The organism is Mesorhizobium opportunistum WSM2075 (assembly GCF_000176035.2).
In the GTDB taxonomy this organism is placed as follows: Bacteria; Pseudomonadota; Alphaproteobacteria; order Rhizobiales; family Rhizobiaceae; genus Mesorhizobium; species Mesorhizobium opportunistum.
The window spans coordinates 849,294-1,301,354 of the sequence record NC_015675.1 but is presented as its reverse complement, the minus strand read 5'-3'; the positions used below and the strand labels follow the sequence as shown (position 1 = coordinate 1,301,354).

The following is a 452,061-nucleotide window of genomic DNA, read 5'->3' as shown; positions in this document are numbered from 1 at the left end:
CGAATGGATGCGCGCCTGCCGCTGATGGCGGCATGATGAACAGTCGGCAGCCGCGAAGAGCTGAACGACTTGATGACGATGGTGGATGTATGGATGCCCCGGTACGGACGGACGCCGGAAGGCGGCCGCGCCGGGGCTACGATCCCGCGATCGGGCAGACCCTGAACAAGGTTCTGATATAAGCGAGGTTGCTCATGCCCCGAACCTTGCCGACAGACGTCCGCTTGTCAAGCGCGGCCAAACCGCTCAACCGCCAACGTATCGGCGGTGAAAGCGCGTGCCGAGGCTGGCCAGGATTTCATATCCGATGGTGCCGGCATGGCCGGCGGCATCGTCGACGCTCTGTGCAGGACCCAGCAGCTCGACCAGGTCGCCCTCGCGCAGTTTGCCGGGCGACAGTGCGGAAACATCGAGAATGATCGAATCCATGGACACACGCCCGAGGAAAGGCAGGCGCACCCCTTCGAACCAGGCCGCCGAAGCGGAACGGCGCAGCCAGCCATCGGCATAGCCGAACGAGATCGTCGCCAGGCTGCGCGGACCTTCGGCGTGATAGGTGTGACCATAGCCGACGCCGGTGCCTTTTTCGATGCCGCGCGTCTGCGCAACCTTGGCTTGCAGCCCCACCACGGGCAGCATCGGATTGGTCGCGTCAGGCGTCGGGTTGATGCCGTAGAGCGCCGCCCCCGGCCGGGCCAGATCGTAGTGGTAGCGCGGCCCGAGGAAAATGCCGGAGGAATTGGCGAGCGAGGCGGGCGCCGCCGGCAGCAGGGCACGCAGCCGCTCAAACGCCAGCCGCTGCTGCTCGTTGGCCGGATGGCGCGGCTCGTCTGCGCAGGCCAGATGGCTCGTCACATACCTGACGTCGATGCCCTCGAACGCGCCGGTATCCTCTACCACCGCTTCGACCTCGGCAGGCGCCATGCCAAGCCGCGACATGCCGCTGTCGACCTGGATGGCGGCCGGAAGCTGGCGGCCGGCGCCATGCGCCGCCGCGCGCCAGGCCTTCAACTGCGCGCCGCTGTTGATGACCGCGCACAGGCCGGCGGCGACGGCTTCCGGCTCCGAGCCCGGCGGCAGCCCGTTCAGCACGTAGATGTCCGGCCCGGCGCCGATCGCCTTGCGCAGGCTGATGCCTTCCGCCAGCAGCGCGACGAAGAAAGTGTCGCAGCCATCCTTCATCAGCGCCGATGCCACCTGCGTCGCACCGAGACCATAGCCGTCTGCCTTGACCACGCCGGCGCAACGTACGCCGCCCAGTTGCGCTTTCAGCCGCCGGTAGTTTTCACGGATCGCGCCGAGATCGATGGTGAGAATGGCTCCCGCCGCCGCTTCGCTTACGCCAGCGGTATCCCCGGACAGCGACCTCTTGGAGGCGTCGTTCATGGCGACCCTTCTCGTGGCGGACAAACATCAATAGGACCGCAGGACCCGCGCGGCAACCGCGCTGCCTCCCGTCATTCTATGCCACCAGGTGCCGGAATGTCGCCACCACATCCTCATAGACATGGCGCTTGAACGGCACGATCAGGTCGGGCAAGTCCTGCATCGGCCGCCATGCCCATTTGTCGAATTCGGCGGTGTGGCCGCCCGGCGGCGGATTGATCTGGATTTCGCTGGTATCGCCATGGAAGCGGAAGGCGAACCATTTCTGCGCCTGGCCGCGATACCGGCCCTTGAAGGCAATGCCGACGAGATGGTCCGGCAGATCATAGTTGATCCAGTCCGGCGCCTCGGCAATGAGCGAGACGCTGCGCATACCGGTCTCCTCATAGAGCTCCCGCTCGGCAGCCTGCAGCGGCTCCTCGCCCTTGTCGATGCCGCCTTGCGGCATCTGCCAGAGCTGCGTGGTGCCGGCAAATTCGCTGTCGGGTTCGGCAATGCGGTGCCCGACCCAGACCAGGCCCTCGGCGTTGAGGATCATCAGCCCGACACACGGGCGATAAGGCAGCGTTTCGCGGTCGATCTTTTTGGCCATCTGACGCTCTCTCCGGTCGTTCCAGTGGGTTTGTTGGGATCAGCGGATCGTCAGCCTTTTTGCGGATCGATGGCCACCGCTGAAATCGGCACGATCTCGATGCCGCGCTTCTTGGCTTCGGCCACCCAGGACGACACCGTGTCGACCGTCAGGTCGAAAGCCGAGCCGATGCCGACGGCAAAGCCCTTGGCCCGCGCTGTCGCTTCCAGGCTGTCGAGCTTCTTCAGGATTTCGCCGCGATCCTGCACCGCATCGATCGCCATGTCGCCGGCAACGAAGGGCACGCCGTCCTTCAGCGCCAGGTCGGGTGCGAGGCTGCGCGCCGACGAACCGTCGTCGATATAGGCGAGGCCGCGCTTGCCGAGCTCGGCCATGAACGGTCCCATCGCCGTCGCGTCGGCCGAGAAACGGGCGCCCATATAGTTCATGACGCCGGTATAGTTCGTGGTCCGCGACAGCGCCCAGTGCAGGCTTTTCAGGTTCTCGTCGGCACTTGCCGCCACTGTCAGCGTGTTGCGGCCCGGATTGACGCTGGGATAGTCGAACGGTTCGAGCGGCACCTGCATGACGATCTCGTGGCCGCCCTGCCTGGCGGCCTGCATCCAGCGGCCGATGCTGTTGCCCTGCGGGGCAAAGCCCAGCGTCACCTCCGGCGGCAGCTTGGCGATCGCCGCCTGGGTGCCGGTCTGCGAAACCGCGAGCCCGCCGATGACGATCGCCACGCGAGCCCCGCGCGCGCCGGACCAGGGCCGCGCATAGACGTCGAATGGCCGCCTTCCATCGGCGGCGCGCATCGGCAAGGGCCCGGTCTCGCTGGCTTCGATCAGCGCCTTGTCGGGAAGATGCGCGATCTTCAGATTCTGCCCGATGCTCGACGGATCGCGGATGACGATCCCCGCCTTGGGCGGGCCATCTCCCTCTTCCGTCTGGACATGGATGATCTGCGGGCCGCCTGTCTTGGCTGGCGTCTGCGCCTTCGGGACGGCGGCCGGCGCCAAGGCTGGAGGGGCGGCGGGTTCGGCAGCCGCCGTCACCTTCGGCGTCGAGACGGCAACCTCCTGCGGCTTGCGAAACGGCTTTTCCCTGAGCGCGATCGCGCCGGAGACGCCGACCACGGCCAGCACGACAATGGCTGAGGCGACCACGCCCGCGCTGATCTTGCCGGCGGCGCGCGGCACCCGGACGGTCTGTCCAAGCGGGCGTTCGATGTCCTTGCCGATATCAGCCAAGTCCTGTCCCCGGTGCGCATGGTTCCGAAGGGAGCACTTCGAGAAGACCTGCGCGAATTCATCAATCCTGGCGCACCCCTTGGCGCCGCATCTGCTCGAATCAAACTGCCGGAACCCTAGGGTCCCGGCAGCATGGCATTGCTTGGTTCAGGCGGCCAGACCTGGCCGGCCAAACCACTACTGGTTGAGCACGGCCTTTTCCGGATTGGGCGGGAAGGACGGATCGGTCTTCTGGCCGCGCAGCAGCTGCTCGGCATAGATGAGCTGCAGATCGTCCTTCGGATCCGGCGGCACATAGGCGGCCGAGCCCGAACCGGTCTTGCTCTCGTCGGCGCCCTTGATGTGGCCCTTGAGATCGGATTCGCCGCGCGTCAGATCCCTGCCCTGCAGTTCCGGCGGCAACGGCTGGTCGACCTTGATGTCGGGCGTGATGCCCTTGCCCTGGATCGACTTGCCCGACGGCGTGTAATAAAGCGCCGTCGTCAGCCTGAGCGCGCCATTCTCGCCGAGCGGAATGATGGTCTGCACCGAACCCTTGCCGAAGGACTGTGTGCCGACCACCGTGACGCGGCGCAGATCCTGCAGCGCGCCGGCGACGATTTCGGAAGCGCTGGCCGAGCCGCCATTGACGAGCACGATCATCGGCTTGCCGTTGATGTCGTCGGTCTGCTTCGGCTTGGCGTCGAAGCGCGTGACGTCCTTCGGATCGCGTCCGCGCGTCGAGACGATCTCGCCACGCTTGAGGAAGGCATCGGACACGCTCACCGCCTGGTCGAGCAGGCCGCCCGGATTGAGGCGCAGGTCGAGCACATAGCCCTTGAGCTTGTCGTCCGGCACCTGCTTCTTGATGGTGTCGATCGCATTCTCGAGGTCGTCATAGGTCTTTTCGGTGAAGGAGGTGATCTTCATGTAGCCGATGTCGTTCTCGACCCGGAACTTGACCGCCTTGACCTTGATGATGTCGCGCACCACCGTAAGCTCGATCGGCTTGTCGGCGCCCTGGCGCAGGATGGTGAGCTTGATCGGCGTGTTGACCAGGCCGCGCATCTTGTCGACCGCGTCGTTGAGGGTCAGGCCACGAACCTCTTCGCCATCGATCTTGGCGATATAATCGCCGGCCAGCACGCCAGCCTTGGCGGCCGGGGTGTCGTCGATTGGCGTGATCACCTTGACCAGGTCGTTCTCCATGGTGACCTCGATGCCGAGGCCGCCGAACTCGCCCTTGGTCTGCACGCGCATGTCCTGCGCCTGTTCGGCGTTCATATAGGAGGAGTGCGGGTCGAGCGAGGAAAGCATGCCGTTGATGGCGTTCTCGACCAGCGACTTGTCGTCGGGCGGCGTGACATATTGTGCCCGCACCCGCTCGAAGATGTCGCCGAAGATCGCGAGTTGCTTGTAGGTCTCCGACCCCGCAGCGTTCGCCGACGAGCCAGGAGCGCCATAAACAAGGCTCATGGCGGACGCGCCCATCAGCGCACCGGCAAACAGAAGCGACAGTTTCCGCATCATTTCACGTCCTTCCAGAAAAACGGTCCGCCCACCATGGGGCCGGATCGACGGGTTTTCCATCCTTACGGAACTCGACATAGAGTTCCGGCGTGGCATTTCCATTCTTCGAAACCGAGGTACTCGCCACCCGGGCTTCTCCCATCGCGCCGACCGGCTCTCCTGCGAGCACCGACTGGCCAGTCACGACGCTGATTCTGCTCATCCCCGCCAAAACGACATGATAACCGTCGCCGGCATTGAGGATCAAGAGTTGACCGTAGGAGCGAAACGGCCCCGCATAAAGCACATTCCCATCCGCCGGAGCGGTGACGATGGCTCCCGATTGTGTCGCAAGCATGTCGCCAAGCATCAAGGCGCCGCTACCGTCATCGGCGCCGAACCGGCGCTTGATTCGGCCTGTGACCGGCAGCGCGATCTGCCCTTGCAGCGCCGAAAAAGGAGCCGTCGCGGTGAGCCGGTTGCCTTCGGGAAGGGGCAGAGCCGCCAGGGACGCGGTCTTGTCGTCACCCGGCTTGTCGTCACCCGTCTTATCGTTACCAGTCTGGTCGGCACTGGCTGCCTTTGCGGCATCCGCGGCCTTGCGGGTCTTCTCGGCCTGCGCTTCGAGCGACGCGATCAGGTCCTTCAGGCTGCTGGCCTTGGCGGCGAGCGCCTCGGATTTCTGCTGCTCGGCCGCCATCTGCGCCTGCGTGTCGGCCTCGAGCTTCTGCTTGGCCTCCAGCAGCATGCCCAGCCGCTTCTTTTCCGCCGCCTGCTCGCCGACCGCCTCCGTCAGCCGCGCCCGTTCGGCCTCGATCGAGGCCGTCACCCGGGTTTGTTCCTTGAGGTCGGCCAGCAGGGCATCGGTCTGCTGACGCAATTCCGGCACCACGGCGCCGAGCAGGATGGCGCTGCGCACCGACGACAGCGCGTCCTCCGGCTTGACCAGGATCGCTGGCGGCGGATTCAGCCCCATGCGCTGCAAGGCACCCAGCACTTCGGCCAGCACGTCGCGTCGTGCCATGAGCGAGGCGCGGATCTTCTGCTGCTGGCTCTTCAGCCCCTCCAGCTTGGCGCCGATATCCTCGATGTCCTGGCCGAGCTTCTGTTCGGTCATCGCCGACTGGATCAACGCGGCCGTGATCGAGGCGTGGTCCTTCTTGACCGCGGCGATGTCGGCGGCAAGCTTGGCCAGCCGTTCCGACGACAGCGTTATTTCCTTGGAAACCTGTTCGTATTCGGCGCGGCTCTGGTCCGGATCGGGAGCCATGTCGAGCGTGTTCTCGGCCCGCGCCGCGTGGAGCGACAGAAGGATCGCCGCCGCCGCGATGCCGCAGCGCACGCGCCAAGAACCCCCTGTCGACGAGCCCCTTGTCGATAAACTCAGTGTCGATTTCCAGCCTTCAGACATTCGCGATCGACTCTATCTGCGGCTTCGTTAACGAACCATCAACCATGTTAACGCGTGTCGCCCAAAGTTGCGCGGTGCTTTTGGAACAACGACATGCACAAGGGAAGCGGTTCCGACTGCGATCTTGCGCGGCATTGGGGCGGAATTCGGTGCGGAGCGGCGGCTTTCAGGATCTGTGATAGGGGTGGCCCGACAGGATCGTCGCCACCCGGTAGAGCTGTTCCCCCAGCATCACCCGCACCAGCTGATGCGGCCAGGTGAGCGCGCCGAACGAGACCACCAGTTCGGCCTGCTCACGCAGCGACGCGTCGTGGCCGTCGGCGCCGCCTATGGCGAGCACCAGCGCCTTGCGCCCGCCATCGCGCAACTGGCCGATGCGATTGGCGAAATCCTGCGAGGAAAGGCTCTTGCCGCGCTCGTCGAGCAGGATCAGCGCCGTGCCGGGCTGCAGCTGCGCCTGCAGCCTGGAAGCTTCGTCGCGCTGGCGCTCGGTGGCGCCCTGCGCACGGCCCTCGGCGATCTCGGTGACGCCGGCGAATTCGAGCCCCACGGCAGGGCCGTTCTTGGCGAAGCGCTCGAAATAGCGCTCGGCCAACTCCCGCTCGGGGCCGGCTTTCATCCGGCCCACGGCATGAACTAAAATCTTCATCCCGCCTCTATAAGCCGCCAATGCATGTCACCCAAAGGAAATCCGGTTCTGGGCGACGACACAGGGCAGCTTAGTGAAGGGTCTCTTCCTCGAGATCCGGCGCCTGCCACATCTTTTCGAGATTGTAGAATTCGCGGACTTCGGGACGGAAGACATGGACGATGATATCGCCCGAATCGATCAGGACCCAGTCGGCGCCGGACAACCCCTCGACGCGCGCCGTGCCGAGCCCGGCATCCTTGAGCGCCTTGAGGAGATGATCGGCGACAGCCGAGACATGACGGTGCGATCGGCCCGACGCGACGACCATGTAGTCGCCGAGGCTCGATTTTCCCTGAATGTCGATTGAGACAATATTTTCGGCCTTGGAGTCTTCCAGACTGGCAAGGACTGTCTTGATGGCACGGGACACGGCGTCGTCTACGCTGATCCTGGCCGGCGAAGGCACGATATCGGCCTTCTTCCGCAGTGCTGTTCTCAGTGTATTTCCTTTCGCAGCAAGAACAACCAAATCACCCCAAAAGCGGGTGACACCACTTAGATAGGCAGAGTTCCGTTGCAGTTTCAAGACGGAACCCCAACTCACGCGAACTTGCTGGGCGCTCGGTTGTTCCGTGCGGCAGGCAAAAAGATCGGAACCCACGCGTCCAGCGGCGGTTATCGGCTGACCGACCAACCGGAATCCCGCCATGCCGATCGACCCGCAAGACACCCTTCTCACCGTCCAGGCCGGCCTGGCGCAGCTGAGTACGCTGATTGTCTCCTATTCGTTCTCCGCCATCGGCGCGGTCATCCTTCTGGTGGTCGGCTACATCATCGCCGGCCTCGCCGAGCGCTCGATTTTTGCCGGCCTCGGCCATATTCACGGCTTTGACCAGACGCTGCGGCATTTCCTTTCCAAGGTCGTCCGCTACGCCATTCTGGTCCTCGTCGTCATCATGGTGCTCGGCCAGTTCGGCGTGCAGACGGCGTCGATCATCGCCGCGCTCGGCGCCATTGGCCTGGCCATCGGCCTGGCGCTGCAAGGCACATTGCAGAACATCGCCGCCGGGATCATGCTTCTGGCGCTGCGGCCGTTCCGCATCGGCGAATCCGTCGAGGTTGGCTCCATTGCCGGTTCGATCGAGGAAATCGGCCTCTTTGCGACAAAACTCAGGACCGCCGACGGCGTTTATATCCTGGCGCCCAACTCCACGCTGTGGAACCAGCCGGTGCGCAATTTCACCCGCAACGGCGTCCGGCGTGCCGACATCACGCTCAGCATCGGCTCGTGGAACGATATCGATCGGGCCCAGAAGGCATTGCTGGCGATCGCTGCCGCTGAGCGTCGCGTGAAGCGCCAGCCGGCACCGATCGCCTTCGTTGCGGCACTGGGCGACAGCACCGTCTCGATCACCTTGCGCTACTGGACATCGTCAGCGGATTTCTTCGCCACCCAGGCCGATCTCACCAAGCGCGCCAAGCAGGAGTTCGATTCGGAAGGCATATCGATCCCGCTGCCGGCACCGGAAGCACCGGCGCCGGAAGCCCGCCGGCAATAATCAATTGCTTCGAGGCCAGCCCTGTTCGTCCGGCGCATAGGCAAGTTCGACCGGCAGCGGCGCCTGCGCGGTCATCGGCGCGAAGCTGCCGGTCTCGGTGGCCGGCACGGGCCGCGTCGTGAACACGCGCAGCAGCACGAACAGGCAGAAGGCGCAGGCGATGACGATTGCCACATAGATGAAGGCCTGCGTCCCGAAGACGGCCGACAACGCCGTGACGATGCCCGGCACGATGAAGCCCGACAGCGACCACGCAAACAAGAGCGAGCTGGACAACGCCACCATGTCGTCCTTGCCGGCACGGTCGGCCGCGTGTGCGCTGGCCAGCGAATAGATCGATTCCGAGGCGCCGTCCCACAAGACATAGATAACCAGCAGCGCCGCCAGCGCACCGCCGTCGAAACCGAGCGCAAGCATGCCCGCCGCCGCGGCCAGCGCCGACGCGCCGATCAGCACATAACGGCGATCGGTGCGGTCGGAGATCCAGCCGAGCGGAAGCTGCAGGATCAGCGTGCCAAGCGGCATCACCGAAAGCAAAAGCGCCACATCGGCCTGGCTGTAGCCCTTGGCTGTGGCATGGATCGGCGCGAAGCCGGAAATCGACATCGACAGGCCGCCGACCGCCAGCATGCCGGCAACGCCGACCGGTGAAATCCGCCAGGCCCGGCGCAGCGCCACCGAGGCTGCCTGGGGCGCCGGCGGCTGCGCCAGCCGCGTCATGCCGACGGGCAGGATCGACAGGGCGGTGAAGGCGATGCCGATCAAGGGCGCATCCGCGGCTTTGATGTCGATGAAAGCCAGCGCCGCATAGCCGACACCGAGCCCGGCGACATAGGCGACGTAGAAGAAGGCCATCACCCGGCCGCGTATGGCGTTGCCGATGGCGTCGTTGAGCCAGCTCTGCGCAACGATGAACAGGCCGCAAATGGCAAAGCCGTAGAGGGCGCGTGCCCCGATCCACGGCAGCGGATGCGGTCCGGCGCCGATGGCGGCATTGGACAGCGCAATCAGCGCCGACAGCACCATGAAGGCACGGGCATGACCGACCCTGCGCACCAGCGGCCCGGTCAGGATGCAGCCGGCGAGACCGCCGGCCGACAGGCCGGTGACGATCAACCCGGCCCAGGTCGGGTCGAAACCTTCGGCACCGAGCCGCACCGGTATGTAAGCGAACATCAGCCCGTTGCCGATGGCGATCAGCGCCATCGAAACGATGACGCTGGCGATCGCGATCAGCGGCGTCGGCGCGCTGCCCTGCTCCGGATCGATGGTGGTCTGGTGCTTCGCGAGAGTGGCCATGTTCAGACAAGATCGCCCACTCCGCGGCGAAAAGCCCCCGCAAAAGCGACATCGGCGGTGCGAGACCCTATCCCTTTGCCATCCGGCGGATCGCGCTCGACGACAGCGACGAGCGCGGGCCGTGGATGAAGGTCCAGGCCGGCGCTTTCATGCGCGCAAGCCGCGGCGCGTCGCCCTCGTCGACGCGGGCATAGTCGAAGGTCTTGGCCACGACCGACGACAGGAACGACAGCGTCGCCCCCGGTCGGTCGATGACCGCGATCGGGAAGGTCAGCACGATCTCGCGCCAGCGCTGCCAGTGATGGAAGTCGCGCAAACTGTCGGCGCCCATGATCCAGACGAAATCGACGCCGGGATTGCGCGCCTTGACCAGCGCCAACGTGTCGGCGGTGTAGCGCACGTGATGCGCCGCCTCGAAGGCGGTGACCTTGATCTTCGGGTTCTTGGCGATCCGCTCCGACAATTGCAGCCGCTCGGTCAGCGGCGCCAGTTCGCGCGTGTTCTTCAGCGGATTGCCCGGCGTCACCATCCACCACAACTGGTCGAGCGCCAGGCGCCTCAGCGCGATCTCGGCGACCAGCGCATGGCCGGCATGCGGCGGATTGAACGAGCCGCCGAACAGACCGACGGCCAGGCCTTTTTCGGCATGCGGCATTTTGAGGTAGGCGGAGGGTGCTGGGGGCGGGGAAGGAGATAGCATCGCGCTAAGCACCCCCCTCTGCCCTGCCGGGCATCTCCCCCGCAAGGGGGGAGATCAGCAATTTCGGCGAAGAGGTAAATCTTGCAGCGCTGAAGATTGGCGAAATCCGAAATGCCAGCCAAGCTCCCCCCTTGCGGGGGAGATGTCCGGCAGGACAGAGGGGGGTGCCTGGGCGCAACGCTTCACGCTCTAACGACAAAAATCGTCAAGGCCTCACCTGTCCCGACCCGCGCACGCGGTATTTGAACGATGTCAGCTGTTCGACGCCGACCGGTCCGCGCGCATGCATCTTGCCGGTGGCGATGCCGATCTCGGCGCCCATTCCGAACTCGCCGCCATCGGCGAACTGGGTCGAGGCATTGTGCAGCAGGATCGCCGAATCGATCTCATTGAAGAACCGCTCCACCGCTCGTGCATCCTCGGCGACAATCGCCTCCGTGTGATGCGAGGAGAAGGTCTCGATATGGTCGATCGCACCGCTGACGCCGTCGACCAGCTTCACCGCGATGATGGCGTCCAGATATTCGGTCACCCAGTCGGCATCATCAGCCGGCCTGGCGTCGAAAAACAGCTTCAGCACTTCGGCATCGGCATGGATCTCGCAGCCGGCGGCGCGCAGCGCGTCGAGGATCGGCACCAGATGCGTCGACGCCACGGCACGGTCGACCAGCAATGTCTCGGCGGCGCCGCAGACGCCGGTGCGCCGCATCTTGGCGTTGACGGCGATCCTGACCGCCATGTCGAGATCGGCCGAGCGGTCGATGTAGAGGTGGCAGATGCCTTCGAGATGGGCAAAGACCGGCACACGCGCCTCGCTCTGCACCCGCCCGACAAGGCTTTTGCCGCCGCGCGGGATGATGACGTCGAGCGTGCCGCCAAGCCCCTTCAGCATCTCGCCGACAGCGGCGCGGTCGGTGGTCGGCACCAACTGGATGGCATCTTCCGGCAGGCCGGCCGCCTTCAGGCCTTCGACAAGGCAGGCGTGGATGGCGGAAGACGAATTGAGCGAATCCGAGCCGCCGCGCAGGATCACCGGATTGCCGGCCTTGAGGCAGAGCGCGCCGGCATCCGCCGTCACGTTCGGGCGGCTCTCATAGATGACGCCGACGACGCCGAGCGGCGTACGCACGCGCTCGATCTGCAGGCCGTTCGGCCGCTCCCAGGCGGCGATGACGTCGCCGACGGGATCCTTGAGTTCCGCGATCTCGCGAATCCCTTCGGCCATGGCATGGATACGCACCGGATCGAGCTTCAGCCGGTCCATGAAGGAAGCGGATAGCCCGGACTCATGGCCATTCGAGACATCGATGGCGTTGGCGTCGAGAATCTCCTGCTCGCGGGCGACGATCGCCTTGGCCATTGCGAGGAGGGCGGCATTCTTGGCGGCGGTGGTGGCGATGGCCAGCGGCCGGGCGGCAGCGCGGGCACGGCGGCCGATATCGGCCATCAGCGCCACGGTGTCGTCCCCGGATTTTTCATGCAGTTTCAGCATGGCTCATCCTCCGCTTGTGTCGTCTCCGGCGTGATTGACCACCAAATCGTCGCGGTGGATCATCGCCGAACGCGCTTCGTAGCCGAGAATGGTTTCGATCTCGGCTGTCTTCAGGCCAGCGATCCTTACGGCATCGGCGGCATCGTAGGCAACCAGTCCGCGCGCGATCTCGCGGCCCTCTGGCGACAGGATCGCCACGGTGTCGCCCCGCGAGAAATTGCCGCTGACCAGCTTGACGCCGGCCGGCAGCAACGATTTGCCGGACAGCAGCGCGCCGATGGCGCCGGCATCGACCGTCAGCCGGCCGGCCGGCTCGAGCTGGCCGGCGATCCAGGTCTTGTAGCCCTTGACCGGATTGGCGCTCGGCCGGAAGAAGGTGGCGCGTTCGCCGCGCTCGATCGCCATCAGCGGCGACAGCCGCGTCCCCGATGTGATGATCATCGCCGTGCCGGCGGCCGTGGCGATCTTGCCGGCATCGAGCTTCGTGCGCATGCCGCCGCGCGACAGTTCGGAAGCGGCGGCTCCCGCCATGGCTTCGATATCGGATGTGATGCGGTCGACCACGGGGATGAACTTGGCTTGCGGGTCGCGCGCCGGCGGCGCGGTGTAGAGCCCGTCAATGTCGGAGAGCAGCACCAGGAGGTCGGCGCCCATCATCGTGGCGACGCGCGCGGCCAGCCGGTCATTGTCGCCATAGCGGATTTCGGAGGTGGCGACCGTGTCGTTCTCGTTGATGACCGGCACCGCCTTCATCTTGAGCAATGTCGAGATCGTCGCCCTGGCGTTGAGATAGCGGCGGCGTTCCTCTGTGTCGCCAAGGGTCAAGAGAATCTGGCCTGATTTCAGGGCGCCCTTGCCGAGCGCATCCGACCAGGCGCCGGCGAGCGCGATCTGTCCGACGGCGGCCGCGGCCTGGCTTTCCTCGAGCTTCAGGGCACGCTTGCCGAGGCCGAGGATGGTGCGGCCGAGTGCGATGGCGCCGGAGGACACGACGAGGATTTCCGCACCGCCATCGGCCAGCACCGCAATATCGTCGGCGAGCGAGGCCAGCCAGTCGCGCTTGAGACCCGCCGCGCGATCGACGAGCAGCGCCGAGCCGATCTTGACGGTGATGCGCCGGTATTTCCTGAGCGACTGCATGCCCTACTTTTCCCAGCGCGTCTCGACCACGGGAAGAGCTTGCGCGCGAGCCTCGGCAATCACCGTCATCAGGGCGCGCTGCACCGCCTCGACGCCTTCGCCGGTGACGGCGGACAGAAGCATCGGTGCACGGCCGGCGGCGCGCTTCAGCGAAGCGACCTTCTTCTTGCGCTCATCGGCATTGAGCGTATCGACCTGCGAAAGAGCCAGGATCTCGGCCTTCTCGATCAGGCCATGGCCATAGGCATCGAGCTCGGCGCGCACGGTCTTGTAGGCCTTGCCCGGATTTTCTTCCTGCGCCGAGACCAGGTGCAGCAGCACGCGCGTGCGCTCGACATGGCCGAGGAAGCGGTCGCCGATGCCGACGCCTTCATGCGCGCCTTCGATCAAGCCCGGAATATCGGCGATGACGAATTCGCGCGCGTCGATGCGGGCGACGCCGAGGCCGGGATGCAGCGTCGTGAACGGATAGTCGGCGATCTTCGGCTTGGCCGCGGTGACGGCGGCCAGAAATGTCGACTTGCCGGCATTGGGCAGCCCGACAAGGCCGGCATCGGCGATCAGCTTCAGCCGCAGCCAGATGTTAAGCTCTTCGCCCGGCAGGCCGGGATTGGCGCGGCGCGGTGCCTGGTTGGTCGAGGTCTTGAAATGCTGGTTGCCGAAGCCGCCATTGCCGCCCTTGGCGAGCAGGAAGCGCTGGCCGACGACGGTCAGGTCGCAGATCAGCGTCTCATTGTCCTCCTCGAACACCTGCGTTCCGGCCGGCACCTTGAGCGTGACGTCGGCGCCCTTGGCCCCCGTCATGTTGCGGCCCATGCCATGGACACCGGTCTTGGCCTTGAAATGCTGCTGGTAGCGATAGTCGATCAGCGTGTTCAGCCCGTCGACCGCTTCCAGCCAGACATCGCCGCCACGCCCGCCATCGCCGCCGTCCGGCCCGCCGAACTCGATGAATTTTTCGCGCCGGAACGACACCGAACCGGCGCCCCCGTCACCGGAGCGGACATAGACCTTGGCTTGATCGAGAAATTTCATGGATCGCAGTTTCTTTATTGGCCTTGCGGCATTGCTCTAAACCTTAGGCCTTGCTCTAAACCAAGGCGCGGCCAAGGGCGAGGCCGTTTTGTGACAATGGCCGCATGGGGTTGGCCGGAGATGGCGGAATGAAGCTTGTAACCTACAACATCCAGTACGGCGTCGGTCTCGACGGACAGTACGATGTCGGGCGCATCGCCGAAACCGTGCGCGGCGCCGACGTCATCGCGCTGCAGGAGGTTACCCGCAACAATCCGAGGAACGGCGGCCGCGACATGGTCGCCGAGATCGGCGAGGCGCTGCCCGACTACTTTGCCGTCTATGGCAGCAATTTCGAGGCCAATATCGGTTCGCGCATCGAGGATGGGCGCGCCATCACCACGACCTTCCAGCTCGGCAATATGGTGCTGTCGAAGACGCCCATTCATCTGTCGCGCAACCTGCTTCTTCCGCGCAGCCGCAGCTTCGAGATGATGAACTTCCAACGCGGCGCGCTGGAAGCGCTGATAGAGACGCCGCTCGGTTTCATCCGCTTCTATTCCATCCATCTCGATCACCGCAGCCCGGTCGAACGCGCCAGCCAGATCCAGTTCCTGCGCCAGCGCCTCTTGAACTACGCGCTCGAAGGCGGCGCATTGTCCGGCGTCGCCGAGATCGGCCTGCCGGAATTGCCGCATCCGGAAGCCTTTGTCGGCATGGGCGATTTCAACATGCTGGCCGGCTCGCCCGAATATGTCGAACTCGCCGGCCGCCCGGACCATGAATTCGGCATGCCGTTGACCGCCGACTTTGCCGTCGATGCCGCTGTGCGCCTCGATGTGGCCGATCTCGCCACCTGGGTCGATCCCAAACGGCCCGAGGATGCCAGCCGCCACAAGCGCATCGACTATATCTTCACCAGCGCCTCGCTTGCCCGATCCCTGAAGCGTCTGTGGGTCGACCGCCAAGCGGTCGGCTCGGACCATTTGCCCGTCTGGGCCGAACTGGGCTGACTTAGGCTTCGTTCAAAACCTTTGGTTTGCGGCACGCGCCGAGATGGGGCGAGATTCAGGTCAGGCCGAGTCGAAAACGATGGTTTCCGAGAACCGGAGCGGAGCGGACATGAAGTCCGTGAGCACCGGAAGCGCAGAAAACCATCGTTTGCAGGCCGGCCTCACCTGAATATCGCCCCATCTAGAAATGCACCCAGTTCCGCAGGCTGATCCAGGTCTTGCGATCCAGCCGATAGCGCTCGACCGGCACCTGGCCGGCGACGATCGAATTCAGCATGCCCTGGCCGGCATACTGGAAACCGCACTTATGGATCACCCGGCGCGAGGCCGGATTGATGACCCGGGTCGAGGCATGCAGCACCTGGATCGAGGTCTTCTGGAAGGCGAGATCGACCAGCGCGTGGGCCGCTTCGGTCGCATAGCCCTTCTTCCAATAGGGCTCGCCGATCCAGTAGCCGAGCTCCAGCCCGCGATCGGTGGTGTTTAAGCCCGCGCAGCCGACGAAGGTGTCGGTGCCGGCCAGCGTCAGCGCATAGACAATGCCGGCGCGGCGCGACTTCGTCATGGCGAGGAAGGCGCGCGCCTCGGCCTCGCCATAGGGGTGCGGCATGCGCGCCAGCATTTCGGCGACATGGCGGTTGTCGGCAAGCTCCACCAGTTGCGCGACATCGTTTTCGCAGGGCGCCCGCATCACCAGCCGCTCGGTGACCAGCACCGGGCAGTCTATCGCGTAACTTTCGTCTTCGGTGTCTTCCGCTTCGGCAACCATTGAAAGTCCTCCAGGCACAAGAAAAAGGGGAGATGGAAACCCATCTCCCCTGATCCTTTTCCTGGTTTTGCCAGACACCGGTTCCCGAGATGGGCGCCGGTGTTCTAGTGCGGAACCGGCTACTCCGCGGCTTTGGTAATCGGATTGACCGATACGTAGGTTCGGCCGTTGGCTTTCTTGTTGAACATCACGGCGCCGGATTCGAGCGCGAAAAGGGTATGGTCCGTGCCCATGCCGACATTGACGCCGGGATGCCAGGTCGTGCCGCGTTGACGAATGATGATGTTGCCCGGGATGACGGCTTCGCCGCCGAACTTCTTCACGCCCAGACGCTTGGAATGCGAGTCGCGACCGTTGCGCGACGAGCCGCCAGCTTTCTTGTGTGCCATCTAACTAACTCCGTTGCGCCGCAAGGCGCCTAAAAGGCCTTATGAACGCGTTCGCGTTCCGTTTCAAGTCCGATCCGGCGACCCAGTCGCCGGAAAAATTACTTCTTCGCCAGTTCCTTGGCCTGTTCGCGCCAGTCCTTGATCTGGTCGGCGCTGAACGGCATGTGCTCGTCGATCTTGGCGACGTCCTTTTCGGTCAGCTTGGCGAGCTGCGCGAAGGTGATGATGCCCTGCTCGGCGAGATCCTTGGCGGCGACCGGGCCGATGCCCTTGATCACGGTCAAATCGTCCGGCTCGCCCTTCGGCGCCTTGAACAGCGGCGCGGCGGCGGTCACGGCGTTTGCGTCGTCCTTCGGAGCAGCTTCCTTCTTGGTCTTGGCTTCCTTCGGCGCGGCCTCGGCCTTTGCCTCGGAGGCCAGTTCGGCCTTGGCTTCCTTCTTCGGCGCCTTCACCGCGGCCGTCTTCGTCGGCTTTGCGCCACCCAGCAGGATCTCGGAGATCCGCACGGTGGTCAAAAGCTGGCGATGGCCGATCTTGCGGCGCGAATTCTGACGGCGGCGCTTCTTGAAAGCGATGACCGTGCGGTTCTTGCCTTGCTCGACGACTTCCGCCGTGACCAGAGCGCCATCGACGAACGGCGCGCCGAACGTGACGTTTTCGCCCTCGCCATGCGCGAGCACGTGGCCGATCTCGACGATATCGCCGACATTGGCTTCGACTTTTTCGATCTTCAGGAGATCGTTGGCGGCGACGCGATACTGCTTGCCGCCCGTTTTGATGACTGCGAACATTTTTTGCCTTTCGCTGTTCGGTCGGCCTTGATGAACCGCCTCTGGCGGTTCGGCCGTCTTTTTGTCAGTCTGCGGGTTCAAAAAACAAGCGGCGCGGAAGAACCCTCCACGCCGATTGCGCGCTGTCCCTAACCGAAGGTTGAGCGCGAGTCAAGGCAAACGGCCTGTTTCCCTGGCCCTGGCGTACCGGCCGCGATCGCCTGCCGGGGACGGGATGATCTCGATCCCGGCCGGACCCGGACGGCAAGCTGAATTTCCCCGCGGATTTGGCCTTGTAACCTGCCCGTTCAGCCGTTATCTAGTGCGCCGCGCCGGCAACGGCCGACCATGACCGCGGAGAGGTGGCAGAGTGGTCGAATGCACCGCACTCGAAATGCGGCATGGGTGCAAGCCCATCGGGGGTTCGAATCCCTCCCTCTCCGCCATTGTTCTTGCCGCCAATCATAGATTGAACATAAAGCGAGGGCGCGTCATGGCAAAATGGTCAGACCCCGCTGGCCCCGACTACGCCACCGATGAACCGGAGTTCATGGTAGAATATGGCCGCGCAATGGCCGAGTGGGGCAATGTCGAGCATCTGCTAGCACGGATATACGTCAAGCTACTTAAACCGGCCAACATCGAGCACGCTACGCTAGCTTTTTTCTCAGTCCAAAATCTTCGCGACAGAATGAACATGATCAGTTCGCTTGTGGCGTCTCAGTTTGGGGAGCCGAAAGTTGCAGATGTGCCCCCGGTTGTCGAGTGGGAGCGCATTCGCAACGCTTTCAACCGCACTGTAAAAAATCGAAATACGCTCGCTCATATGCATGTTTGGCATGGACCATCCATCGGGACATTCGGGCACGGCCACATCTATCAGGTTGCAAAGCTGCCCGTGGACGTAGGAGAACGTCGTCAGCAGGTAGTTACGACCAAGAGGCTTCGGGATTTCCGGGAGGGGTTTTGCCTTCTGTGGAAACGTCTTCACCTATTTTATGAGGCTTTCTAGCAGCCCACGGGAGGTGGCAATTTCGCCACCTCTCGCAACGCTTCTTTGCTGCCGCTTCAAACGTGTATTCAACGTAGCGGGCTTGTGAGCAACGCAAGAAACCGAGGAAACTCCGGCAGTAATGGTTTTTGAGGAACGCTCGAAGCTTGTCAGCCTCGATCAGCCGACGTTCCCAATTTTCACGGACGGCAGTTCACCCATGTCAACTAGCTTCCAAACATGATCGACTGACAAGGACAGCGCTTTAGCGGCTCCCGGTACACTATGGGCGACTAAGACGCTCACCCGTCATAGCCGGTGGTGGGGGTATTCGGGGACTCTCAACGGCGTTCGTAGGCTGACAGGCGTCGTCACGTGCAAGTATGGACCGTGCCCGCCTTCAAGAGCTTTTGCCAATCCGGCCCGAGCGTATCGCGTGCAGAAAGGGCCTGTGCTGCTCCTGGTTGACTGTCCTTGAACATCTTCACCCCGAGCGCTTGGTGATGCCCGCCCGAAACTATGGTCGGGCCGGGCACATATTGGGTGTTGGCGTTGAATGTCGCAGTGTTGCCGTACACGGAAGCGCTGCCTTGGGTCTGATAGCTCCCGGGCATTTGAGTTACCCGAATGTCGTTGCTCGCTGCCGCGTTATAAATGATGTAGCGGTCATATCCGGCCTTCAACGTCTCAATTGCTGCCTGCTTTTCGGCAACGCGTGCTGCCCCGATGCCACCGCACACTGGCGCGGCCGAAGATTGAATAATCGCGGTATCGGCGGACGTTCTCATGGCACTGCTGGCCGCGCAGGCTGACAGAACCCCGCACGACAGCGCGAGCGCGATGGAATTGGCTTTCATGATGCCCCCTGCTCCTAACCCGCGCTGAATAGAGCGCGACGCGCATTGAGCTGTCAATCTGGAGTGCGACACGAATCTACTCCTCGTCGAGGGTCTAAATCCAAACGAGACACTTGGGGGAGACCGCCTCGGAGCCACCTCAAAGATGGCCCAGGGCCTGCAGGATGAGAACGCTCGAAAGAACGAGTAGGGCAAGACCATAGAGTCGATCTATCCACACGGCGTTGGGGCCGGCCAGGAGCTTGACCGCCCGTGAGCCAAGGGTCGCGTAGAGCATCAGCACCAAGACATCCGCCACTGCGATGATGATGGCCAGAACGGCATATTGCATCGCAATCGGCTCGTTGGTGTCGACAAAGGGTGGCAGGATGGCGGGGAAAAACAGCCAAGCCTCGGGGTTCGTGACCGCCACCACGAAGCAACGCAGAATGAGGGCCTTGGTCGACTGGGTCTTTTGGAGAATGGCGGGATCGATGGCAGGTCGGGACGCGGTGGAGATGCGGAGCGTGCGGACCGCGACGAAAAGCAGATAGCCGGCGCCAACCATCCTGAGCGCGGAGAGATAGAGTTCCGAGGCCAGCAGAAGCGCGCCGAAGCCGAGCCCAACCATGCAGATGAGGACGAAGTCGGAAAGCACCACGCCGGCCATGGCGATGAAGGCGTTCCTGACGCCGTAGCGTGAGCCGTTGGTGATGGCCAGCACGACATCCGGCCCTGGAACCGCCATGCCGAGCACTGATACGAAGGCGACCGTCACGAGCGGCATGTTCTGCATGCGGCTGTGTAAAGTGCCCGGCACCGGTCTTCCGTAACCGATTTCACATAGTCGCCGTTTGCCTCGCGTCGAAGACCGGCCGCCCTTTGGGCGTCAGCCGAACCAACCCGGTCCCCGACATCTCGTCACCTTGCTCATCCTGCTGGCCGCGGCCAGCTGATCCCGATCGCTTACCAGCTGATCCCGATCTTTGCTTTGCCGGCATAGCTCTGGACATTGCCCGAGAACTCGCCCTGGAAGCCGAGCGAAGCAAACAGGCCGGAGCCCGATGTGTACGTCGCGCTCGCATTGACGAGGGCGGCGTTGGTGTCCGGCTCGGCTCCGTCGATGGTGAAGGTCGCGCCGGGCAGGTTCTGGAACGTTGCCGTCACCGTGCGGCCTGTGCTGCCGTTGATTGCCCAGGCGGCGCGGCCTGACAGCGTCAGCTTTGCTCCGTCCTGCAGCGCGATGTCCTTGTCGAGGTTGAGGCCCAGTTCGAAACGCGTCGCCGTGGTCGTCTGGGATCCGTAGCCGAGCGCGAAATCGCCGGAACCGGCGCTGGTCTCGGCATAATCCGGCAGGCGATAGGCTGTCGCCTGGAATGCGGCGTAGGGCGTCAGCACTGCGACCGGCGTGGCGAAGCGATAGCCGCCCTCGACGCGTCCCGACCAAGTCTGCGCGTTGAAGGAAGCCTCCAGCGTGTCGCCCGGCACAGTCCGGCTGGTGTTGGTGTCGTTGAACCCGTACGCCAGCACGCCGGCGATATAGGCATCGCCAAAACCCTGCCGGCCGAAAACGCCGACATTGAAGGTGTCGGCACGGCCGGAGCCGAGATCATCCGACAGCGAGAAGCTGGACGAACCGCCGCCGATCGCGACGCCGAGACGGCTGTCGCCCCAGTTCCTGACGATGCCGCCGGCGACGCCAAAAATGTCCGCATTCGTGTCGTGCGAACCGACGATGGCATCGCCGCCGATCTTCTGCGCACCGCCATAGACGGCGCCCCATGCCTGCCAGCGGCTGGCGAAGACAGACCCCACCAGATCTGCATTGTGGCTGGCCTTCATGCCGAGCGCCGCGAACCGGTCCTTGCCGCCGCCCGCCTCATCTACCGCATAGGCTGTCGCCGTGCCGCCGCCGGACGACGCCGCCTCGCCCTGAACTGCCTGGGCATCGAGCGCGTTGATGAACTGGTCGGCGCTGTCGATGCCGGCATTGACGGCACCGGCCGCCACCTCGCCGGAGAGCTGGGATAACCCGTTCGCGTCAAGCCCGGCAAACGCGCCGGGCAATGCGCCGTTCTGATTGAAATAGTCGATGAGCGCCGTGTCGACGCTCTTCTGGTTCTCGTTAAGGCCGACGCCAATGATCGCCTCGGCGGTCGTCTGCAGATAAACGTTGTTCGCCGTATAGTCATAGACGAGGCTGCTTGTAAGGCCCGGCAGTGTAGGAGCGTCGAAGCCTGCGAATGCAGTGCTCCCCAGCCCCCCGTCGGCATGCAGGATGGTATAGCTCTTGGCCACGAAGGTGCCCGGCAGATAAGTTACTTCCACCGTGCCGCCCGAGAGGTTGGCGGTACCGGTAACGTTGGTGCGGTCGGCCGTGACTGGCGAAACCTCGACGCTGTATGTAGAGCCGGCGCCGAACACGAGGTCCCCCGCGACGGTGATGGTGCCGATCGAGTTGCCCGGCGCCAGAACGCCGCCCGCGATCGTTGTGTTGCCAACCGTGCCGGCACCCCCCAGCGCGCCGCCAGCGTTCACGGTCATGGTGGCACTGGTGATCGTGCCGTTCACCGACAAGATACCTGCATCAATGGTCCAGGACTGCGCGGCAGTGTTGGTCCCGGTCAGCGTCCAGGTGCTGCTGCCAGTCTTCTGAAATATGCCAAAACCCTGATACTGCGCACTGGCGCCGATCTGCGACACGTCAAAGCTGCTGTTGGCAGCCCCCCCGAGCCGTAGGGTGTCGGCAGCACTGAACGCAACCACGTTGCCGAGGATGTCGGTGCCTGCCTGCAGTTCCAGGGTGTTGATCCCGCCGGTGAAGCTGATGGCATTGGCGCGCGTCACTCCATCGCCCGAGAGCCCACCCGAGATCGTGCCGCTGTTGACGATGGTCAGACCGGCGCCGCGGATACCGACGCCGCCCAAGCCTGCCGCGCCGTTGTGAGACCAGTTATTCGCATTGCGGACGACGCCGCTTGTCCCGCCCGCGCCGCCTGTGATCGTGCCGGTGTTCACCAGGGAGTTGGATGTGCCGGTGAGATCGAGCCCGATCCCACCGCTGCCGCCGTCGCCAGGGCTGCCGCCGCCGGAGCCACCGTCACCGCCATTGCCACCCTTGCCGCCTGCCACGGTCCCGCTGTTGGTCAGCGACAGGCCGCTCCCGGTGACCACCGCTCCGTAGCCGCCGCCGCCACCGCCGCCGCCACCGCCAACGGGGCCGGATCCACCGGGGCCTGGCGGTCCATTTCCACCGTTTCCGCCGTTTCCGCCGACGCTGGAAAGCGCTCCCGAGGTCGAAACGACCGCGCCATGGGCACCGCCGCCGCCGCCGCCACCACCCGTTCCGCCGCTGCTGGCGTTGCTGCCATCGCCGCCATTGGCGCCTGCGGTGGTGCCGCCCGCGCCGCCGGCGGCCGGGCTACTAAATCCATCCCCGCCGCTTCCGCCCGTCACCCCGGCGCCGCCGCCGCCGCCGCCGGAGGCGATGCCTGCGTCGTTAATGCCGGTGCTACCGTCGCCGCCGGCACCGGTCGCGCTATCCGCACCACCGGACACGCCCGTTGTCCCGCCGCCGCCAGTGCCGCCTCCCCTGCCGCCGTCCGCAAATGCGGGCGCAACCAGCGCCAACGAAAGAGCCAGCCCGACTGGCGCGGCCAGCCTGGTGCCGCCGAGCGCCGTTGCAGATTGAAACGCGCGGCAACCCCTGCCCAGTATTCCCAACATTATTGCTTCCCCAAGCGAAATTCGACGATCGGTGCACCGACGAGCCGCGCCCGGAATTGTCACGCCAGACATGCCTTGCCCTCACGAAAAGACCGTCGCGCGCCCTATCGGCGCAACAACATCGGCAAGGTGCGCCGACTGCAACGACCCAAGGCGTGTCTCATCATGATTTATGAAGGCTTTGAACGAGAATCCGTGTGCCACCTGCAGTAGAAAGCCCGATTGCGAAGGAGAGCAAGAGCGGCGTTCGTGGCGCCGGCTTTTCATACTGGCTTGTTGCTTCCTGGCAACAGCATCAGGGAAGTAACCGGGCAGACTTTGCAAGTCGTGCATAAAAAAGCGGCACAATCAGAAAAAACAGCGTCGTCAGACATCGGATTCGTGCACGGCGATCGCGTCCCGAAAAACCTGGCCGAAGGTCCTAGGCTTCGCCGCCCGACGCCTTTCACTTCGGCGAAGGCGTCGAGCTGGGCGGGCGGCGCTCAGCCATGTCGATCAGGGTCCGATCGGAGAACAACGCCTTGAGCGTGGCGCAGCACGCACGCGACCGCGCATTAAGTTTATTTTCATCGGCTTCGATGGAACAGTAGGCTGAGCCGCCGATTGCCGCATGGGATCGGTACTGCCGTCCTGTGCGCGTAGAGGCCCGCTTGAGCATTTTCGACAGATTTTCCCTGAAGGGGCGCGTGGCGCTGATCACCGGCGGCGGGCGCGGGCTTGGTTTCGAGATCGCGCTCGCCTTTGCCGAAGCCGGAGCCCATGTCGTTGTCACGGGACGCACAGCCGCAACGCTCGATGCCGCCGTCGCCGCCATTGCCGAGAGTGGCGGCAGCGCCCAGGCCGTCACCTTCGACATCGCCGACATCGAGGCCGGGTGTTCCGCGATCGCCGATATCCGCAAGGCCCACGGCCGCCTCGATATCCTCGTCAACAATGTCGGCGCCCGCGACAGGCGGCCGCTGGCCGCTTTCAACGACGATGACATCCTCGACCTGATCAGGACGGATCTTTTATCGGCGATCTCGCTGTCGCGCGATGCGGCGCGGATCATGAAAGCCCAGGGCCACGGCCGGCTGATCGCGGTGACCTCGATCGTCGGCGAGATGGCGCGGCCCGGCGACGCCATCTATCCCGCGGCCAAGCAAGGACTGACCGGGCTGATGCGCAGCATGGCTGTCGAATATGGCGCCCACGGCGTGACCAGCAACGCCATCGCGCCAGGCATGTTCGCCACCGAGACCAATGCCGCGATGGCGGCAGACCCCGATTTGGTTGCCTTCGCCCGCCAGCGGGTTCCGCTGCAGCGCTGGGGGCAGCCGCGGGAAATTGCCGGTGCCGCACTTTTCCTCGCCAGCGACGCCGCGTCTTTCGTCAACGGGCATGTGCTGACCGTCGATGGCGGCATGTCGATACAGATGTGACGACTGCCGGCAAAGGATTTGGTGGGGCGTTCAGGCCGACCCATCGGACTGGTGCGCCGCGATTGCCGCGAGAAAAGCCTGGCCGAACTCCTTGAGCTTCGCCGCGCCCACGCCATTCACTTCGGCGAAGGCGTCGAGATCGCGCGGGCAGCGCTCGGCCATGTCGATCAGCGTGCGATCGGAAAACACCACATAGGCCGGCACCTGGCGCTCTTTCGCCAATCGCAGCCGCACGGATTTGAGCGTGGCAAGCAACGAGGCATCGACGCCTTCGGCTCTCGAACCCTCGGCCGCTCGCATCTTGCGCAAGGCTCGGCCGCGCACCTCGACGCGGTAGTGGAACGCCACCTCGCCCCGACCGAGCGCATGCCCCTTATCGGCGATGGCGAGGCCGCCATGGCCGCTCGGGTCCGGTTCCAGGAACCCGCCAGCGACAAGCTGGCGGATCAGCGACATCCAGAAATCCTTCTTGTGCGCCACGCCGCTGCCGAAGCTGGCGAGCCTCTCATGACCCCTGGCCAGCACCTTCTCGGTTTCATGGCCGGTCAGGATGTCGATGACGTGGGCGGCGCCGAAGCGTTCGCCGCTCTGCGAGACCGCGGCCAGGATGATGCGCGCCTCGGCGGCGCCATCGGCGCGCGGCACCTGGTCGAGGCAATTGTCGCAATTGCCGCAAGGCTGGGCTTCCTCGCCGAAATAGCCGAGCAGCACCTGGCGGCGGCATTGCGCCGTCTCGCAATAGCCGATCAGCGTGTCGAGCCGGCGATGCGAGCGCCTCTTGTGCTCGGGCGACGCATCCTCGTCGTCGATGAACAGCCGGCGCATGCGGATGTCGCCAAGGCCGAACAACATATGCGCCTCGGCCTCCCGCCCGTCGCGGCCGGCGCGGCCGATCTCCTGATAATAGGCTTCGAGGCTGCCCGGCATATCGGTGTGGAAGACATAGGCGACATCGGGCTTGTCGATGCCCATGCCGAAGGCGATGGTCGCCACCATGACGACGCCCGAGAGCGTCATGAAGGCGTTTTGGTTCGCTTCACGCGCGTCCTTGGTCATGCCGGCATGATAGGCGAGCGCGGTGACGCCATTCTTCTCCAGGAAAGCTGCCATCTCCTCCGTCTTCTTGCGCGACAGGCAATAGACGATGCCGCTGCGGCCGGGATGACGCTCGATGAAGTTGAGCAGCTGGCGCTTGCTGTCCTGCTTGGCCGCGATGGCGAGCTTGATGTTGGGCCGGTCGAAACCCAGCACCATCGTTTCGACACGCTCGGCGAACAGCCGGACGGCGATGTCGGTGCGCGTGCTCTCATCCGCGGTCGCCGTCACGGCGATGATCGGCACTTTCGCAAAAATGCCGCGCAGCCGCGACAAATCCTCATATTCGCGCCGGAACGCCGGGCCCCATTGCGAAATGCAATGCGCCTCGTCGATCGCGATCAGGCTGACGTCGAGCCTGGCGAGCGCCTCGAGCATGCGCTCGGTCATCAGCCGCTCCGGCGCCAGGTAAAGCAGCCGCGTCTGGCCAGAAGCCACGCGGCGCCAGGCCGCGACATTGGCCTCGCGGTCGAGCGAGGAATTGATCGTGTCGGCGGCGACGCCTGCCAGCCGCAAGGCGGCGACCTGATCCTGCATCAGCGCCACCAGCGGCGAAACGACGATGGTGAGCCCGCCCAGGACCAGCGCCGGCACTTGGTAGCAGAGCGACTTGCCCGCCCCTGTCGGCATCACGGCCAGCACATGGCGCCCGCCGAGCAGCGCGTCCATGACAGCGGCCTGGCCGGGTCGGAAATCGTCGAAGCCGAACACGTCCTTCAGGACGCGCCGCTTGGGATCCTCCGCCCGCATGCTCGCTGCCTGTGCCGGCATCAGGCGGACACCGGGCGGCGAGCGATTTTTCGGGGATTGGAGAGGATGTAAAAACCGGTCAAGAGACTCTCCGAGTTCCACTTTGGAGTAGCGCAGCTATCCTCGGAGCACAACCGGAACAGGTTGCTCTTCGCCTTTCGTTGGTTCGAATCCGGGCTGCGCAGCGGCCCCGGCCGACATGCCGCCGTCGGCTCAACCTATTCGCCACCCGCCATTGACCGGTATAACCGCACCGGTGACGAATGAGCCGGCCTCCGATGCCAACCAGAGCACCGCGCCGGCGATATCGGCCGGTGTCCCTGGCCGCGCCATTGGCGTCTCGGCGACGATCGCGGCGATGCGATCTCGCGGCCAGCCTCCGGTGAATCCGGTATCAGCGATGAACCCCGGCGCGACGGCGTTTGCCGTGATGGCGCGCGGAGCCAATTCGCGGGCCAGCGCATAGGTCAGGCCATGCAGGCCGGATTTCGCGGCCGCATAGGCCAAGCTGCCTGGCCGGCTGCCGCCGGTCTGCGCACCTATCGAACCGATGTTGATGACGCGGCCTCCCGGACTTGCAAGCAATGGTGCCGCGACGTGCGCCATCAGAAAACTACCTTTCAGATTGGCGTCAACGAGGGCATCCCAATCGGCCTCAGCCTCCTCGATCGGAGTCGAGAGGCTGACGCTTCGCGTGAAGCCGGCGGCGTTTACGAGGACGTCCACCTTGTTCAGCTGGGTCAACGCCTCCTGAACCTCACGACGATTCCCAACATCCGCTCGTCGCCACGCGGCTTGCGAACCGAGTTTTCTCGTGGCTTCGGCAAGGCGGTTCTCGTCACGGCCGACAAGAACGACCGCGTAACCCGCCTGCTGCATCGCTTGCGCTATGCCGAATCCAATGCCGCTGGCTCCGCCGGTAATGACCGCCACCCTGTTGTCCTTTGACATATCGAGCTCCCATGAATTGACCGATGTCTTCGAGATGGTCGTGGGAGTGCGATATGTCGAATACTGTTTATGTGCCTCGACGATATGATAAAGATATCGCATGCTGAGCTTGCGCCAATTCCAGCAATTCCTCGCCGTCGCCGAAACCATGAGTTTCCGGCGAGCGGCTGAGCATCTGAACATGGCTCAGCCGCCGCTCACCGCCACGATCCGGCAAATGGAGGCGGAACTGGGCGTTCGCCTGTTCGAGCGCACCAACCGGATCAACAGTCTGACGGCGGCAGGAGAAGTGCTGCGCGAAGAGGCGCAAAGAACGATCGACCAGGCCGAACGCGCCGTCGCGCTCACGCGACGTGCTGGCACTGGGGAGATTGGTTCGCTGCGCATCGGTTTTGTCGCTAGCGCTGTGAGGCAATTGCTGCCGACCCTGATTGCCGAATTCCGGGAAAGTCAGCCGGGAGTTGTGCTGGAACTCGAGGAAGCCCCTTCGGCTCGGCAGATCGCGGCACTTCTGGAAGACCGCATGGATCTCGGGATCGTTGCTCTTCCACTCCCATCCGGGGCCGAGCCACGTATCTTGACACAGACGATAGTCAGGAGCCGGCTGGTCGCGGCCATTCCAGCCCGCCACCCTCTGGCCAATGCACTGCACACTCCGCTCACCTTGGCCGCGCTCGCTGACGAAGGCTGGGTTCTCTTTCCAGCCGCGGAAGGCCCAGGCCTTCATTCGACAATCCTGCGGGCTTGCGCTCAAGCCGGCTTCACGCCACGGATTGTCCAGCGTGCGGTTCAAATGGAAACCATTGTCGGTCTGGTGGCGGCCGGGCTTGGGGTCGCGCTTGTGCCGAGCCTGTTTGCCGAGACAGGCCGCGAGGGCGTGGTGTTTCGGGACTTGGTCGGCCACGGCTCGCCTATTGCCTACGAAGTCGCCCTGACACGACGCAAGGGCAACAATCTTCCTGCGCTGGAGGCATTTATCCAAACGGTGCTTCGGGTACTATCTTTGCGATAAATCCGTCGGTCACATTCCTGGCCGGCCGAAAGCATCAGCGCATCCGTCGCAGCCTGCCCACTTCGAGACGCGCCGGCAGAGGACGCGCCTTCCCCAGCGACACCTGCATCCCGCTGGATTCCTGCGCGCTCGGATGTAAGCTTGGCCGGCAAAAGCCAGGGAGGGCACGATGCTGCAGGTGAGACAGGACATCCTCGGCGAGCGGTTCCATCTCCAGCGCGGGGCCTTCGAGAAGCAGCCTTTTCCCGACATCGACGTCCGCAAGGACCGCCTGAACCGCCTGCTGGTGCTGACCGAGCGGCATGAAGCCGACATCTGCGCGGCGATCGACACCGACTTTGGCGGCCGCTCGACGCATGAGACGCGCCTTGCCGAACTGTTTGTCGTGCGTGCCGGCATTCGCCACGCCCTGTCCCATTTGAGAGGCTGGATGCGGGAGCGCCGTGTCGCCACCACCTTGCCGTTCCTGCCGGGCAAGAACCGCCTCGTCGCGCAGCCGCTTGGTGTCGTCGGCATCGTCTCGCCCTGGAATTATCCTTTTCAACTTGCCGTCGCGCCAGTGACGGCAGCCCTTGCCGCCGGCAACCGCGTGCTCGTCAAGCCGTCGGAACTGACACCCGCTTTCTCGGAGCTGCTCGCCAAACTCGCCGGCGAGCATTTCGCCCCGGATGAGCTCAGCGTCATCACTGGCGATGCCGAGATGGGCAAGGCATTCGTGTCGATGCCTTTCGATCATCTGCTGTTCACCGGCTCGACCGCGGTCGGCCGCCAGGTCGCGATCGCGGCGGCCGCCAATCTGACCCCGGTCACGCTCGAACTCGGCGGCAAGTCGCCGGCGATCTTCGATCCGTCCTGCGATCTCGACGCGGCGGTGTCCAGCATCGCCTACGGCAAGCTTTTGAATGCCGGACAGACCTGCATCGCGCCGGACTACCTGCTGGTGCCCAGGGGACAGGCAAGCACGGTCGCCGCCAAGCTCGCAACGGCGATCGCGCGGCTCTACCCCTCCATGCGCGAAAATCCCGACTACACCGCCATCATCAGCGACCGGCACTACCAGCGCCTGCGCGACATGATCGCCGAGGCCCGCGATGCCGGCGCCGATGTCACGGAAATCAACCCGGCCGGCGAAGATCTCGGCACCACCAGCCGCAAGCTCCTGCCGACACTGGTCGGCAATGCCAGCCCGAACCTGCGGCTGATGCGCGAGGAGATCTTCGGGCCGGTGCTGCCGATCGTCGAATACGCCACCATCGACGAGGCGATCGACCATGTGAACCGGGCCGACCGCCCGTTGGCGCTCTATTGGTTCGGGCGCGACAGCGGCAACCGCCGGCGCATCCTGCGCGAAACCGTCGCCGGCGGTGTGACCATCAACGACTGCATGCTGCATCTGGTGCAGGAGAACCAGCCCTTCGGCGGTGTCGGCGCCAGCGGCATGGGCGCTTATCACGGGCAATGGGGTTTCCGCACCTTCAGCAAGGAGAAGCCGGTCTTCCTGCAGTCGCGCCTGAGCGCAGGCGCCCTGCTGCGCCCGCCCTATGGCAAGACGTTCGAACGGCTTTTCGGCCTGCTTCAGCGGATCACCTGATCAAACGCCGCGATCTCGGCGCATTAAGTTTATATTCACCATCATTCGGCAGGTTTCCAATCCTGCGGTGAACGTTTTGAGTACCGCGGCGCCACAAGCGCCCAGGCAACAAACCCGCGCTCCTTGGGGCGCGGGTTTTCATTTTTGAAAACCGTCGCCAAGCCGGCCCGCTTCCAGTGCTTTGACACCGTGCACCGGATCGGACGCAACGATGATGCCGCTGGCGGTCTCGAGGATTTCCGTCCTGCCATCGATGATCGCCTCGAAGCGGCCTAAGGCGAAGCGGATTCTAAGGCAAAACCCGCACGGCGGCCGGTCCGTTCTCGCCATTTTCCTGGTGTGATCCCGGTGACGCGTTTGAAGGCGCGACTGAATGCGGCCTCGGATTGATACCCTACGCCGGCAGCGATACTTGCGAGACTTTCATGGCCGAAACGCAGGCGCTCGCCAGCCAGTTGAATCCTCCAACCCGTCAGGTATTCGATCGGCGGGCGGCCGAGCAGCGCGTTGAACCGCTCCGCAACGATCGTGCGCGATGAGCCAACCTTGTCGGCAATCTGACCGACGGTCCAATGGCGCGCTGGATCGGCGTGGAGAAGCTGCAACGTCCTTCCGACAATCGGATCGTTCAGCGCGGCGAACCAACCCTTTGAGCCGGGTGGAAGCCGGGCAACATGGCGCCTCAGCAGTTCGACGAACAGAAGCTCCATGAGCCTTCCAAGCATCGCCTGTGAACCCGGCGCCGCCGCCGCGACATGCAAATCGATTTCCCGCACCGTCGAAGCGATCAGGGCGCCTATCTTGTTCTCCGACATCTTCTCTACGATGAGCGCCGGAAGTGTGCGGAACACCGGCGCGAACAGGAATTCCGAAGACTCGAGGAAGCCGCAGATCATGCGCAATTCGTCACCGCCGCCGCCGTAGTTGACGGTCCACATTCCTTCGATCCGACCGGGCTGCACAATTTCTCCGGCCGCAGCCATCACCAGCGGCTCACCCTTCCAAAACCTGTGATGGCCAGCGAATGGCAGGAACAGCAGATCGCCAGCAGTGACTTCTCGCCGCTCGCCATTTGCGGCCTCGAAAGTGCAGTTACCCGCTACGATGAAATGGAAAATGCTTATGTGGCGCAGGCAGGCCATGGGGCTGACCGGGTCATAGTATTTCGGGGCCACGACGCCGAACGGCGCGCTGAAGCAGGCGTTCAGAAAGACGGAGCCGGTCAGCCTTACGGCTTTCAGCATTTCCGACAGCAGATCCGGTCCATGGTCCGGCGTCCCTGTATGTAAATCCGATGTTGCAGTCATTGCTGAACCTGAAGTCTGGCGGCTACACCTCCAGAACGCTGCAGCTCGACAGATTAATCCCGCGTCACCCGATGCGCGCTTGGCAAAAAAAGACTTTTCTGCAAACCAATGGAGACACCAGGATGTTGAAATTAGCCTGCATACTTGCACTTCTGCTGGCTGGAACAGCGCCCCTGCTTGCTGATGATATGCCAATGAATGCCGACGGCATCAAATGGGGTCCTGCTCCTGCCGTCCTTCCAGCTGGCGCACAGTTCGCGGTTGTTGCCGGCGATCCGTCAAAGGACGGCATCTATGTGCTGCGGCTGAAGATGCCCGCGGGCTACAAAATTCCCGCGCACAACCACCCTACCTCGGAATATGTGACGGTGATTTCCGGCAATTTTCATATCGGAATGGGTGACAAGCTCGATGAGGCGAAGGGCATCGAACTGACGGCTGGCGGTTTCGGCGTTGCCCCGGCTGGAATGAACCACTTCGCTTGGACGACGAGCGATACGATTGTCCAGGTTCACGGCGAGGGGCCCTTCGAGATCACCTACGTCAACCCGGCGGAAGATCCGAGTAAGAAGTGACGATTCACCGGCCACCTCCATCGATGGCGGGCCCGCGCCTCTCCGGAGGGGTGCGGACTTTTCCTTTGCGAGATGTGCTGGAGCAAAGCGGCGCGGGCGCCTTTGGCACGTATTGATTTCCGCTCGATCAGGCGAGGAAATCGGCCCTGTGGGGCGTGAAGCTGTCGACCAGCCGCCCTGCTTCCAGTGCCTTGACGCCGTGCACCAGACCGGATGGCACGATGAAGCTGCCGCCAGTCTCGACGATCTCGGTACGGCCATCGATCGTCACCTCGAAGCGACCTTCGGCGACATAGCTTGCCTGGACATGCGGGTGCGAATGCAGGGCGCCGATGCCGCCTTTGTCGAAGCCGAACTCGACCAGCATCAGCTCGTCGGTATGGAGCAGAACGCGCCGCCTGTTGCCATCCGGCGTCGGCGTCCAGACGCCCTCGCCGGCATGGGCGAAAATCTTCTTGGTCATCGTTGTCTCCTTGGCTATCGCGCCAGCCAGCCGCCATCCACCGGCACCACCGCGCCATGCATGTAGTTCGATGCCGGTGCCAGCAGGAAGACGGCGGCGTCGCCAATGTCTCCCGGTTCGCCCCAGCGGCCAGCCGGGATGCGACCCAGTATGGCGGCACTGCGGTCGGGATCGGCACGCAGTGCTTGCGTGTTGTTGGTCTCGATATAGCCTGGCGCGATGGCGTTGACGTTGATGCCCTTCGATGCCCACTCGCAGGCAAGCAGCCGGGTGATGCCGAGCACGCCATGTTTCGAGGCGGTGTAGGACGCAACACGGATGCCGCCCTGGAAACTCAGCACCGAGGCGATGTTGACGATCCTGCCCCGGCGTCCGCCGGCAAGGACGCGCCGGGCGAAGGACTGGCAAAGCAGGAAGGTGGTCTTCAAATTGACGTCCATGACGTCGTCCCAATCGCTCTCGCTGAGATCGACGGCATCGGCGCGCCGGATGATGCCGGCATTGTTGACCAGCCCGTCGAGCGGCCCGTTTTCTTCCCAGACCCGATCCAGCATCGGGCCGGCATCCGCAGTGTCGGCAAGATCCGCCTTCACCGCCTCGAATTGTCCGCCCAGGGCGGCGATCCTGCCTGCCGTATCATCCATCGACGAGCGGCCGACGCCGACCACCGCACCGCCGGCACGGGCAATCGAAATGGCGATGCCCTGACCGATGCCTGTGTTGGCGCCGGTGACCAGGATGCGCTTGCCGGCCAGGCTGAAGGCGGAAAGATCGCTCACCGCAAATCGTCCATCGCCACCGGGTCGACATCGGTATAGTCGACATTGTCGCCGGCCATCGCCCAGATGAAGGCGTAGTTCGAGGTGCCGGCGCCCGAGTGGATCGACCAGCCCGGCGACAGCACCGCCTCCTCGTTGCGCATGACGATGTGGCGTGTCTCGTCCGGCTCGCCCATGAAGTGGAAGACCCGCGCCGTCTCCGGCAGGTCGAAATAGAGATAGGCCTCCATGCGCCGGTCGTGCACATGGCACGGCATGGTGTTCCAGATCGAGCCCGGCGCAAGCTGCGTCATGCCGACGACGAGCTGGCAAGTCTTTGTTCCGTCGGCATGAATGAACTGGAAAATCGAGCGTTCGTTGCAGGCCTCCTTGCTGCCGAGATCGAGCCGCTTGGCGTCGCCGAGGCGGATCAGCCGGCTGGGATGGGCCTGGTGGGCCGGCGCGCTGAGCAGATAGAATTTCGCCGGCGTGTCTTTTTCGGCGGAGGCGAACGACACGTCGCTACTGCCCATGCCGAGATAAAGCATGTCGCGCGTCTGCAATTCGAAGGATTGGCCGCCTGCTTTCACGCTGCCGGCGCCGCCGATGTTGACGACGATCAGCTCGCGGCGGTCGAGGAAATTCTTGGTCCCAGTCGGCTTGATCGTTTCCAACGGCAGCGGCGCTCCGACCGGCACGGCGCCGCCGACGATCATGCGGTCGTAATGGGTGTAGGTCAGGCTGACGCGGCCGGGTCGAAACAGGTCTTCAATATGGAAATTGTGCCGCAATTCATCGGTTCCCATCGTCGCGGCGGCGGCCGGATCGATGGCGAAACGCGAGGTGAAGTCGGTATGGCTCTGGCTCATGATTGTCCTGGCTTGCAATGGGGTTATTCGCCGGCGGCCCTGACCGTATCGGCATAAAAAGCCTGCCTGGCGTGCAGGCGCTCGCGGTAGCGCTGCTGGCTGGCGGTGAGGTGCTTGCGCATGGCCTCGCGCGCGGCTTCGGCGTCGCCTGAGGTGATCGCGTTCAGGATAACCAGATGCTCACGCTGCAGCCCGCGTTGGTAAGAGTCGGACTGCGCCAGTTCGGTCGACCAGGGCGAGGTCACGTCGCACGGAATGGCACGCCGGCCGAGCACGTCGAGCATCTCGACATAGAACGGATTGTTGGTGGCGCTGGCGATGGCGCGGTGGAAGGCAAGGTCGGCGGGCCCGGTCGGCTCGCTGGCGAGCAGCAGCCGCTCGAACTCGAAGAAGGCCTCCTGGATCGCCGCCTCCTGCGCGGCGTTGCGGCGGATGGCGGCGAGCCCGGCCGATTCGATCTCGATCGCCAGGCGCACTTCGAGCACGTTGAGAGCGATCGAATCCTTGGCTCCCATGTCGGCGGCCAGCGCCCCGAACATCGTCGAGATGTGCTCGGTGACGAAGACGCCGGCGCCCTGGCGCGGCTCGACAAGGCCGTCGGCGGCAAGCTTGGCCAGGGCCTCGCGGATGACCGTGCGGCTGACGCCGAAGGTCTCGGTCAGCTGCCCTTCGGTCGGCAATTTGTGGCCGGGCAGGATTTCCCCCGCCTGCAACTGCCTGCGGATCGCCGCGATGACGGTCTCCGACAGTTTTGGTTTTCTTTCGACCCTGAGGTCGGCGACGGTATCGGACACGTGACCTCCTAATGGAACGGACCCGGTGGTGGAAAAGGCCCCCTTAGTGAAAAGGCCCCCTAGTGGAAAAGGCCCCTAGTGGAAAAGGCTGGGCAGCCACAATGAGATTTCCGGAATGTAGGTGACCAGCATCAACACGGCGAAGGCTGCCCCGTAGAAGGGCCAGATCGAGCGCATCGCCGTCCAGATCGGGATACGCCCGATGGCGCAACTGACGAACAGCACCGCGCCGACCGGTGGCGTGCACAGGCCAATGCCGAGATTGAGGATCAGGATGACGCCGAAATGCACGGGGTCGACGCCATAGGCCATGACCACCGGCAGGAAGATCGGCGTCGTGATGATGATCAGCGGCGACATGTCCATGAACGTGCCGAGGATGAGCAGCACCACATTGATCAGCAGCAGGATGACCAGCTTGTTGTCGGACACCGACTGGAGGAAGGCGACCAGCGCCGCCGGCACCCTGAGATAGGCGAGCAGCCAGCCGAAGGCCGCGGCGCAGCCTATGATCATCAGCACCATCGCCGTGGTGCGCACCGCGGCGCTGGTGGCGGCGACGAAGTCGTTCCAGCTCATCGAACGGTAGATGATCAGCGTCACCAGGAAGGCGTAGACGATGGCGATGCAGGAACTTTCCGTGGCGGTGAAGATGCCGGAGCGCACGCCGCCGAAGATGATGCCGATCAGGACGAGGCCGGGGATGGCGGTCACGAGCAACTGCAGGGCTCGGCCGAAGCCGGCGAACGGCTCGGTCGGGTAGCCGCGGCGGCTCGCGACCCAATAGGCGGTGACCATCAGCGACAATGCCAGCAGCAGGCCAGGTATGACGCCTGCCGTGAACAGGTCGGCGATCGAGATCCGGCCCCCGGCCGAAATCGAATAGATGATCATGTTGTGCGAGGGCGGAATCAGCAGCGCGATGATGGCGCCGACCGAGGTGATGTTGACGGCATAGTCGATGCCGTAGCCGCGCGCCTTCATCTGCGGGATCATCAGCCCGCCGACCGCCGATGCATCGGCCACCGCCGAGCCGGAAATGCCGCCGAACATGGTCGACGCCGCGATGTTGACCTGGCCCAGGCCGCCGCGCAAATGACCGACCAGCGAACCGGCCAGCGCCACGAGCCTGGCGGCGATGCCGCCACGCACCATCAGGTCGCCGGCGAAGATGAAGAACGGGATCGCCATCAGCGAAAACACGCTGACACCGGAGTTGAGGCGCTGGAACACCACCAGCGGCGGCAGGCCCAGCACCAGCACGGTGGCGAAGCTGGCGACACCGAGGCAGAACGCGATCGGCGTGCCGATGACGAGCAGGAAGACGAAGGTGCCGAACAGGACCGTCAGGGCCATCTAGAGATCCTCCTCGCCCGTGGCGTATTGGTCGGCATCGACGGGCAGACCGGCAAAGCGCCCGGCCAGCCGCTCCAGGGAGAACAGGCAAACCAGCGCGCCGCCCAGGACGACCGGCAGGAAGCCGACGCCGCCCGGGAGATCGAGCGACGGCATCACCGTGTTCCAGGTCAGCCTGGCGAGCTGGACACCATAGACGATCATGCCGAAGCCGAAGGCGAGCACGACGACGTCCGAAATGCTGCGCAGCACCGCCTTGGCCGAAGGCGGCAGGAAATAGAGCAGCACGTCAAAACCCAGATGCGTGCGCTCGCGAACGCCGACGGCGGCGCCGAGGAAGATGAACCAGCCCATCAACAGCACGGCTGAGGATTCGGTCCAGCTTGGCGAACTGTTCAGGACATAACGCGAGAAGACCTGCCAGAAGATGATCACCGTCATCAAGGTCAGTCCGGCGCCGCTGACCCACAGTGCGAGCCTCGACAGCTGTGCCAACAGCCGTTCGGTGCCCAGCCAGAACGCCTTCAAGCCACCCTCGCTCGACGGCGGCGCGGAAGTCCGCGCCGCGCCCGGTTCGCCGGCTTCCATTATTTCGTCGCCTGGATGCGGGCGGCGAGGTCCTTCAGCGCCGGCGTTGACAGATACTTGTCATAGACCGGCTTCATCGCGTCGATCAGCGGCTGCTTGTCGATCTCGCTGACCTTGACGCCGGCGGCTTCGACGATGTCACGCGACTTCTTTTCCTGCGCGTCCCACAGTTCGCGCATCTTGACGACGCTGTCCTTGGCCGCCTGGCGCACGATCGCCTGGTCTTCCGGCGATAGCTTGTCCCAGCTTGCCTTGGCCATGACAAGCACTTCCGGGACGATCTGGTGCTGGTCCATCGTATAGTGCTTGGCGACCTCGTAGTGCTTGGCCGATTCGAAGCTCGGCCAGTTGTTCTCGGCGCCGTCGATGACGCCTGTCTGCAAGGCCGAATAGACCTCGCCATAAGCCATCGGCGTGGCGTTGGCGCCCAGCGCATTGACCATGTCGACGAACACGTCCGACTGGATGACGCGGAACTTCATGCCCTTCATGTCGGCCATCGAGGCGATGTCCTTCTTGGTGTTGTAGAAGGAACGCGCGCCGGAATCGTAGAAGGCCAGGCCGACGAGGTCATGCGCCTCGAATGCCTTGAGGATCTCGTCGCCGATCGGCCCGTCCATGACATGGCGCATGTGGTCGACCGAACGGAAGATGTAAGGCAGCGACGGCACCGCCGTCTCCGGCACGATGCCGTTGAACGGTCCCATCGAGACGCGGTTGAGGTCGATGACGCCGGTCTGCGTCTGCTCGATCGTGTCCTTCTCCTCGCCGAGCTGCGCCGAATGATAGACCTCGACCGAATAGCGGCCGTCGGTGCGCTGCTTGATCAGCTCGCCCATGTATTTCACCGCCTCGACGGTCGGATAGCCATCGGGGTGCGTGTCGGCCGAGCGCAGCACGGTTTCGGCGTTGGCGATGCCGATCAGCAGCGAGCCGAAGGCGAATGTGACCGCTGTTAATTTCGAAAAATGCAACATGACTTCCTCCCTTTAAAATCAAGGCGCCCGGCTCAGAGCCGGTACGCCTTCTTGGCAAGCGTGTAGGCAAGCTCCTTGGCCAGCTCATGCGCCTCGTCCTCGCGCAGCCGGTGCTCGGCGACGAGGCGCGCCAGGAACGCGCAGTCGACCCGACGCGCCAAATCGTGGCGGGCGGGTATAGATGGAAAGGCACGGGTGTCGTCGTTGAAGCCGACGGTGTTGTAGAAGCCGGCTGTCTCCGTCGTCATCTCGCGGAAGCGGCGCATGCCTTCCGGGCTGTCGTGGAACCACCAGGCCGGCCCGAGCTTCAGCGCCGGATAGACGCCGGCCAGCGGCGCCAGTTCACGCGCGTAGCTGGTCTCGTCGAGCGTGAAGAGGATGACAGTGAGATCGCGCGCAAGCCCGACGCAGTCGAGCAGCGGCTTCAGCGACGTCACATAGTCGGTCCGGGTCGGGATATCGAAGCCCTTGTCGCGCCCGAACTTCCGAAAGATATCGGGCGAATGGTTGCGCCAGGAGCCGGGATGGATCTGCATCACCAGCCCGTCGTCCCGGCTCATCTTGGCCATCTCGGTCAGCATTTGGGCACGGAACAGTTTTCGCTCGCGCTCGTCGTCGGAGCCGCGGCGGACGCGGCTGAACAGCTCCTGCGCCGCGGCGTCGGAAAGATTGGCGGTATCGGCCGTCGGATGGCCATGATCGGACGAGGTCGCGCCAAAGCTTTTGAAGAAGGCACGCCGCTGGCGATGCGCGTCGAGATAGCCGGCCCACGTGCCGGTATCGCAGCCGGTGATTTCGCCGAGCCGGTCGAGATTGGCGGAGAACCCCTCGAAATCGGGATCGACGACCGCATCCGGCCGGTAGGCGGTGACGACACGGCCTTCCCAGCCGCTGTCGCGGATCATCTGGTGCCATTTGAGATCGTCGAGCGCGCCTTCGGTCGTCGCGATGACCTCGATGTTGAAGCGCTCGAACAAAGCGCGCGGGCGAAGATTCTCCCACTGCAGCACAGTCGCGATCGTGTCGTAGTGGCGGTCGGCCGTCTCGGCACTCAATGGCTCTTCGATACCGAACAGATCCGCCAGCACATGGTCGAACCACAGCCGGGTCGGCGTGCCGCGAAACAGATGATAGTGCTCGGCAAAGCGGCGCCAGATCGTCCTGCCGTCGGTCTCCACCGGAGCGCCGTCGAGGGTCGGCACGCCCAGATCCTCCAGCCGCACGCCCTGGCTGAACAGCATGCGGAAAATGTAGTGGTCGGGCACGATGAGCAGTTGCGCCGGGTCGGGGAACGGCTCGTTCAGCGCATACCAGCGCGGATCGGTGTGGCCGTGCGGGCTGACCAGCGGCAGGTCCTTGATCCCGGCATAGAGATCGCGGGCGATCGAGCGCGGATGCGCCTCGGCTGGAAACAGCAAATCCGCATTGGTCAGTGCCACGATGATCCTCCCGAAGGCGCTATCGGTAGGATCGGCAGGAAGTAATGTCAACATACAAAAATTGGATTGTTGTATGATGACTTTTGCAGCCATTGTGTGGCAAGAGATCGGGTGTTACGTCGCTCGCCGACCCCATGCCGAGGCCATCCATGCCATCCGACCAGACCAGCCGCGCCACGACGACCAAACGCCTCTCCGCCACAACGCTACAAGCGCTGCCGGCTTCGGTCGCGACACCTTCCTACGACCGGGGCCGCATCACCCCGGGCATCGTGCATCTCGGTGTCGGCGCTTTCCATCGCGCCCATCAGGCAGCCTATGTCCACGACTGCCTGACGGCGGGCGAGACGGACTGGGGTATCATCGGCGTTTCCTTGCGCAGCCCCGACACGCGCGATGCGCTGGCGCCACAGGACGGGCTCTTCACGCTGGCGATCCGCAGCAGCGGCGAGGAGGAGCTCCGCGTCATCGGCTCGATCGGCTCGATGCTGGTGGCGCCGGAAGACCCCGGTGCGGTGCTGGCCGCGCTGTCCGATCCGCGCACCCGGATCGTCACGCTGACCATCACGGAAAAGGCGTATCTGAGGGCAGCGGGCGGCGGACTGGACGCCGCCCATCCTGACATCGTCCACGATCTGGCAAATCCGCAAGGACCCAGGACTGCGCATGGTTTTCTGACCGAGGCGCTCGCCCGGCGGCGTGCCGCTGGCACACCGCCTTTCACCGTGCTGTGCTGCGACAACCTGCCGGCCAATGGCGCAACACTGCATCGCCTGCTGATCGAATTCGCGGAATTGCGCGATGCCAGCCTGGGCGCGAGCAACGACACCAGACTCGCCGGCCATATCGCCGACGAGGTCGCGTTTCCCTCCAGCATGGTCGACCGCATCGTGCCGGCGACCACCGACGCCGACCGGGCGCGGATCGCCGTCGAGCTTGGCGTCGAGGACGCCTGGCCGGTCATGACCGAGCCCTTCCGCCAATGGGTGATCGAAGACAATTTTTCGGCGGGACGCCCGGCCTGGGAAAAGTTCGGCGTCACCATGGTCGGGGATGTCGCCCCGTACGAGGACATGAAGCTCAGGCTGCTCAACGGCGCGCATTCGGGCATCGCCTATCTCGGCCTGCTCAGCGGCCATGCCACCGTCGACCGCGCCTTTGCCGATCCGGCGATCCGGCAATTCGTCGACGCGCTATGGGCCGAAGCCATTCCGACCCTCCCCGAGGATGCCGGGCTCGACACCAAGACCTATACCGCGGAGCTCGCCGAGCGTTTTTCAAACACCGCGCTCGCCCACCGCACCGCGCAGATCGCCAATGACGGCAGCCAGAAACTACCGCAGCGTATTGTTGCTTCGGCCGTGGAGTGCATGGAAGCCGGCACTGAATTTGTGCATCTCACGCTTGTGGTGGCTGCCTGGATCGCCGCCTGCGCGGCGCGGGGTAAGACCTTACCGGAGGGCCATTTCACCGATCCGCTCGACGGACCGCTGACGGCCCTTTTGAGCGAGCAACTGCCGGCGAATGAAACCGTGACGGCGGTGTTCGACTTGGCTGGCTTCGCTAAGGATCACGCCGAGCGCCAGACGCTGATCGGACTCGTGGCCGTGCATCTCGTCCACCTGCGACGGGATGGTCCGACCCTGGCCTTCGCTGCCTTGGGAATATAGAAAAAGCGGGCAACGCCCGCTTTTCAGTCAGTCAGTCAGTCAATCAGTTTGGTGCGGATTTCAGGCCGGCAGGATGGCGCCTTCCAGCGTGGTGAGCTGGCTGAGAAACTGTTCGGCCTTGCTGCGCGCCTGGTCGTCCTTGGCGTCAGCGGCGTCTTCCTTGGCTTCCTGGATGCGGCGCGCGAGATCGGCACGATCGACATCCTTCACCGCGACGGCCGATTCCGCCAGCAGCGTGCAGCCGGCCGGAACGATGTCGGCAAAGCCGCCGAACACGACATAGCGCTCTTCGCTGCCAGACGCATTCTTCACCGTGACGACACCGGGCTGGATCGTGGTCATGACCGGCGCGTGATGCGCCATCACGGTCATCTCGCCTTCGGCGCCCGGAATGACGACCGATTCGACCTCGGCGGAAACCAGAAGGCGCTCCGGAGAAACCAGTTCGAACTTGAAAGCTTCAGCCATGATCCATTTAGCGAGTAGGGAATAGTGAATAGCGAGTAGGGAAAGAAGACCCGCTCAACCCATCAATCCCTATTCGCTACTCCCTATTCGCTATTCGCTTCTTCTTACGCCGCTTCAGCCGCGAGGCGCTGTGCCTTCTCGACCGCTTCCTCGATGCCGCCGACCATGTAGAAGGCGGCTTCCGGAAGGTGATCGTAGTCGCCGTTGCAAAGGCCCTTGAAGCCTTTGATGGTGTCGGCGAGGTCGACCAGCTTGCCCGGCGCGCCGGTGAACACTTCGGCGACGAAGAACGGCTGCGACAGGAAGCGCTCGATCTTGCGGGCGCGGGCCACCGTCTGCTTGTCCTCTTCCGACAACTCGTCCATGCCCAGGATGGCGATGATGTCCTGTAGCGACTTGTAGCGCTGGAGGATCGACTGCACCTGGCGGGCGACACCGTAGTGCTCTTCGCCGACAACCATCGGGTCGAGCATGCGCGAGGTCGAATCCAGCGGATCGACCGCCGGGTAGATGCCCTTCTCGGCGATGGCGCGGTTCAGCGTCGTCGTCGCGTCAAGGTGGGCGAACGAGGTCGCCGGCGCCGGATCGGTCAAGTCGTCGGCGGGCACGTAGATGGCCTGCACCGAGGTGATCGAGCCCTTGGTGGTGGTGGTGATGCGTTCCTGCAGCGCGCCCATGTCGGTGGCGAGCGTCGGCTGATAGCCCACCGCCGACGGAATGCGGCCGAGCAGAGCCGACACTTCCGAACCCGCCTGCGTGAAGCGGAAGATGTTGTCGACGAAGAACAGCACGTCCTGGCCCTGGTCGCGGAAATATTCGGCGACCGTCAGGCCGGTCAGGCCGACGCGGGCGCGCGCGCCCGGCGGCTCGTTCATCTGGCCATAGACGAGGGCCGCCTTGGAGCCTTCGCCGCCGCCCTTCTTGTTGACGCCGGATTCGATGAACTCGTGATAGAGATCGTTGCCCTCGCGGGTGCGCTCGCCGACGCCGGCGAACACCGAATAGCCGCCATGCGCCTTGGCGATGTTGTTGATCAGTTCCTGGATCAGCACGGTCTTGCCGACGCCGGCGCCGCCGAATAGGCCGATCTTGCCGCCCTTGGCGTAGGGCGCCAGGAGGTCGAGCACCTTGATGCCGGTGATCAGGATCTGGGCTTCCGTCGACTGCTCGACATAGGTCGGAGCCGGCTGGTGGATGGAGCGCATCTCGATCGCGTCGACCGGGCCCGCTTCGTCGACCGGCTCGCCGATGACGTTGATGATGCGGCCGAGCATGCCCGGGCCGACCGGAACGGTGATCGGCGCGCCGGTGTCGCGCACTTCCTGGCCACGCACCAGGCCTTCGGTGGAGTCCATGGCGATGCAGCGCACGGTGTTTTCACCGAGATGCTGGGCAACTTCGAGCACCAGGCGGTTGCCGACATTGGTGGTCTCGAGCGCGTTCAGGATCGCCGGCAAATGTTCGCCGAACTGAACGTCGACGACAGCGCCGATGACCTGGCGGACCTGGCCGACAACGCCGGTTGCCTTGCTCGCCACAGCCGGTGTCTTGGCCGAAGCGGCCTTGGCCGGAGCCGCCTTCGCGGCTGCCGCCGGAGCCTTTGCAGCCTTCGCGGGGGCTGCGGCCTTCGCGGCTGCCGTCTTGGGTGTTGCCTTCTGGGGGGTCGCTGCTTTCGCCATCGTCTTTACCCTTTTTCGTCCTTTGTTTCTCACGCGGTCCGCTCGCGGGCCAAATGGCCCCGGACCGCGCCTAGAGCGCCTCGGCGCCCGAAATGATTTCGATCAGTTCCTTGGTGATCTGCGCCTGCCGCTGACGGTTGTAGGTGATCGACAGCTTGTTGATCATGTCGCCGGCGTTGCGCGTCGCATTGTCCATGGCGCTCATCTTGGCGCCCATCTCGCCGGCCGCGTTTTCGAGCAGCGCCCGGAAAACCTGCACCGAAATGTTGCGCGGGATGAGGTCGGAAAGGATTTCGCCCGGCTCCGGCTCATATTCATAGACGGCATTGCCGCCATCATTTGCCTCGGCCGGAGCCGAAGCGACGCCTGCCGGGATGATCTGCTGCGCGGTCGGGATCTGGCTGATCACCGACTTGAACTGCGAATAGAACAGCGTGCAGATATCGAAGCCGCCCTCGTCGAAGAGGTGGATGACCTTCTTGGCGATCGCGTCGGCATTGACGAAGCCGAGCGTCTTGACCTCGCGCAGATCGATGCGCTCGAGGATCATCGAGGCATAGTCGCGGCGCAGGATATCGAAGCCCTTCTTGCCGACGCAGATGATCTTGACCTGCTTGCCGTCGGCCAAAAGCCTGCGGATGTGGTCGCGGGCATGACGGGCGATCTGCGAGTTGAAGCCGCCGCACAGGCCGCGCTCCGCGGTGCAGACGACGAGCAGGTGCACGTCGTCCTTGCCGGTACCGGTCATCAGCGCCGGAGCATCGCCGCCGCCGCCGATCGCCTGGGTGATGTTGGCCAGCACGGAACCCATGCGCTCCGAATAGGGGCGCGCCGCTTCCGCGGCCTCTTGCGCACGGCGCAGCTTCGCCGCGGCGACCATCTGCATCGCCTTGGTGATCTTCTGCGTCGCCTTGACCGAGGCGATACGGTTACGAAGGTCTTTTAATGAAGGCATGCTTCAAACCTGATCCCGTCTTGTCGCTTCGCTCAAGCGAAGGTCTTGGCGAAAGCGTCGATCTCGGCCTTCAGCTTGGCGCGCAGATCGTCCGACAGCGCCTTTTCCTTGCGGATGGCGTCGAGAACGTCCTTGCCCGCCGCACGCATGTGGCTGAGCAGGCCGTGCTCGAACTTGCCGACCTGGTTGACCGGCAGCTTGTCGAGATAGCCGTTGACGCCGGCGAAGATCACCGCGACCTGCTCTTCCGTCTTCAGCGGCGAGAACTGCGGCTGCTTCAGGAGTTCGGTCAGGCGCGATCCGCGGTTGAGCAGGCGCTGCGTGGCGGCGTCGAGATCGGAACCGAACTGCGCGAAGGCCGCCATTTCGCGGTACTGCGCGAGCTCGCCCTTGATCGAGCCGGCAACCTGCTTCATCGCCTTGATCTGCGCCGACGAACCGACGCGCGACACCGACAGGCCGACATTGACGGCCGGGCGGATGCCCTGGAAGAACAGGTTGGTTTCGAGGAAGATCTGGCCGTCGGTGATCGAGATCACATTGGTCGGGATGTAGGCCGACACGTCGTTGGCCTGCGTTTCGATGACCGGCAGGGCGGTCAGCGAGCCATTGCCCAGATCGTCGTTGAGCTTCGCGGCGCGCTCGAGCAGGCGCGAGTGCAGGTAGAAGACGTCGCCCGGATAGGCTTCGCGGCCCGGCGGGCGGCGCAAGAGCAGCGACATCTGGCGATAGGCGACGGCCTGCTTCGACAGATCGTCGTAGCTGATCAGCGCATGCATGCCGTTGTCGCGGAAATATTCGCCCATGGTGCAGCCGGCGAACGGCGCCAGGAACTGCATCGGTGCCGGATCGGACGCGGTGGCGGCGACGATGATCGAGTATTCGAGCGCGCCGCGCTCTTCCAGCACCTTGACGAACTGCGCGACGGTCGAGCGCTTCTGGCCGACGGCGACGTAGACGCAGTAGAGCTTTTCCTTCTCGGGACCGTTGTCGTGCACCGACTTCTGGTTGAGCATCGTGTCGAGGATGATGGCGGTCTTGCCGGTCTGACGATCGCCGATGACCAGCTCGCGCTGGCCGCGGCCGACCGGGATCAGCGCATCGATAGCCTTGAGGCCGGTCGACATCGGCTCATGCACCGACTTGCGCGGGATGATGCCGGGCGCCTTGACGTCGACGCGCTTGCGTTCGACCGCCTTGATCGGACCCTTGCCGTCGATCGGGTTGCCGAGCGCGTCGACGACGCGGCCGAGCAGGCCAGGACCGACCGGAACGTCGACGATGGCGCCGGTGCGCTTGACGGTGTCGCCTTCCTTGATGTCGCGGTCGGCGCCGAAGATGACGACGCCGACATTGTCGGCTTCGAGGTTGAGCGCCATGCCGCGGATGCCGCCGGGGAATTCGACCATTTCGCCGGCCTGGACATTGTCGAGGCCATAGACGCGGGCGATACCGTCACCGACGGACAGCACCTGTCCAACTTCGGAGACCTCGGCCTCCTTGCCGAAATTCTTGATCTGGTCTTTCAGAATTGCGGAAATTTCCGCGGCGCGGATGTCCATCAGCCGACCTCTTTCAGTGCAAGCTTGAGCGAATTGAGTTTGGTTTTGAGCGACGTGTCGATCTGGCGCGAGCCCATCTTGACCACCAGCCCGCCGAGCAGCGACGGATCGACGGTGACGGAAATGGCCACATCCTTGCCGGCAACGCTCTTCAGCGTCGCCTTGAGTTCGGTCTGCTGCGCCGCGGTCAGCTCATGAGCCGACGTCACTTCGGCAGCGGTCTCGCCACGATGTTCGGCGGCGATCTGGCGGAATGCCCTGATCATGCCGGGCACGGCGAACAGGCGCCGGTTGCGGGCCACGACGCGCAGGAAATTGCCGGTGAGGCCGGTAATCCCGGCCTTGTCGGCGATTGCCGCGATGGCCTTGGCCTGGTCCTCGCTGGAGAACACCGGGCTGTTGATCAGCCGGGTCAGGTCGGCGCTGCCCGCGAGCATCGCCTCGAAACTGTTGAGGTCGGCTTCGACCTTGGCCACGGAATTTGCCTGCAGCGCGAGTTCGAACAGCGAACCCGCGTAGCGTTCTGCGACACCTGAGATTGGCGATGACGATTGAGCCACGGACCGTCTTTTCTCTTGTCTGACAGGCCGCAGATTGTTGGCGCGAGCAAAAACTCTGGCTAAATCTTTGACCTTACTGCATTTTTTCAAGCACGGAGGCGCGGCTTCCGCTATCCCCGGCCGAAAGTCGATTGCCGTCTAGCACAGGCATTTTAAGACCGCAATGCGTCGTTCCGCATGGTTTTCAGGTACTATTGTCGCATCTGGCGAAAGAGTCCCGTCCCGCGCCCCGGAATAGCTAAGGATTCAGGGCACAAAGCCGAAGGCAAAGGCGAGCGGCAATGCCGCCAAGGCCAATTCCACCACAATGGAAACCCAATTGAAAGGCGTGTTGGCGCCATCCGACATCATCGACAGCAGGCGGCCGAAGGCGGTGAACAGCCAGGAGAAGCCGAGCGCCATGTAAACCAGCGGCTGCGCCAGCAGGATGCAGCACAGGCCGACGCCGAGATAGAAGCCCGACATCCTGCCGCGTCCCTCGGCGATCGCCGCTGCCTTCTCCGGTTTGACTTGCAGGCGCAGGACACGGAAGGCCACGCCCGGCGCCAGGAAAAACAGAAGGCCGAGCAGCACGGTGACGACGGCGCTCGACCAGGCCAGCCATTCGCCCTGGCTCGTCGGCCATGGAAGCGCAAAATCCATCTTGTCCCCTCGAAATGCCTGTTTTGAAATCGTGGGGCATTCTAGCGGAGGAAAAACGCCACGCCAGATGGCTCCCTGAACTTTAGAAAAAGCGCATCAATCGAGCGCGAACTCGACCGCCGCCTCGGCGTGGATGCGCGTCGTGTCGAACACCGGAATGTCGAAATCCTGCTGCCCGATCAGCATGGTGATCTCGGTGCAGCCCATGATGATGCTGTCAGCGGCCTCTTCACGGCGCAGGCGTTCGGCCTCGGCGACATAGGCAGTCTTAGAGGCATCGGTGACGATGCCCTGGCAAAGCTCGTCATAGATGACGCGATGCACCATATCGCGCCCCGCCGCATCGGGCACCACGGGCGACAAGCCGTATTTGTCGGCGAGCCGGCCCTTGTAGAAATCCTGCTCCATCGTGAAGCGCGTCGCCAGCAGCGCCGGACGCTGCATCCCCGCGCGCTTGATCGCCGCCGCCGTGGCGTCGGCGATGTGGATCAATGGGATAGACACCGAGGCCTGCACCTGGTCGGCCAGCTTATGCATGGTGTTGGTGCACAGGAGCAGCCCTTCAGCGCCGCCTGCCTCAAGCTTGCGCGCCGCCTCGACGAGAAGCACGCCGGCGCTCTCCCAGTCGCCGTGATGCTGGCGCTCGGCGATCTCGGCGAAGTCGAACGACCACAGCAGCAGTTTCGCCGAATGCAGCCCGCCAAGACGCTCGCGCACGATCTCGTTGAGCAAGCGATAGTAGATGGCGGTCGATTCCCAGCTCATGCCGCCGAGCAGGCCAAGGGTTTTCATGTGATCTTCCATTTTTCGCTGGGGACAGCCTACCGCTGAAAGCACGACCTTACAAAAAACTCTGCGGGTCGATATCGACCTGCACCCGAACCGAGCCGCGCTGCTTCGGCCCGTTGGCTAGCATAGCCCTGATAAAACCTTGCATGTCGGCACGCCGCTCGCCCTGGATCAGCAGGCGGAAACGGTGGCGGCCACCAAGCAGGGACAGCGGCGCCTCGGCTGGCCCGAGCACAAACAGATCGGAGGACTCGGGCGCGGCGCGGCGCAGGCCGCGTGCATGGCCCTCGGCCTCCGCCCGCGTCACTGCGCTGACGATGACGCCGGCGAGCCGGCCGAAGGGCGGCAGCGCCGCGCGCTCACGCTCGGCGATCTCGCGCTCGTAAAACGCCTCGGCGTCGCCGGAAACGATCGCCCGCATCACCGGATGGTCGGGCTGAAAGGTCTGCAACAGGCCAAGGCTCTTCTTGCCGGTGCGGCCGGCGCGGCCGGTCACCTGGCTGAGCAGCTGGAAGGTGCGCTCGGCGGCACGCGGATCGCCATTGGCAAGGCCGAGATCGGCGTCGACGACACCGACCAGCGTCATATTGGGAAAATTGTGGCCCTTGGCGACAAGCTGCGTGCCGATGACGATGTCGGCCTCGCCATCGGCGATCGCCTCCAGTTCCAGCCGCAGACGCCGCACGCCGCCCATCAGGTCCGATGACAAAACAATGGTGCGCGCGTCGGGGAAATGCGCGACCACCTCCTCGGCGATGCGCTCGACGCCCGGCCCGCAGGCGACCAGGTGATCGAGCGTGCCGCATTCCGGGCAGGCTTCCGGGCGGCGCTCATTGTGACCGCAATGGTGGCAGACCAGCTGGCCGCGAAAGCGGTGCTCGACCAGCCAGGCCGAGCAGACCGGACAGCCGAAGCGATGGCCGCAGACGCGGCACAGCGTCAGTGGCGCATAGCCGCGCCGGTTGAGGAACAAGAGCGATTGTTCCTTCCTCTCCAGCGTCTGGCGCATATGGTCGAGCAGCACCGGCGACAGGAAGCCGCCACGCGCCGGCGGCGCGCGCCGCATGTCGATCGACTTCAGCTGCGGCAGCGCCGCCTCGGCGAAACGAGCCGAGAGAATGGCTCTGTTGTATTTGCCTTGGCTCGCATTGACTCGGCTCTCGACCGATGGCGTCGCCGACGCCAGCACGACTGGGAAACCCCCGATGTGGCCGCGCACGACCGCCATGTCGCGGGCGTTATAGAAAACGCGGTCTTCCTGCTTGTAGGCGGGGTCGTGCTCTTCGTCGACAACGATCAGGCCGAGCTCCTTGAACGGCAGGAACAGCGCCGAGCGCGCGCCGGCGACGACGCGCACAGTGCCCTCAGCCACTTGCCGCCAGACCTTTTCGCGCATCCTTGGCGGCAGATCGGAATGCCATTCGCCGGGCTTGGCGCCGAAGCGCTGCTGGAAGCGTTCGAGGAAAGCGTGGGTCAGTGCGATTTCCGGCAGCAGGATCAGCACCTGCTTGCCCTGGTCGAGGGCGGCCGCCACCGCCTCGAAATAAACCTCCGTCTTGCCCGACCCGGTGACGCCGTCGAGCAGCGCGACGTTGAAGGTGCCGGCCGCGACATTGGCGCGCAGCATCGATGCAGCGTCATTCTGGTCCGGCATCAATTCGGGCACGGCATACAGGGAATCAGGCGCGGCCACCACCGGCCGCGGTGGGATCATCACCGTCTCGAACACGCCTTGCGCCTTCAGCCCCTCGATCACCGTCGACGACACGCCAGCGGCATGGGCGAGGCCGGAGCGCGTCCAGGCAAGGCCGCCTTCGGCCACCTCCAGCACCCGCTCCCTGGCGCTCGTCATCCGGTCGGGGACCAGAAGCGTGCGCTGCAGCCCCTCGATCCACGGTTCCGGATCGAAGGCTTCCGGCGCCCGGAGCAGCATGCGCGCCACCATGCCCGGCGCCGACAGCGTGTACTGCGCCACCCAGTCGACGAAGCGGCGCATCGAACGGTCGATCGGCGGGCAATCGAAGACCTGTTCGATGGGGCGCAGCTTTTTTGCGTCGATATTCTCGACCACGCCATCCCAGACGATCCCGGCGACCTGGCGCGGCCCGAGCGGCACGCGCACGATCGAGCCCGGCACGACGCGCATGCCGGCGGGCACGGCATAGGTGTAAGGGCGTTCTGCAGGCATCGGCACCAGCACCGGTGCGGCTGCGACAAAGGGCGAATCTTCGATCATGAGGCGTGACCTTGCCCCGACTTTGGTCTAGATCAAAGAGCAACGCTGAACGTGCCTTCCCAAGCACGCCGAAATCTTCAGGAGACCGCCATGAAATTTTTTGCCGACACCGCCGACATCAAGGAAATCCGTGAGCTGATCGATCTGGGGCTGCTCGACGGCGTCACCACCAATCCCTCGCTGATCCTGAAATCGGGCGGCAAGATCTCCGAGGTCACCAAGCAGATCTGCGACATCGTCGAAGGCCCGGTTTCGGCCGAAGTCGTGGCCACCGAGTACAAGAACATGATGGCCGAGGCCGAGGTGCTGGCCAAAATCGCGCCGAATGTCACCATAAAGGTGCCGTTGACGCTCGATGGGCTGAAGGCCTGCAAGACGATCCGCACCGAAATGAACCGCATGGTCAATGTCACGCTGTGCTTCTCGGCCAACCAGGCGCTGCTCGCCGCCAAGGCCGGCGCTTCCTTCATCTCGCCCTTCGTCGGCCGCATCGACGACACCGGCTCGGACGGCATGGAGGTGATCCAGGAGATCCGTCAGATCTACGACAATTACGATTTCCAGACCGAGATCCTGACCGCTTCGGTGCGCACGGTGAACCACGTCAAGCAGGCGGCCCTGATTGGGGCCGATGTCGTCACCGCGCCGCCGGCCACGCTGAAGGCGCTGGTCAACCACCCGCTGACCGACAAAGGCCTCGCCGCCTTCCTCGCCGACTGGGCCAAGACCGGCCAGAAGATCAGCTGAGCGATCCGATATCCGATACCAAAAAGGCCGGGCAACCGGCCTTTTTTATTGACCTTCGTGGACCTGCCGGTCAATCAGCGGCGTCGTCGTCGGGCGTGGCAACCGGCGGGCGCCGGCCCGTCATGATCTCGCGCTTTCCGACATGGTTGGGTGCGCCGACCAGCCCTTCCTTCTCCATGCGCTCGACCAGTGAAGCGGCGCGGTTGTAGCCGATGCCGAGGCGGCGCTGGATATAGGAGGTCGAGCACTTCTTGTCGCGCACCACCACCTTGACCGCCTCGTCGTAGGTCGCATCGCTGTCTTCGGCTGCAACCGATCCCTTGTCGAAGACGGCTCCCTGGTCGCCGTCGTCTTCCTCTTCATCCTCGTCGGCCGTCACGGTTTCCAGATATTCGGGGCGGCCCTGAGCCTTCAGATGCGCCACGACGTGCTCGACCTCCGCGTCGGAGACAAAGGGGCCGTGCACGCGCGAAATGCGCCCGCCGCCCATCATGTGCAGCATGTCGCCCTGGCCAAGCAGCTGCTCGGCGCCCTGCTCGCCCAGGATGGTGCGGCTGTCGATCTTGGACGTCACCTGGAAGGAAATCCGGGTCGGGAAGTTGGCCTTGATCGTGCCGGTGATGACATCGACCGAGGGGCGCTGCGTCGCCATGATCAAATGGATGCCGGCCGCGCGCGCCATCTGTGCCAGGCGCTGGATCGCGCCTTCGATCTCCTTGCCGGCGACCATCATCAGGTCGGCCATTTCGTCGACGATGACGACGATATAGGGCATCGGCGCGAGGTCGATTTCCTGCTGCTCGAAGAGCGGCTCGCCGGTGCCCTTCTCGAAGCCGGCCTGAACGGTCATGACGACCGTCTCACCCTTGTCACGGGCCTGGGCGGCGCGCTCGTTGTAGCCGTCGATGTTGCGCACGCCGAGCCGCGCCATCTTGCGGTAGCGGTCCTCCATCTCGCGCACCGCCCATTTGAGCGCGGTGACGGCCTTCTTGGGGTCCGTGACGACGGGGGTCAGAAGATGCGGGATGCCGTCATAGACGGAGAGTTCGAGCATCTTGGGATCGACCATGATCAGCCGGCATTCTTCCGGCTTCAGCCGGTAGAGCAGCGACAGGATCATGGTGTTGATGGCGACCGACTTGCCGGAGCCGGTGGTGCCGGCAACGAGCAGATGCGGCATCTTCGCCAATTCGGCGATGACGGGCTCGCCGCCTATCGTCTTGCCGAGGCAAAGCGCCAGCTTGCAACTGGTCTTGCGGAAACCCTGCGATTCGATCAGCTCGCGGAAATAGACGGTCTCGCGGGTCTCGTTCGGAAGCTCGATGCCGATGACGTTGCGGCCGGGCACCACGGCGACGCGCGCCGAAATCGCCGACATGGAACGGGCGATATCGTCGGCGAGACCGATGACGCGAGACGATTTGACGCCCGGCGCCGGCTCGAACTCATAGAGTGTCACGACCGGACCAGGGCGAACGTGGATGATCTCGCCGCGCACGCCGAAATCCTCCAGCACGCTTTCCAGGAGGTCGGCATTCTGCTCGAGCCGCTCCTGCGACATGTAGAAGCCCTGCCCTTCCGGCGGCTGCTGGAGCAGCTCCTCGGAGGGAAGCTCGTATGCCTCGCCGGTCGTGGACGGCACGATCTTGCCGACCTTGGGCAGCGGCGACGAGGCGCGCCCGGCCGGAGCCTGCACGGTCTCCTCCAGGCTTTGCGCGACCTGGACCGGAACGGCATTGCGCGCGACGGCGGAAGTTGCAGCCGCAGTCCGGGCCTGTCGCGGCGCGCTGCTCGCCACCGGCTGGACCTCGGCCTGGTTCGAATTGGCCGGACGGACGTCCGGCGAGGCGGGCGGAGCTTGCAGGCCCGGAAGGCATTCGATGACGCGGAACAGCGAGGTGGGATCCGCCGTGGGCGCGGCGTGGCTCTCGGCCGGTTTGGCGACGACCGGCCCGGCCGGGCGCGGCGCCGGGACGGCTTGCGGCACCGGCGACGGAGCCTCGACCATGTAGGGCGCCATGACCTCGAAAAAGGCGTGATCCGACAGATAGGGCCAACGCACTCTTTCACGGCCGGTGGTTTTGACCGGCGCCGCCGTCCCCTGGGTCGGCGCGGATGCGCGTGATGTTGCGATGATCCTTGACCCCGCAGGCGCAGCGGTCCGTGCCGGTTCGCCAGCATGCCTTGGCGTAACGGATGTCGGGGCCGAACCCGCCGGCCTCTGCAGCACCGCGCCCCTGTTGCCGGCAGTCGAGCGGACGGCGTCCAAGACGGGGTTCCGGCTCTTCAGCAATGGTGAAGACGTGGCTGCATGGGATGGCGGGACCGCGGCGGGCCGTGCGCTTGCTTGCTGCGCCGGTGGGACCGGCGGTTCGCTTTGCTCGGCGGCAATCTGGTCGCGCTGCGGATGGCGCGTCTTGGCTTCGTAGTCCGGCGTGCGGGTAAACCGCACATTGGGCGCCAGGAAGAAATAGTCTTGCCAGGCTGGGCTTTCGTTGCCGCCAAGATCGACGAAATCACCGGAGTTGCCGGCTCCGGCCGCGCCGGTTTGCCAGCCATCCGCCTTGTCGCCCATGGTGTTGAAACGCTTTACCCCGGGGTCATCGGGCGAAGCTGCCTTCAATGAATTGACCCGGAGAAAACGCCTGGATTCCATGCTCAAGACTCACTCTGAAACGTCTGCTGAGCAATAGGGAGCGAGTGGTTAACAGTTGCTTCCCGTCGGCAGCGCCGGAGCGATGGAAAAGCTGAAAATAAAACCGGACCCTGGCCGTCGCGAGGCGCTTCGAAGATCAGAATTCACATGCCGCTGGCGGCCCGAAGGCCGGCGCGTTTTGCCCGTCCGTGGCTCGGCTTTTGCGTGAAACGAAAAACGGCGTTAGCCAGCCGTCTTGCCGTGCCGCGCCAGATCCTGGGCGATGGACAATTGCAGGGCTTCGGCCAGCTCGCGCGCGGCGCGGTTTTCAGCGTCGATCTGCGCCCGATACGAGGCAAATTCCTGCCGCGGCCTGTCGAAGGACGAGGTGATCGCCCGCTTGCCGACCGTGATGACGGCGCCGGTTTTCGCATCGGTCAGCGTGTAGCTGGCGGTCAGCGTCACCGAACCGGCGGTCGGCTCGTCCTGATCGGTCTGGACCTGCACCAGCGCGGCCGAATCGACGGCTTCGGTTACGCTGAGACCAAGCGAATAAAGCGGCGAGGCCGGTTCGCCGGCGCCGCGCCCAAATCCGAAGATCAGATTGTTGCGCACCTGCTGGGCATAGCGTGTGTTGACCGGCTTGACGGCAATCGACGCCAGCTCGGCATTTGCGGTCGAGCCCGTGGACAGCGGCGCGTTCGAATAGAGCGGCCGCACCTGGCAGGCCGAGACCAATGCGAGCGAGCCGAAAAGGCCGGCAAGCGCGATGCGCCGCAGCAGGCGGCTCAGCTCTGTCTTTTCCGGGTTAGGTAACTCAAGGTCAGGCAACGACATTGACGATCCTCTGCGGCACGATGATCACCTTGCGCGGGGCCTTACCTTCGAGCGCTTTCTGCACGAAGTCGAGAGCGAGCACAGCTTTTTCGACCGCACCTTGGTCCGCGTCGCGGGCAATTGTCAAATCCCCACGTTTCTTGCCGTTGACCTGGACCGGATAGGTGACCTCATTGTCGACGACCAGCGCCGGATCGAAGACCGGCCACGGCCGTTCGGCAACCAGATCGGTGCCGCCCAGCGCCTCCCAGCACTCCTCGGACAAATGCGGCATCACAGGCGCGATCAGGTGCACCAGGATCTCAACCGCCTGGCGACAGGCGCCTTGCATCGCCGGATCGGCCTTGCCTTCCGCCACGTCGTTGAGCGGCGCGGTCAGCACGTTGGCCAGTTCATAGATGCGGGCAATGGCGCGGTTGAAGGCGAGCTTCTCGATGTCCTCGCCAACCGCCTTGAGTATCTTGTGCGCGGCCTTGGAAACCGCGCCGGCTTCACCATTGTCGGCGGCCGCCGGCTTGACGCCTGCCAGCGTTTCGGCTGCCGTCGATACCAGCCGCCAGATGCGCTGCATGAAGCGATGCGCGCCGGCGGCGCCATCGTCGGTCCATTCGACATCGCGCTCAGGCGGTGAATCCGACAGCATGAACCAGCGCGCCGTATCGGCGCCGTAGCCGTCGGTGATGTCCTCCGGACTGACCGTGTTCTTCTTCGACTTCGACATCTTCTCGAGCGGGCCGATCGTCGCGTCCTCGCCGGTGGCGACCTCGATGGCGCGGCGCTTGCCGTCGGCTTCCTCCAGCCGCACCTCGGTCGGCGCCAGCCAGCGGCCGTTCGATGCCGACCCGACGCGATAGGTTTCATGCACCACCATGCCTTGCGTGAACAGGCCCTTGAAGGGCTCGGCCAGATCGACATGGCCGGTCTCGCGCATGGCACGGGTGAAGAAACGCGAATAGAGCAGGTGCAGGATCGCGTGCTCGATGCCACCGATATACTGGTCGACCGGCAGCCATTCGTTCGCCGCCTTGGGATCGGTCGGCTCGTGCGCCCAGGGCGCGGTGAAGCGAGCGAAATACCACGACGAATCGACGAACGTGTCCATCGTGTCGGTTTCGCGGCGCGCGTCCTTGCCGCATCGCGGGCACTTCACATGCCGCCATGTCGGATGACGGTCGAGCGGGTTGCCCGGCCGGTCGAAATCGACGTCGTCGGGCAGCTTGACCGGCAGGTCCGCCTTCGGCACCGGCACCACGCCGCAATCCTCGCAATGGATCATCGGGATCGGGCAGCCCCAGTAGCGCTGGCGCGAAATGCCCCAGTCGCGCAGGCGGAAATTCACCTTGCGTTCGGCCATCGGCCGGTTGCCGATCGTCTTCTGCTCCAGGAGCTTCGCCACCTCGTCGAAAGCCTGGTCCGGCTTCATGCCGTCGAGGAAGCGCGAATTGATCATCGCGCCATCGTCGCCATAGGCCACGTCGACGATCTGGAAGGTCGCCTGATTCTCGCCTTCCGGCATCACCACCGGCACCACCGGCAGGCCATATTTGTTGGCGAAGTCGAGGTCGCGCTGGTCATGCGCCGGGCAGCCGAAGATGGCGCCGGTGCCGTATTCCATCAGCACGAAATTGGCCACGTAGACAGGCAGCGTCCAGCTGTCGTCGAACGGGTGGACGGCGCGGATGCCGGTGTCGAAACCCTTTTTCTCGGCCGTCTCCAGCGCCGCCACCGACGTGCCCATATGGCGGACCTCGTCGATGAACTTCGCCAGTGCCGGACTGGTCTCGGCCGCCTTTTTGGCCAGCGGATGATCGGCGGCGATCGCCATGAAGGAAGCGCCGAAGATGGTGTCGGGCCGCGTCGTGTAGACTTCCAGCTCGTGTTCGCCGGCAATGTCCGAGGCCAAAGGCCATCGGATCAGCAGGCCTTCCGAGCGGCCGATCCAGTTCTGCTGCATCAGCTTCACTTTTTCGGGCCACTCGTCGAGGCCGTCCAGTGAATCCAGCAGGTCCTGGGCGAAGTCGGTGATCTTGAAGAACCATTGCGTCAGCTCGCGCTGTTCGACCAGCGCGCCCGAGCGCCAGCCGCGCCCGTCGATGACCTGCTCGTTGGCGAGCACGGTCATGTCCTCCGGGTCCCAGTTGACCTTGGAGGATTTGCGCGTCACCAGGCCCTTCTCGACGAAGTCGAGGAACAGCATCTGCTGGCGGTGATAATAGTCGACGTCGCAGGTGGCGAATTCGCGCGCCCAGTCCAGCGACAGGCCCATGACCTTGAGCTGCTCGCGCATGGTGGCGATGTTCTGGTAGGTCCATTCCTTGGGATGGACCTTGTTCTGCATCGCCGCATTCTCGGCCGGCATGCCGAAGGCGTCCCAGCCCATCGGATGCAGCACGTTGAAGCCCTTGGCCCGCTTGTAGCGCGCCACCACGTCGCCCATCGTGTAGTTGCGGGTGTGGCCGATATGGATGCGCCCCGACGGATAGGGGAACATCTCCAGCACGTAGTATTTCGGGCGCGGATCGTCATTGTGCGCTTCGAAAAGCTTCTTGGCAGCCCAGGCCTTCTGCCATTTGGGTTCTGACGCGCGCGGATTGTATCGTTCGGTTGCCATGGGACGTTTTTCACTTAAAAGCATGCACGGACTGCGGGCGAGACGCTCGGCAGTTCAGGGAATGTGGTCCGGGTGTTCACCATGGTTTGGCAAACCCGTCAACCATATGGGCATCGCGTCGGTCAAAAACGCGGGTCAAAACAGCAGGATTTGCATATGGGCGACGCCGTTCAGCAGTTTTTTGCGGTCAAGGCGAAGATTGCCGCGGCCGAGCGCGAGGCAGGCCGCGAAGCCGGTGCGGTGACGCTCGTCGCCGTCTCCAAGACCTTCGAGGCCGCCGACATCGGCCCGGTCATCGAGGCCGGCCAGCGCGTCTTCGGTGAGAATCGCGTGCAGGAGGCGCAAGGCAAATGGCCGCCGCTGAAAGGCGCTTTCCCGGACATCGAGCTGCACCTGATCGGCCCGCTGCAGTCGAACAAGGCCAGGGAGGCCGTCGCGCTGTTCGATGTCATCGAGACGGTCGACCGTGAAAAGATCGCCGCCGAACTCGCCAGGGAGATCGCCCGGCAAGGCCGCGCGCCAAAGCTCTACGTCCAGGTCAACACCGGCTCGGAACCGCAGAAGGCCGGCATCGAGCCGCGCGAGGCGGTCGCCTTCGTCGCCCGCTGCCGCGACGTCCACGGGCTCGCCATCGAAGGCCTGATGTGCATCCCGCCGGCCGACGAGAACCCCGGCCCACACTTCGCTTTGCTGGAAAAGCTCGGCAAGGAAGCCGGCGTCGCCAAACTCTCGATGGGCATGTCCGGCGACTACGAGACGGCAATCGCCTTCGGCGCAACCAGCGTCCGTGTCGGTTCGGCGATCTTCGGCAGCCGTTAGTCCGCCCGGCGCCAGCACAGCATTCCTTGCTGCCGCGTCGAGCAAATGCTATATCTAGCCAAGCTAGCTAGGAGCATTTCATGAACTGGCACCTTCAGGACGCGAAGAACAATTTTTCCAAGGTGGTTCAGCGTGCGCGAAGCGAGGGACCGCAGACAGTGACGTTGCGTGGCGAGCGTGCCGCAGTGGTTCTCTCCGCCGAGGACTACGACCGTCTCGCTGGAAAGAAAAAGTCGCTGGCGGAGTACCTTTTGACAGGTCCTGTCTGGGACGATGATTTCGCCGAAGAGGTCAACCGTCGCCCGAAAACGATGATCCGGGACGTCGATCTCTGATGTATCTGCTCGACACGAACATCGTTTCGGATGTGCAGAGGCGGCTGCCCAAGCCGACTGACTGGCTGGCATCGGTGGACCCGACATCAGTCAATCTCAGCGTCACTACGCTTGGAGAGATCGAGCGTGGGATCACCAAGCTGCGCAAGGTCGACTCCGAAAAGGCAACACGCCTCGATCTGTGGCTGCGGGAGCTTCGGCGGGACAATGCGGACCGTATTCTTGCCGTTACGGAAGATGTCGCGTTGGCTTGGGGCCGTATCACGGCCGGCCGCACAAGAGGCAGCGCCGATACCCTCATCGCGGCAACCGCCCTTGTCCATGATCTTATTCTGGTGACGCGCAACACCGCCGACTTCGATGATACAGGCGTGACGGTGCTCGATCCCTGGGACGTCTAAGCTCGTTCGTCTGCTTTTCGAAGCGTTCCATCTACGCTCACGCGCATTGGGCCAATCTCAAGCGGTCGTTACGCCAACAGTGGAAACGAAACGTACCGTTCCTATTTGATTAGTGTCATCACAATTCTCCTGGAGCCTTTGCCATGCGTTACAATCAGCTTGGAAATACGGGGATGTTCGTCTCCGAACTGTGCCTCGGCACCATGACCTTCGGCGCCGCCGGCGAAAACGCCCAATGGGGCCTGATCGCCAGCCTCGACCAGAAGGGCGTCAACGAGATCGTCGCCCGCTCGATTGCCGCCGGCGTCAATTTCTTCGACACGGCCGATGTCTACTCCTTCGGTCAATCCGAGCGCCTGCTCGGCCAGTCGCTTAGGGACCTCGGCATCAAACGTTCGGACGTCGTCATCGCCACCAAGGTGCATGGCGCCATGGGCGACGGCCCGAACCAGCGTGGCTCCTCGCGCGGCCACATCATGGATTCGGTCGATGCCAGCCTCGAACGGCTGCAGCTCGACCACATCGATCTCTATCAGCTGCACGGCACCGACGCGGTGACGCCGATCGACGAGACGCTGCGGGCACTCGATGATCTGGTTGCCAGCGGCAAGGTCCGGTATGTCGGCGTCTCCAACTGGCAGGCCTGGCGCATCGCCAAGGCGCTCGGCATTGCCGACCGCAAGGGTTTTGCCCGTTTCGAGACCATCCAGTCCTATTACTCGATCGCCGGCCGCGACCTCGAACGCGAGATCGTGCCGCTGATCAACGAGGAAAAGCTCGGCCTGATGGTGTGGTCGCCGATGGCCGGTGGCCTGCTGTCCGGCAAATACGGCCCCGGCGCGCCCGGCAATGGCGAGGGCCGCCGGGCGTCCTTCAACTTCCCGCCGGTCAACGAGGACCGCGCCTGGGCGGCCGTCGCCGTCATGCGCGAGGTCGCCAGGAAGCATGATGTCAGCGTTGCCACAGTGGCGCTCGGCTATGTCCTGGCCAAGCCTTTCGTGATGAGCGTCATCATCGGCGCCAGCCGCATGGAGCAGCTCGAACAGAACCTTGCCGCGACTGAAGTGAAGCTCGACACCGACGATCTCGCCCGTCTCGACGAGGTCAGCGCGCTGCCGGCGGAATATCCCGGCTGGATGGTCGAACGCCAGGCGGCCGGCCGCCGGCCGGAGCCGTTCACGCCCAAAGCATAACGCGGCTGACGAAGGCTATCCCGGGAGTCGGACGGCTCCCGGGTATCACTTCAGGCCATCCGCACGGTCTCGACCAGAAAATCGAGAAAGGCCCGCACTCTGGCCGGCAGGTGCTTGCCGTGGCCGACATAGACGGCATGTGTCGGTTCGACATCGCCAGGGTTGAAGTCTTCCAGCAGCGGCATCAGCCGGCCGGTGGCAATATCGGGCTCGACATGCCAGCGCGCCAGCCGGGCAATGCCCGCGCCCGCAATCGTCATCAGCCGCATCGCTTCGCCGTCGCTGACCATCGCATTGCCGCTGACCGGAACCGTGAAGGACGTACCGTCCGCGAACGGCCAGCCGTCGCTGTACCGGGCGAAGCCGAAGGCAAGCCGATTGTGACGATCGAGTTCGGCAGGCAGGCGCGGCGTCCCATGCGCTCCAAGATAGGACGGGGCGGCTACAACCACCATCGGGCTTTGGCCTAGCTTGCGCGCCACCAGCCGTGACTCGCCGAGCTGCCCGGCTCGGATGGCGACATCGGCACGCTCCGCCATCAGATCGATGACGCTGTCGGTCAGCACCAGGTCGACCGATATTTCGGGGTAGCGTTCGAGGAAGCGCGGCAAAAGCGGGATCAGCCGGTGCACGCCGAAGGGCACGTAGGTGTTGACCCGCAGCCGCCCGCGCGGCGCAGCACCCGCCGCCGCCTCGCGCTCGGCCGCCGCCATGTCGGCCAGGATGCGCAGGCCGCTCTCGTAGAAAGCGCTGCCTTCCGGCGTCAGCTGCAGCTTGCGCGTCGAGCGGCTGACTAGCCGGGCGCCGAGCCTGGCTTCCAGCCGCGCAATCAGCTTGCTGACCGCCGATGGCGTCATGCGCAGGTTGCGCGCCGCGGCCGAAAAGCTGCCCGCCTCGACGACGCGCACGAAGACTTCGATCTCGCCGGAGCGGTTGATGTCAGGTCTGGCCATCTGTGAATCTATTTCACAGAAAATATGCCTGGAGCAAGTCTGGTTCACAATGCACCGCAACACGATCTTCCGGGTCGAGCGCGGTTTGGACAAGGCGCTCGTCATCGCCGAAGTGGGAACCACCATGCCTCTCGCTCTCTACGCCCTCGCCGCCGGTGCCTTCGGCATCGGCGTCACCGAATTCGTCATCATGGGTCTGCTGCTCGATGTCAGCAAAGACCTTGGCGTCTCGATCTCCGCCGCCGGCCAGCTCATTTCGGGCTATGCGCTGGGCGTCGTCATCGGCGCCCCGCTGCTGACCATCGCCACCGGCAACTGGCCGCGCAAGACAGTGCTTCTGGCGCTGATGGCGATCTTCACGCTTGGCAATCTCGCCTGTGCGCTGGCGCCCGACTACTGGACGCTGATGGGCGCCCGCGTCATCACCGCCTTTGCCCACGGCACTTTCTTCGGCGTCGGCTCGGTGGTCGCCACCGGCCTTGTCGCACCCAACAGGAAGGCTTCGGCGATCGCCTTGATGTTCACCGGCCTGACCATCGCCAACATCCTCGGCGTGCCCTTCGGCACCTGGCTCGGCCAGGCCTTCGGCTGGCGCGCGACCTTCTGGGCGGTGACCGCAGTCGGCCTCGCCGCCTTCGCCGTCATCCTGGCCCTGGTGCCGCGCAGCCAGGCGGCGCCCGAGAAGAGCGACCTGCGCGCCGATCTCGCCGTGCTGCGCCGCACGCCGGTCCTGCTCGGCCTCGCCACCACCGTGCTCGGCTATGCCGGCGTCTTCGCCGTCTTCACCTATATCGCGCCGCTGTTGACCGAACTCTCGGGCTTCAAGGAAGCCGCGGTATCGCCGATCCTGCTCGTCTTCGGCGGCGGCCTCATCGCCGGCAATCTCGCCGGCGGCAAGGTCGCCGACCGCTGGCTGGTGCCGTCCGTGCTCGGCAGCCTCGTCGTGCTCGCTTTGGTGCTCACAACCATGAGCTTCGCCATCCACAGCCAGGTGATGGCCGTGATCTATGTCGGCCTGCTCGGTGCCGCCGCCTTCGCCACCGTGGCGCCGCTGCAAATGTGGGTGCTGGAAAAGGCCCAAGGCGCCGGCCAGAGCCTCGCCTCGTCCTTCAACATCGCCGCCTTCAATCTCGGCAATGCCGGCGGTGCATGGCTTGGCGGCGCGGTCATCGCCCACGGCCTCGGCCTTGGCGCGCTCACCTGGGTCGCCGCCCTGCTGCCGGTCGCGGCCCTTGGCGTCGCCGGGCTGGCGCTGCGCCTCCACCGCAGCGCCTCGCTCGGCACGCCTGTCTGCGCCAACTCGTAAGTTCGTCCGCAATCCGTTTTCGATATCATCAGGAGCAGAAAAATGGACTATCGACCTCTCGGCGCATCGGGCCTGAAAGTGCCCGCACTTTCATTCGGCGCGGGAACCTTTGGCGGCTCCGGCCCGCTGTTCGGTGCCTGGGGCAACACCGACGCCAGGGAAGCGCGGCGGCTGGTCGACATCTGCCTCGAGGCCGGCGTCAATCTGTTCGACACCGCCGACGTCTATTCGAATGGCGCCTCGGAGGAGGTGCTCGGCGAAGCCATAAAAGGCCGCCGCGACGCCGTGCTGATCTCGACCAAGACCTCGCTGCCGATGGGCGAGGGACCGGCCGACTACGGCTCGTCGCGTTCTCGGCTGATCAAGGCAGTGGATGCCGCCCTGAAACGTCTCGGCACCGACTACATCGACCTGTTGCAGTTGCATGCCTTCGATGCCGGCACGCCGATCGACGAGGTTTTGTCGACGCTGGACGCGCTCGTGGGCGCCGGCAAGCTGCGTTATGTCGGGGTCTCCAACTTCTCCGGCTGGCAAGTGATGAAGTCGCTGGGGGAAGCGGACAAGCATGGCTACCCGCGTTATGTCGCGCACCAGGTCTACTATTCGCTTGTCGGGCGCGACTATGAATGGGAGCTGATGCCGCTCGGCCTCGACCAGGGCGTCGGCGCGCTGGTGTGGAGCCCGCTTGGCTGGGGCCGCCTGACCGGCAAGATCCGCCGTGGCCAGCCTCTGCCGGAAACGAGCCGGCTGCACGACACCGCGAGCTTCGGTCCGCCGGTCGAGGACGAGCATCTCTATCGGGTGATGGATGCGCTTGACGCGGTGGCGCAGGAAACCGGCAAGACCGTGCCGCAGATCGCCATCAACTGGCTGCTGCAGCGCCCGACCGTGTCATCGGTCATCATCGGCGCCCGCAACGAGGAGCAGCTGCGCCAGAACCTCGGCGCCGTCGGCTGGACGCTGACACCGGAGCAGATGAAAAAGCTCGACGCCGCCAGCGAAGTCACCGCGCCCTATCCGTATTTCCCCTATCGCCGCCAGGAAGGATTCGCCCGGCTCAACCCGCCGGCGGTGTGAGCTTCTGCAATTAACGAGAGATTCGCGGGACAGCGCCCCCTCAACGGCCGTGTGCCCGCCCCTAATGCAGTACGAACTCGCCATCCACCTTGCGCCACTCGTTCGGCGCGATCAGTTTCTGGTGCGTGTAGCTGATCGAGTGCAGCGGCCCGTCGAGCTTGGCTTTCCAGAACTCGATGAATTTGATCAGCACCGGAAACTTCGGCGCGATGTCGTAGTCCTGCCAGATAAAGCTCTGCAGCAAATGCGGGTGGTCGGGAAAGTGGTACAGAATCTTGGCCGTGGTCAGGCCATAGCCTTTGAGCATCAGGTCCATTTCGGCATGATCGCGCATTGCGGTCCCCCTGGGCGGTCCCTTGTTGATTCTCCTGTCCTCCCAAGGCTGATTGTGCGCGCCGTTGATTAACCGTCTATTGATTTTTTCTTCATCGAAAGCGCCTTTAGCATGAGAAAACATGCAGTTAGCAGCGCGCTCGACCGAGTGCTGACAGCTCTCTAAAAAGCTGCCTGCGGCATCCCGCCGCGCGAATCCAACGTCTAATATTGCCGTCACGGCGGAACTGGTAATAATGCCGCCGAATTCGCGGTCGTGTCGCCGCGATCCCGCCGGCATTTCAAGCCGGCGATTGGTTCGGGAGGAAAGTCAGGAATGTCCGAGGTTCATGTCCATCGTGTCCAGCCGGCGTGGAAGAAGAATGCGCTGATCGACAATGATACCTACCTGAAATGGTATGCCGACAGCATGAAGAACCCGGACAAGTTCTGGGGCAAGCACGGCAAGCGGATCGACTGGTTCAAGCCCTACAGCAAGGTCAAGAACACCTCCTTCGACGGCAAGGTCTCGATCAAGTGGTTCGAGGACGGGCTGACCAACGTTTCGTACAACTGCATCGATCGCCACCTGAAGAAGCGCGGCAACCAGACCGCCATCATCTGGGAAGGTGACAACCCCTACGACGACAAGAAGATCACCTACAACGAGCTTTACGAGCATGTCTGCCGGCTCGCCAACGTGATGAAGAAGCACGGCGTCAAGAAGGGCGACCGCGTCACCATTTACATGCCGATGATCCCGGAGGCCGCCTATGCAATGCTGGCCTGCACCCGTATCGGCGCCATCCATTCGATCGTCTTCGGCGGCTTTTCGCCGGACGCGCTGGCAGGCCGTATCGACGATTGCAAGTCGACTTTCGTCATCACCGCCGACGAGGGCCTGCGCGGCGGCAAGCCGATCCCGCTGAAGGAGAACACCGACAAGGCGATCGAGATCGCAGCCAAGGCCGGCACCAAAGTCGAAAAGGTGGTGGTCGTGCGCCGCACCGGCGGCAAGATCGGCTGGGCTCCGGGCCGCGACGTCTGGTACCACGACGAGGTCGCGACGGTGAAGGCCGAGTGCAAGCCGGAGAAGATGAAGGCCGAGGATCCGCTGTTCATCCTCTACACCTCCGGCTCGACCGGCAAGCCGAAGGGTGTGCTGCACACCACCGCCGGCTACCTCGTCTATGTCTCGATGACGCACCAATATGTCTTCGACTATCATGACGGCGACATCTACTGGTGCACCGCCGATGTCGGCTGGGTGACCGGCCACAGCTACATCGTCTATGGCCCGCTCGCCAACGGCGCCACCACGCTGATGTTCGAGGGCGTGCCGAATTATCCGTCGCAGTCGCGCTTCTGGGAAGTCATCGACAAGCACAAGGTCAACATCTTCTACACCGCGCCGACCGCATTGCGCGCGCTGATGGGCGCCGGCAACGATCCTGTGAAGAAGACCTCGCGCAAGTCGCTGCGCGTGCTGGGATCGGTCGGCGAGCCGATCAACCCGGAAGCCTGGGAGTGGTATTTCAACGTCGTCGGCAACGGCAAGGTACCGATCGTCGACACCTGGTGGCAGACCGAGACCGGCGGCATCCTGATCACGCCGCTGCCCGGCGCCACCGATCTCAAGGCGGGTTCGGCGACGCGGCCTTTCTTCGGCATCAAGCCGCAGTTGGTCGACGGCGAAGGCAAGGTGCTGGAAGGGGCGGCCGACGGCAATCTCTGCATCACCGATTCCTGGCCCGGCCAGATGCGCACCGTCTATGGCGATCACGATCGTTTCGTGCAGACCTATTTTTCCACCTACAAGGGCAAGTACTTCACCGGTGACGGCTGCCGCCGCGACGCCGACGGCTACTACTGGATCACCGGCCGCGTCGACGACGTCATCAACGTTTCCGGCCATCGCATGGGCACGGCCGAAGTCGAATCGGCGCTGGTCAGCCATGAGAAGGTCTCCGAGGCCGCTGTCGTCGGCTACCCGCACGACATCAAGGGTCAGGGCATCTACAGCTACGTCACCTTGATGAAGGGTGCCGAACCGACCGAAGAGCTGCGCAAGGAGCTTGTCGCCCATGTCCGCAAGGAGATCGGCGCCATCGCCTCGCCCGACAAGATCCAGTTCGCGCCCGGCCTGCCCAAGACGCGTTCCGGCAAGATCATGCGCCGCATCCTGCGCAAGATCGCCGAGGACGATTTTGCCGCCCTTGGCGATACCTCGACACTCGCCGATCCAGCCGTGGTCGACGATCTGGTTGCCAACCGGCAGAACAAGAAGGGCTGATGCGGGACGCGGCCTTGCTCGGCACTGTCAGCGAACTCTGGCGCTATCCGGCGAGCTCGCTCGCCGGCGAACGCCTGGAGGCGATCTCCGTTGCACTCGAAAGCATCGAGGGCGACCGCATGTTCGGCCTGGTCGATGCATGCGACAACGAGATCGCCCGGCCGGACCGCGCCGAGAAGTGGCACAAGGTGCCGTTGATCCGCACCCGGTTGAACCTCGCTCGCCAGCTTGAGGTCGCCGTCCCCGGCGGCGAATGGCTGTCTGCTCCCGGCGTCGAGAGCGACCGCGCGGTATCGGCCTATCTCGGCTTCGAAGCCTCGATCCGGCCGTTCCGCCAGGAGAATGCGCCGGGCTATTCCGGCCCATTGACGGCGGAGCGCTACCGCAAGGCGCCGATCCATCTTCTGACCACGGCTTCGCTGGCGCGCCTGAAGACGCTGCATCCGGACGGCGCAGCCGACCCGCGCCGCTTCCGCCCCAACATCGTCGTCGACATGGCGGCGGTCGAAGGCTCGTTTCCGGAGACGGAATGGATCGGCCGCAAGCTGGCGATCGGCGATCTCCTGCTGACCATCTCCGAACCATGCCGCCGCTGCGGCTTCACCATCATCGCCCAGGACGGCTTCGACAACGACCCCGGCATCCTGCGCAACCTGGTCCGCCACAACGCGCATAATCTCGGCGTCTATTGCACGGTCGACAAGCCAGCCAGCATCAAGCTCGGCGACGAGATGCGGTTCGTGTAGTCAACGATAAAGATCGGCCCGCGTCGGCGGCAGGCCGCTCGGGCCGCGTGCGCGCTTGGTGACGACGGTCTGGAAAATCTGCGCCGAGGCGCGCTCGAAGGTGATCGAACAGCCGGTCAGATAAAGCAGCCACAGCCGCGCCTTGGCCTCGCCGACTTCGGCGACCGCCTCGTCGAAGCGAGCCTGCAGCCGCTCGGCCCACAGCCTGCAGGTGCGGGCATAGTGTTCGCGCAAATTCTCGACATCGTAGACGAGAAAACCGTGCGCCTCGAGATTGCCTGTTGTCATGCCGATCGTGTCGAGTTCACCGCCGGGGAAGATGTATTTGAGCAATGCCTTGTATTCCGGTCCCTTGCGCAGGGTTTTCTTCAAGTCGCCTTTGCTGCGCCTGGTGATGGCGTGATGCAGATAGATGCCGCCCGGCTTCAGCAGCCGGTGGACGGTGGAAAAGTAGGCGGCGTGGTTGGCGATACCCAGATGCTCGAACATGCCGATCGACGATATCTTGTCGAAGCTACCGGTGAGCTCGGCGTAGGATTTGATCTCGATGGTGATCTTGTCCTCCAGCCCCTCGGCGCGGATGCGCTCGCGGGCAAGATCGGTCTGGGCCTGCGACAGCGAGACGCCGTGGCCGACGACGCCGTAATTCTTCGCGGCATGGATCAGCATGGCGCCCCAGCCACAGCCGATGTCGAGCAGCCTTTCGCCCGGTTTCAGCCGGAGCTTGCGGCAGATGTGGTCGAGTTTGTCGGCCTGCGCCTGGTCGATGCCGTTGGCGAAATCCTTGAAGTAGCCGCAACTGTAGACCATGCGCTCGTCGAGGAAGAGCCGGTAGAAGGCGTTCGAAATGTCGTAGTGATGCTGGATCGCTTCCTGGCTCGAACCGCTGACATAGGGATTGCGCCCGGACAGATCGGTCCGCGTGCTCATCTGCTTGCGTGACAAAAGCACGGAAGGCAGGTCGCGCAGGATCGCGAGCTTCGGCAGCGACTTGATCTTGGTCCGCAGCTTGCCTTGCGACGGCAGGGCGTAGAAATCGAACAGCGTTCCGTCTTCGATGTCTATGGTCTTGGAAATCCACATCTCGATCAGCGTCGACAAAGACGGCCGCCTCACAACCTGCCAGACGATGTCCTGGTCGTTGACGGTGAGCACCGGCCCGCCGGCGGGGCCGATCCGCTCGCCGGTCCACAGCCTGACGGCAAAACCGGGCTTCAGCGTTTCGATCACCGTTCGAACGACGCGCGCGGCTTTCTCGGTAGCGTCCATTGCTCCCTCCCCCTGCGGCTCGATGACGCGATCTTGTCTATTTGGCGCGGAGATCGCAAGCGCCCTGAAATGCTCCGTGGTTCCGACAAGGTGCCTTTTTCAGCATGGCACCTTGTCATTTGCTGCAACGCACCCCATCATGTCCATGTGTTCAACAAATCGAAAGGAGGTGATCCGATGTCGAGTGATTTCGTTTTCCAGAACGTGGCCTCGCAGGATTGCACTTTCGGGAAGCAGTCTTCCCGTTAAGGCGCGAGATGCGCGGAGGGTGACCCTTGGGTCGCCGCCACAGGCCGCGCCATGGACGGAAACACGGAAGGCCGCCGGCTTCGCAAGAAGCGGCGGCCTTTTCCTTTTTGGGCGGATTACTGGGTCAGTGCGACCTTTTCGGTGTTGCGGATGATTTCTTGAAAGGCGGCGTCCAATTCTGCTCCGGTGGACGCCTCGAAGTAATGTCTCTCGGCGGCGGAGGCGTCTTTCGACGAACAGCCCTTCAGCACCGCCTTTGCCTGGTCCCGCTCGGTTGCCGACATGTCCTTGTCGTTCAGATCGAAGCCGATGGTGAAAATCTCAATGCCGTCATTTTTCATGTTGCCGCACAGCGCTTCGGCGTTGCCGCGCGCAAGGTCGCCCTGGCCGTTGTAGCTCCCCCCAGCACCGGCGAAGGCGGTATTGAACTGGCCATCGGTCATCAGGATAGCAACTTTGGCAATCTTCTTCGCATTGGCATCCGATGCGCCGTTGCCGAGACCGACATTCTTGATCGCGGCGCGCCATTGCGGCGACAGCATATAATAGGTCCACTGAATGGCGATCGCGCCGGCCGTATAACCAGCGGCCCGGAAATCGTCGATCGAATCGAGCAATGCGTCGGAATCCGCGGTCAGCGGGATCACTTCCGCATCAGGGCACCTGTTCATTCCCCCGCCATCGAGATGATCGTCCCGGTTGACCAGGGCATAATATTTCTTGCCGTTCCTGTCCGTGCGAACCGTGTCCGGGCCGTCGGCGCTCAGATCCGCATCGCCATTCTTGTTCTTGCGCTCTGTGGTGCAATTATCCGGATGTGGCATCGCCGCGCCAACAATGGAGATGTAGTCGCTGAAGGACGGCAGCAAGGCTTTGCCCGTCTTGGCGACAAGAAGCGAACTGCCTGCGACAGGTGGCAGCTCCGAGCTCCCTTGCGTCTCGGCATAGACGTTTTCCGCTAGCTTGCCGGCGTTCACGCCAGACGCGTAAGGCACAATCGCGACGCGGATACGGGGCCTCTTGGGATCCTGATTCTGGAGCATGGTCTGAACGGCGTTTCTCGCGGCTGCTCTCAGATCGCCGATCTTGTCGACGTTGCCCCGCTTGGCCATCGATCCTGTGATGTCGAGCATCATAGCCACCTCGACCGTCTTGTCCGAATAGAGCGCGGTGGTGGAAGCGGCGACGCGCTGCATGTCGCCGATGCCGAACAGCGGAAAATAGAGGGCGACATCGACATGCACATTTGCTTGCACGGTTTTAGCCGTCTTGTCGACGATCAGCTTGTCGAGCACCACCTGGTCCGGCTGCAGGATGCCCGCCGCGCTGTTGGCCACGAGAAAGGCCTTCACCGAATTGTCGGCATCGGCTTCCTTGATGACTCCGGTGGTCAGGTCGCGTGCCGTCGATGTTACCGCGGCGTCGACCACGCCTTGCAGGCTCGATTTGGCATTGTAGAGCTGCGAGATGTTGACAGAAAAGCCGGCGGCCAGCGCCAAGACCGAGGCAGCAAAACCGAACAGGACCGCGAAATTTCCACCGCGATCCCTGGCGAACCCGCCGACCGCGTGAACAAGACCCCCGTAATTCCGCATCTCCAACAGCCTCCGCTTGCCTCGGCCTCGTCGCCGCGCAAAAGGCAATGCAGGATTCCAGCCGGATGACGCCGTGACGCTCCGAGAGCGAGCGGCTCGCAACTACCGCATTGTTTTTGTTGAACTTTGGTACGCGTCAGGGTGAATGACCGGTAAATGCAAAACCGCCACCGCGATTTCGTTTACGAGGCGCTTACCATGCTGGGCCCAGGGATCGCGGCACATCCGGCGACGTCCTGTTGCGGCACAGCGCTTGTGTGCCGAAGCGGACCAGTTGTCCCCAGCTGCAAAACCGAAATGGTGAGGGACTAGGCCAGCATCCGTGCGCTGACCGTCTTGTCGATGCCGTGGTAGGGCGGATTGAACAGCCTGCCTTCCTGTTCATAAGTCCATACCTTGAACAGGCTGAGCCGGTGCGGGCCGAAGCTGTGCAGCAGCGGCACGTCGGTGGCGTCGCGGCCGCGCGCGATGACGACGCGGCCGATCCTGGGCCGGTTGTGGCGCGGGTCGAACGTGTACCATTTGCCGTCCAGGAACACTTCCATCCAGGCCGAGAAATCCATCGGCGCCGGATCGGTCGGCACGCCGATGTCGCCGAGATAGCCGTTCACATAACGCGCCGGGATGTTCATGCAGCGGCAGAGCGTGATCGCCAGATGCGCGAAGTCGCGGCAGACGCCCACCCGTTCCTCATGCGCCTGCGCCGCCGTGCGGGTCGAACGAGCATAGCCGTAGCCGAACGACAGGCGGTTGTGGACATAGTCGACGATCGCCTGCACCCGCGCCCAGCCGGATGGAAGATGACCGAACAGCTGCCAGGCAAGATTGCTGAGATGATCGGTCTCGCAGTAGCGGCTGCCGAGGAGATAACCGAGCACCTCGTCGGGCAACTCGGCCACCGGTAGCTCCCTGGCCAGCATGTTGACTTCATCCGGCTCGCCGCTGTCCTCGACCACCGCGTCGTAGAGGATACGAAAGCCTCCGGCAGGCGCGGTGAAGCGGCGGCAGGCATTGCCATGCATGTCGTGGTAGAGCCTGGTCGGCACGGAAGGCGATGTCAGCACGCGCGTCTGCCGTTTGATGTCGGCCTGCCTGTCCTTGTGGATCTCGAGCAGCGAAATCACCGGAGTGGCCTCGGCGCATTCAATGGCGATTTCATAGCCGAGCCGGATCAGCATCACACGTCCCCCCTTCAATCGTCATGGAAAGCAGTGTCGTTGAAACGCCGGAGGGGAGCCGTGGTTCCCTGGAGCGTCCGAAAAGACACCCTCGCGCCTTCCCATGTCGGTGCCTTGACGTTACGGTTGCGCCCTCCCTCGACGCGCTCCCCGGACTTCAAGGAAAATCATGTTTGCAGGCAGAAAATTCGCCGCCTTCCTCTTCGATATGGACGGCACGCTGATCAATTCCATCGCCTCGGCGGAGCGGGTGTGGAGCGATTGGGCACGTCGTCACGGCCTCGACGTCGCCGCCTTCCTGCCGACGATCCACGGTGTGCGGGCGATCGAGACCATCACCGGCCTTGCCCTCCCAGGCGTCGATCCGGCGCATGAGGCCGACCTGTTGCTGAAAGCCGAGGCCGACGATCTCGATGGCATTATGCCGATCGCCGGCGCCGTGGCGTTTCTCGAGGCGCTGCCTCCCGAGAGCTGGGCGATCGTGACCTCCGCGCCACGCTCGTTGGCGCTTGCACGCATGAAGGTTGCCGGCATTCCGGTCCCCGCCGTTCTCGTGGCGGCGGAAGACGTTTCCCGAGGCAAGCCGGCGCCCGATTGCTTCCAGCTCGGTGCAAGACGGCTCGGCGTCGACGCGCGCGACTGCCTGGTGTTCGAGGATGCCCCGGCCGGCATCCGGGCGGCCGAGGCTGCGGAAGCGTCGGTCATGGTGATCAACGCCACGCACCAGCATCCGATGGCGACGCAACATACCGCCATCGCAGGCTACGACGCCGTCGGCATCACCGTCGACGAGCGCGGCTGGCTGGCGCTTGAGGCCCAACGCAGCGCCGCCTAGGGGTGGCGCTATCGGGTGTGTCGGGATTCAGGTCAGACCGAGTCGAAAATGGTGGCCGGTCTCACCTGAATCTCAACACACCCTAAAAATCGCTGGTCAGGCCTTTGACTTCCCAGTCGCCGTAGCGGCCGGGTTCCTTGCCGCCACGGCCACCGATTTCGCGCGGCAGCGCGGCTTCCTTGCGGCGATAGTCTTGCCGTCGTGCCTCGGCTTCCGCCAGGGCGCGGCGGGCGGCAGGCGTCAGTTCTTTTGACGGCGCGTCGTCATCGGTTTCGGCCGGCGTTTTACTGGGTTCGTCGTTCATGCGATATTTCCAGCGGATTGAAACAGGGACAGGCGTTTCCCATCATATAGCGATGAGCTCAGGACTATCGACCCCCTTTCGCGATCTGGACAGGAGCAGCCGATGAACACCATTCGCACCGCCATGCTTCTTGCCGCGATGACAGCGCTGTTCATGGGCGTCGGCTTCCTGATCGGCGGGTCGGGCGGCATGATGATCGCGCTGGTGATCGCCGCCGGCACCAATTTGTTCAGCTACTGGAACGCCGACAAGATGGTGCTGTCGATGAACCATGCCGTCGAGGTCGACGAGAAGAACGCGCCGGAATATTACGCCATCGTCCAGGCGCTGGCCCAGCAGGCCGGCCTGCCGATGCCCAAAACCTATCTGATCGACAGTCCCCAGCCGAACGCCTTCGCCACCGGCCGCAATCCGCAGAACGCGGCGGTCGCCGCCTCCACCGGCTTGCTGCAGCGGCTGACCCATGAGGAAGTCGCGGCCGTCATGGCGCACGAACTCGCCCACGTCCAGCATCGCGACACGCTAACCATGACCATCGTCGCCACCTTTGCCGGCGCCATCTCGATGCTCGGCAACTTCGCTTTCTTCCTCGGCGGCAACCGCGACAACAACCCGTTCGGCTTTGTCGGCGTGCTGGCGGCGATGATCGTGGCGCCCTTCGCCGCGATGATCGTGCAGATGGCGGTCAGCCGCACCCGCGAATACGAGGCCGACCGGCGCGGCGCCGAAATCTGTGGACACCCGCTGTGGCTGGCATCGGCGCTTGACAAGATCGCCCGTGGCGCCGAACGCATTCCCAACCCCGATGCCGAGCGCAATCCCGCGATGGCGCATCTCTTCATCATCAATCCCCTACACGGCGAGCGCATGGACAGTCTGTTCTCCACCCACCCGGCCACCGAGAACCGCATCGCTGCGCTGCAGGAAATGGCGCGGCGGATGGGCGACAGTGCCCCCCGGACGGCGGAACGCAGGGCGCCGGCGCCGCCGCAGGCCGACGAACCGCAATCGGCCGGACCGTGGGGCAAGCCGGCCGCACCGGAACAGTCCGCCGAACCCGCCAAGCCGAACTCCAATCCATGGGGTCGCAACCCGACCGGGCCCAAGGGCCGGTGGTCGTGAGCGTGGCGGACAGAGGACCTCGACGCACGGTTTCAGGCGAGCAGGAACACAAGGACGGCGGCGAATTCGTCGCCGGTCTCGCTGCCCGCAAGGCGGCTGCGCGGCTGCTTGCCGCCGTCATCGATGCCAGGACGCCGCTCGACGGCCTGACCGACCACGAGAACGGCCATCCGCAATACAAGGCGCTCGATCCGCGCGACCGTGGCCTGGTGCGCGCCATCCTGGTCACCGCGCTGCGCTATCGCATGACCATTACGGGATTGCTGGCGCGGCGCCTGGAAAAGCCGCTGCCGCCCAACGCCAGCGCTTTGTCCCACATCCTGCATGTGGCGGCCGCGCAGATCCTGTTCCTCGATATTCCCGACAGCGCCGCTGTCGACCTGGCGGTGACCCACGCCAAATCCGACCCGCGCACGCAGCGCTTCTCCGGCCTGGTCAACGGCGTGCTGCGCACCCTGGCGCGTGCCAAGGACACGGAACTGCCTGCCGCCCTTGCCGCCACCGACGAAGCGCCAAAATGGTTCTCCGACCGGCTGAAGGCCGCCTATGGCGCCGACAAGGCGAAACAAATTCTCGCCGCCCACCGGCACGAGGCGCCGGTCGACTTCACGGTCAAGGCCGATCCCGAGCTGTGGGCCGAAAAGCTCGGCGGCATCGTGCTGCCGACCGGAACGGTTCGAGTGGAAAATCTTGCCGGCCCCGTTATCGAACTGCCCGGCTTCGCGGAGGGCGCCTGGTGGGTGCAGGATGCGGCGGCCAGCTTTCCCGCCCGGCTGTTCGGCGATGTCAGGGGGCTGCGCGTCGCCGATCTCTGCGCGGCGCCCGGCGGCAAGACCGCGCAGTTGATCCTGGCCGGAGCCAGGGTCACCGCTGTCGACACCTCGAAGAACCGGCTGGCCCGGCTGGCGCAGAATCTCGACCGCCTCGGCCTTGCCGCGGACATCGTCCAGGCCGACCTCATTAAATACGAGCCGGCGGAGCTGTTCGACGCCGTGCTCCTCGATGCGCCCTGCTCGTCGACCGGCACGGTGCGCCGGCATCCCGACGTGCCCTGGACCAAGACGGCGGCCGATGTCGAAAAACTCGCCGACCTGCAAGGCAGACTGCTGGCCCGCGCCGTCACCCTGGTCAGGCCGGGCGGACGGATCGTCTTTTCCAATTGTTCGCTCGACCCGATCGAAGGCGAGAACCTCCATCGCGCGTTCCTCAAGGCGACGCCGACAGTCGCCGACGATCCCCTGCATCAGGGCGAGATTGCCGGCATTGATTCGTTCTTGACGGCGCAAGGCACTTTGCGCACCACGCCCGCGGATCTCGATCTCGGAGCGCCGGAGCGCTCGGGTCTGGACGGCTTCTTCGCCGCGCGCATGCGCCGGGCAGTTTAGGGCGCGTTCAGGTCAGGCCGGCATCACCCTGAATATCGCCTAGGGTGTGCTGAGATTCAGGTCAGACCGAGTCGAAAATGGTGGCTTCCGAGAACCGGAGCGGAGCGTACTTTTCGTACGTGAGCACCGGAAGCGCAGGAAGCGGCCATTTGCAGGCCGGTCTCACCTGAATATCAACACACCCTAAAGCATGTCGTCCAGACTCCAGTGGTTGCTCCAACGAGCATCGATTTCGTCGTCGACATTCTGGTAGCGGATATCCGTCGACAGCCGGATCAGTCCGTTTTTGCTCTGGTTGGTCGTGGAGGCATGGATCATGTAGGGTGAGTGAAGGACGATGTCGCCCGCCTCGAAATCCGCCATCAGCCACCTTGTATCGAACCGTTCCGCCATGTGGGGCAGGTCCTTCGACACCCAGCCACCCTCTGTCATATTGCGGTTGTAGGCGCTGATGCGTTCCTCGGGACCGAGATCGGCATTTTCCTTGGCGAATTGTGCCTCCAGGGTAGCGCCGATGGCATGCGATCCCTCCAGGTAGATGAGACCTCCCATGTCGATCGAGGCATCGCCGATCGGTATCCAGGCCGTCACCACGCGGCTTGTGCCGCCGCGCAGATAGACGAGGTCGTAGTGCGCGGGCGTCGCGGTGGCGGTGCCGGGCAAGGTGAAGCGCATGATCTTTCGCTTGTGCAGGTAGGATAACCCGCCCGTGAAAGCGTCCATCAGGCGCGATAGGCGCGGCTGCGCGCAAAAGCCCTCATAGGCTGTCGAACGGACCACCGACATCAAGCGGCGATTGGCGAGCTGGTGATCGATAGCACTGTCGGAAGCGATACCGAGCGAAGGGTTGGTCGCCGGCTTCAAAAGTCCGCTATCGGCAAGATGGGAAAGCACCCAGCCGCGAAACTCGATCACTTCACCGCGCGGCAAGAGCCCTTTCAGCCAGACATAGCCTTGCGTTCCAAAAAGGCGGCGAATGGCCTCGACGCCGACGGAAGGGTTCGTCGGGGAAAGGTAGCCCAGCCTGTTCGGCATCGTTGACAGCACCTTGCCGTTGGCTGTCAAGGCAACCGGCGGGGCGCCCCGCAATGCCTGTTCGCCGGCTGATATCGACATTTCAATCACCTGGATGGCTTCGACTTTGGCAGAACAATAGCTTGGTATCTCAACTCTTCCCATGGGTGGAAAACCGACCTGGACCCTTTCGCCCATGACCAGCCGGCACTATGCCTTGTGCCGATCGCCACCGCCACAAGAGGACATAAGTCGCGGCATGAACCGGGTGTATGACCCGGAAAAGACGTGACTTTTTTAGGGACGACCCGGCCACGGCCGCGTGAAGTGGCTCGATCAGGCGAAATCGGCTTCGCATAAGTTCTTGAATCATATAAACTTGCACCGGGGTAGAGGACGTTCAGGAGGGCTTTTGGCACTGGTTGCCAGCAACACGACGCGTCTTTGGACGCTTGTCGCGAAGGAGTTCTGGCGCAAGACGCGCCGGCGCTTGCGCGCCGGGCCAGTCTATCGCTGGCGCTATTCCGGGCGCACGCCCGAACGCGTGCTGATCGCGCCGCCGGACTTGCGCCTCGCCGACCCGCAGATCGCGCTCGAGATCTATTACGGCCGCTATCCCTTGTCGGGGCATCTGGTCGAGACTGGCGGCAAGTCACCCTTCCAGATCAATGTTCCAAATCACGGCTGGCAAAAGACGCTGCATGGCTTTCGCTGGCTTCGCCATATGCGTGCAGCCGGCACCGAGCTTGCCGCCGCCAATGCCCGCGCTCTGGTTTCCGACTGGATCACCATGCATGGCAGCCATATTTCCGGCATCGCCTGGGAACCTGGCATCACGGCCAAGCGCATCATCGCCTGGCTGCAGCATTCTTCCGTGGTGCTGCAAGGCGCGGAGTTTCCGTTCTATCGCGCCTTCCTGAAATCGCTGGCCGTCCAGATCCGCTACCTGAGGTCGATGGCCCGCGAAATGCCTGACGGCAAGGACCGGCTGCGGGCCCGCATCGCGCTGGCCTTCGCGGCACTTTCCCTGCCGGCACCGGCTTCGGCGCTGCGCGGCGCCACCCGCAAGCTGGCCGAGGAACTCAACCGCCAGATCCTCGCCGACGGCGGCCATATCTCACGCAATCCGATGACGGTGCTGGAAATCCTCGCCGACCTTTTGCCGCTGCGACAGACCTACGCCAACCAGGCGGAGGCGCCGCCGCAGGCGCTGATCGGCGCCATCGACCGCATGCTGCCGGCGCTGCGCTTCTTCCGCCACCAGGACGGCAGCCTGGCCCGCTTCAACGGCATGGGCGCCACGATCCACGACCGCATCGCTACCATCCTGCGCCACGACGACACCGCCGGAGCTCCGCTGCTGCACGCGCCGCATTCGGGCTATGAGCGGCTGTCGATGGGCGGTACCACCGTCATAGCCGATACCGGCCTGCCGCCGCCGGTCGACGTGTCCAACGCGGCCCACGCCGGCTGTCTTGCCTTCGAGCTGTCGTCGGGCCGCCAGCATTACATCGTCAACGCCGGCATCGACACCTATGGCGCGGCCGAGTTCCGGCCGCTGGCCCGCGCCACCGCCGCGCACTCGACCGCCACCATCAACGACACCTCGTCGGCGCGGTTCACCCATTCGCTGCGGGTCAACGACCAGCTGGGTTCCCCCTTGATCGGCGGCCCGCAGCATGTCCAGTGCAAGCGCACCGACCAGAAGGGCGTTCACGGCTTCATCGCCCGTCATGACGGCTATCTCCAGCGCTTCGGCTTCCTGCATGAGCGCGACCTGAAGCTGTCCTCGAACGGCAATGTGCTCGCCGGCAGGGATCGGTTCCAGCGGCCCGGCAATGCCGCGATCCGCAACAATGGCCGCGACTTCATCACGGTGCGCTTCCATGTCCATCCAGACATCAACCTTTTGCAGGACGAGCATGACCGCCTGGTGCTGACCGCCGATCAGGCCGATACCTGGGTGTTCACCTCGGCCGAAGTGGTGCCGGAGGTCGAGGAATCGATCTATTTCGCCGGTCTTGGCGGCCCGCGCCGCAACCGCCAGATCGTGCTTGCCTTCAAGGCGTCGGACGTGTCCGAAGTCCACTGGCAGCTGACGCGCACCAGCATCGCCGGCTATCCGGAAAACAACTGAACCGCCGCCAAACCAGTCGGCTCGCTCAAGCCTGCTGCGGGATACCGAAGGCCTGATAGGTGCTGAGCGATGGCGGGCCGGCGAAGGCGAAGCGGATCTTGTCGACCATCGCCGCCGCCTCGCCGCTTCGGTCATAGCGCTCGGCATCCTCGGCCGTGCTCCAAACGGTGATTGCCATGAACGTGTCGCGCGCCTGGTGCTGCTGCAGCAGCACTGCGCTGATATTGCCGTTGGCGGCGCGGATGGCGGGGATCGCCTCGGCCTCGTAGACGGCCCGCAACTGCTCCGTCGTGTCCGGCAACGCCCTGAACTGGCCAATACGCACGAATGCCATAGGTTTTCCTCCATCGCGAGCAGATGAGCTTATACTGGATGCCGCCAAATTGCGTATGAAGCCGTCGAATGACGCGCGGCGCTTGATTTCCGGGCCTCATATGCTACGGCGCGGGCATCCATCACACCAGCCGTGAAAGGCCGCCAGCCCATGGCCCTCGCCGCCAAGAACATTCCCGCACCGGACCTCGTTCCCGTCCGCCGTGCCCTGCTCTCCGTTTTCGACAAGACCGGCCTGATCGACTTCGCCAGGGCATTGGCCGCGGCCGGCGTCGAACTGGTCTCGACCGGCGGCACCGCCAGGGCGATCGCCGAGGCCGGCATGACGGTGCGCGACGTTTCCGAGCTCACCGGCTTTCCCGAGATCATGGATGGCCGCGTCAAGACGCTGCATCCATCGGTGCATGGCGCGCTGCTTGGCGTGCGCGACGATCCCGAACATTCGGCGGCGATGCGCAAATATGGCATCGAGCCGATCGATCTCGTCGTCTCCAATCTCTATCCGTTCGAGGAAGTGCGCCGCTCCGGCGCCGACTACGCCGCGATCGTCGAGAACATCGACATCGGCGGCCCGGCGATGATCCGCGCCTCGGCGAAGAACCATGCCTACGTCGCCATCGTCACCGATCCCGGCGACTACGCCTCGGTGCTGAACGCGCTGGAGATGAACATCGGCTCGCTGTCGCTGGATTTCCGCAAGAAGCTGGCCGCCAAGGCCTTTGCCCGCACCGCCAGCTATGACGCGGCGATCTCCGGCTGGTTCGCCGAGGCACTCGACATCGAGCATCCGACCTGGCGCGCCTTCGGCGGCAGACTGGCCGAGGTGATGCGCTATGGCGAAAACCCGCATCAGGGCGCCGGCTTCTACGTCAATGGCGACAAGCGGCCGGGCGTCGCCACGGCGCGCCAGCTGCAGGGCAAGCAGCTGTCCTACAACAACATCAACGACACCGACGCCGCCTTCGAACTGGCCGGCGAATTCGATCCCGGCCGCTCCGCCGCCGTGGCGATCATCAAGCATGCCAACCCGTGCGGCGTCGCCGAGGGCGCCTCGCTGAAAGCCGCCTACGCCAAGGCGCTGGCCTGCGACCCGGTCTCGGCCTTCGGCGGCATCGTCGCCGTGAACCGCACCCTCGACGCCGAGGCGGCCGAGGAGATCGTGAAAACCTTCACCGAGGTGATCATTGCGCCAGACGCAACCGACGAGGCGGCGGCGATCGTCGCCGCGAAGAAGAACCTGCGCCTGCTGGTTACCGGAGGCCTGCCCGATCCGCGTTCGCCCGGTACGACAGTCAAGTCTGTTGCCGGCGGCATGCTGGTCCAGGGCCGCGACAATGCCGTGGTCGACGAGCTCGAGCTGAAGGTGGTGACGAAGCGCGCGCCGACCCCGGCCGAAATGGCCGACCTCAAATTCGCCTTCCGCGTAGCCAAGCACGTCAAGTCGAATGCCATCGTCTACGCCAAGGACGGCGCCACCGTCGGCATCGGCGCCGGCCAGATGAGCCGCGTCGATTCCTCACGCATCGCCGCCCGCAAGGCGCTCGACGCGGCGGAAGCGGCCGGCATGGCGGAGCCACTGACCAAGGGCTCGGTCGTCGCCTCCGACGCCTTCTTCCCCTTCGCCGACGGTTTGCTGTCAGCCATCGAAGCCGGCGCCACAGCGGTGATCCAGCCCGGCGGCTCGATGCGCGACGACGACGTCATCGCCGCCGCCGATAAGCATGGCATCGCCATGGTATTCACGGGCGTCAGGCATTTCAGGCATTGAAGCACCTTTTTCCTTCTCCCCTTGTGGGAGAAGGTGGATCGGCGCGACAGCGCCGAGACGGTTGAGGGGTGTTCCAGCGGAGTGAGGCGTTGGCGTTCCCTGGCGCACCCCTCATCCGACCGAGCTTCGCTCGGCCACCTTCTCCCGCAAGGGGAGAAGGAAGAGGCGCTATTCCACCGGCCGATCCGCCGGATAAGGCGTCCTGAGCAGGATCGCCATACCTATAGCCAAGAACAGGATGATCACCGCCATGCCGAGCCGGGCCGAGTCGCTCACCGCGGTGATCGTCGCCACCAGGAACGGCGCCAGGAAACTGGTCGCGCGGCCGGCCAGCGCGTAGATGCCGAAATAGCGGCCGGATTCGGCGGCCGTGACGCTGCGCGCCATGTAGGAACGTGACGACGCCTGCACAGGACCGAAAGCCAGTCCGATGAGCAGGCCGTACAGGATGTAGGCCTTCTCCGCCGCCGTGCCGAACAGCCCGCCGGAATCGGTGGTCGGCAGCTGGATCAGGCCGAGCAGCGTGAAGCCCGGGCCGGTCGAGACGACGCCGATGGTGGCGACCGACAGCATGACCAGCGCAATCATCACCACGGCCTTTGAGCCGAGCGCGGTGTCCAGCCGTGCGGCGACCCAGCAGCCCAAGATGGCGACCACGTTGAGGATGATGCCGAACATGCCGATCTCGGTGATCGACCAGTGGAACATGCCTGCCGCGAAGGTGCCGCCGAGCGCCAGCAGGGCGTTGACGCCGTCCTGGTAGATCATGCGGGCGACGAGGAAGCGGAAGATGCCGCCGCGCTTGCGCACCTCGGCCAGGGTCGATTTCAGCTCCGACAGGCCTTCGCGCACCGCGGGCCCGATCGGGATGCCCTTGATGGCGTCCGGCGTGAAGAAGAACATCGGCAGGATGAACAGGAAATACCAGCCGGCCGATAGCGGTCCGGTGGCCCTGGCGTCTTCGCCGAGCTTCGGGTCGAGCCCGAACAGCGGGTCGATGCCGATGATCGTCTTGCCGGTCTCCGGCGAACCGGCCAGGCAGGTGACGACGAAGATCAGCGCGATCATGCCGCCGAGGTAGCCGAGGCCCCAGGCGACGTTGGAGATGCGGCCGATCTCGCTCTTCGGCACCAGCCGCGGCATCATGGAATCGTTGAACACGGTGGAGAACTCGGCAGCCACGGAAGCCAGCGAGAACAGCGCCACGACCAGGAACAGGTTCGAGCCGGGCGCCGCGAACCACAGCAGGATAAGGCTGGTGATCTTGATCGCGGCGAAGAAGGCGATCCACGGCTTGCGCGGCCCGGTCTGGTCGGCGATCGAGCCGAGGATCGGCGACAGCACCGCGATGACCAGCCCGGCGGCGGCGATGCCGTAGCCCCAGACGGCCTGGCCGGTGTTGGGATCACCAGCCATGCGCGAAACGAAATAGGGACCGAAGATGAAGGTGGTGACGACCGTGAAGAACGGCTGCGCCGCCCAGTCGAAGAACATCCATCCCCAGATGCCGCGTCCGGATGCACGCTGCACTGTTTCTACCGCCATGATGATTCCCCCGGCCGCGCCCGTGTCGGGCGCCATGTCTGCATGTTTTTCATGACCGCGCAAATGACAAGCGTCCAGCTGCCGTTCATTGCTCCTGGGTTCCGTACCCCACGAAAGCTACGCTGTGCGCACATCTTGTGTGATTAGCGTGACTGATCGGCCGAGGCTTGATTGCCACGTGGTTCCCCCAATCCGTCGCTGCTTCGCAGCGCCACCTTTCCCCCCTCCGGAGGGAAAGGAAAGGAGCGTTGCTGGACGCGCGTTGACGGCAAAGAGCCTGGCGCCTTTCCTCTGCCCCGTCGATCGGGGGAGAGGTGGCTCGGCGAAGCCGAGACGGAGTGGGGGTCGACCAGCGCGGCATGACAATGCATGCGCCAAGCTGCTATGCACGCTATCGGCCTCACATCGCCGTCAGATCGCTCATCAGGCCCGACGCCACCGACAGCCGCGACACGGTGATGTCGCCGCCTTCGGTCAGCGCCTGCAGCCGCTCGCGGATGCGCGCCACCCGCTCGCCGCCGGCTTCCAGCCAGGCCACCACCGGATCCGCCGTATCGGCATGGCCGGTGAGTGCCGCCACCGCGATGCCACGCCGCGCCGCGCCGATCGTGTCGGTGGCACGGGACAGAGCGAGTTGGTCATAATAGTCCGAAGGCGTGATCGAGCGCGCGGCGTCCTCGACGCGCGGGATGCGGAAGGCGTCGCTGACGGCGAAGAACGCCTTGGCCGCGGCGACGATGTCGGCACCGGCGGTGCGCGCCGTCAGGGCGATGTCGGGGATCAATTCCGCCACCTCACTCAGCGCCAACTGCCCGGCCAATCGATCCGGCGCGCCGGCTTTGAACAGCCCGTGCCGCTTCTCCTCGATCCGCTCGCGTGAAAAGGCCGGCAGCAGCGAAACAAGTTTCGGCTCCAGCGCCTTGCGCGCTTCCTGCAACTCGGCGATGCGCTGACCGAGCGGCGCCATGCCGGCATCGTTCTTCAGATACCAGCCGCTGGTCACATAGATCAGCCGGCTAACCATCTGGTAGAGATCGAGCTGCACCTGGCCGTCGACCTGGCTGTCGAGCGCGTCGATCTCGCGATAGAGCGCCGGCAGCGCAAAGCCGTCGCGCACCACTGCGAAGGTGCACACCACGTCGGCGGCGGTGCGGCCTGTGGCTTCCTGCAGCCGGTTGACGAAGGACGGGCCGCCGCGATTGACGAGGTCGTTGGCGACGACACGGGCAATGATCTCGCGGCGCAGCCTATGGCTATGGATCTCGGCGGCGTATTTCTTGCCCATCCGGTCCGGGAAATAGCCCATCAGGTCGCGGTCGAAATGCGCATCATCAGGCACGTCGCTGACGACGATGTCGGAAAACAGCACGATCTTGGCGTAGGCGAGCAGCACGCCGAGCTCTGCCCGGGTCAGCGGCTCGCCGCGTGCCTCGCGCTCGGCAAGTGCTGCCGGCGACGGCAGCGTCTCGACGGCACGGTCGAGCAGGCCGCGGGCCTCGAGCGCGGTCATGAACCGGGCCTGATGCGCGATGTCGGCGAGCCCGCGCTTGCGCGCGATCGAAAGCGCCAGCGTCTGCTGGTAGTTGTTCGACAGCACCAGCGAGCCGACCTCGCCGGTCATCTCGGCCAGCAGCTTGTTGCGCGCCGGGCGCGTCAGCGATCCCTTGCGCATGGCCGACGCCAACGCGATCTTGATGTTGACCTCGACGTCGGAGCAGTTGACGCCGCCCGAATTGTCGATGGCGTCGGAATTGCAGCGGCCGCCATTCATGCCGAACTCGATGCGCGCCCGCTGCGTGACGCCAAGATTGGCGCCTTCGCCGATCACCTTGGCGCGAACGTCAAGTGCCGTGATGCGGACGGCATCGTTGGCGCGGTCGCCGACCTCGGCATTGGTTTCGGTCGACGCCCTGAGATAGGTGCCGATGCCGCCGAACCACAGGAGATCGACTGGCGCCTTGAGGATGGCGGTCATGATCTCGACCGGCGTGGCGGTCGTCTTGGCCAAGCCGATCGCCGCCGCCGATGCCGCCGGCAAGGTGATCGACTTCTGGTTGCGCGAGACGATGATGCCGCCTTCCGAAAGCTTGCTCTTGTCGTAGTCCTGCCAGGATGAGCGAGCGAGAGCGAACATGCGCTCGCGCTCGGCCATCGAGGCCGCCATGTCCGGGTCCGGATCGATGAAGATGTCGCGATGGTCGAAGGCGGCGATCAGCCTTGTCTTCGGCGATAGCAGCATGCCGTTGCCGAACACGTCGCCGGACATGTCGCCGACACCGACAACCGTGAAGGGCGACGTCTGGATGTCGCGGTTGATCTCGCGGAAATGCCGCTTGACCGCTTCCCAGGCGCCTTTGGCGGTGATGCCCATCTTCTTGTGGTCGTAGCCGGCCGAGCCGCCGCTGGCGAAGGCGTCATCGAGCCAGAAGCCGTGCTTCTCGGAGATCGCGTTGGCGGTGTCGGAGAAGGTCGCCGTGCCCTTGTCGGCGGCGACGACGAAGTACGGATCGTCCTGATCGCGCCTGACGACGCCGGCCGGTGGAATGACGCCGTCCAGCCCGATATTGTCGGTGATCGACAAAAGGCTGGAGACGAAATTCTTGTAGGCCGATGTGCCGGCCTCGAAGATCGCGTCGCGCCCGGCGCTCATCGGCAGCTTTTTCGGATAGAAGCCGCCCTTGGCGCCGACCGGCACGATGACCGCGTTCTTGACCTGTTGCGCCTTGACCAAGCCGAGCACCTCGGTGCGGTAGTCCTGGGCGCGGTCAGACCAGCGCAGGCCGCCGCGCGCCACCGGGCCGAAGCGCAGATGCAGGCCCTCGACCTCGGAACCGTAGACGAAGATCTCCCGCCACGGCCGTGGCGCCGGCAGCCCTTCCACCGCTTGCGAATCGAGCTTGATTGCCAGCGACTGGCCTTTCTCCTTCGTATCGGCAACGAAATGATTGGTGCGCAGCGAGGCCTCGATCAGATTGAGGTAGCGGCGGATGATGGTGTCGTCATCGATGTTGGGCACATCTTCGAGCGCATCCTTGATCTTGGCCTTGAGATGCTTGGCTGCCACCACGCCTTCGCCCTCGGCGGTCGGGCCAAGCCGGGCGATGAACAGCGCATGCAGGCCGCGCGCGATGTCGGGATAGCGGTTCAGTGCCGCGGCGATGAAGTCCTGGCTTTGTGGAATGCCGACCTGCTGCAGATAGCGGCCATAGGCGCGCAGGATGGTGATTTCGCCGGACCACAGGCCGGCGGTCTGGGCAAGGCAGTTATAGCCGTCATTGTCGACATCGCCGCGCCAGACCGACAGGAACGCGTCCTCGAACAGCGCGCCGCCATCGCCGAGGTCGATCGGCTTGCCATAGCTGTTCTCCAACTCCATGTCGTGGATGAAGACCCGGCCGGACTGCACGTCACCAACCTCGAAGGTGCGCTCGCTGATGACGCGAAAGCCGATGTTTTCCAGCAGCGGAACCCGACGCGACAGCGCCACCGGGCTGGCATGGTGAAAGATCTTCAGCGCCGCCTGATGCGGCTTCTGCTCGGCATGGCGGTAGTAGTCGATGGCGATCGGATTGTCGGCGCCGATCTTGGCGATGCGCCCGGCATCGACCAATGCCTCCGCCGCGCTGAACGAATCGCGATAGCTCTCCGGCAGCCTCGCGGCGATCGCCTTCAGCGCCTGGTCGCCGCCATGGGCATCCGCCGCGTCGGAAAGGGCATCCTCCCAGGTGCGCACGATGTCTCGGATCGCCGCCTCGATCGTCGCCTGGTCGACTTTCGGCGTCTTGCCGCCGGAACGGCCGATGATGAAATGCACGCGCGCCAGCCCGCCTTCGGGAAAGGCCGGGTAATAGGCCGACAGCCGGCCCTCGAAAACGGTTTTCAGATAGGCGCCGATCTTCTCGCGCACGACACTGTCGTAGCGGTCGCGCGGCACGAAGACGAGGATCGAGACGAAGCGGTCGAACTGGTCGGCGCGCACCAGCGCCCGCACCCGCGGCCGCTCGACCAGGCCGAGAATGGCCGCGGCGTGCTTTCTCAGGATCGGCACCGGCACCTGGAACAGTTCATCGCGCGGATAGCTCTCCAGCACGTTGATCAGTGCCTTGCCGGAGTGGTCGTGACGGTCGAAGCCGGACTTTGCGATGATGGTTTCGGCCTTGGACCTGAGATAGGGAATCTTCATCACCGAGCGCGTGTAGGCGGTCGAGGTGAACAGGCCAACGATGCGCAATTCGCCCGCCAACGCGCCCTTGGCGGTGTAGGTCTTGATGCCGATGTAATCGAGATAGATGCGGCGGTGCACCAGCGACTTGGCATTGGCCTTGGTAACGATCAGCGGCTCCGGCCCGTGCAGGAAGGCGCGGATTTCCGGTGTCGTCGTCACCGCTTCGGTGCCGCGCCTGAGCACCAGCACGTCGGGATCCGTCAGGATGCCGAGGCCGGCCTTGTCGGCGCGCTCCAGCGTGCCGCTTTCCTCGCCGCCGGTGTATTTGAATTCGCGCATGCCGAGGAAGGTGAAATTGTCGTCGCGCAGCCACTCCAGGAAAGCTATCGCCTCGGCGACGCTCTTCTTGTCGAGCGGCACAGCCGAATAGCGGAATTCCGAGATCGCCTGGTCGAGCCGGGCCAGCATCGGCCTCCAGTCGTTGACGGCGGCGTGGACCTGGCCGAGCATCTTGCGCAGCCGCTCGGTCAAGCCGCTCGCAGCTTCGACCGTCACCCGTGGAATATGAACGTGGATCACACTCAGCCGATCGTGGCTGCCGTCGTCCTTGGCGAAATTGCCGTCGCCGAGGATCTCTTCCACTCCGCCCTTGCCGTGGCGAACCGTGATGACCGGGTGGGTGACCAGGCTCGGCTCGCCGGCGGTTTCGGTGACCTCGCCGAGGATGGAATCGAACAGGAACGGCATGTTGTCGTTGACGACGGTGATGACCGTGACCGGCCGGCCGTCACGGAACACACCCGAATCGGCTTCGACGGCGACGACGCACTCACCCTTCTTGTGCCCGGCGACCGCCTGACCGGCGAGGTCGGCGGCGCGTTCGAGGTCGGCCACTTCATAGGCCGCGATGTCTTCGGCCGGCGCTCGGGCGAGCAAATAATCGGCAAGCCTGGCTGGCCTTTCCTCCGTTTTCGCCGCCGCTGTTGGCTTCTTCTTCGACTTAGCTGCGGTTTTCACGCTGGCCATGATGCTTCTTGCCTCCCGTCGCATGCTTTTGAGACTATGGTAGCAGATGACCGCTGTTTGGCGACAAAGGTTTGACGGCTTGCCAAGAATTGTCGGAATTCGGCGGCAAGCCATCATCCAGGGTGGAGAGATGACCAATGAACGGCAAAATTTCGGCGCTTGATCTGGCTCCCGAAGAGTTGAGCGAGCCGACAAGAGCCTATTTCGCCAAATGCGAGGAGAAGCTCGGCCTCGTTCCCAACGTGCTCAAGGCCTACGCTTTCGACGACAAGAAACTGCGCGCCTTCACCGACATGTACAACGATCTGATGCTGGGCGAGTCTGGCCTGTCGAAGCTGGAGCGCGAGATGATCGCGGTCGCCGTCTCCTCCATCAACCACTGCTATTACTGCCTGACCGCGCATGGCGCGGCGGTGCGCCAGCTGTCCGGCGACCCTGCGCTCGGCGAGATGATGGTGATGAATTTCCGTGCCGCCGATCTTTCGCCCAAGCAGACCGCAATGCTCGAATTCGCCGTCAAGCTGACCGAAGAGCCGGCCAAGATCGTCGAGGCCGATCGGGCCGCGCTGCGTCAGGCCGGCTTCACCGACCGCGACATCTGGGACATCGCCTCGACCGCTGCCTTCTTCAACATGTCGAACCGCGTGGCGGCGGCGATCGACATGCGGCCGAACGACGAATACCACGCCATGGCAAGGTGAGGCGCGGCGGCCGGAATCCTGCCCGCCTTATATCAGCTATCCCTCATCTTCGTTGATTGTTTGCCCGTTTGGTCCGATGATCGGCGCGCGGCGTGACCGCATGCCGGTTCGATGCCGCGGATGAAGGGAGGAGAACATGGCGAAGTTTCTCTACGTCTATCACGGTTCCGGCAAGATGCCGGCGACCGAGGCCGATCTAAAGGCGTTGACGGACAGCTGGACGGGCTGGTTCGGAAAACTTGGCTCGGCTGTGGTCGACCGTGGCAATCCGGTTGGCATGTCGAAAACCGTCCTGCCCGGCGGCAAGGTCGAGAACAATGGCGGCAGCAACCCGACCGGCGGCTATTCGATCATCGAGGCGAAAGACATCGACGACGCCACCAGCAAGGCCAAGGATTGTCCGATCCTGATGGAGCCGAACTGCAACGTCGAGATCGCGCCGATCCTCAATATGATGGGTTGACGCGCCGGTTCAGGACCGCGCCGCGATGGCCGCGGCAGCGCCGGCCATCGTCGTGGCGCTGATGCGGTTGGCGATCTTCATGGCGCGCTTGCTCTTCAGCAGCTTGCGCGCCTGCGAGGCGGCGAGCACCCAGGCGAGATCGATGGCGATGAGCACCACGGCCATGGTCGCCGTCAACTCGACCCAGCCGACGATGCTGACCGAGGCCAGGTCGATGATGGTCGGCAGCAGCGCCAGGTAGAACATCATGATCTTGGGGTTGCCGAGCGTCACCGCCATGCCGGCGAAGAACAGTTTCACCGGAGAATCCTCGCGCGGCATCTCGCCTTCCCTGGCGTCGACAGGTGCGGTCCACATCTTCCAGGCGAGGTAGGCGAGATAGGCGACGCCGACCCATTTCACCACGACAAAGGCGAAGTGGAAGGTCTGCGCCACAACGGCCAGCCCGAACACCGCCAGCGACAGCCAGATGCCCTCGCCGATCCACATGGCGAGCAGGAACGGGAACACGTCACGAAAGCCCTTCGAGATGACACGCGCGACCAGAGCCGCGATCGAGGGGCCCGGTGAACCGGCAGCGACAAACAGGGCGGCGGCGAAAATGAGCAGCGAGGTGAGATGCATGGCAGGATCTCGGATTGAGGTTTGACTGCCACACTAGCCAGCAACAGCAGCATTGGCAAAGACAAGGTAGTCACTTTGGTCGGCAGCCCGGGCCTCCATGCTCGCGATCCCATGCTCGCGATCCCTTGCTCGCGATCCCTTGCCGTTTCCGCGTCCCGCAGCTAGAAGAACCGCCGCGAAACAATTTCTGAGCTTCACTTTGCCTACGTAACCGCCGGTCTCGTCAACTCCCCCGACACACCTGCATGGCGCCGCATTCGCGATGCCTGTTTTCATTTTCATGTGTTCCTCTGGCGGCGGTTCGAGACCGGTTTGGCACTGCTGAACCGCTGTCGCGCGCTTTCCGCCAGCGACACCTGACTTCACAATCTCCGCAGCCTACCGCCACGCCGCGCCCGCATGGGCATCTCGAGATTGCCGACCTGATGAACTTCCCGACGGGAAGGGCTTATCGGCATGTCCGGCACTGTGCGTATCCACTGGGCGATCGCGCCCGCAATTGCTCCTCGACCCCTCATCAACTGCAATCGCTGCGGCGGCGTGAAGGCGTATCGCTGCAGCGAAAAATTCCGCGTCAACGCCAACGGCAAGCGCATCGACGTGTGGCTGATCTATCGCTGCGTCGATTGCGACAATTCCTGGAACTTCGGCATTCTCGAACGCTGCAACCGCCGCGACATCGAACCGGCGCTGCTGCAGGCGCTCGAAAGCAATGATCCGGGGCTGGCCCGGCGCCATGCCTTCGACGTCTCCGCGCTACGCAATCAGGTAGGACATGTCGAGGAGTTCCCCGATGTCGCCGTGAAAAGGCATCTGGTTGGGGAGACAAGCGAAAGCGCGACAGCGCTGGAACTCAGGCTTGGGTTGGAAATGCGGATATCGCTCCGCCTCGACCGCCTGCTTGCCAACGAACTCGGCATCTCGCGGTCGCGGCTTCAGGCCTTGCAAGAGAGGCGATTGCTGACCGTAAGGCCGGACGGGGCCAAAGCCCTGCGCAGAGCGGCTCACGAGGGGACGATCGTGCTGATCCATCTGGAGGGTGAACCCGACCGCGAAGCCATCATCTCGGCAGCCGGCGGTTGAATGAAAAAGGGGCGGAGCACCCGGTGCTCCGCCCCTTTTTTTACAAGGAATCAGAAGATTACGCCGCGCCGACCACCTTGGCCGACTTCTCGAAGCGCTTGCGCTCGTTCGGGTCGAGATAGAGCTTGCGCAGGCGAATGGTCTTCGGCGTCACTTCGACCAGCTCGTCGTCCTGGATCCAGGCCAGCGCGCGTTCCAGCGTCATGCGGATCGGCGGGGTGAGCTTGACCGCCTCGTCCTTGCCGGCGGCGCGGATGTTGGTCAGCTTCTTGCCCTTCAGAACGTTGACTTCGAGGTCGTTGTCCCTGGAGTGGATACCGATGATCATGCCCTGATAGACCTTGACGCCCGGATCGATGACCATCGGGCCGCGGTCTTCAAGGTTCCACATGGCGTAGGCCACGGACTCGCCCTGCTCGTTGGAGATCAGCACGCCGTTGGTGCGGCCCGGCAGTTCGCCCTTGTAGGGCTCATAGGCATGGAACAGACGGTTCATCACGGCGGTGCCGCGCGTGTCGGTCAACAGTTCCGACTGGTAGCCGATCAGACCGCGCGTCGGCGCGTGGAAGACGATGCGCTGGCGGTTGCCGCCGGACGGGCGCAGCTCGACCATCTCGGCCTTGCGCTCCGACATCTTCTGCACGACGACGCCGGCATGTTCCTCGTCGACGTCGATGACGACTTCCTCGACCGGCTCCAGCAATTCGCCGTTCTCGCCCTTCTGCATGACGACGCGCGGGCGCGACACGGCGATTTCAAAGCCTTCGCGGCGCATCGTCTCGATCAGCACGGCGAGCTGCAATTCGCCGCGGCCGGAGACGAAGAACGAATCCTTGTCGGGCGATTCCTCGATCTTCAGCGCGACATTGCCTTCGGCTTCGCGCAGCAGGCGGTCGCGGATGACGCGGCTGGTCACCTTGTCGCCTTCGGTGCCGGCGAGCGGGCTGTCGTTGACCAGGAAGGACATGGTCACGGTCGGCGGATCGATCGGCTGCGCATGCAGCGCCTCGGTCACCGCCAGATCGCAGAACGTGTCGGCGACGGTGCCCTTGGACAGGCCGGCGATGGCGACGATGTCGCCCGCCTGCGCTTCTTCGATCGGCTGGCGCTCGAGGCCACGGAAGGCCAGGATCTTGGAGATGCGGCCGGTTTCGATCTGCGTGCCGTCATTGTGCAGCACTTTGACCGCCTGGTTCGACTTCAGCGTGCCGCTCTCGATGCGGCCGGTGATGATGCGGCCAAGGAAGGGATTGGCTTCCAGGATGGTGCCGATCATGCGGAACGGGCCGGGATGAACGGTCGGCGCCGGCACATGTTTGATCACGAGATCGAACAGCGGCGCAAGCTGCTGGTCCTTGGGGCCTTCCGGATTTTCCGAGACCCAGCCGTCGCGGCCCGAACCATAGAGGATCGGGAAGTCGAGCTGCTCGTCGGTGGCGTCGAGGGCCGCGAACAGATCGAACACCTCGTTGACGACCTCGACATGGCGGGCGTCCGGCCGGTCGATCTTGTTGATGACGACGATCGGCTTCAAGCCGACCTTCAGCGCCTTGCCGACCACGAACTTGGTCTGCGGCATCGGGCCCTCGGCGGCGTCGACCAGCACGATGGCCGAATCCACCATCGACAGGATGCGCTCGACCTCACCGCCGAAATCGGCGTGTCCGGGCGTGTCGACGATGTTGATGCGCGTATCCTTCCAGTCGACCGAAGTCGCCTTGGCCAGGATGGTGATGCCGCGTTCCTTTTCGAGGTCGTTGGAATCCATGGCGCGTTCGGCGACGCGCTGGTTGTCGCGGAACGAGCCGGACTGCTTCAAAAGCTGGTCGACCAGGGTGGTCTTTCCATGGTCGACGTGCGCGATGATCGCGATATTACGGAGTTTCATGTTCTGATCTCGGAAGCGTTGCAGGCAGCAGGCCAAAGGCGCTGCCTCTTTCGGTTGCGCGGCTCATACAGGGTTTTTCGCAGTTGCGAAAGGGGAAGCGCAACACCAAATACTCATCAAATCTTAAGCATCTGCGTGTGAAATGATTTTGTTAACCAAGGCGGGAACCATTCAGGGCCCGGGCAGTTCGAACGTCATGACCGATAAACTCAACCGATATTGGCCGCTTATCGCCTCCGCGGCCTTTGCCGTTCTGCTGGCGGCCAACGCCGCGCAGTCGGCCGCCACGCTGAAGGAAGCACGGCCGGCCCTGCCGATCGATGCGCCTTCGGCCCAGCAGGCTTTCGCCGACGCCCCCGACGGCGTCGATCCGATGGTGACCGGCCCGGTCAGCGCCGCCTTCAAGCAGCGCCAGGACGCAGCCAACTGCGACAGCGCCGTCTGGCCGAACATTCCAATGGTCTGCTACCCGGACTGACGACCGTCAGGTCTTTACGCCGACCGTACCGGGTCGAGCGTGATCTTGTAGAGTTCGTTGTCGTCGCGATCCATCAGCCGCACGGTCATCTGCTCGGTGGCGCCGGAAATGTCGACAAGGCCAAAGAATTGCAGGCCGGCTGACGGCGGCAGGTTCTGCCCCTGCTCGGCTGTCGGCGCCTTGATGAACTTCAGCTCCGGACCGAAGGTCATGTCGAAATCGTTCGGGCCGAAGGTTCCGGCATGGATGGGGCCGGAGACGAATTCCCAGAATGGACTGAAGTCCTGGAACTGCGCCTTCTCGGGATTGTAGTAATGCGCGGCTGTGTAGTGCACGTCGGCGGTGAGCCAGACGGTGTTGCTGATGCCGGCATTCTTGATGTAGCGCAGCAGGTCGGCGATCTCCAGCTCGCGTCCCTTTGGCAGACCGTTGTCACCATTGCTGACAGCCTCCGCGCCTGCCTTTTTGACGCCATCGTCCCAGACGACGAGGCCGAGCGGCATGTCTGCGGCGATGATCTTCCATGTCGCCTTGGAGTTGGCTAGCTCCCGCTTCAGCCATTTCGTCTGCTGTTCGCCCAGCATGCGCGATTGCGGTGTCATCTCATCCTGCATGTCCGGACCGTTGGGGCCGCGATAGGAGCGCATGTCGAGGAAGAACACGTCGAGCAGCGGCCCGTAGGCTATCTTGCGGTAGACGCGGCCGGGCTCCGACGGCTCGTAACGGATCGTCGTCATCTCATGGAAGGCTCGGGCCGCGCGGGCCGCCAGCACATGGATGGATTTTTCCGTGTAGCGATCGTCGGCGCTCAGATTTTTCGAATCCGACCAGTTGTTCAGCACCTCGTGGTCGTCCCACTGATAAAAGGTCGGGCAGATGGCGCTGAGACCCAGGACGTGTCTGTCCATCATGTTGTATTTCCACTGGTCGCGGTATTCGTCCAGCGTCTCGGCGACCTTGCGCTTACCATCGACTAGCACGACGTTCTTCCACTTGCCGCCGCCGGGCAGGTCGACCTCGTCCTTCATCGCGCCGTCGGCATAGATGGTGTCGCCCGAATGCAGGAAGAAATCGGGCGTATGCTTGCCGATCGTGGCGTAGGTCTTCATGCCGGTCTCGTCGATGCCCCAGCCCTGGCCGGCGGTGTCGCCCGACCAAGCGAACTTGATGTCGCGCTTCGAGGCCGGCGCGGTGCGGAAGCGGCCGACGATCGGCTCGGAGACGGCGTTGATGTCAGCGAGGTCGGCTGCCGTCATGCGGTAGAAGATGTCCTGATCGGAAGCGAGATCGGTGAGCAGGCGTCTGACCGTATAATCGCTGGCCGGCGACGTATCGAGCGGCGCCAGCCGGATCGCGTTGGCGAAATTCTCGGTCGACGACACTTCGAACATGACACGCGACGGGCGATCCGTGCGCGTCCACACCATGCCGCTGGTGGCGTCGACATCCCCCGACTGGACGCCATGGGTGAAGGCCGGGCGCTGGTTGGCGCGAGAATAATAGGGCAGCGCCAGGCTGGAAACGCCGACCAGACCAGCGGCGCTGGCGGAGGTGACAAAAGCGCGGCGAGTCATCGAGAGCTTGTTCATGGCTGTCTCCTGGATGGCGTTGAACGTTGCCACCAAGCTCCAGCCTCAATGTTTCAGGCTCATCTCGAAATCATGAACGTTTGATAACAATGAACAGGGCTGCCCTTTCCGTCTCCTCTCACGCCCAGAGATCAATAAGGCAACGGGCCCAAAAGGGGAGAAGGGAGGGCCGCGCCTATGCCGCTTGCGGTTCGGGATCGAAGGCCGGCCGGCTGGTATTGATCAGCAGCGAGATGCAGGCGGCGGCGATGGCCGTCATTCCGGCGATCAGGAAGGCCAGTTCGTAATTGCCCTGCAGTTCGCGCATGGTGCCGCCGAAGGCGGCCGCCGTGGCAGCTCCCACCTGGTGGCCGGCGACGATCCAGCCGAACACGATCGGTCCGCTGCGGTCGCCGAACGCCTCGTTGGCGAGCCTGAGCGTCGGTGGCACGGTGGCGATCCAGTCGAGGCCATAGAGCACCGCGAAGATGATCAGGCTGGTCGCCGAGAAGCCGGAATAAGGCAGGTAGATCAGCGACAGGCCACGGATGGCATAATAGACGCCAAGCAGCTTGCGCGGGTCGAAACGGTCGGTAAGCCAGCCGGACAGCGTCGTGCCGATCAAGTCGAAAATGCCCATCATCGACAGCAGGCCGGCCGCCTGCACCTCGCCGATGCCCATGTCGCCGCAGAACGCGATCAAATGCGTGCCGACCAGCCCGTTGGTGGTGAAACCACAGACGAAGAAGGTGGCGAACAGATACCAGAACACCCGCGTGCCGGCGGCGCGGCGCAGCGTGTTGAGCGTGTGCGCCAGGAAATTGCCTTGCGATGCCGGCGATGTCGGCGGCACGTCATCGGCCTCGGCGCCATAACGCACCATGCCGATCGAGGCCGGACGCTCCGGCACCAGCAACCAGACCAGCGGCAGCAGGCAGGCCGTGGCGACCGCGACCGCGATGGCGACCGGCTTCCAGCCGCCCGTTTGCGCAAGCGAGGCAAGCAGCGGCAGGAACACCAGGAGGCCGGTGGCGCTGGAGGCCGACATCAAGCCCATGACCAGTCCGCGATTGGTCTTGAACCAGCGGTTGACGATGGTGGCGCCGAGCACGCTGGCTACGGCGCCTGAGCCGATGCCGGAGAACACGCCCCAGGTGATGAAGAGGTGCCAGGGCTTGGTCATCAAAAGGCTGAGCGCGGTCGACCCCGACATGATCACCAGCGAGGCGATCAGCGTGCGGCGCAGTCCGATCCGCTCCATCAGCGCGGCGGCGAACGGACCAGTCAGGCCATAGAGCAGGATGCCGACACCGGCGGCCAGCGAGATGACGTCGCGCCGCCAGCCAAAGCTGTTTTCGAGCGGCAGCATCATGACGGCGGGTGCCGAGCGCAGACCGGCGGCGATCAGCAGGCAGAGGAAGATGACGCCGACCACGACGAAGGCGTAGCGCTGGCCAAATGGGCGGGATTGAGCTATCATGTTACTGACCGGTACGTTGCAGGGTGGGAACATGTATACGTACCGATCGGTAACACTGTCAATCGAGTCCCATGATGCCAACCGACAAAAATATTGAACTGACCATCAGCGATGGTCATGCATCGGCCCCGCCGAAGGCCGCCAAGAAGATCCTCGACGTCGCCTACGACCTGTTCTACCGGCGTGGCATAAGGGCGATCGGCGTCGACGAGATCGTCAAGCGTGCCGGCGTCACCAAGCCCAGCCTCTATCGCAGCTTCCCCTCCAAGGACGAATTGGCTGCCTCGTACCTGCGGCAATACGACCTCGAATTTTGGGAGCGCTTCGATGAGGCTGTCGACGCCCATCCTGGCGATCCGCGCGCGCAGATCAAGGCTTTCCTGACCCGCGTCGGAAAGCGCACGCAAAAACCCGATTATCGCGGCTGCGGTATGACCAACGCAGCGGTCGAATACCCCGAGCACGGCCATCCGGCCCGAATGGTGAGCGAAGACAACAAGCAGGAACTGCGCCGCCGGCTCCGCGCCATGGCCGCCGCGATGGGCGCTGGGGATGCCGACACGCTGGGCGACGGGCTGCTGCTGCTGCTCGAGGGCGCCTATATCAGCGGCCAGTTGTTCGGGCTCGGTGGACCGGCGCAGTCGGTCGCCCGCAATGCCGACCTGCTGATTGAAGCAAGCTTGAAGAAATAGCGATTGGCGATACGTTGTGGCGAGCTCCAACGGAGATATCCGTCATGCGCAACCTGCTGATCCCGCTTGCCGTCACCGGCCTCTGTCAGGCAGCCCATGCCGGTGACATATCGAGCGCCTATACCGATCTCGACTGGAAGAAGGACTGCGTGACCTACGCTCAGGCCGAACAAGGCGACGGCGACTGGGCCGACCTCGCCTGTTCGGGCTACCGCGGCTACCCCGTGCTGATCGCCTATGACGATGCCCGCGAATCGCTGTTTTATGGTTTTCCGCCCGGCGGCGACATGACATCCGCCTGGGAGAGTTTTTCCGCCTTCAATTCGTCCGGGGCCAAGATCGAATGGCGCGTCGAGACCAATGGCGACAAGGCCGTACCCTTCGCGGTCATTCACCGCCGCACGATCAGCAATGGCGAGGATGAGAACAAGTCGACCGAAGTGTTGCTCGTCGCCAAGGTCGGCCAGATGGACGCCCGCGTCGGCTGCACCGTCGGCCTCGTACTGGCCACCGGCAACTCGCAAGCCAACGACCAGGCGCGTAAACTCGCCGACGAGAAGGCGCGAACCTTCGCCTGCGGCAAGGACCGGCACACCGTCATCGGCAACGTGCCGGCCTTCGGCCGGGTCGACAACTGATCCGAAGCGCTACTTGCTCGCCTTGGCGCGTTCGATCGCGTCCATGATCATCTTCTTGGCGTATTTGGAATCGTGCCAGCCTTCGATCTTGACCCATTTGCCGGGCTCGAGATCCTTATAGTGCTCGAAGAAGTGCTGCACCTGCTGGCGTGTGATGTCGGGCAGTTGCGTATACTCGGTGACGTTCTCGTAGCGCAGCGTCAGCTTGGGCGACGGCACGGCGATGATCTTTTCGTCCTGACCGGCATTGTCTTCCATGATCAGCACGCCGATCGGCCGCACGTTGATGACGCAGCCCGGCACCAGTGCGCGCGTGTTGCAGACCAGCACGTCGATCGGATCGCCATCGCCCGACAGCGTGTGCGGCACGAAGCCGTAATTGCCGGGATAGCGCATCGAGGTGTGCAGGAAGCGGTCGACGAACAAGGTGCCGGCCTCCTTGTCCATCTCGTACTTGATCGGCTCGCCGCCGATCGGCACCTCGATAATGACGTTGACGTCCTCAGGCGGGTTCTTTCCGCTGGCTATGGCTTCGATGCGCATGGCTTTTGTCCCTCTCTCGATGGGGAGGAGATAGCGGGCGGCGCAGAATGGCGCAATGCGGCGAATGGTGCTGACTAACGTCGGGCGAGACGCGATGGCATCCGACACGTTCAATCATCGGAACAAGATGTTTCAGCGTCGTGATTTCGCGTTGGATACATCCCGTGAGCCTGCTTCGCTCTCCGCGATCAGCCCTCGGCGGTCATTCCCAGACGAAAGCGACCTTCTTCAGGGCCTTCTGCTCGAAGATCTCGACGCCCTCGGCGATGTCGCGGCCGCCGGCGCCGGCATAGAAGGCGAGCGCGCTCTGGTTGTCTTCCAGCGCCCACACCACCATACCTTTCAGGCCATGGTCGGCAAGGCGCGCCTTGGCGGCCGAAAACAGCCGCCTGCCGAGGCCGATGCCTTGATATTCCGGGCGCAGGTAGAGTTCGTAGATCTCGCCTTGCTGCTTGAGTTCCCGGGCCCGGTTCTTGCCGATCGTCGCGTAGCCGGCGATCGTGCCGCCGATCTCGACCACCAGGACGGTGGCGGCACGGCGAATCGCATTCGCCCACCAGTCGGCACCACGGCGGTTGATCATCGATGTCAGCGTGCGGTGCGGAATGATGCCGGAATAGGCGCCGCGCCAGGCTTCCAGATGCACTTCGGCGATAGCGCCAGCGTCGCGCGGCTCTGCCTTCCGGATGTCGATCGTCAGCGTATTCATGATTTGTTAACCATAAACCCGCACCGGCCGATTGCAAGAGTCCGGGCAGCCCGCCAACCGCTTTCTCACAGACGATCATGGCGTAGGTGACGTTGCGCAAAACCGTCCGGAAACAGGCCGGATCGGCAAGGCCCGGGTCGGCAAAGCAATCTCGACGGCAGGCGCTTAGATTTCGACCAGATGGTCGTCAAGCTCGTTGGTGTCGCCGGACGTGACCGGGAAATGCTCGGCCAGCACCGCGCCCACCTGCTCGATCGCCTTGACGAAACCGTCGGCAAGCCGGTCGTTGCCGGCATGCGCGGTCAAGTCGCGCACCACGCCGTCCCAGACATGCTGGCCGACCTTGGCGTCGATGCCCGAATCCGCGACCACCTCGGCATAGCGCTCGGCGATCGAGACGAAGACCAGCACGCCGGTGCGCGCCGTGGTGCGGTGGACGTTGCGGGCGAGGAACTGTTTGATCGCATTGGCGTGTGCCGCCTGATAGCGCAGCCGCCGTGGCACCATGTGGATGCGCAAGCCGGGCAGCGCCCACAGCAGGGCCAGCACGCAGGCCAGCGCCAAAAGCTGGGCGAGGACGAAATGCGGCAGCCGGATGGTGAGCCACCAGGCCTCCAGCCCATAGGCGACGGCGAGGCTGACGACCAGCATGCATAGCGTCGCCATCAAGGCGGCGGGGGCGAAATAGCCGTCGCTGGCATGCGCCACGACACAGTAGATCTCGCCGTCGGTCCTGGTTTCCGCGGCGCGGATCGCATCGGCGATGCGCTCATGATCCTGCGGGCTGATCGGTCGTGCTGCCATTGTCTCACCAGCTTCCTGAAGAACCGCCACCACCGGACGAGCCACCACCGCCCGAAAATCCGCCGCCGCCGCTGCTCGATCCCGAGGACCAGCCGCCGCCGGAGCTTCCCGACGACCAGCCGCCACCCGACGAGCCCGTTGTCCAGCCGCTGGTGCCTGAGGATCCGCTCGGGCCCCGGCCATAACGAAACGTCATGCCCAGCCATCTATACACGCCCGGCGACAGTTTTGTGCCGAACATCGGCGGCAGGAATGCCATCGCCAGGCCACCGAAGAACATCGTCGCCCATAGGATCAGGAACACCGCGGCAATCGGGTCGATGGATGTGCCGCTGTCGGCGGGATTGCGTTTTCCCCGCGCTTCCAGTTCCTCCGGATTGCCTTCGAGCACCATGACCATGTCGTCGACGGCCTTGGCTATGCCGCCGGAGAAGTCGCCGGCGCGGAAGGCCGGCACCATGTCGTTTTCGATGATCAGCTTGGTGTGCAGGTCGGTTAGCGTGCCTTCCAGCCCGTAGCCGACCTCGATGCGCATCTTGCGGTCGTTCGGCGCGACCAGCAGAAGCACGCCGTTGTTTTCTTTTGCCTGGCCGAGCTTCCAGAAGCGGAACAGCCGGTTGGCATAGGGTTCGATCTCCTCGCCGTCGAGGCTGGGGATCGTGGCGACGACGATCTGGTCGGAGCCCTTGGTCTCGAAGTCGGCGAGCTTCTGCGTCAGCGCCGCCTTGGTCGCGGCATCGATGATGCCGGCATTGTCGACCACCCGCCCGGTCAGGGCTGGCAGTTCGGCGGCGAAGGCGCTGAGCAAGGCAAACAGCAGCGCCACCATGGACATCAGGGCAAGGCGCAACCCCTTGGCGAAATGACCGGATATCGAAAGAGCGAGGGCGGGCCTTGGCATGGGCTCACCAGCTGCCAGATGAGCCGCCGCCGCCTGACGAACCGCCGCCGCCGGAAAAGCCACCGCCACCCGAAGACCAGCCACCGCCGGAACTACCCGAGGACCAGCCGCCGCTCGAGGATCGCCGGCCGGGCTCGAAGGTCATGCCGAGCCAGCGATAGCGTCCGGGTCCGAGCTTCTGGCCGAAGATCGGCGGCAGGATCGAGGCCGCGATGCTGCCGAAGAAGATGATTGCCCAGATGCTGATGAAAAGGGCGAAGAACAGGTCGTCGGAATTGAACGGCGCCTGCTGGTTGCGTTTTCCCCGCGCTTCCAGCTCCTCCGGATTGCCTTCGAGCACCATGACCATGTCGTCGACGGCTTTGGCTATGCCGCCGGAAAAATCTCCGGCGCGGAAGGCCGGCACCATGTCGTTTTCGATGATCAGCTTGGTGTGCAGGTCGGTCAGCGTGCCTTCCAGCCCGTAGCCGACCTCGATGCGCATCTTGCGGTCGTTCGGCGCGACCAGCAAAAGCACGCCATTGTTTTCCTTTGCCTGGCCGAGCTTCCAGAAACGGAACAGCCGGTTGGCATAGGGTTCGATCTCCTCGCCGTCGAGGCTCGGGATCGTGGCGACGACGATCTGGTCGGAGCCCTTGGTCTCGAAGTCGGCGAGCTTCTGCGTCAGCGCCGCCTTGGTCGCGGCATCGATGATGCCGGCATTGTCGACCACTCGGCCCGTGAGCGCCGGGAGGTCCGCGGCGACGGCGGTTAGCGGAAGGACCAAGAGAAGGAAGAAAATTAGGGCAAGAAAATTGAGGTTGGCGTTTCTTCGCACCCCCCTCTGGCCTGCCGGCCATCTCCCCCGCAAGGGGGGAGATTGGCAGCTTCGCTGTTGGCGCGAACCTTCAAACGCCGAAGATTGGCGAAAGTCGAAGTGCCAGCCGATCTCCCCCCTTGCGGGGGAGATGTCCGGCAGGACAGAGGGGGGTGTGACGGAACTCAAGGTCAACAAGGACCAGACCCGATTAATTGATCGTTCACCCACCCTGCTTCGTGCCGAAATCCACCTTCGGCACCTGCATCTTGTCTTCGTCCACCGTGAAATTGGCGAACGGCTCGTTGCCGCGGAACCAGAAGGTCGCCCACAGCACCGACGGGAAGGTCTTCAGCGTCAGATTGTAGTCTCTGACCGCCTGGATGTAGTCGCGCCGCGACACCGCGATGCGGTTTTCGGTGCCTTCGAGCTGCGCCTGCAGCGCCAGGAAGTTCTGGTTGGCCTTGAGGTCCGGATAAGCTTCCGATACCGCGATCAGCCGCGACAGGGCGCTGGTCAGCCCGGCCTGGGCATCCTGGAACTTCTTGAGCGCTTCGGGATCCTTGAGCGTTTCCGGCGTCACCGTGATCTGCGTCGCCTTGGCGCGCGCCTCGACCACCGCGTCGAGCGTGTCCTTCTCATGCGAGGCGTAGCCCTTGACCGTCTCGACCAGGTTGGGGATGAGGTCGGCGCGGCGCTGGTACTGGTTCAGCACCTCGCTCCAAGCCGCCCTGGCGTTTTCCTCGGCCGTCGGGATGGTGTTGTAGCCGCAGCCGGCAAGCAGCGGCAGCACGAAAGCCATCATCAGGAAGGCGGGAAGCGTGCGGAACATGGATGGTGAGGCAAGGCGCTGGGCAAGCATGATCGGTCCCTCGACAGAAGTTGCATGCGAAGCATTACCACAATCGGCGCGCAAGAAAACGGCCTCGGCGGGAACGGGTTATCGGCACGTTACCATCGGCCGCAAGACCCTGTAATAACTGGCAATATCCTGTAATTGACAAGACGCTGTAATTAGCAAGGCGATCACGATAAGGTCGGCGGAAGGCAGGACACCATCATGGCCGGACGACAGGACAGCGACAACGAATCGCGCCGTATCCTCGAGCGCGTCGCGCAGGAGACCGATCCGTCCGGCACCTCGCTGGTTGCGCGGACCGCGAAAGGCGTGCGCGACCACGTCGCCGCCGCCGACGCCGACCGCGCGGACCCGGTCGAGGTCTGGGGTACGCGCATTGGCAGGATACTCGGCCTGCTTCTGGCGCTGGGCCTGATGGTCTGGCTCGTGCTTTTCCTCATCCGGGGCAGCTAGGAATCAAAAAACAATGAGCGCCGAAAAACCCGACGCGCCGCGCGCGGTCATCGTCATTTCGAGCCATGTCGCCCGTGGTTCGGTCGGCAACCGCGCCGCCGTCTTTGCCTTGGAGACGCTGGGGTTCCCGGTCTGGGCGGTGCCGACTGTCATCCTGCCCTGGCATCCCGGCCACGGGCGGGCGACACGCATCGTGCCGCCGCTCGACCAGTTCAAGGCGCTGATGGCCGACCTCGAGCGCTCGCCGTGGCTGGGCGAGGTTGGCGCCGTGCTGTCGGGCTATCTCGGCGAGGCCGGCCAGGCCGAGGCTGTCGCCTCGTTGGTCGCCGCCGTCAAGGCCAGGACGCCTGATGCCGTCTATATCTGCGATCCGGTGATGGGTGATTCTGGCGGCCTCTATGTGCCCGAACCAACCGCCGCCGCCATGCGCGACCGGCTGATGCCGATCGCCGACATTGCCACCCCAAACCGCTACGAGCTGGAATGGATGGCCGGCGCGCCGCTTCCCGACCTCAAATCGGTGATCTCGGCTGCACTCCATGCCGGGCCGTCGACCATGCTGGTCACCTCGGCGCCGTCGATGATGACCGGTAGCACCGGCAATCTTCTGCTCGACGGCAGCCAGGCGCTGCTCGCCGAGCACCGCCTGATCGACAAGCCGCCGAACGGTCTGGGCGACCTGACGGCGGCCGTCTACCTCGCCCGCATCCTCTCCGGCCAACCGGCGATCAAAGCCCTGCAATCGACCACGGCGGCGGTCTACGAGATACTCGCGCGCACCGCAAAACGCGGCGGCGACGAGCTGCAGCTCGAAACCGACGCGCAGAGCCTGTCGCACCCGATGGCCATGGTGCAGCTGCGCCACCTCACGCATCCGGGGCGGGACCGCCGGGCGTGACATCGGCCGCGACCGCGCTCGTCGGCGCCGATGGCTGCAAGGCCGGCTGGATCGCCGTGCGCCGCGAACCAGGCTCGGCACCTTCGGTCGAGGTCTTCTCCAGCTTCGCGGCGCTGCTTGCGGCCAATCCCGACAACGCAGTCGTCGCCGTCGACATGCCGATCGGTCTGCCGGAGTTTTCGGGCAGAGGCGGGCGCGGACCGGAAGCGCTGGTGCGGCCGCTGCTCGGGCCACGCCAGTCCAGCGTCTTTTCGATCCCGTCCCGATCGGCGCTTTATGCGGACACCAACGAATTCACCACGATCGAAGCCTGGTACGCCGCGCATATCAGGGCAAGCGAGGTGGCCAGGACCACATCCGATCCGCCGCGCGGCGTTTCGATCCAGGCCTTTGGCATCTTCTCGAAGATCCGCGAGATCGACGCCTTGGTGATCGCGCGGCCCGATCTGCGCGGCCGCGTCTTCGAATCGCATCCGGAAGTCGCCTTCTGCCGCCTGAACGACGACCAGCCGATGCAGCTGCCGAAGAAGATCAAGGGCAGCATCAATCCCGCCGGCATGGCCGAACGCAAGGCGCTGCTGTGCCGGCACAGCTATGACATGGCCTTTCTCGACCAGGTGCCGCCGCGCGGCGCGGCCGCCGACGATTTTCTCGATGCCGCCGCGATGATGCTGATTGCCGGCCGCATCGCCAGCGGCAAGGCCAGGTCGTTTCCCAACCCGCCGCTCGTTGACGGTTTTGGCATACAGGTCGCCATCTGGGCATGACAGTATCGGCTGACGCCCCGCTTTGACGCATGGCATTTATGACTAGCCCTCACAATTCTGCATTGCTCGCAACAGGCTTTTACCGTTAGAGCCTTTCTCGACCGCAACGAGCTTCCGCCTCCAACTGGAAAGGCCTTAGCCGCCCATGCCGCATCTTCCCGACCACCTTCTCGCCGGCTACCGCAATTTCATGAACGGCCGTTATCTCACCGAGAGCGGCCGTTACCGCGAGCTCGCCCGCGAGGGGCAGGCACCTGAGACCATGATCGTTGCCTGCTGCGATTCGCGCGCCGCGCCCGAAGCGATCTTCGATGCCGGCCCGGGTGAACTCTTCGTGCTGCGCAATGTCGGCAATCTGGTGCCGCCCTACGAGCCGGACGGCGAGTTCCATTCGACTTCGGCCGCGCTCGAATTCGCGGTCCAGAGCCTCAAGGTCAAAAACATCGTGGTCATGGGCCATGGCCGCTGCGGCGGCATCCGCGCCGCGCTCGACCCCAACTCGGCGCCGCTGTCGCCCGGCGACTTCATCGGCAAGTGGATGAGCTTGATCGCGCCCGCCGCCGAGACCGTCTCCTCCAGCACCTTCATGACGGCGACCGAGCGTCAGACGGCACTCGAGCGCATCTCGGTCCGCTATTCCATCGCCAACCTCAGGACTTTTCCCTGCGTCTCGATCCTGGAGGGCAAGGGGCGGCTGTCGCTGCATGGCGCCTGGTTCGACATTTCGACCGGCGAACTCTGGGTAATGAACAAGGAGACCGGCGATTTCGAGCGGCCGGTGCTGGAATGAACGGCAAGGCGCGGCAAGTGGTGAACGTCCGGTCGGTCGTTTTCACTACCGCCGCGCTGCTGGTCGCCATCGTGGCCGCCCGCGCCGATGACCGCGCCATCATCAGCCGCTGGTATTCGGCGCTGCTGGTCGCCGACCGCACCGAACTCTCCGACCTGCTGGCCGATGACGTCCGCATCAAGCTCGACGACCTCGGCATCGTCCAGAACAAGCAGGAATTCATCGCCTCGATCGACGAATGGAGGGGCGCGGTCGCGGGTGCTGCGATCCGCCACCGGATAGAGAAGAGCGAGGCCGGCGTCACCACGGTCATCGCCTGCTACGACTTCCCCGGCAACGACATGCTGATGCATGAGACTTTCGCGGTCACCGACAACCGCATCACCGCCAGCTCACAAGCGGCGATCGCCGAAAACTGCGACGGGTTCTGAGGCGGCCGACTGCCATATTGCGGGCCCGAACGCCACGCCCTACATCGGTGACACCGAGCCGTCCTTGCCACCCCCCACTTGCCACCACCAGCGAAAGACCATTCATGCCCTCCACGAAAACCGTCGATCTCGCCGCCCATCCGCTGACCGCGTGGCAAGGGCCGCTCGGCCTGCCCGATTTTGCCCATATCGGCGACGGCGATTTTTCCCCGGTCTTCGACGCCGCGCTGAAGGCGCATGAGGCGGAGATCGAAGCGATCGCCGGCAATAAGGAGGCGCCGACCATCGAGAACACGCTTGCCGCGCTGGAACTCGGCGGCGAGGCGCTCGATCACGTCTCGTCGATCTTCTGGTGCCGGGCCGGCGCTCACACCAACGAGGCGATCCAGGCACTGGAGCGCGACATCTCGCCGAAGATGTCCAGGCACTTCTCGGCGATCTCGATGAACGAGAGGCTGTTTGCCCGCATCGACGACCTCTACCAGCGCCGCGAGAGCCTCAAGCTCGACGCCGAAACCCTGCGGGTCCTGGAAAAGACCTGGAAAGGCTTCGTCCGCTCCGGCGCCAAGCTCGACGCCGAGGGTAAGAAGCGGCTGGCGGCGATCAGCGAGGAACTGTCCTCGCTCGGCACGACTTTCGGCCAGAACGTGCTGGCCGACGAGCGTGACTGGGCGCTGTTCCTCGACGAGGCCGACCTTGCCGGCCTGCCGGATTTCCTGAAGAGCGCCATGGCGGAAGCCGCCGAGATGCGCGGCCAGAAGGGCCGCTACGCCGTCACCCTGTCGCGCTCGATCTATGAGCCGTTCACGACCTTCTCGGAACGCCGCGACCTGCGTGAGATCGCCTTCCGCGCCTTCACCATGCGTGGTCAGAATGGCGGCGCCACCGACAACACATCCGTGGTGCGCGACATGCTGAAGCTGCGTTCCGAAAAGGCCGGGCTGCTCGGCTACGCCTCCTTCGCCGCGCTGAAGCTCGACGACACCATGGCCAAGACGCCGAAGGCGGTGCACGCGCTGCTCGACCCTGTCTGGAAGAAGGCGCTGGAAAAGGCCGCCGCCGACCAGACCGAATTGCAGCGGCTGGCGGCGGAGGCCGGCAGCAACGAGAAATTCGCCGCCTGGGACTGGCGCTTCTACCAAGAGAAGCTGCGCGCCGAAAAGTTCGCTTTCGACGAGGCGGAACTGAAGCCTTATCTGCAGCTTGACCGCATCATCGACGCCTGCTTCGACGTGGCGACAAGACTGTTCGGCATCACTTTCGAGGAGAAGAAGGGCATTGCCGCCTGGCATCCCGACGCGCGTATCTTCGTGGTGAAGAATGCCGACGGCAGCGAGCGCGGCCTGTTCCTTGCCGACTATTTCGCGCGGCCTTCCAAGCGTTCCGGCGCCTGGATGAGCGCGCTGAAGTCCGGCTACCGGCTCGGCCACGGCTCGAAGCCGGTGATCTACAACATCATGAACTTCGCCAAGCCGCCGGCGGGCGAGGCGGCATTGCTGTCGGTCGACGAGGCGAAGACGCTGTTCCATGAATTCGGCCATGCGCTGCACGGCATGCTGACTGACGTCACGTGGCCTTCGGTCGCCGGTACCTCGGTCAGCCGCGATTTCGTCGAACTGCCCTCGCAGCTTTACGAGCACTGGCTGACGGTGCCGGCGGTGCTGGAAAAGCACGCGCTGCATGTCAAGACCGGCAAGCCGATGCCGAAGGCGCTGCTCGACAAGATGCTGGCCGCGCGCACCTTCGGCGCCGGCTTCGCCACCGTCGAATTCACCGCCTCGGCCTTGATGGACATGGCCTATCACGCCCGGCCCGATGCCCCGGCGGAGCCGCTTCGTTTCGAAGCCGAAACGTTGGAGAAGCTCGACATGCCGGACACCATAGCGATGCGCCACCGCACCCCGCATTTCGGCCATGTCTTTTCGGGCGACGGCTATTCGGCTGGCTACTATTCCTACATGTGGTCCGAGGTGCTCGACGCCGATGCATTTGCCGCCTTCGAGGAGACCGGGGATCCCTTCAATCCGGCGCTCGCCGAGCGGCTGCGGAAGAACATCTACGCCGCCGGCGGCTCGAAGGACCCGGAAGAGCTTTACACCGCGTTCCGCGGCAAGATGCCGTCGCCCGAAGCGATGATGGTGAAGCGCGGGCTGGTGTAGCGTCTTCCCTTCTCCCCCTGCGGGAGAAGGTGGATCGGCGCGCAGCGCCGAGAGACGGATGAGGGGTGTTCCAGCGGAGTGAGGCGTCGATGATCGGTCCACCCTCATGGCCGGACAAGCGATGACGCCAAGCTGGAACACCCCTCATCCGACCTCGCTTCGCGAGGCCACCTTCTCCCTCAAGGGGAGAAGGAAGAACCCTATGCCTTCCAAGGATCCGCCACCCTTGGCCACACCGGCCGCGTCAGCTTCTTGTAATCGGTCACCGCCGGATTGCTGGGATACGAGCTCGGCGCCGAGACATAGATGATCTCGGCGGCGATCGGCTCGAAGCCGGCATAGAAATGGTTGGTCGACTTGATCAGCAGCACGTCCTTGCTCATTGGATCGACACCGATGTTGGAAAAAATATCGGGCTCGAAGGTTTGCGTGCGGTTGGTGTTGAGGATGATGTCGACCTCGGTGCCTTCGATGCGGACCAGTGCCGCCGGTCCGAGCGTCACCCGGCTTGGGCCGAAACTCTGCCATCCCTCCGGAACCGCCTTCAGCACCTTGACGCGCGCGTCGATCGGCTCGCCCGCCAACGGCCCAGCCTTGCCGCCGAAGCGCAGGTCGATGACAGCGCCTTCGCCCGCAGCCTGGCAGAAGGTCACCGCGATCGGGTCCCAGATCGTCGCCACGCCAACGTTCTTCAAGCCGCGTTCCAGCATGGCGCGCAGCACGACGGTGCCATCGCCGGCAACGCCGCCACCGGGATTGTCCCAGATATCGGCGATGACCACCGGCCTGTCCTGTCTTTCAGCCCGCACGGCCAAGGCGCGATCGATGCCGTCGGCGGCACTAAGCATCGTCATCGCCGTCTTCTCGCGCATGGCATAGAGCTCCCGCCCCAGCCGTTCCGCCAGCGCATCGCCCTTTTCCTTGTCATTGTCGGTGACGACCAGGATGCGCGTGCCCATCTCGGGAACATCCGCCGCCATGAAGCCGTGGATGACCGAGACCGACAGCACGCCATCCTTGCCCTGCAGCGCCTTGATGCGGTCGACGAAGGAGCGCATCGGCTCGCGGCTGGTCGGCAAAACCTGGATCATGCGGCAGTCGAAGGTCGAGATGACCGGCTTGATTTCGCCGCGCGCCGCCGCCAGCCCGAGCTCGACGACATGCTCGCCGCGTTCGTAGAAATCGGTGTGCGGGAACTCCAGGAAATAGGCCATGATATCGGACGCCGCCACGCGCTTGGGCGTCAGATGGCTGTGCGGATCGAATTCGGAGGCGATCACCACATCCGGCCCGACCATTGCGCGGACGCGCTCGAGCAGATCGCCTTCACAATCGTCGTAGCCTTGCGCCACCATGGCGCCGTGCAGTCCGAGGATGACCGCATCGACCGGCAGCGCCGCCTTGAGCTGGCCGAGAATCTCGTCGCGCAATGCCTCATAGGTCTGCCGCTGGACCAGGCCGCCGGGCTCGGCCCAGGTGGCGGTGCCTTCGATCACGGTCAGTCCCTCGGCGGCCGCGCGCCGGCGCAAGGCGACGATCGGCGAGGAGCACAGCGTCGGCGTCTCCGGATGCTTGCCCGGTCCGGCATAGAAGGCCATCTCGAACGAGGCCCGGTCTGTCGGCACCGGCGAAAAGGTGTTGGTTTCCGTCGCCAGCGAGGCGGTGAAGATGCGCATGAAAGCTCCAGAGTGGACTTTTGTTTTCGCAATTCCGGACGGAAAACCGCTGCACACTTTTCCTGGAATTGCTGGGATTGCTATTTGACGGCCCCGAGCGCCAAACCCCGAACCAGGTAGCGCTGCAGCCAGATGAACAGGATCGCCACCGGCAGCGTCGCCAGCAGCGTCGCGGCCATGACGTGATGCCACTCGATCGTGTAGCGGCCGGCGACCAGCGAGAACACCTGGATCGGCAGCGTATAGCTTTCCTGGCTGCGCAGCATGGTGAGCGCGACGACGAACTCATTCCAGGCGTTGATGAAGGTGAAGATCGCTGTCACCGCGATTGCCGGCAGGCAGAGCGGCAGGAACACTTTTCGCAGCGTCAGCCAGCGGCCGGCACCCTCCATCCAGGCGGCTTCCTCGAGATCGCGCGGAATGGTGTCGAAATAGCTCTGCAGCATCCACACGGTGAAGGCGACGTTGAAGGCCATGTAGATGAAGCCCAGCGCCGTCGTCGATTCGACCAGCCCCCAGGCGGCCATCAGCCGGAACAGGCCGAGCACCAGTACGATCGGCGAGATCATCTGCGAGATCAGCAGGAACTGACGGAAGGCGCCGTAACCGGCAAAGCGGAAGCGCGACATGGCATAGGCCGCAGGCACCGAGATCAGGATCGCGCCGACCGTGGCGATGACCGAGACGTAGAGCGAATTGGCCAGCGCCTGACCGAAGCCGGTGGCTACCCACATGTCGGAGAAATTCGACCAGCGGAACTCGCTCGGCCACCATGTCGGCGACAGCACCTCCTGCCGCGGCTTGACCGCGGTCAGGAACATCACCGCGAAGGGAAAGATCGTCACCACGATCAAGGGCGCCAGCAGCAGCCATGCGATGACGGTGCGTTTGAGTTTACTTGTCATGCGCGCTGCTCCCGCATCGCCAGCCGCACATAGATCATGGTGAAGATGAGCAATATGGCGAACATCACCAGCGACACGGCGGAGGCCTCGCCCAGCTTGCCGATGCGGAAGGCGAGCTTGTAGAGGTGGGTGACCAGGATATCGGTCGAGTTCGCCGGCCCACCTTGCGTCATCACCCAGATGATCGGGAACGAGTTGAAGACATAGATCGTGTTGAGCACGATGGCGATGTTGATGAACGGCTTCAACAGCGGAAAGGTGATCTCGCGGAACTGCTGCAGCGGTGTCGCCCCTTCCAGCGCCGCCGCCTCGTAGAGATCGTCGGGGATCGACGACAGGCCGCCGAGGAAGATCGTCGTGGTGAACGGCACCGTCACCAGTATGCCGATCAGCACCTGCATCGGAAAGGCGGTCTCGGCCTGCGCCAGCCACTGGATGTTGTGGTCGATCAGGCCCAGCCCGATCAGCGCCGAATTCAGCATGCCGCTTTCACCGCTCAGCGCCCAGCGCCAGACGACCGCCGTCATGGTCAGCGATACCGCCCAGGGCAGCATGATGATGACGCGGGCAATGCCGCGGCCATAGAAATCGGTATTGAGGATCATCGCCACCGGAACCGACAGCAACAGCGCCCCGCCAACCACCAGCACGGTCCACAGCCCCGTGCGCCAGAGCGCGGCGATGAAATCGGGATCGGCGGTGAGCGCGGCAAAATTGGTCAGGCCCGAGAAATCGCGCAACTGGCCAAAGCGGCTGACGTCATGCGTCGAGATCTGGATCAAATCCCAGACCGGCCAGAAGATGACGACCGCCGCCAGGAACAGGCTGGGCAAGGTCAGGAGGTAGGGCAGGAAGCGATTTTGCATCGGCTGGCTTTGTACCGCGTTGCGGGGAGATTGGATTTCGCTGCTTAACAGATTGAGTTGGTCCGGCCTCGTTCTTTTCAGGACACCGCTTCAGGATTGCTTACAACCGTAAGCGCCGTCCTCACTTGCCTGCCCGTCCTCCGCAGCAGTTGCGGAAGGGAGCCCTTCCTCTCCCCCGTCGACCGGGGGAGAGCGACTGTCTGGGGTGTCAAGTTGCATTTGCGAACTCGGCTCGCGCATCGCGTGCTTTTGCATTGAGGATGACGAGGAGTTTTCGGGCGAGTGCGATGCGGATGAGCATTTTGGACTTTCCGGCCTGTTGCAACCGCTGAGCGAACGCTTTGAGATGGGGATCGAACTTGGCCACGATGGCCGCGACGATGAAGAGGATGCCTCGCGGCCCGGCGCGTCCGCCGCGCACATGCCTGTTGCCGGCCCGCCTGCCGCTGTCATCTGCGATGGGGGCGAGGCCTGCCAGCTTAGCGATGGCTTTGTTGGAGATGAGGCCGATCTCAGGCAGTTCGGCCATCAGGCGGGCGACGGTGCGCCCGGCCACCCCCTTGAGCGAACGGAAGGCCCGCTCCAGCCTGGCCCACAGCGGATCGTCGTCGATCATCGAGGCAATCTCGCCTTCCAGCCGTCGTTGCTCGCGCTTGAGGAAGGCCAGCATGGCCTCGATGCTGGCGCATGTCTCGGCGTCGCGTGCGGCACTTCTGCGCTGCTTGTTGATGGTCGCATCGCCGACAACCTGGCAAAGCCGCGCAACCAGTGCGGCGAGCCGCTGCTGGGCAGCGCTCGGCGGTGGCGTGGGGACCGTCTTCTTGACTTCGCTGTAATGGGCGATGACAGCAGCGTCGATCCGGTCGGTCTTTTCCAGATAACCCATCGCCTCGGCGAAGCGACGCACGCTCTTGGCATTGACCACGCCGCACGGCATGCCATGCGCCCACAAAAGCATGAACCCCAGCCTCTCATAGCCGCCCGACGCCTCCATCACCGCCATTGCTGCGCCGTGGCCACGGCAGAACAGCCAAAGAGCTGCGATGCCCGTCGCGTCATTGGCGAAACGCTCTGCCGCACCGCCTGGCCAGACATGCGCGTCCAGCCAATCCTTCGAAACATCAACTCCACAAATGATCTTGTTCACGGTAACCTGCCTTGTGCGTACGGTTGGAACCAAGCGACTGTTCGGTCGTGCGTGACGAAGGCGAAGATCCCAAGCTCTCCCGCGGCTGTAACCTCAGGTGGTACGGGCGACTTCGCCAAGCCAAGGTCCGGGCGGCCGCCCGGACCTTGGCTCAATCGCTTCAATCCCACGAAATCGCTCTCGTGTAGATACAAGGTGTCGAGCGAAGCTCGACGGAGTGGGGGTCGACCCCTGGGCGCAAGGCGATGCGAGGCTTGCGCCTGGTGCTCTTCCTATATCCGTTCGCGGCGGCTGCCAGGTGGTTCCCCCACTCCGTCTCGGCTTCGCCGAGCCACCTCTCCCCCTCCGGAGGGAGAGGAAAGGAGCCTGGCTGGGCGGCGCCGACGTAGACGATTTTGTTTCTGCTGAAGATTGAGTGGCGCGCCCCGCCTGAGTCTGGGGCGCGCCACGGGGCGCAGGGAGATACGCCCTATTCCTTCAGCAGCCCCTATTTCTCTAGCACCGCCCCTACTTCTTCAACACTGCATTGGCCTTCGCCGCCGCGTCCTTCAGGCCTGCCTCGGGGTCGCCGCCGAGATAGATCTTCTGCATGGCGTCCGACGTGATCTGGGCGACTTCTTCCCAACCCGGGATGACCGGCGCGAAGCGGGCGTCGGGCAGGAGCGCGGTGAAGGCGGCCAGATCGGCGTTGTTGACGTAGTAATCCATCTTGGCCTCTTCCTTGTTCACCGGCAGGAAGCCCTCGCCTTGCGTGAACTTGGCGCGCTGCTCCGTGGTGAACAGGAAGTCCATCAGCTTCCAGGCCTCGTCCTTGTTCTTGGAGTTCTTGAACATGATCATGGAATCGGTGACGCCATAGGTGCCGCGTGCGCCGGTCGGACCGGCCGGAATGGCGGCGACGCCGTATTTCAGCGTCGGTGCCTCGTCCTTGATCTGGTTGGATAGGAAGGGCGCGGTGATCATCATGCCGACCTTGCCCTGCTTGAACAGGTTCTGCACGTCCTCACGGTTGTTGGAGGTGACGCCCGGTTCGGTCAGCCCCTCGTCGATCATCGACTTGTAGAGCTTGGCGGCTTCGAGCGCGCCTGGCGTGCCAAGGCCCGACGTGCCGTCCTTGTTGAGGATCTCGGTGCCTTGCGACCACATCGCGTAGTAGTAATAGACGTCCGTCTCGATCTCCTTGCCCTGCAGGCCGAACCCGAAGGCGCCGGTCCCCAGCGCCTTGATCTTGCGGGCGTCTTCCTGCAGCTCGGTCCAGGTTGCCGGCGGCTTGGCGATGCCGGCCTTCTCGAACAGTTCCTTGTTGTAATACATGGCGCGCGCCGAGGCGGCGATCGGCAGGCCGTAGGTCTTGCCGTTCATGATCGAGGGCGACAGGAACGTGTCGATGAAGCGGTCCTTGAATTCGGGCGTGATGTAGCCATCGAGCGGCTCCGCGACATCCTGCTGGACAAAGTCGATCAGCCAGCGCGTGCCGATGATCGACAGATCGGCATTTGTGCCGGCGGTGATGTCGGTGGTCAGCTTCTGCAGCAGCACATCCCACGGCACGACTTCGAACTTGACGGTGATGCCGGGATTCTTCGCTTCGAATTCCTTCTTCACTTCCTCGAAATAGGGGCCGGTCTTGGCGCTGTATTCGGCAACGGTGACCCGTACTTCACCCGCATTCGCCTGCGCCGCGAAGGCCAGCATGCTCATTCCGGCCATCAGGCCGACAGTCCATTTCGCAAGGTTCATCTGATCTCTCCCATTTTGTCCGCGCCTTTGCGCTCCTTGAGCCTGATCGTTGGCACAAGATTTATGTGACTTTCCTACATTATCGATGAATCAGCCGCATGCAAGCGGATTAATATGTTGCTTAATTACATTCCCTTCATTAGCCTGCCGGCATCTGCCTGACCTGCGGGAGGAGCAAGCGCCGTGGTTTCGAAAGCCGAATTCGAAGGCCGCACTGTCGTTGTCACGGGCGCCGGCGGTGGCCTTGGCTCGGCGATCGTCGCACTGCTGGCCGACAGGGGCGCGCGGGTGGTCGGCTGCGACCAGTCCGACGAGGCGCTGGCCAGCCCACACCTTGCCTCGCGCCATGTTTTCAACCTTCTCGACCGGGCATCGGTGGAGAAGGCCATTGCTGCCGTGCTCGACAAGGATGGCGTGCCCGACATCCTGATCAACAATGCCGGCTGGACACGTGCCGAAACGCTGAAAGCGCTGACGGCGGACAAGATCGAGCACGAACTCGACCTCAACCTGACCGGGGTGATGATGTTCGCCGACCCCATTGCCAAGGCAATGGCCGCGCGCGGTTCGGGCAATGTCGTCTTCATCTCCTCCGTCAACGCCATCGCGCATTTCGGCAATCCCGCCTACGCCGCCGCCAAGGCCGGCATCAACGCCTATGCCAAATCGATCGCGGTCGAGCTTGGCCGCAGCGGCGTGCGCGCCAATGTCGTCTGCCCGGGATCGATCCGTACCGCCGCCTGGGACCATCGCCTTGCCAAGGATCCGGAGATCCTCGGCAAATTGCAGCGGCTCTACCCGCTCGGCCGCATCGTCAACGCTTCGGAAGTAGCCGAGGCGGTGGCCTTCCTTGCCTCGGACCGCGCATCGGGCATAACAGGCGTGGTGATGCCCGTGGATGCCGGGCTGACCGCCGGCTGCCTGCCCTTCATCGACGACATATTGGGAGCGTGACCATGACCGACGTCGAGTTTCGCGACCTGTCGAAATCCTTCGGCCAGCACAAGATCCTCGAGAACATAAGCCTCGATATCAAGAGCGGCGAGTTCGTGGTGCTGGTCGGCCCATCCGGCTGCGGCAAGTCGACCTTGCTGCGCATGCTGGCTGGCCTGGAGACGATCACCTCTGGTGACCTTTTGATCGGCGGGGTGCGTGCCAACGACTTGCCGCCGCAGCAGCGCAACATCGCCATGGTCTTCCAATCCTATGCGCTGTTCCCGCATCTCAAGGCCTCCGACAACATCGGCTTTGGCCCGAAGATCCGCGGCGAGACGCGCACGGCCATCGACGACAAGGTCAAGAAGGCCTCCGGCGTCCTCAACCTGTTCTCCTATCTCGACCGCTACCCCCGGCAATTGTCGGGCGGCCAGCGCCAGCGCGTCGCCATGGGCCGCGCCATCGTGCGCGAGCCGTCGGTGTTTCTGTTCGACGAACCGCTGTCCAATCTCGATGCGCAGTTGCGCGTGCAGATGCGCGTCGAGATCAAGGCGCTGCACCAGCGGCTGAAATCGACCATCGTCTACGTCACCCACGACCAGATCGAGGCCATGACCATGGCCGACCGCATCGTCGTGATGGACCGCGGCCGGATCCAGCAGGTCGGGGCGCCGCTCGAACTCTACGACAGGCCGGCCAACAAGTTCGTCGCCGGCTTCCTTGGCTCCCCGTCGATGAGCTTTGTCTCCGGGGCTCTCAAGACGACGCCCGAGAGGACCTGGTTCGAGTCGATCGGCGGCGGCCGGCTTGCGCTTGCCGGCAACCCGCTGCCGGCGGGCAGCGCGGTCGAAGCCGGCATCCGGCCCGAGCACTTCATCATCGGTGAAACGACCGACGCCATGGCGCTGAAGGTGGATGTGGTCGAGCCGACCGGCTCCGAGACCCATGTCTATGGTTCCATTGGTGTCGACGCGGTGCGTGCCGTGTTCCGCGACAGGGTGCCGGTCAGGCCTGGCGATCTGCTGCCGGTCTCGGTCGATCCCGCCAAAATCCATCTGTTCGACACCGCGACGGGCCTGCCGCTGAGATGACGACGGAAGCGCCAATGACGAATACACGCGCATGAAGACGCCGGCCGACATCATCACGCGGCTGCAGCTGATATCGCAGGACGGCACCAAGTCGGACCGCCGGCTGGCGGGCCTGGTACTGTCCGATCTCGACTTCGCCTCCAAGGCGGCGATTTCGGAGATCGCCGGGCGCGTCGGCGTCAGCGAACCGACGGTGACCCGCTTCTGCCGCAATCTCGGCTGCGAGGGCCTGCGCGATTTCAAGTTCTACCTGGCGCAGGCGATCGCCATCGGCGGCCAGTATCTTTCGCCCGAGCCGCTGAGCCGCGACGCGCGCGAGCAGCGCATCGCTTCCGCCATCACCGAAGCGGCGATCTCAGCCATCCAGCGCGCCAGCGAGAACCTCGACATGACGACGCTGGTCGCCGTCGCCGAGCGGCTCGCGACGTCGGGCAACGTTCTGTGCATCGGCTCCGGCGGCATCTCCTCGATGATGGCGACGGAGATGCAGAACCGGCTGTTCCGGCTCGGCCTGCCGGTGCTGGCGCAGATCGACGGCCAGCTGCAGCGCATGTACGCCGCCGTTGCCACGCCCGAAACCACACTGGTCGCCTTTTCCGTCTCAGGCTATGCGCGTTCGGTCATCGAAGCGGTACAGGTCGCCCAGCAATATGGCGCCACCACCATCGCCATCACCGCGCCGGACTCTGCCCTGGCCAAGGTCGCCGACACGGTCATCCATCTGCAGCCGCTCGAGGACGGCAACATCTACAAGCCGACATCGTCGCGCTATGCGCTGCTGGCGATCGTCGACATGCTCGTGACGTCGGTAGCCGAGACGCGCGGCCCGAAGGTGCTGGAGAATTTGCGCCGCATCAAGCAGAGCGTGAACACGCTGAAGGTCGACGACCCAAGGCTGCCGCTGGGGGATTGAGAGCCAGCGACGAGCCTGGCGATCTCCCCCCTCGTGGGGGAGATGTCCGGCAGGACAGAGGGGGGCGCTGTCCCGCAGACAGATCAAGGGTCTCCATGCCGCACAAGCGGTGGGATCAGCCGCCGAGCGCTTCAATGCTCCGTGACAGCGCCTCCGGATCACCCGCGACACGCAGCGTCTTCAGCCTGGCCGTACCGCCAGCGACAACCGAAACGGCCGAAACAGGCACTCCCAGCGTCTTGGCGGCCAGTCTTTCCAGTGCTTGATTGGCGGCGCCGTTTTCCGGCACGGCGCGGACCCGCACCTTCAGGTGGCTTCGCCCGTCCGCCGCCGTTTCGACGCCTTCGAGCCTGTCCACGGAAGATTTCGGCGTCAGCCGCACGAACAGATCGATGCCGTTGTCGCGGATGCGGAACGGCGCGCTCATGCGGTCGTCAGGCGCCCAGCAGCAGCGGCGCCACCGTGGTGAGGATGAACTGCCTGAGGAAGAACAGGATCAAAAGCAGGATGATCGGCGAGATGTCGATGCCGCCAAGGTCCGGCATGAAGCGGCGGATCGGCCGCAGCGCCGGCTCGGTCAGCCGGTAGAGCATGTTGCCGATGCTACCGACGAACTGGTTGCGCGAGTTGACGACGTTGAAGGCGTAGAGCCAGGAAAAGATCGCCGAGGCGATGATGACCCACCAGTAGAGGTCGAGCGCCATGACGATTGTTTGAATGAGGGCGAGCATGCCGGTCTCCAATTGTTGCCGACATGTAGCCATTGCATGCGATACGGGCAAGGGCTGGCTTTGCATGGGCGCCAATGCCGAACCATGACCGTTTTTCGCTCGGCTCGATGCCGGTGTGTCAAAAATGGTCCGGTCACGGCACCGAGGCTTCATGGACAAAGCCAATCCCCAAGCTCTACAAACCGGCCGCGGGCACGCGCGACGTGAGTCGGCGTAGACCCCGATTTGTTTCAAAGGAAAATGCATGCACATTCGGTCGGTGGTTGTACGGTTGGGAACAGTCGCCTTGGTGGCGGTTGGGGCATTCGCCTTGCCGGCCCAGGCCGAAGGATTCCAAAACATCGTGCTTTCGGCCACCGAGCATGCGGAGCAGACGCAGGCGACATTTTCACCGGACACGGCGAAGATTTTCCTCTCCGCCGACCTGACGGACGAGGTGGCTTCGGGATCGAAGCTCACCGTGAGCTGGATTTCGGTCGATTCCGGCGGTGTTGCGCCGGCGAACTACAAGATCGACGAAGTCAACTTCGAAATCGGCGCGATCGACAACCACGTCGACTCCTCGATGACCAAGCCGGATGCCGGCTGGCCGGTCGGTACCTATCAGGTGCAGATCGCTGTCGACGGCACTGTGAAGGAAACGGTCGATTTTTCCGTGAAGTGACCGGCGGCGCCAATTGGTGTCTCCTTCACAACCGTCGTTGAACGGTGCAATCCGTCATCACCGGCGCCGAGGTGAGGCAGGAAGCGGCGGATGGCCGCTTGTTGCCGATCGTGCCGACGAATGGGCGAATACGCGAAACCGGCAAGGCCGCGTTCCACCGGCGGTGACCTGACGTCGAGCGGTCGATAAATTCGGCAAAACGCCGCCTTGACAGAAAACCGCCACGCCCGATAAATGCGCCATCCGTTGGACGGGGCTGTAGCTCAGCTGGGAGAGCGCGTCGTTCGCAATGACGAGGTCAGGAGTTCGATCCTCCTCAGCTCCACCAGCGGAATAATCGATTTTCCCCTTTTGCTGCGCCGCCAAGACGCAAGCAGCGTCCCATGGATCGCTCATGCATCGCGATGCGGCGCCTCGGCGCCGATACCCCCAAAAAAGGCCACGGGCCATTTCACGCGGTTTCCAAGGCAAGACGATTGTCAATTGGACTTATGGCGATGGCCACTGCGGGATCGGCGCTATTTTTTTTGCAAGCCGCCCCATTAGACTGGCGTTTTCAAATCAGTTTTTTCTGTGTGTTGTGACAAGGCGTTTCGGTGGGGGCGACCCGAAGACGCTATATGGAATCCGAATCGAAATGAAGAATTCGCCTGCGAAAGCAAAGACGTGTCCATTCGCGAGAATCTCGCTGCAAATCTCAGACGGCTCTGCAAGGATCATGCCTCCGTTAGCGCGGTATGCCGTGAGTTGGGTATCAACCGCACACAGTTCGAACGTTACCTGCAGGGGCAGACCGTTCCGAACAAGGCCACTGCCAAGCTGATTTGCGACTACTTCCACATCAGCGAACCCGAACTGTACCGGGATCCGGGTACGCCCGAGCCCACGGTAGCCGGCCTGCCGCCGATTTCCGAAACCCTGTTCAAACAGATGATCCGCCCGCCCGCCCCATCGATCGCGGGAGGCACCTATTTCACCTATTTTTCGATTCCGGCCCGTCCTGATCTGTTGATGCGGTCGGTGACCTTCGTGCGCCGCGAGGCCGAACTGGTCACGTTCCGCAGGGTCACCGGATGGTCGGAGCGCCGTGGCTCGACTTGGGCGCGGGCGCGCGGCAACCACTATGGCGTGGCCATCTCGCGCCTGAACTGGATCTATTTCAGCGGCGTAAACCGCCGCCAGACCGGCGAACCGTCCCTGATCTCCGTTCAATGGGCTCCCATCTCCGAACCGGTGCTGATCGGCAAGGCCATGCTTCTGACCGAAGCCGGGCCGGCATTCGTATCGGTCATCATGCGGCAGGATCTGTCCGGCATCCCGGCACGGCATGCGATCCGCATGGCGCATGTCGTCGGGTTTGACGATCCGGCCATCGATCAGCTGGTCGTCAGCCTTGCCCGCGATTGGCAAGACCAGTCTCCCGGTTACGCTAAATAAGAATAAGGATACCCCGAAAAAGCGTATGTTCCCGACAGGCTACTCCATATCTGAGCAAAATCGATTTTTTAGACTTTATGGACAAGAAAGATATTTTAGACAACATTGGCTTTACTATAATTTTAACAAACTGTTAACTCTTTCGACCTTACCTTTCTTCTCGCGGATCCCGCTGTGGGGATCTCTCAACAGATCCCATTGGGGGTCGGGAAAGGGACGAAAATGGCCAAGAAAGTGAACAATGCCTCGAAGCTGACGGTCGCCGCGGGCACGCAGACGGTCTTCTTCTCGCAGGGCATGCACTACAACAAGCGCTGAAGTCGCCCGGTGCCCGACAGGCCGTCGGCCTGTCGGTGCCTTGCTTCCACAAGGTGCCTCGCTTCCACAAACGGCATTCAGCATCATGAAAATGCGCTCTTCGAAAACGCTTGTCTTCTACCCCGGGACCAACAAGGTCACGGCCTGCAATTTCCTGACCAGAAGTGTCTTCGAATGCAGCCCCGAGGTGATCGGCCTTCTCGCGTCCTGGGACGAATGGGCCTCCACGGCGGAGATCGCGCGGGCCCACGGATGGTCGAAGGCCGAGCTGAATGCCGTCGTCCCGCAACTGCTTGATTTTTCCGCTCTGATCACCGCCGGTTCGCCGCTGGCCGAGCAGGAGACACAGTTCTCCGGGCAATGGAACTGGGGGCTCCCGACCGCGCTGATGCATTTCTGCGTCCAGGACTCGGAGTTCATGACCATCGAACAGGCCGAGGCTCGGCAAATCGAACGCGCCGATCACGTCGCGCAGCCCGACCTCCTGCTCAAGAACGCCGCGGGCGCCATTGCGCTGCCAAGCGCACTGGATGACAATGAACTCCTCGCCTTGATGGCGCAGCGCCGCACCAATCGCACGGCGGCCGCGCCTACCATCACTGCAAAACAGCTTTCCGACTGCCTGTTCGCGGGCATGGGCATCACCGGCGAAACCAGCAATTGCGTTGGCGCCCTGCCACTGGGCATGACCCCTTCTGGCGGCGCGCGAAACCCCTATGAAGCCTACGTGGTCGCACTGGGCGTCGAGGGCCTGGAGCCTGGCATCTATCACTATTCCGCCGCCGACCACGATCTCGGCAGGATCTCGGCCAACCATCTGCCGAAGATCTCCGAACTGGTCGGCGGGCAGGAATGGGCGGATGCCATGCCTTGCCTCATTCTGCTTTGCGCCAGCCTCGACCGCACCATGTGGAAATATGAGGATGCCAACGCCTATCGCGTCGTGCTGATCGAAGCCGGCCATATCGGCCAGAACATGATGTTGGCGGCAACCAGGCACGGTTTGTCGGCCTGCCCCACGGCCGCGCTCAGCCATACGGCGATCAAGCGTCTTCTCGGCCTCGACCGCCTCACCGACGCACCGATCTATGCCTTGACCCTCTCGACCCCGGAACCAGGCCCGCATCCGACGGGTCGGTCAATTAATTAGCCGCCTCAATATGACAGGAGCACCAAGTGGCAAATCAGTCCCTACGTCAGTCGGAGATCGATAGCCTTCAATATATCGCGTCGATGACCAATGAGCTGGTGCAGATGGCCGAAGCAAGCCGTTTTCCCATGATCTCTTATCTGCTGGGCATGGCCTATGCCGAGGCCTTCGATGTCTTGCGCGGCGCGCGGCCGGCAAGGCATGCGCAACTCAGCGGCAATCCGATGCATCCTCCGCCGCGCGCAAAGGAAAACCACGCTCAGCCGAGGAGCGCGTAGTCGGATGCAGTCGCCAGCCTTGTGCGCGCCGGCGGGCTCGTCGCCGAACCGGTAGGAGACACTTTGTGCGCTGCAACGCCTGCTGCCGCTCCTGAGAAAGGCAGCCGCAGACCTCGACCATGCCGGAATGGTCTACTGATTCGAGCAGGCCAAAGCCGAGATTGCCAACATACGCAGAGAATTGAGGGGACCCGCAGATGAACATGATCGCCGCCATCAGGGCCGCCGACGCCAGCGAAAGCGTCTTCGGCCGGCTCCATGCCCTGATTTCCAGCCGGCCGGCATCACCGGATGCCGCGCGCGGCGAAGCCCGTCAATTGATTTCCACGGCAGTGGCCGACACCTGGCAAGCCGACAGCCTCTGGGGCGCGGCGGACGCTTTCCATGCCCATTTCGACTTCATGATGCAGACCGTCGAGATCAATGGTCCCGGCGATCCGAACCTCGCGACCCTGCGCACGAAATGCCGCTTCTACCTGGAGCAGGTCGAAGCGCTGTGCCAGTCGATGAGCCTTCGGTAGAGAGCTGGTTTCGGTTTTTCCCGGAATTGCTTCAGTTTCCCGGATGGCTTCAGTTTCCGGATTACATCAGTTCCGAAGGCTGAACACGAAGGGCGCAGTGCGGCTGACGTGCTCGCCGAGTTCCGGTGGGGGTGCCGGAACGGTGGCCCCCTGCAGTACGGCAAGCGCGGCCCGATCGAGTTCGGCGTCGCCGGACGAGCGCACGACACGTGCCGATATCACCCGCCCGGATCCGTCCACCGTGAAGGTTACGTTGGTATTGCCTTGCGCGCCCCTGGATTTCGCGGCGCTCGGATAACGCTTGTGCCGATTGATCCATGCCGTCAGCCGCGACTCCCACTTGGCCGGGCTGATACCTGAAAACCCTGCCGACGACTTCGGCGCTGCCGCCTTGGCCGCCGGCCTGCTGTTCGCGCTTGCGGCGGCCACTGTCCTTGCCGGCTCCGCCTTTTCCTTCCTTGGCCGTGGCTTGGGCTTTTCGACCGGCTTTTTCGCCTTGGCCTGGACCGGCTTCTTTTCCTCGGGCTGCTCGAGCGGCTTTGGCTGCGGCAGCGGAACGACGACCTCCGGCGCGACCGTCTCGACGACATCGGGAACGACCTCTTCCAGCGGCGGCTGGTCGACTGGTTCTGCCTGGGTCGGCTTGGTTTCGTCGGGCGGCACCGTTTCAGGCTGCTCGGCCGGCTGCGCCTGCTCGACCACCTTCTCGGGTTCGGCTTCGACGGCCTTTTCGGTCTCCTCGACCGGCTCGGTCCGGTCGGGTACCGCCGCATCCAGCATCGCGGCCTGTTCCGCCGGCGTGATCACCATCGGCGACATCTCGATCACCAGCGCCGGCGGCGGTCCGCCATCCGTCTCGATCGGACTGAAGCTCTGCACCGCATAGGCGACTGCGACATGAGCGCCGAGCACCAGCGCGGCCGCGCCTGCCCACAAGCCAAGATCGCGCCAACGAAGGCGCGACAGCTCAGCCGTGGGCATGGCGGCCGCTTGTGTCATGGCGCTGCCGCTCCGGTGGCGGCGGGTGCGGGGGCGTCAGCCGCGGGCACCGTCTCCAGGCCGACCAGCGCGATCTTCAGGTAGCCGGCGCCGCGCAACAGGTTCATCGCTTCCATCAGGTCGCCATAGGCGACCGCCTTGTCGGCGCGCAGGAAGATGCGCGTCTGCTTGTCGCCCTTGGTCTTGCCGTCCAGCGTTGCGGCGAAGACCGGGCGCGGCACGGTGTCGTTGCCGATCGCCAGCGTCAGGTCATCCTTCAACGTCAGGAACAGCGGCGTTTCCGGCCGCGGCGCGGGCGTTGCGGTCGATCCCGGCAGGTCGACATTGACATCCACCGTCGCCAGCGGTGCGGCGACCATGAAGATGATCAGGAGCACCAGGATGACATCGATGAACGGCGTGACGTTGATCTCGTGGCTTTCCTCGATATCGTCATCCATGGCCTGGCGGATCCTGCTTCCCATCCTATGCTCCCGCTACTCCGCCGCCATCGCCGGCGCGGGCGCGACCGTGCGGAAATCCAGGTCACGGCTGACCAGCCGTTCGATGCCCGCCGACGCATCGGCCAGGATCTGCCTGTAGCCGGCTATCGAGCGCGCGAAGACGTTGTAGATGACGACCGCCGGTATCGCCGCGACGAGCCCCATCGCGGTGGCCAGCAGCGCTTCGGCGATACCGGGTGCGACCACGGCGAGATTGGTGGTCTGCGCCTGCGATATGCCGATGAAGGCATTCATGATGCCCCAGACGGTGCCGAACAGACCGACGAAAGGCGCGGTCGAGCCGATCGTCGCCAGCACGCCGGTACCGCGCGACATGCGCCGCGACGCCGCCGCCTCGATGCGCGACAGGCGCGAGGCGACCCGCTCCTTCAGCCCGTCGCCGGAGACATGGTCGAGCGCGCCGGCGGAGAGCGTGGTCTCTTCCTCCGCCGCCCGCACCAGGAGCGCGCCGGGACCGCCGCTGCGATCGAGCGCGCGGCTCGCCTGCTTCAACGTGGCGGCATCGCCGATCGCGCGGACGGCGCGGCTGATGCGCAGCTTGCCGCCAAGAATTTCCAGCGATTTCGCCAGCCATATCGTCCAGGTGACGAGGGACGCGAAGGCCAGTCCAATCATCACCCCTTTCACGATGATATCGGCGGCCATGAACATGCCCCATGGCGACAGGTCGTGCGGCAAGGTCAACTCCATTGCCGCCGAAGATCCGGCTGTCGCATTCGGCGCGCCAGCTGGCTGCTGTTGCGCGGGTGCCATTGTTGCCGGTGTGGCAGCCGCCGGTGAGGTAGGGGCGGCCGGTGCAACGGGTGCCGCGGCAGCAGGTGCCTCGACAGTGGGGGCGGTGCCGGCCGGTTGCTCCTGGGCCGTTGCACTGGCAGCCGACAAGATCACTGATGCGACCAACGCTGCCAACAAACCATTTCTCGACAAGAGCCTCTTCCTTGTTTTCACAGCGGCGAGCCGCTTCCTGTTTGCCGCCGCCCCGGCCTACTGCACGTAGCCGACGGGTTGGCCGGTGACCGGGTGCGCGAACACGCCCATCTCCACGCCAAAAATGCCTTTCAGCACGTCGCCCCGCATGATTTCGCCGGGGGTGCCGCGCGTCAGCAGCTTGCCGTCCTTCAAGGCGATCAGTTCGTCGCAATAGCGCGCCGCCATATTGGGATCGTGCAGCACCACGACGACGCAGAGGTCGCGCTTGCGGCTGAGCTCCCGGACCAGCCCCAGCACCTCGACTTGATGGGCGATGTCGAGCGCCGAGATCGGCTCGTCGAGCAGCATGACGCCTGCGTTCTGCGCCACCAACATGGCAAGCCAGGCGCGCTGGCGCTCGCCGCCCGACAATTCATCCACCAGCCGGTCGGCGAAACCGTCCATGTCGGTCAGGCCGAGCGCTTCCTCGACATGCCGCCTGTCCTCGGAACCGAAGCGGCCGAGCGCGCCATGCCAGGGATAGCGCCCCAGCGTCGCCAGTTCGCGCACGGTGAGGCCGGTCGCCGCCGGCGTCGTCTGCGGCAGGTAGGCAAGCGCACGGGCGAACTCACGCGCGCCCCATTGCGGCAGCGGCCGTTTGGCGAAGGTGATGGCGCCGGAACTTGCCGGCTGCTGGCGTGCCAGAAGCTTGACCAGCGTCGATTTGCCAGAGCCATTGTGGCCGATCAGCCCATAGACGCGCGAGCGCTGCAATTCGAGCGAAACCGGGCCGAGCAACGTCCGCTCGCCGACGGCAAAGCGCACCGCGTCGATTTGAAAGGCAGTCTCGGCTCCAGCCACCGTCATGGCTCTTCTCCAGTGCGGCCGCCGGACGTCCAATTTCTGGCGGCGGCAGGCAGGTGCCCGGTTGACTATGAAACATGACCTTACTAGTCAAGATTGAAGATGACTGCAACGATCAACAATTCGTCGTGACCGCAGATATCGCGACGAGATTCTGAGAGACAGGGGTTGCACCGGATGATCAGTGGACGCGGATCAAGGCGGAGAGGCGCAAACACACGCAATGATGCCCAGCATCTGGTGTCGGCGCATTGAACCACTATGGTTGGTCGAAAACAGGGAGCCACCGATGATCAAGGCAACGCCCTTCGACTACCCCTATGACGGCAGGCTGGTCGCCGAAAACACCGCGCTCGTCGTCATCGACCTGCAGCAGGATTTCCTGTCGACGACGGGCTATTTCGCCAGGCAGGGATATGACCCTTCACCGCTGCGGGCGATCCTGCCGACCGTGAACCGGCTGATATCAGCCGCGCGCAGAGCCGGCATCACCATCATCCACACCAGGCAAGGATACCGCGCCGACATGGCCGACATGACGCCCTACGAGAAATGGCGCCGCAAGCGCTCCGGCCTCGACGGCACCGAGATCCTGCTGCGTTCGGGTCCGGGATTTCAGATCGTTCCGGAGATCGATGTCGCGCCTGATGACATCATCGTCGACAAGACCTGCAACAGCGCCTTCACCTACACGGATTTCGAGCTCGTGCTGCGCGCGCAAGGCATCACGCATCTGATGTTTTCCGGATGCACGACCGATGTCTGCGTCCACACCACGTTGCGCGAGGCCTGCGACCGCAATTTTCAGTGCCTGACGATCTCGGACGCCTGCGCCAGCGGCGACCAGGGCGCGCACGAGGCGGCGCTTCACATGGTGACGGTCGAGGACGGCGTCTTCGGTGCACTGGCGGATTCAGCCGCTGTCATCGACGGCCTGTCGCGGCTTGGCGACAGGCCTGCAACAACAAAGGGCTGATGAACCTCAACCTGCGGCGCGAGTCTCCGGCCCTGTGCGAGACGCATACGCCCCGGGCTGGAAGGCGTCATCTTCGCGACGCGCCAACGAATTGCGCAGCAAGGCGAGCGTTTCCCGGCCGACCGTCGCGATTTCGCGCGGCGTGTCCACGCCCACGATCATGAACTCATCGATCCCGAGAGCCGCATAGGCAAGCAGCGACAGCGCGACCTGAGCCGGCGGCCCGGACAGGTCGACCGCCTTGTGCCACGTGGCGGACGCACCCCGGTGAATCCGGACCGGAAGCGCGAAGCGCAGTTTGCCGGCGCGGCCATGCTCGGCGGCGGCACCGCGCGCCCGCTCCATCAATTGTCTGATTTCATCGATCGAGCCCGGCGCCAGTTCGAAGACATCGGCATGCCGGCCGGCCACCTTGAGCGCCGTTCCGGATTGTCCGCCCATGCGGATAACGAGGTCGGCGCCGTGAGGACCCTTGCGCGGCACATAGCCGCCCTTGATGCTGTAGAAGGCGCCTTCGTGGTCGAAGGGCCGGTCGTTCGACCACAGCCGCTTCAAGAGCACCAAATATTCGTCGATGCGCTGCCAGACGACGCCATGTCCGACCGGACGTGCCTCGGCATCGTCATCGTTCAACGGCTCGCTGATCATCCTGAGCGCCAGCCGTCCGCCGCTTTCCCTGTCGATCGATGCCAGTTGACGGGCCGCCACCGTCGGTTCGATCACGCCGGCCCAGTGGGTGAGCACCACTTCCAGCGAAGCGGTGCGGTTAAGCACTTGGGAAGCGAGATCCATATTGGTCAGCAGCCCTGCCGAATCGTCGACGACGATCTTGCGGAAGCCGCTATCCTCGATCAGCCCGAGCTTGGTCGCCGTCTCGGCGAAATCATAGAAGAAGGGCGCCGTGGCATCGGCGGTCTTGCCGGGTACATGCGTGAATTCGATCGGCATTTCATCTCCTCCATCTCTGGAATCATGGATGCGGTGAAGTTCGAATCCCAGCCGCGCGCAAACGCGCCGGGAATCCGGTTCATTCAACTCCGATTGCCTGAAAATATGGGGCAACTAGCCCCGTCAGTCTAATGTCTCGGGGCCAGCCTGAAGCTCAGGGAATAAGGCCGAGAACGACCGCCCCGGTGAACATGAACGCAAGGGCAAAGACGAGATAGGCGAAAGCGCCGGCATAGGCCGGGCGAAATGTCTGGGCATTGGCCACTCTCTGGCCGCCGCTGTCAGTCTGAGCGTTCTGGATATAGGACATATCGACCTCCGTCTCGCTGGTTAATCTATAAAACTTGTAGACTTTGTCGATTGCTATTTTTTGGCCAAAAGCAGAATTATTTTCCCGATTCGGGCGACAAATTGGTTGCGAATTGCTGAGAGCGCTTGTCAGCGCGATGGATCAGCGGGGCGTTCGCATTGCCGCGAAGCGACCGAACGGACCTATGTCTTTGTTCCCGCTGCACCCAATTCGTCCATTGGCCGCCCGCTGCGCGCGCGGTAGCATCGCCCGAGCACACGAAGACCATCAACCATGGGGAACTGAAAATGGGCACGAGACTGGCCGGCAAGGTCGCCATCATTTCGGGCGGCGCCACGGGAATGGGCGGAGCGGCCTCGGAACTGTTTGCCGCCGAAGGCGCCAAGGTCGCGATCATCGACCGCAATCGCGAGGCGGCAGCCGCCACGGCGGCGGCGATACGTGCGCGGGGACACATAGCCGAGCATTTCGTCGCCGACGTGTCCGACGAAGCGCAGGTCGAGGCCGCGGTGAAAGGGGCGACCGAAAAGCTCGGCCCGGTCACCGTGCTGTTCAACCACGCCGGCACCATCGTCATCAAACCCTTCCTGGAGACGACGGTTCAGGAATGGGATTGGTTGCACGCCGTCAATGTCCGCTCGATGTTCCTGATGACGCGCGCCGTGCTGCCCGGCATGATCGCGGCCGGCGGCGGCTCGATCGTCTGCACCTCGTCGATCTCGGCGGTGGCGGCGACGCCGATGGAGGTGCTCTACGACACCACCAAGGGCGCCTGCCACATGTTCGCCCGCGCCATCGCCGTCGAATTCCGCGACCGCAACATCCGCTGCAACGCCGTCTGCCCCGGCTTCATCCGCACGCCGCACGGCCTGCGCGAGGTCGCCGATCTCGGCAGGCTCGGCATCGATGTCTCCGACGCGGCGCTTGCCGCACAGCAGGGCCGGATCGGCGAGCCGGAAGAGGTGGCCAAGGCAGCGCTGTACCTCGCCAGCGACGAATCGAGCTTCGTCAACGGCACGCATCTGTTCGTCGACAATGGTTTTACGGCGATGTGAGGCGACAGCCTGGCGCCTTCCTCTCCCCCGTCGATCGGGGGAGAGGTGTCGAGCGCAGCTCGACGGAGTGGGGGTCGACCCTCGGCGCGGTACAGGAAGTTCTTGCGCCCGAATGCGCTTACTATGCCCGTTAGCGACGGTTGCCAGGTGGTTCCCCCACTCCGTCTCGGCTTCGCCGAGCCACCTCTCCCCCCTCCGGAGGGAGAGGAAAGGACGCCCTACTCGTCTACCGCTCTTCCCGCCGAAACGGCTTCAACAGCGCCGACGGCGCCACCGCGTTGCGCGACATCACGGCCATGGCAACGATGGTGAAGATGAAGGGCAGCATCAGGAACGCCTCGTAGGGGATGTGCCCGAGGCCGCTCGCCTGCATGCGCAGTTGCAAGGCATCGACGAAGGCGAACAGCAGCGCCGCGCCCGCCGAGCGCCACGGATCCCAGCGGCCGAAGACGACCAGTGCGATCGCAACCCAGCCCCGTCCTGACACCACGCCGAAGGTGAAGGCGTTGAACTGCGCCATCGACAGGAAGGCGCCGGCCAGTCCCATCAGCGCCCCGCCGAGGATGACCGCCTGGAAGCGGGTGGCGATGACGCTGACGCCGGCCGAATCGGCGGCACGCGGGTTCTCGCCGACCATGCGCACCGACAGGCCCCATGGCGTACGGTAGAGCACGAAGGCGGCGAGCGGGATGGCAAGGATCGCCATGTAGACCAGAGCGAACTGGTTGAACACCGCCGTCCCGATCACCGGAATATCAGACAGCAGCGGGATCGGCAGCGTCTGGAAACCCTTGATGCTGGGCGGTACCGATTGCTGGCCGAAGATCAGCCGGTAGAGGAAATAGGCAAGGCCGGACGAGAACAGCGTGACGCCGATGCCGCAGACATGCTGGCTCAAGCCCAGCGCCACGGTGAACAGCGCGTGCAGCGCGCCTATCAGCATGCCGGTCAGCACCGCCACCAGCACGCCGAGCCACAGGCTGCCGGTGAGACTGGTGGCGGTGAAGCCGGTCATCGCGCAAAGCAACATGATGCCCTCGATACCGAGATTGAGCACGCCGGCCCGCTCGGAGAACATTTCGCCGAGCGTGGCAAAGGCCAGAGGCGTGGCAATGCGGATGATCGCGGCCAGGAAGCCGACCTGAAAAATCTGTTCGAACACCGCGCTCATCGGACAGCTCCGACGCGGCGGATGCGGTAGGCGGTGAACAGCAGCGCCACCAGCATGGCCAGCAGCGCGGTGCCCTGGATGACGTCGCTGAGGAAGGCCGGCACGCCGGTCGCGCGCGACATCGCCTCGGCCCCGGTCATCACGGCCGCCAGGAAGATCGCGGCCGGCACGACACCGAGCGGGTTGAGCCGCGCCAGCATGGCAACGACGATGCCGGAATAGCCGTAGCCCGGCGAGATGTCGCTCATCACCTGGAAATGCACGCCACCAACCTCGCCGACGCCGGCGAGCCCCGCCAGTGCGCCGGACAGCAGCGCTGTCGAGATCAGCACCCGCTCGACATGGATGCCGCCATAGCGGGCCGCTTCCGGGTTTTCGCCGGTGACCCTGATGCGGAAGCCGAGCGTCGTGCGCACGATCAGGAACCAGATCAACGGCGCGGCGATCAGCGCCACGATGACGCCGAGATGCAGCCGCGTGCCCTCGATCAGCACCGGAAAATTCGCCGAATCCTCGATCGGCGGCGAGATCGGATAGCCGCTGAAACTATCCTTCCACGGCCCTTCGATCAGCGCCATCAGCGCGTAGTAGATAACCGAATTGAGCAGCAGCGAGGAAACGACATCATCGACCTTGAATTTGACCCTCAGCGTCGCCGGCACCAGCGCGACCGCAGCACCTGCCGCAGCGCCCGCCACCGCCATCAAGACCATGGCGAGTGGCCCCGGCATCGGGATCGCGCCGACGAAGCAACTGGCGACCGCGCCGGCGAGCAATTGCCCTTCGGCGCCGATGTTCCAGAATTTGGCCCGGAAGGCGACGGCCACCGCCAGCCCGGTGAAGATCATCGGCGCCGCGCGCACCATGGTTTCGGTGATCGCATAGCTGTCGCCAAGCGAGGCGGTGAACATCACGCCATAGGCCTCGATCACGCCGGCGCCGGCCAGCGCGATCAGGCCGCTGCACAGGACGAGCGTCGCGCCGATCGCCAGCAGCGGCAAAGCGAGGTTGAACCATGCGGGCGTCGAGGTGCGGACTTCCAGGCGAAACATCAGGCGTGTCCCTCCGCCCCGGTCATCATCAGCCCGAGCCGCGCGATCGTCGCATCGGCGCTGTCGAGCGTGCCGGCGATGCGGCCCTCATACATCACCGCGATGCGGTCGCAGAGCACCAGCAGTTCCTCGAGGTCCTCGCCGACAACGATGATGCCGCAGCCCTTGGCCCGCATGTCGAGGAACTTTTCGTGGATGAAACGAGCCGCACCGATGTCGAGGCCGCGCGTCGGTTGCGACACGATCAGCACCTTCGGATCGAAGGCGAGTTCGCGTGCCAGCAGCGCCTTCTGCAGATTGCCACCGGACAGCGCGCCGGCGCGCGTCATCGGCCCGGGGCACCTGATATCATAGGCCTTGATCTGCGCCTCCGCAAAGGCGCGGATCGCATCCGGTTTGAGCAGGCCCTTGCTGCTGAACGCCGCCGTGCCGATGCGCGGCAGCACCATGGAATCGGCAAGCGGCAAATTGGTGACCAGCCCGGTGGTCATGCGGTCTTCCGGGATGCGGCCGAGGCCAAGCGACTGCACCTCGCGCGGGGAGAACCGTGTTACTGGTTTGCCGGCTATCGTCATCCGCCCGGTCTCGGGCGCCCGTGTGCCGGAAATCACCTCGGCCAGCGCTCGTTGGCCATTGCCCGACACGCCGGCGATGCCGAGGATCTCGCCGCCGCGCACGGCAAGCGATACGCCGCGCAGCGCCGTGCCCGAATGCCGCGCGGTGGAAATGCCGTCGAGCGTCAGCACCGCCGCACCGGGCGTCGATGGCCCCCGCGCCGGCGGCACGATCTCATGGCCGCACATCAGTTGCGCCATGGCGGCCGACGTCGTGTTGGCGGGGTCGTCGACGCGCCCGGCGACACGGCCATGCCGCAGCACCGTGCAGCGATGCGTCAGAGCGCGCACCTCGTTGAGCTTGTGCGAGATGAAGATGATGCCGAGCCCTTGCGCCGCCATCGAGCGCAGCGCCGAAAACAGCCCGTCGACCTCGCTCGGCGCCAGCACCGCCGTCGGTTCGTCGAGGATCAAAAGCTTGGCGCCGCGAAACAGCGCCTTGACGATTTCGAGCCGCTGCTGCTCGCCGACCGACAGCGCCGAGACCGGCAGGTCGGGATTGAGCGTCAAGCCGTGCTGGCGACCGATTTCGGCGAGCCGCGCCAGCCCGCCGGCGCGGTCGATCCGCCCCGCCTTGCCGGGAATGCCGATCAGCAGGTTTTCCAGCACCGTCAGCCGTGGCGCGAGATGAAAATGCTGATGCACCATGCCGATGCCTGAAGCCAGCGCATCGGCCGAACTGGTGATCCGCACCGGCCGGCCCTGGATCAGGATCTCGCCGGCATCCGGCGCATAGGCGCCGAACAGCACATTCATCAGCGTCGTCTTGCCGGCGCCGTTCTCGCCCAGCAGCCCGAGGATTTCACCGGGCGCGACGCTCAGGTCGACAGCCTCGTTCGCCTTGACGGCGCCGAAGCGCTTGGTGATGCCGCGCATTTCGATGAGTGGGGCGGGCAAGGACAAGGATACTCCTGATCAGACTTGGCTTTGTGATCCAGCTTTGATTGATGGGGATGCGCGAGGCGCCCCCCTCTGGCCTGCCGGCCATCTCCCCCTCAAGGGGGGAGATCGGATGTCACTTTCGGCTTCGCCAATTTTCCACGCCGAATAAGGGTGCCGCCGACAAAGCTGCCAATCTCCCCCCTTGAGGGGGAGATGTCCGGCAGGACAGAGGGGGGCGCCTAGCACCAACCCCTAAAGACCAGAACTCAATCCGAAACCGGTGTGTTCTCGTCGACATCCACCCGGAAATTGCCTTCGAGGATCTCGGCCTTCTTCTTCTCGACCAGATCCTTCACGTCGGCCGGCAGCGTCTTGTCGAACTTGTGATACGGCGCCAGGAACGATCCACCCTTGGCCATCCGCGAGAAGTCGCCATAGTCCTGCGCGGTGAAGACGCCGGCCTTGACCAGCTTGATCGCCTGTTCGACCGTCGGATACATGTCCCAGACCGGGCCGGTGATGACCGTGTCTGGGCCGAGGCTCGACTGGTCGGACATGTTGGAGATGGCGAACACCTTCTTCTCCACCGCCGCTTCGATGACACCGAAGCGCTCGGCGTAGATGACGTCGGCGCCGGCATCGATCTGCGCGACAGCGGCTTCCTTGGCCTTGGGTGGATCGAAGAAGGAACCGATGAAGGCGACCTTCTTCTTGATGTTCGGATTGACCTCCTTGGCGCCGGCGAAGAAGGCGTTGACCAGCCGGTTCACCTCCGGGATGCCCATCGCCGCGACGGCGCCGATGGTACCCGACTTCGACATCTTGCCGGCGATCATGCCTGACAGATAGGCCGGCTCGTGGATCCAGTTGTCGAAGACGCCGAAATTGGGATCGGCGGGGCCGGCGCCCGAGCCGAACAGCCAGGCGGTCTTCGGGAATTGCTTGGCGGTGCGCCGCGATTCACGCTCGGCGGCGAAGGCATCGCCCAGCACCAGCTGATAGCCGCCTTGCGCATATTCGCGCATGACGCGGCTGAAATCGGCGGTCTGCACTTTCTCGGACCATTTGTATTCGATGCCGAGTTCCTTCTCGGCCTTCTGCAGGGCGACGTGGATCTGGTTGTCCCACGGCTCCTCGATCGGCGTGGCGAAGATCGCCGCCACCTTCAGTTTTTTGTCCTTGGCGAAGGCGGCACCCGGCAGCATGGCCGCGGCCAGGCCAAGCGCGCCGAGCTCAAGCACATTGCGTCGCGACAGACCTTCGCGGGCGGAATGAGATTTGTTCTTCCGGTTATCCATTGCAGTCCCCTCTGTTCGACAGCCGTGTCGAGCCGGCTGTTCTAAAAATCAGACGGGGAACTATGGAACGGGTCCGGACTTTTGTCCACATGGTCAAATTTGATGGCGTGCCCAATCCGGTCTTGATCCTGGCCAGCCGAGAAACCTGCGGTCAAGCCCGTTCGAGCGCGATGGCGATGCCCTGGCCGACGCCGATGCACATGGTGGCTAGGCCGTAGCGGCCGCCGCGTTCGCGCAGCTCCAGCGCAGCGGTACCGGAGATGCGGGCGCCGGACATGCCCAGGGGATGGCCGAGCGCGATGGCGCCGCCATTCGGGTTGACGTGCGAGGCATCCTCGGCGATGCCGAGCTGGCGCAACACGGCGATGCCTTGGGACGCGAAGGCTTCGTTGAGCTCGATGACATCGAACTGTTGCGGCGTCAGGCCGAGCCGCGCGCAAAGCTTTTGCGTCGCCGGCGCCGGACCGATGCCCATGATGCGTGGTGCCACACCAGCGGCGGCCCCTCCAAGGATGCGGGCGATCGGCGTCAGGCCGTATTTTTTTGCAGCGGCCTCGGAGGCGACGATCAGCGCTGCCGCCCCGTCATTGACGCCGGACGCATTGCCGGCCGTCACCGTGCCGCCTTGGCGAAACGGCGTCGGCAATTTGGCCAGCGTCTCCACCGTAGTGCCGGCGCGGGGATGCTCGTCCTTCGAAACCACGATCGCATCGCCCTTGCGCTGCGGGATCGTCACCTCCGTGATCTCCTTCGCCAACCGGCCATTGGCCTGTGCGGCGACCGCCTTGTCCTGGCTGCGCACGGCAAAGGCATCCTGGTCGGCGCGGGAGACGGCGAAGTCTTCCGCCACGTTCTCGCCGGTCTCCGGCATGGAATCGACGCCATACTGCTTCTTCATCACCGGGTTGACGAAGCGCCAGCCGATGGTGGTGTCGTAGATCTCCGCGTTGCGCGAAAACGCCGTGTCGGCCTTCGGCATGACGAAGGGTGCGCGGCTCATCGATTCGACACCGCCGGCGATCATCAGCTCCGCCTCGCCGGCCTTGATCGCGCGTGCGGCGATGGTCAGCGCATCCATGCCGGAGCCGCACAGCCGGTTGACGGTCGAGCCCGGGATTTCCTTCGGCAGGCCGGCCAAGAGCAGCGCCATGCGCGCCACGTTGCGGTTGTCCTCGCCGGCCTGGTTGGCACAGCCATAGACGACATCGTCGACAGCCTGCCAGTCGATGCCGGTGTTGCGCTCGACCAACGCCTTCAGCGGAATGGCGCCGAGATCGTCTGATCGCACCGAGGACAGCGAACCGCCGAAGCGGCCGATCGGCGTGCGGATGTAATCGCAGATATAGGCCTCGGCCATGTCATGCAGCCTTTGTTTTTCCGGTTCCTTCATGCGCCGCCTTGGTGCGGGCCTGCAGGTCGCGCAATGTCTTGAGTTCGAGTTCACTTGGCGGCGGGGTTTCGTCAAGCGCCTCGGCGAACTTAACCACCCAGCCACAGCTCTCCTGCACCTGCTGGCGCGAGACACCCGGATGCAGCGACACGACCGTGAATTCCTTGGTCAGCGGATCCGGCTTCCAGATCGCGAGATCGGTGATCAGCAAGGTTGGCCCAGCCGTGTCGATGCCGAGACGCTTGCGATGATCGCCGCCCTCGCCATGGCCGAAGGAAGTGAAGAAGTCGATCTTCTCGACCATGCCGCGCTTGCTCTGCGCCATGGTGATGTAGATCTCCTTCGACGAGGTCGCGATCTCCGGTGCGCCGCCGCCGCCGGGCAGCCGGGTCTTCGGGTGGAAATAATCGCCGATGACGGTGGTGTTGATGTTGCCGAACTTGTCGAGCTGCGCCGCACCGAGGAAGCCGATCGAGATGCGGCCGCCCTGCAGCCAGTAGCGGAACATCTCCGGCACCGCGACCGTGGTGACCGCGGTCTCGCACAACTCGCCATCGCCGATCGACAGCGGCAGCAAATCGGGCGCGGTGCCGATCGTGCCGCTTTCGTAGATCAGCGTGATGTCGGGCGCATGCGTCAGCCGCGCCACATTGCAGGCGGCGGACGGCGCACCGATGCCGACGAAGCAGACATCGTCATTTGTGAGCGCACGGCTGGCGGCAATGGTCATCATCTCGTTGGGGGTGAAGCCCAAGCCCAATGGAGCGTCGCTCATGCCGCTTTCCTCAGATGCTCGACACGACCAGCAAAATCGTCCGCGCTCTTTTCGATGACGTTCGCCTGCATCCAGGCCTGGAACTTTTCCCGATCGGCGGCGATCTCGTCCCATTCGAGATAGGCGGCATTGTCGCGCCCATAATAGCCATGCGCGTAGGACGGATGCGAGCCGCCGGGCACGACGGAAATCGCCGCGATGGTCCAGCGCGGCAGCACGGTCAGATTGGGGTGCAGGTCGTCGAAATTGTCCACCACCTCCTCGACCGTCACCACGGCGCGTCTGGCCGCCAGCACGGCTTCCTTCTGGATGCCGATAATGCCCTCGACCAGCACATTGCCTTTCCTGTCGGCCTTCTGCGCATGGATGAAGGTGACGTCGGGCCGGATCGAGGGAACGGCGGCCAGCACCTCGCCTGTGAACGGGCACGTGACCGATTTGATGTTCGGGTTGACCGCCGCAAGGCCCGCGCCGCGATAGCCGCGGAACACCGCGCAGGGCAGACCGGCAGCACCCGCCTCATAGGCATTGGCCATGCCGGCATGGCTGTGCTCCTCGACCTCGATCGGCCGGGGGAAGCCGTTCTCGATGGCGTCACGGGCGCGCCGGAGCAGACCGACGCCGGGATTGCCGACATAGGAGAAGATGATCTTCTTCGCCATGCCCATGCCGATCATCTGGTCGTAGATCAGGTCCGGCGTCATGCGGATCAGGGTCAGGTCGCGAAATCCCTGGCGGATCGCCTCGTGCGCCGCCGCCGTCGGGATCAGATGGGTGAAACCCTCGAAGGCGACGGAATCGCCATTGTTGAGGTTCTCAGCAACGGCCTGTTTGAGCGGCAGGAACTTGACCATCGCATCGGCTCCGCGTACAAAAAGTTCGTATTGCGAACATATGTTTAATATGTGATACTTTTTAAGCTGGTCGAAGACGCGGAGTCAATCCCGGCAGCGGGACCCTTCCATGGAGGCCTGATGGACGAAGAGACCGTTTCCCGTGACCATGTCGGCTCGCTCGAGCGCGGCCTTGCCGTCGTGGAAATCCTGGCGCGTCATCCCCAGGGCATGACGCTGACCGAAATGGCGGAGGAGGCCGGCCTGACCCGTGCCGGCGCACGCCGCTTCCTGCTGACGCTGGTTGCGACCGGCTACGCCACCCAGGACGGCCGCGTGTTCTCGCTGTCGCCGCGCCTGCTGACCGTCGCCCGCACCTGGCTCGGCGGTGGCTCGCTGTGGAGCTTTGCCGCGCCGATCATGCGGGCGGTGGCGGCGCAGCTGAACGAGGCCTGCTCGGCGGCGATCCTGTCGGGCCCGGATGTCGTCTATGTCGCTCGCATTCCCGGCCGCCGCATCCTCAGCGTGTCGCTCGATGTCGGCACCAGGCTGCCGGCCTATTGCACCTCGATGGGACGCATCCTGCTTGCCGGCCTGCCATCGGGGGAATTGGACGCGTTCCTCCGCCAGGCGACCGTCGAGAGACGCACGCCGAAGACGATCACCGACAAGAAATTGCTGGCCGAGGCCATCGGCAAGGCGAAGGCCGAGGGCTTTGCCATCGTCGACGAGGAACTGGAACTCGGCCTGCGCTCCATCGCCGTGCCCATCCGCGACCGCTCAGGGAGCACGGTCGCGGCGATCAACGTCTCGACGCAATCGGCGCGGTTTTCTGTCGCCGAGATGGAACGGGAAATCCTGCCGGCGCTGCTTGAGGCCAGGCAGCGCATCGAGGATTTTTTCGTCGTTTAAGAGGACTTGCCAACATTCAACGTCGACGGGACAGCACCCCCCTCTGGCCTGCCGGCCATCTCACAACCCTCAATGCTTGATCCGGTCCCGCATCGCGTACCACAGCATGCCCAGCACATAGAGCGGCCCGCGCAGCGCCGTGCCGCCGGGGAACGGCATCGGCGTCAGCGTCGAGAACAAATCGAGCCGAGAGGCATCACCTGTGATCGCTTCGGCGAGCAACTTGCCCGACAGCGTCGACAGGATGACGCCCTTGCCGGAATAGCCGTGCGCGAAATAAACCTCGCCATAGTGCCCGACATGCGGCAGTCGCGATGTGGTCACCGACACCAGCCCGCCCCAGGCATGGTCAATGCGGCAGCCCTTGAGCTGCGGGAAGGTGGATTCCATGTGCAGCCGCACGAAGCCGGCAATATCGGCCGGCGGCGATGGCGTATAGCGCTCGCCGCCGCCGAACAGCAGCCGGCCATCCGCCGACATGCGGTAATAGTTGACGACGAAGCGTGTGTCGGACACCGCGACATTAGCCGGAATGACGTTGCGCGCGCCTTCCAGCGGCTCGGTGGCGACGATGTAGTTTCCGACAGGCATGATGCGGCTGTTGACGCGCGGCTCCAGCCCGTTGAGCAGCGCATCGCCCGCCAGCACGACATGCTTGGCCCGCACCGATCCCTTCGATGTCGAGACCCGGATCGAAGGTTCGCGCTCCAGCTTCACGGCCACCGAATTCTCATGGATGACGACGCCGGCGGCCAGGGCTGCGCGGGCAAGGCCGAGCGTGTAGTTCAGCGGATGCATGTGGCCGCCGAGCGGCTCGTACATCGCGCCGTGATAGGGCGTGTCGACCTTGGCCCGGGCCTCCGCAGCCGACAGGATCTCGACATCGCGGAACTTCATCACACTGTCGAGGCACTTGGCTTCTTCTTCCAGATCCCTGAGGTCGGAACCGTTGACCGCGCCGACCAGATGGCCGGTCAGCCTGAGATCGCAGTCGATGGCATGGCGCTCGATGATGTCGAGCACCAGGCTCCTGGCCTCGAAGGCGAGATCGAACAGTACTTTCGCCCGTTCGGGGCCATAGAGCTTGACCAGCCCCTTGGCGCCCTTGCGCAGGCCGGGGATCATCTGGCCGCCATTGCGGCCAGACGCGCCCCAGCCGATCTTGCCGCCTTCGAGCAGCACCACCTTCAAGCCGCGCTCGGCGGCGTGAAGGGCCGCCGACAGGCCCGTGCAGCCGCCGCCGACGACCACCAGATCGGCTTCGACATCGCCGACCAGAGCCGGATGGTCCGGCGCCGAATTGGCGGTGGCGACATAATAGGATTGGCCGATATCGAGGCCGGAATTGAAACCCCTTGAAGATGCCATGATCACACCTTCAGCAGCAGGTGGTCGCGTTCCCAGCTCGTCACCACGCCCTGGAACAGGTCGAGTTCGACGCTCTTGACGCGCAGGTAGGTCTGGAAGAAGTCCTCCCCGAGCAATTTCCGCACCGGATCACAGGCCTCGAAACGATCGAGCGCCTCCTCCATGGTTTTCGGCAGCGTGCTTTTGATCTTGTAAGCATTGCCCGACGCTTCGGCCGAGCGCGCGAGTTTCTGTTCGATGCCGAGATAGCCGGCAAGCAGCGAACCGGCGATCGCCAGGTAAGGGTTTGAATCCGCACCCGGCAAGCGGTTCTCAACCCGCCGCGCGGCGCGCCCGCCGGCCGGCACGCGCAGGCCGCAGGAGCGGTTGTCGTGCGACCACTCGATGTTGGCCGGCGCGCTGTGGTTCGGCCTTATGCGGCGGAACGAATTCACGTTGGGCGCGAACAGCGGCATGATCTCCGGCACGTATCTCTGCAGGCCGCCGATGAAATGGCCGAACATCTCGGTGTCGGCATCGTCCTTGCCGGCAAACAGCGTGTTGCCGGCCTCGTCGATGACGGACATGTGCAGATGCATCGAGCTGCCGGCCTGCGCGGCGATCGGCTTGGCCATGAAAGTGGCGTGCATGCCGCATTGCTGCGCGGCTTGCCGCGTCAGCCGCTTGAACAAAAGCACCTTGTCGGCCAACGGCAGTGCGTCGCCATGCAGGAAGTTGATCTCCAGCTGTGCCGTGCCCGATTCGTGGATCAGCGTGTCGAGCGGCAACCCGGCGGCCGCGGCATAATCGTAGATGCGGCGGATCACCGGCTCGAATTCCTCGAGCGCTGCCATGTCATAGGGATGCTGCACGCCCTCGGCGCGGCCATTGCTGCCGACCGGGGCGGTCAGCGGCTTGTCCGGATCGGGGTTGGGCGCGGTGAGATAGAATTCAAGCTCCGGCGCCACCACCCCGCGCCAGCCGCGCTGGCGGTAGAGTTCGAGAACGGCGCGCAGCACATGGCGTGGCGAGGCCATCCATGGCCTTCCGTCCATGTGGAAGGCGTCGGCGAAGACATAGGCCTTTCCCGCGGCGGCACCCGGCGCCAGGCTGAGCGTCGAAACGTCGGGCACCATGCGCATGTCCGGGTCCGAATAGGCAAAACCCTCGTCGATCGAGCCGGAATAGCGGCCGTCGATGCTGACCAGGAAAGCGCTGCTCGGCAGATAGAGCGCGCGGTCTTCCAGGGCCTTGAGAAACTTCGCTGTCGGCAGGGCCTTGCCGCGCAGCACGCCGTTCATGTCGGGCACCAGGCATTCGACCTCATTGATGCGGTGCTGGACCAGCCAGGCCTTGGGATCGTTGGTCGCGGTATTCATGTTCTTGTCAGGCATTTCGTTCACGTCCGTATCAGGGAGAGTATGGCTTGCGCGGCCACGTCCGTTCCGGGTTTCAGCGCCATCTGGGCTGCATTTTCCTTCAGGCGGGCGCGCATGGCGTCATCGGCCAGCATGCCGAGAATGGCTCTCTCCAATACTCCTTCGGTCCAGCCGTCACGGCCGATATGGTCGCCGGTGCCGGTCTCCTCGGCACGGCGTGCATTGTCGTGTCCGTCCCAGCAATAGGGCATGATCAGCGACGGCACGCCGAAGCGCAGCGCCTCGCAAAAGCTGTTGTTGCCGCCATGGTGGATGAACAGGTCGGACTTCGCCACCACCGAGGGCTGCGGAAACCAGGCGTCGAGATAGACATTATCCGGCACCGCGCGATAGGCGTCGCGCAACCCGCCGACATTGACGATGAAGCGCGCCGGCAGCCTGTCGAAGACGGCGAGCATGCGCTCGATCAGCCCGACATCCATGGCGCCGAGGCTGCCGAAGCTGACATAGACCAGCGGCCCCTTGTTGCGCGGGAACACCGGCACTTCGAACGGCCCTTCCGAACGCACGCAACCTTCGAGATAGACGAAGCGCTCCGGATCGAGCGGCGCGGCGCGCTCACGGCGCACGATTGCCGGCGTCAGCAGCAGATTGAGATCGGGCGACGTCTCCAGGAACAGGCCTTTCGGCAGCGGTGCCAGGCCGGAATCCACGCGAAAACGGTTGAACCGATCATGCGCCGGCGCCGAGGCGGCGAGATAGCGCGCCTCGAACGCCGCGCGTTGCGGGTCATCGGCACCCATTCCCGAAAGGTAGGGCGGCACTTCAGCGTCCGGCAGTTCCGTCTCGGCGCAGGAGACGACACGCACCCATGGACAACCGGCGGCGGCAATGGCCGGGAACATGATGACATTGTCGAGCACGATCGCATCCGGCTTCAGCCGCCCCAGCAATTGGCGCAAAGGCGCCTCGGCATTGACAGCGGTGTCGACGATCGCCTGCCATGTCGGCGCGACATAGGTTTCGAGCTGGTCGATCGGGCTCAGCCGGAAATGCGGCAGGTGCCGGCGCACGAAGGCCTGCCAGTAGCTCTGGCGCTCGCTGTCGCTCAGCGGCTCGTCGGTCGGCAGCTGGTATTCCTGGAAACCATAGTCGGCAAAGACACCGGAGAAGCCGGCATGGCAGATGAAGACGGGCCGGGCGCCCTTGGCGCGCAACGCCTGCGCGATACCGACGCAATTCAATGCGGCGCCGAAGCTTGCTTCGGGAAACAGCGCGATGGTCGGGCTGGCTTTGCGCGTCAATTAGTCCTCGTCATTCCGGCCGGCTGATCATGCCGAACAGTGCGGGCGCCCCGCGGCTGGCCGCTTGCGGTCGCTGGTTGCGGGATAGCCGCAGGTGAATGCGAAGCAGATCGGCAGCCACCTCATACTGCCGGCTTTCGAGATGGTCGAGTATGTTCAAATGTTCCAGCAACGATTGCCGCAGCCTGAACACGTTGACGCCGGCATAGATGCCGGGCAGCCGGCGCAGCCTGAGATGATCGGCCAGTGCATCGGCGACGAAGCGGTTGGCGCTGCCCTCGGCGATCATGCCATGGAAATCGATGTCCAGCCGCTGGAACTCGCGCGTATCGAACGTGGCATCCGGCAGCGCCGACAGCGCGTCCATGCCCTGGCGCAGCGCCGCCGCCCGCGCGCCATCCAGCCGGAAGCCGGGTGTCAGGATCGCCGCGGGCTCCAGCAGCAAGCGGAACTCGTAGCTTTCGCCTTGCGCCTCCGGATCATCAGGCGTGCGGCGGAAAAGCCAGGACTGGCCCGGCGCACGGTCCAGCAGATTCTCCTCTGTCAGTTTATTAAGCGCTTTTAGTACCGTCTTTCTCTCGGCACTGTACCGTCGCATCAACCCGGCGGCGGTTACCGTCTGGTCCAGCCTGCGCGCCGACCGGTCGCGCAGGATCGCTTCGGCAAGCTCGTCTTCCTCGGTAATGGGCAGCTCGGCCGATATGGCCGGCTGCGCGGCGAGGTCGACGGCCAGATGATAGCCGGTATCGGCCTGCCAGCGCACGACACCCCGCTCCGCGAGCAGGCTGAGTGCCGCCCGCACCGGCGTGCGCGAGACATTGCATAGCGAGGCGATCTGCTGCTCGGGCAGGCGGGCGCCCGGCTCGAAGCCGCGCTGGCGGGCCACATCCAGGATGCGCTGCGCCAGGTCGAGATGATTGGTGCGAGGTCGTCGGGCTGCGGCTTGCATGACTAGTCTCGATGGGCGGACATGACCCGCATGGTTTGACCGATCGGCTTCTAAGACGCAATCGGCCAGATTCTTCGATTGCTTGGCAAATTATGGATTGACGTACTTTTTTCTGCAATAGTACTGTGCGGGCAATCGGCAGGAAAAAGGCCGAGGGAACAGGATCGGAGCCGCGAGACAGATCGCGCCGGATCCAACACAGAATTCGACGATCAACCCGAATGGGAGTCTGCCATGACCGCTACCAGCCCGCGGCGCCGTGCGCTCAAGGTCTCTTCAATCGCTCTCGGCCTCGCTTGGGCGCTGTCGGCGCCGGCTGTCGCCGCCGACCTCGTCATTTCCAATTGGGACGGCTACATGGCGCCCGACGCCATGGCCGCCTTCAAGACCGCGACCGGCGTTTCCGGCGAAGTGGTGGTGCACGCCACCAATGAAGAAATCATGGGCAAGCTCATCGCCGCCGGCGGCAAGGGCTATGACGTGGTCTTCGTCTCCTCGCCCTTCGCCGAAGTGCTGAACAAGCTTGGCCTGACCGAGCCGATGGACCACGCCAAGATCCCGAACCTCGCGAACCTCTACCCGGAAGCGACCAAGCTGCCGCACGATGTCGGCAACACTTTCTCCGTGCCTTACACCTGGGGCACGACGGGCCTTTGCTACCGCTCGGACCTGATGAAGGTGGCGCCGACGAGCTGGAGCGACCTGCTTGCCCCGTCCGACGAATTGAAGGGCAAGACCACCATGCTGGCGACGGATCGCTGGCTGCTCGCCGCCGGCCAGCTCGACAAGGGCTTTTCGGTCAACGAGACCGATCCCGCCAAGATGGCCGAGGTCAAGGACCTCTTGATCTCGGCCAAGAAGACCCTGCTCGCCTATGACGACACCACCTTCTATTCGAAGCTGGTGTCCGGCGAGGCGCTGATGGTGCAGGCCTGGGACGGCTGGTGCAACTACGGCATCGCCGACAAGCCCGAGATCAAATACGTCATTCCCAAGGAAGGTTCGGATCTCTGGGTCGACACGATGGTGGTGATGAAGGCTTCCGCCAACAAGGACGCCGCCTTCCAGTTCATCAACTTCATGCTCGATGCCAAGAACCACGCCTGGGCGGCGCAGAACATCGACTACAAGGTGCCGAACAAGCCGGCGATGGAGAGCCTGCCGGCAGACTTCCTGGCAAAGTTCCCCAACATGGCGATGCCGGTGGCCGACCTCGTCAAGTTCGAGCAGCTGCGCGACGTCGGCGAAGCCCAGCGCGACTATTCCAAGATTGTCAGCGAGATCAAGGCCGCGCAGTAGGCGTTAGTCTTGAATTAAGCGTGCGTTCCGTGGCGCCCCCCTCTGGCCTGCCGGCCATCTCCCCCTCAAGGGGGGAAATAAGCAGTTCTGATGTTCCGCTCGCCCTTAAGCATTGGAGATTGACGAAGGCGATGCCACAGCCAATCTCCCCCCTTGAGGGCAGGGGAATCGCACATGAGTACAAACGTACTCTTGTGCGATGTGTGGAAATCGATTCTGAGGGGACCTCTGGATGATCGGAGGTCGGCATGGTGTTCCTGGATGTATTCGGCGAGGTTCCGGACCCGCGGGACTTGACCGCGCAGCATCCGTTGCCGGAGATTTTGTTCGTCGCGCTTGCGGCGGTACTTTGCGGGGCGACGCACTGCACGGAGATGGAGCTGTTTGCCAGGAGCCGGCTCGATTTGTTGCGCCAGTTCATCCCGCTCGAGCGTGGCGCGCCCAGCCACGACACCTTCAGCCGGGTGCTGGCGGCTCTCGATCCTGTCGCCCTCAACGAGGCCTTCATGCGCTTCATGGCCGCGTTCGGCGAGCAGGCGCGCATCGATGCGCCGAAAGGCCAGGTCGCCGTCGACGGCAAGAGCCTCAGGCGCGCCTATGCCAAGGGCCGCTCGCATATGCCGCCGCTGGTGGTGACCGTCTTTGGCTGCGACACCTTCATGAGCTTGGCCCAGACCGTGGCGCAGGAGGGCGGCGAGGTGCAGGCCGCGATTGCGGCGCTCGAATTGTTGTCGCTCAAAGGCTTGACCGTCACCGCCGACGCCTTGCACTGCCATCGCCGCATGACCAAGACCGTGCGCGACGGCGGTGGCCATTACGTGATCGCCATCAAAGGCAACCAGTCGAAGCTGGCCGCCGAAGCCAACACCGCCCTCGACAAGGCGGCGGCGGGCAAAGCAACCAAGTTCCATCAGACCGAAGAGGACGCGCATGGCCGTCACGAGGTGCGGCGTGCCTTCGTCATTCCCTTCGCGCAGACGCCGGGCAAGAATGCACTCGTCGACCTTTGCGCCATCGGCCGTGTCGAAAGCTGGCGCACCGTCGAGGGCAAGACCACACACAAGGTCCGATGCTATGCGCTGTCGCGCAAAATGCCGGCACACGAACTGCTGGCCACAGTACGCCGCCACTGGAGCATCGAGAATGACCTGCACTGGCAACTCGACGTCCTGCTCGGCGAAGATCACATCAGAGGCCGCAAGAACAACACAGCCGCCAACCATGCCATACTTCGGCGCCTCACCCTCAATGTTCTCAGAGCTGACCCCGAAAAAATCCCGCTCAGCCACAAACGACTCAAAGCACGATGGGCCGATCAAGACCTGCTCAGCCTCTTTACTCATATGCGATAGCCCTACCCTTGAGGGGGAGATGCCCGGCAGGGCAGAGGGGGGCGCTTCGTGAAACACTTCCCCTCCCGCTCCGCCCTGCTGATGGCCCCGGCGCTGGTCTGGTTGACCGCGCTGATGGTGGTTCCCTGCACGCTGGTGCTGGCGCTCGCCTTCTTCCGGCGCGGTATTTATGGCGGCATCGATTACACCTTCACGCTGGAGAATTTCGGGCTGGTCTTCGACCCGCTCTATGCCGGCATCTTCCTGAAGTCGGCGCGCATCGCCGGCACAGCGACGCTCATCGCGGTGGTGATCGGCTATGCCGCCGCCTACGCGATCGCGGCGGCACCGCGCCGGTGGCAGCCGGTGTTCCTGTTCTTTGCCGTGCTGCCGTTCTGGTCCAACTACCTGATCCGCACCTATGCCTGGATCGTGCTGCTCAACCGCGAGGGGCTGATCACGCAGCTCTTGCGCTGGTTCGGCTACACCGGCGAACCGCCATCGATGCTCTACACGGAAGGCGCCGTCATAGCCGGCCTTGTCTACAACTATTTGCCCTTCGTCATTCTCGCCTGCTACGCACCTTTGTCGCGCCTCAACCCCGAACTCGCCGAAGCCTCGCGCGATCTTGGCGCTTCCGCCGTCACCACATTCCGCCGTGTCATCCTGCCGCTGACAGTGCCCGGCATTGCCGCCGGCGCGGTCTTCGTCTTCGTGCTGTCGATCGGCAATTTCGTCACCCCCGCCCTGCTCGGCGGCGGCCGCTTCCAGATGATCGGCAACCTCGTCTACGACCAGTTCCTGACCGCCAATGACTGGCCCTTCGGTGCCGCACTCGCCATGGCGCTGATCGCCATCATGCTTCTCGTGCTGATGGCGCAGGCGCTCGCCGCCGACCGCGCCTCGGGGCGTGCGGCTGAGGCGAAAGGCAATTCCGATGGCTGAGCGCGGCGCAATCCTTGCCTTCTCCCCGTTTAGGGGGAGAAGGTGCCCCGAAGGGGCGGATGAGGGGCGGCGCCTGTCTTTGCCATGCTCAGCGCTGCCCCTCATCTGCCTGCCGGCATCTTCTCCCCGTGAACGGGGAGAAGGACGCAGCTCGTTCACTCGGCTCCAAGCAACCGGAGGTTCGAGATGAATCGATCCTTTACCCGCACTCTCAGCATGCGGACGGTCCTCGTTCTCGTCTTCGCCTTCCTCTACATCCCGATCGCCGTGCTGGTGGCGCTGTCCTTCAACGAAGGCGGGCTGCCGACGGCATGGTCCGGCTTCTCGTTGAAATGGTATGCCTCGCTGGCCCACAACTCCGCCATCCTGTCCGCCGCGCTCAACACGCTGATCGTGGCACTGGTCTCGACAGCCATAGCCACCTTGCTCGGCACGCTGCTGGCGATCGGCGTCGAGATGCGCCGGCAGTACGGCAAGGGGCTCGAAGCGCTGATCTTCGCGCCGATGATCATCCCCGACATCGTGCTGGCGATCGCGCTGCTGTCGTTCTTCTCCATGCTCAATTTGACCATGGGCCTGCACACCATCATCCTCGCCCATGTCGTCTTCAACCTCGCCTTCGTCTGCTCGGTGGTGCGCGCAAGGCTGAAGAGCTTCGACTGGTCGATCGTCGAAGCCTCTGCCGATCTCGGCGCCTCCGCGCTCACCACGTTCCGGCGGGTGACCTTGCCGGTCATTCTGCCGGCGGTGATCGCCGGAGCCCTGCTTGCCTTCACGCTGTCGGTCGACGAGTTCATCATCGCCTTCTTCACCGCCGGAGCCGGCCGTGCCTCGACCACGCTGCCGATGCAGATCTACGCCATGATCCGCTTCGGCATCACGCCGGAGATCAACGCGCTGGCGACCATCGTCATGGCGGTCTCGATCACCGCGCTCACCCTGTCGCAGCGGCTCAACCGTGGGATTATCGGCCAATGAGCGAACCGCGCACGCTGCTGGCCATCGATCATGTGTCGAAGAATTTCGGCCGCGTCACCGCCGTCGACGGCATCTCGCTCGATATCCGCGAGAACGAGTTCTTCGCGCTGCTCGGGCCCTCCGGCTGCGGCAAGACCACGCTGCTACGCATGCTGGCCGGCTTCGAGACGCCCAATGACGGCCGTATCCTGCTCGACGGCCGCGACATTGCCCGGATGCCGCCGAACAAGCGGCCCGTCAACCTGATGTTCCAGTCCTACGCGCTGTTTCCGCATATGAGTGTTCGGGCCAATGTCTCCTATGGCCTGGAGATGGAGCGTTTGCCGGCTAGAGAGATCCGCTCCCGCGTCGACGCCATCCTGGCGACCACCGAACTCGTCCCCTTCGCCGACCGCAAGCCGGAGCAATTGTCCGGTGGCCAGAAGCAGCGCGTCGCGCTTGCCCGTGCCCTGGTCAAGCGGCCGAGGCTGCTGCTGCTCGACGAGCCGCTCGGTGCGCTCGACAAGAAGCTGCGCGGAGCCATGCAATTGGAATTGAAGCGCCTGCAGCACGAGGTCGGCATCACCTTCGTCATCGTCACCCATGACCAGGAGGAATCGCTTGTCATGGCCGACCGCATGGCGGTGCTGAAGGACGGCAAGTTGCTGCAATGCGATACGCCGCATGCGGTCTACGAACATCCGGCGGATCGCTTCGTCGCCGATTTCATCGGCGTGATGAATTTCGTTCCGGGCAAGGTCGCCGCCGACGGCGTGACGGCCGCCAATGGCGTGCGCATCGCCGGCAAGGTTCCCGCCGCGCTCCCGCCCGGCGCATCGGCGGTGGCCTCCGTGCGGCCCGAACGGATCCGGCTGTTCCCGTCAGCAGACACCGCCAACCGCACCACCGGCACGGTCGAGGCGCTGGCCTACCAGGGGCTCGACTTGCAACTACATGTCCGCACGCCGCTGTCGCCCAAACCGTTCCTGGTCCGCGTCACCGCCGATGCCGCCGACCGCCGGCCGGTTTCGTCAGGCGACCAGGTCGAACTCGGCTGGGATGCCGCCGATGTCAGAATTTTCGCAGAATAACAGGAGAAGCCTGATGGCGCAGAAGACGATCGCGTTCTTTCCAGAGGCGGCCTACGGCCCGGCGCTCAATTCCGTCGGCATCGCGCAAGCCGTCGAGGCGCGCGGCCACAGAGCCGTGTTCCTGTCCGATCCCGGCTTCGTCGACGTCTACAAGGGCTACGGTTTCGAGGCGCATCCGGTGAATCTCTCCGAACCGATGCCCGCCGAGCAGATGGCGAAATTCTGGGAGGATTTCATCAACGGCCACATCCCGAATTTCCGCAAATCGCCCTACGACCAGGTCGACAATTACGTCAAGGATTGCTGGACCGCGATCGTCGACAGCGCCAAATGGGCGCAGAAGGACCTGCCGGGCGTCCTGGCTGCGATCAAGCCCGATGTCATCTGCGTCGACAACGTCATCCTGTTCCCGGCGATCAAACAGTACGGCAAGCCGTGGGTGCGCGTCATCTCCTGCTCGGAAAACGAGATCGAGGATGAAGACATCCCGCCGCATCTCTCGGGCTGCGGCGAGAACGACCATGCCGGACACCAGCGCTACCGCGACCATTTCAATGCGGTGATCAAGCCGATCCATGACGACTTCAACACCTTCCTCGCCGCCAACAATGAGGCGCCCTATCCGATCGGCCAGTTCTTCGAGGCCTCGCCCTACCTCAATTTGCTGCTCTATCCGGAGGCGGCCAAGTTCAAGCGCCGCCATCCGCTCGATCCGGCACAATTCCAGTATCTCGAAGGCTGCGTGCGGCAGGAGAAGCCCTACACGGTGCCGACCTTCGCGAAGAACAATGACGGGCCGCTGCTCTACGTCTCCTTCGGCAGCCTCGGCGCCGGCGATGTCGAGTTGCTGAAGCGCATCATCGCGACGCTGGGCAACACACGCTACCGCGCGCTGGTCAATGTCGGCGGCTACAAGGACCAGTACACGGACGTGCCCGGCAACGTCATCGTCGACAGCTGGTTTCCGCAGCCCTCGGTCATCCCGCAGGTCGATGCCGTCATCCACCATGGCGGCAACAACTCGTTCACCGAGTGCCTCTATTTCGGCAAGCCGGCGATCATCATGCCTTATGTCTGGGACGGCCACGACAACGCCACCCGCGTCGAGGAAACCGGCCACGGCTTCGGCATGCCGCGCTACGACTGGACCGATGCCGAGCTGGTCGCCAGGATCGAAGCCTGCCTGACCGATCCGGCCATGAAAGCGAAGCTCGCGAGGACATCGGCACAGATGCACGCGCAGAACGGGCCCGAGAAGGCGGCGGGTTTGCTGGAGGGGTTGCTGTGATCGAGGTGTCGAGCTTGAGCACCCCCCCTCTGGCCTGCCGGCCATCTCCCCCGCAAGGGGGGAGATTGGCAGCTTCGCAGCCGGTTCTCACTCTGCAGCCTTGGTGATTGGCGAAGGCCGAGACAACATCCGATCTCCCCCCTTGCGGGGGAGATGGCCGGCAGGCCAGAGGGGGTGCCCTGGCTCGGCATATCAACGTTAAACATCGCGCCACCAGAGCACACTCATGACCTCGTCCGCCCCGCACCTACACCAAGCCTCCACCCGCACCGACCTTGTCGACTGGGGCCTCCAACCGGATGCATTGGCAGGCACGTCCCACTCGACCGGCAAACTCCTGCACAAGGGCCCGAACAACCAGCCGGAATCCGGCATCTGGGTGTGCACGCCGGGCCGCTGGCGGCTCTCGATCCCACGCGACGAATTGTGCCATTTCGTCGCCGGCCGGGCGACCTACCGGTCCGATGTCGGCGAAGTGATAGAAATCTCGGCCGGGACCGTGGTCATGTTTCCCGCCGGCTGGACGGGTGCATGCACCGTGCATGAGACCATGCGCAACGTCTACATGCTGGCGTGAGAAGCATGGTCCCGAACCGAAGGACCGCGACAGCGAAAAGTGGGAACCGGTTTTCGGACAAGATCATGCTCAAGCAAGAATCCACTGCACAGGAGCAAGACATGCCGACACCGCATTGGCCGAAGGCCTCCACCGTGGAACTGGAGGATTGGGGCGCGGGCGCCAACACGCTCGCCGGCGCGCCGCGCGCGTCGGGCAGGATCCTGTCGCAGAACCCGGACGGTTCGAGCGAATGCGGCTTGTGGTCCTGCACGCCGGGCACCCGCAAGGTCACGTTTGCGTCGGGCGAGTTCTGCCACTTCCTGTCGGGGCACGGCAGCTATGTCCATGACAACGGCGAACAGATTCCGGTCGAGGCCGGCACGCTGGTGTTCTTTCCCGCCGGCTGGACCGGCATTTCCATCATCACCCAAACGCTGACCAAGGCTTTCATGTGCCGCTGAGCACTCTTTCGAGGACATCCCTATGACCACGCCAATCATGCAATCGCCGCTCGCCGTCACCGACCTCGTCGACTGGGGCGTCATCCCGACCATGATCGAGGGGCAATCCCACACTTCGGGCAAGCTGCTCTACAAAGGGCCGGAAGGCCGCTCCGAATGCGGGCTGTGGGTCTGCACACCCGGCAAATGGCACTGCCACGTCACCCGCGACGAATTCTGCCACTTCCTCGAAGGAAGCTGCACCTATGTCCATGAATCCGGCGAGGTGATCGAGATCGAGCCGGACACGGCGGCCTTCTTCCCGCAGGACTGGAAGGGCGTCTGCACCGTCCATGAGACCATCAAGAAGGTCTACATGATCCGCTGATCGGATCCGAGAGGATGTCCATGAACTTCTCCCCTGACCGGCCAACCTTCTTCGTCAATCCGGACTACCGGCCGATGGCCGGCGCGTCAAAACCGGTGATCGACCCCGCGACGCTCGAAACCGTCGGCGCGATCACGGCGGCCAGCGACGGCGAGATCGACGCCGTGCTCACCGCCGCGACCACGGCGCAGGCAGTCTGGAAGACGCTCGATGCCAAAAGCAGGGCCAAGCACCTGCACGCCGTCGCCAACGCCATCGAGGCGGCCGACTTCACCCGCTGCGCGGAACTGATGGTGCGCGAGATGGGCAAGCCCTATCCGGAAGCCATCGGCGAGATCGCCAATTGCGCGCCGATCTTCCGCTACTATGCCGAGATGGCGCGCGACGATGCCGGGAAGATCGCCGGCACGACGCAGGCCGGTTCGTTCCAGTATGCGCGCTACGAACCTTACGGCGTGTCCGTCCACATCATGCCCTACAATTTCCCGATCCTGCTGATGTGCTGGACGGTGGCGGCTTCGCTCGCCGCCGGCAACGCCTGCATCATCAAGCCAGCCGAGGCGACGACGCTGTCGACACTGGACTACATGACCGTGTTCCGCGCGCTGCCCGAAGGTCTGGTCTCCTGCCTGCCGGGCGGGGCGGCCACGGCGCAGGCGCTGATTGCCTCCGATCGTACCCATGCCGTCGCCTTCACCGGTTCGGTCGCCGCCGGCAAGGCCGTCGCGGTCGCCTGCGCTGAGCGCATGAAACCGTGCGTCATCGAGGCCGGCGGCAGCGATCCGCTGATCATCAGCGAGCACGCGCCGCTGGAGGTCGCGGCGGCCGGCAGCGTCACCGCGGCCTTCCATCTCACCGGCCAGGTCTGCACCTCGGCCGAGCGCTTCTTCGTCGTCGATCAAGTTCATGATCGCTTCGTCGCACTTTTCGCTGAACGGACGCGCGCGCTGCGCATCGGCAACGGCATGGACAAGACCGAGATCGGCCCGCTGGTCAGCGAAGCGGCCCGGGCCAAGGTCATGCGTTTGGTCGACGATGCCATCCGCAACGGCGCCATTGCAGTCACCGGCGGCCGCATCCCGCCGGCGCACAACACCGGCTGGTTCTACGAGCCGACGATCCTCACCGGCGTCACCCCTGACATGGCGATCGTGCGCGAAGAATGCTTTGGCCCGGTCGCCGCCATCTGCCGCGTAAAAAATTTCGACGAGGCGATCCGGCTTGCCAATGACAGCCCGTTCGGGCTTGGCGCTTCCGTCTTCACCACCGATTTCGCCGAGGCGCATGAGGCCGCGGAACGGCTCGAGGCCGGCATGATCTGGGTCAACAATCCGCTGATCGACAATGACGCCCTGCCCTTCGGCGGCTGGAAGGCTTCCGGCCTTGGACGAGAACTCGGCCGCCAGGGGCTGGATGCCTTCCGCCGCTCCAAGATGGTCATCATCGACCACAAGCCGGCGATCCAGGAATGGTGGTACCCCTACCCCGACAGTTGGTTCCGCGAGGCCGGCGGCCGCAAGCACGTGTGAGAGCTACGGCGTGGCAAGGGCGCGCCAAGCGCATTTACGTTTCGACCAATACCCGTGAGATCAGGGCAGTCGCGCGGACGAAATCGCTCATCGACCGCCGTGTGATCAGCCCGTCGCGCCGGCCTCCCAGGAACCGGTCTCGGCCATCGCTTTAAGCCGCGGGGCCGGCTTGAACACATCCTTGCCGGTCCGTTGGCGCCAATACTCGAGCCGCTCGACGATCCTGGCCGGCCTTTCGAGACCGGCCCAGAACATCGGGCCGCCCTTGCCGATTGGAAAACCGTAGCCATTGACCCAGACGACATCGATGTCGGATGCACGGGCAGCTATGCCTTCCTCAAGAATCTTCGCGCCCTCATTGACCAACGGATAAAGCGTGCGCTCGATGATTTCGTCCGCACCGATCGCGCGCGGCGCGATGCCACGCTCGGCCGCCTTGTCGCGGATCAGCGCCTCCACCTCGGGATCGGGAATGCCTGACCGCGCGCCGGCCTCATAGAGATAGAAGCCTCGGCCGGTCTTCTGGCCGAAGCGTCCTTGCTCGCACAGCGTGTCGGCGATGACGGCCGTCTGGCCGCGCGCCTTGCGGTTGCGCCAGCCAATGTCGAGGCCGGCGAGATCGCCCATCTGGAACGGCCCCATCGGCCAGCCGAAATCGGTGAAGGCCTTGTCGATCTGGCTGGGTGTCGCACCCTCCAGGAGAAGCTCTTCCGACTCCGAACCCCGTGCCGCCAGCATGCGGTTGCCGACGAAGCCGTGGCAGACGCCGACGACGACGGCCACCTTGCCAATCCGCCGCGCCAGGTCGACGACGGTCGCCAGCGCATCCGGCGCGGTCTTGTCGGCCCGTACGATTTCCAGCAGTTTCATGACATTGGCCGGCGAGAAGAAATGCAGGCCGACCACATCCTGCGGCCGCGAGACCGAGGCGGCGATTTCGTCGATGTCGAGATAGGAGGTATTGGTGGCGAGGATGGCGCCCGGCCTGGCCACCGCATCGATCTTGCCGAACACCTCCTTCTTCACCGCCATGTCCTCGAACACCGCCTCGACGATCAGATCGCAGTCGGCGAGGTCGGCATAGTCGGTGGAGCCCTTGAACTGGGCGAGCCGCTGACGCTTGGCGTCCTCGGTCAGGGAACCGCGCGAAACGGAGACGGCATAGTTCTTCTCGATCGTAGCCAGCCCGCGTTGCAGCGCTTCCTCGCTGGTCTCCAGCAAAGTGACCGAAAAACCGCCATTGGCGAAGGCCATGGCGATGCCGCCGCCCATCGTGCCGGCGCCGATGACGCCGACGCGCGCGATCCTGCGCTTGGGCGTGTCCTTGCCGGGAACCTTTGCCGCCTCACGTTCGGCGAAGAACAGGTGCCGCTGCGCGCGCGACTGATCGCTGGCGATCAGTCCAGCGAATAGCGCCCGTTCCGCCGCCAGCGCTTCGTCGAAGGGCAGCGTAACGGCATTGCGCACCGCTTGCGCACAGGCGATCGGCGCCTCGAGGCCCCGCGCCTTCCTGGCAAGATCCGCCGCTTCGGCATCGAAGGCCGCCAGGTCGGTTTCCTTGAGGCGGTCATCGCGATCACGCACCGGCGTGAAGGGACCACCCTTGGGGGCCAACTCCCTGGCAAAGTTCACGGCATGTGTGGACAGATCGCCTTCGAAGACGGCATCGACGAGACCGGCGGCATGCGCCTCCTCCGCACCGATCGGCGTGCCCGAGACGATCATCTTCAATGCTTTCACCGCGCCGACCAGGCGCGGCAGCCGCACCGTGCCGCCGCCACCCGGCAAGAGACCGAGCTTCACTTCGGGAAGGCCAAGCTTGGCGTGCGCATCGGCCACACGGAAATGGCAGCCGAGCGCCAGTTCTAGGCCACCGCCGAGCGCGGTGCCGTGGATGGCGGCAACGGTCGGCTTGGCGATGGTTTCCAGCATGGCCACGATAGCGCGCAGCTCCGGCGGCTGCATCGGCTTGCCGAACTCCGTGATATCAGCGCCGGCGACGAACGTCCGGCCGGCGCAGGCGATGATGATTGCCGCGACCGAAGCATCGTCGCGCAGGGCAACCAGCGCCTGCATCAGTGGCTCACGGACATGAAAGCTCAGCGCGTTGACCGGCGGATTGTCGATGGTGACGACGGCGACATCATTGTCCCTGGTAACGCTGATAACATTGGACAAGCTGAACCTCCCGAGACCGACTGCGATCGGGAGGGTTTACTAGGCCGCGCCGCGAATGGGAACCGCGCGTCGCTCTGGCACAATGCTTGTCCGGAAGGGCTGTAGGGCGGCGAAGGCGCTAAATATTACCGCAGCGCCTTCTCCCCACCTGCGGCCGTGATCACGCCAACGATAATCAGCCCCGTCAGCAGCAGCCGCACGCCGGCACTGACCCCAAAGGTGTTGAGCATGGTCAGCAGAAGTACCAAAAAAAGCGCCGCGCCCCAGACGCCTGGCACATTGGCCTTGCCGCCGGCGACCGACGTGCCGCCGATGACCACCACCGCGATCGAGGCCAGCAGATATTCATTGCCGATATCGACATTGGCGCCGCGGAAATAGCCGGCGAGCAGCGCGCCGTCGATGCCGCCGAGCGCGCCAGAGAGCGTGTAGGTGAGGAAACGGATGCGGCCCACATTGACGCCGGCGAGCCAGGCGGCGCGGATGTTCTGGCCAATCGCCAGCACCGAGCGGCCATAGATCATGCGCTGCAGCGCAATGGCCGCACCGATGGTGAACAGCACGGTGAGGATCGCCAGCACCGGAACGCCCAGGATCTGCCAGTTGGCGAAATTGGCGAAGCCCGGCGGTGGCTTGATCTGCAGCCCGCGCCCATAGCTGATGTCTATCGACTGGATGATGAAGCTCGCCGACAGCGTGGCGATGATCGGCGGGATGCGCAGCGCCCAGATCAGCAGGTAGTTGGCCGCGCCGATCGCCGCCCCGCAGGCGAGCGCCGCCAGCAGGCCGACCACGATCATGGAATCGCTGCCGCCCATCACCTTCATGGCGACCGCGCTGGCAAGACCGATATTGGCCGGCAGCGACAGGTCGACATTGCCCGGGCCCAGCGTGATGACGAACATCTGGCCGACACCAACTATGACGGTGAACACGGCGAGCGACAGTGCCGCCGTGACCATGCCGCCGCCGCCGTAGCCGCCGGTGAAGGCGATCGTCGCCAGCCACACCACGAGCGCGCCGACGAATGACCATATCCACGGTTTGCCGGCCAGCGATTTCACCAGCGTCATCGCTCACCTCTCTTTGCGGCTGATCAGCACCCGCGCCGCCAGCACGATGATGAGGATGGCGCCGTTGGCCGCCACCTGCCAGTCGGGCGGAATGTGCATGAAGGTGAGCAGCGGCGAAGCGGCCAGCGCCAGCGTCAGCGCGCCGATCACCGCGCCGATCGGCGACACCCGGCCGCCGACGAACTCGCCGCCGCCGAGGATGACTCCGGCGATCGCCAGCAGCGTGTAGCCATTGCCGATATTGGCATCGGCCGAGGTGGTGATGCCGATCAGCGCCATGCCGGACAGCACGCCGAACAGGCCGGCCAGCGCGAACAGCACGATCTTGGTCTTGAGCAGCGACCAGCCGGCGCGCTTGAGCGCAGCCGGATTGCCGCCGGAGCCGCGCAGGATCACGCCATAGGAGGTCCGCATCAGGCCGAAATGGACGATGAGGCCGATAAGCAGTGCTGCGATGATCGGGAACGGCACCAAGGGCGGCTTGAACGACATGATCGCCAGCAGCCAGTCCGGCGCCTTGCCGCCCGGCTTGGGCAGCACAAGAATGGCCAGCCCCTGCCAGACGAAGCTCATGCCGAGCGTCACCACGATCGACGGCAAATTGCGCAGATGGATCAGCGCCCCGAGCAGCGCATAGATGCCGATCGAGCCGAGCAGTATGGCGACGCCGATCAGCGGCACGTCCTTCAGCCAGGTCGCGGTGACGCAGCCGACGAAACCGACGAAGGTGCCGATCGACAGGTCGAGCTCGTTACCCGCGATGACGAACATCTGCGCGATCGTAGCCAGCGCGATCGGTATCGCCAGGTTCAGCATCAGGCTGAACCCGAAATAGCTGATGGCGCGCGGGTTGAGCCAGGCGATGGCGATGAGCACCAGCGCCAGCGACAGCGCCGGCAGCAACCCGCGCAGCAGGCGCGCGCGTGCCGCGCTGCCGCGCGCCGCGGACGCCTTGAGACCGTTTTCGAGTGTTGCCGCCGTCATCTCAGGCCGCATCGCCGAAGGATGACTGGATGATCTTCTCTTCGGTCAACTCGTCGCGACGCAGATTGGCGACGATGCGGCCGTTCTTGAAGACGTAGATGTGATCGCAATTGTCGAGCTCTTCGGTTTCGGTCGTGTACCAGAGAAAGGTGCGGCCGCGGCCGGCCTCTTCGCGCACGAGGTCGTAGACTTCGAGCTTGGTGCCGATGTCGACGCCGCGCATCGGATCATCCATCAGCACGATCTGCGCATCCGAGCCGAGCACGCGGGCAAACAGCGCCTTCTGCTGGTTGCCGCCCGACAGCGAAAAGATGTTGTTGTTCATGTCGGGCGTGCGAATGCCGATCTTCTTTTGCCAGGACCGCGCCAGTTCGGCCTCGCGTTGCGGCGAAATCAAAAGTCCGTTGCGCAGGCGTGCCAGCGAGCCGATGCCGATGTTCTCAGCGATCGACCATTGTGGAAAGATGCCGTCCGACTGGCGGTCGCCGGCCACCAGCGCCACCGGCGCTGTCACCTCGATGCCCTTCCTGGCGCGTGAGGCCGCGCTGAAGATCGACAGCAGCAGGTCGGTCTGCCCGTGTCCGGCCAGCCCGGCAAGGCCGATGATTTCGCCGGCACGGGCGACAAGATCGGTGCCGTCCTTCTGCGCGGCGGGTCGCGCCCGCACCCGCAATGGGCTGGCGGCGGATTTGGCGACAGCGGCTTGCGCCGCGATCTTGCGGCGCGCCTCCGCCCCGCCCATCACCGTCACCAGCCGGTCGCGATCGAAGGCATCCGCCGCGTCCGACGCCACCACCTTGCCGTCGCGCATCACCACGATGCGGTCGGCATTGCGCAGCACCTCGCCCAAGACGTGCGAGATCAGGATGCAGCTTTTGCCGCTGGCCACGAAGCGGCGCACGAAGGAGAGCAGCTGGCCGGCCGTATGCGCGTCGAGCGAGGATGTCGGTTCGTCGAGGATGACGAGGTCGAGCCGATCTTGCGTGACCGTGAAGGCACGGGCGACCTCGACCATCTGGCGCCGGCCGATCGACAGGTCGGCAACGATATCCGATGCCGAAATGCTGTGGCCGGGAAAAATCTCGTCGAGCTTGGCGGAGATCAGCTCGGCCGCCTTGCGCCGCCAGCCGAAGCCGGTGAGCGAAGCGTGGTTGATGCGCGTGTTCTCGGCGACGCTGAGATTGGGGCACAGCGACAGTTCCTGGAACACGCAGCGTATGCCTAGCTGCTGCGCGTGTGACACCGAGTAGCTGTCCTCGACGGCGCCATGCACGCCGATCTTGCCGCTGTCGGGCATCAAGGTCCCCGCCACCATGTGCATGAGCGTCGATTTGCCGGCGCCATTGTGGCCGACCAGGCCGACGCACTCGCCGGGCCCGACATGGAAATCCACCCCGCCCAGCGCGCGAACGGCGCCGAATTGTTTTTCGGCGCCGTTCAGTCTGATGATGTCGGCGTTTCCTTCAGGCATGCTCAACGATATCCGCTTGCCGGCATGGATGCCAACGCCACATTCACTTGATGTTGGCTTTGATAGCCGCGATGGCTTCTTCCTGCGTGTATTCGTGTGTGGCGACGCCGCCCTCCTTGATCTTCGGCAGGGCTGCCTCGAAATCGTCCTGGGTGAAGGCCAGATATGGCACCAGGAGATCGTGCGGAATATCCTTGCGGCCGTCGAGCACCTGCTGCGCCACCCAGAAGGCGAGCGTCGACACACCCGGCGCGATCGAGGCCGACCAGGTCTGGTAGCCGTCCTTCTCCTTCTGTTCCTTCCACCACTTCAGCTCGTCCTGCCGGTTGCCCATGATGATGGTCGGGCGCGGCTTGTTGGCGGCGGCGAAGGCCTGCGCGGCACCATAGCCGTCACCGCCCTGGTCGACGATGCCGACGACATCGGGCAGCGACGGCAGGATGGTCGCCACCGCCTTCTGCGCCGTGGTCTGGTCCCAGTCGCCGGTCACCGAACCGACGATCTTGAACTCGGGATGAGCGGCGACGCCTTCGAGGATGCCGGCATGGATGGCATCGTCGATCGAAGTGCCGGCAAGGCCGCGGATTTCCAACAGGTTCCCGCCCTTGGGCTGGAATTTGGCCATCTGCTCGACTTCCTGCTTGCCCATGTCCTTGAAGTCGACCACGACGCGGTAGGCGCAAGGCTCGGTGACGATGCCGTCGAAGGAGACGACGACGATGCCGGCGTCGCAGGCCTGCTTGATGGCGCCGTTGAGCGCGTCGGGCGAAGCCGCGTTGATGACGATGGCGTCATAGCCCTGCAGGATCAGGTTCTGCACCTGGGCTGCCTGCGTCGGCACTTCCTTGTCGGCGGTGGTGAAGATGTCGGCCGCGCCGACCACCTTGTCGTCGACCGCCTTCTTGGTGACGATGCCATAGCTGTCGAGCATCGCCTGCCGCCATGAATTGCCGGCGTAGTTGTTTGAGAATGCGATCTTCTTGCCGCTGGTATCGGCGAGTGCCGTGCCGGCGGTGAGCACCGCTGCGAGCGTGCCGAGGACAAATAGCTTCTTCATGTCATACTCCTCCCGAGAGTTGCTGGTCTTGAGGGCTGTTGGTGACTATCGCGCTTGCGTACCTGTTTTTTATCTATTGTCAGACAAAAGTGCAGAAGGCCGGCGAGCTGTCAACTGCAATCAGCGAGGGCGTGCCGATCAACTTGCGGTGCAATGATTGAAATGGCTCCGGGTCCTGTCTAGGGAGTGGGTCAGGAGACCGAAACGGAATGCCAGTGACGCCAAAAAATGCCCCGGGCGCCCCGGGAATTCCGGCGCGCTGGACGTCAAGCGCCAAGAGTGGCGTCGGCACTTCGCTTTCGCCGACCGGTCAGATCTGGTTCACCATCAGCCACGGCATCCTCAACGAAGTCTACTACCCGCGGCTCGACAGCGCCTGCACCCGCGACCTCGGCCTGCTCGTCACCGGTCCCGACGGCTACTTCTCGGAAGAAAAGCGCGATGCCGCGCATACCATCGAGCCGTTCGAGGACGGCGTGCCGGCCTACAGGCTGGTCAACACCGCCACCGATGGCGCCTACCGCATCGAAAAGCGCATCCTTGCCGACCCGGCACGCGCCGCACTGCTGCAGGAAATTACCTTCACGCCGCTCAAGGGCACGGCTGGCGACTACCGCATCTACGCCTTGCTGGCGCCGCATCTGGTCAATGCCGGCATAGGCAACACCGCCTGGATCGGCGCCCACGACGGAAAATCCATGCTGTTCGCCTCGGGGCGCGGCTCTTGTCTGGCATTGGCTTCGTCGCTGCCCTGGCGAGACTGTTCGACTGGCTATGTCGGCTTCTCCGACGGCTGGCAGCAACTGACCCATGCCGGCAAGCTCGATCCAGCCTGCCAGCGCGCCGAGAACGGCAATGTCGCGCTGACCGGCGAGATAGGCTTCACATCGGCCAGGACAAGGGCCGTGCTGGCGCTGGGTTTTGGCGCGACACCGGATGAGGCCGCGGAAAACGCCTTCGCCAGCCTGAAGCGGGGCTTCGAGCCTGCCGCGAAATCCTACGTCCAGAACTGGCGCAAATGGCAGGCCGGGCTGCTGCCTCTGGATCGGCACGCGGCGTCTGGGGTCAACAGCTATCGAACCAGCACCGCTGTCCTGGCGACGCACCGCTCGATCACGGAGCCGGGCGCGGCGGTCGCCAGCCTGTCCATCCCCTGGGGCTTCGACAAGGGTGACGACGACCTCGGCGGCTACCATCTGGTCTGGCCGCGCGACCTTGTCGAGACGGCGGGCGGATTTCTCGCGGCAGGCGATGCCGCCTCGGCGCTGCAGATCCTCGATTATCTCAGCTCCATCCAGCAGCCGGACGGTCATTGGCCGCAGAACGCCTGGCTCGACGGATCCGCCTATTGGCCAGGCATCCAGATGGACGAATGCGCCTTTCCGCTGCTGCTGGCCGATGCCTTGCACCGCGCCGGGCACCTGCCACGTACCAGGCTCGCCACCTTCCAGCCGATGATCGAGCGCGCCGCAACCTATGTCGTGCGCAACGGACCCGTGACCGGCGAGGACCGCTGGGAAGAGGACGCCGGCTACAGCCCGTTCACGCTCGCCGTCGAGATCGCCGCATTGCTTGCCGCCGCCGACCTGCTCGACGCCTGCGGCAAGGCGGACGCGGCAACCTATCTGCGCGAGACCGCGGACGTCTGGAACGACCAGGTCGAGCGCTGGACCTATGTCACCGCCACGGCCACCTGCGAGGTGGCCGGCGTCGACGGCTACTATGTCCGCATCTCGCCGCCCGACAGCGCCGAGGCCGGCTCGCCGAAGGATGGCTTTGTCCCGATCAAGAACCGGCCACCTGGCGACACCGATCGGCCGGCGCAAGAGATCGTCAGCCCGGATGCGCTGGCGCTGGTCCGCTTTGGCCTCCGGGCCGCCGACGATCCGCGCATCGTCGACACCGTCAAGGTCATCGACGCGCAATTGCGCTGCGCATTGCCGCAAGGGCCGCTCTGGTACCGCTACAATGGCGACGGCTATGGCGAGCACGAGGACGGCTCGCCCTTCGACGGCACCGGCCAAGGCCGGCCGTGGCCGCTGCTCGCCGGTGAGCGCGCCCATTACGAACTGGCGGCAGGTCGCAAGGACAAGGCCGCCGGCTTGCTCGACACGCTGGAACGATCCGCCGGAACCGGCGGCCTGTTGCCGGAACAGGTCTGGGACGGCGTCGACATGCCCGAGCGCGAACTGTTGCGCGGCAGGCCATCGGGCAGCGCCATGCCGCTGGTCTGGGCCCATTCGGAGCACATCAAGCTGTTGCGCTCGCTGCGCGACGGCGCGGTCTTCGACATGCCGCCGCAAGGCGTGAAGCGCTACATCGAGGACAGGACCGTATCGCCGTTCAGGACATGGCGCTTCAACAACAAGATCCGTGCGCTGCCTGGGGGCAAGACGTTGCGCGTCGAGCTGCTGGCTCCGGCCACGGTGCATTGGAGCATCGACAACTGGACGACCGCCCAGGACAGCAAGACCGAAGAGAATGCTTTCGGCATCCACCTTGTCGATCTGCCCGTCGCCGACCTCCCCAGCGGAAGCACGCTGACCTTCACTTTTTTCTGGCCCGGGAACGGCGATTGGGAGAATGTCGACTTCTCCGTCACATCGGGCGAGCAGGATAGCCGCTAAAATCCTCCCTCGACAAACCCCAAATCTCCAGCAAACAGGGACGAAACCATGCAGATCGGAATGATGGGACTGGGCCGGATGGGCGCCAACATGGTCCGCCGCCTGATGCGCGACGGCCACGAATGCGTCGTCTACGACATCAACCCCGCCAGCGTCGCGGCCCTGGTCGGTGACGGCGCCCTGGGGGCGGCGTCGATGGCGGAATTCGTCGGCAAGCTCGCCAAGCCGCGCTGCGTCTGGCTGATGCTGCCGGCAGCCATCACCGGCAAGATCATCGATCAGGTCTCGGCCCTGATGGAGCCCGGCGACATCGTCATCGACGGCGGCAATTCCTACTATCACGACGCCGTCGACCAGGCCGCGAAACTGGCCGCCAAGGGTATCCATCTCGTCGATGTCGGCACCAGCGGCGGTGTCTGGGGCCTGGAGCGTGGCTACTGCCTGATGATCGGCGGCCCCGACGTCGCCGTCCAGCACCTCGATTCGGTCTTCGCCACGCTGGCGCCGGGCGCCGATGCCGGCGTGCCCACCCCCGACAAGGCTGCCGGGACGGCACCGTTCGGTTACCTGCATTGCGGGCCGAGCGGCGCCGGCCACTTCGTCAAGATGGTGCACAACGGCATCGAATATGGCGTCATGGCCGCCTATGCCGAAGGCATGAACATCCTGAAATCGGCCAATGCCGGCAAGCGGCAGCGTACCGCCGACGCCGAGACCAGCCCGCTGGAAAATCCGCAATATTACCAGTTCGACATCGACCTTCCCCAGGTCGCCGAGGTCTGGCGCCATGGCAGCGTCATTGGCTCCTGGCTGCTCGATCTCACTGCCGGGGCGCTGAAGAGCGATCCGGGCCTGGCACAGTTCGGCGGCCGGGTCTCGGATTCCGGCGAGGGCCGCTGGACGCTGAAGGCGGCGATCGATACCGGCGTGCCCGCCCCCGTGCTGTCCTCGGCGCTGTTCGACCGCTTCTCCTCGCAAGGCGAATCCGAGTTCTCCGACAAGTTGTTGTCCGCCATGCGCTATGCCTTCGGCGGCCATGTCGAGAAGCCGAAGGCCGGCAAGTGACGGCGGCAGGGGAGACGCGCGCATGAGCCAGGAACGGTCCGACACGCTGGTGCTCTTCGGGGCGACCGGCGACCTCGCCCACAAGAAGATATTTCCGGCGCTTTACCAGATGGTCGCCAAGGGCACGCTCACCGAACCGGTGATCGGCGTCGCCTTCGACGCCTGGGATTTGAAGCAGTTGCAGGCCCGTGCCCGCGACGGCATCGTCAACGCGCTCGGCAAGATCGACGAAAAGATCTTCGCCAAATTCGCCAATTTGCTGCGCTATGTCAGCGGTGACTACCGCGACGGCGCGACGTTCGAAAAGCTGAAGAGCGCGCTCGGCAGCGCCCAGCGGCCGCTGCACTACATGGCGGTGCCGCCGACCATGTTCGAGACGGTCGTGCAAGGGTTGGAGCAGTCGGGCACGGCACACGGCGCGCGGCTGATGGTGGAAAAACCCTTCGGTCACGATCTGCAGTCGGCGCGCTGGCTGAACCGGGTCCTGCACCTGGTTTTCGACGAACAGTCGATCTTCCGCATCGACCACTATCTCGGCAAGGAAGCGATCCAGAACCTGCTCTATTTCCGCTTCGCCAATTCGCTGCTCGAGCCGATCTGGAATCGCAACTACGTCGAAAGCGTGCAGATCACCATGGCCGAGGATTTCGGCGTCGAAGGGCGCGGCCGCTTCTATGACGACGTCGGCTGCATCAGGGACGTTATCGAGAACCATCTGCTCAACATCCTCTTGCTGCTGGCCATGGAGCCGCCCGTCGGCCGCTCGGCCGACGACCTGATCGACGAAAAGGTGCAGGTGCTGCGGGCGATCAGGACGCTGACGAAGGACGACGTCGTGCGCGGCCAGTTCACCGGCTATCTGGCGGAGCCCGGCGTGGCGCCGAACTCGCCGGTCGAGACTTTCGCGGCGGTGCGTTTCTTCGTCGACACCTGGCGCTGGCAGGACGTGCCGTTCTTCATCCGCGCCGGCAAGAACATGCCGGTGCATGTCACCGAGGTGGTGGTGCGGCTGAAGCGGCCGCCGCTCGACGTCTTCGACCCGATCAAGCCGGCCGACCAGAACTACGTGCGCTTCCGCATCGACCCGCAGGTGGTGATCGCCATCGGCGCGCAGCGCAAGGCGCCTGGCGACGACATGGTCGGCGAGCAGGTGGAACTCACCGCGCTCGACGACAGCAAGGGCGACATGCCGCCTTACGAACGGCTGATCGGCGACGCCATGAACGGCAATGGCCAGCTTTTCACGCGCCAGGACGCGGCCGAGCTTGCCTGGCGCATCGTCGGCCCGGTGCTCGGCGACACCACCCCGCCGCACCTTTACGAGCCCAGGACATGGGGACCGGCGGACGCTATGGCCAACTTCGGTCCGCCAAATGGCTGGATCGACCCGGTAGCATGAGCGGAGGGGAAGCGATGGCCAAGGCGGCGAACCAGACAGCATCGGACACCGGCAAGATCGTGCTTTCGATCGACATCGGCGGCTCGCATGTCAAGATCCTGACCAGCGCCGGCGGAGCGGAACGCCGGGCCGATTCCGGCCCGGATCTGACGCCGCGGCAGATGATCGATACCGTGAAAAAGCTCGCCGAGGGCCTGTCCTACGACGTCATCTCGATGGGCTATCCCGGCCCGGTGCGCCACAACAAGCCGGTGCTCGACCCCATGAACCTCGGCAAGGGTTGGGCCGGCTTCGATTTCGACGCGCAGTTCGGCAAGCCGGTCAAGGTGGTCAATGATGCGCTCATGCAGGCCATCGGCAGCTATGAAGGCGGGCGCATGCTATTCCTGGGCCTCGGCACCGGCCTTGGCGCGGCGATGGTCCTCGACAATGTCGGCCAGCCGATGGAACTCGCCCATCTTCCTTACAGGAAAGGCAGGAGCTTCGAAGACTATGTCGGCGAACGCGGCTTGGAAAAGCACGGCAAGAAGAAGTGGCGCAAATATGTGTTCGACGTCGTCGGCCGGCTCCGCGCCGCCCTGCAGCCCGACTATATCGTCATCGGCGGCGGCAATGTCGACAAGCTCGACGAGCTGCCCACCGACAGCAGGCGCGGCGACAACACACGCGCTTTCGAAGGCGGCTTTCGTCTGTGGCGAGACAAAGCCTTGATCGTCTGATATTATTACGTTTTAGTATAGTTGTTCAAAATCACGTGTGACGCCACGTCAGTCATTGCATTAAGCAGATTTGCCGACTAGGAAGTTCGCCGAACTACACTGCGGCGCGACCAAGGGGTCCACGAAAGTCGCTTCAGCACTTAGAGTTTGCGCACTGTCCTTTCGAAAACGAGCCCGATTTTCGAGGCTGCGCGCCATAGACGGAGGAAAGATTGACCGACGATAGCAACGACGCTCGCAAAGACATCGACCTTCTCGAGCTGACCGCTCATATTGTGTCCGCCTACGTCGAGAAGAACCGCTTGCCCGCCTCCGGCCTGGCCGACCTCATTGCCAGCGTCGCCACGTCGATCAGCAGCCTCGGCAAGCCGGCCGTTCCGGTGGCGGCACCCCTGGTCCCCGCGGTCAACCCCAAGAAGTCGGTGATGCCGGATTTCATCATCTGCCTTGAGGACGGCAAGAAGTTCAAATCGCTGAAGCGCCACCTCGGCGTGCATTTCGGCCTGAGCCCGGACGCCTATCGCGCCAAATGGGGTCTGCCGTCGGACTACCCGATGGTCGCCCCCAACTACGCCGCCTCGCGTTCGCTGCTGGCGAAGTCGATCGGCCTTGGCCGCAAGGCGGCCGTAGTGGCGCCCGTCAAGGGCAAGGCCCGGAAGGCCAAGGTTTCGGCCTGACCATTCAAAGCTGAGCCAAACGTTAGGACGACTGGAACAGAAGCCTGCCGGCGAATTCGCCTTGGCAGGCTTCGTGCTTTTGTGGCTTGGATAGACCAGACAGGATGATCTGGGGGAAGCCATGAACTACACCAGGATGGTGATCGAGAAAGAGGCGCCGGAGGAATACGGCTACGACCGTATCCGTTACAATCTCTCCGAAAGCTCGATCGCCGACCAGAAGCTCTCCGAAATCGGCCTGTCGCTGCCCGACCTGACGCTCTTCTATGGCGAGCATCGCGGCGATAGGGACTTGCGTGCGCTGATCGCGGCTCAGGATGCCGGCGTTTCGCCCGACGATGTGCTGGTCACCGCCGGCGCCGCCGGCGCGCTGTTCATCATCTCGACCGCGCTTCTGTCGGCCGACGATCACCTCGTCGTCGTCAGGCCAAATTACGCCACCAACATCGAAACCCCCAGGGCGATCGGCTGCGCCATCGGCTTTGTCGACCTCGCCTTCGACGACGGCTTTGCCATCGATGTCGAGGCCGTCAAGGCGGCGATGCGGCCAAACACGAAGCTGATCAGCGTCACCTGCCCGCACAATCCGACCGGCACGATGATGAGCCGCGCCGAACTCGACGTACTGGTGGCTTTGGCCGAAGCCCGCAACTGCCATTTGCTGGTCGACGAGACCTATCGCGATCTCTCCTATGGCAGGCGGCTGCCGTCGGCGGCCTCGCTGAGCCGGAAGGCCATCAGTGTCTCGTCGCTGTCGAAAGCCTTCGGCATTCCCGGCATCCGTATCGGCTGGCTGATCACCAGGGATGCGGCCCTTCAGGAGATGTTCCTTGCCGCCAAGGAGCAGATCGGCATCTGCGGCAGCGTCATCGACGAAGGTATCGCACGCGGCATGCTGGAGCGCCGGGACGCCTTCCTGGCGACGCTGCTGCCCGAAATGGCAGGGCGACGCGACATCGTCCAGGCCTGGATCGACCGCGAGCCGCTGATCGACTGGGTGCGGCCCGAAGGCGGTGTCGTCGGCTTCCCGCGCCTCAATGTCGAACCCGGCTTCGACCTCGACCGGTTCTATGTGAACCTGCTGGAAAACCACGGCACCTATGTCGGACCCGGTCACTGGTTCGAGATGCCGAAGCGCTTCTTTCGCGTTGGTTTCGGCTGGCCGACCGAGGCCGAGTTGAGGGGTGGGCTCGATGCCATTTCGGCCGCGCTGCGACAGTAACTTCCTTGTGCGATGGATCGACCAAGGCGAAAGTCCCTTGATCCAGGCCTGATTTTGACGCATATGCCCGCCGAACTTTGATAAGTTTCATTGATCGGAACAGCGCCCATCCGGGAAGTGCCCCGCCGGTCAATGTCATAGCAACGGGGCCTCACTCGATGACATCTCTGCAAACTTCCCCGGAGCAGCGTTACGCCGCCTTCCGGCACAAAGCCTTCCTCAGCTATTGGACGGCGCGCTTTCTCACCACCTTCGCCACCATGATCGTGTCCGTCGCCGTCGGCTGGCAGATCTATGATTTGACGCGCGATCCCTTCGATCTCGGCATTGTCGGCATCGTCCAGTTCCTGCCGTCGCTGCTTTTGGTGCTGGTCACCGGCGTCGTCGCGGATCGCTTCGGCCGCCGCCTGATCATGGCCCTGGCAACGGTGGTCGAGGCAAGCTGTGCGCTCGTTCTCCTGTACTTCACGCTGCGCGGCCTCGTCAGTCCGCTGCCGATCTTCGTCGTTCTGGCGCTGTTCGGCATGGCGCGCGCCTTTTACGGACCGGCCTCCTCGTCGCTGTTCGCCAATCTGGTGCCGCCGGAAGATTTCGGCAACGCGATTGCCTGGAACTCGTCCGCCTGGCAGACGGCGACGATCGTCGGCCCGGTCGCCGGCGGCCTGCTCTATGGCGTCTCGCCGGAAGCCGCCTACGCCGTCGCCTCCGCGCTGATGCTGGTGGCGGGCCTGCTGATCTTCACCATTCCCAAGCCCGCCCAGCAGACCGCAACCGACAAGCCGACGATGGAAACGCTGTTTGCCGGCTTCCGCTACATCTGGAGCGAGAAGATCGTGCTCGGCGCCATCTCGCTCGATCTCTTCGCCGTCCTCCTGTCCGGCGCCTCGGCGCTGCTGCCGGTCTATGCGCGCGATATTCTTGAACTCGGTCCCTGGGGCCTCGGCCTGTTGCGCTCGGCGCCCGGCATCGGCGCCATCTGCGTGGCGGTCTGGCTGGCCGGGCACCCGCTTCGCGACAATGCCGGCAAGATCATGCTCGGCTTCGTCGCGGCATTCGGCGCCTGCACCGTGCTGTTCGGCCTGTCGACCATCACCTGGCTGTCGATCGTCGCCCTTGCCTTGCTGGGCGCCACCGACATGTTCAGCGTCTACATCAGGGAAACGCTGATCCAGTTGTGGACGCCGGACGAAGTGCGCGGCCGCGTCAACGCCGTCAACCAGGTCTTCGTCGGCGCCTCCAACGAGGTCGGCGAATTCCGTGCGGGCACCATGGCGGCATTGATCGGAACGGTGCCGGCGGTGGTGATCGGCGGGGTGGGCGCCATCGCGGTTGCGGGGTTGTGGGCGTATCTGTTCCCGCAATTGCGCAGGGTTCGCCACCTCAACGGGCGCAACTGATTGAGTACCGGATCCATGGATCCGACGTTTAGGCTGGTCAGGCTCCGCCGACGACGGCTGAGATGGGCCGTTTCCTGACAGTCTGTTTCGGGCCTCCACAAACGAAAGCTACCGTTCGGCAACCGATTCCATTGCGGACGCTAGCGGTCACCGGTAACTGCTCGAAAGCTGTCGTTTCCGGCACACCACCTGTCGGCGTGACGGGGCCGAGAACGGACTATCCACCTTCAGCTGGACTGGGAAATAGTTTTACAACTATTATTCGCTATCCCTTAGCAACTTCTTTTCGCAGAGATAGTGAGTACTGCGTCCCTCGACGGCAGGGATCTCTGGCTATTCTGTATAATTTCGCGGCCTTTTCCACCACATAGCCACAGTGCTCACTTCACAAATTACAACCATTGTGAGCACATTCTGGACGAGAATCATACTTTCTGGCCGGGTCGTAGAATGAAAAACAAATCTGACTTCGACCTGTTCTTCGACCTCAATTTCAATTCCCTCAATCAGACCGGCTTCGAACAATGGTTCGCCACGATGGCTGCATGCGTCTATGGCGGGGACTTCGAACTCATTAAGGCAGGTGGACCGAAAGGCGACAAGAAGAGTGACGGCCGACGTCTCTCCACTGAAACCATATTCCAGTGCTATGCACCTGAGTCGCCTGCAAAATTTGCGAGCAATGCTGCGAAAAAGATGGCAGATTCATTCCCGGAGGTGGTCAAGTTTTGGCCAACGATGAAAGTTTGGCACTTCATTCATAACAATGATGGTGGGTTGCCAACCTCGGCGAGCGATAAGATCGAGGAGTTGCGGAAAGCCTATCCGAGCATCAAATTCCTCTCAGGCTCGCGGCGATTCCTGAAAGACGAGTTGCATGACAAACTATCTCTGCAGCAACTGGTCCACCTTTATCCAAAGGCCGCCCTGAATATCGAAGGGGTGCAGATGGAGCATATTCGCCCTCTCCTAAAGCGGATCATCACCGAACGTGGGAAGCAATTCGGTTCAACGGAGTTTGGCGAAATACCGGATAGGGCTAAGCTGGAATTCAATCGGCTTAGCGAGGCATCGAAATTCGATATCCGCAGGGCCCGGAGCAATGTGGATGTAGTGGGCCGGTTCCTAGACGGTCAAAGCAATCCGGCAGCGGTCAGCGTCATCCAGTCTGCGATGCGTGAAAAATATCTTCAGCTCGTCGACCTTGGATACGGTCCCGACGATATTTTTTTCAAGTTGTGCGATTATGTTCGAATCGCCGCGACGTCGGAAGAAATCGCAGCCTCTCATGTCATCATAACCTATTTCTTTGATTCCTGCGACGTTTTCGAGAACGTGCCGGTGTCCTGATGCTTTTGCCCACGAAGCACATCAAGATCGAAAATGCACTTTTAGGGGTGGGCGCTGAGGTGTTGGCGGAACTGGATCGCCCCAAGACCGTCTCTACACTGTTTCATGACGTCCAGGCGCATCGGTCAGAGTATGAAATGACGACGATAGAATTCGACTGGTTTCTGCTCGCGGTTGATTTCCTACATGTAGTCGGTGCCGTGCGCCTAGAGGCGGGCGTCCTCAAGAAGCTCAACCAATGATCACTGAAATCTACAGCAACCTGCCGAGTTTCAGAACCCTGACATTTAAACCGGGGATGAGCATCCTGCTGGCTGAGAGGCATGAGGCCTCGAGTGCACGCGACACGCGCAATGGTACCGGAAAGACCAGCATGGTCGAGCTGATCCACTTGCTAGTGCAGGATCGAAAGAACCCTGACGACGATTTTCACAAAGAAATCTTAGTGGGCCGGACATTCGGAGCGAGGTTTCGCGAGGCCAAGCACCAATTTACAATCGAACGAAGGACGAATCCTGGCAAGGATAAAGATGAGGCCTTCCTTGACGGCGTCTCAATCGACTTTAAAGAGCTTCGGTCAAGGCTTGCGCGGCAGTGGTTCGGGTTAACTGACGAGGACGCTGGAAGCATATATTCACCCAAATTCGGCGCATTGTTCGCATTTTTTGTACGAAAGGCGAGAAACGGGGCCTTTAATAGCCCGGCCTTAAATTCGTCTGACCAAAGCGCTTGGGAGTCAGGTCAATCTCGCTTACCTTCTTGGCTTCGACTGGCGTCTAGTGCAAAAACTCCAGCTTCTCAAAGAAGAAAAGAAGAAGGCTGACAACCTTGTTGGAATGATCCGCGAAGGTTACTTTTCCAATGGCGCACTCGATCTGAACAAGATGCAATCTCGCCTCGACATTCTTGAGGTTGAGGTGGAAAGAAAGCGCGGCGAGATCGCTTCGATGGAAGTCGTCGACGGCTATCGAGACCATCAGCAGGTCGCCAATGGAATCGCTGCTGAAATCCGAGACTTGAACGAAGCAAATCTACGGGACCTTGACCTTAACGAGAACATCAATCTGGCTTTGCAAGAGGTCGAAGAAGCGAAACTTGCTGATGTGAAAACAATGTACGAGCAGGTTGGCATTTTCTTCGCCGACCATGTCAAGCGTCGGTTCGACGAAGTGACTGAATTTCATAGAAAGCTCGCTCAAAATCGACGCGCGCAGCTGAACGACGAGAAGACTCGGGCACTACAGCGCATAAAGGACCGGCGAACTCAGATTGACCGCCTGCAGAAGGCCCTTAAGGAGAAAATGGCGATCCTGCGCTCGGGCATCGCAATTGATCGAATGACGTTGATGCAGTCCGAGCTGACCGCCCTTGAAAGAGAGATGGCGGACCTCAACCAACAAATCCCGCGCCTTCGTGATGTGATTGAGGATCAGGCTAGTCTTAAGCGACAAATTGGCGAGCAGGTGGAACTAATCGGACGCGACGTGTTGGAGCGCGAGGACGTCCGAAAGTTTGCTGTCCAAGCCTTTGCCGACGTTTCTAGATATCTCTACGACGAACCTGGTAATTTGATCATCGGGCGCTCTAAGGGTGTAGGCGGTCTCGAAATTGACACGGATATCGTCGGAAAGAAGAGCGGTGGCAAAAGCCACATGCAGGTGTTCTGTTTCGATTGGATGCTTGCCCAAGCGGCAAAGCGATACGACCGGTCGCCAGGCTTTCTGATCCACGACAGCCATATCTTTGACGGTGTAGACGGACGCCAAATCGGTCTTGCGCTCAGCTTTGCCGAGCAGAAATCCCGCGAAATTGGCATACAGTATATCGTCGCGATGAACTCCGACGACCTCGACAAAATCAAGACCGAGGAAACCGCCACCGGAGAGCCAATTTTTGATCCAGAACCGTTTATCATAGACCCCCGTCTTACCGACGATGAAGCTGGGGGACTGTTCGGCGTCCGGTTCTAGGTTAAAGACTCGCCGCTATTATCAGCACTTAAGTAGTTCATGATGAATGACCGCTATCAGGACCCGGTCACGAACGGAGAGCGAAAAGCGGTCGTCCACGCCTCGGCAGGCGTAGTCGTCTGCGGTTCAATCCCGGCCGCTCAGAGTAACAGAGAGTTGACCCTATCCCACTGCTGGCCTGCCGAACACCATGCGCAAAAACTCGTCAAGCCAGCGCTTCAGATGTAGATCCCAGATCAGCCGGCCCCCCAAATGATCGCGGCCGGGCTGCGCGCCGGGCAGCTCGAAGCGATGCGCGCCGCGCACCACCCAGCGCTGCATCATCACCCTGGTCAATTCGCCGTGGAACTGGATGCCCCAAGCATTGTCGCCATAGCGGAAGGCCTGGTTGGGGTAGGTCTCCGCCGTCGCCAGCAAGATCGCGTCGCTCGGCAGCGAAAAGCCTTCGCGATGGAACTGGTAGACCATCTCGGGCCAGTGCATCAGCTTCTTGCCGGCTTCGGTCGCCTTGAGCGGATACCAGCCGATCTCGACCAGCCCTTCGCCGTGACCCTCGACCTTGCCGCCGAGATGGTTGACCAGCATCTGCGCGCCAAGGCAGATACCGAGCAGCGGCCGGTTTTCCTTGAGCGGAATGTCCAGCCAGCTGGTCTCGCGGCGGACGAACTCGTCCTCGTCATTGGCGCTCATCGGTCCGCCGAACACCACGGCGCCGGCGTGGCCATCGAGCGTTTCCGGCAACGCATCGCCAAGCGGCGGCCGGCGGATATCGAGATCGAAACCCTCTTCGATGAGCATGTGGCCGACGCGTCCGGGGCTCGAATTCTCTTGATGCAGCACGATCAGGATTTTTGGCTTCGGGCTCGTTTGGCGCGGCATCGGCAGGCGGGATCCCGTCTATTCGTCGCTGGAGGTTCCGCGCGCGCCGGGCGCTTGCGCCGCCGCCTTGCGGCGCGCCTCGACCCGGTCGTGGCGCTCGACGCCGATCAGTTCGGCGACGCGCCACACCGTGTTGTCCTCGAGTTCATGCAGCTCGCCATCAGCATAGACGATCTCCCACATCAGGCCGATGAAGGCCTTGCGCCCGTCCGCGTCGAGGTGGCGCTTGAGAACGCTGGTGAAGGCATAGAGGTCAATCGCCTCGTTGTCGGCGCGCTCGCCGGCGGCGGCGAGCGCCTCGAGTTCGGCACCGCTGATCGAGTAGCTCTCGGCCAGCACCGCCTTGAATCGCTCCCATTCGACATCCTGCCGCACGCCGTCGGCATTCATCACATGGTAGAGCAGCGCCGAGGCGGCGACGCGCGGATCGTCCGTGCTGGCATGCGTGCCGGAACTGGCCGGCAAGTCCCTGAGAAACGACAGAACACGTTCGAACATCAATTCATTCCCAACCGCCCGATGGCCAAATCAAAACAGCCGGAAGCGGCGCGGCGACTTCTCCGCCTCGTCGTCCGGATCGACGCCGGGATCGTCCGGCAAGCGCGTCAATTCTTCCGCCGGCTCCACGCCCTCGGCATCGGCCGGCACCGCCGCGAACGCCGCGGCCGTAACCGGCTTGACGTGGTCCTCGCGGCTTTCAGCCGCCTTGCCCGTCGCCTCGCTGCTCGCGGCGGCGTGTTCGATCACGTCGGCCGGCGTTTCGCTGGCCGGCTTCGCCAGCGCCTCGATGACCGGCACGGCGGCACCCGGCGTCTCATCCCGGCTGTCGATGAGCTGGCCAAGCCGCTCCATCGGCGCACGCCACTCGAAGGCATCGAGCCGGCCGGTGACCGGCGATACCGGCGCCCAGCGTTCCGAAACGACGCCGTCGGCGACCCAGGCCGGATCGCGCGGCGCCCGTACCGCCTTGGAGAGCAGCTGCCTGACCTTGCCCTGGTCTCCGGTCTCGGCTTCCTCGATGTCGGCGAGCAGCAGATAGGCGCCCTCGCGGCGGTCCATCCGGATCGCCGCCTCGGCCTCGCGGCGCGCGGTCGAAAAATCCATCGCATCGAGCGCGGCGCGCGCCACCGTCATCGACGATTCGGCGTGGTTCTTCTTCATCTCCTGCAGCTTCTTCGCCCGGTTCAGGCGGTCGAGCACGGCGTCGCCCGGCCTTGCATGGGTATAGAGCTCGGCGACCTCCGGATGCGGCTCGGCCTTCCATGCCGTCTCCAGGATCTTCGAGCCCTTGCGCACGTCGTTCTGCTTGAACAGCGCCGCGGCGGCGGCGACGGCGGCGGGGGCAAAGTCCGGCCGCAGCTTGTTGGCCTCCAGCGCCGCTGTCCTTGCCGCGTTGGGGTCGCTGTCGGCGAGCGACTGCGCCTTGGCGGTCAGCAGCACGGCACGGCGGCGGTTGGCGGCGTCGCGTTCGATCTGCCGTGTCGACTTCTGCGCATCGACCAGCTTCAGGGCGCCGTCCCAGTCGCCGCGCGCGGTCAGCTCCTCCAGCGTCGATTCAGCGGCCCAGGCAAGCTGCGGCGCCATCACAGCGGCACGGCCGGCATAATGGCGCGCCGCGTTGCGGTCGCCCAGGCTCTCGGCTTCGAGATAGAGGCCGCGCAGGCCGAGCAGCCGCATTTCGGGATCGTCCAGCATGCTCTCGAATTTCTGCCGCGCGCCTTCGTGATCGCCTTCGAGCAGCGACGCTTGCGCCTCAAGGAGATGGATCAGCGGCTCCTGGTCGGAGCGGATCAGCTTGGCCGCTTCCTTGGTCTTCTTGCGGGCCAGTGCGCCGTCGCCGGCGCCGGCGGCGATCATGCCGGTCGACAGCGCCTGATAGCCGCGGTCGCGGCGGCGCACGCGGAAATAGCGCGAGATGGTGTAGGGGCTGTTCCACAGCGACTTGACGAGCCACCACGCGATCATCACCGCGGCCACGACGGCGACGACGGCCACCGCCGCGACCATAAGGCTGACCTGGTACTGGTAGCCGTTGAAGGTGATGACCATGTCGCCCGGCCGGTCGGCCAGCCAGGCAAAGCCCAACCCTAGCGCGAAGACGACGACGAGGAAGGCGAGCAGGCGGATCATTGTGTTGCCCTCATGCCTTCATCGCGCTGGAGATCAGCGCGTCGACCTGGGTTTCGACCTCGACGCGGGCCTTCAGTTTGCCGGCAAAGTCAGCGCCGGCGGTCTTCACCGCTGCCGGCAGCGTGTCGTATTCGCTGAGCGCCTTGGCATAGTCGCCCTGATTGACCGCCACCTCCATGCGCGCGACCGTTTCCGGCGCGCCGGCCCCTTCGACGGCGCCAATCGGCCGGACCTTGACCAGCGATTCGGCGCTCGACATCAAATTGTCGAGGAAGCCGGCATTCTGGTCGACCGGCGTTGCGGCGGCGACCATGGCATTGGCCGCGGCATCCATCTGCGATGCGATCTCGGCACGGGTCGGGACGCCCTTTTCGGCATAGGGTCGCAAGGTCGCGAGTTCAGGCGCGTTGGGCGAAATCGCGGCCAGCGTATCGAGTTCGGCCGAGAACGGCGCGCCACGGTCGAGCGCCGCCTTCAGCGCCGAGGCGGCGATGGCGAGCGCGATCTTCGGCTGCGAAGCCTGGGCGTCGACCTTGCCGGAGAGCTGCGACACCGACTGTTCGAGCGCGGCGAGCCGTCCGTCCTGGGCCTTCGCCGCCTCGCCTGTCGATTTCACCAGCGCATCGAGATCGGCCAGCTTTTCGTTGAGCGGGCCGAGATCGACCGGCGCCGCGCGGCCGGCCTTGCCGAGAGCCGCGACCGCGGTTTCGATCTGCTTGACCTTGTCACCGAGTGCGGCGAGCCCGGCATTGTCGCCGGCGCCGCCGGATTCAACCGCCGATTTCAGCGCCGCGACATCGGCCCTAACCTGCTCCAGGCCCGAAGAAAGCCCGACCAGCTTGGCCGCTGCATCGTTGTTGCCGTCGGCCTCCTTCAGGCGGGTGATTTCGCTCTTCAGCGAGGCGATGTCGCTGTTGACGCCATCGAGCGAGACGCCGGCGCCGGAACCCGGCGCGCCGAGCAGACCGGCGAATTGCAGGCCGCCGGCGCCGACCAGCGCGATGACACCGCCGATGATGCCGGCGGTGAGGCCGTTGAGGCCGCCACGCTTCGGCTGCGCTGCCATTGGTCCGCTCCTTGCGTCGGGTTTTCCCGCGCCTGCGTTGGTTTCACCAGTCTTGGTTTCCCCAGTCTTGGTGGTTGCGTCCTCAAAATTGTAGTCGGAAGAAGGTTTGGCGCGGTCGGATGGCGTGTCCGAGCCGGGATAAGGCATTTCCGGCTCGGCGGCCTTGGCCCTTGCCGCCGTATCCGCCCCGGACTGTCCCGCGGCGGCATCGGCATGCTCCCAGGGTTCGAGATCGACCTGGTCGGCATGCACCGGCTCTTCGGGAGCCTCCGGCTGCGAGGCGTTCGCGGCTTCCTCCGCCTTCGCCTCATCGGTCTGGGCCGCATTCCCGGCTGCTGCATCCCCCGCTGCTGCGTCCCCCGCTGCTGCGTCCCCCGCTGCTGCGTCCTTGCCGGCATCCTCGTCGACGACGCGCGAGACGGCACCTGGCTCGAGATCGATGGTCACCGGGTCGCGGCGTCCTTTCGAGTGTCGCATCTTCGGCGTCTTGACCATGCCTGGGCTCCGCAAAATTCGCTTCGTCTCAACGCCTGGCGGCGCGTGATGGTTCAGAAGGGTCTAGCACATCACCAAGCGGTGAAAAGGGGCGGTGTGATGACGCGGGTCAGCGGGGCGCCCGCAAAAGTGCCAGCAGCGCGTCTTCGTCGGGCGTCGCGGCAATCTCGATTGCTTTGCCAGCGCTATAGTCAAGAGCAGCGGCGATGCGCTGGGAAAGCACCAAAAACCGTGTTTTTTCAAAGAGTAGTTTCAAGGCGGGCCTTGCGGCCAAAACCTGCATCGCGGCAGCCGCCTTGGCCGAATAGAGCAGCACCGCATCGACCGGTTGGCCTGACGTCAGCGCAAGGACGTCCCCATCGGAACAACGCACCGCCGATGTGTCGTAGGTCTCCACGGCGTGGACCTGGACGCCAGCGGCTTCCAGCCGCTGTTCGAACACCGGGAACCGCACGCGTCCGCAGAGATAGACGATCGTCCTGCCGGAAAAGGCATCGCCCATGTTTTCGGCCAGCGCCTCGGCATCGCCCGGACCCTCGCGCACCGACAGGAATCCTGCGCCGCGCGCGGCTTCGGCTGTCCGCTTTCCAACGGCATGGCAAGGCAGGGCCGCGAGCGCCGCGATGATTTCTTCCGAAGCATGACGCACGGCGTTGGCGCTGGTGACGGCAACGGCGAGAGCATCAGCCGGAACCTGACCGGCATCGGCAGGCAAAGCCGCCGTTTCGGTCAAAGGCAGGAGAATCGGCTGGAAACCCGCCTCCAGAACCCGCCGCGCCGTACGCGAAGCCCCCGGTTCCGGCCTGGTCACCAGCACGCTGGGCATTTTCACAGCCAGCCGTCGAAGAACTTTTCACCGGCCTTGGCCCGCACCGTCCTGGCGGCTTCCGTGCCGATGAGGGCGGCATCCTGCGCCGGCCCTTGCAGGTCGATCGTGTGCGACTGCGTGCCGTCGGGCGAGATGATCAGGCCGGCGAAAGAGAGCTTCCCACCCTCGATCGCCGCGTAGCCGGCGATCGGCGTGCGGCAGGAACCGTCGAGCGCCGCCAGGAAGGCGCGCTCGCAGGCGAGCGCCTGTCCGGTCGGCACGTCATGGATCGCCACCAGCATCTTTTCGACAGCGCGATCGCCGATGCGCGTCTCGATGCCGATCGCGCCCTGGCCCGGCGCCGGCGGAAAGACGTCGAGCGGGATCAGGTCGGTGACGACATGGTCGAGCCCGAGCCGCTTCAGCCCGGCATAGGCAAGGATGGTGCCGGCGGCGACCCCTTCGTCCAGCTTGCGCAGCCGCGTCTGCACATTGCCGCGGAACATCACCACGTCGAGATCCGGCCGCATGCGGCGGATCAGCGCCTGCCGCCTGAGCGACGACGAGCCGACCTTTGCGCCTCGCGGCAGGTCGGCGATCGTCTTCGTCGCCTTGCCGACATAGGCGTCGCGCGCGTCCTCGCGCGACAGGAAGGCCGAGAGTTCCAGGCCATCGGGCAGTTGCGTCGGCATGTCCTTCGACGAATGCACGGCGATGTCGATCGCGCCCGCCAGCAGCGCCTCCTCGATCTCCTTGGTGAACAGGCCCTTGCCGCCCGCCTCCGACAGCGGCCGGTCCTGGATGCGGTCGCCGCTGGTCGAGATGACGACCACCTCGAAGGCCTCCGCCGGCATGCCATGCGCGGCCATCAGCCGCGCCTGCGTTTCATGGGCCTGGGCCAGCGCCAGCGGGCTGCCGCGTGTTCCGATTTTCAAGGTTGTTTGCATGGCGCGCGGTCCGTGATAACCCCCGGCCAGAGCATTTTGCAGCCAAGTGGAGTCACTTGGCGTCGCAGAAATGCGGCTAGAATAACCGAGGCCTTCCGGGCTTTCTCCTAACGGGGAAAGCTTCACGATACAATCTTCGGAGACAGCGACGAATTGATCCGCGTTCTGGGCATTGAGACGAGTTGCGACGAGACCGCCGCCAGCGTCGTGGCGCTGGAGGGCGATGCCGCGCCGAAAATCCTGTCCAACATCGTGCTCAGCCAGATCGAGGAGCATGCCGCCTTCGGCGGTGTCGTGCCCGAGATCGCCGCGCGCGCCCATGTCGAGGCGCTGGACGGCATCGTCGAGGCCGCCCTGGCCGATTCGGGTGTGCAGCTGGCCGATATCGACGCCATCGCCGCCACCGCCGGTCCCGGTCTCGTCGGCGGCCTGATCGTCGGCTTGATGACGGCCAAGGCGATCGCGGCGGCGGCGAGCAAGCCGCTGATCGCCGTCAATCACCTCGAAGGCCATGCCTTGACGGCGCGGCTGACCGACGGGCTCGATTTCCCTTATCTGCTGCTGCTGGTTTCCGGCGGCCATACGCAGATCCTGGCCGTGCGCGGCGTTGGCGATTATCAGCGTTGGGCGACCACCATCGACGATGCGCTCGGCGAAGCCTTCGACAAGACCGCCAAGATGCTCGGCCTGCCCTATCCCGGCGGTCCGAACGTCGAGAAGGCCGCGCAGGCCGGCGACGCCACACGCTTTGCCTTTCCCCGTCCGATGAAGGGCTCGGCGCAGCCCGATTTCTCCTTCTCCGGCCTCAAGACCGCCGTGCGCCAGACAGCGACGGCCATCGAGCCGCTGAGCGACCGGGACGTCGCCGACGTCTGCGCCTCGTTCCAGGCCGCGGTCGCCGATGCGCTGGTCGACCGTGTTTCTCGTGCGCTGGCGAGATTCAGCGAGACATTTCCCGGCACGAAAAGTCCGGCTTTGGTGGTCGCCGGCGGCGTCGCCGCCAACCGCACCATCAAGGCGACGCTGGAACGGCTGTGCTCTCAGGCCGGCTTCACCTTCGTCGCGCCGCCGCTGAAGCTTTGCACCGACAATGCGGCGATGATCGCCTGGGCCGGTATCGAGCGGCTGCGCGAAGGCATGGCACAGGAGAACGGCTTCGATTTCGTGCCCCGTTCGCGCTGGCCGCTGGACAGCATCTCGGCGCCGATGGTCGGCTCCGGCCGGCGGGGAGCCAAGGCATGACCAAGAGGGGCATGATCAAGGAGGGCATGGTCGAGAAGGGCATCAGCGGCAGCGACCCTGTGCCAAGCGGCTGGCGCGTTGCCGTGCTCGGCGGCGGGGCCTGGGGCACCGCTTTGGCGCTGGCCATGCTGCGCGCCGGCCATTTCGTCCGCCTCTATGCACGCGACCCGGAGACCGTCGCCGCGATCGACCGCGGCGAAAATCCACGCTATCTGCCGGGTATCGCACTCCAGGCCGGCATCGTGGCGACGAGCAACATCCAAGCAGCGCTCGACGGTGCCGATTGCGTGCTGGCGGTGACGCCAGCGCAAGCGCTTCGTGCCATGCTGACAGCCGCCAGGCCGCACATGCCGGCCGGCATTCCGCTTGTTCTCTGTGCCAAGGGCATCGAGCGCGACACCGGCGCCCTGCTGTCTGCGATTGTCGAGGAGATCCTCCCTGGAAACCCCGTCGCGGCTCTGTCCGGCCCGAGCTTCGCCACCGACGTTGCCCGCGGCCTGCCGACAGCGGTGGTGGTGGCGGCCCGCGACGAGGCGCTGGCGGCCGACCTTGCCGCCCGCTTCTCGGCCGAGAACCTGCGCTGCTATTCGAACGATGACCTGATTGGCGTCGAGATCGGCGGCGCCTTGAAGAACGTCTTTGCCATCGCCGCGGGTGCCGTTACCGGCGCCGGGCTCGGCGCCAGCGCCCAGGCCGCCATGGTGACGCGCGGCTTTGTCGAACTGCGCCGCATCGGTGCCGCCTTCGGCGCCCGTCCGGAGACCTTGATGGGGCTTTCCGGCCTTGGGGACCTGCTGCTCACCTGCGCGTCCGCCCAATCGCGCAACTTCGCCTATGGGCTGGCGCTCGGGCAAGGCAAGGAACTTTCCGGACTGCCGCTGGCCGAGGGCGTGCCGACGGCGGCCATCGCCGCGCGCATCGCCGCCGAGCGCAACATCGATGCGCCGATCATCGCCGCCGTCGCCGCCATACTGGACGGCACCATCACCGTGCGGCAGGCCGTGACGGCGCTGATGACCCGGCCGCTGAAGACTGAAACCAACGATTGATCTGACGACAAGGGAGAAGACCATGCTGTTTGCTTTTGTTTGCAAGGACAGACCGGGAAGCCTGCAGGTGCGCCTCGACACGCGGCCCGAGCATGTCGCTTTTCTCGAAGGATTGAATGCTGAAAAAAAGCTGGCCTTTGCCGGCCCGTTCCTCGATGCCGACGGCAAGCCCAATGGCAGCCTCGTCGTCGTCGAGGCGCCGGATTTGGCGGGAGCGCAGGCTTTGTCGGCAGCCGATCCCTACGCCAAGGCCGGGCTGTTCGAAAGCGTCGAAATCCGCCAGTGGAACTGGACCTTCAACAAGCCTGCGGTTAGTTAATCCTGCTCGCTGGTGCGCAAGGAGGAGCAAAAAGAATGAACTACTGGCTGTTCAAATCCGAACCCTCGGTCTTCTCCTTCGAGGCGTTGAAGGCCAAGGGCAAGGCCGGCACGCAATGGGACGGCGTGCGCAACTATGCCGCCCGCAACAATATGAAGGCCATGCAGATCGGCGATCTCGGCTTCTTCTACCATTCCAACGAAGGGCTGAACGTGGTCGGCATCGCCGAAGTCTGCGCGCTCGCCCATCCCGACAGCACGACCGACGACCCGCGCTGGGAATGCGTCGACATCCGTGCGGTCAGGGACATGCCGAACCCGCCGACGCTCGAGGAGGTGAAGGCCAACCCAAAACTCGCCGACATGGCGCTGGTGCGGCTCGGACGGCTTTCCGTGCAGCCGGTGACCCCGGCCGAATGGAAGGAAGTCTGCCGCATGGGCGGCCTGACGCCCGCTCCGTGACGGTACTCACGCCAAACAGCGCGCAAAAATTCATCCTCGACAATACGGCACTGATGGCGCCGCCGCATGTGCCGGAGATTCTTCTGCACCTCGCCGACGAAGCGCACGATCTCTGGCAGCGGACCGAGGACGAACTGGTCGAGATCGGCCTGCCGCCGCCCTTCTGGGCATTTGCCTGGGCCGGCGGCCAGGGCCTCGCCCGCCATGTCATTGACAATCCCGGTACCGTGCGGGGCAAGCGCGTGCTCGATTTTGCCTCGGGCTCCGGCCTCGTCGCCATCGCCGCCGCCAAAGCGGGCGCCGCGAAGGTGATGGCCGCCGACGTCGATCCGTTCTGCGCCACCGCGATCCGTCTCAACAGCGGGGCCAATAATGTCCAGGTCCAATTCCTCGGCACGGACTGTGTCGGCACCGATGCGGGCTGGGACGTGATCCTCGCCGGCGACGTCTTCTACGACAAGCCTTTCGCCGACCGGCTGATGCCTTGGTTCTCGGTTCTCAAACGGCGCGGTGCCGATATCCTGGTCGGCGATCCCGGCCGCTCCTATCTGCCGCGATCGGGGCTGGAGCCGCTTGGCGTCTACGAAGTCCCGGTGACGCGGGCGCTCGAGGATGCCGAGGTAAAGCGCACGACTGTCTGGCGACTGCTTGACGCCGTCGCCGAACAGGCGTTTCCATGAATTTGTATCTGGAGCAATTCCAGGAAAAGTGTGAGCGGTTTTCCGTCTGGAATTGCGTCAAAATAAAGAGTTGGAGCGGTTCGCCGTTTCCATGAAACGGTGAAACGCTCTGGAGGGGGAAGCTCATGGATTTTTCAGCAGTGAACTGGCTGGCGGTGATCGCCGCCGCTATCGTTGCCTGGTTGTTCGGCGCGGCCTGGTACATGACGTTGAGCAAGCCGTGGCTCAAAGCCGCCAAGCTCGATCCGGCGACGATTAAGAAATCACCGCTGCCCTTCGTCGTCAGCTTCATCGCCGAACTGGTCATGGCCACCATCATGGCCCTGGTCGTCGGCGCGATGACCGGTGGTGAGCCGACATGGCTTGCCGGCCTTGTCTTCGGCTTCGTGCTTTGGCTGGGTTTCGTCGCCACGACGCTTTCGGTCAACCATCGCTACGAGAATTTCGGCTGGGACCTGACCCTCATCGACGGCGGCCATTGGCTGGGTGTCTTGCTGATCATCGGTGCGGTGATCGGCTGGTTCGGCGCCGTGGCAAGCTGAGACGACGGGTTGACGATGGCGGATGAGTCCGGATTTCCGCGCGACCTGGTGTTCACCCGCGTCTGTCACGTCAAGCAAGGCTATGACGACCGGCGCCGGCACATCGTGCGCGAGTTCGAGCGGCGCGGCGTGCCGGTCTACTTCTACACCGAATGGGACCGCCCAGACGTCACCCCGGAGATCCGCGCCGAACTGGTCGCTCCCGGCTTTGTCCACCCGCCTGCCGTCTCGCTGGCGCTGAAGCATGTCGGCATCTGGCGCGATTTCCTCGAAACCGACCTGCCCTATTGCCTGGTGTTCGAGGACGACGTTTTCCTCGCTCGCGACTTTGTCGCCAAGTTCCGCCAGGGACTGGCCGAACTCGGCAGCCCCGACCGCAAGGCCGTCATCTATCTCGGCAATGGCAGCAACTACTACACGCCGAGCTGGAAATTGCGGAAGGGTCAAAGGCTCTACCCCGCGCTGCATGCCAGATGCGCGGATTCCTACCTCATCACCCGCCCGGCCGCCGAAGCGCGTTGCGCCTGGATCGCCCGCAACAAGATATCCACGGTGATCGACCATCTGGCCGAACAGATGGATGAGGAATTGGGTGTTGAAATGCTGTGGTTCGAACGCCCGATCGTCGAGCAAGGCAGCGAAAACGGAGCTTTCCACACCTCCGTTGCCGGCAAACCGCATCCGCTTCTCTACAAGAAACTGAAATGGAAGTGGAAGAAATACACCCGCATGATCTTCGGCCACAACGCCCGGTCGTGAGCGGGAATTGACGGCCTATGCCCTGTCCGTCGTGCGCGTCCTGGCCACTTCCTCCAGGATCCAGTCGCGAAAGGCGACGATGCGCGGGTCGTCGGCCATGGCTTGGGGATAGACCAGGAAATAGGCGAATTCGGGCGCGACCTTGATGCCAAGCTCGAAAGGCCGCACCAGCCGGCCCTCGGACAGGTCGTTGGCCACCATGGCGAAATCGGCGAGCGCGACGGCGTTGCCGTCGATCGCCGCCTGGATGGCATCCGAGGAATTGACGAAGACGATTGTCCGGCTGTTGTCGAAATCGTCGACGCCGGCCGCCGCCATCCACATGCGCCAGTTTGGCCATGTCACGCCCTGGCGCGCCCACTCGATATGGGCAAGCGTGTGATGGAAGAGATCGCGCGGCTCGCGCAAGGGCGGCCCGGACGCCAAAAGGCCCGGGCTGCACACTGGAATGATGACGTTGTCGAACAGGCGGTGCGCGCACAGCCCCGGATATTTGCCGGCGCCGAAACGGATGCCGACATCGACATCGTCAAGATCGAAATCGCGCAGCCCGTAGGCGATGTCGAACCGGAGCTCGATGCCCGGCCGCTGCTTGCGAAAATCCTCGACCCGCCGCATCAGCCATTTTGTCGCGAACTGGGCGTCCAGCGTCACCTTCAGAAATTCCGTCCCACGCGCTATCTTGCGCGCCCGCATGGCGGCCCGGCCAAGCAGGTCGAGCGCATCGGTCGCGGCCTCGAACAGCACCGTGCCGGCCTCCGTCAGCCGGATCGTGCGGCTGGTGCGCGTGAAAAGCACGATGCCGAGCTGATCCTCGATTTCCTTGATCTGATGGCTGACCGCGGCCGGCGTCAGGCCAAGCTCGTCGGCGGCACGGGTGAAATTGAGGTGCCTGGCCGCCGCCTCCAGCGTCCTCAGCGCCCGCGTTCCCGGCAGCAGGGTCGCCATCAGCGGGGGATCTCGGCGAAGCGGTCCATGGCGCTCTCAATCCTCAAAGAAAACTTGATGATCGAGCAAAAACTACTCGTTTCCTCCCAAGATTTCAATCGGGCATGATGGGGACATCGAAACACCATCAAACCGGATTTGATGTCCGGACGAACGGATGCCATCATGTCTCACACCGCTTTTCATCCTGCATATGCCGCCCGCCCGGCCCGGCTGGCGGCGATCCGTGCCTGGCTGCGTCAAGCCAGGGTAGCCGTCAATCTTCCGCACCAGAACGTCGAGGACCTGTCCGATCGCCAACTGCGCGATATCGGCGCCGGCCGCAAGGACGTCGCCCGGGCAATGGACCGCGAGATGGGCCGGCTGGGCCTTCTCGACATCGGCTGGCAACAGCCCAGGCGAAAGGAGTAGGGAGTAGGGAGTAGGGAGTAGGGAAATTAGACGGCATCGACGCGTAACCCTACTGCCTACTGCCTACTGCCTACTGCCTACTGCCTACTGCCTACTGCCTACTGCCTACTGCCTACTGCCTACTGCCTACTGCCTACTGCCTACTGCCTACTGCCTACTGCCTACCTCACCACCCTGACCACCGTCCTGTCCGACAGCAGTGGCAAAAGCCGCGCCATGGTCCGCGCCGTCACCGCGACGCAGCCTTGCGTCGGTGTGAAGCCTGGCCGCGCCAGGTGGAAGAAGATCGCGCTGCCGCGCCCGCGGCGGCGCGGAGCGATGTTCCAGTCGAGCACCAGGCAGGCGTCATAGAGCCGGTCGTCGCGCCGCATGCGCTCGTGGCTGGCGCCATAGGGAATCTTGACCGGACGATTGTAGTTGCGGTCATCAGGCACCTCGCACCAGCCGAGATCGGGCCCGATCGGCGTCATCGCCAGCCGGGTCCGGCGCGCGCCGGCAAACTGATCCCCTCGGAAATAGCCTGACAGCACCCGCATCGAGCCGAGCGGCGTGGCGCCATCGCCCTCACGCTTGTCGGCCGAGATGCCGCCACGCCCCAGCGCGCAGGCAAACACCGTGTTTCCGGCCTGCAGCAGGCCCTGGGTTGGGTGCCCGGGCCTCGCCCGCACGGTCAGCACACGCAGCCGTTTTACCAAAATTGCGCCGGCTGCATTGCGATCGTGTTTTTTCTTGTATGATCGTGCCACGGAACAAATCACTGTGATCGGCTGTTGTGCCGGCCAGCTTCCGCATAAATACGCAGCGGTCAACTGAATTCACTTTTCAAAACAACGGATTGATCCATGACTTCACGCACCATCCTGATCGTCGACGACGATGACGACCTGCGCGGCACACTGGTCGAGCAATTGTCCCTCTACGAGGAATTCGACGTGCTGCAGGAATCGACTGCGGCAAAAGGCGTCAACACGGCGCGCGGCGGCCTCATCGATCTGCTCATCATGGATGTCGGCCTCCCCGACATGGATGGCCGAGAGGCGGTGAAGATCCTGCGCAAGGGCGGCTACAAGGCGCCCATCATCATGCTGACCGGCCACGACACCGATTCGGACACGATTCTCGGTCTCGAGGCCGGCGCCAATGACTATGTGACGAAGCCGTTCCGCTTCGCGGTGCTTCTGGCACGCATCCGCGCGCAGCTGCGCCAGCATGAGCAGAGCGAGGACGCCACCTTCTCGGTCGGTCCCTACACCTTCAAGCCCAGCCAGAAGCTGCTCATCGACCCGCGGGGCGCCAAGGTGCGGCTGACGGAAAAGGAAGCCTCGATCATCAAATATCTCTATCGCGCCGACCAGAAGGTGGTGACACGCGACGTGCTGCTCGAAGAGGTCTGGGGCTACAATTCCGGCGTCACCACGCACACGCTGGAAACCCATGTCTACCGGTTGCGCCAGAAGATCGAGCGCGATCCTTCCAATGCGGAAATTCTTGTGACAGAAAGCGGTGGCTACAAGCTGGTTCCTTAAGCATTTCATTATCCAATGAGCGGTCTGGGCGGGACCGCTTTCGGGTACGATCCTGTCGGAGGGGATTCAGGGTCTGCTCGTGAAGGAGGGATTGGACTGACCGTTCGGGGACGCAGCTAGAGATGGCGTTGGATGACGACATCCGCATCCTGTCCGCCGTGAGGCTCTTCGAGGGCTTCACGCAGGAACAGTTGCGCCTACTCGCCTTCGGCGCCGAAACCACCTTTTTGCAGGCCAACCACAAGCTTTACCGTGAAGACGACGTCGCTGACTCGGCCTATGTCGTCGTCAGCGGCCTCATCGTGCTCTATCGCGAACAGAACGGTGAACGCATCCCGATCGGCAAGGTCGGCCCCGGTACCATGCTCAGCGAACTGGCGTTGATCGCCGACACCAACCGGTTGACCAGCGCGTCGGCCGAGATCGACTCGGAAGTGATCCGGCTCAGCCGCAAGATGTTCCGCCGCATCCTGGAGGAATATCCGGAAGTCGCGGTGAAGTTGCATGAGCGCATATCCGAGGAATTCCAGGCGATGATCCGCCGCATCGAGAAACTGGCGCCGCGCTTTTCGGAGTGAGCGGGAGAAGCACGTGGATTTCCAGCTTGTTCGCGCCACCGAAACCGACCTGCCTTTCATCATGGCGACCGAACGGCGCGAGGGCTACGACGCATTCGTCGGGCGCTGGGACGAAGCGCGCCATTGCAAAGCACTTGGCGATGACAGCCATGCCTATTTCGTTGGGATCGCTGGTTCCGTGCCGATTGGCTTCGTGATCCTGCGCGATTGGGCTTCCGCCGAACGGGTGACACTGGTCAAGCGCATGGCCGTCGTCACCCCGGGGCAGGGCCAAGGCAGAATGCTGCTGGCGGCGGCGGTCGACCGGGTATTTGTCGAAACCGAGCCTATCGGCTCTGCATCAGTCTTTTCCCGGACAACCACCGCGCGCGGCGTGCCTATGAGGCTGTCGGCTTCACGGCTGAAGGCATTGCGCACGGCAGCGCGTTTTTCCAGGGTGTGCATCGTGACGAACTGGTCATGGCGCAGCTGCGGCCGGAGTGGGAAGATCGCCCCTGATAATCAGTCCAGGTCGAACCGCGCAATCACCGGCACGTGGTCCGACGGGCGTTCCCACCCGCGCGCCAGGCGCAGGATTTCGTAGCCGGTGAAGCTTGGCACCAGGTTCGGCGACGACCAGACATGGTCGAGCCGCCGGCCCCGGTTCGACGCTTCCCAGTCCTGCGCGCGATAGCTCCACCAGGTGTAGAGTTTCTGTTCTGATGGAACGTTGAGCCGCATCAGGTCGATCCAATTGCCGGCCAGCCGCATCGCTTCGAAGTTCTCGGTCTCGACCGGCGTGTGGCTGACCACGTTGAGCAGTTGCTTGTGCGACCAGACATCATGTTCGAGCGGCGCGATGTTGAGGTCGCCGACCAGGACCGAAGCCGAGACCTCGTCATGCTCGGCGCGGATGGCGTTCATCTCGGCGACGAAATCGAGCTTGTGCTTGAATTTCTTGTTGATCACGGGATCTGGCTCGTCGCCGCCCGCCGGGACGTAGAAATTGTGCACCAGGATCGTCTTGCCGCCGGCCCGCACCGTCACCGACAGATGCCGGCTGTCCTCGATCTCGCAAAAGCGGCGCTTCTCGACCACCGCGATCGGCCGCCGCGCCACCGTCGCCACGCCGTGGTAGCCCTTCTGGCCGTGGAAGGCGATGTGCTCATAGCCGAGCTTGCGGAACGCCTTTTCCGGAAACAGCTCGTCGGGAACCTTGGTTTCCTGCAGGCACAGCACATCCGGCGCCTGCTCGACCAGCAAGCGCTCGACGATCGGCATGCGCAGGCGCACGGAGTTGATGTTCCAGGTGGCGATGGAAAAGGGCATGCGCGGGAATCCAGTCCGGGGCAGAGCAAGCCCCGCCAGCTCTAGGACGGCCGGACAGGACATTGTGCCCTATGAAGTTGGTTCCTGAACTACTGCCAGCCGCGCGATATAAAAACAAGCGGGTGCTAACCGCCAATCTCAGCGCCGCCCCTCATTGCCCTGCCGGGCATTTCTCCCCGTAAACGGAGAGAAAGAAGCTGGCCGGGCCGCAGCGCCTTCTTTCAACGCTTGCAACTGGCGAAATCGGCGATGACAGCGTCCTTCTCCCCGTTCACGGGGAGAAGATGGCGGCAGCCAGATGAGGGGCAGCGCTAACGCCCAAAAACCTTGCCGCAGCGACGGAAACTACCTTGTCTTCGTATTCAGCTCGCGGTTGGCCGTATAGTCGATGGCAAAGGTGTCGGGAGCGAAGCTGACGCCTTCCTTGGTGTTGAAGATCATCACCGTGGTGTCCTTGCCCTGCGCATCGGTGATCGTCCACTGGCGCAAATCATAGGTCTTCGGATCGAACATCATGGTGATGCGCGCATTGCCGAACACCGACTTGTCGGAAAGCTGGATGGTGGTGAGATCATCCTCTTGCTTGACGCTTTTGACGCGGTCGCCGGAGAGGTCGATGCGGTCGTCGAGCAAAAGTTTCAGCGGCGTCTTCGACAGCGGATAGAGATCGGACGTGTTCATTTTCTTGTTGAGGATGACCACCGACTTGCCGTCGGAAATCACCTTGAAATTCGACGAGCCGTCATAGTTGAAGCGGATCTTGCCCGGCCGTTCGAGGAAGAACTTGCCGCCGGTCTGCTCGCCCTTGGGGCCGAACTGGACGAATTCGCCACTCATCGATTTGACCGCGGAAAAATGGTCGGCGATCTTCTGCGCGGCAGCGGGCACGGCCGCCTGCGCCGAGGCCAGCAGCTGGAACCCGGGCACCAAATTGATGGCGGCGGCACCCGCGAAGGCAAGGCCAAGGCCGAGCAGCTGGCGGCGCGTCGGGGCAAGATCGCTGAGCACTGAAAGATCGTTTTTCATATCGGTCACTCTCGTCTGATTCCTGATTTGGTGGCTGTGGTGGACCCCCAGTTGGGCTTAAGTTTGACCGGGCGAACGCTGCCTCCTGCCATGAACGCGCCAGAAAGTTCAAAGTTGCCGCGAACGCCCCATCGTCAGAACTTGTCGTCTTCGGTCGGCACCAGGATTTCGCGTTTTCCCGCATGGTTGGCCGGGCCGACAATGCCTTCCTTTTCCATCTTCTCGATGATCGAGGCGGCGCGGTTGTAGCCGATGCCGAGACGGCGCTGGATATAGCTGGTCGACGCCTTGCCATCGCGCAGCACCACGGCGACCGCCTGGTCGTAGGGGTCGTCGGAATCCTCGAAATTGCCGCCGCCACCGCCGCCCGATCCGCCCTTGCCGGACGGCTCGTCATCCTCCTCGTCGTCATCCTCGGTGATGGCGTCGAGATATTCGGGCACGCCTTGCAGCTTCAGATGCGCAACGATCTTCTCCACCTCCTCGTCGGCGACGAAGGGGCCGTGCACGCGCTGGATGCGGCCGCCGCCGGCCATGTAGAGCATGTCGCCCATGCCGAGCAGCTGTTCGGCGCCCTGCTCGCCCAGGATGGTACGGCTGTCGATCTTGGATGTGACCTGGAAGGAGATGCGGGTCGGGAAGTTGGCCTTGATGGTGCCGGTGATGACGTCGACCGACGGACGCTGCGTCGCCATGATGACGTGGATGCCGGCGGCACGCGCCATCTGCGCCAGGCGCTGCACAGCACCTTCGATGTCCTTGCCGGCGACCATCATCAGGTCGGCCATCTCGTCGATGATGACGACGATGTAGGGCATCGGCTCGAGATCGAGATCCTCGGTCTCGTAGATCGCCTCGCCCGTCTGGCGGTCGAAGCCGGTCTGCACCGTACGCGAAATCTTCTCGCCCTTCTTCTCGGCCTGTTGGACGCGTGCGTTGAAACCGTCGATGTTGCGCACACCGACCTTGGACATCTTGCGGTAGCGGTCCTCCATCTCGCGCACGGTCCATTTCAGCGCCACGACCGCCTTCTTCGGATCGGTGACGACCGGCGTGAGCAGATGCGGGATGCCGTCATAGACGGAGAGTTCCAGCATCTTCGGGTCGATCATGATCAGCCGGCATTCCTGCGGCGTCAGCCGGTAGAGCAGCGACAGGATCATCGTGTTGATGGCGACCGACTTGCCCGAGCCGGTGGTGCCGGCGACCAGCACGTGCGGCATCTTGGCGATGTCGACGATGACCGCCTCGCCATTGATGGTCTTGCCCAGCGCCAGCGCCAGCTTGGCCTTGGTGGTCTCGAAATCACGGCTGGCCATGATTTCCCGGAGATACACCGTCTCGCGCTTGGCGTTCGGCAGTTCGATGCCGATGGCGTTGCGGCCAGGCACCACGGCGACGCGGCAGGCGATCGCGCTCATCGAGCGGGCGATGTCGTCGGAAAGGCCGATAACGCGCGACGATTTGATGCCCGGCGCCGGTTCGAGCTCGTAGAGCGTCACGACGGGACCCGGGCGGACGGCGATGATCTCGCCCTTGACGCCGAAATCTTCCAGAACGCCTTCGAGCAGGCGCGCATTCTGTTCCAGCGCGTCCTTGGAGAGGCTTGGGTCTCGCGCGACGTTCTTCGGTTCGGACAGGAAATGCAGCGACGGCATTTCGAACGTGTCCGAGCCGATCATCGATGTCTGCGCCTCGCGCTGGACGCGGGCGCCCGGGGCCGGGCGAGGCGCCGGCGCCTCGACGCGGGTGGCGGCATCGGAACGGAACTGCTGCACCTTGGCCGTGGGCGCGGCGCGGCGCGGGGCGACGGGCTCGTCGTCGAAATCCATGTCCCGGTCGTCGCGGTCGAAGATGTCGTCATCGTCGGGATCGACGGAAACGCTGCGGTCATTGACCATGGCGGCGAAGAATTCCGGCTCGACGCGGGCGCGGCCGTCCTGACTCATGCGTGATTCGGCGAACTCAGCCGATTCGACCCGTTCGGCGGCACGGCGCCAGGCGCTGGCGCGCGGCTCCATCTCCGGCTCGTACTCGTCCCGCTCGCGCTGGCGGCGCACGGCGCGGCGATGCATCCATGCACGCAACGAGAGCCACCAATGGGTGATCGCACCGAGTGCCAATATGCCCTCGTCGCCCTCATCCTCATCATTGTCGAACAAAAGCTCGTCCTCGCGCGGGTCAGCGGCGGCCGGCTCTTCCATGACGGCGAAGCCGTTCTTGCGTCCGGTCAGCGCCGCGCCGTAGGCAAACAGCCAGAGTGCCGGCGCGGCCAAAAGCACAGCAAGCACGCTGGCGATCAGCCCGGTCGGATAGCCGCCGATGAGGACACCGGGAATCTTGAGCACCATGTCGCCGAACACGCCGCCGAGGCCGGTCGGCAGCGGCCAGGTCTTGGGCGGGACGATGCAGCCGGCGATCGCGGCGCAAAGCAGCGCGAAGCCGAACCAGTACAGACCGCGCTTGGGCAGCCTGTCGACACCGCGCGCCGAAAACAGGAGGTAGCCCCAGATCACCGCCGGAACCAGCGCGGCAACCGCGGCGAGGCCGAAAAACTGCATGGCAAGGTCGGAGAACACCGCGCCGGCATAGCCCATGGCGTTGGTGACGATGTTGTTCGTCGCGTGCGAGAAGCTTGGATCGGCAACGTTCCAGGTGGCGAGGCTGGCGATCCCGAAGGCAACAGTCAGGAACAGGCCGACGCCGACAAGCCGGCCGACCTGGCGTCGCGCGAAAGCCTGGATGCCGTGCCCCGTATCGGCCATCGCGAGCGGTGCTGAAGCCCCTGAACGCATGCTCTTCCCCGTCAGTGATTGCCTGGCCCGAGCGCATGGCGCACTCCGGCAGATTCGGAGGCCAGACTAGCCGTGGGAAGGTTAAGGCTGCATTAACTATAAGGCCGGTGGAGCCACTCCCATTGCATGAAAATCTTCCGGCCAACCCAGCCGCATGAAAATGGCGGGCGCGTTGGCCCGCCATCCATTCGTTTTGGGATCGGGCAGCGCGTTACTTGTTGGCCCCGCCAAGCGCCTTCACATTGGCGCAGAACTCGGCATGAGGCTTGCTCATCGCCGCGTCCTGGCATTCCTTCATCATGGCGTCCTGCTTCTCCTTCGGCATGGCCATGAAGGCGGCCTTGAATTCTTCCATCGGCTTCATGGTTTTCATGCTGGAATCGGTGAAGAACGGCGCCATGTTGTCCGGTTCGTCGAGAGCACCGGCAAGTGCCACGCCACTGACCATGGAAAGCGCGAGTGCCCCGAGGCAGATATTCTTGAAGTTCATGTGAAAATTCCTTCCCTGTGTTTAAAAAAACGATCGTCGGAACGGCGATCGTCCCCATAGTTCGGGGCCAGGGCGGTCAATGTTTCCTCGAAAAGCTTGTTCACGCGAACGTGATTTCGTGAATCCGGGCAGCGACAGAATGCCTGCACCAAAAAAGAGGCCCGGATGCGATCCGGGCCTCAAGGCGTGAACTCCTTTCGGGAGTGTCACGACGGGATTTTCTTCGAAGCAATTCCAGGGTGCAAGTGCATTGCCGCCCGCGATTGCGTGGAACAGGCAGGGGACCGGCGGGAGGAGGATCCGCCGGTCCCGTTGGCCAAGCAGGCCTTATGGCACCACTTCGCCATGCTGGGAGATGTCGAGGCCCTCGACCTCTTCCTGGGTCGTCGGACGCAGCCCAACCAGTGCCTTGACCACGTAGAGGATCACGAAGGTGGCGACGGCTGTCCATACGATGGTGACCGCAACGCCGTAGATCTGCTTGCCGAGCGAAGCGCCCGATGACAGGCTGTTGATCGCAGGATCGGCCAGCACGCCGGTGAGCAGAGCGCCCACCACGCCGCCGACGCCGTGCACGCCGAAGGCGTCCAGCGAGTCGTCATAGCCGAATATGTGCTTCACCTTGACCGCCGAGATGTAGCAGATGACGCCGGCAAGAATGCCGACGATGAAGGCGCCGGTCGGGTTGACGAAGCCGGAAGCCGGCGTCACCGCGACGAGGCCGGCGACGGCACCCGAGATGATGCCGAGCACCGAAGGCTTCTTGGCGACGATCCATTCGGCGAACATCCAGGCCAGCGCCGCCGCGGCGGTGGCAACCTGGGTGTTGAGCATGGCCGCACCGGCAAGGCCGTCAGCCGCCAGTTCCGAACCGGCGTTGAAGCCGAACCAGCCGACCCACAGCAGCGAGGCGCCGATCACCGAATAGACCAGGTTGTGCGGCGCCATGTTGGTGGTGCCGTAGCCTTCGCGCTTGCCCAGGACCAGCGCGCAGACCAAGCCCGCGACACCGGCATTGATGTGGACGACCGTGCCGCCCGCGAAGTCGAGCACGCCAGCTGAGCCGAGGAAGCCGCCGCCCCAGACCCAATGCGCGATCGGCACGTAGACGATGAGCAGCCAGAGCGCCATGAAGATCAGCAGCGCCGAGAATTTGAAGCGCTCGGCGAAGGCGCCGGCAATCAGCGCCGGGGTGATGATGGCAAAGGTCATCTGGAACATCGAGAAGACGAACTCGGGAATGTTCGCGACCCCCGGCAGCCACAACGACGAGGTCGTGATCCCGTGGTGGAAGAATTTCGAGGCGCCGCCGATATAGCTGTTCATGCCGCCGCCGTCGGAGAAGGCCAGCGAATAGCCGAACATGAACCACAGCACCGTCACCAGGCAGGTGATGGCAAAGCTCTGCATGACGGTGGCAAGCACGTTCTTCTTGCGCACCATGCCGCCGTAGAACAGCGCCAGGCCGGGGATGGTCATCATCAGCACCAGCGCCGTCGAGGTCAGCATCCAGGCGGTGTTGCCGGTGTCGAGCACTGGCGTTGGCGCGGCCGCCGCCGCGGCCGGAGCCGCTTCCTGCGCGAAGGCGGCGACGCTGCCCAATGCTGCGAGAGCGAGCGAGCCCAAAAGGGCGGCGCGTCCCGTCGTCTTCAAGGTAGAAGAAATATTCATTGAACTCTCCATTGGAATACGTGTTCGCCGCTCAGAGCGCGTCGGTGTCTGTTTCGCCGGTGCGGATGCGCACCGCCTGATCGATGCCGAAAACGAAGATCTTGCCGTCGCCGATCTGGCCGGTCTTGGCGGCCGCCGTGATGGCTTCGACGGCCTTGTCGACCATGTCGCTACTGACCGCGACCTCGATCTTGATCTTCGGCAGGAAACTGACCGCGTATTCCGCCCCGCGATAGATTTCCGTATGCCCCTTCTGACGCCCGTAGCCTTTGACTTCGGTGACGGTCAGGCCCTGGATGCCGACGGCGGTCAGCGCTTCGCGTACCTCGTCGAGCTTGAACGGCTTGATGATTGCCATCACGATTTTCATAAGGTTTCACCCTTTGCTGTTGCGGTGACCCGCGTTTGCACGACTTCACCGATCCCAAAGAGCCGGAGAGTGCCAACAAGGATTCAAGCTTCATGCCAATTGCGGAGGCAGAACATTAACCCGTTGTAAACAAAAGGATTGGGAGGCTGTCGGCCGCCACGTGCACGCAGACGCGCCAAGGCGTATGCACAAAAAGTGTGCAATTTTTCGAAATTGCCTATTTCGCCGGCTTTGCGCATGCTACCGCAACACGGAGCCGGTTTTCGCGGACAAACGGTTTTCGTTTGTCCAGAGATCCTGCTCAAACAAGACTCGCGGTGCTCAACGCTTGAGCCGGATCAAGCCTTCCTGGGCCATCGAGGCGATCAGCGTGCCGTCGCGTGCATAGAGCGTACCGCGGCTGAAGCCGCGCGATCCCGAGCTCGACGGGCTGTCCTGCGCATAGAGCAGCCAGCCATCGAGCGCGTGCGGCCGGTGGAACCACATCGAATGGTCGAGGCTCGCCGCCTGAATATCGGGATCGAACAGGCCGCGCCCATGCGCGAAGGTCGAGGTGTCGAGCAACGTCATGTCGGAGAGATAGGCGAGCAGCACCGACTGCAGCGCGCGGTCGTCGGGAACCGGCCCGGCAAGGCGGATCCAGACATTCTGGCGGGACGGCAGCTTGTCGCGGCTTTCATAGTGCTGGAGATTGACCGGCCTGAGCTCCAGCGGCCGCTCGCGCGCCCAGAAACGGCGCACCGCGTCCGGCACGCGCTCGGCTTTTTCGAGCAGCTGACGCTGCGTCTGCAGACCTTCCGGCGGCGGCACGTCGTCGGGCAGCGCGAATTGGTGTTCGAGCCCCTTCTCGTCGACCTGGAACGAGGCTTCCAGCGAAAAGATCGCCTGTCCGTGCTGGATCGCCAGCACGCGGCGGGTGGTGAAGGAGCCGCCGTCGCGAATGCGGTCGACCTCGTAGATGATCGGCACCTTGATGTCGCCGGGCCGCATGAAATAGCCGTGCAGCGAATGCACGAAGCGGTCCGGCTCCACCGTACGCTGCGCCGCCACGAGGGCCTGGGCGATGGTCTGGCCGCCGAACACGCGCTGCCACTCCACCTGGGGGCTGCGACCACGATACAGATTGTGTTCCAGCCTCTCGAGGTCGAGAATGCCGAGAAGCTCGTCCATGGCCGCCGTCATGTTTTGTGACCTCGCCTCAAAATTGCTATGGCGGTTTCCGACAGGAAGAACGAGCCGTCAAGGGCGCAAGCCCCGGTCGACGCGCAAGGAGCCAAGACATGGAACGCAAGGCGGACGCCAAGACCAGATCCGGGCTCGATGTTCTCGTGGCCGGTGCCGGCTATGTCGGCCTGGCCACCGCCGTCTCGCTGAAGCAGGCCCGCCCGGGCCTTGCCGTGGCGCTGGTCGATGCCGCGCCCGCCGGCGCCTGGCAAAAGGATGGCCGCGCCTCGGCGATCGCCGCGGCCGCCTGCCGCATGCTCGACCAGCTCGGCGTCTGGGCCGAGATCGCGCCGCAGGCGCAGGCGATCACCGAAATGATCATCACCGATTCGCGCAGCACCGATCCGGTGCGCCCGGTCTTCCTGACCTTCGGCGGCGAAGTGGCGCCGGGCGAGCCCTTCGCGCATATGGTCGCCAACCAGGTCCTGAACGGCGCCTTGCGGGCCAGGGCCGAAAGGCTCGGCATCGACATCATCGAAGGTGTTGCCGTGCAAGGCTTCGAAACCAATAGCGCCGGCATGTCGGTGCATCTGGCCGACGGTGCCGCGCTGACGGCACGGCTTTTGGTTGCCGCCGACGGCGTCAATTCGAAGCTGCGCGACATGGCCGGCATCAAGACGGTGAAGTGGGACTATGGCCAGTCGGGCATCGTCTGCACCGTGGCGCATGAACGCCCGCACAATGGCCGCGCCGAAGAGCACTTCCTGCCAGCCGGCCCGTTTGCCACCTTGCCGCTGAAACCCGATGAGGACGGCACCAACCGCTCGTCGATCGTCTGGGTCGAACGCGCGGAGGATGCCAAGGCGCTCGTGGAAGGCGACGATCTCGTCTTCGAGCACGAACTCGAACTGCGCTTCGGCCTGAAGCTCGGCGAAATCCGCGTCGCCGACAAGCCGCGCGCCTGGCCGCTCGGCCTCACTATCGCACGTGCCTTCGTCGCCCCGCGCATCGCGCTTGCCGGCGACGCAGCCCACGGCATCCACCCGATTGCCGGCCAGGGGCTCAATCTCGGCTTCAAGGATGTGGCGGCGCTCGCCGAGGTGATCGTCGAGGCGGACCGGCTCGGCCAGGACATCGGCGCGCTCGACGTGCTGGAACGCTACCAGCAATGGCGCCGCTTCGACACGGTGCAGATGGGCATTACGACGGATGTGCTGAACCGGCTGTTTTCCAACGACATCGCCCCGCTGCGCACCGTCCGCGACATCGGCCTCGGCCTCGTCGAACGCATGCCGCGCCTGAAGGATTTCTTCATCCGCCAGGCGTCGGGACTGTCAGCCGGCACGCCGCGCCTGTTGAAGGGCGAAGCGATCTGACCGTCTCACGGACGGACACGCCAGAGAGTGCGGTCAAGCCTAGTTGACCTCGAAACCGAGCTTCTGCCGCAGCCGCAAAATGCGCTGGTCGGCGATCTCGAGGCGCTTCTCGCCGCCCTGGGCGGCGCGGTTGATCATCTGCAGGAGATCGTTGCGTTCCGACACGTCGAGACGCTCGCGCAGGAACGGCGCCAGTTTGTCGATGACGATCGTCGTGTCGTCGATCTGCGAGGCCGCCCATTTGGCGTAGATCACCGCCTCGTCGGTCTTCTTCTTGTCGGCGATTTCCGAGATCACCGACCGGATGACGGCCTCGCGCTGCGGCAGCACGGGTCCATCCTCGGAGACGAGCGCGGTGATGAGCGTTGCCGCCGCCACCACCGGGTCGTCGATCGCCGTCAGCGGCGACAGGGCCGCCTGCTTGCGCAGCTTCTTGCGGCGCACGGAGCCCTGGACCCGGCCGATCACATCGGCAACGTCACGCGCGGCCTCGTTCATGGCCTTCATCCGGTACCACCAGAGCGCCGCTGCTCCGAGCACGCCAAGAACGGCAATCAGGAAAGGCATGTCGGATTCCCCCAAGATCCCGGCGACGATAGGAGAACTCTCGGCTTGCTTCAACGGCGAAGAAATCTCGGCGGCTCCGCCAGGCACCTAGAGCAATTCCAGGAAAAGTGTGAAGCGGTTTTCCGTCCGGAATTGCGTCAAAACAAAGAGTTAGAGCAGTTCACCGTTTCCGTTAAACGGTGGACTGCTCTATCCCGTTGGGCCGCAGGCAACCAATCCCGCCTATGATCCCGGCACATTGTAGATCGCGCGCACCTCGATGGTGCCCAGTTCAGCCAGCGGAATGTCGCCGGCGATGTCCAGCGCCTCCTCGAGACTGTCGGCTTCGATCATCACGAAACCGAGCAGCTGCTCCTTGGTTTCGGCGAAAGGGCCGTCGGTGATCAGGCGCTTGCCCTCGCGCCGCCGCACCGACTTCGACGTCCTCACCGATTGCAGCGCCTGCGCGATGATCAGCTTGCCCGCTTGATCCAGGGACCTGTCATGGGCCAGCGAATCGGCATCGAGCTTGGCCATCCCCTCCGGGGTCAGCGCGTGGAGATCCTTCTCCTCACCATAGACCAGGCAGACATATTTCATTTCGAACTCCCGTGCTGGGATGAATCATAGGACGCCGCGACGAGCATGTCAGCCTTGCTGTCGACTGCCGCCGCATGGTCGAGAAAGCACGCCGCGACCGCGATGATGGCGATAGCCGCCAGCAGCCTGCCGAAACCGGACGCCGGCGGATCCAGCCACAAGTCTTGCCGTCGCTGAGCCTTGCGGCCCGGGCTCTTCCACTGTGCGAAAAACAGATTGTCCATGTGAACCTCCATCCGGCCACAACCCCGTGGCCGCCCGCAGGACGGTCGGGCCGGATGGAAGTCGACATTTTTGCACGCACTTTTTTCAAAAAGTTCGAAACCGTCGCAGCCCAACACCGCGCAATGTCCAAAGAGCACAGTGGCCTTCGTGTCCGCGCGCGCTATAGTTGACCTGACGCCGGGCTCACCCAGGCAACCAGCCAAGACAACCGGCCACCGCAACCAAGGAGGACTTCATGGACCGCACTGCAAACGCCGTCTGGAAAGGCAATCTGAAAGAGGGCCAAGGCACGCTCGACACGCAGAGCGGGACGCTCAAGGGCACGCCCTATTCGTTCAAGGCGCGCTTCGAGGACGAGAGCGGTAAATCCGGCACCAATCCGGAAGAGCTGATCGCGGCGGCCCACGCCGGCTGCTACGCCATGCAGCTTTCGCACTTCCTGGCCGAGAACGGCACGCCCGCCGCCGAGCTCGACGCCAAGGCCGTGGTGACGTTGGTTCCCGGCACCGGCATCACCGGCAGCGCCATCACGCTGGTCGGCAAGGTGCCGGGCATCGATGCGGCGAAATTTGGGGAATTGGCCGAGAAAGCCAAGGCCGAATGCCCGGTCTCGAAGGCGCTCGGCGCCATCAACGTATCGCTCGACGCCCGGCTCGGTTGAGCAGACGTGACCTGAAATGACGAACGCCGGCCTGAGAGCCGGCGTTTTCAGTACCGGCGCCGACGCCCCTGCGCGGCAACCTGGGATCAGAGCAATTCCAGGAAAAGTGTGAAACGGTTTTCCGTCCGGAATTGCGTCAAAACAAGAAACTAGAGTGGTTCGCCGCTTTCGTGAAACGGTGAACCGCTCTGGCAGCCTCAACCGCCCAGCGCATCAAGCCGGGCGCGTAGTGCGGCGACTTCCTGCTCCAGTGCTTCCAATCGCGCTTCCAGGTCGGAGGCAGGCATGGCCGGCGCGCTCCGCTGCGCCGAAAGGGCTGCAACGTCCACCGGGCCGGCGAGAAGATGCACGTAGCGGTCCTCGCGTTGGCCTGGCCCACGCGGGATTTCCTGGATCAGCGGCGGGCGACGGCCGATCAGCATGTCGAGTTCACCGCGCAGATCCTCGATCGACGAAAACCGCGCCATGCGCTCAGTCCGCGCCAGGAGTTCATGCGCCGTCTGCGGCCCGCGCAACAGGAGCAGGCCGAGCAAGGCGGTCTGCGGCGTGGTCAGCGAGAAGCGCTGCGCCATCTGATGCTCATAGCGCTCCACGCGCGAGCCGAACATCTGCCGCACCAGCCCCTTCTGCTCGAGCAGCTTCAGTGCCCGGTGCACCTCTGTCTGCTCCAGCGCCATGACAGGTTCGCGCGCCGTCTTCTGGTTGGCGGCGGCGAGTGCTGCATTGAGCGTCAGCGGATAGACATCCGGCGTCAGCTCCTTCTTCTCGATCAGGCAGCCGAGCACCCGGGCTTCGACGGGGGAAAGGATGGGAAGGTCTTCGCTCATTGGATGAGTATCCTTTTTGAGGTCGAGGGACAGCACCCCCCTCTGTCCTGCCGGACATCTCCCCCGCAAGGGGGGAGATCAACAGCTTCAGCGCTGTCCATCCACTCTTGCAACGGTGGAAAGTAGCGAAAGTCGAGATGACGGCCAATCTCCCCCCTTGCGGGGGAGATGTCCGGCAGGACAGAGGGGGGTGTGACGGATCGCTACGGACGACAATTTCGTCGAAACTGATCTCTGCCTAGACCCGTCTCTCCACCATCATCTTCTTGATCTCGGCGATCGCCTTGGCCGGGTTCAGCCCCTTGGGGCAGGTCTGGGCGCAGTTCATGATGGTGTGGCAGCGATAGAGCCGGAACGGATCCTCGAGATTGTCGAGGCGCTCGCCCGTGGCCTCGTCGCGGCTGTCGATCAGCCAGCGATAGGCCTGCAGCAGGGTTGCCGGGCCGAGATAGCGGTCGCCGTTCCACCAGTAGCTCGGGCACGAGGTCGAGCAGCAGGCGCACAATATGCATTCGTAGAGCCCGTCGAGCTTCTCGCGGTCCTCATGGCTCTGCAGCCATTCCTTGGCCGGCTCCGGCGACACCGTCTTCAGCCACGGCTCGATCGAGGCGTGCTGGGCGTAGAAATTGGTGAGGTCGGGCACCAGGTCCTTCACCACCTGCATGTGCGGCAGCGGATAGACTTTCACGGCGCCGGAAATGTCGTCGCAGCCCTTGGTGCAGGCCAGCGTGTTGGAGCCGTCGATGTTCATGGCGCAGGAGCCGCAAATGCCTTCGCGGCAGGAGCGGCGCAAGGCCAGCGTCGGGTCGATCTTGTTCTTGATCCACAGCAGCGCGTCGAGCACCATCGGCCCGCAATCGTCCATATCGACGAAATAGGTGTCGATGCGCGGATTCTCGTCATCGTCGGGCGACCAGCGATAGATGCGGTATTCCCGCAGATTGGTGGCGCCCTCCGGCTTCGGCCAGGTCTTGCCCTGCTGGATCTTCGAGTTCTTGGGGAGCGTCAGTTCGACCATTTACCTCAGGTCCTTTCGGATGACGAGCTTCAGCCCGGACCAGATTTCATTGACGGCGGCGACCTTCACATCGACAAGGTCGAGCTTCAGCGCTTCAGTGCGGACAACGCCTTCGGTGACGTCGGTCGGCACCTTCGACGCTTTTTTCGGCCAGGACACCCAGACCATGCCGCCGCGCTTGATCGCCGCCTCGACATCGCAAAGGCGATCCTCGATCTCGGCGCGCTGCCGGGTGAAGGCATGGACGGCGTCGTATCTTTGATGGCTGCCCGAAATGTCGGACCATTCGGCAAGCCGGTCGACCTCGGCAAAGGCCACGGCGTCAGCCAAGTCGTCGAGTTCTGGCGGCAGCGCGATGAAGGCAGCGGTCATACCGTCCTTCAGGCCGAGCTTGGCCGGAAGGGGCGTGCCGGAATATCCCGCTGCCACCAGCGCCATGGTCAATACACCCTGGCCTTGGGCGCGATCTTGGCCGGGTTGATACCGCCGTCGGCTTCCTTGCGCTGCAATTCGGTGTGCACCGGCCGATAGCTGAGCGTCACCTCGCCGGCTTCGTTGAGCCGCGCCAGCGTATGCTTGCGCCAGGTCACGTCGTCGCGCGCCGAAAAGTCCTCGCGGGCGTGTGCGCCACGGCTCTCCTTGCGCGCCGCGGCGCCATAGACCGTGGTGATGGCATTGGCCATCAAATTTTCCAGCTCAAGCGTCTCGACCAGGTCGGAGTTCCAGATCATCGAGCGGTCGGACACTTTTATGTCCTTGAGCTCGCCCCAGATCTGCGAGACGCGCTTGCAGCCATTGTCCAGCGATTCCTGAGTGCGGAACACCGCCGCGTCCTCCTGCATCGCCTTCTGCATCTTCTCCCGCAGCACCGCCGTCGGCGTCGAGCCGTTGGCGTGGCGCAGCCGGTCGAAGCGGTCCATGATCTTTTCGACAGAGGCTTCGTTGGGCGAAGGGATCGCCGAATTGCGGTCGATGACCTGGCCGGCCCGGATCGCCGCCGCGCGGCCGAACACGACCAGATCGATCAGCGAGTTCGAGCCCAGCCGGTTGGCGCCGTGCACCGAGGCGCAGCCCGCCTCGCCGACGGCCATCAGTCCGGGCGACACCCGGTCCGGGTTTTCAGCGGTAGGATTGAGCACTTCGCCCCAATAGTTGGTCGGCACGCCACCCATATTGTAGTGCACCGTCGGCAGCACGGGGATCGGCTCCTTGGTCAGATCGACGCCGGCGAAGATCTTGGCCGATTCCGAAATGCCGGGCAGCCGCTCATGCAGGACGGCCGGGTCGAGATGGTCGAGATGCAGGAAGATATGGTCCTTCTTCGGACCGACGCCGCGGCCTTCGCGGATTTCCAGCGTCATGCAGCGCGACACCACGTCGCGCGAGGCAAGGTCCTTGGCCGACGGCGCGTAGCGCTCCATGAAGCGCTCGCCTTCGGAATTGACGAGATAGCCGCCCTCGCCGCGCGCGCCTTCGGTGATCAGGCAGCCGGCGCCGTAGATTCCGGTCGGGTGGAACTGCACGAATTCCATGTCCTGCAGCGGGAAGCCGGCCCTGGCCGCCATGCCGCCGCCGTCGCCGGTGCATGTGTGTGCCGACGTCGCCGAGAAATAGGCGCGCCCATAGCCGCCGGTCGCCAGCACCACCATCTTGGCCGAGAACCGGTGGATGGTGCCGTCGTCGAGATTCCAGGCGACGACGCCGGTGCAGGTGCCGTCCGGCTCCATGATCAGGTCGAGCGCGAAATACTCGATGAAGAACTGCGCGTTGTGCTTCAGCGACTGGCCATAGAGCGTGTGCAGCATGGCATGGCCGGTTCGGTCGGCGGCGGCACAGGTGCGCTGCACGGGCGGGCCTTCGCCGAAATTCATCATCATGCCGCCGAAGGGCCGCTGATAGATCTTGCCCTCTTCGGTGCGCGAGAACGGCACACCGTAATGCTCGAGCTCGTAGACGGCGGCGGGCGCCTGCTGGACCATATACTCCTGCGCGTCGATGTCGCCCAGCCAGTCCGACCCCTTGACGGTATCGAAAAGATGCCATTGCCAGTTGTCCGGGCCCATATTGGCGAGCGAAGCGGCAATGCCGCCTTGCGCGGCCACCGTGTGCGAGCGGGTCGGGAACACCTTGGTGATGCACGCCGTGCGCAGGCCCTGTTCGGCCATGCCGAGCGTGGCACGCAGGCCAGCCCCTCCGGCGCCGACGACCACCACATCGAACTTGTGATCGACGAAAGTATAGCCTGCCGTGTTGGCCGATTTCGCGTCCTTGGCCAAATCAGCCTCCGAATGCCAGCTTGAGCAGGGCGAAGATCGAGGTGACGCCGACCGCTACGGTGAAAAAAGTATTGAGCGCGATGAGCGCCAGCTTCATGCCTTCGCCATGCACGTAATCCTCGATGATCACCTGCATGCCGATACGCATATGGATCAGCCCGGAGACCAGCACCAGGGCCACCACCAGCGCCACGAACGGATTGGCAAGCGCTGCCCGCACCTCCGCAAAACCGGCGCCGTTGAGCGCGATCAGGAACCCGACGAAAAACAGGATCAGCGGGATGTTGGCGATCGCGGTTAGGCGCTGGCGCCAGAAATGTCCGGTGCCTTCGCGGGCGGAACCCAGGCCGCGGACCCTGGCCAGCGGCGTGCGCATGTCGGTCTTGCCAGTGCTCATGATCAGGCTCCCCGCGCCATGTAACCGGCGACCCAGATCAGCAATGTGAGCAGGATCGAGCCGGCCAGCGTTGCCCAGGCGATCTTCGATGCCGTGTCCTTTTCAAGACCGGCGCCGGTGTCCCAGACAAGGTGGCGCACACCGCCCAGCATGTGGTGCATCAGCGCCCAGGTGTAGCCGAACAGGATGAGCCGGCCGAGCCAGGTGCCGAAGGCCCAGTTGACCCAGTCGAAGGCGCCTTGCGAGCTTGCCGCCGCCATCAGCCAGATCGCGACCAGCAGAGTGCCGAAATAGAGCGCACCGCCGGTGATGCGATGGATGATCGACATCGTCATGGTGATCGGCGGCCGGTAGATCGTCAGATGCGGCGACAGCGGCCGTTCACGTCTGGCATTGGCGCGGGTGGCTGGTGATCTGCTCATGGCTCCCCCAGTTCGACGTCCGGAGCCGCGATGGAAAGCGGCATTTGCCGCCCTGATGTATGACTTCGGACAGCGGGTTTCTAATGCTCTTTTTGCACCGCGTCAAAGCCAGAAAATCGTTTTGGAAACGTCATTTAGTCTGACAAAAAAGCAGGCTAGGGCTTCAATCGATTAGGGGCTGCTAGCCCCCGCCGCGCTCGATGTCGCTGCAGTGCAGCATACGCAAGTCGTTAGCCGTGCGATCTATCGCCTGCAGGTCCGCGGCGTCGAACCCCTCTTCATCACCAGCGCCTCGCGCCCGTCGATCACGATTGCGTTATGCGTGGCGGCTTCCTGATAGCGGCTGGACTGGTTGGCGGGCGACGCCACGAATTCTTCGGTCGCGCCATCCGGCTCGATCACGCGCAACGACGAGCCGAGATTCTGAATGGTGATCGCGCTGCCATTGCCGCATCCATAGGTTCCCGTACCCACTGCGGATCGCGGCGCGGTAAGGTCGGTGGTGATCTTCGTTGGCGATGTCGGAGGCGCCACGGCTGCCATGGATTGCTGAGCCGGCGCGGGCGAGACGGTGTTGGCCGCCTTCGGCGCATTGTCCTGCGGCACACAGGCGGCAACGATGGCGAGCAACGGAAGAAAGGACACCCAAACCGTCCGGCGTAGCGCCATATGCTGTCCTCCCCTGCGGCAAACTAGCCGCGATGCTTTGCCAAGATCAAGGTCGACCCGATGGCTGGCGGCGATGGTGCGGCCAAGCATGGCCGAATGATGGCCGCGGGGTTTTCCCTCAAGTCGGAAATTAACCATGTTTGGCGAGACATCGCGGGCAATCGCGACGGCCTCTTAACAAAGGTTAAGAAAAGGTTAATTTCTGATTCGAGGAGCCAATGCATGTCGCCCAAAAACGCGTCAGCGGTTTTGGGACAATGGCATGCATCCAAACAAGGATTAAGGCGCGTCGCGACGCGCTTTGGCCTTTAACCATCAGGAGGACGCCATGCGTTCCAACTCTGGCAGCTCGCGCCTCGCGGCGCTCATCGTGGCGGCCTCGGTCGCCGGCCTGGCGACACCCGCACTTGCGGGGGCTCGCCACCAGGATCGCGTCTACGCCGATTCCTTCGGCAATCTCGTCATCGACAGCGCCGCCGGCTACAAACGCATCATCGTCGGCGAAGGCAAGCTCGCCAAGCAACTATCCGACTACACCAGCGCCGGCCAGCCCAAGGTGATCTACCAGGACGAAGCCGACGAGATATCGGGGGACGGCGATTGCTACCGGCCGCCGGTCTTCGTCAAAGGTCGCAGCTATATGTACGGGCTTTCCGAAGGCGAGATGCCCGAACTCAGCCCCTGCCGCTAGAGCATGATCCCGAAAAGTGGGAACCGGTTTTCGGAAGAGATCATGCTCCAAGAAAAGAGTTGGATCAGGATGACGGTCCAACCAAACGTCATCCTGATCTGGAACTCACGACGATTGCGTTAGCCGGCCACTCGCCTCCCGGTCCGGCTGAGACACGTACGCAGTCGCGACCGGCATTCTTCGCCAGATAGAGCGCCTCGTCGGCACGCCGCATGAGATCGGCAACGGTTTCGCCCGGATGTAGTTCGGCAACCCCGAAGCTCGCCGTGCAGCGATTGTCGGCCGGCAGCCCGTCGATGGGCAGCGTGCCGAACGCGCTGCGCGTGCCCTCGGCGAACAGCCGGGCGCCGGCAAGGTTGGTTCCCGTCAGGATGATGGCGAACTCCTCGCCACCGATCCGGCCCGCGGCGTGGTGGCCGGCGGCGGCCTCTCGAAGGAGGCCGGCGAAGGTCTCGATCACCCGGTCGCCGGACGCATGGCCGAAACCGTCGTTTATGCTCTTGAAATGATCGAGATCGGCAATCACCAAGGCGACCGGCACGCCTTGCCGCACGGCGCCGAGCACCGCCAGTTCGGCCTGGCGCGTGAAGCCACCGCGATTGAACAACCCCGACAGCGTATCCACCTCCGACTTCGAGATCACTTCGACCAGCACATCGCGAGCCAGTATGGCCAGCGTCAGCAGTGCCAGCGCCAGCGCGAAGACGGTGCCGAGCGACTGCGACACCAACGCGTAGTTGCTTTGCAGGTAGGCCTGCGGATTGGCGCCCCAGCCGCCCAGCGCATGGGCGATGAACGGCTTGGAGGCGAACTGCAGGCCACTGGCCGCGAGCACCGCCATCAATATGAGATCGAGCCGGCCACGCCTTTGCCTTGACGACCAGACGATGGCCAGCCCGACGAACTGCATGATGGCATAGGGAAGCTGGTAGGCCATCATGCGGACCAGCGACTGGCGCGGCAGGTCCTGGACGAAATAGACGGCGACGGTGGTGGCGAAAAGGAAGAACAGCATCGGCGACCATGGCGGCGCCACGCCGTATTTGCGGGCCAGCCCGCCATTGAAGGCGATGGTGGCGGCAAGGAAGACCGCGAAGGCGGCGACCACCGGGAGCCGCGCATCGGTGAAGGCGGGAATGCTGAATTCGATGGCCGAATAGACCATGCCCAGCAGGTAGCCGAAGGCAAACCAGCGCGCCGGCGCGCGGCCGGCATCATGCAACGCGACCGCCATGAAGGCAGCCGCCAGTAAGCCGGCAACCGACAGGTTGATCAACAGGATGAAGTTGGCGCCGCTCATCTTCTTTTCAAACCCCGAGCCCCACCTAAGCATCGACGGGCGAAAAAGACGTTAACGCGAGGCCGGGCGCGCCGGATCAGCTCGCCTTGAGCGGCTCCGCCACGAACACCGTTTCCGGTCGCTCGTAAGACAGGCGCACACTGTCGCGGCCGTTCTTCTTGGCTTTGTAGAGCGCCTCGTCGGCGCGGCGCATCAGAGGCTCCAGCGCCTCTCCGCCGCTGCGCGCCGCCACGCCGAAACTGGCGGTGACCTTGGTGCCCGGAGGAAGCCCGTCGACGCTGCCGGCCGAATAAAGCGTGCGCACGGCCTCGGCGAACAATCGCGCCGACGCGAGATCGCTGAGCGGCAGGAGCACCGCGAACTCCTCGCCGCCGATGCGCCCCGCGGCACCCCGCGTCCCGGCCGCCGCCTGAAGCTTGGCGGCGAAGTCGGCGATCACGCGGTCGCCCGCCGCATGGCCATGCACATCGTTGAGCGCCTTGAAGTGGTCGAGGTCGGCCAGCACCAGGGCCACCGGGAATTTTGCCCTGGCGCAAGTCTCCAGCAGCCTCGCGGCGCGCTCCTCGAAACCACGGCGGTTGAGCAGGCCCGACAGCGGATCGGTAAACGTTTCGGTCTTCAGCGCCTTCATCACGTCGAGTGCGGCGGCGGTGAACAGGCAGAGCGCGATCAGCAGCGACAAAAGCGCGTGCGACAGCAGCGCCGTCGTCCAGTAGGACGAACCATAGAACCCGTCATAGCTGGCAAACGGGCCGTGCGCGATGACCACGACGAGAGTGCGCACGAAGAAGTTGACGCCCGACAGCAGCGACAGCACGAACAGGATTTTTTCCGTCGGGCCGTTATTACGCACCGGTCTGAGTTCGGCGGCGACCAAGAGACTGATGCCGCCGAAGGCGAAATTCATCGCCAGGATACGCCAGGTGAGATCCGGCGCCACGAACAGGAACCAACAGAAGGACACCAGTCCGCCAAGCGCCAGAACGCCGATCCCGACATAAGGCACCTTGCGGCCGTAGCGGGCGACAATGGCGCTGGACAGGCAGCAGCCGGCAATGGCGAAGCAGATGTTGGACACCAGCTTGGTCAGCACCATGCCGATTGGCAAGGTGAAATACTGGAACAGAAAGCCCGGCGCCGAGACGCAGTAACTTATCGCCAGCACGGCCAGATAGGGACGATGGCGCTGATGGGCCCATAGCACGAGGAAGGCCGCGCCGAGTGCCAGCGCGATCGTCGGATTGAGCAGCGCTATCAACAGACCGGTGTCCAAAGGACGATGACTTCCCCTCGCTGACGTCAGGGAAGACCTTAGAGCGCAAGCGCAAACAAGCGGTTAAGCCCGGGCCAAGTCTCGACATATTGTCAGGGAACCCCAACCCGCGGCCAGCGTTCTGAGGTCACAATCGGGAGCAGCCCATGGCCGACATGATTACACTGACCGACCACGAAGCAATCCGCTCGTGGGCTGCCGGACGAGCCGGTTTTCCCGCGATCGTCGATATATCGCCCGAAGCGGGAACACAGCCCATGTTGAGGCTGGTCTTTGGCCAGCATGCCTACCAGGATCAGGACCAGCCGGAACGGCCGATCAATGCCGGAGGCTATGAACTCGTCGAATGGGACGAATGGTTCAGGCTCTTCGAAGAGCAGCAGTTGGCGCTTGTGGTCGCTTCCGACCAGCCGGGACGCCGGGAGGAGTTCCACGAGCTCGTCCGCCGCGACGGAAAACCCTGAACCCGAGCCCGCGCGGCTCGGGTTCTGTTGAAGTTGGGATTATTTCCAGTCGCGGATGTCGACGAAGTGGCCGGCGATCGCCGCCGCCGCCGCCATCGCCGGCGACACCAGATGGGTGCGGCCCTTGAAACCCTGCCGGCCCTCGAAATTGCGGTTCGAAGTCGAGGCGCAGCGCTCATGCGGCTTCAGCCGGTCGTCGTTCATGGCCAGGCACATCGAGCAGCCCGGCTCGCGCCAGTCGAAGCCGGCGGCGAGGAAGATCTTGTCGAGACCTTCCGCTTCCGCCTGTTCCTTGACCAGGCCGGAGCCCGGCACGATCATCGCATCGACATGTGCGCTGACCGTCTTGCCTTCGACCACCTTGGCGACGGCGCGCAGATCCTCGATACGGCCATTGGTGCAGGAGCCGATGAAGACGCGGTCGAGCGCGATGTCGGTGATCTTCGTCCCCGGCGTCAGGCCCATATAGTCGAGCGCGCGCTGCTTGGAGGTGCGCTTGTTCTCATCGGTGATGTCGGCCGGGTTCGGCACGATGCCTTGCACCGAGACGACATCCTCGGGCGACGAACCCCAGGAGACGATCGGCGGCAGCTTGGCCGCGTCGAGCACGATCACCTTGTCGAAATGCGCCCCTTCGTCCGACTGCAGCGTCTTCCAGTATTCGAGTGCTGCATCCCAGGCAGCGCCCTTCGGCGCGCGCGGCTTGTCCTTGACATAGGCGAAGGTCGTCTCGTCGGCGGCGATCAGGCCGGCGCGCGCGCCGCCCTCGATCGACATGTTGCAGATCGTCATGCGGCCTTCCATCGACAGCGAGCGGATCGCCTCGCCGGCGTATTCGATGACATAGCCGGTGCCGCCGGCGGTGCCGATCTCGCCGATGATGGCCAGGATGATGTCCTTGGCGGTGACGCCTTCCGGCAGCACGCCGTCGACACGCACCAGCATGTTCTTGGCCTTGCGCTGGATCAGCGTCTGCGTCGCCAGCACATGCTCGACCTCGGAGGTGCCGATGCCGTGCGCCAATGCGCCGAAAGCACCGTGGGTCGAGGTGTGGCTGTCGCCGCAGACGATGGTCATGCCGGGCAAGGTAAAGCCCTGCTCGGGACCGATGATGTGGACGATGCCCTGGCGGATATCGTTCTCGGAATAATATTCGACGCCGAAATCCCTGGCGTTCTTGGCCAGCGCCTCGACCTGGATGCGGCTTTCCTCGTTCTTGATGCCGAACTTGCGCTCGGGCGAGGTCGAGACATTGTGATCGACCACGGCCAGCGTCTTTTCCGGATGCCGGACCTTTCGGCCGCTCAGGCGCAGGCCTTCGAAGGCCTGCGGGCTCGTCACTTCATGGACGAGGTGGCGATCGATGTAGAGCAGGCAGGTGCCGTCGTCCTGGCGGTCGACGACATGGTCGTCGAATATCTTGTCGTAGAGGGTGCGCGGTGCGCTCATGTGCGTAAATCCGTCGATATGAGAATGGAAAGGAGCAAATGCCGGCAGGTTGGATCCGGCACAACGACCTGGACAGGTCGGCCTAGCTAAGTCGGCTGGTCAGCGCGCCGCTGACGCGCGCGGAAAAGCGCGACGGCAGGCGTTTTCTGTCCTGCAGCACGAACCCCTTGTAGGCCGGATCGCCAAAAAGCTCTTCCATGGCGTGGCTCATATCAATGTTTTGGCTTTTCGGCAATTGCGGCGTGGCGCGGCGCGGCTTTCCCTTCTCCCCTTGTGAGAGAAGGTGGATCGCCGCGCAGCGCCGAGACGGTTGAGGGGTGCGCGAAGGATCTCCGTCTTTGCCAAGCTGGAAACACCCCCTCATCCGACCTCGCTTCGCGAGGCCACCTTCCCCCACAAGGGGGAAGGAAGAACTCGCAGCTCACAGCACCTCGAACACAAACGTCTTCACCAGCGCATCCGGCTCAGCGATCGCGTAACAGCGAAACCACGGGCTTTGCTCCACAGGCCGCCATTTCCTTGTCCGCTCCAGCTCATCGAACGCCGCCTGAAAACCGCCGTTTTCGAACACCTGGTCGCGCACGGTGAAGATGGCGTGGCCGCCCTTTCTGGTGATACGCACCAGCTCGTGCAGGCCCGAGGCCGGCGCGTGGCTGATGGTGAAGACGCCAGTCGAGAAGAAGGCGCGGAAATACCCGTCCGGCCATGGCAACGGCCCGCCAAGCATCGCCTGCTTCAGCTCGCCATAGGCGTTGCGGCTGCCGGCGATCTTCAGCATGTCGTCCGAGAGATCGAGCCCGGCAATGTCGCCGTAACCCAACGCCTTCAGCGACGGCCCCGACAAGCCGGTGCCGCAGCCGGCGTCGAGCAGCGGCCCTTCACCCGCCGGCACGTGGCGCGCCACCCAGGCGGTGATCAGGAACGGCAGCAGGTAGCCGAGCGAGGCGGTTTCGCTGTCATAGGTCGCGGCCCATGCGGCGTAGGCCTCTTCAAGCGCTTCCGGCGTGTCGGCGCCGTAGACGGAATCCAGCGCGGCATTGGCCTTGTCGACGATCATGAAACCTCCCAACCAGATATGTCGGGATGATCGTAACGCCGTCCTTGTCCAAAAACTATTCCTCGTGCTGGCGACGCAGCCGCCGCTCCAGCGCCCTCAGCGCCAGCGACAGGCCGACGGTCAGGATGAGATAGATGTAGGCTGTTATCGAATAGGTCTCGAAGAAGCGAAAGGAGCCGGCGGCATAGACCTTGCCCATCTGGGTGATATCGGCGACGCCGAGCACCGAGACCAGTGAGGAATCCTTGACCAGGGCGACGAAATCATTGCCCAGCGGCGGCAGGATGGTGCGGATTGCCTGCGGGAACACGATCAGCCGGAAGCGTTGCGCGCGGCTCAGCCCGAGCGCCTTCGCCGCCTCGATCTGGCCTTTTTCGACAGCCTGGATACCGGCGCGGAAAACCTCCGAGATAAAAGCCGAGTAGCCGATGGTCAGCGCCATGACTGCGCGCCACAAAAGCGACACGTCGCGCACCAGAAGCTCGCCGAACAGGCCGGCATTCTGCAGCGGCGCGGTCAGCGCGTTCCAGGCCGCGACGAAGGCCGGCGCGCCGGCGAAGGCGATCCAGAACAAAAGCACCAGGATCGGCACGCCGCGGATGATCTCGACATAGAAGCGGGCGATCTGCCTTAGCCAGCGCGAGCCCGACAATCCCATCAGCGCAATACCGAGACCAATGGCGGACGCCAGCGAAAAGGCGACAACGGTGACGAAGACGGTGACGCCGATGCCCTTGGCGACCGTGGCGAAGACCTGGGCATAAAGGTTGCTGGTGGCGATGAACAAGGCCGCCGCCAGGGCCAGTGCTGCGGCAACCGCAAGCCACCAGGGGAAGTCGGGCTTGGAGGAGGACAGAGGTGCCATCAGGCAATGCTGACAAGGCAGATATCGCGAAGGTCAGGTGCCAAGGCGCCCCCCTCTGTCCTGCCGGACATCTCCCCCTCAAGGGGGGAGATTGGCAGCCTCGTCGGCGGTACTCTTCTTACAACATTGCTGATTAGCGAAATCGGAAAAGACATCCGATCTCCCTCCTTGAGGGGGAGATGCCCGGCAGGGCAGAGGGGGGCGTTCAAGCGCAAAGTCAGCGGGAAATCACTGCCCCATCTTGTAGTCAAGGAACCACTTCTTGTTGAGCGCATCGAAGGTCCCATCCGCCTTCAGCGCCGCGATCGCTGCGTTGACCGGCTTCACCAGGTCGGACCCCTTCGGGAAGATGAATCCGAAATCCTCGGTGCCGAGCGGGCCGCCGATCAGCTTCAGCTTGCCCTCGGAAGCATCGACATAGCCCTTGCCGGCGGTGCCGTCGGTCAGCACCACGTCGACGTCGCCGGACTTCAACGCCTGCACCGTGGCGCCGAAGGTCTCGAACAGCTTGATGCGCGGGTTCTGCTCGTTGCCATCGAGCACGCTGTAGACGGCGGTGTAGAAGGGCGTGGTGCCGGCCTGCGCGCCGATCAGCCCGTCCTTGAAGGCGCCGAAGGTCTTGGCATCGGTGAAGCGGCTCTCATCGCCACGCACCAGCATGAACTGTTCCGAGCGCATATAGGGGTCGGAGAAATCGACCTTCTGCTTGCGGTCGTCCTTGATGGTGATGCCGGTCATGCCGATGTTGTACTGGTTGTCGGAAACCGCCTGGATCATCGCATCCCAGGAGGTGTTCTGGTATTCGACCTTGAAATTGAGCCGCTTGGCGATTTCGTCCATCGCGTCATATTCCCAGCCGATCTGCTTGCCGGTCTTGGCATCGATGAATTGCAGCGGCGGATAGGCGTTCTCGGTCACCACCACTACCTTCTTGCCGCCGAGATCGGGCAGCGCCTGCGCGAGGGCGGCAACGGGCGTCAGGATGAGGGCAAGCAGGCCGGCCAGCAGCAGTTTCGATTTGATCATGACACACTCCCGAAAATTGAAAGCGCCCGGACATCGGCCGGGCTTGCAGGAAAATCCGCGCCGACTTTAGCTTGCCGCAAGCGCCACGCAAGACGGTCCGCTGCGTCGGTGCAGGCGAAAAGGGATTCCGATGCCCTCAATCGATGAATTTCGGGCCGGGAATTTCGGGGTGATCGGCTACACCGAGTCAGGGGTCAACGCTTCCGCGTCCGCCGGCCGGTCATCGGCGATGGCGCCGCGCATGCTTGAAACGAGGCGGGTGAGTGTCGCGTGCAAGGCTTTCACGTCGCCCGGCTCCAGCGGCACGGCGCAAGCCAATGCGGTGGACACGTCCTTCATGCGCGCGCGCAACGCCTGGCCCTTGGCCGTCGGTTCCACCAGCACGCGGCGCTCGTCCGCGGCGTCGCGCCGGCGAGTGACGAGACCGCCTGCTTCCATCCGCTTGATCAGCGGCGTCAGCGTGGCCGAATCCAGGCCCAGCGCCACGCCCAGCTCACCAATCGTGCTTGGCGTGCGCTCCCACAGCGCCAGCATCACCAGATATTGCGGATAGGTCAGACCAAGCGGCTCGAGCAGCGGCCGATAGACCTTGGTCATCAGCCCGCTCGCCGAATAGAGCGCGAAACAGAGCTGCTGGTCGAGCCGCGGCACGGGAAACGTCCCGGCGGCCTCCGCCGGGACGTCGCTGGCACCTCTTGTGGTCTTTCCCGTCATACCGCCCTTACCGAAAGCGCTACGTCGATGTTGCCCTTGATGGCATTCGAATAGGGGCAAACATTATGCGCCTCCGATACAAGCGCTTCCGCCGCCGCCTGATCAAGGCCTTTCGTCTTCACCGCGAGCGCGACGCCGAGCTTGAAGCCTTCGCCATTGGGAAGAAGGCTGACGGTAGAGGTTATCGCGGCATCCTCGAGCGGCAGCTTCTGCTTACGCGCGATGAAGCGGACGGCGCTTTCGAAGCAGGCGGCGTAGCCGACGGCGAAAAGCTGCTCGGGATTGGTGGCGCCACCCGGCCCGCCGAGCTCCTTGGGCATTGCCAGATCGACCTTGAGCAGGCCGTCGCTGGTCTCGCCATGGCCGGCGCGGCCGCCGGTGACGTGAGCCTGTGCCGTATAGAGTGCCATATCAAATCTCCAATTATCGTGCGCACGATTGTTTAGTACACAAGATAATATGCCGTCAACGCCCCGCATCCGATTTCCGGGGCCGAAAGCGTTCACGGTCTGGTGAAACGAAAAAAGGCGGCCGAAGCCGCCTTTTCGAATGTACTTTCCGAAACCCTTATTCGGCCGGGGTCGCTTCCGCGGCGGCCTTGGCTGCTGCCTCGGCCTCGGCGGCTGCCTTCTTCTCGGCGGCTTCCTTGGCGGCAGTCTCGGCGGCCAGCGCCTGGGCAGCGGCGACCTTCTCGGCCTCGATGCGGGCCTTCTCGGCGTTCAGCGCATCGCGCTCTTCATCGTTGAGCTTGCGGGCGCGCACGCCGGTGTTTTCCGAAATACGGGCCGACTTGCCGCGACGGTCGCGCAGGTAATAGAGCTTGGCGCGACGCACCTTGCCGCGACGCACGATCTCGACGCCCTCGACCATCGGCGAGTAGACCGGGAACACGCGCTCGACGCCTTCGCCGTAGGAGATCTTGCGGACGGTGAAATTTTCCTGGAAACCGGAACCTGCGCGGGCGATGACGACGCCCTCATAGGCCTGGACGCGGGTGCGGGTGCCTTCGGTCACGCGGACCTGGACGCGCACGGTGTCGCCGGGCTGGAACTCGGGAAGCTTGCGCTTGGCTTCGATCTTGGCGGCCTGTTCGGCCTCGAGCTGACGGATGAGATCCATCTCAATAATCCACTTCTTGTTCTTCCGACAGTCAGAGCGTCCGACACTCGCCTTGCAGTTCCAATGACCGCTCGGCTATGTCCTTTGTCGAGAAGACATCCATCTTCAGACATCGGACAGGGGCGACTACACCGTCATTGTTGACGGGCCCGGCAGATTTTTCTTGCCGGTACGGGCGGGCACATACAGCTATTTCAGCACTTTGTCACGCCCGCGCCAGAGACTTTTTTGCCGGCATGGCCCCATTGTAATACCGTTCGTGCCGGGTTGCGCTGGTCACCGGGGCTTTCTAAGCCTGACATAACACAGTTTTCCACGGCGGCATTCCATGTCTGTTCTCGACGCCACCCTGCTTTTCCTGGCGGGCTTCCTGTCAGGCGCCGCCAACGCGGTCGCCGGCGGCGGCACCTTCATCACCTTCGGCGCCATGACATTGGTCGGCGTGCCGCCGATCGTCGCCAACGCGACCTCCTCGGTCACGCAATTTCCAGGCTATATCACTTCGACGCTCGCCTATTGGACCGACATCAAGCATTTCTGGCGCGGTGCCCTGCTGCTGTGCCTGATCTCGGCTGCCGGCGCATTGGCCGGCGCCTTCATCCTTCTGGCGCTGTCCAACCCGTCCTTCCGCGCCATGGTGCCGTGGCTGCTGCTGGCGGCGACGGCGCTTTTCGCCGCCGGGCCTTGGCTGAAGCCGGCACCGAAACCAGGGCATGAGGCGGCCGTCGGCTCACTTGCCGGTTCGCTGGCGCAGTTCGCCACCGCCATTTATGGCGGCTTCTTCGGCGCCGGCATGGGCGTGATGATGCTGGCGACGCTCGGCCTGACTCAGGCCGGCGACTACCACCGGCTGAACGCGCTGAAGAACATGCTGGCCGTGGTCATCGCGGCGGTCGCCATCGTCGTCTTCGTCTCGGGCGGCGTCGTCGCCTGGCCGCAGGCGATCGTCATGATCCCCGGCGGGGCGCTCGGCGGCTATGCCGGCGTGTGGATCGCCAAGCGCGTGCCGCAGAACGTGGTGCGCGGCTTCGTCATCGCGGTCGGCCTGTTCCTAGCCTTCTACTATTTCAGCAAAGGCTGATCGCCGAACAGATCCGGCCGGCGTTCTTTCGTCAGTTTCTCGGACTCCGCCCGCCGCCAAGCGGCGATCTTCTTGTGATTGCCCGAAATCAGCACTTCGGGGATCTCCCGACCCTCGAATTCCTGCGGCCGCGTGTAATGCGGGTGTTCGAGCAGGCCGTTTTCAAAACTCTCTTCTTCGCCCGACACCGCATTGCCCATGACCCCGGGCAACAGCCGCACCACCGCGTCGAGCAGCACAAGTGCTGCAGGCTCGCCGCCTGAGAGGATGAAATCGCCGATCGAGACTTCCTCCAATTCCCGCGCGTCGATCACTCGCTGGTCGACGCCTTCGAAGCGGCCGCACAGGATGACGGCTCCCGGCCCGGCGGCGAGTTCGCGCACGCGCGCCTGCGTCAACGGCTTTCCGCGTGGGCTCATCAGCAGGCGCGGACGCAAATCGCCCTCAGGAGAGGCGTGGTCGATCGCCCTGGCGAGCACATCGGCGCGCATCACCATGCCGGCGCCGCCGCCGGCCGGCGTGTCGTCGACGGTGCGATGCCTGTCGGTGGCGAAGTCGCGGATCTGGATTGCTTCCAGCGACCAGGTGCCGGCCTCGAGCGCCCGCCCGGCCAGCGACAGGCCGAGCGCGCCCGGGAACATCTCGGGATAGAGCGTCAGCACCGAAGCCTTGAACGTCACCGGTTGCCCCCGGCATCGCGCGGCCCGCGCGGCCGGCCCTTCGGGTCGAAATCCTCTTCACGCGGCGGCTCGCCATCCTCGTCCTCGACAAGCCCGGCCGCAGCCGGGTCGATGCGGACAAAACCCTCGGCGATCGACACCTGCGGCACGGCGGCCTGCGTGAACGGAATCAGCACGCCCTTGCGGCCGCCCAGCGTCACATCGAGAATGTCGCCGCCGCCGAAATTGTGCACCGCGACCACCTTGCCGAGCGCCGCACCCGTATCGTCGCGGACCTCCAGCCCGATCAGGTCGGCATGGTAGAATTCGTCCTCCTCGCCGTCGTCGGGCAGCATCGAACGGTCGACGAACAGTTCGGTGCCCGCAAGCGCCTCGGCGGTATTGCGGTCGGTGACACCCTTGAAACGTACCACGACGACCGTGTTGGCGGGTCGGATGTCGATGATCTGGAAGGCACGGCCGTCCCGGGAATAGAGCGGCCCATAGTCGGCCAGCGCCATCGGCTCGCCGGTGAAGGTCTTCACCCTGAGTTCGCCCTTGATGCCATGGGCGGCGCCGATCACGGCCATCTGGACGGGGTTTTGCGGCTTGCTCATGGCGCTTTACTTTCGTCATCCACGGGCGGAGCAGGCGCGAAGCGACTGCGCAGACCCGAGGATCCATTCCGTTACGGTGACCAGTACGCAAGGCGGTTCAGGAGCCAATCACCAAGGTTTGGATTTGCCACCGATCGACTGTCTCCTAGCCCCACAGGGCTGCGATTTCAATGACGGCCTCTTCACCGCTTCCTAACCCGGGTGCCCGAAAATGGCAGCGAACCGGAACGACACCATGCAGGAATTCCTCATCCCGGCAAAACCCGATCTGCAGGCAGCACGCGAAGGCTGGCTGAAGATGCTCGCGCGAGAACGTCGGCTGTCACCCGAGACGGTGGAAGCCTATGAGCGCGACACCCGCCAGTTCCTGCATTTCCTCACCGGCCATTGCGGCGGATCGCCCGGCATTTCCGACATTGCCAATCTGCGCCCGGCCGACCTGCGCGGCTTTCTCGCCGCCCGCCGCAACGCCGGCGCCGGCGCCCGCACGCTTGGCCGGGGTCTCGCCGGCATCCGCTCGCTGCTGCGGTTCCTCGAACGGCGTGGCCTCGCCAATGCCGCCGGGGCGGCAGCCTTGCGTGCGCCGCGCCAGCCCAAATCCCTGCCCAAGCCGCTGACGGCAAGCGATGCCAAACATGTGGTGTCGGTGGAAGGCCAACTTGCCGAAGAACCTTGGATCGCCGCCCGCAACGCCGCCGTGCTGACGCTGCTCTATGGCTCCGGCCTGCGCATTTCGGAAGCGCTTGGCCTCGCCGGCGCCGATCTGGCGTCGGAAGCCGACACCGTGCTGCGTGTTACCGGCAAGGGCGGCAAGACACGGCTGGTGCCGGTGCTGCCGGTGGCGCTCAGGGCAATTGCCGAATACCGCCGGCTCTGCCCCCATCATCTCGACCCGAAGGGGCTGTTGTTTCGCGGTGCGCGCGGCGGCCCGCTCAACCCGGCCATCATCCAGCGCGACATGGCCAAGCTGCGCTCGGCGCTCAACCTGCCGGACACCGCGACGCCGCACGCGCTGCGCCATTCCTTCGCCACGCACCTGCTCGGCCGCGGCGGCGATTTGCGCACCATCCAGGAACTGCTCGGCCACGCCAGCCTGTCGACGACGCAGATCTACACCGGCGTCGACACGACGAGGCTGCTGGAAATCTACGAATCGGCGCACCCTAGGGCGTGAACCCTTCAATTTTGCAGTGCCAGTTAACCGTTTTGCCGCTTTTTGCGCTTACCAACGGTGTCATGAAACGCGTCATCGCCATCGCCGACCGCGCAGCGCACGTCTCGCTGAAACTGCTCGTCGCGCTCAACATCCTGTTTTTCCTGTCGTTCCTCGCCGTCCTGCTGTTCGCGGCCGGCAGGGCGCATGCCGAGATCCCGACTTGCACCGGCGCCGACATGGTGTCGGCCCTGCAGAAGAATGACCCGGCCGCCTACCAGAAGATCGAGGCCGAAGCCACCGCGACGCCGAACGGCAAGGGCCTGCTGTGGAAGCTCGAGAAGCCGGGCGAACAGCCATCCTTCCTGTTCGGCACCATGCACATGACCGATCCGCGCGTCACCACGCTGCCGCCGGCCGCACAGAAGGCTTTTGACGCCGCCGGCACCATCATTATCGAGACCACCGACGTGCTCGACAAGCAGAAGATGATGACGGCGATGCTGAAGGAGCCGGACCTGATGATGTTCACGGACTCCACGACGCTGTCGTCCCTGCTGAAGCCGGACGAAGCGGCCGCCATGAACGCCGCGCTCGACGCACGCGGCATCCCGCCGGCCACCGTCGCCAAGATGAAGCCGTGGATGCTGTCGGCCATGATGGCGCTTCCGGCTTGCGAGCTCGCCCGCCAGTCCGGCGGCGCGCCGGTGCTCGACGTCAAGCTGGCCGAAAGCGCCAAGGCTGCCGGCAAGCCGGTGGAGGGATTGGAAACGGCCGAGAGCCAATTGCGCGCCATGGCTTCCTTGCCGCTCGCCTTTCACATGAAAGGCCTGGTCGACACGCTGAAGCTGGGCGACAAGGTCAACGACATCAACGAAACCATGATCGTGCTCTATCAGCGTGGCGACACCGGCATGTTCTGGCCGCTGTTCCGCGCCGCCATGCCGGAGGAGCAGAACGACGCCTCAGGCTATGCCGCCTTCGAGGAAACCATGATCACCAGCCGCAACAAGGTGATGGTCGACCACGCCGAGCCGATCCTGGCCAAGGGCAATGCGTTCATGGCGGTCGGCGCCCTGCATCTCCCCGGTCCGCAGGGACTGGTCGAGGATTTCCGCAAAGCTGGCTATACCGTCACTGCCGTGGGGCTTTAAGCCCTATTTGATCAAGACCTGAGCCAGCATCGCCGGAACGATCATGCGGTGGAACGGCATGATGATGGCGAGATACGTCCGCCCAAACAGATTGTGCGTCTTCACGATCGTCGACGCCGCCACCTCCTGCCGGCCCGCGCCGAGGTCGTTCACCTCCACCAGGATGCGGAAATCGAGATGCCGGTCGTCCAGGCCAAGGACGACCCTGCCATGTGCCTGGCTGATGAGCGGAAATATGCCGATCCTGGTTTCCGGCGGTGCGTCGGGCTCCGCCCCCGTTTTCAGCCCAAATGGCTTGACGGCGAGGTTGCGTAGCCGCGTAAGCCGGTCGACCCATCGCGGTGTCCGCCCCAGGACGCGTTCGGCCGCGCCAATGGCGGTCAGGGCAAGGCCATCGGTTGTCAGCACGTATCGGTCGGCGAACTGAGCGCCGGCAAGATCGCCTTCGGGATCGGGAAAAGTCTGTGCAGTGATCGTCATGCCGGCAATCCCCAACAACCAACGATAGCATCCGTTGGCTTGGCTCGCTGCGTGGCGAAACGCCGCCGTCCGGCGAGGCACCAGTGCTCGAAATCAAGCTGGCGGGAGGCGCCATCTTCCAGTCCTGAGCGACTGGTCGAGGATTTCCGCAAAGCCGGCTATACTGTCACCGCCGTCAATTGAGTCGGACGGCAGCGGAGGGCCACAGGCGCCGTGTTTCCGGCGGTTTGCTCCGCTAGCGTGAAACCCATTCAACGGTTGCGCGTTGATGGCTGTTGATTGATCATTTTCATCCACGGAGGACACTTTTATGGCGAATCCATCAAACGACACTCCCAGGCCGAGTGGCGGCAGCGGTGGCAGTCCCTGGCTGATTGCGCTGGTCGTGGTTATCCTGGCGATTGTCGCTTATTATGTTTTCGGAAGAAGTGGCGAACACCCGGCACCCGCCGAACCGCCAGCGGCCAGCACACCGGCCCCGGCGCCCGCGCCGGCTGAACCGATGAAGCCAGCCGAACCAGCGCCTGCGCCCGCTCCGGCACCAGCACCAGCCCCGGCGCCGGCTCCGGCTCCGGCGCCCGCCCCTGCGCCAGCACCGGCTCAGTAATCGGCTCGAAATCGAATACAAACGGCCCGCCGAAAGGCGGGCCGTTCTGTTTTTGGGCCGTTGGAGACTTTGACGCCAAGCTACTCCCGCGCGTTGGTCGCCTTTAAATGTGGATCGGCTTGAAGAACGTCGCCAGCGCCGCTTCCTTGACCGCTTCCGACATCGTCGGATGCGCATGGCAGGTGCGGGCGAGGTCTTCCGACGAGCCGCCGAACTCCATTAGCACCGCCGCCTCGTGGATCATCTCACCGGCGCCGAAGCCGACGATATGAACGCCAAGCACGCGGTCGCTCGTCTTGTCGGCAAGGATCTTCACGAAACCGTCGGTGTGCAGCATGGCGCGTGCCCGGCCGTTGGCGGTGAACGGGAATTTGCCGGCCTTGTAGTCGATGCCGGCCTTCTTCAGCTCTTCCTCGGTCTTGCCGACCGAGGCGATTTCCGGGCTGGTGTAGACGACGCTCGGGATGACGTCGTAGTTCACATGGCCGGCCTGCCCGGCAATGGTCTCGGCCACCGCCACGCCCTCGTCCTCGGCCTTGTGCGCCAGCATCGGCCCGGCGATGACGTCGCCGATGGCGTAGATGCCGGGCACATTGGTCCTGAGATGACCGTCGGTCTTGACCCGGCCGCGCTCGTCGGCCTCGACACCCGCTTCCTTCAGGCCGAGCGTGTCGGAATAGGCGCGGCGGCCCGTGGCGATCAGCACCACGTCGGCATCGATCGTCTCGGCAGCGCCGCCCTTGACCGGCTCGAAGGTGACGCTGACGCCCTTCTTTGCCTTGGCGACGCCGGTGACCTTGGCGCCGAGCTTGAACTCGAAGCCTTGCTTGGAGAGCAGGCGCTGGAACTGCTTGGAGACCTCGCCGTCCATGCCGCCCAGGATGGTGTCGAGGAACTCGACCACGGTGACCTTGGCGCCGAGCCGCGCCCAGACCGAGCCGAGCTCGAGCCCGATGACGCCGCCGCCGACCACCACCAGATGGTCGGGAACCTTCGCCAGCGACAGCGCGCCGGTCGACGACACGATGACCTTTTCGTCGAAGTCGACCTTGACCCCGGGAATGCCGGCGACGTCCGAACCTGTGGCGATGACGAGGTTCGCCGTCTCGATCTCCTCGACCTTGCCGTCCTCGCCGGTCACCGAGACCTTGCCGGCCGCGACTACCTTGCCGGTGCCGCGGAAACTATCGATCTTGTTCTTCTTGAACAGGAAGGCGACGCCGTTGACGTTGGACGTAACCGTGGTGTCCTTGTGCGCCATCATCTTCTTCAGGTTGAGCTTCGGCGCCGGTATCTCGACGCCCAGCGTATCGAAGGAATGGCCGGCCTCGGCGAACATTTCGGAGGCATGGAGCAGCGCCTTGGACGGGATGCAGCCGATGTTGAGGCAGGTGCCGCCGAAGGTCGCGTTCTTCTCGACCACCGCGACCTTCAGCCCAAGCTGCGCCGCCTTGATGGCGCAGACATAGCCGCCCGGTCCCGATCCGATGATTACGACGTCATAAGCCATGTTAATTTCCCTTTGCTTGGCGCTCAACGGCCGCCGCTGACATTCAGGATCGCGCCCGTCGTATAGGACGCGGCGTCGGACAAGAGATAGAGGACCGCGCCCGCGACTTCATCCGCCGTGCCGGCTCTTTTCATCGGCAGCATGTCGCGGAACCGTTCCACCCGGTCCGGCTGCCCGCCGGAGGCGTGGATTTCGGTGTCGATAATACCGGGCCGCACCGCGTTAACACGAATGCCTTCCAGCGCCACCTCGCGGGCGAGCCCGATGGTGAGCGTGTCGACGGCACCCTTGGAGGCGGCATAGTCGACATATTCGCCGGGCGAGCCCAAAGTCGCGGCCGCCGACGAGATGTTGACGATGGCGCCACCCGAACCGCCATAGCGGGTCGACATGCGCTTCACCGCCTCGCGGGCGCACAGGAACGCACCGACGACATTGACGCGCATCATGCGTTCCAGCCGCGCGACATACATCTCGTCGACCCGCGCCTTGAGATCGACGATGCCGGCATTGTTGACGAAGGCATCGAGCCGGCCATAGGCGCGGTCGACGGCACCGAACATGGCCACGACATCGGACTCCACGCCGACATTGCCCTTGACCGGAAACGCTTCTCCGCCGGCGGCCCTGATCTGGGCAACGAGCGCGTCGGCGGCATTCCGGTTCGTGGCGTAATTGACCGCGACGCGGTAACCGGCCTTGGACCCGAGCCGGCAGATCGCGGCGCCGATGCCACGGCTGCCGCCGGTAACCAGCAGCACCTTTTGCGCCTCACTCATTCCTGGCACCCCTTCAAGGCAAACACATCCCACGGCACTTTCGAAAACCCGCCGCCGCCATACAGTTTGGACTGGCGCAGCGCCGGACCGAGATCCGGCAGGATCAGCGTCTTCGGCGCTTCGACACCCTCGGCCGGCAGCAGGCCAATGCCGCCCTTGTCGTCCGACGTGTAGATGACGCCATGCCAAAGCGTACAGGCGGCAAGTTCATCCCCGGTAGCATCGCCCTCCGGGCATTTGTACATCAGCGCGCCATTCGGCCGCGCCACGCCTTCGTTCCACATGACGATTCCGTTCAGCACCACATTGTTGTCGAGGATCATGCGGAATGTGTTGGTGACGGTGGCAGAGGTGCCGGTCGGCGTGAAGTCTATTTCGCTGCCGCTTTGAGCATCGCCATAGACGGCGAGTTCGATGGGGCAGGCAGCATGAGCAACGGAAGCCGCTACGAGAGAAACTATCGACCCAGCGATAAATCCGATCATGGGCGAAGCGACGTTTGTCATCAGCTAGCCCGATCACCTTCTCGGCCGTCGGCGTTCTCCAGCACCTCGAAATCGGTCATCAAGACCAGTGGTTCGCCAGTGGCGTCCAATCCCCAGAAGGACTTATACCCGCCGTCACCGAAACCAGTATCGAACATAGCGACGTTGAGCGGGTTTCCTTCCATCGGACTATCCATGCCAAACCTGTCGAGAGACCACGCAACATCAGCAAGATAGTCGTCAAGTTCTTCCTGGTCGGTCATCAACGTCAGGAGCGACTTGTCCATGAACGACGCGACAGCGTCATCCACGATAAATTCAAGAAATTCCGACTCATAAACCGGTGGGCGATCGCGAGCGAAGGTGGCCAATTCCCAGCTCACCGGCAAGCCGGTACCAAATCGCAAGACTGCCGCGGCAATGCGGCCCTGCGCCTGAAGCAGCATGACTGGGTAGCGTCCTGGCTTCACCTTGCGGCTGAACGCAGGCCGTCCTAGTCCGGTGATCAGCGGATCGCAGGCGACGATTTCGCCGGTCGGCAGCTCAAGCTCACCGATTGTGGTGGCGGTGATCTTCCGCTCCGCCATCTCGGCTTCGCTCAGGGCGAAGACGCCGAGATTGCTGCTGACCTCGGAGGCGTCCCAATCGGCGGGCGAAGCGACCAGAGGCCGATCGTAGAAAAGCCAGACGCGTCCACGCCGAAACCATCGGCGTAGTGTATCCGGCCAGCCGCTCATTGCGGATCAGCTCCGATCACAAATCCAGCACCAGCCGTTCCGGATCCTCCAGGCTTTCCTTGACTCGCACCAGGAAGGTCACCGCTTCCTTGCCGTCGACGATGCGGTGGTCGTAGCTCAGCGCCAAATACATCATCGGCCGGATCACGATCTGGCCACCGACCACCACCGGCCGGTCCTGGATCTTGTGCATGCCCAGAATGCCCGACTGCGGCGCGTTGAGGATCGGCGTCGACATCAGCGACCCGTAAACGCCGCCATTGGAGATGGTGAACGTGCCGCCCTGCATGTCGGCGACCGACAGCTTGCCGTCGCGCGCGGCGATGCCCAGCCGGCCGATCTCCTTCTCGATCTCGGCGATCGACATCTGGTCGGCATCACGCACGACCGGCACGACCAGGCCCTTCTCGGTGCCGACGGCGACGCCGATATGGGCGTAGTTCTTGAAGATGATGTCGGTGCCGTCGATCTCGGCATTGACCGAGGGGATTTCCTTCAGCGCGTGGGTGACGGCCTTGGTGAAGAAGCCCATGAAGCCGAGCTTCACGCCGTGCTTCTTCTCGAACACGTCCTTGTACTTGGTCCTCAGCGCCATCACCGCCGACATGTCGACCTCGTTGAAGGTGGTCAGCATGGCTGCGGTCGATTGCGCTTCCTTGAGCCGGCGCGCGATGGTCTGGCGCAATTTGGTCATCCGCACGCGCTCCTCGCGCGAGGCGTCGTCGCCGGAGGATGGCGCACGCATGGCAACCGGTGCTGGTGCCGCCTTCGGCGTCTCGGCCGGCTGCGACGGCGCGCCCTTCGAGATAGCATCGAGCACGTCGCCCTTCAACACCTGGCCGCGCTTGCCCGAGCCGGAAAGCTGATCAACAGACAGATTGTTCTCGGCGATCAGTTTGGCGGCGGCCGGCGCGGGCGGCATGGTGCGCGGCTCGACCGGGCCGGCATCGCCGGCGATCCTGGCGGTCTCGGCGGCGGCCTGCTTGGTGGTGTGCGCCGCGTCGGGGCTCGACGCCTGCGCCACCGCTTGGGGCTTGGCCTCCTGCTTGTTCGCGGGGGCAGCGCCAGCACCGCCCGCCGAAATCATCCCCAGCAAGGCGCCGACGCCGACCGTCTCGCCTTCCTTGGCGGTGATCTCGCCCAGCGTGCCTGCGGCGGCGGCCGGAACCTCCACCGTCACCTTGTCGGTTTCGAGCTCGACCAGCGGCTCGTCGACGGCAATGGCATCGCCGACCTTCTTGAACCATTTGCCAATGGTCGCCTCGGTGACGGATTCGCCGAGAGTGGGAACGCGGATTTCGGTAGCCATTGTGCCTGTCCGTTCTTTCGGTTTTGTTGTTCGCCCAGATCTTCTCTATTCACCAAGCGCGTCTTCGAGCAGGGCGGCGAGCTGGGCAAGGTGCTTGGACATCAGCCCGGTCGCCGGCGACGCGGACGCCGGCCGGCCGGTGTAGCGCACCCGCTGATGCTTGGCGTCGATATGTGCCAGCACCCATTCCAGATAGGGGTCGATGAACGACCAGGCGCCCATGTTCTTGGGCTCCTCCTGGCACCACACCATCTCGGCGTTGCGGAAACGCGACAATTCGGTGATCAGCGCCTTGGCCGGGAATGGATAGAGCTGTTCGACGCGCAGCAGATAGATGTCGTTGATGCCGCGCTTCTCGCGCTCCTCGTAGAGATCGTAATAGACCTTGCCCGTGCACAGCACGACGCGGCGGATCTTGGAATCCTTGGTGAGCTTGATCGGCTGGTTGGGCAAGAGCTGGGCGTCGTCCCACAGCAGCCGGTGGAACGAGCTTTCGCCCGAGATTTCCGGCAGCGTCGACACCGCCCGCTTGTGGCGCAGCAGCGACTTCGGCGTCATCAGGATCAGCGGCTTGCGGAAATCCCGCTTCAGCTGCCGGCGCAGGATGTGGAAGTAGTTGGCCGGCGTCGTGCAATTGGCCACTTGCATGTTGTCCTCGGCGCAAAGCTGCAGGAAGCGCTCCAGCCGTGCCGAGGAGTGCTCCGGGCCCTGGCCTTCATAGCCATGCGGCAACAGGCAGACGAGGCCCGACATTCTGAGCCACTTGCGCTCGCCCGAGGAGATGAACTGGTCGAACACCACCTGGGCGCCGTTGGCGAAGTCGCCGAACTGCGCTTCCCACAGCGTCAGCGCCTTAGGCTCGGCCAGGCTGTAGCCATATTCGAAGCCGAGCACCGCTTCTTCCGACAGCATCGAGTTGATGACTTCGTAGCCAGCCTGCGCCGCCGACAGATTGTTGAGCGGGATGTAGCGGGTCTCGTCGCGCTGGTCGTAGAGCACCGAATGGCGCTGCGAGAAGGTGCCGCGTTCGGAATCCTGCCCCGACAGGCGGATCGGGTTGCCGTCGAGCAGGATGGCGCCGAAGGCCAGCGCCTCGGCCGTCGACCAGTCGATGCCTTCGCCCGATTCGATCGCCTCGCGGCGGTTTTCGAGGAAGCGGATGATCGTCTTGTGCGCCTCGAAGCCCTTCGGCACCTCGGTCAGCTTCTTGCCGATCTCCTTCAGCGTCTTGACCGGCACAGCGGTCTTGCCGCGCCTTTGTTCGTCCTGGTTGTCGGCCGTGCGCAGGCCCGACCAGGCGCCGTCGAGCCAGTCGGCCTTGTTGGGCTTGTAGTGCTGGCCGACTTCCCATTCGGATTCCAGGTGTGCGCGCCAGTCGGCCTTCATCTGGTCGAGTTCGGCCTGGCTGATATGGCCCTCGGCGATCAGCCGTTCGCCATAGATCTGCACCGTCGTCTTATGGGTGCGGATGTTGCGGTACATGATCGGCTGGGTGAAAGCGGGTTCGTCGCCCTCATTGTGGCCGAAGCGGCGGTAGCAGAACATGTCGACCACAACCGGCTTGTGGAACTTCATGCGGAATTCGATCGCCACCTTGGTGGCATGCACCACGGCTTCCGGATCGTCGCCATTGACGTGGAAGATCGGCGCCTCGATCATCTTGGCGACGTCGGACGGATAGGGCGACGAGCGCGAGAAGCGCGGATTGGTGGTGAAGCCGATCTGGTTGTTGATGATGAAATGCAGCGTGCCGGCGACGCGGTGGCCACGCAGGCCCGACAGGCCGAGGATTTCGGCGATCACGCCCTGGCCGGCAAAGGCGGCGTCGCCATGCAGCAGCAGCGGCAGCACCTTGGCGCGCTCCTCCAGCGGCACGATCTCCTCGCGGCCGCGACCGAACAGAGAGTCCTGCTTGGCGCGCGCCTTGCCCATCACAACCGGATCGACGATCTCCAGATGCGAGGGGTTGGCGGTCAGCGACAGATGCACCTTGTTGCCGTCGAACTCGCGGTCCGACGAGGCGCCGAGATGGTACTTGACGTCGCCGGAGCCCTCGACCTCGTCAGGCGCAGCGGAGCCGCCCTTGAACTCGTGGAAAATGGCGCGGTGCGGTTTGGCCATCACCTGGCTGAGCACGTTCAGCCGGCCGCGGTGGGCCATGCCGAGCACGATCTCCTTCATGCCGAGCTGGCCGCCGCGCTTGACGATCTGTTCCAGCGCCGGAATCAACGCTTCACTGCCGTCGAGGCCGAAGCGCTTGGTGCCCTTGTACTTGACGTCGATGAACTGCTCGAAGCCTTCCGCCTCCACCAGCTTCGAAAGGATCGCCTTCTTGCCGGTGGCGGTGAAGGAGATTTCCTTGTCGGCGCCTTCGATACGAGCCTGGATCCAGGCCTTTTCCTCGGGATCGGAGATGTGCATGAACTCGACGCCGAGCGTCGAGCAATAGGTGCGGGTCAGGATCTCCAGCATCTGCCGGATAGAGCCGAATTCGAGGCCGAGCACGTTGTCGAGGAAGATCGGCCGGTCGTAGTCGGCTTCGGTGAAGCCGTAATTCTCGGGCGACAATTCATTGTAGTCCTCGAGCGGCTTGGCGATGCCGAGCGGGTCGAGATTGGCGTGCAGATGGCCGCGCATGCGGTAGGCGCGGATCATCATGATGGCGCGCACGGAATCGCGCGTCGCCTGGTGCACATCGGCATCGGACAGCACCACGCCGTTGGTGACCGCCTTGTCCTTGACCTTCTTTTCGATCGTCTTCTCGACGATGCCCCAATTGCCGTCGAGCGCCGACACCAGTTCGCCATTGGCCTGCAGCGGCCAGGAGGGCTTTGCCCAGGAAGCGCCCTTGGCATTCCTGCGCACATCGCCGGCATCGTCCTTCAGCCCGGCGAAGAACTCCTGCCACTCGGGATTGACCGAGGCGGGATCGTCCTCATAGGCGGCATAGAGCGCGTCGATGTAATCGGCGTTCCCGCCATAGAGGAATGAGGTGAGAGAAAACTGGTCGTTGGCCTGATCTTGTCTTGCCATGTCACTTAGCGGAGCCGCGCTCCGTCTCCTTGTCAGAGCGAATAGGGAGTAGCGAATAGCGAGTGGGGATTTCCCTGGGCCGCGCGCTACTTTGTTCTTCCCTATTCGCTATTCACTACTCACTACTCACTTAACCCTTGATCGCCTCGACCAGCGTCGTGCCCAGCCGTGCCGGCGACGGCGATACCTTGATGCCGGCCGATTCCATCGCCGCGATCTTGTCTTCCGCGCCGCCCTTGCCGCCGGAGATGACCGCGCCCGCGTGGCCCATGGTGCGGCCGGCCGGCGCCGTGCGCCCGGCGATGAAGCCGGCCATCGGCTTCTTGCGGCCACGCTTGGCTTCGTCCTTGAGGAACTGCGCGGCGTCTTCCTCGGCCGAACCGCCGATCTCGCCGATCATGATGATCGACTTGGTCTCGTCGTCGGCGAGGAACATCTCGAGCACGTCGATGAACTCGGTGCCCTTGACGGGGTCGCCGCCAATGCCGACGGCGGTGGTCTGGCCGAGGCCGACATTGGTGGTCTGGAACACTGCCTCATAGGTAAGTGTTCCCGAGCGCGAAACAACGCCGACCGAGCCCTTGCGGAAGATGTTGCCGGGCATGATGCCGATCTTGCATTCGTTGGGGGTGAGCACGCCCGGGCAGTTCGGCCCGATCAGCCGCGAGGCCGAGCGGTCGAGCCGCGCCTTGACCTTGATCATATCCATCACGGGGATGCCTTCGGTGATGCAGATGATCAGCGGGATCTCGGCCTCGATCGCTTCCAGGATCGCTTCGGCGGCACCCGCCGGCGGCACATAGACGACGGACGCATTGGCGCCGGTCTTTGCCTTGCCCTCGGCGACGGTGGCGAAGATCGGCAGGCTCTCGCCCTTCGAGCCGGTCCAGGTCTCGCCGCCCTTCTTGGGATGAATGCCGCCCACCATCTTGGTGCCGTGATAGGCCAGCGCCTGTTCGGTGTGGAACGTGCCGGTCTTGCCGGTCAGGCCCTGCACCAGCACCTTGGTGTTCTTGTCGACGAGAATGGACATCTGAGCCCTTTTCTAAAAACCGTTGATCGAGGAAGGCGAGACGCGCCGGTAGACGCCGCTCACCATGTCTTGCCAGCTATCGCTGCCGGCAGGTTTGAAATGCAGTCGCATGCGGTAGGTGTCGGCATCGTCAAAAATATATGTCACGCGCGCCGCGCCGCGCCGCGACGACCGTTCCAGAACCAGTTCGCTGCCGTCCCACGTGCCCGAGGCCGGCGATGTCGGCACAAAACCCATCGAATCGAACTGGTGCATGGTCACCGCACCGCTTTGCTGGTCGAAGCCGAACACATTGTGCGCGCCGAACGAAACCGTGCCGTCGCGGCGCTGGCGATAGCGCTGCACCACGAACAGGCCGCCGAACTGTGCCTCCGCCAGCACTTCGGAAGTCGCAGTGCCGGCATCGGCCCATTGCGTGCCCGAAACCTCTTCCTCGCCGCGCCACGCGCCGACCAGCGCCTGCAGGCGCTGGTGGTCGGCCGAGAGCGAGGAGAAGGGCGACGCATTCATGGCTCAGAGCCGCTTCAGGTCGGTGACGGTAAGATCGCTCTTGGCATTGCCGGTGTTGAGCGTCGTCGCCGGCTCGAACATCAGCACCACTGGCTCGGCGGTCAGCGAGCGCGGCCGGTGCTCGACGCCACGCGGCACGACGATGAAATCGCCCTCGCCAAGCTCGACCGGACCATCACGGAAATCGATGGCGATACGGCCGCGCAGCACGAGGAAGGCTTCGTCCTCATTGTCATGCGCGTGCCAGTCGAAGGCCTCGCCGAACTTGGCGACCTTGGCCTGGCTGTCATTGACGTCGCCGGCGATATGCGGATCGAAGACCCTGGTGATCTTTTGATCCGCCGCCTCGACCAGGTTTATCTTGCGCGGAGGCACCGGCTCAGCCCTTCACCGCCGACACGATCTTCTTGGCCGCGTCGTCGAGATCGTCCGCCGACACCACGTTCAAGCCGCTGTCGTTGATGATCTTCTTGCCGAGCTCGGCATTGGTGCCTTCCAGGCGCACCACCAGCGGCACCTTCAGCCCGACTTCCTTGACCGCGGCGATGACGCCCTCGGCGATGATGTCGCACTTCATGATGCCGCCGAAGATGTTGATCAGGATGCCTTTGACCGCCGGATCCTTGGTGATGATCTTGAACGCCGCCGTCACCTTCTCCTTGGACGCGCCGCCGCCGACATCGAGGAAGTTGGCGGGCTCGGCGCCGTAGAGCTTGATGATGTCCATCGTTGCCATGGCAAGGCCCGCGCCGTTGACCATGCAGCCGATATTGCCGTCGAGCGCGACATAGGCGAGGTCGTATTTGGACGCCTCGATTTCCTTCTCGTCCTCTTCGGTGGTGTCGCGCAGTTCCATCACGTCGGGGTGGCGGAACAGCGCGTTGTTGTCGAACGACACCTTGGCGTCGAGCACGCGCAGCCGGCCGTTCTTCATGACGATCAGCGGGTTGACCTCGAGCAGGCTCATATCCTTCTCGACGAACGCCTTGTAGAGGATCGGGAACAGCGTGTTGCCATCGTTGGCAGCGTCGCCGTCAAGCTTGAGCGCCGTGTTGAGCGCCTTCAGATCGGCCGCGGTCACACCCTTTTCCGGATCGATGGCGACGGTGATGATCTTTTCCGGCGTATCATGCGCGACCGCCTCGATGTCCATGCCGCCCTCGGTCGAGACGACGAAGGCAACGCGGCCGACCGAACGGTCGACCAGGATCGACAAGTACAGCTCGCGCTCGATGTCGGCGCCGTCCTCGATGTAGAGGCGGTTGACCTGCTTGCCGGCAGGCCCGGTCTGCTTGGTGACCAGCGTGTGGCCGAGCATCTCGTTGGCGTTGGCGACGACATCGGCCACCGACTTCGCCAAACGCACGCCGCCCTTGGCATCGGGGCCAAGTTCCTTGAACTTTCCCTTGCCGCGGCCGCCGGCGTGAATCTGGCTCTTCACCACATAGAGCGGGCCGGGAAGCGCTTGTGCCGCGGCTTCCGCCTCATCGGCCTTGAACACCGGCACCCCCTCGGCCACCGGCGCGCCAAAGCTCTTCAGCAGCGCCTTGCCCTGATATTCATGGATGTTCATATGGGTTGTCTCCAGATCGGCTGCTGGGGTTCACTTAGAGGCGAGTTGCGGCGCGATCTTGACGCAGGCCTCGGTCAGGCCCTGCACCGTCGCCACCGAAGCGTCGAACATCTTCTGCTCGGCCTTGTTGAGGTCGATCTCGATGATGCGCTCGACACCGCCGGCGCCGATGACCACGGGAACGCCGACATAGGTGCCCTTGACGCCATACTGGCCGGAAAGGTGCGCCGCGCACGGCAGCACGCGCTTCTTGTCCTTGAGATAGGCTTCGGCCATCGAGATCGCCGAGGCGGCCGGGGCGTAATAGGCCGAGCCGGTCTTGAGCAGGCCGACGATCTCGGCGCCGCCGTCGCGGGTGCGCTGCACGATCTGGTCGAGCTTCTCCTTCGAGGTCCAGCCCATCTTGATGAGATCGGGCAGCGGAATGCCCGATACCGTCGAATAACGGATCATCGGCACCATGGAATCGCCGTGGCCGCCGAGCACGAAGGCGGTGACGTCCTCGACCGAGACCTTGAATTCCTCGGCCAGGAAGTAGCGGAAGCGCGAACTATCGAGCACGCCGGCCATGCCGACGACATGGGTCTTGGGCAGGCCGGAAAACTTCTGTAGCGCCCACACCATGGCATCGAGCGGATTGGTGATGCAGATGACGAAAGCCTTCGGCGCGTATTTCTTCAGGCCGGCGCCGACCTGTTCCATGACCTTGAGGTTGATGCCCAGCAGGTCGTCGCGGCTCATGCCCGGCTTGCGTGGCACGCCGGCGGTGACGATGCAGACATCGGCGCCCTCGATGCCGGCGTAGTCGTTGACGCCGGTCAGCCGGGAATCGAAACCATCGACCGGCGACGACTGCGCGATATCGAGCCCCTTGCCTTGCGGGATGCCCTCGGCGATATCGAACAGCACCACGTCGCCGAGATCCTTGAGGCCGATCATGTGGGCGAGCGTGCCGCCGATCATGCCCGAGCCGATGAGCGCTATCTTGTTGCGTGCCATGTGAGGATTTTTTCCCTTTGTCTGTGACTGCGCCCAAGTCTTTGACGACTTGATGACGGTGCCGAGGAAGGAGGCCGGAATGCTGCGGGAAACCGCGAGATTTCGCCGCACCCAATAGCCCCGGTGCGTGGTAAATTCAAACGATTATTTTGGTGTGAGCATTTTCAATCGGTTAGATGGTTTGGGGTTTACGTAAACGTCAAAGTTTGTAAGCCGACTTGGAGGTATCTACACAATGAAGATGGAGATCGTAAGGCTTGAAGCCGGCGATGACGCCCTTGTGATGCGGGTCGCCGAGGATGTGTTCGAGTCTTGGAAGCTGCGGGACAGCGGGGGGCGCGAAGGATCTCAACCTTGTGAACCTTAGGCCTGCGCCTGCGCCGCCTTCGCCTTCCGACGCTCCGCCCAATCCTCCAGCCAGTCCCGGCTCTGCATCTCGATCAGGCGTGAGGCCGTGCGTTCGAATTCGAACACCTCTACGCCGCGCTTGGCCACATAAAGCTCTTGCGGCGGAGCGTCGGCGCTCACCACCAGCCGTGTGTGATGGTCGTAAAGCGTGTCGATCAGCAGGATGAAGCGCTTGGCCTCGTTGCGTTTGCCTTCGCCCAGCACCGGCACATGGTCGATGAAGACGGTCGAGAAGCGCCCGGCAATGGCCAGGAAATCGCGAGCGCCGAGCGGCTTTTCGCAGAGATCGGCGAAGGAAAAACGCGCCGCGTCGCCGGCGGCGGCCGGCACGATCACTTGCCGGCCCTTCAGCGTCAGCGATGTCGCGGCCGTCGGCGCGCCGCGCGTCATCGTTTGCCACGCCGCGTCGAGCATATGGTCGGCGGCAGCGTCCGCCGGCGTGACATAGACCGGCGTGCGGGCGAGCTTTTCGAGCCGGTAGTCCTTGTCACTGTCGAGCGACAGCACCTGGGCGTGCCGTTCCAGTATGGCGATGAACGGCAGGAACAGCTGGCGGTTCAGCCCGTCGCTATAAAGGTTCTCCGGTGCCACGTTCGAGGTGGCGACCAGCACCACGCCGCTGGCGAACAATGCCGAGAACAGCCGCGACAGGATCATCGCATCGGCGATGTCGGTGACCGAGAACTCGTCGAAGCACAACACCCAGGCCTGCTCGGCCAGCGTCTTGGCAACCGGCGGGATCGGGTCGTCTTCCCTGACCTCGCCATTCTTGCGCGCCTGCCGATGCTTCTGGATGCGGTCCTGCACGTCGGCCATGAAGTCGTTGAAGTGGACCCGGCGCTTGCGCCGGACCGGTAGCAGCTCGAAGAACATGTCCATCAGCATGGTCTTGCCGCGACCGACGCCGCCATGGATATAGAGGCCCTTGACGATGTCCCGCGTCTCGCGCTTGCGGGCAAACAGCCAGCCCAGCGCACTCGACTTGTGCGCCAGCCGTTTTGCCGAGATCTCCGATGTCAGCCGGTCGAGTGCCGCGGCGATGCGTTCCTGCGCCGGATCGCGTTCGATCCCGCCGGTTTCCACCAGATGGTCGTAGCGCTGCCTGACGGTCGCATGGGTCTGGAGGCCGTCACGCAGATGCATCGGTCACGTCGTTTGTACAGAGCAAGAATCCTCAGGGACTAGGTGTGTTGAGATTCAGGTCAGGCCTAGCCGAGAATGGTGGCTTTCGAGAACCGGAGCGGAGCGTACTTAAAGTACGTGAGCACCGGAAGCGCAGAAAACCGCCGTTCGCAGGCCGGCATCACCTGAATATCGGCATACATAGCCTACCTTGTAAGCGAAATCGCCTGGCCGCTGGAAGTCTGGCCGTCGAATTTCGAGCCGCCCGAGGAATAGAGCCGCGCCAGCGAACCGCCATTCTCGTCATAGAGCGTCAGCTGCTTGCCGGCGACGTTCCAGGACTTGATGCCGTCGATCGGCGCCGGGCAATGCAGCGGCCCGGCGCGGAAGCCGGCGCCGAACTTGGTCTGCGGCGTCGCCACCTTGCAGCTCTGGCCGGCAACGCTGACGTTCCATACGCCGGCGACGCTGGCCGCGCTGAGGTCCGCGGCCCCTGCCGGCGCTGTGCCATCCGGCGGCAAGGACGCGACCTGCGTGTTCGCCGGCGCTGTCGGGAATTGCGCTGGGTCGGTGGTGCCGGGCGCGGCCGGCGGCGGCAGCTGGTTGGAGGTCACCTGGCCGGCCGGGGCCGGCTGCAGCGGCGCCGGCTGCTGGTCGTCCATCGACGAGAAGCGTGAGGTCGAGCAGCCGCCCGCAAAAAGCGCTGCCAACGATACGGCCACCAGACCGCTTTTCGAAAAATTCATTGCAACCTCCGTCGGATCCGGCTGGGGGGATGCCGTCCGCGCAATCTCACCTCCACCAAGATGGAGAAGGTGGCGAAATTTCAACCCGATATGGTTAAAATAGGGTTTGCAGCAAGATTTGTTGCAAATTTATCGCATTTACGGCGCTAGACGCGCGCTCGGCACGAACACATATCCGTCCGGCCCGACGATATGGCATTCGCGCAAGCCATGCGGCTTGTCGATCGAGCCGGCCAGCACGATGTGGCCATGTTCCAGTGCCGCCGCCTCGACCGCATCAGGATCCGCGCCATAGAGACGCAGTTCGATGCCGGCGCCGCGCGTCTCGATGCCGGCGACGACCCCGGTCATCGGATTGTCGAGATAGGAGTGGTCGGCGTGCAGCATGAACACCGATCCCAGAAGCTCGATCGCCGCGAAATCTTCGTCGGCATAGATCATATGGGCGCCGAGCACGTCCCGGCAGAAGGCCTCCATCGCCGCCATGTCGCTTACCAGCAGGTTGACGCCGATGCCGCGCGCCAGCGAGCGGCCGAAATCCTCGGCCTTCATCCATGGCGTCTTCGTCCGCTTCATGGCCATGGCGTTGTCCTCGCTCCCAATCCTTGGCGATCCCACTCGAACCGGGGCGATCCTAGTCGAACCGGCTGCCTCACCCTTGGCATTCGCTCGCCAAATGCTTGCGCCAGCCAAGGCAGCGCTTATGTCTAGAAATCCAACCCTGCCGGAGCGCAAGAATTTGGCCGCGAGACCGAAAGTCGCCAACCGCTATTACAGCGGCCCGCCCAGCGATCATTTCGACGGCAGCCTGTTCTTCAATCCCGGCGGCCAGTTGCCCGGCCGTTTCGCCGATCTGCTGAAATGGCAGTTCAGCGGCCAACGCGCCAAATGGCCGGCCACCGATCCGAGCCCCCTGCCGCAGGCGAGGCCGGCGGGGCGAGTAAACGGCTCCGGTCTGACCGTGACCATGGTCGGCCATTCGACCTTGCTGGTCCAGACGGCCGGCCTGAACATCCTCACCGATCCGGTCTGGTCGCCGCGCGCATCGCCGTTTTCCTTTGCCGGCCCAAAGCGTATCAATCCGCCGGGGATCGCCTTTGCCGACCTGCCGCCGATCGACCTCGTGCTGGTCAGCCACAACCATTACGACCATCTCGACCTCGCCACGCTCAGGCAGTTGAAAGCCAGCCATGACCCGCTGCTGATCACTCCGCTCGGCAATGACATGCTGATTGGCCAGGCGGTTCCCGGCATGCGGCTGGCGGCGCATGACTGGGGCGACAGGATCGAGCTCGGCAATGGCGCCTTCATTCATGTCGAGCCGGCGCATCACTGGTCGGCGCGCGGCGCCCGCGACCGGCGCATGGCGCTGTGGGCCGGCTTCGTTGTGGAGACACCGGGCGGCAAGACCTACTTCGCCGGCGACACCGGCTTCCACGATGGCATCAACTACCGGCTGATGGCTGGGAAGCATGGTGGCTTCCGCTTCGCCATCCTGCCGATCGGCGCCTACGAACCACGCTGGTTCATGGCATCCCAGCACCAGAACCCGGAGGAAGCGGTGCAGGGCATGAAACTGTGCAATGCGGCTTTCGCCGCCGGCTGCCACTGGGGCACGTTCCAGCTCACCGATGAGCCGATCGACGAGCCGGTCCGGAAACTGGCCGAGGCGCTTGCGGCCGAGCAGCTGTCGCCGGAGCGCTTTCGCGCCTTGCGGCCCGGTGAAGTCTGGGACGTGCCCTGAGGCTCGGTATCTGCCTGGATTGGCGTTTACCTCACGGCGGTTTTCGCCCACCATGATGTCATCATGTCTCGAGGAACGGAGTCGCGCCTCATGAAAACAGTCCTGGCAGCCCTCGTCGCCGCCGCAATCTCCACCTCGACGGCCTTTGCCGGTGAGATCGGCGACCGTGCCGCCGAAGCCGAAAAGCTGCTCCAGTCCGGTGATTCCGCCGGCGCGCTGGAAAAGTTCCGCGGTGCCGAGGACGCGCTGTGGGAGGCGATGCCGCTCGCCGTCCTCAACGTCAAGCACGTCGACACCGCGGCGGGCTTCGGCATCTACACCGAGCGCGCGAACCACATCTATAAACCCGGCGAGAAGATCGTGCTCTACATGGAGCCGGTCGGCTACGGCTACGGCTCCGACGGGCTCGGCAACAAGCAGATCTCGCTTTCGGTTGACCTGACCGTGGTTTCAGCCTCCGGCGAGGAACTCGGCAAGATGGAGAAGATCAGCCGCGTCCAGGTCGCCTCGCGCTCGCGCAACCGCGAACTGTTCTTCAAGCTGGACCTGTCCCTCGATGGCTTGCCGCCCGGCAAATACCGCTGCGACTTCCTCATGCACGACGAGAATTCGAGCAAGACGGGGCCGTTCAGCACCGACATCGAGATCGCCGGCTAGGTTTCGCCGCTGACATTCCCTCGCGAGCGACGGAACCCAAGCACGACAGCAGCGTTTTCATGCAGTTACAAAATCTGTCGGCTCGAGAGGCATTTCCATGCTCAGATGGATCATCATTCTCCTGATCATCGCCGCCGCCGCCAGCCTGCTCGGCATGCCGGCGTTGGCCGGGGCCGCAGCCACTGGCGCGCGCATCCTTATCGGTATCGTGCTCATCATCTTCCTGCTGATCTTGTTTGGGGTCTTCGCGGTGACGTAAAGCGGCTGCGCACTGGTAATTCCCGCCCGTTTCCGCCATATAGCGCCAAACGGACACGGAACTTTTCGGAGCGATGGCAAGCACGACCCCTTTCGCCAAGATGAACGGCATCGGCAACGAGATTATCGTCGCCGACATGCGCGGTCGCGCCGATCGGGTGACGGCGGCCGCGGCGATCACGCTCAACGCCGATGCCGCGACCGGCTTCGACCAGATCATGGCGATCCATGACGCAAGGACGCCGGGCACCGCCTTTTTCATCGACATCCTGAATTCCGACGGCACCGGTGCACAGGCCTGCGGCAACGGCATGCGCTGCGTCGTCCAGGCGCTCGCCGCGGAGACTGGCCAAAAGAGCTTCACCTTCGAGACCGTCGCCGGCATCCTCAACGCCAGTGAACATGCCGACGGCTCGATCTCGGTCGACATGGGCATGCCGCGTTTCGGCTGGCAGGACATTCCGCTGGCCGAAGAATTCCGCGACACCCGCATGATCGAATTGCAGATCGGCCCGATCGACGCGCCGGTGCTGCATTCCCCCTCCGCCGTCTCGATGGGCAACCCGCACGCCATCTTCTGGGTCGACCGCGACGTCTGGTCCTACGAGCTCGACCGTTTCGGTCCGCTGCTCGAAAACCACCCGATCTTCCCCGAACGCGCCAACATCACGATCGCGCAGGTCACGTCGCCCGAGAGCATGATCATCCGCACCTGGGAACGCGGCGCCGGCCTGACCAAGGCCTGCGGCACCGCCTCCTGCGCCGCCGTGGTGGCAGCGGCCCGCACCAGGCGGACCGGGCGCAGCGTCAGCCTGCTGACCCCCGGCGGCGGCACGCTGCATGTCGAATGGCGCGACGATGACCACGTCATCCTGACGGGTGCCGCCGAATGGGAATTTTCCGGCAGCTTCGATCCCTCGACCGGCGCCTGGGCCCGCGACACCGAAAGCGCGGCCTGATGTCGGTTGCTCTGTCCAAGAGCCCGAACGTCGATGGCTCCCTTTCCGAGGCCCCTAGCCGCATCGACGTGGTGACCTTCGGCTGCCGGCTGAACACCTATGAATCCGAGGTGATGCGGCGCGAGGCCGAAACGGCGGGTCTCGGCGCGCTGGCCGGCGGTGCCGTGATCTTCAACACCTGCGCCGTCACCGGCGAGGCCGTGCGCCAGGCCAGGCAGGCGATCCGCAAGGCGCGCCGCGACAACCCGCAGGCGCGCATCATCGTCACCGGCTGCGCCGCGCAAACCGAGCCTGAAAAATTCGCCGCAATGGACGAGGTCGATCTCGTGCTTGGCAATGAGGAGAAGTTGCGGGCGCATTCCTATCGCGCGCTGCCGGATTTCGGCGTCAATGACACCGAGAAGGCCCGCGTCAACGACATCTTCTCGGTGCGCGAAACCGCCGGCCATATGGTCGACGCCATCGAGGGCCGGGCGCGTGCCTTCGTCCAGGTGCAGAACGGCTGCGACCATCGCTGCACCTTCTGCATCATCCCTTACGGCCGCGGCAATTCGCGCTCGGTGCCGATGGGCGCCGTGGTCGAGCAGGTCAAGCGTCTCGCCGGCAATGGTTATGCCGAGATCGTGCTGACCGGCGTCGACATGACGTCTTTCGGCGCCGACCTGCCGGGCGCGCCCAAGCTCGGCAAGCTTGTGAAGACGATCCTCCGGCAGGTGCCGGACGTGAAGCGCCTGCGGCTGTCGTCGATCGATTCGATCGAGGCCGATGACGAACTGCTCGACGCCATCGCCAACGAGCCCAGGCTAATGCCGCATCTGCACCTCTCGCTGCAGTCGGGCGACGACATGATCCTGAAGCGCATGAAGCGCCGCCATCTGCGCGACCAGTCGATCCGCTTCTGCGAGGATGTGCGCAAGCTGCGCCCTGCAATCGTCTTCGGCGCCGACATCATCGCCGGCTTCCCGACCGAGACCGACGACATGTTCGAGAACTCGATCAATATCGTCGCGGAGTGCGGCCTGACCCATCTCCACGTCTTTCCGTTCAGCCCGCGCGAAGGCACGCCCGCGGCACGCATGCCGCAGCTGCGCCGCGAGGTGGTCAAGCAGCGCGCCGCCCGGCTGCGTGCAGCCGGTGAAGCCGCCTATCGGCGTCACCTGTCGTCACTTCCCGGCACGCGCCAGTCGATCCTGATCGAGCGTGACGGGCTTGGCCGCACCGAAGGCTTCACGCTTGCCGCATTGGGCACCGGCGCGCCGGGCGAGATCGTCGAAGCGACAATTACTGACCACGATGGCGCCCGGCTGATCGCGGCCCCGCTTGCCGCTTGCGCCGCCTGAGAAACGCAAAGCATGGCTGGTTTTTTCAAGAAGATATTTTCGTTCGGCAAGAAAGAAATTGTCGAGGAGCGGATCGACGAGACCGCCCCCCTCCCGCCGATCAAATGGGATGCGCTGGACGCGCTGAAGCCGGCGGCCGAGCCTGCGCCCCACCCTCCCCCCGAGGGGGAGGGTCGACGCGAAGCGGCGGGGCGGGGTGACAGCGCCGACGCCAGCGCCAGTCACCCCCACCCCCGAGCTGCGCTCGGGACCTCCCCCCTCGAGGGGGAGGTAAAGCCCGCGCCTCAGCCGGCACCCGAAGAACCAGCACCCGAGCCGGCGCCCACCATCCCGCCTGCGCCCGAGCCGACGGTTCCATCCGAGCCGGAACCGCTGCCCGGACCGGAGCCGGACGAGGAGCCGGCACCCGCGCCAGAGACCCCGGAGCCACCGGCGCCAGAGGAAATTCCGGTACCCCCGGCGGCTCCGGAGCCCGTTCCCGAGCCTCAGCCGCAAGAAGTTCCTGCTCCCGCGCCGGCCGAGCCGGAAATTGTTCCGTCGCGCCCGGAGGGACCGCCGGAACAAGCGCCCGTCGAAGTGCCGGTCCCGCCTGCCGAGGTCCCAGCCGAACAGCCCGCACCTGTCGAGGTGCCGCCGGCCGCGCCTTCCGCACAGCCGACTTCAAAGGCCAGCGCCGCCCCTCATCCGCCTGCCGGCACCTTCTCCCCGTATAGGGACGGGGAGAAGGAAGAAGCACCAGCGCCCCACCCTCCCCTCGATGGGGAGGGTCGACGCGAAGCGGCGGGGTGGGGTGATAGCGCCGACGCCGACGCCAGTCACCCCCACCCCCAAGCTTCGCTTGGGACCTCCCCCATCGAGGGGGAGGTAAAACCAGCGCCTGTTCCGCCACCGCCGGCGCCGGAGCCCAAACCCGCTCCTGGCAAGGTGACCGTCACCAAGAAGGTCGAGCAGAAGGCCGAATCGGCGAAGGCGCCGGAGCCGGCACCGAGGCGCTCCTGGTTCCAGCGCATGCGCGACGGGCTCGCCCGCTCCTCGCGCGAACTCACCGGCAACATCGCCGGCGTCTTCACCAAGCGCAAGCTGGACGAGGACACGCTGCAGGACCTCGAAGACGTACTGATCCGCGCCGATCTCGGCATGGAGACAGCCTTGCGCGTCACCGATGCTCTAGCCTCCAGCCGCTACGGCAAGGACGTCTCCGACACCGAAGTGCGCGCCATCATGGCGGCCGAGGTGGAGAAGGTGCTGACCCACGTCGCCATGCCGTTGGAGCTCGACCTCTCGCACAAGCCGCATGTCATCCTGGTGGTCGGCGTCAATGGCACCGGCAAGACCACGACCATCGGCAAGCTCGCGGCAAAACTGACCGATGGCGGCCTGTCGGTTATGCTCGCCGCCGGCGACACTTTCCGCGCTGCCGCGATCGAACAGCTCAAGATCTGGGGCGAGCGCACGAACTCGCCGGTCATCGCCTCCAAGCTCGGTGCCGATGCCGCCGGCCTCGCCTACGATGCTTTCGAACGAGCGAAGGAAGCCGGCTCCGACGTGCTGATCATCGACACCGCCGGCCGCCTGCAGAACAAGACCGAGCTGATGGCGGAACTGGAAAAGATCGTCCGCGTGCTCGGCAAGCTCGACCCGGAAGCGCCGCACACCGTGCTGCAGACTGTCGACGCCACCACCGGCCAGAACGCGCTCAACCAGGTCGAGATCTTCCGCAATGTCGCCGGCGTCAACGGCCTGGTGATGACCAAGCTGGACGGCACGGCGCGCGGCGGTATTCTGGTGGCGATCGCGGCAAAGCACAAATTGCCGGTCTATTTCATCGGCGTCGGCGAACAGGTCGACGACCTCGAACCTTTCTCGGCAAGCGAATTCGCCAGGGCGATCGCTGGAGTTGCGTAGCGGCATGATCCCGAAAATTTTTGAACGGGATCGTGCGTAAGAAGGAAGATCATGAACCCACCCATTCTCGAACGCGACCCGTCCGACCCGCAGAAAGAGAAGAAGGAAGGCGTCAATCCGCTGCTCAAGCTGGTGCTGGAGCTGGGTCCCTTGCTGGTCTTCTTCTTCGCCAATGCGCGCGGCCCATGGCTGGTGGAGAAATTCCCGGTGCTGGCCGAGTTCGGCGGCCCGATCTTCGTCGCCACCGGCCTGTTCATGGCCGCCACAGCCATCGCGCTGGTCGTGTCCTGGCTGCTTATTCGCAGCTTGCCGATCATGCCGTTGGTGTCCGGCGTCGTCGTCTTCATCTTCGGTGCGCTGACGCTCTATCTGCAGGACGACATCTTCATCAAGATGAAGCCGACCATCGTCAACACGCTGTTCGGCGGCGTGCTGCTCGGCGGCCTGTTCTTCGGCCGGTCGCTGCTCGGCTATGTCTTCGAATCCGCCTTTAAGCTCGACGCCGAAGGCTGGCGCAAGCTCACTTTCCGCTGGGGCCTGTTCTTCCTGTTCCTGGCCATCGTCAACGAAGTGGTGTGGCGCAATTTTTCCACCGATGCCTGGGTTACCTTCAAGGTCTGGGGCATCATGCCGATCACGCTTCTGTTCACCTTCAGCCAAATGCCGCTGATCCTGCGCCATTCGCTGGACGACAAGGCCGGCGGGGAAGAAAAGGCCGGCAAGTAGAGCAATTCCAGGAAAAGCGCGTAACGCCTTCCCTAGTGAATTGCCTCAAGAACCAAATGGGAGAGAGGGTCATGGAATTCGTCACCACGCGCGAGGAGTTGCGGACGATCTACAAGACGCCGCGGCCGACCGATGGTTCGATTCGCAAGGAATTGAAGGCGCTCGATGGCCATTGCCGTTCCTTCATCGGCAAGAGCCCGTTCGTGCTGATCGGCTCCTCCGACGGCGAAGGCAATTCCGACGTAACGCCGAAGGGCGACAAACCGGGCTTCGCCGTCGTTCTCGACGACAGGACCATCGCCATTCCAGACCGGCCCGGCAACAACCGGCTGGACACGCTGGAAAACATCCTGCGCAATCCCTCGGTCGGGCTGCTTTTCCTCATCCCCGGCATGAACGAGACGCTACGCGTCAATGGCGATGCCCGCATCACCGTCGACGCGGGTTTGCGCGAGCGCCTTGCCGTCGACGGCAAGGAGCCGCAAAGCGTCATCGTCGTCACCGTCAAGGCTACCTACATGCATTGCGCCAAGGCCTTCATGCGCTCCGACCTGTGGAAGCCGGAGACCTGGTACGACCGCGCGACGCTGCCGACGCTCGGCCAGATCCTGCGCGACCAGTTGGCGCTGGCCGATTCGGCCGAGGCGACCGACCGCTGGCTGGACGACGAATACAAGCAGACCATGTGGTAGGCTTTTCCGGACACGATTCGTCCGAACTGGCCTCACCGACTGTGCTGAACATCCTCGCCATCTCCGGCAGTCTGCGGGCCGCCTCCACCAATTCGGCCTTGGTCGAAGCATTGGCGCGCAACGCGCCGGCCGGATGCCGCGTCACCGTCTATGACGGGCTCGGCCGCCTGCCGATCTTCAATCCCGACGATGAAGGCGAGCGGACACCGCACGCAGCCTCCGATCTGATCGATGCCGTCACCGCCGCCGACGGCATTATCGTCTCCTGTCCCGAATATGCCCATGGCGTGCCGGGCGGGCTGAAGAACGCGCTCGACTGGCTGGTGTCGCGCGACGCGGCCGTCGCCAAGCCAGCTATGCTGGCGCACGCCTCGCCGCGCTCGTTGTATGCCCGCGCCGCTTTGGCCGAAATCATGCGCACCATGTCGTTCGCGCTTTATGAGGACGCGGTGCTGGAGATTGCGCTGCTGGGGAAGAAGCCGCCGCAGGTAGAGGCTATTTTGGCTGAGCCGGCGAATGTGACAGCGATGCGCGACGCGCTCAAGGCTTTCGCGGGCTTTATCCGCGCACGTTGAATGGCGCCCGCTCTTCCTTCTCCCCTTGCGGGAGAAGGTGGCCTCACGAAGTGAGGTCGGATGAGGGGTGTTCCAGCTTGGCGCCGACGGCATTCCGTCACCCACCCCTCAACCGTCTCGGCGCTGACGCGCCGATCCACCTTCTCCCACAAGGGGAGAAGGGAAGACCTACCCCTTCCGCAACGTCTCGACATCGGTTTTGCCGACATACCAATCGCGGGCGTTGACCTCTTCGAAGACCACCCAGACATCGTCATTGCCGAGCCCGGTGGCGTCCATGATGGCCGCGGTGACTTTCTTGGCGATGTCAGCCTTCTTGCCTGCCGGATCGGCGGCGATCACTTCCTTGACGATGCGGATGTTGACGAATGGCATGACGTCCTCCCCTTCAAATGGCTAACGCCGTTGAGAGACCGTTTCGAAATTCGCTCTGGCGAGTCATATGATGGTGGTTTCGAGAACCGGAGCGGAGCGTACTTTTGGGTACGTGAGCACCGGAAGCGCAGAAAACGCCTTTAGATGGCCGTCAGAGTAGAATTTCCAAACGGTCTCACTCAAAAAGTCTTGGCTCCGTTCACCATCAGCCGCACCATGTAGAGCGAGGTGGTGCCGGCGATGTAGAGACAGTTCAGCTTGTTGCCGCCGAACACGCAATTGGCGGTCACCTCCGGCACCTTGACCTTGCCGATCAGCGTACCGTCCGGATCGTAGCAATGGATGCCGTCGGCGGCGCTGGTCCAGATGCGCCCGTCCGCGTCGAGCCGGAAGCCGTCGAACAGGCCGGCCGTGCAATCGGCGAAGACCTTGCCGCCCGACACCTTCTTGCCGTGCTTGCCGACATTGAAGACCCGCATATGCGCCGGGTTCTCGGCGCCATGCGTGCGACCGGTGTCGACGACATAGAGCAAGCTCTCGTCCAGCGAAAAGGCGAGCCCATTGGGTCTGACCATATCGGTGATGACGGCCTCGATCTCGCCGGTATCGGGATCGACCCGGTAGACGTGGCAAGCACCGATCTCGCTCTCGGCCTTGTCGCCCTCATAGTCGGTGTCGATGCCGTAGGTCGGATCGGTGAACCAGATCGAACCGTCGGACTTCACCACCGCGTCATTGGGCGAGTTCAGCCGCTTGCCCTTCCATTTGGCGGCAATCGTGGTGACCGAGCCGTCATGCTCGGTACGGCTGACGCGGCGGCCGGAGTGCTCGCATGTCACCAGCCGGCCCTGCCGGTCGACGGTGTTGCCGTTGGAATTGCCCGATGGCTGCCGAAAGACGCTGACGCTGCCGTCCGTCTCGTCGTAGCGCAGCATGCGGTTGTTCGGAATGTCGGACCAGACGACATAACGGCCGGCGGCGAACCAGGCCGGCCCTTCCGCCCAGCGGCATCCGGTGAACAGCTTTTCCACCTGCGCGTTGCCGTTGAACAGGCGCGCGAAGCGCGGATCGAGAATTTCGTAATAGTCTGCGGCCGCCATGCATTTCCTCCCGGTCTCACGTGACGCCGGATCAAGCCAGCCCGCGATCGATATGGCAAGACAGGACGCCTGCAATTTGTATGACAAAACGGAGAGGAAGCGCCCGGTCGACCTGGCTCGGCTGCCCGCCGTTCAACCGCGGCGCACTTTAGGACCCGATTAACCGGCTATGCGCTGCGCGCAATGGTGCATTGCAACATCTTCTTTTTGCAACGCACCAATACTATGTCATGTTCCGTACTGCCAAGGGAGGAAGAACCCGCCGCCAGAATGCGGCACAGAAGGACCCTTGCTATGATCTTCAACGATCTCATGACCCGCGCTCGCACCAGCATCGCCAAGCGCAAGCACTACAACCGCCTCGTCGCCGAAATCGACAGCTTTTCCAGCCGCGACCTCGCCGACATGCGCGCCGATCGCTCGGAAATGCTCTACCAGATCCACAAGCAGATCTACGGCTGAGCCACATTCGTCATCCTCGGGCTTGACCCGAGGATCCATGCCGCGACTTCAAGCGAAGAATGCAGCGGCTCGGAATAGCGGTTCTATCCACGGTGAGAGTCCCCAATTCTGGCTCCGCCTTGCCTGCCATCAACATCACGGCATGGAAGGCGAAAGAGCACCGTCAGTTCGGCGCCGCCAATACCTTGTCGATCTGTGGCAGCAACAAATCCCTTGCCGTCTCCGCCGTCAGCGGGCCGACATGCTTGTAGGCAATCTTGCCGTCCTTGCCGATGACGAAGGTTTCCGGCACGCCATAGACACCCCAGTCGATCGCCGCGCGGCCGGCTTCGTCGACACCGATGGCCTGGAACGGATTGCCGAGATCGCCGAGGAACCGGCGGGCGTTTTCCGGCCGGTCCTTGTAGTTCAGCGCCGCCATCACGAACCGCTTGTCCTGCGACAGCGCCAGGAGCACCGGGTGCTCTTCGCGGCATGGCGCGCACCACGACGCAAAGACGTTGACCAGGGTGACCTTGCCGACGAAGTTTTTGGAATCGAGCCCCGGCAGGTTCGATCCTTCCAGCGCCGGCAGGTTGGTCTGCGGCGCCGGCAGGCCGATCAGCGCCGACGGCACTTCCGAAATATCGCGCCCCGACAATAGCTGCGACAGGAACAGTCCTGCCAGGCCGAGGAAGACCAGCAGCGGCAAGAGCACGAACAGGCGCCGGCCGCGTGACGGTGTTTCGGTTTCGCTACTCACGGCTTTGCTGTCCCAGCCCTATCGGAACGGCGCTTCACGCCGGCCGCTTCGAGTTCGGCGAGTTCGCGCTTGCGCGCCCGCTGGTCGAGCAGGATCCAGCCGATCAGCCCGGCCAGGACCAACGCGGTGATGGCATAGGCCGCGGTGACATAGAGCGCATGCGCACTCATGCGGTCCGCTCCATTCCAGCGTCTCTTTCCAACCGTCGTTCGGTCATGCTTTCCCTTAACCGCGCATCGGCGGCTTCGCAATCGGGCGCCGCGCCGCAGTCCTCAGGCCCATGGTCTTCAGTCTTGTACTGCCGCATCAATCCGTACCGTGGCGCAAGGCCAGCGCCGCCGACACCGGCCCCAGCACGGCAAGAAACAGTGTCAGCGCGGCAAGAATGAGGAAAGGCTGCAGGAAAGGATCGGGATTGGCGGTGGCGCCATAGCTCGCCGAAACGCCGAAGATCAGCACCGGTATGGTCAGCGGCAGCACCAGCACCGAGATCAAGAGCCCACCGCGCGGCAGCGCCACCGCCACCGCCGCCCCGGCGGCACCGATGAAGGTGATCGCCGGCGTGCCGACCAGCAGCGTCAGCGCCGTGGCGCCTATCGCCAGCGGCTCCATATTCATGAACAGCCCGAGCAAAGGAGCCGCGACCACCAGCGGCAGCACGCTGCCAGCCCAATGCGCCAGGCATTTCACCAGCACCGTCAGCGCCAGCATGTGCCGGTCGTTGCCGAGCACCAGGAGATCGAGCGAGCCATCCTCGCGATCGGCCTGGAACAGCCGGTCGAGCCCAAGCAGGCAGGACAGCAGCGCGCCGATCCACAATATCGCCGGGCCGATGCGGGCCAGCAGCCTGAGGTCGGGCCCGACGCCGAACGGAATGGTGGCGATGACGGCCAGGAAGAAGATGACACCGGTCAAAGCGCCGCCGCCGGCGCGGATGTTGAGGCGGATGTCGCGGAGGAAGAGGGCTAGCATGATGTGAGATGTCGGCGCCCAGGCGCCCCCCTCTGTCCTGCCGGACATCTCCCCCTCAAGGGGGGAGATTGGATGTCACCTCGGCTTTCGCCAATCTTCAACGTCGGAGGGCTGGCGAGACGCATGAACTGCCAATCTCCCCCCCGGAGGGGGAGATGGCCGGCAGGACAGAGGGGGGCGCCTCGCACCATCATCAATCCGTTTCCCCCATCACCAACGTCTTCGCCCCATCCAATCCCAACGGCAGATGCGTCGCCGCGACAATCATCCCACCCTCGGCGCAATGCCTCGCCATCAGCCCCGCAAACCGCGCCTCCGAAGCCTTGTCCAGCCCCGCCGTCGGCTCATCGAGCAGCCACAGCGGCCGCTGGCTGACCAGAAGCTTGGCAATCGCCGCGCGCCGCCTCTGTCCTGTCGAGAGATAGCCGAACGGCAGATGGCCGATGCCGCCGAGCCCGACGGTCTCCAGCGCCTCGTCGACGCCGACGTCTCCGCTACCGTTGAAATCGCGCCAGAAGCGCAGGTTTTCCGCCACGCTCAGCGCCGGCTTCATCGCGTTCTGGTGGCCGAGGTAATGACAGGCCGAGGCAATGGACGGAAATGCCTCGCCGCCGCCTTCGAGCAGCAACCGGCCTTCGGCCACCGGCAACAGCCCGGCGACGATCCTGAGCAAGGTCGATTTGCCCGATCCGTTCGGCCCGGTGACGACCAGCGCCTGGCCTCGGTCGAGCGCAAAACCGACGCCGGAAAACACCGTCTCGCCGCCGCGTTCGCCGCCCAGATTTTCGGCGATCAGCCGCATCCCTCGCCTGCCCTGAAATCAATGTTTCGCGAGCGCTGCCGCATCGCACAAATTTGCTCCGCAACTGTCTAGAACTATTCCAGAAAATTCTCTATATGCGGTGCATCCGTGCCAGCGGTCGGCGCGGGAACAGAATTTGCGCCGAACCAGCGCACGCGCCGCCTTGAACGGCTCGGGTTGCTTGGGAACGGACAGCGGAAATGGCCGTACCCGCACCTTTGCGCGTGATTGCATGCCATCGGCGTCCGTTCCCTTTCAGGCTGAACAGACAAGGACGGATCGCACGTGTCAAAATCCCTCGATAGCTTCAACTGCCGCCGCACCCTGACCGCGGGCGGCGCCGAGTATGTCTATTTCGACCTCGTCGAGGCCGAGAAGAACGGCCTCACCGGCATCGCCCAGCTGCCCTATTCGATGAAGGTGCTGCTCGAAAACCTGCTGCGCAACGAGGACGGCCGTTCCGTCACCAAGGACAGCATCCAGGCGGTCGCCGGCTGGCTGACCGACAAGGGCACGGCCGGCGTCGAGATTGCCTACCGCCCCGCCCGCGTGCTGATGCAGGATTTCACCGGCGTTCCCGCCGTGGTCGATCTGGCCGCCATGCGCGACGCCATGGCTTCGCTCGGCGGCGACCCGCAGAAGATCAACCCGCTGGTGCCCGTCGACCTCGTCATCGACCATTCCGTCATCGTCGACGAATTCGGCACGCCGCTGGCTTTCGCCAGGAATGTCAAGCTCGAATACGAGCGCAACGAGGAGCGCTACAAGTTTCTGAAATGGGGCCAGCAGGCGTTCCGCAACTTCCGCGTCGTGCCGCCGGGCACCGGCATCTGCCACCAGGTCAATCTCGAATATCTCGGCCAGGTGGTGTGGACCAACACCGAGGACGGCGAAACCACCGCTTACCCGGACACCTGCGTCGGCACCGATTCGCACACCACCATGATCAACGGCCTTGGTGTGCTCGGCTGGGGCGTCGGCGGCATCGAGGCCGAGGCCGCCATGCTCGGCCAGCCGGTTTCCATGCTGCTCCCTGAAGTCATCGGCTTCCGCCTCACAGGCAAGCTCAAGGAAGGCGTCACCGCCACCGACCTGGTGCTCACCGTCACCCAGATGCTGCGCAAGAAGGGCGTCGTCGGCAAGTTCGTCGAGTTCTTCGGCCCTGGCCTGTCCAACATGACGCTGGCCGACCGCGCCACCATCGGCAACATGGCGCCCGAATATGGCGCCACCTGCGGCTTCTTCCCGGTCGATTCGGAAACCATCCGCTATCTGACAATGTCCGGCCGCGAGGAAAGCCGCATCGCGCTGGTGGAAGCCTATTCCAAGGCGCAAGGCATGTGGCGCGAAGCCGGCTCCACCGACCCGGTCTTCACCGACCTGCTCGAACTGGAGCTGAGCAGCGTCGTGCCGTCGATGGCCGGCCCCAAGCGCCCCGAAGGCCGCGTCGCGCTGGAAGGCATTCCGGCCGGCTTCGCCAAGGCGATGGAGACCGAATACAAGAAGGCGGCCGAAATCTCCAAACGCTATGCCGTCGAAGGCACCGGCCATGATCTCGGCCATGGCGACGTCGTCATCGCCGCCATCACCTCCTGCACCAACACCTCGAACCCGAGCGTGCTGATCGGCGCCGGTCTTTTGGCGCGCAACGCCAACCGGCTCGGCCTCAAGCAGAAGCCGTGGGTGAAGACCTCGCTGGCGCCCGGCAGCCAGGTGGTCGCCGAATATCTGGAAAAGTCCGGCCTGCAGAAGGAGCTCGACCAGATCGGCTTCAATCTTGTCGGCTTCGGCTGCACCACCTGCATCGGCAATTCCGGCCCGCTGCCGGCGCCGATCTCCAAGACCATCAACGACAAGGGCTTGATTGCAGCCGCGGTGCTCTCCGGCAACCGCAATTTCGAAGGCCGCGTCTCGCCCGACGTGCAGGCGAACTATTTGGCGTCACCGCCGCTGGTCGTCGCCCATGCGCTGGCCGGCACTGTCACCAGGGACCTGACCACCGAGCCGCTCGGCGAGGACAAGAACGGCAATCCGGTCTACCTCAAGGACATCTGGCCGAGCTCGACCGAGATCCAGGAGTTCATCGAGAAGAACGTCACCCGCGAGCTGTTCGCCCGCAAATATGCCGACGTCTTCAAGGGCGACGAATACTGGCAGAACGTCAAGGCGCCGGAGGGCCAGACCTATGCCTGGGACGACAACTCGACCTATGTGCAGAACCCGCCCTATTTCGCCGGCATGACCGCCGGTTTCGGCAAGATCGGCGACATCAAGGGCGCCCGTGTGCTCGGCCTTTTCGGCGACAAGATCACCACCGACCACATCTCGCCGGCGGGCTCGATCAAGGCGGCGTCGCCTGCCGGCAAATACCTCACCGACCACGGCGTCGGCGTCGCCGACTTCAACCAGTACGGCACACGCCGCGGCAATCATGAAGTGATGATGCGCGGCACCTTCGCCAACATCCGCATCCGCAACCACATGCTGGGCGAGAACGGCCGCGAGGGCGGCTACACCATCCACTACCCGTCGAAGGAAGAGGAATCGATCTACGACGCGGCGATGGAATACAAGAAGGAAGGCGTGCCGCTGGTCATCTTCGCCGGCGTCGAATACGGCAACGGCTCCTCGCGTGACTGGGCGGCCAAGGGAACGAACCTGCTTGGCGTCCGCGCCGTCATCGCCCAGTCCTTCGAGCGCATCCACCGCTCGAACCTGGTCGGCATGGGCGTCATCCCCTTTGTCTTCGAGGAAGGCACCTCATGGGCTTCGCTCAACCTCAAGGGCGACGAGGTGGTCGAGATCGACGGCCTGAGCACCATCAAGCCGCGCCAGACGATGAACGCCAAGATCACCTATGGCGACGGCACGGTGAAGAACGTGCCGATCATCTGCCGCATCGATACGCTGGACGAGCTCGACTACTTCAAGAACGGCGGCATCCTGCAATACGTGCTGCGCGATCTGGCCGCGTAGCGGCAAGGCAGTAGGGCAGTAGGCAGTAGGCAGTAGGCAGTAGGGAATAGAACACCTACTGCCTACTGCCTACTGCCTACTGCCTACTGCCCTTGCTTCGGCGCCCCGAACCGCGCCGCCGCCGCCAGCAGCACGCCGAGCATCAGCCCGTTCAGGATGTGCCACAGGAAATGCGTGCCGAGCGGAAAGCTGCCGCAGACCATCGGGTCGATCATGCGGCAGATGACGGACACCACGAAGATCGCCGAACCGGCCAGATTGTACCAGCCTGCGCGGTTGCCGCTCACCGTCACCCAGACGCCGAAGAAGGCGAGCGCCAGGAACGGCGGCAGATAGCCCGTCGTGCCGTTCGATGCCTGCCGCAGCCAGTCCGGCACGGCGAAGGTGATCAGCCCGGCAACCGCGTAGAAGACGACGAAGACAGCGATCGCTTTGCCCCATTCCATGCCGAGGAAACGGCGCAGGTTGAACAGCGTATAGGCCAGGGTAAAGCCTGCGATCGGCAGGATATCGGCCCAGATCGTGCCCCTGGTGGCAAAGGTATGGAAGATCGTCGAGCCGATGCCGATCGCCACCACCCACCAGGCCAGCACTCGCGCGAAGGTGCCGGTTTTGTGCCGCCGCACTTCGAGCACACCCCATAATCCTGCCGCAATGAAGGCGACGTTGGTCAAAGCATTCGTCGGCTCGGCCCAAAGTCCAGAACCGGTCCGCTCGCAATAGAGATCGACAGGGGTCAGGAGAGTTTGCCACATGGTGATGATCCCAGCCCGAATCGAACCGCGTAGTGAAATGCAGTGCCCACTCCTATTGCGACCTTACCTGCGGCTGCAATGGCAAAATTTCACCGCAACGTGACTTCCCGTTGACTTCGGCTTCTGCCACATATTTCAGCAAATCAGAACAAAGCCGGCATCACCGGCGGGAATTGGAATGGTCATGGCCTCGCGAAGATTCCTGTGGCTGGCAGCCTTTGCGCTGGCCTTCTCGGCGTTTGCCGGTGCTGGCCATGCCAGCGAATCCGAGAAAATGCATGCGGAACCCCAGGCCGACAGGCCGCTCGGCGTGGTCGAGCTGTTCACCAGCCAGGGCTGCAGTTCCTGCCCCCCGGCCGATGCCTTCTTCGCCGAACTCGCCACCAAGGACGACATTGTCGCGCTCGCCTATCACGTCGACTATTGGGACTATCTCGGCTGGAAAGACACCCTGAGCCGCAAGGAGAACACCGAGCGGCAATACGACTACATGCGCGCCTTCGGCAGCCGCTCCGTCTATACGCCGCAGGCGGTGCTCAATGGCCGCATCCATGTCAACGGCGCCAATCGCACCGAGGTCGACGGCGCGCTCGCCCGCATGGCCAGGTCCGGCGAAGGCATGCGCGTCGCCATCAAGGTCAGCCGGACCAGCGACCGCGTGATCATCGATGCCGGCGATGCCGGCACCGGCCCCAGCGATGCCCATGTCGTCATCGTCTATTTCGAGCCGCCGCAAACGATCAACATCGCCCAGGGCGAGAACTCCGGCCGCAAGATGACCTATTGGAACGCGGTCACCGGCATCCAGACCGCGGGCATGTGGCACGGCAAGGCGCAGCGCTATGAATTGCCGATAAGTGAGATCGTCAAGAAGGGCGGCTGCGCCGTGCTCTTGCAATCGGCCGGCAAGGACGGCATGCCCGGCCCCATTCTCGGCGCCGCCTTCATCCACAAGCCCTGATTTCGCGAGCAATTCCAGGAAAGTGGAAGGCGGCTTCCCGGGAAAAGCGCGTGGCGCTTTCCCTTGGGAATTGCGTCAAAACAAGAGTCTAGTGCCCGGTCAGCCGGTCGGCGAAGGCCGCGAGGCGGGACGTCCGCCCGAGGCCGTTTGCTTCACGTTGGTCCGCGATGCGATAGAGCTGGTACATGGAGTGGACGCCGAGCCAGCGCAGCGGTTCCGGCTCCCATTTCTTGACCGTGCGGTTGACCCAGGGCAGCCCGGTCAATTCGGTATCGTGGCCGAGCACGAGGTCGCGCAAGGTGCGGCCCGACAGGTTCGAGCTCGAAACGCCGAGCCCGACATAGCCGCCGGCCCAGCCGATGCCGGTCTCCCGATCGAAGCCGCAGGTGGTGCACCAGTCGCGCGGCACGCCGAGTGTACCGCACCAGGCGTGGTCGAGGCGCACGCCCTTGGTCTGCGGCAACAGCCTGGTCAGCATCTCGTGCAACTGGTCGATGGTCGCCTGCTGGGTCTGGCCGCGCACATCCGTGCGCGAGCCGAAACGGTAGGGCACGCCACGGCCGCCCATGGCGATCCGGCCCTCGCGCGTGCGCTGCGCGTAGCAATAGGTGTGCGCGGCATCGCCCAGCACCTCGTAGCCGCTCCAGCCGATCGTGTCCCACAGCTTCTGCGGCAGCGGCTCGGTCACCACGATGGCGCTGTTCAACGGCAGCCAGAGGCGCTTGAGGCCGGGAATCCCGGCCGTGAATCCTTCGGTGGCACGCACGATCTTTTCGGCGCGCACGATGCCGCGATCGGTGGTCACCTTGCCTTTTTCGATCGCCAGAACCTGCGTCTGCTCATAGGTCGGGACGCCTGATCGCGCGACCGCCGCCGCCAGGCCTTGCACCAGCTTGGCCGGTTGCACGCGGGCGACGTTGCGGACGACGAAGCCGCCCAGCACCTTGTCGATGGCGATGCGCTCGCGTGCCTCCCGCGCGTCGAGAAAGGCCAGCCTCTCCGGTGGCATGTCCCAGTGCAGGAGCTCATCGTATTCCGCCCTGGCGCGCTGCAGCTGCGCGGTGTTGGTGGCCACGGTGATGTTGTCGACGCGGCGGATATCGGCATCGATATCCTCGGCCTGCGTCACCGAGATCACTTCGTCGACGGTGCCGAACATGGCGCGCTGCATGTCGATGACAGCGCCCCGCGACGAGGACGCCGCATATTTCTCGCGCGACCAGCTGAACCCGCCCGACAGCCAGCCGCCATTGCGGCCCGAGGCGCCGAAGCCGGCGAACTCCTTCTCGACGATGGCGATGCGCAGCGAGGGCTGCGCCTTCTTCAGGTAGTAGGCCGTCCACAAGCCGGTGTAGCCGGCGCCGACGATGCAGACATCGGCCTCGATGTCGCCGGGCAGCGCAGGGCGATAAGCCGGCACGCCGCCTATATCGGCATACCAGAACGACACGTCGCCATTGTGCTTGGCTTGCATGGGGATGCTCTCGAATGGTTCAGGTGAGCGTGACAGGATTCGAGGCTGCGGTCGCGCCAATCATGACGTGGGTTCGCAAACAAGCTCTCGGTCGAGGGAAAGCCGCCGTCGCGGCGATGCGGGCATGAAAAAACCGACGTCAGCTTGCTTCTGACGTCGGTCATTTAGGTTTTGGGATCGTCGCACCCGGTTTTTCCAAGGAAAAACCGAGGTTGGTTCGATCCGACGCAGACCCGTGGGCGGGGGGCTTGGGGTTTACGAGCCGGTGCCGGACCGAACCGTCTCAGGCAACGCCGGTAAATTCGTCGGACATTGGGGCATGAGCGCGGATAAAAAAAGGCAGAAATGTGGCGAAGCATCACCAATTCCAACATGCGGTTCGCAAATGTGACTGGACGTGACCGAAACGGCGCGTCGCTGGCGCTGCTTCGCCGGCTCTTGCAATTCGATGGCGAAGGGGCCAACTTTGGTTGGCAAAGATTCATTTTCGAAGGATCGAGGCATGACCGATGACAGCGGCGGGATGGGGGATGGGGACGCATCCGCAATATTGATCCCGCTGCACGAGGCGCGACGCGAGCGCCTCGACCAGCCGGTGCGCTTCGAGCGCCGTGAACTCGACCAGATCCTAAGGCTCTACGGACGCATGGTCGCCGCCAATGAATGGCGCGACTACGCCATCGACCATCTCACGGACCGCGCCGTGTTTTCCGTCTTCCGCCGCGCCAGCGAAGTGCCGCTTTTCCAGATCGTCAAGGACCCGAAACTGGCGCGCAAGCAGGGCGCCTTCGCCGTCATCGCCGCCGGCGGCCGCATCCTCAAGCGTGGCCAGGAACTTGGCCGCGTGCTTGGCGTCTTCGACAGCAAGCTGAAGGTTGTAGAGGCCTGAGGCGGGAATTGGGGAATTGGGGAATTGAGGAATTGAGGAATTGAGGAATTGAGGAATTGAGGAATTGAGGAATTGAGGAATTGAGGAATTGAGGAATTGAGGAGAAACAGATTCGGCGACTGATGTAACTGCCACCTTCTTTTGTTCTCCAGTTCCCCAATTCCTCAGTTCCCCCTGCCCTCGCGAAATCTCCGCTCCGGCAGCGAGCCCGGATCCGGCGGGAGCGATGCGCCGCCATTCAGCGGCAGTTGCATGAACACCGTGTCGAGCCAGCGGCCGTGCTTGTAGCCGGAGCCCTCGAGGCGACCCGAATGGCGGAAGCCGAGCCTTTCATGCAGCTTGACCGAGGCGCTGTCGGGACGGCCGTCGCCGATGACCGCGATGATCTGGCGGAAGCCCGCCGCCTCCACCGCCGCGATCAGGCTTTGCATCAGTCTGAGGCCGACACCCTGGCCCTTGGCGTCAGGCGCGACATAGACCGAATCCTCGACGACGAAGCGATAGGCCGGGCGCGGCCGGAAGGCGCCGGCATAGGCATAGCCAAGCACCGCGCCGTCCCTTTCCGCCACCAGATAAGGGAAGCCGCCAGCCGTCAGCGCGTCGAATCGCTTGCCCATTTCGGCGCGGCCGGGCGGCTCCAGTTCGTAGCTCGCCGTGCCGTTCGTCACCGCGTCGGCATAGATTTCGGTGATGGTGTCGAGGTCGGCCGAGGTCGCCGGCCGGATCGCAATATTGCTCATTCTTTACGCAGGCCTTTCATTTGCCTTCGATAACAGCAAAGGCCGGCGCAAAAGAAAAGGGCGGCCGTTGGGCCGCCCTTTCCAAACTCGATGGTCCAGTCAGGCCATGACGCGTGCCTTAGCGGCGGTCGCCCATGAACTGCAGCAGGAACATGAACAGGTTGATGAAGTCGAGATAGAGCCTCAGCGCGCCCATGATGGCCTTGCGGCCGGCGACATCGGAAGCATCACCCTCGAAATACATCTCCTTGATCTTCTGCGTGTCATAGGCGGTGAGGCCGGCGAAAATCAGCACGCCGATCGCCGAAACGGCGAAGGACAGCGCCGACGACTGCAGGAAGATGTTGATCACCATCGCGATGATCAGGCCGAACACGCCCATGATCAGGAACGAGCCCATCGCGGTCAGGTCGCGCTTGGTCGTGTAGCCGTAGAGCGACAGCGCGCCGAAGCCGGCGGCGGTGGCAAAGAAGGTCTGCGCGATGCTTGCCGTGGTGTAGACCAGGAAGATCGACGACAGCGACAGGCCGACGAGGCCGGCATAGACCCAGAACGTCGTCTGCGCCGCCGAAACGCTCATCGATTGGACGCGGAACGACAGGAACATCACCGCGGCCAGCGGGGCTAGAATCACCACCCAGCGCAACGGCGAGCCGAAGATCGCGTAGCCGAAGGAGGTCAGCATTTCACCGCTCGGCAGCGTTGCGACAGCCGAGGCCGGATCGGTGGTGGTGGCCAGCATGATCGTGCCGACAGCGGCAAGGCCGGTGATGAGGAGGCCAAGCCCCATCAGATTGTAGACCTTGACCATGTAGGCGCGCAGGCCCTGATCGATATCGACGCCGGCGCCGGGCACGACGCGCGTCTGATAATTGCGAATGGGTTCAGCCATTGTAGTCCTCTATTGCTTCTGCCCCGTCCGGTGTCAGGTCCACCCGGACCCAGGCGCCGCTGGCGGGGCTCCAGCATGCCTGTGGCGAAATATGATGGTTATTCGCGTCGAGAACAAGACCGTAACCGGATGTAACGGTTCGTGAGAGGCCGAAATGCCGATTCCCGGGCCTTCCGGCCGGCGTCCTTACCAAGATTTAACCTGGAATGGCCGTTCCGGCCCTGAATTTACAGGTTGCGCAGCACCGGTGCCGCCTTGTGGCCGAGCACCCGCCAGGTGCCCGCAAGACCGATACCGACCGTGATCACCAGCGCGAAGACGATGGTTGCGACCGCCACCTCCGGCATGAAATGCGATGGCAGGGTCATGATGCGGGCGACGATGTACCAGGCCGCGATCCCGCCGGCCGCCAGCGCGAAGAGTGCAGTGGCCAGTCCGATCAGCATGTACTCCAGCGAGAATGCCGTTATCAGCGTTCGCCTGGTCGCGCCAAGCGTCTTCAGCACCACCGCGTCATGGATGCGCGCCCGGTTGCCGGCGGCAAGCGCGCCGGCCAGCACCAGCACCGAGGCGATCAGCGCCACGCCGGCCGCGGCGCGGATCGCCGTGCCGAGCTGGCCGACCAGCCGGTTGACGACATCGAGCGCATCCTTGACGCGCACCGTCGTCACCGCCGGAAAGGCGCGGGTGACGGCATTGAGGATGCGCGCATCGTCGGCCGTCGTGGCGCTCTTTTCGGTCAGCGTCGCCATCCACCCATGCGGGGCGCCAGTGAATGTGTTGGGCGAGAACACCATGACGAAATTGATGCCCATAGTCTCCCATTCGACCTGGCGAAAACTGGCGATCCTGGCCGTGACGTTGCGGCCGAGAACATTGACGGTGACGGTGTCGCCGAGCTTCAGCCCGATTTCCTTGCCCTCCTGCGCCGAAAACGAGACCAGCGGCTCGCCGGAATAATTGTCCGGCCACCATTTGCCCTCGGTCAGCGTCGCGTTCTCAGGCTGTTTCGCATCATAGGTCAGGCCGCGATCGCCTTTCAGCACCCAGGCGCCTTCGGCCGGCACCTTGACCTTGTCGACGTCGACGCCGTTCAGCGCCATCACCCGGCCGCGCAACATCGGCACCTTGGCCAGCGTGCCCAGCGGCGCCTCCTTGCCGATCAGGGCGGAGAACGCATCGACATCACTGCCCTGGATGTCGACGAAGAAGAAGTTCGGCGCCCGCTCGGGCAGATTGCCGGATATCTGCCGCCGCAGATTGCCGTCGATCAGCGCCAGCGTCACCAATAGCGTCAGCCCGAGCCCCAGCGACAGCACCACCGAGGGAGTCAAGGCGCCGGGCCGGTGGATGTTGCCGACGGCAAGCCGGAGCGCCACGGAGCGCACACGCGGGCTCTTCCTCGCCGCCCACTGCACCAGCGCGCCGACGAGGCGCAGCACCAGGAAGGCGAAGATCGTGGCCCCGACAAAGATCGAGGCGATGCGCTGGTCGCCCGAGAACAGGATCGCCAACGCCGCCAGGAACAGCGCTATGCCAAGCGCCGAAGCGACGTAGACGAGGCGCGGCTGGCCGCGGCCTTCCAGCCCCATCTCCCGGAACAGCGCGGTCGCCGGCACGTCGCGGGCGCGGCCGAGCGGCAGCAGCGCGAAGGCCAGCGTCACCAGCAGCCCGAACAGCGCGGCCATGCCGAGCGCGCCGGGATAGAAGCCGCCTTGCGCCGGCACCGGAATGACCGACTGCAGGGCAGCGCTTGCCGCGAACGGCATCAGCGCCCCGATGACAAGGCCGAGCACGATGCCAAGGGCCGCGATGATCAGGATCTGCACCAGATAGACGGTAAAGACGAAGCCGCCGGAAGCGCCAAGGCTCTTGAAGGTGGCGATGACGCCGCGCTTGCCGTCGAGATAGGCGCGCACCGCATTGGCAACGCCGACGCCGCCGACCACCAGCGCCGTCAGCCCGACCAGCGTCAGGAACTGCGAAAACCGCTCGATGTTGGCCGACAGCGCCGGGGCGGCATTGCCGCGCGTGCGGATCGACCAGCCGGCCTCGGGAAAATCCTTGGCCGCCTGGTCCTGGATGGCTTTCAGCCGCGCCTCGTCGGCGTCAGCGGGCAGCCGGATCCTGTAGGCGTTCTCGACCAGGCTGCCCGGCTGCACCAGCCCGGTGGCGGCCAGCGCCTCGGCCGAGATCATCAACCGCGGCGCGAAGCCGAAACCATCGGACACCGCATCGGGCTCGGTGACCAGCCTGGCGCGCAGTTCGAAGGTGGCGGTGCCGAGCTTCAGCCGGTCGCCGAGCTTGACATGCAGCCGTTCGAACAAAAGATCGGGCGCGGCCGCACCGAAAACGCCGAATTGCCTGCCGAACAATTCCTGCACCGTCAGCGCCGGCTCGGTTTCCAGCGCGCCGTAGAGAGGGTACGCATCGTCGACGGCCTTGGCCTCGACCAGCGCCTGGTCGGACCCGTCGGCCAGACGCGCCATCGAGCGCATGCTGGCGGTGCGCGAGACCGCACCCAGCGCGTCGAGGAAGCCGCGTTCGGCCGGACTGGCGTCACGCTGGTTGATCTGGAAGCGAAGGTCGCCGCCAAGCAGCGTCTGGCCTTGGCTGGCGACGCCGGCACTGATCGAGCGCGCCACCGAATTGACGCCGCCGATCGCCGCGACGCCAAGCGCGATGCAGGCGAGGAAGATCAGGAAGCCGGAAAGGCCGCCGCGCATTTCGCGCAGCGAGAAGCGGACGGCAAGCTTCAGTGTCCGCGCCATCGGCATCAGGCGATCACCTTGACCGGCCCCGGCGTCTCGATCAGGCCGGAGCGCATCGAGACCTGGCGCGAGCAGCGCGCCGCAAGAGCCGGATCATGGGTGACCAGCACCAGCGTCATGCCGCGTTCGGCCGCCTTGGCGAACAGGAGATCGGCGACCTGCCGCCCCGTCGCCTGGTCGAGATTGCCGGTCGGCTCGTCGGCGATGAGGATGCGCGGTGACGGCGCCAGCGCCCGGGCGATCGCCACGCGCTGCTGTTCGCCGCCCGAAAGTTCGCCGGGATAATGGGTGACGCGGTCGCTGAGGCCAACCGCGGCCAGTTCCCGCTCCGCCACCGAAAACGGATCGGCGTGGCCGGCCAACTCCAGCGGCACCGCGACATTCTCGAGCGCCGTCATGTTGGGGATAAGATGAAAGGATTGGAACACAATGCCAATGTTTCGGCCACGAAACGAAGCAATCTGGTCCTCGCTTTTGCCGTTGAGCAGCTCGCCGGCGATCCGTACCGTGCCCGAATCGATCCGCTCCAGGCCTGCCAGCACCATCAGCAAGGTCGACTTGCCGGAGCCCGACGGGCCGACGATCCCGGTCGCTTCGCCGCGCGTCACCTCGAGGCTGATGCCCTTCAGCACATGGACGGACGAGGCGCCTTCACCGAGCGTCAGGGATACGTCTTTCAACTCGATGACGGCTTCTGTCAAAATGAAAGCGTCCTATATGGGAGGGGAAGGCTCTGCTTGCCGGAAGCCGTCGCCGGAAGAATTCGTTTGCTCATATGGGGCCTGCCGCATGTCTTTCAAACGCCGCATTGCCGCAGGCCTGATCGTTTTCCTCGCCATTTGCGGCGCCATTTCGTCGGCGCGCGCCGAGCCTTTCAAGATCGTCGGCTTCGGTGACAGCCTGATGGCGGGTTTCGGCCTCGGACCCGACGAGGGGTTTACCGACAAATTGCAGGCAGCACTTCGTGCCAAGGGCCATGATGTGGCTGTCGCCAATGCCGGCGTTTCGGGCGACACCACCAGCGGCGGCCTGGCGCGGCTCGACTGGTCGGTGCCCGACGGCACGCAACTGGTCATCCTCGAACTTGGCGCCAACGACATGCTGCGCGGCGTCGCGCCCGACATCACCAGGAAGAACCTCGACGAGATGCTGGCCAAGCTGAAAGGGCGCAAGATCGCCGTGCTGCTGGCCGGCATGCGCGCCGCGCCCAATCTCGGCGCCGAGTATCAGAATGCCTTCGACGCCATTTTCCCGGGCCTGGCGAAGAAATACGACATCGACCTTTATCCATTCTTCCTCGACGGCGTCGCCGGAGAGCCCGGCATGCAGCTCGAGGATGGCTTGCATCCGAGCGTCAAAGGCATCGACCGGATGGTCGAGCGCATCCTGCCGACGGTCGAGAAGGCCATCGCGGCTGCCCCGAAAGCTTCGTGAGGACCGAACCGGAACAACTTCCGCTGCGGAAGCTTAGTTAAGGACCTGCGACCAACAAACCACTTGCTCCATTTGATTATCGATGATTCGCTACGGGTGACAGTTTCGATTCGAGGAAGGGAGGCTTTTCATGCCGCGTCTTTTCACCGCCCTCGAAATTCCGCGTGATGCCGCCCTTTCGCTGTCCCTTTTGAGGGGTGGCCTGCCCGGGGCGCGCTGGATCGATGTCGAAAACTATCATCTGACGCTGCGTTTCATCGGCGATGTCGAGGGCCATGTCGCCGACGAGATCGCCAACGCGCTCGACCGCGTCCACCGCCCGTCCTTTTCGCTGACCCTGACCGGCGTCGGTGCTTTCGGCCAGAAAAAACCGCATGCGGTATGGGCCGGCGTGTCGGCTTCGCCCGATCTGGCGGCACTTCAGGGGGAAATCGATCGCATCTGCCAGCGGCTCGGCATCCCCGCCGACCCGCGCAAGTTCATGCCGCATGTCACTCTTGCAAGGCTGCGCAATTCGAGCCCGCTGGACGTCGCCCAATATCTGTCGGCGCGCGGCAATTTCTCGACCCTGCCGTTCCGCATCGGCCGCTTCGTCTTGATGTCGTCGCGCGATTCGGTCGGCGGCGGACCCTATATCGTCGAGGAAGCGTGGCCGCTGTCGAGCACCGATGCCCGCCCGGCCAGCCGCGTCGCCAGCGCCTCCGACGCCTCGCGGATCATGCGGTAGACCTCGGCGAAAGCGTCCTCACCGTCGTAATAGGGATCCGGCACGTCGCGTGGTTTTCCCTCGGCGAAGTCCAGGAACAGGTGCACCCGGTCGCGCATCACCGCCGGCGCCAGCGCCTTCAGGTCGCGAACATTTGACCGGTCCATGCCCAGGATCAGGTCGAAGCGGTGAAAATCTTGTGGCGTGATCCGGCGTGCCCGCTGTGCGGAAATGTCGATGCCGTGATGCACGGCAATCGCCATCGAGCGCGGATCGGGAGCGGAGCCGATCTCCCAGCCGCTTGTGGCGGCCGAATCGAGCAGGATATCCTGGCCGAGCCCGCGCTCCGCCAAGACCGTGCGAAGCACGCCCTCGGCCAGTGGCGAACGGCAGATATTGCCGAGGCAAACGAACAGAATGGATTTTATCGGCTTCGCGCTCATCGATCCGGAATTTCCTTGCGCATGTCGTTATCCCAAAACCGCAACGCACTTTTGGGCGACATGCATTATGGTGACGACTTCAATCGAGATAGCATGGGAAAAGAACATGGCGAGAGAGAAACTGGACAGGCAAGCCGCCGAAGCAGCGCTGACCGGGCTCGACGGCTGGTCACTGGCCGCAGATGCAGGATCCATCAGCCGCACCTTCACCTTCAAGAATTTCTCCGAGGCCTTCGCCTTCATGACCCGCGTCGCGCTTGCCGCGGAAAAGATGGACCACCACCCCGACTGGTCGAACGTCTACAAGACGGTCGAGGTCACGCTCAACACCCATGATGCCGGCGGCCTGACGGCACTCGACATCGAGTTGGCCAAGAAGATGAACCGCTTTGCCGGCGGCTGAACATTGCCTTTCCATGCCCGCAACCGGGCGCGGATCGCCAAATCGGCACCGGCATCTTGCAGCAGGGTTCGGCTTTCACCACATTTTCGCTCGCGAGGCATGCGCTTGGATACGCATGAGGCCCGCGAGGAGTGATTGATGGCGCAAGAATCCGGTTTTGATTTCTTCGGCTTTGGCGACAAGCTCGCCGGCGAGAGCGAAGTGCGCGAAAAATTCTGGCGCACGGCCAAGAAGGCCGCGCGGCAGATTCCGTTCATGGAAGATGTCGTCGCCGCCTATTACTGCGCCATGGACAAGAACACGCCGATGCGCGCCAAGGGCATATTGGTGGCGGCGCTTGGCTATTTCGTGCTGCCGGTCGACCTCATCCCCGACTTCATCTTCGGGCTCGGCTTCACCGACGACATTGCCGTGCTGACCGCCGCGATCACCGCCGTCAGCGCCCACATCACGCCGGCGCATCGGCAGGCCGCCAGGGATGCCATCGCCGACAAGGGTTGAGCGTCCAGATGCCAGCCAGGCCTCTGGATCCAGGCGTTCGGAGGCCCGGCAAAAAAGTCAAACTCTTGCCGCTTTCGTGGCCTCCAAGTCGCCGAAGGGACGTCGCGCCAGCCGCTGACAAGGCGGCGGCGCGAAAATGGCGGCGGTTTCCTAGGGTGAGTGTCCTTTTCTCAAGGGAAGTTCACCGTTTGGTAACCCAGATTAAATCAAAATGAAGCGACGGCAGGACGCCATGCGGCCCGCCTCCGCACCATTTGGAATACGGGAAAAACGATGCGCGGATTGATTGCACTAGTCTCGGGTCTGGCCTTGGTGGCCTTTGCAGCGCCGGCGCTGGCGCAGCAGGCGACCAAGATCGGCCAGCACAATGCCTGGGGCACCTACAGCTACCAGGCGTCGGGCGGCAAGGTCTGCTATGTGCTGACCGTACCGACCGACAAGCAGCCGCCGACGCTCGATCATGGCGACATGTTCTTCTTCGTCAGCCAGCGCCCCGGTCAGCAGGTCTCCTACGAGCCCCAATTCATCGCCGGCTACAATTTCCAGGAAGGCTCCAAGGCCACCGTCACCATCGACAAGAAATCCTTCTCGATGTTCACGCGCGGCAAGTCGGCCTGGGTCGAGAATGCCGCCGAGGAACCGGTGCTGATCGCCGCCATGAAGACCGGCAGCGACATGAAGGTTTCGGCGAAGTCCGGCCGCGGCAACCCGACCTCCTATGTCTTCTCGTTGAAGGGCATCTCGGCGGCGCTGTCGTCGATCGCCAAGTGCAAATAGGCACGAACCATATTTGAACCGGAGGCCGGGCCGCAAAGCCCGGCCTTTTGCTTTTTTCGGACCCTGCGCCTCAATCCTGCGGGGCCGGCGTGGCTTCCGCCCGCCGCCGCCGGATCGCCTCGGCGATGAAGACGCGCGACAGCGCGTGATAGAGCGGCTCGTGCGAGATCATGCGCGCCGTGCCGTAGCCCAGCATCGAGGCCAGCATCAGCGCGATGACATTGTCGTGATTGCCGGTCATTTCCAGGATGATCACGAAAGCCGTCATCGGCGCCTGCACGACGCCGGCGAAATAACCGGCCATGCCGAGCAGCGCCGCCGCCCCGGTGCTGGCGCCGAGGACGAGGCCGAGCGAACTGCCGATGCCGGCGCCGACCGCCAGCGATGGCGCGAAGATGCCGCCGGGAATGCCCGAGACCATCGACAGCAGCCCGGCCAGGAACTTTTCGGCGAAGAAGAACCAGGGCAGCGGCGTGCCCTCGACGGCGCCCCGCGCCTGCACATAGCCGGTGCCGAAGGTCAGCCCGCCCGAGGCGATGCCGATCGCCGCAACGGCAAGCCCGCAGACGGCGGCCACCAGCAAGGCGCGCTGCAGGGGTTGCCCGGTATGCCCGCGCCGGATCCGCCGCGTTATCTTCAGCGCCAGCAGCGAGAACATCGCGCCGAAGCCGCCGCCGATGACGCCGCAGGCGATCACCAGCGGCCAGTCGGCGGCAAACGCGATCGTCTCCTTCGAGACGCCGAAATAGGTGTAGTTGCCGAGCAGGCCGAGCGAGGCGATGCCGGCCAGGATCACCGCCGTCAGCACCAGCCCGTTGGTGCGCGCCTCATAGGTGCGCCCCATTTCCTCGATGGCGAAGACGATGCCGGCCAGCGGCGTGTTGAAGGCGGCGGCGATGCCGGCCGCCGAGCCGGCCAGGATCAGGCCGCGCGCCTGCGCCATGCCGCCCCAGCGTGCCGCCTGCAGCATCAGCGACGCGCCGACCTGCACGGTCGGCCCCTCGCGGCCGATCGAAGCGCCGCAGAACAGGCCGACGATGGTGAGCGCGATCTTGCCCGCCACCAGCTTGAGCGAGAGGATGTGGCTGCGGTCGTCGTCGTCGCGCAGGTGCCGGGCGGCGATCGCCTGCGGGATGCCGCTGCCTTGCGAGCCGGGGAAGAAGCTGTGGGCCAGCCAGGCGCACAGCACGAAGCCCAGCGGCGTGAGGATGAGCGGCAGATAGAAACGCCAGCCGTCCTCGCTGCCCGTTATCAGATGGAACAGTTCCTGCGCCCTGTCGGCCAGCACCGCGAACAGGACGCTGATCACGCCGATGCCGACGGCGCCGGCCCAAAACACCAGCCGCGGCTGCCAGACGCGCCGCGAGCCCCACATGGCGCGAGAACGCCGCAACAGGGGATATTTTCGCGAAGGGCCGGCCATGTCTGTCCTCGGATGGAGGCTGAGCCCTAGAGCAATTCCAGGAAAAGTGCGACGCGGTTTTTCCGCCCGGAATTGCGTGAATCAAAAAAGATAGAGCGGTTTGCCGTTTCGGTGAAACGGTGAAACGCTCTAGCACAGACATGACGCCGATCAAGCCCGCCGGCGCCTGCGCCGACGGGAGCAGTCGCTACGGATTCAGACCTTACATGGCCATTTTTTCACATTCGGCCTGGGCCTTCTTGGTCGACGTATCGATCATGTAGGCTTTGCCCTTGGCGTCGGTCATCATCATCATGCAATGCTTGATCGGCTTTGCCATCTTCATCATCTCGGCACTCATCTTCGCATCCGGCATCATGGTGCCCATGTGCCCGTCCGGCATGATCGCCGTCACCTCCCCGCCTTTCATCATGGTCATTTTGCCCATCGCGTCTTCGGCAAGTGCCTGCGAGGCGAAAAGGCCGACGAGCCCTGCAAGGACGGCGATCTTGATCGAGTTCATTGTGCATACTCCCATTTGTCGAGGGCATGGTTGCCCCTTTCAGACTTCGAAGCCGGCATGAGAATCGTTACGCCAACACGACAATGTGATCGGTCCCAGCGCACCGGAAGCTGCCGCAAGGCCGGCGTAGCGGGCGTTGTCGTGCGTCAAACCGGGTGGTCCGTGAATTCTCGGTTCAGCCCCATGGGTTCGTCCGTCGACCAGAACCTTCACGATCGAGACACCGCCGGCACGAAGACGTTGTGTGCCATCCGGCATGACTCCGCCCTCAACCTGTGCTATGCGCCGCGCTTCACGTCCGGCACGATGTCTGAACATTGGCCGCAAACCGCTTATATCTGTGAAACCATGACCCTTTCATTCGACCTCACCGCTGAAGGCGCACGTGACGCGTTGCGCGCCCGCGCCTCGTCGGCCGAAAAACCGTCGCTGATCGGCCTGACCCGGGCCGAACTCGGCGAAGCGCTGGTCGCTTCGGGCATCGTGCCGGAACGCCAAGCAAAAATGCGCGCCCAGCAGCTCTGGCACTGGATGTATGTGCGCGGCGTTTCCGACTTCGCCGGCATGTTCAACATCTCCAAGGACCTGCGCGCCGAACTCGACAAGCATTTCACCGTGGCGCGGCCCGAAATCGTCGAGGAGCAGATTTCCGCCGACGGCACCCGCAAATGGCTGTTCCGCTTCCCGCCGCGCGGCGCCGGCCGGCCGGTCGAGATCGAGACCGTCTACATCCCCGAGGAAGGCCGCGGCACGCTCTGCATCTCCTCGCAGGTCGGCTGCACGCTGACCTGCTCGTTCTGCCACACCGGTACGCAGAAGCTTGTCCGCAACCTGACTGCCGAGGAAATCCTGGCGCAATTGCTCACCGCCCGCGACCGGCTCGGCGATTTTCCCGACCGCGATACGCCGGACGGCGCCATCGTGCCGGCCGAGGGCCGCAAAGTGTCCAACATTGTCATGATGGGCATGGGCGAGCCGCTCTACAATTTCGAAGCGGTCAAGAAGGCCCTGCTGATCGCCTCCGACGGCGACGGGCTTTCCTTGTCGAAAAGACGCATCACGCTGTCGACCTCCGGCGTGGTGCCCGAGATCTTCCGCACCGGCGAGGAGATCGGCGTCATGCTGGCGATCTCCCTGCACGCCACCAATGACGATCTGCGCGACCTCCTGGTGCCGATCAACAAGAAGTATCCGCTGAAGGATCTGATCGCCGCCTGCCGCGCCTATCCCGGCCTGTCGAACGCCAGGCGCATCACCTTCGAATATGTGATGCTGAAGGACGTCAACGATTCCATCGAGGACGCCAAGGGCCTGATCAAGCTGCTCAAGGGCATTCCGGCCAAGATCAACCTGATCCCGTTCAATCCATGGCCGGGCACCAATTACCAGTGCTCGGACTGGGAGACGATCGAGAAATTCGCCGACTACATCAACAATGCCGGCTATGCCTCGCCGATCCGCACGCCGCGCGGCCGCGACATCCTTGCCGCCTGCGGCCAACTGAAGTCGGAATCGGAGCGTATGCGCAAGGTCGACCGGCTGGCGCTGGAAGCCATGATGATCGCGGGGCACGGCGAGGCGTGAACCGTCTCGTCGCCGGGCTCAAGCGTTTCGCCACCATAGCAGTCGGTTATGTCGCCGCCGTGCTGACCTCTATCTTGGTGCCCGTCCTGCTGATCACGCTTCTGGAAGGGATCGAATACGGCAACTGGTCCCTGGTTTTCACCTTCGACTGGCTGGGGTCCTTTCCGCTCGCCGTGCTGACCGTGGCCGTCTGCGCGCTGCTGGTCGTCGGTCCTGCCATCGTTCTCGCCGAATGGCGGTCGCTGCAAGGATGGTTCTACTTCGCGGCCACGGGGGCGATCACGTCGATCGCCTTTGGCGTTTTGGTTCCGGGTTCGGCGGGAGGATTTGTTTTCAATCCTGGCTTCCTCGGTTTCCTGGCCACCGCCGGCACCGCTGCCGGTTGGGTCTACTGGCTTCTGGCTGGGCGTGGGTCCGGTCAGCTCAAGCAACGGGATCCGTGATGGGCCGCTTGGTCACCTACATCGTGCGCCTTGCCGTCATCCTGTTCGGCTATGCCGTCGCCTCGCTGGCGGTAAGTGCATTCGTGCATGTCCTTTTCCTGGCGCGTGAGGGCTACAACCCGGCTTTGCCCGGACCGATGACCGCCGCCCCGCTCGTTTTGTCGGTGCTGTTCGTGGCGTTGTTCGCCGCTCGTCTCGTCTTTGTGCCGGCGGCGCTCGTCATTTTGATCGGCGAAGTGCTCGGCCGGCGCGACTGGCTGTTCTACGCGCTCGGCGGCGCCGTCATCACTTTCGTGTCACTGGCCTTCATGCCGGACGCCGCTTATGTCGAGACCAGTGCCAGATTGGAGATTACCGGCAGCGGCATGGTCGGCGGCATCTTCTACTGGCTCGCCGCCGGGCGCTGGGCCGGAAGCTGGTGGAAGAACGACAGGCCGGCTACTTCGCCTGGGCCGTCAGGATCTTGAGCGCGAAGGCCGAAAACACGCCGGCAAAGAGATAGTCGACCACCCGCGTGACGCGCGGGCTGGCTTTCATGGCCGCCGAGAACTTTTCCGCCGCCAGCACCATCGGCGCCGTCACCGGGATCGACAGCACGATGAACATGAGCCCAAGGAAAAACAGTTTTCCGGGCGCGTTCGGGTCGTGCGCGGAGACGAATTGCGGCAGGAAGGTCATGAAGAACAGGATGATCTTCGGGTTGAGCAGGTTGACGCCGAGCCCCGCCGCCCAGCTGCGCAACAGCGAGATCCGCGGGCCCGTCTTCTTTTCCGGCGAGAAGGCCGAGCCCTTGGCGATCGCCTGCCAGGCCAGGAAGACGAGATAGCCGGCGCCAAAGATCTTCAGCCCGAAGAAAGCCATCGGCGAGGCGACGATCAGCGCCGAGATGCCGACCACCACCAGCGTGGTGTGGATCAGCGTGCCGCACAGCGCGCCGGCCATCGAGGCAAAGCCGGTGGCCCGCCCCTGACTCAGCGTGCGCGAGACGAACAGGGTCATGTCGGGTCCAGGCGTGATCGCCAGGATCACGGTGGCGATGGCGAACTGGATCAGCGTGGTGGTGTCTGGAATGAACGACATGGAAGGCCCCGGGAAGACCTGGAGCCTATACAAGGCGCGTCGCGCCGGCGCCAGATGCCTAGTTAGTGCATCTCCGGCGGGCACCCTCGAGCGGCAAGGGCCTTTTTCTTTTAGGTGGCCGGACGCTTCGGAGCTTCCTCACGTGCATCGATCAGGCTGACGATCCATTCCACATCGCGAAGAGTTTCAGAGACGCCAGCCGCCATGCGCTGGATCAGTAGTCTGGCGCCGCGCATGCTTGCTCGCTTTGCCGTTCCTGCTAAAAGGCGCTCCGACAATGCGTGACGCCCAAGTGTCCGCCATCGACGGAGCAGAAATGTCCAAAACCAAAGACGTCAACAAGGTCGTGCTCGCCTATTCCGGCGGCCTCGACACATCCATCATCCTGAAATGGCTGCAGACCGAGCTCGGCGCGGAGGTCGTCACCTTCACCGCCGATCTCGGCCAGGGCGGCGAACTGGAGCCGGCGCGCAAGAAAGCCGAGATGATGGGCATCAAGGACATCCGCGTCGTCGACGTGCGCGAGGAATTCGTGTCCGACTTCGTCTTCCCGATGTTCCGCGCCAACACCGTCTATGAAGGCACCTACCTGCTCGGCACCTCGATCGCGCGTCCGCTGATCTCCAAGCACCTCGTCGAGATCGCCAGGGAGACCGGCGCCGATGCGATCGCGCATGGCGCCACCGGCAAGGGCAACGACCAGGTTCGCTTCGAGCTTTCGGCTTACGCGCTGAACCCCGACATCAAGGTCATCGCGCCGTGGCGCGACTGGTCGTTCAAGTCGCGCACCGACCTGATGAACTTTGCCGAACAGCACCAGATCCCCGTGCCGAAGGACAAGAAGGGCGAGGCGCCGTTCTCGGTCGACGCCAACCTGCTGCACTCCTCTTCCGAGGGCAAGGTTCTGGAAGACCCATGGAGCGAGCCGCCGGAATTCGTCCACCAGCGCACCGTTTCGCCGATGGATGCGCCCGACAAGGTCACCGAGATCGAGATCGAGTTCCTGAAGGGCGACCCGATCGCGCTCAACGGCAAGAAGCTGTCGCCGGCAACCATGCTGGCGGCGCTCAACGATCTCGGCCGCGACAACGGCATCGGCCGGCTCGACCTGGTAGAGAACCGCTTCGTCGGCATGAAGTCGCGCGGGGTCTATGAGACGCCCGGCGGCGCCATCCTAATCGTCGCGCATCGCGCCATCGAATCGATCACGCTCGACCGGGGTGCTGCCCACCTCAAGGACGAGTTCATGCCGCGCTACGCCGAACTCATCTACAACGGCTTCTGGTTCGCGCCCGAGCGCCTGATGCTGCAGGCGATGATCGACAAGAGCCAGGAAGACGTCGAAGGCACGGTGCGGCTGAAGCTCTACAAGGGCAACGTCATGGTCACCGGCCGCAAGTCCAGGAAGACGCTCTATTCCGACGCGCTGGTCACCTTCGAGGACGACCGCGGCGCCTACGACCAGAAGGACGCCGCCGGCTTCATCCGCCTCAATGCGCTGAGGCTGCGCACGCTGGCAGCGCGCAACCGCAATAAGTAAGTCGGATGGGCAGCCTCGGAAGATGCCTGGCGTCGCTGGTTTTTCTCGCGACGCCGGCGATGGCCGAGGATTTCGATCCAGCCTCGCTCGACCTCGCCACGCTGATAGAATGCAGGGTGGACGTCCCGACCTACAATGGTTTTGCCCTTTGGTTGGCCGGCGAACCCGGCGCGGTGGATAGGCTTGGCTGGAAGGAGGTTCCGTCAGGCAATCCCTTCCTGCGGCAGTACCAGCTCCCCGCCCCGGTGCATGTCTTCGGGCGCGAGACGACGACGATCGTCTTTACCGCGACAGGGCCGATGGCGGTGCTTGACGGCATCGTCGCCCCCGACCTCGCCCGCCAACTCAGTATCCCGGCGACGGTCTCGACACCGGACAAATTCCTTGGCGAGAAGGTCGTGGCCGAAAGCACCGAGGACACCGGCGGCGTGAGCCTTGCCACGCGCATCACGCTCAACGTCTCGACCGTCGAGTCCCATCCCGGCAAGACACTGGCCGGCTGCTCCTATGCGCTTGATGTGAAGTAGCCACCCAGACGCTGAAGCCGTGTTTGCCGCTCCCGTCATCAAAAAGCCCGGCGCGTGGCCGGGCTCTTGTCGAATAGAGATTTCTATCAGTCGGCGTCGATCGCCGTGGCGATTTGGGCGATGGCCTGTTGATAGACGCTCGCGGAATTCCAGCCGGCAATCGCGCCCATATTCGCGTTTGCGCTCGCGCCGGCGCGCCAGCCGTGGCCTTTGAGGAAGTTGGCGGTGGAAGCGAGCGCCGTCGCCTTGTCGCGCAGGTTTCCGCTGCCGACCGCATACTTCAGGACATTTCCGGGCAGGAACTGCGTGTGGCCGACCTCGCCATGCATGGCGCCGACCGACGAGGCGCTCAGCGCTCCGCGATCGACCAGCTTCAAGGCCGCAATGGCATGCGGGTGGAAATAGTCCGGGCGGCGGCAATCATAGGCCAGCGTCAAAATGGCGGAGACCGTGTTCTGGTTGCCCATGGAGGCACCGAAGCCGGTTTCCATACCCCAGATGGCGAGCAATACGCCCGGCGAGACGCCGTAGTTCCGTTCGATCTGGTTGAACAGCGCGGCGTTCGACTTCTTCAGCGCACGACCCTTGGAAATGATCGCGGACCCGCCACGGCGCTTCATGAAGGCTTCCACCGAGCCGCTGAAAGCCTTGTGGATTGCACGGTCGGCGGAGATCGTCCTTGTTGCGTAAGTGGCGCCGGCCAGGGCGGCCAGACCCCTCGAGCCGACACCTTCGGCCTTGGCGTCCGCGGCAAAATCCTGTTTCCAGGCCTCGAACCCGGCACCGGTCTTGCCGCAGCTGGGCCCTGCCTGCACGCCCGTTGCCAGCGCAAGTACCGCCACTACAGTGGCCGCTAAAATCCTACCCTTGGCAAGAAATGCCATGTTGTTCTCCTGGTTGCCTGATTCACGTCCCGCGCGAATTTGCCAGCGAAACGCGCTCTTGTCACTGTCTCAGACGCGCTCTTTGTCGCGTCTCGGACGTGCTCTTGTCACTGTCTCTACCGCAATGCTGGCGAATGCCGTGAAATCTGCCTACGATCAAGTGATTATTGTGGCGGGTGCGGCCGAAACCTCGCCGATCCTTCCACCATGTTGCTGAATGGTGTCACGGTCGGGAACGACGCCTGATGATCGGCGTTTGAACGACGTCCTTCCCCCAGATTTGACGGTTGAGACCGACATGAAACTCTTCGACTGCCCGCATTGCGGCCACCGTCTCTACTTCGAGAACGCCCAGTGCCTGAATTGCGGAAGTCTCGTGCTCTATGATCCCGGCCATTCCCGCTTTGCCCTGTCGGGCGCCGACGGCGCCTTCCAGTGCACCAACGCCGACGAGTGCGCCTGCAACTGGATGACCGAACCCGGACAGGCTTTTTGCCGTGCCTGCGTGCTGAACCAGCTGATCCCCGATCTTTCGGTCGGCGGCAATCGCCGCCGCTGGATCCGGGTCGAGGCGGCCAAGAAGCGCGCCATCTATTCGCTGCTCGCCTTCGGCCTGCCGGTCGCGCCCAAGCAGGCCCCCACCGACGAGATCGGCCTCGCCTTCGACTTCCTCGCCGATCCGATCGGCGGCGGCCCGGGCGGCGAACGCATCCTCACCGGCCACGACAATGGCCTGATCACGCTCAATGTCGCGGAAGCCGATTCCGCCGAGCGCGAGAAGCGCCGCGTCGAGATGGGTGAGAATTATCGCACGCTGCTCGGCCATTTCCGCCATGAGCTCGGCCATTATTACTGGGACCGCCTGATCCGTGACGATCCGCAAAGGCTGGAAGCCTTCCGCGCCCTGTTCGGCGATGAACGCGCCGACTACGAACAGGCGCTGAAGACCTACTATGCCAACGGCGCGCCTCCCGACTGGCAACAAGACCACATCTCGGCCTACGCCACCTCGCATCCGTGGGAGGACTGGGCCGAAACCTGGGCCCACCATCTGCACATCACCGACACGCTGGAGATGGTTCATGCGCTGAACTTCCCGCTCGGCCGGCTGGAGACGGTGGAGGCCAACGACCTGCCGCAAGGCGACACCGGCGGCGGACTGCAGGCAGCACCTTCGGAACCCGCAAACACGCCCGAGCCCTTCGACAAGATCCTTGCCCGCTGGCTGGTGCTGTCGGAAGCCTCCAATTCGATCAACCGCTGCATGGGCCTGCCCGATCTCTACCCCTTCGTCATTTCGGACGCCACGGCGCGGAAACTGGCCCTGGTTCACGACCTTTTGACCGGCTTGCCGAAAGAACCGGGAACAAATCGTGAGTTGGCGCAAGCGCTTTAGCCGGAACGCATGCGCCGCTGCCCCGTTTTCACCGCCGAGGGACCATGAAAACGGAGAGAAACCATGAAATCCGTATTGTTTCCCGCAGTCGCCGGTATGCTGACCGTGATGTCGGGTTCAGCGCTTGCCGATACCGCCGTCTCGGCGGTCACCGATCTCAACGTTCGCGCCGGCCCCGGCCCGCAATATCCGGTCATCGGCGTGCTCGCCGCCGGCCAGTCGGCAACGCTCAATGGCTGCATCGAGAACAGCAAATGGTGCACCATCGCCGAAGCCGGCGGCCAGGGCTGGGTCTATTCCGACTATGTCACGGCCGATTTCGGCGGCAGCCGGGTGGTGCTGACGCAGCGCCCGCACGGCTCCAGCGTCGCCGTCGTCTCGCCGCCGGAAGACATCGGCGACTACTCGACCGATTATACCGGAGCGATCGTCGCCGGCGAGCCGGTCGATGCCATCCCGCGACCACCAGCCGAAGTCAGGACCTATGTCAGTACGCACCGTCTCGACCCCGTCTATCTCGAAGGCGAGGTGGTGACCGGCGCAACGCTGCCCGACACCGTCGAACTGCGCGAAATCCCGGACTATAACTACCGCTATGTCTATGTGAACGGCCAGCCGACGCTGGTCGATCCGCAGACGCGGCGCATCATGTACGTGGTGCGCTGATAAAGACCAGCGGTCGCCGAAGCGGCCGCTGCGACTGCTCCCTTCTCCCCGCCTCTATACGGGGAGAAGGTGTCGGCAGGCGGATGAGGGGCAGCGCGGACCTGACGCAATTGTAGCCCTTGTCTTGACTCTTCGGCCGATTTCCTGTCTACACGCCTCGAATTCCGCGACGAGTATTCCTCCGAGCAAGCCGACCAGGACGCCGAAGCCTCTTTGAGGCCAAGTGCTGTAAACCGATCCTGGAGGCCAACATCCGGCAGCGCTGAGCGCCCCCGGGTGCTTTTTGGTTTTGGGCTTTGCTTTTGCTTGGACAGTTGGCGCGAACGCATTACCTCTCGGATCGAACCCGAACCGAGATTGAAGGACGATCGATGTTTGAATCGCTACAGGAGCGCACAAGAGGCGTGGAGGGCCATCGGCCCGACAGGGATTGCTATGAATCCAAGGCGCTCTCGCGCGGCGAGTTGACCAATGTTTGAGTCCCTGCAGGAGCGTCTTGGCTCCATCCTGAACGGCCTGACCGGCCGCGGCGCGCTGTCGGAGGCTGATGTCTCGGCGGCGCTGCGCGAGGTGCGCCGTGCGCTGCTCGAGGCCGACGTGGCGCTCGAAGTGGTGCGCGCCTTCACCGACAAGGTGCGCGATAAGGCCGTCGGCGCCGCCGTGCTGAAGTCGATCAAGCCCGGCCAAATGGTCGTCAAGATCGTCCATGACGAGCTGGTCGACATGCTGGGCGCCGAAGGCGTGGCCATCGACCTCAATGCGCCGGCGCCCGTCGTCGTCATGATGGTCGGCCTGCAGGGCTCCGGCAAGACGACCACTTCGGCCAAGATCGCCAAGCGCCTGACCGAGCGCCAGAACAAGAAAGTCCTGATGGCCTCGCTCGACACGCGGCGGCCCGCCGCGCAAGAGCAGCTGCGCCAGCTCGGCGAGCAGGTCAAGGTGGCGACGCTGCCGGTCATTGCCGGCCAGAACCCGGTCGACATCGCCAAGCGCGCCGTCCAGGCGGCCAAGCTCGGCGGCCATGACGTCGTCATCCTCGACACTGCCGGCCGCACCCATATCGACGAGCCGTTGATGGTCGAGATGGCCGACATCAAGAAGGTGTCGAGCCCGCACGAGATTCTGCTGGTCGCGGATTCGCTGACCGGCCAGGACGCCGTCAACCTGGCGAAAAGCTTCGACGAACGCGTCGGCATCACCGGCCTTGTGCTGACCCGCATGGACGGCGACGGCCGCGGCGGCGCCGCACTTTCGATGCGCGCCGTCACCGGCAAGCCGATCAAGCTGATCGGCACCGGCGAAAAGATGGACGGGCTGGAGGAATTCCACCCCAAGCGCATCGCCGACCGTATCCTCGGCATGGGCGACATCGTCAGCCTGGTCGAGAAGGCCGCCGAGAACATCGACGCCGAGCAGGCGGCGGCGATGGCCAAGAAGATGCAGTCGGGCAAGTTCGACCTGAACGACCTCGCCCAGCAGCTTCAGCAGATGTCGAAGATGGGTGGCATGGGCGGCATCATGGGCATGATGCCGGGCATGGGCAAGATGAAGGACCAGATGGCCGCCGCCGGTCTCGACGACAAGATGTTCGGCCGCCAGCTCGCCATCATCTCCTCGATGACCAAGGCCGAGCGCGCCAATCCCGATATGCTCAAGCACTCGCGCAAGAAGCGCATCGCCGCCGGCTCCGGCACCGACGCGGCCGAGATCAACAAGCTCCTGAAGATGCATCGCGGCATGGCCGACATGATGAAGGCGATGGGCGGCAAGGGCAAAGGCGGCGGCCTGATGCGCGGCATGATGGGCGGCCTTGCCTCCAAGATGGGCCTCGGCAGCATGATGCCTGGTGGCATGGGAGGTATGGGCGGGATGCCTGACCTGTCCAAGATGGATCCCAAGCAGCTCGAAGCCTTGCAGAAGCAGGCGCAGGCCGCGGGCCTTGGCGGTATGAAGGGTCTTCCTGGCGGTAGTGGCCTGCCCGGCCTGCCCGGCCTGCCCGGCCTGCCCGGCGGCACGAAACTTCCGGGGCTTCCCGGCCTGGGTGGCGGCGGACTGCCCGGCCTTGGCAAGAAGAAGTGAGAATACGGATGAACGAAGACAAGGACATGGCCGACGCACGCACCATCCTGGCCGGCTACCGCGCCTCGATCGACAACATCGATGCCGCCCTCATCCACATGCTGGCCGAGCGCTTCCGCTGCACCAAGGCGGTCGGCGTGCTGAAGGCCGAGCATGGCTTGCCGCCGGCCGACCCGGCGCGCGAGCAGCAGCAGATAGCCCGTCTTCGCCAGCTGGCGCATGACGCACATCTCGACCCCGATTTCGCGGAGAAATTCCTCAACTTCGTCGTCCGCGAAGTGATCCGACACCACGAACAGATCGCCGCTTCGAGCAGCGGCGGGACAAAAAATCCGCTGCCAACGGCGTGACGAAACCGGCTGAGAAATCTCAGTCGAAATCCAATCAAACGAAATCAGAGCTTTTAGGAGAAAAGAAATGGCACTGAAGATCAGACTGGCCCGTGCGGGTTCGAAGAAGCGTCCTTACTACCACGTTGTCGTCGCCGACGCCCGTTCGCCGCGCGACGGCCGGTTCATCGAGTCGCTCGGCTCGTGGAACCCGCTGCTGCCCAAGGACGGCGAGCGCGTCAAGGTCGACGCCGACCGTGTCAAGCATTGGCTGTCGCATGGCGCCCAGCCGACGGACCGCGTGCTGCGCTTCCTCGACGAGGCCGGCCTTGCCAAGCGCGACGCCCGCTCCAACCCGAAGAAGGCCGAGCCGGGCAAGAAGGCGCAGGAGCGCGCCGCCCTGCTGAAGAAGGCGCAGGAAGACGCCGCGGCCGCCGTTGCGGCTGCTGCCGCCGCTCCGGCCGAGGCGGAAGCCGCCACCGCCGAGTAAAATATTGCTTCATCGCATCGACGAAACGGCGGGCCTGTGCCCGCCGTTTTGCTATTATCCGGCAATGCTACGGTGGCATCCAATGCATGTCGCCCAAAAGTGATCTCGGTTTTGGCGGGTCGACATGCATAAAACAAGGACCTGAAGCGCGTCGCATGAATCCGTCTCGACGCGACACGCTTTAGGCCGATGGAGCGGATGGGCGAACGGGCAATCACGGAAGACATCCTGTCCGGTGGCGTTGCCGGAAAGCTGTTGCGATGCACCGGCGCCACGACGGGCGTCGTTGTCTTGAGCGGATCCAGCGGCCGCGTCGACGTCGCTCGCGCGCGGCTGTTTGCCAGGCAAGGGGCGTCGGCGCTCGCTCTCCGCTGGTTTGGCGGCGAAGGCCAGGTTCCCGGCATCTGCGAGGTCCCTCTCGAGACGTTTTTCGCCGCAACCGACCATCTCGCCGGACTGGGATGCCGGCGCATCGTCTATGTCGGCACGTCCAAGGGTGCCGAAGCATCCTTGCTCGCGGCGGCCCATGACCCGCGCATCGATGCCGTGGTGGCGATCAGCCCGACATCGGTGGTTTGGGGAAACATCGGGCCGGGCCGCGACGGCATCGCCTGGCCTGAACGATCGTCGTGGACCCTGGAGGGGCTTCCATTGCCGTTCGTTCCAACCGACCCGAACTGGAACGCAAGCCATGTCGACGGCCTGGTGTCCTACCGAGAACTCTTCAAGCACTGCCTGACAAATTTCTGGGAGGAAGCGGCCAGGGCCGCCATTCCGGTCGAGGCAATCCCGGCCGAGATCGTGCTGGTCGCGGGCGGCGACGACGCGCTGTGGCCATCGCTGGATTTCGCCGAAGCGATCGTTCAGCGCCGAAAAGATGCCGGAAAGGCCACACGCCTGGTTTCAGCGCCCGACGCTGGCCACCGCATCCTCTTGCCGGGGGAAACCACCTCACGTTCGATATCCCACGCGCATGGCGGCAACGATCGCGCCGATGCGGATCTCGGCCGGGAAGCCTGGGAATACATCCGAAAACTGCTCTGACTCTTTGTTCTGACGCAATTCCCAAGGGAAAGCGCTATGCGCTTTTCCCGGAAAAACCGTCTCACACTTTTCCTGGAATTGCTCTGATTTATCCATCTTATGAAAACGGCGGGCCCGGGCCCGCCGTTTTGATCTCAGCCCGGAGGCAATCAATAGCCGCTCGGACAGCGGTCGACATAGACCCGACCATAGCGGTCGCGGTATCGGCACTTGCCGCTTTCGCTGGCATGGCCGATCAGCGCGCCGGCCACGGCACCGACAGCGCCCCCGACAACCGCGCCCTGCACCGGATCGCCCGCAACCGCGGCACCGACCGCGGCACCGCCAAGGCCACCCACGGCAGCGCCTTTTTCCGTCTGCGAACATGCGCCGAGCGCCGTCGCCAACACCAGAATGGTCAAGATTTTCGTCATCTTTTCGTTCCTCTCACACGCGGATCGCCGTCTCGCCGCCTGGTTCTTAACTCTCAGACGGCTAATTTGATCCCGAGGAGAACAAAGATCGCGATGCCGCCGGCTCGACAAGCGGTAGCGTGCCGTGCCGGTCATGCGTCGGTTTCGCGCTTCAGATTGGCGAGGCCGACCCCAAAATCCCCGCCGATCAACGAAATTGGCTATTGGCGAAAGCGGAAGCGACATCCGGGGTGCTGTCCCTCCAGCTTCACATCGCGACTATCGGCATTCATCGCTCGCGGCTATGGATGCATCCGGTGAGGAACAAATGACTGGCGAAACCGATCTGAAGACATTGCTGGCATCGATGACGCCGGAATTGCTGGATGGCATTTATGTCTTCGCCACGCTGGCGCCTGGAATTCCCCAGCCGGAAGGCCTCGAACCGCTCATGATATTCCGCGAGCGCGAGGGCACGACGCTGATCGTGCCCGAGGCGGCGGCCCATGCCGCCGGGCTGGCCGCCTCGTTCCGCTGCCGGATGATCACGCTGAACATCCACTCATCGCTGGAAGCAGTCGGCTTCCTCGCCGCCATCACCACGCGACTGGCAACCGCCGGCATGGGCGTCAATCCGGTCTCGGCTTTCTACCACGATCACCTGTTCGTGCCGGCGGAGCGGGCCGAGGAGGCAATGGAGCTGCTGATGGAACTGGCCAAGGAGAACAGAGTTTAGCGCGGCGGCCAAAGCTGCCGATCTCCCCCCTCGTGGGGGAGATGCCCGGTAGGGCAGAGGGGGGCGTGACGGAACGCCAACCTCCTTCATTTGCGACCAGTAAAAGGTCGGTGAGCACAACCGAGATCGATTGAGAGGAAAGAGGGACAGCGCCCCCCTCTGTCCTGCCGGACATCTCCCCCACGAGGGGGGAGATTGGCCTTCATCAATGCCTTCGCAAACCTAACACCAATCGGCCGAAGGCCGAGCCCGCGACCGCGGGCCGCCGGTCGTCCGGCGCCCTCGCGGAGGGCCAGCCGCGCAAGCGGCGATACGGCCCGTGAGCGAAAGCTGAATCGGCCGCAGGCCGAGCCCGCGACCGCGGGCCGCCGGCCGTCCGGCGCCCTCGCGGAGGGCCAGCCGCGCAGCGGCGATACGGCCCGTGAGCGAAAGCTGAATCGGCCGAAGGCCGAGCCCGCGACTGCGGGCCGCCGGTCGTCCGGCGCCCTCGCGGAGGGCCAGCCGCGCAAGCGGCGGTGCGGCCCGTGAGCGATAACCAAAGACCCGTCAGGCCGCCTTCTTCTTCGGCTGGATCAGTCCGCGCTCGACCAGCAGCTCGGCGATCTGCACCGCGTTGAGCGCCGCGCCCTTGCGCAGATTGTCGGAGACGATCCACATCGACAGGCCGTTGTCGACGGTCGAATCCTCGCGGATGCGCGAGATGAAGGTGGCGTCCTCGCCGGCCGATTCCAACGGCGTGATGTAGCCGCCATCCTCGCGCTTGTCCAAGACCTGGCAGCCCGGCGCATCGCGCAGGATATCGCGCGCCTCGTCGGCGGTGATCGGCTTTTCGAACTCGATGTTGACCGCTTCCGAATGGCCGATGAACACCGGCACGCGCACGCAGGTCGCCGTCAGCTTGATCTTGGGGTCGAGCATTTTCTTGGTCTCGGCCACCATCTTCCACTCTTCCTTGGTGAAGCCGTCGTCGAGGAAGACGTCGATATGCGGGATGACGTTGAAGGCGATGCGCTTGGTGAACTTCTTGACGTCGACCTGGTCGGCGACGAACACCGCGCGCGTCTGCGTGAACAGCTCGTCCATGCCTTCCTTGCCGGCGCCGGACACCGATTGGTAGGTCGCGACGACGACGCGCTTGATGGTGGCGGCATCGTGCAGCGGCTTCAGCGCCACGACCAGCTGTGCCGTCGAGCAGTTCGGGTTGGCGATGATGTTCTTGCGCGTGAACAGTGAGATCGCGTCCGGGTTCACTTCCGGCACGATCAGCGGCACGTCCTGGTCGTAGCGGAAGGCCGACGAATTATCGATGACCACGCAGCCCTGCTTGCCGATCTTCGGCGACCATTCCTTGGAGACGTTGCCGCCGGCCGACATGATGCAGATGTCGGTGTCGGAAAAATCATACTGGTCGAGCGTCCTGACCTTCAGCGTGCGGTCGCCGAACGACACTTCCGTGCCCTGGCTGCGCCGCGAGGCGAGCGCCACCACTTCGCTTACCGGAAAGCCGCGCTCTTCCAGTATGTTGAGCATTTCCCGACCCACATTGCCCGTGGCGCCGACGACTGCAACCTTGAAACTCATCGAAATCTCCTGTCCCTCTCCGCTTGGTTTTTGGAGAAAACCCGCCGGCCAATGCGGGTTCCGTCCCCCGGGCCGGACCCGGGAGAGGGTGGTTAGGCCAAGGGAATCACACCGTTTTGGTGGTGGTTTTGGCCATGGTTTTAGGGGAGCGGTAAGACGCGCGAACGCGCCCAGCCAGATGATTGTGGCCAGGGAGGTCGAATGCAATAGAAGCCATCAAAAGGCCGCGCATCGAAATGATCCCGTTCAGTGGCGGCTTTTACGCGGTTTGGTAAAAGAGTCAATTGCGTGTGCTGCTCTGCCTTCTCCCCCTGTGGGAGAAGGTGGATCGGCGCGACAGCGCCGAGACGGATGAGGGGTGCTCCAGCGGAGTGAGGCGTTGGTGTTCCCTGGAGCACCCCTCATCCGTCGCCTTCGGCGACACCTTCTCCCACAAGGGGAGAAGGAAGGCCGGTGCCGCTTGCCCTGTACAAGAGCGGCGGCAGGAAGTACGAACGGCCAAGATTGTTTGGCTGGCGATGCCGGCCCCGGCTCGTGCTCCCATGATGAGCGCAGAACCCCGAATTCCGAAAGAGTAAGATGTCCAACTTCGAAGCACTTGTTCCCGCGCTGGCAAAGGCGCTGGAAAAACGCGGCTATTCCGACCTGACCCCGGTCCAGAAGGCCGTCCTGGAGCTCGGCCAGGCCGATGCGCTGGTCTCGGCGCAGACCGGCTCCGGCAAGACCGTCGCCTTCGGCCTTGCCATGGCGCCGACGCTGCTCGACGGTGCGGACCGCTTTGCCCCAGCCACAGCGCCATTGGCGCTGGCGGTGGCGCCGACGCGCGAACTGGCGCTGCAGGTGACGCGCGAACTGGAATGGCTCTACGAAATGACCGGCGCCACGGTGGCGTCCTGCGTCGGCGGCATGGACATGCGCACAGAGCGGCGCGCGCTGGAGCGCGGCGCCCACATCGTCGTCGGCACGCCCGGCCGGCTGCGTGACCACATAACCCGAAACTCGCTCGACATGTCGGCGCTGAAAGCCGTCGTGCTCGACGAGGCCGACGAGATGCTCGATCTCGGTTTTCGCGAGGATCTCGAATTCATCCTCGACGCAGCCCCCGCCGAGCGCCGCACGCTGATGTTCTCGGCCACCGTGCCGCGCTCGATCGCCACGCTCGCCCAGGGCTATCAGCGTGACGCCGTGCGCATCTCGGCCGCCGGTGAGGAAAAACAGCATCTCGACATCGAGTACCGGGCGCTCAGCGTCGCCCCGGCCGACCGCGAGAACGCCATCATCAACGTACTGCGTTTTTATGAGGCGAAGAACGCGCTGGTGTTCTGCAACACGCGCGCCGCCGTCAATCATCTCACCGCGCGCTTCAACAACCGCAACTTTTCGGTCGTGGCGCTGTCGGGCGAGCTCAGCCAGAACGAGCGCAGCCATGCGCTGCAGGCGATGCGCGACGGCCGCGCCAAGGTCTGCATCGCCACCGATGTCGCGGCGCGCGGCATCGACCTGCCCAATCTCGAACTGGTCATCCACGCCGACCTGCCGACCAACCCGGAAACGCTGCTGCACCGCAGCGGCCGCACCGGGCGCGCCGGGCGCAAGGGCGTCAGCGCGCTGATCGTGCCGGGCAGCGCCCGCCGGCGCACCGAACGCCTGCTGCAGAGCGCCAAGCTGACCGCGACATGGGCAAGCCCGCCATCGGCCGACGACGTGATGCGGCGCGACGACGAGCGCATCCTTGCCGATCCGGCCTTCGACGAGCCGGTCAAGGACGACGAGCGCGCCTTCATCGACGCGCTTCTGAGCCAGCATGGCGCCGAGCAGGTGGCCGCCGCCTTCGTGCGCCAGTGCCGCGCCAGCCGCTCCGCGCCCGAGGATCTGATGGATGTGGCACCCTTCACGCCCTCGCGTGAAAGACCGGCGGGCGAAGGTTTCGCGCGCCGCGACGAAGCGCCCAGCCGGCGCGACGATTTCGGCGCCAGCGTCTGGTTTTCGCTGTCGATCGGACGCCGGCAGAATGCCGAGCCGCGCTGGCTGATCCCGATGCTGTGCCGTACCGGCAGCATCTCGAAGCGCGAGATCGGCGCCATCAAGATGCAGCCGGAAGAGACCTTCGTGCAGATCGCCGCCGACTGGGCCGATCGTTTCCTGACGGCGATCGGTCCCGACCGCAAACTCCAGGGCAACATCGTGGTCAAGCGGCTGGACGGCACACCGGACCTGTCGCGGGCCGGCTACCAGCCGCCAAGCCCCGACAAGAAACCGCATCGCGGCAAGGCGCCGTTCGACCCCAACGCACCGAAGCACAAGTTCGAGAAGCGTGCACCGGCAGCCGAACGCCCCGCCGCCGCGCATGAGGCGAAGCCGTGGGCGAAGAAGCCGGGCAAGCCGAAATTCGACAATGCCGGCCCGCCGAAGCACAAGAAGGCGAAGAAGCGGCCAGGTTGAGCATGATGCCGAAAAGTATGTGAAACGGGTTCCCGTCCGCAATCGCATCAAAGCCAAGAGATAGAGTGGGTCGCCGTTTCCGTGAAACGGTGAACCGCACTCGCGCTGTCGATCATTTGGATGTCGCCGCCTTGTGCTGCCGCGATGGCATCCATCATGCGGCCTCCGCCTTTCACCAGCGCACAAAGCGATTGTGGCTGATCGTGCGCGAGCCGTAGCGCGCTGGCAGACCGCGCCATGGCGTCCAGGCCCCTGTTGATCCATGCCAAAATCGCAAGATCGGTCGAGCGCGACATATCCGGAAAGGCCTAGTTGGTGTCGCCACGGAGGAAGAGCGTTGAAGGCAGCACTTGAAAACTACCAAGCCCGAATGCAGCGGGTGCTGGACCACATCGACCAGCATCTGGATGACGATCTGGGCCTGGAGGCGTTGAGCGGTGTCGCGGCGTTCTCGAAATACCATTTCCATCGGCAGTTCACGTCCACCTTCGGGTTGTCCGTGCATCGCTATGTCCAGCTCGCCCGCATGAAGCGCGCTTCATACAGGCTTGCCGAAAGTGACGCCCAAAGCGTCACCGATATCGCGATTGATGCCGGCTACGACGCGCCGGATGCCTTCGCACGCGCCTTTCGGCAACGGTTCGGACAATCGCCCTCGTCGTTCCGGAAGTCTCCCGACTGGGGGTCGTGGCTTATGGCCTTCGGGCCCCTCGAAAAAGCAAGGAACACGCTCATGCAGATAATCTTTGATCACACCGACGTGACGATCCGCGATGTGCCCCCGACGCCGGTGGCGATCATGGAGCATCGCGGAGACCGGGCGACGCTCCAGGACACCATCCAGCGGTTCATCGCCTGGCGTAAGGCCGCGGGCTTGTCGCCCGAGACAAGCCCGACCTTCAACGTCTTTCGTTCCGAAAGAGAGCCTGCGGTCCCGGCTGACTATAGCATGGACATCTGTGCCGGGACCGACCAACCGATCGAGGCGAATGACGCGCAGATGAAGGCTGGCGTGATCCCTGGCGGACGCTGTGCGGTGCTGCGCTACCCCGGCAATACCAACAATCTCGAACCCGCAGCACTTTACCTTTATCGTGAGTGGCTTCCTGCCAGCGGCGAGGAAGCACGCGACTTTCCAATCTATTGCCAACGACATCTGTCCCACTTCCCGGAGGGGCCGCTACGCGAAGTGGTCGTTGAACTCTTTCTGCCTCTGAAATAGCTCGGCAGGGCAGCGGCCTGTCCCTTCCGATCGCAAGAACGGACAGGCCGCTGTCCACTCCGATCTCGGCCATTCCGCATTTATGAGTTCACGGTCTGGATCATTTGCTGGCGTTCTTCATTCAAGCGCATGTTTTGCTTGACCACCTGGCTGTCGACTGTCGTCGAGCGGCCGTCTTCATCGAAACATGTCTTGAAATCGAAGGCAAAAGCGCTGGCCTTGTGGTCGTGAAGAAATTCGTGCCTGACCACGGCTTCCGTCCAGGTGGGCGTATAATCCCGCTCGACCCACCACAGCACATAGGGCGGCCAGGCGGGTTTGAGAAACCATTCTCGTCCGTGCCTCATCGCCTCCCTATGAATTCCGGCATAGGAGAATGCCATCGGCGATGCCAGGTCTTTCCACAGCGACAACGTCGATGGCGACCAACCGTCTCCACGTTCACTATAGAAGCGCGGAAAGACCTGCACGCCCCAGCTTTCGGGGCCGGGCTCTTCATCATAACCCGATCTGGCGATGAACCCTTCGCTCGTTTCGGCAACCAGAAAATTGCGATCGTTGCGGTCATGAAAGCCCTGGTTCACGGGATCACTGGCTGGAGCACGGAATATGCCGAAAGTGTACAGGGCAAGTCTTTTGCTCTTCATTTTACCTCCGCCAAAACAGCCCTGTTGCACTCGTTTTTCTCCATTGTTCCAGGCCAGTAACGGATCGAACCCGGCCGGTTCGGTCAGGCGTTCGAAGCCCGGGAGACCGACGCATGCAGACCGGCCTTGATGGCGGCCCAGCTTGCCGATGCAGGCGTCGGGCGGTGCTGCTTGGCGATGCGCTCGGCCAGCGACGAACGCCAGGCGTGGTCCTCCGCCATCCTGCGGGTGGCGGCATACCAGCCTTGCACATCTTCGGAATCGATCGCCGGCATCAGCCCGCCGGTCGCTTCGATCAGCGACGGCGCCGTCGACACGATGACCGGAACGCCGAAATCGAGGCATTCCGAGGCGCCGTAGCCCCAGCCCTCTATATGTGAGGGAAAGACGCCGAACGTGGCGCTGCGATAATACTGGATCAGCTGCTCGTCGCTGACCAGCCCGGTGAAGGTGATCGACTGGAGCAGTTCGGGATGCGCCTTGAGAAAGGCGCGCAGCGGCTCGATCATCCAGCCCCAGCGCCCGGCGCAGACAAGCCTTGGCAGCTTGACCCCTTCTTCCAGCGCCTGCTGCCAGATCCGAGCCAGCAGGATGTGGTTCTTGCGCACTTCGATGGTCGAGCAGTAGATCACGAATGGCTCGCCGGTCTCGATGCGCGACGTCGCGCCCATGCGCGATGCCGTCTCGTGCAGGATCGAGGGCATCGGGAACCGGTACACGACCGGCGCGGCGATGCCGGCCTTGCGCATGTGATCGGTGAGCGTGACGCCGACCGCGTCGGAAGCGCAGAACGCCGGCGCGCCCAAACGCACGAGCTGTTCGAGATAAGACCCGAAACGGCGCTCGCCGACGCTCGCGCCAAGCAGCTCGGGGCGCAGTGTCGGGATAAGATCGTGGCAGAGGAAGGCAAGCCTGCCGGCGGCACCAGAGACTGCGGACCGGTCCTCCTGGGTCAGGATGTGATGGCTGATCAGTACAAGGCCCGGCTCCGCCTCGGCGGTCTGACTCGCCGCGTCAGGCCGTGCTCCCATCCAGATCCGCGCCTGCTGGTAGAGACGGCAAATGCGGATCAGCAGCCCCGTTGCCTGGTAGACAATTCCCTTGCGGCCATTGGTCACCGTTTTGGCCAGATGACGGTCCGCCTCGCGCTTGCCCCACGGATGCCGCCTCACCGCTTCGAAAGCCTGCGCCAGTGCCGTGCGTTTTCCCGGCCACCGTTTGCGCCGATGCGATGAAATCTCGCCCGCCGCGACATGATCCTGTTCGAAGGGCGCAAGCGGCCGGAAGCGGCCTTGCCCGGGCCTGAACGCCACCACCTCGACGCCAGGATCGGGATCGTCCAGCGCCGCGTTGATGAGAAAGCTTTCCACCCGCGGGATGCCGGCCAGCCCCTTGCCGGGTGGCCAGAACATCAGGCCAGTGGCGTCGATCGCCAATAAAGAGGGGACCAATACAGAGGGGTCCGGCCTCGCAGGCCTCTCGGCCTCGCCATCTTCGGTCGCGACACTGGCATCGGGGCACTCGGCTGTCATTGTCTGCTTTGGGCGAGGATGGCTGCTTCTGATGTCTTATGCTTCATTTGCCGCTGATATGGTAGCCATGGCGCATGGCTTGCCCATGGGCGCGGCCCCATGCGACACCTTGGCAGGGACATTGGCGACAGGGGTGGCGCATGCGCGGCGAAGTTCTTCACTATGACGAGGATCAGGGCTTCGGCTTCATCACCGGAGCCGACGGCAACCGCTACACCTTCACCCGCGAGAACCTGCGCCGGCAAACCGCGCTAACCATGACGGCGGTCGAGTTCCAGCCGGGCGGCGGCCAGGCGCGCGATGTTTTTTCGATCGCCGGCCATACCACAAGCCCGGCTGCCGCAAGCCCGGTTGCCGACGCCGCCATGAATGCCGCACCGGCTCAAGCTGGTACCGCACCCGCAGCCGCCCCACCCCAGGCAGGGCATTTCGGCCGTTCCTCCGAGCCGGCCGAACCCAGCGACCTCTGGGGTTATTTCTGGCGGGGCCTGACCCAGAACTACTTCAATTTCGCCGGCCGCGCCCGCCGCAAGGAATATTGGGGCTATTGCCTGTTCTGGACGATCGCGTTGCTGGTGGTCATCGGCATCGGCGTTTTCGCCGATTCCGAGATGGGCAATTTCGATAACGCCGAAATCCCGGCGGTGACGGTCGGGCTCTTTGGTGTTTTCCTGCTGGCCACGTTCTTGCCCGGTCTCGGTATGATCGTGCGCCGACTGCACGACCTCGGCCTGACCGGCTGGCTCTGCCTGCTGATCCTCATCCCGACCTTCGGCAGCCTGATCATCCTGGTCTTCGCCCTGATCCCGACGCAGGGACGCGAAAACCAGTGGGGACCGGTGCCGGCGGGTGTCAGCACATAGCTTGACGTGCATATTGCAATCATGAACAACCTTGGGTAGTATGCGCATCGCAGCATGGCGGGGGCAAGGTATGCGTGGCGCGGTCTATCACTACGACCAGGACCAGGATTTCGGTTACATCAATGGGGTCGACGGTAAGCGCTATATGTTTGCCCGTAATGATCTGAACCACGGTGTGGCCCTCGTGAGAGGCACTCTCGTCGAGTTCCAGCCGGATGACGGGACGGCCCACAATATAGTCGCCGTTGCCTCAACCACGCCCTCGTCAGGCACCGGTCAACCACCTGAGCCTAGCCGGTTTGCCGAAAAGCGGCCTGCCGGCTCTACAGGACTGTGGGCCTATTTCAGGCAGACGGTGAGCGTGAATTATCTTAATTTCAACGGACGCGCACGCCGCAAGGAATTCTGGGCCTTTTGGCTGTGCTTTATCCTGGTGCAGTTAGCACTTGTTGGCTTCGGGATACTGGTGAATCTGGCCATTAATGGCTTTGGCATCAACGCGGGCCGGAGCTCGATAGGGTTTATACCCGCTCTTATCTTCACATTGGCATTCGGCCTGTCGTGGATCGCGCTTGTCGTCCGGCGTCTTCACGACATCGGCCTGAGTGGCTGGCTTGTCTTGATCTGCTTCATCCCAGTCATCGGCGAAGCGGCTTTTCTGGTCTTCGGACTTATACCGTCTCAGGTGGGCGAAAACCCTTGGGGGCCGGTGCCGGCAGGCGTCAGGGTCTAGAAGACCAGTCCCGATAAAAAAGAAACTTTCCCGCTCGAATAACAAAGTCGTCGCGCTGAAGATTCTTCTTGCAATTTAATCCGCGCACAGATAGTCTGTGCACAGATTGAATGGAGGCAAGACAATGTGGACCAATGAATACACCGCCATTTCCCCTCTCCCGGCGCAAGCCATCTGGAACGCACTGAAGGCGTTGCACGAGGGCCGTCTCGCCTATGAAGGGTCCGACACCTTCGTGCTGCACGGGCCGTTCGCCAAGGGTACCCGCGTCTCCGTGACGCCGGTGGGGCAGGACACGTTCGAATCGACCATCGTCGATCTCGTCGACAACGTCACCTATGCCGACGAGACGTCGTTCGGTGACACGAAACTGCTGTTCCGGCATACGTTGGTCCCGGTCGAGGGCGGCACGCAAGTCACCCACCGGCTTGAGATTTCCGGCCCCTCGGCCGCCGAGGTTGGACCCGAGCTTGGGCCGCAGATCAGCGGCGATTTCGACACCTCGATGACCAGGCTTTTCGAGCAGGCAGAGGAGCTGGCAAGCCGTGGCTGATGGGCAGGATTTGAACACACGCTTCAGCGGACCATCGGAGAGCCCGGGATTGCTGCTTTGGCGAACCACCATGCGCTGGCAGCGCGTCATGACGGCGGCGCTGGCGCCACTCGACCTGACGCATGTCCAGTTCGTGCTGCTGGCTTCGGCCATGTGGCTCGGTCGCGATGGCGAGCCGCCCAACCAGGTGCAGCTCGCCGCCCAGGCCGGCACAGAGGTGAAGATGACCTCGGATGTCGTCGCCCGGCTCGAGGCAAAGGAATTGATCGTGCGGGAGGCCGACCCCAGGGATTCCCGCGCCAAGGTGATCCGCATCACCCCAGCCGGAGCCGCCGCTGCCCAGCGCGCCATCATCGCTGTCGAGGCCGCCGACGTGGCCTTTTTCGAGCCGGTGGACGAAGCTCAGCTCGTTACTATGCTGCGGCAGCTGGCCGGCGATATTCGTTGAGGCAGGGCCCTGCGGCTTAAGCCAGGAACTTGGCGATGATCGCGTCGCCCATCTCGACGGTCCCGACCTCGGTCATGCCCGGCGAGAAGATATCCTTGGTGCGCAGACCCTGGTCGAGCACGGCGGCGATCGCGCCTTCCAGCCTGTCGGCTTCATCGACCATGCCGAAAGAATAGCGCAGGCACATGGCGAAGGAAGCGATCATGGCGATCGGGTTGGCGATGCCCTTGCCGGCAATGTCCGGAGCCGAGCCATGCACCGGCTCGTAGAGCGCCTTGCGCTTCTTGGTCTTGGCGTCGGGCGCGCCGAGTGAGGCCGACGGCAGCATGCCGATCGAGCCGGTCAGCATGGCGGCGATGTCGGACAGCATGTCGCCGAACAGATTGTCGGTGACGATGACGTCGAACTGCTTGGGCCAGCGCACCAGCTGCATGCCGCCGGCATCGGCCAGCATGTGGTCGAGCTTGACGTCGGAATAGCGCGCCTTATGGGTCTGGGTGACAACCTCGTTCCACAGCACGCCCGACTTCATGACGTTGCGCTTTTCCATCGAGGTGACGTGGTTCTTGCGCGTGCGCGCCAGCTCGAAGGCGACGCCCGAAATGCGTTCGATCTCGAACGTATCGTAGACCTGGGTGTCGATGCCGCGCTTCTGGCCGTTGCCGAGGTCGATGATCTGCTTGGGCTCGCCGAAATAGACGCCGCCGGTCAATTCACGCACGATCAGGATGTCGAGGCCTTCGACCACTTCCTGCTTGAGCGAGGAGGATGCCGCCAGCGCCGGATAGCAGATGGCCGGGCGCAGGTTGGCGAACAGCTCCATGTCCTTGCGCAGCCGCAGCAGGCCGGCTTCGGGGCGCACCTCGTAGGGCACGGCATCCCATTTCGGCCCGCCAACGGCGCCGAACAGCACCGCATCCGCCGCCATGGCCTTTGCCATATCGGCATCCGAAATCGCGGCACCATGCGCATCATAGGCGCAACCGCCGACCAGGCCTTCGTCGGTGGCGAAGTCGCTGCCGAGCTTTTCATTCATGGCAGCGATCAGTTTCTTGACCTCGGCCATGGCCTCGGGGCCGATGCCGTCGCCGGGGAGCAGGAAAAGATGCTTCGTTGCCATGAAAACCGTCCCAGAAAGATTTGAACCGGCGCTTTGCTAAACGCCAAGCGGGCTGGGCGCAAGCAGGAACGCAGCGATCAAGGACAACCTCGTTAGTTTGCGATCCTTCACGCCCCCCTCTGCCCTGCCGGGCATCTCCCCCTCAAGGGGGGAGATTGGATGTCACCTCGGCCTTCGCCAATCTCCTATGCCGAAAGCGAGGCGAGACGGCGAGGCTGCCAATCTCCCCCCTTGAGGGGGAGATGTCCGGCAGGACAAAGGGGGGCGCTGTCCCGCCGCCATCTCGCAAATTGCAGCGCCTGGCCTTCACCGATGCGAGAGAATATTCACCAGCCGGCCGAAGGGATCGCGCACATAGAAGCGGCGCACGTCCCAGGGCTCGTCGGCCGGCCCGTATTCGATGGCAAAGCCTGCCGTCTTCATGCCTTCGAGCGCCGCCTCGACATCGTCGACCTCGATCGAGAGATCCGGCACCGGCGTGCCGGAGCCGCCTTGGGCCATGAAGGAGACCTGCACCTGCATCTCCGCCTCGGAACCGTAGGTGGCGATCCAGCCAAGGTCCATCAGGACGTCGAGGCCGAGCACGTCCTGATAGAAGCACTTCGCAGCCGCGATGTCTTGCGTGGCAATATTGGCGACGATGCGCCGGACCTTCATGGCCTTGGCCTCAACTACCTGGAGCAATTCCAGGAAAAGTGTGAACGGTTTTCCGTCCGGAATTGCGTCAAAACAAAGAGATAGAGCGGTTCGCCGTTTCGTGAAACGGTGAACTGCTCTAGGCCGAGCGCCGCAGCGCCGTCACCTCGATCTCGATCTTCATCTCCGGCTTGTTGAGCTGGCAGACGATCATCGTCGCCGCCGGCCGGATGTCGCCGAACGTCTCGCCCAGGATCGGGAACACCACGTCCACGAAAGCCTGGTCGGTGATGTAGTAATGCGCCCGCACCACATCGGCCATGGCAAAACCGCCGTCCTCCAGCGCCTTGCCGATCGTCGCCAGGCAATTACGCGTCTGCGCCTCGACGCTGTCCGGCATCGTCATGGTGGCATAGTCGTAGCCGGTCGTGCCGGACACGAAGCACCAGTCGCCCTGCACCACCGCGCGCGAATAGCCTGCGGTTTTTTCGAACGGCGAGCCGGTGGAGATGAGTTTGCGCATGGTGAGGCCTCGCGGATGTTAGTGGCATTTTGCAGGGAAAGGGCTGGGGTGACCATGGGCCAAAGCAGGTGGATCAGCGGTGCAAACGCTTGTTGACGTCAGCGGGACAGCCACCCCCCTCTGGCCTGCCGGCCATCTCCTCCGCAAGGAGGGAGATTGGCAGCTTTGGCGGACCGCCATTCTTTCAATGTTGAAGATTAGCGAAAGTCGTGGTGACGGCCGATCTCCCCCCTTGCGGGGGAGATGCCCGGCAGGGCAGAGGGGGGTGTGAAGGATCGCGGCGAAATGGTTTTGTTCACCGCCACATCCCTAATTCGCCTCGCCCAGCGCTTTGTCCAGCGCCGCCTTCACATCGGCCGGCCAGGTCTTCACGTCAGGCCAAGCGTTCGGCTGGCCATTGTCGCCGCGGCGGGCGAAGTAGAGCTTGTGCTGGGCCGGGTCGACGGCCATGAAGCCGTCATTGCCGCCGCAATCATGCGGCACGCAGCCGCTGGCGTAGAAGGCGCCGGACGCGGTCTTTTCCGTGCCGCCGCCGACCAGCAAGCTGGTCGCCATGTCGGGCATGTCCTTGCCGAGCAGCGTCTCGGCTTGCTTGTAGACGGCCTCGTTGTGGAAGGCGTCGATGATGTTCTGGTACTTTTCCGGATCGATGTCTTTCCAGTCTGTGCCAGGTTCGGGCATGTAGGTCAGATTGCCTGAAATCGTCAGCCCGTCCGTCGGCGACCATTGCAAAGCCGGCTTCTGATCGCCCGGCAGCAGATAGGGCACGAAATAGATGGCGTTGTCGGACACCGCCGAGGGCGGCGCGCCGCACTCGTCCTGCTCGACCTTCGTGCTCTGGATGGTACCGCCTTCGGGCTTCCAGACGATTACCGTTGCCGGCCCGCATTGATTGCCGCCGTCGCCGACATCGAACAGCGCCACCTTGACGCCGCCGACCTCGACTATCTTGTCGAAGAAGACGTCATAGTTGCTGGCCAGCTGCTGGCCGTCATAGGCAAGCACCTTCTCGCCATCCTGCTCCGGCTGCGTGATGGTCAACTGGCCGCCCTCGAACGAGATCGGTGCTTGGCTGTCGTCGTCGGCAGCATCGGCGGCGCCCGTCCCCTGGTCGGTGGCCGGCTTTTCGGCCGACGGCGCCGGTTGCGCGGCCGGTGTCTCAGTCTGGGCAAACGCGCTCGCGGCGGGCATCAGCAACAAGGCCAACCCGCAAACGCCGGCAAGAAGCGAACGTGTCATGACTGTCCCTCCCTTCAGTCGCCGCAAACCCGGCCTGTGCGGCCGGGTTATATCTTCAGCAGGGGTACCGCTCAGGCCCAGGGGCGCTGTTCGGCGTTCTTCTTCTCGAACGAGGCGATGGCGCCGGCCTTCTCCATTGTCAGGCCGATATCGTCGAGCCCGTTGAGCAGGCAGTGCCGCTTGAAATCGTCGAGGTCGAAGGTGACGACGCCGCCGTCCGGGCCACGGATTTCCTTGGCTTCGAGATCGACCGACAGCGTGGCGTTGGAGCCGCGCGAGGCATCGTCCATCAGCTTCTCGAGATCCTCGGGGCCGACGGTGATCGGCAGGATGCCGTTCTTGAAGCAGTTGTTGTAGAAGATGTCGGCGAACGAGGTCGAGATCACGCAACGGATGCCGAAATCGAGCAGCGCCCACGGCGCGTGCTCGCGCGACGAGCCGCAACCGAAATTGTCGCCGGCGACCAGGATCTGCGCCTTGCGGTAGGCCGGCTTGTTGAGCACGAAATCCGGGTTTTCCGAGCCATCGTCCTTGTAGCGCATCTCTGCGAACAGGCCGGTGCCGAGCCCGGTGCGCTTGATCGTCTTGAGATAATCCTTCGGGATGATCATGTCGGTGTCGACATTGACGATCGGCATTGGCGCTGCGACGCCGGTGAGCTTGGTGAATTTTTCCATGGCTTTGGCCCGTTTTTTCGTTGCGGGGGAATTTGCTGAGGCACGGTTTACACAAAGCCGTGGCCAAATAAAAGCCAACTGTTCGTGCGCGATGCTGGCGGCAGACCCGCCCCGTCTCGACCGGGGGCCTCCAGCATGCAACTGGCGCTCTTCCCCTGAGCTACGGGCCACCGCAATGGCTGTATCATGCCGCACGCTGAAACTGAACCACCTCAAAAATGGCTTCGAAATCCTGGCCGGCTGATGCAATCTCGCTGCCATGGTTGAAAACTCCGAAATCCTCTACGCACGCGAGACCGCGCTCGACATCGCCGAATTCCGCCGCGTGCTGGTGGAATCCGGCCTTGGCGAGACACGGCCGATCGATGACACCGCCAGACTGCAAGCCATGCTGTCAGGTGCCAATCTGGTGCTGACCGCGCGTCTCGACGTGGAGGGCAAGCCGCTGGTCGGCGTTGTCAGGGCCGTCACCGATTTCTCCTGGGTCTGTTACATATCGGAGCTCGCCGTCTCCCGGTCGGCACAGGGGCTCGGCATCGGCAAGGGCCTGCTCAATGAGGCACGACGGCAGCTCGGCCCCTCCGTCGCCATCAGCCTGATCTCGTTACCCGACGCCGTCGGCTTCTACGAGCGCATCGGCATGAAGCGAATGCCCGACGCCTTCTGGTCGTCCCGCAAGCGCTGACTTCTTCTCCGCTGACCGCATCCAGACGTCAGATGGCGCGCGGTCTTGCGGCTTGACATGCAACCAAATGGTTGCATATTAGAGCCATGAGCATGGATGCCGTTTTTCGCGCCCTGGCCGACCCGACACGCCGGCAATTGCTGGACAGCCTCCATGCCAGGAACGGGCAGACCTTGAATGCGCTGTGCGCGGAAATGGCCATGACGCGCCAGGCAGTGACCAAGCACCTGGCGATCCTGGAGGAGGCAAACCTCGTCTCCACCATCCGTCGGGGCCGTGAGAAGGAGCACTACCTCAACCCGGTTCCGATCAACGAGATCGCCGAGCGCTGGATCGGCAAATTCGAGAGGGGGCGGCTGGCCGCCCTCAGCGACTTGAAGAAACGCCTCGAAAGGGAAGACTGATGAGCAACAGCTTTGTTTATGTGACCTACATCCGCACCACGCCTGAGAAGCTTTGGCAGGCGCTGACCGACCCGGAGTTCAACCGGCAGTTCTTCCTCTGCTCTTATCAGGAGAGCGAGTGGAAAGTCGGCTCAAGCTGGAAGCTGATATTCCCGGACGGCCGCGTCGCCGACAGCGGCGAGATCCTCGAGATCGACCCGCCCAAGCGCCTGGTCATCAAATGGCGAAACGAATGGATGCCGGAAGTGAAGGCCGACGGCTACACGCGCTGCACCTTCACCATCGAGCAGGACGGCGAGTTGATGAAGCTTGCTGTCACCCATGAGGCGGATGGCTCGCATAGCCTGATCGGCAACGTCGCCAAGGGCTGGCCGCTGGTGCTGGCCAGCCTGAAGAGCCTGCTCGAAACCGGCAAGGGTTTTGAGCGTCCGCCCTCCAAGGGATGAAATATCATTTCGATACCGAAACAAACATTATCCGGAGGCATCCATGACGTATGTTCCCATGGTGCATAGCATGACCAATGGCGAGACGATCATGGCATCGGCCGACCTCGGCGCGCCTGTTGAACACGTGTTCCACGCTCTGGTTAGCGATGAGGTCGAGCGCTGGTGGGGGTCCGCCGACACCTACCGCGTGGTCGACTGGTCGGCCGATCTTCGCGTCGGCGGCCGCTGGACGGTAGTCGTCAGGACGGCCGACGGCAGAAGCCGGCCGGCCGGCGGCGAATTCCTCGACATCGAGGCGCCGCGCCGGATCGTGCAGACGCGGGCCTATGCGTGGGACCACCCGACACTTGGCCGGCGAGAGACCAAAGTGGCGTATCTGCTGGAACCGATCGCGATCGGCACCCGCATTACGATCTGCCATGGCGGCTTTGCCGGCTTAAGTGAAGCGGCGGCTGAACATGCCGAGGGCTGGGGACGGGTGCTGAGCTGGCTGCAGGCATATTTGGATGCGGGAAACCGGGTGGCGGCTTGGACGCGCCTCTTTCCTTCTCCCCCTGCGGGAGAAGGTGGATCGGCGCGTCAGCGCCGAGACAGATGAGGGGTGTTCCAGCGGAGTGAGAGGTTGACGGGTTCTGTTCCCAGACCACCAACCTTGATGAGGGTATCGCCAAGCTGGAACACCCCTCATCCGACCTCGCTTCGCGAGGCCACCTTCTCCCGCAAGGGGAGAAGGAAGAAGCGCGCCTCAAATCACATTCAATTCCCGGAACGCCCGACCCTCCGCCACGCGCTCATACCCGAACGCCGAGCAATCCACCGTCCGGTAATCGCCATGCACGATCAGCTCAGCCAGCGCCTTGCCGACCGCCGGCGCCTGCTGCAGACCGTGGCCTGAGAACCCATTGGCGAAGATGAAATTGCCGACCTCGGGATGCGGGCCGATCACCGCGTTCTGGTCGAGCGTGTTATAGTCGTAGTGGCCGGCCCAGGCGCGCGTCGACTTGATCGCTTCGAAGGCTGGAATGCGGGTTGCCAGCACCGGCCAGATCACCTCTTCGAACAGCGGCCAATCGACCTCGAAATCCCCGGGTGCGGCCGGGCCGTCGCCCTCTTCCGGTTCGGCGCCGCCGGTGAGGTAGACCGAGCCTTCCGGGCGGACATAGATGCCGGAGGGATCGACCAGCAGCGGCATGTCGGCATATTTCTCGCGCGCCTCGAAGACGAAGACGTTGCGCTTGCGCGGCTCGACCGGCAGCTCGAGCCGCGCAAAAGCCGCGACCTTGCCGGCATTCGGCCCGGCGGCGTTGACGACGATGCCGGCCTCCAGCGTCTGGCCATTGTCGAGCTTGACGCCGGTGACGCGGTTGCCGTCGCGCGCGATGCCTGTGACATCGGCAGTGATGAAATCGATCTTCTTGTCACGCAGCGCCTTGCGGAACAGCGTCAGCATCGCATGCGCGTCGAACCAGCCTTCGCCGGTGCGGCCATAGGCGCCGGCGGAAATACCTTCGGTCGACAGCCAGGCGAAGCGCCGCGTCAGCTGCTCGGCGTCCTCCAACACGATGTCGGCGCCCTCGGCGATCTGCGCCTCGTGATTGGCCTTCAGGATCGGCAGCCCGGCCTCTCCGGCGAGGATGAGGTAGCCGCCCTCGCGGAAACCGATATCGGCATCGGTGCCGAACTCTTCCTTCAGCCGCCGAAACAGTTTCAGCGTGAACTGCGACAGCCGGATGTTTTCCGGAATGGAGAATTGCTGGCGGATCGAGGCCATGGACAGCGTCGTTGCCGCCTGCGCGAATTGCGGATCGCGCTCGATCAGCGCGATCGAGCCGGAAAACCCTTCCTCGCGCAGGTAATAGGCGATGGAGGACCCGACGATGGCCCCGCCGATGATGACGATGTCGTAGCGCACGCTTTATGCCTCTCCAAGCCTAGAGCATGATCCCGAAAAGTGGCCGCCGGTTTTCGGAAAAGATCATGCTCACTCTCATACTACCGGCAGAATGATCTCGAAGCGCGTGCCGGGCTCGCTGTCAACCAGCCGGATCATACCATCATGCGCTTTCAGGAGGGCCAGCACGATGCCGAGCCCCATGCCGGTGCCGCCGGTAGAGCGCCGCGTGGTGAAGAACGGTTCGAAGATGCGTGCCCGGTTGCTCGGCGAAATGCCGGCGCCGTCATCCCCGACCAGCACCGTCGCCTTGCCGCCGGCGCTTGCGGCGATGATCGAAACCTGCGTCGCGCCGTGCCGGGCCGAATTATCGATGAGATTGCCCAGCACGATCGCCGCGTTCTCCGCCGATATGCGCAAGGCCAGATCGCCGCCGACTTCGACGCGAACCGCCAGCCTGGTGTCGACCGGGAGCAGGGCAAGCGCTGCACCGATCGAGGTGCTTTGGCCGCTGGGCGCGAGATTTTCCGCCCGTGCCAGGTCGAGCAGCTTCCGCACCAGCAGGTTGAGCCGACCGGCATCGGTGACGATGTTGTCGGAAAAGCGCCGGCGCTCGGCATCGTCCATCGCCGAGCCGGAATCGCGCAGCAGCTCGGCCGCGCCCTGGATCGCCGTCAGCGGCGATTTGAGTTCATGCGAGACATGGGTGGCGAAAGTCTGGATCGAGTCCGATCGCGCCTGCAGCTTTTCGGCCATGTCGAGGAAGGCGGCGGAAAGCTCGGCCATCTCGTATGTGCCGTGGTGGTCGAGCGGCCGGATCGCGTCGCGGTCGCCGGCGGCGATGCGTTCGGTGCGGTCGATCAGCGCATAGATCGGCCGGCTGACGGTGCGCAGGAAGACCAGGCCGATGAGCAGCGTGCCGCCGAGGATGGCGATCGCCGCCAGGGTCACCTTGCCGCGCTCGCCATAGAGATGCTTGACGATGTTGTTGGGCGTCCGCGACACATAGACCACGCCGGCGACCTTGCCGTCGACGGCCACTGGCAAAGCGACGAAGACACGCACCTTGGTGCCGCGGCTGACCGAATAGAGCGGCGGCGTCGGCTGGTCGGGAATGCGCAGCCTGAGCGCGCTGGCATAGCGGCCACCGAGCGCGGCGCGCACCTCCTCGACCTCGCCGAGCGACTGCCCGACCTCGCCGCGCCCGGCGATGACGACACCCCGGGGGTCGAGCAGCCGGAAACCGGCCAGCGTGGTTTTCTGCGTGGCGTCGAGAATGCCCGACAGCCGCGTTCCGATCGTGGCGAAAGCGGGATCGGCGATTGCGGGCGTCGCCGCCGGCCGGGTCGGAAGCACATAATCCGAGGCGAGATCGAGGCGCGGCTCGATCGGCCGGTAGGGGCCGTCGGGATTGGTGCTTCGGCTCGAGATCCCATTTGCCCCAGGTGTCAGTGCGCCAAGCTTTTCCGGCGCGATGCCGGCGTCGCGAACGTCCTGCGCGTAGATGGCGGCAATGGCCGCGCCTTGCGCGATCAGTTCCGCCTCGGTCTGCCGGATCAGCTGGTTCTCGTAGAGCCGGAAGAAGAACAGGCCGACCAGCGGCAGCGCCATCACCATGATCAGGATGGCGACGACGACGGTGGCAAGCCGTGGCCGCCATTTGCGGCCTATCCATTTGCGCGAACTGGTCAGCCGCATCGGCCGAGCCGGAAGCCGACGCCATGCACCGTCTCGATGGCGTCAAGGCAACCCGCCGCCGCCAGCTTGGCGCGGATGTTGCGGATATGGCTGTCGACGGTGCGATCGGCGACGTGGACCTTGCCGGCATAGGCATTGGCCATCACCGCGTCGCGGTCGAGCACATGCGCCGGCCGCGCCAGAAACCCTTTCAGGATGGAGAATTCTATACCCGTCAGCGACAGCGGCTTGCTATCGAAGGCGGCGCCGTGGCTGGCCGGCACCAGAATAAGCTTACCATGCGCGAACTGCCTGTCGTCGGCCGGTTCGGGCGCCGCCGGGCGGGCGCGCCGCAGGATGACGTTGACGCGGGCGACCAGCTCGCGCGGGGAAAACGGTTTCGTCACATAATCGTCACCGCCCATTTCGAGCCCGAGGATGCGGTCGATCTCCTCGTCCCTCGCCGACAGGAACAGCACCGGCACATCGGATGTGTGCCTGAGCCGCCGGCAGACCTCCAGCCCGTCCATCTCCGGCATGCCGATGTCGAGCACGACCAGGTCGGGTGTGTGCCGTTCGATCGCTCGCAGAGCGGCCGCACCGTCGGAAACGGCAGCCGTCTTCATGCCGGCTTTTTCCAACGCAAAGCAGATCACCTCGCGGATATGCGGGTCATCGTCGGCGACGAGGATGTGATGCGGCATGGATCAGCGGTCCCGCGCGGTAGGTTGCGAGGGCTGAGGAAGCACGAGCGACCCCTTGCTGTCGAGATCGCGCAGCAGGCGCCAGTCTCGAAAGCTCCAGGCCCGCCAGTTGTTCTGGACGCTGCGATACCAGCTTTCGTCGCTGTCGCGCACACGCTCCAGCTCGCGGACAGCGCCGGCGGCAGGCGTCTTGTCCTGGTGATCGAAGAACCGGTCGAGCGCCGGAAACGCGCCCGGGCCAAGCGAGCGCAGATACCAGGCGTCGAGGGGAATGCCCTGGCCGGTCATTTCAAGGGAATGGTCGACATTGTAATTGGCGATCGTTGCCGCGAAGTTGATGAAGCAACAGCCATAAAGCGCTAAGGATAACGTCAGAAGATTGGCGGAGAATAGCCATTCGTTGGATTTTTGCAGGGCGATGCGGGCGATGATCAGCGCAAGGCCCGCCGCCACCAGAGCCATCCAGCCGAAAGCCGCGATGCGCCAGTAGGTCAGCGCATAGATGCCGACATAGAGGTCAAGCCGCAGGATCGACGAGATGACCAGCATGATGTTCTGCGCCACCCAGGCATAGACCAGCCGGCGGATGACCGGATCGGCCGAGGTCGCGCTGCCGGGCCGCAGCGCCGCGAGGACGAAACCGGCGGCGAGCAGCGCGGTTACGATAAGCGGATAGGCGCCGCGATGCGCATAGGCGGCGTAGCTCAAGCCGTCGGGAAGGCCCACCCCGCCCCACAGATAGGTGAAGTCGAGCCCGGTCTGCAGCGCGAACAGCACGTTGAAGACAACAAGCGCGCGCAGGATGGCCGCCTTGCCGAAAACGATGTCCTCGATGACGTGAATTTGCGGATTGGTCGCCGGCTGAGCAGCTGGGACATGGTTTGGCCGGGAAACGCGCCGACGAAATCGCGGCAGGCGTGGCCGCAAAAAGGCCCAGACGCCGGCGAGCACGAACAGCCAGAAGGCAATCCGCGCCAGCTGGATGAGATCGAGCAGCTTCAGAAGGTCGATCAGCGACAGCCAGTAGCCGATGACCGGATTGGCGGTGCCGAACAGCGCCAGGAAGACGGCGCCCAGTGTCAGCGGCATCACCCAGACGGCGATCGCCGCCAGCCGGACGCGGCGCCGGCCGAACCGGCGCGCTGTCCTGCGCCAGCGGATGAAATCGCCAACGAACCGAAACGGCGCCGCGAGCCAAAACAGGGCGATCTGCCGAGCAATGCGGGCGATACCGTGCCGCAGGCGTCCGCTCAGCGAAAGCGCGAATACGACAAGCGCCGCAAGCGCGATCGAGACAGACAAGGCGCTGGCATTTTCGGCGAGCGGCAGCAGCGCGACCAGCAGCGCGGCGGGCTTCAGCCAGACCCTGCTATCGCTGAAGGCCGCGGGATGCACGGCCACGACCGCGGCGGCGATCAGGATGGCGAACAGCAAAACCGTGATGCCGACCGGCTGGCCGTAGAACAGGAAATCCGCCAGCACGACCAGCAGCACGGCAATGCCGAAGCGGCTGCAATAGCCTGGTGCCGCTGTGAAAAACGACGTCATGATCTGACCTTCTTGGCAGCATCTGGCCTGATCGCATCCGGCCGCATTGGCGGCAGGCTCTTGCGGACAAAGGGAATGAGCATGGCGGTGGGATCCGCGCGTGGCGGATCGGCCAGCCACCATCCGTCGCTGCGCAACCGGTAGGGCAGACGGGGGCTTGCTCGCTTTTGCATGCCGTCTGTCTCGCAGGCCGACGGGGAAACCGTGCGGCGGATGCAAGGAGGTTTCCAGCAAGCGCGTGCAGTTTTCGTGCAGAGGCCGCGCCTGAGGGTGCCGCCCCAGCCAGGCTCCTTTCCTCTCCCTCCGGAGGGGGGAGAGCGACTGTCTGGGGTGTCAAGTTGCATTTGCGAACTCGGCTCGCGCATCGCGTGCTTTTGCATTGAGGATGACGAGGAGTTTTCGGGCGAGTGCGATGCGGATGAGCATTTTGGACTTTCCGGCCTGTTGCAACCGCTGAGCGAACGCTTTGAGATGGGGATCGAACTTGGCCACGATGGCCGCGACGATGAAGAGGATGCCTCGCGGCCCGGCGCGTCCGCCGCGCACATGCCTGTTGCCGGCCCGCCTGCCGCTGTCATCTGCGATGGGGGCGAGGCCTGCCAGCTTAGCGATGGCTTTGTTGGAGATGAGGCCGATCTCAGGCAGTTCGGCCATCAGGCGGGCGACGGTGCGCCCGGCCACCCCCTTGAGCGAACGGAAGGCCCGCTCCAGCCTGGCCCACAGCGGATCGTCGTCGATCATCGAGGCAATCTCGCCTTCCAGCCGTCGTTGCTCGCGCTTGAGGAAGGCCAGCATGGCCTCGATGCTGGCGCATGTCTCGGCGTCGCGTGCGGCACTTCTGCGCTGCTTGTTGATGGTCGCATCGCCGACAACCTGGCAAAGCCGCGCAACCAGTGCGGCGAGCCGCTGCTGGGCAGCGCTCGGCGGTGGCGTGGGGACCGTCTTCTTGACTTCGCTGTAATGGGCGATGACAGCAGCGTCGATCCGGTCGGTCTTTTCCAGATAACCCATCGCCTCGGCGAAGCGACGCACGCTCTTGGCATTGACCACGCCGCACGGCATGCCATGCGCCCACAAAAGCATGAACCCCAGCCTCTCATAGCCGCCCGACGCCTCCATCACCGCCATTGCTGCGCCGTGGCCACGGCAGAACAGCCAAAGAGCTGCGATGCCCGTCGCGTCATTGGCGAAACGCTCTGCCGCACCGCCTGGCCAGACATGCGCGTCCAGCCAATCCTTCGAAACATCAACTCCACAAATGATCTTGTTCACGGTAACCTGCCTTGTGCGTACGGTTGGAACCAAGCGACTGTTCGGTCGTGCGTGACGAAGGCGAAGATCCCAAGCTCTCCCGCGGCTGTAACCTCAGGTGGTACGGGCGACTTCGCCAAGCCAAGGTCCGGGCGGCCGCCCGGACCTTGGCTCAATCGCTTCAATCCCACGAAATCGCTCTCGTGTAGATACAAGGTGGCTCGGCGAAGCCGAGACGGAGTGGGGGAACCACCTGGCAACCGCCGCGACGGACATAGCAAGGGCACCAGGCGCAAGCCTCGCCTTGCGCCCAAGGGTCGACCCCCACTCCGTCGAGCTTCGCTCGACACCTCTCCCCCGATCGACGGGGGAGAGGAAGAGCCCCTTCCGCAACTGCTGCGGAGGACGGGCAGGCAAGGGGCAGCACGAGCTTTCGCGGTTGGCTCGTATCAGGTACCGGCCTTCTGCTTGCCTCGACTAACCACACGCGGCATAGATCGGACATGGATATCTATCGCCCGCGCCGTTCGGTGCTCTATGTCCCGGCCTCCAACGACAAGGCGCTGGCCAAGATCGCGCAGCTTTCCTGCGACGCCGTTATCATCGACCTGGAGGATGCCTCGGCCCCGGCCGACAAGATCGCCGCCCGCGGAAAGTTGGCGAAGATCTTCGCCGATGCCGATCGCCGCTGCGAGATGATCGTCCGCATCAATGCGCTGTCCAGCGAATGGGGCGCCGACGATCTGCTGGCCGCCGCAAGCTGCGAACCCGACGGCATCCTGTTGCCCAAGGTCGATACGCCGCGCGACCTGCTCGAGGCCGGCGATGTGCTCGACGACAATTTTGTCCCCGATAGCGTGAAACTGTGGGCGATGATCGAGACGCCCAAGGCGCTGCTCAACATCGGCGCGATCGCCGAACTTGGCCGCGATCCGGCCTCGCGCCTTGATTGTTTCGTTGCCGGAACGAATGATCTGGTCAAGGACACCGGCGTGCTGGCGACGCCGGACCGCCGCTACCTCGTGCCCTGGCTGATGCAGATGGTGCTGGCCGCCCGTGCCGGCGGCCTCGACATGCTCGACGGCGTCGCCAATGATTTTCGCGACCTCGACGCTTTCGCCCGCGAATGCAGGGAATCCGCCGCCATGGGGTTCGACGGCAAGAGCCTCATCCATCCGGCCCAGATCGAAGCCGCCAACCGCGCCTTCGTGCCAACAGTGCAAGCGGTGGCCGAGGCGCGCGCGGTGAAGGACGCATTCTCGCTCGCCGAAAATGCCGGCAAGGCCGTGATTGCGCTGAATGGCAGGATGGTCGAGCGGCTGCACCTGACGCAGGCTGAAAAACTGCTGGCGAAGGCCGCCGCCATCGGGGCATGATATCGGCCCAACGCTCGCGGGCTATGAATATTCACGACAGGACTTGAAAAATGAAGCTCTACCGCTTTCTGTCCGCTCCGGACGACGCCAGCTTCTGCCACAAGGTGACGGCGGCGTTGAACAAGGGCTGGCATCTGTTCGGCTCGCCGACCTACGCCTATGACAAGAAAGCCAAGACGATGCGCTGCGGCCAGGCCGTGGTGAAGGACGTCGAGGGCCAGGAATATGGGCCGGATACCAAGCTCAGCGACTGGTAGACTCGATCAAAGACAGCGTCAGGCAGCCTCGGCGATTTCAAGACGCACGGTAAGCCCGGCCAGCGCGGCAAGGTTGATCAAGGTGTCCAGACTGAAATTGGCGATCCTGCCCCGCAGGAGGTCGTTGAGGCGCGGCTGGGTAATCCCGAGCCGGTTGGCCGCTTCAGCCTGGGTAACGTCCCAACTGCGCACCCGCTGTTCAATCGCGATCAGCAAATTGGAACGCATAGTCATGTTGGCGGCCTCGGCTGGAGTATTTTCCAGCGCGTCCCACACGTTCTCGAAACTCTGACGTTCCATCGTCATACCTCCACTAGATTTGCTTGAACCGCGATACGGCAAGATCCAGATCTCGTTTCGCCGTTTGTTGCGTCTTCTTCTGGAAGGCGTGCAGCACATAGATAGCGTCACCTATGCTCGCGACATAAAGCACCCGGAACGCGCCGGCATCGTCACGGACGCGGATCTCCCGCACGCCGGGGCCTACTGTCGTCATCGGCTTCCGGTCGCTTGGCTCAAACCCGAGCTGAACCTTATGCAACTGGACACCCGTTTCCTTGCGCGCCGCTTCTGGAAAATCCCGGAGCTGCGCAAGGGAATCTCCAAGAAATCTAGTCGCTTCACCGGCATGCGAATCTTATATCAAAACTTGTATAATTTAACAAGGCGATGGCGCACGTGATCGGCTCTCGGCCTGCTCCGACGCAGGCTGTATTGAGATTCAGGTCAGGCCGAGTCGAAAATGGTGGTGCCCGAGAACCGGAGCGGAGCGTACTTTTGGGTACGTGAGCACCGGAAGCGCAGGGGATCACCATTTGCAGGCCGGCCTCACCTGAATATCGGCACAGCCTACTCGGCAGCCTCTTCGATCCGCTCCATATCGTCGTCCGACAGGCCGAAATGGTGGCCGATCTCGTGGATCAGCACGTGGGTGATGATGTCGCCCAGCGTTTCCTCGTTTTCGGCCCAGTAGTCGAGCATGGCGCGGCGATAGAGCGTGATGCGGTTCGGGCCTTCGCCGGTCTGCGGGTTCCAGCGTTCGGCGATGCCGCGTCCCTCGAACAGGCCGAGCAGGTCGAACGGGGTTTCCAGCGACAAATCGTCCATGATCTCGTCGGTCGGGAATTCGGCGATCTGAATGACGATCTCGCCGGTCAGCTTGCGAAACTCCTCCGGCAGATGGGCATAAGCCTCCAGCGCCAGGAACTCCAACTCCTCCATCGAGGGTGCAAGTTCGCCGTGCCAGGTGCGGGTTTTGTAGATGCGAGCCATGCTTTGTCCTTTGATCCCGGCATATAGGCTTTCGCACCGGAATCGGCAAACGGTGCGGCCGGTGCGCCCCGCGCTTGCGGATAGCCAGGAATAAATTCCTTGTGACTCTGCTTGACTCTTCGGACCGCCTCTGGAATCTATTAGAACATAACAGGAACAATTGTGAGTGGAAGCTGACCGTCATGGCGATGACCGCCGTGGCGCGGGAGACTGTTTTTGCCCTGCGCCGCCAGATTGCGAAGATCGAGGGAACCCTGCCCGAGCGCCTGCAGGCGCCGGCTGCCGCGCCCCTTGGTGCTGGCGCCAGCCCCGATCCCGTCTCCAACCTTGATCTCACGCCCGCCGATCTCACCTCCAGCCTTGATCTTACGCCCAGTCTTGATCTTACGCCCAGTCTTGATCTCACCATCGTCCGCCGCGGCCTTGCCGCGGCGCCGCCGGATGCCTTCCTGCCGATCGGCGTCGGCCGCCTCGATGCGGCCCTGAGCGGCGGCCTGCCGAAAGCCGCGCTCAGCGAAATCCATGGCCTGGAAACCCGCGATGCCGGGGCCGTCGCCGGTTTCGCCCTGTCGCTCACCAGCCTGATCCTCAAGCAGGCGCAAGGGCTGCCCATCTTATGGATCGGCACCACGGAAATCTTCCGCGAGGCCGGCTTTCCCTATGCCAGGGGACTGCATGCGTCGTTCGGCATCGAGCCGGAGCAATTGCTGTTTTCCGAGGCGCCCAGGCTTGTCGATGCGCTGTGGGTCGCCGAGGAGGCCGCCAGGATGACGGCGCTCGCTGCTGTCATCCTGGAAATCCGCGGCAATCCGCAGCGGCTGGACCTGACCGCGACGCGCCGGCTGCATGCGCGGGCGATGAGTGCCGGCCGGCCGGTGTTCCTGCTGCGGCAGGCGGCAGAGCCCGAGCCGACGGCGGCGCCCGTCCGCCTTATCGTCGCGTCGGCGCCGGCGGTGCCGCGCGCCACGGTCGCCGGGCCGCTCGCCGGTTCGATCGGCCGTCCGGCCTTCACCATCACCATCGGCAAGAGCCGCACGGCCCTGCCTGGACAATTCACACTGGAGTGGAACCCCGATGAACGCGGATTCGATGAAAGAGCGGGCGACGAAAGAAGGCGCGAAAGAGACCGGGCAAAGGATCCTGTCCCTGTGGTTTCCCTATCTGGCGGTGGAAAGAATCCTGCGCCATCGTCTGGGGCGGTCCTGGCGTTCCCGGCCTTCGGATCACCTGACGCCATCTCACCCGCCGCTGGTGATCAGCCACCGCCAAGGGAACGCACAGCGTATCTCGGCCCTCGACGAGCGGGCTGAGGCGCTGCACCTGAAACGCGACATGGGCATTGCCGACGCGCGCGCCATGTACCCGTCGATCGACATCGTCGAGGCCGATCCCGAGGCCGACCGGCGCCTGCTCGAAGGCCTTGCCGACTGGTGCGACCGCTACACCCCGCTGGTGGCGATCGACGGCACCGATGGGCTGTTTCTCGACGTCACTGGCTGCACCCACCTGTTCGGCGGCGAACGCGCCATGCTGGACGACATCCTGTCGCGCTTCTTCCATCAGGGTTTTGCCGTCCGTGCCGGGCTTGCCGCGACACCGGGCGCGGCCTGGGCGGCGGCGCGCTTCTGCGGCGACCGCATCGTCGTGTCAGGCGAGGAGGAGGCCCTGCTCGCGCCCCTGCCGCTGGCCGCACTGCGCATAGCGCCGGAAACCCGCACCAGCCTGGAAAGCGTCGGCCTGCGCACGGCGGGCGCCGTCATGGCGGCACCGCGCGCCCCGCTTGCCCGCCGCTTCGGCGGCTCGCTGCTTCTGCGCCTCGACCAGGCGCTTGGCCGTCTCGACGAAGCGGTCTCGCCGCGCCTTCCCATCGCGCCGCTTTCGGTCGAGCGCCACCTCGCCGAGCCCGTCACCCTGACCGAGGAGATCGAGCGGCTGGTGGGCATGCTGGCGACGACCTTGAAGGCCGATCTCGAGCGCCGCGGCGAGGGTGCCCGGACGCTGGCACTGCTGCTCTTTCGCGTCGATGGCGCCGTCAGCCGCATTGCGCTCGGCACCTCGCGGCCGATGCGCGATCCCCGGCTGATCCAGAAACTCTTCCATGAAAGGCTGGCCGCGCTCGAGCAGCATATCGATGCCGGCTATGGTTTCGACCTGGTGCGGCTTTCCGTGCTGGCGGCCGCCGCCTTCGACATGCAACAGGCCGATCTGACCGGCGAGGTGAGCGACGACGGCGCCGATATCGCGCTGTTCGCCGACCGCATCCGCGCCCGGCTCGGCGAGGGCGCCGTCCTGCAGCCTGTCGTCGTCGAAAGCCATCTGCCGGAACGCGCTGTCGCGACCATCCCCTTCACCGAGGCCCCGCGCCGGACCACGCCGCCAAGGAAACCGGACAGGTTGCAGGCGCCGATGACCATCTTCCCGCCGGAACGGCCGATCCGGCTGTTCCGCGCGCCCGAGCCGATCGAGGTGCCGGCCACCGAAATGCCCGAGGGACCGCCGCTGAATTTTCGCTGGCGGCGCGCGCTCTACCGGGTGACGCGTGCCGAGGGGCCCGAGCGCATCGCCGCCGAATGGTGGCGCGAGGCGTCGGACGATGCCGCGGCATCGACACGCGACTATTTCCGCATCGAGGATGCCGACGGCCGCCGCTACTGGCTCTACCGGCAAGGGCTTTACGGCGGCGCCTCGCAGATCCCGCCGCGCTGGTTCATGCACGGGATCTTCGCATGAACGCGCTGACCGTCATCCCCTATGCCGAGTTCGGCATCCAGTCGAATTTCTCTTTCCTGCGCGGCGCTTCCAAGCCGGAGGAGCTGGTGGTCGCGGCCAAGCTGCTGGGCTTCTCCGCGATCGGGCTTGCCGACCGAAACACGGTGGCCGGCGTGGTGCGCGCCTGGCAACAGGCCAAGGTCGAAAAGCTTTCCTACCATCCCGGCTGCCGGCTGGTCTTTTGCGACGGCACGCCGGACATCCTTGCCTATCCCAGGAACCGCAAGGGCTGGGGGCATCTGTGCCGCATGCTGACGCAAGCCAACCTGCGTGACGAGACCGAAAAAGGCGCGACGTTGCTTCAGCGCAGCGATCTGCTCGAATGGGGGGACCTTATGTCGCTCGCGGTCCTGCCTGATCCGATGGCGGGCGCTGAAGACAGTCTCGCCCTCATCCGCCAGCTCAAGGACCGCTTCGGCAGAGCCCTGCGGCTGGGCGTCTCGCCCGATTATGCCGGCAATGACCGTTTCCGGATCGAACAGGCGGCGGCGTTTGCCGAGAGTGCCGGCATCCCGCTGATGGCGACCAACGACGTTCTCTACCACACCGCCGAGCGGCGGCCGCTGCAGGACGTGCTGACCGCGATCCGCCTCAACACGCCGGCCGCCGAGGTTGGGCTGCAGCTCACCGCCAATGCCGAGCGCCATCTGAAGCCGCCGATGGAGATGGCCCGCTTGTTCCGCCGGCATCCGCAGGCGCTGACCGAGACCTTGCGGTTCGCGGAAGAGCTGACCTTCTCGCTGAGCGATCTCCAATACAACTACCCCGACGAGCCGACGGAATCGGGTCTCGGCCCACAGGCGGAGCTTGAGAGACTGGCGCGGGAGGGAGCCGCCAGGCGCTACCCGGCCGGAGTGCCTGCCTCCGTGATCAAGCGCATCGGGGAAGAACTCGCCCTCATCGAGCGCCTCAACTACGCCCGCTATTTCCTCACCGTCCACGACATCGTCAAATACGCCCGCAGCCAGGACATACTGTGCCAGGGCCGTGGTTCGGCCGCCAATTCGATCGTCTGCTTCTGCATCGGCATCACCGAAGTCGGGCCGGACAAGATCGATACGCTGTTCGAACGCTTCATTTCCGAGGAGAGGAACGAGCCGCCCGATATCGACGTCGATTTCGAGCATGAAAAGCGCGAAACCGTCATCCAGTACATCTACGAGAAATACAGCTCCAAGCGCACCGCGCTGGCCGCAGCCGTCATCAGCTATCGCGGCCGCTCGGCGCTGCGCGAAGTGTCGAAGGCGATGGGCCTGTCCGAGGATGTCAGGGCGTCTCTGTCCGGCTCGATCTGGGGCTGGTCGACCTCCGAGCTTGGCGAGAAGGAAGCCCGCGCCGGCGGCCTTGACCAGACCGACCCCGTATCGAGGCACGTGATGGAACGCGCCAACGAGATCATGGGCTTTCCCCGTCACCTCTCCCAGCATGTCGGCGGTTTCGTCATCACCCGGGACCGGCTCGATGAGATCGTGCCGATCGTCAAGACGGCGATGGACGAGCGCAAGATGGTCGAATGGGACAAGGACGATCTCGACGCGGTGAAGATCCTCAAGGTGGACATCCTGGCGCTCGGCATGCTGACCTGCCTGCAGCGCGCCTTCACCTTGCTTACGGAGCACTATCCGAAGGCGCGGGATCCGTATGGGCAGCCCTATGTGCTGGCCACGCTGCCGCCGGAGGACAAGCAGGTCTACAAAATGATCTGCCGCGCCGACACGATCGGCGTCTTCCAGATCGAATCGCGCGCCCAGATGTCGATGCTGCCCAGGCTCAGGCCACAAAATTTCTACGACCTCGTCATCGAGGTGGCGATCGTGCGGCCCGGCCCGATCCAGGGCGACATGGTCCACCCCTATCTGCGCCGCCGCCAAGGCAAGGAGGAGGCCGAGTATCCCAAGCCGGAACTAAAAGAGATCCTCGGCAAGACGCTGGGCGTGCCGTTGTTCCAGGAACAGGCGATGAAGATCGCCATCGTCGCCGGCGGCTTCAGGCCGGGCGAGGCAGACGAATTGCGCCGCGCCATGGCCACCTTCAAGCGCACCGGCACCATCGGCAATTACCGCCAGCGCATGATCGACGGCATGATGGGCAAGGGCTACACGAAAGACTTCGCCGAACGCTGCTTCAAGCAGATCGAGGGCTTTGGCGAATACGGCTTTCCGGAAAGCCACGCCGCCTCCTTCGCCTTGCTCGTCTATGCCTCCTGCTGGTTCAAGACCTTCTATCCCGACGTGTTCTGCGCTGCGATCCTGAATTCGCAGCCGATGGGCTTCTACCAGCCGGCGCAGCTGGTGCGTGACGCGCGCGACCACGGCGTCGATATCCGCGAGGTCGACGTCAATTTCTCCACCTGGGATTGCACCCTGGAAGAAGCGCCTTTCGACCCGGCCCGCATCCTGCCGCGCCATGCCGAAATGCGCGGCGTCATCGAGACGGCCCATGCCGTGCGGCTTGGCTTCCGACAGATCAAGGGACTTTCCAAGGAACGCATGGAGCAGTTCGTCACAAGGCGTGGCGACGGTTACTTGTCCGTCCGTGACGTCTGGCTGCGCTCCGGCCTCGATGTCGACGAGATCGAGCGGCTGGCGCAGGCCGATGCCTTCCGCTCGCTCGGCCTCGACCGACGCGACGCGTTGTGGGCGGTGCGCGCGCTGGACGGCAAGAGTGCCGCCGAGAAGCTGCCGCTGTTCGACCAGCCGGCCCTGCGCCTGCGCGAGCTGGAACCCGAGACCAAGCTGCCGAAAATGCCGCTCGGCGAGCATGTCATCCACGACTACCGCTCGCTCGGCCTGTCGCTCAAGGCGCATCCGGTGGCCTTCCTGCGCGGACGGCTCGACCGCGCCGGCGTCACGCCCAATGCCAACCTTTCTTCCGTGCGCGACGGCAGGCGGGTCTCCGTCGCCGGCCTCGTGCTGGTGCGCCAGCGCCCCGGCAAGGGCAACGCGATCTTCCTGACGCTGGAGGACGACAAGGCCGTCGCCAACGTCATCTTCTGGGAGAGAACCTTTACCCGCTTCCGCCCCATCGTCATGGGCGCGCGGTTCGTGAAGGTCAGCGGGAAATTGCAGTCGGAATCCGGTGTCGTCCACATCGTCGCCGAGAAGATCGAGGACCTGACGCCCTGGCTGACCGTGCTGCTGGAGAAGGTCAGCCAAGCGGGAGCGCCGGACGCTGCTTCTCAGGGGCACGTCTCCAGGGATGGTGCGGATCGCGATGGCCGCCCCGCGCTGCGCAACGCGCCGATCAAACAGGATCTCGCGGCGTTATCCGGAGAAGCGGAACAGGTCATGCCCAAGGGGCGCAATTTTCAGTAGCTGCTCCACAGTGCCGGCCATCCGAAAAGCGCCGCGACCCCCCGCGCACCTCTCCCCCACTTGGGCAGGGCACAAGGGTTGGCGAGTTTGCGCCTTTCCTCTCCCCCGTCGATCGGGGGAGAGGTGTCGAGCGAAGCTCGACGGAGTGGGGGTCGACCTTTCGTTGAAGCAATGTTTCCGACTGATCGCTGCTTGCCTTGCTCGCCAGGGTGTTCCTGCCTTGCGGCGACCGCGCGTTTGGCGAATGCCTTCCCCCACTCCGTCGCTGCTGCGCAGCGCCACCTCTCCCCCCTCCGGAGGGAGAGGAAGGGCGCCCAGGTTGGCGAACTCGCGCCTTTCCTCTCCCCCGCAAGGAGGTGTTTGGACCGTGGACATCGCGAACAGGGGGAGATCAGCAGCTCCTGCAACGCTGGAGATTGGCGAAAGCGAGGACGACAGCCAATCTCCCTCCTTGTGGGGGAGATGGCCGGTAGGCCAGAGGGGGGTGCTGTCCCGCCAGCCTCTGGCAATCTTCTCGTCGCATATGTTCGAACCTACGATGTCCCACCCAATTTCGGCGGCGACAGCACATCCTCCGCCGAAATCGTCCGCGCCTCCGATGGCAGCATGATCGGGATGCCGTCGCGAACCGGATAGGCGAGCTTGGCGACCCGAGAGATCAGCTCGCCCCGCTCCGGATCCCAGGCGAGCGGCCCCTTGGTCAGCGGGCAGGCCAGGAGTTCCAGCAGCTTGGGGTCGACAGTGCTCTTCCTTCCGTCACGCCCATCCGCCATCGTGCCTCCTCCAGCTTCGCGCCGAAGATGTGTTGATATCCGGGTCAGGCCGAGTCGAAAATGGAGGCTTGCGAGAACCGGAGCGGAGCGTACTTTCGTACGTGAGCACCGGAAGCGCAGCAAGCCGCCATTTGCGGCCGGCATCACCCGGACATCGACCCATCTTACTGCAAGCTCGAGCCAAAATCTTCATTTTCGCGCGCCAGCGCCATCTCCGTGATGGCGATCAGCGTTTCGGCGCGCGTCTTCAGGTCCGCCGCTTCGAGCAGCGCCTGCTTTTCGGCCGGCCCGTAGGGCGCCATCATCGAAAGCGCGTTGACCAGCATGGCGTTCTCGGCGCGGCTGACGCTTTCCCAGTCGGCCTCCAGGTCGTTGGCCTGCAGATAGGCGCGAAATGCTCTCAGGAGCGCGGGCCGGTCGATCTCGTCCGCCGCCTGGTCCTCATCAAGGTCGGCGAGGAAAGGCGCCGGCTTGGCCTGGCGAAACGGCGTCTTGACCGTCAGTTCGTGGGTGATGCGGAACCGGCACACGCCCTGCAGCGAAATCAGGTAGCGACCGTCGCCGGTTTCGGAAAAGGCGATGATGCGCCCGGCGCAGCCGACATTGCAGAGCTCCGGCTCGCCATCGTCGCGCAGCGCGCCGTCGAGGCGAGGCTGGATGACGCCGATGAGCCGCGACCCGGCAACCGCCTCGTCCACCATCTGCAGGTAGCGCGGCTCGAAGATGTTGAGCGGCATGCGGCCGCCTGGCAGCAGAAGCGCCCCCTCGAGCGGAAAGATCGGGATCGCTGACGGCAAATCCTTGGCGAGCCGGTAATGCGCGTTTCCCGCTTGCACCTCATTCCTCCGATCGCTTCCACAAGGAAGCGCGTCAACTCTGCCTGGTTTTTCCTATCTGGCGCTTTGGCCTGATCTCGCAAGCCTGTGCGACAAAACAACCGATAACCGGCTCAGGAAAACAGCAGCGACGACAATTTGCGCCGCGCCGCCAGCGTCGCCTCGTCGGCCATGCCCCAAGCCTCGAAGAACTGCAGCAATTGCGTCTTGGCGCCGTCTTCGTTCCACGCGCGGTCGGCCTTGATGATGGCCAGCAGATTGTCCGCCGCCGCCGTGCGCTCACCCCTTGCGTTCTGGATCATGGCCAGATCGAAACGCGCCTGATGGTCGTTGGGATTGTCGGTCAGCCGGCGCTCGAACTCGGCCGGATTGCCAAGCGAAGCGGCTTGCGCCGCCAGCGCGATCTTGGCGCGCACGGCGGCAAGCGCCGGCGCATCCTTCTTGGCCTCCGGTGCCGTCGCCAGCAACGCTTCGGCGCCGTCCGTGTCGCCGGCCTCGAACAGCAACTCGCCAAGCCCGGCGATCGCCTCGATCGTATCCGGCGCCTGCGCCAGCACGGCGTCATAGATGTCGGCGGCGGTCTGCATGTCGCCGGCGTCACGCGCCTCGGTCGCCGCCGCCAGCGCCTCGGCCACGGCCGGCGCGCCATTGCCCTTGCCGCCGACCTTGGTGATGAATTCGGCGATCTGGCTCTCGGGGATGGCGCCCATGAAGCCGTCGACCGGCTGGCCATCCTTGAAGGCGATGACCGCCGGAATGGACTGGATGCCGAGCTGGCCGGCGATCGAGGGATGATCGTCGATGTTCATCTTGACCAGCTTGACCTTGCCGCCGGCGGCCCTGACCGCTTTTTCCAGCTGCGGGGTGAGCTGCTTGCAAGGCCCGCACCACGGCGCCCAGAAATCGACCAGCACCGGCTGGCGGCGCGATTCCTGGATGACGTCGGCGGCGAAGGCGGCGGTCGTGGTGTCCTTGATGACATCTCCAGCAGCAGCGGGACCGGCGGCAACAGGTCCGGCGGGCGCTTCGCCAAGCGCGACTTTCGCGCGCGCGGGCTCGGTTCCGCCATACTGGACCGAGGTCGAATACTGGCCGCCATTGCTGCCGAATGACCCGCCAAACGGATTGTTGTCGCTCATCTCGTCACCCTTTCGGTTGCGCCGCCGGCCCGCGGGTCGGCGCAAAGTCTTCATTGGAAGTCGGTTTCGCCATCCATGTGGCGATCACGCCGAGACTTTCAAGATAGCAGCATCATGCCCGGTTGCCTCGACGAATCTGATCAGGTCGGCCGCCGCGATCGATGTCGTCGCTTCATTGGTCAGCGGATGCGCGTTGATGACGGCATGCTCCATCAAATCCTTGTCGAGCACCAGCTTGACCCGGTTTTGCCTGTCGTTGATGACGCCAAACACGGTAACCGCGCCCGGCGCGACGCCGAGAAGCTCCATCAGCATCTCCGGTTTGCCGAACGAAACCCGGCCGGCGGCGCCGATCAGCTGGTGGATCTGCTTGAGATCGACGACGGCGTCCTCGCCGACGGTGACCAGGAAGAAATTGTCCTTCTTGTCCTTCAGGAACAGGTTTTTGGTGTGCCCGCCGGCGATTTCGCCGCGCAGCGCCTGCGAATCGGCGACCGTGTAGAGGGGTGGATGGCGTATCGTTGAAACAGCGATCCCGAGTTCGGCCAGGAATGCAAAAAGTTCGGCTTCGGTTTTCGGCATCGATCTTCTTCTTCGTCCGTTTGCTTGCCTTGCCGTTTACGGCCAATGAGGCGGCAGACACAAGACCATCGCGCAAGGCGACGGTGAAATCCGCGCCGAGCCGGCGGTTTGCCGGCATCACCCCGGAGCTTGTAAAAAGGCTCGCGATTCCCTGTTGCAATCGCAGCGCTCTTCAGCCATATAGGCCCGGCTTGCGGCCAAGACGCCGTGTGAGCGGGTGTAGCTCAGGGGTAGAGCACAACCTTGCCAAGGTTGGGGTCGAGCGTTCGAATCGCTTCACCCGCTCCAATTTCCTTCCAGGGAATCAAGCATCTACGAAAAGGCCGGGCTGTTGTCCGGCCTTTTCGTTTATCGGGGCGGAAACCGGAAAGCCCGGAAAAGCGGAGCCTTTGGGCGGACCAAAGCCAGGGTGACCAGCAGCGGCCGGCATTTGCACGGATCAGCTCAGAATGTCACGCGAGCCACGATCTTCGCCGGCTTTGCCTGGGGAATTGCGGGCGCGATCGTCTCCGGAACCTGGAAAGCCCTCAAATTCCGTGCCTTGCTGGTCGATCCCGGTATGGCTGCCTCCGCGGCGGCGATGTCCTTCGCGCTGACCTGCAGGGACTTGCAAGCGCCTTTCTGATCCCAAAGGTTCCTGGCGACCACGCTTCCGACGGCAGCCGTTATGGCGTTTGGCGCCACGTCGTTGGGGGCCACTTGTCGAGCCTTGATCAGCGCCTTGATCGCTTCGCCGAGAATTGCGGCGGAATCATCGAATTCTATTCCGCGAACCTGGTCGAACCGCTTCTCGCTGCTGCCGTCCACTATGCAATGGTGAGCGATAAAGACCCAATCATGAATCATATAGGCCGGCGCGTAGCCCCAAGGCGACAGTCCCTTGAAGACCTGCGCGATTTTCGGGATCGAACCGCCATCCGTGTACATGAGACCCGGCTGGATCGTGCTGCCCGGAGCAGACGGATCCGATCGATGGAAGATCAATGGATCTCGTGGGTCGGGCACGAACAGGAAATTTCCGTCGCCCGAGCTGTTGCCCTCACCGACCCACATAACGAAAAGGCTTCCCGACAGCTGACCCGTGGTGAGTTTCTGATAGTCGATTGAACCGCACCCCGCCGCCATGGCGACGAGCAGTCCCAACAGGCCCATGGCTGTCCTTTTCAGGGCACCGGCTTTGTCGATCCTCATGAAATCTCCCCCCTGCGCAAGTTTTGACATGGAATGCCATTGTTGTCTCGGTCGAGCCTTCCGCGAGGCCGCCACGCGGCTGCTCCGCTCAGGGATGATGAAGTTCGAGCAAACGGCTTGATTGTCCGCACCCGCAATGCTCCGTTGCCGCTTCAAGCATGCGGAGAAAGACTATGACCGGCTTTGTCGACCGCCAGCGCGCCGCGCATTTGATGCAACGGGCCGGCATCGCGGCGCTGGTGCTCTCAGCGCCCGAGGCGTTCCACTATGCGACCGGCGCCTGGATCGGCCCGGCGGGCCTGTTCCGGCGCGCCGGAGGCGGCTTCGTCGTCATCCCGGCCCGGCAGGACCTGCCGATCGGCGTCGTGGTCGCCGACTTCAACGCGGCGCAGCTGCGGACCGCCGCGCCCGAGGCGGTCGTGCGCTCGCACCCGATCTGGATCGAATCCGCACCGGTCGAGACAGTATCTCACGGCCTTCCCCTGGCCGGGCGCATCGAGGCGGGCCTCGCCTCGCTCGGCCGCGCGCCGGATTTCTCCCGTCCCGCCACGTTCGACCTCTCCGGTTCGGTGCGCCAATTGCAGTCCCTGCTCGCCGAATTCGGGCTGGCGCGCGCGACGCTGGGCGTCGACCTCGACTTTATCCCCGCCGCCGATTTCGCCGCCATCCAGGCCCTGCTGCCGGATTGCCCGATGGTCGACGGCTCGCCGGTGCTGGATAGGCTGCGGGCCATCAAATCGCAGCGCGAGATCGATCTCCTGCAGCAAGGCATTTTTCTCTCGGAAGCCGGGCTGGAGCGGCTGCAGGTGGATGCGATGGCCGGCATGCGCCAGGCCGATCTCGTCGCGCTCTACCGGCAAGGCGTCGCCGACGCGGCGGCCGGGCTGTCCCATGCGGTGGCGACGGCGGAATATGTGACGCTGGGCGCCCGGGCCAAGGGCGCCGACGCCAAAGCCACGGCCGGCGATCCCTTGAAGTGCGACATGGTCTGCACGGTCGGGTTCTATGCCTCGGACATGTCGCGCAATTTCACCTTCGGGCCGCCTTCCGCCGACCAGGCGGAACTGCACGCCATCGCCGAGCGCGCCTTCGAGGATGGGCTGGCCGCGCTCGTGCCGGGAAACACGCTTGCCCATGTGCACCGGGTGACCACCGAAAGCCTGGCACGGCAAGGGCTGCGCTCCTACCGCCGCGGCCATTTCGGTCACAGCGTGGGTCAATCGGTCTTCTCCGAACAATGGCCGTTCATCGCCGCCGACAGCGATGTCGAGATCGAGGCCGGCATGGTGCTGGCCTTCGAGATCCCGCTCTACATAGACGGCCTCGCCAGCTTCAATCTCGAGGACCAGTTCCTGATCACGCCGGAAGGGCCCAGGCCGATGAACCGGCTGCCGAGGCGGCTGGAGGGGATTGGGTAGGCCGGCACTCTACGGCGCCCCTCTCTGGCCTGCCGGCCATCTCCCCCACGGGTGGGGAGATTGGCTGCCGTGACCGCTTTCGCCAATTTTCAACATTGCAAGAAGACGAGCCGGCGCCGAAACGTCCAATCTCCCCCCTTGAGGGGGAGATGCCCTGCCGGACAGAGGGGGGCGCCACGGAACTCGACGTTGATTGCCTAGCCAACTAACCACTCACCGGCGGCCGCCTCTCCCTCCACGGCATCGCCTGCTCCAACTGCGCCGACGCAGCCAGCACCGTCGCCTCGTCACCATAACGGCCGACCAGTTGCACGCCGATCGGCACGCCGCCTTTCGACCAGCCGAGCGGCAGCGAGATCGCCGGCTGGCCGGAAATGTTGAAGGGGAAGGCAAACACCGCATCCGTCCATTTGGCGTTGTAGGGGTCGATGTCGGTCTCCGACATGTCGTAATAGCCGAACGGCCGTGGCAGCTGCGTCAGCGTCGGCGTGATGAAGAGATCGTAGGCGCTGAGATCGGCGACAATGTCGCGGCCGACCTGCCTGAGCTGCTCGACATCGCTGATGTGCCTGATGCCGCTGGTCGCACGGCCGCGCTCGATAATCGCCCAGGTCACCGGCTCGACGTCATCTGGCGTTACCGGCCGGCCGATCACCGTTTCATGGTAAGCGAAGGTCGCCGCCGTCTGCACGCAGGTCATGTTGGTGTAGGTCGCCCAGACGGCATTGGCGTCGAGCGGCATGTCGTGCTCCTCGACGTCGTGACCCAGCCCTTCAAGCGTCGCGACGGTCGCCAGCACCGCCGCCTTCACCTCCGCGTCGATCGCCGTGCCGTTGGGCGGCGTCACGGAAAAGCCGATGCGCAGCTTCTTCGGCGCCCGCGCCGACAGGATGAGCCAGGAGCCGTCCGGGACCGGCGGCGTATAGGGGTCGCCCGGCAGCGCGCCGGATACCGCGTCGAGATAGGCCGCGGTGTCGCGCACGCTGCGCGAGCAGCACAGGAAATAGGCGCCGCCATACCAGTAGTCGCCGAACGGCGCGAGGCTGACGCGGCCGCGCGACGGTTTCAAGCCAACGATGCCGCAGCAGGAGGCCGGAACGCGGATCGAACCGGCGCCGTCGCTGGCCTCGGCGATCGGCACCATGCGCGCGGCGATGGCCGCCGCCGCGCCACCGCTCGAGCCGCCGGGCGTGATGCCCTCCTTCCACGGGTTCTTCGTCGTGCCGTAGAGTTTCGGCTCCGTGGTGATCGACCAGCCGTTTTCCGGTGCGTTCGACTTGCCGACCAGCACCAGCCCCGCCGCCTTCATGCGGCGCACGACCTCGGTGTCGAAGTCGGCGACGATGTCTTTCAGGTAGAAGCAGGAATTGGTGTTCGGCGCGCCAGTCCAGGACGAGGCGAGTTCCTTGAGCAGGAACGGCACCCCGGCGAAAGGCGCCGATCTGTCGACCGCTTGCGCCTGCGCGCGGCCCATGTCGTAGAGGCGATGGATCACTGCGTTGAGCGCCGGGTTGAGCCGCTCGACCAGCGTGATCGCCGCCTCGACCAGCTCCGCCGGCGAGACCTGGCCACCGCGCACCAGTCCCGCAAGGTCAAGCGCATCGGACTCGGCATAGGTTTTCAGCAGACTGTCGGTGACCATCTTTCTCTCCCTTGCATGTTCCCGCATCGCCAAGGGCGACCCCAGCCGTCGCGGTTGGATCATGCTGTGGTGGGGCTGGTTCCTCCTCCAGCGCCAGCCACCGGATTGCGTCAGGCCAGCTCGACGGTGCGCCCCAGCACGATGCTCTGTTCGGCGGCGAGCACGATGCGCAGGCTGTTGACCGCCGCATCCATCTGCTCGGTCAAATCGAGATCCTCGCGGATGGCGCGCAGGAAGAATGCCTGCTCGCGATCGCACAGTTCCTGATGCCCGGGCTCGTCCTCCATGCTGACGATCTCGTCCGGTTTGGAGAAGTTCTTGTCGCCGTCGACGGAGGCATAGTGGATCTTCAGCGCATCGGTCTTGGTGTGGCGGTCGATGTCGGCCGAATTGGAGACCTCGGCGTCCTTGTCATTGCTCGCGGCCTGGCCGGCGACGATCGACACCGCGCCCTTGGGCCCGACCACGTCCTTCACGAAATAGGCTGTCTCGCTCATCATCGGCCCCCAGCCGGCCTCGTACCAGCCGACCGAACCGTCATCGAAGGTGACGTGCAGGTGGCCGTAATTCTGCTTGTCGGCCTCCGCCCACAATTTGGCGCCGATGCCATGCACGCGCACTGGCTTGGCGCCGGTGAGCTGGCACATGACGTCGACATAGTGCACGCCGCAATCGACGATCGGGATCAGCGAATCGATCAGGTTCTTGTGCCAGTGCCAGGCGGTGCCGCTGCTCTGCTGGTTGAGATTGAGGCGCATCACCAGCGGCTTGCCCAGCGTCTTGCCGACCTCGATGAACTTGATCCACGAGGGATGGACCCGCAGGATATAGCCGAGCACCAGCTTGCGGTTCTTCGCCCGTGCGGCGGCCACGACCTTTTCGGCGTCCTCGATGTTGGTGGCGAGCGGCTTTTCCATGAACACATGACAATTGGCCGCGATCGCCTTCAGCGCATATTCGGCGTGGGTGTTTGGCCAGCTGTTGATCGACACGGCGTCCGGCCTGGTTTCCTTCAGCGCCAGGTCGAAATCCTCGTAAAGCGGATAGCCGGCTAATTCCGCCGGTATCTTCGTGTTGCTCTTGATCGACCGGCTCATGATGCCGACGAACTGAAAACCGTCCGACCGGTGATAGGCGCTGGCATGCGACGCACCCATATTGCCGAGACCCACCACCAGCACTTTTACCTTGTCGGCCATTTCAGCCCTCCTGAATTCTTCATTGAATGTGCGCGGCGATCGGCAGCCGCTCGTATGTCTATCCGGGACAATCACCTTTCCTCTCCCCCGTCGATCGGGGGAGAGGTGTCGAGCGAAGCTCGACGGAGTGGGGGTCGACCTTCGCGCCCACCTAAGGGCTACTTGTTCGCCGGATCGTGCCTATCTTGCGACGACTGCGCGTTTGGCGAACGCCTTCCCCCACTCCGTCGCCGCTACGCGGCGCCACCTCTCCCCCCTCCGGAGGGAGAGGAAAGGAGCCAAGCGGGCCAAGGGCGGCGCTCACCTCGGCGCTGACCCTCACTTCACCGCCGAATCGAACAGATGCGCCTTGATCTTCTCGACATCGAGCGCGGCAAAACCTTCCGACAGCTTGACGCCGTCGGCATCGGCCTTGACCTTGGCCTTGTCGAAGTCGTTGGCCGCGGGAATGAGGTCGTTGGTGCAGACCTCCTCGGCCTTCACCGGATTGGTGATCTGGCCGATCTTGTGGATCTCGTCGAAGAAGCCCTGCCAGCTCGCCATGTCGTGCGAGCCCCAGCCGCCGCGCTTGTCCATGTCGCCACGGAAGACGTTGATCTGCTGCAGGATCGAGGTGGTGCCGAGCTCCGGCCCGAGATTCTTGGCCAGCGTCGGGAACTGCTCGAACACCGCTTCGACGGCCGCGCGTGGATTTTGATAGCCAAACTCCAGGCCCATCGCCCAGCCGCGAAGGTATTTCTCCAGGAATGCCTTCTTGTCGGGATCCTCGAGGTCGGCGGCGCGCACCACGAACGTGTTGGCCGGCAGCTTGGAGTTCTTCACGCCGAGCCAGTATTCGAAGTCGAGGCCCTTGGCGATCCATTCGGCGCGCAGCCCTTCCCATGACAAGGCAGCGTCACCCTGGCCGCCGGCAAGCGCCGTGCCCCAGGTCGGCCAGCCGGCCTCGACATATTTGACCTTCTTGATGTCGACGCCTTGCGCGGCGAGCAGCGGATCGGTGATCGACTGCCAGGCGGCGGAGCCGAGCAAGATGGTCTTGCCTTCGAGCTTCTTCAGGTCGTTCGACCCCTCGCCCTTGCGGAAGGCGATGCTGAACGTGTCGCGCGCGCCCATGTGGAACACCGACTTCAGCTTCATGCCGTTCTGGATGGCGAAGGAGAACACGCCGGGCGACGGGAAGCCCATGTCGGCCTGGCCGACATCGACGAACTTCACGGTCGCGGTGCCGTCCGACGGCCCCGGCTGCATGTCGGTCTCCAGCCCGTCGAAATAGCCGGCCTTCTTGGCCGCCCAGTAGGGATAGTCGTCGAGCACTTCGAGCGTGCCGCGCGGCGATATCCAGGTGAATTTTCCATAGGCCTCGGCCTTCGCCTTGAAGCCAGTGGCGCCGAGCGCCGTCGCGGTCACCAGGCCGGCGCCGGTCACCTGCAGGAAAGTGCGGCGGCTCATTCCCGCCTGGCGGATGAAATTGTCTCTGGTCATGGCATTCCCCTTTTTGTTTGACGTCAGTCTGCCACCCGCCTCCCGGGCGTCTTGCTTCAGATCTTCATGCCTCCCAGCTCGCCCACTTCTTGCCGATCAGGAAGAACAGCACGTAGATCAGAATGCCGAGCGTCGACAGGATCAGCACCACGGCGAAGAACTGCGGCATCTGGATCATCGACGAATAGGTGGTCAGCCGGTTGCCGAGGCCGAAGCCGCCGCCCACCATCTCGGCGCCGACGGCGGTGAGCAGGCCGAAGATGGCGCCGATCATCAGGCCGACCAGGATCATCGGCAGCGCCATTGGCGCGCGGATCTTCCAGAATATCTGCAAGGTGCTGGCGCCATAGGAACGCGCCAGCGCGATCTTGGCGCTGTCGACGCGGCGAAAGCCGGTGGCGGCGTTGATCATCACCATCGGCCCGGCGGCCAGCGCCACTGCGATGATGCGCGGCGTGTAGCCGAAGCCAAAGCGCAGGATGAGCAGCGGCACCAGCGCCAGCATCGGCGTGGTGACCAGCAGCAAAATGTAAGGCGCGACGATTTTTTCCGCGAACGGGAACTGGGTGATGACGGCGGCCAGCACCAGGCCGACTGCGGCGCCGATGGCAAAGCCGGACAGCAGCTCGACCAGCGTGTAGCCGAGATGCGGCGCGATCAGCGGGAACTCGTCGAACAGCGCATAGGCGATCGAGCTCGGCGGCGGCATGATGTAGAGCGGCACATGGAACAGCCGCAGCGCCAGTTCGATGCCGCCGATGATGACGACGGCGACGGCGACGATGGCCGCCACTTCCTTGCCCGACTTGATGCCGGGACCGCTGGCGAAGGCCGACAAATTGGTCAGGCTGACATCGTGGCCGTCGCCCGACTTGGCGCCCGACTTGGACTTGGAGAATTCCGGGATGGCGTCGCTCACGGCCTGATCCTCACGATCTCGGCGCTGGTGCGCTCCTGTTCCGGCGCCTTTGGCCTGGCGCGCTCGCCGACGATGTCCATCTTGATCCGGTTGGTGAGGTCGAAGACCTCCTTGGTCGCCATGATCTCCAGTGAGCGTGGGCGCGCAAACGGCACGCGGTATTCCCTGGCGACACGTCCCGGCCGCGCGCTCAGCACCACCACCCGGTCCGAGAGAAAAATCGCTTCCTCGATGCTGTGGGTGATGAAGACGATGGTGGTCTTGGTGTCGAGCCAGATCTCCTCGACCAGCCGGTTCATCTCCTCGCGCGTAAAGCTATCGAGCGCGCCGAACGGCTCGTCCATCAAAAGCACCGAGGGCTTCAGCGCCAGCGCCCGCACGATCGCCGCGCGCTGCTGCATGCCGCCCGAAAGCTCGCGCGGGAACTTGCCGCCGAAGCCGTCGAGCCCGACCCGGTTGAGCAGATGCGCGATCCAGGCGCGATCCGGCTTCTCGCCCTTGATCTCGAAGGGAAAGCGGATGTTGGCGTCGAGATTGCGCCACGGCAGCAGGTTTGCTTCCTGGAAGACGATGCCGATGTCGGGATGCGGCCCGGTGATCGCTTTGCCATCGAGCCGGATTTCGCCGCTGGTCAGGCCATGCAGGCCCGACATCGACCACAAAAGCGTGGTCTTGCCGCAGCCGGACGGGCCGACGATCGAGACGATTTCATTGGCGCGGACATCGAGGCTGCAGCGGTCCAGCGCCAGCAGGTCGCCGGACGCCGTGTGATAGATCTTGGTCGCTGCCTGCACGCCAAGCTTCGGCGTTGTTATCTCGCCCGCGTTCATCCGCCCCTCGGAGATTGCGTGATGATCCAATGGTCATCGGACTGCCAAAAATCAGTCTGTAACTATCCTACTTTGCTGTCAAGCGCCGGCGATGGTAACCGTATCATCAAAATTCCACTGTGATGCTAGTGCATTGTTTTTACGATATTTTCTACATCTTGAAATTCGTGTTGCTTTCCTACATACTTGCCGGAAAGAGCGCGGACATGCCCTGCGGCACGCAACGGTTGCACCGTGGCCGGGGCGCATGGAACGACAGCGTGCAAACATGATAAGAGGTCAGATCCAAAGGGGCGGAGGAAGACCCACTTCATGACCGAAGCTGCGAGCCACGAAGAGCCTGTTCCAGATCACGACCATGATGGGCGCGAGCCTGTCAGGCGCATTCCCGACATCATCTCGCTGGTCAAGGATTCCTACAGCGAGTTGCGCCGGGCCGAGCGCCGCGTCGCCGATGTCGTGCTCGACGATGTCAAATACGCGGTCGACGCTTCCAACGCCGCCCTTGCCCAGCGCGCCGGGGTCAGCGAACCGACGGTGACGCGGTTCTGCCGTGCCATCGGCTGCGAGGGCCTGCGCGATTTCAAGCTCAAGCTGGCGCAGAGCCTGGTCGTCGGCGCGCTCTATCTGGCCAAGTCGCCGGCGCCGGGCAGCGGCAACGGCATGCCGTTCTGGAATGCCGTGTTCGGCGAGGCGCGCCGGGCGCTGCAGGAGGCCGAGCGGCAGCTCGATCCGGTTGAGTTGCAGAAGGCCGCCGAGCTGATCGCCAAGGCGCGCCAGGTCACGGTGTTCGGGCTGGGCGGCAGCTCTTCGGCGCTGGCGCAGGAAACCCAGTACCGGCTGTTTCGCTACGGCATCACGGTCAATGCCCAGTGCGACCCCTATCTGATGCGCATGACCGCCTCGACCTTAAAGCCCGGCGACCTGGTGATCGCGATCTCGGCGACCGGGCGCACGCGCGAGGTGATCGAGGCCGTCGAACTCGCCAAGCATTACCGCGCCAACGCCATCGGCGTGACCGCGCCCGACACCGAACTCGCGCGCGCCTGCGACGTCAGGCTGGCCGTGGCGGTTCCGGAATATCCCGACACGCTGAAGCCGACGGCCTCGCGCTATGCCTTCCTGGCTATGATCGACCTTTTGGCCGTGGCCTCGGCCTACAAGCTCGACGCCTCGGCCCGCGAGACGGTCCGCCGCATCAAATACAACGCCCAGATCCACCGCACCGGCAAGGAGATGGAGCCGCTGGGAGATTAGGTACGACTTTCCCTTCTCCCCTTGTGGGAGAAGGTGGATCGGCGCGCAGCGCCGAGACGGTTGAGGGGTGCGTGACGGAGCGCCGTCGGCGCCAAGCTGGAACACCCCCTCATCCGACCTCGCTTCGCGAGGCCACCTTCTCCCACAGGGGAGAAGGAAAGGCCAAGTTGCGCCAATGGGAAACCAAAGAGGAAAAGACATGCTCGAAATGGCACCATCGAAACAGGCCGCCGCATGGTTCGAATCCCTGGCACGCGCGCTCGCGGCCGGTGACGTTGCCGCTGCGAGCAACCTGTTCGTCGACGACTGCTACTGGCGCGATCTGCTGACCTTCACCTGGAACGTCACCACCATGGAAGGCCGCGAGGCGATCGCCGACATGCTCAAGTCAACACTGGCGACGACCAGGCCGACGGCATGGCAGCTCACCGGCGAAGCGACCACGGACGAAGGCACGATCGAGGCCTGGTTCACGTTCGAGACCGCGGTGGCCTCGGGCCAGGGTATCATGCGCCTGCGCGACGGCCGCTGCCGGACGTTGTTCACGGCGATGACCGACCTTAGGGGGTTCGAAGAGCGCAAGGGCGCGGCGCGGCCGCTCGGCGTGCGCCACAAAGCCGACCCCGAGCGCGAGACCTGGTCGGAGGCGCGGGCGCGCGAGACGCGCGAACTCGGCGCATCCGAGCAGCCCTATTGCCTGGTCATCGGCGGCGGCCAGGGCGGCATTATGCTCGGTGCGCGGCTCAGGCAGCTCGGCGTGCCCACTATCGTCATCGAGAAGAACGCGCGGCCGGGCGATTCCTGGCGCAACCGCTACCGCACACTCGTGCTGCATGACCCGGTCTGGTACGACCATCTGCCCTATATTCCGTTCCCGGAAAACTGGCCTGTCTTCACGCCCAAGGACAAGATGGGCGACTGGCTGGAAATGTACACGCGCGTCATGGAGCTCAACTACTGGGTCGCCACCAAATGCCTCAGCGCTTCCTATGACGAGGCGGAAAAGGTCTGGACCGTGGTGGTCGACCGTGTTGGCCGGCAGATCACGCTGAAGCCGAAGCACATCGTCTTCGCCACCGGCGCCTATGGCCCGCCGCGAAAGATCGACCTCGCCGGCGCCGACCAGTTCAAGGGCGAATTGCTGCACTCCAGCCAATATGCCAGCGGCGAGAAATTCCGCGGCAAAAAGGTTGCGGTCATCGGTGCGGCGAGCTCGGGGCATGATGTCTGCGTCGATCTTTGGGAAACCGGTGCAGACGTCACCATGATCCAGCGCTCGCCGACCACCGTGGTCAAATCGGACACGCTGATGGAAGTCGGCTTCGAGATCTTCTCGGAAACCGCGCTGGCGCGCGGCATCACCACCGAGAAGGCCGACATGATTGTCGCCTCGACGCCGTTCGCGCTGGTGCCCAAGGGCCAGCGCGCGCTCTATGAGGTGATCAAGGCGCGCGACGCCGCCTTCTACGACCGCCTGCGCGCCGCCGGCTTCGCCATCGATTTCGGCGACGACGAGACCGGCCTGCTGATGAAGGCCTATCGCACCGGCTCCGGCTACTACATCGATGTCGGCGCTTCGGACCTGATCATCGAAGGCAAGATCGGCATCCGCAGCGGCGTCGCCATCAAGTCGCTGACGCCGAATGGCATCCTGTTCGAGGACGGAAGCGAACTCGAGGCCGACGCCATCGTCGCCTGCACCGGCTACCAGTCGATGAACGAGAATGTCGCCGCGCTCGTCTCGCGCGAGGTCGCCGACAAGGTCGGTCCCTGCTGGGGCCTCGGCTCCGGCGTCAAGGGCGATCCCGGCCCCTGGCAAGGCGAGCTGCGCAACATGTGGAAGCCGACGGCACAGGAAGCGCTCTGGTTCCACGGCGGCAATCTGGCGCTGTCGCGCTTCTATTCGAAATATGTCGCGCTGCAGATCAAGGCGCGGATGGAAGGCATCGCGACGCCGGTTTATGGCAAGCCGAGCAACGCCGCGTAAGGTCGACCCCCACTCCGTCAAGCTTCGCTCGACACCTCTCCCCCGATCGACGGGGGAGAGGAAAGGCGCGCGTTAGCCAGCCTTGGCACCTTCCTCTCCCTCCGGAGGGGGGAGAGGTGGCTCGGCGAAGCCGAGACGGAGTGGGGGAAGCCGCTCGCCAAACGCGCCGCCGCCGCAAGACAGGCACAGCCCTGCCGAGATCGGCTAATCACTCGTGCCGATGCCCGAAGTGCCTTGCCGCCACCTCGACATGCGTATGCGCGGCATGCGCCTCGAAATGCTCGGTCTCGTCATGATCAGGCGTCTCGTTCGGCCACCATGTGCCGCCGATGACGATGCCTTCCGACACCAGCCGCTGGTCGGCGACCAATGAGGCGCCGACCGCGTCGACGAAGGTGAAGCGGCCCGGCCGCTGCCGGAGCACGGCGACATCGCCGACCGTGCCCACAGCCAGCGTGCCGAGGTCCGGTCTTGCGATAGCCCGCGCCGGCCCTTGCGTCGCCGCGCGCAGGACTTCGACCAGCGGCATGCCGAGCGCCATCAGCTTCGACATGCAGACCAGAATGTCGAAGGCCGGCCCGTCGACGCAGTAGAGATGCACGTCGCTCGAGATCACATCCGGCGCCAGTCCTTCGGCGAGCATTGCCCGGGCAACGTCGAAATCGAACGAGCCCATGCCGTGGCCGAGATCGAAGATGACGCCGCGCTCCCGCGCCAGCCGCATGTCGGGCCGCACCGCGCCGGAGGCGAAGACCGGCGCGTTGGGAAACGGCCGGAAGCAATGGGTGAGAATGTCGCCCCGGCGCAGGCGCGGCAGCACTTCGGAGCGGCCGGGCGGCGGCTCGTCTATATGCGCCATCAGCGGCAGGCCCGCTTTGTCGGCGGCCTCCAGCGCGAGATCGACCGGGGCGATGCCGCTGGTGCCGCCGGCATGCTTGCCGGAGCGGACTTTGATGCCGACCACGACATCGGCGTGCTCGCGCGCGGCGGCAACCACCTCGCGCGGCTCGCAGAGCCTGAGATCGCCGCATTCGCCGACCGACACCGTCTGCGAGAAACCGAAGATGCCGGCAAAGGAAATGTTGACATAGGCCAGGATGCGCACCTTCGAACGCTCCATGACGTGACGGCGGAAGCCGAGGAAATTGCCGGCGCCGGCACTGCCCGCGTCGATGAAAGTGGTGGTGCCGCTCTTGGCCGCCAGCCGGTCGGCATCGACGCCGAGCGAGGTGCCACCCCAGTAGACGTGGCTGTGCAGGTCGACCAGGCCGGGTGCCACGATGCAGCCCGTCGCATCGATCATCCGCGCGGCGCTGTCCGCTGGGATATTGGCATCGACCGCGGCGACGCGGCCATTGGCGATGGCGACATCGCGCGGCGCGTCGAGGCCAGCCGCTGGATCGATCAGCCGTCCGCCCTTCAGCAGGAGGTCGAATTGCATTGAAGTAGCCTCCGCTTCGTTAGGCTTCGCTCAAAGAGGTCTGTAGGCGACGGCCTCGACTTCGATCTTGATGTCGATCATCAGCCGCGACTCGACCGTGGTGCGGGCCGGCGGGTCCTTGGGGAAGTGCCTGCCGTAGACGGCGTTGAAGGCGCCGAAGTCGCGCGCGTCCTCGAGCCAGACCGTGGTCTTCACCACATCGTCCATGGTGCAGCCGGCCAGCGCCAGCGCGGCCTTGACGTTGGCAAGCACCTGCTCGGTCTGTTCCGTAATGCCGCCCTTGACCACGATGCCGTCGCTGCCGACCGGAACCTGGCCCGAGACATAGACGAAGTCGCCGGCCCGCACGGCGGGCGACAGCGGCACATGCGACGTTCCAAAAGTCTGCTTGGGCAAGGGTGACCTCCTGTAATGACGCGGCACCGCGCCCTGGCGCGGCCGCCTTGGCCGAGATTTACCCCGATCGGGACGATCCGGATAGAGGCCTTGTTGGAAAGCAACATTCTTCGAAATCCACGTTGCTTTATTACACGAGCGCTTGCATCGTGCGCGCGCCGGGCGGCTCACGAAACCGCTGCGGACTCGTGCCTTCCCGACTGGAGAAACCGACAATGACCTTCGACAAGAACCCGTTTCCGCCAGGCGATGCCAACCGCCACGCGCTGTGGGAGATGCTGGTGCGGCGCGACATCGACGCCTTCATCGGCCAGGACTGGTCGATGGTCGAACATGATTTCGTCGCCGAAAGCTTCTTCGGCATGCACGCGCATTTCCTGCCCAACGCCGACGCCTGGCGGCTGCAATTCCCCAGGCTGGAAATCTATCGCGACGAGTGGTTGCGCCAGGCCAGCGAGACGGCGGCGACGGAATTCGCCGAGCCGCTGCGCGAGGCGCTGTTTCGCGTCACCAATCTGCGCGACATCGATGTCGACGGCGACCGCGCGGTGCTGCACAAGAAGTTCGACGGCACCGTCTCCAAGGCGGATGGCAGCGTCGACCGGCTGAAATGGCAAACGCTGTATTTCTGCAGGAAGGTCGCCGGCAGCTGGAAGATCGCGGGCTTCGTCGGCTACATGCCCTATCCGCTGGGCGGCTGAAGCAATTCCAGGAAAAGTGTGAAACGGTTTTCCGTCCGGAATTGCGTCCGCTCTGAAGCCGCCCTGGAGACAGGCCGCGGCACCGTGATCAGTAGAGCGTTATGAAAGCCGGGAACAGCAGGCCGGTGTGCCTGAAATACTCGATCAGCTCGATGGCCGGGAAGATGGCGAGGAAATAGAGCCCGTCGAAGAATGTGCGCTTGAGCGCCCGGGGCGAGAACTGCAACTGATCGTCGTCGCGGTAGAGCAGCGGATTTGGCCAGAACCGGGGAGTGGCCTTGATATAGGCGGCATAGGCCGGGCCGAACTTGCCCAGGAGGTATTCGGCCTCCTTGCGCGCCGTGACGCGGAAGATGAGGAAGCTGACCACGCCAAGCGCGACGGCCGCCACCAGCGAGCCGTAGAGCAGCCCGATCCCAACCGCGCCGATCGTCGAGAAGAAATAGAGTGGGTTCTGGCTTATCGAGAACGGTCCGGTCGAAACCAGTTCCTCGTTCTTCTTGCCGCCGACATAGAGGATGCTCCAGAGCCGGCCGGCGACGCAGGCGAGCACCAGGCAGAAGCCGAGGAATTCGAGCGTTTCGTGGCCGTTCGAGCCTTCGCTCAGCGCCGGCTTGGTAAGGAACAGAAGCAGCACCGCCAGTACCGCCGCCGCCCGCACGAAGATCAGCCGCTTGCGCTGGACGAAGGCCTCCGTGACCGGCTTGAGGGAAGCGTAGCTCATTCGTCTTTTCCTGGGGCGTTCATTGCGATCAGGCATTGGGGCACGCCATTGATGGCGGATACAAGGCCGTGGCCTTCTATCAGCGCAACACGAGAGGTTCGTAAAGGCTTTTTGCCAGCCACTGACCATTCTTACGAATTTGTATGCCACCGGACAGGCTGGAGTGAAGTCGCTTCCCTATTGTCGAGATGCCGGACCGCCATTTAGGGGCTGGCTTCGATTACCGCAGCCGGACCGCCTTCATCAGATAGGCCGGTATCAGCAAAGGGAATGGTTTCATGAGAAGATTTGCACCTGCCGTTGCAGTGGGCATCCTCGCCGTCTCGGCCTCGATTTCCACCGTTTATGCGGCCACCGCGCCTTGCGAGGAGACGCTGAAGGCCCTTCGGGCCGCTGAAGCGGCAGCCAAGCTCAGCGCCACCGACAAGGCCAAGGTCTCGGAGCTGGAGGCCAAGGGCATCGAACGCTGCAACGCGGATGACGACAAGCGCGCCGACGATTTCTTCGCCCAGGCCATGAAGGTCATGGGCAAGTAACCCGCCACAGCCATCGAGGATTTCGGCCATGCTCGCGCCTCACACCCATCCCGCCGCACCCGCCCACAACAGGGTTCCGGACGTCACCCTCGATTTCTGGCTGATCAAGCTGATGGCGGTGACCATGGGCGAAACGGCTGCCGACTATCTCGCCGTCAATCTCGGGCTCGGGCTGACCGTCACCTCGCTGATCATGACCGGCGTCCTGATCGTTGCCCTTGTCCTGCAGTTCGCGCAGAAGCGCTACGTGCCCTGGGCCTACTGGCTGGCGGTGGTTCTGATCAGCGTCGTCGGCACGCTGATCACCGATAACCTCGTCGACAATTTCGGCGTGCGCCTGCAGACCACGACGATCGCTTTCTCGGTCACGCTCATTGCGACTTTCGCCGTCTGGTACGCCAGCGAAAGAACACTGTCGATCCACACCATCTTCACCACCCGCCGCGAGATCTTCTACTGGCTGGCGATCCTGTTCACCTTCTCGCTCGGCACCGCCGCCGGCGATCTCGTCGCCGAGAGCTTCGAGATGGGCTATCTGACGTCGGGTCTCATGTTCGGCGGCGTCATCGCGTTGATCGCGCTTGCCTATTATCTCATCCATCTCGACGCCATCCTGGCCTTCTGGCTCGCCTACATCCTGACGCGGCCGCTCGGCGCCTCCTTCGGCGATTTTCTGTCGCAGCCGTCCGAATATGGCGGCCTCGGCTTCGGCACCACCTTCACCAGCCTGATCTTCCTTGGCTGCATCATTGCCCTCGTTCTCTACATGACCCTGAAGAAGACCGACGACGAGGCCGACGAAATCCTGCTCGAGTCGGATTAGGCACAGGGCGGATGCGCCAGCGTTGACAATTGTCGAAACCCCACCGCTTCGTCATCCTCGGGTCTGTGCCGCGTCGCTACGCTCCTTGCTCCGCCCAGGGACTAAGGTTTGTGCCATCCTAGGAACGGAACCGGGCCGGTGATAGCCTCTCCCCGATATCGGCAATCAACCGGACCAGCCATGCGACTTCTGCTTGTCGAGGACGACCACAGGACGGCCGACTACATCGTCAGGGGGCTGACGGAGGCCGGGCATGTCTGCGACCTGCTGCGCAACGGCCACGACGCGCTGTTCGCGGCGACCAGCGGCACCTACGACGTGATCGTGGCCGACCGGATGATCCCCGGTCTCGACGGCTTGTCCCTGGTCAAGGCGATCCGCGCGGCGGGGGTACGCACGCCGGCGATCTTCCTCACCTCCGTCGGCGGCATCGACGACCGCGTCGAGGGGCTGGAAGCCGGCGGCGACGACTATCTGGTCAAGCCCTTCGCCTTTTCCGAGCTGCTCGCCCGCATCAACGCGCTCGGACGCCGTCCGGCGGCTCAGGAACAGAAGACGGTTCTGCGGGTCGCCGACCTCGAGATGGACCTGATCATGCGGCGCGTCGTCAGGCAGGGCCGGCCGATCGACCTGCAGCCGCGCGAATTCAGCCTGCTGGAGGTGCTGATGCGCGGCGAGGGCCGCGTCATCACCCGCACCATGCTTCTGGAGCGCGTCTGGGATTTCCATTTCGACCCCAGGACCAGCGTCGTCGAGACCCATATCAGCCGGCTGCGAGCCAAGATCGACAAGCCGTTCGAGACCCAGCTCATCCATACCGTCCGCAACACCGGCTACAGCCTGCACGCATCGCCTTCGCCATGACCGCGACATGGGTCCGCCTGCTGCGCAGCACGCCGTTCCGGCTCGCGCTGACATTCGCCTTCCTGTTCATGCTGGCCTTCGTGCTGGCGGGCGCCATCGTCTACCAGATGATGAGCGCCGATCTCGCCGAGCAGCTCGACGACACCATCCGGGAGACCTATTCGGTCATCGCCGCGACCTATGGCGACAAGGATCTCAAGGAGCTGGTGGAGACCGTCGAAAGCCACTCCGCGCGCAGCCTGAAGAAAGAACAGCTGTTTTCACTTACCGACGCGGCCGGCAACCGACTGGCCGGCAACTTCACCGCGGCGGGACTTCCCGACGGGTTCTCGGCCTTCGACGCCGTATTGCCCGGCGTACCGCCGGACACCGAATATCGCGCCTTTTCCGGCGCGGTCGGCGGCAACACCCTGACGGTTGCCTTCAGCCTTTCCGAGACGGAGGAACTGGAGACGATCATGCTGATGAGCTTCGGCTGGGCCACCCTGATTATCACCGGCCTGGCGGTGGCCGGCGGCGCCCTGCTCGCCTCGCGCGTCCAGCGCCGTCTCGATGGCATTGCCGCCACCATGGTCGATGTTTCGCATGGCCGGCTGGACACCCGCATTCCGCTGACCGGCAAGGGCGACGATATCGACATCGTCTCCAGCCAGGTCAACGCGGCGCTCGACCGGCTGTCGGGTCTGGTCGAAGGCATGAAGCAGGTCAGCGCCAACATCGCGCACGATTTGAAGACGCCGCTCAACCGGCTGCAGATGATCCTGGAGAGCGCCGCCGACAAAGCCGGGCCGGACCAGGACGTTTCCGGCGATCTGGCGGATGCGCGCGCCGAGGGCCATCAGATCAACGAGACTTTCGATGCGCTGCTGCGCATCGCGCAGATCGAGGCCGGCGCGCGCAAGGCGCGCTTCACCGATGTCGATCTCGGCGAGATCCTGGAAACCATCGCCGAGATCTATGCCGACGTCGCCGACGATGACGGCAAGTCGCTGTCATTGGTGCAGCCGCGGGAGGTGACGGACCGCATCCATGGCGATCGCGAGCTGCTGACGCAGATGTTCGCCAACCTGGTCGAAAACGCGCTGCGCCATTGCCCGCCGGGCACGACGATCAAGCTGTCGGTGACGCGCCGCGGCGGACATGTCGTCGGCAGCGTCGCCGACAATGGACCAGGCATCCCGGCCGAGGAGCGTGAAAAGGTCTTCCAGCGGCTCTACCGCTTGGACCACAGCCGCTCGACGCCAGGCAGCGGCCTCGGCCTCAGCCTCGTCAGGGCCATCGCCGACCTGCACGGGGCATCGATTGCATTGGAGGATTGTCGGCCTGGGCTGGCGGTGGTGGTGGGTTTTCCCATCGCGATGGATTAGCCGGCGAAGATACAGCCAATCTCCCCCCTTGCGGGGGAGATGCCTGGCAAGGCAGAGGGGGGTGCTGTCCCGCCAACCTGTCGATGTCTGGCGACCAATCGGTAGGCTCACGCCTACAACAAACCGGGCGAGGCCGGCGTTCCTTCACACCCCCCTCTGGCCTGCCGGCCATCTCCCCCGCAAGGGGGGAGATCGGCTGTATCGCCCTCACCGCTCTATCCTTGTCGACAGGATGATCGACGACGAGGTCCGCTCGACGCCGTCCATGGCGCCGATCTGGTCGAGCAGCGCGTCGAGGTCGCGGATCGACGGCGCATCGACGATGACGATCATGTCGAAATTGCCGCTCACCGAATGCAGCGTCCTGACCGGCGGCAATGCCTGCAAAGCGCGCACCACCTTGTCGGCGAGCTTCGGCGTCACGGTGAGCAGCACATGCGCCTTGACCAGCCCCTGCTCGTAATCGGCGGAGAGCTTGACGCCGTAGCCGGCGATGATGCCGCGCTGCTCCAGCCGCTCGATCCGGCTCTGCACCGTGGTGCGCGACACGCCGAGCTGCCGCGCCAGTTCGGCTGTCGAGGAGCGTGCGTTGGCGCGCAGCAGGGAAAGCAGGGCCTGTTCGGCTTCACTGAGCATTTCGACGAATCCCTTCGGCGATTCAACTAAAGATAGGTTTCACTCTGCCAGATTTCACGCTTCCTTTCGACAGGCAAGCTGCGATCCTGGTCCCACAATCAGTTCGAGGGATCAGTCATGAAGAAAATCATCGTCGTCGGCGCCGGCAAGATCGGCTCGACCATTGCCGAGATGCTTGCCGCAACGGGCGACTACCACGTCACCCTCGTCGACCGCTCGGCGGCGCAGCTCGCCGCGGCCGAAGCGTCCGATGGCGTCGAGACGCTCGAACTCGACATCGCCGCAGTAGGCACGCTCGAAGCGGCGCTCGCCGGCAAGTTCGCGGTGCTGAGCGCGGCACCCTTCCATCTCACCACGCGGATCGCCGAAGCGGCGGCCAGCGCCGGCGTGCACTATCTCGACCTGACCGAGGACGTCGTCTCGACCCGCCGCGTCAAGGAGCTGGCGCGCTCGGGCAAGAGCGCCTTCATTCCCCAATGCGGCCTGGCGCCCGGCTTCATCTCGATCGTCGCCAACGATCTCGCCAGCCGCTTCGACACGCTGGAAAACGTGCGCATGCGCGTCGGCGCCCTGCCGCAATACCCGTCCAACGCGCTGAACTACAATCTGACCTGGAGCACCGACGGCGTCATCAACGAATATTGCGAGCCGTGCGAGGCGATCGTCGAGGGTGATCTGGTCGAAGTGCCGCCGCTGGAGGAGCGCGAGGAGTTCTCGCTCGACGGCGTCACCTACGAAGCGTTCAACACCTCGGGCGGGCTCGGCACTTTGGCCGAGACGCTGAAGGGCAAGGTGCGCACGCTGAACTACCGCACCATCCGCTATCCCGGCCACGCCGCGATCATGAAGGCGCTGCTCAACGACCTTGGGCTCCGCCATCGCCGCGAGGTGCTGAAGGACATTTTCGAGAGCGCGCTCCCGGCAACGCTGCAGGACGTGGTCATCGTCTTCGTCACAGTCTCGGGCCGCAAGAACGGCCGCCTGCTGCAGGAGACCTACGCCAACAAGATCTATTCGAAGCGGATCGGCAGCGTGGTGCGCAGCGCCATCCAGATCACCACCGCGTCCGGCATCTGCGCCGTGCTCGACATGCTGGCCGACGGCAGCCTGCCGGCAACCGGCTTCGTCAAGCAGGAAGAGATCGCGTTGGACGCCTTCCTAGCCAACCGCTTCGGCCGCGCCTACGCCCAGCACGAGATGGTGAGCCGGCTAGCGAGCTGAGGTAGCGCTCAGGTTCGCGCCATTCCTCTCCCCCGTCGATCGGGGGAGAGGTGTCGAGCGAAGCTCGACGGAGTGGGGGTCGACCTGGCTCAGGCGTTGCTATTCAAGCCGAAACGATGCCTCGCCCTGATCGAGGCCCTGTGGTGAGTTGCCAGCGGCGGCGCATTTGAGGACCGGCTTCCCCCACTCCGTCGCTGCTTCGCAGCGCCACCTCTCCCCCCTCCGGAGGGAGAGGAAAAGTGCCCTCAAATATGCAGCGCGTGGCCTAGCGCCTTGAGCGCTGCTTCCTGGAATCCCTCACCCTGCGTCGGATGGGCATGGATCGTGCCGGCGATGTCCTCCAGCCGCGCGCCCATCTCCAGCGCCAGCCCAAAAGCCGCCGACAATTCCGACACGCCCTGCCCGACCGCCTGGATGCCGAGCACCAGATGGTTGTCTGCGCGGGCGACGACACGAACGAACCCATCCTCGCCCATCTTCGTCATCGCCCGCCCATTGGCGGCGAACGGGAACAGGCCGATCTTGATCTCGCCGCCGAGCGCCTTCGCCTCCTCCGGCGACAGACCGGCCGTCACCAGCTCGGGATCGGTGAAACAAACGGCGGGGATTGAGCGCTTGTCCCAGCTGCGCTTGTGGCCGGCGACGATCTCGGCGACCATTTCGCCTTGCGCCATCGCCCGGTGCGCCAGCATCGGCTCGCCGGTGACGTCGCCGATGGCGAAGATGCCGCGCATCGAGGTGCGGCACTGGTCGTCGATGCGGATGAATTTTCCGGCCATGTCGAGGTCGATCTGGTCGAGCCCCCAGCCTTCGGTCACCGGCTTGCGGCCGACCGTGACCAGGATCTTGTCGGCGGCAATTTTGGCGCTCTTGCCGTCCGCGGTCTCGACCAGCAGCGCATCGCCCTTGACGCCCTTGGCCTTGGCGCCCAGCATCACTTCGACGCCGAGCTGGGCGAGCCGTTTCACGACAGGCCGGGTGAGTTCGGCGTCATACTGTGCCAGCACGCGCGGCAAGGCCTCGACCACGGTCACCGCCGTGCCCATCTTGGCGAAGGCCATCCCGAGTTCCAGCCCGATATAACCGCCGCCGACCACCGCGAGCTTCTTCGGCACCTCGTTCAACGCCAGCGCTTCCGTGGATGAAATCACTGGCCCGCCGAAAGGCAGGAACGGCAGTTCGACAGGCGCCGAGCCCGTCGCGATGACGATCGCCTCGGCGCGGATCACCTGTACGCCGGTCTCGGTCTCGACCGCGACGGTCTTGCCGTCACGGAATGTCGCCCAGCCATGCACGGTCTTCACGCCGGCCTTCTTGAGCAGGCCGGCAACGCCGCTGTTGAGCCGGCTGACAATGCCGTCCTTCCAGGCGACGGTTTTGCCGAGGTCAAGCGTAGGCGCGGCGACCGAAATGCCGAGCGGGCTCTTGCCGTCGGCCATATGCGACACCTTCTCGAACTCTTCCGCCGCATGGATCAGCGCCTTCGACGGAATGCAGCCGACATTGAGACAGGTGCCGCCGGGCTTGCCGGCCTCGACGATCACCGTATCGACGCCGAGCTGGCCGGCGCGGATGGCTGAGACATAGCCGCCCGGACCGGCCCCGATGACGAGCAGCTTGCAGGAGATTTCTTTCATCTTGGCTGTCCTTTCGGCGAACGCCACGGCGCGCCTTCCCTTCTCCCCTTGTGGGAGAAGGTGGATCGGCGCTTTAGCGCCGAGACGGATGAGGGGTGCTCCAGCGGAGTGAGGCGTTGGTGTTTCAGCGGAATGAGACGTCTGCGTTCCCTGGAACACCCCTCATCCGTCGCCTTCGGCGCCCCCTTCTCCCGCAAGGGGAGAAGGGGGAGCCTGGATCCCGACGCTTCGTGCTTCGCGATCAACATCCCCCTCAATCCACAAAGATCAGCGCTGGCGTTTCCAGCAGCGCCTTTATCCGCTGGATGAACACCGCCGCGTCCCAGCCGTCGATCACCCGATGGTCGAAGCTCGACGACAGGTTCATCATCTTGCGCGGAATGAACTGGGTGCCGTCCCACACCGGCCGCACCATCATCTTGTTGACGCCGATGATCGCCACTTCCGGGTGGTTGATGACCGGCGTCGTCACGACGCCGCCCATGGCGCCCAATGAGGTGATGGTTATGGTCGAACCGGACAGCTCGTCGCGGCTCGCAGTACCCGACTTGGCCGCTTCGGCCAGCCTGACGACCTCGGCGCCGCAGTCCCAGATGTCGCGCGCCTCGGCATGCTTGACCACCGGCACCACCAGGCCCGACGGGGTCTGCGCGGCGATGCCGATATGAATGCCGCCATGCTGGTGGATGATGCTGGCCTCGTCGTCGAACAGCGAATTGAGCTGGGGCTGCTCCGATATCGCCTTGACCATCGCCCGCATCACGAATGGCAGCAGCGTCAGCTTGGGTCTCTCCGCACCCCCCTTGGTGGAGCGCTTCTCCTTGTTGAGCGCGGCGCGCAATTCCTCCAGCGCGGTGACGTCGATCTCCTCGACATAGGTGATGTGTGGGATGCGCGACTTGGACAGCGTCATCTTCTCGGCGATCTTGCGCCGCAAGCCCACCACCTTGATGTCCTCGACCGCGTCGTTGCGGGCAAGGCCCGATGCCTTGGCCACCTGCGGCCCGCGCGCCAGGAACGCCTCGATATCCTCATGGCCGATGCGGCCGGCCGGGCCTGTTCCCGCGACCTGCCTGAGATCGATGCCGGCCTCTTTCGCGCGCAGGCGAACAGCTGGCGATGCCAGCGGCTTTTCACCCTCCGGACGCGGCGCGCCGGAGACGGATATCTTTGCCGAACTTTTCGAAGCGGCCGGGGCGGGTTTCGCCTCCGGCACACCGGCCTTCGACTGAGCTTTCGTGGTCGGCGCGGCGCTCTCGGGCTTCGGCGTCGGAAGCTTCGCCGGAGGCTCGGCGGCCACCGGCCCTGCGTTGGCGCCGCCCTGCGGCCTCACATTGCCCTCGCCAGCCACTTGCAGCCGCACGATCGGCGAACCGATCGCCACCGTGTCGCCGATCTCCGCGCCGAGCCACAGGATCTCGCCATCGACGGGCGATGGAATCTCGACCGTCGCCTTGTCGGTCATGACGGCGGCGAGCACGGTGTCCTCGCGCACGATGTCACCGACCTTGACGTGCCATTCGACAAGTTCGGCCTCGGCGACGCCCTCGCCGACATCGGGCAGCTTGATGATGTGTTCGCCCATCTTAAGCTCCCATCGTTTCAATAAGGGCTCGGCCGACCCGCGCCGGTCCGGGGAAATAGTCCCACTCCTGCGCGTGCGGATAGGGCGTGTCCCAACCGGCGACGCGGGCCACCGGCGCTTCCAGATGGTAGAAGCAGTTTTCCTGCACCAGCGCCGACAGCTCGGCGCCGAAGCCGGAGGTCAGCGTCGCCTCATGCACGACGACGCAGCGCCCGGTCTTCTTGACCGAGGCCACGATCGTGTCGAGGTCGAGCGGCAAGAGCGTCCTCAAATCGATGATCTCGGCATCGATGCCGGTCTCCTCGACTGCTGCCTGCGCGACATAGACCATGGTGCCGTAGGCAAGCACGGTGATCGCCGAGCCCGCCCTGCGGATCGCCGCCTTGCCGAGCGGCACGGTGTAGTGGCCGTCGGCGACCTCGCCGAGCTCATGCTTCGACCACGGCGTCACCGGCCGGTCGTGATGGCCGTCGAAGGGGCCGTTGTAGAGTCGCTTCGGCTCGAGGAAGATCACCGGATCGGGATCCTCGATCGCCGCGATCAGCAGCCCCTTGGCGTCATGCGGGTTGGACGGCACCACCGTCTTCAGGCCGGACACATGGGTGAACAGCGCTTCCGGGCTCTGGCTGTGCGTCTGGCCGCCGAAAATGCCGCCGCCGGTCGGCATGCGCACCACGATCGGGCAGGTGAAGTCGCCATTCGAGCGATAGCGCAGTCTGGCTGCCTCCTGGGTCAGCTGGTCGTAGGCCGGATACATGTAGTCGGCAAACTGTATTTCCACGCACGGCTTCAACCCATAGGCGGCCATGCCGATGGCCGAGCCGACAATGCCGGATTCGTTGATCGGCGCGTCGAAGCAGCGGCTCTTGCCGTATTTGGCCTGCAGGCCCTGCGTGCACCGGAAGACGCCGCCGAAGAAGCCGACGTCCTCGCCGAACACGACAACCTTGTCGTCGCGCCCCATCGACACATCCATGGCATCACGGATCGCCTCGATCATGGTCCGCCTTGGCATGGCTTCAGACTCCCGCCTGCTGGCGCTGGCGCCGGAGATGCGGCGGCATTTCGGCGTAGAGCCCTTCGAACATGTCGCGCGTCGACGGCTTGCCGCCGGCATGCAGCGTGCCGTGGCTTTCGGCCTCCTTCTGCGCCGCGATCACCGTGTCGAGGATTTCCGCCTCTGCCTGCGCGTGCCGTTCGTCCGACCAGACGCCGAGCCGGATCAGGTGGTTCTTCAGCCGCATGATCGGGTCGCCGAGCGGCCAGGCGTCGGATTCGGTCTTTGGCCTATAGGCGGAAGGATCGTCCGAGCTGGAATGCGCGCCGGCGCGGTAGGTGACATATTCGACCAGCGTCGGCCCAAGATTGCCGCGCGCCCGCTCCGCCGCCCATTTGGCCACGGCATGGACGGCGAGATAGTCGTTGCCGTCGACGCGCAGCGACGGAATGCCGAAGCCCAGCCCACGGGCGGCAAAGGTGCCCGAACCGCCGCGTGCAATGCCCTGGAAGGTCGAGATCGCCCACTGGTTGTTGACCACATTGAGCACGACCGGCGCTTTGTAGGTGGAGGCGAACACCAGTGCGGAGTGGAAGTCGGACTCCGCCGTCGAGCCGTCGCCGATCCAGGCAGCCGCGATCTTGGAATCGTTCGAGATCGCCGAAGCCATCGCCCAGCCGACCGCCTGGATATACTGCGTCGCCAGATTGCCGGAGATCGAGAAGAAGCCATGCTCCTTCGACGAATACATGATCGGCAGCTGCCGGCCCTTCAGCGGGTCGGCCTCGTTGGAGTAGATCTGGTTCATCATGGTGACCATCGGATAGCCGTCGGCGATGAGCAGGCCGGCCTGCCGATAGGTCGGGAAGTTCATGTCGCCCGGCGATAGCGCCTTGCGAAAGGCGCAGCTCACCGCCTCTTCACCGAGATGCTGCATGTAGAAGGATGTCTTGCCCTGCCGCTGCGCCATCTGCATGCGCGCGTCGAAGGTCCTGAGCGTCATCATGTGACGCAGGCCCTCCAGCAGCTCCTCGTCGGTGAGCAGCCCGGCCCACGGCCCGACCGCCTCGCCATCGCGGTTCAGCACGCGGATAATCGAGAAGGCCATGTCGCGGATGCTGCGCGGATCGACGTCGATATCGGGACGCGGCACCGAACCGGCCGAGGCAATGGTCACATTGGAGAAATCAGGCGTGCCGCCCGGCCGCACTTCCGGCTCGGGAACATGGAACCGCAACATCCCAGCATCGGTCATGACCTTTGTCCTCCAATGTTGCCTAGTGCCGATATTTGCACATCCGCGCCGCCAGACCAGTGCGAATTCGCTTGGGCAGGCCTCGCGCATCGGACCGGCCACGCCGGCATCTCGCGCATCAAGATGAAGATATGTCCGCGAAATTTCTTGTCGATGTTGAGGGCTGGCGCGCAATTAGGGCCAAGATTGCCGGGAGTTTGTCGGAAGATAAGGCGATTGGCTGGCAAGCTCGCGCCCTTCCTCTCCCCCGTCGATCGGGGGAGAGGTGTCGAGCGAAGCTCGACGGAGTGGGGGTCGACCTTTCGTTGAAGCGATGGCTCCGCCTCAGTGCCGCTTGCCTGAGTTCTTGCTCGCCAGCGTGTGCATCTCTTGCGGCGGCGCGATTGAAGAGCGGCTTCCCCCACTCCGTCGCTGCTGCGCAGCGCCACCTTGTATCTACACGAGAGCGATTTCGTGGGATTGAAGCGATTGAGCCAAGGTCCGGGCGGCCGCCCGGACCTTGGCTTGGCGAAGTCGCCCGTACCACCTGAGGCTACAGCCGCGGGAGAGCTTGGGATCTTCGCCTTCGTCACGCACGACCGAACAGTCGCTTGGTTCCAACCGTACGCACAAGGCAGGTTACCGTGAACAAGATCATTTGTGGAGTTGATGTTTCGAAGGATTGGCTGGACGCGCATGTCTGGCCAGGCGGTGCGGCAGAGCGTTTCGCCAATGACGCGACGGGCATCGCAGCTCTTTGGCTGTTCTGCCGTGGCCACGGCGCAGCAATGGCGGTGATGGAGGCGTCGGGCGGCTATGAGAGGCTGGGGTTCATGCTTTTGTGGGCGCATGGCATGCCGTGCGGCGTGGTCAATGCCAAGAGCGTGCGTCGCTTCGCCGAGGCGATGGGTTATCTGGAAAAGACCGACCGGATCGACGCTGCTGTCATCGCCCATTACAGCGAAGTCAAGAAGACGGTCCCCACGCCACCGCCGAGCGCTGCCCAGCAGCGGCTCGCCGCACTGGTTGCGCGGCTTTGCCAGGTTGTCGGCGATGCGACCATCAACAAGCAGCGCAGAAGTGCCGCACGCGACGCCGAGACATGCGCCAGCATCGAGGCCATGCTGGCCTTCCTCAAGCGCGAGCAACGACGGCTGGAAGGCGAGATTGCCTCGATGATCGACGACGATCCGCTGTGGGCCAGGCTGGAGCGGGCCTTCCGTTCGCTCAAGGGGGTGGCCGGGCGCACCGTCGCCCGCCTGATGGCCGAACTGCCTGAGATCGGCCTCATCTCCAACAAAGCCATCGCTAAGCTGGCAGGCCTCGCCCCCATCGCAGATGACAGCGGCAGGCGGGCCGGCAACAGGCATGTGCGCGGCGGACGCGCCGGGCCGCGAGGCATCCTCTTCATCGTCGCGGCCATCGTGGCCAAGTTCGATCCCCATCTCAAACCGTTCGCTCAGCGGTTGCAACAGGCCGGAAAGTCCAAAATGCTCATCCGCATCGCACTCGCCCGAAAACTCCTCGTCATCCTCAATGCAAAAGCACGCGATGCGCGAGCCGAGTTCGCAAATGCAACTTGACACCCCAGACAGTCGCTCTCCCCCCTCCGGAGGGAGAGGAAGGGTGCCAAAGCTGGAAGCCGCCCCCGCATCATGCTAACCCACCCTTCATGGCACAGAAGAAAGCTTTCGAGGTCGATTCGTGGCTCGCGAAGCCTGACGCGCGCATCTCAATCGTCCTGCTTTACGGCCCCGATCGCGGCCTCGTTTCCGAGCGCGCGAAAGCCTTTGCCGCAAAGACCGGCCTGCCGCTCGACGATCCCTTCTCGGTGGTCCGGCTCGAGGGCTCGGAGGTCGATCGCGACGAGGGCCGGCTGCTCGACGAGGCCCGCACCGTGCCGATGTTTTCAGACCGGCGCCTGCTCTGGGTGCGCAATGCCAGCGGCCAGAAGGCGCTGGCCGACGATGTCAAGGCGCTGGCCGCCGAGCCCGCGCGCGATGCCATCATTCTTATTGAAGCCGGCGATTTGAAAAAAGGCGTCGGGCTGCGCGCCGTGGTCGAGGCCGCAGACATAGCCATGGCGCTGCCCTGCTATGCCGATGAGGCACGCGACATCGATACGGTCATCGATGACGAGTTGCGCAAGGCCGGCATGTCGATGACGCTGGAGGCGAGGCAGGCGCTGCGCCGCAATCTCGGCGGCGACCGGTTGGCCTCACGCGGCGAGATCGAGAAGCTCGTTCTCTACGCCCACGGCCAGAAGGAAATCGGGCTCGAAGAGGTGCGGGCCATGTCGGGCGATGTGTCCGGCGCTTCGTTCGACGACGCCGTCGACGCGCTGCTCGAAGGCAAGGTCGGCGACTTCGACACCGCCTTCACCCGTCACTGCCAGTCCGGCGGGCCACCTTTCCTGGTGCTGTCCTCGGCCATGCGCCAGCTGCAGCAGATCCAGGTGATGCGCGGCCAGATGGAACAGGGCGGCCGCAACGCGGCCTCGGTCGTCGCCGGCGCCCGCCCCCCGGTTTTCTTCTCGCGGCGCAAGCTCGTCGAGAAGGCGCTGGAGCGCTGGAGCAGCGACGCGCTTGGCCGTGCATTGACCCGGTTGCAGACGGCAGTATTGCAGACGCGGCGGCGGCCGGATCTGTCGGCGGCGCTGGCAAGACAGGCGTTGCTGGGCATCGCGGTGGAAAGCGCGAGGCTGGGGCAGCGTGGCTAATCTCCCCCCTCGAGGGGGAGATGTCGCCGAAGGCGACAGAGGGGGTCGGCACGACCGGACGCCAACCTCTTCTTCCCCTTCAGCAGGACGCCGGCGCTTGATGGAGACGACCTCCTCTGGCCTGCCGGCCATCTCCCCCTCAAGGAGGGAGATTGGCAGCCTCGCCGATTTCGCCAATCATCGAGACTGAAAAAGAGAAGGGCTGGCAACGCCAGCCCACGCCGAATCCCGAAGGTATTTCGCCGGCTAACTACCGTTCCTGCTTCAACCGCCGGCACAGCTCGTCGAGCTGCTCCAGCGACCGATACGAAACCCTTAACTCGCCGCCCTTGCCCTTGTGATCGATGGCCACGATCATGCCGAGCGTGTCGGTCATCAGCTTTTCCAGCGCCAGCGTGTCGGCATCCTTTTCCGGCGCGCCCTGCGGCTGCTTCGGCTTGGCCGGCGTGGGACCGACCGGCATCTGCGCCAACGCCTCGGCCTGGCGCACCGAAAGGCCCTCCTCGACGATGCGCTTGGCCAGACCGGCCGGATCCTCCGCGGTGACCAACGTACGGGCATGACCCGCCGACAGCGCGCCGTCGACCAGCATGTCGCGGATCACATCCGGTAGCTTCAACAGCCGCAGCGTGTTGGCGACGTGGCTGCGGCTCTTGCCGATGACATTGCCGAGATCGGCCTGGGTGTAGCCGTGCTCGTCGATCAGCTGCTGATAGCCCTGCGCTTCCTCGACCGCGTTGAGGTCGGCGCGCTGGACGTTCTCGATGATCGCCAGCTCGAGCGCGGTGCGGTCGTTGACCTCGCGGATGATGACCGGGATCTCGGTCAGACCGGCGCGCTGCGCCGCCCGCCAGCGCCGCTCGCCGGCGATGATCTCGTAGCGGCCCGCCTGCGTCGGCGATGGCCGCGCCACCACCGGCTGCACCACGCCATGCTCGCGGATCGACTGGGCGAGATCGGTCAACTCGGCATCGCCAAAATGCCGGCGCGGATTTTTCGGGTTCGGGCTGATGAACTCGATCGGCACCTTGCCATCGGCGCTCATGCCGGGCTTTTCGGGTGCCGCCGGCCGGTCGATTTCGCCGATCAGTGCTGCCAGCCCACGGCCCAGTCTCTTTCTCGAAAGGTCTTCGCTCATCTTTATTCCAAGTCTTCTTTATTCAAGGTCTCAAGATCGTTTCGGTATCGAATCGGCTGTTAGTCCTGCATCCGGTCTAATCAAGCGGCACGCAATTTGCGCTCGCGACGGATCACTTCCGAGGCCAGTTGCAGATAGGCCTGGCTGCCGGAGCACTTCAAATCGTAAAGGATCGCCGGCTTGCCGTAGGACGGCGCCTCGGACACCCGCACATTTCGCGGAATGATGGTCTCATAGACCTTGTCGCCCATATGCTGCCGCACGTCCTGAACCACCTGGTTGGCGAGATTGTTGCGGCCGTCATACATGGTCAGCACGATGCCCTGAATGGTGAGGTCCGGATTGATCGAGCGACGGACCTGCTCGACGGTTTCCAGCAATTGGCTGAGGCCTTCGAGCGCGAAGAACTCGCATTGCAGCGGCACGAGAACAGAATCGGCCGCGGCCATTGAATTCAAAGTCAAAAGGTTGAGTGACGGCGGGCAATCGATCAGCACATAGCCGAACGGCGCTCCGCGCTCGGTCGCGGCGCGCAGCGCGTTGCGCAGTTTGAGCACCCGGTCGGGCGCCGAGGCGATCTCCATTTCGATGCCGAGCAGGTCGAGCGTCGACGGCACGATCGACAGGCCTGGCACCGCGGTCGGGATGGCCGCTTCTTCCAGCTCCAGCTCGCCGGTCAGCACGTCATAGGACGACACCGTCCGGTCCTTGCGGTCGATGCCGAGGCCGGTGCTGGCGTTGCCTTGCGGGTCGAGATCGACGATCAGCACCTTTTCGCCGATCGCGGCCAGCGCGGTGGCGAGGTTGATGGCGGTGGTGGTCTTGCCGACACCGCCCTTCTGGTTGGCTACGGTGATGATTCGGGGGCCGTTCTTCATCATGGATTTATGCCAGAAATTCATTTTTGGGTCGCCAATGGCTCGACGAGTCGAAGATCAGACAGGTCGCAGGTCGGACAGTTCGAGGATGACGCCATGCGGGTCGGTCACACTGGGATGTTCTACCAGATCGAAGGCCCATCGGTTAACGCTTTCTTGCACTTCGGCCCGATAATCCCGGCCTTTGTGGAACAGGCCGCGCGCGCCGGTCGTCAGCCAGGGCGCCGACAGATCCAGCAGCGTCGGCAGCGAGGCCAAGGCCCGCGCCGTGACGATTTGCGGTGTCGAAACAAGCGCATGGCTTTCGTCGATGCGGCGGGCCACGACCCGGGCCGGCAGGCTGAACTGACCAACAACGGCCTGCAGGAAGGAAGCTTTTTTGCGGTTGCTTTCCACCAGGTCGATGCTGGCGCCGTCGCGCTCGGCAAGCAGGAAAGCCATCACGAGGCCGGGAAATCCGCCGCCCGAGCCGATGTCGACCCAGCGCTTGGCATCAGGCTCCAGTCGCGCCAGCTGCGCGCTGTCCAGGATGTGACGCTGCCAGACGTCGCCCGATGTCGACTGCGCCACGAGATTGATGCTGCGGTTCCATTTCTGGAATATCTCTTCGAACGCCACCAGGCGATCGAATGTTTCACGTGAAACCGGACCGGCCGCGCCCTGCAGGCTCTCTAGTGAGCTCACGCAACAACTCTTCGTTCGCTCTGCGGCCTCTGTGCAGCCTCATGGTGCCGGACATGGGCCACAATGATCGCCAGCGCCGCCGGCGTCATACCTTCCATGCGCTGCGCGTCGGCAATGGAACGCGGCCGCCGCGCCTGCATCTTCTGCTTCAATTCATTGGACAGGCCAGGCACGCCGGCGAAATCGACGGTTTCCGGGATCAGCCGGCTCTCCTCATGGCGAATCTGCGCAACATCGGTCTTCTGCCGATCGAGATAGACGGAATATTTCGCCTCCGTTTCGAGACGCTCCGCCGTCTTGGCATCGACCGCGCCAAATCCCGGCTCGACCCTGGCCAGCCAGGCCACATCGACATCGGGATAGGCCAGCAGCTCATAGCCGGACCGGCGCACACCATCCCTGTTGATCTCCAACCCGTGCCGCGCCGCCTCATTGGGGGTCATCGTCAGTGCCGTCGCCAGCGCTCGCGCCTCGTCTAGCCGGCGCATGGCGTCGCCGTACCGCTGCATCCTTTGCGCCGAGGCAATTCCCAGCTTTGCAGCGAGAGGCGTCAACCGCTCATCCGCATTGTCGGCGCGCAGCGACAGCCGGAATTCGGCGCGCGAGGTGAACATCCGGTAGGGTTCGCTGATGCCGCGGCTGGTCAGGTCATCGACCATAACGCCGATATAGGCCTCGGTGCGGCTGAGCACGATCTGCTCGCCGCCCGATGCGCGCCGCGCCGCGTTGAGCCCCGCAAGCAAGCCTTGGCCCGCGGCTTCCTCATATCCGGTCGTGCCATTGATCTGTCCGGCCAGGAACAGCCCGGCGACACGCTTCGTCTCCAACGTCTGACTGAGCTCGCGCGGATCGACATGATCATATTCGATGGCATAGCCGGGCTGCAGCATCACAGCCCGCTCCAGCCCGGGAATGGTCTTCAGGATGTCGAGCTGCACATCCTCCGGCAGCGAGGTCGAAATGCCGTTGGGATAAACCGTGTCGTCGTCGAGCCCTTCTGGCTCGAGGAAGATCTGGTGGCCGTCGCGGTCACCGAACTTGACGATCTTGTCCTCGATCGACGGGCAATAGCGCGGCCCCACGCCCTCGATCGAGCCGGAATACATGGCGGAGCGAGCGAGATTGGCACGGATCAACTCATGCGTGGCCGTGGTCGTGCGGGTGATGCCGCAATCGATCTGAGGCGTCTCGATGCGATCGGTCATCAGCGAGAACGGCACGGGATCGTCATCCGCCGCCTGGCTTTCCAGCGACGCCCAATCGATGGTCCGCCCATCCAGCCGCGGCGGCGTGCCGGTCTTCAGGCGGCCGAGCGCGAAGCCCGCACGGCTCATCGTTGCCGACAGGCCAAGGCTCGCCTGCTCGTTCATGCGGCCGGCGACAATCTTCTTCTCGCCGATATGAATAAGCCCGCGCAGAAAAGTACCGGTGGTCAGCACCACGGCGCCGCAGGCAAGTCGCCTTCCATTGGCGAGGAGCACAGCGGCGATCCGTCCCTCTTCGATCTCAAAGTCGAGCACTTCGGCCTCGATCACGTCGAGATCGTTCTGCTGCCGAATCGCTTCCTGCATGGCAAGGCGATAGAGCTTCCTGTCAGCCTGGGTGCGCGGTCCGCGCACCGCCGGGCCCTTGCGGCGGTTGAGCAGGCGGAATTGGATGCCGGCAGCATCCGCAACCCGGCCCATCAGCCCGTCCATGGCGTCGATCTCGCGGACGAGATGGCCCTTGCCGAGCCCGCCGATCGCTGGGTTGCAAGACATCACGCCGATCGTGTCGAAGCGCAGCGTCACCAGCGCCGTGCGGGCGCCGGCGCGCGCGGCAGCACTGGCCGCCTCGCAACCCGCATGGCCGCCGCCCACCACAACCACCTCATAGTGATCGGTCATTTCCAAATCCTGGACTCGAATAGAATGCAGGGACACATGTCCCCGCAAGATCAAGCTGTCAAGAAAACTTCGCGGCTAGTTTCACGTGAAACAGGGCAATGCGTCTATACCCTCCCCCTTGTGGGGAGGGTCGCTGCGAAGCAGCGGGGTGGGGGGTGCGGCGCTGACCCCCACCCGGACCTGCGGTCCGACCTCCCCACGAGGTAGGGCGTGGCGCCGTGTTTTCGCTGAGTCACCACGGCTGGCGATGTTTCACGTGAATCACCAACCGTCCCTTTCAGGCGCGTGCGTGTTTCACGTGAGTCATTTTCCGATGCAGAATTGCGAGAAGATAACGTCGAGCATATCCTCGACGTCGATGGCGCCGACAATCCGGCCCAGCCGATCGGCGGCCAACCGCAGCTCCTCGGCACGCAGCTCCTGGCCGGCAACGCCACTGTCGATGGCGCGAACCAGATGCCGCTTTGCTTCGTCGAGCAATTCGACATGGCGCAGCCGCGACGGCAGGACATCGCCAACGTCGCCTGCCGCATCCGCCGCGCGCCGGCCGATCTCCGCCAGCAACGCATCCACCCCGGCCCCGTTCACGACGGAAATAACGAGATCATACCGTCTGGCCGCTTCCGCGGACGCTTGCGCGTCCAACAAATCGAGCTTGGTTCCGACGCGCAATGCCGGGATCGCCGCCGACAACGGCCCGATATCCCCGGGGTCTGCTACGTCTTCCAACACCAGCAGGAGATCGGCGCGGTCGGCCTTCGCCCTCGCCCTTTCAATGCCGATCGCCTCGACCTTCCCTGGCGTGTCCCGCAACCCGGCCGTATCCGTCAGCCGGACGCGCAGCCCTCCGAGATCCAGCGCCACTTCCAGCAGATCCCGCGTCGTGCCCGGCTCATCCGTTACAATAGCGGCATCTCTCCGCGCCAAGGCGTTGAACAGGCTCGACTTGCCGGCATTGGGCGCACCGAGAATGACGACCTCGAACCCATCGCGAATGATCTCGGCGGCATGGAATCCGGCAATGTGCCGATCGATCTCGTCGACCATTACATGCACATCAGACCAAACCGCATCCGAAACGGAACCGGGCACATCATCCTCGTCGGCAAAGTCGATCTCCGCCTCGATCATCGCCCGCGCATGGATCAGTCGCCGACGCCAGCCGAGATAGAGTTCGCTCTGGGCGCCCTCGGTATTGCGGATGGCGAAGCGGCGCTGCGCCTCGGTCTCGGCATTGACCAGATCGGCGAGTGCTTCGGTCTCGACCAGGTCAACCTTGCCGTTCAGGAAGGCGCGGCGCGTGAATTCACCGGGTTCTGCGTGCCTGACGCCGTCAAAACCGGCGATCGTCTGCAGCATTCCAGCGACAACAGCGCGCCCGCCGTGGACATGGAATTCCGCGACGTCCTCTCCGGTGAAACTGGCCGGACCGGGGAAGAAGACGACCAGGCCGTTGTCCAGCACCGTTCCATCCGGCGCTTTGAACGCGCGCAGGGTCGCCGCGCGCGCCTTAACCATCCCGCCGGCAATCGTTTCGACTACGAATCGAGTCTGCGGGCCGGAAATGCGCAGCACCGCGACCCCAGCCGGCAGCCGGCCGCTCGACAGTGCAATGATGGAATCGCCTGAAAACATTTGCCCGCTTTGTTGAACCGCCCTAGCTTCCGCCACACGTTGAACCGAGTTTGCCCGAGTTGCCTGCCGTGACATTGCCCGCGAAAAACCTGCTTGCCGACGAAGCCAGCCCCTATCTGCAGCAGCATAGCGGCAATCCCGTCCATTGGCGGGCCTGGTCGCCGGCTTCTCTCGAGGAGGCAAAGGCCCTGGGCAGGCCGATCCTCCTCTCCGTCGGCTATGCCGCCTGTCACTGGTGCCACGTCATGGCCCATGAAAGCTTCGAGAATGACGACGTCGCCGCCGTCATGAACCGTCTGTTCGTCAATATCAAGGTCGACCGCGAGGAGCGTCCCGACATCGACCAGATCTACATGGCGGCCTTGTCCTCCATGGGCGAGCAGGGTGGGTGGCCGCTGACCATGTTCCTGACGCCGGACGGCAAGCCGTTCTGGGGCGGCACCTATTTTCCGCGCGAGGCGCGCTATGGCCGACCGGGTTTCATCCAGGTGATGGAGGTCGTCGACAAAGCCTGGCGCGAGAAGCGGGCGAGCCTGCACCAGAGCGCCGACGGCCTCACCACCCATGTCGAGGCGCGGCTTTCCGGCACGCATTCCAGGGCGCTTCTCGATCGCGACACGCTGTCCGAACTCGCCGGCCGCATCGACGGCATGATCGACCGCGATCTCGGCGGCCTGCGCGGCGCACCAAAATTCCCCAACGCGCCATTCATGCTCACCCTGTGGCTGTCCTGGCTGCGCGACGGCAATGCCACCCACCGCGACGACGTGCTCGTCAGCCTCGAGCGGATGCTGGGCGGCGGCATCTACGATCATATCGGCGGCGGGCTCAGCCGCTACTCGACCGACGCGGAATGGCTGGTGCCGCATTTCGAGAAGATGCTCTACGATAATGCGGAGTTGATCCGCTTCTGCAACTGGGCCTTTGCCGCAAGCGGCAATGATTTGTTCCGGGTACGAATCGAAGAAACCGCCGATTGGCTGCTGCGCGAAATGCGCGTCGATGGCGGCGCCTTTGCCGCCAGCCTCGACGCCGACAGCGATGGCGAGGAAGGGCTGTTCTACACCTGGAGCAGAGACGAGATAGAAGCCGCCCTCGGCGACGATTCTGCCTTGTTTTTCAAGTACTTCACACTTGCCAGCCCGCCAGCTTGGGAAGGCAAGCCAATCATCCACCAAACCAGCGCCCAGCTGTCCGAGAGCGTTGCCGATCGTGAACAGCTCATCCCGCTCAAGGCCAGGCTTCTTGCCGTGCGCGAGGGGCGCGTCAGGCCAGGCCTCGACGCCAAGACGCTCACCGACTGGAACGGCCTGATGATTGCTGCGCTGGCCGAAGCCGGCCGCTCGCTGGCGCGGCCCGACTGGATCGATGCCGCAGCAAAAGCCTTCGCACATATCAGCGCCGCCAGCCGCGACAACCGCTTGCCGCATTCGATGCTCGGCGCCCAGAAATTGTTCCCGGCTCTGTCGAGCGATTATGCCGCCATGACCAATGCCGCGATCTCGCTGTTCGAGGCGTCCAGCGATTGGAGCTATATCGACCATGCCGGCCGGTTCGTCCAACAGCTCGACCTCTGGCATGCCGATGCCTCGGGAACAGGCTATTATCTGACCGCTTCGGACAGCACAGACGTGCCGATCCGCATCAGGGGCGATGTCGACGAAGCCATTTCATCGGCCGCCAGCCAGATCATCCAGGCACTGGTCCGGCTCGCCTCCGTCACAGGCGATGTCGACCTGCAGGAGCGGGCCTGGACGATCGCCGAACATGCCGCCGGCCGCGCCGAGCACCAGGCCTATGGCCAGGCCGGCATCGTCAATGCCTGCGCGCTTGCCATCGAACCGCTGAAACTGGTCATCGTGGACGCGCCGGAGGATCCAAAGCTCGTTCCGGTAGCGAATAGAAGCCCCGACCCGCGGCGCGTCGATATCATCGTGCCGATCGGTACGGCAGCGAATCGACCCTTGCTGCCGGGTGGAATCCTGCCGCCGACCAACAGGCCCGGCGCCTGGCTGTGCACCGGTCAGGTCTGCCTTCCCGCCGTGACCGATCCGGAAGAGCTCGAGCGTCTCCTGCGTCGCCGATAGATCACGTGCCCTCAGCCCGCGACGCCGGAGCCAAAATTGCCGTTTCAACCGGCGCCGCGGCGGGCCGCGACTTGAACAGCAAATCCTTGGCGGCAACCATCGCGCCTATCGTGATGAGCACGCAGGCGAGCGCCACCGACCAATGGAACACGCCGAACCCTGCCAGCAGCAGCACGATCACCGAAAACAGCGGCGCGGCGTAGGACAAGGCGCCGAGGATCATGATGTCCCCGTGCTTGCAGCCATAGTCCCAGGCGTAGAAGCCGGCGCCCAGCGGGATCGCACCGAGGACGAGGATGGCACTCCATTGTGTCACGGTCTGCGGCCAGACGGTGGTCTCGAGCGTCAGGTGAAGTGCGAAGGCGACCGCCGCAGTGATGAAGCAATAGCCGGCCACGACATCGGTCGGCACCTGGCCGAACCGGCGTGACAGCACCGAATAGCCGGCCCAGATGAAGGCGCAGAACAGCGCTATGACATGGCCCTTCATCACGCCGTTGGCGAGGCCGATAGTGCCGCCCTTGGTGATCACCACGATCGCGCCGGCAAGACCAAGGACAACACCGACAATGTGGTGTACCCGCAGCCTTTCACCCGGCAGGAAGGCGGCGAAAACGACGATCAGCAATGGCCAGAGATAGGCAATCAGGCTGACCTCGACGGGCGGCGCCGACTGGATCGCGAAGAAATAGGCGCAATGGTAGATGCACAGTCCCGCAACCCCTGTCGCCCAGACAGGCCATGGCTGCCGCAGCGACCGGATAGCCCCCGGCCGGAAGATCCAGCTGCTTGCACCGGCGAGCGCCCCAAGCAGGAATGTCATGGCCGCAAGCTGAAAGGGCGGGATCGGCCCCGCCGCCGTCGACAGCAGCGCCAGGAAGGACCAGGTCAGGATGGCCGAAAAGCCGATCAGGGTCGGGATTGTCTTTTTCACGTCGTCGGCACCTGCGAAGTGCTACTCGTCGCATGAAGACGGCGTTGCGTGCTGCCGCATATGGCCATTCGGTATCGGGAATGCGACCTGATCCCGCCAAAGCAAAACCCCATCCCGGTCTCCCGGAATGGGGCTCAATGCAAAAATCCGAACCTTTCGGACCGACCGTTACGTGTTCATCGAATCGAAGAAGTCGGCGTTGGTCTTGGTCTGCTTCAGCTTGTCGATGAGGAACTCGATTGCGTCGGTGGTTCCCATCGGCGCCAGGATGCGACGCAGCACGAAGATCTTCTGCAGGTCGGCGCGCGGCACCAGCAGGTCCTCCTTGCGGGTACCGGACTTGAGGATGTCCATGGCCGGGTAGATGCGCTTGTCGGCGACCTTGCGGTCGAGCTGGATTTCGCAGTTGCCGGTGCCCTTGAACTCTTCGAAGATGACTTCGTCCATACGGCTGCCGGTGTCGATCAGCGCGGTGGCGATGATGGTCAGCGAGCCGCCTTCCTCGATGTTGCGGGCCGCGCCGAAGAAGCGCTTCGGCCGCTGCAGGGCGTTGGCGTCGACACCGCCGGTCAGCACCTTGCCGGAGGACGGCACCACGGTGTTGTAGGCGCGGCCGAGGCGGGTGATGGAATCGAGCAGGATGACGACGTCGCGGCCGTGTTCGACCAGGCGCTTGGCCTTCTCGATCACCATTTCGGCGACCTGCACGTGGCGCACCGCCGGTTCGTCGAAAGTCGAGGATATGACCTCGCCCTTCACCGAGCGCTGCATGTCGGTCACTTCTTCCGGCCGCTCGTCGATCAGCAGCACGATCAGATAGCATTCCGGGTGGTTGGCGGTGATCGAATGGGCGATGTTCTGCATTAGCACCGTCTTGCCGGTGCGCGGTTGCGCGTTGATCAGCGCGCGCTGTCCCTTGCCGATCGGCGCCACCAGGTCGATCACGCGCGGCGAGATGTCCTTGCTCGTCGGATTGTCGATCTCCATCTTCAGCCGCTTGGTCGGATAGAGCGGCGTCAGATTGTCGAAGTGGATCTTGTGGCGGATCTTTTCGGGGTCGTCGAAATTGATCGTGTTGACCTTGAGCAGCGCGAAATAGCGCTCGCCTTCCTTCGGGCTACGGATCGGCCCCTCGACGGTGTCGCCGGTCTTCAATGAAAAGCGGCGGATCTGCGAGGGCGAGATGTAGATGTCGTCGGGACCGGGCAGATAATTGGCATTGGCCGAGCGCAGGAAGCCGAAGCCGTCCTGCAGCACCTCGACCACCCCGTCGCCGATGATCTCGATCTCCTGGGCGGCCAGTTTCTTCAGGATGGCGAACATCAGCTCCTGCTTGCGCATGACGCTGGCGTTTTCCACCTCGAGCGATTCGGCATAAGCGATCAGCTCTGGCGGTTTCTTGTTCTTGAACTCTGCGAGTTTCATTTCTTGCATAGACGGACTCTGAATCTGCTTTGGGGAAAATATATCGGCGGGATGCGACAAATGCCGGGCGCGGCCGAAAACAGTGAAGGGCGGCGCATGACGGGAAGGAAGACCCGTCTTTTATCGTCGGTCGGGTGAAAGAGCAAGCTGCGTTTTACGCGACCGATAGAGGCCTAGAACGGCTTGACGACAACCAGGATCACGATTGCGATCATCAGCAATGTGGGGATCTCGTTGATCATCCGCCAGTGCTTCGCGGACTTTTCGTTGGCATCCTCGGCGAATTTCCGCACCGCGCCGGCCAGATAGCCGTGGACGGCGGACAACAGCAGCACGAAACCGATCTTGGCGTGCAGCCAGCCACCCTGGAAACCAAAGCCTTTCCAGGCCAGCCATAGTCCGAACATCCAAGTCGCGATCATCGCCGGATTGATGATGCCGCGCAGCAGGCGCCGCTCCATCACCTTGAAGGTCTCCGACTGGACCGAGCCCTTCTCGGCATCGGCGTGATAGACCAGCAGCCGCGGCAGATAGAGCATGCCGGCCATCCAGGAAATGACGGCCAGGATATGGATCGCCTTCGCCCAGGGATAGAAACCGTCGGGTGCAACGAAAAACAACAGCGCCGTCAGCACGATCAGCGCGGCGATGCCGACGGTCATGCGCATCATCGCCTGGCCGGTGCTGCCCCCACTGTTAGTCGTGTTGCCTGAATTGTTCATCTCTTTTGGCCGAGCCATCAGCGTGCCGCGCTCCTCACCAGTTTCACCATCGCCTCGACATGCGCCACCGGCGTCTCCGGCGTAATGCCATGGCCGAGATTGAAGATCAGCGGTCCATCCCCCAACGCCCCGAGAATCGCGTCGACGCCATCGGATAATGCCTTGCCGCCGGCCACCAGCCGCAAGGGATCGAGATTGCCCTGGACGGCACCAGAGCGCTGCAAGTCCTTTGCTGCCGCCAGGGGCACCGTCCAGTCGATCCCCAGCCCCGCCACACCGGTCTTCTCGCGATAGCTCTGGTAGCGGGCGCCGGCGCCCTTGGGAAAACCGATGACCGGCACATCGGGATGAACGGCTCTTACCTGCCTGACGATCTCGGCCACCGGCTCGACGCAGAACTGTTCGAAGGAGGCGTCGTCGAGCACGCCCGACCAGGAATCGAAAATCTGCACCACGTCGGCACCCGCTTCGATCTGGCGGATCAGATAGGCGGCGGAATGATCGGCCAGCACCTTCAGCAGCTGTTTGAACGCTGCCGGTTCGCGGTAAGCAAACAGCCGCGCCGGTGCCTGGTCCGGCGTGCCATGGCCGGCGATCATGTAGGTCGCCACCGTCCACGGCGCGCCGCAGAAGCCGATCAGCGTCGTCTCGTCAGGCAATCTTGCCCGCAAGCGGCGAACCGTCTCGTAGACCGGTTCGAGATTCACGTGAAACACATCGCTTTCCAGAGCCAAAATTTCCGCTGCCGAGATCGGCGTCAAAAGCGGTCCTCTTCCCTCCTCGAAGCGCACGTCGCGGCCAAGCGCATGCGGAACGACAAGGATGTCCGAGAACAGGATCGAGGCATCGAAGCCGAAGCGTTCGATCGGCTGCAGCGTCACTTCGACCGCAAGGTCGGGATCATAGCAGAGGTCGAGGAACGAACCGGCCCGCCGGCGGGTTTCACGATACTCCGGCAGATAGCGTCCGGCCTGGCGCATCATCCAGAGTGGTGGAGGAAAAATCGCCTTGCCCTTCAGGACATCCAGCATGATCCGGTTCTGGGGCATCGAGCGCTCGCTTCTCCAAGCCTCTTTCTAATCAAATATTCTTATATCTAAGATTCTTCTGATTCTAAGAGTCTGTTGGTTCTGGTGGTTGCCACCTGTCCCGCTTCATCAGGCAAAAAGCCAGCAAGCATATTGTCGCGCGCTCGTTTGGCCGGATTGTTGGGTTCTGGGGACAGTCGGGAATCCATCATCGCTTCCAAAGCCTTAGGACCCGGCCGGAAAACCCGGCCCTGTGGACAGGCCAAGGCCAAGCAAATCCGTCCACGGACTTGTCCCCAGCCCTCCGACGAAGCTGACAGCACATCGAATTGTGGACAAACTGGCATCTGATACAGTCGCCTCCAACGAGCCTGGCTCGCTGTCCAACCTTATCCACATCCGCCCACAGCCCCAGGTGATCCCTGTGAACAAACCCCAGAGCTTCTTTCACCTGCACCTGATTTCCGACGCGACCGGCGAAACGCTGCTCGCCGCCGGGCGGGCGGCTTCGGCGCAATACAAGGACGCGCGCGCCATCGAGCATATCTACCCGCTGATCCGCACCGAAAAGCAGGTGGCGAAAGTGTTCGAGGACATCGAGGAGGAGCCCGGCATCATTCTCTACACCGTCGTCGACCAGAAACTGGCGCGCGGCATCGATGAGCGCTGTGCGGCGATGGGCCTGCCCTGCGTCTCCGTGCTGGAGCCGGTGCTTACCGTCTTCCAGTCCTATCTAGGCACGCCGGCCGGCCGGCGCGTCGGCGCCCAGCATGTCCTCGACGCCGAATATTTTCGCCGCATCGATGCGCTCAACTTCACCATGGACCATGATGACGGCCAGTTGCCGCTCAACATGGACGATGCCGATGTCGTGCTGATCGGCATCTCGCGCACCTCGAAGACGCCGACCAGCATCTATCTCGCCAATCGCGGCATCAAGACCGCCAACATTCCGATCGTGCTCGGCGTGCCCGTTCCCGAAAGCCTGGTCGCGGCCAAGACCCCCCTGGTGGTCGGGTTGATCGCCACCGCCGAACGCATCTCGCATGTCCGCCAGAACCGCATCCTGGGCAACAGCAGCTCCTACGTGCCGACCGATTATGTCGACCGCGCCGCCATCAACGAAGAACTCGCCTACGCCCGCCAGATCTGCACGCGCCATGGCTGGCCGATGATCGACGTCAGCCGCCGCTCGATCGAGGAAACCGCGGCGGCGATCGTTGCCCTGCGGGGGAAGTCGCGCTAGGGCAGACGAGATAAGTGAGCATTCCGTCACGCACCCCTCATCCGTCGCCTTCGGCGACACCTTCTCCACAAGGGGAGAAGGAAGAACTCGGCGCTAGCGTCCCGCAGATTACCACCAGTTGGCGATTTGCAGCAGCGTCAGCGCAGCACCTCCCTTCTCCCCTTGTGGGAGAAGGTGGCCGAGCGAAGCTCGGTCGGATGAGGGGTGCGTGACGGAACGCCAACTCTGGTGAACAAGCATGACCGAGAAAATCATCCTCGCTTCCGGCAGTCCGTTCCGCAAGGCGATGCTGCTCGATGCCGGTATCGACGTCGAGGCGGTGCCGGCCGAGGTCGACGAGCGCGCGCTCGAGGCGCCGTTGCAGGATAGCGGTGTTTCGCCGGAAGACGTCGCCCTGGTGCTGGCCGAGGCCAAGGCCACCGAGGTGAGCGAGCGCAGGCCAGGGGCCCTGGTGCTCGGCTGCGACCAGACCTTGTCGCTGGGTGACGAGGTGTTCCACAAGCCCGCCGACATGGAAGGCGCGCGGCGTCATTTGCTGGCGCTGTCCGGCAAGACCCACCAGCTCAACAGCGCTGCCGTCCTGGTGCGTGACGGCAAGGTGCTGTGGCGCCATGTCGGCATTGCCTCCATGACCATGCGCAAGCTCGATCCCGCCTTCATCGGCCGCCACCTCGCCCGCGTCGGCGCCAGGGCGCTGGCCAGCGTCGGCGCCTACCAGGTCGAGGGCGAAGGCGTCCAGCTCTTCGAGAAGATCGAAGGCGACCATTTCACCATTGTCGGCCTGCCGCTTTTGCCGCTGCTGGCCGAACTGCGCACGCTGGGAGCGATCGATGGCTGAGGCGACGAAGAAGGCCTTTGTCACTGGCCATCCGATCAAGCATTCGCGCTCGCCGAAGATCCACGGCCATTGGCTGGCCAAGCATGGCATCGACGGCAGCTACGAGGCGATCGATGTCGCGCCGCACGACTTTGCCGAATTCCTGGCAACCCTGCAGGCCAACGGCTATCGCGGCGGCAATGTCACCATCCCGCACAAGGAAGCCGCCTTTGCGCTGGCCGGCCGCCGCGACCAGGCGGCGGAGGAGATCGGCGCCGTCAACACGCTGTGGTTCGAGGACGGCACGCTGTGGGGCGGCAACACCGACGGCCATGGCTTTGCCGCCAATCTCGACGACCACGCGCCGGGCTGGGCGAACACCGGCCCCGCGGTCGTGCTCGGCGCCGGCGGTGCCTCCCGCGCCGTCATCCACGCGCTGAAAGAGCGCGGCATTTCCGACATCCGCATCGTCAACCGAACGCTCGCCCGGGCGGTGGAGTTGCGCGATCGTTTCGGCGCCGGCGTTTCGGCGCACGGCATGGCTGAGACCGGCGAACTGCTTGTCGATGCCGGCCTGCTGGTCAACACCACGGCGCTCGGCATGGTCGGCAATGAGGGCCTCGCCGCCGATCCGGCCCTGCTGCCGAGCCATGCGATCGTCACCGACCTTGTCTATGTGCCGCTGGAAACACCGCTGCTTGCCGCCGCAAGCGCCCGGGGGCTGAAGACGGTGGACGGCCTCGGCATGCTGCTCAACCAGGCCGTGCCCGGTTTCGAACACTGGTTCGGCGTCAGGCCGCAAGTCACGGCCGAGCTGCGCGCGATCATCGTAGCCGACCTGGTGCCGAAACCATGATCGTGCTCGGCCTCACCGGTTCGATCGGCATGGGCAAGTCGACGACGGCCAAGATGTTCGCCGAGGCCGGCGTGCCAGTCCACGATTCCGACGAGACGGTACACCGCCTCTATGCCGGCAAGGCAGCGCCTCTGGTCGAGGCGGCTTTCCCGGGAACAACCGCTGCCGGCGTGGTCGATCGAGCAAGACTTGGCGCCCGTGTACTTGGTGACCCCGCCGCGCTGAAGCAACTCGAAGCCATCATCCATCCGCTCGTGCGCGCCGACGCCGACGCCTTCCTGGCCAGGCATCGTACCGCGGGCGAATCGATCGCCGTGCTCGACATTCCGCTGCTGTTCGAAACCGGCGGCCGCAACCGCGTCGACAAGGTCATCGTCGTCACCGCACCCGCCGAAGTCCAGCGTCAACGCGTGCTGGCACGACCAGGGATGACCGAAGAAAAGCTGGCGGCGATCCTGGCCAAGCAAGTGCCGGATGCCGAAAAGCGCAGGCTGGCGGATTTCGTCATCGACACCGGCGAGGGGATGGATGCCGCACGTGCTGAGGTCGATGCGATCATCGCGGAGTTCACTGGGGATCACTAGGCTCTTCCTTCCCCCCTTGTGGGGGGAAGGTGGATCGGCGCGCAGCGCCGAGACGGATGAGGGGGTGTTCCAGCGGAGTGAGGCGTCCGCTTTCCCTGGAGCACCCCTCATCCGACCGCTTCGCGGCCACCTCCCGCAAGGGGAGAAGGGAAAACAGGCATTTCCCATTGCCATTTTGTTCCGGTCTCGCGATTCTGCTCCCAGGAGCACCTGATTCGATGCGCGAGATCATCTTCGATACAGAAACCACCGGCCTGGATTCGCGCGACGACCGCGTGATCGAGCTGGGCGGCGTCGAGCTGGTCAACCGGTTCCCGACCGGCCGCACCTTCCACCACTACATCAATCCTCAAGGGCGCGCGATCCATGCGGAGGCGCAAGCCGTGCACGGCATCAGCGCTGCCGACCTCGCGGGCAAGCCGACCTTTGCCGAGATCGTCGAGGAATGGCTGGCCTTCACCGACGGCGCCAAGCTGGTCGCGCACAATGCGACCTTCGATATCGGCTTCCTCAACGTCGAATTCGGCCGGCTCGGCCATCCCGTCATCGATCCCGGCCTTGTCGTCGACACGCTGGCGCTGGCGCGCCGCAAGCACCCGATGGGCCCCAACTCGCTTGACGCCCTCTGCCGGCGCTACGGCATCGACAACGCCAAGCGCACCAAGCACGGTGCCTTGCTCGATTCCGAATTGTTGGCCGAGGTCTATATCGAGCTGATCGGCGGCAAGCAGGCCGCCCTCATCCTGGACAGCGCGACCGCGCCGGCGCAGCGCGGCGAAAATGTCCGCCACATCGAAATCATTGCCGCCGTGCGCCCGGGTCCGTTGCTGCCGCGCCTGACCGAGGCGGAGCGCGCCGCCCATGCCGCCATGGTCGCCACGCTCGGCGAAAAGGCGCTCTGGCTGAAGGCCACATCATCCGAGGCAAAGGCCGCGGCGTCGTAAGAGTCAGTACGGCCACTCGCCGCGACCCAGAGCCGCGATCGCCGAAATGATGCGCCCAAAGGCTTGCGCCGCCGCCGGCACCGTGGTGCGGGCGCGCAGGAAACTGTGCACCAGGCGTTTTTCCTCATGCCACCATGCCTTGCCGCCAGTCGCCAGGATGCGGTCGCGATAGGTCTCGCCATCGGATGACAGCGGATCGCATTCGGCCGTGACGATCACCGTCGGTGGCAGGCCGGAGAAGTTCCTGTCGCGCAAAGGCGAAAATGTCGGATCGTCCTGCGATTGCCGCTTGGCCGACCGCACGTCGCGGTAGAAGGCAATGTCGCCGACGGACAGCAGCGGCGCGTTGGCGTGTTCGACATAGGAGCCGGACCTCTCGTCGCCGCCGAGGCCGGGATAAATCAGCACCTGGCCGATCGCAGCGCGGGGATGACCGCGCGTCGCCTGCGCCACCGCCGCCGCCAGATTGCCGCCGGCGCTCTCGCCGCACAGCACGATCGGTTGGCCGGTCGTGGCCGCCGCCCATTCGAAGGCGGCCAGCGCATCGTCGAAGGCGGCGGGGTGGATATGTTCGGGCGCCAGACGGTAGTCGACGGACAGCACGGCATAGCCGGTGCCGGCACAGATTTCCGCGCAGATGTCGTCATGGCTGTCGAGCCCGCCAAGAATGAAGCCGCCGCCATGGAAATAGAGCACTTTTGCCCGCGCGGCGGTGCCGGCGAGCTGGTAGCGCCGGACGGGAATGTCGCGGCCGGCGGCAGCGATCAGCCCGTCCTTGGCGATGACGCCGGGCGGATAGGGCTGGCGCAGCGCCCGGCACATGCGGTCGTAGATCGCGCGCTGTTTGGCGATCGGCAGGTCGACGGTTTCGGGCGGATACCAGGCATTGATGGCGTCGATATAGGCCCACAGCGCCGGATCGAGCCGTGTCTCGTATTCGCCGCGGCTGGTCTTGTCAGTCATGCCGGCAATTCAAAGCTCGGCATAGAGCGCGGCCGCATTGTCGAAGCTGAAGCGCAGCGGCACCGAGCCCTCGACCTGCCAGGCCGTCACGCTTTCGCCCGCCAGCAGCCGGCAGGCGCCGTCGGTGTCGATGACCGCGCCGCCATAGAGCCGGTTGGCGAGGTTGAGGATGCCGGTCTGGTGCATGGCCGCGCTGCCGCTGCCGCAGGCATCCTTGACCAGCAGCACGCGAAATCCCCTGGCCACGGCGTCCTTCACGGATGCGTCGATGCAGGCCTCCGTCCAGACGCCGGCGACGACAAGCCATTCGATGCCGCTTGCCTTCAACTGATCGGCACCCGGCCCCGAACGGAAGGCGCTGGCCTCGGCCTTGATCAGCAGCGCCTCGCCCTCGGCCGGCGCCACCTCTTGGCAGATTTCGGTCAGCGGGTCGCTCTTGTCGGAGAAGGCCGACTTGCCGTCGGCCCCGACCGGGTGAAACGGCCGGTCCTGTTTGTCGAGATCGACGATATAGGCCCAGTGATAGAGCGGCACATGGTTCTGCCGCGCCGCCGCCTGCAGGCGCTGGACGTTGGCGAGGATGTTGGCAAAGCCCTCGACCAGATAGCGCGGATCCTGCCGGTGCTCCTCCTGCAGGTCGATGAAGACGGCGGCCACGGTGCCGCGCTTCATGGAGATGGGGCTTTTCATGCGGATGCGCCTGGGTGATGCATGGGCAAGGCAGCCAAAGACTCTTCCGTAGGCCGGCGGGACAGGAACGAGGCGCTCATTGGTTACCACCGTCAAACCTGCTTCTCCAAAAACTCGTCCTCATAGGGGAAGCGCGACAGAAGCTCCGTACCAGTCTCGGTGATCAGGATCTCGTCCTCCAGCTTGACGCCCTCGCGGCCGCCCTTCTCGCCTATATAGCTTTCCACGCTCACCACCATGCCTGGCACGATATGGCCGTCGCGGCCATAGGTCTCGTAATCCATGGCATGGGCAATGAACGGTGTCTCGCCATGCATGCCGACGCCGTGCATGACCGAGGTGTAGCGCTGGTCGACGAAACGGTCCGGGATCTTCCAGGCCTTCTCGGCGATCTCGCGGAACGCCATGCCGGGTTTGACGATCGAAATGTTGTGTTGAACCTGGTCATGCGCCATGCGGTAGAGCGACTTCTGGTAGTCGGTCGGCTTGCCCGGCCCGCAGCGGAAGGTGCGCGAGAAATCGGAATAATAGCCATAGCAGCCGATCGTGTCGGTATCGAGCGCCAAAAGTTCGCCGGGCCGGATCTTGCGGCCGCTGGCCTCGTTGAACCACGGGTTGGTGCGCTGGCCCGACGTCAACAGCCGCGTCTCGATGAACTCGCCGCCCTGGCGGATGACCTCGCCATACATGATGGCGAACAGCTCGTTTTCGGAGACGCCGGGTTTGATCGCCTCGCGCACCGCGTAGACCGCGGCCTCGGCGCCAGCCATCGACACCTGCAGGCACTTCACTTCCTCGGGCGTCTTCACCGCGCGCACGGCAAGAATCTCGCCCTGGCAATCCTTGACCTCGCAGCCGCGTTTTTCCAGCGCCAGCGCCTGCAGATGGCTGCAGCGGTCGAGCCCGAGCTTCATCGAGCCGCCGCCATGCTTTTTCAACAGTTCCGCGATCTCGTCGGCGAACGGGCCGGCGGTCTCGTCGTCGCGGCCGGAGACCGACGACCAGACGAGCTTGGAAGGACGCGCCTCGTCGATCGTGTCGAGCACCATCGAGACATGGTAGCTCTGCGGATACTCGAACAGCACGATCGGCCCTTCGGTCGGGATAAAGAAATAACGGGTCGAGTTGCGCAGGAAATAGCCGAACATGTTGCGCGAGCCGGTGGCGTAGCGCTGGTTGTAGGGGTCGAACAGCACGACCCCGCCATAGCCGGCCTCACGCATCCAGCCGCGCAGCTTGGCCAGCCGGCCTTTGCGCAGGGCGTCGGCGTCGATGAAGGACGGCTCGGTGTCGGACAACCACATGCCGCCCGCCGAATCCGCCGCCGCGGGGTGGCGCATGCGATCCTTGAAGTCGACGTCCTCGGTGCTGTCGGGGTCGAAAACGACGATGCTCATGGGTGGCTGGCCTTGGTGGGTTGGGAGGGCTGAGCATGGCGCAGCGGGGACCGGAGGATTGTGCGGAAAACCGCGTGTGTTGTGCGGAATGCCGCTGGGCCAATGAGAGATGCTGGCGGGACAGCACCCCCCTCTGCCCTGCCGGGCATCTCCCCCGCAAGGGGGGAGATCAGCTGTCATTTCCGGCTTTCGCCAATCTCCAGCGATGCAAGGTGAACGGCGGCATCGAAACTGCCAATCTCCCCCCTTGCGGGGGAGATGTCCGGCAGGACAGAGGGGGGTGCTGTCCCGCTAACCTCTCATAGCGTCAGTGAGCGCAAACTACTGCCTCCTCGCCAGTTTCGGCGCGTGCCCATGCTCTTCCCGAAAGGCCCGGGCAAAGCTCGACATCGAGGCGAAGCCGCAGGCCAGAGCCACGTCGCGCACGGCAAGCGTCGAGTGCGCCAGCAGGTCGGCGGCGCGTTTCAGCCTGAGCCGCCGGTAGTAGCCGTTGGGCGAGATGGCGAGTTCGGACCGAAAACTGCGCTCGAGCTTGTCGGAGGACACGCCGAGCCGGGCCGTCAGCTCCGCCATGCCGAGCCGCTCCTCCACCGCGTCCTCCATGATGGCGATCGCCGACAGCACCAGCTCGTTCTGCACGCCGGTGCGCAGCCTGAGCGGCATCAGCTTGCGGTCGACGCTGGAACGCAACTGGCTGTGCACGAACCATTCGGCGACGCCGGCGGCAAGCTCGGCGCCGTAATCCCGGGTGATGATCTCCAGCATCATGTCGAGGCTGCCGACGCCGCCGGCCGACGTAAAACGCTTGCGGTCGATGACATAGAGGTCGCGCCGCAGCTCGATGTTCGGGAACGCCTCGGTGAAGGCGGCCTGGCTGGTCCAGTGCAAGGTGCAGGCATGGCCGTCGAGCAGGCCCGCGCGAGCCAGGAAAAATGCCGCATCCGCCACCGCGCCAATATGCGCGCCACTGCGCAAGCTGCGGCGGATCCAGTTTGCCGCGTCCTCGGCGACCAGGTGATCGGCATCGCCGCCCGAGCACACCACGATGCGGTCGACCTTCGGCGCGTTCTCCGCGTAAAAACCCGGTTGGATGACGACGCCGTTCGAAGCCTCGACCGCCCCTTTCGTGCCGCCGACGATGATCCAGCGATAGCACTGCCGCTTGGCCAGCACATTGGCGGCGCGCAGCGGCTCGATGACGGAGCTGAACGCCATCATCGGAAAGCCGGGAAACACCAGCACCGCGAAGGTGAGGGTTTCGGTGGGTTTCGGGGGTTCGCGCGTGGCCATGATGTCCGCAGCCGAAATTGAGGAGGCTACAATTCGGGCAGATGGCGTTCGCGGTCAACCGGGATGAGCTATCCCCCCAGCGCCTGATCCAGATCGGCGATCAGATCATCGCCATCCTCGATCCCCGCCGACAGCCGCACCAACGAATCCGATATGCCGATCTCGACCCGCTTCTCGGCGGGAATGGACCCGTGCGTCATCAGCGCCGGGTGTTCGATCAGGCTCTCGACCCCGCCGAGGCTTTCGGCCAGCGTGAACAATTGCGTGCGTTCGAGGAAGCGTTTTGTCCCGGCAAGATCGCGGTCGAGCACGACGGTGATCATGCCGCCGAAGGCGTACATCTGCTGGACGGCGATGGCGTGCTGCGGGTGGCTGGCGAGGCCGGGATAGATGACGCGGCGTATGTCCTTGCGGGCTTCCAGCCACTGCGCGATCTTCAGCCCGTTGTCGGAATGACGCTCCATCCTGAGCGCCAGTGTCTTCAGGCCGCGCAGCGCCAGGAAGCTGTCGAACGGACCCGATATGGCGCCGATGGCGTTCTGCAGGAATTTCAGCTGGGCGGCCAGCTCCTTGTTGTCGCCGACGACGGCGGCGCCACCGACCATGTCGGAATGGCCGTTGAGATATTTGGTCGTCGAATGGACCACGATGTCGATGCCGAGTTCCAGCGGCCGCTGGATATAGGGGCTGCAAAACGTATTGTCGGCGACCGACAGGATGCCCTTGCGCTTGGCAAGTGCGGCGACGCCTTCGAGGTCGACGATGCGCAGCAGCGGATTGGTCGGCGTCTCGACCCAGAGCATCTTGGTCTCCGGCCGGATCGCGGCCTCCACCGCCGCAAGATCGGTGAAATCGACGAACGAGACCTGCAGGCCGGCAGAGCGCTTGCGCACCCGCTCCATCAGCCGGAAGGAACCGCCATAGATGTCGTCGGTGGCGACGATATGCGCGCCGCTGTCGAGCAGCTCCAGCACGGTGGCGATCGAGGCCAGCCCGGAGGCGAAGGCGAAAGCCGCCGAGCCGCTTTCGAGGTCGGCCACGGCGCGCTCGAAGGCAAAGCGCGTCGGGTTCTGGCTGCGGGCATATTCAAAGCCCTTGTGCACGCCGGGCGACTGCTGGCCATAGGTCGAGGTGGCGTAGATCGGCACCATCACGGCACCTGTCAGCGGATCGTGGCGCTGGCCGCCATGGATCGTGCGCGTCGAAAAAGCCAGGCGGTTTTTGCCCGCTGGTGGGGTATGGCTGGTCATCGTGCGCGCCTCAAATGATTGATCAGGTCGATGCGGGTAATCAGGCCGACGAACTCGTCGCCGTCGAAGATGATGGCGACCTCATTGCGGTCGAACACCGGCAGCAGCGCATCCAGCGTCTGGCTGGCCTGCAGCGTGTGCAGGTTGGAAGTCATCGCCGTGCGCACCGGCATGTTGAAGCGTTCCCAACGCCCGTCATAGGGACCGTCGACATGGGCAAGAATATCGCTTTCGTCGACGATGCCGACGAGCTTGCCATTGTCGAGCACCGGCAGCTGCGAGACATCGGATCGGCGCATGCGGCCATAGGCGTTGAGCAGGCTTTCGTCCGGCCCGATAGAGACGGTGTCGCCGGTGCGATGCGTGCGCATGACGAGGTCGCGCAGATCGCCATGCTGTTCGTGCTCGGCCAGCCCCTGCTCGGCCAGCCAGAAATCGTCGAACACCTTTGACAGGTATTTGTTGCCGCTGTCGCAGACGAAGGTGACGACGCGCTTGGCCGTCGTCTGTTCGCGGCAATAGCGCAAGGCCGCCGACAAAAGCGTGCCCGAGGATGAGCCGGCCAGGATGCCTTCACGGGACAAGAGATCGCGCACCGCCAGCATGCTCTGCTTGTCGGTGATCGAATAAGCTTTTTTGACCAGCGACAAATCGGCATTGGGCGGCACGAAATCCTCGCCGATGCCTTCCACCGTCCAGCTGCCGGCCTCTTCCATCTTGCCGGTCTTGATCAAGGGCGCCAGCACCGAGCCGACCGGATCGGCCAGCACCATTTCGGTCTTCGGGGAAACCTTGGCGAAGTAACGGCCAAGGCCGGTCAGCGTGCCGCCCGAGCCGACGCCGACAACCACCGCGTCGACATCGCCGTCAAGCTGCGAAAAGATTTCCGGGCCGGTGGTGGTTTCGTGGGCCAGCGGGTTGGCCGGGTTGGCGAACTGGTTGGCATAGAAGGCGCCGGGCACCTCGGCAGCGATCTTCTCGGCCATGTCCTGGTAATATTCGGGGTGGCCCTTGCCGACATCGGAGCGCGTCATGCGCACCTCGGCGCCCAGCGCGCGCAGATGCTGGATCTTTTCACGCGACATCTTGTCGGGCACGACCAGCACGATGCGGTAGCCCTTGGGAATGCCGACCTGGGCAAGGCCAAGGCCGGTATTGCCGGCGGTCGCCTCGACGATGGTGCCGCCGGGCTTCAGCCTGCCCTCTTTCTCGGCCGCCGCGATCATCGACAGCGCGATGCGGTCCTTGATCGAGCCGCCCGGATTCTGGCTTTCGAGCTTGATGAACAGCCGGCACTTGCCGGTGTCGAACTTGGTCAGCTCGACCACCGGCGTCTGGCCGATAAGGTCGAGAACCGATTTGTAGGGCGAACGCAGACGGGATGTCGCGCTTTCCGAGGGGTCGCTGTCAGGCGCGGCGATCTTGTGCTTGCTCATATCGAAACTCCCTGATCAAGCGACCGCCTCGCAGGCTGGGCGGCAGCGTAGCCTCTTTTCCGGCCGTTTACAGTTGGAAAGAAGATAGATCGTGCCAATCGGCCGGCCAGATAAGGAATGAAATTCCGGGTCTGGCGGTGGCGTACACCAGCCTCCCAATCCACGATTGGCGGGACGCACCCCCCTCTGTCCTGCCGGACATCTCCCCCGCAAGGGGGGAGATTGGCCGTCATCTCGGCTTTCGCCTATCTCCAACGGCAAAAGTTGGGGCCACCAGAGAAGCTGCCGATCTCCCTCCTTGCGGGGGAGATGGCCGGCAGGCCAGAGGGGGGTGCTGTCCCGCCGGCATCAAGAGGTTTGTCTCAGCCTAAGAGCCGCTTGCTCAGCCGCGCGCACTGCACGCGGATATCGGGGATGGCGTCGATTTCGAAGAAAGTGCCCCTGGTCAGCGGGCCGACCGCCAGGATCTTGGCCGAAACCGTGCCGTCGCTGGCGATGATCTCGCAATTGGCCGACACGTCGAGGCCGATGCGCAGCGGGTCCGGCCGGGCCAGCCCGCGGTCGACCAGCGAGCGCACCACGCTGTTCGACGAGGTCGAGATGTCGCGCACGATGCCCGAGCAATCATAGATGCGGGAGACGTCGAAGGTCTCGAGGCGCTGCGTGTGGCGCGACTGGACCTTGACCGTGAACTCCGCGCCGCGTGTGATGTCGATGACGCGTCCGGCCACCAGCCGGATGCGGCCGGACTGAACGGCCTGCGTCACCCGTGCGTAGACTTCGGGCGCCATGCGGTGGCGGTGGATGTCCCACCACGCCTTGGTGTGTTCGACGAAGCGGCGCTTGGCCGAGGATGGCCAGTTCTGCCAGATCTTCTGGTTGAACGGCCTGAGGCCGTCGACCACGTCGCGCCAGTCGACGCCGGCCTTCTGGCTTTCCTTGATCAGCTTGCGGAACCAGCCGACGAAATAGGAAAGCTGGGTGCCGAGCGGGATGTCGGCGACGTCGAGCTTGATCGGGTTGCCCTTGCGGTGCGGCGACGGCAGCAGGCCGCGCCGCGACACCGCGACGATGTCGCCGCGATGGCCGCGCTGTTCCAGCGCCAGGAAGGCATCGACCATGCTGAGGCCGGTGCCCAGCACCATGACGCTGCTGTCCGGGGCGAGCGCGGTGTCGGCTTCCGAGCCCATCCTGATCGCATGGCCCTGGGCCGGCTCCTCGTCATGGCCGGTGGCCAGCACCGCAAGATGGGCGACGACGCTGGTGCCGTTGGCAAGCGCGACCTCGACGCCGGACGCGGTGGGGGTGATCGACAGGCTTTCCTCGCGGATCAGGCGAAGCCGCCCCGTCTTGAGTTCGCGGGCCTCGAGTTCGTCGAGCAGTTCGCCGAGATAACGCGCATAGACGCTGCGCGGCGCATAGACCGGCGCCTGGTCCTGGGTGGCAAGGCCGCGCTCCAGCAGCCAGCGCCAGAAATTGCCGGGATCGTCGGCATAGGCGCTCATGCCGGCGGCGCTGACATTGAGCACATGCGCCGACAGCAGCGTCGAATAGGCAATGCCCTGGCCGAAATGCGGGCGCTTTTCGACCAGCGTCACGCGCAGATCGGGATTGGGCGATTTCAACAGATGCGCCGCCAGCACGACGCCGCTGGCGCCGCCGCCAACAATAATGATCGAATTGGCGCGCCCGCTCATGCGCGTTCCAGCCCCATGCGAACTGTCAGGATGCGACCTGTCAGGATGCGAGGCGTCAGGCCTGGATCTTCACCGCGTCCGCAAGGTCGTCGAGGCCGATGTCGCGCATTTCGGCCAGGCTGCGCTGGTCGAGCACCTCGGCGATCGCCTGCCGGACCTCGAGCATCAGATGTCGGACTTGGCATGTCGCCTCGTTGCAGTCTTCACAGCGCTGATATTGTGTGCGGCTGGCGCATGGAATTGGCGCCAGCGGACCGTCGAGCACGCGTACGACGTGGCCGATCTCGATCTCGTCGGCCGGCCGCGCCAGGCGATAACCACCATCCTTGCCCTTGCGGCTCTGGACGAAGCCGGCATTGCGCAGCTCGCCCAGGATGGCGTCGAGGAATTTCTTCGGGATGTTGTTGCCGGTCGCGATATCGCCGACGAAAGCGAGCTGTCCGGCCGGCATCCGCGCCAGGTGGACCAGCGCCTTGAGGCCGTACTTGCCTTTTTTGGTGAGCATGAACCGAACGTTTCTCTGTCATGCGATGGCTTCGAGCCATCCGTTGCGAAACGCCTGGCGTGCCTCCCCGCCGCGTCCAAGCATCCATGACACATAAATTCTAGTGACATGATATACAAGCCAATTGTGATTGATCTTGCTTGGTTTTCAAGCCGTTGCGGCCATTTTAGGCCCGGCTTGTGACGCCACGGACACAGAAACGCGGCTTGCGTGCCCCGAGGCCCGCGGCTGGGACCCGGCGCCACCGGCGATCGCCGCGATACGGTCGGTCTGGCCTCTCATCGTCGTCTCCGGCCCTCTATGTCGATAAGATTACTATACATAGCCTCCGGTACGTGGAACGGGTTGTCAAATCACAAGCCATTTGAAGCATGGATTTGCCTCCTGTTTGCCAAATTGGGAATTCTCCCCTGCAATTGCGGCATGAAGGTATCGGCTATCTTCGGCTGGTCATCCCGTGATCGTGCCCTCCCAGGTGCGAATCGTCAAAGCGGCGATGCCAGCGATGCGACAAGCCTGACGAGATCGACCTGGCGGCGAACATCGGTCTTCTCGAAAACATGCAGGAGATGTGTCTTGACCGTCGCGCTCGCCAGGCCGAGGGCCTTTGCGATCTCGCGCTGGGTGCGGCCGGCGACGATCAATTCCACGATGCGAACCTCGGCGGGGGTCAGGCCGTAGAGGGCCGCGAACGCATCGAAGGGAAGACTTATCGGTCTGTCGACCGGGGCGACGAAGAGGGCTGCTATCGCCCGCCGGAACAGGCCGGGACGACTTTCGCGCCGCTTCAGCGGCAGGACATGGATGATGCGCGGCTCTCCCGACAGGCCACGTGTCGGAAAACCGGTGCCGCCGCGGCGCCCGAGCGCGGCCTCGTTGCCGGCGGCCTGGGCGACCGCGTCCTCTATCGCCGACGAGATCGCGGGCGAGGCGTCCGAGACGACAAGGCGGCCATTGCTGACCTTGATGGGATCCTTGCGGGCCAGCATGGCCTCGGCGACCGGATTGGCGTGGACCAGGGTCATCAGTTCATCGACCAGCACGACGCCGACCGAGAGGCCGTCCAGCACCGACGACACGTTGGCGGCGGCTATCGATTGCAGTTCGAGCAGCTGGCCGATGGCGATGGCGCGCCGGAAATGCGGGGCCAGGAGACGCAAGGCGTCGAGTTCGGCGCTTCCGACGATGCCGGCCGTCTCATGCCGTCCGAAGGAAAGCGTGGAAACCATGCGCGCATTGCGCTCCAATCCGATCGCGACCGCGTCGACCACCCCTTGCGGCTGCGCCCATTCGAGAAAATAGCGGCTGGCGACAAGCGCGGCATCCGGCACGGCCTGCGACTGCGCGATCGGTTCCTCGAGCGGATATTGCTTTACCTTGGTGTCACCACCCCAGAGATCGACGAGGTCCTGGCCGTAAGCGGGAAGCTCGCCGAGCTTCACCGAATCGATGCCGGTTGCGACGCCGAGCGTAACCTCCCCGCCCGGAAGCGGATACACGCCGAGAACCGCGTAGCAGAAGTCCAGCTCGGTGCGGATGCTTTCAACCACCGATTGCCATCGCGCCGGATCGAGGACGCAATCGTAGATCGTGCCGATGAGTTCCGAAATGCGCTCCGCCGGATAGGAGCGGCCAGTCATGTCGCCGTTCATGCCGGCCCGCACGGGTTGACGGTCCCTGTCAAGCATCGCGTGCTGCTGCGCCGACATCGCTTCAACGGGATCGATCCCTCGTTCGATTTTGCGATTTGCTGTCTGAAGCCGACGCGGAGGTGGGGGCACACCGAAAGCCAACTGAAAGTCAGTAGAAAAAAATAGAAGTTGGGAGTCAAGCCTAATCCAAATGGTGGACGCCGCGATGCCTGTTTTGTGATTGGCTGCGCCGGCTTGAGGTTGAACTGAGTTCAAGGCACGTGACGCGCATCGGGAGAATTGCATTTCTCCGCCGCCAGTAATGCGTCGGCACATCAGCCAGGTCTTGAACCCACAGGACGGAACGGCGTCTATGCGCAGACACATTACATCTAACTAATACTTGGAGAGAAACTTCAAGACGACGTGCTTGTCAGCCCCGCCAACGGCCGTCTTACCCGAAGAACATCGAAGCAGCTCGCGAAAGCGGGGCGCCCGTTGCTGGCCTTGGCCGGCATCTGGCCAGGTGTCGCCTGGCCGGGAATCCCGACGACGTGCGGCCAAAGGAAGATCTGTCGGCATGTCCTGCACAGCGGAACTTTTCCTGAGTGCGATGCGTGGGGCCTTGCTGGGTTTCGCGGTCGCGGCTCCCATCGGTCCCACCGGCCTTTTATGCGTGCAGCGCACGATCGCGGGCGGCATCGCACCGGGTCTGGCGACCGGCTATGGGGCGGCGACCACACACTCGGTCTATGCCTCCATTGCCGCCGCCGGGCTTGGGGCGGTGGCGCATGTGCTGATCGGCTGGCACATGCTGCTGCAGCTCTGCGCGGGCATGTTCCTGCTCTACATGGCGGTGACGGCGGCGCGGCTGACGCCGTCGCTGGACGCTGGCCAGCAGCGGCGCATGCCATCGGGCCGGGCCTATGTGACAGGGTTGTTCTGGACGCTGGGCAACCCAATGACGCTGCTTGGCTTCTTCACGCTGACGCCGGGCATACTGGGAGCCGGCATCCCGTCCTGGGAAAGCCTGGCCATTGTCTCGGCCGGCGTGCTGCTCGGCTCGGCGGCCTGGTGGACGACGCTGACGCTGGCCACCAACCATCTGCGCAAGCGGCTCAGCGCGCGCGGGCTGCGCACCGTCAACCTCGTCTTCAGCTCGGGCCTGTTGGTCTTCGCACTGTCGCTGCTGGCAAGCGCGCTGCGGCTGGAGTTGCTGTAGCGGCGGCTGCGTCCGCGTGCCGCTTCAAGGCTTCGCTGCCTTCTTCGGCTGCACGGTGATCGAGGGTGCGTCGGGCGGCGGGGCGGCCTCGTCGGGTTTCTGTTGCCCGGCGGCGGGTGTGTCGGGCGCTTGCGGCGCTCCGGACGTCAGGTTGACCGACACGCCGTAGATCTTCCACTGCCGGTTCGCCGGCTCGAACAAAAGCTCAAAATTGACCTGCATTGGCACCGACGGGAAAAACCCAGCCATGTGCAGCATGCCGTTCGGTTCGATCTGCGGCAGCAAGGTCAGTTGCGGATCGAGCACGGCGACGGCTCCAAAGTCGAGCGCCTGCTTGCGTTGGTTGGCGAAGATGTCGCCGAGTTGGGCAGCGCTGTTGGCCTGGAAATTCGGCGAGCCGAGATCGCGCAGCACCGTATAGTTGCCGGTCTTGTTGGCCTGGTCGAGCGCCAGCAGCGTGCCGCGGATCAGGATCAGCACGCCGTTGCGGTCGATGTTGGCCGGGCGGGCGGCGTGGACCTTGTCGCCCTTCTCCGTCTTTTTGGCCTGCGCCACCGCAGCGCCCTGGGATGCCGCCAACAGGCCGAGCGACAGCAAGCCTGTCGCGGCGGCCCGCGCCATCCGCCTGAACGATGAAGATTGCGGGTGCTTCATGTGGCCTCTGAAGTTCATCCGAGATCGAGCCGCCGGCGGGGAGACAGGCGGCCGCGTCTGTGGGAACGCGGCCGCCAGCGGCTTTTTCAAGCCAGCCCCTCGCACCTCGGATCATGCCGACCGCATCAGTTCAGCGTCCATGACGCCCCGACGCTGACGCCGACATCGCCATGGTTGGTGGTGGCCGACAGAGCGGCGTTGAGACGGAAATCCTCGCTGGTGTTGTAGCCAAGACCAAGCGCCAGGCCGGATTGACCCTTGAAGTGGCCGAAGCCGCCGGCGAGCGACAGTTTTTCAGGCCTGTCGTCATAGCGCAGCCCCGCCGTCGCCAGCGCCAGCGCGATGCCGGCACGCGCTTCCGTGCGGTTTTCGCTGATCTGGTCACCGAGGCCCTGGAAGCCGGCCTCGAGCGCGCCGACGTGGCCGTCGAGCTGGGTAATGTTGGTGGTGTTGGTGGCTACCCGCGTGTCGAGGTCCGCGATCTCGGTCGTGTGCAGCGCAATCGCGGTGGTGTTGTTGGTGATGCGGGTTTCGTGATCGGCGAGTTCGCTCGTGTGGCTGCTCACAGTGCTGTTCAGCGTGCTGATATCGCTGCTGTTCTGGGCGACTTGTGCTGGCAGGTTCGCAAGCGTCGCCACATCGAACGTCGACGCCGCCAGATTGCCGGTGCTGTCCGTCGTCATCAGATAGGTAGGACCGGCCTGCGCGGCCTTGCTTGCCTGCGAAGCGACGCCGGTCAGCGTGTAGGTATTGAGGCCATTGCCAAGCATGACCTGGTTGTCGCGCGTCGTCGTTGCGCCCACGCCGATGGCGATGGAGTTGTCATAATTGGCCGTCGTAGCGTCGCCGAGGGCAATTGCATTCGCGGCATTTGCCGTAGCCCCGTTGCCGACGGCCGTGGCATTGCCGCCGTTCGCCTGGGCCGAGCTGCCAAGGGCGGTGGCGTTCACGGCATTCGCCTGGGCCGCGGTGCCGAGGGCGGTGGCATTGGCCTGGTTCGCCCCGCCGGCGCCGGCCTCGGCCCCAGTGCCGATGGCCGTCGTGTTCGCATTGTTGTAGTCTGTGGTCAGGCCGCCGGCGTTCGTGTCGAAAACAAGTCCACCGGCGCCGGCGTTTACGCCGAGCGCCACGCTGTTGTCCCCGAAAGCACCCGCGCCATTGCCCATCGCAACCGAGAGAGTGCCATTGCTATTGGCGGATCTTCCGCATGCGGTGCCGCCGGATGACGTCTGCGCGAAAGCCGCTCCACCATCCTGACCATTGAAATCCTGGCAAATGACTCCTGCCGCGCGCGCCGTGCCGGGCGCGAAGGCGACGAAGCCGGCAGCCACGACAGCCATGATGGCTGCGGTCCCGAGAGCGGGCACTTGGGAGGATGCCGCGCGCACGAAAGCCGCTGTTGCGGCAGACATCGATGCAATGTGTTGTCGCAGAGGACGCGTCGGCGTCACAGTTCTGATCCTTGTCCCGGCAATGGCGTCTTCCGGTATGCTCGCCCGTTCGCTCGTTTCCGCAATCACGCCCAAAGCCCTCGCCTCATTGCCAAATGATCAACCAAGTCTCGCCGGCTCGCGGTCCCGCGCGATGGCCAGGCCGGTGGAGAGGCTCCGGCCATGGCTGGGCTGAAATAAAGCAGTGCGCTACCGACCGTTCGTGCTGTCGTCCCCCGACAGCAGTCGCCTTGCAAAACACCGATGCCCTCGAATTCCGCGCAGGACCGCAGCACCCGACGGGCGCAAACGAACACAAAGAAAATACCGCGTCTTCCACCATTCGGTGGATAGCGACGGCCAAAGCCCGATGGTACCGCCAAAGACTGGATCACCATCTCCCTTGTGAGATGACAGGGCTTGCCCGATCCGGATCATGCGTTCATTTTGCTGCCATGCAGCAAGGGATGGTGCGATGCACTCTGCTTTCTCGATGGCTCAGTTGTCCGAACTGATCGGGCTGATCTACGACGCCGCGATCGATCCCTCTCGCTGGCCCGTCGCGATCGAGGAGATGCGCATCGCGCTTGGCTTCGGGACCGCCGCCATCCGCCTGCAAGCGTTGCCGTCGGGCGAGGTGCTGGTCAACGTAACCAGCAACATCCCGCAGCCCTATGTCGACCAGATGGTCAGCTACGGCGCTGAAATCGTCGAGCTATGGGGTGGCATGGCGGTGGTAGGCTCGCTGCCGATGGATCGGCCGGCGGTGTTGAGCCAGCTCAATCCCAACCTCGACACCACGACGAACCGCTATTTTGTGGAGCTCGGCAGACCGCAAGGCATGATCGATTCCCTGGCACTGCCGCTCGCGCGGGATGGGCGTGGTCTCGGCTCGCTGTCCTTCAGTCGCCATGTCGATGCCCCTCCCATCAGCGATCTGCAGATCGAGGCCGCCCGCTTGTTGATCCCGCACCTGCAGCGCGCCGCGACGATCAACCGGCTGCTCGACATGGCGGCGATCGCCCGGTCGACCTTCGAGACGGTGCTCGACACGCTGACAGCACCGATCTTCCTCACCACCGCGGATCTGCATGTCGTGCATGCCAATCCGGCAGCGCATGCGATTGTCGCCGGGGGCGAGCTGCTGAACATCCGCAACGGGATTCTCACTCCCAGCGTTTCCGCCGTGTCCCGCGCGCTGGCCGTCGCGGTTTCCCAGGCAGCGCAGGACGAGAGTGCCATCGGTCGCAAGGGGTTGGGAGTTCCAATGCGCTGGCGCGACGGCTCGGCTGGAGCCTTGCATGTCCTGCCGCTGCGCCCGGGGCGCGGGGCGTTCGATGCCAGCGTGGTCGCCGCGGTGTTTGTGGCACGCGCGGATACACCCTTTGTCGCACCGACCGCGCTAGTCGCGGCATTGTTCGGCCTGACGCCGGCCGAGGCGCGCGTCTTCGAGCAGATCGCGGCGGGCCGCACGGTTGAGGAGACCTCCGATGTTCTCAACATCGGCCGCAGCACGGTCAGGACGCATCTGCTGCGGCTGTTCGAGAAGACCGGCGTGCGGCGGCAGGTCGAGCTGGTTCAGCTCGCCGCGTCGCTCGCGTCGCCCGTAGCCGCCAGCGTCTGACCGGCTATGAGCAGGCGACAATCTCCATCGGAAACTGGAGACTTGCGGATCATGCAGTCAATTTTTTTGCAGTGCGGCAAGGGTGGTGGCGATGCGTTCTCCTCTCTCGATGGCTCGGTTGTCCGAACTGATAGGGCTGATCTACGACGCCGCGATCGATCCCTCGCGCTGGTCCGTCGCCATTGAAGAGATCCGCATCGCGCTCGATTTCGAGAACGCGGCCCTCAACCTGCAAGCGTTGCCGTCGGGCGAAGTGCTGCTCAACGTGACCAGCAACATGCCGCAGGACTACGTCGACCGGATCGCGGACTACGCCGTTGACATTACCGACCAGTGGGGTGGGCTGGCGATGCTTTTGGCGCTGCCGATGGATCAGCCCGCGGTGATGAGCCGCGTCAATCCAGAGGCGAGTACGACCAACCGCTACTCGCTGGAGTGGGCCAAGCCGCGGGGGTTGGTCGATGTCATGGGGCTGGGGCTCGCTCGCGACGAGCGTGGTTTTGGGTCGCTGGGCCTTGGCCGTCACGAGAGCGTGGAGCCGATCGGTGACCATGAGATCGAGGCCGCCCGATTGTTGATCCCGCACCTGCAGCGCGCCGCGACGATCAACCGGCTGCTCGACATGGCGGCGATCGCCCGGTCGACTTCGAGACGGTGCTCGACACGCTGACAGCACCGATCTTCCTCACCACCGCGGATCTGCGTGTCGTGCATGCCAATCCGGCGGCGCATGAGCTCGTCGCCGGAGGCGACCTCCTCAACATCCGCAACGGCGTTCTCATCGCCGGCGTGTCGGCCGTGTCCAGCGCACTGGCCGTCGCGGTATCGCAGGCGGCGCAGGACGAAAGCGCCATCGGCCGCAAGGGGCTGGGAGTTCCGATACGCTGGAAGGACGGCTCGGCCGGAGCCCTGCATGTGCTGCCGCTGCGTCCGGGGCGTGGAGCGTTCGATGCCAGCGTGGTCGCGGCGGTGTTCGTGGCCCGGGCCGATACGCCCTTTGTCGCGCCAACCGCGCTGGTCGCGGCGCTGTTCGGCCTGACGCCGGCCGAGGCGCGCGTCTTCGAGCAGATCGCAGCCGGCCGCACGGTTGAGGAGACGTCCGATGTCCTCGACATCGGCCGCAGCACAGTCAGGACGCATCTGCTGCGGCTGTTCGAGAAGACCGGCGTGCGGCGGCAGGCGGAGCTGGTTCAGCTTGCCGCGTCGCTCGCCGCGCCCCTAGCTGGTATGGCTCCATAGGCAGGCCGACCCGCAAGCCAACCTGCTCGATCACGCTGGCCAGCGACGCCTTCTTGATCTCCAATGAGATTTTTGTCTTCGCGCGTGCGGCGGGACCGAACAGTTCCGCTTCACAGACGTAAGTGGCGGCGCGTGGATGGGTTGCGTGCCGCTCGCCCCCAACATAGGGGCAGAGCGTTGCTCGAGCGCACCGTAGTTACTCAGGCCTCCCAAGCCAAAAGAGCTTTTCTTTTTCCTCATTGCTTAGTGAATCGTAGGAAAACCTATGCTCTATCCTATGATGTGGGGCGTGATCCGAGTTTTCATATTTCCAGACCGGCATCCAGCCTCTTGGCGTGTATAGTATTCCCAACTTCGCGTTCCTATCTAACCTCGCTTCCTGCGTTTTTCGAAATAGCTCGTTGATGTTCTCTGTTAGTTGAGCCAGATCTGCCGCAAACAATGCGCCATTCTTGTCTGGTGAAACGAAATAGTCGACATTTTCCCTAGCAGAAGCTACACGATGTATTACTATACATCCTCCGCCGGGTTGCTCGCATATTACGACTAAACCTCCGTTTCCATCGGGCGCAAATTCAGCTAACAAATTTTCTATCGGCATCATCTACCCTTTTTCTTTACGGACACCACGTCCAGCTGACTGAAGTTCAATGACTTCCGCTAGCGCTGCCAGGCGGGAAACCAACGTTCCGCCATTGGCGGTAGGCCACCACAAAAGGGATTTCGCGTCGTCCACCGTTCGGTGGACAGCGGCGGCTCAAGTTCGATGATTTCGCTGCCCGAGGCAGTGCCGCGATGTGACGACGGGCGCGCCACAGCCGCCATGTCCGCTTCGGCACCGCGCCACCGATAGCTTTTTTCCAACAAATCCGCCTTCGTTGGAAGGATTTAACTCTACAAGAACGATAGAATTAGCTGACTATCATGGGGCAATCCGGTTTTCTCGTGTTTCATGGAGCCCTTTGATGTCCACCATTTCGCGACGCATCCTTCTCCTGTCGTCGGCGGCCCTTGCCGGCGCCGCCTTCCTCGGTCCGGCCATGGCGCAGGACCTCAAGATCACCATCGGCTACCAGACGGTGGTCGAGCCCTCCAAGGTGCCGCAGGCCGATGGCGCCTATGAAAAGGCGACCAAGGCGGCAATAGACTGGCGCAAGTTCGATTCCGGCGCCGATGTCATCGCCGCGGTCGCATCCGGTTCCGTAGACATCGGCTATGTCGGTTCGAGCCCGCTGGCGGCGGCGGCCGGCCGCGAACTGCCGATCCAGACCATCTTCGTCGTCGGCCTGATCGGGCAATCCGAAGCGCTGGTCGCCCGCAACGGCGCCGGCATCGAGAAGGTCGCCGACCTCGCCGGCAAGAAGGTCGCCGTGCCGTTCGTCTCGACGACGCATTACAGCCTGCTCGCCGCGCTGAAGCATGAGAATGTCGACCCGAAATCGGTCGAGATCCTCAATCTCAGGCCGCCGGAAATAGCCGCCGCCTTCGCGCGTGGCGACATCGATGCCGCCTATGTCTGGGACCCGGCGCTCGGCCAGATCAAGACGTCGGGCAAGGTCGTTGTGGACTCTTCGCAGGTCGCCGCCTGGGGCGCGCCGACCTTCGACGCCTGGATCGTGCGCACCGACTTCGCCGAGAAGAACCCGGAAGCGGTGCGCGACTTCGTCAAGGTGACCGGCGCTTCCTATGCCGAGTACCTCGCCAAGCCGGACACCTGGTCGGCGTCGTCGCCGCAGGCCGAAAAGATCGCCAAGCTCACCGGCGCCAAGCTGGAAGAAGTGCCGGAGCTGTTGAAGGGCTATGTCTTCCCGACATTGGAAGAGCAGGCCTCCGACAAATTCCTCGGCGGCGGCACCGTCAAGGCGATCGCGGCGGCGTCCGCCTTCCTCAAGGAGCAAGGCAAGGTCGACGCCGTGCTGCCCGACTATTCGAAATACGTGACATCGAAATACGTCACCGAAGCGCAGGCCTCGAACTAGAGCAGCCCACCGTTTAACGGAAACGGTGAACTGCTCTAACTCTTTGTTTTGACGCAATTCCGGACGGAAAACCGCTTCACACTTTTCCTGGAATTGCTCTAGCGCTCAACCAGACACGCGCGCTTCTTCCCGACGCTGCGTGTTGCCTGCCCCGAAACCGCTGATGAAATGGATTTCGGGGCAGGCGGATTTCCCTCAAATTTGCGAGGACCCATGCCGCATCTCGTGCTCGACCCCCATCTCGTACTGGACAAGGTCTCGGTCCACTATGACGGCCAGCCGGCACCAGCCGTGGAGCGGGTGTCGATCGACGTCGCCAAGGGCGACTTCGTTGTCCTCGTCGGCCGTTCCGGCTGCGGCAAGACCTCGCTGCTGAATGTCGCGGCCGGCCTGGTCGCGCCGGCGCGCGGCACGGCCACGATCGATGGCCGTCCGATCACGGCGCCCGGTTCGGACCGGGCGGTGGTGTTCCAGAACGATGCGCTGTTCCCGTGGCTGACCGCGCGCGAGAATGTCGCCTTCGCCCTCAGGCTGCGTGGCGTGCAGCCGGTGGAACGGGCGCGGCGCGCCGACGCGCTTCTGGCGCTGGTGAAGCTCGACGGCGCTGGCGACAAGCGCATCTGGGAGCTTTCCGGTGGCATGCGCCAGCGTGTTGGACTGGCCCGGGCGCTCGCCGCCGAACCCGAATTCCTGCTGCTCGACGAGCCGCTCGGCGCGCTCGATGCGCTGACGCGCGAACGCATGCAGACGACGCTGCTCGATCTCTGGACGGCAAGTGATGTCGGCGTGCTGATGGTGACGCACGGCATCGAGGAGGCACTGGTGCTCGCCACCCGCATCGTCGTGCTGGCGCCCGGACCGGGCCGCGTGGTGCGGACCTTCGAGCCCGGCTTCTCCAGGCGCTACGCGTCGGGCGAGTCCATCCGCGCCATCAAGGCCGATCCGGCCTTTGCCACCGCGCGCGGCGAACTGACCGACGCCATCTTCGAAGGAGAGACGGCATGACCATTTCCTCCTACAGCGAGCGGCCCGGCTCCCGCATCGAGGAGGCCGACGGCCTGTCGGTGCCGTGGTCCAGGCCGAGCCCGAAGCGGACGGGCGTCTCGGCCCGCATCGTCAGCGCGGTCACCATCCTGGCGGTGCTGGCTCTATGGGCGCTGTCGGCCCGGCTGCAGCTGGTGTCGCCGGTGTTCCTGCCCTCGCCGCTCGCCGTGTGGAACAAGTTCATCGTCGTTATCCGAGACGGCTTCGTCGACGCGACGCTCGCCCAGCATGCCGTCGCCAGCCTTGGCCGGGTGTTTGCCGCGCTGATCGCGGCCATCCTCGTCGGCGTGCCGGTTGGCCTCGCCATTGGCATCAGCACGGTCGGACGCGGCATCTTCGATCCGCTGCTGGAATTCCTGCGGCCGATTCCGCCGCTCGCCTACTTGCCGCTGGTCATCATCTGGTTCGGCATCGGCGAGCCGTCGAAGATCCTGGTGATCACCATCGCCATGCTGGCGCCGGTTGCATTGTCGACCGCCTCCGGCGTTCGCGGCGTCTCGCAGGAGCGCATCAACGCTGCGCGCTCGTTGGGTGCCACGCATGCGCAAGTGGTCCGCCACGTCATCCTGCCCAGCGCGCTGCCCTCGATCCTGACCGGCCTGCGCATCGCGCTCGGCGCCGGCTGGTCGACGCTGGTCGCTGCCGAACTGGTGGCGGCGACGCGCGGGCTCGGCTTCATGATTCAGTCGGCCGCCCAGTTCCTGGTCACCGACGTCGTGGTGATGGGCATATTGGTGATCGCGGCCATCGCCTTCGTGCTCGAATTCACCATCCGCAGGATCGAGCGCGTGTTCGTCCCGTGGGCGGGACGCGAATGAAAAGCGAAAGGAGAACGACGATGACCCATTCCACCGCCGTGCTGTTCGCCCATTTCGGCAATTGGCTGCTGGGCCTTGCGTCCAATGACGAGGAGGCCAGGCGTGACGCCCCCCGCTCGCCCGCACCCGTCCGGCTCCAGTCCGGGCGCGACCGCCTGCCGCCACGCGACGAAAGTTTCTACTGGGCCTGGCAATATTGGTCGCAGTGAGAGAGCAGGATGCGCTGACCGGCTGTTCGGTTAGGTCCGTCTTGCAGCGGCTGCGCGACTGGCGAGCTTCCCCCACTCCGTCTCGGCTTCGCCGAGCCACCTTGTATCTACACGAGAGCGATTTCGTGGGATTGAAGCGATTGAGCCAAGGTCCGGGCGGCCGCCCGGACCTTGGCTTGGCGAAGTCGCCCGTACCACCTGAGGTTACAGCCGCGGGAGAGCTTGGGATCTTCGCCTTCGTCACGCACGACCGAACAGTCGCTTGGTTCCAACCGTACGCACAAGGCAGGTTACCGTGAACAAGATCATTTGTGGAGTTGATGTTTCGAAGGATTGGCTGGACGCGCATGTCTGGCCAGGCGGTGCGGCAGAGCGTTTCGCCAATGACGCGACGGGCATCGCAGCTCTTTGGCTGTTCTGCCGTGGCCACGGCGCAGCAATGGCGGTGATGGAGGCGTCGGGCGGCTATGAGAGGCTGGGGTTCATGCTTTTGTGGGCGCATGGCATGCCGTGCGGCGTGGTCAATGCCAAGAGCGTGCGTCGCTTCGCCGAGGCGATGGGTTATCTGGAAAAGACCGACCGGATCGACGCTGCTGTCATCGCCCATTACAGCGAAGTCAAGAAGACGGTCCCCACGCCACCGCCGAGCGCTGCCCAGCAGCGGCTCGCCGCACTGGTTGCGCGGCTTTGCCAGGTTGTCGGCGATGCGACCATCAACAAGCAGCGCAGAAGTGCCGCACGCGACGCCGAGACATGCGCCAGCATCGAGGCCATGCTGGCCTTCCTCAAGCGCGAGCAACGACGGCTGGAAGGCGAGATTGCCTCGATGATCGACGACGATCCGCTGTGGGCCAGGCTGGAGCGGGCCTTCCGTTCGCTCAAGGGGGTGGCCGGGCGCACCGTCGCCCGCCTGATGGCCGAACTGCCTGAGATCGGCCTCATCTCCAACAAAGCCATCGCTAAGCTGGCAGGCCTCGCCCCCATCGCAGATGACAGCGGCAGGCGGGCCGGCAACAGGCATGTGCGCGGCGGACGCGCCGGGCCGCGAGGCATCCTCTTCATCGTCGCGGCCATCGTGGCCAAGTTCGATCCCCATCTCAAAGCGTTCGCTCAGCGGTTGCAACAGGCCGGAAAGTCCAAAATGCTCATCCGCATCGCACTCGCCCGAAAACTCCTCGTCATCCTCAATGCAAAAGCACGCGATGCGCGAGCCGAGTTCGCAAATGCAACTTGACACCCCAGACAGTCGCTCTCCCCCCTCCGGAGGGAGAGGAAAGGAGCCAGCCTGCGTAAGCTCGCGCCTTTCCTCTCCCCCGTCGATCGGGGGAGAGGTGTCGAGCGCAGCTCGACGGAGTGGGGGTCGACCCTTTCGTCGCAACTCACCCCTGCCGGTTTGCCCATACCAGCCCGCCCAGGCCGACCAGCATGGCGGCGATGCCGATATAGAGCCATTGCGACTGGCCGCTCATGAAACTGCCGCCGACCACGCCGATGCCTTGCAGCGACCACAGCGCGCCGATGGCCAGCACGATCAAGGCCAGCAGATTTTTGGCCAGCAGATTTTTGGTCGGTCTCATTGACGGATCTCGCTTTCCCAGTCGATCGCTCGTGGCGCCGTGACCACGATGAAAGAGCCAAAGGAAGTGGCTCAATCCTGACGATTTCTACTTGGAGATTAATCCCGGATATTGTCAAACGGATCTCGCATAGCAGCGAAAAGATCATCGCGAATTGATCAAATCTCGCCAAGAAATCCCTGACAGACTGTTACCCGGCGACTCCAAACGTGTGCTCTTGCCATGGAACTGCCAGATGACTGCCGCATTTCCTGCCTTATTTCGCACCTAACGGCTGGGGTCTGTCAAAAACGGAGCCTTCCCCCAAATATGAAGAACACAAAACAGACCGCGATTGTCGCGGTAACGATCGCTGCTGGCCTGATGGTCGGCGCTTCCGCAACCTCGGCGACCGCTGCCGCTCAGTGTGGCCGTGCCTCGTGGTATGCCCTGCACTCCAGGACCGCATCGGGCGAGCGTATGAACCCATCGGCGCTGACCGCGGCCCACCGCACACTGCCTTTCGGCACCAAGCTGCGGGTGACCAACAAGAACAACGGCCGCAGCGTGGTCGTGCGCATCAACGATCGCGGCCCGTTCATCAAGGGACGCGTGCTCGACCTGTCGAAGGGCGCGGCCGGCCAGCTCGGCTTCATCGGCTCCGGCCACACCGCCGTCTGCATGGCACGCGTTTGAGATATCTGGGTCCGGCACAGGCCGGGCCCAGCAAGACCCGCCTTCGCAGCCGCACACTGAGCCGGCTCGCCCCGTTCAGGGCCGATTCCCAAGCCTTGGACGAAAGAAGGGCATAGATCACGCCACGTGACGTATTGCATCGCAGCAATTAGTTGTTAACTTCGCCGCGAGACATTTAGGCTCGGCGCGGCTCGTCGTCCCTTCGGTCGTGGCAGCAGCGGGGTTCTCGATGTTCTACCAGCTCTATGAAATGAACCACGCCGCCTTGCAGCCCGCGCGTCTTTACGCCGACGCGGTGCGGCTGTTCTATTCCAACCCGCTCAATCCGTTTTCGCATACGCCCTGGGGCCGTTCCATCGCGGCAACCGCCGAACTGTTCGAGCGCACCACGCGCCGCTACGGCAAGCCGGTCTTCGGCCTCGACAAGACCGTGGTCGACTGGAAAAGCGTCGCGGTCGCCGAAAAGACCGTCTGGTCGAAGCCGTTCTGCAATCTCGTCCGCTTCGAGCGCGCGGTTCCCGCCGGGCGCCGGCCGGATCCGAAGCTTCTGATCGTGGCGCCGATGTCGGGCCATTACGCGACGCTGCTGCGCGGCACGGTCGAAGCCATGCTGCCCTACGCCGATGTCCACATCACCGACTGGGTCGATGCCCGCATGGTGCCGCTGTCGGACGGCAGCTTCGATCTCGACGACTATATCGACTACGTCATCGATATGCTGCACACGCTGGGTCCGGACACGCATGTGATGGCCGTATGCCAGCCTTCCGTGCCGGTTCTGGCCGCGGTGGCGCTGATGGAAGCCAAGGGCGATCCTTTCGTGCCCTCGACCATGACCCTGATGGGCGGCCCGATCGACACCCGCCGCAACCCGACCGCGGTCAACCTGCTGGCCGAGGAAAAGGGCATCGACTGGTTCCGCGACAATGTCGTCATGCAAGCGCCCTGGCCGGTGCCGGGCTTCGGCCGCGAGGTCTATCCGGGCTTCCTGCAGCTGTCCGGCTTCATGAGCATGAACCTCGACCGCCACATTATCGCCCACAAGGACTTCTTCATGCACCTTGTGAAGCATGACGGCGACAATGCCGAGAAGCACCGCGATTTCTACGACGAATATCTGGCGGTGATGGACCTGACGGCGGAATTCTACCTGCAGACCGTCGACACCGTCTTCGTGCGCCATGCCTTGCCCAAGGGCGAGATGACGCATCGCGGCACGAGGATCGATCCGTCCGTCATCCGCAACGTCGCCTTGTTCACCGTCGAGGGCGAGAACGACGACATATCGGGCCTTGGCCAGACCAAGGCGGCGCAGGATCTGTGCGTCAACATCCCGGCCGACAGGAAGGCGCATTACATGCAGCCTGCGGTCGGCCATTACGGCGTCTTCAACGGCTCGCGTTTCCGCTCCGAGATCGTGCCGCGCATCGTCGATTTCATCACCAGCTATGGCCGCCAGACCCGGGTAGCGGTCAAGCCGAAGCTGGTCCGCACCGCCAAGCGATAGGCAATCGCTGCAAGACCGTTGACCGGTTTTGCCTCCGCAACGACTTCAAAAGACGAAAAAAAGCGGCGGCGGCCGCCGGAATCCGGACCAATAGGCGCAAAGGCCGGCCACAAGCCCGATTCTGTTGCACAATAGACGCTGTTCCTCCCCGCGGGTAACCATGCTGCAAATCAGACCGTCGTCGTAATTGACACGGACTGTAAATCGCCCTTAACTTTTCGTTAACAACAGGGTGAGCGGGGACAATGAATTCCTCAACGATGGCGCGAAGGCTGCGCGCGTGCGCGGCAGCAGCCGGGCTGGCAGTAACGGGAGGCTGGGTGGCGCCGGCTTTGGCGGCCGGAGCAATGGCGACGGGGGGTCTTACCTCGCAGCCGATCGGCCACTACGATTTCTGCAGGCTGCATCCCGGTGAATGCTCGATCCGTCCGCCCAGGCTGGCGCCCGCCGCCTTGACCGACGGCTTGATGCGCAAGCTGGTCAATGTCACCTCCAGGGTCAACGCCGCCGTCAAGCCGATGAGCGACATGGACATCTACGGCAAGGACGAGGTCTGGGCCTATCCCGACAGGGGCGTCGGCGATTGCGAGGACTATGTCTTGGAAAAGCGCCGCCAGCTCTCCCGCATGGGCGTCTCGCTGGCCAACCTCCTGATGACCGTGGTGCGCAAGCCCGACGGCGAAGGGCACGCCGTGCTGACGGTGCGCACCGACGGGGGCGACTATGTGCTCGACAATCTGACCGACAAGGTCAGGCCATGGGACCAGACCGGCTATCGCTTCCTCAAGCGGCAGGCAATCGACAACACCGGCCGCTGGGTCTCGATCCGCGGTGGCCAGCAGGTCCTGGTCGGGTCGGTGCAGTAGGTTTCGCGGCCCTCCTGGGTGGTCGCACGCGTTGCTTCGTCATCCGAGGGTCTGCGCGTCCGCTTCGCTCCCGCTCCGCCCGTGGATGACGAAAGCGAGGAGGTTCCTCGAGCCGTTACAAAAATTTCCGCACCTCCATGAACCATTTCGGTCCGGCCGGCGACACACAGCCGTGAACCGAAACCAAACATGGAGACTTCAAATGACTGCTTTTCTGCGTAACACCCTCCTCGCCGCCGTCGCGCTGTCGGGCCTGGCCGGATCCGCTCTGGCTGGCCAGACCGTTCCAAGCTGTGCCAACACGCAAAACAACGACGTTTGGGCCGGCCGCTGTTGCGGCGCTGGCACGTCGGAATGCCTGGGCGGCGGCAATGGTGGCCGTGACCATCAAGGCAATGGCGGCAGGGGCGGCAATGGCGGCGGCAGCACTGCCGGCAAGAATTGATCTCGCTGCAGCGCCCGCCGGCTGTTGTCGGCGGGCGCTGTTTTGCGTCGAGACGAATGCACAGCCGCCGCGGAATCCCCACAAAACCCGCTACGGCCGCCGGCCGAGCGCCCTGCGGATCGACGCGGTGATGTTGCGCAGCTCCGCCTCGTCGAGCTTTTCGATGTTCTCGGCCAAAAGGTTGGCGAGCTCGGTGGCGGCCGGGCTCAGGCCCGACGTGTCCAGCCTGACACGCGGATGCGAGGCCTCGGCCAGCCGCGCCAGCTCCTCGGCATCGTCCCAGATGATGTTGAAATAGCCGATGATCTTCTGGATCAGCGTCCAGGTCGGCGCGCCGCGCCGGCCATGCTCGAGCGCCGACAGATAGGCCGCACTGACGCCGATCGCCGCCGCCATGTCCTTCTGGCTGACGCCGCGCTCGCTTCGGAGCGCCCGCAGCTTCTCGCCGAACGGGGTCATGCGCCCGGCCCCGTGGCTTCGGGCCTCACGAGCGCACCCGCCGCAGCCTGATATAGAGCGCGCCCGAACCGCCATGGTTGCGGGCCGCATGGTCGTGGCTGGAGACCAGCGGCCGGAATGCCGGCGTCGACAGCCAGGCCGGCACCGCGCGCCGCAGCACGCCGTCGCCGCCTGAGGACGACCCCTTGCCGGTGATGACCAGCACATAGCGGATGCCGCCGGCATGTGCCCGGTGCAGGAACGAGAACAGCAGCGAATAGGCCTCGTCCTGCGTCATGCCATGCAGGTCGACGCGGCCCTCGATAGGCAGCCGGCCCTTCGACAGTTTGTCCAGCGTCGGGTCGTCGAGGCGGTGCGTGACATGCTGTGCCTTCGGCTTTGCGGAACCGGCGGCATTGGTGGCGGGCTGGGCCGGTTGCGACGGCGTCGGCCTGGCTTCCAGCGCAATGTCTGGAATGTCGACGGCGGTTCTGCCCTTCAGCGGCTTGGCTGAGCGCGCCACCAGGTTCCACAGCACGCGGTCATCCTCGCTGAGCCTATCTGGGCGCCTACTCATCGCGCGCCCCCGATCAGCGGGCGCGGCACCAGCGCAAAAAAGTCGGCGGCGTTGCGCACCACGCCGGCGATCTCGCCGGCGGCATCGCCCGAACCGGCGAACAGATCGCCGCGCGCCGGCCCGGTAATGGCCGAGCCGGTGTCCTGCGCGATCATCAGCCGCCGGAACGGTCTTTTGTCGAAAGCGGTGAGCGTCGGCGCGTCGATGTAAAAGGGCGTGCCGAATGTGTGCAGCAGCCGGTCGACGGCAATCGATCGGCCGGGCGTCAGCGGCACCTTGGCGGCGGCGATCGGGCCAAGGCCTGCGTCATCCACCGCTGCCTCGCGGAAGAAGATATAGGAGCGGTTCTGCCACAGGATCTCGTCGACACGGTCCGGATGCGCCTTGAACCAGGCGCGGATCGACTGCATCGTCACCTCGGCGAGCGGAATTTCGCCGAGCTCGCTCAGGATCTTGCCAGGCCCGGTGAAGCGCTGGCCGGATTTGGCGGCATAGGTGACGCGGCAGAGCCGGCCGTCGGTCATGGCGAGCCGCGCCGCCCCTTGCACATGGATGAAGAAGGCATCGACCTTGTCGGCCAGCCAGGCGATCTCCAGCCCTTGGCCGGCGAGCGCACCGCGCTCGATGGCGCCACGGTCGAAATATTCAGCCAGCCCGTCCACCGTCCGCCGCGCGAAGGCCAGATAAGGGTCCATGCCGTCGGGCCGGTTGGCGTCGCCGACATCGACGAGATCGGCCGGCCGCGACATGAGCGGCACGGAAAAATGCTCCGTCCGCACCGGCGACGCCTCGACCTGCGGCTCGTAGAAGCCGGTGACGAGGCCGGTCTCGGCCCGCACCAGCATGGGCACGAAATGGCGTTCGAAGAACGTGCGGGCCTGCGCCCCGTTCAGGGAAGAGACGCTGCGCGCCTCGGCATAGGCCTCCGCGAAGGCGCCGAAATCGACGCCGAGCGCACCGCTGCGATAGGGCTTGGACAGGACGTGGAAGGCGGAACGGCGAAAGACCTCGAAGGCCGATGGATGGTCGTCGTCGCCCCAGCCGGGGAGATCTTCAAAAGACTTGGCCACGAAGGAGGGCGATAGCGACACCGGAGCCCCCGCCTTTATCTGGGCTCAGTCTTCTTCTTCGGTGGCGACGAGCTTCCAGTTCGGATCGCGCGAGCGCGTGTCGCGGGCGAAGGTCCAGACATCCTTGACCTCGGCCACGGTTTCGGGATCGCCGTCGATGACGGTGCCGGCCTTGTCGCGCGTCGCCGAGATTAGCTCGCTGATAATACGCAGCGTGACATGCGCCTCACCGCCCTTCATCTCGGCCGACACGATATCGGCCTTGTCGATGCCGACGAAGGACGACTGGATCTTCTCCGACTTGGCCTCGCGCTCGCCGATCGCGGCGACGAAGCCGTCGAAAACCTCGCGCGATAGAAGGTTCTTCAGCGTTTTGCGGTCGCCATCGGCATAGGCCATGACGATCATCTCGTAGGCCATCTTGGCGCCGTCGACGAAACCCTTGGGATCGAAGGACGGATCATTGTCCTTGATCGTGCGCAGGCCCTTGTTGAGGTCGGTGTCCGGCTTGGCGAAGGCATCGATCGCAGCATAGGCGTCGGGTGCTGCCGGCTCGCCCGGCAGCCGCTTGCGCGGCAGCGACACCACGTTCTCGGGCTTCTGGGCGGCGTCCTTGTCGCCGGTGCGCGCCGCGGTATAGGGATCGAAAGGCGGCCGCTCGCTACCGGTCCGACGGCCCAGCACATTGCGCAGCTGGAAGAAGATCACCACCGCCGCGATCAGGAAGAAAATCGTGCCGAAGTCGAAGAATCCCATATCTTCCGCCAATCAATCCCTGCCTCGTGGCCGGACCGCCCGGCCCGCAAGCCCACGGTCGCATAGCGTTCAACATTCAAAGCATATAGAACGCAAGGCGCAATCATTCAAATCAAAGGCAGGCATACCTATCTAACAGCCCTAGTGCCAGCGGCGATTGGTCGCCAGCGGGCAAAACATCGAAAACGACCAAAACCACCGAAAGATTGGCAAGACTTGCGCATTTCGCTGCTTCCCCTTTTTCTTCTCGCACTTCCGCTGCTGGAAATCGCCGGTTTCGTCATCGTCGGCCGTGAGATCGGCGCGCTGGCGACGGTCGGCCTGGTGCTGGCCTCCAGCCTCGCCGGCGTGCTTTTGCTGCGGCACCAGGGTTTCGGCGTCATGTCGCGCATCCGCACCGAGATGAACGACGGCCATGATCCCAGCCGCCAGCTCGCCCATGGCGCCATGATCGTGGTCGCCGCGATCCTCCTGATCATCCCGGGTTTCATCACCGACATCATCGGCCTGCTGCTGTTCCTGCCGCCGGTGCGCGACCTTGCCTGGAGCCGGCTCAAGGGCCGCATCGTCGTCGCCACCAATTTCTCGACCGGCGGTTTTCGCGGACGCCAGCGCGACAAGGTCATCGACCTCGACGACGGCGACTATTCGCGCGAGGACGATTTGAAGCGCGGCCCGGATCACAATTCGCCCTGGCGGCGGCTCAAGGACGATTGAGACAGCGGCTGCAGCGTTCTGATTTGTTATGACCGGCCAGCGCCGCCCCAGCCAGGCTCCTTCCTCTCCCTCCGGAGGGGGGAGAGGTGGCTCGGCGAAGCCGAGACGGAGTGGGGGAACCACGTGGCAAGCGCCACGAACGGATTGAAAAGGGACCAAGGCGCAAGCATTGCCCGCCTTGCGCCAACGTCGACCCCCACTCCGTCGAGCTTCGCTCGACACCTCTCCCCCGATCGACGGGGAAGAGGAAGGGAGCCCTTCCTCAACGGCTGCGGAGGACGGGCAGCCATCGCCCCGCACCCGAAGGCGGCAAACCTTGTCTTGTCATGCCGACCATGGTAGCGAACGCCCGATTTCAATTCGGTCAGCAACGCTGCCCAGGCAAAAGGAAAAGGCTCATGGCCAGCAATGATGACGCGCCGGTCGGCGCGGCCAACGGAAACGGCAACGCGGCGCAGCAGCCGTCGCTCAACGTCCTGGCCCAATATGTGAAGGACCTGTCCTTCGAAAGCCCCGGCGCGCCCAATTCGCTGCGCGGCCGCGACAAGGCGCCCGGCATCGCCATCAACGTCAACGTTAACGCCAACCCGCTCTCCGACAAGCAGTTCGACGTCAATTTGACGCTGAACGCCAAGGCCTCCTTCGACCAGGAAGTGCTGTTCAACGTCGAGCTGGTCTATGGCGGCGTCTTCGCCATTTCCGGCTTCCCGCAGGAGCACATGCTGCCGATCCTGTTCATCGAATGCCCGCGCCTGCTGTTCCCCTTCGCCCGCCAGATCATCGCCGAGGCGACCCGCAATGGCGGCTTCCCGCCGCTGATGCTCGACCCGATCGATTTCGCGCAGATGTTCCAGCAGAAGATGGCCGAGGACCAGGCCGCGGCTTCGAAGACCCAGGTCAGCTGATTTCAGCCTGAGCGGACGTTTTGGAAAACCCGGCCTCGCGCCGGGTTTTCTGTTGGATGCTTCTACGTTGCAACGCTGGCGGGCCAGCAGCCATAGGCGGCACCGTTCTGATCGAAATACAACGACCGAGCCATGGGTCGACCCCCACTCCGTCGAGCTGCGCTCGACACCTCTCCCCCGGTCGACGGGGGAGAGGAAAGGCGCGAGCTTGCCGACCTTGGCGCCCTTCCTCTCCCTCCGGAGGGGGGAGAGGTGGCTCGGCGAAGCCGAGACGGAGTGGGGGAAGCCGCTGGTGAACGCGAAGCCGCGGGCCAGACGTGACGGAATCGGCGGTCGGGATTGACTCTCACGCCACAATCACCCCCTGCGGAGCACCGCATAACTCCTGCGGATTCCAGAACACTCCCTGGCGTCACCCAGCCCTATCATTCCCACCAGCAAATGGCGCCCCCGGCGGTCGCAGCCCCCCGCGTGGCGACCGGCCGGAACGCTCAACAACAGGGGAATGACCATGAAATTCATGCTGACCGACCGCAAACTGCACCCGCAAGCCGGGCCCGTCGCCGACGATTTCAGGAAGGGCGGCATCAACCGCCGCGAATATCTGGCGCTCATGGCTGGCCTCGGGGTCAGCGCCGCCGGTGCGCTGGCGCTCGGCGGTCTCGCCCCAACCCCGGCCCGCGCGGCCGAGCCGAAGAAGGGCGGCACCTTGCGTGTCGCCATGAACGTCAAGGGTTTCAAGGACCCGCGCACCTTCGACGGCGTGGAAATGTCGAATGTCGCCCGCCACTGCAACGAATATCTGGTGCGCTGGAACACTGATTTCTCGTTCGAGCCCTGGCTGCTCGAAAAGTGGGAGATGAGTGACGACGCCAGGACGCTGACGCTGCATGTGCGCAAGGGCATTTCGTGGTCGAACGGCGATGCCTTCAACGCCGACGATGTCGTCCACAACCTCACCCGCTGGTGCGAGGCGGGCGTGGCCGGCAATTCGGTCGCCGCGCGCATGGGCGCGCTGGTCAACGCCGACACCAAGAAGGCGGTCGATGGCGGCATCGAGAAGGTCGACGACTTCACCATCAAGCTCAATTTGCCGAAGCCAGACATTTCGCTGATCGCCGGCATGGCCGACTATCCGGCGCTGATCATGCACCGCTCCTATGACGGCGACGGCGATCCCATGAAGGCGCTGGCCATCACCACCGGCCCCTGCGAGCTGGTGAGCTGGGATGCCGAAACCGGCGCCGAGGTGAAGCGCAAGTCGAAGCCCTGGTGGAAGGGCGAATTCTACCTGGATGGCATCAAATGGGTCGATTACGGCTCCGACCCCAACGCCATGCTGTCGGCGTTCGAATCGGGCGAGATCGACACCGACCACGAGACCGCTTCCGATGCCGTCTCGCAGACCGACCAGATGGGGCTCAAGAATTCCGAGATCGCCACCGGCTCCACCATCGTCGCCCGCTTCAATGTCGGCAATGCGCCCTATGAGGACGTCAAGCTGCGCCGCGCCGCCCAGCTCGCCGTCGACAATGCCGCCGTGCTGAAGCTCGGCCTCGATGGGCGCGGCAAGCCCGCCGATAACCACCATGTCGGCCCCATGCATCCCGAATATGCCGATATCGGCCCCGCCAAGCGTGATGTGGAGGCGGCCAAGAAGCTGCTGGCGGAGTCCGGCAAGGCGGACCACGAATACGACCTCATCTCCGTCGATGTCGAATGGCAAAAGAGCACCGGCGACGCGATCGCCGCGCAGATGCGCGAGGCCGGGCTGAAGATCAAGCGCACCGTGCTGCCCGCCGCCACCTTCTGGAACGACTGGAGCAAATACCCCTTTTCCTGCACCGAATGGCTCGGCCGCCCGCTCGGCGTCCAGGTGCTGGCGCTCGCCTACAAGTCGGGCGCCGCCTGGAACGAAAGCGCCTACGCCAGCAAGGAGTTCGACGAGCTGCTGGACAAGGCGCTGGCCACCCCCGACGCCAAGGCGCGCAAGGAGATCATGGCCGGCATCGAGAAGAATTTGCGCGATTCAGGCATCATCATCCAACCCTACTGGCGCTCGGTCTACCGCACCTACCGCAAGGGCGTCGAAGGCTGCGAACAGCACCAGGCGCTGGAACAGCATTTCGAGAAGGTTTGGATCCAGTCCTGACACGCCCGCCGAGCTCACTTTTGGGCGACAGGCATAAGGGCCTGCGGGTTCCCATCCGCAGGTCACCAGTCATGACCGGGCATGCGAGCAAGCCCGGTCTAGCGCCGCAGGGCCACGTCCAGTTTTTGACGGTATTGGATGCGCGCCTCACGCGATTGCACCAGTGCCGGCGGTGTCGGCGGCAGCGTCGGCGGCGATACCGTGGAGCCGACGATGCGCTTCAACGTCGAACGCAGCGTGGTGTCATCATTGTCGAAATCGCCGTGATGGCGCGCGTGGCTGGCGCTGCCTGGTGATATCAGCCATTTGCGCGCCGGCTTCTTCCAGAAATCTTTTGGGATCGCGCCCGCGTCAACCTCCCTGCCCAGCAGCGGAACGCCGCTTTGTATGCCCGGAATATGCGGCCGGTCCTCAAAGGCATTGCTGACCAGATAGAGCAATGACTTGTGGTAGATATTGGCGCAGTCGTCGTCCTGTTCGGTGGCGTCATCCAACGTATAGAGGTCGAACGCCTCTATGACGCCCCTCTCGATCAGCGGCTTGTATACCGTATTGAACAGCTTCAGCGTGCAGGCCGGCGCCCAAAGACTGACGCTCTTTATCTTGACGCCCGCCTTGCCCAATCTCGCCGCCAGCGGCGCGAGAAAAATGGCTCCCGCGCTATGGCCCACCAGGTGGATTTCATCGATCTTGCCCGCGAGGTCGATGAGATGGCCGGCAGCCAGCCTCGCGGCCCCGTATTTCTGGCTGGAGGCCTGCTCGGCATTTTTCTTCATCTCGTCCCAAAGCGCCTTGCCGCCGAGATTTCGCGCGACGACCTCGAGCATGTCGTCGACCCGATCGAGCATGAAATCCTTGGCCTTGTCGAGGATGCCCTCGTCGCGGCGCCTTGTCATCGAGTCCTGGAGGATGTCGCGGATGGTGCTCCACACGTCGGAGCGCCAGATGAACGACAATGGATAGACCTGGGCCTTGAGCAAGGGGCCAAGGTTGTTGGCCACGGTCTGGATCGCGGAATCGATAGGAACCAGCCCGCCATGCGCATAGAGCAGGACACGCTTGGTCCGCCATGTGCTCATCGCCGCCGGCATACGCTCGGTCATCAGTGTCTTGAGCCCGTCCTCGGTCAGCCCATAGGTGTCCTTGCTATCGAGGATGCCGTCGTTCTTGGAGGTGATGATATAGGGCCGCAGATCGGCGTAAACCTGGCTTTCATAGCTGCGCGGGGCACCGGCGCGCATCATTGCAGTGGCGACGGGCGGCCCGAGATCGATGGGCGCCCCCAGTGCGGCCACCCAGACGTCCTTGCCGTTGGCCAGCCAGTCGGCATAGGAGAGGTTCGAAAGCCCGCCTTCGCCCCAATCGGGTCCCCAGCTGTTCTGGATCCAGAAGCCGCGCAAATCGTATCCCACGATGGCGAAGGCATGGCCGCCGATGGTTCCCGGCCGGAACGTGATCGCCGCATCGCCCTTGCCAACCTGCTGCCAGCCTTCGTGCACGGCCGCTGTCGCGTAGAGCACGCCGACTTCGCTGATCGCCGAGTGCATGGCGACCAGGTCCTTGTGATTGACGCGAAAATACGCACCGAGCGGCCGCCGGATCGCATCCGCCGACCGCTCGGAGCTCAATTTGGGGTCCGGCACCTTCTCCTTCCACAGGGTCATGGCGCAAAGCCCATGCTTGAACCAGCCCTTCATGGCGCCGCGCGCGCTGGATCCGGCATAGTCTTCGCCGGGCCATTCATCGTAGCGCTTGGCCATGGTGTAGAGCATCCAGGCGCTCACCTCGTCCGCGTTCGGGTTCTCGCCGCGGACACGCAACAGATAGTTCGCCGCCGTGGCGAGCCCGAAGCCCGTGCAGGCCCCTTCGCTGCCCTGGTTGAGCACTGGAATGCGATGGGATCGATACGTCGCCAGATCCGAGACCGGCGCCACGCGTATGAGTGTCGGGACAAAAATAGTGTCCCTGAAATCGACAGTATCGGGAAGTGCATCGAATGTGCGTTTCCTGGGTGCTTTGCGCGTTCCTTTAGCCACGTTCATCCCCCCTTGGTTGACTTGACCTGCCCAATGCTTGGAGCCCAAAAATGACTTCGATTTCTGGGAGAACGACATGCACTGGAAACAAAGAACTGAGGCGCGTCGCCTGAATCCGTTCAAGCGCGGTGCGCTTTAGTAGCCCTGCGCAAGTCAGACAATCACGGAAAGCCACTTTTGGGAATACGCATGGGTCGAATTCTATGGCTCTTCTTGCCGTGGCGAATGATTTTCATGTCCACCATAGGACGAACGGCAGCCGATTCGCCGGGAAGAGCATTCCGGCTCCAGCCTGCATCCGGTCCGCTTGATTGCCGTTATTGCAATGGAGAAGCGCCGCCAGCATCGGGCTTTGCCGACTATATTTGGCGCAGGCCCCTCTTGGGGAAATGGCCGGCGCGATGCCGTGTGACAATTGCCTGAGCCCGCGCCGGCCACCCAGCGACCTTGTTCAGGTCCGCCGCCCGATTTGTGTACCGGTCCGATATTGCACGAGCAACCGAGCCGGGAACTTGGTACGGTTTCGTACCGTTGTGTTGTATTACCGGCGAGCGGGCGATCAGCGACGGTTAAGCGCGTTCTTCCCTTCTCCCCTTGCGGGAGAAGGTGGATCGGCGCGCCAGCGCCGAGACGGATGAGGGGTGTTCCAGCTTGGCGATAACGTCACACAATTACGAGATCGAACCACCAACGCCTCACTCCGCTGGAGCACCCCTCATCCGTCTTGCCGCTCCGCGGCAATCCACCTTCCCCCACAAGGGGGGAAGGAAGACCGCCTCCCGCTCACCGCTCATCCCTCATCAGCGTCCAGATCCACCCGATAAAAGTCAGCACCAGGAACGGATAGCCGGCGGCGGGCAGCGGCGCCGAGGTCGGCAGCAAGGGCGCGCCCCACAGGATCATGCAAGCCGAGACGACAAACAGCACGGCGGCCACCAGCGCGGTGAGCCGCATCCACAGGGCAAATGTCGTGGGCGCGCTGACCATGAGCAGTGCCGCCGCCCAAAGCGAGATGCCGCCGACATAGGAGGGCACGCTGGCCTCCAACCCCGCCGCATTGCCGGCCATCAGCAAGGTCTCGCCGGCCAGGAAGGTCAGGAAGCCCGCGGCGACGCAGTCATTGCCCAGCCGCTGATATTTCATCGTCAGCAGCGCGGTCGCGACCACGAGTGCCGCGCCGTCGATCGTCCAGAGCGTTTCGCGCAACGGAGCGCTGGCGACGAAGGTGCCCGCCAGGCCGAAGGCGCCGCCGATGGCCAGGCCGAGAGCGGCGACGGTGTCGGAGGTGGTGCGCATGCGATGTTTCCCCCAAGTTGGGCGAGGATACGTCAAAGTGGGATATTGGTGAAGGGCGATACCAGTGGCAACGGGGCCATTGGGATTCCAGCACGCCGGTAAGCGCCTGTGATCCTAAGGTGCCTTTCGTGGGACATTTGCGCACCGGTGGACAACCTGTGGAAATGATTCCTTTTGTTGATTCACATCGGTGATGCTACACATGATTTCCTGACATGATTGCTTATTTTTCCCATTCGCGTTAGAAACAGAATCGAAATGGTAGGACGATGGTGGTCAAGCTACGCGAACACGAAAAGGCGGCTGTTTTCTCAATCCTGGTTCGCCAGCTCGAGGCGCAGGAATTGAAAGCTGCGGCAGAAAGGGAAATCGCCGCCGCCAATGAACGTGTGGCTGCCGCTCAAGCCATCATGGCAAATGTTCGACCGGCTTTGGCAGTCTTCGGATTCGACACTGGTGCAGGGAAGTTGTGGGACATCGTTAAAGAGGCGATTGGTGTCGAGCGCTACAACACGGCCTTCGAAGTTGCGAAGGGCGAACAAAATGAGAGCCGAACGGGTGCGTCAGGCGAAAGCCAGCAGAGCAAGACCGAAGACACGGGCAAGGGCGAAGGCTCCGGCCACAGCCGAAATGTAGATGAATCACATACGCCAAAGATTAAAGACATTGTTCTGGAGCGCTTGCGGCAGGCAGGTGACGCGGGCGCCCGCGCGTCCGAGATCAAAGAGTTCGTCTCGGCGCAGGGTATCGAAATGCATGAGAAGACAGTCGGCATGACTCTCTACCGGCTGTCGAACGAGGGTTCGGTGCACCGAGAAGGAAGAACTTGGGTCTTCATTCCTGAATCGGAGAGAGACGATAGAGGCCTAGTGGCTGAGGGTACGTCGGAACCGTCTTCCTCAGCTACCTCGTTTTTCGAATAAGGAGGCTGACATGCAACCTCCACAGCTTTTCCTGCCGATTAATGCCGTAAGAGCGGCGACAATCCATGAACACAGAATTGGAAAATCTACCTAACGAGGGAAAGCATGGGCTTCTGTGAAAGCGCCTGTGCAATCAAGGTCAGTAGGGTTTGGCCCGCCCAAGCGGATGCGGCTTTCGCGAGTACGTCAAATTTGCCTTCAGCACTGTCTTCCAAGACGACGAAAACACCGCCGTCGCCGCCGAGATCGTCAAGGGCTTGGGCTTCAAAGGTCACGCGGGAAATTTCGGTAAGCCATAGTGTTCGGTGATTGTCCAACTGAATCGAAAGGTCTTCATCCATGGCCGTACCCCTAGTTCTTCATCCTGCCGTTCGCGAACGGCGCGAGGCTCGAATGTCAGCGACCGCTCTTGCCGAGTATTTGATTTTGCAACCAGACGGGCAAGAGACAATCCTGCATGACTCGCGATTTTCCCGGCCGCCAATTGTCACGGCGAACGGCGATGCGATGCGAGCGCTACGAGCATACAATTGCGATCCCCGCCGCGACACAATCGCGCTCGATAGGGTTAAGGAAGCGTTAAACCAAAGGGCGGCGGGATGGGACGTAAAGCCAAAAACCCGAGACGAAGCTTTGCGCTGCATCGAGTCGATAGACTTGTTCCTGCGGCATGAAAACGCCTTTGGGACGAGGGCCATGGCGCTAAGCCAACCTTCGCAATTTGATGCAATAGATATTGAAGGTGTTTTGGTTTCTATCCGGCCTGATTTTTTGGTGAGTGGTGGGCGCGACCGCATAGGTGCTGGGCTGTTGCGCGTCGCAAAGGCTCCCGACCCGGATGGATGCAAGCTTGACGAAACCAAGCGCAGGCGTGGCGAGCATCGGCGTGAAATGGCCCGGTACATGGTTGCTCTGCTGCAAATGCTCTTGGAAGCCCAGGACGGGAAGATGGGCGTTCCGGACCGCGACCTTTGCTTTGTCGCCGATGTCCGCCTAGGGGAGCGCATCGGCCCAGCCACAGACCACGCAATCCGGCTCAGGTCTATTCGCGGAGCCTGTAGACAGATCGCCAAGCTATGGCCGACGATTACACCGCGTCCTGGTGTCCTGAGGAAATAGCGATTTCAAACTAGGGCACTATTACGCAGTTTAAGCGCTGGCGGGGGGCCCGCTGCCTCCGGCAGCTCCCCCGCTTTCGAAGCCTGTCATCGATCCACCGGATCGATGACTTGGCGCGCTTTGCGCGCCAACCGGCTTCTCAATCCCCCATCTTCAGCGCCTGAATAAACGCCTCCTGCGGGATATCCACCTTGCCGAACTGGCGCATCCGCTTTTTGCCTTCTTTCTGCTTGTCCAGCAGCTTGCGTTTGCGCGAGACGTCGCCGCCGTAGCTTTTGGCGGTCACGTCCTTGCGCAGCGCCGAGATGGTTTCGCGGGCGATCACCTTGCCGCCGATCGCGGCCTGGATCGGGATCTTGAACAGATGGTGCGGGATCAGCTCCTTGAGCTTCTCGACCATCTGCCGGCCGCGCTTTTCCGCCGCCGTGCGGTGCACCAGCATGGAGAGCGCGTCGACAGGCTCCTCATTGACCAGGATCGACATCTTCACCAAGTCGCCCTCGCGATAATCGGTCAGGTGATAGTCGAACGAGGCGTAGCCCTTGGAGATCGATTTCAGGCGATCATAAAAGTCGAAGACGACTTCGTTGAGCGGCAGGTCGTAGGTCAGCATGGCGCGCTTGCCGACATAGGAGAGGTCGGCCTGGATGCCGCGCCGGTCCTGGCAGAGTTTCAAGATGCCGCCGAGATAGTCGTCGGGGGTCAGGATCGTGGCGCGGATCCACGGCTCCTCGATGGCCGAGATCTTCACCACGTCGGGCATGTCGGCCGGGTTGTGCAGCTCCTTCATCGAGCCGTCATTGAGGAGCAGCCGGTAGACGACCGAGGGCGCCGTGGCGATCAGGTCGAGGTTGAACTCGCGCTCCAGCCGCTCCTGGATGATTTCCAGATGCAGCAGGCCGAGGAAGCCGCAGCGATAGCCGAAGCCGAGCGCCGCACTGGTTTCCATTTCGTATGAGAAGGAAGCGTCGTTGAGGCGCAATTTGCCGACGGCAGCGCGCAGATCCTCGAAATCGGCGGCGTCGACCGGGAACAGGCCGCAGAACACCACCGGCTGCGCGGGCTTGAAGCCGGGCAGGGCATGCGCGGTCTGCCGCTTGTCCTCGGTGATGGTGTCGCCGACGCGGGTGTCGGCCACTTCCTTGATCGAGCCGGTGAAGAAGCCGAACTCGCCGGGGCCAAGCTCGTCGACATTGATGCGGGCCGGCGTGAACACGCCGGTGCGCTCGACAAGATATTTGGCGCCGGTGCCCATCATGCGGATGGTCTGGCCCTTCTTCAACACGCCGTCGATGATGCGCACCAGAACGATGACGCCGAGATAGGCGTCGTACCAGCTGTCGACCAGCATCGCCTTCAAGGGCGCCGACGCGTCGCCTTCGCGCGGCGGCGGCAGCTGGTGGACGATGGCCTCCAGCACGTCGGGAATGCCGAGCCCGGTCTTGGCCGAGATCAGCACGGCGTTGGAGGCGTCGATGCCGATCACCTCCTCGACCTGCTCGCGGATGCGCTCGGGTTCGGCGGCCGGCAGGTCGACCTTGTTCAGCACCACGACGATCTCGTGGTTGTTGTCGATCGCCTGGTAGACATTGGCGAGCGTCTGCGCCTCGACGCCCTGGCTGGCGTCGACCACCAGCAGCGAGCCCTCGCAGGCGGCGAGCGAGCGCGACACTTCATAGGCGAAGTCGACATGGCCGGGTGTGTCGATGAGGTTTAGAATATAGTCCTCGCCATTCAAGGCGCGGTACTTCAGCCGCACCGTCTGCGCCTTGATGGTGATGCCGCGCTCGCGCTCGATATCCATCGAGTCCAGCACCTGCTCCTTCATGTCGCGCAGCTCCAGCCCGCCGGTGGACTGGATCAGGCGGTCGGCCAGCGTGGATTTGCCATGGTCGATATGGGCGACGATGGAGAAATTGCGGATGTGGTCGAGGGGCGTGCTCATGCCGCGCGCTTTAGCAGGGGCGGCAAGCGGCGGCAAGGCTTGCGGGCCAAGGGCTGCCCTATCGATCACAAAGCGGTGAGCCGCGCCAAAAAGCCCGCAATACCGGCCCGGCGGCCAGGAATGCTTAAACTTTGATCTATCGCGTTAGACCTTGGTTTGCCGGCTGCATGGTACCTGCGCAGTCTCTAATGCCTTTGGGGGTTGCGAAATGCGCAGGGTTGCCAGCGGGTTCGCCCGTTCACGCAGCGGGTCGATGATGCCGCTGTTCTTTCTCATGCTGGTGCCGATCATATCCGCCGTCGGCTTCTCGGTCGACTATACCAGCGCGGTCCAGACCCGGTCCAACCAGCAGCAGGCGCTGGATGCGGCGCTGCTGTCGATCACAACCATGGATACCACCTCGACGCTGGCGCAGCGCCAGGCGGCGCTGCAGGATTCCTTCATCGCCAACGGCGGACAAGGCACCGCGACGCTGAACAGCTTTGTGGCTGGTACCACCACCGCCGCCGCCACCGCCCGGGCCACGGCAAGTTTCGCCATGCCGACCATTTTCATGAAAATCGCCAGGATCGACACCGTGCCGGTTGCCGTCGTATCGGCGGTCAGCAAGCCGCCGTCGCTGGTAAACGCGACCTTCAAGGTCACCGGGGTGTCGGGCTACTGGAACAAGACGATGACGCTCTACGGCACGCAATTCGGTGCGGCGGTAGCCAAGCCGCTGATGACGATCGACTACACCTATGGCAACACCAAGGACCCCAAGGGCTACGGCACCACCAACGTCAGCGTCCTCACCACCGATTCAGCGGGGAAGACCGTCACCACCTTGGTTCAGAACCAGGTCTGCACCGTCGGCAACAACCCGCCCACCGGCGTGACCCTCAAGACCGACGCGAGCGGCACGAAATATTACTGTGTCGATACGATGTATCCGGCCAATAGCGCCGGCGCGGCGGTCGATGTCAGCACGATGGGCGGCCTCTATCTGCAGATGGACGTGCCGTCGGGTAACCCGAAGAAGCTGATGTCGAACGATCCGGCGACATCCAACCGGCTCTACAACGGGGCATACGCGAACAGTCTGACCGAGACCGCGACCGGTCAGACCGTCGATATCTTCAGCATCGTGCCCTGCGGCGCGACAAGCTACCAGGCCTGGGAAGACGGCGGCAACCCGGTCCCGGCGCCTGTCAGCAACGCCGACTTCTTCTACAACGTCACCGGCAAATGCGACTTCAACAAGCGGCCCTCGGCCACGGCACTGACGCAGTAGGAAACAGCCGATCTCCCCCTCAAGGGGGGAGATCGGCTGCTGCTGCGCCTTCGCCAATCTCCGGTGCCCCAGAGAGGCGCCTCCCGATCACAAACCGGTGAGCGCTGTAACGAAGCGGCGGAGGGCGGCGAAGTGGGGATATCGGCGGCGCATCGCAGCGCCGTCCCCACGGAGCAAAGTCGATGCCGAGATCACCAGCCGGAAGGTTCGCCCTGTTGTCCAGCCTGGGTGCGCTTGCGCTCGCGGCTAGCCTCGGTGCGGCGGCCGCGCAGCCGCTCACCGTGGTCGAGCTGTTCACCAGCCAGGGCTGTTCCTCCTGCCCGCCGGCCAACGCCAACCTCATCAAGGTCAAGGACCAGCCCGGTGTGCTGGCGCTGTCCTTCAACGTCACCTACTGGGACTATCTCGGCTGGAAGGACACGTTCGGCAGGCAGGAATTCACCCAGCGCCAGGTCCGCTACGAGCCGGCGCTCGGTCGCGACGGGCCGTTCACGCCGCAAGTGGTGGTCAATGGCCATGCCGATGGCGTCGGCGCCGCGTCCGGCGAAATCCAGCGTCTGATCTCCAGCGCCGGCCACACCAAGGGCCCGTCGCTGTCGCTCGATGGCGGCAAGGCCGTGATCGGCGCCGGTTCGGTGCCGGGCGGCAAGGCCGATGTCTGGCTGGTGCGCTACACCAAGGGCGTCGTCGAGGTGCCGGTGGCGCGCGGCGAAAACACCGGCCGCACGCTGCCCCACGCCAATGTCGTGCATGCGCTGACAAGGCTGGGCAGCTGGACCGGCGACGCCACAGCGCTCGATCTACCGGCGGCTTCGGGCGGCTTGAGCACCGCCGTGCTGGTGCAATCGCCGGGCGGCGGGCCGATCCTGGCCGCGGCGACCAATTAGAGTTCACCGGAGCGAAGATCCCGCTCCCGCAGAATTTGCGCAACGCCGCACGAGCGGCGCCGCAAGACCCCGGCCGCCAAAGCGCGAGCCCACCCAAGGAGACCACCATGACCGTTCTTTCCCGCTTGACGCTGCCGGCGCTCGCTCTCGCTTTGTGCTCGACGGCGCTGCTGGCCGGCGGCATCGCCCGCGCCGACGACGCCACCAACGCGATGAAGCCGGCCGCCAATGCGATGAAGCCCGCGGCCGACGCCATGAAGCCGGCAACCGATGCGATGAAGCCGGCCGATCCGATGGCCACCAACGCCATGAAGCCGGCAGCGGATGCGATGAAGCCTGCGGCGGACGCCATGAAACCCGCTGCCGACGCGATGAAGCCGGCGGCGGATGCCATGGCTCCGGCCAACTGAACATTGGCCGTGGCCGCTGTCCCTGGCGGGCTCCCTGTCCAGCCGGGGACAGTCCCTGGAGTTCTCGTAAAGTGCATGTCCGGCAAGTGCATGGCGCACATGAATGTGAGCCCATTCCGCAACTCACGGATCGCGCCGTCGTATCTGATCCAATAGACTGGTCCCAATGCAAGCCAAAAGGAGTGCAACCATGATCAATACCAGGAACCGTTCGATCGGCTTTGCCAGGGGCGCGCTGGCAGCGCTGGCGCTCGCCGCGGCGGGCGCCACCTTCTGGCTGACGCCGGCCGTCTCGGCGGAGGACGCCGTGGTGATCCCGCCGCCCGCAATGGACGAGAAGGCCGCCGGCGGCAGCGAAAAGGCAATCTTCGCCGGCGGCTGCTTCTGGGGCGTGCAGGGCGTGTTCCAGCACGTCAAGGGCGTCAGCATGGCCGTTTCCGGCTACACCGGCGGCGCCAAGGACGACGCCGTCTACGAGACGGTCGGCTCCGGCCGCACCGGCCACGCCGAATCCGTCGAGATCACCTACGACCCGTCGAAGGTCACCTATGGCCAGCTGCTGCAGGTGTACTTCTCGGTCGCCCACAACCCGACGCAGCTCAACTACCAGGGTCCGGATTCCGGCACCCAGTACCGCTCGACGATCTTCGCCGAAAACGATGCGCAGAAGAAGATCGCGCAGAGCTACATTGCCCAGCTCGACCAGGCCAAGCTGTATCCCAAGCCGATCGTCACCACGATCGAGACCGGCAAGACCTTCTACCCGGCCGAGAACTACCACCAGGACTTCCTGACGCTGAACCCGACCTATCCCTACATCGTCTACAACGATCTGCCCAAGGTGGCGAACCTGAAGGCGCTGTTTCCCAATCTTTACAGCGAGAAGCCGGTGCTGGTGCAGGCCGCCAGCAACTGAGGCATCCAGCGGTTTGCAGGCAACAGGTGAAAAGTTTGCGCGGGGAGCTAACACTCCCCGCGCCCCCGGGACCAACCGGTAGGCCACCCGCCCCCAGCCCAGTATATGGGCTGACGCCGATCGGTCCTTGGCCTGGCGTGGGCACGCTTGGGATCGTCCCACACCAGGGCTGAAGCAATTCCAGGAAAAGCGTCAGACAAGTGATGGAGCCGGGCGCGATGCCGGCATTCCGGTTCAGTCGCTCATCGTCACCGCGTCGCACGACACGTTCGGGTTCATGTCGGCGAAGGTGCCGGTCGGGTTCTTCTTCCACGCCCAGACATGCAGCTCGTAGAACGGTCCAAGGCCATAGCGGTTGGGCGCGCTGTTGAAGTTGAACAGCTGGCCTTCGAGCGAGGCCGGCCCTTTCGAGGTGATGTATTCCACCGCCACCAGCTGCAGCTTGCCGTTGGCCATCGGCTCGTACATCACGGCCTCGGGCTTTGCCAGATCGACGGCATCGTCCTTCAGGTAGGCCGCGTTGACATAATGGATGCCCATGGCGCCGCCGGTGATGCCGCTGGCGCAAGGGATCGGCGCGTAGCCTTCGCCGACGGCGGTCAAGACGCTCTCGAAGCGGCTGTTGGCCGCCCGCACCTTCGCATCGAGCCCGCCGCTGTCATGGGCACTCGCCGCCGTTGCCGCGATCGACAGGACCGACAGGTTGATGAGGTGCTTGGTCCACAGATGGATGTTCATTTTCTCTCCATTCATTGTTGAGGGTGCACAGGAGCGGCCTGCCGCTCCTGCTGCGAAATCGGATCTGGCTGGATCAGCGGTCGAACCGGGTGAAGTCCCAGTATTGCGGCAGCTCCACGAGCTCCGGCAGGCCGATGTCGCGTCTCAGATAGTCGCCCTGCGGAGGCAAGCGGCGCCGGCGCGGGCGCAATGGTGGCAACAGCAACGAGGCGAGCCGCCGGAGAACGCGGCCCAGTAATGGGCCGCGTCCGACCGGCCTCGAGGCCGCCCCCACCTCGCTGGACGCGTGGTCAGGCAAGCCGCCATAACCGCGAAGGGCAGTTGGATGCTCATTGTCGGCATCAACGGTAAAAGTAAGGGTCAAGAACCCGCACCTCCGTGATCTTGTCGACCGGCAGCATGTTCTTCTGGGCGGTGGCGCGGATCGCCTCCGGGGAGGGCGCGTCATAGACGCAGAAACTCTGCTTCTTGTCGGCCGAAACGAAGGACTGCACCCAGGTGACGCCCTTCTCGGCGTTGCGCATGATGACGCCGCCCATCGCATCGGCGCCGGCTTCATTCATCGGCACGTTGAGACCATCCGGAAAAGTACGTTCAACAACATAGCGAGGCATATCGGGTTTCCCTTTTTCATGGATTTGACACTCGGTTTCGAGCGCTGGGGCCTTTGATCACGCTCGCCAAACCCGCGCATCGGAACCATTCCCCATATTTGCCGGGACGATTCCCCATGTTTGCAACGTTGGTTGTCCGGAGCCACACAGCGGATACCGAACCCACCTATAGTGGTGGCTGAACGCGACACGACGGCAAGTCAGGCCACAATCGAGCGGATAATGATGCTTCTGGAACGGCAGACACAGCTGGAGCACCTGGACGGCCTGTTGGCGGAAGCCATGCGCGGCCACGGCCACGTAGCGGCCTTGTCGGGCGAGGCGGGCGCCGGCAAGTCGGCGCTTGTCGAGGCCTTCATCGCCGATGCCGGCGAGCGGGCGCGCATCCTGCGCTCCGCGTGCGAGGACCTGTCGATCCCCGATCCGCTTGGCCCGCTCTACGATCTGGCGCGCGAGGCGCAATGGCCGCTGCCGCAGGCGATCGATGCCCGGCAGGGCCAAAGACTGCCCCTGTTTTCCGACGCCCTCGCAGTGTTCGAGAGCAAGGCCCGGCCGACATTGCTGGTGATCGAGGACCTGCACTGGGCCGACGACGCGACCCTCGATTTCATCAGGTTCCTCGGCCGGCGGATTGCCAACACCCACATCCTGCTGCTCCTGACGGCGCGCACCGACCGCAGCGAAGGCCAGATGCGCGTACGCCGGGCGCTGGGCGAAATTCCGGCGGGTAGCATTACCCGCATCGAGGTGCCGTTGCTGAGCGAGGCCGCGGTGCGGTCGCTGGCCGCAAGCGCCGGGCGCGATGGCGAGGCCATCTACCGGGCCACCGCCGGCAATGCCTTTTTCGTCACCGAACTTTTGTGCGCCGACAACGAGACGATGCCGCCCGCCAGTGTTCGCGACGCCGTGCTGGCGCGCGCCGAGCGCCTGTCCGCCGGCGCGCGTTCGATGCTGGACGCGGTGTCGGTGTTTCCGCGCCGTGCCGACGCGTGGGCTCTGCAGGGCCTGTGCGGCGTCGCCAGCGCCGGCCAGCTTGCCGAATGCGTGTCGAACGGGCTGCTGGACGATCTGGGCGATGCCTATGCTTTCCGCCATGAGATCGCCCGCCGCGCCATCGAGATGACGCTGACGACCAGCCACAGGCGGCAGTTCAACCAGCGGGCTCTGTCGGCGCTGCTCGAACGGGGAGACATCGCCACCGCGCGTCTGGTGCATCACGCGGTCGAGGCCAGCAATTTCGAGGTGGTGCGGGAGCTGGCGCCGCTCGCCGCGCGCGAGGCGTCGAGGGTTGGCGCCCATCGCGATGCCGCCGGCTACTATGAAGTCGCCTTGCGCCAGGCCGACGGCCTGCCGGCCGAAGAGCGTGCCGCGCTCTACGAGCAATATGCCTTCGAATGCCACCTGATCGGCCGCATCGACGACGCCATCGCGGCGCAGGAACACGCGCGCAAGCTGCAGCGGGACCTGGGCAACGTGCTGAAGGAAGGCAACAGCCTCAGATGCCTGTCGCGCTTCGCCTATCTGCTCGGGGATCGGAAGACCGCGGATCTGCTAGGCGCCCAGGCCGTCGCGTTGCTGGAAACCGCGCCCGCCGGCCCGGAACTGGCGATGGCCTATTCCAATCTCTCGCAGTTGGCGATGCTGTCCGAAAGGCTCGACGAGGCATTGTCGCTGGGAGACAAGGCGATCAAGCTGGCCGGGCTGCTGGACCGGCCCGACATCTTCTGCCACGCCCTCAACAATGTCGGCTCCGCCGAGCAATGGCTGGATCTGGCCAGCGGCCGCCAGCGCCTCGCCCAAAGCCTCGAAATCGCCATCGAGCAGAATTTTCAGGAGCACGCGGCGCGCGCCTTCACCAACAGCGCCTGTGTCGAGATGAACCAGCTCGGCTATAGCGAGGCGCGATCCCTGCTCGAGCGCGGCATCAACTACTGCGTCGAAAACGACCTCGTCACCTGGCGCGATTACATGCGCGGCGTGCTGGCCCAGCTGCGGCTGCGTCAGGGACAATGGGATTTGGCGGAGGCCGAGGCACTCGACCTGCTTGCCAATGACCAGGCGACGGCTCTTGTGCGCTATCCCGCCGTGGTGGCGCTGGCCAGGTTGCGGGTCCGGCGTGGCGACCCCGGCACCGGGCCGCTTTTCGAGGAGATGATGCGCTTCCTGGAAAGGGGCGGGGAACTGCAAAGGCTGGCGCCCTATGCGCTGCTGATGGCCGAGCGGGCATGGCTCGGGCAAGCCGACACGGATGAGGCGCTGGACCTGATCGACGCGGCCGAGAGCCTGTCGCCGACGCGGGCCGTGTTCGCCGAACTGGCCTGCTGGCGGCAGGTACTGGTGCCGGATTGCGACCCCGGCGACACCACGGGCATGGCCGAACCCTACCGGATGCTGCTGGGCGGCGACTGGCGGGGGGCGGCGGATCTGTGGGCCGGAATGGGCGCTTCCTTCGAGCGGGGGCTCGCGCTTATGCAGGGCGACGAGCCGGCGCAGCGGTCGGCGTTGGAGATTTTCGAGCGCCTCGGCGCCGGGGCGGTGGCCCATAAGGTGCGCGAGATCATGCGGCGCAACGGCGTCAACAACATCGCGCGCGGTCCGCGCCAGACCACGCGCGCCAACAGCGCCGGCCTGACGCAGCGCCAGATGGAAGTGCTGCAACTGATCGAGCGCGGCCTCTCCAACAAGCGGATTGCCGAGCACCTCGCCATTTCGCCGAAGACGGTCGATCACCATGTCTCGGCGGTTCTGGGAAAACTGGACGCCATTTCCCGTGGCGAGGCGACGGCGGCGGCACGCGATTCCGGACTGATCTGAAACTCCGGCAACCGGCGCCGGTGCGTCAGTCGTAGGTCAGGTCCGTCGCCTTGCCGCCGAACACACGGTAGGCATAGAAGGAATAGAAGATGATGATCGGCAGCACGACCACGGTGCCGGCCAGGATGATGGCCAGGCTTTCCGGCGCCGAGGCCGCCTGCCAGATGGTCAGTCTGTCGGGCACCACGAACGGATAGAACGACCAGGCAAGGCCGGCAAAGCCGAGCATGAAGATCGCGGCCAAGGTCAGGAACGGCGTCAGCGCATGGCGGTCGTCGGGCTTCGGCAGATGGAAGGTCTGCCGCCACAGCCACAGGAACAGCAGCGCCGACAGGATAGGCAGCGGCGAGAGATACAGCATCTGCGGCCAGACGAACCATTTGTCGAAGATGCGCGGGCTGGCAAACGGCGTCGCCAGCGACACCGCCACCATGCCGAGCGCGGTCAGCACCAGCGCGGTGCGCAGCCAGCGCACCGCCTTCTTCTGCAGCTCGCCTTCGGTCTTGTAGATCACCCAGGCCGCGCCCATCGCCGCGTAGGCGGCGGCGAGGCAGAACGCCACCAGCACGCCGAACGCCATGCCGCCCAGGCCGACATCGAGGCCGAGCACATAGACGCCCAGCATATAGCCTTGCGCCAGGGAGGCGATGATGGATCCCAGGAAGAAAATCCGGTTCCAGCGGTGCTTGCGCTCGGTCGGCACCTTGGCGCGGAAATCAAAGGCGACGCCGCGCAGGATCAGCCCGACCAGAAGCACGAACACCGGAATGTAGAGCGCGGTCAGGATGACGCCATGCGCCATCGGGAAAGCGACCAGCAGCAGGCCGACGGCCAGCACCAGCCAGGTCTCGTTGGCGTCCCAGAACGGACCGATCGCGGCGATCATCGTGTCCTGCTCGGCATCCTCGGCGGCTGCGAACAGGATGCCGATGCCGAGATCGAAACCGTCGAGGATGACGTAGATCAGGATGGCGAGGCCCATCAGGCCGGCGAAGATCAGGGGAAGCAGGGTTGGCCAGTCATAGGTCATTTTCTCACTCCCCCGCCGCCGGCTGCGACATCGGTGCGTTGAGCACGCCCGGCAGCGGCGATCTATCGCCGTCCTTCGCCGCCTTCAGCGCCAGATGCACCAGCACGCCGAGATAGGCGATCAGCAAAAGCACGTAGAGAATGAGATAGATGGCGAGCGTCAGCGCGACATGGCTGCCGGCGACCGGACCGACGGCATCGGCGGTCTTCAGCACGCCCGTCACCAGCCAGGGCTGGCGGCCGATCTCTGTGGTGTACCAGCCGGCCAGCGTCGCCAGCCAGCCCGACAGCGCCATCGGCACCATCAGCAAGGCGAGCGGTTTCGGCAGGCTGTGACGGCGCTTGAGGAAGAAGGCGGCCGACCAGGAGACGACAAGCATCAAAATGCCGGTGCCGACCATGATGCGGAAGCTCCAGAAGATCGGAAAGACCGGTGGATGATTGCCGGGATAGTCGTTCAGCCCCGGCACCACGCCGCTGGTCGAGTGCCGCAAGATCAGACTCGCCCCATCCGGAATCGTGATCTCGAATTTGTTCTCCTTTGCCGCCTCGTCGGGGAGTGCGAACAGGACCAGCGGCACGTTGGGCCCGGTGTTCCAGTTGGCCTCCATCGCGGCGATCTTCTGCGGCTGGTGTTCCAGCGTGTTCAGCCCATGCTGGTCGCCGGCAAGGATCTGGATCGGGATCAGGATCGCCGCGGTGAAGACGCCGGTGCGCAGCGCCTTCCACATCGATTCCGAACGGTCGCCATAGAGGTAGCGCAGCGCCGAAAGGCCGGCGATCAGGAACGACACCGTCAGGCCAGACGCCAGCAGCATGTGCACCAGCCGGTATGGCATCGACGGATTGAAGACAATCGCCCACCAGTCGACGGCGTGCGCCTTGCCGTCGATCATCTCGAAGCCGCTCGGCGTCTGCATCCAGGAATTGAGCGCGATGATCCAGAAGGCGGAGACGGTGGTGCCGCCGGCCACCAGCACCGTCGCCAGCGTGTGGATGCGGTTCGACACGCGGCGGAAGCCGAACAGCATGATGCCGAGGAAGGCCGCCTCGAGGAAGAAGGCGGTGAGGATCTCGTAAGCCAGCAGCGGCCCGGCGATGTTGCCGACCGTTTCCATGTAGCCCGGCCAGTTGGTGCCGAACTGGAAGCTCATGGTGACGCCCGAGACCACGCCCATGGCGAATGACAGCGCGAACACCTTCACCCAGGTAAAATAGGCCCGCATCCAGGCGGAATCATTGGTTGCGTTGTAGCGCAGCTTGAAGAACAGCAGCACCCAGCCAAGCGCAATGGTGATCGCGGGAAACAATATGTGGAACGAAATATTCGCGCCGAACTGCATGCGCGACAGTATGAGCGGGTCCATGGCAGGCTCCGGCTGCTTCCAATATTCGCGAAGGATAGGCCCGTCGCGCCGGTCGGTCAAAGCGGCGTCCCGCCGCGAGGCGGAACGCCGCAGCGCCCCGCCAATATGACGCATGCGGCTCTACGCCATCGTTTCCGGTACCTCGCCAGGCGCGTGCGCGAACTTGCGCATCTTCAGACTGATCACGGCTTCGCGCACACGCCGATCGGCGGCGCTTGGCAAGCTGGCGGCTGACGGCAAATTCTACGTCAAGAACAGCCAGCGAGTGTTGGACCGGAAGCTCCTTTCGCACGAACAGGCACTGTCCAGCCGCATCCACTGCTGGCTCGCCCGGGCCGGCACTGTCTTGCTAATGCATGCCGCCCCAAAACGATCTCGGTTTGGGAGAACGACGTGCAGAAAAACACAGGTCATGGCCGATGCGACGGCGCGTCTTTGTCCAGAACTGTCAGCAGCGCCATTGACTTCCGGTTGCACGCAACGACATTCGGCCTATATCAGGGAACCTCTTTCAAGCAGCCTTTTTCACCCATGCCCTCCATCCTGTCCATTTCCGGGGTCTCCAAGACCTACGCCACCGGCTTCGCGGCGCTCAAGGAAGTCAATCTCGACATCCAGCGCGGCGAGATCTTCGCGCTGCTCGGCCCCAATGGCGCCGGCAAGACGACGCTGATCTCGATCGTCTGCGGCATCGTCAACCGCTCGACCGGCACGGTCACCGTCGACGGCCACGACATCGGCAAGGACTACCGCGCCGCACGCAGCCTGATCGGCCTTGTGCCGCAGGAACTGACCATCGACGCCTTCGAGAGCGTCTGGGCGACGGTCAATTACAGCCGCGGCCTGTTCGGCAAGCCGGCAAACCACGCCTTTGTCGAGAAGGTGCTGCGGGACCTGTCGCTGTGGGACAAGAAGGACGCCAAGGCGATCACGCTCTCGGGCGGCATGAAGCGGCGATTGATGATCGCCAAGGCGCTGTCGCATGAGCCGCGCATCCTGTTCCTCGACGAGCCGACTGCCGGCGTCGATGTCGAATTGCGCCAGGACATGTGGGCGATGGTGCGCCGCCTGCGCGAGGACGGCGTCACCATCATCCTCACCACCCACTACATCGAGGAGGCCGAGGCGATGGCCGACCGCGTCGGCGTCATCAACCGCGGCGAGATCATCCTGGTCGAAAACAAGGCCGAACTGATGCGCAAGCTCGGCCGCAAGCGGCTGGTGATGGAGCTGCGCAATCCGCTGACGACGATCCCGGAAGCCTTCTCGCACTATGCGCTGGAGCTGTCGCCGGATGGCGGGCAACTGACCTACACCTATGACAACCAGGCCGAGCGGCCGGGCGTCGCCTCGCTGATCCGCGATCTAGAGGCCGGCGGCATCCAGTTCCGCGACATCGACACGCAAAACTCTTCGCTCGAGGAGATCTTCGTCAATCTGGTGAGGAGGGAGCCATGAACCTCCGGGCTGTATGGGCGATCTACCGGATGGAAATGGCACGTGCTTTTCGCACCGTGCTGCAGAGCATCGTCTCGCCGGTCATCTCGACATCGCTCTATTTCGTCGTCTTCGGCTCGGCCATCGGTTCGCGCATCACCGAGATCGACGGCATCAGCTACGGCGCCTTCATCGTGCCGGGGCTGATCATGCTGTCGCTTCTGACGCAGTCTATCTCCAACGCCTCCTTCGCCATCTACTTTCCCAAATTCGTCGGCTCGATCTACGAGCTTCTGTCGGCGCCGGTCTCCTATCTGGAGATCGTCATCGCCTATGTTGGCGGCGCGGCCACCAAATCGATCATCCTCGGCCTGATCATCCTGGCCACCGCCTCGTTGTTCGTGCCGCTGCACATCGAACACCCGTTCTGGATGCTCGCCTTCCTGATCCTGACGGCGGTGACCTTCAGCCTGTTCGGCTTCATCATCGGCATCTGGGCTAAAAGTTTCGAGCAGCTGCAGCTGGTGCCGCTGCTGATCGTCACCCCGCTGACCTTCCTCGGCGGCAGCTTCTATTCGATCCACATGCTGCCCGGCATCTGGAAGACGATCACGCTGTTCAACCCGGTGGTGTATCTGATCAGCGGGTTCCGCTGGAGTTTTTACGGCAAGGCCGACGTCTCGGTCGGCGTCAGCCTCGGCATGACGCTGGTGTTCCTGGCCGTCTGCATAGCGATCGTCGCCTGGATCTTCCGGACGGGTTATCGGCTGAGGAATTGAGGCGGCTGGTGTTTGGCGATAGCGTGCATGGCGGCCTGGCGAATGCATTGTCTTATGCTGCGCTGGTCGACCCCCACTCCGTCTCGGCTTCGCCGAGCCACCTCTCCCCCGATCGACGGGGGAGAGGAAGGACGCCAAGCTTTTTGCTGTCAACGCTCGTCCAGCGAAGCTCCCTTCCTTTCCCTCCGGAGGGGGGAAAGGTGGCGCTGCGAAGCAGCGACGGATTGGGGAACCACGTGGCAATCAAGCCTCGGGCCGATCAGTCACGCCAATCACAGAAAATGTTTGCATAGCGTAGACCGAAGTGAGGGCGAGGAACCCAAGCCCTGTAGAGTTCAAATGGCCTTGACCAGCCGTAGCAGCCCCAGCATCTCGATATAGGTCCCTTCGCGGAAGGCGACATAGACCGGCTCTTCGACGCCATGGAAACGGCGCTTGAAGGCCGCCTGGCCCTGCAGGTTGAACCTGCGGCGGTTGACCCATGGCGACGAATAGGCGCGCTGGAAGGTGTTGCGCCAGAAATCGCTTTCGGCAAACCCGCTCGGGATCACGTCGACAAGCGGCGACAGGCCAAGCGTGACCACTGAGATGCCTTCCTCGCGAAAACGGTCGACCGCGAATTTGGTCAGGCCGATCTCGGCGTGCGGCGAGGCATCGATATGCTTGCGCTTGAAGGCTGTGGTGTAGCCGATGATCTTGCCGTCGCGACATATCGGATCGAAATCGAGCAACGCAATAAGGTCGCCGTCCGGGCCATGCAGGACGAAGCGGCGCATGTCGGTGCCGAGCTGATCGTAAAACGGACGGTTGAGGAACCCCATTTCCCAGCGCTTGACGATGCGGTCGCCGCGCCAATTGTCGGAGAGCCGCTGTATCTCGTCGAGATGGATCGTGCGTTTGTCCTCGTCGAACGAAAAGCCCTTTTTTAAAAGCCAGCGTTCGGAATAGCGCACGGTCTCATTGCGCTTGCCGGAAAAATCATGTTCGGGCAGGACAAGGCGAGTGTCGATGCCCAGCCGGTTGACCTTGTAGCCGAGCCCGGCCAGCACGCGTGCGGTCTCTTCGCCGATCTGCACGAACCACGGGTCGCCGGCGGTCTCGACGAAGCGCCTGATGTAGTCGGGCCGCCGGGCCGGCGCCGCCACCGGGTCGCCAAGCGCGAAATGATGCTTCATCTTGGTGCCGAAGGCGATGTAGCCGTCGGCGTCGCCAAAATAGGAGAGCTTCGCTTGCACGGCGGTGGAATAGGCGAGCGAGAAATCGCCGTAGCGGCGCACGATCGCCAGGCGTTCGACATGCGTCAGTTCCTGGCGCTCGACCTTGGGCGAGGCGCCCTCGAGGATTTTGTCGAAATAGATCCGCAAGGAGGGCATGGTCGAGATTTCCGCGTGCCGTCTGTGGCGCGACGTGTCTGTCGACACGCAGGACGCGCCACGGCGCCTTGTTTTTTCGCGGGAAGCCGAAATCGGTTGCCGGTTTCGAATTCCTGCGTCGGTAACGGGATCCGCCCCCGGACCTCGAATCAATCACATTGCCGCGACCTGATTATCGCCGATGCCGCCGATATGCCATATAGGGCGCGATGTATTGGGACAGAAGCCGGCAATCGGCTCCGGCCGGCGTGGCGGTGGAATGCTCCGGAGCGCAGCCGCAGCTTGGCGCGGGCCTCGAAAATCGCTGCCGATCCGCTGTATCGGGGGATCCTGCCCGCGATCAGACGGTTACAGCGCCCTGCGAGCGTTGCGGGGATGCTATAGTGGTTGAATGGGACCGAAGAATGAATGGCTGATACGACAACCAGACAGATGATGGAACAGGTGGCGGCGGTCGAGCCGGCAATCGTCATTGGCGCCGGCGCCGCCGGACTGGCTGTCGCACAGGCTTTGATGAAGGCCGGCGTGCCGACGTCGATCCTGGAAAAGGAAAGCCGGCTGGCCGAGCCCTGGCATCGGCGGCACCGGCAGCTGCGTCTCAACACCCACCGCGATCTCTCGACGCTGCCCGGCCTTGCCTATCCCACGGGTACACCCGCCTTTCCGCCAAGGGAGGTCGTCATCCGCCACATGAACGATTTCAGGGAGACGAACCGCCTGCCGGTGGAGTTTGGCGTTGCCGTCGAGACCATCGTCTTCAGGGGCGATCATTGGGCCATACGCACCAGCGCCGGCTCGCGCCTGGCGCGTCATGTCGTCGTCGCCACCGGCCGCGACAGGCAGCCCTTCACGCCGCAGTGGAAGGGCATGCAGGCCTTCGCGGGCCGGATCGTCCATTCGGCGGATTTTGGCGACGCGACGACCTATGCCGGCAAGAAGGTGCTGGTCGTCGGCGCCGGCAATTCGGGCTTCGACGCGCTCAATCATCTGGCCGACGTGGATACGTCCGCGATCTGGCTGTCGGCCCGCAACGGCCCCGCCCTTCTGCCCAAGCGGATCGGCAAGATTGCCGTGCACCGGCTTTCGCCGCTCATGGCGCGCTTGCCGACCCGCATTGCCGATGCGGTGATCGCGGCGACACAGCGCCTGGTTTTCGGGGACCTCACCAAATTCGGCATGCCGCCCGCGCCGTCGGGCGGCGTCAGCCGCCTGACCTCGGACTACACCGCGATCGCCGCCGATGACGGCGCCGTCGACGCCATCAAATCGGGCAAGATCGTCGTGGTGCCGGCGATACGGGAGTTCACCCGCGACGGCGTGATCCTCGCCAATGGCAGCCTGGTCCATCCCGACATCGTCATTGCCGCGACGGGCTACCGCACCGGGCTGGAGAGCATGGTCGGCAATCTCGGCGTGCTCGACAACAAGGGCGTTCCGCTCTTCAACGGCGGCGAGGCCGATCCGAAACTGCCGGGCCTCTGGTTCACCGGCATGCGGCCGAGCATTCGCGGCTGTTTCGCCAATGCCGCCATACTGGCCAAGGCGATCACCAGGCGAATTGCCGGCTCCTTCCCCGCATCCGCCGCGTCGGGCTGACTAAGGTCGAGGCGACGGAAAACACCGGGTATTCGTCAGCCCGCCATCGCCTTGACCTATTCGCTTGCCTTGTTATATAACATGTTATGATTATGCATCGAACAGGTTGATCATGGAAGATGTTCTGCAATCCCTTGGATATCTCTGCCTGGGCAGCCGGCTGAAGCGCATAGGCGAGCAATTGCAGGCCGATGCGCAGCGCGTGCTCGATGGCCTGGAGGTTCCGCTTCAGTCGAGTCAGTACCCGTTGCTGGCCGCGCTCGACAGGCTGGGGCCATTGGCTGTCGGCGAACTGGCGCAGTCGCTCGGGCTCACGCAGCCCGGCGTGACGCGAAGCGTGTCGCTTCTGGCCGAGTTGGGCCTGGTCGAAGCCACCCAGTCGGACGGCGACCAGCGGCGCAAGATGGTCTCGCTGACCAGGAAGGGCCAGCGCCTGGTCGACGTTGCGAAGCAGGACGTCTGGCCGCGCATCGAGCGCGCCGTCGCGGATCTGTGCCGGGATCTTTCGGGGCCGCTTCTCGATCAACTCGCCGCCATCGAGGACGGCCTGGCCATGGCCCCGCTCGATCGACGCGTGAAAAAAGGCGCAGCGCAATGAAACATGTTCTCGACCGGCCCGTCTGGAGCGCACTGGAGACGCGGCATCGGGCTTTCGCGCAAGGCGGCAAGCTCGCCAGGCGCTACCAGCCGTCGATCGCCCTCTTCGCCGCCACCGCAGCGGACGATGCCGAAAGCCTGCAGTCATTGGCGGACCTTGTCGATTCAAGCGAAAGCGTGATCATGCTACAGGCCGACGCGATTGTCCTTCCGACCGGTCTCTCGGCAACACTGTCGGCAACCGCCGTTCAGATGCTTGCCGACGCGCCGGTGCAGGCCGTGTCTGATGAGCGCGTGCAGCGCCTGACGCACGATGATGTGGCCGAGATGCTGGCACTGGCCACGCTCACCAAGCCCGGCCCGTTCACGTCAGGGGCGCTGAGCCTCGGCGACTTCTGGGGCGTGAAGGTTGAGGGCAGGCTGGTGGCGATGGCCGGCGAGCGCATGAAGCAGCCTGGCTATAGCGAACTCAGCGGCGTGTGTTCGCATCCGGAATTTCGCGGCGCCGGCCTCGGCCGGCTGTTGTCCGTGTTCGTCGCGAATCAGATTTTAGCCCGCGGCGAAATCCCTTATCTTCACGCATATGCCACCAACACAGGCGCGATAAAGCTGTACGAATCCATCGGCTTCAGACTTAGAAGCACGATCAATGTGGCTGTCGCTCAGCGTGCCAGATAGAGCGACCCCAGGAAAATGTGAAACGGCATTCCGCCAGGAACCGGCCACCCCAAAAAGCCCGAGCAGTTCCTTGCCCCTGGCGTTCACGCCGATTTCGATTCCAGCCGCCGGAAACCGACGGCTTCCATCAGCATGTCCTCGTCGACCATGCCGGCATTGTGGAGCGCAAGCAGGGTGAGAGCCAACTCGCGCGCCTCGGTGGATTCGGGACGCGCTTCGCGCCGTCGGCAGGCCTCGTCGAACACGCGTTGCAGCCTGGCGATATCATCGGGTTTGAGCAGGCCACGGTCATAAACGGACTTAGGCATGGCGGTCTCCTGAAGGAAGAGTTAGGGCGCCATTCCTAAATTGCCAATCTTTCCCGAGGCTTGAACGGTTCAGGCCGGATGGGCCCCGGATCGCCGAGGCCTATCCCGCAATTACAAACCGGCGCCTGATATCAGACAGCGATCTTGCCGCCACCCTGTTTCGTAATCGCGACAACCGCCGGCCGTACCGGCATGTCCGGTTTGAAATCCGGCCAGCGGGTCGACAGATCCTCATAATAGGATGGGCGACCGAACGCTTCCCAGTCCTCGCCGCCGTCGCCCGGATGCTGGACGGCGACGAAGGCGGTCTGGTCGTCGGGCGCAAACAGCGGGCCGCACATTTCGGCGCCGATCGGCACGCGGAAGAACAATTTCGAGGTCGCCCGCGCCGATCCCTCCGTGTCGACCGCCCACAGGCCGTCGGTGCGGCCGGTGGCCTTCGGCCCCTGGCCGTCGGTGGCGACCCACAGGCGCCCGGCCGAATCGATCGCGCAATTGTCGGGCATGCCGAACCAGCCATTGGCCGTCGTCGCCGTCGAGAAGGTGGCGCCGACATCGGCCACCGAGGGATCGCCGCATTTCAGCAGCACTTCCCACCTGCCTTTGGCAGCGGCAAAATCGCCGCCCTCTTCCGATATTTCGATGATGTGGCCGAAGGCATTTTCGGCGCGCGGGTTGGCGGCGTCGACCTGGTCGGCCTTGCGCTTGGAATTGTTGGTCAGCATGACATAGACCTTGCCGTTGACGGCATTGGGCTGGATGTCCTCCGGGCGGTCCATCTTGGTGGCGCCGAGCAGGTCGGCGGCGCGGCGCGTTTCGATCAGCACGTCGGCCTGGCCGGCGAAGCCGTTTTCGGCCGTCAGCGGCCCCTGGCCGAAGACGATCGGCAGCCATTCCACCGAACCGTCCTCGGCGAACTTGGCGACATGCAGCGTGCCGTCGTCCAGCAGGTCCTTGTTGGCGGCGCGGTCATTGGCATTGAAGGTGCCCTTGGTGACGAACTTGTAGACATAGTCGAAGCGCTCGTCGTCGCCGAGATAGAAGACGACGCGGCCATCCCTGGCGACGATCGATTCGGCGCCCTCGTGCTTGAAGCGGCCCATGGCCGTGCGCTTCCTTGGCGTCGAAGTCGGATCGTTGACGTCGACCTCGACGATCCAGCCGAAGCGGTTGGCCTCGTTAGGCTCCTTGGCCAGGTTGAAGCGGTCGTAATGCGCGCCCCATTCGTAAGCGCCTTCAGGGATGCCGAGGCGCTTGTAGTTGGCGGCCTCCTTGTGGCCCTCCGGCAGTTCACCGGAGAAATAGCCGTGGATGTTCTCCTCGGACATCACATAGGTGCCCCAGGGCGTGACGCCGCCCGCGCAGTTGTTGATGGTGCCGATGACCTTGGTGCCCGATGGATCGGCATTGGTCTTGACGCGGTCATGGCCGGCGACCGGGCCCGACAGGGTCATTTCGGTGTTCGAGGTGATGCGGCGGTTGAGCTTGCCGTCGCGCACCACTTGCCATTTTCCCGAGACCTTGCGGATCTCGACGATGGTGCCGCCATGCGCGGCCATCTCGACATCGACTTGCTCCTTGCTGAGCGGCGCCACTTCGGCCGCCTTCTTGCCGTCCTTGTCGACGATCTTGACGATGCCGGGGAACATCAGATGCGGATTGGTGTATTCGTGGTTGACCACCAGCAGGCCATGCTCGGCGGAACCGTCGATCGGGATATAGCCGACATAGTCGTTGTTGTAGCCGAACTGCCTCGCCTGGGCTTCGGCCGACTGTTTGGCCGGATCGAACTCCGGCGAATCGGCAAACAGCGGATCGCCCCAGCGCAACAGCACGTCGGCGTCATAGCCCGGCGCGACATGGTGCTTGTCGTCGATGCCGGCCTCGAGTTCGTCGAATTTGAAGGCGGAGCCGTCCGCGGCACGGGCTTCGTCGGCGCTGACAAGTGCCAGCGGGCTGACGGTGGCGGCAATCGCCGAGACGGCGAGCGATCCCTTCAGGAAACCCCGGCGCGAAAACCGCGCGGCGATGATCTCGCCCATGGTGCGGTTGTCGGTGGGATTGATGGCCGGTCCGTCGTTTTCCTCGAGCAGGCTGGTGCGGAATTTGGCGTCGGGGGCGCGGTGTTCGGTCATTGGGGCCTCTGGCTTTGGAGTGGCTGGAGCTTGTGTCTTTCGACCCCTTACAGTCGGCCGGTCACATTTTCGTGACACGGCAAGTCGCTTTTAACGACATTCCACGAAGGCCGGCAAGGCGGCCGTGTCCGCATCTGCCGGGGAGCCGCGAAATGGGTTCTTGAACCGGCCAGGCAAGGGGGTCCTCTCCGTCACCGCCGCCACTCCCGCTCGAGGTGACCTTCAGGCTCGACGGCTGTTGTCTCCCCGTCGGCGGTGATGCGCGGCGCGGCCGCTCCATTGCCCGCGAGGCGGGTTCTCAGGCATGCGATATGGGACTTTAGTCCAAGCTTGCGCTTGCAAAGGTCTTGGGTGACAAACGCAACGGTCGGAGGTCGCTTCCGGTCACCACGTCTTTCGGCGATGTTGGTTGCACTGCAACGTTGGGATGGGCACGCCGGCTCAATCGACGGAGATCAGGATGTACGGATCGATCACGGCCCGTTGCCGACGGCTGACGCTCGGATCGGCGGCTTTCCTGGCGCTGACTCTTGCCCCCTATCAGATTGCCTTTCACGGCTCCGCCTTTGGAATCGACGCCGCCAGCGCACAGGCCGCCAGCGGTGGCCATGGCGGCGGTAATGGCGGTGGCAACGGCGGTGGTAATGGCGGTGGCAACGGCGGCGGTAGTGGCGGCGGCAACGGTGGTGGCAATAGCGGCGGCAACAGCGGCAATGGCAACAGCGGGAACGGCAACGGCAATAGCGGCGGCAATTCCGGAAAAGGCGGCGCCGCCTCCGGCAAGGGCCAGAGCGGCAGCCATGTCAACGCCGCGACCGGCGACAAGGTCGACATCAATGGCAGCACGATCACGGTCGAGCACCCGGACGGCTTGACGGAAAAGATCGAGAACGGCCGTTTCAGAATGCAGGATGCGCTCGACCGAACGATCGTCGACCGCCCGGCCACGCCGGCCGATGTCAAACGTCTTAAGGCTTTGTGAATCCGGGCCTTGTGAAGCTGGTCAACAGGCAACGGCCGGCTTCGCATGTCACCTCCGCCGCCCCCGGCGGAGGTGACCTCGTTTTTATCGATCCTCGCGCGGTTTCCCCCATGGCGCCGGCATAGCGATGGCGTCTATGCGCGGTTCCGGTCGCGGTCACGAAACTCACGCATCATCAGGGCCGCCTCGGTGCGGTTTCGCGCGTTGAGTTTCGACAGCACTCCGGTCATATGGTGCTTGACGGTCTTCTCCTGCAGATCCAGCCGCAGGGCAACTTCCTTGTTGCTGAGCCCCTCCGCCACCAGCCGCAGGATCTCGCTCTGCCGCTCCGTGAGTTGCCGCAGCCGGTCCGCCATGCCGTCGGCAGGCTGCTGGGACTGGAGATCGGAAAGCAGCCGCGCCGACAGCATCGGCGAAAGATAGCTCTCGCCTGCCACCACGTTGCGCAGGATGTCGGCGAGCGCACGCGATCCGACACCTTTGAGGACATAGCCGTGTACCCCGGCATTCAGGGCCTTGGTCACGTCGGCATTGGCCTCCGAAACCGTCAGCATGACGATCTTCTGGGCGGGATGGTTGGCAAGGATGCCTGCAACCGCGGTCAGGCCGCCGCCCGGCATGGAGATGTCGAGCAGCAGAATGTCGGGCCGCGCCGTCGACGCGATGCGTTCGGCGTCCTGCGCGGTCGCGCCTTCGCCGACCATCTCGAAGCCGCCGATCTCCGACAGGCTGCGCGTCACGCCTTCACGAAAGAGCGGGTGATCGTCGATGATGGCGATACGAATGGCTTCGGTCATGCTTGCTCCTCAACCGATAAACTGATCACCAAGCGCGTGCCTTGCGGTCCGGTCAAGGCTTCGAACTGGCCGCCAATGCTTTCGACCCGCTCCCTGAGGCCGGCGAGCCCCAATCCCTCGACCCGTGCCGCCGGGTCGAAGCCTGGTCCGCCGTCCGATACTTCGACGAAGAGCCGGCCGCCTTTCATTCCGGCAGCCACCGCCTGATCCTTGCCGCGGCCGTGGCGATAGGCATTGTTCAGCCCTTCCTGTACGAAACGATAGATGCTGATCTTCTCCGAAGCGCCGGGTTCGGGCAACTGTCCTGGCAGCGTGAGCGCCACCGACGTTCCGGTTCGGCGCTCGTGCTCTTTGACGGCCAGCCGCAATATTTCCGTTGCCGCGGCCGTCTCTATCTGCGGCAGGACAAGGCCGTTGCAGATGCCGCGTATCTCTCGCATCGCATCCTCGAGCGTCTTGCGGATCATCGCCACCTCGGTCGCGCGGTTCCCCTCCCAATGGTCATCGCCGGTAAACACCGGGCTGTCCATGCGTAGCGCCGCCAGGGCCACGAGTTGGGCCGGCCCGTCATGCAGGTCGGCGCCGATACGGCGCAAATATCTTTCATTGAGCGCGGTGGCGCGGCGGGACGCCCGCTGTACGCGCTGCCGCAAGGCGCTGTTTTGCGTCACCAGGTCCTGCAGCTCCGACACCTGGCGGCGCAGCGCTCCGCGCTGGTCGTCGATGGTGCGGCTGCCGCGCAGCACGATGCCCGACAGGAGCAGGAATGCCGTCAAGGTGGTGCCGGCCACGATCAGCCAGCTCGACAGCAGGGCGGAGGCCAGCGTGGCTTTGAAATCGGTGGCGATTTCGTAGAATTCGGTGACCGCCACCACATCGCCGGACCAGGGTTCGCGCACGGGATTGTAGATCTCCAGCAACGGCTCACCCGAAGCCCGCTCCTTCTCTTCGTTGTCGTCATACGTGTCGAACTGGGCAGCGACGTTGCCCTGGAAGGCGGAACGCAGGTGGTCGTTCAGATCGAAGCGGCGGCCGATCAGGGAGGAGTCTTTCGAATAGAGCACGGTGCCGTCGCGGCGCCACAGCCTGAACGAGACCAGGCGCTTGCCGAGCGCGCCCTGTCCGAGCGTTTCGTCGAGCGCCTGCTTGACGGATTCGCTGAGTTCCTCGCTTTTGCGCAGGTCGGGCAGCAGCGGCGCGATCACGCTGTCCACATAAAGCGCCGTCGTGGCGGCCGAATTGCGGGTGACGCCGTCCCGGATCTGCGTCGTCACCCAGGCACCCACCAGCAGCATGACGACCAGAAGGCCAAAACCACCGGCAACGAGGAATTGCACAGCGAGCGAAAGCTCGCTCCAGCGCCGCGCCAAGTTCTGAAAGATGCGTATCATGAGCCCCTGACCGCCCTTCGATCGATAGGCTGGGCGGCGTCGATACATTGAGCCTCTGTCTTGCCGTTGCCAAGACCTTCGTTTGAACGAGGTCGCTTGACGTCCCGGCGCGCTTCGGAAACAAGGGCCGCGGCACAGGCGGCGGCAGCCGCTTCGAGGAGGGACGGGACGTTGAGTTTTTCGGGATTGCTGCAGCTTGGCTTTTCGACGGTCATCTTCCTTTTGGCGGCGACCGCGGCCAAGCAATGGGGATTGGCGCCGAGCCTGGGCAAGATCCTTTTGACGCTCGCGCTCTACTCGCTGGGCAATCTGATCATGCTGCGGCTGATCCGCGAATTCGGCATGTCGGTGTCGTTCAGCCTCTCGGCGGTCATCCAGCTGGTCTCGGTCAACGTCGTGGCGCTGGTGTTCTTCGGCGAGCGCGTCAACGCGCTGCAGGCGACCGGCATCCTGCTGGCGATCGCCGCGGTGGCGCTGATCACGCTCGGGCCCTATCTGCAAGGACGATGACCCGAGATGACGGCTGCGATACCGATCCGATGAAAGACACCGCCACCACCTTGCTCAACCGGATCGAATTCCCGGTCCTGCTGGCCGGCCTGGTCATCGCCGGCGGGCTATGGGGCTTCGTGGAACTGATGGAACTGGCGCGGACAACCGAGCCGCATGGCTTCGACACCGAGATCCTGCTTGCCTTCCGCCAGGCGGGGCAGCCCGGCGTGCCGCTCGGCCCGCCATGGCTGGAAGGGGCGATGCGCGACATCACCAGCCTCGGCAGCACCAGCGTGCTGGTGCTGATCACGGCGGCGACGATCGTCTATCTGCTGTTGATCCGCAGGCCGGGAACCGCACTTCTCATCTTCGTCGCCGTGGCCGGCGGCCAGCTTCTGTCGAGCCTGTTGAAAGTTGGCGTCGACCGGCCCCGGCCCGAACTCGTTTCGCATCTGGTCAACGAGACGTCGCTCTCTTTCCCGAGCGGCCATGCGATGCTGTCGGCGGTGACCTACCTCACGCTCGGTTCGCTGGCGGCGCGCTTCCTGCATGGCCGGGCGACCAAGATCTACGTTCTGTCGCTCGCCGTGCTGACGGCGGTTCTGGTCGGCGTCAGCCGCATCTATCTCGGCGTACACTGGCCGTCGGATGTGCTGGCGGGCTGGTGCGCGGGCTTCGCCTGGGCGATGCTGTGCTGGTTGGCGGCGCGGCTTCTGCAGCGGCGCAAGGTGGTGAGCGACGATGCCTGATGGGGCGCCTGGTGCCCCTCAGGCCCGTCGTCAGATCAATCTATTGATCAGGTGCCCGCAGCCCGTCAGCATGAAAATTGTCGACAGCAGGCATGCCGACGTCGTCAAGGTCCTGAAAATTTTCAACTGCGTTGCCCCCTAGCCCCGATAGAAACACCCTATCCTGCAATTCCCGGGACGTACCAGAAAAATGAACACGGGATCTGGCCGAGGATCGCTGCCCATGGGCCTGGCCGGTATCGACCAGAAGACACGCGCCGAGCGCGCCGGCGTTTTGCTTCCGACCATCCGCGACGCGCCGAGCGCAATTGGCGGGGAAGTCTCTTCGCGTCCGGCTTCCATCAGGAAGAGGAGGGCCGCCGCGTCCTTAACGGTTGAGCGACCTTGGACCGCTGACGAATGGGCTGCCCCTGACATAAAAGCGCAGCGGCCGGTCCGCGTCCTTCGAAATGCCGATCCTGATGCCCTGCCCGATTTCGCCGTGTGGGTGATTATCGCTTGCGAGCCATAGCGGGCCCTTCCGGCAAAGATCGAGCCCGTCGAGCGAACGATCGATCCGCAACGCCATCGCCAGCCGTCCCGGTCCGCGCGCCAAATCGCGCAGGCGCTCGACACTGCGGTTCCGCCGCATGATCGCGATGCCTTCGAGCGGCTCGAGAGCCCTGATCAGAACGCCGGTGCCGGTGCCCTCCATCCCGCTCGAGACGTTCAGCATGTATGAGACGCCATAGGCGAGATAGACATAGGCGTGCCCCGGCTCGAGGAACAGCGAACGGTTGCGCGAGGTCATGCCCCGGTAGCCGTGCCCGGCGGCATCGCCGACGACATACGCCTCGGTCTCGACGATGCGGCCGCTGGCCATGCCTTCGGGCAAGTCGCGCACCACCAGCTTGCCGATAAGATAACGGGCGAGAGCGGCTGTATCGTCAGGCAATTCCGAACGGGCGATCGGGCGGTAGGAGGTCATCGTCATGGCGGCCGGGTTCTCAGGGGTCCATCCATGCCAAACCTCCCTGACCGTTGTTGTCGATGGACCGTCCTACCACGGCCCACCTCACGGCTGTTAGCGATGGTCGCCCGGGATGGCGCGGGATAGCCCCGAAGCGCCGGTTCTCAATCGAGCTTCAATGCCACCACCTCGCCTTCGTTCATCAGCGGCACATAGAGGATCGACTTGCCGTCGGTGCCGATGTCGGCGCTGCCCGGCTTGAAATGCGCCACTGCTTCCGGCGCACTGCCGGCCCTGTACCGGTAGAGCGTGCCGGTCATGTAGGCGGTGGCATAGATGGTGTCGCCGATGGCGACGACGCCGTCGAGGTCGGCGAATTTCTGCGCGCCGGGCAGCGGCGAGACCACCTTGCTGGCGAGGTCGACGGCCAGCAGCCCACCGGGTTCCGTTGTGCTGAAGTCGGGTTTGATGCCCTTGCCCCAGGAGGCCACGATCAGCCGGTCGCCATCGGCGAAGACGCCATTGGGCGAAGCCAGCATCGGATCCCCAGCGAACAGCTCGGGCCTGTCGCCGCCGATGCGGTAGATCGTGTCGGCCAGCATGTCGGTGACATAGACCTTGCCGGCCTTGTCCGATGTCATGTCGTTGAGGAAGACGGCATTCGGCACGGTGATGCTGGCGACCAGCCTGCCGCTGGCGAGGTCGACGACGCGGATTTTTGTGATGTCGGCGACATAGAGCTTGCCGCCCGATATCGCCATGCCCTTGGCGCGTCCATGCCGTCGGTCCAGTGCTGGGTCACCGTCTTGCCGTCCGGGGACAGCACACTGAGATAGCCGTTGCCGTCGGCATCGCCGGGATTACCGACGATGTTGGAAACGATGATGCGGTTGTTGGCGGCGTCGAACAGCGCCGATTCCGGCTGTTCGAGCCCCTTGGCGCGCCAGAGCTCGCCGGCCTGGGCGACCGGTGTGGCGGCGATGCCGATGGTGGCGGCAAAGGCGGAGAAGATAAGGCGGGCGGAAATGATGAGGCGGTTCATGGCTGGTCTCCTGTGATGATGGCGGACAGCTATGATTTTCGATACTTCTCGGGAAGCCTGAATGCTGTTAGTATCGAATATCGATACGAAACTCCCGGCAAGAGGTGCATCCCGTGAGCGGTCTGATCTTCGAGGCGCTGAAGCGGACGCTGAAGGCGAAGGGTGTCACCTATCGCGAGCTCGCCGAGCGCATGGGTGTTTCCGAGCCGACGGTGAAGCGCATCTTCCATGAGAAGAACTGTAAGCTCGACCGGCTGGTCGAGATCTGCGCGGCCGCCGGCGTCGAGCTGGAAAACGTGCTCGGCTCGATGAACCGGGGGCCGGGGCCGGTCAACCACATCGCGCCCGAGATCGAGCGCAGGCTGGCCGGCCGGCCGGCGCTGCTGTTCATCTTCGTCATGCTGTCGGAGAAATTCACGCCGCAAGGCATCATGCGCTCGCAAGGCCTGAGCGAGGCCTCGATGTTCCTCTATCTGCGCGACCTCGAGGAACTCGGCCTTGTCGCGCTCGGGCGGGGTCTATCGGCGAGGCTGCTGGTCGAGACGCCGATCCAGTGGAATTTCGAGGGGCCGCTCAGGCCGCTGTTCGAGATGACCAACAAGAACTTCATCGGCTGGGCCATCACGCACATCGAGAAGGAGGCGACCTTCATAAGCTTCTCCAGGCGGATGCGGCCGGAGACGGCCGAGATGGTCCGGCGCGAGGCGGAGGAACTGGCCGATCGCGCCAGGCTGCTTGCCCATCATGACCAGCACACCACGCCCGAGGACGGTCTCACCGGTTACAAATGGACGTTTGCCTTCGGGGCGACGCCGTTTCCGGCGATCATGCCGATCGGCCCGCATCCGCGCGATGCCGGTGCGCGCCCGCCAGAGCAGTCCGCCGCAAAAGGGCGGCGCCCGCTTCCGGCCTGAAAGGATTATTCTGCGGCCTTCGTCTCCGCGTCCGCAGCCTTGTCGTCCCAGGTCACGGCCCGGTAGTCGAAGCCATATTCCAGGGTCGGCTTGACGATGCGGAAATAGGGCGACAGGTCGAAGTCGCGCGGCGTGTACAGCGAGTGGTGGCGGATGTGCAGGATTTCCTTGCGCGAATAGCTCGACTGCGCCGAGGCGCGGCCGGGCGCGCGGGTGATCTCGGGCAGGATCGGATAGCGGATCTGGCCATACGCCTCGGCAATCAGCGTCGAGCAGATGGCGCGCGTCGGGTCGCCGGAGCCGAAGGCCAGCATGCGGCGGCGCCAGCGCACCGGCACCGGCGGCGTCGGCAGGAAATAGCGCAGCATGTCGAAGATGTTCTTGAGGTCGTATTTCAAGCCAAGCTTGCCGACCATGAAGGCGACGACCATGTCGCGGTCCTCCGGTGCCAGGCCGCTCGCCCGGCAGATGCGGGTGTTGTAGGTGCGGTAGCGCGACAATGGCACGGCGACGCAGCCTTCGCCCATGGTGACCTCGATCAGCCGGGGCCGCTCCGCTCCGTCTTCCGGCTTGGGCAAGGCATCGCCGACATAAAAGGCCGCATGCGACCATGTCGACTGGGTAAGGTACTTGATCGCCGCCGAGATCCTCTGGTTGCCCTCGACCAGCAGGATGTCGCCGGGCTCCAGCGTGCGGCGCAGCGTTTCGGCATCGGATGGCGTGTAGGGCTCATAGCCCGAGGATTCTTCCTGCAGCCGGCCGGCAAGCCAGCGGCCAAGGCGGTCGAGAAGCGTGTCGGCCGGCGCGGTCATAGCAGAGCGTGATTAACACAGGCTGGCGTGCGGACACCAGCCGCGGTCAGCCGGCCGATGCGCTGGCGTCTTCCTGCGGGCCGGCCAGATCGTCGCGCGCCTTGCGGGCCAGTCTTTTCGTCGCGTGCCTGGGGCTGTCGCCGAACAGGTCGGCGGCCTCGGCAAGGCAGGATTTCCTCAGGCTCTTTTCCGACCGCTTCAGCAGCTTGCCGAGAAGCTTGGTATCCTCGCGCGGCCCAAGCGGCTGGTCGTCGGCCTCGAGCAGCGTGCGCATGACGAACACATCATGCAGTTCGCCCAGCCGCTCGCCCAGCTCGTCGACGGCCTTGCGCCGCGCCTTGATCGGCGTCGGCCAAAGCCGGCCCAGCAGCGACAGGTGCATGCCGTGCGTCTTTGCCGCCTTGCGCAAATCGTGGAAATCGTCGGCTTCGCCGCGCGCGCCGGCCTTGTCGAGCGCCTTCCTGGCACGGCGCAGGGTGACGCGGGCGCCTTCGGCGAGCACGTCGGCGGCCTGCTCCGGCTGATCGGGCAAGGCAAGGCTTTCGATCCGCTTCATGCCGTCCTTGCAAGCGGCGATCGCCGCGCCGATTGCCGCCTGGAGGCCGGCGCCTTCGTGCAGATCATGCTGGCGGGCGACCAGCCTGTCGCGCACGGCATCGAGCCCGCCATCGGCGCTCTCCTTGGGAAAACCTGCCGCCAGCCGGTCGATGGTTTCGATCAGCGCCGTTGCTTCACGCGGGCCTGCAAGCAGCGCCGCCACATTGCGATAGCACTGGTTCTCGGTCGTGCAGAAAGTTTCGTCTCCGGAACGAACCAGGCGCAGCAAGGCACGTGCGCCCTTCAGCCGCTTGCGGCATTTGTGCAGTCCCTGTTCCGGCCGGTTCTGCGCCGTGTCCAGATGCAGCAGTGCCTTGCCAATCTCCTCGGCAAGGATGCGTCTGACCTCACCGGTCAGCGGCAGGCGCGGGTCGATGCGAAAAATCATGCGGCGATCTCCGGAATCCCCCCGAGGGCGAGCGACGCGTTGTAGAATTTCTGCTCGCCGGTGACTTCACGGCCGAGCCAGTCTGGCAGCATTTCGTCCGGCACGTCTTCCGGCGTCTCGAGTTCGGCCACCACAAGTCCTGCCAGCGCGCCGCCAAAGACGTCGACTTCGTAGAGATAGCCGCGATGCCTAACATGGTGGCGTGTCTTCTCTATGACACGTCCAAGAGCGAAGGCCAGCATCTCCTCGGCCTCGGCTAGAGGCACCGGATACTCGTATTCGTCGCGCTCGCGCGCCTTGCTGCCGAATTTGAGCGTCAGCTTGGCGGACACGCCGTCGCTGATGCGGATCCGCACCGTCCGGCCGGGCGCGGCGGCAAGATAGAACTGGCGAATGCGGATATCCGCCTCGACCAGGTTCCGCCATGCGGTGCTGGAGACCAGGAACTTGCGCTCGACTTCCTTGCCCATGGCCGCGCACTAAAGCGTTTGCCGCAGACGATGGCAAGACAGCCCCGCACACAAGTTGACTTTAATCAATCGATTGATTAAAGTTGGGCTATGATCAAATCGCCCGACGCCAAGAATGCACGCCGCGACACGCCCCCGGCGGAGTTGACGCGGGCCGCGCTCGTCCGCGCCGCGCTGAAACTGTTCGGACGGCAGGGCTTCGACGGCACCTCGACCCGCGAGATCGCGGCGGAGGCGCGAGCCAATATCGGTTCGATCGCCTACCATTTCGGCGGCAAGGAAGGCCTTCGCGCCGCCGCCGCCGACTTCATCGTCGAGACCATCCAGACCGTCGCCGGCCAGGCGCTGGGCAACAGCCAGGCGGCGGCTCCAACCGATCCCGAGGCGGCGAGGGCGCAGCTCTTCGCGGCGCTGGAGCGGATGGTCGGCTTCATCGTGGCGCAGCCGGAGGCCGGCGAGATCGTGCAGTTCGTGCTGCGCGAGCTGTCGCATCCCACGGCTGCGCTCGACCGCATCTATGATGGCGTGTTCGAGCCGACGCATCGCCGGCTGTGCCTGATCTGGGAGCAGGCGACCGGCGAGCCGGCCGAAAGCGAACGGACCCGGCTCACCGTGTTCACGCTGATCGGCCAGGTCATCTATTTCCGCATCGGCCGCGAGGCGGTGATGCGCCGCATGGGCTGGCATGACATCGGCAGCGCCGAGGCGGCAAAGGTCGTGGCGGTCACGGCCGACAATCTCAGCGCCATACTGGCCGCCAGGAAGAAGCAGAAATGAAGGGGCAAAGACCATGAGTTTTCTATGTTCGCTGCCGCTCGCCGTGCAGCTTTTCGGTGCCTGCGCCCCGGCGCCGCCGCTGGCCGTCGGCTATGTCGAAGGCGACTATGTGCTGCTGGCGCCGATCGAGGTGGCGCAGGTCGAGACCGTCACGGTCAAGCGCGGCGACCGCGTCACGTCAGGCGCGACGGTGGTGACGCTGGAAAGCGCCGATGCCAAGATCGCGGTGGCGCAGGCGCGGGCGAGCCTGGCGCAGGCGCAGGCACAGCTTGCCGACCTTCAGGTCGGCAAGCGGCCGGAAGAAATCGCCGCGCTCAAGGCCCAGGTCGACATGGCCAAGGCGCAGGCCGACGACGCCAAGCGCAAATACGACCGCGCCGCCGACCTGTTCAAGCGCGGTACCGGCACGCAGGCCGACTACGACACCGCTTCGGCGACGCTGGAGACCGCCAACGCGCAGGTTGGCCAGGCTGAGGCCAATCTCGCCGTCGGCGGCTTGCCGGCGCGCGCCGAGACGATCAAGGCCGCCGACAATCAGGTTAAGCAAGCGCAGGCCGCGCTCGACCAGGCCGAGTGGCGGTTGTCCAAGCGCATATTGGCGGCGCCCTCGCCCGGCCGCGTCAACGACGTCATCCGCAATCCCGGCGACACGGCGGGTCCGACCGCGCCGGTGATTTCGGTGCTGCCCGACGGGGCGGTGAAGCTCAGCGTCTATATACCGGAGGCCGCCTTCTCATCGGTCAAGGTCGGCAGCCTGCTCAGCGTGCATTGCGACGGCTGCGGTGCGGACGTCAAGGCGCGCGTCAGCTACGTTTCGCCCGATCCCGAATTCACCCCGCCGGTGATCTATTCGCTGGAGAACCGGCAGAAGCTGGTCTACCTCGTCGAGGCGCGGCCGGAGGGCGATGCGGGTCCGCTGCAGCCCGGCCAGATCGTCGATGTCGATCTTGCGGAAACGGCAAAATGAATGTCATCGACGTTCATGGCCTGGTCAAGCGCTTCGGCGACAAGACCGTCGTCGACCACGTGACGATGTCGGTCGCCGAAGGCGAGATCGTCGGCTTCCTCGGTCCCAACGGGTCGGGCAAGACCACCACCATCCGCATCATGTGCGGTCTGCTGACGCCGGACGAGGGCGAAGGCACGGTGCTGGGTTTCAACATCCGCACCGACTCGCTCAGGATCAAACGCGAAGTCGGCTACATGACGCAGAAATTCTCGTTCTACGAGGATTTGACGATCGGCGAGAATCTCGAATTCGTGGCGCGGCTCTACCGGCTGAAGCCGGTCGAGGAGCATGTCGCCAGGACGCTGGAAGAGCTCGGCCTCACCACGCGCCGCAACCAGCTGGCCGGCACCTTGTCGGGCGGCTGGAAGCAGCGTCTGGCGCTGGCCGCCTGCATCATGCACAAGCCGAAACTGCTGCTGCTCGACGAGCCGACGGCCGGCGTCGATCCGAAGGCGCGGCGCGAATTCTGGGACGAGATCCACCGCCTCGCCAGCGGCGGGCTGACCGTGCTGGTCTCCACCCACTACATGGACGAGGCCGAGCGCTGTCACCGCATCAGCTACATCTCCTACGGCAAGATGCTGGCCACCGGCACCGTGGCCGAGGTGGTCAGGAATGCCGGGCTGACCACCTTCGTGCTGCAGGGTCCGCGGCTCGATCAGGTGGCTGAAGCGCTGCAAGGCCGCCCTGGGGTCGACCAGGTGGCGCCGTTCGGCGCCACGCTGCATGTCGTCGGCTCCGACCGGAAGAAGCTCGAAGCAGCACTTGCCGATGTCGAGAAAGAGTACAAGGGCGTGACGGTGGCGCCGGGTGAAACCAGCCTGGAGGATGTCTTCATCCAGTTCATGTCGGGGTCGAAGGACAACATGGCATGAACGGCATCTTCTCCTTCGCCAGGCTCGGCGCGCTGCTGATCAAGGAATTCATCCAGATGCGGCGCGACCGCATCACCTTCGCCATGATGCTGGGCGTGCCGCTGATACAGCTCGTGCTGTTCGGCTACGCCATCAACAACGATCCGAAGAGCCTGCCTGCCGCACTGGTGGCGACCAGCAGCGACCCCTACACGCGCGCCATCGTCGCGGCGCTGCAGACCACCGGTTATTACCGCTTCGACCATGTCGCGCAAAGCGCCGAGGGGGCCGAGTTCCTGATGGCGCGCGGCGACGTCGCCTTCGTCGTCACCATACCGGCCGACTTCGCCAAGCGGGTCGAGCGCGGCGACAACCCGCAGATCCTGATCGAGGCCGACGCCACCGATCCTGCCGTCGCCAGCGGCGCCATCTCCACGCTCGGCACCGTCGCCAGCCAGGCCCTGCTCAGGGCCCAGGGCATGCAGGAAGCCGCCGCCGAGGCCGCCAGGGGACAGCTCGATGTCGTGGTGCACCGGCGCTACAATCCCGAAGGCATCTCGCAATACAACATCGTGCCCGGCCTGCTCGGCGTCATCCTGCAGATGACCATGGTGATGATGACCTCGATCGCGCTGACGCGCGAGACCGAGCGCGGCACGATGGAAAACCTGCTCGCCATGCCGTCGAGCCCGCTCGAGATCATGATGGGCAAGGTGCTGCCCTATCTGGCGGTCGGCGCCGTGCAAGTGGTGGTGGTGCTGGCGGCGGCGAAGCTTCTGTTCGCCATCCCCTTCACCGGGTCGATGTCGCTGCTTTTGTCGGCGGTGCTGGTGTTCGTGCTGTCGTTGGTGCTGCTCGGCTATACGATCTCGACCATCGCGCGCACGCAGATGCAGGCCCTGCAGCTCACCTTCTTCTTCTTCCTGCCGTCGATCATGCTGTCCGGCTTCATGTTCCCCTATCGCGGCATGCCGGATTGGGCGCAGACCTTCGGCGAGATCTTCCCGCTGACGCATTTCCTGCGCATCACCCGCGCGGTGATGCTGAAGGGCGCCGAGCTGCCGGCCGTGGCAACCGAGATTGGCTGGCTGGTGGTGTTTGTCGTTTTGTTTGCCGGCGTCGCGTTGGTCCGGTTCAGGCGTACGCTGGATTAGGGGCCGCGATATCGGGAAGTTTTGAAGTCGGCGGGACAGAGGGGGGTGCTCAAGCGCGACGCTTCCGCGTGGAGCGCCTAAGCCGCCGCCATGATCCCGGCATACGTCCCGAAATCGACATTGCCGCCAGACAGCACCACCGCGATATTCTTGCCTGACAGCTCGATCTCGCCCGACGACAGCGCCGCCAGCGCGACGCAGCCGCCGGGTTCGACCACCAGCTTGAGATAGGCCATGGCGTCGCGCATCGCCTGCGCCGCCGCCTGGTCCGAGACGGCGATGGCTCCAGTGAGGTTCCGGCGGTTGATCTCGAAGGTGATCACGCCCGGCTCGGCGGTCAGCAGCGCGTCGCAGATGGAATCATGGCCCGGCTCGTTCGAGACCCTGGCGCCTGCCGCGAGCGAGCGGCGCGTGTCGTCGAAATGCTCGGGCTCGACCGCCCAGACGGCGGTGCCGGGCGAAGCATCCTTGACGGCAACGGAGATGCCGCTCGACAGGCCGCCGCCGCCGCAGGGAACGATCACCGCGTCGAGGCCGACGCCAAGCGCTCTCGCCTGGCGCATCAGTTCGAGGCCGATCGTACCCTGGCCGGCGATGATGGCCGGATCGTCGAAGGGCGGCACCAGCACCATGCCCTTCTCGATGTAAGGGCGGATCACGGCCATGCGGTCGTCGCGAAAACGGTCGAAAGGCACCACCTCCGCGCCCATCTTGCGGACATTGCCGACCTTCATCGCCGGCGCGTCGGCGGGCATGGCGATGACCGCCTTGACACCGAACATGGCGGCCGAGGCGGCAACGCCTTGCGCATGGTTACCCGAGGAGAAGGCAACGACGCCCCGGCCGCGTTCCGCCTCGCTCAGCGACGACAGCTTGTTGTAGGCGCCGCGGAACTTGAACGAACCGGTGCGCTGCAGCGTCTCCGGCTTGAACAGGATGCGCGCGCCGAAGCGCTTGTTGAACTCGGCCGATTCGATCAATGGCGTTTCGACGATCAGGCCGGAGAGCCGGGCCGCGGCGGCGTGGATGTCGGCGATGCCGGGAGGGGTTGTCATGGCGGATCCTGCGAGATGTGGCACCTTCATGGTGCACGCAAAGGCCGGCGCGACGCCAACGAAAAGATGTAACCGCTACAAAATTTGGCGATTATGACGAGGTACAAAATGTCGCCAGCGTTGCGGCCGGCACACCCCCCTCTGTCCTGCCGGACATCTCCCCCGCAAGGGGGGAGATTGGCAGTTTAGAGGCCGCCGCTTCCTTGCGGCGTGTGAGATTGGCGAAGGCAAAGATGAAGTCTGATCTCCCTCCTTGCGGGGGAGATGGCCGGCAGGCCAGAGGGGGGTGCTGGCCCGCCGACATATCTGATTGTCTTCCAATCGCAGAGCATGCAGCCGGAGTCCCGCTGCCTGCGGCGAACCGGGTTCTCACCCCAGCAGCGTCCGCTGCCTCTTGGTCCCGCCCAGCTTGCGCCAGTTGTTGAAGCGGTGGGTGGCGGCGGCGAAGGAGATCTTCATCTGCTGGGCGACCGAATAGCGCGACTTGCCCTCGTCGAACATGCGGTAGCAGCACTCGACGCCTTCCTCGGTCAGCTTGCCGTCCGGGGCTTTGTTGTGCGGATTGGCGGGGTCGAACTTCTCGACCTGCTGCTCGACCAGGCCCTTCAGGCGCTGCAGGTCGGCCTCGATGCTGGCAATGAGATCGAGAACGGGCTTTGGGTCGAAATGCTCTGCGTGCGGCTTCGTCATGCGTTGATCCTCATCCTTGTCTTGAGTTCAACTATATAGGTTAACCTTTGCCAATAATGAAGGGCACGCTCCGGCGTCGGCTTCAACAATTCTTGAGCCGTGAGCAAGCGCGCGATTGACCCGGGGTCCGTCAAACCCTAGTTTAGAACAATTCTAAACTAGGGTGATTTGCTCATGCTTTCCCGCGTTTTCGGCTTCGGCCGCCGTCCCTTCGAATCGCTGTCCGAACAGGAGATCCTGGCGCTGGCCATTTCATCCGAGGAGGACGACGGGCGCATCTACCGGGCCTATGCCGATGGGCTGGCGGATAGGTATCCGCAATCGGCGAAGATGTTCGAGGAGATGGCGCATGAGGAGGATGGCCATCGCGATGCGCTGATCGAGCTTCATCGCAAGCGTTTCGGCGAGCGCATTCCGCTGATCCGGCGCGAACATGTGAAAGGCTATTACGAGCGCAAGCCCGATTGGCTTGTCCGGCCGCTCGGGATCGAAAATGTGCGCAGCCAGGCCGAGGTGATGGAGCGGCAAGCCTACCTGTTTTATGTCGAGGCGGCAAAGCGTACCACCGACGCTTCGACGCGCAAACTGCTCGATCATCTGGCGGCGGTCGAGCAAGGGCACGAGACGCTGGCTCAGCAATTGGAGCAGAAGCACGTGCCTGGCGAGGTGAAGGACGAAGAAGCGGCGGCCGAGCAGCGCCAATTCATCCTCACCTATGTGCAGCCGGGCCTTGCCGGTCTGATGGACGGCTCTGTGTCGACGCTGGCGCCGATCTTCGCCGCGGCTTTTGCCACGCATGACACCTGGCAGACCTTCCTGGTCGGACTTGCGGCCTCGATCGGCGCCGGCATCTCCATGGGTTTCACCGAAGTCGCCTCCGACGACGGCAAGCTCTCGGGACGCGGCTCACCGATAAAGCGCGGCGTCACGACCGGCGTCATGACGGCCGCAGGCGGCCTCGGCCACGCGCTGCCCTATCTCATCCCACATTTCTGGACCGCGACCGGCGTTGCCGCCGTGGTGGTGTTCTTCGAGCTATGGGCCATCGCTTTCGTCCAGAACCGCTACATGCAGACGCCCTTCCTGCGCGCCGCCTTCCAGGTGGTGCTCGGCGGCGCGCTGGTGTTCGCCGCGGGCGTGCTGATCGGGAATGCCTGAGCTTCTTACCTTCCCCCCTTGTGGGGGAAGGTGGATCGGCGCGCAGCGCCGAGACGGATGAGGGGTGTTCCCGCGGAGTGAGGCGTCGGCGATTTAGGCCTACGGTCTGGATGAAGAGTATCGCCAAGCTGGAGCACCCCTCATCCGACCGCGCTTCGCGCGGCCACCTTCTCCCGCAAGGGGAGAAGGAAGAACCGCGCCTCTCCCTCACCCATTCACCGCCCGGCTATCGACCGGCGCCTCGTCTCTCTCCGTCAGCCCATAATCCCTCATCACATGCGCGATGCGCAGTCGGTAGCCGGCAAAGATACCGCCGCGGCCGGCCTTCTGGGCCTGCCGGTGTTCTTCCGTATTGCGCCAGGCCTTGACCGCTTCCTCGTCGCGCCAGAACGACAGCGACAGGATGCGGTCGGGGTCGGCCAAACTCTGGAAGCGCTCGATCGAGATGAACCCATCGATGCCATCGAGCAGCGGACGCAGCTTGGCGGCGATGCCGAGATAGGCATCGCGTTTGCCCTCGGCCGGCTCGACCTCGAAGATGACCGCGATCACGGCAACACCTTTTCCCTTGGCATGATCCCGGTCTGAAAAGTCTGCAACTTTTCAGGATCAAGCCTTGGCGCATGCGGGCCGGAAGCCAGTTTCAGGAACATGCGGTCCTCCTTGAGGATGAATCGTTCACGCTTGGCGAACGCGTAGTTTGCCTTGCCGGCGGGGTCGGCGGCAAGCCGGGCGCGATAGGCTTCGTAGGCCGCCAGGCTGTCGACATTGTAGGCGGCGTATGCCGTCGTGGCCGAGCCCTCATGCGGCGCGAAATAGCCGATCAGGTCGGCGCCGCAGCGTGGAATGGCCTGGCCCCAGTTGCGGGCATATTCCTCGAAGGCAGCCTTGCCGAACGGGTCGATCTCATAGCGGATGAAACAGGTGATGGTCATGGTCGTCTCCTCGGATCGTTGCATCAATGGTTCGAGCGTGGTCGAAACGTCGCGCACTTGGGTTATGCTAGGCCGTTTCGTGTCAGGAGCCCTCGTGGCGTGCTTCGCCGCTTCCTTGAGCTGATCGGAGAATAATGCTTATCTGACAAGAATGCTTCGATAAGGAACGAACTATGCGTGAAGGACCCGACATCGCCCGCATCGCCAGCCTGGTCGGCGATCCGGCCCGCGCCAACATGCTGAACGCGCTGATGGGCGGCACCGCATTGACCGCGAGCGAACTGGCGCTGGAAGCCGGTGTCTCGTTGCCGACCGCTTCCTCGCATCTGTCGAAACTGATGGAGGGCGGCCTGCTGACCTTGGCCAGCCAGGGCCGCCATCGCTATTACGGCCTCGCCGGGCCTCAGGTGGCAGGCATGATCGAAGCCATCACCGGGGTCGCCGAAGCCGTCGGCCCGAAGCGCGTGCGGCCAGGCCCGCGCGACGGCGCCATGCGCGTGGCCCGCGTCTGCTACGATCACCTCGCCGGCGAGCAGGCCGTGGCGATGCTCGATCGTCTGGTCGAAAAAGATATCCTGCAGCGTGACGACAAGGAAATCAGGCTCGGGCCGTCGGCCGCATCGCATTTCGCGGCAATAGGCATCGATGTCGGCGCCAGGCCACGCCGCCCGGTCTGCCGCGCCTGCCTCGACTGGAGCGTGCGCCGTTCCCACCTCGCCGGCACGCTGGGTGCCGCGATCCTCGACAAGATCCTTTTGGAGAAATGGGCGCGCCGCGAGAAGGACAGCCGCGCGGTGGTGTTTTCACCACCGGGAAAGCAGGCGTTCGAGAACGTGTTTCTGGGTTGATGGCTCAGCGGCGCTACTCCCGGCAGTCGTTGGCGGGATAGCACCCCCCTCTGGCCTGCCGGCCATCTCCCCCGCAAGGAGGGAGATTAGGCGCTCTCGCCAATCTCCAACGTTGCAGAAATGAACGACACTTTGAAATAGCCGATCTCCCCCTTGCGGGGGAGATGTCCGGCAGGACAGAGGGGGGGTGTGACGGAACGCTACGTCAGCCATTCTGCTGATGTTGCACTTGCATCGGAAGGTCTCGGCTTCGTCTCGGACCTATCCCCGCTTCAACACCTTCGCCACCTTGAAAAATTCCTTCCACGGGTCGGCTTCCTTCAACTGCTTCGCCGTCGTCTTGTCGCCGATCGGGAAGGCGTTGGGCGCCAGTCCGGCCTCGATTTCGGCCCAGGTCACCGGCATCGACACGGTGGCGCCCTTCTTGGCGCGCGAGGAATAGGGCGCGACTGTTGTGGCGCCCCTGCCATTGCGCAGATAGTCGACGAAGATTTTCCCGGTGCGCGCCTTTTTCGACAGTGTCGCCGTATAACGGTCGGGGGCGGCCTGCTCGAGCGCCCTGGCGAAATCATGGGCGAAATTCTTGACCTCGTCCCAGTCCGCCGAGGGCTTCAGCGGCACCAGCACATGATAGCCCTTGCCGCCCGATGTCTTGACGAAGTTCGGCAGCGACAGCTCGTCGAGCTTGCCCCTGATGTCTAGAGCCGCCTCGCGCACCTTCTTCACGTCGACACCTTCGTCGGGATCGAGATCGAAGATGATCTGGTCGGGCTTTTCGATCTCGTCGACGGTAGAGCCCCAGATATGAACTTCGACAACGCCGTACTGGACCAGCGCGGCGATGCCGTCGAAATCCCGGATGAACAGGATCTCCTCGCCGTCCGTCGGGTCCTTCATCCGGGCTATCTTGTCGCTCATCCCGGCCGAGGCGTGCTTCTGGAAAAAGCGCTGGCCGCCGACGCCATCGGGCGCCCGCACCAGGCTTAGCGGCCGGTTGATCACGAAGCGCTCCATGCGCGGCCAAACCTGCGCGTAGTGATCAAGCAGGCCCTGCTTGGAGATTTTTTCGTCGGGCCACAGCAGCTTGTCGGGATGGGAGAGTTTTACCGTGGTTGTCATCGCCCCGGCAGGTTTGCCAGCGCCGCTTCGCGCGGATTTCGCCTTGGCTGGGCTCTTGCCTCCTGGTTCCTTGCCCCCTGATGTCTTGCCCCCTGGTTCCTTGGGTGTCGCCGCCCTGGGCTTTTCCTGCACGACTTCCTCCGCCGGCTTGTCCTCGCGCAGCCCCTGGAACGAGGCATGGCGTATTATACGCTCCGATGTCCAGCTGCGGAACTCCACTTCGCCGACAAGCTCGGGTTTGACCCAGACCAGCCCCTTGCCCTTGGGAACGGCTGCGTCGAACGGCGAGGTATTCGCCTTCAGCTCATCGAGTTTCTTCTTCAGATCGTTGGCACCCCTGGTGGAGAAGCCGGTGCCGACGCGGCCGGCATAGTGTAGGCTGCCGCCCTCGTAATAACCGACCAGCAGCGAGCGCAGCCCGCGCCCGGTCTTGTCCGACGGCAAATAGCCGCCGATGACGAATTCCTGCCGCGCCGTGCATTTCGACTTCACCCAGCTAGGGCCGCGCCCGCTGCGATAGGGCGCGTCGGCGCGTTTGGAGACGACGCCCTCCAGTCCCATGCGGCAGGCATGCTCCAGCATGATCTTGCCGGGCTCGGTGAAATGGTCGGAGAAACGCACCGCCGCGTTCTCGGATGGCTTGCCGAGCAGTTCCTGCAGGGCTTGCTTGCGCTCGACCAGCGGCTCGCGGCGCAGGTCCTTGCCGTCGAGGCGCATCAGGTCGAAGACATAGTAGATGAAGCGGTTTGTCCGCTTTGCCGACAGATCCTGCTGCAGCAATGAGAAGGACGAGACACCGCTGTCGGCCAGCACGACGACCTCGCCGTCGATGATGGCGTCGCTGCACTTCAGGCGAGCGAGTTCGGCAACGATCTCGCCGCCGAATTTCTCCGTCCAGTCGAGGCCGGCGCGGGTCAAGAGCCGCACCTCCGTGCCGGCGATCTGTGCCTGCATGCGATAGCCGTCGAACTTCACCTCGTGCAGCCAGTCCTCGCCCGACGGAGCCTCCCGTTCCAGCGTGGCAAGCTGCGGTTCGACAAAGTCGAGTTTCCGGCCCGCGGCCTTCGCCTTGCCGGCGGCCGGCTTGTTGGAATGCCAGACTTTCGGTTTCTCGCCCCTGGCGGCCTTGCCCGCGCCGACCTCCTCGATCGTCAGGCCCGACTTCACCGATTGCGGCGCCTCCTCGAGGATATCCTCGCCCGGACGCGCCGCCGCATCGTCCGACTTGATCAGCAGCCAGTTGTCGCGCTTCTCCCCCGGGCGCGGCCTCAGCCGCACCAGATGCCATGAGCCATGCAGCTTGTGGCCCTTGAGCTCGAAGTTGATATGGCCCTTCTTCATCGCCTTGGCCGGGTCGGTCTCGGGAACCCATGTCCCCTCGTCCCAGACGATGACGGAGCCGCCGCCATATTCGCCCTTGGGAATGGTGCCTTCGAACCCGGCATAGTCGATCGGGTGGTCCTCGACATGGACGGCGAGCCGCTTTTCGTGCGGGTCGAGGCTCGGGCCGCGCGTCACCGCCCAGCTCCACAGCACCCCGTCATGCTCGAGGCGGAAGTCGTAGTGCAGTCTGGTCGCGGCATGCTTCTGGATGACGAAGAGACCGCCACCAACCTCGCCCTTCTTGCCGCGCGCGACCTTGCCGGCCGGTTCGGACGTCTTCTTGAAGTCGCGCTTGGAATGATACTGTTCGAGTCCGGCCATTGTTTTCTGGTTCTCAAGCTTCCCTGGTCCTCAGGCTTCTCTGGTCCTCAGGCCGATTTGCGTTTGGGCGCGGCCGTTTTCGGCTTGGCGCGTTTGGTTGCCGGCCTGGCTTTCGCCGACGAAGACGCTTTCGATGACCCGGAGTCCGACAGGCTCTTTTTCAACGCGTCGAACAGGTTGATGACATTGGAAGGTTTTGGCGCGGCCTTTGCCTTCGGCGCCTTGTGGCCGGCCTTCTTGGCGCGGATCAGCTCGAGCAGCGCGTCCTCGTATTTGTCGTCGAATTTCGACGGGTCGAACTTCGTCTTCTTCTTGTCGATGATGAGTTCGGCAAGATCGGTCATCTCCTGGTCGGTCTTCACCGCCTCGATCTCGCCGAACACGGTATCAGGCTGGCGCACCGTGTTGTCATACCGCAGCGTGGTCAGCACCATGCCTTTGCCGAGCGGCTCGATAACCACGGGCCGTTCGCGTCGATAGAGCACGATGCGCGCCAGCCCGGCCATCTTCTTGCCCGACATGGCGTCGCGAATGACGGCAAACGCTTCTTCCGACACCTTGTCGCCCGGCGTGACATAATAGGGCGTATCGAGATAGACCTGCTGGATCGAGGCCTTGTCGACGAAACCGTCGAGGCTCATCGTGTGCGAGGATTCGATCTGCACCGCCTCGATCTCGTCTTCCTCGATATGGATGAAATCGCCGTCGTCGAGTTCATAGCCCTTGATCTCGTCATCGTCGCCAAGCGGCTCGCCGGTCTCGGCGTCGACATAAATGCGCTTCACCGTATTGCCGGTCTTGCGGTTGAGGATGCGGAAAGACACCCTTTCGGTGTGGGTGACGACATTGGTCAGTTCGACGGCGCAGGTGACCAGCGACAGCTTCAGATAGCCCCTCCAGGCAGGACGCGGCGCCATGACAACTCCCTTCAGGAACGCGATGAAGGTGAGAACGGATGGCGCGCGCTCCAGTTCCTTGCCAGTTTCCTGATCGCTTGATGTTCGAGCACCTTGAAGTCAGGCCCGCATCGAAGCGTCCCGAACGGAAATTTCACGGGCGCGGCGGAAATTGAAACAGAACCGCGCGCGGGCGACATTCAAACGAAACATATGTGATGCAAAAGTCACACTGAGCGAAATGGCGACAAAAGGCACCGAAACACCCCGAATCAGCCGCATTCCGGCCACGAAGCGACGGGTTTTCGACCAGAAATTAACATCACGTTCACCGACTATTCACGCCTCGATGCTATCATTCTCGCAATTCGGAAGGGACATCCGAAAATCGGGACAGGGACAGGGTAAATGAACTTCCTCACGCACCTCATCGGCTATGCCGCCGCCATCCGCGAATTCGTCGCGCCGACCTACCGGCCCGAGCGCTACTACATGCGCGGTCCCGGTCCGGCTTGCGCCCGTCGCGGCACGTCGCTGGGCGCGCACTGACCATGACGTTCGAGAGCCGCCACAACAGCCGCATCTGCAGGCCCGGTGCCAACGCGCGTGCCACCACCTATCGCGCCGAGCGTCCCGTTCTGGGTGACCGGGTCCTCGGTGACGGGCGGCGTGCGGCATCGCCACATCTTTAACCCCGCCTGCGGCTGGCTTAGTGTCCGGGGACACGAGCAGCCGAGGCCCGCGTGACCGACCTTCCCCAATCAAATCTGCCCAATCAAGTCCCTCTGAGCCGTCAGGTACAAGCCGTCAGCTGATCGTCTTCGATGGCGTCTGCGTACTCTGCTCCGGCTTCGTGCGCATGGTGGTCAAGCTGGACCGCAAAAGTCGCTTCCGCTTCGCCACAGCCCAGTCGCCTTTCGGCGAAGCGCTGTTCAGGAAGCACGGGCTGCGCACCGACGCTTACGAAACCAATCTCGTCCTTGTCGACGGTGCCGCCTTCACGCGGCTCGACAGTTTTGTCGCCGTCATGGCGGAACTCGGCTGGCCGTGGCGCGCGGCCAAGGCGCTGTTGCTGCTGCCGCGCCCGCTGCGCGACTGGCTCTATGAGCGCGTCGCCAAGAATCGCTATGCCCTGTTCGGCAGGAAGGACAGCTGCGACATTCCGTCGGCCGAACTGCGCGGGCGGTTCCTTGGCTAGATTGCGATCTCGCCGCGCAACTGGCGTTGGTGCGCTATCGCGGCTGGCTCGTGCCATCCGACCCGCATGGCTCCAGCGCGATGGAGCCGCCGGCCTCCCTGCCGAGTTCCCGGCAGCCCTGAACCGTGCACAGCGTCCAGCCGCCGCCGGTTGCGCCGGAGGCGGCGAGAGAGACGTGACGCTGCGGCCCAACCTTCGGGACATAGACCCACCAGCCGTCTTTCAGCACCGCGCCCTCCGGCGGTTCCATGCCGGCGCCCGAACCCTTGATGCGCGCCTCGACCACTTGCAGCCCGGACGGCGTCACCTTCCAGTCCTCCTCCCATCGCGTCCGTTCCACCGAATGCGTCCAGGACAGCGTGAAGGCGGCGATCGCCAGCGTCACCGTCTTGCCGGCGGCGAGGATGCACAGGCTCATGCGCTGCTATTTCTTTGCTTGAGCATGGTCTCTTCCGAAAACCGGATCCCACTTTTCGGGATCATGCTCTGGCCCGCCGCGCCCGCCAGCAGTGCCAGCCGATCCAGGCAAGCGACAGCGCCCAGCCGGTTTCGTCCGTAAGCGGCACAGCCGCGACTAGGAGCACGCCGGCGGCGAAGGCGACCAGCCGTTCCCACCACGCCATGCGCGTGGCGAGGAAGCCGACGGCGGCCGCGCCCCACAGCACGATGCCCATGCACGCCTTGACGACGATATAGGCGACCTCGATGGGATAGCCGAACTGGGCGGCGATCGGCCCGGCATCCTGCAGCATCAGCGCCGGCGTGTAGACAGCCATGAACGGCACCACGAAGCCGGCGATGGCGAGCTTGGTCGCCTGGATGCCGATCTTGAGGCCGCTCTCCTTGGCCATCGGTGCCGCCGCGAAGGCGGCCAGCGCCACCGGCGGCGTGAGATCGGCCATGATGCCGAAATAGAAGACGAACATGTGGCTGACCACCAGCGGCACGCCGAGCGACAGCAGCGCCGGGCCGGCCAGCGACGAGGTGATGATATAGTTGGGGATGGTCGGGATGCCCATGCCCAGCACCAGGCAGGTCAGCATCGTCAGCACCAGCGACAGGAACAGGTTGTTCTCGCCGATCGAGATGATCCAGCCGATGAAGGTCGATGCGATGCCGGTCAGTGTCAGCGTGCCGATGACGATGCCGACGATGGCGCAGGCGATGCCGACCGGCAGCGCGTTCTTGGCGCCCTCGGCAAGTGAATCGACGCAGATCCGCAGCGTCTCGCGCCCACCCTTGAATGTGGCGCAGGCGATGATCAGGGCGGCGATGACCAGGCCCAGCACGTTGACGCCGAACTTCATGAACGAGGCGGCGGCAAGCCCGAGCGCCAGCCAGAAGACGATGCGGAAGGCGAGCGGCCCGATCGCCGCCGCCAATGGCGTGCCGAGGATGAGCACGATGGTCAGCGCCAGACCCATCGTGCCGGCGAAGACCGGCGTGTAGCCGGCGAACAACAGATAGATCAGCGCGGCCAGCGGCAGCACCAGTGGCCAGTGCTGCCGCACCGCGTCCCACGGGTTGGGCAGGTCCGCCTTGGCCATGCCGCGCAGGCCGGCCTTGCCGGCCTCCAGATGCACCTGCCAGAAGCAGGCGCCGAAATAGAGCAGCGCCGGGATGATCGCCGCCTTGACCACGTCGGCATAGGGAATGTTCAGCGTCTCGGCCATGATGAAGGCGACCGCGCCCATCACCGGCGGCATGATCTGGCCGCCCATCGAGGACGTCGCCTCGACCGCGCCGGCAAAGGCCGGGCGGAAGCCGAAGCGCTTCATCAGCGGAATGGTGAACTGGCCGCTTGCCACCACATTTGCGACGCCGGAACCGGAAATCGTCCCCATCAGCGCCGACGACAAAACGCAGACCTGCGCCGGGCCGCCGCGCCATGAACCGACGAGGCCGAGCGCGAAATCGTTGAACAGCGCGATCATGCCGGCGCGTTCGAGAAAAGCGGCGAAGACCACGAAGATGAAGATATAGGCCGCCGAAACGTAGATCGGCGTGCCGTAGATGCCTTCCGTGCCGTAGGCGAAGGTATCGACCAGCTGGGCGAAGTCGTAGCCGCGATGGATGAAGGGCGCCGGCAAATGGTTGCCGAAGAAACAATAGGCAAGGAAGATGAAGGCGATTGTCGCGAGCGGCAATCCCATCAGCCGCCTGGCCGCCTCGAAGACCAGCACCACCAGCACCGCACCGACGATCAGGTCCGGCGTGGTCAGGAAGCCGGAGCGCCGGATGAGGTCGGTATAGAACACCCAGTTGTAGAGGCCGGTGCCGAAGCCGAGCGCGCCGAGCGTCCAGAACATTGTTTTGGCGGCCATGCTTTTGGCGCGCAGATTGGCGATCAGGGCAAAGCCGAGCAGCAGCAGGAAGCCGACATGCATGGCCCGCACCACCTGACTCGGAAGGCTGCCATAGGCGGCGATGTAGATCTGGAAGACGGAAAAGGCGACGGCGATGACAAAGGCCGCCTTGCCGGCGATGCCGTCGCCGAACCCCGGCGGCAGGCCTTCGACTTGTTCTTCGGCGACAGGAAGGTGGAAAGTACTGGCGGATTTGCTGTCGGCTGGTTCGCTCATCCGACGCACTCCCAAGCAAGCGAACTGCAGCGCGAGGCGCCCCCCTCTGCCCTGCCGGGCATCTCCCCCTCGAGGGGGGAGATCGGCGGCATCGATGTCGGCGGAGGTTTTGCAAGGTTTGGCGAAGAACATAACAACGGCCAATCTCCCCCCTTGAGGGGGAGATGCCCGGCAGGGCAGAGGGGGGCGCTTAGCGAAGACATCTCAGATAAGCCGAGCGAACCTGCTACTTCACCAGCCCCTTCTCCTTGTAATACCGCTCCGCGCCCGGATGCAGCGGCACCGGCATGCCGTCGAGCGCCTTGGCCGGATCGATGCCCTTGGCGGCGGCGTGCGCGGCGGCAAGCTGGTCGAGATGATCGAACATCTGCTTGGTCATCTGGTAGGCGGTCTCGTCGGAGACGTCGGCGCGGGTGATGAGGAAATTGCCGACGGCGGCGGTGGCGACGTCCTCGCTCTGGCCTTCATAAGTGCCCTTGGGAATGACCACCGACAGATAGGGCGCGCCGATCTTGGCGACGTCCTCGGCCGGCACGGCAACGACGTTGATCGGCACCGAGGTGGCGAGGTCGCGGATCGAGGCGACGCCGAGTCCCGCCGACTGCAGCGTGGCGTCGAGCTGGCGGTTCTTGATCAGTTCGACGGATTCGGCGAAGGGCAAATATTCGACCCGGCCGAGATCCTCGTATTTCAACCCGGCGGCGGCGAAGATGGCGCGCGCGTTGAGTTCGGTGCCGGAGGCCGGCGCGCCGACCGACAGGCTTTTCCCCTTGAGGTCGGCAAGCGTCTTGATGCCGGACTCCTGGCTGGCGACGATCTGGATGTAGTTGGGATAGATGGCGGCGATGCCGCGCAATTTGTCGAGCTTGCCGGGGAAACCGGCCTCGGCATTGCCTTCGGCGGCGAGCTTGACGGAATCGCCGAGGGCAAACGCGATCTCGCCCTTGCCCTGCTGCAGCAGGTTGAGGTTCTCGACCGAGGCCTTCGTCGCCTGCACCTGCGTGCGCGCGCCCTCGATGCCCTTGCTGTAGATTTCCGACAGCGCCACGCCGAGCGGGTAGTAGACGCCCGACGTGCCGCCGGTCAGCACATTGATGAATTCCTGTGCCTTGGCCGCGGCAATGCCGAGGCCAAGCGACAGCGCCATGGCGCCGGCCGCAACGAACTTCGTCCTGAAATGGAACATCCGGGTCTCCTCCCTGAAAATATCGACCGCACCACCTCCTCGGTGCGAACCGGGCCAAGTTTAGACAGCGAGCCGCAAATGCCAACCCGCAATTCTACCCATTAGACGAACGGTTGAGTGGATGCGTGACACCTTCCGGCTTGCACTAGGCGCGGCCACGGCCGAAAGATTTTCACGGCACCTGTCGAAATCGGCCGACACCGCACGACATACGTCTGGCCCCGCAAGACGCGGCCTTCCAAACCACGGGAGAAAACCCATGCGATACATGCTTTTGATCAACAATGACGAAGCCGCGCTGGCGAACACGCCGGTCGAGAAGGCCCAACAGATGAGCGCGGCCTATGCCGCCTACACCGAAGCGTTGAAGAAGTCCGGTGCGTGGCTGGCCGGCGAAAGGTTGCGTCCGACCCAGGCAACCACCTCGGTGCGGATCGCCGACGGCAAGACCAACGTCATCGACGGCCCCTATGCCGACACCAAGGAGCAGCTTGCCGGCTTCTACATGATCGAGGCGGCCGACATCGATACCGCCATCGAATGGGCGGCGCGCTGTCCGGCGGCCAGCACCGGCACGGTCGAGTTGCGGCCGATCTGGGAAATGGCCGACTACATGCCCAAGAAATGACGATGTGCCGGGAAATAGCGATGTGATGGACAGTCGTCCGGAGATCGTCCGGGCGGCCGCCGAGGCCGCCGCCCGGCAAAGCTATGGCAAGCTGGTCGCCTGGCTGTCGGCGCGCACGCGCGACGTAGCCGCCGCCGAGGACGCGCTGGCCGATGCCTTTGCCGCGGCGCTCGAACGCTGGCCGCGCACCGGCGTGCCCGACAAGCCGGAAGCCTGGCTGCTGGCGGTGGCGCGCCGGCGGCGTGTCGATGCGGTGCGGCGGCGGCTGACCAGCGAAGCCGGCCGCGAGCATCTCAGGCTGATCGCCGAGGAAGCGGAGGCGCGCATGACCGACGAAGACTTGCCCGACGAAGACATGCCCGACGAACGCTTGCGGCTGATGTTCGCCTGCGCCCATCCGGCGATCGAATCGAGCGTGCGTGCGCCGCTGATCCTCCAGACCATTCTGGGTTTCGATGCCGCGGCCATCGCCTCTGCCTTCCTGGTCTCGCCGGCGACGATGGGCCAGCGCCTGGTTCGTGCCAAGACCCGTATCCGCGAAACCGGCATTCCGTTCCGCGTTCCGGAGCGGGCCGAACTCGGCGAGCGGCTGGACGCGGTGCTGGAAGCCATCTACGCCGCCTTTGCCGAAGGCTGGTCGGACCCGGCCGGCACCGAAACACAACGCCGCAACCTGGCGACCGAAGGCATCTGGCTCGGCCGGCTGGTGGCCTCGCTGATGCCGGATGAGCCGGAGGCGCTGGGTCTGCTTGCGCTGATGCTGTTTGCCGAGGCCCGCCGGGCTGCCCGGCGCGATGACGAAGGCGACTTCGTGCCGTTGGCGCAACAGGATTGCGAGCTGTGGGACCGTGCCCTCATCAATGAGGCGGAGGCGCTGCTGTCCCGCGCCGCGCAGAGTGGCGTCATCGGCCGTTACCAGCTCGAGGCCGCAGTCCAGTCGGCGCACGCGGCGCGACGGCTGACCGGTCGCACCGACTGGGTGGCGATCCGCGAGCTCTATGACGCGCTGTTTTCGATCGCCGGATCGCCCGTCGTGGCGATCAACCGTGCGGTGGCGATCGCCGAGGCCGAGGGCGCCGTGGCGGGACTGGCGGCCCTTTACGTGCTGGGTGACGACAAGCGGCTTGACGACTATCAGCCTTATTGGGCCGCGCGCGCCGGGCTTCTGGCCAGGCTCGGGCAAGTGCCGCAGGCGAGCGAAGCCTATGATCGAGCGATCGGCCTCGAGCGCGACCCGGCGGTACGACGCTTCCTGCAAGGCAAACGGGCAGCGCTGCGAAATTGACCTTCAGCCCGGCCACATCTCGTGCGAGGTGTTGAGCGTCTTCATCAGCGGATGGCCGCGCAGTCGCGCCCATAAGCGTTCGATGTTCGGCCATGCCATCCGCGCGCTCTCGATGTCTGGATGCCAGGCCACCAGCATGATGAGATAGATGTCGGCCAGCGACAGGCCGTCGCCGACCAGCCAGTCACGGCCTTTGAGCGCGTTGTCGAGAACGGCGAAGCCACGATCCATCTCGGCGACCGCGGCCTGCTTGACGGCCTTCGTGCCGTCGGCATCGGACGTGTAGCGAGGCGCGTAGTAGAAACGCAGCACCGCCGGATAGAGCACCGAAGACATGAAGGCCATCCAGCGCAGGAAATCGACGCGAGCCGGCGCGCCGATCGCCGGCGCCAGGCCGGCCTCGGGATGGCGCTCGGCCAGCAGGATGCAGATCGCCGCCGATTCGGTCATCGACCGCCCGTCCGGCAAGATCAGCACCGGCACCTGGTTCAGCGGGCTGATGTCGAGAAAGGCGGGATCCGGCCGGTCGGTCTTCGGCACGTCGATCTGCTCGAACGGAGCGTTCGCCAGCGCCAGCGCCGCCTCGACGACGAAGCCGCCGCTGCCGGGACGTGTGTAGAGCTTGTACATTGGATTCTCCCCCGGCCCGAAAGAAGACGGACCGGGGGCGATATGAACCGGAAGCAGGGTGGGGCTCAAGCGGGTGGCGGTCGCCACGGCTGGTTTTTTCAGCGGGCCAGGATTGCTATGCAACCTTGAAAATTGGCGAAAGCAGTGAGGCGCGTAATCTCCCCCTCGAGGGGGAGATGTCGCCGAAGGCGACAGAGGGGGTCGCCTCACATAGAGCGCCAACTTTCATCTCTCGCAAGGAGATCGCATCCGGTCGAACCGACCCCCTCTGGCCTGCCGGCCATCTTCCCCTCAAGGGGGGAGATTATGCTTTTCGAACGCGGCGCGAACGGCTGTGAAACTACGCCCCGAGACCTTCAAACAGGATCGTCGACAGATAGCGTTCGGCGAAGTCGGGGATGACCACGACCAGGGTCTTGTCCTTGTTTTCCGGCCGCGAGCCGACGACGATTGCCGCCTGCAAGGCGGCACCCGAAGAAATGCCGACCGGCACGCCCTCGAGGCGGGCGACAAGACGGGCATTGGCGACGGAGTCCTCGTTCGAGACCTTGACGATCTCGTCATAGATCGTGGTGTCGAGGATTTTCGGCGCGAAGCCGGCGCCGATGCCCTGGATCTTGTGCGGGCCGGGCTGGCCGCCCGACAGCACCGGCGATGCCTCCGGCTCGACGGCGACGACATGCAGCGAGGGCTTGTGCTTTTTCAGCACCTGGCCGACGCCGGTGATCGTGCCGCCGGTGCCGATGCCGGCGACGAAGATGTCGACCTCGCCATGCGTGTCGTTCCAGATCTCCTCGGCCGTCGTCTTGCGGTGGATCTCCGGGTTGGCCGGGTTTTCGAACTGCTGCGGGATGATCGCGTTGGGGATGGTCGCGGCCAGCTCGTCGGCCTTGGCGATGGCGCCCTTCATGCCTTTCGGGCCCTCGGTCAGCACCAGTTCGGCACCGAGCAGCGCAAGCATCTTGCGGCGCTCGACCGACATCGTCTCCGGCATGGTCAGGATCAGCTTGTAGCCCTTGGCGGCGGCGGCGAAGGCGAGCGCGATGCCGGTGTTGCCCGAGGTCGGTTCGATCAGCGTGGTCTTGCCGGGAGAAATCTTGCCGGCCGCCTCCAGCGCCTCGATCATCGCCACGCCGATGCGGTCCTTGACCGAAGCGATCGGGTTGAAGAATTCGAGCTTGGCGACGAGCTTGGCTACGATGCCCTTCTCCTTGGCGAATTTGTCGAGCCGCACCAGGGGCGTGTCGCCGATCGTGTCGGTGATGGAATTGTAGATGCGGCCGCGGCCGGGGGCGCGGGCGGAGGTGACGGGCTTGTTCATTGGTTTCGCTCCCAGGAGTCAGGCAAGTAATTTCAGGCAATTGGCGGCAAAGGGCCTTCGGTCGCGCAAGATAGACCGTCAGCGAAGAATATCCGAGTGGGGCGCATCTCTAAAGCGCCTGCGTCTCGGAAAAGCGTTTTCCGAAAAGGCCGATATCTGGAATATTTTGGCCGAGCAGGGGCTATTGGCGGGCAGCGATCGCCGCCGCGGCGCCGACCATGAAGCCGGCGGCGGTGCGGTTCAGCACCCTTAGCGCACGCGGCGATTTCAGGAACCAGCGCGCCTTGGCGGCCAGCGCAAGGTAGGGCACCAGCACGACGAACAGCACGACGATCGTCAGCGCGACGAGAATGCCGTAGTCGGCCAGCGTGATGGTCTTCAGGTCGACGATGGTCGGCGTGATCGCCAGGTAGAAGATCATCGTTTTCGGATTGCCGAGCGTGACGGTCAGCCCGGCGAGGAAACTCGACGCCAGTCCACCCTTGCCCTTCCGGGCTTCGACGGTTTCGGGTGTGATGCCGGCGGTCCAGAAGCGCCAGCCGAGAAATGCCAGATACGCGACGCCGGCCCATTTGATCGCCAGGAACACCATGCCGAAAGTCTGCGCGACGAAGGCGAGGCCGAGCACCACGGCGGTCAGGTAGGTGAGGTCGCCGAGCATCAGGCCAAAGGACATGGCCAGCGATGAGCGGAAGCCGGAGCCGAGCGCCCGCGCGACAAGCGCGGTGACGCCGGGACCTGGAATGGCAGCGGCTATGCCAAGGGCGGCACTGTAGGCGAGAAAGCCGGTGAGGGTCATGGCTGGTGGTCCCAGATTGGCCTGCCTTGTCGCATGGAACGGACCAGAATTGAATTCTCTGGGGACGGAATCCATTGCACCAGACATCCGAGATACGTCGCGCTGGCCCGCTCATCCGGGTGACGGGGCCTGCGCCGGCGCTGCAGGATCAGGAACGGCCGTCGCCATAGGTCACGCGCCAGATGGTGCCGTTGCCGTCTTCGGTCACGATCAGCGCGCCATCCTTGGCCACCGTCACGCCGACCGGCCGGCCCCACACCTCGCCGTTGGAGACGACGAAGCCGGTCATGAAATCCTCGTATTCACCGGTCGGCTTGCCATCCCTGAACAGCAGGCGCACGACCTTGTAGCCGGTCCGGTTGCCACGGTTCCACGAACCGTGGAGGGCGACGAAGGCATCGCCGCGGTATTCCCTGGGAAATCCCGCGTTCGCGGGCAGGTCCTTGCCGTCGTAGAAGGCGATGTTGAGCGGCGCCGAATGCGCCTGCATCAGCACATCGGGAATATCGACCTTGCCGGCAAGGTCGGGGCGCTCGCCCTTGTGGCGGGGGTCTTCGTTGTTGCCGATATAGTACCAGGGCCAGCCGTAGAAGGCGCCTTCCCTGACCGATGTGGCGTATTCGGCTGGCGTGTTGTCGCCCAGCGCATCGCGCTCGTTGACGACGCACCACAGCGCGCCGGTCGCCGGCTGGACGGTCATGCCCGAGCAGTTGCGCAGGCCGGTGGCGACGGTGCGGCCGTTCTTGCCGTCGGGGTCGAAGGCCTGCACGTCGGCGCGTCCCTCTTCGGAGCCCCAGGCGGCGCCGAGCGGCTTTGACTTGACCCATGCCTCGAGCCCGCCCCTCGGCCTCTTGCCCATGTCCCCGGCGGCGTTCGAGCCCGAGCCGACCGAGAGATAGAGCGTCTTGCCGTCAGGCGAAAAGGCGATGTCGCGCGTCCAGTGATGGTTCGATGGAATGTCGTCGACGATGGTTTCCGGGTCGGCGGATGCCTTGAGATCGCCATTGCGGTAGGCAAAGCGCACGATGCTGTCGCTGTTGGCGACATAGACCCATTGCGGATCGCTGCCCGGCGGATAGAAGGCAATGCCGTAGGGCTGGTTGAGATCGCCGGCGAAGATGCTTTTCTCGGCGGGTTTGGCGCTGCCCTCGGTCAAACGATAGACGCGGATCTGGTTGGCTTCGCTGTCGGCGACGAACAGGTCGCCATTGGGGGCTGTGCGCACCACGCGCGGATTGTCGATGCCCGACGCGATCAGCTCGGCTGAAAAGCCTTCCGGCAGTTGCGGTTTGGCGTCCGCCGGCCTTTCGGCAAGGCCAGCGCTGTTCGAGGCCGACTTGGCGACATTGGGCTTCGGCAGGTCTTCCGGCTTGATCAGGCGGCGCACCCCGGGCTTGTCGGCGCGCCAGTCGCCAAAGGCGGCCGGACCCCTCAGCACCGGCTGGTCGGCCTGCTGGGCGAATGCCGCGGTCGTGAGGAGTAGTGCGGAAAGGCCGGCCATTCGGATTCCAGCCATTCGGGTCCCAGCCATTCGGGTCCCAGCTATTCGGGCCATTGTCTTCCTCCACCTGGTCGCGAAGGAAACCAACGGCCGGTTTGTCCCTGGGTTCCGTCTTGCTTCCGGGTTCAGGTCCCGGCGGCGTAAAAATCGTCGTCGAGGCGCTTTTCCAAGGCGACGAGATCCGCCGGCAGCGGCAAGCCCATGGCGCGCATTTCGCGCAGCTTCTCGCGCAGCTGTTCCTGGATTTCGTGCTGGTCTTCCGGCTGGTTGACCATTTCCTCCAGCAGCAGGCTGATCCGGGCCTTGAACTCTTCGAGCGCCATTCTTTTTCTCCTTGGCGGCCAGGAAGCGCAGGAAGTCGCCGCTCGCAGGCCGGCTGAATATCAATACACCTAGCGCAGCATGCGCGATATCAGCTGCGCCGTGTAATCCACCATCGGCACGATGCGCGCGTAATTCAGCCGGGTCGGGCCGATGACGCCGAGCGCGCCGACGACGCGGGCATCCTTGTCGCGATAGGGCGCGACCACCAGCGACGAGCCCGACAGCGAGAACAGCTTGTTTTCGGAGCCGATGAAGATGCGCACGCCTGATCCCTGCTCGGCCAGATCAAGCAGCTGGATCAGCCCGTCCTGCGTCTCCATGTCCTCGAACAGGTGCCGCAGCAGTTCGATGTCCGCCTGCGCGGTGACGTTTTCGAGCAGATTGGCCCGGCCGCGCACGATGAGCCGCGCCGGCAGGCCGCTTTCGGCGCCCGCCCATACCGCCAGCCCCTTCTCGACGAGATCCTGCGACAGCGTGTCCAGCGCTGCCCTTGTCTCTTCCTTGATGCGGGCGATCTCGGTCCGCGCCTCGGCCAGCGTGCGGCCTCGAATATGCGCGTTGAGGAAATTCGAGGCCTCGTGCAGCTGCGAGACGGTGATGCCGGCGGGCAGCTCGACGACGCGGTTTTCGACGTCGCCATTCTGCGACACCAGCACGGCAAGTGCCTTGGTCGGCTCCAGCTGGATGAATTCGATGTGCTTCAGCGCCACCTCGTTCTTGGCGGCCAGCACCAGGCCGGCGCCGCGAGACATGCCCGACAGCATCTGGCTGGCCTCGGTCAGCATATGCTCCAGCGTCGCGCCCGAGCCCGAGGCCCGCACCTGTGCTTCGATGGTGCGGCGCTCCTCGTCGGAGAGATCGCCAAGTTCCATGAAGGCATCGACGAAGAAACGCAGGCCCGCCTGCGTCGGCAGCCGGCCGGCCGAGATATGCGGCGCATAGATCAGCCCGAGATGTTCCAGGTCGCTCATCACATTGCGGATGGTGGCCGGCGACAGTGAGGAGGGCAGGATGCGCGACAGGCTGCGCGAGCCCACGGGCTCGCCATCCCTGAGATAGGAATCGACGATGCGCCGGAAGATGTCGCGTGAGCGCATGTCGAGTGATTGAAGTGCAAGCGACTGCGAACCGGGATCGATTGCCTTGGTCATACGGCCAAAAACCTCCTTGTTCAGGATATAGACTTCGGCACGGTGGGCGCAACCCGGTGTCTGCATCAGATCGCCCGGCGTCTGTGTCAGATCGCCCGGCGTCTGTGTCAGATTGCTCGGTGCCGCGTTTGCGCTCAGCCGGCCATTTTCCTTTGCGCCCTAAGCTTGGTGAGGCTACAAGCCGGCCAAGATTCCGAAAATGACAAGAAAGAAGCCTGAATGCGCCCCTCCAAACGCCAATTCGACGAAATGCGTGCCATCTCCTTCGAGCGCGGCGTCTCCAAGCACGCCGAAGGCTCGTGCCTGGTGAAGTTCGGCGACACCCACGTCCTGTGCACGGCGAGCCTCGAGGAGAAGGTGCCGGGCTGGATGCGCAATTCCGGCAAGGGCTGGGTGACGGCCGAATATGGCATGCTGCCGCGCTCGACTGGCGAGCGCATGCGCCGCGAGGCATCCGCCGGCAAGCAGGGCGGCCGCACGCTGGAAATCCAGCGCCTCATCGGCCGTTCTCTGCGCGCCGTGGTCGACTTGCAGGCGCTGGGCGAACAGCAGATTACCGTCGACTGCGACGTCATCCAGGCCGATGGCGGCACCCGTACCGCCTCGATCACCGGCGGCTGGGTGGCGCTGTACGACTGCCTGCGCTGGATGGAAGCGCGGCAGATGACCAGCGTTTCCAAGGTGCTGAAGGACCATGTCGCGGCGATTTCCTGCGGTATCCATGACGGCCAGCCGGTCATCGACCTCGATTACATCGAGGATTCCTCGGCCGGCACCGACGCCAATTTCGTCATGACCGGCAAGGGCGGCATCGTCGAGATCCAGGGAACCGCCGAGGGCGAGCCGTTCTCCGAAGGGCAGTTCGCGGACTTGATGGGCCTGGCCAAGAAAGGCATCCAGCGCCTGGTGAGTTTGCAGCAGATGGCGGTGGCTTAGGGTCAAATGGCGGTGGCTTAGGTTTTAAATGTCGAGCTTGAACACCCCCCTCTGGCCTGCCGGCCATCTCCCCCGCAAGGGGGGAGATCGGCTGTGGTCGCGGATTTCGCCAACCACCGACGGTGCAAATTATGAACCGGCTTTGACGCTGCCAATCTCCCCCCTTGCGGGGGAGATGCCCGGCAGGGCAGAGGGGGGTGCCTCGTGACTCCCTCTGCCATTCTTGAGTCAGCGCTCTACGTCACAGACTTGCACGCAGCCGAACAATTCTATCGCGACACCCTCGGCCTTCACCTCCTCGGCAAGGTCGAAGGCCGCCACCTGTTCTTCCGTTGCGGACCCGGTGTGCTGCTCATCTTCAACGCCGAGGCAACCAAGATCCCACCCGCGCCCGATGCCAAGCTGAATGTGCCGCCGCATGGCACGGTCGGCGAAGGCCATCTCTGCTTTGCGGCGACCGCCGTGGAAATCGCGGCCTGGAAGGCCCATCTCAAGACGAAGAACGTCGCCATCGAAAGCGAATTCGAATGGCCGCAAGGCGGCCGTTCGATCTATATACGCGACCCCTCGGGCAATTCGATCGAGTTTGCCGAGCCAAGAATCTGGGGCCTTTGATGCATTCGCCAACTGTTCACTCACTTGACGGCAAGAAGATCGTCGTTGCCAGCCACAATGCCGGCAAGCTGCGCGAGTTCGCCGACCTGATGCGGCCGTTCGGCTTCGAGGCGAAGTCGGCCAAGGACTATGGCCTGCCGGAACCCGACGAAACCGGCACCACTTTCGAGGAAAACGCCTACATCAAGGCGCTGGCCGCCGCAAAGGCGACCGGCCTGCCGGCGCTGTCGGACGATTCCGGCCTGTGCGTCGACGCGCTCGACGGCGCGCCCGGCGTCTACACCGCCAACTGGGCTGAAACCCCCGACGGCGGCAGGGATTTCGCCATGGCCATGCAGCGCACCGAAGTGGCGTTGCAGGAAGTGGGAGCCGCTTTGCCGGAGCAGCGCAAGGGCCGCTTTGTCGCCGTCATCTGCCTCGCCTTCCCCGACGGCGAGGCCGAATATTATCGCGGCGAGGCCGAAGGCACGCTGGTCTGGCCGCCGCGCGGCGAGCTCGGCTTCGGCTACGACCCGGTGTTTCTGCCGGATGGGTTCGACAAGACCTTCGGCGAGATGAGCGCCGCGGAAAAGCATGGCTGGAAGCCTGGCCAGGCGACCGCGCTGTCGCACCGCGCCCGTGCCTTCCAGAAATTCGCCCAGGCACGATTGGATCTGGCGAGATTGGGCGAGGCATGAGCATGCTGCTCGACCGGGCCCCCGGCTTCGGCGTCTACATTCATTGGCCGTTCTGCGCGGCCAAATGCCCTTATTGCGACTTCAACAGCCATGTTCGCCACCAG

General features: G+C 64.1%; 444 protein-coding genes, 3 tRNA genes and 2 pseudogenes (1 of these 449 cut by a window edge). 196 read left to right on the top strand and 253 right to left on the bottom strand.

From position 1 onward, the window contains the following. Positions 1-246: 246 nt before the first annotated feature. From alr to rsfS, 7 genes are all read right to left on the bottom strand, one after another. Positions 247-1,386, bottom strand: coding sequence for an alanine racemase (alr, locus tag MESOP_RS06180; RefSeq protein ID WP_013892470.1), 1,140 nt, complete (start codon positions 1,384-1,386; stop codon positions 247-249). 76 nt (positions 1,387-1,462) lie between these two features. After that, positions 1,463-1,978 carry an RNA pyrophosphohydrolase gene (locus MESOP_RS06175; protein WP_013892469.1) on the bottom strand — a complete coding sequence of 172 codons (516 nt, stop codon included), beginning with the start codon at positions 1,976-1,978 and terminating at the stop codon, positions 1,463-1,465. 50 nt (positions 1,979-2,028) lie between these two features. Further along, the gene (locus MESOP_RS06170; RefSeq protein WP_013892468.1) at positions 2,029-3,207 is read right to left on the bottom strand and encodes a divergent polysaccharide deacetylase family protein; all 1,179 of its coding nucleotides are present in this window, start codon (positions 3,205-3,207) and stop codon (positions 2,029-2,031) included. 177 nt (positions 3,208-3,384) lie between these two features. Further along, positions 3,385-4,716, bottom strand: coding sequence for a S41 family peptidase (locus MESOP_RS06165; RefSeq protein WP_013892467.1), 1,332 nt, complete (start codon positions 4,714-4,716; stop codon positions 3,385-3,387). Position 4,717: 1 nt separating this feature from the next. After that, on the bottom strand, positions 4,718-6,106 hold the full coding sequence (locus tag MESOP_RS06160) for a murein hydrolase activator EnvC family protein (RefSeq protein WP_013892466.1): 1,389 nt from the start codon (positions 6,104-6,106) through the stop codon (positions 4,718-4,720). A gap of 166 nt (positions 6,107-6,272) precedes the next feature. Then, positions 6,273-6,755: a 23S rRNA (pseudouridine(1915)-N(3))-methyltransferase RlmH gene (gene rlmH / locus MESOP_RS06155; RefSeq protein ID WP_013892465.1), complete on the bottom strand. Its 483-nt coding sequence runs from the start codon at positions 6,753-6,755 to the stop codon at positions 6,273-6,275. 70 nt (positions 6,756-6,825) lie between these two features. Continuing rightward, positions 6,826-7,203 carry a ribosome silencing factor gene (rsfS, locus tag MESOP_RS06150; protein WP_023777607.1) on the bottom strand — a complete coding sequence of 126 codons (378 nt, stop codon included), beginning with the start codon at positions 7,201-7,203 and terminating at the stop codon, positions 6,826-6,828. A gap of 241 nt (positions 7,204-7,444) precedes the next feature. Between rsfS and MESOP_RS06145 the strand changes: the two genes are divergently transcribed. Beyond that, the gene (locus MESOP_RS06145; protein WP_013892463.1) at positions 7,445-8,296 is read left to right on the top strand and encodes a mechanosensitive ion channel family protein; all 852 of its coding nucleotides are present in this window, start codon (positions 7,445-7,447) and stop codon (positions 8,294-8,296) included. Here MESOP_RS06145 and MESOP_RS06140 read toward each other — a convergent pair whose 3' ends face one another. The 5 genes from MESOP_RS06140 to obgE form a co-directional block, all read right to left on the bottom strand. Further along, positions 8,297-9,595 carry an MFS transporter gene (locus MESOP_RS06140; protein ID WP_013892462.1) on the bottom strand — a complete coding sequence of 433 codons (1,299 nt, stop codon included), beginning with the start codon at positions 9,593-9,595 and terminating at the stop codon, positions 8,297-8,299. A 67-nt stretch (positions 9,596-9,662) separates the two neighbouring features. Further along, the gene (locus tag MESOP_RS06135; protein WP_041164015.1) at positions 9,663-10,250 is read right to left on the bottom strand and encodes a nicotinate-nucleotide adenylyltransferase; all 588 of its coding nucleotides are present in this window, start codon (positions 10,248-10,250) and stop codon (positions 9,663-9,665) included. 250 nt (positions 10,251-10,500) lie between these two features. Continuing rightward, on the bottom strand, positions 10,501-11,787 hold the full coding sequence (locus tag MESOP_RS06130; RefSeq protein WP_013892460.1) for a glutamate-5-semialdehyde dehydrogenase: 1,287 nt from the start codon (positions 11,785-11,787) through the stop codon (positions 10,501-10,503). Between the two features lie 3 nt (positions 11,788-11,790). After that, complete coding sequence (gene proB / locus MESOP_RS06125) at positions 11,791-12,927, bottom strand: glutamate 5-kinase (protein WP_013892459.1); 1,137 nt, start codon at positions 12,925-12,927, stop codon at positions 11,791-11,793. 3 nt (positions 12,928-12,930) lie between these two features. Continuing rightward, positions 12,931-13,962: a GTPase ObgE gene (gene obgE, locus MESOP_RS06120; RefSeq protein WP_013892458.1), complete on the bottom strand. Its 1,032-nt coding sequence runs from the start codon at positions 13,960-13,962 to the stop codon at positions 12,931-12,933. Positions 13,963-14,090: 128 nt separating this feature from the next. Between obgE and MESOP_RS06115 the strand changes: the two genes are divergently transcribed. Then, positions 14,091-14,954 (top strand): endonuclease/exonuclease/phosphatase family protein, encoded by an 864-nt coding sequence (locus MESOP_RS06115; RefSeq protein ID WP_013892457.1) that lies wholly within the window; start codon positions 14,091-14,093, stop codon positions 14,952-14,954. Between the two features lie 181 nt (positions 14,955-15,135). On the opposite strand, the gene MESOP_RS06110 is transcribed toward MESOP_RS06115, so the two are convergent. The 3 genes from MESOP_RS06110 to MESOP_RS06100 form a co-directional block, all read right to left on the bottom strand. Next, positions 15,136-15,723: a GNAT family N-acetyltransferase gene (locus MESOP_RS06110; protein ID WP_013892456.1), complete on the bottom strand. Its 588-nt coding sequence runs from the start codon at positions 15,721-15,723 to the stop codon at positions 15,136-15,138. 119 nt (positions 15,724-15,842) lie between these two features. After that, a complete protein-coding gene (gene rpmA / locus MESOP_RS06105) occupies positions 15,843-16,112 on the bottom strand; it encodes a 50S ribosomal protein L27 (protein ID WP_013892455.1) in 270 nt (89 codons plus the stop codon). Between the two features lie 98 nt (positions 16,113-16,210). Beyond that, entirely contained in the window at positions 16,211-16,903 is a 693-nt protein-coding gene (locus tag MESOP_RS06100) for a 50S ribosomal protein L21 (RefSeq protein WP_013892454.1), read from the bottom strand. A gap of 335 nt (positions 16,904-17,238) precedes the next feature. Between MESOP_RS06100 and MESOP_RS06095 the strand changes: the two genes are divergently transcribed. Continuing rightward, positions 17,239-17,328 (top strand) — tRNA-Ser (locus MESOP_RS06095). Between the two features lie 47 nt (positions 17,329-17,375). Next, a complete protein-coding gene (locus tag MESOP_RS06090) occupies positions 17,376-17,894 on the top strand; it encodes a hypothetical protein (protein WP_013892453.1) in 519 nt (172 codons plus the stop codon). A 350-nt stretch (positions 17,895-18,244) separates the two neighbouring features. On the opposite strand, the gene MESOP_RS06085 is transcribed toward MESOP_RS06090, so the two are convergent. The 3 genes from MESOP_RS06085 to MESOP_RS06075 all read right to left on the bottom strand — a co-directional run bounded on the left by MESOP_RS06085 (position 18,245) and on the right by MESOP_RS06075 (position 22,435). Next, positions 18,245-18,730, bottom strand: coding sequence for a hypothetical protein (locus tag MESOP_RS06085; RefSeq protein ID WP_013892452.1), 486 nt, complete (start codon positions 18,728-18,730; stop codon positions 18,245-18,247). 139 nt (positions 18,731-18,869) lie between these two features. Further along, a complete protein-coding gene (locus tag MESOP_RS06080; RefSeq protein ID WP_013892451.1) occupies positions 18,870-19,529 on the bottom strand; it encodes a LysE family translocator in 660 nt (219 codons plus the stop codon). Between the two features lie 146 nt (positions 19,530-19,675). Continuing rightward, entirely contained in the window at positions 19,676-22,435 is a 2,760-nt protein-coding gene (locus tag MESOP_RS06075; protein ID WP_013892450.1) for an autotransporter outer membrane beta-barrel domain-containing protein, read from the bottom strand. A 650-nt stretch (positions 22,436-23,085) separates the two neighbouring features. Here MESOP_RS06075 and MESOP_RS06065 point away from each other — a divergent pair. Further along, positions 23,086-23,856, top strand: coding sequence for an SDR family oxidoreductase (locus MESOP_RS06065; RefSeq protein ID WP_013892449.1), 771 nt, complete (start codon positions 23,086-23,088; stop codon positions 23,854-23,856). A 30-nt stretch (positions 23,857-23,886) separates the two neighbouring features. On the opposite strand, the gene recQ is transcribed toward MESOP_RS06065, so the two are convergent. Together recQ and MESOP_RS06055 are read right to left on the bottom strand one after the other, a co-directional pair. Beyond that, positions 23,887-25,722 carry a DNA helicase RecQ gene (gene recQ, locus MESOP_RS06060; RefSeq protein WP_041164013.1) on the bottom strand — a complete coding sequence of 612 codons (1,836 nt, stop codon included), beginning with the start codon at positions 25,720-25,722 and terminating at the stop codon, positions 23,887-23,889. Positions 25,723-25,914: 192 nt separating this feature from the next. Beyond that, entirely contained in the window at positions 25,915-26,802 is an 888-nt protein-coding gene (locus tag MESOP_RS06055; protein WP_210160829.1) for an SDR family NAD(P)-dependent oxidoreductase, read from the bottom strand. Here MESOP_RS06055 and MESOP_RS06050 point away from each other — a divergent pair. From MESOP_RS06050 to MESOP_RS36730, 3 genes are all read left to right on the top strand, one after another. Continuing rightward, a complete protein-coding gene (locus MESOP_RS06050) occupies positions 26,753-27,664 on the top strand; it encodes a LysR family transcriptional regulator (RefSeq protein ID WP_013892446.1) in 912 nt (303 codons plus the stop codon). The genes MESOP_RS06055 and MESOP_RS06050 overlap by 50 nt on opposite strands. Positions 27,665-27,833: 169 nt before the next feature. Continuing rightward, positions 27,834-29,255 carry a coniferyl aldehyde dehydrogenase gene (locus MESOP_RS06045; RefSeq protein WP_013892445.1) on the top strand — a complete coding sequence of 474 codons (1,422 nt, stop codon included), beginning with the start codon at positions 27,834-27,836 and terminating at the stop codon, positions 29,253-29,255. A 144-nt stretch (positions 29,256-29,399) separates the two neighbouring features. Next, positions 29,400-29,531 carry a hypothetical protein gene (locus MESOP_RS36730; RefSeq protein ID WP_425339703.1) on the top strand — a complete coding sequence of 44 codons (132 nt, stop codon included), beginning with the start codon at positions 29,400-29,402 and terminating at the stop codon, positions 29,529-29,531. On the opposite strand, the gene MESOP_RS06040 is transcribed toward MESOP_RS36730, so the two are convergent. Then, a complete protein-coding gene (locus MESOP_RS06040) occupies positions 29,528-30,562 on the bottom strand; it encodes an AraC family transcriptional regulator (protein ID WP_013892444.1) in 1,035 nt (344 codons plus the stop codon). The genes MESOP_RS36730 and MESOP_RS06040 overlap by 4 nt on opposite strands. Here MESOP_RS06040 and MESOP_RS06035 point away from each other — a divergent pair. Next, the gene (locus MESOP_RS06035; protein ID WP_245265057.1) at positions 30,550-31,137 is read left to right on the top strand and encodes a cupin domain-containing protein; all 588 of its coding nucleotides are present in this window, start codon (positions 30,550-30,552) and stop codon (positions 31,135-31,137) included. The genes MESOP_RS06040 and MESOP_RS06035 overlap by 13 nt on opposite strands. A 127-nt stretch (positions 31,138-31,264) precedes the next feature. Here the strand turns inward: MESOP_RS06035 and MESOP_RS06030 are convergent, their stop codons facing one another. The 8 genes from MESOP_RS06030 to uxaC all read right to left on the bottom strand — a co-directional run bounded on the left by MESOP_RS06030 (position 31,265) and on the right by uxaC (position 38,435). Continuing rightward, positions 31,265-31,600: a cupin domain-containing protein gene (locus MESOP_RS06030; RefSeq protein ID WP_013892442.1), complete on the bottom strand. Its 336-nt coding sequence runs from the start codon at positions 31,598-31,600 to the stop codon at positions 31,265-31,267. A gap of 14 nt (positions 31,601-31,614) precedes the next feature. Beyond that, entirely contained in the window at positions 31,615-32,379 is a 765-nt protein-coding gene (gene kduD / locus MESOP_RS06025; protein ID WP_013892441.1) for a 2-dehydro-3-deoxy-D-gluconate 5-dehydrogenase KduD, read from the bottom strand. Further along, on the bottom strand, positions 32,376-33,227 hold the full coding sequence (gene kduI, locus MESOP_RS06020; protein WP_013892440.1) for a 5-dehydro-4-deoxy-D-glucuronate isomerase: 852 nt from the start codon (positions 33,225-33,227) through the stop codon (positions 32,376-32,378). The genes kduD and kduI overlap by 4 nt, the downstream gene beginning before the upstream one ends. 23 nt (positions 33,228-33,250) lie before the next feature. Beyond that, positions 33,251-34,021: a FadR/GntR family transcriptional regulator gene (locus MESOP_RS06015; RefSeq protein ID WP_013892439.1), complete on the bottom strand. Its 771-nt coding sequence runs from the start codon at positions 34,019-34,021 to the stop codon at positions 33,251-33,253. 75 nt (positions 34,022-34,096) lie between these two features. Then, positions 34,097-35,377: a TRAP transporter large permease gene (locus MESOP_RS06010; protein WP_013892438.1), complete on the bottom strand. Its 1,281-nt coding sequence runs from the start codon at positions 35,375-35,377 to the stop codon at positions 34,097-34,099. Continuing rightward, positions 35,378-35,965, bottom strand: coding sequence for a TRAP transporter small permease (locus tag MESOP_RS06005; RefSeq protein WP_013892437.1), 588 nt, complete (start codon positions 35,963-35,965; stop codon positions 35,378-35,380). It lies immediately after the preceding gene. After that, a complete protein-coding gene (locus MESOP_RS06000) occupies positions 35,965-36,942 on the bottom strand; it encodes a TRAP transporter substrate-binding protein (RefSeq protein ID WP_013892436.1) in 978 nt (325 codons plus the stop codon). The genes MESOP_RS06005 and MESOP_RS06000 overlap by 1 nt, the downstream gene beginning before the upstream one ends. Positions 36,943-36,974: 32 nt before the next feature. Continuing rightward, positions 36,975-38,435 (bottom strand): glucuronate isomerase, encoded by a 1,461-nt coding sequence (uxaC, locus tag MESOP_RS05995; RefSeq protein ID WP_049802344.1) that lies wholly within the window; start codon positions 38,433-38,435, stop codon positions 36,975-36,977. 95 nt (positions 38,436-38,530) lie between these two features. On the opposite strand from uxaC, the gene MESOP_RS05990 reads away from it, so the two are divergent. Then, positions 38,531-40,051: a mannitol dehydrogenase family protein gene (locus MESOP_RS05990; protein WP_013892434.1), complete on the top strand. Its 1,521-nt coding sequence runs from the start codon at positions 38,531-38,533 to the stop codon at positions 40,049-40,051. 60 nt (positions 40,052-40,111) lie between these two features. On the opposite strand, the gene MESOP_RS05985 is transcribed toward MESOP_RS05990, so the two are convergent. From MESOP_RS05985 to MESOP_RS05950, 8 genes are all read right to left on the bottom strand, one after another. Next, positions 40,112-40,519: a F0F1 ATP synthase subunit epsilon gene (locus MESOP_RS05985; RefSeq protein ID WP_013892433.1), complete on the bottom strand. Its 408-nt coding sequence runs from the start codon at positions 40,517-40,519 to the stop codon at positions 40,112-40,114. A gap of 104 nt (positions 40,520-40,623) precedes the next feature. Beyond that, positions 40,624-42,198, bottom strand: a complete 1,575-nt coding sequence (atpD, locus tag MESOP_RS05980; RefSeq protein WP_013892432.1) for a F0F1 ATP synthase subunit beta — start codon at positions 42,196-42,198, stop codon at positions 40,624-40,626. Between the two features lie 70 nt (positions 42,199-42,268). After that, on the bottom strand, positions 42,269-43,153 hold the full coding sequence (locus MESOP_RS05975; protein WP_013892431.1) for a F0F1 ATP synthase subunit gamma: 885 nt from the start codon (positions 43,151-43,153) through the stop codon (positions 42,269-42,271). Between the two features lie 32 nt (positions 43,154-43,185). Further along, positions 43,186-44,715, bottom strand: a complete 1,530-nt coding sequence (gene atpA / locus MESOP_RS05970) for a F0F1 ATP synthase subunit alpha (protein WP_013892430.1) — start codon at positions 44,713-44,715, stop codon at positions 43,186-43,188. Further along, positions 44,715-45,275 (bottom strand): F0F1 ATP synthase subunit delta, encoded by a 561-nt coding sequence (locus MESOP_RS05965; protein WP_013892429.1) that lies wholly within the window; start codon positions 45,273-45,275, stop codon positions 44,715-44,717. The genes atpA and MESOP_RS05965 overlap by 1 nt, the downstream gene beginning before the upstream one ends. Before the next feature lie 246 nt (positions 45,276-45,521). Then, the gene (locus tag MESOP_RS05960; RefSeq protein ID WP_013892428.1) at positions 45,522-45,917 is read right to left on the bottom strand and encodes an AGROH133_08824 family phage infection protein; all 396 of its coding nucleotides are present in this window, start codon (positions 45,915-45,917) and stop codon (positions 45,522-45,524) included. Between the two features lie 96 nt (positions 45,918-46,013). Continuing rightward, a complete protein-coding gene (locus MESOP_RS05955) occupies positions 46,014-46,709 on the bottom strand; it encodes an aspartate/glutamate racemase family protein (protein ID WP_013892427.1) in 696 nt (231 codons plus the stop codon). A gap of 49 nt (positions 46,710-46,758) precedes the next feature. After that, entirely contained in the window at positions 46,759-48,942 is a 2,184-nt protein-coding gene (locus MESOP_RS05950) for a primosomal protein N' (protein WP_013892426.1), read from the bottom strand. A gap of 90 nt (positions 48,943-49,032) precedes the next feature. On the opposite strand from MESOP_RS05950, the gene fsa reads away from it, so the two are divergent. Continuing rightward, entirely contained in the window at positions 49,033-49,689 is a 657-nt protein-coding gene (gene fsa / locus MESOP_RS05945) for a fructose-6-phosphate aldolase (RefSeq protein WP_013892425.1), read from the top strand. Positions 49,690-49,759: 70 nt separating this feature from the next. On the opposite strand, the gene MESOP_RS05940 is transcribed toward fsa, so the two are convergent. The 3 genes from MESOP_RS05940 to leuS form a co-directional block, all read right to left on the bottom strand. Continuing rightward, positions 49,760-52,345, bottom strand: coding sequence for a DNA translocase FtsK (locus tag MESOP_RS05940; protein WP_013892424.1), 2,586 nt, complete (start codon positions 52,343-52,345; stop codon positions 49,760-49,762). A gap of 222 nt (positions 52,346-52,567) precedes the next feature. After that, positions 52,568-53,161: an LPS assembly lipoprotein LptE gene (gene lptE, locus MESOP_RS05935; protein WP_013892423.1), complete on the bottom strand. Its 594-nt coding sequence runs from the start codon at positions 53,159-53,161 to the stop codon at positions 52,568-52,570. Further along, entirely contained in the window at positions 53,148-55,772 is a 2,625-nt protein-coding gene (leuS, locus tag MESOP_RS05930) for a leucine--tRNA ligase (protein WP_013892422.1), read from the bottom strand. The genes lptE and leuS overlap by 14 nt, the downstream gene beginning before the upstream one ends. A gap of 156 nt (positions 55,773-55,928) precedes the next feature. Here leuS and MESOP_RS05925 point away from each other — a divergent pair, with 156 nt between their 5' ends. From MESOP_RS05925 to MESOP_RS05910, 4 genes are all read left to right on the top strand, one after another. Then, the gene (locus tag MESOP_RS05925) at positions 55,929-56,591 is read left to right on the top strand and encodes a YggS family pyridoxal phosphate-dependent enzyme (RefSeq protein ID WP_013892421.1); all 663 of its coding nucleotides are present in this window, start codon (positions 55,929-55,931) and stop codon (positions 56,589-56,591) included. An 80-nt stretch (positions 56,592-56,671) separates the two neighbouring features. Beyond that, positions 56,672-56,926, top strand: a complete 255-nt coding sequence (locus MESOP_RS05920) for a type II toxin-antitoxin system Phd/YefM family antitoxin (RefSeq protein ID WP_013892420.1) — start codon at positions 56,672-56,674, stop codon at positions 56,924-56,926. Then, positions 56,926-57,327: a type II toxin-antitoxin system VapC family toxin gene (locus MESOP_RS05915; RefSeq protein WP_013892419.1), complete on the top strand. Its 402-nt coding sequence runs from the start codon at positions 56,926-56,928 to the stop codon at positions 57,325-57,327. The genes MESOP_RS05920 and MESOP_RS05915 overlap by 1 nt, the downstream gene beginning before the upstream one ends. 143 nt (positions 57,328-57,470) lie before the next feature. Next, the gene (locus MESOP_RS05910; RefSeq protein WP_013892418.1) at positions 57,471-58,520 is read left to right on the top strand and encodes an aldo/keto reductase; all 1,050 of its coding nucleotides are present in this window, start codon (positions 57,471-57,473) and stop codon (positions 58,518-58,520) included. A gap of 50 nt (positions 58,521-58,570) precedes the next feature. Here MESOP_RS05910 and MESOP_RS05905 read toward each other — a convergent pair whose 3' ends face one another. Beyond that, positions 58,571-59,473, bottom strand: coding sequence for a LysR family transcriptional regulator (locus MESOP_RS05905; protein ID WP_013892417.1), 903 nt, complete (start codon positions 59,471-59,473; stop codon positions 58,571-58,573). A gap of 124 nt (positions 59,474-59,597) precedes the next feature. Between MESOP_RS05905 and MESOP_RS05900 the strand changes: the two genes are divergently transcribed. After that, positions 59,598-60,779 (top strand): MFS transporter, encoded by a 1,182-nt coding sequence (locus MESOP_RS05900; RefSeq protein ID WP_041164541.1) that lies wholly within the window; start codon positions 59,598-59,600, stop codon positions 60,777-60,779. 42 nt (positions 60,780-60,821) lie between these two features. Beyond that, positions 60,822-61,856, top strand: a complete 1,035-nt coding sequence (locus MESOP_RS05895) for an aldo/keto reductase (protein ID WP_013892415.1) — start codon at positions 60,822-60,824, stop codon at positions 61,854-61,856. Positions 61,857-61,917: 61 nt separating this feature from the next. Here MESOP_RS05895 and MESOP_RS05890 read toward each other — a convergent pair whose 3' ends face one another. Continuing rightward, positions 61,918-62,190: an usg protein gene (locus MESOP_RS05890; RefSeq protein WP_013892414.1), complete on the bottom strand. Its 273-nt coding sequence runs from the start codon at positions 62,188-62,190 to the stop codon at positions 61,918-61,920. 315 nt (positions 62,191-62,505) lie between these two features. On the opposite strand from MESOP_RS05890, the gene acs reads away from it, so the two are divergent. After that, positions 62,506-64,461, top strand: coding sequence for an acetate--CoA ligase (acs, locus tag MESOP_RS05885; RefSeq protein ID WP_013892413.1), 1,956 nt, complete (start codon positions 62,506-62,508; stop codon positions 64,459-64,461). Further along, positions 64,461-65,207, top strand: coding sequence for an MOSC domain-containing protein (locus tag MESOP_RS05880; RefSeq protein WP_013892412.1), 747 nt, complete (start codon positions 64,461-64,463; stop codon positions 65,205-65,207). Before acs ends, MESOP_RS05880 begins: the two co-directional genes overlap by 1 nt. On the opposite strand, the gene MESOP_RS05875 is transcribed toward MESOP_RS05880, so the two are convergent. The 3 genes from MESOP_RS05875 to MESOP_RS05865 form a co-directional block, all read right to left on the bottom strand. Further along, positions 65,208-66,476, bottom strand: coding sequence for an SAM-dependent methyltransferase (locus MESOP_RS05875; RefSeq protein WP_013892411.1), 1,269 nt, complete (start codon positions 66,474-66,476; stop codon positions 65,208-65,210). Between the two features lie 365 nt (positions 66,477-66,841). Further along, complete coding sequence (locus MESOP_RS05870) at positions 66,842-68,320, bottom strand: TadE/TadG family type IV pilus assembly protein (RefSeq protein WP_013892410.1); 1,479 nt, start codon at positions 68,318-68,320, stop codon at positions 66,842-66,844. A 308-nt stretch (positions 68,321-68,628) separates the two neighbouring features. Further along, entirely contained in the window at positions 68,629-69,498 is an 870-nt protein-coding gene (locus tag MESOP_RS05865; protein ID WP_013892409.1) for a transglutaminase-like domain-containing protein, read from the bottom strand. Positions 69,499-69,667: 169 nt separating this feature from the next. Between MESOP_RS05865 and MESOP_RS05860 the strand changes: the two genes are divergently transcribed. After that, complete coding sequence (locus MESOP_RS05860; protein WP_013892408.1) at positions 69,668-70,333, top strand: HAD-IA family hydrolase; 666 nt, start codon at positions 69,668-69,670, stop codon at positions 70,331-70,333. An 82-nt stretch (positions 70,334-70,415) separates the two neighbouring features. Here the strand turns inward: MESOP_RS05860 and MESOP_RS05855 are convergent, their stop codons facing one another. After that, on the bottom strand, positions 70,416-70,637 hold the full coding sequence (locus tag MESOP_RS05855) for a DUF1674 domain-containing protein (protein WP_013892407.1): 222 nt from the start codon (positions 70,635-70,637) through the stop codon (positions 70,416-70,418). 102 nt (positions 70,638-70,739) lie between these two features. On the opposite strand from MESOP_RS05855, the gene htpX reads away from it, so the two are divergent. Together htpX and MESOP_RS05845 are read left to right on the top strand one after the other, a co-directional pair. Further along, positions 70,740-71,759 (top strand): zinc metalloprotease HtpX, encoded by a 1,020-nt coding sequence (gene htpX / locus MESOP_RS05850; RefSeq protein WP_013892406.1) that lies wholly within the window; start codon positions 70,740-70,742, stop codon positions 71,757-71,759. Further along, positions 71,717-73,144, top strand: coding sequence for an RsmB/NOP family class I SAM-dependent RNA methyltransferase (locus MESOP_RS05845; protein WP_049802343.1), 1,428 nt, complete (start codon positions 71,717-71,719; stop codon positions 73,142-73,144). Before htpX ends, MESOP_RS05845 begins: the two co-directional genes overlap by 43 nt. Positions 73,145-73,327: 183 nt before the next feature. On the opposite strand, the gene MESOP_RS05840 is transcribed toward MESOP_RS05845, so the two are convergent. Continuing rightward, positions 73,328-74,260 (bottom strand): phytanoyl-CoA dioxygenase family protein, encoded by a 933-nt coding sequence (locus MESOP_RS05840; protein WP_013892404.1) that lies wholly within the window; start codon positions 74,258-74,260, stop codon positions 73,328-73,330. A 310-nt stretch (positions 74,261-74,570) separates the two neighbouring features. On the opposite strand from MESOP_RS05840, the gene MESOP_RS05835 reads away from it, so the two are divergent. Continuing rightward, complete coding sequence (locus MESOP_RS05835) at positions 74,571-76,295, top strand: heparinase II/III family protein (protein WP_013892403.1); 1,725 nt, start codon at positions 74,571-74,573, stop codon at positions 76,293-76,295. Between the two features lie 25 nt (positions 76,296-76,320). Here the strand turns inward: MESOP_RS05835 and MESOP_RS05830 are convergent, their stop codons facing one another. Continuing rightward, positions 76,321-76,629 (bottom strand): putative quinol monooxygenase, encoded by a 309-nt coding sequence (locus MESOP_RS05830; RefSeq protein WP_013892402.1) that lies wholly within the window; start codon positions 76,627-76,629, stop codon positions 76,321-76,323. A gap of 150 nt (positions 76,630-76,779) precedes the next feature. Here MESOP_RS05830 and purH point away from each other — a divergent pair, with 150 nt between their 5' ends. Beyond that, on the top strand, positions 76,780-78,396 hold the full coding sequence (gene purH / locus MESOP_RS05825; protein ID WP_013892401.1) for a bifunctional phosphoribosylaminoimidazolecarboxamide formyltransferase/IMP cyclohydrolase: 1,617 nt from the start codon (positions 76,780-76,782) through the stop codon (positions 78,394-78,396). A gap of 168 nt (positions 78,397-78,564) precedes the next feature. Here purH and MESOP_RS05820 read toward each other — a convergent pair whose 3' ends face one another. Beyond that, positions 78,565-79,941: an MFS transporter gene (locus MESOP_RS05820; protein ID WP_041164539.1), complete on the bottom strand. Its 1,377-nt coding sequence runs from the start codon at positions 79,939-79,941 to the stop codon at positions 78,565-78,567. 400 nt (positions 79,942-80,341) lie between these two features. Further along, complete coding sequence (locus MESOP_RS05815) at positions 80,342-85,132, bottom strand: NAD-glutamate dehydrogenase (protein WP_013892399.1); 4,791 nt, start codon at positions 85,130-85,132, stop codon at positions 80,342-80,344. A gap of 137 nt (positions 85,133-85,269) precedes the next feature. Here MESOP_RS05815 and MESOP_RS05810 point away from each other — a divergent pair, with 137 nt between their 5' ends. Both MESOP_RS05810 and MESOP_RS05805 read left to right on the top strand, forming a co-directional pair. Then, positions 85,270-85,833: a peroxidase-related enzyme gene (locus MESOP_RS05810; RefSeq protein WP_013892398.1), complete on the top strand. Its 564-nt coding sequence runs from the start codon at positions 85,270-85,272 to the stop codon at positions 85,831-85,833. Positions 85,834-85,969: 136 nt separating this feature from the next. After that, entirely contained in the window at positions 85,970-86,296 is a 327-nt protein-coding gene (locus MESOP_RS05805; protein ID WP_013892397.1) for a YciI family protein, read from the top strand. Between the two features lie 9 nt (positions 86,297-86,305). Here the strand turns inward: MESOP_RS05805 and MESOP_RS05800 are convergent, their stop codons facing one another. After that, positions 86,306-86,920, bottom strand: a complete 615-nt coding sequence (locus MESOP_RS05800; protein WP_013892396.1) for a LysE family translocator — start codon at positions 86,918-86,920, stop codon at positions 86,306-86,308. Positions 86,921-87,376: 456 nt separating this feature from the next. Here MESOP_RS05800 and MESOP_RS05795 point away from each other — a divergent pair, with 456 nt between their 5' ends. After that, a complete protein-coding gene (locus MESOP_RS05795; protein WP_013892394.1) occupies positions 87,377-88,003 on the top strand; it encodes a DUF1062 domain-containing protein in 627 nt (208 codons plus the stop codon). 58 nt (positions 88,004-88,061) lie between these two features. On the opposite strand, the gene typA is transcribed toward MESOP_RS05795, so the two are convergent. Continuing rightward, a complete protein-coding gene (gene typA / locus MESOP_RS05790; protein ID WP_013892393.1) occupies positions 88,062-89,891 on the bottom strand; it encodes a translational GTPase TypA in 1,830 nt (609 codons plus the stop codon). A gap of 196 nt (positions 89,892-90,087) precedes the next feature. Here typA and MESOP_RS05785 point away from each other — a divergent pair, with 196 nt between their 5' ends. Then, positions 90,088-90,369 carry a hypothetical protein gene (locus tag MESOP_RS05785; protein ID WP_245265056.1) on the top strand — a complete coding sequence of 94 codons (282 nt, stop codon included), beginning with the start codon at positions 90,088-90,090 and terminating at the stop codon, positions 90,367-90,369. Between the two features lie 14 nt (positions 90,370-90,383). Here MESOP_RS05785 and MESOP_RS05780 read toward each other — a convergent pair whose 3' ends face one another. Together MESOP_RS05780 and MESOP_RS05775 are read right to left on the bottom strand one after the other, a co-directional pair. Continuing rightward, positions 90,384-91,958, bottom strand: a complete 1,575-nt coding sequence (locus tag MESOP_RS05780; protein WP_041164538.1) for an alkaline phosphatase D family protein — start codon at positions 91,956-91,958, stop codon at positions 90,384-90,386. Between the two features lie 175 nt (positions 91,959-92,133). Beyond that, complete coding sequence (locus MESOP_RS05775; RefSeq protein WP_041164012.1) at positions 92,134-93,417, bottom strand: MFS transporter; 1,284 nt, start codon at positions 93,415-93,417, stop codon at positions 92,134-92,136. Between the two features lie 74 nt (positions 93,418-93,491). Here MESOP_RS05775 and MESOP_RS05770 point away from each other — a divergent pair, with 74 nt between their 5' ends. Both MESOP_RS05770 and MESOP_RS05765 read left to right on the top strand, forming a co-directional pair. Then, positions 93,492-94,109 carry a TetR/AcrR family transcriptional regulator gene (locus MESOP_RS05770; protein ID WP_013892389.1) on the top strand — a complete coding sequence of 206 codons (618 nt, stop codon included), beginning with the start codon at positions 93,492-93,494 and terminating at the stop codon, positions 94,107-94,109. A 44-nt stretch (positions 94,110-94,153) separates the two neighbouring features. Next, a complete protein-coding gene (locus MESOP_RS05765; protein ID WP_013892388.1) occupies positions 94,154-94,747 on the top strand; it encodes a hypothetical protein in 594 nt (197 codons plus the stop codon). 9 nt (positions 94,748-94,756) lie between these two features. On the opposite strand, the gene ppa is transcribed toward MESOP_RS05765, so the two are convergent. The 6 genes from ppa to MESOP_RS05735 form a co-directional block, all read right to left on the bottom strand. Next, positions 94,757-95,290, bottom strand: coding sequence for an inorganic diphosphatase (ppa, locus tag MESOP_RS05760; protein WP_013892387.1), 534 nt, complete (start codon positions 95,288-95,290; stop codon positions 94,757-94,759). Positions 95,291-95,492: 202 nt separating this feature from the next. Continuing rightward, on the bottom strand, positions 95,493-95,999 hold the full coding sequence (locus MESOP_RS05755) for a GNAT family N-acetyltransferase (RefSeq protein WP_013892386.1): 507 nt from the start codon (positions 95,997-95,999) through the stop codon (positions 95,493-95,495). 165 nt (positions 96,000-96,164) lie between these two features. After that, a complete protein-coding gene (locus tag MESOP_RS05750; protein ID WP_013892385.1) occupies positions 96,165-96,803 on the bottom strand; it encodes a TPM domain-containing protein in 639 nt (212 codons plus the stop codon). 4 nt (positions 96,804-96,807) lie between these two features. Beyond that, entirely contained in the window at positions 96,808-97,704 is an 897-nt protein-coding gene (locus MESOP_RS05745; protein ID WP_013892384.1) for a TPM domain-containing protein, read from the bottom strand. 4 nt (positions 97,705-97,708) lie between these two features. After that, positions 97,709-98,554 (bottom strand): TPM domain-containing protein, encoded by an 846-nt coding sequence (locus tag MESOP_RS05740; RefSeq protein ID WP_041164011.1) that lies wholly within the window; start codon positions 98,552-98,554, stop codon positions 97,709-97,711. 169 nt (positions 98,555-98,723) lie between these two features. After that, positions 98,724-99,362 carry a LemA family protein gene (locus MESOP_RS05735; RefSeq protein WP_013892382.1) on the bottom strand — a complete coding sequence of 213 codons (639 nt, stop codon included), beginning with the start codon at positions 99,360-99,362 and terminating at the stop codon, positions 98,724-98,726. A 198-nt stretch (positions 99,363-99,560) separates the two neighbouring features. On the opposite strand from MESOP_RS05735, the gene MESOP_RS05730 reads away from it, so the two are divergent. The 6 genes from MESOP_RS05730 to MESOP_RS05705 all read left to right on the top strand — a co-directional run bounded on the left by MESOP_RS05730 (position 99,561) and on the right by MESOP_RS05705 (position 104,857). Further along, positions 99,561-99,812 carry a hypothetical protein gene (locus tag MESOP_RS05730; protein WP_013892381.1) on the top strand — a complete coding sequence of 84 codons (252 nt, stop codon included), beginning with the start codon at positions 99,561-99,563 and terminating at the stop codon, positions 99,810-99,812. 13 nt (positions 99,813-99,825) lie between these two features. Continuing rightward, a complete protein-coding gene (pdxY, locus tag MESOP_RS05725; protein WP_013892380.1) occupies positions 99,826-100,710 on the top strand; it encodes a pyridoxal kinase PdxY in 885 nt (294 codons plus the stop codon). Further along, positions 100,707-101,477: a DUF429 domain-containing protein gene (locus MESOP_RS05720; RefSeq protein ID WP_013892379.1), complete on the top strand. Its 771-nt coding sequence runs from the start codon at positions 100,707-100,709 to the stop codon at positions 101,475-101,477. The genes pdxY and MESOP_RS05720 overlap by 4 nt, the downstream gene beginning before the upstream one ends. Before the next feature lie 145 nt (positions 101,478-101,622). Continuing rightward, positions 101,623-102,267 carry a carbonic anhydrase gene (locus MESOP_RS05715; protein ID WP_013892378.1) on the top strand — a complete coding sequence of 215 codons (645 nt, stop codon included), beginning with the start codon at positions 101,623-101,625 and terminating at the stop codon, positions 102,265-102,267. Beyond that, on the top strand, positions 102,264-102,698 hold the full coding sequence (locus MESOP_RS05710; protein WP_013892377.1) for a hypothetical protein: 435 nt from the start codon (positions 102,264-102,266) through the stop codon (positions 102,696-102,698). Before MESOP_RS05715 ends, MESOP_RS05710 begins: the two co-directional genes overlap by 4 nt. Positions 102,699-102,802: 104 nt before the next feature. Further along, a complete protein-coding gene (locus MESOP_RS05705; protein WP_013892376.1) occupies positions 102,803-104,857 on the top strand; it encodes a M3 family metallopeptidase in 2,055 nt (684 codons plus the stop codon). 200 nt (positions 104,858-105,057) lie between these two features. Here the strand turns inward: MESOP_RS05705 and MESOP_RS05700 are convergent, their stop codons facing one another. The 5 genes from MESOP_RS05700 to MESOP_RS05680 form a co-directional block, all read right to left on the bottom strand. Beyond that, positions 105,058-106,533, bottom strand: coding sequence for a M81 family metallopeptidase (locus MESOP_RS05700; protein ID WP_013892375.1), 1,476 nt, complete (start codon positions 106,531-106,533; stop codon positions 105,058-105,060). An 80-nt stretch (positions 106,534-106,613) separates the two neighbouring features. Then, complete coding sequence (locus tag MESOP_RS05695; protein WP_013892374.1) at positions 106,614-107,438, bottom strand: carbohydrate ABC transporter permease; 825 nt, start codon at positions 107,436-107,438, stop codon at positions 106,614-106,616. Continuing rightward, positions 107,435-108,304 carry a carbohydrate ABC transporter permease gene (locus MESOP_RS05690; protein ID WP_013892373.1) on the bottom strand — a complete coding sequence of 290 codons (870 nt, stop codon included), beginning with the start codon at positions 108,302-108,304 and terminating at the stop codon, positions 107,435-107,437. Before MESOP_RS05690 ends, MESOP_RS05695 begins: the two co-directional genes overlap by 4 nt. 208 nt (positions 108,305-108,512) lie before the next feature. After that, the gene (locus MESOP_RS05685; protein WP_013892107.1) at positions 108,513-109,451 is read right to left on the bottom strand and encodes an IS110 family RNA-guided transposase; all 939 of its coding nucleotides are present in this window, start codon (positions 109,449-109,451) and stop codon (positions 108,513-108,515) included. A gap of 507 nt (positions 109,452-109,958) precedes the next feature. Then, complete coding sequence (locus MESOP_RS05680) at positions 109,959-111,191, bottom strand: ABC transporter substrate-binding protein (protein ID WP_013892372.1); 1,233 nt, start codon at positions 111,189-111,191, stop codon at positions 109,959-109,961. 183 nt (positions 111,192-111,374) lie between these two features. On the opposite strand from MESOP_RS05680, the gene MESOP_RS05675 reads away from it, so the two are divergent. Genes MESOP_RS05675 through MESOP_RS05665 form a run of 3 tightly spaced genes read left to right on the top strand, consistent with a single transcriptional unit; the run spans position 111,375 to position 114,131 of the window. Continuing rightward, positions 111,375-112,145: an SDR family NAD(P)-dependent oxidoreductase gene (locus MESOP_RS05675; protein WP_013892371.1), complete on the top strand. Its 771-nt coding sequence runs from the start codon at positions 111,375-111,377 to the stop codon at positions 112,143-112,145. A 2-nt stretch (positions 112,146-112,147) separates the two neighbouring features. Further along, entirely contained in the window at positions 112,148-113,218 is a 1,071-nt protein-coding gene (locus tag MESOP_RS05670; RefSeq protein ID WP_013892370.1) for an ABC transporter ATP-binding protein, read from the top strand. 31 nt (positions 113,219-113,249) lie between these two features. Beyond that, a complete protein-coding gene (locus tag MESOP_RS05665; protein WP_013892369.1) occupies positions 113,250-114,131 on the top strand; it encodes a MurR/RpiR family transcriptional regulator in 882 nt (293 codons plus the stop codon). A gap of 115 nt (positions 114,132-114,246) precedes the next feature. On the opposite strand, the gene MESOP_RS05660 is transcribed toward MESOP_RS05665, so the two are convergent. Both MESOP_RS05660 and MESOP_RS05655 read right to left on the bottom strand, forming a co-directional pair. After that, entirely contained in the window at positions 114,247-114,558 is a 312-nt protein-coding gene (locus MESOP_RS05660; protein ID WP_013892368.1) for a DUF167 family protein, read from the bottom strand. A 7-nt stretch (positions 114,559-114,565) separates the two neighbouring features. Beyond that, positions 114,566-114,862, bottom strand: coding sequence for a YggT family protein (locus MESOP_RS05655; RefSeq protein WP_013892367.1), 297 nt, complete (start codon positions 114,860-114,862; stop codon positions 114,566-114,568). A gap of 244 nt (positions 114,863-115,106) precedes the next feature. Here MESOP_RS05655 and MESOP_RS05650 point away from each other — a divergent pair, with 244 nt between their 5' ends. The 6 genes from MESOP_RS05650 to MESOP_RS05625 all read left to right on the top strand — a co-directional run bounded on the left by MESOP_RS05650 (position 115,107) and on the right by MESOP_RS05625 (position 119,230). Next, the gene (locus MESOP_RS05650) at positions 115,107-115,526 is read left to right on the top strand and encodes a hypothetical protein (RefSeq protein ID WP_013892366.1); all 420 of its coding nucleotides are present in this window, start codon (positions 115,107-115,109) and stop codon (positions 115,524-115,526) included. Between the two features lie 252 nt (positions 115,527-115,778). Next, a tRNA-Ala gene (locus tag MESOP_RS05645) sits at positions 115,779-115,854 on the top strand. A gap of 338 nt (positions 115,855-116,192) precedes the next feature. Continuing rightward, positions 116,193-116,963 carry a helix-turn-helix domain-containing protein gene (locus MESOP_RS05640; RefSeq protein ID WP_013892365.1) on the top strand — a complete coding sequence of 257 codons (771 nt, stop codon included), beginning with the start codon at positions 116,193-116,195 and terminating at the stop codon, positions 116,961-116,963. A gap of 409 nt (positions 116,964-117,372) precedes the next feature. Beyond that, positions 117,373-118,431, top strand: coding sequence for a SagB/ThcOx family dehydrogenase (locus tag MESOP_RS05635; protein WP_245265055.1), 1,059 nt, complete (start codon positions 117,373-117,375; stop codon positions 118,429-118,431). Positions 118,432-118,457: 26 nt separating this feature from the next. Then, positions 118,458-118,709 (top strand): hypothetical protein, encoded by a 252-nt coding sequence (locus MESOP_RS05630; protein ID WP_013892362.1) that lies wholly within the window; start codon positions 118,458-118,460, stop codon positions 118,707-118,709. Positions 118,710-118,906: 197 nt separating this feature from the next. Next, the gene (locus MESOP_RS05625) at positions 118,907-119,230 is read left to right on the top strand and encodes a hypothetical protein (RefSeq protein WP_013892361.1); all 324 of its coding nucleotides are present in this window, start codon (positions 118,907-118,909) and stop codon (positions 119,228-119,230) included. A 66-nt stretch (positions 119,231-119,296) separates the two neighbouring features. Here MESOP_RS05625 and MESOP_RS05620 read toward each other — a convergent pair whose 3' ends face one another. The 4 genes from MESOP_RS05620 to MESOP_RS05605 are packed head-to-tail and all read right to left on the bottom strand — an operon-like array spanning position 119,297 to position 122,508. After that, positions 119,297-120,229 (bottom strand): TonB family protein, encoded by a 933-nt coding sequence (locus MESOP_RS05620; RefSeq protein ID WP_013892360.1) that lies wholly within the window; start codon positions 120,227-120,229, stop codon positions 119,297-119,299. After that, entirely contained in the window at positions 120,226-120,693 is a 468-nt protein-coding gene (exbD, locus tag MESOP_RS05615) for a TonB system transport protein ExbD (RefSeq protein WP_013892359.1), read from the bottom strand. The genes MESOP_RS05620 and exbD overlap by 4 nt, the downstream gene beginning before the upstream one ends. A gap of 12 nt (positions 120,694-120,705) precedes the next feature. Beyond that, entirely contained in the window at positions 120,706-121,659 is a 954-nt protein-coding gene (exbB, locus tag MESOP_RS05610) for a tonB-system energizer ExbB (protein WP_041164010.1), read from the bottom strand. A 57-nt stretch (positions 121,660-121,716) separates the two neighbouring features. Then, positions 121,717-122,508, bottom strand: a complete 792-nt coding sequence (locus MESOP_RS05605; RefSeq protein WP_013892357.1) for an ATP-binding cassette domain-containing protein — start codon at positions 122,506-122,508, stop codon at positions 121,717-121,719. A 286-nt stretch (positions 122,509-122,794) separates the two neighbouring features. Here MESOP_RS05605 and MESOP_RS05600 point away from each other — a divergent pair, with 286 nt between their 5' ends. After that, the gene (locus MESOP_RS05600) at positions 122,795-123,481 is read left to right on the top strand and encodes a cysteine hydrolase family protein (RefSeq protein ID WP_013892356.1); all 687 of its coding nucleotides are present in this window, start codon (positions 122,795-122,797) and stop codon (positions 123,479-123,481) included. A 6-nt stretch (positions 123,482-123,487) separates the two neighbouring features. Here the strand turns inward: MESOP_RS05600 and MESOP_RS05595 are convergent, their stop codons facing one another. Both MESOP_RS05595 and MESOP_RS33350 read right to left on the bottom strand, forming a co-directional pair. Next, positions 123,488-124,429: an LLM class flavin-dependent oxidoreductase gene (locus MESOP_RS05595; RefSeq protein WP_013892355.1), complete on the bottom strand. Its 942-nt coding sequence runs from the start codon at positions 124,427-124,429 to the stop codon at positions 123,488-123,490. Between the two features lie 154 nt (positions 124,430-124,583). Next, positions 124,584-124,739 (bottom strand): hypothetical protein, encoded by a 156-nt coding sequence (locus MESOP_RS33350; RefSeq protein WP_013892354.1) that lies wholly within the window; start codon positions 124,737-124,739, stop codon positions 124,584-124,586. Between the two features lie 287 nt (positions 124,740-125,026). On the opposite strand from MESOP_RS33350, the gene MESOP_RS05590 reads away from it, so the two are divergent. Next, complete coding sequence (locus MESOP_RS05590; protein ID WP_013892353.1) at positions 125,027-125,794, top strand: SDR family NAD(P)-dependent oxidoreductase; 768 nt, start codon at positions 125,027-125,029, stop codon at positions 125,792-125,794. 226 nt (positions 125,795-126,020) lie between these two features. On the opposite strand, the gene MESOP_RS05585 is transcribed toward MESOP_RS05590, so the two are convergent. The 7 genes from MESOP_RS05585 to MESOP_RS05555 all read right to left on the bottom strand — a co-directional run bounded on the left by MESOP_RS05585 (position 126,021) and on the right by MESOP_RS05555 (position 133,830). Then, positions 126,021-126,965 carry an ABC transporter permease gene (locus tag MESOP_RS05585; RefSeq protein WP_013892352.1) on the bottom strand — a complete coding sequence of 315 codons (945 nt, stop codon included), beginning with the start codon at positions 126,963-126,965 and terminating at the stop codon, positions 126,021-126,023. Beyond that, a complete protein-coding gene (locus MESOP_RS05580) occupies positions 126,962-128,017 on the bottom strand; it encodes an ABC transporter permease (RefSeq protein ID WP_013892351.1) in 1,056 nt (351 codons plus the stop codon). Before MESOP_RS05580 ends, MESOP_RS05585 begins: the two co-directional genes overlap by 4 nt. After that, positions 128,017-129,528 carry an ABC transporter ATP-binding protein gene (locus MESOP_RS05575; protein ID WP_049802440.1) on the bottom strand — a complete coding sequence of 504 codons (1,512 nt, stop codon included), beginning with the start codon at positions 129,526-129,528 and terminating at the stop codon, positions 128,017-128,019. The genes MESOP_RS05580 and MESOP_RS05575 overlap by 1 nt, the downstream gene beginning before the upstream one ends. Positions 129,529-129,779: 251 nt before the next feature. Beyond that, positions 129,780-130,811, bottom strand: a complete 1,032-nt coding sequence (locus tag MESOP_RS05570; protein WP_013892349.1) for a BMP family protein — start codon at positions 130,809-130,811, stop codon at positions 129,780-129,782. Positions 130,812-130,962: 151 nt separating this feature from the next. Beyond that, a complete protein-coding gene (pcaF, locus tag MESOP_RS05565; protein WP_041164534.1) occupies positions 130,963-132,168 on the bottom strand; it encodes a 3-oxoadipyl-CoA thiolase in 1,206 nt (401 codons plus the stop codon). A 1-nt stretch (position 132,169) separates the two neighbouring features. After that, a complete protein-coding gene (locus MESOP_RS05560) occupies positions 132,170-132,976 on the bottom strand; it encodes a CoA-transferase subunit beta (RefSeq protein ID WP_013892347.1) in 807 nt (268 codons plus the stop codon). Continuing rightward, complete coding sequence (locus MESOP_RS05555; RefSeq protein WP_013892346.1) at positions 132,973-133,830, bottom strand: CoA transferase subunit A; 858 nt, start codon at positions 133,828-133,830, stop codon at positions 132,973-132,975. Before MESOP_RS05555 ends, MESOP_RS05560 begins: the two co-directional genes overlap by 4 nt. A 120-nt stretch (positions 133,831-133,950) precedes the next feature. On the opposite strand from MESOP_RS05555, the gene MESOP_RS05550 reads away from it, so the two are divergent. Then, complete coding sequence (locus tag MESOP_RS05550) at positions 133,951-134,721, top strand: IclR family transcriptional regulator (protein WP_013892345.1); 771 nt, start codon at positions 133,951-133,953, stop codon at positions 134,719-134,721. 69 nt (positions 134,722-134,790) lie between these two features. Here MESOP_RS05550 and MESOP_RS05545 read toward each other — a convergent pair whose 3' ends face one another. From MESOP_RS05545 to MESOP_RS05530, 4 genes are read right to left on the bottom strand one after another with little or no spacing between them, the layout of a single operon-like run. Then, positions 134,791-136,089 (bottom strand): NAD(P)/FAD-dependent oxidoreductase, encoded by a 1,299-nt coding sequence (locus MESOP_RS05545; protein ID WP_013892344.1) that lies wholly within the window; start codon positions 136,087-136,089, stop codon positions 134,791-134,793. 2 nt (positions 136,090-136,091) lie between these two features. Then, positions 136,092-137,462: a glutamine synthetase family protein gene (locus MESOP_RS05540; protein ID WP_013892343.1), complete on the bottom strand. Its 1,371-nt coding sequence runs from the start codon at positions 137,460-137,462 to the stop codon at positions 136,092-136,094. Positions 137,463-137,467: 5 nt separating this feature from the next. After that, positions 137,468-138,751 carry a nucleotide disphospho-sugar-binding domain-containing protein gene (locus MESOP_RS05535; RefSeq protein WP_013892342.1) on the bottom strand — a complete coding sequence of 428 codons (1,284 nt, stop codon included), beginning with the start codon at positions 138,749-138,751 and terminating at the stop codon, positions 137,468-137,470. Positions 138,752-138,761: 10 nt separating this feature from the next. After that, positions 138,762-139,700 (bottom strand): GntR family transcriptional regulator, encoded by a 939-nt coding sequence (locus tag MESOP_RS05530; protein WP_013892341.1) that lies wholly within the window; start codon positions 139,698-139,700, stop codon positions 138,762-138,764. Positions 139,701-139,934: 234 nt separating this feature from the next. On the opposite strand from MESOP_RS05530, the gene MESOP_RS05525 reads away from it, so the two are divergent. From MESOP_RS05525 to MESOP_RS05480, 10 genes are all read left to right on the top strand, one after another. Then, complete coding sequence (locus MESOP_RS05525; protein ID WP_013892340.1) at positions 139,935-140,999, top strand: polyamine ABC transporter substrate-binding protein; 1,065 nt, start codon at positions 139,935-139,937, stop codon at positions 140,997-140,999. A gap of 248 nt (positions 141,000-141,247) precedes the next feature. Further along, positions 141,248-142,351 (top strand): ISAs1 family transposase, encoded by a 1,104-nt coding sequence (locus tag MESOP_RS05520; protein WP_013891672.1) that lies wholly within the window; start codon positions 141,248-141,250, stop codon positions 142,349-142,351. 81 nt (positions 142,352-142,432) lie between these two features. Further along, complete coding sequence (locus MESOP_RS05515) at positions 142,433-143,275, top strand: ABC transporter permease (protein ID WP_041164009.1); 843 nt, start codon at positions 142,433-142,435, stop codon at positions 143,273-143,275. Positions 143,276-143,461: 186 nt separating this feature from the next. Further along, positions 143,462-144,253 carry an ABC transporter permease gene (locus MESOP_RS05510; protein WP_013892338.1) on the top strand — a complete coding sequence of 264 codons (792 nt, stop codon included), beginning with the start codon at positions 143,462-143,464 and terminating at the stop codon, positions 144,251-144,253. Then, entirely contained in the window at positions 144,250-145,323 is a 1,074-nt protein-coding gene (locus tag MESOP_RS05505; protein WP_013892337.1) for an ABC transporter ATP-binding protein, read from the top strand. The genes MESOP_RS05510 and MESOP_RS05505 overlap by 4 nt, the downstream gene beginning before the upstream one ends. Positions 145,324-145,336: 13 nt before the next feature. Further along, positions 145,337-146,611 carry a glycosyltransferase gene (locus MESOP_RS05500; protein WP_013892336.1) on the top strand — a complete coding sequence of 425 codons (1,275 nt, stop codon included), beginning with the start codon at positions 145,337-145,339 and terminating at the stop codon, positions 146,609-146,611. A 226-nt stretch (positions 146,612-146,837) separates the two neighbouring features. After that, the gene (locus tag MESOP_RS05495; RefSeq protein WP_013892335.1) at positions 146,838-147,188 is read left to right on the top strand and encodes a cupin domain-containing protein; all 351 of its coding nucleotides are present in this window, start codon (positions 146,838-146,840) and stop codon (positions 147,186-147,188) included. A gap of 101 nt (positions 147,189-147,289) precedes the next feature. Further along, complete coding sequence (locus tag MESOP_RS05490) at positions 147,290-147,631, top strand: cupin domain-containing protein (RefSeq protein ID WP_013892334.1); 342 nt, start codon at positions 147,290-147,292, stop codon at positions 147,629-147,631. Between the two features lie 22 nt (positions 147,632-147,653). Next, positions 147,654-147,998, top strand: coding sequence for a cupin domain-containing protein (locus MESOP_RS05485; protein ID WP_013892333.1), 345 nt, complete (start codon positions 147,654-147,656; stop codon positions 147,996-147,998). A 20-nt stretch (positions 147,999-148,018) separates the two neighbouring features. Continuing rightward, the gene (locus MESOP_RS05480; RefSeq protein WP_013892332.1) at positions 148,019-149,527 is read left to right on the top strand and encodes an aldehyde dehydrogenase family protein; all 1,509 of its coding nucleotides are present in this window, start codon (positions 148,019-148,021) and stop codon (positions 149,525-149,527) included. 105 nt (positions 149,528-149,632) lie between these two features. On the opposite strand, the gene MESOP_RS05475 is transcribed toward MESOP_RS05480, so the two are convergent. The 5 genes from MESOP_RS05475 to MESOP_RS05455 form a co-directional block, all read right to left on the bottom strand. Continuing rightward, positions 149,633-151,705 carry a 3-hydroxyacyl-CoA dehydrogenase NAD-binding domain-containing protein gene (locus MESOP_RS05475; protein WP_013892331.1) on the bottom strand — a complete coding sequence of 691 codons (2,073 nt, stop codon included), beginning with the start codon at positions 151,703-151,705 and terminating at the stop codon, positions 149,633-149,635. A gap of 125 nt (positions 151,706-151,830) precedes the next feature. Beyond that, on the bottom strand, positions 151,831-152,778 hold the full coding sequence (locus MESOP_RS05470; protein WP_013892330.1) for an ABC transporter permease: 948 nt from the start codon (positions 152,776-152,778) through the stop codon (positions 151,831-151,833). 3 nt (positions 152,779-152,781) lie between these two features. Beyond that, positions 152,782-153,762, bottom strand: coding sequence for an ABC transporter permease (locus tag MESOP_RS05465; protein ID WP_013892329.1), 981 nt, complete (start codon positions 153,760-153,762; stop codon positions 152,782-152,784). Between the two features lies 1 nt (position 153,763). After that, the gene (locus tag MESOP_RS05460; protein ID WP_013892328.1) at positions 153,764-155,233 is read right to left on the bottom strand and encodes a sugar ABC transporter ATP-binding protein; all 1,470 of its coding nucleotides are present in this window, start codon (positions 155,231-155,233) and stop codon (positions 153,764-153,766) included. 43 nt (positions 155,234-155,276) lie between these two features. Further along, entirely contained in the window at positions 155,277-156,290 is a 1,014-nt protein-coding gene (locus tag MESOP_RS05455; protein ID WP_013892327.1) for an ABC transporter substrate-binding protein, read from the bottom strand. 209 nt (positions 156,291-156,499) lie between these two features. Here MESOP_RS05455 and MESOP_RS05450 point away from each other — a divergent pair, with 209 nt between their 5' ends. The 11 genes from MESOP_RS05450 (at position 156,500) to MESOP_RS05405 (ending at position 168,716) form a co-directional block, all read left to right on the top strand. Continuing rightward, positions 156,500-158,917 carry a glucan 1,4-alpha-glucosidase gene (locus tag MESOP_RS05450; protein WP_013892326.1) on the top strand — a complete coding sequence of 806 codons (2,418 nt, stop codon included), beginning with the start codon at positions 156,500-156,502 and terminating at the stop codon, positions 158,915-158,917. Between the two features lie 48 nt (positions 158,918-158,965). Further along, positions 158,966-159,982 (top strand): phosphogluconate dehydrogenase (NAD(+)-dependent, decarboxylating), encoded by a 1,017-nt coding sequence (gene gnd, locus MESOP_RS05445; RefSeq protein ID WP_013892325.1) that lies wholly within the window; start codon positions 158,966-158,968, stop codon positions 159,980-159,982. A gap of 22 nt (positions 159,983-160,004) precedes the next feature. Beyond that, positions 160,005-161,381 (top strand): glucose-6-phosphate dehydrogenase, encoded by a 1,377-nt coding sequence (gene zwf, locus MESOP_RS05440; protein WP_013892324.1) that lies wholly within the window; start codon positions 160,005-160,007, stop codon positions 161,379-161,381. Positions 161,382-161,395: 14 nt separating this feature from the next. After that, a complete protein-coding gene (locus MESOP_RS05435) occupies positions 161,396-162,100 on the top strand; it encodes an ROK family protein (protein ID WP_013892323.1) in 705 nt (234 codons plus the stop codon). A 212-nt stretch (positions 162,101-162,312) separates the two neighbouring features. After that, positions 162,313-162,777, top strand: coding sequence for a Ros/MucR family transcriptional regulator (locus MESOP_RS05430; RefSeq protein ID WP_013892322.1), 465 nt, complete (start codon positions 162,313-162,315; stop codon positions 162,775-162,777). A 121-nt stretch (positions 162,778-162,898) separates the two neighbouring features. Further along, a complete protein-coding gene (locus MESOP_RS05425; RefSeq protein WP_013892321.1) occupies positions 162,899-163,999 on the top strand; it encodes an aminotransferase class I/II-fold pyridoxal phosphate-dependent enzyme in 1,101 nt (366 codons plus the stop codon). A 158-nt stretch (positions 164,000-164,157) separates the two neighbouring features. Further along, entirely contained in the window at positions 164,158-165,396 is a 1,239-nt protein-coding gene (locus tag MESOP_RS05420) for an MFS transporter (RefSeq protein WP_013892320.1), read from the top strand. A 450-nt stretch (positions 165,397-165,846) separates the two neighbouring features. Then, positions 165,847-166,746, top strand: a complete 900-nt coding sequence (locus tag MESOP_RS05415) for an ABC-three component system protein (protein WP_013892319.1) — start codon at positions 165,847-165,849, stop codon at positions 166,744-166,746. After that, positions 166,746-166,988 carry an ABC-three component system middle component 6 gene (locus tag MESOP_RS05410; protein WP_013892318.1) on the top strand — a complete coding sequence of 81 codons (243 nt, stop codon included), beginning with the start codon at positions 166,746-166,748 and terminating at the stop codon, positions 166,986-166,988. Before MESOP_RS05415 ends, MESOP_RS05410 begins: the two co-directional genes overlap by 1 nt. After that, positions 166,985-167,569 carry a hypothetical protein gene (locus tag MESOP_RS34900; RefSeq protein ID WP_150111177.1) on the top strand — a complete coding sequence of 195 codons (585 nt, stop codon included), beginning with the start codon at positions 166,985-166,987 and terminating at the stop codon, positions 167,567-167,569. Before MESOP_RS05410 ends, MESOP_RS34900 begins: the two co-directional genes overlap by 4 nt. Next, a complete protein-coding gene (locus tag MESOP_RS05405) occupies positions 167,526-168,716 on the top strand; it encodes a DUF2326 domain-containing protein (protein ID WP_041164008.1) in 1,191 nt (396 codons plus the stop codon). Before MESOP_RS34900 ends, MESOP_RS05405 begins: the two co-directional genes overlap by 44 nt. A 162-nt stretch (positions 168,717-168,878) precedes the next feature. Here the strand turns inward: MESOP_RS05405 and MESOP_RS05400 are convergent, their stop codons facing one another. The 6 genes from MESOP_RS05400 to hemC all read right to left on the bottom strand — a co-directional run bounded on the left by MESOP_RS05400 (position 168,879) and on the right by hemC (position 175,041). Beyond that, positions 168,879-169,595, bottom strand: a complete 717-nt coding sequence (locus tag MESOP_RS05400) for a glutamine amidotransferase (RefSeq protein ID WP_013892317.1) — start codon at positions 169,593-169,595, stop codon at positions 168,879-168,881. 18 nt (positions 169,596-169,613) lie between these two features. Beyond that, the gene (locus MESOP_RS05395; protein ID WP_013892316.1) at positions 169,614-170,093 is read right to left on the bottom strand and encodes a tellurite resistance TerB family protein; all 480 of its coding nucleotides are present in this window, start codon (positions 170,091-170,093) and stop codon (positions 169,614-169,616) included. A 30-nt stretch (positions 170,094-170,123) separates the two neighbouring features. Next, on the bottom strand, positions 170,124-171,725 hold the full coding sequence (locus MESOP_RS05390) for a heme biosynthesis protein HemY (RefSeq protein WP_013892315.1): 1,602 nt from the start codon (positions 171,723-171,725) through the stop codon (positions 170,124-170,126). Between the two features lie 10 nt (positions 171,726-171,735). Beyond that, positions 171,736-173,286 (bottom strand): COG4223 family protein, encoded by a 1,551-nt coding sequence (locus tag MESOP_RS05385; RefSeq protein ID WP_013892314.1) that lies wholly within the window; start codon positions 173,284-173,286, stop codon positions 171,736-171,738. A gap of 109 nt (positions 173,287-173,395) precedes the next feature. After that, positions 173,396-174,112 carry a uroporphyrinogen-III synthase gene (locus MESOP_RS05380; RefSeq protein WP_013892313.1) on the bottom strand — a complete coding sequence of 239 codons (717 nt, stop codon included), beginning with the start codon at positions 174,110-174,112 and terminating at the stop codon, positions 173,396-173,398. A gap of 2 nt (positions 174,113-174,114) precedes the next feature. Further along, entirely contained in the window at positions 174,115-175,041 is a 927-nt protein-coding gene (gene hemC / locus MESOP_RS05375) for a hydroxymethylbilane synthase (RefSeq protein WP_013892312.1), read from the bottom strand. Between the two features lie 156 nt (positions 175,042-175,197). Here hemC and tsaD point away from each other — a divergent pair, with 156 nt between their 5' ends. The 7 genes from tsaD to MESOP_RS05340 all read left to right on the top strand — a co-directional run bounded on the left by tsaD (position 175,198) and on the right by MESOP_RS05340 (position 180,093). Then, complete coding sequence (gene tsaD / locus MESOP_RS05370) at positions 175,198-176,283, top strand: tRNA (adenosine(37)-N6)-threonylcarbamoyltransferase complex transferase subunit TsaD (protein WP_174324793.1); 1,086 nt, start codon at positions 175,198-175,200, stop codon at positions 176,281-176,283. A 26-nt stretch (positions 176,284-176,309) separates the two neighbouring features. Further along, a complete protein-coding gene (locus MESOP_RS05365; protein ID WP_049802439.1) occupies positions 176,310-177,332 on the top strand; it encodes an NAD(P)H-dependent glycerol-3-phosphate dehydrogenase in 1,023 nt (340 codons plus the stop codon). Between the two features lie 22 nt (positions 177,333-177,354). Next, positions 177,355-177,651 (top strand): YciI-like protein, encoded by a 297-nt coding sequence (locus MESOP_RS05360; protein ID WP_013892309.1) that lies wholly within the window; start codon positions 177,355-177,357, stop codon positions 177,649-177,651. 35 nt (positions 177,652-177,686) lie between these two features. Beyond that, a complete protein-coding gene (locus MESOP_RS05355) occupies positions 177,687-178,112 on the top strand; it encodes an EVE domain-containing protein (RefSeq protein ID WP_013892308.1) in 426 nt (141 codons plus the stop codon). After that, complete coding sequence (locus MESOP_RS05350; protein WP_174324773.1) at positions 178,067-178,792, top strand: class I SAM-dependent methyltransferase; 726 nt, start codon at positions 178,067-178,069, stop codon at positions 178,790-178,792. Before MESOP_RS05355 ends, MESOP_RS05350 begins: the two co-directional genes overlap by 46 nt. Positions 178,793-178,917: 125 nt before the next feature. Beyond that, a complete protein-coding gene (locus MESOP_RS05345) occupies positions 178,918-179,334 on the top strand; it encodes a DUF1761 domain-containing protein (protein ID WP_013892305.1) in 417 nt (138 codons plus the stop codon). Between the two features lie 15 nt (positions 179,335-179,349). Beyond that, entirely contained in the window at positions 179,350-180,093 is a 744-nt protein-coding gene (locus MESOP_RS05340; protein WP_013892304.1) for a glycosyltransferase family 25 protein, read from the top strand. Positions 180,094-180,108: 15 nt separating this feature from the next. Here the strand turns inward: MESOP_RS05340 and gcvA are convergent, their stop codons facing one another. Next, complete coding sequence (gene gcvA, locus MESOP_RS05335; RefSeq protein ID WP_013892303.1) at positions 180,109-181,041, bottom strand: transcriptional regulator GcvA; 933 nt, start codon at positions 181,039-181,041, stop codon at positions 180,109-180,111. Between the two features lie 165 nt (positions 181,042-181,206). On the opposite strand from gcvA, the gene MESOP_RS05330 reads away from it, so the two are divergent. Next, positions 181,207-181,452, top strand: coding sequence for a hypothetical protein (locus MESOP_RS05330; RefSeq protein WP_013892302.1), 246 nt, complete (start codon positions 181,207-181,209; stop codon positions 181,450-181,452). Between the two features lie 161 nt (positions 181,453-181,613). On the opposite strand, the gene MESOP_RS05325 is transcribed toward MESOP_RS05330, so the two are convergent. Next, positions 181,614-182,150, bottom strand: coding sequence for a L,D-transpeptidase family protein (locus MESOP_RS05325; RefSeq protein WP_412033934.1), 537 nt, complete (start codon positions 182,148-182,150; stop codon positions 181,614-181,616). 144 nt (positions 182,151-182,294) lie between these two features. Between MESOP_RS05325 and MESOP_RS05320 the strand changes: the two genes are divergently transcribed. From MESOP_RS05320 to MESOP_RS33340, 3 genes are all read left to right on the top strand, one after another. After that, positions 182,295-182,978 carry a response regulator transcription factor gene (locus MESOP_RS05320; RefSeq protein WP_013892300.1) on the top strand — a complete coding sequence of 228 codons (684 nt, stop codon included), beginning with the start codon at positions 182,295-182,297 and terminating at the stop codon, positions 182,976-182,978. Between the two features lie 122 nt (positions 182,979-183,100). Continuing rightward, positions 183,101-183,556, top strand: a complete 456-nt coding sequence (locus tag MESOP_RS05315; RefSeq protein WP_013892299.1) for a cyclic nucleotide-binding domain-containing protein — start codon at positions 183,101-183,103, stop codon at positions 183,554-183,556. A 13-nt stretch (positions 183,557-183,569) separates the two neighbouring features. Then, positions 183,570-184,139 carry a GNAT family protein gene (locus MESOP_RS33340; RefSeq protein WP_013892298.1) on the top strand — a complete coding sequence of 190 codons (570 nt, stop codon included), beginning with the start codon at positions 183,570-183,572 and terminating at the stop codon, positions 184,137-184,139. Here MESOP_RS33340 and MESOP_RS05305 read toward each other — a convergent pair. The 7 genes from MESOP_RS05305 to tesB form a co-directional block, all read right to left on the bottom strand. Further along, positions 184,058-184,864: an exodeoxyribonuclease III gene (locus MESOP_RS05305; RefSeq protein WP_041164004.1), complete on the bottom strand. Its 807-nt coding sequence runs from the start codon at positions 184,862-184,864 to the stop codon at positions 184,058-184,060. The two genes, MESOP_RS33340 and MESOP_RS05305, sit on opposite strands and share 82 nt — an antisense overlap. 345 nt (positions 184,865-185,209) lie before the next feature. Further along, entirely contained in the window at positions 185,210-185,890 is a 681-nt protein-coding gene (locus tag MESOP_RS05300) for an outer-membrane lipoprotein carrier protein LolA (RefSeq protein ID WP_013892296.1), read from the bottom strand. A 134-nt stretch (positions 185,891-186,024) separates the two neighbouring features. Next, entirely contained in the window at positions 186,025-188,685 is a 2,661-nt protein-coding gene (locus MESOP_RS05295) for a DNA translocase FtsK (RefSeq protein ID WP_013892295.1), read from the bottom strand. Positions 188,686-188,896: 211 nt separating this feature from the next. Continuing rightward, on the bottom strand, positions 188,897-189,175 hold the full coding sequence (locus MESOP_RS05290; protein WP_013892294.1) for a hypothetical protein: 279 nt from the start codon (positions 189,173-189,175) through the stop codon (positions 188,897-188,899). Positions 189,176-189,502: 327 nt separating this feature from the next. Then, positions 189,503-190,828, bottom strand: a complete 1,326-nt coding sequence (locus MESOP_RS05285) for an ammonium transporter (protein WP_412033935.1) — start codon at positions 190,826-190,828, stop codon at positions 189,503-189,505. A gap of 49 nt (positions 190,829-190,877) precedes the next feature. Beyond that, positions 190,878-191,216 carry a P-II family nitrogen regulator gene (locus MESOP_RS05280; RefSeq protein WP_013892292.1) on the bottom strand — a complete coding sequence of 113 codons (339 nt, stop codon included), beginning with the start codon at positions 191,214-191,216 and terminating at the stop codon, positions 190,878-190,880. Positions 191,217-191,537: 321 nt separating this feature from the next. Continuing rightward, positions 191,538-192,398 carry an acyl-CoA thioesterase II gene (tesB, locus tag MESOP_RS05275; RefSeq protein WP_013892291.1) on the bottom strand — a complete coding sequence of 287 codons (861 nt, stop codon included), beginning with the start codon at positions 192,396-192,398 and terminating at the stop codon, positions 191,538-191,540. A 98-nt stretch (positions 192,399-192,496) separates the two neighbouring features. On the opposite strand from tesB, the gene MESOP_RS05270 reads away from it, so the two are divergent. Beyond that, the gene (locus MESOP_RS05270; protein WP_013892290.1) at positions 192,497-193,756 is read left to right on the top strand and encodes a ubiquinone biosynthesis hydroxylase; all 1,260 of its coding nucleotides are present in this window, start codon (positions 192,497-192,499) and stop codon (positions 193,754-193,756) included. Positions 193,757-193,795: 39 nt separating this feature from the next. On the opposite strand, the gene MESOP_RS05265 is transcribed toward MESOP_RS05270, so the two are convergent. The 3 genes from MESOP_RS05265 to MESOP_RS05255 all read right to left on the bottom strand — a co-directional run bounded on the left by MESOP_RS05265 (position 193,796) and on the right by MESOP_RS05255 (position 195,126). Next, on the bottom strand, positions 193,796-194,323 hold the full coding sequence (locus MESOP_RS05265; protein WP_013892289.1) for a hypothetical protein: 528 nt from the start codon (positions 194,321-194,323) through the stop codon (positions 193,796-193,798). A 222-nt stretch (positions 194,324-194,545) separates the two neighbouring features. Further along, a complete protein-coding gene (locus MESOP_RS05260; RefSeq protein WP_013892288.1) occupies positions 194,546-194,902 on the bottom strand; it encodes a YciI family protein in 357 nt (118 codons plus the stop codon). After that, on the bottom strand, positions 194,899-195,126 hold the full coding sequence (locus MESOP_RS05255) for a hypothetical protein (RefSeq protein WP_013892287.1): 228 nt from the start codon (positions 195,124-195,126) through the stop codon (positions 194,899-194,901). Before MESOP_RS05255 ends, MESOP_RS05260 begins: the two co-directional genes overlap by 4 nt. A 236-nt stretch (positions 195,127-195,362) precedes the next feature. On the opposite strand from MESOP_RS05255, the gene MESOP_RS05250 reads away from it, so the two are divergent. Next, the gene (locus MESOP_RS05250; protein WP_013892286.1) at positions 195,363-195,788 is read left to right on the top strand and encodes an OsmC family protein; all 426 of its coding nucleotides are present in this window, start codon (positions 195,363-195,365) and stop codon (positions 195,786-195,788) included. Between the two features lie 197 nt (positions 195,789-195,985). On the opposite strand, the gene MESOP_RS05245 is transcribed toward MESOP_RS05250, so the two are convergent. From MESOP_RS05245 to MESOP_RS05215, 7 genes are all read right to left on the bottom strand, one after another. Next, positions 195,986-196,615, bottom strand: a complete 630-nt coding sequence (locus tag MESOP_RS05245; RefSeq protein WP_013892285.1) for a YceH family protein — start codon at positions 196,613-196,615, stop codon at positions 195,986-195,988. A gap of 238 nt (positions 196,616-196,853) precedes the next feature. Continuing rightward, a complete protein-coding gene (locus MESOP_RS05240; protein ID WP_013892284.1) occupies positions 196,854-197,633 on the bottom strand; it encodes a succinate dehydrogenase iron-sulfur subunit in 780 nt (259 codons plus the stop codon). Beyond that, on the bottom strand, positions 197,634-198,071 hold the full coding sequence (locus MESOP_RS05235) for a DUF3052 family protein (protein WP_013892283.1): 438 nt from the start codon (positions 198,069-198,071) through the stop codon (positions 197,634-197,636). Between the two features lie 2 nt (positions 198,072-198,073). Beyond that, positions 198,074-199,909, bottom strand: a complete 1,836-nt coding sequence (gene sdhA / locus MESOP_RS05230; RefSeq protein ID WP_013892282.1) for a succinate dehydrogenase flavoprotein subunit — start codon at positions 199,907-199,909, stop codon at positions 198,074-198,076. A 1-nt stretch (position 199,910) separates the two neighbouring features. Next, complete coding sequence (sdhD, locus tag MESOP_RS05225) at positions 199,911-200,306, bottom strand: succinate dehydrogenase, hydrophobic membrane anchor protein (protein ID WP_013892281.1); 396 nt, start codon at positions 200,304-200,306, stop codon at positions 199,911-199,913. A 2-nt stretch (positions 200,307-200,308) separates the two neighbouring features. Continuing rightward, positions 200,309-200,728 (bottom strand): succinate dehydrogenase, cytochrome b556 subunit, encoded by a 420-nt coding sequence (gene sdhC, locus MESOP_RS05220; protein ID WP_013892280.1) that lies wholly within the window; start codon positions 200,726-200,728, stop codon positions 200,309-200,311. Positions 200,729-200,971: 243 nt separating this feature from the next. Further along, entirely contained in the window at positions 200,972-201,397 is a 426-nt protein-coding gene (locus tag MESOP_RS05215; protein WP_013892279.1) for a hypothetical protein, read from the bottom strand. Between the two features lie 328 nt (positions 201,398-201,725). Between MESOP_RS05215 and MESOP_RS05210 the strand changes: the two genes are divergently transcribed. Continuing rightward, positions 201,726-202,088, top strand: a complete 363-nt coding sequence (locus MESOP_RS05210; RefSeq protein ID WP_013892278.1) for a hypothetical protein — start codon at positions 201,726-201,728, stop codon at positions 202,086-202,088. A gap of 88 nt (positions 202,089-202,176) precedes the next feature. Here the strand turns inward: MESOP_RS05210 and MESOP_RS05205 are convergent, their stop codons facing one another. Together MESOP_RS05205 and MESOP_RS05200 are read right to left on the bottom strand one after the other, a co-directional pair. Continuing rightward, a complete protein-coding gene (locus MESOP_RS05205; protein ID WP_041164003.1) occupies positions 202,177-203,388 on the bottom strand; it encodes a GGDEF domain-containing protein in 1,212 nt (403 codons plus the stop codon). Positions 203,389-203,464: 76 nt separating this feature from the next. Beyond that, positions 203,465-204,661 (bottom strand): GGDEF domain-containing protein, encoded by a 1,197-nt coding sequence (locus MESOP_RS05200; protein WP_041164002.1) that lies wholly within the window; start codon positions 204,659-204,661, stop codon positions 203,465-203,467. 146 nt (positions 204,662-204,807) lie between these two features. Between MESOP_RS05200 and MESOP_RS05195 the strand changes: the two genes are divergently transcribed. Then, positions 204,808-205,125 carry a hypothetical protein gene (locus MESOP_RS05195; RefSeq protein ID WP_013892275.1) on the top strand — a complete coding sequence of 106 codons (318 nt, stop codon included), beginning with the start codon at positions 204,808-204,810 and terminating at the stop codon, positions 205,123-205,125. Positions 205,126-205,164: 39 nt separating this feature from the next. On the opposite strand, the gene leuC is transcribed toward MESOP_RS05195, so the two are convergent. The 7 genes from leuC to rplS form a co-directional block, all read right to left on the bottom strand. Further along, complete coding sequence (gene leuC, locus MESOP_RS05190; RefSeq protein WP_013892274.1) at positions 205,165-206,574, bottom strand: 3-isopropylmalate dehydratase large subunit; 1,410 nt, start codon at positions 206,572-206,574, stop codon at positions 205,165-205,167. Between the two features lie 421 nt (positions 206,575-206,995). Then, positions 206,996-207,631: a class I SAM-dependent DNA methyltransferase gene (locus MESOP_RS05185; RefSeq protein WP_013892272.1), complete on the bottom strand. Its 636-nt coding sequence runs from the start codon at positions 207,629-207,631 to the stop codon at positions 206,996-206,998. A gap of 55 nt (positions 207,632-207,686) precedes the next feature. Next, entirely contained in the window at positions 207,687-208,496 is an 810-nt protein-coding gene (locus MESOP_RS05180) for an amino acid ABC transporter permease (protein WP_013892271.1), read from the bottom strand. A gap of 228 nt (positions 208,497-208,724) precedes the next feature. Then, complete coding sequence (locus MESOP_RS05175) at positions 208,725-209,522, bottom strand: transporter substrate-binding domain-containing protein (protein WP_013892270.1); 798 nt, start codon at positions 209,520-209,522, stop codon at positions 208,725-208,727. A 177-nt stretch (positions 209,523-209,699) separates the two neighbouring features. Continuing rightward, the gene (locus MESOP_RS05170) at positions 209,700-210,236 is read right to left on the bottom strand and encodes a MarR family winged helix-turn-helix transcriptional regulator (RefSeq protein WP_013892269.1); all 537 of its coding nucleotides are present in this window, start codon (positions 210,234-210,236) and stop codon (positions 209,700-209,702) included. Beyond that, on the bottom strand, positions 210,233-210,646 hold the full coding sequence (locus tag MESOP_RS05165) for an organic hydroperoxide resistance protein (protein ID WP_013892268.1): 414 nt from the start codon (positions 210,644-210,646) through the stop codon (positions 210,233-210,235). Before MESOP_RS05165 ends, MESOP_RS05170 begins: the two co-directional genes overlap by 4 nt. A gap of 157 nt (positions 210,647-210,803) precedes the next feature. Next, a complete protein-coding gene (gene rplS, locus MESOP_RS05160) occupies positions 210,804-211,355 on the bottom strand; it encodes a 50S ribosomal protein L19 (RefSeq protein WP_013892267.1) in 552 nt (183 codons plus the stop codon). A gap of 328 nt (positions 211,356-211,683) precedes the next feature. Between rplS and MESOP_RS05155 the strand changes: the two genes are divergently transcribed. Next, entirely contained in the window at positions 211,684-212,436 is a 753-nt protein-coding gene (locus tag MESOP_RS05155) for a sulfite exporter TauE/SafE family protein (protein ID WP_013892266.1), read from the top strand. Here MESOP_RS05155 and trmD read toward each other — a convergent pair. Further along, the gene (gene trmD, locus MESOP_RS05150; protein ID WP_013892265.1) at positions 212,418-213,116 is read right to left on the bottom strand and encodes a tRNA (guanosine(37)-N1)-methyltransferase TrmD; all 699 of its coding nucleotides are present in this window, start codon (positions 213,114-213,116) and stop codon (positions 212,418-212,420) included. The two genes, MESOP_RS05155 and trmD, sit on opposite strands and share 19 nt — an antisense overlap. Beyond that, positions 213,113-213,712: a ribosome maturation factor RimM gene (gene rimM, locus MESOP_RS05145; protein WP_013892264.1), complete on the bottom strand. Its 600-nt coding sequence runs from the start codon at positions 213,710-213,712 to the stop codon at positions 213,113-213,115. Before rimM ends, trmD begins: the two co-directional genes overlap by 4 nt. Positions 213,713-213,947: 235 nt before the next feature. Here rimM and MESOP_RS05140 point away from each other — a divergent pair, with 235 nt between their 5' ends. Then, the gene (locus MESOP_RS05140) at positions 213,948-214,886 is read left to right on the top strand and encodes a tyrosine recombinase XerC (protein WP_013892263.1); all 939 of its coding nucleotides are present in this window, start codon (positions 213,948-213,950) and stop codon (positions 214,884-214,886) included. 62 nt (positions 214,887-214,948) lie between these two features. Continuing rightward, complete coding sequence (locus MESOP_RS05135; RefSeq protein WP_041164532.1) at positions 214,949-216,019, top strand: TraB/GumN family protein; 1,071 nt, start codon at positions 214,949-214,951, stop codon at positions 216,017-216,019. Positions 216,020-216,022: 3 nt separating this feature from the next. Here MESOP_RS05135 and MESOP_RS05130 read toward each other — a convergent pair whose 3' ends face one another. The 15 genes from MESOP_RS05130 to MESOP_RS05060 form a co-directional block, all read right to left on the bottom strand. Beyond that, positions 216,023-216,499 (bottom strand): DUF2867 domain-containing protein, encoded by a 477-nt coding sequence (locus tag MESOP_RS05130; RefSeq protein ID WP_013892261.1) that lies wholly within the window; start codon positions 216,497-216,499, stop codon positions 216,023-216,025. Between the two features lie 710 nt (positions 216,500-217,209). Continuing rightward, positions 217,210-218,616, bottom strand: coding sequence for a dihydrolipoyl dehydrogenase (lpdA, locus tag MESOP_RS05125; RefSeq protein ID WP_013892260.1), 1,407 nt, complete (start codon positions 218,614-218,616; stop codon positions 217,210-217,212). A 23-nt stretch (positions 218,617-218,639) separates the two neighbouring features. Continuing rightward, positions 218,640-219,395 (bottom strand): SDR family oxidoreductase, encoded by a 756-nt coding sequence (locus tag MESOP_RS05120; protein WP_013892259.1) that lies wholly within the window; start codon positions 219,393-219,395, stop codon positions 218,640-218,642. After that, positions 219,392-219,901 carry a hypothetical protein gene (locus tag MESOP_RS05115; RefSeq protein WP_013892258.1) on the bottom strand — a complete coding sequence of 170 codons (510 nt, stop codon included), beginning with the start codon at positions 219,899-219,901 and terminating at the stop codon, positions 219,392-219,394. Before MESOP_RS05115 ends, MESOP_RS05120 begins: the two co-directional genes overlap by 4 nt. Then, positions 219,901-220,617, bottom strand: a complete 717-nt coding sequence (locus tag MESOP_RS05110) for a DUF4241 domain-containing protein (RefSeq protein ID WP_013892257.1) — start codon at positions 220,615-220,617, stop codon at positions 219,901-219,903. The genes MESOP_RS05115 and MESOP_RS05110 overlap by 1 nt, the downstream gene beginning before the upstream one ends. A 16-nt stretch (positions 220,618-220,633) precedes the next feature. Next, positions 220,634-221,926, bottom strand: coding sequence for a 2-oxoglutarate dehydrogenase complex dihydrolipoyllysine-residue succinyltransferase (gene odhB / locus MESOP_RS05105; RefSeq protein ID WP_013892256.1), 1,293 nt, complete (start codon positions 221,924-221,926; stop codon positions 220,634-220,636). Positions 221,927-221,971: 45 nt separating this feature from the next. Continuing rightward, entirely contained in the window at positions 221,972-224,959 is a 2,988-nt protein-coding gene (locus tag MESOP_RS05100) for a 2-oxoglutarate dehydrogenase E1 component (protein WP_013892255.1), read from the bottom strand. 130 nt (positions 224,960-225,089) lie between these two features. Further along, positions 225,090-225,992 (bottom strand): succinate--CoA ligase subunit alpha, encoded by a 903-nt coding sequence (sucD, locus tag MESOP_RS05095; RefSeq protein ID WP_013892254.1) that lies wholly within the window; start codon positions 225,990-225,992, stop codon positions 225,090-225,092. Positions 225,993-226,004: 12 nt separating this feature from the next. After that, positions 226,005-226,502, bottom strand: coding sequence for a DUF1579 family protein (locus tag MESOP_RS05090; RefSeq protein ID WP_013892253.1), 498 nt, complete (start codon positions 226,500-226,502; stop codon positions 226,005-226,007). A 3-nt stretch (positions 226,503-226,505) separates the two neighbouring features. Then, entirely contained in the window at positions 226,506-226,877 is a 372-nt protein-coding gene (locus MESOP_RS05085) for a cupin domain-containing protein (RefSeq protein ID WP_013892252.1), read from the bottom strand. A 4-nt stretch (positions 226,878-226,881) separates the two neighbouring features. After that, positions 226,882-228,075, bottom strand: a complete 1,194-nt coding sequence (gene sucC / locus MESOP_RS05080; RefSeq protein WP_013892251.1) for an ADP-forming succinate--CoA ligase subunit beta — start codon at positions 228,073-228,075, stop codon at positions 226,882-226,884. Between the two features lie 30 nt (positions 228,076-228,105). Then, positions 228,106-229,074, bottom strand: coding sequence for a malate dehydrogenase (gene mdh, locus MESOP_RS05075; RefSeq protein WP_013892250.1), 969 nt, complete (start codon positions 229,072-229,074; stop codon positions 228,106-228,108). 363 nt (positions 229,075-229,437) lie between these two features. After that, positions 229,438-230,625 (bottom strand): cell division protein ZapE, encoded by a 1,188-nt coding sequence (gene zapE, locus MESOP_RS05070; RefSeq protein ID WP_013892248.1) that lies wholly within the window; start codon positions 230,623-230,625, stop codon positions 229,438-229,440. A 185-nt stretch (positions 230,626-230,810) separates the two neighbouring features. Next, entirely contained in the window at positions 230,811-231,350 is a 540-nt protein-coding gene (locus tag MESOP_RS05065; RefSeq protein ID WP_013892247.1) for a protease inhibitor Inh/omp19 family protein, read from the bottom strand. Positions 231,351-231,488: 138 nt separating this feature from the next. Next, on the bottom strand, positions 231,489-231,932 hold the full coding sequence (locus MESOP_RS05060; protein WP_013892246.1) for a VOC family protein: 444 nt from the start codon (positions 231,930-231,932) through the stop codon (positions 231,489-231,491). Positions 231,933-232,053: 121 nt separating this feature from the next. Between MESOP_RS05060 and MESOP_RS05055 the strand changes: the two genes are divergently transcribed. From MESOP_RS05055 to MESOP_RS05015, 9 genes are all read left to right on the top strand, one after another. Beyond that, on the top strand, positions 232,054-233,094 hold the full coding sequence (locus MESOP_RS05055; RefSeq protein WP_013892245.1) for an MBL fold metallo-hydrolase: 1,041 nt from the start codon (positions 232,054-232,056) through the stop codon (positions 233,092-233,094). 90 nt (positions 233,095-233,184) lie between these two features. Further along, complete coding sequence (locus tag MESOP_RS05050) at positions 233,185-233,751, top strand: hypothetical protein (RefSeq protein WP_013892244.1); 567 nt, start codon at positions 233,185-233,187, stop codon at positions 233,749-233,751. 97 nt (positions 233,752-233,848) lie between these two features. Further along, the gene (locus tag MESOP_RS33305; protein ID WP_013892243.1) at positions 233,849-234,010 is read left to right on the top strand and encodes a DUF1328 family protein; all 162 of its coding nucleotides are present in this window, start codon (positions 233,849-233,851) and stop codon (positions 234,008-234,010) included. A 73-nt stretch (positions 234,011-234,083) separates the two neighbouring features. Then, positions 234,084-234,968 (top strand): diaminopimelate epimerase, encoded by an 885-nt coding sequence (gene dapF, locus MESOP_RS05040; RefSeq protein WP_013892242.1) that lies wholly within the window; start codon positions 234,084-234,086, stop codon positions 234,966-234,968. After that, complete coding sequence (mtaB, locus tag MESOP_RS05035) at positions 234,968-236,308, top strand: tRNA (N(6)-L-threonylcarbamoyladenosine(37)-C(2))-methylthiotransferase MtaB (RefSeq protein ID WP_013892241.1); 1,341 nt, start codon at positions 234,968-234,970, stop codon at positions 236,306-236,308. Before dapF ends, mtaB begins: the two co-directional genes overlap by 1 nt. A 12-nt stretch (positions 236,309-236,320) precedes the next feature. Then, on the top strand, positions 236,321-238,213 hold the full coding sequence (gene ftsY / locus MESOP_RS05030; protein ID WP_013892240.1) for a signal recognition particle-docking protein FtsY: 1,893 nt from the start codon (positions 236,321-236,323) through the stop codon (positions 238,211-238,213). Positions 238,214-238,264: 51 nt separating this feature from the next. After that, the gene (locus MESOP_RS05025) at positions 238,265-238,939 is read left to right on the top strand and encodes a septation protein A (protein ID WP_013892239.1); all 675 of its coding nucleotides are present in this window, start codon (positions 238,265-238,267) and stop codon (positions 238,937-238,939) included. A gap of 71 nt (positions 238,940-239,010) precedes the next feature. Beyond that, positions 239,011-239,631, top strand: coding sequence for a pyridoxamine 5'-phosphate oxidase family protein (locus MESOP_RS05020; RefSeq protein ID WP_013892238.1), 621 nt, complete (start codon positions 239,011-239,013; stop codon positions 239,629-239,631). Positions 239,632-239,672: 41 nt separating this feature from the next. Further along, positions 239,673-240,206, top strand: a complete 534-nt coding sequence (locus tag MESOP_RS05015; RefSeq protein ID WP_041164000.1) for an NADPH-dependent FMN reductase — start codon at positions 239,673-239,675, stop codon at positions 240,204-240,206. A 168-nt stretch (positions 240,207-240,374) separates the two neighbouring features. Here the strand turns inward: MESOP_RS05015 and MESOP_RS05010 are convergent, their stop codons facing one another. After that, on the bottom strand, positions 240,375-240,581 hold the full coding sequence (locus MESOP_RS05010) for a tautomerase family protein (protein WP_013892236.1): 207 nt from the start codon (positions 240,579-240,581) through the stop codon (positions 240,375-240,377). Positions 240,582-240,760: 179 nt separating this feature from the next. Continuing rightward, positions 240,761-241,681 (bottom strand): SMP-30/gluconolactonase/LRE family protein, encoded by a 921-nt coding sequence (locus MESOP_RS05005; protein ID WP_013892235.1) that lies wholly within the window; start codon positions 241,679-241,681, stop codon positions 240,761-240,763. A gap of 294 nt (positions 241,682-241,975) precedes the next feature. Between MESOP_RS05005 and MESOP_RS33300 the strand changes: the two genes are divergently transcribed. Further along, complete coding sequence (locus MESOP_RS33300) at positions 241,976-242,143, top strand: hypothetical protein (protein ID WP_013892234.1); 168 nt, start codon at positions 241,976-241,978, stop codon at positions 242,141-242,143. Positions 242,144-242,306: 163 nt separating this feature from the next. Here the strand turns inward: MESOP_RS33300 and MESOP_RS05000 are convergent, their stop codons facing one another. The 4 genes from MESOP_RS05000 to ccmA form a co-directional block, all read right to left on the bottom strand. Then, the gene (locus MESOP_RS05000) at positions 242,307-242,885 is read right to left on the bottom strand and encodes a DsbE family thiol:disulfide interchange protein (RefSeq protein ID WP_013892233.1); all 579 of its coding nucleotides are present in this window, start codon (positions 242,883-242,885) and stop codon (positions 242,307-242,309) included. Then, positions 242,882-243,055 (bottom strand): heme exporter protein CcmD, encoded by a 174-nt coding sequence (gene ccmD, locus MESOP_RS04995; RefSeq protein WP_013892232.1) that lies wholly within the window; start codon positions 243,053-243,055, stop codon positions 242,882-242,884. Before ccmD ends, MESOP_RS05000 begins: the two co-directional genes overlap by 4 nt. A 136-nt stretch (positions 243,056-243,191) precedes the next feature. Continuing rightward, complete coding sequence (gene ccmB / locus MESOP_RS04990) at positions 243,192-243,857, bottom strand: heme exporter protein CcmB (RefSeq protein ID WP_041163999.1); 666 nt, start codon at positions 243,855-243,857, stop codon at positions 243,192-243,194. Positions 243,858-244,050: 193 nt separating this feature from the next. Then, on the bottom strand, positions 244,051-244,659 hold the full coding sequence (gene ccmA, locus MESOP_RS04985; protein ID WP_013892230.1) for a heme ABC exporter ATP-binding protein CcmA: 609 nt from the start codon (positions 244,657-244,659) through the stop codon (positions 244,051-244,053). Between the two features lie 285 nt (positions 244,660-244,944). Here ccmA and acnA point away from each other — a divergent pair, with 285 nt between their 5' ends. Further along, positions 244,945-247,635 (top strand): aconitate hydratase AcnA, encoded by a 2,691-nt coding sequence (gene acnA, locus MESOP_RS04980; protein ID WP_013892229.1) that lies wholly within the window; start codon positions 244,945-244,947, stop codon positions 247,633-247,635. 83 nt (positions 247,636-247,718) lie between these two features. On the opposite strand, the gene MESOP_RS04975 is transcribed toward acnA, so the two are convergent. Further along, positions 247,719-248,390 (bottom strand): ceramidase domain-containing protein, encoded by a 672-nt coding sequence (locus tag MESOP_RS04975; protein ID WP_013892228.1) that lies wholly within the window; start codon positions 248,388-248,390, stop codon positions 247,719-247,721. Positions 248,391-248,568: 178 nt separating this feature from the next. Here MESOP_RS04975 and MESOP_RS04970 point away from each other — a divergent pair, with 178 nt between their 5' ends. Next, positions 248,569-249,351 carry a DUF1223 domain-containing protein gene (locus tag MESOP_RS04970; protein WP_013892227.1) on the top strand — a complete coding sequence of 261 codons (783 nt, stop codon included), beginning with the start codon at positions 248,569-248,571 and terminating at the stop codon, positions 249,349-249,351. An 88-nt stretch (positions 249,352-249,439) separates the two neighbouring features. Here the strand turns inward: MESOP_RS04970 and MESOP_RS04965 are convergent, their stop codons facing one another. Then, positions 249,440-250,825 (bottom strand): NAD(P)/FAD-dependent oxidoreductase, encoded by a 1,386-nt coding sequence (locus MESOP_RS04965; protein WP_013892226.1) that lies wholly within the window; start codon positions 250,823-250,825, stop codon positions 249,440-249,442. 502 nt (positions 250,826-251,327) lie between these two features. On the opposite strand from MESOP_RS04965, the gene MESOP_RS04960 reads away from it, so the two are divergent. Then, a complete protein-coding gene (locus tag MESOP_RS04960) occupies positions 251,328-251,714 on the top strand; it encodes a DUF2794 domain-containing protein (protein WP_013892225.1) in 387 nt (128 codons plus the stop codon). A gap of 164 nt (positions 251,715-251,878) precedes the next feature. Here MESOP_RS04960 and MESOP_RS04955 read toward each other — a convergent pair whose 3' ends face one another. The 4 genes from MESOP_RS04955 to MESOP_RS04940 form a co-directional block, all read right to left on the bottom strand. Continuing rightward, a complete protein-coding gene (locus MESOP_RS04955) occupies positions 251,879-252,454 on the bottom strand; it encodes a GNAT family N-acetyltransferase (RefSeq protein ID WP_013892224.1) in 576 nt (191 codons plus the stop codon). A gap of 118 nt (positions 252,455-252,572) precedes the next feature. Beyond that, entirely contained in the window at positions 252,573-253,346 is a 774-nt protein-coding gene (locus tag MESOP_RS04950) for a Bax inhibitor-1/YccA family protein (RefSeq protein ID WP_013892223.1), read from the bottom strand. 227 nt (positions 253,347-253,573) lie between these two features. Continuing rightward, the gene (locus MESOP_RS04945) at positions 253,574-256,123 is read right to left on the bottom strand and encodes an ABC transporter permease (protein ID WP_013892222.1); all 2,550 of its coding nucleotides are present in this window, start codon (positions 256,121-256,123) and stop codon (positions 253,574-253,576) included. After that, positions 256,123-256,818 carry an ABC transporter ATP-binding protein gene (locus tag MESOP_RS04940; RefSeq protein WP_013892221.1) on the bottom strand — a complete coding sequence of 232 codons (696 nt, stop codon included), beginning with the start codon at positions 256,816-256,818 and terminating at the stop codon, positions 256,123-256,125. The genes MESOP_RS04945 and MESOP_RS04940 overlap by 1 nt, the downstream gene beginning before the upstream one ends. 88 nt (positions 256,819-256,906) lie before the next feature. On the opposite strand from MESOP_RS04940, the gene MESOP_RS04935 reads away from it, so the two are divergent. Further along, positions 256,907-257,551, top strand: a complete 645-nt coding sequence (locus MESOP_RS04935; protein ID WP_013892220.1) for an arylesterase — start codon at positions 256,907-256,909, stop codon at positions 257,549-257,551. A gap of 130 nt (positions 257,552-257,681) precedes the next feature. Then, complete coding sequence (gene thpR / locus MESOP_RS04930; protein WP_013892219.1) at positions 257,682-258,278, top strand: RNA 2',3'-cyclic phosphodiesterase; 597 nt, start codon at positions 257,682-257,684, stop codon at positions 258,276-258,278. Here thpR and MESOP_RS04925 read toward each other — a convergent pair. After that, complete coding sequence (locus MESOP_RS04925; protein WP_013892218.1) at positions 258,182-258,700, bottom strand: low molecular weight protein-tyrosine-phosphatase; 519 nt, start codon at positions 258,698-258,700, stop codon at positions 258,182-258,184. The two genes, thpR and MESOP_RS04925, sit on opposite strands and share 97 nt — an antisense overlap. Positions 258,701-258,806: 106 nt before the next feature. Between MESOP_RS04925 and MESOP_RS04920 the strand changes: the two genes are divergently transcribed. From MESOP_RS04920 to MESOP_RS04910, 3 genes are all read left to right on the top strand, one after another. Further along, positions 258,807-259,103, top strand: a complete 297-nt coding sequence (locus MESOP_RS04920; RefSeq protein ID WP_013892217.1) for a 4a-hydroxytetrahydrobiopterin dehydratase — start codon at positions 258,807-258,809, stop codon at positions 259,101-259,103. Between the two features lie 138 nt (positions 259,104-259,241). After that, positions 259,242-259,604: a YkvA family protein gene (locus MESOP_RS04915; protein WP_013892216.1), complete on the top strand. Its 363-nt coding sequence runs from the start codon at positions 259,242-259,244 to the stop codon at positions 259,602-259,604. 273 nt (positions 259,605-259,877) lie between these two features. Next, the gene (locus MESOP_RS04910; RefSeq protein WP_013892215.1) at positions 259,878-260,381 is read left to right on the top strand and encodes an invasion associated locus B family protein; all 504 of its coding nucleotides are present in this window, start codon (positions 259,878-259,880) and stop codon (positions 260,379-260,381) included. A gap of 70 nt (positions 260,382-260,451) precedes the next feature. Here the strand turns inward: MESOP_RS04910 and MESOP_RS04905 are convergent, their stop codons facing one another. After that, complete coding sequence (locus tag MESOP_RS04905) at positions 260,452-261,804, bottom strand: chloride channel protein (protein WP_013892214.1); 1,353 nt, start codon at positions 261,802-261,804, stop codon at positions 260,452-260,454. Positions 261,805-262,006: 202 nt separating this feature from the next. Continuing rightward, positions 262,007-262,306 (bottom strand): hypothetical protein, encoded by a 300-nt coding sequence (locus MESOP_RS04900; protein WP_013892213.1) that lies wholly within the window; start codon positions 262,304-262,306, stop codon positions 262,007-262,009. A gap of 348 nt (positions 262,307-262,654) precedes the next feature. On the opposite strand from MESOP_RS04900, the gene rlmN reads away from it, so the two are divergent. The 3 genes from rlmN to MESOP_RS04885 are packed head-to-tail and all read left to right on the top strand — an operon-like array spanning position 262,655 to position 264,800. Next, a complete protein-coding gene (rlmN, locus tag MESOP_RS04895; RefSeq protein ID WP_041164530.1) occupies positions 262,655-263,890 on the top strand; it encodes a dual-specificity RNA methyltransferase RlmN in 1,236 nt (411 codons plus the stop codon). Further along, the gene (locus MESOP_RS04890; protein WP_013892211.1) at positions 263,887-264,333 is read left to right on the top strand and encodes a hypothetical protein; all 447 of its coding nucleotides are present in this window, start codon (positions 263,887-263,889) and stop codon (positions 264,331-264,333) included. Before rlmN ends, MESOP_RS04890 begins: the two co-directional genes overlap by 4 nt. Continuing rightward, positions 264,333-264,800, top strand: a complete 468-nt coding sequence (locus tag MESOP_RS04885; RefSeq protein WP_013892210.1) for a hypothetical protein — start codon at positions 264,333-264,335, stop codon at positions 264,798-264,800. Before MESOP_RS04890 ends, MESOP_RS04885 begins: the two co-directional genes overlap by 1 nt. Here the strand turns inward: MESOP_RS04885 and MESOP_RS04880 are convergent. Further along, a complete protein-coding gene (locus MESOP_RS04880) occupies positions 264,772-265,413 on the bottom strand; it encodes a LysE family translocator (protein WP_013892209.1) in 642 nt (213 codons plus the stop codon). The two genes, MESOP_RS04885 and MESOP_RS04880, sit on opposite strands and share 29 nt — an antisense overlap. 316 nt (positions 265,414-265,729) lie before the next feature. Between MESOP_RS04880 and MESOP_RS04875 the strand changes: the two genes are divergently transcribed. Both MESOP_RS04875 and MESOP_RS04870 read left to right on the top strand, forming a co-directional pair. Beyond that, a complete protein-coding gene (locus MESOP_RS04875; protein ID WP_013892207.1) occupies positions 265,730-266,953 on the top strand; it encodes an argininosuccinate synthase in 1,224 nt (407 codons plus the stop codon). A gap of 5 nt (positions 266,954-266,958) precedes the next feature. Further along, the gene (locus MESOP_RS04870) at positions 266,959-267,480 is read left to right on the top strand and encodes a hypothetical protein (protein WP_013892206.1); all 522 of its coding nucleotides are present in this window, start codon (positions 266,959-266,961) and stop codon (positions 267,478-267,480) included. Positions 267,481-267,566: 86 nt separating this feature from the next. Here the strand turns inward: MESOP_RS04870 and MESOP_RS04865 are convergent, their stop codons facing one another. Next, positions 267,567-268,364 carry a lytic murein transglycosylase gene (locus MESOP_RS04865; protein ID WP_013892205.1) on the bottom strand — a complete coding sequence of 266 codons (798 nt, stop codon included), beginning with the start codon at positions 268,362-268,364 and terminating at the stop codon, positions 267,567-267,569. A gap of 298 nt (positions 268,365-268,662) precedes the next feature. Here MESOP_RS04865 and MESOP_RS04860 point away from each other — a divergent pair, with 298 nt between their 5' ends. From MESOP_RS04860 to MESOP_RS04835, 6 genes are all read left to right on the top strand, one after another. Continuing rightward, positions 268,663-269,760 (top strand): zinc-binding metallopeptidase family protein, encoded by a 1,098-nt coding sequence (locus tag MESOP_RS04860; RefSeq protein WP_013892204.1) that lies wholly within the window; start codon positions 268,663-268,665, stop codon positions 269,758-269,760. 63 nt (positions 269,761-269,823) lie between these two features. Then, positions 269,824-270,426 carry a DUF1236 domain-containing protein gene (locus tag MESOP_RS04855; protein ID WP_013892203.1) on the top strand — a complete coding sequence of 201 codons (603 nt, stop codon included), beginning with the start codon at positions 269,824-269,826 and terminating at the stop codon, positions 270,424-270,426. 471 nt (positions 270,427-270,897) lie between these two features. Further along, complete coding sequence (ffh, locus tag MESOP_RS04850) at positions 270,898-272,505, top strand: signal recognition particle protein (protein ID WP_013892201.1); 1,608 nt, start codon at positions 270,898-270,900, stop codon at positions 272,503-272,505. A gap of 8 nt (positions 272,506-272,513) precedes the next feature. After that, entirely contained in the window at positions 272,514-272,855 is a 342-nt protein-coding gene (locus MESOP_RS04845; protein WP_013892200.1) for a chorismate mutase, read from the top strand. 67 nt (positions 272,856-272,922) lie between these two features. Continuing rightward, positions 272,923-273,324, top strand: a complete 402-nt coding sequence (rpsP, locus tag MESOP_RS04840; protein WP_010912392.1) for a 30S ribosomal protein S16 — start codon at positions 272,923-272,925, stop codon at positions 273,322-273,324. Between the two features lie 198 nt (positions 273,325-273,522). Beyond that, positions 273,523-274,368 (top strand): acyl-CoA thioester hydrolase/BAAT C-terminal domain-containing protein, encoded by an 846-nt coding sequence (locus MESOP_RS04835; RefSeq protein ID WP_013892199.1) that lies wholly within the window; start codon positions 273,523-273,525, stop codon positions 274,366-274,368. Positions 274,369-274,517: 149 nt separating this feature from the next. Here the strand turns inward: MESOP_RS04835 and MESOP_RS04830 are convergent, their stop codons facing one another. After that, positions 274,518-274,781 (bottom strand): YMGG-like glycine zipper-containing protein, encoded by a 264-nt coding sequence (locus MESOP_RS04830; RefSeq protein WP_013892198.1) that lies wholly within the window; start codon positions 274,779-274,781, stop codon positions 274,518-274,520. Between the two features lie 307 nt (positions 274,782-275,088). Here MESOP_RS04830 and MESOP_RS04825 point away from each other — a divergent pair, with 307 nt between their 5' ends. Further along, positions 275,089-275,496: an ACT domain-containing protein gene (locus MESOP_RS04825; protein WP_013892197.1), complete on the top strand. Its 408-nt coding sequence runs from the start codon at positions 275,089-275,091 to the stop codon at positions 275,494-275,496. A gap of 546 nt (positions 275,497-276,042) precedes the next feature. Here MESOP_RS04825 and MESOP_RS04815 read toward each other — a convergent pair. Then, positions 276,043-277,077, bottom strand: a complete 1,035-nt coding sequence (locus tag MESOP_RS04815) for an aspartate-semialdehyde dehydrogenase (protein ID WP_013892196.1) — start codon at positions 277,075-277,077, stop codon at positions 276,043-276,045. A 579-nt stretch (positions 277,078-277,656) separates the two neighbouring features. Between MESOP_RS04815 and MESOP_RS04805 the strand changes: the two genes are divergently transcribed. Then, positions 277,657-279,519 carry a DEAD/DEAH box helicase gene (locus tag MESOP_RS04805; RefSeq protein ID WP_013892195.1) on the top strand — a complete coding sequence of 621 codons (1,863 nt, stop codon included), beginning with the start codon at positions 277,657-277,659 and terminating at the stop codon, positions 279,517-279,519. Between the two features lie 47 nt (positions 279,520-279,566). On the opposite strand, the gene MESOP_RS36725 is transcribed toward MESOP_RS04805, so the two are convergent. Beyond that, positions 279,567-279,815, bottom strand: a complete 249-nt coding sequence (locus MESOP_RS36725; protein ID WP_041163995.1) for a hypothetical protein — start codon at positions 279,813-279,815, stop codon at positions 279,567-279,569. A gap of 41 nt (positions 279,816-279,856) precedes the next feature. On the opposite strand from MESOP_RS36725, the gene MESOP_RS04795 reads away from it, so the two are divergent. Further along, entirely contained in the window at positions 279,857-280,741 is an 885-nt protein-coding gene (locus tag MESOP_RS04795) for an AraC family transcriptional regulator (RefSeq protein WP_013892194.1), read from the top strand. An 80-nt stretch (positions 280,742-280,821) separates the two neighbouring features. Here MESOP_RS04795 and MESOP_RS04790 read toward each other — a convergent pair whose 3' ends face one another. Together MESOP_RS04790 and MESOP_RS04785 are read right to left on the bottom strand one after the other, a co-directional pair. Then, positions 280,822-281,388, bottom strand: a complete 567-nt coding sequence (locus MESOP_RS04790; protein WP_013892193.1) for a DUF3291 domain-containing protein — start codon at positions 281,386-281,388, stop codon at positions 280,822-280,824. A gap of 83 nt (positions 281,389-281,471) precedes the next feature. Then, a complete protein-coding gene (locus MESOP_RS04785) occupies positions 281,472-282,920 on the bottom strand; it encodes a glycosyltransferase (RefSeq protein ID WP_013892192.1) in 1,449 nt (482 codons plus the stop codon). Positions 282,921-283,060: 140 nt separating this feature from the next. Here MESOP_RS04785 and MESOP_RS04780 point away from each other — a divergent pair, with 140 nt between their 5' ends. From MESOP_RS04780 to MESOP_RS04765, 4 genes are all read left to right on the top strand, one after another. Next, positions 283,061-283,783 carry a DUF805 domain-containing protein gene (locus MESOP_RS04780; RefSeq protein WP_013892191.1) on the top strand — a complete coding sequence of 241 codons (723 nt, stop codon included), beginning with the start codon at positions 283,061-283,063 and terminating at the stop codon, positions 283,781-283,783. 70 nt (positions 283,784-283,853) lie between these two features. Continuing rightward, the gene (locus MESOP_RS04775) at positions 283,854-284,516 is read left to right on the top strand and encodes a DUF805 domain-containing protein (protein ID WP_013892190.1); all 663 of its coding nucleotides are present in this window, start codon (positions 283,854-283,856) and stop codon (positions 284,514-284,516) included. A gap of 124 nt (positions 284,517-284,640) precedes the next feature. Continuing rightward, positions 284,641-285,069, top strand: a complete 429-nt coding sequence (locus MESOP_RS04770; RefSeq protein ID WP_013892189.1) for an SRPBCC family protein — start codon at positions 284,641-284,643, stop codon at positions 285,067-285,069. A 49-nt stretch (positions 285,070-285,118) separates the two neighbouring features. Next, positions 285,119-285,517 (top strand): MarR family winged helix-turn-helix transcriptional regulator, encoded by a 399-nt coding sequence (locus MESOP_RS04765; RefSeq protein WP_245265054.1) that lies wholly within the window; start codon positions 285,119-285,121, stop codon positions 285,515-285,517. 16 nt (positions 285,518-285,533) lie between these two features. On the opposite strand, the gene leuB is transcribed toward MESOP_RS04765, so the two are convergent. The 5 genes from leuB to leuD form a co-directional block, all read right to left on the bottom strand. Continuing rightward, positions 285,534-286,637 carry a 3-isopropylmalate dehydrogenase gene (gene leuB, locus MESOP_RS04760; RefSeq protein WP_013892187.1) on the bottom strand — a complete coding sequence of 368 codons (1,104 nt, stop codon included), beginning with the start codon at positions 286,635-286,637 and terminating at the stop codon, positions 285,534-285,536. Between the two features lie 306 nt (positions 286,638-286,943). Further along, the gene (locus tag MESOP_RS04755; protein WP_013892186.1) at positions 286,944-287,294 is read right to left on the bottom strand and encodes a VOC family protein; all 351 of its coding nucleotides are present in this window, start codon (positions 287,292-287,294) and stop codon (positions 286,944-286,946) included. Positions 287,295-287,412: 118 nt separating this feature from the next. Beyond that, on the bottom strand, positions 287,413-287,796 hold the full coding sequence (locus tag MESOP_RS04750; RefSeq protein ID WP_013892185.1) for a RidA family protein: 384 nt from the start codon (positions 287,794-287,796) through the stop codon (positions 287,413-287,415). Positions 287,797-288,105: 309 nt separating this feature from the next. Beyond that, a complete protein-coding gene (locus MESOP_RS04745; RefSeq protein WP_013892184.1) occupies positions 288,106-289,035 on the bottom strand; it encodes a hypothetical protein in 930 nt (309 codons plus the stop codon). A 71-nt stretch (positions 289,036-289,106) separates the two neighbouring features. Continuing rightward, entirely contained in the window at positions 289,107-289,712 is a 606-nt protein-coding gene (gene leuD, locus MESOP_RS04740) for a 3-isopropylmalate dehydratase small subunit (RefSeq protein ID WP_013892183.1), read from the bottom strand. A gap of 259 nt (positions 289,713-289,971) precedes the next feature. Between leuD and MESOP_RS04730 the strand changes: the two genes are divergently transcribed. The 4 genes from MESOP_RS04730 to MESOP_RS04715 all read left to right on the top strand — a co-directional run bounded on the left by MESOP_RS04730 (position 289,972) and on the right by MESOP_RS04715 (position 291,848). Beyond that, the gene (locus MESOP_RS04730; RefSeq protein ID WP_013892182.1) at positions 289,972-290,397 is read left to right on the top strand and encodes a GNAT family N-acetyltransferase; all 426 of its coding nucleotides are present in this window, start codon (positions 289,972-289,974) and stop codon (positions 290,395-290,397) included. Positions 290,398-290,483: 86 nt separating this feature from the next. Further along, positions 290,484-290,801 (top strand): ArsR/SmtB family transcription factor, encoded by a 318-nt coding sequence (locus tag MESOP_RS04725; RefSeq protein ID WP_083833211.1) that lies wholly within the window; start codon positions 290,484-290,486, stop codon positions 290,799-290,801. Next, positions 290,801-291,247, top strand: a complete 447-nt coding sequence (locus MESOP_RS04720) for an SRPBCC family protein (RefSeq protein ID WP_013892180.1) — start codon at positions 290,801-290,803, stop codon at positions 291,245-291,247. Before MESOP_RS04725 ends, MESOP_RS04720 begins: the two co-directional genes overlap by 1 nt. Positions 291,248-291,317: 70 nt before the next feature. Continuing rightward, positions 291,318-291,848, top strand: a complete 531-nt coding sequence (locus MESOP_RS04715; RefSeq protein WP_245265053.1) for an SRPBCC family protein — start codon at positions 291,318-291,320, stop codon at positions 291,846-291,848. A gap of 147 nt (positions 291,849-291,995) precedes the next feature. Here MESOP_RS04715 and MESOP_RS04710 read toward each other — a convergent pair whose 3' ends face one another. The 5 genes from MESOP_RS04710 to MESOP_RS04690 all read right to left on the bottom strand — a co-directional run bounded on the left by MESOP_RS04710 (position 291,996) and on the right by MESOP_RS04690 (position 298,342). Further along, the gene (locus MESOP_RS04710) at positions 291,996-293,162 is read right to left on the bottom strand and encodes an NAD(P)/FAD-dependent oxidoreductase (RefSeq protein ID WP_013892178.1); all 1,167 of its coding nucleotides are present in this window, start codon (positions 293,160-293,162) and stop codon (positions 291,996-291,998) included. Between the two features lie 75 nt (positions 293,163-293,237). Then, complete coding sequence (locus tag MESOP_RS04705; protein ID WP_013892177.1) at positions 293,238-294,839, bottom strand: ATP-binding protein; 1,602 nt, start codon at positions 294,837-294,839, stop codon at positions 293,238-293,240. Next, positions 294,830-295,522, bottom strand: a complete 693-nt coding sequence (locus MESOP_RS04700; RefSeq protein ID WP_013892176.1) for a response regulator transcription factor — start codon at positions 295,520-295,522, stop codon at positions 294,830-294,832. The genes MESOP_RS04705 and MESOP_RS04700 overlap by 10 nt, the downstream gene beginning before the upstream one ends. 3 nt (positions 295,523-295,525) lie before the next feature. Next, a complete protein-coding gene (locus tag MESOP_RS04695) occupies positions 295,526-297,070 on the bottom strand; it encodes a DUF4153 domain-containing protein (protein WP_013892175.1) in 1,545 nt (514 codons plus the stop codon). 333 nt (positions 297,071-297,403) lie between these two features. Continuing rightward, positions 297,404-298,342: an IS110 family RNA-guided transposase gene (locus MESOP_RS04690; protein ID WP_013892107.1), complete on the bottom strand. Its 939-nt coding sequence runs from the start codon at positions 298,340-298,342 to the stop codon at positions 297,404-297,406. Positions 298,343-298,824: 482 nt separating this feature from the next. Here MESOP_RS04690 and MESOP_RS04685 point away from each other — a divergent pair, with 482 nt between their 5' ends. Together MESOP_RS04685 and MESOP_RS04680 are read left to right on the top strand one after the other, a co-directional pair. Then, the gene (locus MESOP_RS04685) at positions 298,825-299,697 is read left to right on the top strand and encodes an HpcH/HpaI aldolase/citrate lyase family protein (protein WP_013892174.1); all 873 of its coding nucleotides are present in this window, start codon (positions 298,825-298,827) and stop codon (positions 299,695-299,697) included. Positions 299,698-299,747: 50 nt separating this feature from the next. Further along, complete coding sequence (locus MESOP_RS04680; protein ID WP_013892173.1) at positions 299,748-299,954, top strand: DUF1737 domain-containing protein; 207 nt, start codon at positions 299,748-299,750, stop codon at positions 299,952-299,954. Positions 299,955-299,972: 18 nt separating this feature from the next. On the opposite strand, the gene MESOP_RS04675 is transcribed toward MESOP_RS04680, so the two are convergent. The 3 genes and pseudogenes from MESOP_RS04675 to MESOP_RS04665 all read right to left on the bottom strand — a co-directional run bounded on the left by MESOP_RS04675 (position 299,973) and on the right by MESOP_RS04665 (position 301,226). Continuing rightward, the gene (locus MESOP_RS04675; RefSeq protein WP_013892172.1) at positions 299,973-300,254 is read right to left on the bottom strand and encodes a helix-turn-helix domain-containing protein; all 282 of its coding nucleotides are present in this window, start codon (positions 300,252-300,254) and stop codon (positions 299,973-299,975) included. A 13-nt stretch (positions 300,255-300,267) separates the two neighbouring features. Further along, positions 300,268-300,564: pseudogene (locus MESOP_RS04670) on the bottom strand (type II toxin-antitoxin system RelE/ParE family toxin); the annotation flags it as partial. Between the two features lie 239 nt (positions 300,565-300,803). Further along, a complete protein-coding gene (locus MESOP_RS04665; protein ID WP_013892171.1) occupies positions 300,804-301,226 on the bottom strand; it encodes a metallopeptidase family protein in 423 nt (140 codons plus the stop codon). A 182-nt stretch (positions 301,227-301,408) separates the two neighbouring features. Between MESOP_RS04665 and MESOP_RS36090 the strand changes: the two genes are divergently transcribed. The 3 genes from MESOP_RS36090 to MESOP_RS04650 are packed head-to-tail and all read left to right on the top strand — an operon-like array spanning position 301,409 to position 307,309. Next, the gene (locus tag MESOP_RS36090; RefSeq protein WP_041163994.1) at positions 301,409-302,536 is read left to right on the top strand and encodes an ImuA family protein; all 1,128 of its coding nucleotides are present in this window, start codon (positions 301,409-301,411) and stop codon (positions 302,534-302,536) included. After that, a complete protein-coding gene (locus MESOP_RS04655) occupies positions 302,478-303,956 on the top strand; it encodes a DUF6504 family protein (protein ID WP_041163993.1) in 1,479 nt (492 codons plus the stop codon). Before MESOP_RS36090 ends, MESOP_RS04655 begins: the two co-directional genes overlap by 59 nt. After that, the gene (locus MESOP_RS04650) at positions 303,953-307,309 is read left to right on the top strand and encodes an error-prone DNA polymerase (RefSeq protein WP_013892169.1); all 3,357 of its coding nucleotides are present in this window, start codon (positions 303,953-303,955) and stop codon (positions 307,307-307,309) included. The genes MESOP_RS04655 and MESOP_RS04650 overlap by 4 nt, the downstream gene beginning before the upstream one ends. Before the next feature lie 533 nt (positions 307,310-307,842). On the opposite strand, the gene MESOP_RS04645 is transcribed toward MESOP_RS04650, so the two are convergent. The 4 genes from MESOP_RS04645 to MESOP_RS04630 all read right to left on the bottom strand — a co-directional run bounded on the left by MESOP_RS04645 (position 307,843) and on the right by MESOP_RS04630 (position 310,639). Then, positions 307,843-308,082: a Trm112 family protein gene (locus tag MESOP_RS04645; protein WP_013892168.1), complete on the bottom strand. Its 240-nt coding sequence runs from the start codon at positions 308,080-308,082 to the stop codon at positions 307,843-307,845. 164 nt (positions 308,083-308,246) lie between these two features. Beyond that, positions 308,247-308,918, bottom strand: coding sequence for an LON peptidase substrate-binding domain-containing protein (locus MESOP_RS04640; protein ID WP_013892167.1), 672 nt, complete (start codon positions 308,916-308,918; stop codon positions 308,247-308,249). A 113-nt stretch (positions 308,919-309,031) separates the two neighbouring features. Then, positions 309,032-310,057, bottom strand: a complete 1,026-nt coding sequence (trxA, locus tag MESOP_RS04635; RefSeq protein WP_013892166.1) for a thioredoxin — start codon at positions 310,055-310,057, stop codon at positions 309,032-309,034. Positions 310,058-310,141: 84 nt separating this feature from the next. Beyond that, positions 310,142-310,639 (bottom strand): prolyl-tRNA synthetase associated domain-containing protein, encoded by a 498-nt coding sequence (locus MESOP_RS04630; RefSeq protein ID WP_013892165.1) that lies wholly within the window; start codon positions 310,637-310,639, stop codon positions 310,142-310,144. Between the two features lie 213 nt (positions 310,640-310,852). Here MESOP_RS04630 and MESOP_RS04625 point away from each other — a divergent pair. Continuing rightward, positions 310,853-310,927 (top strand) — tRNA-Gly (locus MESOP_RS04625). Between the two features lie 156 nt (positions 310,928-311,083). Here the strand turns inward: MESOP_RS04625 and MESOP_RS04620 are convergent. Both MESOP_RS04620 and MESOP_RS36720 read right to left on the bottom strand, forming a co-directional pair. Next, the gene (locus tag MESOP_RS04620; RefSeq protein ID WP_049802341.1) at positions 311,084-311,860 is read right to left on the bottom strand and encodes a hypothetical protein; all 777 of its coding nucleotides are present in this window, start codon (positions 311,858-311,860) and stop codon (positions 311,084-311,086) included. Then, positions 311,827-311,961, bottom strand: coding sequence for an excalibur calcium-binding domain-containing protein (locus MESOP_RS36720; protein WP_425339702.1), 135 nt, complete (start codon positions 311,959-311,961; stop codon positions 311,827-311,829). The genes MESOP_RS04620 and MESOP_RS36720 overlap by 34 nt, the downstream gene beginning before the upstream one ends. A gap of 42 nt (positions 311,962-312,003) precedes the next feature. On the opposite strand from MESOP_RS36720, the gene MESOP_RS04615 reads away from it, so the two are divergent. Further along, positions 312,004-313,248, top strand: a complete 1,245-nt coding sequence (locus MESOP_RS04615) for a M24 family metallopeptidase (RefSeq protein ID WP_013892163.1) — start codon at positions 312,004-312,006, stop codon at positions 313,246-313,248. Between the two features lie 205 nt (positions 313,249-313,453). On the opposite strand, the gene MESOP_RS04610 is transcribed toward MESOP_RS04615, so the two are convergent. The 5 genes from MESOP_RS04610 to MESOP_RS04590 all read right to left on the bottom strand — a co-directional run bounded on the left by MESOP_RS04610 (position 313,454) and on the right by MESOP_RS04590 (position 319,320). Beyond that, complete coding sequence (locus MESOP_RS04610; RefSeq protein ID WP_013892162.1) at positions 313,454-314,890, bottom strand: amidase; 1,437 nt, start codon at positions 314,888-314,890, stop codon at positions 313,454-313,456. 110 nt (positions 314,891-315,000) lie between these two features. After that, entirely contained in the window at positions 315,001-316,089 is a 1,089-nt protein-coding gene (locus MESOP_RS04605) for a Gfo/Idh/MocA family protein (protein WP_013892161.1), read from the bottom strand. A gap of 318 nt (positions 316,090-316,407) precedes the next feature. Continuing rightward, entirely contained in the window at positions 316,408-317,571 is a 1,164-nt protein-coding gene (locus MESOP_RS04600; RefSeq protein ID WP_013892160.1) for an ABC transporter substrate-binding protein, read from the bottom strand. A 64-nt stretch (positions 317,572-317,635) separates the two neighbouring features. Further along, the gene (locus MESOP_RS04595; protein ID WP_013892159.1) at positions 317,636-318,490 is read right to left on the bottom strand and encodes an ABC transporter permease; all 855 of its coding nucleotides are present in this window, start codon (positions 318,488-318,490) and stop codon (positions 317,636-317,638) included. Further along, complete coding sequence (locus tag MESOP_RS04590) at positions 318,487-319,320, bottom strand: ABC transporter ATP-binding protein (protein ID WP_013892158.1); 834 nt, start codon at positions 319,318-319,320, stop codon at positions 318,487-318,489. The genes MESOP_RS04595 and MESOP_RS04590 overlap by 4 nt, the downstream gene beginning before the upstream one ends. A gap of 312 nt (positions 319,321-319,632) precedes the next feature. Between MESOP_RS04590 and MESOP_RS04585 the strand changes: the two genes are divergently transcribed. Both MESOP_RS04585 and MESOP_RS04580 read left to right on the top strand, forming a co-directional pair. Then, entirely contained in the window at positions 319,633-320,577 is a 945-nt protein-coding gene (locus MESOP_RS04585) for a MurR/RpiR family transcriptional regulator (RefSeq protein WP_013892157.1), read from the top strand. Between the two features lie 199 nt (positions 320,578-320,776). Further along, a complete protein-coding gene (locus tag MESOP_RS04580) occupies positions 320,777-322,564 on the top strand; it encodes a flavin-containing monooxygenase (RefSeq protein WP_013892156.1) in 1,788 nt (595 codons plus the stop codon). Between the two features lie 208 nt (positions 322,565-322,772). On the opposite strand, the gene MESOP_RS04575 is transcribed toward MESOP_RS04580, so the two are convergent. Next, the gene (locus MESOP_RS04575) at positions 322,773-324,005 is read right to left on the bottom strand and encodes an amidohydrolase/deacetylase family metallohydrolase (protein ID WP_013892155.1); all 1,233 of its coding nucleotides are present in this window, start codon (positions 324,003-324,005) and stop codon (positions 322,773-322,775) included. A 30-nt stretch (positions 324,006-324,035) separates the two neighbouring features. Beyond that, the gene (locus tag MESOP_RS04570) at positions 324,036-324,401 is read right to left on the bottom strand and encodes a RidA family protein (RefSeq protein ID WP_013892154.1); all 366 of its coding nucleotides are present in this window, start codon (positions 324,399-324,401) and stop codon (positions 324,036-324,038) included. Between the two features lie 215 nt (positions 324,402-324,616). Here MESOP_RS04570 and MESOP_RS04565 point away from each other — a divergent pair, with 215 nt between their 5' ends. Further along, complete coding sequence (locus MESOP_RS04565) at positions 324,617-325,102, top strand: hypothetical protein (protein WP_013892153.1); 486 nt, start codon at positions 324,617-324,619, stop codon at positions 325,100-325,102. An 88-nt stretch (positions 325,103-325,190) separates the two neighbouring features. Here MESOP_RS04565 and MESOP_RS04560 read toward each other — a convergent pair whose 3' ends face one another. Next, positions 325,191-325,826 (bottom strand): methyltransferase family protein, encoded by a 636-nt coding sequence (locus MESOP_RS04560; protein WP_013892152.1) that lies wholly within the window; start codon positions 325,824-325,826, stop codon positions 325,191-325,193. A 278-nt stretch (positions 325,827-326,104) separates the two neighbouring features. Between MESOP_RS04560 and MESOP_RS04555 the strand changes: the two genes are divergently transcribed. The 4 genes from MESOP_RS04555 to MESOP_RS04540 all read left to right on the top strand — a co-directional run bounded on the left by MESOP_RS04555 (position 326,105) and on the right by MESOP_RS04540 (position 329,416). Beyond that, positions 326,105-326,362, top strand: coding sequence for a hypothetical protein (locus MESOP_RS04555; RefSeq protein WP_013892151.1), 258 nt, complete (start codon positions 326,105-326,107; stop codon positions 326,360-326,362). Positions 326,363-326,390: 28 nt separating this feature from the next. Next, positions 326,391-327,185: a COG4705 family protein gene (locus tag MESOP_RS04550; protein ID WP_013892150.1), complete on the top strand. Its 795-nt coding sequence runs from the start codon at positions 326,391-326,393 to the stop codon at positions 327,183-327,185. 180 nt (positions 327,186-327,365) lie between these two features. Continuing rightward, positions 327,366-328,049, top strand: a complete 684-nt coding sequence (locus tag MESOP_RS04545; RefSeq protein ID WP_013892149.1) for a winged helix-turn-helix domain-containing protein — start codon at positions 327,366-327,368, stop codon at positions 328,047-328,049. Then, the gene (locus MESOP_RS04540) at positions 328,046-329,416 is read left to right on the top strand and encodes a HAMP domain-containing sensor histidine kinase (RefSeq protein ID WP_013892148.1); all 1,371 of its coding nucleotides are present in this window, start codon (positions 328,046-328,048) and stop codon (positions 329,414-329,416) included. The genes MESOP_RS04545 and MESOP_RS04540 overlap by 4 nt, the downstream gene beginning before the upstream one ends. Positions 329,417-329,623: 207 nt before the next feature. Here MESOP_RS04540 and MESOP_RS04535 read toward each other — a convergent pair. Continuing rightward, a pseudogene (locus tag MESOP_RS04535) lies at positions 329,624-330,064 on the bottom strand (Lrp/AsnC family transcriptional regulator); the annotation flags it as partial. Positions 330,065-330,169: 105 nt separating this feature from the next. On the opposite strand from MESOP_RS04535, the gene MESOP_RS04530 reads away from it, so the two are divergent. Then, entirely contained in the window at positions 330,170-331,273 is a 1,104-nt protein-coding gene (locus MESOP_RS04530) for a saccharopine dehydrogenase family protein (RefSeq protein WP_013892146.1), read from the top strand. Positions 331,274-331,518: 245 nt separating this feature from the next. On the opposite strand, the gene lpdA (MESOP_RS04525) is transcribed toward MESOP_RS04530, so the two are convergent. The 4 genes from lpdA (MESOP_RS04525) to MESOP_RS04510 all read right to left on the bottom strand — a co-directional run bounded on the left by lpdA (MESOP_RS04525) (position 331,519) and on the right by MESOP_RS04510 (position 336,747). After that, on the bottom strand, positions 331,519-332,910 hold the full coding sequence (lpdA, locus tag MESOP_RS04525) for a dihydrolipoyl dehydrogenase (RefSeq protein ID WP_013892145.1): 1,392 nt from the start codon (positions 332,908-332,910) through the stop codon (positions 331,519-331,521). A 253-nt stretch (positions 332,911-333,163) separates the two neighbouring features. Then, a complete protein-coding gene (locus MESOP_RS04520; protein WP_013892144.1) occupies positions 333,164-334,495 on the bottom strand; it encodes a dihydrolipoamide acetyltransferase family protein in 1,332 nt (443 codons plus the stop codon). A 1-nt stretch (position 334,496) separates the two neighbouring features. Beyond that, positions 334,497-335,510, bottom strand: a complete 1,014-nt coding sequence (locus MESOP_RS04515; protein ID WP_013892143.1) for an alpha-ketoacid dehydrogenase subunit beta — start codon at positions 335,508-335,510, stop codon at positions 334,497-334,499. Between the two features lie 4 nt (positions 335,511-335,514). After that, entirely contained in the window at positions 335,515-336,747 is a 1,233-nt protein-coding gene (locus tag MESOP_RS04510; protein ID WP_013892142.1) for a 3-methyl-2-oxobutanoate dehydrogenase (2-methylpropanoyl-transferring) subunit alpha, read from the bottom strand. Positions 336,748-337,370: 623 nt separating this feature from the next. On the opposite strand from MESOP_RS04510, the gene MESOP_RS04505 reads away from it, so the two are divergent. After that, the gene (locus MESOP_RS04505; RefSeq protein ID WP_013892141.1) at positions 337,371-338,309 is read left to right on the top strand and encodes an IS110 family RNA-guided transposase; all 939 of its coding nucleotides are present in this window, start codon (positions 337,371-337,373) and stop codon (positions 338,307-338,309) included. Between the two features lie 89 nt (positions 338,310-338,398). Then, on the top strand, positions 338,399-339,445 hold the full coding sequence (holA, locus tag MESOP_RS04500; RefSeq protein WP_013892140.1) for a DNA polymerase III subunit delta: 1,047 nt from the start codon (positions 338,399-338,401) through the stop codon (positions 339,443-339,445). A gap of 250 nt (positions 339,446-339,695) precedes the next feature. Here holA and MESOP_RS04495 read toward each other — a convergent pair whose 3' ends face one another. From MESOP_RS04495 to mnmE, 5 genes are all read right to left on the bottom strand, one after another. Then, complete coding sequence (locus MESOP_RS04495; protein ID WP_013892139.1) at positions 339,696-340,583, bottom strand: ParB/RepB/Spo0J family partition protein; 888 nt, start codon at positions 340,581-340,583, stop codon at positions 339,696-339,698. An 80-nt stretch (positions 340,584-340,663) separates the two neighbouring features. After that, complete coding sequence (locus MESOP_RS04490; protein ID WP_083833341.1) at positions 340,664-341,464, bottom strand: ParA family protein; 801 nt, start codon at positions 341,462-341,464, stop codon at positions 340,664-340,666. A gap of 54 nt (positions 341,465-341,518) precedes the next feature. Continuing rightward, positions 341,519-342,145 carry a 16S rRNA (guanine(527)-N(7))-methyltransferase RsmG gene (gene rsmG / locus MESOP_RS04485; RefSeq protein ID WP_013892137.1) on the bottom strand — a complete coding sequence of 209 codons (627 nt, stop codon included), beginning with the start codon at positions 342,143-342,145 and terminating at the stop codon, positions 341,519-341,521. Continuing rightward, positions 342,142-344,031 (bottom strand): tRNA uridine-5-carboxymethylaminomethyl(34) synthesis enzyme MnmG, encoded by a 1,890-nt coding sequence (gene mnmG / locus MESOP_RS04480; RefSeq protein ID WP_013892136.1) that lies wholly within the window; start codon positions 344,029-344,031, stop codon positions 342,142-342,144. The genes rsmG and mnmG overlap by 4 nt, the downstream gene beginning before the upstream one ends. A 303-nt stretch (positions 344,032-344,334) precedes the next feature. Continuing rightward, entirely contained in the window at positions 344,335-345,666 is a 1,332-nt protein-coding gene (gene mnmE, locus MESOP_RS04475; protein WP_013892135.1) for a tRNA uridine-5-carboxymethylaminomethyl(34) synthesis GTPase MnmE, read from the bottom strand. A gap of 68 nt (positions 345,667-345,734) precedes the next feature. On the opposite strand from mnmE, the gene MESOP_RS04470 reads away from it, so the two are divergent. Next, the gene (locus MESOP_RS04470) at positions 345,735-347,753 is read left to right on the top strand and encodes a thioredoxin domain-containing protein (RefSeq protein ID WP_013892134.1); all 2,019 of its coding nucleotides are present in this window, start codon (positions 345,735-345,737) and stop codon (positions 347,751-347,753) included. Position 347,754: 1 nt separating this feature from the next. Here MESOP_RS04470 and yddG read toward each other — a convergent pair whose 3' ends face one another. The 4 genes from yddG to hemE form a co-directional block, all read right to left on the bottom strand. Beyond that, positions 347,755-348,687 (bottom strand): aromatic amino acid exporter YddG, encoded by a 933-nt coding sequence (gene yddG / locus MESOP_RS04465; RefSeq protein WP_013892133.1) that lies wholly within the window; start codon positions 348,685-348,687, stop codon positions 347,755-347,757. Positions 348,688-348,855: 168 nt separating this feature from the next. Then, positions 348,856-350,121 carry a transcription termination factor Rho gene (gene rho, locus MESOP_RS04460; RefSeq protein WP_013892132.1) on the bottom strand — a complete coding sequence of 422 codons (1,266 nt, stop codon included), beginning with the start codon at positions 350,119-350,121 and terminating at the stop codon, positions 348,856-348,858. 164 nt (positions 350,122-350,285) lie between these two features. Continuing rightward, complete coding sequence (gene hemJ, locus MESOP_RS04455) at positions 350,286-350,852, bottom strand: protoporphyrinogen oxidase HemJ (RefSeq protein WP_013892131.1); 567 nt, start codon at positions 350,850-350,852, stop codon at positions 350,286-350,288. Beyond that, entirely contained in the window at positions 350,852-351,883 is a 1,032-nt protein-coding gene (hemE, locus tag MESOP_RS04450; protein WP_013892130.1) for a uroporphyrinogen decarboxylase, read from the bottom strand. The genes hemJ and hemE overlap by 1 nt, the downstream gene beginning before the upstream one ends. A 310-nt stretch (positions 351,884-352,193) precedes the next feature. Between hemE and MESOP_RS04445 the strand changes: the two genes are divergently transcribed. From MESOP_RS04445 to dnaQ, 5 genes are all read left to right on the top strand, one after another. Next, the gene (locus MESOP_RS04445; RefSeq protein WP_013892129.1) at positions 352,194-353,108 is read left to right on the top strand and encodes a pyruvate, water dikinase regulatory protein; all 915 of its coding nucleotides are present in this window, start codon (positions 352,194-352,196) and stop codon (positions 353,106-353,108) included. Positions 353,109-353,346: 238 nt separating this feature from the next. Continuing rightward, positions 353,347-353,946: a Maf-like protein gene (locus MESOP_RS04440; protein ID WP_013892128.1), complete on the top strand. Its 600-nt coding sequence runs from the start codon at positions 353,347-353,349 to the stop codon at positions 353,944-353,946. Then, complete coding sequence (locus tag MESOP_RS04435; protein ID WP_013892127.1) at positions 353,939-354,781, top strand: shikimate dehydrogenase; 843 nt, start codon at positions 353,939-353,941, stop codon at positions 354,779-354,781. Before MESOP_RS04440 ends, MESOP_RS04435 begins: the two co-directional genes overlap by 8 nt. After that, a complete protein-coding gene (coaE, locus tag MESOP_RS04430; RefSeq protein ID WP_013892126.1) occupies positions 354,778-355,365 on the top strand; it encodes a dephospho-CoA kinase in 588 nt (195 codons plus the stop codon). Before MESOP_RS04435 ends, coaE begins: the two co-directional genes overlap by 4 nt. Positions 355,366-355,583: 218 nt before the next feature. Further along, positions 355,584-356,309, top strand: a complete 726-nt coding sequence (gene dnaQ / locus MESOP_RS04425) for a DNA polymerase III subunit epsilon (RefSeq protein ID WP_013892125.1) — start codon at positions 355,584-355,586, stop codon at positions 356,307-356,309. Positions 356,310-356,312: 3 nt separating this feature from the next. Here dnaQ and MESOP_RS04420 read toward each other — a convergent pair whose 3' ends face one another. The 9 genes from MESOP_RS04420 to MESOP_RS04380 all read right to left on the bottom strand — a co-directional run bounded on the left by MESOP_RS04420 (position 356,313) and on the right by MESOP_RS04380 (position 367,225). Beyond that, positions 356,313-357,272, bottom strand: coding sequence for an alpha/beta hydrolase (locus tag MESOP_RS04420; protein WP_013892124.1), 960 nt, complete (start codon positions 357,270-357,272; stop codon positions 356,313-356,315). 9 nt (positions 357,273-357,281) lie between these two features. Next, entirely contained in the window at positions 357,282-357,962 is a 681-nt protein-coding gene (locus tag MESOP_RS04415) for an isochorismatase family protein (protein ID WP_013892123.1), read from the bottom strand. A 92-nt stretch (positions 357,963-358,054) separates the two neighbouring features. After that, the gene (locus MESOP_RS04410) at positions 358,055-359,359 is read right to left on the bottom strand and encodes a M24 family metallopeptidase (RefSeq protein WP_013892122.1); all 1,305 of its coding nucleotides are present in this window, start codon (positions 359,357-359,359) and stop codon (positions 358,055-358,057) included. Between the two features lie 321 nt (positions 359,360-359,680). Continuing rightward, positions 359,681-360,649, bottom strand: a complete 969-nt coding sequence (locus MESOP_RS04405) for a GlxA family transcriptional regulator (protein WP_013892121.1) — start codon at positions 360,647-360,649, stop codon at positions 359,681-359,683. A 68-nt stretch (positions 360,650-360,717) separates the two neighbouring features. Further along, a complete protein-coding gene (locus MESOP_RS04400; RefSeq protein ID WP_013892120.1) occupies positions 360,718-361,899 on the bottom strand; it encodes a trans-sulfuration enzyme family protein in 1,182 nt (393 codons plus the stop codon). Further along, complete coding sequence (locus MESOP_RS04395; RefSeq protein WP_013892119.1) at positions 361,896-363,335, bottom strand: pyridoxal-phosphate dependent enzyme; 1,440 nt, start codon at positions 363,333-363,335, stop codon at positions 361,896-361,898. Before MESOP_RS04395 ends, MESOP_RS04400 begins: the two co-directional genes overlap by 4 nt. Positions 363,336-363,697: 362 nt before the next feature. Next, on the bottom strand, positions 363,698-365,032 hold the full coding sequence (locus MESOP_RS04390) for an FAD/NAD(P)-binding protein (protein ID WP_013892118.1): 1,335 nt from the start codon (positions 365,030-365,032) through the stop codon (positions 363,698-363,700). Positions 365,033-365,087: 55 nt separating this feature from the next. Further along, on the bottom strand, positions 365,088-365,537 hold the full coding sequence (locus MESOP_RS04385) for an RrF2 family transcriptional regulator (protein WP_013892117.1): 450 nt from the start codon (positions 365,535-365,537) through the stop codon (positions 365,088-365,090). A 485-nt stretch (positions 365,538-366,022) separates the two neighbouring features. Next, on the bottom strand, positions 366,023-367,225 hold the full coding sequence (locus MESOP_RS04380; RefSeq protein ID WP_245265052.1) for a helix-turn-helix transcriptional regulator: 1,203 nt from the start codon (positions 367,223-367,225) through the stop codon (positions 366,023-366,025). 523 nt (positions 367,226-367,748) lie between these two features. Between MESOP_RS04380 and MESOP_RS04375 the strand changes: the two genes are divergently transcribed. Beyond that, entirely contained in the window at positions 367,749-368,390 is a 642-nt protein-coding gene (locus MESOP_RS04375; RefSeq protein WP_013892115.1) for a LysE family translocator, read from the top strand. Positions 368,391-368,414: 24 nt separating this feature from the next. Here the strand turns inward: MESOP_RS04375 and MESOP_RS04370 are convergent, their stop codons facing one another. Both MESOP_RS04370 and MESOP_RS32945 read right to left on the bottom strand, forming a co-directional pair. Continuing rightward, positions 368,415-369,044 (bottom strand): hypothetical protein, encoded by a 630-nt coding sequence (locus MESOP_RS04370; protein WP_013892114.1) that lies wholly within the window; start codon positions 369,042-369,044, stop codon positions 368,415-368,417. A gap of 125 nt (positions 369,045-369,169) precedes the next feature. Then, a complete protein-coding gene (locus tag MESOP_RS32945; RefSeq protein WP_013892113.1) occupies positions 369,170-370,384 on the bottom strand; it encodes a YadA-like family protein in 1,215 nt (404 codons plus the stop codon). A gap of 592 nt (positions 370,385-370,976) precedes the next feature. Between MESOP_RS32945 and MESOP_RS04360 the strand changes: the two genes are divergently transcribed. The 8 genes from MESOP_RS04360 to MESOP_RS04330 all read left to right on the top strand — a co-directional run bounded on the left by MESOP_RS04360 (position 370,977) and on the right by MESOP_RS04330 (position 378,621). Then, the gene (locus MESOP_RS04360; RefSeq protein WP_167313540.1) at positions 370,977-372,098 is read left to right on the top strand and encodes a helix-turn-helix transcriptional regulator; all 1,122 of its coding nucleotides are present in this window, start codon (positions 370,977-370,979) and stop codon (positions 372,096-372,098) included. Positions 372,099-372,189: 91 nt separating this feature from the next. After that, entirely contained in the window at positions 372,190-372,768 is a 579-nt protein-coding gene (locus MESOP_RS32940) for a hypothetical protein (RefSeq protein ID WP_150111174.1), read from the top strand. Beyond that, a complete protein-coding gene (locus MESOP_RS32935) occupies positions 372,753-373,337 on the top strand; it encodes a helix-turn-helix transcriptional regulator (RefSeq protein WP_049802338.1) in 585 nt (194 codons plus the stop codon). Before MESOP_RS32940 ends, MESOP_RS32935 begins: the two co-directional genes overlap by 16 nt. Before the next feature lie 965 nt (positions 373,338-374,302). Further along, positions 374,303-375,316, top strand: coding sequence for a taurine ABC transporter substrate-binding protein (gene tauA, locus MESOP_RS04350; RefSeq protein ID WP_013892111.1), 1,014 nt, complete (start codon positions 374,303-374,305; stop codon positions 375,314-375,316). Positions 375,317-375,529: 213 nt separating this feature from the next. Next, the gene (locus MESOP_RS04345) at positions 375,530-376,321 is read left to right on the top strand and encodes a taurine ABC transporter ATP-binding protein (RefSeq protein WP_013892110.1); all 792 of its coding nucleotides are present in this window, start codon (positions 375,530-375,532) and stop codon (positions 376,319-376,321) included. After that, complete coding sequence (locus MESOP_RS04340; RefSeq protein ID WP_013892109.1) at positions 376,318-377,178, top strand: ABC transporter permease subunit; 861 nt, start codon at positions 376,318-376,320, stop codon at positions 377,176-377,178. The genes MESOP_RS04345 and MESOP_RS04340 overlap by 4 nt, the downstream gene beginning before the upstream one ends. Positions 377,179-377,198: 20 nt before the next feature. Beyond that, positions 377,199-377,387 carry a hypothetical protein gene (locus MESOP_RS04335; protein WP_013892108.1) on the top strand — a complete coding sequence of 63 codons (189 nt, stop codon included), beginning with the start codon at positions 377,199-377,201 and terminating at the stop codon, positions 377,385-377,387. Between the two features lie 295 nt (positions 377,388-377,682). Continuing rightward, a complete protein-coding gene (locus MESOP_RS04330) occupies positions 377,683-378,621 on the top strand; it encodes an IS110 family RNA-guided transposase (RefSeq protein ID WP_013892107.1) in 939 nt (312 codons plus the stop codon). A gap of 145 nt (positions 378,622-378,766) precedes the next feature. Here MESOP_RS04330 and MESOP_RS35530 read toward each other — a convergent pair whose 3' ends face one another. Beyond that, positions 378,767-378,964, bottom strand: a complete 198-nt coding sequence (locus MESOP_RS35530) for a hypothetical protein (RefSeq protein ID WP_013892106.1) — start codon at positions 378,962-378,964, stop codon at positions 378,767-378,769. A gap of 309 nt (positions 378,965-379,273) precedes the next feature. Here MESOP_RS35530 and MESOP_RS04320 point away from each other — a divergent pair, with 309 nt between their 5' ends. The 4 genes from MESOP_RS04320 (at position 379,274) to MESOP_RS04305 (ending at position 382,457) form a co-directional block, all read left to right on the top strand. Continuing rightward, positions 379,274-379,639, top strand: coding sequence for a septal ring lytic transglycosylase RlpA family protein (locus MESOP_RS04320; RefSeq protein ID WP_013892105.1), 366 nt, complete (start codon positions 379,274-379,276; stop codon positions 379,637-379,639). 229 nt (positions 379,640-379,868) lie between these two features. After that, complete coding sequence (locus tag MESOP_RS04315) at positions 379,869-381,146, top strand: polyhydroxyalkanoate depolymerase (protein WP_013892104.1); 1,278 nt, start codon at positions 379,869-379,871, stop codon at positions 381,144-381,146. Positions 381,147-381,391: 245 nt separating this feature from the next. Continuing rightward, complete coding sequence (locus MESOP_RS04310; protein ID WP_013892103.1) at positions 381,392-382,012, top strand: transglutaminase-like cysteine peptidase; 621 nt, start codon at positions 381,392-381,394, stop codon at positions 382,010-382,012. Positions 382,013-382,214: 202 nt separating this feature from the next. Next, a complete protein-coding gene (locus tag MESOP_RS04305) occupies positions 382,215-382,457 on the top strand; it encodes a hypothetical protein (protein ID WP_013892102.1) in 243 nt (80 codons plus the stop codon). Positions 382,458-382,547: 90 nt separating this feature from the next. Here MESOP_RS04305 and MESOP_RS04300 read toward each other — a convergent pair whose 3' ends face one another. The 4 genes from MESOP_RS04300 to MESOP_RS04285 are packed head-to-tail and all read right to left on the bottom strand — an operon-like array spanning position 382,548 to position 385,298. Beyond that, positions 382,548-382,916: a helix-turn-helix domain-containing protein gene (locus MESOP_RS04300; RefSeq protein ID WP_013892101.1), complete on the bottom strand. Its 369-nt coding sequence runs from the start codon at positions 382,914-382,916 to the stop codon at positions 382,548-382,550. Positions 382,917-382,941: 25 nt separating this feature from the next. Beyond that, the gene (locus MESOP_RS04295) at positions 382,942-383,472 is read right to left on the bottom strand and encodes a Smr/MutS family protein (protein WP_013892100.1); all 531 of its coding nucleotides are present in this window, start codon (positions 383,470-383,472) and stop codon (positions 382,942-382,944) included. After that, on the bottom strand, positions 383,469-384,563 hold the full coding sequence (mltA, locus tag MESOP_RS04290; RefSeq protein ID WP_013892099.1) for a murein transglycosylase A: 1,095 nt from the start codon (positions 384,561-384,563) through the stop codon (positions 383,469-383,471). Before mltA ends, MESOP_RS04295 begins: the two co-directional genes overlap by 4 nt. A gap of 24 nt (positions 384,564-384,587) precedes the next feature. Further along, positions 384,588-385,298: a Tim44/TimA family putative adaptor protein gene (locus MESOP_RS04285; RefSeq protein WP_013892098.1), complete on the bottom strand. Its 711-nt coding sequence runs from the start codon at positions 385,296-385,298 to the stop codon at positions 384,588-384,590. A gap of 216 nt (positions 385,299-385,514) precedes the next feature. Between MESOP_RS04285 and MESOP_RS04280 the strand changes: the two genes are divergently transcribed. The 3 genes from MESOP_RS04280 (at position 385,515) to MESOP_RS04270 (ending at position 389,072) form a co-directional block, all read left to right on the top strand. Beyond that, positions 385,515-386,015, top strand: coding sequence for an FxsA family protein (locus MESOP_RS04280; RefSeq protein WP_013892097.1), 501 nt, complete (start codon positions 385,515-385,517; stop codon positions 386,013-386,015). A 398-nt stretch (positions 386,016-386,413) separates the two neighbouring features. Next, positions 386,414-386,920: a protein-export chaperone SecB gene (gene secB, locus MESOP_RS04275; protein WP_013892096.1), complete on the top strand. Its 507-nt coding sequence runs from the start codon at positions 386,414-386,416 to the stop codon at positions 386,918-386,920. 511 nt (positions 386,921-387,431) lie between these two features. After that, a complete protein-coding gene (locus tag MESOP_RS04270; RefSeq protein ID WP_013892095.1) occupies positions 387,432-389,072 on the top strand; it encodes an ABC transporter substrate-binding protein in 1,641 nt (546 codons plus the stop codon). Positions 389,073-389,170: 98 nt separating this feature from the next. Here MESOP_RS04270 and MESOP_RS04265 read toward each other — a convergent pair whose 3' ends face one another. Then, positions 389,171-391,114: a C1 family peptidase gene (locus MESOP_RS04265; protein WP_013892094.1), complete on the bottom strand. Its 1,944-nt coding sequence runs from the start codon at positions 391,112-391,114 to the stop codon at positions 389,171-389,173. Positions 391,115-391,891: 777 nt separating this feature from the next. Then, complete coding sequence (locus MESOP_RS35525) at positions 391,892-392,404, bottom strand: hypothetical protein (protein ID WP_013892093.1); 513 nt, start codon at positions 392,402-392,404, stop codon at positions 391,892-391,894. 269 nt (positions 392,405-392,673) lie between these two features. Here MESOP_RS35525 and MESOP_RS04255 point away from each other — a divergent pair, with 269 nt between their 5' ends. Continuing rightward, on the top strand, positions 392,674-393,327 hold the full coding sequence (locus MESOP_RS04255; protein ID WP_041163990.1) for a hypothetical protein: 654 nt from the start codon (positions 392,674-392,676) through the stop codon (positions 393,325-393,327). Between the two features lie 86 nt (positions 393,328-393,413). On the opposite strand, the gene MESOP_RS04250 is transcribed toward MESOP_RS04255, so the two are convergent. Further along, positions 393,414-393,668 carry a hypothetical protein gene (locus MESOP_RS04250; protein ID WP_013892091.1) on the bottom strand — a complete coding sequence of 85 codons (255 nt, stop codon included), beginning with the start codon at positions 393,666-393,668 and terminating at the stop codon, positions 393,414-393,416. Between the two features lie 52 nt (positions 393,669-393,720). On the opposite strand from MESOP_RS04250, the gene MESOP_RS04245 reads away from it, so the two are divergent. Further along, positions 393,721-394,446, top strand: a complete 726-nt coding sequence (locus tag MESOP_RS04245; RefSeq protein WP_013892090.1) for a hypothetical protein — start codon at positions 393,721-393,723, stop codon at positions 394,444-394,446. A gap of 139 nt (positions 394,447-394,585) precedes the next feature. On the opposite strand, the gene lepA is transcribed toward MESOP_RS04245, so the two are convergent. Next, a complete protein-coding gene (gene lepA / locus MESOP_RS04240; protein WP_013892089.1) occupies positions 394,586-396,391 on the bottom strand; it encodes a translation elongation factor 4 in 1,806 nt (601 codons plus the stop codon). A 208-nt stretch (positions 396,392-396,599) separates the two neighbouring features. On the opposite strand from lepA, the gene MESOP_RS04235 reads away from it, so the two are divergent. From MESOP_RS04235 to msrA, 4 genes are all read left to right on the top strand, one after another. Continuing rightward, positions 396,600-397,664: a TadE/TadG family type IV pilus assembly protein gene (locus tag MESOP_RS04235; RefSeq protein ID WP_013892088.1), complete on the top strand. Its 1,065-nt coding sequence runs from the start codon at positions 396,600-396,602 to the stop codon at positions 397,662-397,664. Positions 397,665-397,846: 182 nt separating this feature from the next. Beyond that, complete coding sequence (locus MESOP_RS04230; protein ID WP_013892087.1) at positions 397,847-398,551, top strand: DUF1223 domain-containing protein; 705 nt, start codon at positions 397,847-397,849, stop codon at positions 398,549-398,551. A gap of 107 nt (positions 398,552-398,658) precedes the next feature. Beyond that, complete coding sequence (locus MESOP_RS04225; RefSeq protein ID WP_013892086.1) at positions 398,659-398,961, top strand: hypothetical protein; 303 nt, start codon at positions 398,659-398,661, stop codon at positions 398,959-398,961. Between the two features lie 190 nt (positions 398,962-399,151). Further along, positions 399,152-399,877 (top strand): peptide-methionine (S)-S-oxide reductase MsrA, encoded by a 726-nt coding sequence (msrA, locus tag MESOP_RS04220; protein WP_013892085.1) that lies wholly within the window; start codon positions 399,152-399,154, stop codon positions 399,875-399,877. Positions 399,878-400,111: 234 nt separating this feature from the next. Here msrA and MESOP_RS04215 read toward each other — a convergent pair whose 3' ends face one another. The 3 genes from MESOP_RS04215 to MESOP_RS04205 all read right to left on the bottom strand — a co-directional run bounded on the left by MESOP_RS04215 (position 400,112) and on the right by MESOP_RS04205 (position 401,229). Next, a complete protein-coding gene (locus MESOP_RS04215; protein ID WP_013892084.1) occupies positions 400,112-400,615 on the bottom strand; it encodes a hypothetical protein in 504 nt (167 codons plus the stop codon). 73 nt (positions 400,616-400,688) lie between these two features. Then, positions 400,689-400,979 carry a hypothetical protein gene (locus MESOP_RS04210; protein WP_013892083.1) on the bottom strand — a complete coding sequence of 97 codons (291 nt, stop codon included), beginning with the start codon at positions 400,977-400,979 and terminating at the stop codon, positions 400,689-400,691. Further along, positions 400,957-401,229 (bottom strand): DUF4242 domain-containing protein, encoded by a 273-nt coding sequence (locus tag MESOP_RS04205; protein ID WP_013892082.1) that lies wholly within the window; start codon positions 401,227-401,229, stop codon positions 400,957-400,959. The genes MESOP_RS04210 and MESOP_RS04205 overlap by 23 nt, the downstream gene beginning before the upstream one ends. Positions 401,230-401,451: 222 nt before the next feature. Here MESOP_RS04205 and MESOP_RS04200 point away from each other — a divergent pair, with 222 nt between their 5' ends. After that, a complete protein-coding gene (locus MESOP_RS04200) occupies positions 401,452-404,043 on the top strand; it encodes a helix-turn-helix transcriptional regulator (protein WP_013892081.1) in 2,592 nt (863 codons plus the stop codon). 25 nt (positions 404,044-404,068) lie between these two features. Here the strand turns inward: MESOP_RS04200 and MESOP_RS04195 are convergent, their stop codons facing one another. Beyond that, a complete protein-coding gene (locus MESOP_RS04195) occupies positions 404,069-405,073 on the bottom strand; it encodes a cytochrome d ubiquinol oxidase subunit II (RefSeq protein WP_013892080.1) in 1,005 nt (334 codons plus the stop codon). A gap of 4 nt (positions 405,074-405,077) precedes the next feature. Next, entirely contained in the window at positions 405,078-406,439 is a 1,362-nt protein-coding gene (locus MESOP_RS04190; RefSeq protein ID WP_013892079.1) for a cytochrome ubiquinol oxidase subunit I, read from the bottom strand. Between the two features lie 531 nt (positions 406,440-406,970). Between MESOP_RS04190 and MESOP_RS04185 the strand changes: the two genes are divergently transcribed. Together MESOP_RS04185 and MESOP_RS04180 are read left to right on the top strand one after the other, a co-directional pair. After that, a complete protein-coding gene (locus MESOP_RS04185; RefSeq protein ID WP_013892078.1) occupies positions 406,971-407,897 on the top strand; it encodes an ABC transporter ATP-binding protein in 927 nt (308 codons plus the stop codon). Next, positions 407,894-408,655, top strand: a complete 762-nt coding sequence (locus MESOP_RS04180; protein WP_013892077.1) for an ABC transporter permease — start codon at positions 407,894-407,896, stop codon at positions 408,653-408,655. Before MESOP_RS04185 ends, MESOP_RS04180 begins: the two co-directional genes overlap by 4 nt. Before the next feature lie 335 nt (positions 408,656-408,990). Here MESOP_RS04180 and MESOP_RS04175 read toward each other — a convergent pair whose 3' ends face one another. Further along, entirely contained in the window at positions 408,991-410,028 is a 1,038-nt protein-coding gene (locus MESOP_RS04175) for a phosphatidylglycerol lysyltransferase domain-containing protein (RefSeq protein WP_013892076.1), read from the bottom strand. A 408-nt stretch (positions 410,029-410,436) separates the two neighbouring features. Here MESOP_RS04175 and MESOP_RS04170 point away from each other — a divergent pair, with 408 nt between their 5' ends. The 3 genes from MESOP_RS04170 (at position 410,437) to MESOP_RS04160 (ending at position 412,899) form a co-directional block, all read left to right on the top strand. Then, positions 410,437-411,624, top strand: a complete 1,188-nt coding sequence (locus MESOP_RS04170) for a flavin-containing monooxygenase (RefSeq protein WP_013892075.1) — start codon at positions 410,437-410,439, stop codon at positions 411,622-411,624. A gap of 112 nt (positions 411,625-411,736) precedes the next feature. Further along, the gene (locus tag MESOP_RS04165) at positions 411,737-412,222 is read left to right on the top strand and encodes a MarR family winged helix-turn-helix transcriptional regulator (RefSeq protein WP_013892074.1); all 486 of its coding nucleotides are present in this window, start codon (positions 411,737-411,739) and stop codon (positions 412,220-412,222) included. Beyond that, positions 412,219-412,899, top strand: a complete 681-nt coding sequence (locus MESOP_RS04160) for a GNAT family N-acetyltransferase (protein ID WP_013892073.1) — start codon at positions 412,219-412,221, stop codon at positions 412,897-412,899. The genes MESOP_RS04165 and MESOP_RS04160 overlap by 4 nt, the downstream gene beginning before the upstream one ends. An 83-nt stretch (positions 412,900-412,982) precedes the next feature. Here MESOP_RS04160 and MESOP_RS04155 read toward each other — a convergent pair whose 3' ends face one another. Both MESOP_RS04155 and MESOP_RS04150 read right to left on the bottom strand, forming a co-directional pair. Then, positions 412,983-413,207, bottom strand: a complete 225-nt coding sequence (locus MESOP_RS04155) for a hypothetical protein (RefSeq protein ID WP_013892072.1) — start codon at positions 413,205-413,207, stop codon at positions 412,983-412,985. Positions 413,208-413,338: 131 nt separating this feature from the next. Then, positions 413,339-415,342 carry a PhoX family protein gene (locus MESOP_RS04150; protein WP_013892071.1) on the bottom strand — a complete coding sequence of 668 codons (2,004 nt, stop codon included), beginning with the start codon at positions 415,340-415,342 and terminating at the stop codon, positions 413,339-413,341. A 460-nt stretch (positions 415,343-415,802) separates the two neighbouring features. Here MESOP_RS04150 and MESOP_RS34610 point away from each other — a divergent pair, with 460 nt between their 5' ends. Continuing rightward, positions 415,803-416,324, top strand: a complete 522-nt coding sequence (locus tag MESOP_RS34610) for a hypothetical protein (RefSeq protein WP_013892070.1) — start codon at positions 415,803-415,805, stop codon at positions 416,322-416,324. 134 nt (positions 416,325-416,458) lie between these two features. Here MESOP_RS34610 and MESOP_RS04140 read toward each other — a convergent pair whose 3' ends face one another. Together MESOP_RS04140 and MESOP_RS04135 are read right to left on the bottom strand one after the other, a co-directional pair. Beyond that, complete coding sequence (locus tag MESOP_RS04140; RefSeq protein WP_013892069.1) at positions 416,459-417,121, bottom strand: response regulator; 663 nt, start codon at positions 417,119-417,121, stop codon at positions 416,459-416,461. Continuing rightward, positions 417,118-418,512, bottom strand: a complete 1,395-nt coding sequence (locus MESOP_RS04135) for a sensor histidine kinase (protein ID WP_013892068.1) — start codon at positions 418,510-418,512, stop codon at positions 417,118-417,120. Before MESOP_RS04135 ends, MESOP_RS04140 begins: the two co-directional genes overlap by 4 nt. A 171-nt stretch (positions 418,513-418,683) precedes the next feature. Here MESOP_RS04135 and MESOP_RS04130 point away from each other — a divergent pair, with 171 nt between their 5' ends. Both MESOP_RS04130 and MESOP_RS04125 read left to right on the top strand, forming a co-directional pair. Further along, the gene (locus tag MESOP_RS04130; RefSeq protein ID WP_013892067.1) at positions 418,684-419,022 is read left to right on the top strand and encodes a hypothetical protein; all 339 of its coding nucleotides are present in this window, start codon (positions 418,684-418,686) and stop codon (positions 419,020-419,022) included. A 29-nt stretch (positions 419,023-419,051) separates the two neighbouring features. After that, complete coding sequence (locus MESOP_RS04125; protein ID WP_013892066.1) at positions 419,052-419,753, top strand: phosphatase PAP2 family protein; 702 nt, start codon at positions 419,052-419,054, stop codon at positions 419,751-419,753. Between the two features lie 367 nt (positions 419,754-420,120). Here the strand turns inward: MESOP_RS04125 and MESOP_RS04120 are convergent, their stop codons facing one another. Beyond that, positions 420,121-420,726, bottom strand: coding sequence for a DNA-3-methyladenine glycosylase (locus tag MESOP_RS04120; protein WP_013892064.1), 606 nt, complete (start codon positions 420,724-420,726; stop codon positions 420,121-420,123). A 140-nt stretch (positions 420,727-420,866) separates the two neighbouring features. After that, on the bottom strand, positions 420,867-421,463 hold the full coding sequence (locus tag MESOP_RS04115; protein WP_245265049.1) for an SMP-30/gluconolactonase/LRE family protein: 597 nt from the start codon (positions 421,461-421,463) through the stop codon (positions 420,867-420,869). Between the two features lie 394 nt (positions 421,464-421,857). On the opposite strand from MESOP_RS04115, the gene MESOP_RS04110 reads away from it, so the two are divergent. Beyond that, positions 421,858-422,658, top strand: coding sequence for a helix-turn-helix domain-containing protein (locus MESOP_RS04110; protein WP_013892063.1), 801 nt, complete (start codon positions 421,858-421,860; stop codon positions 422,656-422,658). A 5-nt stretch (positions 422,659-422,663) separates the two neighbouring features. Here MESOP_RS04110 and MESOP_RS04105 read toward each other — a convergent pair whose 3' ends face one another. From MESOP_RS04105 to MESOP_RS04095, 3 genes are read right to left on the bottom strand one after another with little or no spacing between them, the layout of a single operon-like run. Then, positions 422,664-423,470, bottom strand: a complete 807-nt coding sequence (locus tag MESOP_RS04105) for a C40 family peptidase (RefSeq protein ID WP_013892062.1) — start codon at positions 423,468-423,470, stop codon at positions 422,664-422,666. A gap of 46 nt (positions 423,471-423,516) precedes the next feature. Next, positions 423,517-424,455 carry a CHAD domain-containing protein gene (locus MESOP_RS04100; RefSeq protein WP_013892061.1) on the bottom strand — a complete coding sequence of 313 codons (939 nt, stop codon included), beginning with the start codon at positions 424,453-424,455 and terminating at the stop codon, positions 423,517-423,519. Beyond that, positions 424,452-424,925, bottom strand: coding sequence for a CYTH domain-containing protein (locus MESOP_RS04095; protein ID WP_013892060.1), 474 nt, complete (start codon positions 424,923-424,925; stop codon positions 424,452-424,454). Before MESOP_RS04095 ends, MESOP_RS04100 begins: the two co-directional genes overlap by 4 nt. A 90-nt stretch (positions 424,926-425,015) precedes the next feature. Between MESOP_RS04095 and MESOP_RS04090 the strand changes: the two genes are divergently transcribed. Genes MESOP_RS04090 through MESOP_RS04075 form a run of 4 tightly spaced genes read left to right on the top strand, consistent with a single transcriptional unit; the run spans position 425,016 to position 428,719 of the window. Then, on the top strand, positions 425,016-425,702 hold the full coding sequence (locus tag MESOP_RS04090) for a CerR family C-terminal domain-containing protein (RefSeq protein ID WP_013892059.1): 687 nt from the start codon (positions 425,016-425,018) through the stop codon (positions 425,700-425,702). Between the two features lie 13 nt (positions 425,703-425,715). Continuing rightward, positions 425,716-426,669, top strand: coding sequence for an HlyD family secretion protein (locus MESOP_RS04085; protein ID WP_013892058.1), 954 nt, complete (start codon positions 425,716-425,718; stop codon positions 426,667-426,669). Further along, positions 426,666-427,586 (top strand): ABC transporter ATP-binding protein, encoded by a 921-nt coding sequence (locus MESOP_RS04080; RefSeq protein WP_013892057.1) that lies wholly within the window; start codon positions 426,666-426,668, stop codon positions 427,584-427,586. The genes MESOP_RS04085 and MESOP_RS04080 overlap by 4 nt, the downstream gene beginning before the upstream one ends. After that, positions 427,583-428,719, top strand: a complete 1,137-nt coding sequence (locus MESOP_RS04075) for an ABC transporter permease (RefSeq protein ID WP_013892056.1) — start codon at positions 427,583-427,585, stop codon at positions 428,717-428,719. Before MESOP_RS04080 ends, MESOP_RS04075 begins: the two co-directional genes overlap by 4 nt. 77 nt (positions 428,720-428,796) lie before the next feature. Here the strand turns inward: MESOP_RS04075 and MESOP_RS04070 are convergent, their stop codons facing one another. Together MESOP_RS04070 and MESOP_RS04065 are read right to left on the bottom strand one after the other, a co-directional pair. Further along, entirely contained in the window at positions 428,797-429,774 is a 978-nt protein-coding gene (locus MESOP_RS04070) for a threonine/serine dehydratase family protein (protein ID WP_013892055.1), read from the bottom strand. Positions 429,775-430,143: 369 nt separating this feature from the next. Further along, complete coding sequence (locus tag MESOP_RS04065; RefSeq protein WP_013892054.1) at positions 430,144-430,464, bottom strand: hypothetical protein; 321 nt, start codon at positions 430,462-430,464, stop codon at positions 430,144-430,146. 174 nt (positions 430,465-430,638) lie between these two features. On the opposite strand from MESOP_RS04065, the gene mbfA reads away from it, so the two are divergent. Then, on the top strand, positions 430,639-431,622 hold the full coding sequence (mbfA, locus tag MESOP_RS04060; RefSeq protein ID WP_013892053.1) for an iron exporter MbfA: 984 nt from the start codon (positions 430,639-430,641) through the stop codon (positions 431,620-431,622). Between the two features lie 207 nt (positions 431,623-431,829). On the opposite strand, the gene MESOP_RS04055 is transcribed toward mbfA, so the two are convergent. Together MESOP_RS04055 and MESOP_RS04050 are read right to left on the bottom strand one after the other, a co-directional pair. Further along, positions 431,830-432,174, bottom strand: coding sequence for an antibiotic biosynthesis monooxygenase family protein (locus tag MESOP_RS04055; RefSeq protein ID WP_013892052.1), 345 nt, complete (start codon positions 432,172-432,174; stop codon positions 431,830-431,832). After that, positions 432,171-432,557: an NIPSNAP family protein gene (locus tag MESOP_RS04050; protein WP_013892051.1), complete on the bottom strand. Its 387-nt coding sequence runs from the start codon at positions 432,555-432,557 to the stop codon at positions 432,171-432,173. Before MESOP_RS04050 ends, MESOP_RS04055 begins: the two co-directional genes overlap by 4 nt. Positions 432,558-432,730: 173 nt before the next feature. On the opposite strand from MESOP_RS04050, the gene MESOP_RS04045 reads away from it, so the two are divergent. After that, positions 432,731-433,405 (top strand): ArsR/SmtB family transcription factor, encoded by a 675-nt coding sequence (locus MESOP_RS04045; RefSeq protein ID WP_013892050.1) that lies wholly within the window; start codon positions 432,731-432,733, stop codon positions 433,403-433,405. 261 nt (positions 433,406-433,666) lie between these two features. On the opposite strand, the gene ligD is transcribed toward MESOP_RS04045, so the two are convergent. Beyond that, on the bottom strand, positions 433,667-436,228 hold the full coding sequence (gene ligD / locus MESOP_RS04040) for a DNA ligase D (protein WP_013892049.1): 2,562 nt from the start codon (positions 436,226-436,228) through the stop codon (positions 433,667-433,669). A gap of 47 nt (positions 436,229-436,275) precedes the next feature. Beyond that, positions 436,276-437,145 carry a non-homologous end joining protein Ku gene (gene ku, locus MESOP_RS04035; protein ID WP_013892048.1) on the bottom strand — a complete coding sequence of 290 codons (870 nt, stop codon included), beginning with the start codon at positions 437,143-437,145 and terminating at the stop codon, positions 436,276-436,278. 387 nt (positions 437,146-437,532) lie between these two features. Here ku and MESOP_RS33265 point away from each other — a divergent pair, with 387 nt between their 5' ends. Beyond that, positions 437,533-437,673 carry a hypothetical protein gene (locus tag MESOP_RS33265; RefSeq protein ID WP_013892047.1) on the top strand — a complete coding sequence of 47 codons (141 nt, stop codon included), beginning with the start codon at positions 437,533-437,535 and terminating at the stop codon, positions 437,671-437,673. A gap of 310 nt (positions 437,674-437,983) precedes the next feature. Further along, positions 437,984-438,322, top strand: a complete 339-nt coding sequence (locus MESOP_RS04030; protein ID WP_023779921.1) for a thiol-disulfide oxidoreductase DCC family protein — start codon at positions 437,984-437,986, stop codon at positions 438,320-438,322. 34 nt (positions 438,323-438,356) lie between these two features. Here MESOP_RS04030 and MESOP_RS04025 read toward each other — a convergent pair whose 3' ends face one another. The 3 genes from MESOP_RS04025 to MESOP_RS04015 form a co-directional block, all read right to left on the bottom strand. Next, complete coding sequence (locus MESOP_RS04025) at positions 438,357-438,740, bottom strand: DUF1850 domain-containing protein (protein ID WP_013892045.1); 384 nt, start codon at positions 438,738-438,740, stop codon at positions 438,357-438,359. A 61-nt stretch (positions 438,741-438,801) separates the two neighbouring features. Next, positions 438,802-440,904: a TRAP transporter permease gene (locus MESOP_RS04020; protein ID WP_013892044.1), complete on the bottom strand. Its 2,103-nt coding sequence runs from the start codon at positions 440,902-440,904 to the stop codon at positions 438,802-438,804. Positions 440,905-441,130: 226 nt separating this feature from the next. Next, positions 441,131-442,090, bottom strand: coding sequence for a TAXI family TRAP transporter solute-binding subunit (locus MESOP_RS04015; protein WP_013892043.1), 960 nt, complete (start codon positions 442,088-442,090; stop codon positions 441,131-441,133). A gap of 259 nt (positions 442,091-442,349) precedes the next feature. Between MESOP_RS04015 and MESOP_RS04010 the strand changes: the two genes are divergently transcribed. Continuing rightward, the gene (locus tag MESOP_RS04010; protein ID WP_013892042.1) at positions 442,350-442,718 is read left to right on the top strand and encodes a YciI family protein; all 369 of its coding nucleotides are present in this window, start codon (positions 442,350-442,352) and stop codon (positions 442,716-442,718) included. A gap of 25 nt (positions 442,719-442,743) precedes the next feature. Further along, a complete protein-coding gene (locus tag MESOP_RS04005; RefSeq protein ID WP_013892041.1) occupies positions 442,744-444,003 on the top strand; it encodes an RNA polymerase sigma factor in 1,260 nt (419 codons plus the stop codon). A gap of 3 nt (positions 444,004-444,006) precedes the next feature. On the opposite strand, the gene MESOP_RS04000 is transcribed toward MESOP_RS04005, so the two are convergent. The 6 genes from MESOP_RS04000 to hrcA form a co-directional block, all read right to left on the bottom strand. Beyond that, positions 444,007-444,633 (bottom strand): glutathione S-transferase family protein, encoded by a 627-nt coding sequence (locus MESOP_RS04000; RefSeq protein ID WP_013892040.1) that lies wholly within the window; start codon positions 444,631-444,633, stop codon positions 444,007-444,009. A gap of 340 nt (positions 444,634-444,973) precedes the next feature. Beyond that, on the bottom strand, positions 444,974-445,954 hold the full coding sequence (cysK, locus tag MESOP_RS03995) for a cysteine synthase A (RefSeq protein WP_013892039.1): 981 nt from the start codon (positions 445,952-445,954) through the stop codon (positions 444,974-444,976). Between the two features lie 181 nt (positions 445,955-446,135). After that, complete coding sequence (locus MESOP_RS03990) at positions 446,136-446,753, bottom strand: LysE family translocator (protein ID WP_013892038.1); 618 nt, start codon at positions 446,751-446,753, stop codon at positions 446,136-446,138. A gap of 148 nt (positions 446,754-446,901) precedes the next feature. Then, positions 446,902-448,254: a PQQ-dependent sugar dehydrogenase gene (locus tag MESOP_RS03985; protein ID WP_224728691.1), complete on the bottom strand. Its 1,353-nt coding sequence runs from the start codon at positions 448,252-448,254 to the stop codon at positions 446,902-446,904. Positions 448,255-448,379: 125 nt separating this feature from the next. Then, positions 448,380-448,577, bottom strand: coding sequence for a hypothetical protein (locus MESOP_RS03980; protein ID WP_013892036.1), 198 nt, complete (start codon positions 448,575-448,577; stop codon positions 448,380-448,382). Between the two features lie 69 nt (positions 448,578-448,646). After that, positions 448,647-449,729: a heat-inducible transcriptional repressor HrcA gene (hrcA, locus tag MESOP_RS03975; protein ID WP_041164512.1), complete on the bottom strand. Its 1,083-nt coding sequence runs from the start codon at positions 449,727-449,729 to the stop codon at positions 448,647-448,649. 219 nt (positions 449,730-449,948) lie between these two features. Between hrcA and rph the strand changes: the two genes are divergently transcribed. The 4 genes from rph to hemW all read left to right on the top strand — a co-directional run. Then, on the top strand, positions 449,949-450,665 hold the full coding sequence (gene rph / locus MESOP_RS03970; RefSeq protein ID WP_013892034.1) for a ribonuclease PH: 717 nt from the start codon (positions 449,949-449,951) through the stop codon (positions 450,663-450,665). Between the two features lie 204 nt (positions 450,666-450,869). Continuing rightward, positions 450,870-451,280 carry a VOC family protein gene (locus MESOP_RS03965; RefSeq protein WP_013892033.1) on the top strand — a complete coding sequence of 137 codons (411 nt, stop codon included), beginning with the start codon at positions 450,870-450,872 and terminating at the stop codon, positions 451,278-451,280. Continuing rightward, on the top strand, positions 451,280-451,957 hold the full coding sequence (rdgB, locus tag MESOP_RS03960) for an RdgB/HAM1 family non-canonical purine NTP pyrophosphatase (protein ID WP_013892032.1): 678 nt from the start codon (positions 451,280-451,282) through the stop codon (positions 451,955-451,957). Before MESOP_RS03965 ends, rdgB begins: the two co-directional genes overlap by 1 nt. Beyond that, positions 451,954-452,061, top strand: partial view of a radical SAM family heme chaperone HemW gene (hemW, locus tag MESOP_RS03955; protein ID WP_041163988.1) — the start only. Its footprint extends 1,056 nt past the window's final position; 108 of the gene's 1,164 nt are visible here — the first part of the coding sequence; the start codon lies at positions 451,954-451,956; its stop codon lies off the right edge, out of view. The genes rdgB and hemW overlap by 4 nt, the downstream gene beginning before the upstream one ends.

Coding starts and splice junctions, on each gene's coding strand:
- alr (WP_013892470.1), bottom strand. CDS start 1,386: ATGAACGACGCCTCCAAGAGGTCGCTGTCCGGGGATACCGCTGGCGTA.
- MESOP_RS06175 (WP_013892469.1), bottom strand. CDS start 1,978: ATGGCCAAAAAGATCGACCGCGAAACGCTGCCTTATCGCCCGTGTGTC.
- MESOP_RS06165 (WP_013892467.1), bottom strand. CDS start 4,716: ATGATGCGGAAACTGTCGCTTCTGTTTGCCGGTGCGCTGATGGGCGCG.
- MESOP_RS06160 (WP_013892466.1), bottom strand. CDS start 6,106: ATGTCTGAAGGCTGGAAATCGACACTGAGTTTATCGACAAGGGGCTCG.
- rlmH (WP_013892465.1), bottom strand. CDS start 6,755: ATGAAGATTTTAGTTCATGCCGTGGGCCGGATGAAAGCCGGCCCCGAG.
- MESOP_RS06145 (WP_013892463.1), top strand. CDS start 7,445: ATGCCGATCGACCCGCAAGACACCCTTCTCACCGTCCAGGCCGGCCTG.
- MESOP_RS06140 (WP_013892462.1), bottom strand. CDS start 9,595: ATGGCCACTCTCGCGAAGCACCAGACCACCATCGATCCGGAGCAGGGC.
- MESOP_RS06135 (WP_041164015.1), bottom strand. CDS start 10,250: ATGCCGCATGCCGAAAAAGGCCTGGCCGTCGGTCTGTTCGGCGGCTCG.
- MESOP_RS06130 (WP_013892460.1), bottom strand. CDS start 11,787: ATGCTGAAACTGCATGAAAAATCCGGGGACGACACCGTGGCGCTGATG.
- proB (WP_013892459.1), bottom strand. CDS start 12,927: ATGCAGTCGCTCAGGAAATACCGGCGCATCACCGTCAAGATCGGCTCG.
- obgE (WP_013892458.1), bottom strand. CDS start 13,962: ATGAAATTTCTCGATCAAGCCAAGGTCTATGTCCGCTCCGGTGACGGG.
- MESOP_RS06115 (WP_013892457.1), top strand. CDS start 14,091: ATGAAGCTTGTAACCTACAACATCCAGTACGGCGTCGGTCTCGACGGA.
- MESOP_RS06110 (WP_013892456.1), bottom strand. CDS start 15,723: ATGGTTGCCGAAGCGGAAGACACCGAAGACGAAAGTTACGCGATAGAC.
- rpmA (WP_013892455.1), bottom strand. CDS start 16,112: ATGGCACACAAGAAAGCTGGCGGCTCGTCGCGCAACGGTCGCGACTCG.
- MESOP_RS06100 (WP_013892454.1), bottom strand. CDS start 16,903: ATGTTCGCAGTCATCAAAACGGGCGGCAAGCAGTATCGCGTCGCCGCC.
- MESOP_RS06090 (WP_013892453.1), top strand. CDS start 17,376: ATGGCAAAATGGTCAGACCCCGCTGGCCCCGACTACGCCACCGATGAA.
- MESOP_RS06085 (WP_013892452.1), bottom strand. CDS start 18,730: ATGAAAGCCAATTCCATCGCGCTCGCGCTGTCGTGCGGGGTTCTGTCA.
- MESOP_RS06075 (WP_013892450.1), bottom strand. CDS start 22,435: ATGTTGGGAATACTGGGCAGGGGTTGCCGCGCGTTTCAATCTGCAACG.
- recQ (WP_041164013.1), bottom strand. CDS start 25,722: ATGCCGGCACAGGCAGCGAGCATGCGGGCGGAGGATCCCAAGCGGCGC.
- MESOP_RS06050 (WP_013892446.1), top strand. CDS start 26,753: ATGCTGAGCTTGCGCCAATTCCAGCAATTCCTCGCCGTCGCCGAAACC.
- MESOP_RS06055 (WP_210160829.1), bottom strand. CDS start 26,802: ATGGTTTCGGCGACGGCGAGGAATTGCTGGAATTGGCGCAAGCTCAGC.
- MESOP_RS06045 (WP_013892445.1), top strand. CDS start 27,834: ATGCTGCAGGTGAGACAGGACATCCTCGGCGAGCGGTTCCATCTCCAG.
- MESOP_RS06035 (WP_245265057.1), top strand. CDS start 30,550: ATGTTGCAGTCATTGCTGAACCTGAAGTCTGGCGGCTACACCTCCAGA.
- MESOP_RS06040 (WP_013892444.1), bottom strand. CDS start 30,562: ATGACTGCAACATCGGATTTACATACAGGGACGCCGGACCATGGACCG.
- MESOP_RS06030 (WP_013892442.1), bottom strand. CDS start 31,600: ATGACCAAGAAGATTTTCGCCCATGCCGGCGAGGGCGTCTGGACGCCG.
- kduI (WP_013892440.1), bottom strand. CDS start 33,227: ATGAGCCAGAGCCATACCGACTTCACCTCGCGTTTCGCCATCGATCCG.
- MESOP_RS06010 (WP_013892438.1), bottom strand. CDS start 35,377: ATGGCCCTGACGGTCCTGTTCGGCACCTTCGTCTTCCTGCTCGTCATC.
- MESOP_RS06005 (WP_013892437.1), bottom strand. CDS start 35,965: ATGGAAGCCGGCGAACCGGGCGCGGCGCGGACTTCCGCGCCGCCGTCG.
- MESOP_RS06000 (WP_013892436.1), bottom strand. CDS start 36,942: ATGTTGCATTTTTCGAAATTAACAGCGGTCACATTCGCCTTCGGCTCG.
- uxaC (WP_049802344.1), bottom strand. CDS start 38,435: ATGTTGACATTACTTCCTGCCGATCCTACCGATAGCGCCTTCGGGAGG.
- MESOP_RS05990 (WP_013892434.1), top strand. CDS start 38,531: ATGCCATCCGACCAGACCAGCCGCGCCACGACGACCAAACGCCTCTCC.
- MESOP_RS05985 (WP_013892433.1), bottom strand. CDS start 40,519: ATGGCTGAAGCTTTCAAGTTCGAACTGGTTTCTCCGGAGCGCCTTCTG.
- atpD (WP_013892432.1), bottom strand. CDS start 42,198: ATGGCGAAAGCAGCGACCCCCCAGAAGGCAACACCCAAGACGGCAGCC.
- MESOP_RS05975 (WP_013892431.1), bottom strand. CDS start 43,153: ATGCCTTCATTAAAAGACCTTCGTAACCGTATCGCCTCGGTCAAGGCG.
- atpA (WP_013892430.1), bottom strand. CDS start 44,715: ATGGACATCCGCGCCGCGGAAATTTCCGCAATTCTGAAAGACCAGATC.
- MESOP_RS05960 (WP_013892428.1), bottom strand. CDS start 45,917: ATGGATTTTGCGCTTCCATGGCCGACGAGCCAGGGCGAATGGCTGGCC.
- MESOP_RS05955 (WP_013892427.1), bottom strand. CDS start 46,709: ATGAAAACCCTTGGCCTGCTCGGCGGCATGAGCTGGGAATCGACCGCC.
- MESOP_RS05950 (WP_013892426.1), bottom strand. CDS start 48,942: ATGATCGAAGATTCGCCCTTTGTCGCAGCCGCACCGGTGCTGGTGCCG.
- fsa (WP_013892425.1), top strand. CDS start 49,033: ATGAAATTTTTTGCCGACACCGCCGACATCAAGGAAATCCGTGAGCTG.
- MESOP_RS05940 (WP_013892424.1), bottom strand. CDS start 52,345: ATGGAATCCAGGCGTTTTCTCCGGGTCAATTCATTGAAGGCAGCTTCG.
- lptE (WP_013892423.1), bottom strand. CDS start 53,161: ATGTCGTTGCCTGACCTTGAGTTACCTAACCCGGAAAAGACAGAGCTG.
- leuS (WP_013892422.1), bottom strand. CDS start 55,772: ATGGCAACCGAACGATACAATCCGCGCGCGTCAGAACCCAAATGGCAG.
- MESOP_RS05925 (WP_013892421.1), top strand. CDS start 55,929: ATGGGCGACGCCGTTCAGCAGTTTTTTGCGGTCAAGGCGAAGATTGCC.
- MESOP_RS05920 (WP_013892420.1), top strand. CDS start 56,672: ATGAACTGGCACCTTCAGGACGCGAAGAACAATTTTTCCAAGGTGGTT.
- MESOP_RS05915 (WP_013892419.1), top strand. CDS start 56,926: ATGTATCTGCTCGACACGAACATCGTTTCGGATGTGCAGAGGCGGCTG.
- MESOP_RS05910 (WP_013892418.1), top strand. CDS start 57,471: ATGCGTTACAATCAGCTTGGAAATACGGGGATGTTCGTCTCCGAACTG.
- MESOP_RS05905 (WP_013892417.1), bottom strand. CDS start 59,473: ATGGCCAGACCTGACATCAACCGCTCCGGCGAGATCGAAGTCTTCGTG.
- MESOP_RS05900 (WP_041164541.1), top strand. CDS start 59,598: ATGCCTCTCGCTCTCTACGCCCTCGCCGCCGGTGCCTTCGGCATCGGC.
- MESOP_RS05895 (WP_013892415.1), top strand. CDS start 60,822: ATGGACTATCGACCTCTCGGCGCATCGGGCCTGAAAGTGCCCGCACTT.
- MESOP_RS05890 (WP_013892414.1), bottom strand. CDS start 62,190: ATGCGCGATCATGCCGAAATGGACCTGATGCTCAAAGGCTATGGCCTG.
- acs (WP_013892413.1), top strand. CDS start 62,506: ATGTCCGAGGTTCATGTCCATCGTGTCCAGCCGGCGTGGAAGAAGAAT.
- MESOP_RS05880 (WP_013892412.1), top strand. CDS start 64,461: ATGCGGGACGCGGCCTTGCTCGGCACTGTCAGCGAACTCTGGCGCTAT.
- MESOP_RS05875 (WP_013892411.1), bottom strand. CDS start 66,476: ATGGACGCTACCGAGAAAGCCGCGCGCGTCGTTCGAACGGTGATCGAA.
- MESOP_RS05870 (WP_013892410.1), bottom strand. CDS start 68,320: ATGCGGAATTACGGGGGTCTTGTTCACGCGGTCGGCGGGTTCGCCAGG.
- MESOP_RS05865 (WP_013892409.1), bottom strand. CDS start 69,498: ATGCTGATCCGGCTCGGCTATGAAATCGCCATTGAATGCGCCGAGGCC.
- MESOP_RS05860 (WP_013892408.1), top strand. CDS start 69,668: ATGTTTGCAGGCAGAAAATTCGCCGCCTTCCTCTTCGATATGGACGGC.
- MESOP_RS05855 (WP_013892407.1), bottom strand. CDS start 70,637: ATGAACGACGAACCCAGTAAAACGCCGGCCGAAACCGATGACGACGCG.
- htpX (WP_013892406.1), top strand. CDS start 70,740: ATGAACACCATTCGCACCGCCATGCTTCTTGCCGCGATGACAGCGCTG.
- MESOP_RS05845 (WP_049802343.1), top strand. CDS start 71,717: ATGGGGTCGCAACCCGACCGGGCCCAAGGGCCGGTGGTCGTGAGCGTG.
- MESOP_RS05840 (WP_013892404.1), bottom strand. CDS start 74,260: ATGTCGATATCAGCCGGCGAACAGGCATTGCGGGGCGCCCCGCCGGTT.
- MESOP_RS05830 (WP_013892402.1), bottom strand. CDS start 76,629: ATGGCATTCGTGCGTATTGGCCAGTTCAGGGCGTTGCCGGACACGACG.
- purH (WP_013892401.1), top strand. CDS start 76,780: ATGGCCCTCGCCGCCAAGAACATTCCCGCACCGGACCTCGTTCCCGTC.
- MESOP_RS05820 (WP_041164539.1), bottom strand. CDS start 79,941: ATGGCGGTAGAAACAGTGCAGCGTGCATCCGGACGCGGCATCTGGGGA.
- MESOP_RS05815 (WP_013892399.1), bottom strand. CDS start 85,132: ATGGCCAGCGTGAAAACCGCAGCTAAGTCGAAGAAGAAGCCAACAGCG.
- MESOP_RS05810 (WP_013892398.1), top strand. CDS start 85,270: ATGAACGGCAAAATTTCGGCGCTTGATCTGGCTCCCGAAGAGTTGAGC.
- MESOP_RS05805 (WP_013892397.1), top strand. CDS start 85,970: ATGGCGAAGTTTCTCTACGTCTATCACGGTTCCGGCAAGATGCCGGCG.
- MESOP_RS05800 (WP_013892396.1), bottom strand. CDS start 86,920: ATGCATCTCACCTCGCTGCTCATTTTCGCCGCCGCCCTGTTTGTCGCT.
- MESOP_RS05795 (WP_013892394.1), top strand. CDS start 87,377: ATGTCCGGCACTGTGCGTATCCACTGGGCGATCGCGCCCGCAATTGCT.
- typA (WP_013892393.1), bottom strand. CDS start 89,891: ATGAAACTCCGTAATATCGCGATCATCGCGCACGTCGACCATGGAAAG.
- MESOP_RS05785 (WP_245265056.1), top strand. CDS start 90,088: ATGACCGATAAACTCAACCGATATTGGCCGCTTATCGCCTCCGCGGCC.
- MESOP_RS05780 (WP_041164538.1), bottom strand. CDS start 91,958: ATGAACAAGCTCTCGATGACTCGCCGCGCTTTTGTCACCTCCGCCAGC.
- MESOP_RS05775 (WP_041164012.1), bottom strand. CDS start 93,417: ATGATAGCTCAATCCCGCCCATTTGGCCAGCGCTACGCCTTCGTCGTG.
- MESOP_RS05770 (WP_013892389.1), top strand. CDS start 93,492: ATGCCAACCGACAAAAATATTGAACTGACCATCAGCGATGGTCATGCA.
- MESOP_RS05765 (WP_013892388.1), top strand. CDS start 94,154: ATGCGCAACCTGCTGATCCCGCTTGCCGTCACCGGCCTCTGTCAGGCA.
- ppa (WP_013892387.1), bottom strand. CDS start 95,290: ATGCGCATCGAAGCCATAGCCAGCGGAAAGAACCCGCCTGAGGACGTC.
- MESOP_RS05755 (WP_013892386.1), bottom strand. CDS start 95,999: ATGAATACGCTGACGATCGACATCCGGAAGGCAGAGCCGCGCGACGCT.
- MESOP_RS05750 (WP_013892385.1), bottom strand. CDS start 96,803: ATGGCAGCACGACCGATCAGCCCGCAGGATCATGAGCGCATCGCCGAT.
- MESOP_RS05745 (WP_013892384.1), bottom strand. CDS start 97,704: ATGCCAAGGCCCGCCCTCGCTCTTTCGATATCCGGTCATTTCGCCAAG.
- MESOP_RS05735 (WP_013892382.1), bottom strand. CDS start 99,362: ATGCTTGCCCAGCGCCTTGCCTCACCATCCATGTTCCGCACGCTTCCC.
- MESOP_RS05730 (WP_013892381.1), top strand. CDS start 99,561: ATGGCCGGACGACAGGACAGCGACAACGAATCGCGCCGTATCCTCGAG.
- pdxY (WP_013892380.1), top strand. CDS start 99,826: ATGAGCGCCGAAAAACCCGACGCGCCGCGCGCGGTCATCGTCATTTCG.
- MESOP_RS05715 (WP_013892378.1), top strand. CDS start 101,623: ATGCCGCATCTTCCCGACCACCTTCTCGCCGGCTACCGCAATTTCATG.
- MESOP_RS05710 (WP_013892377.1), top strand. CDS start 102,264: ATGAACGGCAAGGCGCGGCAAGTGGTGAACGTCCGGTCGGTCGTTTTC.
- MESOP_RS05705 (WP_013892376.1), top strand. CDS start 102,803: ATGCCCTCCACGAAAACCGTCGATCTCGCCGCCCATCCGCTGACCGCG.
- MESOP_RS05700 (WP_013892375.1), bottom strand. CDS start 106,533: ATGCGCATCTTCACCGCCTCGCTGGCGACGGAAACCAACACCTTTTCG.
- MESOP_RS05695 (WP_013892374.1), bottom strand. CDS start 107,438: ATGACAAGTAAACTCAAACGCACCGTCATCGCATGGCTGCTGCTGGCG.
- MESOP_RS05690 (WP_013892373.1), bottom strand. CDS start 108,304: ATGCAAAATCGCTTCCTGCCCTACCTCCTGACCTTGCCCAGCCTGTTC.
- MESOP_RS05680 (WP_013892372.1), bottom strand. CDS start 111,191: ATGAACCTTGCGAAATGGACTGTCGGCCTGATGGCCGGAATGAGCATG.
- MESOP_RS05670 (WP_013892370.1), top strand. CDS start 112,148: ATGACCGACGTCGAGTTTCGCGACCTGTCGAAATCCTTCGGCCAGCAC.
- MESOP_RS05665 (WP_013892369.1), top strand. CDS start 113,250: ATGAAGACGCCGGCCGACATCATCACGCGGCTGCAGCTGATATCGCAG.
- MESOP_RS05660 (WP_013892368.1), bottom strand. CDS start 114,558: ATGAGCGCGCCGTTCCGCATCCGCGACAACGGCATCGATCTGTTCGTG.
- MESOP_RS05655 (WP_013892367.1), bottom strand. CDS start 114,862: ATGCTCGCCCTCATTCAAACAATCGTCATGGCGCTCGACCTCTACTGG.
- MESOP_RS05650 (WP_013892366.1), top strand. CDS start 115,107: ATGCACATTCGGTCGGTGGTTGTACGGTTGGGAACAGTCGCCTTGGTG.
- MESOP_RS05635 (WP_245265055.1), top strand. CDS start 117,373: ATGCGCTCTTCGAAAACGCTTGTCTTCTACCCCGGGACCAACAAGGTC.
- MESOP_RS05625 (WP_013892361.1), top strand. CDS start 118,907: ATGAACATGATCGCCGCCATCAGGGCCGCCGACGCCAGCGAAAGCGTC.
- MESOP_RS05620 (WP_013892360.1), bottom strand. CDS start 120,229: ATGACACAAGCGGCCGCCATGCCCACGGCTGAGCTGTCGCGCCTTCGT.
- exbD (WP_013892359.1), bottom strand. CDS start 120,693: ATGGGAAGCAGGATCCGCCAGGCCATGGATGACGATATCGAGGAAAGC.
- MESOP_RS05605 (WP_013892357.1), bottom strand. CDS start 122,508: ATGACGGTGGCTGGAGCCGAGACTGCCTTTCAAATCGACGCGGTGCGC.
- MESOP_RS05600 (WP_013892356.1), top strand. CDS start 122,795: ATGATCAAGGCAACGCCCTTCGACTACCCCTATGACGGCAGGCTGGTC.
- MESOP_RS05595 (WP_013892355.1), bottom strand. CDS start 124,429: ATGCCGATCGAATTCACGCATGTACCCGGCAAGACCGCCGATGCCACG.
- MESOP_RS33350 (WP_013892354.1), bottom strand. CDS start 124,739: ATGTCCTATATCCAGAACGCTCAGACTGACAGCGGCGGCCAGAGAGTG.
- MESOP_RS05590 (WP_013892353.1), top strand. CDS start 125,027: ATGGGCACGAGACTGGCCGGCAAGGTCGCCATCATTTCGGGCGGCGCC.
- MESOP_RS05585 (WP_013892352.1), bottom strand. CDS start 126,965: ATGAGCGCGGTGTTCGAACAGATTTTTCAGGTCGGCTTCCTGGCCGCG.
- MESOP_RS05580 (WP_013892351.1), bottom strand. CDS start 128,017: ATGTTTCGCCTGGAAGTCCGCACCTCGACGCCCGCATGGTTCAACCTC.
- MESOP_RS05570 (WP_013892349.1), bottom strand. CDS start 130,811: ATGGATAACCGGAAGAACAAATCTCATTCCGCCCGCGAAGGTCTGTCG.
- pcaF (WP_041164534.1), bottom strand. CDS start 132,168: ATGGCCGAGGCCTATATCTGCGATTACATCCGCACGCCGATCGGCCGC.
- MESOP_RS05560 (WP_013892347.1), bottom strand. CDS start 132,976: ATGAGCGACGCTCCATTGGGCTTGGGCTTCACCCCCAACGAGATGATG.
- MESOP_RS05555 (WP_013892346.1), bottom strand. CDS start 133,830: ATGGTCAAGTTCCTGCCGCTCAAACAGGCCGTTGCTGAGAACCTCAAC.
- MESOP_RS05550 (WP_013892345.1), top strand. CDS start 133,951: ATGGACGAAGAGACCGTTTCCCGTGACCATGTCGGCTCGCTCGAGCGC.
- MESOP_RS05545 (WP_013892344.1), bottom strand. CDS start 136,089: ATGGCATCTTCAAGGGGTTTCAATTCCGGCCTCGATATCGGCCAATCC.
- MESOP_RS05540 (WP_013892343.1), bottom strand. CDS start 137,462: ATGCCTGACAAGAACATGAATACCGCGACCAACGATCCCAAGGCCTGG.
- MESOP_RS05530 (WP_013892341.1), bottom strand. CDS start 139,700: ATGCAAGCCGCAGCCCGACGACCTCGCACCAATCATCTCGACCTGGCG.
- MESOP_RS05525 (WP_013892340.1), top strand. CDS start 139,935: ATGACCGCTACCAGCCCGCGGCGCCGTGCGCTCAAGGTCTCTTCAATC.
- MESOP_RS05520 (WP_013891672.1), top strand. CDS start 141,248: ATGGTGTTCCTGGATGTATTCGGCGAGGTTCCGGACCCGCGGGACTTG.
- MESOP_RS05515 (WP_041164009.1), top strand. CDS start 142,433: ATGGCCCCGGCGCTGGTCTGGTTGACCGCGCTGATGGTGGTTCCCTGC.
- MESOP_RS05510 (WP_013892338.1), top strand. CDS start 143,462: ATGAATCGATCCTTTACCCGCACTCTCAGCATGCGGACGGTCCTCGTT.
- MESOP_RS05505 (WP_013892337.1), top strand. CDS start 144,250: ATGAGCGAACCGCGCACGCTGCTGGCCATCGATCATGTGTCGAAGAAT.
- MESOP_RS05500 (WP_013892336.1), top strand. CDS start 145,337: ATGGCGCAGAAGACGATCGCGTTCTTTCCAGAGGCGGCCTACGGCCCG.
- MESOP_RS05495 (WP_013892335.1), top strand. CDS start 146,838: ATGACCTCGTCCGCCCCGCACCTACACCAAGCCTCCACCCGCACCGAC.
- MESOP_RS05490 (WP_013892334.1), top strand. CDS start 147,290: ATGCCGACACCGCATTGGCCGAAGGCCTCCACCGTGGAACTGGAGGAT.
- MESOP_RS05485 (WP_013892333.1), top strand. CDS start 147,654: ATGACCACGCCAATCATGCAATCGCCGCTCGCCGTCACCGACCTCGTC.
- MESOP_RS05480 (WP_013892332.1), top strand. CDS start 148,019: ATGAACTTCTCCCCTGACCGGCCAACCTTCTTCGTCAATCCGGACTAC.
- MESOP_RS05470 (WP_013892330.1), bottom strand. CDS start 152,778: ATGACGCTGGTGAAATCGCTGGCCGGCAAACCGTGGATATGGTCATTC.
- MESOP_RS05465 (WP_013892329.1), bottom strand. CDS start 153,762: ATGACGGCGGCAACACTCGAAAACGGTCTCAAGGCGTCCGCGGCGCGC.
- MESOP_RS05460 (WP_013892328.1), bottom strand. CDS start 155,233: ATGCCTGAAGGAAACGCCGACATCATCAGACTGAACGGCGCCGAAAAA.
- MESOP_RS05455 (WP_013892327.1), bottom strand. CDS start 156,290: ATGAAGAAGCTATTTGTCCTCGGCACGCTCGCAGCGGTGCTCACCGCC.
- MESOP_RS05450 (WP_013892326.1), top strand. CDS start 156,500: ATGCCAGTGACGCCAAAAAATGCCCCGGGCGCCCCGGGAATTCCGGCG.
- gnd (WP_013892325.1), top strand. CDS start 158,966: ATGCAGATCGGAATGATGGGACTGGGCCGGATGGGCGCCAACATGGTC.
- zwf (WP_013892324.1), top strand. CDS start 160,005: ATGAGCCAGGAACGGTCCGACACGCTGGTGCTCTTCGGGGCGACCGGC.
- MESOP_RS05435 (WP_013892323.1), top strand. CDS start 161,396: ATGGCCAAGGCGGCGAACCAGACAGCATCGGACACCGGCAAGATCGTG.
- MESOP_RS05425 (WP_013892321.1), top strand. CDS start 162,899: ATGAACTACACCAGGATGGTGATCGAGAAAGAGGCGCCGGAGGAATAC.
- MESOP_RS05420 (WP_013892320.1), top strand. CDS start 164,158: ATGACATCTCTGCAAACTTCCCCGGAGCAGCGTTACGCCGCCTTCCGG.
- MESOP_RS05415 (WP_013892319.1), top strand. CDS start 165,847: ATGAAAAACAAATCTGACTTCGACCTGTTCTTCGACCTCAATTTCAAT.
- MESOP_RS05410 (WP_013892318.1), top strand. CDS start 166,746: ATGCTTTTGCCCACGAAGCACATCAAGATCGAAAATGCACTTTTAGGG.
- MESOP_RS34900 (WP_150111177.1), top strand. CDS start 166,985: ATGATCACTGAAATCTACAGCAACCTGCCGAGTTTCAGAACCCTGACA.
- MESOP_RS05400 (WP_013892317.1), bottom strand. CDS start 169,595: ATGCCGCGCCAAACGAGCCCGAAGCCAAAAATCCTGATCGTGCTGCAT.
- MESOP_RS05395 (WP_013892316.1), bottom strand. CDS start 170,093: ATGTTCGAACGTGTTCTGTCGTTTCTCAGGGACTTGCCGGCCAGTTCC.
- MESOP_RS05390 (WP_013892315.1), bottom strand. CDS start 171,725: ATGATCCGCCTGCTCGCCTTCCTCGTCGTCGTCTTCGCGCTAGGGTTG.
- MESOP_RS05385 (WP_013892314.1), bottom strand. CDS start 173,286: ATGGTCAAGACGCCGAAGATGCGACACTCGAAAGGACGCCGCGACCCG.
- MESOP_RS05380 (WP_013892313.1), bottom strand. CDS start 174,112: ATGCCCAGCGTGCTGGTGACCAGGCCGGAACCGGGGGCTTCGCGTACG.
- hemC (WP_013892312.1), bottom strand. CDS start 175,041: ATGCAAACAACCTTGAAAATCGGAACACGCGGCAGCCCGCTGGCGCTG.
- MESOP_RS05365 (WP_049802439.1), top strand. CDS start 176,310: ATGGTCGAGAAGGGCATCAGCGGCAGCGACCCTGTGCCAAGCGGCTGG.
- MESOP_RS05360 (WP_013892309.1), top strand. CDS start 177,355: ATGCTGTTTGCTTTTGTTTGCAAGGACAGACCGGGAAGCCTGCAGGTG.
- MESOP_RS05355 (WP_013892308.1), top strand. CDS start 177,687: ATGAACTACTGGCTGTTCAAATCCGAACCCTCGGTCTTCTCCTTCGAG.
- MESOP_RS05350 (WP_174324773.1), top strand. CDS start 178,067: ATGGAAGGAAGTCTGCCGCATGGGCGGCCTGACGCCCGCTCCGTGACG.
- MESOP_RS05345 (WP_013892305.1), top strand. CDS start 178,918: ATGGATTTTTCAGCAGTGAACTGGCTGGCGGTGATCGCCGCCGCTATC.
- MESOP_RS05340 (WP_013892304.1), top strand. CDS start 179,350: ATGGCGGATGAGTCCGGATTTCCGCGCGACCTGGTGTTCACCCGCGTC.
- gcvA (WP_013892303.1), bottom strand. CDS start 181,041: ATGGCGACCCTGCTGCCGGGAACGCGGGCGCTGAGGACGCTGGAGGCG.
- MESOP_RS05330 (WP_013892302.1), top strand. CDS start 181,207: ATGTCTCACACCGCTTTTCATCCTGCATATGCCGCCCGCCCGGCCCGG.
- MESOP_RS05320 (WP_013892300.1), top strand. CDS start 182,295: ATGACTTCACGCACCATCCTGATCGTCGACGACGATGACGACCTGCGC.
- MESOP_RS05315 (WP_013892299.1), top strand. CDS start 183,101: ATGGCGTTGGATGACGACATCCGCATCCTGTCCGCCGTGAGGCTCTTC.
- MESOP_RS05305 (WP_041164004.1), bottom strand. CDS start 184,864: ATGCCCTTTTCCATCGCCACCTGGAACATCAACTCCGTGCGCCTGCGC.
- MESOP_RS05300 (WP_013892296.1), bottom strand. CDS start 185,890: ATGAAAAACGATCTTTCAGTGCTCAGCGATCTTGCCCCGACGCGCCGC.
- MESOP_RS05295 (WP_013892295.1), bottom strand. CDS start 188,685: ATGCGTTCAGGGGCTTCAGCACCGCTCGCGATGGCCGATACGGGGCAC.
- MESOP_RS05290 (WP_013892294.1), bottom strand. CDS start 189,175: ATGAACTTCAAGAATATCTGCCTCGGGGCACTCGCGCTTTCCATGGTC.
- MESOP_RS05280 (WP_013892292.1), bottom strand. CDS start 191,216: ATGAAAATCGTGATGGCAATCATCAAGCCGTTCAAGCTCGACGAGGTA.
- tesB (WP_013892291.1), bottom strand. CDS start 192,398: ATGACGGCGGCCATGGACGAGCTTCTCGGCATTCTCGACCTCGAGAGG.
- MESOP_RS05270 (WP_013892290.1), top strand. CDS start 192,497: ATGGAACGCAAGGCGGACGCCAAGACCAGATCCGGGCTCGATGTTCTC.
- MESOP_RS05265 (WP_013892289.1), bottom strand. CDS start 194,323: ATGCCTTTCCTGATTGCCGTTCTTGGCGTGCTCGGAGCAGCGGCGCTC.
- MESOP_RS05260 (WP_013892288.1), bottom strand. CDS start 194,902: ATGAAATATGTCTGCCTGGTCTATGGTGAGGAGAAGGATCTCCACGCG.
- MESOP_RS05255 (WP_013892287.1), bottom strand. CDS start 195,126: ATGGACAATCTGTTTTTCGCACAGTGGAAGAGCCCGGGCCGCAAGGCT.
- MESOP_RS05250 (WP_013892286.1), top strand. CDS start 195,363: ATGGACCGCACTGCAAACGCCGTCTGGAAAGGCAATCTGAAAGAGGGC.
- MESOP_RS05245 (WP_013892285.1), bottom strand. CDS start 196,615: ATGAGCGAAGACCTTCCCATCCTTTCCCCCGTCGAAGCCCGGGTGCTC.
- MESOP_RS05240 (WP_013892284.1), bottom strand. CDS start 197,633: ATGGTCGAACTGACGCTCCCCAAGAACTCGAAGATCCAGCAGGGCAAG.
- MESOP_RS05235 (WP_013892283.1), bottom strand. CDS start 198,071: ATGGCGCTGGTGGCAGCGGGATATTCCGGCACGCCCCTTCCGGCCAAG.
- sdhD (WP_013892281.1), bottom strand. CDS start 200,306: ATGAGCACTGGCAAGACCGACATGCGCACGCCGCTGGCCAGGGTCCGC.
- sdhC (WP_013892280.1), bottom strand. CDS start 200,728: ATGAGCAGATCACCAGCCACCCGCGCCAATGCCAGACGTGAACGGCCG.
- MESOP_RS05215 (WP_013892279.1), bottom strand. CDS start 201,397: ATGGCGCTACGCCGGACGGTTTGGGTGTCCTTTCTTCCGTTGCTCGCC.
- MESOP_RS05210 (WP_013892278.1), top strand. CDS start 201,726: ATGCGTTCCAACTCTGGCAGCTCGCGCCTCGCGGCGCTCATCGTGGCG.
- MESOP_RS05205 (WP_041164003.1), bottom strand. CDS start 203,388: ATGAGCGGCGCCAACTTCATCCTGTTGATCAACCTGTCGGTTGCCGGC.
- MESOP_RS05195 (WP_013892275.1), top strand. CDS start 204,808: ATGGCCGACATGATTACACTGACCGACCACGAAGCAATCCGCTCGTGG.
- leuC (WP_013892274.1), bottom strand. CDS start 206,574: ATGAGCGCACCGCGCACCCTCTACGACAAGATATTCGACGACCATGTC.
- MESOP_RS05185 (WP_013892272.1), bottom strand. CDS start 207,631: ATGATCGTCGACAAGGCCAATGCCGCGCTGGATTCCGTCTACGGCGCC.
- MESOP_RS05180 (WP_013892271.1), bottom strand. CDS start 208,496: ATGGCACCTCTGTCCTCCTCCAAGCCCGACTTCCCCTGGTGGCTTGCG.
- MESOP_RS05175 (WP_013892270.1), bottom strand. CDS start 209,522: ATGATCAAATCGAAACTGCTGCTGGCCGGCCTGCTTGCCCTCATCCTG.
- MESOP_RS05170 (WP_013892269.1), bottom strand. CDS start 210,236: ATGACGGGAAAGACCACAAGAGGTGCCAGCGACGTCCCGGCGGAGGCC.
- MESOP_RS05165 (WP_013892268.1), bottom strand. CDS start 210,646: ATGGCACTCTATACGGCACAGGCTCACGTCACCGGCGGCCGCGCCGGC.
- rplS (WP_013892267.1), bottom strand. CDS start 211,355: ATGGATCTCATCCGTCAGCTCGAGGCCGAACAGGCCGCCAAGATCGAA.
- MESOP_RS05155 (WP_013892266.1), top strand. CDS start 211,684: ATGTCTGTTCTCGACGCCACCCTGCTTTTCCTGGCGGGCTTCCTGTCA.
- rimM (WP_013892264.1), bottom strand. CDS start 213,712: ATGAGCAAGCCGCAAAACCCCGTCCAGATGGCCGTGATCGGCGCCGCC.
- MESOP_RS05140 (WP_013892263.1), top strand. CDS start 213,948: ATGCAGGAATTCCTCATCCCGGCAAAACCCGATCTGCAGGCAGCACGC.
- MESOP_RS05135 (WP_041164532.1), top strand. CDS start 214,949: ATGAAACGCGTCATCGCCATCGCCGACCGCGCAGCGCACGTCTCGCTG.
- MESOP_RS05130 (WP_013892261.1), bottom strand. CDS start 216,499: ATGACGATCACTGCACAGACTTTTCCCGATCCCGAAGGCGATCTTGCC.
- lpdA (WP_013892260.1), bottom strand. CDS start 218,616: ATGGCTTATGACGTCGTAATCATCGGATCGGGACCGGGCGGCTATGTC.
- MESOP_RS05120 (WP_013892259.1), bottom strand. CDS start 219,395: ATGAGTGAGGCGCAAAAGGTGCTGCTGGTTACCGGCGGCAGCCGTGGC.
- MESOP_RS05115 (WP_013892258.1), bottom strand. CDS start 219,901: ATGACAAACGTCGCTTCGCCCATGATCGGATTTATCGCTGGGTCGATA.
- MESOP_RS05110 (WP_013892257.1), bottom strand. CDS start 220,617: ATGAGCGGCTGGCCGGATACACTACGCCGATGGTTTCGGCGTGGACGC.
- odhB (WP_013892256.1), bottom strand. CDS start 221,926: ATGGCTACCGAAATCCGCGTTCCCACTCTCGGCGAATCCGTCACCGAG.
- MESOP_RS05100 (WP_013892255.1), bottom strand. CDS start 224,959: ATGGCAAGACAAGATCAGGCCAACGACCAGTTTTCTCTCACCTCATTC.
- sucD (WP_013892254.1), bottom strand. CDS start 225,992: ATGTCCATTCTCGTCGACAAGAACACCAAGGTGCTGGTGCAGGGCCTG.
- MESOP_RS05090 (WP_013892253.1), bottom strand. CDS start 226,502: ATGAATGCGTCGCCCTTCTCCTCGCTCTCGGCCGACCACCAGCGCCTG.
- sucC (WP_013892251.1), bottom strand. CDS start 228,075: ATGAACATCCATGAATATCAGGGCAAGGCGCTGCTGAAGAGCTTTGGC.
- mdh (WP_013892250.1), bottom strand. CDS start 229,074: ATGGCACGCAACAAGATAGCGCTCATCGGCTCGGGCATGATCGGCGGC.
- zapE (WP_013892248.1), bottom strand. CDS start 230,625: ATGCATCTGCGTGACGGCCTCCAGACCCATGCGACCGTCAGGCAGCGC.
- MESOP_RS05065 (WP_013892247.1), bottom strand. CDS start 231,350: ATGAATTTTTCGAAAAGCGGTCTGGTGGCCGTATCGTTGGCAGCGCTT.
- MESOP_RS05060 (WP_013892246.1), bottom strand. CDS start 231,932: ATGGCCATGAAGCGGACGAAGACGCCATGGATGAAGGCCGAGGATTTC.
- MESOP_RS05055 (WP_013892245.1), top strand. CDS start 232,054: ATGTCTAGAAATCCAACCCTGCCGGAGCGCAAGAATTTGGCCGCGAGA.
- MESOP_RS05050 (WP_013892244.1), top strand. CDS start 233,185: ATGAAAACAGTCCTGGCAGCCCTCGTCGCCGCCGCAATCTCCACCTCG.
- MESOP_RS33305 (WP_013892243.1), top strand. CDS start 233,849: ATGCTCAGATGGATCATCATTCTCCTGATCATCGCCGCCGCCGCCAGC.
- dapF (WP_013892242.1), top strand. CDS start 234,084: ATGGCAAGCACGACCCCTTTCGCCAAGATGAACGGCATCGGCAACGAG.
- mtaB (WP_013892241.1), top strand. CDS start 234,968: ATGTCGGTTGCTCTGTCCAAGAGCCCGAACGTCGATGGCTCCCTTTCC.
- ftsY (WP_013892240.1), top strand. CDS start 236,321: ATGGCTGGTTTTTTCAAGAAGATATTTTCGTTCGGCAAGAAAGAAATT.
- MESOP_RS05025 (WP_013892239.1), top strand. CDS start 238,265: ATGAACCCACCCATTCTCGAACGCGACCCGTCCGACCCGCAGAAAGAG.
- MESOP_RS05020 (WP_013892238.1), top strand. CDS start 239,011: ATGGAATTCGTCACCACGCGCGAGGAGTTGCGGACGATCTACAAGACG.
- MESOP_RS05010 (WP_013892236.1), bottom strand. CDS start 240,581: ATGCCATTCGTCAACATCCGCATCGTCAAGGAAGTGATCGCCGCCGAT.
- MESOP_RS05005 (WP_013892235.1), bottom strand. CDS start 241,681: ATGGCGGCCGCAGACTATTACGAAATTCTCGATCCGCGCTTCGCGCGC.
- MESOP_RS33300 (WP_013892234.1), top strand. CDS start 241,976: ATGATCTTCAACGATCTCATGACCCGCGCTCGCACCAGCATCGCCAAG.
- ccmD (WP_013892232.1), bottom strand. CDS start 243,055: ATGAGTGCGCATGCGCTCTATGTCACCGCGGCCTATGCCATCACCGCG.
- ccmB (WP_041163999.1), bottom strand. CDS start 243,857: ATGCTAGCCCTCTTCCTCCGCGACATCCGCCTCAACATCCGCGCCGGC.
- ccmA (WP_013892230.1), bottom strand. CDS start 244,659: ATGCGGCTGATCGCCGAAAATCTGGGCGGCGAACGCGGCGGCGAGACG.
- MESOP_RS04975 (WP_013892228.1), bottom strand. CDS start 248,390: ATGTGGCAAACTCTCCTGACCCCTGTCGATCTCTATTGCGAGCGGACC.
- MESOP_RS04970 (WP_013892227.1), top strand. CDS start 248,569: ATGGTCATGGCCTCGCGAAGATTCCTGTGGCTGGCAGCCTTTGCGCTG.
- MESOP_RS04965 (WP_013892226.1), bottom strand. CDS start 250,825: ATGCAAGCCAAGCACAATGGCGACGTGTCGTTCTGGTATGCCGATATA.
- MESOP_RS04960 (WP_013892225.1), top strand. CDS start 251,328: ATGACCGATGACAGCGGCGGGATGGGGGATGGGGACGCATCCGCAATA.
- MESOP_RS04955 (WP_013892224.1), bottom strand. CDS start 252,454: ATGAGCAATATTGCGATCCGGCCGGCGACCTCGGCCGACCTCGACACC.
- MESOP_RS04950 (WP_013892223.1), bottom strand. CDS start 253,346: ATGGCTGAACCCATTCGCAATTATCAGACGCGCGTCGTGCCCGGCGCC.
- MESOP_RS04945 (WP_013892222.1), bottom strand. CDS start 256,123: ATGCCGATGGCGCGGACACTGAAGCTTGCCGTCCGCTTCTCGCTGCGC.
- MESOP_RS04935 (WP_013892220.1), top strand. CDS start 256,907: ATGTCTTTCAAACGCCGCATTGCCGCAGGCCTGATCGTTTTCCTCGCC.
- thpR (WP_013892219.1), top strand. CDS start 257,682: ATGCCGCGTCTTTTCACCGCCCTCGAAATTCCGCGTGATGCCGCCCTT.
- MESOP_RS04925 (WP_013892218.1), bottom strand. CDS start 258,700: ATGAGCGCGAAGCCGATAAAATCCATTCTGTTCGTTTGCCTCGGCAAT.
- MESOP_RS04920 (WP_013892217.1), top strand. CDS start 258,807: ATGGCGAGAGAGAAACTGGACAGGCAAGCCGCCGAAGCAGCGCTGACC.
- MESOP_RS04915 (WP_013892216.1), top strand. CDS start 259,242: ATGGCGCAAGAATCCGGTTTTGATTTCTTCGGCTTTGGCGACAAGCTC.
- MESOP_RS04910 (WP_013892215.1), top strand. CDS start 259,878: ATGCGCGGATTGATTGCACTAGTCTCGGGTCTGGCCTTGGTGGCCTTT.
- MESOP_RS04905 (WP_013892214.1), bottom strand. CDS start 261,804: ATGGCCGGCCCTTCGCGAAAATATCCCCTGTTGCGGCGTTCTCGCGCC.
- MESOP_RS04900 (WP_013892213.1), bottom strand. CDS start 262,306: ATGAACTCGATCAAGATCGCCGTCCTTGCAGGGCTCGTCGGCCTTTTC.
- rlmN (WP_041164530.1), top strand. CDS start 262,655: ATGACCCTTTCATTCGACCTCACCGCTGAAGGCGCACGTGACGCGTTG.
- MESOP_RS04885 (WP_013892210.1), top strand. CDS start 264,333: ATGGGCCGCTTGGTCACCTACATCGTGCGCCTTGCCGTCATCCTGTTC.
- MESOP_RS04880 (WP_013892209.1), bottom strand. CDS start 265,413: ATGTCGTTCATTCCAGACACCACCACGCTGATCCAGTTCGCCATCGCC.
- MESOP_RS04875 (WP_013892207.1), top strand. CDS start 265,730: ATGTCCAAAACCAAAGACGTCAACAAGGTCGTGCTCGCCTATTCCGGC.
- MESOP_RS04870 (WP_013892206.1), top strand. CDS start 266,959: ATGGGCAGCCTCGGAAGATGCCTGGCGTCGCTGGTTTTTCTCGCGACG.
- MESOP_RS04865 (WP_013892205.1), bottom strand. CDS start 268,364: ATGGCATTTCTTGCCAAGGGTAGGATTTTAGCGGCCACTGTAGTGGCG.
- MESOP_RS04860 (WP_013892204.1), top strand. CDS start 268,663: ATGAAACTCTTCGACTGCCCGCATTGCGGCCACCGTCTCTACTTCGAG.
- MESOP_RS04855 (WP_013892203.1), top strand. CDS start 269,824: ATGAAATCCGTATTGTTTCCCGCAGTCGCCGGTATGCTGACCGTGATG.
- ffh (WP_013892201.1), top strand. CDS start 270,898: ATGTTTGAGTCCCTGCAGGAGCGTCTTGGCTCCATCCTGAACGGCCTG.
- MESOP_RS04845 (WP_013892200.1), top strand. CDS start 272,514: ATGAACGAAGACAAGGACATGGCCGACGCACGCACCATCCTGGCCGGC.
- rpsP (WP_010912392.1), top strand. CDS start 272,923: ATGGCACTGAAGATCAGACTGGCCCGTGCGGGTTCGAAGAAGCGTCCT.
- MESOP_RS04835 (WP_013892199.1), top strand. CDS start 273,523: ATGGGCGAACGGGCAATCACGGAAGACATCCTGTCCGGTGGCGTTGCC.
- MESOP_RS04830 (WP_013892198.1), bottom strand. CDS start 274,781: ATGACGAAAATCTTGACCATTCTGGTGTTGGCGACGGCGCTCGGCGCA.
- MESOP_RS04825 (WP_013892197.1), top strand. CDS start 275,089: ATGACTGGCGAAACCGATCTGAAGACATTGCTGGCATCGATGACGCCG.
- MESOP_RS04815 (WP_013892196.1), bottom strand. CDS start 277,077: ATGAGTTTCAAGGTTGCAGTCGTCGGCGCCACGGGCAATGTGGGTCGG.
- MESOP_RS04805 (WP_013892195.1), top strand. CDS start 277,657: ATGTCCAACTTCGAAGCACTTGTTCCCGCGCTGGCAAAGGCGCTGGAA.
- MESOP_RS36725 (WP_041163995.1), bottom strand. CDS start 279,815: ATGTCGCGCTCGACCGATCTTGCGATTTTGGCATGGATCAACAGGGGC.
- MESOP_RS04790 (WP_013892193.1), bottom strand. CDS start 281,388: ATGAAGAGCAAAAGACTTGCCCTGTACACTTTCGGCATATTCCGTGCT.
- MESOP_RS04785 (WP_013892192.1), bottom strand. CDS start 282,920: ATGACAGCCGAGTGCCCCGATGCCAGTGTCGCGACCGAAGATGGCGAG.
- MESOP_RS04780 (WP_013892191.1), top strand. CDS start 283,061: ATGCGCGGCGAAGTTCTTCACTATGACGAGGATCAGGGCTTCGGCTTC.
- MESOP_RS04775 (WP_013892190.1), top strand. CDS start 283,854: ATGCGTGGCGCGGTCTATCACTACGACCAGGACCAGGATTTCGGTTAC.
- MESOP_RS04770 (WP_013892189.1), top strand. CDS start 284,641: ATGTGGACCAATGAATACACCGCCATTTCCCCTCTCCCGGCGCAAGCC.
- leuB (WP_013892187.1), bottom strand. CDS start 286,637: ATGGCAACGAAGCATCTTTTCCTGCTCCCCGGCGACGGCATCGGCCCC.
- MESOP_RS04755 (WP_013892186.1), bottom strand. CDS start 287,294: ATGAAGGTCCGGCGCATCGTCGCCAATATTGCCACGCAAGACATCGCG.
- MESOP_RS04750 (WP_013892185.1), bottom strand. CDS start 287,796: ATGCGCAAACTCATCTCCACCGGCTCGCCGTTCGAAAAAACCGCAGGC.
- MESOP_RS04745 (WP_013892184.1), bottom strand. CDS start 289,035: ATGACACGTTCGCTTCTTGCCGGCGTTTGCGGGTTGGCCTTGTTGCTG.
- leuD (WP_013892183.1), bottom strand. CDS start 289,712: ATGGAAAAATTCACCAAGCTCACCGGCGTCGCAGCGCCAATGCCGATC.
- MESOP_RS04730 (WP_013892182.1), top strand. CDS start 289,972: ATGGTTGAAAACTCCGAAATCCTCTACGCACGCGAGACCGCGCTCGAC.
- MESOP_RS04725 (WP_083833211.1), top strand. CDS start 290,484: ATGAGCATGGATGCCGTTTTTCGCGCCCTGGCCGACCCGACACGCCGG.
- MESOP_RS04720 (WP_013892180.1), top strand. CDS start 290,801: ATGAGCAACAGCTTTGTTTATGTGACCTACATCCGCACCACGCCTGAG.
- MESOP_RS04715 (WP_245265053.1), top strand. CDS start 291,318: ATGACCAATGGCGAGACGATCATGGCATCGGCCGACCTCGGCGCGCCT.
- MESOP_RS04705 (WP_013892177.1), bottom strand. CDS start 294,839: ATGCGGCTGACCAGTTCGCGCAAATGGATAGGCCGCAAATGGCGGCCA.
- MESOP_RS04700 (WP_013892176.1), bottom strand. CDS start 295,522: ATGCCGCATCACATCCTCGTCGCCGACGATGACCCGCATATCCGCGAG.
- MESOP_RS04695 (WP_013892175.1), bottom strand. CDS start 297,070: ATGACGTCGTTTTTCACAGCGGCACCAGGCTATTGCAGCCGCTTCGGC.
- MESOP_RS04685 (WP_013892174.1), top strand. CDS start 298,825: ATGGATATCTATCGCCCGCGCCGTTCGGTGCTCTATGTCCCGGCCTCC.
- MESOP_RS04680 (WP_013892173.1), top strand. CDS start 299,748: ATGAAGCTCTACCGCTTTCTGTCCGCTCCGGACGACGCCAGCTTCTGC.
- MESOP_RS04675 (WP_013892172.1), bottom strand. CDS start 300,254: ATGGAACGTCAGAGTTTCGAGAACGTGTGGGACGCGCTGGAAAATACT.
- MESOP_RS04665 (WP_013892171.1), bottom strand. CDS start 301,226: ATGGCTCGCATCTACAAAACCCGCACCTGGCACGGCGAACTTGCACCC.
- MESOP_RS36090 (WP_041163994.1), top strand. CDS start 301,409: ATGGCGATGACCGCCGTGGCGCGGGAGACTGTTTTTGCCCTGCGCCGC.
- MESOP_RS04650 (WP_013892169.1), top strand. CDS start 303,953: ATGAACGCGCTGACCGTCATCCCCTATGCCGAGTTCGGCATCCAGTCG.
- MESOP_RS04645 (WP_013892168.1), bottom strand. CDS start 308,082: ATGGCGGATGGGCGTGACGGAAGGAAGAGCACTGTCGACCCCAAGCTG.
- trxA (WP_013892166.1), bottom strand. CDS start 310,057: ATGAGCGACAACAATCCGTTTGGCGGGTCATTCGGCAGCAATGGCGGC.
- MESOP_RS04630 (WP_013892165.1), bottom strand. CDS start 310,639: ATGCCGAAAACCGAAGCCGAACTTTTTGCATTCCTGGCCGAACTCGGG.
- MESOP_RS04620 (WP_049802341.1), bottom strand. CDS start 311,860: ATGTCAAAACTTGCGCAGGGGGGAGATTTCATGAGGATCGACAAAGCC.
- MESOP_RS04615 (WP_013892163.1), top strand. CDS start 312,004: ATGACCGGCTTTGTCGACCGCCAGCGCGCCGCGCATTTGATGCAACGG.
- MESOP_RS04610 (WP_013892162.1), bottom strand. CDS start 314,890: ATGGTCACCGACAGTCTGCTGAAAACCTATGCCGAGTCCGATGCGCTT.
- MESOP_RS04605 (WP_013892161.1), bottom strand. CDS start 316,089: ATGGCCGACAAGGTAAAAGTGCTGGTGGTGGGTCTCGGCAATATGGGT.
- MESOP_RS04600 (WP_013892160.1), bottom strand. CDS start 317,571: ATGACCAGAGACAATTTCATCCGCCAGGCGGGAATGAGCCGCCGCACT.
- MESOP_RS04590 (WP_013892158.1), bottom strand. CDS start 319,320: ATGAACGCGGGCGAGATAACAACGCCGAAGCTTGGCGTGCAGGCAGCG.
- MESOP_RS04585 (WP_013892157.1), top strand. CDS start 319,633: ATGACCGAAGCTGCGAGCCACGAAGAGCCTGTTCCAGATCACGACCAT.
- MESOP_RS04580 (WP_013892156.1), top strand. CDS start 320,777: ATGCTCGAAATGGCACCATCGAAACAGGCCGCCGCATGGTTCGAATCC.
- MESOP_RS04575 (WP_013892155.1), bottom strand. CDS start 324,005: ATGCAATTCGACCTCCTGCTGAAGGGCGGACGGCTGATCGATCCAGCG.
- MESOP_RS04565 (WP_013892153.1), top strand. CDS start 324,617: ATGACCTTCGACAAGAACCCGTTTCCGCCAGGCGATGCCAACCGCCAC.
- MESOP_RS04560 (WP_013892152.1), bottom strand. CDS start 325,826: ATGAGCTACGCTTCCCTCAAGCCGGTCACGGAGGCCTTCGTCCAGCGC.
- MESOP_RS04555 (WP_013892151.1), top strand. CDS start 326,105: ATGAGAAGATTTGCACCTGCCGTTGCAGTGGGCATCCTCGCCGTCTCG.
- MESOP_RS04550 (WP_013892150.1), top strand. CDS start 326,391: ATGCTCGCGCCTCACACCCATCCCGCCGCACCCGCCCACAACAGGGTT.
- MESOP_RS04545 (WP_013892149.1), top strand. CDS start 327,366: ATGCGACTTCTGCTTGTCGAGGACGACCACAGGACGGCCGACTACATC.
- MESOP_RS04540 (WP_013892148.1), top strand. CDS start 328,046: ATGACCGCGACATGGGTCCGCCTGCTGCGCAGCACGCCGTTCCGGCTC.
- MESOP_RS04530 (WP_013892146.1), top strand. CDS start 330,170: ATGAAGAAAATCATCGTCGTCGGCGCCGGCAAGATCGGCTCGACCATT.
- lpdA (WP_013892145.1), bottom strand. CDS start 332,910: ATGAAAGAAATCTCCTGCAAGCTGCTCGTCATCGGGGCCGGTCCGGGC.
- MESOP_RS04520 (WP_013892144.1), bottom strand. CDS start 334,495: ATGGGCGAACACATCATCAAGCTGCCCGATGTCGGCGAGGGCGTCGCC.
- MESOP_RS04515 (WP_013892143.1), bottom strand. CDS start 335,510: ATGCCAAGGCGGACCATGATCGAGGCGATCCGTGATGCCATGGATGTG.
- MESOP_RS04510 (WP_013892142.1), bottom strand. CDS start 336,747: ATGACCGATGCTGGGATGTTGCGGTTCCATGTTCCCGAGCCGGAAGTG.
- holA (WP_013892140.1), top strand. CDS start 338,399: ATGGCACAGAAGAAAGCTTTCGAGGTCGATTCGTGGCTCGCGAAGCCT.
- MESOP_RS04495 (WP_013892139.1), bottom strand. CDS start 340,583: ATGAGCGAAGACCTTTCGAGAAAGAGACTGGGCCGTGGGCTGGCAGCA.
- MESOP_RS04490 (WP_083833341.1), bottom strand. CDS start 341,464: ATGATGAAGAACGGCCCCCGAATCATCACCGTAGCCAACCAGAAGGGC.
- mnmG (WP_013892136.1), bottom strand. CDS start 344,031: ATGACCGATCACTATGAGGTGGTTGTGGTGGGCGGCGGCCATGCGGGT.
- mnmE (WP_013892135.1), bottom strand. CDS start 345,666: ATGTTTTCAGGCGATTCCATCATTGCACTGTCGAGCGGCCGGCTGCCG.
- rho (WP_013892132.1), bottom strand. CDS start 350,121: ATGCAAGAAATGAAACTCGCAGAGTTCAAGAACAAGAAACCGCCAGAG.
- hemJ (WP_013892131.1), bottom strand. CDS start 350,852: ATGGCTCGGCCAAAAGAGATGAACAATTCAGGCAACACGACTAACAGT.
- hemE (WP_013892130.1), bottom strand. CDS start 351,883: ATGCCCCAGAACCGGATCATGCTGGATGTCCTGAAGGGCAAGGCGATT.
- MESOP_RS04440 (WP_013892128.1), top strand. CDS start 353,347: ATGACCGAGAAAATCATCCTCGCTTCCGGCAGTCCGTTCCGCAAGGCG.
- MESOP_RS04435 (WP_013892127.1), top strand. CDS start 353,939: ATGGCTGAGGCGACGAAGAAGGCCTTTGTCACTGGCCATCCGATCAAG.
- coaE (WP_013892126.1), top strand. CDS start 354,778: ATGATCGTGCTCGGCCTCACCGGTTCGATCGGCATGGGCAAGTCGACG.
- dnaQ (WP_013892125.1), top strand. CDS start 355,584: ATGCGCGAGATCATCTTCGATACAGAAACCACCGGCCTGGATTCGCGC.
- MESOP_RS04420 (WP_013892124.1), bottom strand. CDS start 357,272: ATGACTGACAAGACCAGCCGCGGCGAATACGAGACACGGCTCGATCCG.
- MESOP_RS04415 (WP_013892123.1), bottom strand. CDS start 357,962: ATGAAAAGCCCCATCTCCATGAAGCGCGGCACCGTGGCCGCCGTCTTC.
- MESOP_RS04410 (WP_013892122.1), bottom strand. CDS start 359,359: ATGAGCATCGTCGTTTTCGACCCCGACAGCACCGAGGACGTCGACTTC.
- MESOP_RS04405 (WP_013892121.1), bottom strand. CDS start 360,649: ATGGCCACGCGCGAACCCCCGAAACCCACCGAAACCCTCACCTTCGCG.
- MESOP_RS04400 (WP_013892120.1), bottom strand. CDS start 361,899: ATGACCAGCCATACCCCACCAGCGGGCAAAAACCGCCTGGCTTTTTCG.
- MESOP_RS04395 (WP_013892119.1), bottom strand. CDS start 363,335: ATGAGCAAGCACAAGATCGCCGCGCCTGACAGCGACCCCTCGGAAAGC.
- MESOP_RS04390 (WP_013892118.1), bottom strand. CDS start 365,032: ATGAGCGGGCGCGCCAATTCGATCATTATTGTTGGCGGCGGCGCCAGC.
- MESOP_RS04385 (WP_013892117.1), bottom strand. CDS start 365,537: ATGCTCACCAAAAAAGGCAAGTACGGCCTCAAGGCGCTGGTCCACCTG.
- MESOP_RS04380 (WP_245265052.1), bottom strand. CDS start 367,225: ATGCTTGACAGGGACCGTCAACCCGTGCGGGCCGGCATGAACGGCGAC.
- MESOP_RS04375 (WP_013892115.1), top strand. CDS start 367,749: ATGTCCTGCACAGCGGAACTTTTCCTGAGTGCGATGCGTGGGGCCTTG.
- MESOP_RS04370 (WP_013892114.1), bottom strand. CDS start 369,044: ATGAAGCACCCGCAATCTTCATCGTTCAGGCGGATGGCGCGGGCCGCC.
- MESOP_RS32945 (WP_013892113.1), bottom strand. CDS start 370,384: ATGGCTGTCGTGGCTGCCGGCTTCGTCGCCTTCGCGCCCGGCACGGCG.
- MESOP_RS32940 (WP_150111174.1), top strand. CDS start 372,190: ATGCGTTCTCCTCTCTCGATGGCTCGGTTGTCCGAACTGATAGGGCTG.
- tauA (WP_013892111.1), top strand. CDS start 374,303: ATGTCCACCATTTCGCGACGCATCCTTCTCCTGTCGTCGGCGGCCCTT.
- MESOP_RS04345 (WP_013892110.1), top strand. CDS start 375,530: ATGCCGCATCTCGTGCTCGACCCCCATCTCGTACTGGACAAGGTCTCG.
- MESOP_RS04340 (WP_013892109.1), top strand. CDS start 376,318: ATGACCATTTCCTCCTACAGCGAGCGGCCCGGCTCCCGCATCGAGGAG.
- MESOP_RS04335 (WP_013892108.1), top strand. CDS start 377,199: ATGACCCATTCCACCGCCGTGCTGTTCGCCCATTTCGGCAATTGGCTG.
- MESOP_RS35530 (WP_013892106.1), bottom strand. CDS start 378,964: ATGAGACCGACCAAAAATCTGCTGGCCAAAAATCTGCTGGCCTTGATC.
- MESOP_RS04320 (WP_013892105.1), top strand. CDS start 379,274: ATGAAGAACACAAAACAGACCGCGATTGTCGCGGTAACGATCGCTGCT.
- MESOP_RS04315 (WP_013892104.1), top strand. CDS start 379,869: ATGTTCTACCAGCTCTATGAAATGAACCACGCCGCCTTGCAGCCCGCG.
- MESOP_RS04310 (WP_013892103.1), top strand. CDS start 381,392: ATGAATTCCTCAACGATGGCGCGAAGGCTGCGCGCGTGCGCGGCAGCA.
- MESOP_RS04305 (WP_013892102.1), top strand. CDS start 382,215: ATGACTGCTTTTCTGCGTAACACCCTCCTCGCCGCCGTCGCGCTGTCG.
- MESOP_RS04300 (WP_013892101.1), bottom strand. CDS start 382,916: ATGACCCCGTTCGGCGAGAAGCTGCGGGCGCTCCGAAGCGAGCGCGGC.
- MESOP_RS04295 (WP_013892100.1), bottom strand. CDS start 383,472: ATGAGTAGGCGCCCAGATAGGCTCAGCGAGGATGACCGCGTGCTGTGG.
- MESOP_RS04285 (WP_013892098.1), bottom strand. CDS start 385,298: ATGGGATTCTTCGACTTCGGCACGATTTTCTTCCTGATCGCGGCGGTG.
- secB (WP_013892096.1), top strand. CDS start 386,414: ATGGCCAGCAATGATGACGCGCCGGTCGGCGCGGCCAACGGAAACGGC.
- MESOP_RS04270 (WP_013892095.1), top strand. CDS start 387,432: ATGAAATTCATGCTGACCGACCGCAAACTGCACCCGCAAGCCGGGCCC.
- MESOP_RS04265 (WP_013892094.1), bottom strand. CDS start 391,114: ATGAACGTGGCTAAAGGAACGCGCAAAGCACCCAGGAAACGCACATTC.
- MESOP_RS35525 (WP_013892093.1), bottom strand. CDS start 392,404: ATGCGCACCACCTCCGACACCGTCGCCGCTCTCGGCCTGGCCATCGGC.
- MESOP_RS04255 (WP_041163990.1), top strand. CDS start 392,674: ATGGTGGTCAAGCTACGCGAACACGAAAAGGCGGCTGTTTTCTCAATC.
- MESOP_RS04250 (WP_013892091.1), bottom strand. CDS start 393,668: ATGGATGAAGACCTTTCGATTCAGTTGGACAATCACCGAACACTATGG.
- MESOP_RS04245 (WP_013892090.1), top strand. CDS start 393,721: ATGTCAGCGACCGCTCTTGCCGAGTATTTGATTTTGCAACCAGACGGG.
- lepA (WP_013892089.1), bottom strand. CDS start 396,391: ATGAGCACGCCCCTCGACCACATCCGCAATTTCTCCATCGTCGCCCAT.
- MESOP_RS04235 (WP_013892088.1), top strand. CDS start 396,600: ATGCGCAGGGTTGCCAGCGGGTTCGCCCGTTCACGCAGCGGGTCGATG.
- MESOP_RS04230 (WP_013892087.1), top strand. CDS start 397,847: ATGCCGAGATCACCAGCCGGAAGGTTCGCCCTGTTGTCCAGCCTGGGT.
- MESOP_RS04225 (WP_013892086.1), top strand. CDS start 398,659: ATGACCGTTCTTTCCCGCTTGACGCTGCCGGCGCTCGCTCTCGCTTTG.
- msrA (WP_013892085.1), top strand. CDS start 399,152: ATGATCAATACCAGGAACCGTTCGATCGGCTTTGCCAGGGGCGCGCTG.
- MESOP_RS04215 (WP_013892084.1), bottom strand. CDS start 400,615: ATGAACATCCATCTGTGGACCAAGCACCTCATCAACCTGTCGGTCCTG.
- MESOP_RS04205 (WP_013892082.1), bottom strand. CDS start 401,229: ATGCCTCGCTATGTTGTTGAACGTACTTTTCCGGATGGTCTCAACGTG.
- MESOP_RS04200 (WP_013892081.1), top strand. CDS start 401,452: ATGATGCTTCTGGAACGGCAGACACAGCTGGAGCACCTGGACGGCCTG.
- MESOP_RS04195 (WP_013892080.1), bottom strand. CDS start 405,073: ATGACCTATGACTGGCCAACCCTGCTTCCCCTGATCTTCGCCGGCCTG.
- MESOP_RS04190 (WP_013892079.1), bottom strand. CDS start 406,439: ATGGACCCGCTCATACTGTCGCGCATGCAGTTCGGCGCGAATATTTCG.
- MESOP_RS04185 (WP_013892078.1), top strand. CDS start 406,971: ATGCCCTCCATCCTGTCCATTTCCGGGGTCTCCAAGACCTACGCCACC.
- MESOP_RS04180 (WP_013892077.1), top strand. CDS start 407,894: ATGAACCTCCGGGCTGTATGGGCGATCTACCGGATGGAAATGGCACGT.
- MESOP_RS04175 (WP_013892076.1), bottom strand. CDS start 410,028: ATGCCCTCCTTGCGGATCTATTTCGACAAAATCCTCGAGGGCGCCTCG.
- MESOP_RS04170 (WP_013892075.1), top strand. CDS start 410,437: ATGGCTGATACGACAACCAGACAGATGATGGAACAGGTGGCGGCGGTC.
- MESOP_RS04165 (WP_013892074.1), top strand. CDS start 411,737: ATGGAAGATGTTCTGCAATCCCTTGGATATCTCTGCCTGGGCAGCCGG.
- MESOP_RS04160 (WP_013892073.1), top strand. CDS start 412,219: ATGAAACATGTTCTCGACCGGCCCGTCTGGAGCGCACTGGAGACGCGG.
- MESOP_RS04155 (WP_013892072.1), bottom strand. CDS start 413,207: ATGCCTAAGTCCGTTTATGACCGTGGCCTGCTCAAACCCGATGATATC.
- MESOP_RS04150 (WP_013892071.1), bottom strand. CDS start 415,342: ATGACCGAACACCGCGCCCCCGACGCCAAATTCCGCACCAGCCTGCTC.
- MESOP_RS34610 (WP_013892070.1), top strand. CDS start 415,803: ATGTACGGATCGATCACGGCCCGTTGCCGACGGCTGACGCTCGGATCG.
- MESOP_RS04140 (WP_013892069.1), bottom strand. CDS start 417,121: ATGACCGAAGCCATTCGTATCGCCATCATCGACGATCACCCGCTCTTT.
- MESOP_RS04135 (WP_013892068.1), bottom strand. CDS start 418,512: ATGATACGCATCTTTCAGAACTTGGCGCGGCGCTGGAGCGAGCTTTCG.
- MESOP_RS04125 (WP_013892066.1), top strand. CDS start 419,052: ATGAAAGACACCGCCACCACCTTGCTCAACCGGATCGAATTCCCGGTC.
- MESOP_RS04120 (WP_013892064.1), bottom strand. CDS start 420,726: ATGACGATGACCTCCTACCGCCCGATCGCCCGTTCGGAATTGCCTGAC.
- MESOP_RS04115 (WP_245265049.1), bottom strand. CDS start 421,463: ATGGCGATATCGGGCGGCAAGCTCTATGTCGCCGACATCACAAAAATC.
- MESOP_RS04105 (WP_013892062.1), bottom strand. CDS start 423,470: ATGACCGCGCCGGCCGACACGCTTCTCGACCGCCTTGGCCGCTGGCTT.
- MESOP_RS04100 (WP_013892061.1), bottom strand. CDS start 424,455: ATGATTTTTCGCATCGACCCGCGCCTGCCGCTGACCGGTGAGGTCAGA.
- MESOP_RS04095 (WP_013892060.1), bottom strand. CDS start 424,925: ATGGGCAAGGAAGTCGAGCGCAAGTTCCTGGTCTCCAGCACCGCATGG.
- MESOP_RS04090 (WP_013892059.1), top strand. CDS start 425,016: ATGATCAAATCGCCCGACGCCAAGAATGCACGCCGCGACACGCCCCCG.
- MESOP_RS04085 (WP_013892058.1), top strand. CDS start 425,716: ATGAGTTTTCTATGTTCGCTGCCGCTCGCCGTGCAGCTTTTCGGTGCC.
- MESOP_RS04080 (WP_013892057.1), top strand. CDS start 426,666: ATGAATGTCATCGACGTTCATGGCCTGGTCAAGCGCTTCGGCGACAAG.
- MESOP_RS04075 (WP_013892056.1), top strand. CDS start 427,583: ATGAACGGCATCTTCTCCTTCGCCAGGCTCGGCGCGCTGCTGATCAAG.
- MESOP_RS04070 (WP_013892055.1), bottom strand. CDS start 429,774: ATGACAACCCCTCCCGGCATCGCCGACATCCACGCCGCCGCGGCCCGG.
- MESOP_RS04065 (WP_013892054.1), bottom strand. CDS start 430,464: ATGACGAAGCCGCACGCAGAGCATTTCGACCCAAAGCCCGTTCTCGAT.
- mbfA (WP_013892053.1), top strand. CDS start 430,639: ATGCTTTCCCGCGTTTTCGGCTTCGGCCGCCGTCCCTTCGAATCGCTG.
- MESOP_RS04050 (WP_013892051.1), bottom strand. CDS start 432,557: ATGACCATCACCTGTTTCATCCGCTATGAGATCGACCCGTTCGGCAAG.
- MESOP_RS04045 (WP_013892050.1), top strand. CDS start 432,731: ATGCGTGAAGGACCCGACATCGCCCGCATCGCCAGCCTGGTCGGCGAT.
- ligD (WP_013892049.1), bottom strand. CDS start 436,228: ATGGCCGGACTCGAACAGTATCATTCCAAGCGCGACTTCAAGAAGACG.
- ku (WP_013892048.1), bottom strand. CDS start 437,145: ATGGCGCCGCGTCCTGCCTGGAGGGGCTATCTGAAGCTGTCGCTGGTC.
- MESOP_RS33265 (WP_013892047.1), top strand. CDS start 437,533: ATGAACTTCCTCACGCACCTCATCGGCTATGCCGCCGCCATCCGCGAA.
- MESOP_RS04030 (WP_023779921.1), top strand. CDS start 437,984: ATGGTGGTCAAGCTGGACCGCAAAAGTCGCTTCCGCTTCGCCACAGCC.
- MESOP_RS04025 (WP_013892045.1), bottom strand. CDS start 438,740: ATGAGCCTGTGCATCCTCGCCGCCGGCAAGACGGTGACGCTGGCGATC.
- MESOP_RS04020 (WP_013892044.1), bottom strand. CDS start 440,904: ATGAGCGAACCAGCCGACAGCAAATCCGCCAGTACTTTCCACCTTCCT.
- MESOP_RS04015 (WP_013892043.1), bottom strand. CDS start 442,090: ATGTTCCATTTCAGGACGAAGTTCGTTGCGGCCGGCGCCATGGCGCTG.
- MESOP_RS04010 (WP_013892042.1), top strand. CDS start 442,350: ATGCGATACATGCTTTTGATCAACAATGACGAAGCCGCGCTGGCGAAC.
- MESOP_RS04005 (WP_013892041.1), top strand. CDS start 442,744: ATGGACAGTCGTCCGGAGATCGTCCGGGCGGCCGCCGAGGCCGCCGCC.
- MESOP_RS04000 (WP_013892040.1), bottom strand. CDS start 444,633: ATGTACAAGCTCTACACACGTCCCGGCAGCGGCGGCTTCGTCGTCGAG.
- cysK (WP_013892039.1), bottom strand. CDS start 445,954: ATGAACAAGCCCGTCACCTCCGCCCGCGCCCCCGGCCGCGGCCGCATC.
- MESOP_RS03990 (WP_013892038.1), bottom strand. CDS start 446,753: ATGACCCTCACCGGCTTTCTCGCCTACAGTGCCGCCCTTGGCATAGCC.
- MESOP_RS03985 (WP_224728691.1), bottom strand. CDS start 448,254: ATGGCCGGCCTTTCCGCACTACTCCTCACGACCGCGGCATTCGCCCAG.
- MESOP_RS03980 (WP_013892036.1), bottom strand. CDS start 448,577: ATGGCGCTCGAAGAGTTCAAGGCCCGGATCAGCCTGCTGCTGGAGGAA.
- hrcA (WP_041164512.1), bottom strand. CDS start 449,729: ATGACCAAGGCAATCGATCCCGGTTCGCAGTCGCTTGCACTTCAATCA.
- rph (WP_013892034.1), top strand. CDS start 449,949: ATGCGCCCCTCCAAACGCCAATTCGACGAAATGCGTGCCATCTCCTTC.
- rdgB (WP_013892032.1), top strand. CDS start 451,280: ATGCATTCGCCAACTGTTCACTCACTTGACGGCAAGAAGATCGTCGTT.